Raw genomic sequence first — 461,373 nt, 5'->3', positions numbered from 1 at the left:
AATGAACGCAAATAAGCCTGTTTTCCCGTTCAGAAACGGACTTTTCGGCGCAACTTTCGGATATGGCGAAGCACGTGTCGGGCCGCCTTGGCAGGCAACCGACGCCAGGATAAGAGAGAATGACCCTGAGGCCGCCCGTGCGGCCTCAGGGTCGACTCGACAGAGAGGGAAGATAAAGAAGGGGGATTGGGCGCCCTTGTCGGCCCGTGCCCTGGCTCAACGCCGGCGCGACATCAGGCCGACATTGAACAAGAACTCAGCCCAGCTCGACGGCCAGGGCGGTCGCCTCACCGCCCCCGATGCACAGGCTCGCCACCCCACGCCGCAAGCCTCGCAGACGCAGGGCATGGATCAGGGTCACCAGGATGCGGGCACCGCTGGCGCCGAGGGGATGGCCAAGGGCGCAGGCCCCCCCGTTCACGTTCAGCTTGTGGTGGGGGATGTTGCAGCCCGCCATGGCCAGCATGCTGACCATGGCGAAGGCCTCGTTCACCTCGAACAGATCCACCTCCTCCACCCGCCAGCCGACGCGTGCCAGCAGCTTGTCGATGGCCCCGACGGGAGCGCTGGTGAACTCGGCTGGCAGGGCGGCATGGCTCTGATAGCCCACTATCCTGGCCAACACCGGCAGCCCCAGCCGGGCGGCGGTCTCGGCCCGCATCAACACCAGCGCCGCCGCACCGTCCGAGATTGAGCTGGCGTTGGCCGCAGTAATGGTGCCTTGCTTGCCGAAGGCGGGTTTCAATGTGGGTATCTTGTCGGGTCTGGCCTTGGCAGGCTGCTCGTCCTCGGCCAGCAGCAGTTGATCATGCGCCATCACCGGGGTCAGCTCGGCCTCGAACGCACCGCTGCGTTGCGCCGCCAGGGCCCGCTCCAGGGAGGCGATGGCGAAGGCATCCATGTCGGCCCGGGTCAATCCGGCCCGATCGGCACTCGCCTGCGCATAATGCCCCATCAGGTGCCCCTCGTAGGCGTCCTGCAGCCCGTCGAGGAACATGTGATCCAGCACGCTCTGATGGCCCATGCGGAAACCGCCGCGGGCCTTGTCGAGCAGGTAGGGCGCCCGCGTCATGCTCTCCATGCCGCCAGCCACCACCACCTCGGCCTCGCCGAGCCGCAGGCTGTCGGCCGCCAGCATCACCGCCTTCATGCCGGAGCCACACACCTTGTTGATGGTGGTACAGGGCACGCTGTCCGGCAGCCCGGCCTTGAGCGCCGCCTGGCGGGCAGGCGCCTGCCCGAGCCCGGCACTGAGCACATTGCCCATGTAGACCTCATCTACCTGCCCTCCTCCGAGCCCGGCCGCCGCCAGGGCCGCGGCGATGGCGCAGGCCCCCAGCTCCGGTGCACTCTGGTTGCTCAAGGCGCCCTGAAAGGCGCCCATGGGGGTCCGCTTGGCCGCCACTATCACAATATCCATCGGTCACTGCCTCCTTGTTACATAGGGATAACATATGCCTCCACGGGAACGGGAACAAGACTTGCAGGGAAGTTGACGTTTGGGTAAGGTGCCAGCCTGCCTTGACAATCGAGATGACGGCCAAGATAACCCTATGACCAGATCCAAGGATGACGCCCGGACCTTCAGCATCAGCGAGCTGGCCCGTGAATTTGATGTGACGACCCGCAGTATCCGCTTCTATGAAGATCAGGGTCTGCTGAATCCGACCCGCCAAGGCCAGACCCGGATCTACAGCAGGCAGGATAGGGTCCGCCTCAAGCTGACCCAGCGTGGCAAGCGGCTCGGCTTCAGCCTGGCGGACATTCGCGAGCTGTTCGATCTCTATGACGCGGACAAGAGCAGCCGTACCCAGCTGCAGACCATGCTGGGTCTGGTGGCCGACAAGCGGGTGACGCTGGAGCAGCAGCTGGAGGACATCAAGATGGTTTTGCTGGAGCTCGAGGCCGCCGAGCAGCGTTGCCAGCAAGCCCTGGCCCAGCTGACACCCTGACAGGCACCCGGCTATCTGCCGCAGGCAGAGGATGCGAGGCGCGCGTCGAGCACCAACGAAAAGAGGGAAGCAATCGCTTCCCTCTTTTATTTTCACCCCGGCGCAAATGGCGCTGTTATCGGGCTTCCTTGCTCCAGCGATCCGGATCGTAATCCGGGCTGTAGCGATCGACGATGATGGCGCAGGCCGCATCCCCGGTGATGTTGAGTGCGGTGCGGATCATGTCGAACAGGCGATCCAGCGCAAACAGCAGCGGCAGCCCCTCGATGGGGATCCCGGCCGCCAGCAGCACGGCCACCACCAGGAAGCTCGGCCCCGGCACGCCGGCCTGGCCGATGGCCCCCAGGGTCGAGGTCAGTATGATGGCCACCCAGGCGCCCATGGTCAGATCGATCTGATAGACCTGGGCGAAGAAGATGGCGACCAGACCGTAATAGATGGCGTTGCCACTCATGTTGATGGTGGCGCCGAGCGGCAGCACGAAGGAGGCGGTGGCGTTGGTGACCTTCAGCTCCTGCTCGCAGGTCTCCATGTTGACCGGCAGGGTCGCCATGGATGAGGCGGTGGAGAAGGCGACGATCTGCGGCTTCTTCATCGCCGAGAAATACTTGCGCACCGGCGTGTTGGAGAAGAGCGCGATCAGCAGCGGGTAGACCACGAAGCCGAAGATCAGGATGGCGCCCACGTAGACCAGGAACAGCTTGAGCACCAGGGTCAGTACATCGAAGCCGTAGGTGCCGATGGCATCGGCCATCAGGCCGAACACCCCGAGCGGCGCTATCAGCATCACCTTGTTGATCATCCAGACGAAGGCATCCACCAGGGTATTGAGCCCGTCCACCAGCGGCTTGGCACGCTCACGGGGCTGTTTGGCCAGGGCGATGCCGAGGAACATGCAGAACACCAGGATCTGCAGTATGTTCGCCTCGTTCAGGGACTGGAACACATTGGTCGGGATCATGCCGAGCAGGGTGGCCACTGCGTCCGGCAGGGCGCCCTTGTCGGCGTAGTCGCCGGAGAACATGGCCCCCATGGCGCTAAAGTCGACCCCGACCCCGGGTTGGAAGACCTGGCCCATCACCAGGGCCAGCAGCACCGCCAGCGCCGAGGTACCGAGGAAGAAGGCGAGCGTGGTGGCCCCTATCTTGCCTGCGGCCGGACTGGCCCCGAGGTTGGCGGCCCCCGACAGTATGGCCACCGCCACCAGCGGGATCACCAGCATCTTGATCAGCTGGATGAAGAGGGTACCGAGCGGCGCGAAGACGGTGGCATTTTCACCCATCAGCGCCCCGACCAGGGCACCCAGCACCATGGCAACCACGACCTGGAAGCCAATGTTTTTGATTAATCCTTTTGTTAACACGCAATGTTCCTTTAATGAGCAACGACTGACACTTTCCCAGTGCAATTGACTGGCCAACGCAACAAAGCCTCCTTATTACGCTGGCGGCGCGCTTTATCTCATATTTACTCGCCGTTTAACATTATGATTCCTGAACGCGATGAATTTAGTATTTTCCCAGTAAAATCAAGACTCATAAGCAACAACTCTGTTTTTCCCTGTTTCACCATGACAACGGCCAAAAAAGTGTGCTACGTTGGCTCGGCAAACGTGCATACAGGGAAGAAAAGATGCTGAAAGTTAACGAGTATTTCGACGGAAATGTTAAATCCATCGGTTTCGAGCAGAAGAGCGAGAAAGCCACGGTCGGCGTGATGGATGCAGGCGACTACCTGTTCAATACCGCCGCCCCCGAGCGGATGACGGTGATCAAGGGTGTTCTCACCATCCAGCTGGCCGATGAAGACGAGTGGCACACCTACGGTCAGGGTCAATCCTTCGAGGTCGCCGGTCACTCCTCCTTCAAGCTGGCCGTCAAGACACCGACCGCCTACCTGTGCGAGTTCCTCGACTGATAGCGACTGAGCGCGAGCCACGAGGCGCCGACCCGCTCCCCGTGGCTCCTTTAGCCCAGCCTGTAGTGCCCCATTTCCACACCGCCATCACAAGCCGTCGCTTCCCCCCTTTCCATCGACTACAAAAAATTTACAATGTTTAGACGAAATCCATAATCGGAGTACGTCATGATCAGTGTCTTCGACCTGTTTTCCATCGGGATCGGCCCCTCCTCCTCCCACACAGTGGGACCGATGCGGGCCTCCTGTGCCTTCGTCAATGCACTCAAGCAGGCAGGGCACCTCTCCCGCACCGAGCGGGTCGTGGTCGAGTGCTATGGCTCCCTCGGCCAGACCGGCAAGGGTCATGGCACCGGCAAGGCCATCATCCTGGGGCTGGCCGGGTTTGAGCCGGAATTGGTGGATATCGAGGCCATCCCCGCCTTTCTGGGCCAGGTAGAGCACAGCCAGACGCTGCGCCTGGCAGGGGAGCAGCCGAGCCATTTCCCCCGGGTCGGCGCCATCATCTTCAACCGGCGCAAGACCCTGCCCGCCCACTCCAATGGCATGACACTGCGCGCCTTCGCAGCCGATGAGCTGCTGTTCGAGCAGACCTACTACTCCATCGGTGGCGGCTTCATCATCGAGGAGAGCCACTTCGCCAACGCCAAGGAGGAGGCGGCCAGGTTCGACGCCGCCCACCCCGTCCCCTACCCGTTCGAGAGCGGTGCCCAGCTGCTGGCCCACTGCCAGGAGAGCGGTCTCTCCATCTCGGGGCTGATGCTGGCCAACGAGAAGGTGTTTCGCAGCGAGCAGCAGATAAAGGCGGGCCTGCGCAAGATCTGGCAGGCGATGCAGGGCTGTGTCGAACGCGGCTGTCGCAGCGAGGGGATATTGCCGGGCGGGCTCAAGGTGAAGCGCCGCGCCCCTGGCCTCTATCGCCAGCTCAACGGCGAGACCAACTTCAACAAGGATCCCCTGATGGTGATGGAGTGGGTGGATCTGTTTGCGCTGGCCGTCAACGAAGAGAACGCCGCCGGTGGCCGGGTGGTGACGGCGCCCACCAACGGCGCCGCCGGCATCATCCCGGCGGTGCTGCACTACTACGATCGCTTCGTGCGCAAGGTGGATGACGAGCTGCTGCTGCACTACTTCCTCACCGCCGCCGCCATCGGCATCCTATATAAGAAGAACGCCTCCCTGTCGGGGGCCGAGGTGGGTTGCCAGGGTGAAGTGGGTGTCGCCTGCTCCATGGCGGCCGGGGCCCTGGCCGAGCTGCTCGGCGGCAGCCCGGGGGTGGTCGAGAACGCCGCCGAGATCGGCATGGAGCACAACTTAGGGCTGACCTGCGATCCCATCGGCGGCCTGGTGCAGGTGCCCTGCATAGAGCGCAACGCCATGGGGGCGGTCAAGGCGATCAACGCCGCCCGCCTGGCCCTGCGCGGCACCGGCGAACACAAGGTGTCGCTGGACAAGGTGATCAAGACCATGTGGGAAACCGGCAACGACATGAAGACCAAATACAAGGAAACCGCCCGCGGCGGCCTGGCTGTTAACATTACAGAATGTTAAAAAATGCCAATTGACTCCACTTCGTCCCACGATACCCGGTCTGGCCGGGTATTTTTTCGCGAAACGTTTGCCAGGTGCTTAACAAATTGGATAACTATCAAAATAAATTTTATACTCGCGCCGTTATTTCAACAAAAATAGATCTGTTTCAACTTTTTTTAAGCCATGAGTCGTTACACTGCGGTTAGCTGGTTCATCGGCCTTTGCGACGACAGACTCGTCCCATGGATCACCCCCTTTCTGCGAGCGGGCATGGCGCCCCCTTCTACCCTGAGGTAATTGTTACATGATCAGCGTTTTTGATATCTTCAAAATCGGTGTTGGCCCCTCCTCTTCCCACACTGTCGGCCCGATGAAAGCAGCCAAGCAGTTCGTGGATGATCTGCGTGCTGGCGGCAAGATCCGTGACATCACCCGGATCCAGGTCGACGTCTATGGCTCCCTCTCCTGGACCGGTAAAGGTCACCATACCGATACCGCCATCATCATGGGTCTGGCCGGCAACCTGCCGGAAAATGTCGACATCGACGGCATCCCCGAATTCATCTCCCGCGTCGAGCAGACCGGCCGCCTGCCGATCGGCTTGCATTGCCACACCGTCAGCTTCCCGCAGGGTGCCATGGTGTTCCATGACGAGGCCCTGCCGCTGCACGAAAACGGCATGAAGCTGACCGCCTTCATCGAAGATGAGGCCGTCTACAGCAAGACCTATTACTCCATCGGTGGCGGTTTCATCGTCGACGAAGAAAACTTCGGCAAGGCCGACAGCGGCGACATGTCGGTGAGCTACCCGTTCAAGAGCGCGGCCGAGCTGCTCGCCCACTGCAGCCAGACAGGTCTCTCCATCTCCGCCCTGATGCTGGAAAACGAGAAGTGCTTCAACACCCCGGAAGAGATCTACAAGAAGCTGGGCAAGATCTGGACCACCATGCGGGAAGGGATCGAGCGCGGCTGCCGTACCGAAGGGATCCTGGCCGGCCCGCTGCGCGTGCCCCGTCGTGCCGCCCCGCTCTACCGTCAGCTGACCACCAACGAGCATCTCTCCAACGATCCCATGAGCATCGTCGACTGGGTCAACATGTTTGCCCTGGCGGTGAGTGAAGAGAATGCCGCCGGTGGCCGCGTGGTCACCGCGCCGACCAACGGCGCCGCCGGCATCATCCCGGCCGTGCTGGCCTACTACGACAAGTTCATCCAGCCGGTCGGCCGCGACGAATACACCCGCTTCTATCTGGCCTCCGCTGCCGTCGGCATGCTCTACAAGATGAACGCCTCCATCTCCGGTGCCGAAGTCGGCTGCCAGGGTGAGGTGGGTGTCTCCTGCTCCATGGCCGCCGCCGGCCTGACCGAACTCATGGGCGGCAGCCCGGAGCAGGTGTGTGAAGCCGCCGAGATCGGCATGGAGCACAACCTGGGTCTGACCTGTGATCCGGTCGCGGGCCAGGTGCAGGTGCCCTGCATCGAGCGCAACGCCATCGCCGCCATGAAGGCGGTCAACTCCTCCCGCATGGCGCTGCGTCGCACCTCCAAGCCGCGCGTGTCACTGGACAAGGTGATCGAGACCATGTACATCACCGGCAAGGACATGGACTCCAAGTACCGTGAGACCTCCCGCGGTGGCCTGGCCATCAAGGTGATGCAGGTTGCCTGCGAATAAGGCACGCAAATGAAATGTAAAAAAGGCGGGATATCCCGCCTTTTTTATTACTCGTTATTTCGATGGCACAACTCAAATCGCCACAACCGATATTGCGAGACGAGCCTCAGCTATTTCAGATGAGGCGGCGCCTGTCTGGCGACACTACTCCACAATCCGATCGGCCAGGGTCCCGACCGCCACCACGAAATAGGGGGAGCGATTCCAGTGGCGCAGTACCCGGTAATTGTCGTAGGCCAGATAGCTGCGCCCCTGGACGTCGTCCGGCCGAATAAGCGAGGCCTGCATCTTGGCTCTTGGCAGGGGGGAACCATCCTGCTGACGCACCCCCAGTGCCTGCCACTGTGCGAGCGACTTGCGCTGCTCCAGTCCGAGCAAGGCAGGGTCCAGACCCGCTGGCACCCTCACCCGCCGGCCCCAGGTTTCATCGTCCCGCCAGCCGTTCTGGTGCAGATAATTGGCAGCCGAACCAAACACATCCGCGAGGTTGCCCCACAGATCCTTCCTGCCGTCCCCATCCTGATCGACCGCGTATGTCAGGAAGGATGAGGGCATGAACTGCACCTGCCCCATGGCGCCGGCCCAGGAGCCTTTAAGGCGGTGGGGGGTCACGTGTCCCTGCTCTATGATGCGCAGCGCATCGAACAACTGGGCCTTGAAGAAGGCCTCTCGGCGCCCCTCCCAGGCCAGGGTGGCCAGGGACGATATCAGGGGAAAATTACCGGTCAATTTACCGAAATTGGTTTCTATTCCCCATAGCGCGACTATAAAACGGGGTTGCACTCCATATTCCTGGCCTATTTTCGTGAGCAGCGGCAGATGCTGGCGATATAAGGCTTTGGCCTGATTGACTTTCCATTGCGGGACGGCGCGGGGAATATAGCTATCCAGCGTCAGTTTGAATTCCGGCTGGTTTTTGTCGTGCTTGATGGCCGCCTCGATTATCCGGATATCGGCAAAGGCGACCTCGACCGTGACACTCGGGATCCCCGCCGCCACCGCCTCCCGTTTGAGGCCAACAACGTAGTCATTGAAGTCGGGACTGGCCTGCAGCGGCGTGCTTAATATGCCGCCGAGCAATAACAGCGCCAGCCGCCCTTTCATCAGGATGAAGCCTTTAATTGCGCCTTGTGCTGTTCCAGCAGATTCTCCGGCGGCGGAGGGACTTGCAGATAGAAGCCCTGTTGCTTGAGCGCCTCCATCACCCGTTCGGTCGAGGCGATCCCCAAGGGCTTGGCGGGATCAAGCTTGGTCATCAAGACCAGCTCGGGACGACCGAAGGTACTCATCAGTGCCTCTGGCACACGGGAGAAATCCTCTCTTCTTTCAATAAAGAGATAGGTCTCGGCTTTTTTGCGACTTTTATAGACTGCACACAACATGGAAATTGATATAATCCGACGGGTTTATTGCCTCTGGTGGTGGCAAACTATAACATCAGGAATTGAATAACAATAACGTATTACCGTCTCGGTTCGGGGAAGATTCATGGTTGAACGCGATAACGAATTGAAAGGGACTACCTTCACTATTTCTGTGTTGCATCTCAGCGATGGCAATCCGACCCGGATCCGTCAGTTGCTGGCGGCCAAGGTCGCGCAAGCCCCCCAGTTTTTTAATTGTGCCCCCCTCGTCATCAATGTGGAGCGACTGGCTGCGATCCCGGACTTCGATCAACTCAGGGAGTTGGTCGAGTCGGAAGACTTCGTGCTGGTCGGCATCACGGGGGCGAAGGATGAGGCGATGAAGACGGCGGCCAGGGTGGCGGGCCTCGCGGTGATGGTGTCGGGCAAGAGCCGCAAGGTGGAGCCCGAACCCGCCCCGCTGCCAGTCCCCCAGCCCACCGAAACGGTTCAGGCCGTGCCTGCCCCGGCGCCCCTGGTGCCGAGCAAGGTACACATAGGACCGGTGCGCTCCGGCCAGCAGCTGTATGCCGCCGGTACCTCGCTGGTGGTGCTGGGCTCGGTCAGTCCGGGCGCGGAAGTCATCGCCGACGACAGCATCCATATTTATGGCGCCCTGCGTGGCAGAGCCATTGCGGGGGCCAAGGGCAACACCCGGGCCCGCATTTATTGTCAGCAATTGCAGGCCGAGCTGCTCTCCATCGCCGGCACTTTTCAGCTGAGCGATGCACTGCCGGCAGGCCTGATCCAAGAGCCAGTCCATATCCGGCTGGACAACGAACAACTCCGTATCGACCGTATCAAATAGAGTTACAAGGAAGCGAGAATGGCGCGAATCATAGTCGTTACATCGGGCAAAGGCGGCGTTGGCAAGACCACCACCAGCGCGGCCCTGAGCACCGGTTTAGCTCAGCGAGGCCACAAGACAGTGGTCATCGATTTTGACATTGGCCTGAGAAATCTGGATCTCATCATGGGCTGCGAGCGGCGCGTGGTGTACGACTTCGTCAATGTGATCAATGGTGAGGCCAACCTCAACCAGGCCCTCATCAAGGACAAGCGTTCCGAGAATCTGTTCATCCTGCCTGCCTCCCAGACCCGGGACAAGGACGCGCTGACCCGCGAAGGGGTCGAGAAGATCCTGGATCAGCTGGCGGAGATGAAGTTCGATTACATCGTCTGCGACTCCCCGGCCGGCATCGAGGCGGGGGCCCTGATGGCGCTCTATTTCGCCGACGAGGCCATCGTCACCACTAACCCGGAAGTCTCGTCCGTGCGTGACTCGGATCGGATCCTCGGCATCCTGGCCTCCAAGTCCCGCCGCGCCGAGCGCGGTGAAGACCCCATCAAGGAGCACCTGCTGCTGACCCGCTACTGCCCGACCCGCGTCAACCGCGGCGACATGCTGAGCGTGCAGGATGTGCAGGAGATCCTGGCCATCAAGCTGCTCGGGGTGATCCCGGAGTCCCAGGCGGTGCTGCGCGCCTCCAACTCGGGGGAGCCGGTCATTCTGGACAAAGAGTCCGATGCCGGTCAGGCCTATGAGGATGCCGTTGCCCGCCTGCTGGGTGACACCAAGGATTTTCGTTTTCTGGAAGAAGAAAAGAAGGGCTTCTTTAGCCGACTGTTCGGGAGTTAAACATGTCATTATTGGATTATTTTCGTTCCAACAAGAAACAAAACACCGCACAACTGGCCAAAGAGCGGTTGCAGATCATAGTCGCGCACGAGCGTTCATCCAGAGGGGGGCCGGATTACCTGCCCCAGCTCAAGCAGGACCTCCTCGACGTGATCCGCAAGTATGTGCAGATCGATCCGGACAAGATCACCGTCCAGCTCGATAAGAAGAGTGACGAGCTGTCGGTACTGGAGCTCAACATCACCTTCGCCGATGACAAGAAGGGATGAGCTGACGTCCCATGCGTGACCCCTTCCCTCAATGAAGACCGGATCCTGTAGCAGGATCCGGTTTTTTATTGCCCTGACCCCCGCCAGCATGACGCTGCATCTCGCCAAGGGCGCGGGGGCCAGCTAGAATACCGCGCGCCACCGTTCGCTCACGACGGGGCTTCTTATTTTTATTATCTGGAACAGATGACTTATGTCTTTGAACGACGAAATGCACAGCGTCGAGGAACTGCTCGATACCGCCCTCGAACTCTTTATGGAGCTGGCCTCGGACAACCTGCCGGAGCAGGAGATCGCCCTGTTCAACCAGGAGTTCAACAACCGCGGCCTGTTGGCCGAGAGCGATCCGGCCGATGACTGGGAAGCGGACGTGGGCTTCGCCGTGAGCGATGAGGAATACGCCGAGATCTGGATAGGCCTTGGCAACGCAGAGCAGGAGTACGAGCACCTGTTCGCCCGCCTGCTGCTCTCCCGCCGGGTCGACGAGAAGTTCTGCCACATCGAATGGCTACCCCAATAATTCCGGATCCCGATGATCCTGGCCAGTATGCCTGGGAGTCCGAGCCTGGCCCCGTGCGACCGGCGCTGAGGCGGCGCCTGCTGGGATGGCTCGGCAAGCTGCTGCTCGGAGCCCTGCTCAGTACCATCGTCTCGGTGGCCTTGCTGCGCTTTATCGATCCCCCCATGTGGACCTGGCGCATCGAGCGGGCCCTGTTCCCGCCCGCCAAGATAACCGAGGTCAAACATGACTGGGTGCCGCTCGAAAAAATCTCCGGCGAGCTGCAACTGGCGGTGATCGCCGCCGAGGATCAGCGCTTCGCCGAGCACAATGGCTTCGACATGGATGCCATCAACTCGGCGCTCAGACACAACCAGCGCAGCGAGCGGGTGCGCGGCGCCAGCACCCTGAGCCAGCAGACGGCGAAGAATCTGTTCATGTGGAGCGATCGCAGCTTCCTGCGCAAGGGCATTGAAGCCTGGTTCACCCTGCTGATGGAGCTGGGCTGGGACAAATCCCGCATCCTCGAGGTGTACCTGAATATCGTGGAGTTCGGGCCCGGCATCTATGGCGCCGAGGCCGCCGCCCGGCACTACTTTGGCAAACCGGCCGCTCGCCTGACCCGCTATGAGGCTTCTCTGCTCGCCGCCGCCTTGCCCAATCCCTGGCGCTACCGGGTCAAGCCGCCCTCCCCCTATGTACAGCAGCGATCAGCCTGGATCCGCCGCCAGATGGGGCAGCTCGGCCAGGTCACCCTGAACCGGGTACACGAGGCCAACTAGCGCCTTCGGCGGGCTCGGCCGCCGGTCCCAGATGACCGCCTATGGTCTCCCGATGCAGCGGCAGGTAGTGCCACCACCAGGTCTCCCGCCGCCGCTTGAGCTGTCGCTTCTGCTGTCGTCGTTTCATCATGCTGCCCAGATGCCCTCTCATACCACCGGATGGCGGCGACTCTGTTAACCTTATCCCCTGATCCGGCCATTGGATAGAGGGGCTTGTCTGCGCCCCGATCTGGCCGCCCTCTTCAATAATTGCTACAGTGGCGAACCTGGATGTATCTGGAGTGATTTCATGGAACAACGCAGCCCGGATCAGCTGGTCGAGTGGGCCTATGATCAGTTTCTTGAGCAGGCCGCCGACATGCTGGCCCCCGAACAAATCGTCGACATCACCCTCGAGTTCGAACGGCGTGGCGCCGTCGAGGCAACCCTGCCCAACGCCGACTGGTCGACCGAGCTCGGCGTGCCGGTCGACATGGAGCGCTGGGCCGAGGTGTGGGTCGGCTTGCTGGATCATCAGGAAGAGTTTGAGGTGATCTACGCCACCTACCTGCTGCCCCGCAGTCAGAGCGAACACGAGGTCCATGTGCGCTGGCACCGTCAGCAACAAGCATAAGAAAGGCGCCCCAGGGCGCCTTTTACGTTTCTGATGTTCGACATCCCCGTTCAGGGTTGCAGCGCGATGGCCTTGGCCAGGCAGCGGCGGCACCAGCAGGCGCTCCCCTCGCTCATCGGCATCAGGGGTAATTGGCTGCACCAGCAGCGCTCTATGGGTTCACCGGCGGAGACGGCGCAAAACGCCGGCTCACCGCATCCCGGGCACTGATGAGTGCTGCGCCTGCCATCCAGCTCGGCCATGCGGGCCAGCTGGGCCTCGCTGTCCATGGCGGACCACTGGCCTATCTCGGTCAGGGTGCGGCCGCAACCGAGGCAGAGCCCATCCTTGGCCCGGCAGTCGCCGATGCAGGGACTAGGCACTTATTCGCCAGCCTCTTCTTCGCGCTCAGCTTTGGGAGCATCCACCAGGCTGATGCTGTTGTCGTCGATGACAATCTTGCCCTGCTTGTAGAGGCCGCCGATGGCCTTCTTGAAGGTGCCCTTGCTCATGTTGAACATCTTGTAGATGAGCTCGGGTTCGCTCTTGTCCCCCACCGCCAGGCTGCCGCCCTGTTTCTGCAGACGGGTGAGGATCCGGCCACCGGCATCATCCATCCTCGCCATGCCGGGTTTTTGCAGGGTCAAGTCCAGCTTGCCGTCGTCACGCACCTGCTTGACCCAGGCGGTCAGCGGTCGACCCGTCATCACCCGGCCGAACACCTCGTTCTTGAACAGCATGCCGGAATACTGACCGTTGACCACCGCCTTGATGCCAAGGGGAGTGTGCTCGCCAGGCAGCGCCGTCACCTCGTCGCCGGCCTTGAAAGGAGGCACATCGGTGCTGAGGAAGCGCTCGAGGCGGCTGGTGCCCACCATGCGGCCCTCGTTGTCCAGCATCAGGTGCACCAGATAGACGTGGCCCACCTGCATCGGCTTGTTCTGCTCGCGACTCGGCACGAACAGATCCTTCTTCATGCCCCAGTCGAGGAAGGCGCCTATCTTGTTGGCGTTGATCACCTTGAGGCCGACGATATCGCCCACCATGGCAAAGGGTTTGTCGGTAGTGATCACCGGCTCGCAGTCGGCATCCAGATAGAGGAAGACGGATACCTCACTCTCCACGGTGACGCCTTCGGGCAACTGGCGCTTGGGCAGCAGCAGCTCGCCATATTCGCCCGCGGCGAGCCAGGCGCCACGGTCTTCGAGCTCGACTACGGTGAGGGTGTTCATCTTGCCAATCTGTAACATGGTGATCTCTTCTTTCAATATCCGGATGGGCGCATATTTCGTGCCCGTAATATAGGTGCGCATCGCCCCTGTCATGCCGTGGGCACTGACAGCCAGCGTCATTTTTCATGCAGGCGCGCATGTTACCCCAGAGCCGTGACAGGGCCTAGTCCCTTGCCCCTGCCCTCGCGCTATTTTCCCATGAGCCTGGCGCCGCCCTGGCGATATTAGCAGCATTCGGCCAGCCCCTTGCTGCATATGACCCCATTTTTGGGTAGACTTCGCCACCGTAAAATCTGCAACAAGCTTCGTTGGGGGCTCAAAATGCCATGAGCAGGAGATCAACTGCCCGGCGTTTTGGGGCATCCGGGGCCACAGCGCCCCGGCTGACAAGTGAGTCGCTGAAATGAGATCTTGCGCTGCTTTTTGCACAGCAGTGAAAGCCGACGCGTCCACAATACCTTGATCTCGTTACGAAAAAATGCAGCAAGCTAGTTCAATTGAAACCTTTAAAACTATATTCATGACGCAACACGTGCGCGAACGCACATTTTTCTGGTGCTTGTTCAGACAAATGCCCTTGTGTTACGTATCATCAGATTCAAAGTATCAAGAGAAACTGCACCCGATGCAGCCGCCACAGCAGGATGTCCATATGTCAAAGATCATAGAGCTGCTCGCCCACTATCCTCCGTATCAGCTGGTCCATGCCGCCGAGATGGTGCGCGATACCTTCGAACAGTTTTATCAGCAGCGTTATCAGCTGACGGTGCCCCAATGGCGCCTGATGATGGTGCTCGGCCCCAACTACCCCATCAGTCAGAAGGAGCTGGTGGAGGCTAGCGGGATGGACAAGGTGCGGATTTCCCGCGAGATCCACCGGCTGGTGGAAAAAGGCATCCTGGTCACCGAGAGCAGCCCGCAGGACAAGCGCATCAGCCTGGTCTCCTTCACCCATGCAGGGCTTATCTTGTTCCAGCAGCTCAAAACCGAGGCCGGCAGCTGGCAACACACCCTCACCGACTACCTGCCGAGCGAGGCGCGGGAAACCATCCGTCTGCACCTGCAGAGCGTCAGTGACGCCATCGAGCAGTTGCACCTGCTGGATCAGGAGCAACAGCCATGAACCTGAAAAATTTTGCCACCATGGACGTCAACATGTTGCTGAGTCTCATCAACATGCAGCTGCGCGATCGTTACGAGGATCTGGACGATCTCTGCAAGGCCCAGGATCTCGATCAAGAGGCCCTGAAAGCCCGCCTCGCTAGCGGCGATTTCCATTATCAGGCTGATCAAAAACAGTTCAGATAGGGATCCGGATCACAGACTGCCCCACGACGCTGGCTCTGGCGGCAAAAACTGCTAAGGTGGAGAGACCCTGTAGCCTGAGGTATGGATACATCAGGCTGTCATACAGAGCGGGTAGCCTTATCCGCGTACCACCAGCCAAGGACGACACCCATGATCCTCACCCGACAGACCAGCCTGATCATTCTCAGCGCCCTCTTCACGATCAGCCTCTTCTCCCCGCAGTTGCCAGACAGCGCCGAACAGTGGCTCAGCAGCCTGTTGCTGGGTGCATTGGTGGCCGTGTGCCTGATGGTCGGCAGTGGTTGTCGTCACTTCTTGCAGGAGTGAGCGCCTGAACGGCGCCTCACCCCAAAACAACAACGCAGCCAGAGGGCTGCGTTGTTGTTTCTGTCTGGCAGAGCGTAAGCGGTTTAGATAGCCAGGGCTTCCAGCTGCTCTTTGGCCTGCTCGATACCCTTGGCCTGGGCATCCGGGCCCATGCCCATGCCTTCGGCGTAGATGAAGTCCACGTCCTTGATGCCGATGAAGCCCAGCACGGTGCGCATGTAAGGAGTCACCAGATCGGTAGCGGCGCCAACGTGCATGCCGCCGCGGGGGCTGACTACCAGGGCGCGGGTATTTTCCACCAGGCCGACCGGACCGGTCTCGGTGTAACGGAAGGTCACGCCGGCACGAGCCACCAGATCGATCCAGTTTTTCAGCTGGGTCGGGATGTTGAAGTTATACATGGGGGCGGCAATCACCACCAGATCGCTCGCCTTCAGCTCGGCAACCAGCTCGTCGGACTGGGCCAGCACGGCCAGCTGACGCTCGCTCAGGTTCTCACCACCGCGCAGACCGAGGGCCAGCTCGCCATCCAGCACCGGCAGGTTCAGGGCAGCCAGATCGCGCACAGTGATGTTGTCATCCTGGTGATCGGCAAGGAAGCCGTCGATCAGGGCGTTGGACTGAGAATATTGACCCAGGATACTGGACTTGAGTACGAGGATATTGGCCATGGTAAAGCTCCATTTGGTTGTCAGTTGGACAGCAGGACTGTCGATGGAGGTCACTATAAACATTGAGCTACAAGCCTGATAGCGAAAATAGATGCTCAAGTTATTCAAAATTTTTGACGATTGTTCATTTCATCGCCAAGGGGGCGATGACCTCGCGCCCCACCCTTGGCAGAACAAACGATTGCCGTTATGATCCGCCGCACTTTTTTCAGTGACCCGGATCCCATGGCACCTTCCCGCAGGCACTCTCCCTTTGCCGGCGCCGTCTGGATGATGGTGGCAGGCCTCTGTTTCGCCGCCGTCAACAGCCTGAGCCAGTACGTCAGCTTCACCCTCGGCCTCCCTTCCACCCAGGTCGCCTTCCATCAGTACCTGGTTGCCCTGATTTGTCTGCTGCCCTGGCTGATCCGCCACGGCTTGCGCCAATCCCTGATGACCAATCAATTGCGCCTGCACCTGCTGCGGGTGCTGCTGGCGGTCATCGGCATCCAGTTCTGGCTGTGGGCGCTGGCGGTGCCCGTGCCCATCTGGCAGGGTATAGCGCTCTTGATGACCTCGCCGCTGTTCGCGACTCTGGGGTCTGCCCTGCTGCTCAAGGAGCGGGTGAGCCGGGCCCGGATCCTGGCCACCCTTGCCGGTTTCGTCGGTGCCATGCTGATCCTCGCGCCCTGGACCGACGACTTCAGCATGGCCTCCCTGCTGCCGGTGGCGGCGGCGCTGTTCTGGGCCGGTTACTCCCTGCTGGTGCGCTACCAGGCAGCGAACGAATCGTCTCACACCATAGTCGTCTACCTGCTCATTTTCAGCACCCCGTTCAACGCCATGCTGGCACTGCCCCAATGGCAGTGGCCGGGCGAAACCCAGTGGCTGCTGCTGGCGGCCTCCGGCGTGCTGTCGGCACTGGCGCAGATGTCCATCGCCCGCGCTTACAGCGTGGCCGAGGCCTCCTTCGTGCAGCCGTTCGACTTTGCCAAGTTGCCGATGAACGTGCTGGCAGGCTGGCTGGTGTTTGGTTGGGCGCCCCCCGGCCGATTGTGGCTCGGCGCCGCCATCATCATAGGCGCCATCACGTTGCTGACCCATCTCGAGCAGCGCGCTCATAAATCCGTTTCCTGAGGTACGCCATGCGTGCCTCTTTTTTTGTCCCTTCATTGGCCCTGACCCGGCCATCGACGTGAGGAGAGATCAGATGTTTGGAACCGCTACCCGCCCCGGCGCCACCCGTGCCCTGCTGCTCGGCTCGGGAGAGCTCGGCAAGGAAGTCGCCATCGAGCTGCAACGCCTCGGTATCGAGGTGATCGCCGCCGACCGTTACCCCAACGCCCCCGCCATGCAGGTGGCCCACGCCGCCCAGGTGTTGGACATGCTCGATGGCGCCGCCCTGCGCGCCCTGGTGGCCGAGGTCAAGCCCGACCTCATCATCCCCGAGATCGAGGCCATCGCCACCGATACCCTGGCAGAGCTTGAGCAGGAAGGGGTCAGGGTCGTGCCCAACGCCCGCGCCACCCAGCTCACCATGAACCGGGAGGGGATCCGGCGTCTGGCCGCCGAAGCGCTGGGGCTGCCCACCTCTTCCTATCGCTTCGCCCAGAGCAAGGAGGAGTTCGTTGCCGCCGTCGAGGCCATAGGCCTGCCCTGCGTGGTCAAGCCCGTGATGAGCTCCTCCGGCAAGGGCCAGAGCCTGCTGCGCGACCTCGCCAAGCTGGACGACGCCTGGACCTATGCCCAGGAGGGGGGCCGCGCCGGCCGTGGCAAGGTGATCGTCGAGGGCTTCGTGCCCTTCGAGTACGAGATCACCCTGCTCACGGTGCGCGCCGTGGATGGCATCCACTTCTGCGATCCCATCGGCCACCGCCAGGAGGATGGCGACTACCGCGAATCCTGGCAGCCCCAGGCGATGAGCGAGCTGGCCCTGACCCGCGCCAAGGAGGTAGCCGCCAAGGTGGTCGAGGCCCTCGGCGGCTACGGCCTGTTCGGGGTCGAGCTGTTCGTGCAGGGGGAAAACGTCTGGTTCAGCGAGGTCTCCCCTCGCCCCCATGACACCGGCATGGTGACCCTGATCTCTCAGGATCTCTCCGAGTTCGCCCTGCACGTGCGCGCCATCCTGGGACTGCCCGTAGGCCACATCACCCAATACGGGCCGAGCGCCTCCGCCGTGGTGCTGCGCGACGGCCACAGCCAGGACCTCCGCTATCGGGGCATTGGCGAGGCGTTGAGCCTGGTGCCAGGCGCCCAGCTGCGGCTGTTTGGCAAACCCGAGATCGCAGGGCGCCGCCGGCTCGGGGTAGCGCTGGCCCGTGGCCAGGACTGCGAGGAGGCCGTCGCGCAGGCCAAGGCGGTGGCCGCCCGGGTAGAGGTCATCTTTTAAGCGAACACCGTCTCCCACATGATCCGGCGCAAGGGGCAGTGAAATGCCCCTTTTGCATTTTCCCGTGCGGCTTATAATCCCCGTTCAACCTTGTCAGGAGTAGATGATGTTAACTGCCGTGATCTTCGATATGGACGGTGTCCTGATCGATTCCGAACCCTTTTGGCAGCGCGCCCAGATGGCCGTGTTCTCCGAGCTTGGCCACTTCCACACGGAAGAAGACTGCAACTCCACCATAGGAGTGCGCATCGATCAGCTGGTGGCCCACTGGTACCGCATTCGCCCCTGGAGCGGCCCGAGCCAGGAAGAGGTGGTACAGCGCATCCTGGATCAGGTGATCGCCCTCATCCTGCAGGAAGGCCAGCCCAAGGAGGGCGTGCTGGACGCGCTGGCGCTGATGGAGGCCCGTGGTCTCAAGATCGGGCTCGCCACCTCTTCCCCCTTTGCCATGGTGGAGGCCGTGCTCGGCAAGCTCGGCATCAAGGATCGCTTCCTCGCGGTGCACTCCGCCGAGGTGGAGCGCTTCGGCAAGCCTCATCCCGATGTCTACATTCATGCGGCCGAGAAGCTCGGGGTCCTGCCGGTGCATTGCCTCGCCATCGAGGACAGCTTCACCGGTCTGCTGGCGGCCAAGGCGGCCTCCATGCAGGCGCTGATCGTGCCGGACCCGGCGCTGGTGGGCGATCCCCGCCTCGCCATCGCCGATCACCAGCTGCGATCGCTGGCCGAACTGGATGCCGCCACCTTGGCCAACTGGATAGCGTGAATGGCTTGAGGTGCTGATCGTTTCCATGAGCCCGGCGCTGGTGGGAGATCCCCGTCTCGCCATCGCCGATCATGAGCTCGGCTCCCTGGCCGAACTGGATGCCGCCACCTTGGCCAACTGGATAGCGGGAATGGCTTGAGGTGCTGATCGTTTCCATGAGCCCGGCGCTGGTGAGGGATCCCCGTCTCGCCATCGCCGATCACCAGCTGCGATCGCTGGCCGAACTGGATGCCGCCACCTTGGCCAACTGGATAGCGGGAATGGCTTGAGGTGCTGATCGTTTCCATGAGCCCGGCGCTGGTGGGCGATCCCCGCCTCGCCATCGCCGATCACCAGCTGCGATCGCTGGCCTAACTGGATGCCGCCACCTTGGCCAACTGGATAGCGTGAATGGCTTGAGGTGCTGATCGTTTCCATGAGCCCGGCGCTGGTGGGGGATCCCCGCCTCGCCATCGCCGGGTATCAGCTCAGTTCCCTGGCCGAGCTGGACGATACCATGCTGGATCGCTGGATAACCTGAGTCGCCGGGAGAACAAGGCGCTGACCGTTCCCATGCGCCCTGCCCCCGTCTCGCCATCGCCGGGTATCAGCTCAGTTCCCTGGCCGAGCTGGATGGCGTCCATGCTGGACAGCTGGATAGCCTGAGCCGCCTGAAAATGCAGATCCCGGTTATCAGCCCCGCCCATGCGGGGCTGTTTATTTTCCTCGTCACTCAATGAGCCGGGATTGCGGCACCCTGCTGGCGCAGGGATTCGACGCAACCAGAGCCGGGCTCGTCTGTACAACGGGGGGATAGACCCCAGCCCCCCCATCGCAGCCCCTGCCCTAAACGTGCGCTCGCTCGCGGTTGCCGCGCCCCTTGCCGACTAGAATCAGGGGAAAGAGGCGGCCAGTCGGCCCCAGGAGGTCACCATGATCGAGTACACCAGCAAGCGCATCGTCTGCCCCCACTGCGGCCACCACACCCGGATCGAGCTCGATGCGAGCCAGGGGGATCAGGAGTTCTACGAGGACTGCATGGCCTGTTGCAACCCCATCCACTTGCGCCTGCACCGGGACGAGGTGCGCGACTGCCTGCAGCTGTTTGTGGATGCGGACGACGAGCAGCTGTTTTAACGGCGCCGGACACCCTTGTTGTCCCGCGCCAGGCAGTTTTTTGAACTGCCTATCTTTAATTTAACGAGATGAACAGACTGTATAATGCAAAAAAGGCCAGCAATCTGCTGGCCTTTTGTCATCGATAAAGAGATGTCGGCTTAAGCCCGCGCCGCCAGCACCCGCTCTACGGTGTCGACAATGGCCTGGGTCTGGGGATCGATCTCGATGTTGGTGTGCCAGCCGGCCTTGACCCAGCCGAGGTTGGTGCGGGCCAGGGTCTCGGGGATGAGGTTGACGCAGAACTCGTTGCCGCGCACCTCGCCGACGGTCAGGCTGATGCCGTCGATGCCGATATAGCCCTTGGTCAGCACGTACTTCATGAGCGCGGGGGCGAGGCGATACCAGACCTGACGGTTGTCGGGGGTGTCGATGACGACGCTGACTTCCGCCATGCCCATGATGTGGCCTGACATGGCGTGACCGCCTATCTCGTCGCCAAAGCGGGCCGCCCGCTCCAGGTTCACCTTGTCACCCACCTTCAGCTGGCCGAGGTTGGTAAGGCGCAGGGTCTCCTGCATCAGGTCGAAGCTGACCAGCTCCCCCTCAATCCGGGTAACCGTCAGGCAGCAGCCGTTGTGAGCCACGGAGGCGCCGAGCGCCAGCCCCTCGCCCCAGGCCGGATCGGGCATGCGGATCACATGGGTGCGAAAGTGGGGGCGCTCGGTGAAGGCCACCAGTTCGGCGGTCCCCTGTACTATGCCGGTGAACATGTCTCGTCTCCTGCTGTGTCAAAAATCGCTGGCAGGTTAACCCCAGCCACAGGCCAAGACAAGCACGCCAGCTGACAAGCGCGGGCCCGATCGCTATAGTGGCGACCAGTGCACTTTACCGATTGAGGATGAAATAATGCAGGTATATCAGTGTTGTGAGGCCATTCGTATCGCCTATAGCCAGATTGGCTCAGGGGAGCAAGGGTATGTGCCGCAGGCCATCGCCGCCACCATCAGGGCGCTCAACGCCGTGGCCAGTGACGAGCGGGTGCCAAGCGAGCTGCGCGAGCAGGCCGCCTACGCCGCCGCCAATCTGCTGATCAGCGATCACGAAGACGCCTGATCCCGCGCCAAAATGCGCCGCCACACCTTTCGTATTGGCCATTTTTCAGGCTAGAATGACACCCCCGCATTTTGTCTCCTCCGGGACGAGGAGACAAAAGCCCCTCTCAATCATCCGTTCTTTCTCTTTTATCTGATCCATTCGGAGGTGTCAGTGCAACGTTATTGGTCCGAGGCGAAGCAACTCGTTCGCCTAGCCAGCCCCATTCTGGTGGCCCAGGTGGCCCAGGTCGCCATGAGCTTCGTCGATACCGTGATGGCGGGCCAGGTCAGTGCCGTGGATCTCGCGGCGGTGTCGGTGGCCTCCAGCTTCTGGCTGCCGATCATCTTGCTGACCCAGGGCATCATCATGGCGCTCACCCCCATCGTCTCCCAGCTCAACGGGGCCCGCAAACGGGACGAGGTGCGCCCCGCCGTGCACCAGGGCTTCTGGCTGGCGCTGATCGTGATCCCCTTCGCCATGCTGGCGCTCTATTTCAGCCCGCTGGCGCTGCATCTGATGGACGTGGATCCGGTCATGGCCGCCAAGACCACCGGCTTCCTGCACGCTATCATGTGGGGTCTGCCCGCCTTCGTGCTATTCCAGGTGCTGCGCAACTTCAGTGAGGGACTCTCCCACACCATGCCCACCATGGTGATCGGCTTCGTGGGGCTGGCGGTCAATATTCCCGCGAACTACGTCTTCATCCACGGTCACTTCGGCATGCCCAAGCTCGGCGGGGTCGGCTGCGGCGTGGCCACCGCCCTGGTGCTCTGGGCCATGCTGCTGGCGATGATCGTCTACGTGAAGTTCTCCTCCCACTTCAAGACCATCAACCTGTTCGCCCAGCTCGCTCGCCCCGACTTCAGCCGGATCTCGCGCCTGTTCCGGCTGGGCTTCCCCATCGCCATGGCCATCTTCTGCGAGGTGACCCTGTTTACCGTGGTGGCGCTGATGCTGGCCCCCTTTGGCGCGGAAACGGTGGCGAGCCACCAGATAGCCCTGAACTTCTCCAGCCTGGTGTTTATGCTGCCCTTGTCGATTGGGGTCGGCGTGACCATCCGGGTCGGCCACAGCATAGGGGAAGGTCAACCGGCGAACGCCCGCGTCGCCGCCCGCACCGGCCTGATGCTGGGCATGGCGGTCGCCGCCGGCACCGCCGCCCTGACGGTGCTGCTGCGCGAGCATATCGCGGGGATCTACACCGAGGACATGCAGGTGATCACGCTGGCGGCCACCTTGCTGTTCTTCGCCGCCATCTACCAGATCTCCGATTCGGTACAGGTGGTGGCCGCCGCGGCACTGCGTGGCTACAAGGACACCAAGGCGATCTTCTACGTCACCATCGTCGCCTACTGGGGGCTGGGGCTGCCCACCGGCATGATCCTGGGGCTGACCGACTGGCTGGTGCCACGCATGGGCCCGCAGGGCTTCTGGGTGGGCTTCATCGTCGGTCTGACCGGCGCCGCCCTGATGCTGGGCGCCCGACTGCGCCTCATCTATGGCCGCTTCGCGAGTCCGGAGGCCTGCACCAGCCTCTCCCGGGCCCAATAAAGGGGCGCTTGGCGAGCCGCTCATGAGGGCGGCTCGCCTGCAAAATCAACAGGCTGCGCAAGAACTGGGCAAACAATCTCCTTTGTGCATGTCCCTTGTTGACAGCCTTGGGGGGCATGGGTAGTATGCCGACCACGCCAGCGACGTCGTGTTCGCTTGCGTGATGAAAAGTGGGTTTATAGCTCAGTTGGTTAGAGCACTACCTTGACATGGTAGGGGTCGTTGGTTCGAATCCAATTAAACCCACCACTTTTCGTGATGCGTCCTTAGCTCAGCTGGTTAGAGCACCACCTTGACATGGTGGGGGTCGGTGGTTCGAATCCACTAGGACGCACCATCACGAAAAACACTGTTATGCGTCCTTAGCTCAGCTGGTTAGAGCATCACCTTGACATGGTGGGGGTCGGTGGTTCGAATCCACTAGGACGCACCATAACAGTTTGAATAAATTGCAGATGTGGGTTTATAGCTCAGTTGGTTAGAGCACTACCTTGACATGGTAGGGGTCGTTGGTTCGAATCCAATTAAACCCACCACTCCCCTGCAAACACAAAGTCGCCTTGCGCACCCTGCGTCCTTAGCTCAGCTGGTTAGAGCATCACCTTGACATGGTGGGGGTCGGTGGTTCGAATCCACTAGGACGCACCAGATTAAAGAAGCCCGCTCATTGAGCGGGCTTTTTACATTTCAGCACCTTGCCAATCGGGAGCAGAGGCCAGGCCTGCCCCCGTCTGAGCTCGCCCTCCCGCTTCTTTTCCCTCCACGCCTTGCACGCCTTCGGACTAGAAGAGATCCAGCTGCTGGCCGCAGATCCGGTCGAACGACTCACCGATGAAGGGCAGGATGGCGTCGGCGATGGGCCGCAGCTGCTTGTCGATGTAGTGCTCGTAGTCGATGGCGCTGCGCCTGTATTCGAGCGGCTCGGGCCCCACTACCGTCATCAGGTAGGCGATGGTGCCCCTGTGCTGGTAGCGCTGGGGCCGGCCCCGGCGCAGGTTCTCCTCGTCCGCCAGACGCGCGGCCCGCACGTGGGGCGGCACATTCTTCTGATACTCCTCAAGCTTTTGCCGCAGCCGCTTGCGGTAGACCAGCAGTTCGTCGTGCTGGCCGGCCCGGGTCTCGTCCACCATGGTGCGCACATAGCCGCTGGGATCGGCGTCGTGAAACACCAGTTCATAGAGCCGGGTCTGGAACTGCTTGGCGAGGGTTGTCCAGTCGGTGCGCACCGTCTCCAGCCCCTTGAATACCAGGTGCTCCCCCTCGCCCTCTCCCACCAGACCGGCGTAGCGCTTCTTGCTGCCTTTCTCGAGGCCGCGGATGGTGGGCATCAGGAAGCGACGGTAGTGGGTCTCGTATTCGATCTCGAGGTAACAGGGCAGGTCGAACTCACGCCTGATCAGCGCTATCCAGTTCTCGTTGATCATCTGTGCCAGCGAGCGCCCTATCTCGTCCGCCTGGGCCGGGGTCACCGCCCGGTTGAGGTGAACGAAGGTGGAATCGGTGTCGCCGTAGATCACCTGATAGCCCTGCCCTTCGATCCACTCCCGGGTCTGCTGCATGATGCCGTGACCGCGCAATGTGATGGAGGAGGCAAGGCGCGGATCGTAGAAGCGGCAGCCGCCGGAGCCCAGCACCCCGTAGAAGGAGTTCATGATGATCTTGATGGCCTGGGAGAGCGCCTTGTTGCTAGCCGCCTTGGCCCTGTCTCGCGCCGCCCACAGGGTGGCGATAAGATCCGGCAAAAAGTGCCTGGTACGGGAGAACATGGCACCGCGAAAGCCAGGAATAGCCGTATTGGGCTGTTGCAAGCCTTCCACCAGCCCCATGGGGTCGATGCAGAAGGTGCGGATGATGCTGGGGTACAGGCTCTTGAAATCCAGCACCAGCACGTGATGATAAAGCCCAGGTTTGGAGTCCATGACATAGCCGCCCGGGCTCGCCAGGCCGCCATCGGCGGGCAGATTGGGGGCCACATAGCCGCCGCGATGCAGCCGTGGCAGATAGAGGTTGGTGAAGGCCGCCACCGAGCCACCGATCCGGTCCAGCTCCAGGCCGGTGAGGGAGGCGCGCTCGATGGCAAAGGCGATGAGGTGGCAATGGTCGAAGATCTCCCACACCAGCTTGCAGTCTTCCAGGTTGTAGCGGGCGAGCGCCTCCTTGTCCGAGTGGAACAACTCGGTGATCTTCTCCCCCCGGTTCGCCACGTCCTCGATGTCCTTGCCGCGACCGAGCAATTCACTTGCCACCGAATCCAGGCTGTAGCTGGCAAACTGCCAGGTGGCACTCTTGAGGGTATCGATGCCGTCCAGCACCATGCGCCCCGGGATGATGACGTTGCCGGTCTGGGGATCGTTGCGCGACGATCGCCAGAAGCAGAGCTCGCGGCCCCGCCCCAACCGCAGCCGCCGCTTGTTGAGCTCGGCCCGGCGCAGCAGCAGGCGAAAGTCGAAGTTCACCACGTTCCAGCCGATCACGAGATCGGGATCGTGGCGGCCAAACCAGGCCTCCAGCGCACCGAGCAGGGCGCTCTCATCCGCCACCCACTCAATGGTCGTCTCCCACGCCTCGGCGCCCGCTTCGGGGGCACCTATCATGATGACCCGCGCATCCTGCTCGCTATAGAGCCCCACCGAGAACAGGGCACCGTCCATGGCGCACTCCACGTCCAGGGACACCCAGGAGAGGCTCGGCGTCACCGCCTGGGGGGCGCAGCGCGCCTCGTTCACCTCCCAATGGCCCTGCTTGCCGCCCTTGCGCGACGCCTTGCCGCCAAAGCGTACCCCGGCGGTGATGAAACGCTCCATCAGGTAGCGCTCCGGCAGCCGGATGTCCGCCTCGAAGTGCTCGAGACCGCGGATCAGCAACAGCTCGATGGCGCGGTGAAAGGCGCTCAGGGTGGCGAAATAACAGCCCACCACGGCGCGCCCATCGAAGGTGTGCATGGGCAGGCGCCGAAACCGCCCGCTCACCCCGGCCCCCTTGAACAGCTCGGCCGCCTCCTCCATGTGGCTCTGTGGCAGGAAGAACACCGGCTCCTGCCCCGGCACTACCAGCCGCACCGGCCCCTGTTCGCTCCAGAGCCACATCACGATTTCCGTGCGCCCGCGCACGTCTCGCCCATGACGGGTCAGGATGAAGCCATCTACGGGTGGGCTGAGGGGGGATCGGGTCTGAGTCGCAGTCATGCAGGCTAGGGATTGGTTCTGGAATGGCACTATTGTACGTTCATACAGTGCCAGGCCGCAATTATCGCGAGGTGGCGGAGGTGGGAAGCGGCCGTTTTATCCGGCAAAGGCCTGCCATCGGGGCCGGGATTAGTGCATATTTACTTTATCATCAGTTCATTGCGTCATTTCAAGGTTGCGGAGTCCCCATGCGTATCGCCCTCTTTGTCCCCCTGCTGGCCCTCGGCCTCGCAGGCTGCAGCAACACCTCCTCCTCAGGCGGCAGTGTGGGGGTCGGCTCTGGTGGCTATTACGGCAGTCACTATGGCGCCTCTTACTGGTGGTATGACGACTATTACGGCTATTGGGATGACTACTACCCCTGGTGCTGCGATAACGAGGGGGATTTTGACGAGCTGATCAAGAAGTGGTGGAGCGGGCTCGATCCTGAGCGCCAACAGGAGATCAAGGACAAGTATCAGGATTGGCAGGAGAACAATGGCCAGCCTGATGTGGCCGCCCTGCGGAGCGAGCTGGCGGGCCGCTGGAATGCCATGACGCCGGAGCAGCAACAGGCACTGCGTGACAACCGGCAAAACAGACCCAGCGTCAGCAACCCGGACAAGGGCCCGCGCTCACCACTGGACTACAAGGGCGGCACTCTCCCCAGGGCCGATAACGGCATGCTGGCGCCAACGCCGCGGCCCAAGGTCGACAACGGCTTGCTGACACCCGGAGCACAGCCAAGGGTCGATAACGGCTTGCTGACACCCGGGGCACAGCCCAGGGTCGACGGCGGCCTGCTGGTACCCTCCACCCTGCCCAGCAACAATACCGGCGCACTGACCCCCTCTACTCTGCCCAAGACAAATAACGGCATCTTGACCCCCGGGACCCAGCCCAGGGTGGATGCCAGACCGCACCTCCCCCGCTCCATGTCCGCCCCGGTGCGCACCCCTACCGTCAGACCGGCGATAAGGCCGAGTTTCACCCCCATGCGCAGCTTCGGTGGCGGCCGCCGCCGCTAGCCCTGACCCCTCGCGCTCACCGCCCTTGGCGAGCGCGAGGGATACACTATCCTGATGCAGCAGGATCACCGCCCAGCAAGGAGTAGAAGATGAAACCACAGTGGCAACGCATTGCCTCCCGCCTCACCGACGTGGGCGGGATCCCGGTAGCCCGCGCCATTCCGGTCAAGGAGCGGCGCACCATAGGTCCCTGGTGCTTCCTCGATCACATAGGGCCGACCCGCTTTGCGCCCGGCGCGGCAGGCCTGGACGTGGGGCCCCATCCCCACATCGCCCTGCAGACCTTCACCTGGATGCTGGCAGGGGAGATATTGCACCGCGACAGCCTGGGGCATGAGCAGGTGATCCGCCCCGGCCAGGTCAATCTGATGACCGCCGGGCGCGGCATAGCCCACACCGAGGAGTCGCTGGCGGGCCACCCCGACTTGCACGCCGCCCAGCTCTGGATAGCGCTGCCAGAGGGCGAGCAGGAGACCCGACCCCGCTTCGATCACTATCCCGCACTGCCCCGCTGGCAGGAGGCGGAGGCCACCTTCACCCTGCTGATCGGTGACTATCAGGGCCGCAGCGCGCCGACCCTGCGCTTCTCCCCCATCCTGGGGCTGGATCTGCACGCCGGTGAGGCGCAGCGGGTACGGCTGTCCCTCGACCCGACCTTCGAGCACGGGCTCTTCGCCCTGCAGGGTCAAGTGAGCACCGCCGAGGAGCCTCTGGCCCCCGAGCAGCTCCTCTATCTGCCGCCGGGAGAGAAGAGCCTGGAGGTCGAGCTGGCCGCAGGCGCCCGCGTGCTGCTGATCGGTGGTGAGCCCTTGTCACAGCCGCTGCAGATCTGGTGGAACTTCGTGAGCTTTGACAGGGAGACCATTCGTACCGCCGCCCTGGATTGGGAGAGCGGTCATCCGCGCTTCGGTGAGGTGACGGGGTACCCCGGCCCCCGCCTCATCGCCCCGCCCCTGGCCGGACTCTGATCCCGGCGAAGCAGACTGGCCGTAACGGCATATATCTACAAAAAGCTGCCGCAGACCCGCTTACCCGCATTGGCACAGCCCGTTTACACAAAGCAGGTGGCGGGCTCTCTCGGTGAGCACCAAGGATTGTTTATGGATTTATCTCCCTTCTATCACGCCAGCGCAGCGGTCTCGATACAGGCTCTGATCGGATATCATCTGGGGCACTGGGGATATGGCGGCCTCATTGGGTGCATATGGTTTGTGGCACGGGAGCAGACACAGGCGGAATACAGGTGGATAGCGCTGTTCGGCCAGGGGCGTAGGGCCAACATGCCCTGGTGGGGCGGATTCGATCCCAGAGTCTGGGAACTGGGGAGTGTTCTGGATTTTCTGGTGCCGATCGTCTTGTGTACGCTGGTGTTTGTGGTTGCGCGCCGCGCCAATCGGCTGGCTTGCTAACCCGACTTGTTCAGTGGGCTCAGGCTCCCGGCTGGGTCCGCCGTTTAAACGAAGAGGGGCACATTGCCCCTCATCATTATTGCGGTACCCTTCCACAACCAGCCTGCTAAAGACCGGCACCCCAACACAGAGGGTGTAGGCAGAGGGAGCACCTCAAGTTCGCATCAGAACTCTTCTTCCTGCTCGGCCTTCATGCGAGCCCGCCGCTCCATCGCTTCCTCTTCCGCGCTCTCGATCTCGTGCAGCACGGCATCGATGTCGATGGCCTCGGTACTCTCCTCGAACAGGCCGGTCAGCTCGGATTCCGGGGTAAGCTTGCCGTCTTCGAACAGCGCCCACATCTCCTTGGCATAACGGGTCTGGAGCAGCTCGGGCGCATACATGCCGTAGTAGTTGCGCATGTTGTTGACGTCCCGCTCCAGCATCGCCTTGGCCTGGTTGTTGGCGGCGGCGTCCACCACTTGGGGCAGATCGATGATGACGGGGCCCTTGCTATCCACCAGCACGTTGAACTCGGAGAGATCCCCGTGGATGAGGCCGGCGCAGAGCATGCGCACCACGTAACGGATCACCTTGGCGTGATCGGCCAGCGCCTGCTCGGAGCTGAGCGCCACGTCGTTGAGGCGGGGCGCCACATTGCCCTCCTCGTCGGTGATCAGCTCCATCAACAGCACGCCATCGAGGCAGACATAGGGCTTGGGCACCCGCACGCCGGCGGCGGCCAGCTTGAACAGGGCGTCCACCTCGGTGTTCTGCCACACCTCTTCGTGCTGCTTGCGACCGTACTTGGAGCCCTTCTCCATGGCGCGGGCGCTGCGGCTGTTACGCACCTTGCGCCCTTCCTGATACACCACGGCCTGTTTGAAGCTGCGTTTGGCCGCCTCTTTATAGACTTTGGCGCAGCGGATCTCGTCGCCGCAGCGCACCACATAGACGTCGGCTTCTTTGCCGCTCATCAGCCGGCTGATGACATCGTCGACCAGGCCGTCATCAACCAGAGGTTGGATTCGATTTGGAATTTTCATGACCGCCCTTTTACCTTATTTGCACCTTGTTTGCACCTTGTTTGCACCTTGTTTGCGTAGGACGAGAGCGTCCGCCACCGGCCTGTTTTACACTCTTTGCGCCCTGCCGCGCCAGGATCCCCTGCCAGCCCTTGCCCAACTCGGCAGAACGGCGCAAAAACAGGGGACAAACGAGCCTTTCTCATGCCCGTCGCCATCAGGGCCAGACGGGCCGCCGGTTCATGGCTCGGGTGGCAAGCCCTGACGGATGCGCCTTATCCCTTCCTCATAAAGGCCGTCCTCCCCTTGCTGATGTTCCTGGGTCTCGAAGATCTTGAGAAACCACATGTACTGCTCCGGGAAGCGGCCGAGTTGGCGCTCCACCATGCGGTTCATAGCATTGACGTCCGCCACCAGATCCGCCGTGGGATAAGGATCGAACGGCGGCTCCACCTCCAGCCGGTAGCTGTGTTCATCCTCGTCATAGCAGGCCAGGATGGGCACGGCTCTGGCGCCGGTCAGCTTCACCAGCTTGGGCAGGGCCGGCAGGGTCGCCTTGGGATGGCCGAAGAAGGGCACGAAGATGCTCGCCTCCCGGCCATGATCCTGATCCGGCAGGTAGAAGAAGTTGTCACCGCCGCGCAGGGCCTTGATGGCCGGCTTGATGCCCACGCTGCGCTCATAGACCCGACCGCCCTTGCTGCGTTCCCGGTTGATGTACCAGTCGAACACCGGATCCTTGGGGCTCTTCATCATGGTGCACAGGGGCACCCCCTCATCGGTCAGGTAGCGGCCAATGGTGTCCACCGCCCAGGTGTGGGGCACCACGAAGATCATCGGGCGCCCGGCCGCCCGCTCGGCGGCGATATGCTCCCAGCCGCGCACCTTGATGCGCCCCTTGAGGAACGCCTTGCTGCGCCAGGTCAGCTCGCCAAAGCCCATGAAGGTCTTGAGGCCGGTGCGGATGGACTTGAGCAGCAGGGCCTCGCGCCCGGCCGCATCCAGGGCGGGGAAACAGATCTTGAGGTTGGTCTCGGCGATGTAGGCCTGCTTTTTGGAGAAGCGCAGCAGCAGCGGCGCCATGCCATCGGCCAGTCGGTCGCGATGCCTGGCCGGGATCCAGGCCAGCAGGGAGAGCAGTGCGAGGGCCAGCCAGCTACCCCACCAGCGTGGGTTGAGCAGACCGGGATGAAATGAGGTGTCAAACACCGGATCTTGTGCGGACATGGTCGCCATCGAATCGTCAAAACAAACCGTTATTTTAGTGATCCTGACATTTTTTTCTACCCTGAGGCTCCCGAGGGGCCGCGCCAAGTCACTGATCAGACTAGTTAGAAATAAAGAATGGCCCACTTGGGGCCATTTTCAACTGAGTGATTCAGCAGGGGTTCAGGGATGGGGCGAGAGCCCCTTGCGGATGCGGCGGATCCCCTCTTCGTAGAGGCCGTCCTCCCCCTCCTGATCCTCGCGGGTATCGAAGATCTTGAGGAACCACATGTACTGGCCCGGGTGGCGCGTCAGCTGCTGCTGCACGCAATCGTTCATGCGGCAGGTGTCCGCCAGCAGATCCTCGCTCGGGTAGTCGGCGAAGGGCGCCTCTATCTCCAGCCGGTAGCAGTGCGCCGCCTCGTCATAGCAGGCCAGCACGGGCACCGCCTTGGCGCGGGTCAGCTTCACCAGCCGGGGCAAGGCCGGCAGGGTCGCCTTGGGATGATTGAAGAAGGGGGCAAAGATGCTCGCCTCGCGGCCATGATCCTGATCCGGCAGGTAGAAGAAACTCAAGCCCGACTTGACCGCCTTGATCACCGGCTTGATGCCGGCACTGCGCTCGTAGACGCGGCAGCCATTCTTGGCCCGTTCACGGTTGATGTGCCAGTCGAACACGGGGTTGCGGGCGCTCTTCATCATGGTGCACATGGGCACCCCCTGCTGGGAGAAGTAGTAACCGGCCGCATCGATGGGCCAGCTGTGGGGCACCACCAGGATCACCGGTCGGCCGGCGGCCTGCTCGGCTTCGATGTGTTCCCACCCGCTGACCGCAATACGCTTCATCAGGTAGTCGGGGCTGCGCCAGGTAAACTCGCCAAAGCCGAGCAGACTCTTGAGCCCGACCCGGATGGAGGTCATCAGGATGGCGTCGCGCTCGGCCTCGCTCTGCTCCTTGAAACAGATGGCGAGGTTGGTGCGGGCGATATAGACCTGCTTCTTGGAGATCTTCAGCACCAGGGGCGCCAGCAGATCGGCCAGCTTGTCACGCCAGCGCGGCGGCACGAAGGCGAGCACACCGAGGGCGCCGAGGGCGAACCAGCTCAACCAGTAGCGCGGGTGCAACAAACGGGGCTGAAAAGAGGAGTCAAACACGGGATCTTGAGAGGACATGAATACGATTGAACGGTGGCAGTGGGCAATTGCGGCCATCCTGACAGGTAATACCAGTGAAAACCACCTTAATATCGCCTTAATGAGCGAGTATTTGAGCCGACTCTCACCTTGACAGGGGCACCGTCGGTCAGCACTTGTCATGAGGGGGTATTTTCCCGCCAGGTCCCGGTTTTACGGGGCTTTCATGCAAGACACCCCGCCAGGCGGGGTGTCTTGTTCAGGGCTTGCAACCGGGTCAACGGTGCAGCGGCTGGCTCAGCACTTCGCGCTGGCTCAGCGGCAGGAAGAACATCAGGTAGCGCAGCGCCACATAGCCCACGATCAGGGTGGCCGCACCGAGCTCGAGGTGAGCCAGCTGATTGATCTGCTGTGCGTAGTGAGCCGCCTCTGGCCACTGCGCCAACAGATGGCAGACCTTGAACAGGGCGGTGGCGCCGATCACCAGCGGGAAGGTGAAGGCGGCGAAGCCCGGGGAGAACGGCAGGCGCAGCAGCTTGATGAAAGCCAGGTAGATGATGCCCGTCATCAGGATGGCGATCCCGAGCAGGGTTGCCACCAGCAGCAAGGAGGGCTCCTCGCTCACCGTCAGGTAGCCGGCGAGGGACAGGCTGGCGGGTGCCGCCAGGATGGCGATGGTCGGCTTGGCGGCATCCGGCACCTCGTGGCTGAAGATGAGGCGATAGAGCATCAGCGGCAGCATCAGGCCGTAGCAGATCATGCCGAACCAGAGCAGGCCCTCGGCCAGCCCGGCGAAGGGGCCACCCGGGTAGGCGACGTCCGCCACTATGATCCCGACCGGCGGCACGAACCAGCTCGGCACCATGTGATGGAGCTCGAACTCTTTCGCCCTGTGCCAGATGAAGGTGGCGAGGAACACCAGATGCAGTACCACGGCGAACAACCAGAGCCCCTGGCCGAGTGCCGGCACCAGCATGCCGACGGCCTTGGAGACCACCATGGTGGCCATGGCATAGGTGGGCACCACGCTGCCCACCACGGGATGAGCGAGATCCTGCCACAGCAGGCGCGGGTGCAACAGGAACTTGCCGGTGAGGATCAGGAGCAGCGCGGCGGCGATAGCGGCGCCCAGCAGTTGCAGACGACCATCGAACTGACCGGCGTTTTCCCAACACCAGCCGAGGCTGGCGATCCCGAGAGCCAGCCCGGCCATGGGGGTCGGGGCTGAGGCCAGGGAGCGGCGGGTGCGTGCGATCATGCTTGATACCCTCTTCTTGATGACGATGGGCATAGGATAAAGGGGGACTATCGTTTACGATATCTAAATGAATTGAATTAAGCGTTAAGGAAAACTAAACACATGAAGCTGACCCTGCAGCAACTCAAGGTCTTCGCCACCATCGCCCGCCACGGTAATTTAGGCGGTGCGGCCAACGAACTCTTCCTGAGCAAGGGGGCCGTCTCCCAGTCGTTGCAGGAACTGGAGCGCCAGCTCGCCACCCCGCTGTTCGACCGAGTGCACCCCAGGTTGCAGCTCAACAACGAGGGGCGCCTGCTGCAACCGGCCGCCGAGGAGCTGCTGACCCGGATGCAAGAGATAGAGCAGCTGTTCAGCCCGGATGCCGAGCCGAGCGGCCAGCTGCGGCTCGGCGCCAGCCAGACCATAGGCAACTATCTGTTGCCCAGCCTGCTGGCCGACAGCGCTCATGAGCTCGGGTTGCCGCCTCGGGTGACCATCGCCAACACCCACCTGCTGTGCCACGCCCTCGCCCACTTCGAGCTGGATCTGGCGCTGATCGAGGGGGAGAACCACCACCCGGATCTGCTGAGCGAACCCTGGCTCGAGGACGAGATGCTGATCATAGCCCCACCCCATCACCCCCTGGCCGATCGGCTCGAGCTGCCCCTGAGCCAGCTGGCCGACGAGACCTGGGTGCTGCGCGAGCCCCAATCCGGCAGTCGTGAGCAGTTCGAACAGCAGCTCCAGCCCAAACTGCCGCGCTGGCGGGCGGGGCTCGAGTTCAATACTCTGGAGGCGGCGATGCTGGCAGTGGAGCACGGCCTCGGCCTCTCCTTCGTTTCCCGCCTCGCGGTCTCGGACAGGCTCGCGAGCGGTCGGCTGGTCGCCCTCACCCTCAACCGCCGCTTCCCCCGTCAGCTCTCCCTCGTCTGGCACAAGCAGAAGTACCACTCCGCCGCCTTGCGCCATTTCCTGGCCTTCTGCCGCAAGCAGAGCCTGCCTGACGCCTGAGCGCATCGCTCATCCTGGCGCAGTTGCCGGATAACACAGAGGGCGCCTTAGCGCCCTCTGTTGATCAAGCCGATACCTACCGAGGTGATCACGCCTCTCTATCGTGCGCCGACGCCAGCCCAGCTTCGACCCAGCCCAGCACCCGGCGTGTCAGGGCCTGGGGCACCCAGGGGGAGTCCAGCAGCCCTTCGGCAACGCAGCGGGCGAAGTGATCCGCCTCGTGCTGCATGCCGCCCCCCTCCACCGGCAGCACTATGTCGCCTGGCCAGGCGGCAAGGGGCTCTCCCACCAGCCAGCGCACCGCTTGCGGATTCCACCACTTGCCCTCGATGACCAGCTCCCAGCGCTCATTCCCCTCACCGCCACTCAGGTAGGCGGCCTTGTCGAGATCCTCGATGATGGAGGCGCCGAGCTCGGCACAAAGCGGCCCGCCAAAGGCAAAGTCAGCCACCAGATCCACCTCGCCGGGGGCCCGCTGCAGGCTGACCCCGGGCTCCCCGGCTGCCAGCCCCAACCGCTCACAGAAGGCGGCGTAGAGCCAGAGCGGATAGACCCCCACATCCCAGGCGGCGCCACCGTCCAGGGCCGGATCGAACAACTTGCCCTCCCGGGGCGGCGCCGAGCCGAAGGCGGCGCGCAGGGAGTGCGGCGCGGGCAGCCCGGGCAAACGTTGCAGCAATTCGCGCATGGCGGGGAAGCACATCACCTTCATGGCTTCTTGCAGCAGCAGACCGCGTTCATGGGCGAGCGCCACCAGCGCATCCCAGTCCGCCAGCCTGGTCACCGCCGGTTTCTCCACCAGCACGTGCTTGCCCGCGAGCAGCATCTGCTTGATCAGCTCGGCATGTTCGGGGTGGATCACCGCCACGTAGACGGCGTCCACCTCCGAGCTCTGAGCCAGCGCCTGATAGCTGCCAAAGGCCAGCGGCAGCCCCAGCTCACGGGCGAACTCGTCGGCCCGCCCCTGATCCCGGGCGGCGATCGCCAGCACCCGTCCGGCGCGGCCGTGCTGGTTCACGTCGTGGCAAAAACGCCGGGCGATGGCCCCCGCTCCGGCGATCCCCCAGCGCAGGGTTGCCGGCATCTTTTGTGGTTGCATCTTGTCTCCTGATACCACTTTATTGATGGCCCTGACTCTTATGCCTTGGCCAGGCTGCGCAGCCAGCTTATCTCGTCGCCCCAGATGGACTCGTCTATGGTCTCGAGGATCAGCGGGATGCCGTCGAAGCGCGCGTCGTTCATGATGTGGTGGAACACTGCCTCGCCGAGGTTGCCCTCGCGCAGGCTGTGGTGGCGGTCGACCCGGCTACCGAAGCTGCACTTGGCGCCGTTGATATGCATCCCCTTGAGGTACTCGAAACCCACGATCCGATCGAACTCGGCAAACACGGCGGCGCAGCTCTCGGGGGTGCGCAGATCGTAGCCGGCGGCGAAGGCGTGGCAGGTGTCGAAGCAGATGCCGACCCGGCCCTTGTCCTCCACCCCCTCGATGAGGGTCGCCAGCTGCTCGAACGACCAGCCGAGGTTGGTGCCCTGACCGGCGGTGTTCTCAATCACGGCGGTCACGCCCTGACTGCGCTCCAGCGCCCAGTTGATGGATTCGCTCACGAGCTTGAGGCTGGCGGCCTCCGGGATCTGTTTGAGGTGGCTGCCGGGGTGGAAGTTCAGGTAGCAGAGACCGAGCTGCTCGCAGCGCTTGATCTCGTCCAGGAACGCATCCCGGGACTTGGCCAGGGCATCCGGGTCGGGATGACCCAGGTTGATGAGGTAGCTGTCGTGGGGCAGGATCTGCTCCGGGCGAAAGCCTGCCTTGTCGCAGGCCAGCTTGAAGGCGCGGATGCTGGCGTCCGACAGGGGCGCCGCCTGCCACTGGCGCTGGTTCTTGGTGAACAGGGCGAAGGCGTTGGCCCCGATGGCCTGGGCGCGAGCGATGCAGTTCTCTACCCCGCCGGCCGCACTGACGTGGGCACCGATAAATTTCATAGGATCTCCTCTGTGGGTCGCCATTATGCCCAAGCCTGCCCCTAGCGCCAAACCGGTATCCTCGATGGTCCCCATAGAAAAGGCGCCCGCAGGCGCCTTGTTCATCATCTCGTGATCTTGGGAGACTCAATACGCCAACCCGGCGCCATAGGCATAGAGCGGGTTGACCGAGTCGCTCGCCACGTCCGAGGCCTGGTTCAGCACCGCCTGCCAGTTGGAGGGCAGCTCGAAGGGCAGCTTGCCACGGGCCTTGGCCTTGCCGCTGATGACATCGAACAGCGCCTGATCCAGGGCCCCGAAGTTGGCAAGCAGCACCTTGGCGGCCGGGGCCACCTCGGTCAGGATGGCCGGTCTGTCCAGATAGACCGACAGCACCAGCGGCACCCCCGCCTGCTCGATGGCCTGGATGGCGGCCAAGTCGTCGCCGCCATGATAGACCCCCTCGTGGGCCGTCTCCTGCACCAGCTGATCGCTGCTGGCAAAACCGAGCTGACCGAAGTGGATGCTGCCAAACGGGAAGCGGGGATCCTGCTCGCCCGGGGCGTTGGCCCGTGCGATGGCGAGATCCGCCTCTGCCAGGTTTGTCACCACTGTGTAACCGTTGGCCGTTGCCACCTCGGCATTGATGTTATAGAGGTAGACCCGCTTGCCCTCGGCCTTGAGGGGCAGCAATGCGCCCTCATTCTTGAGCAGGACGTGGGACGCCGCCTGGGCGGCCTGGGCCTCCTGCTGGAACTCGGCCTTGCCGACCAGGGCGACCGCCGCCTGAGCGTCCACATAGGGATTCTCAAACAGTCCCAGCTCGAACTTCTGCTCGAGGATCCGCTTAGCCGAGGCCGAGATAGCCGCTTCCGTCACCAGCCCGCTCTGCACCGCCGCCAGCAGGGGCCCCGGATCTTCCACCCCGCCAAACTGATCCACCCCGGCCGCGATAGCCTTGGCGTAACGTTCGGCCTTGGTCAGCTTCTCCACTCCCCATGACATGCCAAAGGGCACCGTCCAGGGGCTGACGCCGGCATCCACCTGCGCCTGGCTCAGCCCCTCCTCGCAGCGGGCGTTGCAGTCGTTGATGATGCCCCAGTCGCTCAGCACCACGCCGCCGAACTTGAAGTGGCCCCGCAGCAGATCGGTGATGATCTGGCGGTTGAAACCAAAGCCCACCTCCTCGATGGCCTGACCCTCATAAGTCAATCCCTCCGGCAAGGCGTAGTAAGGCATGACGGCCCCCACCTTGGCCTCGAAGGCGCCCTCGAACGGCACCAGATGATAGGCGAACTGACCCCCCGGATAGACCTGCTCCTTGCCCCAGGGGTTGTGGGCATCCAGCCCGTCCTTCTGGGGACCGGCCCCGGCGAAGTGCTTGACGACGGTGACGACGCTCTCCTTGCCTATGCCCTTGTTCCCCTGCTGGAAGCCCTCGATGTAGGCCTTGACCAGGGACTTGGCGAGCTGGTTGTTCTCGCCGAAGGTGCCGTTGATGCGACCCCAGCGCGGCTCGGTCGCGAGATCCGCTTGGGGCGATAGCGCCTCGTGGATGCCAACGGCGCGGTACTCCTGGCGGGCGATGTCGCCGAAGCGCTGCACCAGGGCGGCGTCGCCGATGGCGGCCAGCCCCAGGGTCTCGGGCCATTGGGAGAAGGCGCCAGCACCTATGCTGGTGGCGTTGGGATCATGGGTGAAGTGGTTGCGGGGATCCGTGCTGACGGTCATGGGAATGCCGAGCCCCACCCCTTCCAGCAGCGCCTGCAACCGGTTGTTGTCCTCGGCGATGGCCGCCGGATCCCCCGCCATGCGGGTGATGAAGGTATTGACGCCATCCTCGCGCAGCATCTTGTCCATGGCGCTCTGGTCGACTCGCCCTTCCCCGTCCAGTACCAGGGTGCCGTGCATCATCAGGCCAGCCTTCTGGGCCAGGGAGAGTCTGCCTACCAGATCCTGCGCCCGCTCGGTGGCGCCAAGGCGCCAGTCTTCATAGGGGGTCAGGGTACCGCTGCCGTCCAGATCCTTGAACTGCAGGCCGTCCTGCTCGAGCAGGCTGACGGTGCGGTGACCCAGGCTGGGCTGAGTCGGTTTGGGGGCGGAGTCATTGTCATTGCAACCCGCCAGCAGCAGGGCGCCTATGGTCAGGGCGAGAGGGGTCATGGCGAGACGATGGTATTTCATTATTGTGGTCTTCCTTGTGTGTAGGTCAGGCCACTCTATGCAAAATCGACCGCCCCAACTTGTCCGCCGGGTGCAGGAAATTGCCGGTTGGGAGCAGTGTTCAAAACTGTGAAAAGGCTTGCAGGGTTACCCTTGGTTACATAAATGAAACAATTATCCGTGCCTGGCTCACGGCAATTTCTACCGACAGGCAGATGATGGTGGACCCTCGTCGACAAGGATTTCGCCGTGAAAACTGTCTCAAACCGGATAGCCCTGCACTGCATCACCCACTGGCAGCAGCAGGGACGGGATCCAAACCAGCTGCTGCTCGCCGCCGGCATCGCCCGGGAGGAGCTGCAACTGCCTCAGGGGCGGATCGATGCCCAGCGCCACTTCCGGCTACTGGCCCAGGTCGCCCCCCATGCGGACATGAGCCACAGCTGGTCACCCCCCTCCCTCACCGGCCTGTTTGCGGACTTCCTGCCACTGGCGAGCCTGTGCTGCAACGCCGCCAGCTGGCGCCAGGCGCTGCACTACTTCCTCTCCTTTCGCCCGCTCATCGGCGAGTGCGACCGGATCGCCCTGCAAGAGGAGGATGGCTGGGCCCGGCTCAGCTATTACTCGGAATCCGATCACCCGGATGTGGTCGCCCTGAGCAGCCTGGCCAACCTCTGCCATCTCTATGCCCTGCTCCAGTTCTACCACCCGGGCCAAGGGCTGCTGGTGCTGCCCACCCCGGTGCGCCCCAGGTTGTGGCGCGAGCTGGCCGCCTGGCTGGGAGGGCGGCTGCTACTCGGCGATGGCTATCAGCTGCGCTTCCCCGCCGCCCTGCTCGACCAGGCCTACGAGGGGTACAACGGCCCCCTGCAGCCACTGCTGTTGGGGGAGCTCGACAGTCAGATGAGCCTGCTGCGTCCCCGCCTCCATTACCGGGACAGGGTGATTGGGCTGATCCGGCACCAACTGTGGCAGGGGAGCGCCGATCCGCGCACCCTGCTGGCCGGGATCTGCGACTCCCTCGGGCTGACCCGCTGGACCCTCAATCGCCACCTGCGCGAGGAGGGTTGCCACTTCTCGGCCCTGCTGGAGCAGGTGAGAAGGGAAGAGGCCTGCCGCCTGTTGCAAGACTCCAGCCTGCAGTTGCAGGAGGTGGGCGGTCGGCTCGGTTTCGCCAGCCAGAGCAGCTTCACTCGTTTTTTCAAGGGGGCCTTCGCACTCTCCCCCAGCGAATACCGCTCAAGGCGCAGCCGCGCCTGATTCGGTGGCCAGGGCCGTCTCGAGCAATTCCGCCAACCAGCGGATGAACAGCTGCACCCTGGGGGCCAGCTGGCGACGATGGGCATAGAGGGCGTGAATGGGCAGCGGAGGCGCCTGCCAGCGGGGCAAGATGGCCACCAGCTCGCCGCTGCCCAGCAGCGGCTCCACCCCGACCCGCGGCATCTGGATGATGCCGAGCCCCGCCCGCGCCGCCGCGAGGTAGGATTCGCTGTCGTTGACCGTGAGCGCACCCGCCATGGGCAACAGGGCGCGGCTGCCATCCTCGCTCAGGTACTCGAAACCGGGCTCGCTGCGCCCCAGCCCGGTGCCATAGTGCACCAACCGGTGACGGCCCAGATCCGCCAGGCTTTGGGGCACCCCGTGAGCGGCCAGATAGCCGGCGCTCGCGCAGTTGATCTGGCGATACTGGCCGAGGGGGCGCGCCACCAGGCTGGAGGACTCCAGCGCCCCGACCCGCACCACGCAGTCGAAACCCTCGCGCACCAGATCCACCCGTCGATCGGTACTGCTCAGCATCAGTTGCAAGGCGGGATGGGCCGCCAGCAGGGTGGGCAGCGCCGGGATCACCAGGTGGCGTGCCATCCGGCTCGGCATGTCTACCCGCAGTTGCCCCGAGATCTGCCCCTCCTGGCGAAACAGGCCGCCGAACTCCTCCATGTCCGCCAGCAGATCCCGGCAGCGGGCGTAACAGAGCTGACCATCCGTGGTCAGCTGCACTCGCCTCGTGGTGCGCTGCAGCAGGCGCGTGCCCATTCGCTCCTCCAGCCGGCGGATGGCGGCGGAGAGGGTCGCCTTGGGGATCCCCAGCTGCTCGGCGCTGCGACTGAAGCTCTCGAGCTCGGCGACCCGCATGAAGAGCCTCATCTCATCCAGTTGATCCATGGGTGATTGTCCTTTCAAACGGAACAGTGCATTCATTATCACCCTCTTTATCCCGCACGAAAGCCCTAATACAGTGATCCCGCCGGTTCAACACGAGCCCTTCATCCCCAGACAGGAGTCACACCATGACCAGATCCATCGCCCTCATCACCGGCGCCAGCCGCGGCCTCGGCAAACACGCGGCGCTGGCCCTCGCCGCCAAGGGGGTCGATCTCATCATCACCTACCGCAGCCAGGCCGACGAGGCCGCCGCCGTGGTGGCCCAGGCGCGAACCCTCGGGGTGCAGGCCCACGCCCTGGCGCTGGAAGTGGGCGAGAGCGCCGGCTTCCCGGCATTCGCACAGGAAGTACGCCAGCTGCTCGCCCGGGAGTGGCAACGCACCCAGTTCAACTTCCTGGTCAACAACGCCGGCATCGGCATCCACGCCAGCTTCGAGCAGACCACGGAGGAGCAGTTCGACACCCTGCTCAACATCCACCTCAAGGGGACCTTCTTCCTGACCCAGAAGCTCTTGCCCCTGATCGCCGATGGCGGGCGCATCCTCAACCTCTCCACCGGTCTCACCCGCTTCGCCCTGCCGGGTTATGCCGCCTACGCCGCCATGAAGGGGGGGATCGAGGTGCTGAGCCACTATCTGGCCAAGGAGCTGGGCCCGCGCGGCATCGCCGTCAACGTGGTGGCCCCTGGCGCCATCGAGACCGACTTTGGCGGCGGCGCCGTGCGTGACAATCCGGCCCTCAACGACTTCGTGGCGAGCCAGACGGCGCTCGGCCGGGTCGGCCAGCCCGACGACATCGGCGGCGTCATCGCCGCCCTGCTCTCCCCGGACAGCCGCTGGATCAACGCCCAGCGCATCGAGGCCTCAGGCGGCATGTTTATCTAGGCCTCTTCCGCCACAGTACCAGCCAAGGGCAAACACAAAAGGCCCCCGAGGGGGCCTTTGACATGCGTCAAGGGGGAGATCTCCCCGCTCGCACGCGCCTTACAGCGTCTTGCCGCCGGAAGCGATGACGCTCTTATACCAGTGGAAGCTCTCCTTCTTGATGCGGCGCAAGGATCCCCCCTGCTCGTCCCGCTCCACATAGACGAAGCCGTAGCGCTTCTGGTAACCATTGAGCCAGCTCAGGATGTCGGTGAAGGACCAGGCGCAGTAGCCGAGCAGCTCGACCCCGTCCTGCAGCGCCTCCTGGCAGGCTTTCAGGTGGCTCTGCAGGTAGGCGATACGGTAGTCATCGTGCACCCGGCCATCCGCGGTCAGCTTGTCGAACTCGCCGAGGCCGTTTTCGGTGATCATCAGCGGCAAACCGTAGCGGGACGAGAGACGGCGCAGGGCGATGCGCATCCCGGTGGGATCGATGGCCCAGTCCCAGTTGCTGGTCTCGAGGTGCGGGTTGGGGGTGGTCTTGTAGAGACCCGGCACGCCGCTGGACGGCGTGGTGCCCTTCTGGCCCGTGGTGTTGATGCGCTGCATGGTCTGGCCGCCGATCGGGTTGTCGGTGAAGGTCAGGGTGTAGTAGTAATTGACCCCGATGTAATCCGGCGTCCCCTCTCGCAAGAGCGCCAGATCCCCCGGCAGGATCTCGGGGGCCTCGCCGGTTTCTCTCAGGTAGGCGAGCGCCGTCTGGGGGTAGCGGCCGAAGCAGTAGGCATCCAGCCACCAGAGGTTGGTGAACTCCTCGGCATTCTCGAACGCCAGCATGTCGCTGGGGGCGCAGGATGCCGGATAAGCGGGGGAATAGGCGAAGCTCGGGCCTATGAGGCCGTTTGGCACATGCTGACGGAACGCCTTGATGACACGGGCGTTGGCCAGAAACGCGATGTGGTTGGCGGCGAAGAAGCGCTTGCGGTCCTGCACTGCGGGCGGATGAGTCCCCAGTTGATAGGCGTTGGTCAGGTTATAGTTCTGCTCATTGAGCGACACCCAGTATTTTACCTTGCCGGCGAAGCGCTGATACAGGGTCACGCAGTAGTGCTCGAAGTCGTCGATGATGCGTCTGTCTTCCCAGCCGCCGTACTCCTCTTGCAGCGCCTGGGGCAGGTCCCAGTGATAGAGGGTCAGTACCGGCTCGATACCGTGGGCCAGCAGGCTGTCGATGAGCCGCTCGTAGAAGGCGAGCCCCGCCTCATTCACCTCACCGCGACCGGTGGGGAAGATGCGCGGCCAGCTCACCGAGAAGCGATAGGCCTTTAGCCCCATCTCGGCCATCAGCGCCACGTCTTCCTCCACGCGATGATAGTGATCCACCGCCACGTCGCCGTTGCTGCCCTGGAAGGTCTTGCCCGGCAGCTTGGTGAAGACGTCCCACACCGAGGGGCCCTTGCCATCGTCCTTCCAGGCCCCTTCTACCTGATAGGCGGCGGAGGCGGCCCCCCACAGGAAGTCCTTGGGGAAGTCATTGATCTTGGGATGATGCATCTGGTGTGTCTCCTTCTGCTTGCGATGGCGCTGGCCACCTCGAATGAACGGGTGCCGATCAGATAGGCACCCCGAATGAATTGGCATAAGCATCGAACAGTTCTAAAATTCCGTCCAATGACAATTTTGGCCATTCAACATTCCCAACAGGAATGATGAAACACAGCGCAGTGGAAAGGAGACGGGATGGAACTCAGAGACTTGAAGGCCTTCGTCACTCTGGGCGAGGTGCTGCACTTCGGTCAGGCGGCGGCGCGCCAGCACATCACCCAGTCGGCCCTGAGCAAGCAGATCAGGCGGCTGGAGGCGGAGTTTGGCGGCGAGCTGTTCGAGCGAAACGCCAGCAGCACCCGGCTCACCCAGCTCGGGCGCGCGCTCTATGCGGACGCCAGCGCCCTGGTGGCCCAGAGCGAGCAGCTCGGGCGCAGCGCCCGGGACGTGCTGGCGGGCAACGGCGGCACCCTGCGCATCGGTTTCGGGGTCGCCACCAAGCTGCTGGTGCCCGCGGCCATCGCCCGCCTGCGGGCGGCGCGCCCCGGGGTGCGCATCGAGCTCAACGATCTCTCCACCCATCACCAGTTGCTGGCGCTCGCCGAGGGCAGGCTGGATCTGGGGTTCTGCCGCCTGCCCGCCCCCAAGGGCTGGCACTGCCTGCCGGTGGTGCGCGCCCATTTCATCGCCGTGCTGCCCGCCAGCTACGCCGGGGTGAAGGGGCTCGCGGATCTGCTGGACAGGCCGCTGGCCATACTGCGCCGGGACAAGGCCCCCTCCTTTCACGATCAGTTCGTGCACTACCTGGCCCAGAGCGGGCTGCGCTTTGGGGATATCCAGTACGTCAACGACTTCGCCGCCGGCATCGCCACCGCCGCCGCGGGCATCGCCTGGACCCTGGTCCCCTCCTCCACCACCATAGAGCACCCGGACGTGATCTCCCTGCCCCTCACCGAGGCCGAGGCGAGCTGGACCATCGGCCTCATCCGTCCACCCGGCGATGACAACCCCCTCACCCTGGCCTTCTGGCAGACGGTAGCCGAGCTCAAGGATCCCGCGCTGGGAATGGCATTCGGGCCGGATCCACGGCGCTAATGCGGCGTCTGAGTCAACCACTCAAAGGCTGCCGCTGCGGGAAGGTTGCCGAGCTGGTCTGGCCGGTTCCGGGTCCGATTTACGGTAGCTTTTAAACCTGTAACCTGAGTAGAATCGGCCCACTGCCCCGGCGCCCCTCGCCGACTGACAAGGATCCCCGTCTCCCATGCAACCTCGTTGGCTGCCGAAGTTTGATTTGCATCGCCTCATCCTGGCCCTGGCCGTCCTCGGTGTACTGGCCACCTTTGGCAACAGCTTCTACACCATCTACCAGACCCAGCGCCAACTGCTGATCTCCAGCACCCTAGAGGCCAACCGGGTCTATGCCGCCAAGCTGGCCACCACCACAGAGACCATGCTGTTGTCGGCCCAGAACCAGCTGGCTTACAGCGCCTCCCTGCTGGCGCCGCTGTTGCAGGCCGGCAATGGGCGGGCCCTGGATGGGGAGGTCAGCCGCCTGCGCCTGCAGACCCACACCTTCAACTCCGTGGTCATCGTCAATACCGATGCCGTCGTCGTCGCCGTCTCCCCCGAGACGCTGCAGGTCAAGGGGGCAAAACTCAGCTCCTCCATCTCCCAGCAGGCCATCGCTGCTCAGAAGCCGCTGATCTCGGATCCCTTCGTCTCGCTCTCCGGCAACTACCTCATCACCGTCTCCTACCCGATCTTCAACAAGGCACAGCACTATCTCGGCTACGTGGCAGGGACCATCTACCTGCAATCCGCCAGCATCCTCTCCACCGTGCTCGGCAAACACTACTACCAGGACGGCTCCTACCTCTATGTGATGGACAGGAACAACACCCTCATCTATCACCCGGACAAGAAGAAGATAGGTCGCCACTTTTATGAGAATCCCGTGGTCAACGAGGTGTTGCAGGGTCGCGAAGGCTCACAGACCGTGACCAATGTCGATGGCATCGAGATGCTTGCCGGGTTTGCCCCGGTGGCCAGCACGGGTTGGGGCATAGTGGCCCAGCGCCCCCTGAGCGCGACCCTGACGGGGCTCGATGAGCAGATGCGCGGTGCCCTGATGCGGATGATCCCCATCACCCTGCTGATCCTCTTCATCATCTGGTTCTCTGCCACCGTCATTTCCAGACCGCTGCGGCAACTGGCCAACAAGGCCAGGCTGATGGATCAGCAGGAGGCCGCCTCCAACATCTCCGGCATCCGCGCCTGGTACTTCGAGGCCGCCCAGTTGAAACAGGCCATCCTCAAGGGGCTGGGTCTGCTCAACACCAAGATCGACAAACTGCACAACGACAGCCACACCGACCCCATGACGGGCCTGCTCAACCGGCGGGCGATGCAGCATCTGCTCGATGGATACCTGCTGCGACCAAAGCCCCTTAGCGTCATCGCCCTCGACATCGATCACTTCAAGCAGATCAACGACAACTTCGGCCACGACGTCGGAGATGAGGTGATCGTCTCCCTGGCACAGCTGATGCAACAGGATGTCAGGCCGGATGGCGCCCTGTGTCGCAGTGGTGGCGAAGAGTTCCTGCTGTTGTTGCCCGATGTCACCCTGGAGCAGGCCCGGATCATCGCCGAGCGGTTGCGACTGAAAGTGGCGAGCCATGAGATGGCGACGGCGGGACGGATCACCATCTCCCTCGGCGTTGCCCACTGGCCAGGCCATGAGGAGAGCGGGCTCGCGGCCGTGCTCAAGCGGGCGGATGAGTCGCTCTATGAGGCCAAGCGCCAGGGCCGAAACCGCGTGGTGGTGACAGACGCGGATTGAAATGCGGCCCCATGAGGGGCCGCGTTATATCAGAAGCTGTAACCCATCTTCAGGTAGATGCCGGAGTTGTTGTCCTTGCCCATGGCGTACTCGAGGTTGGCGACGATGCCCTCCTCGGGCTTGAGCAGGTACTGCACGCCCGCGCCCCAGGCCGGGTAGACGTTGTCGCTGTCACCGCAGTCCAGGGACTCCCCGTTCACCGCGTCGCCGTAGAGGCAGGCCACCCCGGCGAAGGCCGTCAGGGTCCAGCGTTCGGCCAGCTTGTAGCGCTCCTCCACTTCCACCGCCGACATGTGCTGTGCCAGGTATTCCCCCGGGGTGTAGCCACGCAGATAGATGGGTGAATAGGAGCCGCTCGGCGCGTCGTTGGAGAACTGGTTGCGGTTGCGCCAAGCCAGCACATGCCCATCGCCGTGGCTCCAGTAGCCGCGATAATCCACCCGATAGATGTCGAAGTCCTGCTCTCCGCCCAGTTCTTCCCGATAGGCCAGATTGTTGACGTTGAGGTACCAGCCCTTGGTCGCGCTGAAGTCGCTGTCACGGGAATCATGTTGCACCACCAGCCCCAGGCCTCCCGAGGTAAAGCCCGCCAGCCCCAGCTCGTCCAGGATAAGCTCGGACTGGGCATCCTGGCCCTTTATTTCGTAGTTGGAGTAGGCCGCCATGCCGCCGACAAACCAGTCCCCCTCCACCCGATAGAGATAGCGGAAGAAGGCCGAGTTGAAGTTGTCATTGGTTTCGAGGGCGTGGCCAGAGCCCAGGTAATTCTCGTAGTCGTTGTTGATGTCGCCCGAGATCACGCCGCCGACGATGCGGTGGTGATCCGCCCCGAAGGAGGTCTTAGCAAACACGCTGGCGATCAGGGATTCCGAGGTGGTGTACTTGGCCGAGACGGTGAACAGCGAGGGCCGCGACTTCTCATCGAACTGGTGCAGATAGCCCACCATCATGCCTGCCGCCGTGTCCAGCTTGGGGCTGGAGCTGAGCAGGGGCACGAACAGCCAGGGCGAGCGTTCGGCCTTCTTCTCCTTCGGATTGCTCTCCTTGCCATCCTGGCTGGTCTCTGTCGTCTCCTCGCCACCAGCGGGGGCGGAGGCATACAGAGGGAATGCGGCCAGTGTCAGTGCCAGGCCGGTCAGGAGGGGTAAGGTTGAGTTGAGCATCTGGCTATGGGGTCCACACAGGATCCTGTGCAACGCACCGACGGCGCAAGGCCACCCGGCGCTGCAGGCGCGATCCATTTCAGGTTATCGGCCAGGGGCCGGAAAAGGGCGCCAAGGATATCGGCATACGCCGACCCCTTCTACCTAAAGCTGGTTAGCCATACAGCCACCCTACAGCTTCGCTGGCAGATTGACTCAGATGAGGATTTCCCAAAGAAAAACCCCTGCCGAGGCAGGGGTCTGGAGGGACGGAAGGCTTACAGCTTACAGATTGACGGCGAGGCTGGTCACCGGCGCCCGGGTCGGCGTCACCAGCACGGGCACCGACTTGGAGGTCGGGGTGAAGGATCCCTCCCCTATGCTGTCGATGGCGACCAGGGGGTTGGTCTCAGGGTAGTAGGCGGCGATGTTGCCCATGGGGATCTCGTAGAAGATCACGCTAAAGCCGCGCACCACCCGCTCGCGCCCGTCGTTGCAGATGGCGGTCATGTCCACCTGCTGCTCCTCGGCCAGCCCCAGGCGACGGGCATCCTCCTCGTTCATGAAGACCACGTTGCGCCGCCCCTTGATGCCGCGGTAGCGATCGTCCATGCCATAGATGGTGGTGTTGTACTGATCGTGGGAGCGCAGGCTCTGGAGCAGCAGCACGGGCTCGCCCACCATCTGCTCCGCGTGGCTGGTGCACTCGGGCAGGATGGAGTCCGGCAATCGGCTGGCCCTAAATTCGGCGCGCCCGCTTGGGGTGTTCCAGCGCAGCAGGGCGGCGCCGTTCTCCAGGTGGAAGCCGCTGGGCTCCTCGATACGGCGGTTGAAGTCGTCAAAGCCAGCTATGGTCTCGGCGATGAGGCTGCGCAGCAGGGCGTAGTCGTCCCGCAGGGCCAACCAGTCCACCCGCTCGCTGCCGAGCGTCGCCTCGGCCATGCGCGCGACTATGTCGATCTCCGAGAGACACAGCGGCGAGACCGGCTCGTTCATGCCGGTGGAGGCGTGCACCATGCTGAAGGTATCTTCCACGGTGATCTTCTGGATGCCGGTGCGTTGCAGATCGAGCTCGGTGCGGCCGAGGCAGGGCAGGATCAGGGCATCCTTGGAGACCATGAGGTGGCTGCGGTTGAGCTTGGTGCTGATCTGCACGTTGAGCTCGCTCTTGCGCATCGCCTCATAGGTGAAGTCGGTGTCCGGCGCCGCAGCTGCCAGGTTGCCCCCAAGGCAGACGAGCACCTTGCTCTTGCCGCCGTGCAGGGCCTTGAGCGCCTCGTAGACATTGTGCCCCGGCGTGCGCTTGAGGCCCACCGGGAAGCGGCGCTCCAGGCGGTCCATAAAGGCGGCGTTGGGTTTCTCGTTGATCCCCATGGTGCGGTTGCCCTGCACGTTGCTGTGGCCGCGCACCGGGCACAGCCCCGCCCCCGGCTTGCCGAGCTGACCGCACATCAGGTGCAGGTTGACGATTTCGCGAATGGTGTCGACCGAGTGCTTGTGTTGGGTGATCCCCATGGCCCAGCAGCTGATCACGCTCTCGCTCTGGGCGAAGATCCTGGCCGCCTGGACGATCTCCTCCCGGCTGAGCCCGGATTGCGCCTCGATCTGCTCCCAGTCGGTGGCCTTCACCTTGGCAAGATAGTCGTCAAAGTGCACCGTGTGCTGCTCGATGAAGGCGAGATCGATGCGCCCCCCCTCCTCTTCCAGGATGTATTTCGCCATGCCGCGAATCGCCGCCATGTCGCCGCCGAGTTTCGGCGTGAGGTACTGGTGGCTGATGCGGGTAGCCGCCGGGGTCAGCAGCTCCGCCGGGCTCTGGGGGCTGGCGAAGCGCTCCAGCGCCACCTCTTTCAAATTGTTGAAGGTGACTATCTGGCAGCCCTGGCGCGCCGCCTTGCGCAGGGCATTCATCATGCGCGGGTGGTTGGTGCCCGGATTCTGGCCAAAGACGAAGATGGCCTTGGCGGCGTCGAAGTCATCGAGCACCACTGTGCCCTTGCCCACCCCGACGGACTGGATGAGCCCCACCCCGCTCGCCTCGTGGCACATGTTGGAGCAGTCCGGGAAGTTGTTGGTGCCATAGAGACGGCCGAACAGCTGATAGAGGTAGGAGGCCTCATTGCTGGCGCGGCCCGAGGTGTAGAACTCCACCTCGTCGGGGCTGGCCAGGCTGCTCAGCTTGTCCGCGATGAGGGCAAAGGCCTGGTCCCAGCTTATCGGCTCGTAGTGATCGGTGGCCGGGTTGTAGCGCAGGGGCTCGGTCAACCGGCCCTGGTATTCGAGCCAGTAGTCGCTCTGGGCAGAGAGGCGGCGCACCGAATGCTCGGCAAAGAAGGCCGCCCCCACCGTCTTGCCGGTGGACTCCCAGGCTACCGCCTTGGCGCCGTTCTCGCAGAACTGGAAGGCCCCCTGCTTGTTGTCACCCCAGGCGCAGCCCGGGCAGTCGAAGCCGTCGGTCTGGTTGACCCGCAGCAGGTTCTTGATGTTCTGCCGGGTCTTCTGGCTGCGCAGCACCTGCTTGAAGGTGGACTGCAGGGAGGAAAAGCCGCCGGCCTTTGCCGGTTTCTCAATATGACTGGACATGGGAGTCTCCGAACTGATCCTGGGGCCTGGGGCTGGCATAGCAGACCGGGGCATCGGATCTGGGCACATGAATGAGGGTCAGGTTGTATTTCAGGGCCAGTCGCACCGCGAGCTGGCTGGGAGAAGCAAGGCTGATGAGGTGGGCGGCGCCAAATTGCACCGCCTTGTGAATGAGTTCGCTGCCGCAGCGGCTGGTGATGACCAGGGTGTGGGCCTGCGCGGGCTGGCGCAGCTGCATGCCGATAAGCTTGTCCAGGGCATTGTGGCGGCCTATGTCTTCCCGACAGGCCAGGATCTCGCCGCGATCATCCAGGGCCAGGGCGGCATGGAGGGCGCCGCTCTGGCGGGCCTTGCTCTGCCAGGGGGCGATGCGATCCCGCAAGTCCCGCAGACGCGCGGTATCCAAGGGGGCGCCCGGGGTCAGGGGGGTCAACTCGGGAAGCGCATGCTCTATGGCCTCCACCCCGCAGATACCGCAGCCGCTCGCCCCGGCCAGGCGACGCTTGCGTCGGCCCAGCGCAGCCAGGCAGCGGTTGGCGATGGTGATGTCGAGCACGACGCCGTGCTCCGAGGGGGTGATCTGGATGTCGTGCACATCGTGATTGCCCCCTATGATGCCCTCGCCAAACAGGAAGCCGATGGCGAAGTCGTCGAGATCATCCGGGGTGGCCATCATGACGGCGTGGTTGATGCCATTGATGTTGACGGACACGGCCACCTCTTCCACCAGCTCATCCAGCCTGGGCAACCGTGAATTGAATGGGATCATGCGAGACGCTTATAACGTGTATTCGGGCCTCAAGTTTAGATAAGTCGCTCCCCCAAAACCAATGAAACAAATCTATTCACCGATAGAAAACCTCTATTGCCATGGCGATGTCGATTGATTAACTTTGTCAGCCATCCTCCACGCCAGACGCTTCCTCTTCGATGAACATCAAGCAGTTGCACTATTTCTACGAACTGGCCCAGCACCGCCACTTCGCCAAGGCGGCCAAGGCCTGCTTCATCACCCAGCCTACCCTGTCCGCCAGCATCACGGCGCTGGAAAAATCCCTCGGCACCGAGCTGGTGGTGCGCAACAGCCAGTTCGTGGCGCTGACCCAGGCGGGGGAAGTGGTGCTGCGCCACGCCGAGCGCATGCTACTGGAGCAGGACGCCATGCGCCAGGAGCTGAGCCTGTTTGGCGGCGCACTCTCGGGGGTCCTGCGCATCGGCATGGTGCCCCAGTCGAGCATCGACATCATGCCGCAGCTCAAGCGTTTCAACGACGCCTTCCCCAAGGTCAGCCTGCGCCTGTCGGTGATGACCCACGGCACCCTGCTCGAGCAGCTGGATCTGCACCAGACCGACATCGGCCTCGGCTTTGACGAGCTGCTCACCGAGCATCAGCGCCGCGCCCTCGACGTCCAGTTGCGCCACCCCAATCCCATGGCGCTGCTGGGGCCCCTGCCCCCGCACCTCTCCCCGAGCCAGCCCCTGAGGCTGGCGGACTTGCAGGATCTCCCCCTGATACTGCCGAGCGCCACCATGCAGTTTCGTCGCTATTTCGACGAGGCCGCCGCCCGCCAGCAGCTCAGCCTGCGGGTGGTGCTGGAGACAGACTCCCTGTTCCACCTGGCCAACGGGGTGAGCCACGGGCTCGGCTGCGCCGTGGTCAGTGCCGGCATCGCCGCCACCGCCCATCAGCTCTTCAAGCTGCCCTGCCACTCCTTGAGCGATGCGAGCGCCGGCACCATCGCCTTCATCACCCGCAAGCACAGCGTCACCCCCGCCATGAAGGCCTTTCTCGGCCTGCTGCAGGAGTGAGTCACCCCGCAGGGCTACGAGGCTCAACGCGAGTTAAGCCCGCCTTCTGCGGCCGGCAAGCCTGCGCTGACCAAGAAAAAACGCCCCTGAGGGTGTTTTTTCTTTATTAGGGAATAGGACAGCTGGCCGGCGATCCCTGGTCGCGAGGCCAGAGGGTGCTGCCATCCGTACTTGAGAGGGGCAGGAATGTCAGCCCCTCGCTCATGTTGGCGGGCGGGAGATCGTCCTCCAGCACGTACATCCCCATGGGCAGGACGCCCGAGGGCTGGTTCGCCTCCACCTGAGCGGCGGCAAGCGTCGAGTAGCGCAGACCCAGCAGATCGAAGTGGCTGCGCCAGTCCAGGCCGGTGAGCCTGCCGAGGGCAACCAGCATGAAGTCGTTGCCAGGTATGTCTCTCACCTGCTTGCCGCCATAGACCCCATGCCCCTGGAAGGGGAAGAGGCCAAAGCCGAGCCTGTCCCTGTTGGCATTCCAGTCGCTCTCGTTGTCGGCAACGGCGCCGAAAATCCGTGAATGCTGGTAGAGCAGGGTGAAGATATTGAAGCCGTTGCTCAGGCGGGTGCCATCCGCCAGTCTCATGCCGTGGGCGCGCAGCGCCATCTGGATATAAAATGCCATGCGATAGCCGTTGTGGACCGCATAGGCATTGCTCTGCCAGGGTGCCTCGTAGCGACTCTCCCCCGCATCCAGCACCCTGCAATTGGCCCCCAGCACCACCCGGTTGCCGCTCTTATCCTTCACCCCGGCCGCGTCGGACATGAAGGCGTAGAACAGATCCTTGTGATTCATGTGACCATCTTTGATGGGCGCCTGGTTGCCGTCGCGCAGATAGTGGGCCTGCCACTTCACCACATAGGGGAAGATGTTGTTGGAGTTCTCCCCGGCCCGGCTGCCATAGCCGCGCCAGTTGTCGGCATCGCTGGCGGCGGCATAATGCACATTCAGGCGCTGGGTTTGCAGGTTGTGCCCCAGCTCGTGATTGTCCAACCAACCGGTCGGGCTGATGCTGCCGGAAGAGTCCCAGGGGTTGCCGCTGCAGCCGACCCCGCAATGGGCATTCTGGTCGTAGTTGGCATGCTGGATGATAGTGCGGGTATGCAGTGATTCGTCGATACACTGATCCCCCAGCAGCGCGACACAGGCGCGCCTGACCTCGTCAGGCAGCGACTCCTCCAGGCGCTTGCCCTGGATCTTGAAGCCCGCCAGGGTATAGACGCTGTTGATATGATCCCGGGAGATGCTTTCCAGCAGGGCATCGGTGTCGGCAATGGTCCCCCCGATGGCCCCGGTGAAGCGATCCCGGCGCAGATGCTGCTCGGCACCATCGGCCCTGAGATCGACATGGGGCAGCTCGGTCTGATCCAGCCGCTCGTTGAAGTCCCGGGTCTGCTGCTCATCACTGAAGTCCAGGATGGCTGGATGGCGGGTCACGCCGGTGGCGGTCACTTCCACTTGCAGCGTCCCGTCTCCCCCCTCCAGATAGAGATAGACAGGGCCCCCATAGGGCGAGGTGAAGCTGACGCTGCTGCCCTTGTTCAGAGGAAGCCGCCCGCTGGCCAACTCCAGCGGCGCCCGATAGACCTTCTGCTCATAGGCCCTGTTGGTGTTGGGTCTGTGGTAATTGAGTCGAATGGTAGCGGAAACATCCGCAGTATCCGTGCGACTCAGGGTGATACGCTGCCCCGGCAGGGCATACCAGCCCGTCGAGGTCCACTGCCCGGAATAGGGCACCGAGATGCGGCGGCTGTCGCTGATGACGGCGGGATAGGCGTAATGGGCCTGATCTCCCTTGAACACCTGGCTGCGATCGACGACGTACTCCCCCAGATCCGGCTGGGCCAGGTTGCGAACACGGGCATAGCTCACCAGCCAGTCGGCAAACATCGCCCGCTGCCAGGCCTGATGCTCGTCCCAGGCGATGGGGTAATCGATGGCGGCGCGGTATTTGTCGGCCAGCAGCAGGCTGGCCGGCAACAGTGCCAAGCCGTCGCGGGCGAAGGGGCTGATCCCCGCCTTGTCCAGGGTGATGGCGGCATTCCTGAGCCAGTCGGCGCCATTCTTGAACTGCAGATTGAACTCATCGACACCGCCGCAGTTGAGGAAGTTGCCGCTGCAGGCATCCAGCCATTGGGTGCTGAATTCCCCCTCCTTAAGGTTGCTCAGCAGCGTATCGACCGCCATCAGCTGGGGATCTGGCGCCATGATGGTGCTCGCCGCCAGATTGCTGACCTTGAGCTTCGACCAGTAGTTGCCCCAGGTCACCAGCCCCATCTCCAGATAGAGGGGCGCCAGCAAGGGGCTCGCCTCTCGCCGGTAGTTGGAGAGCAGCAGCGGGATCCCGGCGGCCTTCGCCTTGGCGATGGCCTGGGCTATGCCCTGGTATCCCAGCCCCTGGCGATCGAGGTCGCTTATCACGATAAGATCCGGCGCCATGCGGTCGATGCAGGCGCCGAGGGCCTGATAATCGCACTCATCGGCCTGGTTGATGCTGTGCGCGTCCGGATACATGGCCTTGAGCCAGTCCCGGATCCCCTCGTTATGGGGGAAATACCAGCTGTCGGCGCGACTCGGCACCTGGGCGGTCAGGATGCGAAGACCATCGTCATCACTATCCTTCCCCCGGGTCAGCCAGCCGATCAGACCCCTGAGCAGTGCCTCGCTCTGGGGCGTGCGATCCACCGCAAACAGATTCGCCCCCATGGCTGCCCGGCGATAGTCATCTTGCTCGGAGACCATCACCAGGCCGCGGATCTCGCTCTCCCCCTTGCCATTGATGTTGGAGGGAAGCAGGGTCACGGTGTTTTCGGGCTGGAAGCTGGAGAAGGTGATGGAGTCGTGGCTCGGGTTCCAGCTGATGGCCCCCAGACCCTGATAGAGGGTGCGGACCAATTCGGTGCGACGCGCCTCGCTGTCAGCGATGGCGCCACGGGCATGGGCGATCAGCTCCACGTCGCTGGCGAGGGCGTGATCCTCACGGGCAATGGCATGGGCAGCATGCTTGATGAAGCGAGCCGACACCTGACAATCGGCGCCCATGGGGCCTGTGATGTAGTCGTGCCCCTGCAGGGTGCCGTCACAGCCCTCTATGCGCTCCAGCACGAAGCCGGCGTCGGGCGCTAGGGTGAAACGCCCCCGCTCACCGGCGCTCAGGCGCAGGCTGGCCGGGCTCAGCCGCCCACCCTGGCTGCTCTGGGTGGTGGCCTCGAAATAGACGGGGGCCGTCTCCTGAGTGAAGCTCGCCGAGACCTGGCAATCGCCGCGCATGGGGCCCGTGGTATAGGTGAGGCCGTCCAGCGTCCCCTCACAACCCGAAATCTGCGCCAACACATAACCGGCGTCGGGTGCTAGGGTGAAACTGCCCTGCTCACCGGCGCTCAAGCGCAGGCTGGCCGGGCTCAACTGCCCACCCTGGGTGCTCTGGGTGGATGCCTCGAAATACGTTGTTATCGTGGGGGGAATGGCATCGTCTTTCCCGCCTTCTCCACCCCCGCATCCGTTCATGGCAAGAGCCAGCAAGGGTGTGAGAATGACTCTTCTCATCTTCTATCCTCCTCTCTACCAGGCTGTTTGGGGCGGGCAGTGTAGGGGGCGTGCTACGTAATTTCAACCCTGAACGAATCCCATTTTAGGCTCCGACCAACCGGGAGCGCCTTCCCTCGCCTGGCGGCACTTCATTCCCCCGGGGCGGTCGACGCCGCAGGGGTATGGCAGCCGCTTCCATGGCGGTCCGGGCTGCGCAAATAGCGTTCAGTTCGCCTCGGCGCGCTTATCCAGGGCCGAGACGAAGACGCTCGCCAGTGCGGGGGCGGAGAAGGGGTTTTGGCCGGTGATCAACTCACGGACGATGACGACCTTAGATGTCCATTCGGCGGCGAAGCGCATCTGACCACCGGCTTGAGCCATCGCCTTGACCGGGTAATAGCGGAGTTTCCCCCCTTGAGCGAGCCTTCAAACGCGGCTTCCTCCGCAGCGGAGAAGATGGTCATCTGGTAGCCGGCGTCGATCCAGTGACTGGCGCTGGCCGGTTGACCCACCATCAGACACTGCCCCATGGGGCGCCAGCAAGTCCAGATGTTCCACCATCAGGGGCGTGGTCAACGCTATATTCTGCTGCGTGGCCAGACGGTTGATCTGCTCGAGAGGCTCGTCCCCGCGGTGCATGGCCAGGTCGAAGGTGCCGTTGTGGACACCCTCACCTCATTGTCGACCAGCATGTGATCGTCGTTAAAGGGGTGTAAGCGCCTCGTCCATCTTGATCTCCACCTGAGGCAGGGGGCTCCCCACGGGATAAAAGATGGCATCCAGATGGCCACGCAATTCTTCAATAGCACCTTCAACATCCGGCTGCTTCATCACATCGAAGCACGAGAAGGAGGGCAACACCTCTACGCCACAGAACCTGTAGTTGGCCGTGTTGCTGACGAAGACGTCATCCACCGTTTTGCCCTCGAACAACATCTGCCCAGCATCGCCAAATGCCGCCCTCGGTGCATTCCAGGTCAGCGACAGCATGTACTGCTTGCCATGCATCTTGCCGCCCGAGCCATATTGCTTGCGCGGATCCTCGCGCGTCCTGCCATCACCCGACAGAAAACGCTGCTGGAACATGCCCGCGGTAAATACCTCATCGACATACTTCTTGTAGATCCACGGCATGCCGAACCAGAAGACCGGCGATTGCAGGATGATGATGTCTGCCCACAGATGCTTGTCGACCTCGCCCTGAACGTCGTAGCCCTGCTCTATGTATGTCTCCTTCACCGCATAGCCGCGCGCTGCCATCTCTTGCTTGATGACGCCTGCCAGGGTGCTGTTCAGTTTGCCGCCGGAGATGCCTTCAAAAAACTGATGTGCGTTGATGATCAATACGTTTTTCATCGTCTTCTTTTCCTCAATAATCAATGGTCTGATGAGCCTTCTCACTTGCCTGTTGGTTTCGGCGTCGCGCGTCCCATCACCCTGACAAGGGCGTCACGACACCTGAGGGAAAGAGGCACAAGGGCATGGCAATCTTGCGGATTGGTTTTCATGGGTGCCTCCTTCACGGTGAAGGCAACTATAGGCGCCGCATTAGCGCAGAAAAATAGCTTAATCCTGCACACCATATGAAGTTATGCTTCAAGATATGAAACTCAATCAACTCGACGGCCTGATGGCCTTTTGGAAAGTCGCGGAGCATCGCGGCTTCACTGCCGCGTCTGCCGAACTGGAGGTATCGCCTTCGGCGCTGAGCCAGGCGATCAGGCAGCTGGAAGCGCGTCTCGGCGTACGCCTGCTCAATCGCACGACACGCAGCGTGAGCCTGACGGAGGCTGGGGAGGACTATCTTGCCCGCATCGGTCCGGCACTCGGTCAGGTCATTGTGGCGGGTGAAGAGCTGAACGTCCTGCAAGGTGGGCCCACCGGCACATTACGCATCAATGCCGCACGCATTTCGACCTCAATGGTGTTGCAACCGCTGTTGGCAGGTTTCCTTCGTGAGCATCCGAACGTGAAACTTGAACTGACCAATGACGAAGGCTTCGTCGACATCGTCGAGCGGGGTTTCGATGCGGGCATTCGCATGGGAGAAGATCTGCACAAGGACATGGTCGCCCTTCCCCTTGGCGGCCCCATCACAGTCGCCATCGTCGCCTCTCCCGATTATCTCGCGCGCTTCCCCGCGCCCAGCCATCCGGACGACCTCGTGCAGCACAACTGCATCCGCTTCCGCTTCGCCGGAACAGGCGCGATACACAAATGGGAGTTCAAGGTGAATGAGGAAATCGTCGAGTACGAGGTCAAGGGCAACCTGACCATTACGGACACCCTGTTCAGTACGGAGGCGGCACTGGAAGGCGTCGGGATCGCCTACACCTTTGAGCAGCTGGCCCTGCCACACATCAAGGCAAAGCGCCTGACGCGAGTCCTGACGCCGTTCTCGCCGACCTTTCCAGGCTTCTCTCTGTACTACCCCAGCCGGCATGATCAACCGTCCAAGTTGAAGGCATTCATCGAGTACGCGCGGCGGGCTGTCATTTGAGCAAGCCTGCTTTCTGCTGTTGCTGAACTGACCACTGGTGCTCAAAAACGCTCGTTCGCCCTTGTTACTCCTGCATAGTCGCTTGGGCTGGGATACACGCGTAACCGAACCGGCAGATACCAAAGAGGATCGGCCGATTGCTCACAGCAATCAGTACGATCACATCATAGATAGGGGACGGAGGCTGGAACCATGGCAGAGATGACGGCTGGGTTGTACGCGAGAACAAGCGCAGACAAGCAACAGGGCGAGCTTGCTATGGACTGCCAACCTATCCCGCATGCTGAGCAATTTATGGATGTCCGTCGGCAACGACAGCAGGCGTGCCGATCTTCCGAAGGTAGCAAATGTCTTAGAGACTGATGTATCGGGAACTGAGCCAGAAACGCATTGCAGATGCGATCAGTCATCCACACAAAGTGGATTACCAAGAGGTCTGAAGGGGATTAGAGGTTGTAACTTATTGATCTGCAGAAACAAGTGGTGGCCCTACCAGCCACATCCCGGCACTCGAGTCCCCCACCTTGGCTGCTACCTTCCGGTCCTGACCAGGTCGACGGGTTATCAATGCGAGAGGACCAATAGGACCACCGGCGAGGAGAATAGGCAAACTGGCCGGTCAATGCAACGGCTTTCTGCCCCGAGCCGAACCGTTCGCCTGCTTTTTCGGCAATCTGCCAATAAATCAGCTAAATAACATGAATTTTGCCCCCACAACCAGCATCAGCAGGGCGAAGGCCTGCTTGAGCCGCTGGGGAGAGAGGCGGTGTGCCAGCCGCGCGCCGATGCGGGCAAACTGGGTGCTGGTGAGGATGATGCCGAGCAGCGCCGGCAGATAGATGTAGCCGACGCTCCACTCGGGCAAGTCGGTGCGGCCCCAGCCGGCGTAGAGGTAGCTCAGGCTGCCCGCCACCGCGATGGGGATGCTGCAGGCGGCAGAGGCCGCCACGGCGTTGCGCATCGGCACCGAGTTCCAGCTCAGGTAAGGCACCGTCATGGAGCCGCCCCCTATGCCAAACAGCGCCGAGAGCCAGCCGATGAAGGTGCCCGCGATACCGGTGCCGATGGGGCCTGGCAGACGGCGCTCCGCCTTGGGTTTGAGGTTCAGCCCCATCTGCACCGCCATGGTCCAGGCGAAGCAACCGATGATGATGTTGAGGGTGCTGGCGCTGAGCTGGCTGGCGGTCATGCCGCCGAGCCAGGCGCCGATCAGCATGCCCACCCCCAGCCGGCGGATCATCACCCAGTCGACCGCGCCGGCCTCCTGGTGTGCCCGCAGCGAGCTGAAGCCGGTGAAGATCATGGTGGGCAGCGAGGTGCCGAGGGCGAGGTGGGTGATGATCTCGGGGGAGACTCCCTGAGCGTGGAAGCTCAAGACCAGCACCGGCACTATGATGAGCCCTCCCCCTATGCCGAACAGCCCGGCCAACAGACCCGCGAAGGCCCCCAACACCAGATACCCCAAAAACAGCATAAAAATTCCTTCCCTAGCAATGTGGTGGTCATATTGACCAGATCCGCGCATAAAAAAAGAGATGGCACCAGGCCATCTCTTTATTGTGCCGATTAATGCAGGGGAATGGTACCGTCCATCACCTTGTAGAACGCCAGCACGGCGCAACCGAGCAGGGCCGCCGTCATCCCCTGCTCCAGCCGGTTGAGGCTGCGCAGGCCGTGATGCTGGCGCGCCTTCCAGTAGATGAAGATGCCCGGGCTATAGAGCAGCGCCACCAGCAGCAGGTATTCCACCCCAGCGGCATAGACCAGCCAGCAGCCGTAGACGGTGGCCACCAGCGCCAGCAGCAGGTCACGCTTGCGCTGGTGGGGTTGGTTCTCGTAGGTCGTGCCCTGCATCGCCAACTTGAGGCCATAGGCGCCGGAGAAGACATAGGGCACCAGCGCCGCCGAGGTGGCGATGTTGACCAGCGCCAGGTAGGTACTGTTCTGGAAGTAGATGATGATGAGGAAGACCTGCACCAGACAGGTGGAGCACCAGAGCGACACCTGGGGCGAGCCGTTCTTGTTCTCCTTGGCAAACCAGGCCGGGAAGACCCCGGTCTTGCCCGCGATGTAGGGCACCTCGGCCGCCAGCACAGTCCAGCTCAGCAGGGCCCCCATCACCGAGATCACCAACCCGATGTTGATGAGCCAGGCACCCCAGGGACCGACCACGGCCTCCAGGATCATGGCGGTGGAGGGGTTCTTGAGTTCGGCCAGTTGCGGCTGGTTCATGACCCCCAGGGAGAACAGGGTCACCATCACGTAGAGCGCCAGGGCGCCGAGCAGGGCCAGCACGGTGGCACGGCCCACGTCCTTGCGATGACGGGCACGCGCCGATACCACCACGGCCCCCTCGATGCCGATGAAGACCCAGAGCGTCACCTTCATGGTGGACTTGACCTGATCCATCACGGAGCCGAGCTCGGTGTTGCCATGACCCCAGAAGTCCAGGGTGAAGGTCTGCATGTTGAAGGCGAGCAGCACGGCGACACAGAACACGATGAGCGGCACCATCTTGGCGATGGTGGTCACTATGTTCACCAGGGCGGCGACCTGGATCCCGCGCAGCACCAGGGCATGCACCGACCAGATGAGCACAGAGGCGAGCGTGATGGCGACCGGCGTGTTGCCATCGCCGAAGATGACGTTGTCCGGCGTGTCGAAGAAGTAGCTCAGGGCGCTGAACACCACTATGGCGTAGGAGACGTTGGCCAGCAGCTGGCAAAGCCAGTAGCCCCAGGCCGCGTTGAAGCCGACGAAATCACCGAAACCGGCCTTGGCGTAACTGAAGATACCGCCATCGAGATCCGGGCGGCGCATGGAGAGGTTCTGGTACACCAGGGCGAGGCAGATCATGCCGATCCCGGTGATGGCCCATCCCAGCGCAACGGCCCCGGCGCTGGCATGAGCCGCGATGTTCTGTGGCAGACTGAAGACCCCGGCACCGACCATGGAGCCGATCACCAGCGAAATGAGGGCGCCTAGCCCTAGTTTCTTGTCCATCTCAATCCTGTTTGATTAGGCGGCTACAGAGCATCCGTATTCATGCTGCGCGCGACATGGGAGGGGCGAAAAATCCGTGCCCCGTGAAAAAGGCGGCAACTATATTGCATGACTATTCCGACCGCAATCCCTCATAGCGCCGATCATGCACCGTCTTGACCGCGCGCAATTCTACAGCACTGACTCTGATGGCCTGTGAGCTGGTTCAAATTAAGAGAGACCCGTTGATATTTCACATTTTTCAATGACCTGGCGCCCCTTTTTCAACAAGACCTGCATGGGTATTCATCTTGGCAACACCCCGCCCGTTTCGGCCTGCCAGCCCGCCCACCAATAAAAACGCCCCTGGTGGCAAGGGGCGTCGTGGCATCGCAGGCGGGGTCAGAGCCGCAACCCGCCATCGAGATCGATGATCCGCCCGGACAGGTAGTCGTTGGCGAGGATGAACTGCACCGTCTGGGCCAGTTGCCCCCCCTGCCCCAGGGTGCCGACCGGGATGGCCTGCTGCATGCGGGCCATGGCCTCGGGCTTCATCGCCGCCGTCATGTCGGTGGCAAACACACCGGGCGCTATGCCCATCACCCGGATCTTATGGCGCGCCAGCTCCCGTGCCCAGGTCACCACCAGGGAGGCCACCCCCGCCTTGCTGGCGGCGTAGTTGCTCTGGCCTATGTTGCCGGCGCGGGCAATCGACGAGATATTGATGATGACACCCCCCTGCCCTTCCTTTGCCATCAGCGCCGCCCCCTCGCGACCGCACAGGAAGGTGCCGGTGAGGTTGACGTCGATGACGGCCTGCCACTGGGCCAGGCTCATCTTCTCCACCAGCTCCCCCTCCTTCACCTTGATCAGCATGCCGTCCCGCAGGATCCCGGCGCAGTTGATCAGGCCGTGCAAAGCGCCACATTGCTCCTTGATGGCGGCGAAGGTCGCCTCCACGTCGGCCTCGTCGGCCACGTTGCAGACGAACAGGGTGCAGCGCCCGTCACGGCTGCGCAGCTCCGCCTCGGTCACCTCCAGATCGGCGCGATTGACGTCGATAAGGGCCAGCACGGCCCCCTGACTGGCCAGACTGAGGGCGATGGCGCGGCCAAGCCCCCGTCCCGCCCCTGTGATGGCAATGACTCTGTTATGAATGTCCATGAATGCTCCTGGTTATTGGGCTGGCCGCTGGCCTCAGTACGGTCAAGACGTTCGATAAATGGGATGATGGGCGGCTCGCCACCACCTAACCCGGCTGTGATTTGTCCAGATAGAGCTCGAGAATGCTGGAGAAATCCTTGGATCCCTGCCCCTGGCTCGCGTGCAGGTTAAACAGGTTGCGAGCCAGGGCTCCAAGCGGCACGGCGCTGTGGGCGTGCTCGGCCAGCGCCATGGCCAACCCCAAGTCTTTCACCATCAACTTGGTCATGAAGCCCCCCTGATAGCCGCGCGAGGCGGGCACGTTCTCCATCACCCCGGGCCAGGGGTTGTAACGCTCCAGGCTCCAGTTGTTGCCCGAGCTCTTGCCCATGATGGTGGAGAGGACGCTTGGATCCAGCCCCTCCTTCGCCCCGAGCGCCAGCGCCTCGGCGGTGCCCGCCATGTGAATGGCGAGCAGCATGTTGTTGCACATCTTGGCGATCTGGCCCGCCCCCAGGGCCCCGGCGTGGAACAGGTTCTGCCCCATCAGGGCCAGGATGGGTCTGGCCGCCTCAAAATCCGCTTGCTCGCCGCCGACGATAAAGGTCAGCGTCCCCGCCGCCGCGCCCGCCACGCCTCCCGAGACGGGGGCGTCGAGGAAGCGGATACCTCGGGCTCGCGCCGCCTCCCCCACCTGGCGGGCCGAGGCCACGTCTATGGTGGAGCTGTCGATGACCAGGGCCCCCGCCGGCAAGGCTCCCAGCAGATCCTGCCCGCCTCTCTCTCCCGCACTCTCGCCAAGCCAGAGCCCGCGCACGTGCTCGCCTGCCGGCAGCATGCTGATGACCAGCTCACAGCCGCTCACCGCCTCGCGGGCATCGCCGGCGGCGACGCAACCGGCCGCGATCGCCCGGGTCAGGCTGTCGGGCACCAGATCAAACACCTGTACCGCATGTCCCGCCTTGGCCAGGTTGGCGGCCATGGGGCCCCCCATGTTGCCGAGCCCGATGAATCCAATCCTTGTCATTGTTTGCTCCTTGCTCTCTTGTTCGCTGTGCTTGCGTTGCGCTACCGGGCGCCAGCCTGCAGGGGGTTGATCCCTTGGGGCCACACATAATACTCATCCAGCCAGTCAGTGCCGGGCTGCGGCGCCAGCCAGCGGGGCGACTTGTCCTTGTCGATGAGCAGCGCCCTCACCCCCTCCACGAAGTCCCCCCTGAGCACGCAGTTGACCGACAGCGCCAACTCGTCGGCGAACACTTCCGCCAGGGACTGGCGGCGGGCCTGCCAATACTGGCGCCAGAGGATGGCGCGGCTGATGGGGCTGCCGCTGAGGCAAGTCTCCCGGGCCTGGGCCAGGCGCTCCTCGGTATCGTCGAAGCCGGCCTCAAACAGCCGGTCGAGCACCCCTTGCAGGGTACGGCCGGCCATCAGCCCATCGATCCTGACCTGATGAGGCAAGAGTATGGGTGCCGGGAAATCAGCAATAACCTCTGTCTGCAGGCCCCTGAGCAGTCGATCCAGCTGCTCGCGAGGCTCGTTTCCCGACCAGTCGAGGGCGGCCAGGCGGGGCAGCAGCTCGGCGCGCTCCGAACTGGCCATGGCGTGATCCGCAAGGCCGAGGCCGATGGCATCGGCACCGTTGAAGCGCGCCCCGGTCAGCCCGAGCCAGAGTCCGAGTCGCCCCGGCATCCGGCTCAGGAACCAGCTCGCCCCCACGTCCGGATAGAGGCCTATGGTCACCTCCGGCATGGCGAACAGGCTCTTCTCGGTCACTATCCTGAAATCGGCGCCGGCGAACAGGCCGATACCCCCCCCCATGCAGATACCGTCCGCCACGCAGATAAGCGGCTTGGCATAGCGGTGGATATGGTGATCGAGCCTGTATTCCTGCTCGAAGAAGTCGCGGGCAAAGACGAACTGCTCATGCTCGCTGGCCTCCTTCTGGTAATAGAAGGAGCGGATGTCGCCGCCGGCGCAGAACGCCTTCTCACCGGCCCCTTGCAGCAAGACGCAGACCACGGCGGGATCCCGCTCCCAGGCCGTGAGCACCTCCTGCAGGCGCTGGATCATCGGCAGGTTCAGGGCGTTGAGGGAGGCGGGACTGTCGAGGGTCAGCACGCCGATCCGATGGCCATCCCCCGTGGGATAGAGAGCCATCCGTACAGCTTCACTCATGATCTGCACCACCTTGTATTCCGATGTTCATCATCGTGGGATAGTAAAGATGCCCGTAGCCTTTCACTCATGGGCCCCTCCATCTTGCTTGGGCGACGCGCCGTAGTGCCAGCGCGGCGGCCGCTTCTCCAGGAAGGCGGCAACCCCCTCGCGCTGGTTGGCGTCCGCAAACAGGCCGAGAAAGAGGCTGCGCTCCTGCGGCAGGGCGTCATCTCGATGGCCGCTGCGGCCCTGGTTAATCAACTGCTTGCAGGCACGCAAGGCGCTCGGGCTCTGGCGCTCCACCAGCTGCGCCATCTGCTGCGCCGCCGCCCAGGCGTGGCCTTCGGTGACCACCTCCTCCACCAGCCCCATTTCGTAGGCCAGGGTGGCACTCACCTTCTCGCCGCACAGGATCATGCGCTTGGCCCAACCCGGCCCCACCAGCTCGGTGAGGCGCTGGGTACCACCGGCGCAGGGCAGCAAGCCCACCGACGCTTCAGGCAGCCCCAGCTTGGCCTGCTGCTCGGCGATGCGGATGTCGCAGGCCAGCGCCACCTCCAGCCCGCCCCCCATGGCATAGCCATTGATGGCGGCGATGCTGACGCCGTGGAAGCGCGCAAGCGCCTCGAAGGCGCAGCCGAAAGCCTCGGCCACCGCGCGGGCGTGCTCCAAATCGCCATCGGCAAACATCTTGAGATCGGCGCCGGCGCAGAAGAACTTGTCCCCCGCCCCGCGGATCACCAGGGCCACCACGTCCGGGCGGCCATCGAGCTCCACCATCATCTGCAAGAAGGCTTGCAGGCTGGCGAGGGTCCAGGTGTTGGCTGGCGGGTGGTCGAGGGTGATGTAGGCCACGTGGCCGTGGTATTCGAGCCTGATCCTTGTCATTGCATCGTCCTTGTGAATAAACCTGCCCCATGATGACAGGGTTGAATGGAGCCGACTTTCGGCTGGCTCACAAAGCCTGATCCGGGTTCGAGTTACTCCAACGAAAGGCCGGGCTCCGCCAGCAGGCGGCGGGCGATGATCAGCCGCATCACTTCGTTGGTGCCTTCCAGGATGCGGTGTACCCGAGTGTCGCGCAGGTAGCGCTCGAGCGGGTACTCGCGGATATAACCATAGCCGCCAAAGAGTTGCAGGGCCTCGTCGCAGACCCTGTAGCCCACGTCGGTGGCGAGCCGCTTGGCCATGGCGCACCAGGCGCTCTTGTCCGGGCTGCCCCTGTCCAGCTTGTCGGCGGCCTGGCGCACCAGCAGCCGGGCGGCGGCAAGCTCGGTAGCCATATCCGCCAGCTTGAACTGCACGCTCTGGAATTCGCTGATCGGGCGACCAAATTGCTGGCGCTGCTGCACGTGAGCCAGGGCATCGTTCAGCGCCTGCTGAGCCGTGCCCACCGAGCAGCTGGCGATGTTGATGCGCCCGCCATCCAGGGCCTGCATGGCAAATTTGAAGCCCTCTCCCTCCTCCCCCAGCCGGTAGCGGGCGGGGATGCGCACCCCGCTGAAATTCACCTCCCGGGTCGGCTGACTGTTCCAGCCCATCTTCTCCTCGGCCTTGCCATAACTCACTCCCGGCGTCTCGGCCGGCACCATGAAAGCGGAAATCCCCTTGGCTCCCTCGCCGCCGGTGCGGGCCATTACCACCAGCACCTGGGTGCTGCCCGCCCCCGAGATAAACACCTTGCTACCGTCGATGAGGTAAGTCTCACCCTCCCGCACGGCACGGGTCTTGAGGGCCGCCGCGTCCGACCCGGCCCCCGGCTCGGTGAGGCAATAAGAGCCCAGCAGCTCGCCGCTGGCGAGCCGTGGCACCCACTCCTCGGCCACATCGCTGGGCAACCAGGCGCCCAGCATCCAGCTCACCATGTTGTGGATAGTCAGATAAGCCGTAGTGGAGGTGCAGCCCATGGACAGGCGCTCGAAGATAAGGCTGGCATCGAGCCGTGGCAGGGCCAGACCACCGTACTGCTCAGGGGTATAGAGACCGCAGAAGCCAAGCGCCGCCGCCTGCTTGATGGTGGGGATGGGGAACTCGTGCTCTCTGTCCCAGCGGGCGGCATGGGGTTTGAGTGCCTCGTCGGCGAAGGCGCTGGCGGCCTCGACATAGGCCAGTTGATCCAAGGTCAAAGTAAAATCCATCTTGTTCGCTTCCTCGTTATCTCGATTGTTTATCGCTGCTGATGATCATGGTTAACGCCAGAGGGAATGACCCAGGCCCCTCAGTCAACGCAGGTGTATGGTCATATTGGGGCCGGTCGGGATGTCCTCGTCGAACCAGCGCTCGGTCACCGTCTTGGTCTCGGTGTAGAAGCGCACCGCCTGCTTGCCGTAGGCGTGCAGATCCCCGTAGAAGGAGCCGCGCCAGCCGGTGAAGGAGAAGAACGGCAGCGGCACCGGGATGGGCACATTGATCCCCACCTGGCCCACCGCCACCTCGTGGCGGAACTTGCGGGCCGCGGCGCCGCAGCCGGTAAAGATGGAGGTGCCGTTGCCATAGGGGTTGTTGTTGATGAGGGTCAGCGCCTCATCCAGGTTCTCCACCTCGAGACAGGCGAGCACAGGGCCGAAGATTTCCTCCCGATAGATGCGCATCTCGGGCGTCACGCCGCGAAACAGGGTGGGCCCCACCCAGTTGCCCACCGGGTAGCCGGGGACGTCGCAGAAGCGGCCGTCCAGCAGACACTCGGCCCCTTCTTTTATGCCCGCCTCGATCAGCCCCTCGACTCGTACCTTGGCTTCCGGGCTGATGAGGGGGCCATAGGCGGCTTGCGGATCGTGCCAGATCCCCGGTGTCACCCTGGCAAACTCGGTGGCGAGCGCCGGGATCCAGTCGCGGGCGCTGCCCACAAATACCGCCACGCTGATGGCCATGCAGCGCTGACCGGCGGCGCCGACGCCGGCCCCCACCAGGTTGCTCAGCACCTGGCTCTTGTTGGCGTCCGGCATGATCACCATGTGGTTCTTGGCGCCGACGAAACACTGGGCCCGCTTGAGGTGATCGGTGGCGGTGCGATAGACGTGGGCACCGACCCGGGCCGAGCCCACGAAGCTGACCGCTTTGACCTCAGGATGGGTGAGCAGCGTATCCACCTGCTCGGCGCCGCCGTGCACCACCGAGAGGATGCCCTTGGGCGCCCCCGCCTCGGTGAACAGATCCGCCAGCCGCATGGGGGTGAGGGGATCCTGCTCAGAAGGTTTCAGCACGAAGCCATTGCCGCAGGCCACCGCCAGCGGGAACATCCACAGCGGTATCATGGCCGGGAAGTTGAACGGCGTGATGCCGACGCAGACTCCCAGCGGCTGCACCCAGGAGTGGCCATCGACCCGGCGCGCCACGTTGCCCATGGTCTCCCCCAGGGTCTGGCTCGCGATGGCGCAGGCCTGCTCCACCACCTCGATGCCGCGCCACACATCCCCCTTGGCATCCGCCAGGTTCTTGCCGGTCTCCTGGGCCAGCAGGGTCGCCAGCTCGTCGTGATGCACCTTCAGCAGGTGCTGGTAGTTGAACATCACCCTGGCCCGCTCCGGGGCCGGCACCTCCCGCCACAGCAGATAGGCATCGTGGGCCGTGCGTACTGCGAGTTCGATCTCGGTCTGGGTAGCCTTTGGCACCCGCGCCAGCAGGCTCTGATCCGCCGGGTTGGTCACCTCGATCCACTGCTCGCTCGCAGACGGATACGCCTCGCCGCCGATATGGAGCGGCAGATCCCCGTACTGGGTGTGGTGCTGACTCATGCTGTTCTCCCCTTTGCTCTTGTCTCTGTGCCCATCCCGGTAACGTCGGCGTCGTCCCTGAGCCCTGGCTGCGGGCCGCCATAGCGGTTGCCGTTGCTGATCATCTTGCCCGCGCCCTGAGTTCGACCACGCCGAGATGCCCCTTGCAGTCACCCCTCAACGCATTTACCTTAGACTAACAATTCGTTTACGTTTACGCTAACGTAAACTTGATTCGTGAGTGGACTGACCCCTTCTCCCTTGCGCGGGACAGTCGGCCCTCTGAGTACAACCCTATAAAAGGAGAGCAAGGATGCATGCCCTGATGGACGAGACCCTCCAGGCCCTGACCGAACAGGTCGAAGCCTTCTGCCGACAAGTGATAGCGCCGCGCGCCGAGGAGATAGACAGGAGCAACGCCTTCCCCCGCGACCTCTGGCCCTTGATGGGTGAGCTCGGCTTGCACGGCATCACGGTGGCGGAGGAGTATGACGGGGTCGGCCTCGGTTACCTCGCCCATGTGCTGGTGATGGAGCAGGTGAGCCGCGCCAGCGCCTCGGTCGGCCTCTCCTACGGCGCCCACTCCAACCTCTGCATCAATCAGATCCACCGCCACGGCACCCCTGATCAGAAGGCGTGCTATCTGCCTGATCTCGTCAGCGGCAAGCACGTGGGGGCGCTGGCCATGAGCGAGCCAGGGGCCGGCTCCGACGTGGTCGCCATGCGGCTGACGGCGGAAGACAGAGGCGATCACTTCCTGCTCAATGGCAACAAGATGTGGATCACCAACGGCCCGGATGCGGACACCTTCGTCATCTATGCCAAGACGGATCCCAAGGCGGGAGCAAAGGGCATCTCCGCCTTTGTCGTCGAGGCGGGCACCCCGGGGTTCACCACGGCTCAGAAGCTGGACAAGCTCGGCATGCGAGGCTCCAGCACCTGCGAGCTGGTGTTCGACGATTGCAAGGTGCCCAAAGAGAACCTGCTCGGCCCCCTGCACGGCGGGGTCAAGGTGTTGATGAGCGGACTGGACTACGAGCGAGTGGTGCTGGCGGCGGGGCCGCTCGGCATCATGCAGGCCTGCATGGACGTGGTGCTGCCCTATGTGCGCGAGCGCAAGCAGTTCGGCCAGGCCATCGGCGAGTTTCAGCTGGTGCAGGGCAAGCTCGCGGACATGTACACCCGCCTCGCCAGCAGTCGCGCCCTGGTCTATTCGGTGGCGAGCGCCTGTGACAAGGGCCACACCAGCCGCAAGGATTGCGCCGCCGCCATCCTGTTTGCCGCCGAGAACGCCACCCAGATGGCGCTGGATGCCATCCAGCTGCTGGGGGGAAATGGCTATATCAACGACTACCCCACCGGCCGTCTGTTGCGGGACGCCAAGCTCTACGAGATAGGGGCTGGCACCTCGGAGATCCGCCGCTGGCTCATCGGTCGCGAGTTGATGGGGGAAGATGCATGAGCCGCCTCCCGAGATCCCCTGATGTCGACAACAAGGAACCGGCGAGGGTTAGCGTATGAGTCAAATACACGCTCGTATTCAATCTCACCTCGACACCGCCAGCCCGGAGTTTGTGGCCAACAAGGCCGCCATGCAGGCATTGGTCAGCGATCTCAATGCCCGCCTCGACGAGATTGCCCAGGGTGGCGGCGCGGCCAACAACGCCCGCCATCAGGCCCGTGGCAAGCTGTTGCCCCGCGAGCGCATCGACAGGTTGCTGGACCCAGGCTCCCCCTTCCTCGAACTCTCGACCCTGGCGGCCTGGCAGGTCTATGACGACCCGGTACCCGCGGCCGGCATCATCACCGGGCTGGGCCAGATCGCAGGCCGCCTCTGCCTGCTGGTGGTGAACGATGCCACCGTCAAGGGGGGCACCTATTACCCCCTCACGGTGAAGAAGCACCTGCGGGCCCAGGCCATCGCCGAGCGGCTGCGGCTGCCCTGCCTCTATCTGGTGGATTCCGGCGGCGCCTTCCTGCCCATGCAGGACGAGGTGTTTCCCGACCGCGAGCACTTCGGCCGCATCTTCTACAACCAGGCGCGCATGTCCGCCCAAAACATCCCCCAGCTCGCCGTGGTGATGGGGCTCTGCACCGCCGGCGGCGCCTATGTGCCCGCCATGGCCGACGAATCCATCATGGTCAAGAGCCAAGCCACCATCTTCCTGGCGGGCCCGCCCCTGGTCAAAGCCGCTACCGGGGAGACCATCAGTGCCGAGGCCCTCGGTGGCGCCGAGGTGCACTGCGCCCACTCCGGGGTGGCGGATCATATGGCGCTGGACGATGCCCATGCACTGGCCATCGCCCGCACCCTGGTCAGCAACTTAGGGGACAGCCATCTGGGTGAAAAAAATATTCCGGCGTTGGGTTCCTCTCCCCTCTCCCAAACCTATGACGAGCCACTCTACCCCATAACGGAGCTGTATGGCCTGGTGGGCACCAGCCTCAAGCGCCCCTATGACGCCAGGGAGCTCATCGCCCGCCTGGTGGATGGCTCCGAGTTTGACGAATTCAAGGTGCTGTTCGGTACCACGCTGGTCACCGGCTTTGCCCGGATCGCGGGCATGCCCGTGGGGATCCTCGCCAACAACGGGGTACTGCACAGCGACAGCGCCCAGAAGGGAGCCCACTTCATCCAACTCTGTAACAAGCGTGCCATTCCCCTGCTGTTCCTGCAGAACATCACCGGCTTCATGGTGGGCAGTGCGGCAGAGAAAGAGGGCATCGCCAAGCACGGCGCCAAGCTGGTCACCGCCGTCGCCTGCAGTAGGGTGCCCAAGATCACGTTGCTCGTCGGTGGCAGCTTCGGCGCCGGCAACTACGGCATGTGCGGTCGCGCCTATGAGCCCGACTTCCTGTTCAGCTGGCCCAACAGCCGCATCTCGGTGATGGGAGGCGAACAGGCGGCCGGGGTGCTGGTGCAGGTGCGCCGGGACAAGCTGGCGGCCGAGGGCAAAAGCGTGAGCGAGCAGGAGGCCGAGGCCATCCGCGCACCGGTGATCGCCCAGTATGAACAGCAGGGTCACCCCTACTACGCCAGTGCCAGGCTGTGGGACGACGGCGTCATCGATCCCGCCCAGAGCCGTACCGTGCTGGCCCTGGCGCTGGCGGCCTGCCGGGGCGCCGAACTTGGCCCAGAACAATACGGCATCTTCCGGATGTAAGGAGTTCAGCATGTCCGATCCCCTCTTTGACAACGCGCCCCAGGCCGGTTTTCGGCTGGAGCGCCACGGCCCCCTGGCGGAACTCATCCTGGCGCGCCCGGAGCGCCACAACGCGCTGGATGCCGACCTCATGCAGGGGCTGCTCGATGGCCTGGATGAGCTGGTTCAGGGCCAGACAGGCGCCGGTCGTCCCCATGCCCTGCTGCTGCGGGCGGAGGGCAAGCACTTTTGCGCCGGCGCCGATCTCAACTGGATGCGCAGCCAGGCCCACGCGGATTTTGATCCCAGCTCTTTTGAGAAAAACCGGGAAGACGCCCGGGTGCTGGCCAAGCTGATGCAGACCCTGGATGAGCTGCCCTTCCCCACCCTGGCACTGGTGCAGGGGGCCGCCTACGGCGGGGCGCTCGGCCTAATCTGCGCCTGCGACATAGTGCTCGCCGCCGACAACGCCCGTTTCTGCCTCTCCGAGGTGAGCCTGGGGTTGGTGCCCGCGGTGATCAGCCCCTATGTGGTGCGCACCATGGGCATGCGCCAGGCCCGCCGCTACATGCTGAGCGCCGAGCCCTTCGATGCCATCACCGCCTGTCGGCTCAATGTGGCACACCAGCTGATGCCGGCGGCCCAGCTGCTGACCGAGGGGCGCCTGCTGGCCCTGCGCCTGTGTCGCAACGGCCCCGCCGCGATGAAAGAGACCAAAAGGTTGCTGGCCGCCATCGAGGGCCAGCCCGTCCACCAATGTGAAGAGAAAACCGTCGAGACCATAGCCCGGGTGCGGGTCGGCCTCGAGGCCCAGGAGGGCATGCAGGCCTTCTTCGACAAACGCCCCCCCGGCTGGCGCCCCCGTTTCAAGGATGAAGCATGACTATTCACACGCCCATCAAACGCTTGCTGATCGCCAACCGTGGCGAGTATGACCAGAGTCCGGATCAATGCGCTCCGCTCTCGTGTACCTGTATCAATGAGGAGCAAAAATGACGCATCAGGCTCCCATCAAGCGTCTGCTGATTGCCAATAGAGGCGAAATCGCCGTACGGATCATCAAGACGGCGCGCCGCCTCGGCATCCACACCATCGCCCTCTACTCCGATGCCGACGCCTGCGCCATGCATGTGCGCGAAGCCGACGAGGCCTGGCATCTCGGGCCGTCCCCCGCGCGGGAGAGCTACCTCGATGCCGGCAAGGTGCTGCGCATCGCCCAGGAGTCCCGCGCCGATGCCATCCACCCCGGCTACGGCTTCCTGTCGGAGAACGGCGATTTTGCCATCGCCTGCGAGCAGCATGGGGTGCGCTTCATCGGCCCGAGCGGTGCCGCCATTCTCGCCATGGGGGACAAGTCCGGTGCCAAGGCGTTGATGCTGGCGGCCGGGGTGCCCGTGCTGCCCGGCTACCATGGCACGGATCAGCATCATGCCGTGCTCAATGAGCAGGCCAGTCAGGCCGGCTTCCCGCTGCTGATCAAGGCCACCTGCGGTGGCGGTGGCAAGGGCATGCGCCGGGTCGACCGTCTGGAGGATTTCGATGAGGCGCTGGCGGCGGTGAAACGGGAGGCGCTGGCCGCCTTCAACGACGACAGTGTGCTGCTGGAACGCTATCTGACCAGGGCCCGCCACGTGGAGGTGCAGATCTTCGCCGACAGCCTGGGCAACGCCATCTATCTCGGCGACCGCGACTGCTCATTGCAGCGCCGCCACCAGAAGGTGATCGAAGAGGCCCCCGCCCCCGATATCCCAGCCCCCCTGCGCCGCGCCATGGGCGAAGCGGCCGTGGCCGCCGCCAGGGCCGTCGGCTATGTGGGGGCCGGCACCATAGAGTTTCTGCTGTGCGAGGGAGCCTTCTTCTTCATGGAGATGAACACCCGGCTGCAGGTGGAGCACCCGGTCACCGAGTGCGTCACCGGCCAGGATCTGGTGGCCTGGCAGCTCGCCGTCGCGCAAGGCAAGCCCCTGCCCCTGACGCAAGAGGAGGTGGTACAGAGCGGCCACGCGGTGGAGGCGCGCCTCTACGCCGAGGACGTAGGGGCAGGATTCCTGCCCGCCAGCGGCCCCATCGACTGGCTGCACTGGCCTGCGGGGTTGCGTATCGACACCGGCGTCACCGCCGGCGATGACGTCAGTCCCTATTACGACCCCATGATCGCCAAACTCATCGCCCACGGTCAGAGCCGCGCCGAGGCCTTCTCCCGCCTCGCCGATGGGCTGGCTGCGTTGGAGATTGGCCCTCTCGTTCACAACGGCCCGCTGTTGCTGCGCCTGTGTCAGGAGCCCGAGGTGCTGGCCATGGGCCATCACACCCAGTGGCCCATCCCCACCGAGCCGCTGACCACGCCGGCCCTCGCCTGGCCACTGGCGACCCTCTGGCTCGCCAGTCGTGGTACAGGGCCCTCTCCCTGGCAGCAAGCCCCGGGCTTTCGTCTGGGACATACCAGGCGCTGGACGGCGGCGGTGCGCATCGCGGAAGAGTCCCGCACCCTGAGCCTCCTGGAGCACGAGGGCAGGATTGGCTGGCAAGGGGAATTCATTCCCTATGAGCTGGACGCGGATCATATCCGCCTGCTGCAAGAGGGGCGCTGGCAGCGCTATCCCGTACAAAATGGCGGGACCGGCGCTTTCATCCTGCGCGTGGACGACCGGCTCGTGCGCTTCGGCGCAGACGATCAGCCACATCACTCCCCCCATGATCACGACCATAGCGGTGGCGCTATGGCCTCCCTGCAGGGCGCCCTTGCGCCTATGCATGGCATCGTAGTGGCGCTGCTGGTCGAGGTCGGCCAGCGTGTCCGCAAGGGTCAGCCCCTGCTGGTGCTGGAGGCGATGAAGATGGAGCACAGCCTCAAGGCCGAGCGGGACGGCATAGTCGAACGCCTCTGCTGCAAAGTGGGAGAGCAGGTGAGCCAGGGCTGCGTGCTGGTGCACTTCGCCGACCCGACCTCCGGCACCGGCGAGCACAAGGAGGCGAACGCATCATGAGCAGAGAAGCAACGAGGCCCGTCGATCGGGTAAGCCTGGTGGAGATGGGGCCGCGGGACGGCTTGCAAAACGAGACCCGTATTCTGACCCTAGAGCAGCGGCTCGCACTGATAGCCCGCCTCGCGGACAGCGGCCTGCAGCGGATCGAGGTGGGCGCCTTCGTCTCGCCGAAGCGGGTGCCGCAGATGGCGGACTCCGGCGCCCTGTTTGAGCTGCTGCCTCGCAAGGGGCCCACTCGCTACGGCGCCCTGGTGCCCAACAGCCAAGGCTTGCAGGCCGCCATTGCCGCCCGGGTCGACGAGATTGGGCTCTTCACCGCCTGCTCGGACGGCTTCACCCGCGCCAACATCGGCATCAGCGTGGAAGAGTCCCTGGTGCGCTTCGCCCCATTGGTGGCGGAGGCGCGCCAGCTCGGCATCAAGGTCCGCGGCTACCTCTCCACCGTCATCGCCTGCCCCTATGACGGCCCCACCCGGCCGAAAAGGGTCGCCGCCCTGGCCGAGCGACTGCTGGATCTCGGCTGCCACGAGATCTCTCTCGGCGACACCATAGGGGTCGGCACCCCGGGCACCGTCGCCCCCATGCTGGATGCCGTCTTGCACGAGGTGCCGGCAGGGCGGCTCGCGGTGCACTTTCACGATACCTATGGCCAGGGGCTCGCCAACCTGCTGCCGGCGCTGGAGCGCGGCATCCGTACCATCGACTGCTCGGTGGCCGGGCTCGGCGGCTGCCCCTATGCGCCAGGGGCCTCCGGCAACGTCGCCTCCGAGGAGGTGGTCTACCTGCTGAATGGCCTTGGCATGAGCACTGGGGTGGATCTGGACAAGCTGGCCGCCACCGGCCAGTGGGTGAGCGAGCAGCTGGGGCGCGCCAACGGCTCCCGGGTCGGTCAGGCACTGCATGCCAGGGCCCTGCACCTGCGGACAACGACAGCTGAGATAGCACAAGGAGAGAGCCATGGTCCCTGACAGCGTCGCCGGCAAGGCGATCATCGACAGTCATTCGGTGCCGGTCCAGGCCTTTGTCCCCCACAGGAGCACACCATGAAAGCCGCCCCCTTCTGTGGCAAGGAGGTGACCTACAGCATCTCCGAGCTGGCCCAGGAGTTTGACGTCACCCCGCGCACCATTCGCTACTACGAGGATGAGGGGCTGATCACCCCGACCCGGGAGGGGCAGACCCGGATCTACAGCCACAAGGACAAGATCCGCCTGAAGTTGACCCTGCGTGGCAAGCGGCTCGGCTTCAGCCTGGCGGAGATCCGCGAGCTGTTTGACCTCTATGACACCGACAAGACCAGCCGGACCCAGCTGCACTCCATGATCCAGATCATCGAGGCGAGGCGCCACTCCCTGCGCCAGCAGCTGGAAGATATCCAGATGGTGATGGCCGAACTGGAGGTAGCCGAGCAGCGCTGCGTCAACTCCCTCAACCTGTTGAAAACCGGCGCGGAGTGACCGACGCTGGAAATAGGGCGCCCCATCAGACAGGGTTCTGGTGAGGGTGAGGCGGTATTGATGGCAAGCACTGGTCGGCGTCAAGGATCCGGCCTCCCCGCGTCCGAGAGGGCAGTCGCCATGTCGGGCAACTATCGCGTGCGTCTATGTCCATCTTCCGCCGGCTCCCTGACCTATCCCGGTCAGAGTCCGGCGCAATCCCTGCCGTCACCTCATGATTACTCTTCGATTAATTGCTACCATGGGCGCATCAAATGGAGACCGTCATGCCCAAGCCTCTGTCCGTTCGCCTGTTGCGCTACGTCCTGTATCTCTGCGCCGCCCTGCTCGTCTCTCTCACTATCCTGCTGTGGCAAGCCCCCGGCCTCATCCAGCGGCATCTGCCCGGCTGGCTGGCCAAGCACTATGGTCTGCACCTGACCCTGGGGGAGATAGCGGTCAATCTGCGCTCCCCTGCCCTCACCCTCGGCCCCAGCGCCCTGCTCGACGACCAGCAGCAGCCCATGGTGGCGTTCGAGGGGTTGAGGCTCATCCCCAGGGTTAAAGAGAGCTGGCACCAGAGGGCCCTCCTGTTCGAGGAGGCTACCCTGATAAAACCGGTGCTGAACCTGACCCGTCTCGAGGAGAGCAAAAACAAGGCGCACAAGGGCGAGGTGCGTTTCAACCTGACCGAGGCGCTGGCCCCCCTGCTGGCAAGCGTGCCGGCGCCAGATCCCGCGCAGCCCCTGACAGCGCCGCTGCTGGTGCAGATAGACAAGCTGGCGGTGGAGCAGGGCCGACTCCAGTACCTGGACAGCCGCAAGCGGGGCAGCCCGGGCTGGGTTGCGCCCCTCACCCTCGGGGATCTCGCCCTGCAATTGCCGGGCTTTTCCACCGCAAAGGCCCATAGCAGCCCCTATCGGCTGAGTGCCACCCTCAATCAGCAGAGCCCCCTCAAGGCCGAGGGGGAACTCGACGTCATGACCGGAACCGGCAAGGGGCAAGTCAGCCTGGGCAAATTGGCACTCGCCCCCCTGGCCCCACTCTGGGCACCCTATTTGAGGGTCAATCTGACCAGGGGAGAGGCCAGCGCCGAGCTGGCCTATAGGCTTTCGCTGGGCAAACAGGGGCTCGACTGGCAGCTGTCAAAGGGCAAACTGGTCTTGAATAACGGGCAGCTCAAGCGCCTCAAGGGCGCCGAGTTTGCCCGCTTCAACCGGCTCGCCCTGACCGGCATCATGCTTGATGGCAGCAAGCAGTCCCTCAGCGTCGATGCCATCGCGCTCAAGGCCCCGGCCATCACGGCCACCCTCGATGACAAACAGCAGCTGGATCTGAGCGATCTGCTGGTCCCGCAGACCTCCGCCGAGCCGGCGGGCAAGCCGCCGAAAAAGGCCAGGCAGACGGCCGCCAAACCCTGGCGCTGGCAGCTCAAGCAGACCCGCATCAGCGGGGGTGAGTTCAAGCTGACCGAGTCCAGCAGCGGCAAGGCGCTGCCACGGACGCTCTCAGGACTGGAGCTCACCCTGGGCGCCTTGAGCAACGCCACCGCTCAGGCCAGCCCGCTGAGCTTGCGTGGCACACTGGACGGCCAGAGCCAGCTCAACTTTGATGGCACCATCATCCCCACCCCCTTCGCCCTGCGCGGCGAGATCAGGCAGCAGGGGCTGCCGCTCGGCTGGGCCCAGCCCTATCTGCAGGATTTGCTGCGGGTCAAGGTGCAGGACGGCCTGCTCAGCAGCCGCACCAAGCTGGCCATCGCCACCGACGCGACCGGGGCGCTGAGCCAGCTGGAGGTGACGGGCAGCTTCGATGTCGACAAGTTGCACGTGCTGGACCGCGCCGACAACCAGCGCCTGCTGCAGATTGAACGGCTGGAGCTGAGTGGGCTGCACTATGACGGCATACGCCAGCAGCTGAAGATCGACGACATCCTGCTGCGCAAACCCTACGCCCGTATCGAGATCAGTGAGGAGGGGACCACCAACGTCCAGCAGTTGCTGCTGCCCCGGCCGGGCAACAAGGCCAGCCACGATCCCGCCCCGCGCATCTTCATCGATCAGGTGCGCACCGAGCAGGGCAACCTGCGCTTCGCCGATCGCAGCCTGAGCCCGGAGTTCGTGGTCGACATCGCCTCCCTCAATGGCCAGAACCGCCACATCAGCAACAACCCCGGCCAGCACTCGGAGCTCAGCTTCAACGGCAAGGTGGACAGATATGCCCCCGTCACCATCCGGGGCGGCGCCAACCTGCTGATCGACGATCCCGTGCTCGATGTCGCCGTGGCCTTCACCAACCTGGAGCTCACCACCTTCACCCCCTACTCCAGCACCTACGCAGGCTACGCCATCGACAAGGGCCAGCTCTCCATGAAGCTCAACTACAGGTTGCAGGGCAAGCGGCTGGAGGGGGACAACGACATCACCATCAAGAAGCTGCAGCTCGGCGAGAAGATCAAGAGCGAGCAGGCCAGGGATCTGCCCCTCGGCCTCGCCATCGCCCTCCTGAGCGACGCAAGCGGCGTCATCAAGATGAACCTCAAGGTGAAGGGAGATCTGGATCAGCCGAACTTCAGCCTGGGCAATATCTTCTGGGACGTGCTCGGCAATACTCTCAGCAAAGCCATCAGCTCCCCCTTCTCCCTGCTGGCTTCCCTCACCGGCGGTACCAAGGATCTCGATGAACTGCCCTTCCTGCTGGGGGATCCGAGCCTTACCCCGAGCCAGCAGACCAAACTGACTAAGCTCGCTCAGGCATTGAAGGAGCGGCCCAAGCTCAGCATGAATATCCGCGGCAAGGTCAATTTCAATGAGGAGCGCCCCATCTTGCAGCGCCAGAAACTGGAGCGGGTGCTGGCCAAGATCACCGGTGCACCGGCCGATCTCGGCTTGCTGGAGCAGGATCCCGCCCTGCAAGCCGCGCTGGGGGAAGCTTATGAGGCCAAGTTCAAGGAAGATCTCGGCAGCCTGGCCGACAGATTGAAGCTCGCCGAGCAGAGCCCGGCCCTGCGCGCCCAGGCGATGATCCTGCTGCGAGACCAGCAGCTCATCACCGCCAAGTCATTGCGCAACCTCGCCATGCGCCGCGCCCAGAACACCAAGGAGTATCTGGTGGATACCCAGGGATTGGCGCCGGAGCGATTGTTTGTGCTCGACAGCCAGGTCAAGGAGACGGACAAGGAGGCCAAAGTCGTGCTGACCCTGGATAACTGACGGCGCGGGGCGGCCTTGGCTGCTCCGCTCTGTTTGTCGTTCTGCTTATGCCTTCTTCCTCACCCTCATTATTCCGTCCTCTGCCGTTGTGTCCCCCGCCCTTGCTCCGCCCAGCGCGCGCCTTCCCTGCGACCCCTTGCCAGGACGGGGTGATCGCCCCTTTTCAGCCATATATTCCGCTACCCCCATGAAGGCCTGCAGTGGAATACGCCACCCATGTGCACTCAAGGCAGACAGCTCACCACTACCCCCCCCTCAAACAGGGATAAAATAGCTTTGTCTGATGGCATATGAGAATGAATGTTGACCACCACAAGAGAGGTCGCCGGTCAGTCAGGGATCGAGTGAAGAGATCGGCAGGAGTCGGTCAGCCATCCCTGCACCACCGACCTGTCATTAATTTTCACATCGCCGTCATTTACACAAAAAATCAACCAAGAAAACGTTATTCATTTACCTGCTTCCTACCTGAATGACACGAATGATGGCCCGGGTAAAATTTCGTGTCGTTTTTTTACCTTTTCTGCCGTTTCCCCCCTTGCGAGGGACCAAGAGCCTGCCTAAAATCGCGCGTCTTTTATCAACCACCCCCTCTATTTTTGGAGAACGCCACGTGAGCGAAAAATTGGCCAACCCTGCCCCTCTGGGTCTGATGGGTTTCGGTATGACCACCATTCTGCTGAATATCCATAACGCAGGTTTCTTCCCCATCAGCGCCATGATCCTGGCCATGGGCCTGTGTTACGGTGGTCTGGCCCAGATCATCGCCGGCATCATGGAGTACAAGCGTGGCAACACCTTCGGTGTGACCGCCTTCATCTCCTACGGCACCTTCTGGTGGAGCCTGGTGTTCCTGTTGATGATGCCGGGCATGGGTCTGGCCGAAGCCACTCCCCACGCCTTCATGGGCTGGTATCTGCTGATGTGGGGCATGTTCACCCTGTTCATGCTGGTCGGCACCATCAACTTCCCGCGTGTGAAGCAGTTCGTGTTCGCCTCCCTGACCGTGCTGTTCTTCCTGCTGGCCGCCCGTGACTTCACCGGCAGCACCCTGATCGGCACCATCGCCGGTTTCGAAGGCATCATCTGCGGCGCCAGCGCCATCTACCTGGCCATGGCCACCGTGATCAACGAGCAGTTTGGCCGCACCGTGCTGCCCATCGGCGATCACAAGAAAGCCGCCGCCGTGCAGCTCAAAGCCGCCGCTTAATTTGCGATAAGCCCGCGCAAGCGCTGATAAAAAAGGCACCCTCAGGGGTGCCTTTTTGTTTGCCCGCGATACCACAGGTCATGGTTTCAGATGGCGATCCTCACTCGCCCGCCAGCAGACGGGTCGCTGGGAAACGCGCCGCCGGCTGCTGGCCGTAGAAGCGCTCGAACTGGCCATAGACGGCGGGATAGACCGCGCGCAGGCGCAGGGGATCGGTGAAGAAGCTCTCGCTGCACACCGCGAAGAACTCGGCGGGGTGCTCGGCGGCATAGGGATCGATATCGGTCACCTCATCACGTGCCAGCTGCGCGTTCAGCGCATCGAACGCCTGCTGCATGGCCTGGGTCCATTGACGCGGATCCATCCCGTGCGGCAGCGGCGGCGCGCCATCGGCATCGCCCCCCAGCATGTCGAGCTTGTGGCTCAGCTCGTGGATCACCAGGTTGAAACCGTCCCAGTCCCCATCCTGCTGCAACTCGCTCCAGGCCAGTACCAACGGCCCCTGGGGCCAGGATTCGCCGGCATTTTCCTCCTCCCATTCGCTCACCAGCCCAAACTCGTCCTGTACCTCCTGGCGGCGGGTGACGGGCTCGGGGATGATGATCACCTCGTGAAAACCGCGATACCAGTCCAGCCCCAGATGCAGGATCGGCAGCACCGCCTGCAGGGCCAGCACCGCCTGCTGACGCGCCGTGAGCTCGACCCCGATCTGGGTGAGGGTCTTGCGGGCCAAAAACTGTTGGGCCAACGCCATCAACCGTTGCTCATCCGCCAGGGAAAATCCCTGCAAGATGGGCACGGCGGCCAGGGCCTGTTGCCACTCCAGCGCCTGGGGAACGTTGCTCCTCGCATCCGAAGGACGACCAAATACCGCTCTCAATCTGGACCAGAACACGGGGACTCCTCTTGCCGATCACAACACTTTCACGAACCGTTTGGGGCGCTCGAGATACCCCTGCCCTAGATAGAAACGATGGGCCCCCTCCCGCTTGAGGCTGCTGGATAGCTCCAGCTGGCTGCAACCCTGTGCCAGGGCGCGGACCTCGGCCGTCGCCAGCAAGGAGGTGCCAATCCCGCTCCCCCTTGCGGCCTCATCGATCACCAGCGCCGAGATGAGACCCCAGGCGCAGGCGACATGCAGGGGCTGCAGGCGATGCCACACCAAGACCCCCAGCACCTCGCTCCCGAGCGAGGCCAGCAGCACCTCCGTTGCCGGATCCGGCGCCAGCAGGCGTGCCACCACCTCGTCCGCCCGGGTCTGATAACCCAACTGCCCGAACAGGCCGGCGAGGGCTGCGCCGTCTTCCCCGCCCGCGAGGCGAATGGTGCAGCTATCTGCTTTCATTTTCATGCCTGACCCCACTTTTATCCTCCCTCCAGCGCACCCCATCGACAATATGCAGGCCCACATGATGGGCAAGGACCGGATCTTGTCCAGCGCCCTTGGCCATTTGTTAACGCCAATTCACAAATTAACAATCGAGTAACGTTTTTACTAGGAAGCCACAAAACAAATCGATATGTTAAAACCCGCGGACTTGGTAGTCGAAAGTTCCGCCCCATATTGGGTGACCTCTTTGGTCGCCTGTTTTATCAAGAGAGCAAGGCACAGACCTCGCCAAGAGAGCACGACAAAGGAGTTGTTGTACATGAATGAGATCGTCAATGCCATCAATGGCGTGATTTGGAGCCCCGCGCTCATCTTCTTATGCCTGGGAGTCGGCCTCTACTTCTCCCTGCGCACCCGCTTCCTGCAACTGCGCCACATCAAGGAGATGATCCGCTTGATGTTTGATGGCAAGAGTACCGATGCCGGTGTCTCTTCCTTCCAGGCGCTGGCCATGACGCTGGCAGGTCGGGTCGGCACCGGCAACATCGCCGGGGTGGCCACCGCCATCACCTTCGGTGGCCCTGGCGCCCTGTTCTGGATGTGGATGGTCGCCTTCCTCGGTGCCAGCTCCGCCTTCGTGGAGTCCACCCTGGGTCAGGTCTACAAGGAGAAGATCAACGGTGAGTACCGCGGCGGCCCGGCCTTCTACATCGAGAAGGGACTCGGCATGAAGTGGTATGCCTGGACCTTCGCCATCTCGACCATCTTCGCCTGCGGCGTGTTGCTGCCGGGGGTGCAGGCCAACTCCATCGGCGCCAGCCTGCAGACCGCCTTCGCGATCGATCCGAACGTCACCGCCGCCGGTCTGGCGCTGCTACTCGGCTTCATCATCTTCGGCGGGGTCAAACGCATCGCCCACTTCGCCAGCACTGTGGTGCCCTTCATGGCGCTGGGCTACATCATCGTCGCCTGCGTCATCATCGCCCTCAACATCGGCCAGTTGCCCGGTGTGCTGATGCTGATCTGGAAGAGCGCCTTCGGCTTTGACGCCGGCTTTGGCGCCGTGCTGGGCCTGGCCATCATGTGGGGGGTCAAGCGCGGGGTCTACTCCAACGAGGCGGGTCAGGGCACGGGGCCGCACGCCTCCTCCGCCGCCGCGGTGAGCCACCCGGCCAAGCAGGGGCTGGTGCAGGCGTTCTCCGTCTACATCGATACTCTGTTCGTCTGCTCCGCCACCGGCTTTATGCTGCTGATCACTGGCCTCTACAACGTACAGGGGCCGGATGGCGCCGCGATCTACACCGGCATCGCCGGCGTGGCCGCCGGTCCCGGCTATGTGCAGACCGCCATGGAGAGCATGATGCCGGGCTTTGGCAGCATGTTCGTGGCCATCGCCCTGTTCTTCTTCGCGTTCACCACTATCGTCGCCTACTACTACATCGCCGAGACCAACATCGCCTACATCAACCGCAAGGTGAACCGCCCCTGGCTGACCTTCGTGCTGAAACTGACGCTGATGGCCTCCACCGTCTACGGCACCGTCAAGACCGCCGATCTCGCCTGGGGCATGGGGGACATCGGGGTCGGTCTGATGGCCTGGCTCAACATAGGCGCCATCCTGCTACTGCAAAAAACCGCCCTCGTCTGCCTCAAGGACTACGAGGCCCAGCAGGCCCAAGGGCTGGATCCCGTGTTCCATCCGGAGAAGCTCGGCATCAAAAATGCCGACTACTGGGCGGGCCACCGCTCCGAAGACAATCTGGAGCAGGAGCAGACCGGTCACGCCTTCGAGCCGGATCGCAAGGTCTCCTGACGTCGGGATCCCTCCAAGAACGACATAAAAAATGGCAGCCTGGCTGCCATTTTTCTTTGGGGCTAGGCCCTAGAGCGCGTTGCGGCGGGGGCCGAACGGCAGGCGCCAGCGAAACAGGCTGTTGAAGGTGGCGCGCCACTGATTCGGCCGCCCCAGGATCTGTTTCTGCAAGCGGGTCTCTTCCTTGAGCATCACCTCGTCGCTGCGGGCCCAGGCCTGGGTGTAGAGCTGCTTGATCCCCGCCAGCGCATCCGGCGACTTGGTGATCAGGGTCTTGGCGAACTCCCGCGCCTCGGCCAGCGGATCCGCGCAGACCCGACTCACCAGCCCCAGGCTCCTGGCCTCACTGGCATCGCACTCACGCCCACTCATGGCGAGCTCCATGGCGGTGTCGACCCCCATCAGGTTGCGCAGGGTGACGCTGCCACTCATGTCGGGGATGATGCCCCACTTGATCTCCATCACCGAGAAGCGGCAATCCGGCGTGCTGAAGCGAAAATCGGCGCCGAGTGCTATCTGCAAGCCACCGCCGAAACAGACCCCCTGAGTCACAGCGATCACCGGCACCGGCAGTTGATGCCAGCCATAGGCCACCCGCTGGGCCAGATTGGTCGCCTCGTCCGCCTCCCGTTTGAGGATGTCGAGCGCCGCCACCGGCTGCTTGAGCATGGATTTCACATCCAGCCCGGCGCAGAAGGCGCGCCCCTCCCCGTGCAGGATCACCGCCCGCAACCCTTTCTGCTGCCGCAACTGGGTGAGCGTCTCGTCGATGGCGCCAAACATGGCACTGTCCAGCGCATTGAGCTTGTCTCCCCGCGCCAGCATCACCTCGGCGATGCCGTCCCGGATCTCGCACTTGACCCTTGGTTTATCCATGTCCCCTCTCCTCCTTGCTGCAATACTGGTCATACCACCACGTTACCAGACTGTTACCAGCGGGTACAGGGAGGCAACACCCTCTCTGCGACTAAAGTCGGCTGGTTCCTGTCTGGCGCCTTTGCCAGACTGGCGCTATCTCCCATGCCCCATGCCCCCGGAATTGTCATGACCATCTTGTTCAACTTCGACCGCCCGCCCTTCGACTGCCTCGACGAGCAGGCACGCAAGCGACTCGGGCAGAGCCTCAGCATCTGCTACTTTCGGGCCAGCCAGACGGTACTGAGCCCGGGGGACGCCCCTCCCGGCCTCTATCTCGTCATCAAGGGGGCGGTGGAGGAGTCGAGCCCCCACCAGTCATTCGGGGATTATGGCGAAGGGGACTTGTTCGACGTGCGCGCCCAGTTCGATGGCCACTGCCGCCACCGTTTCGGTGCCCTCGAAGACTGCCTCTGCCAGCTCATTCCCCGCGCCGTGTTTCAGGGGCTCTGCGCGGACAACCCCGCCTTCGCCCGCTACTTCACCGCCAATCTGGCAGAGCGCCAGCGCGAGCAGGAGCGGCGCAGCCAGCTCGGCCAGCAGAACCTGGCGGAATTCATCCTGACCCGCATCGACATCAGCCACCTGCAACCGCCCCTGCAACTGGACAGGCACAGCAGCCTGCTCGCCGCGAGCGAAGCCATGGCCAGCCAGGGCAGCGATTGTCTACTCTATCCCGCCGCCGACGGCAGCCTGAGCCTGGCAACCCGCAAGACCCTGCTGCACGCCCTGACCCTGAAAGGGCTGCCGCTGACGGCGCCGCTCGCAGTGCTGAGCCCGGCCCCGCTGATCGGCCTGCCCCTTGGCAGCTACCTGTTCGATGCCCTGCTGCTGATGACCCGCCACCGCATCAAGCGCCTGGTGGTCTGGGATCGACAGGAGGTGGTGGGCGTCTTGCACCTGACCCAGGTACTCGGGCTCTTCTCCGCCCACTCCCATGTGCTGACCCTGCGCATCGCCCGGGCAGACAGCCTGGCCGCTCTGGAGGCGGTCGCCAGAGAACAACAACAGCTGACCCGCTCCCTGTTTGGTCAGGGGATCCACACCGCCTTCCTGATGAGGCTCATTGCCACCCTCAACGAGCAGTTGATCGCCAAGGCCTTCGCCCTGGTGATCCCGGCCGAGGTGCAGGATAAGGTGTGCCTGCTGATGCTGGGCTCCGAGGGCCGTGGCGAGCAGATCCAGAAAACCGATCAGGACAACGCCCTGATCCTGCCGGATGGCCTGCATTGGCCAGACCGCCAGGCCGATCTGGCCGCGTTCAGCGCCCTGCTCGCGCGACTCGGCTACCCGCCCTGTCCGGGCCGGGTGATGGTCAGCAATCCCCAGTGGGTCAAGGAGGATGCGCAATGGCGAGACGAGGTGGAGCGGGCCTGCGTCTCGGCGAGCGAAGGGGATCTGCTCTGGCTCGCCACCCTGGCCGACGCCCAGGCCATCGCCGGGGAGAGATCCCTGCTGGCCCCGCTCGCCCGCCACCTGAGAGAGCGCCTGGCCGACAGGCCGGATCTGCTCGCGGAGATGGCCCGTGCCGCCATCGCCTTTCACACTCCCCTCACCCTGTTCGGCCGACTGGAGCAGGCTCCCGAGGGGCTGGATCTCAAGCGCGGCGGCCTGTTCCCGCTGGTGCACGGCCTGCGGGTGCTGGCGCTGGAGGCGGGCATATTGGAGACATCGACCTTGGGTCGCATCGAGGCGCTGGTCTCTGCGGGCCGGCTCAGCCGCGACTATGGCGCCAACCTGGCGGAGGCGTTTCGGCTCTTTATCCGGCTGCGGCTCGGCGGGCAGCTCAAGACGGGGAACAATCGGGTACAAGTGAATGCCCTCAGCCATGGGGACAGGGATCTGCTGCGCCACGCCCTGCATCAGGTGAAGAAGTTCCAGCAGTGGCTGGGTATCCACTTTCGGCTGCGCCAATGACGCCCTGGCATCACTGGCGTCGACGCTGGTATGGCCGCGCCTTTCGCCACGGGGACTTTGCCCCGCTGTTCGAAGCCTCCCCGGCCGATGAGTGGGTGGCGCTGGATTTGGAGACCACCAGCCTGGATCCCGGACGGGCCGAGATCGTCGCCATCGGCGCGGTGCGCATCCAGGGCAACCGGCTGCTGACCGGAGAGGCGCTCTCCCTGCAGATATTGCCCCCCGCCAGCCTGAGCGAGCAGTCGGTGGTCATCCATGGCCTGCGCCATCAGGATCTGCAACAGGGCATGACGCTGGAGGCCGCGCTGCGCCAGCTGCTGGCCTTTATCGGTCCCCGTGAACTGGTGGGTTATCACATCGCCTACGATCTGCGGATCCTCAATCTGGCCTGCCAACGGCTGTGGGGCCTGCACCTGCCCCAGCGGGGCATAGAGGTAAGCCGCCTCTACCACGACAGGCTCTACCGGCGCTACCCGGACGCCGTCATCGATCTGCACCTGGCCGCCATCAGCCACCATCTGGGGCTGCCTGCCTTGCCCCCCCACGATGCCCTGAGCGATGCCATCACCGCCGCCCTCATCTTCCTGCGCCTGCACCATGGCGGGCCCCTGACTTATCCCAAAGTCTAATTGCCGATGAATAACATTTAATTCACATTTTGATTACATGAGCAGGCCTCCTGCTCGGTAGGGACAACCTTCATTCACAGCTGACACAACCGTCATGGAGAACTGCAATGGAACAGCAACGCTATCTGAGGATCCAGCAAGATCCCAACTTTCAGGAGTTGGTCAGCAAACGCCAACGCTTCGCCTGGACCCTCTCCATCCTGATGCTGGGGCTCTACCTGGCATTTATCCTGCTCATCGCCTTCGCCCCCGGCTGGCTCGGCACCCCCTTGAGCGAGGGTTCCTCCATCACCCGCGGCATCCCGGTCGGGGTGGGCTTGATCCTCTCCTCCTTCGTGCTGACCGGCATCTATGTGTTCCGGGCCAACGGCGAGTTTGACGAATTGAATCAGAAGATCCTCAAGGGAGTGCAATCATGAAAGGCAAGTCTCTGCTGCTGCTCGGCGGCCTCATCTCCACTCCCTTGCTGGCGGCCGATGCGCTGACCGGCGAGGTACAGCGCCAGCCCCTGAACGTGCCGGCCATCGTCATGTTCGTGGCCTTCGTGGCTGCCACCCTGTTCATCACCTACTGGGCCTCCAAGCGCAACCGCTCGGCCTCCGACTACTATGCCGCCGGCGGACGCATCACCGGCTTCCAGAATGGTCTGGCCATCGCCGGCGACTACATGTCCGCCGCCTCCTTCCTCGGCATCTCCGCCCTGGTCTACACCTCGGGCTATGACGGCCTGATCTACTCCATAGGCTTCCTGGTGGGCTGGCCCATCATCCTGTTCCTGATCGCGGAGCGGCTGCGCAACCTCGGCAAGTACACCTTCGCCGACGTGGCCTCCTATCGCCTCAAGCAGACCTCGGTGCGCAGCCTCTCCGCCAGCGGATCCCTGGTGGTGGTCGCCCTCTACCTGATCGCCCAGATGGTCGGTGCCGGCAAGCTCATCGAGCTGCTGTTCGGCCTGCAATACCACATCGCCGTGGTACTGGTCGGCATACTGATGGTGCTCTACGTGCTGTTTGGCGGCATGCTGGCCACCACCTGGGTGCAGATCATCAAGGCGGTGATGCTGCTCTCCGGTGCCAGCTTCATGGCCATCATGGTGATGAAGTCCGTCAACTTCGACATCGGCGCCCTGTTCAGCGAGGCCGTCAAGGTGCATGCCAACGGCGCCGCCATCATGAGCCCGGGCGGTCTGGTGGCCGATCCCATCTCCGCCATCTCGCTGGGTCTGGCACTGATGTTCGGTACCGCCGGCCTGCCCCACATCCTGATGCGTTTCTTCACCGTGAGTGATGCCAAGGAAGCCCGCAAATCGGTGTTCTACGCCACCGGCTTCATCGGTTACTTCTACATCCTGACCTTCATCATCGGCTTTGGCGCCATCCTGCTGGTCAGCACCAACCCGGACTTCAAGGACGCCACCGGCGCCCTGCTCGGCGGCACCAACATGGCGGCCGTTCACCTGGCCGATGCGGTCGGTGGCAGCCTGTTCCTCGGCTTCATCTCCGCCGTGGCCTTCGCCACCATACTGGCGGTGGTCGCCGGTCTGACCCTGGCGGGTGCCTCCGCGGTCTCCCATGACCTCTATGCCTGCGTGCTGAAGAACGGCAAGGCCAACGAGACCGACGAGCTGCGCGTCTCCAAATACACCACTGTGGTACTGGGGGTTGTCGCCATCGGTCTGGGCATCCTGTTCGAGAAGCAGAACATCGCCTTCATGGTGGGTCTGGCCTTCTCCATCGCGGCGAGCTGCAACTTCCCTGTGCTGTTCCTCTCCATGTTCTGGTCACGCCTGAGCACCCGTGGCGCCGTCTACGGCGGCTGGCTGGGTCTCATCAGCGCCGTGACCCTGATGATCCTGGGCCCCACCATCTGGGTGAAGGTACTGGGTCACGCCGAGGCCATCTTCCCCTACGAATACCCTGCGCTCTTCTCCATGGCGCTGGCCTTCGTCGGGATCTGGTTCTTCTCGGTGACCGACAAGTCCCAGAACGCGGCCGACGAACACACCAAGTTCTTCCCGCAGTTCGTGCGCTCCCAGACCGGGCTCGGTGCCTCCGGCGCCAGCGCCCACTGATGCAATGTCGTCTCTCTCCAAGCCGGCCCTGTGCCGGCTTTTTTCATACTCCCTTGCCCCCCATGCAATAGCGCCAGATCACAGTTCTTGCTAAAACTTTCGGCGGATCTGTGCCATAATGCGCGCCATTTGACAGACCAACCGGGACATCTCCTTTGTTAAGCAGCAACAACTCTTATATGTAGGCTAAAACCACCTAAAGCCGCGCCACATAAGGGCTTTAACAAAACACTCACAACATCTCCATTCGCTTTTTCCCCGCATTCCACCGCAGTTTCCCTCTCGATTTGCCCCAAAAATTGCCCCAAGAACCCACCAGCATTTTCCATTGGTTATCCCATCTTTACGCATAGAAAAGCCCGCACAGTGGCGGGCTTATTTGAATCTTTCTGCATTATTACGCAGTGGTTTCATCGCGAAGTTTCTCAAGAATGCGCGCGAATCTTTCTTCCTCCTGAGGCGTTAAATCCAATGTCTCGATAAGCTCTTCTAGTTCGGTCAATGATGGTGCCATCCAATGTCTCCCTTTCTCTCTCAGCCTCTCGGCTGTGAAATACTGTATGGGCATACAGTAATATGGCGAATCTATCATTTCTGGACCGCTTTGGGTATTAAAAAAGAGGCCGAGGCCCCTAGATGTGATTGAGCTCAAGCCTACATCATGCGCAGGATCCGCTCTGTCAGGTCAACGCCTTCCAGCTCGCCCAGCAAATCCACTAGCTCTCCTTGCTGTTGGGCGGCGCTCATTGCACAGCGCCAATGCTGAGTTGTTGAGGCGACCTGGTCAGTCCCTTTGGGGTAATGCGCACCTGCTCACAAAGTCGCTCACCGCCATCGGCACCATCGTGATCTTGTGCTCAATCAGCCCCTGCTGCACCTTGTCCTGGTACCCGAGCCACTGCTTGCCGCCAACACGCTAGTAGATCCAGTGCTGGCTACATATAACCGACTATCTCAAAGAAATGAGGGAGATGGTGGCAGTGATTACAGAGAAAATGAAAAACAAGAAATGCTGACGTGATCAATGTCACTGACGTACAGCCTCAAACGGTCCAAAATCGAAATTTGCTGATAGAAAAGGAGAGTCTTGATGCGCATCACTACTACAACCATCGCTGCATTGTTGTTTTTTTCAGGTGCAGCCTCTGCTGACTGTATAGGGTCTGGCAACCTAAAAACATGCTATGACGATAGCGGAAATACCTATACCGTCCAGAAATTTGGCAACTCAACTTATGTCAACGGGCAGAACCCCAGCACTGGATCAAGCTGGAACCAGCAGAGCCAACGAATTGGCAATAGCACTTACACCACCGGGCAAGATGCTGATGGCAATTCTTGGAATAGCACCTCTACAAGAGTCGGCAACTCAACCATCACAAATGGAATCGATAGTGATGGGAATGCTTTCAGTCAGACCTGTAACGAATATGGCTGCTACTAGCCATTCACCAAACTGATATCAACACATTCAATGCAAATCCAACCAGAGCAATAAAAAAGCTGAATGCCATAAAGTCATCCAGATCGCTCCGGTTGGATTTGCTGAAACACAAGCACCCTGCTGCAAAAGGAATCAGTGCCAAGGTAAAACTAACACTAAACGCTTTCACCGCTAGCGCCATGCATCCTATTGAAAGCAGTAACCACATAGGCTATCGCCTCTTTAGTAGACCCTCCATAGTTTACCTTTGACTGCAATTGCTATCGAGGGCCGCCGTTGAGTTCGAAGTGTGTGCTTGATTCTTTTCGTGCTATCTCAATCCATTTTAGGTCCCTACATAAAATTGCGTATCGTTTATTAACTGGGCAAAAAACCTCTTTAAAACCAAAAGCTAGAGCTAATAAAACTGGCAATATTTCTACAATTACCCTCAAAACAAAAACCATTATTTCCTTTACTACATCTAAGCCAAGAGTGAAGGCTATAACGACACCAAACGCAGCAATAAACAATTTTGCAAATAGTCCTTCAACAGCAGGTTTGGGTGTGAACCTACCTTCCCCCCACTCCAACAAAGCACCTATATTTGAAGCTTTCAGCATTTCATTACTTTCGAATTTACACCTAAACATTTCATGTTTTGCATACAATTCCGCATCCCTTAGAGATAGTTTATGCTTTCCAAATCTAATTTTACCGATTCGATACCTAACATGTGCATTTAGCATGAATGAGGATAATGATGAAACAACCACATATATATAGCTATATATCAACCCTATTAACCCTGTCCCTTGTGGTAATATCACAAGCAGCGAGACCAATAAAGCAACAAAAATAACAAGCGTCACAATTAACTCATACTTCTTCCCGTTGTCTTTGAAGAAATGGTATGTCGTACACTGGCTCTTAATATCAAAAATTTCCTTCCAGCAATTAATGATATCCATTCAGAAAACTCTCCAACGCTCTGGGAGAGCCTAGATTGCCAGTGGTTACCAATTGAGTTCAACTGATAATATTGATTTTTGCTGCTACAACGCTACCAATTTTTCTGGTTGTTTCTAACCGCCTGGTACACGAGGTCATTACGACGGGCCAGCATCTCATCAATGCGCCGGCGCTTCTCTTCTGCGGCCAGAGTACGGTCGCGCTGGATCAGCTCGATCTTGTTGCGCACCACCCGCACCTGCTGCTGAGTCCTGCTCAGGCTGCGCCGAGATTTCAAGATCCCGCCCTGCTCCTCCAGCAACTCGTTCGCCCTGTCGGTCAACCCCTCGCTACGGTACTGATCAACCGTGCGCTTGAGCTGGTTCACCTCGTTCAACATTCGGTAAAATTCCTCCATGTGCTGAGTGGACTTGGCCGGCCCAGTGCCGCGGTACACCGCTTTCACCAGTGGGATCTCGTCGGCCCTCCAGCTCGCTGACTCACCCGGTCGCGAGGCCCGGATCAGTCCATCGGCAGCAGCCATCACATAGCTGCCCATGGTGCCGGTGTACCCGATTACCAGGTGCTCTAACTGCTTGGGTGAGAAGCCAGTGATCTCCCCCAGCTCGCGCATCAGCAGGCTAGTCTGCTCGTTGTAGCGAGCTTCTGCCCTGACATTCAGGTCCTGTGGGCCGTCAATGGGGCCACCTCGGAAGCTGTCGTAGTTGAAGGCTGCCTCAACCATCGGCTTGACGAGCTGGGGGGTCGGGTTGAGGGCGAAGGTGTCACCTATCGCCCTGGCCACCGCCTTGCCGAACTGGGCCCCAGTATCCTTGTCACCCAAGGCGCGGACCATACGCTCGGGGATGGTGCCGAACAACACGCCAATCTCGAACGGCTTGGGGATCCGCCAGTGGTGCTCACCAAGCCAGAAGTGCCAGTTGGCGTCTTTATCCCAGTCCGGCAACGCCTCATAGCGCTCATCGTCCCAGTTGTGGGCCAGCAGCGCCAGGCTCGCTGCCGTGATCATGCCTGCACGTTTGGCGATGGCTCTCGGATTGTCTCTCAGTTCGCGGGTCAGCTTGCCGAGGCCCTGAACACGGGCATTGAAGAAAGGCAGCACCTGGCTCATGACCTGCATGGTGCGTGAGGCGCCCAGCATGGAGAAATCCATCAGGTCCTTCGACTCGAACGCTGCCTGAGCATGGCTCTTGCCGGCCTTGATAGCAGCCTCATATACCGCCTCGCGGTTGCCGTTTTCCACCGCCTCGCCATAGCGGTTGTACTTCTCCCAGACGTCGGCAACCACCCCTTTGGCGTGAGCCGCATTACGGATGATGCTTTTTTCATAGCGGGCGATCTGCTCCGGGGTCATCCCCTTGCGGCGCAGCGACTTGCGCACGGTATCGGCCATGGCCCCCGGGTCATTGCCGTTCACATAGCCGCCCAGGAAAGAAGCACCGCTGAACATCACATCGATGGTGCTGCCATCCATGGCCAGGGTCTTTTTCACCCCCTTGATGGAATCGATCATCGGCTTGAAGCCATCCTTACTGATGGCCCAACTGGAGAGGGAATCGCGCAGGAAATTGCGCAGCATGAATTCGGGTGAGGCGGTCACCCCTGCGGTCAACAGACGTTTGGCTTTGGCGGCCACATTGACCATGGCACCGAACGGCTTGCGGTCAAAGAAGGTCATGGCCCGGTAGAGGTCCGGATCCTCAACCCGGATCATGTAGTCCTCACCCTCCAGCTTGACCATGATCCTGTCTTTGCTGTTGGCAAGGGCCTGGTAATCCATTTTGTTTGGCTTCGGGATGACCTCGATGATGCCAGTGTCGGCCAGGTTCCAAACCGTCTTTTGAGCCGCCATGTTCTTCATGGAGGCGTCGATCAGCTTGGAAGTCGAGGTGAAGATGTTCTCGAGCAGGTCGTTGGTGTTGGCCTCCCCTCCCTTGAGCTTCTTGATGCCAGCGTTCTGGTTGGCAATACCCCTCGGCTTGAAGGGGGCGATCACATCGCCGTCGTCGGATTCACGGAAGAAGGGGATATACCACTCGCTTTCGAACTCCGCCCTCGCATCTGCGGTGAATAGCCCCGCCTCTTGCGCCAGATCCAAGGTGGCGGCGTTGAGGCGGTTCCAGCGGAGCTTGGCCTCCATGAACTTGGCCTCTTTGCCTTTGCCCTGGGCTTTGAGCGCAGCAATGTCATTGGCATCGAGCAGATTCTCACGCCCCTGTGCCAGCAGGATCTCGGCTCGGTGACCTGCCATCCATCCCAGCCAGTTATGTAGATCGGAACCCAGGTCAGCAAAAATGCCCAGCAGCGCGTCCTTTTCCCCAGTGCCGGCCTTGCGCTGAATCACCCCATCCTTCCACTCCGGCAGACCGTAGAGCATGGTCGCCTGCATGGTGGAGGCGGCCCCCGTCGCCATCCGTGCCGCCACATAGCCGGAGTCGGCAGCATCGGTAATGCCGGCGGCCTCCTCGGCGTACTTGATGGGGGCCAGCGCGTCGAGCACCTCAGTGTTGGCCTTCTTGATGACGCGATCAACCCAGGACTCCACCACGCCACGATCCAGCGCACGCAGCATGTCCAGATTGGCCTTGGACTTGTCGATGATGTCGGGCTTTGCGCCGAGATTCAGCTTTCCCATAGCCTTGTCTGCAGCGGTGGCCGTCTGGCTCATCCTGACACCACCTTTCTTGATCAGCGCCTGAGCATCCTCCTGACTGAACTTCTTGCCACCATCAGGGCCGTTGTCCTCTGGGCCGGTGCGCTGCAACTTTTTACCCAGCCCCTCGATAAGGGAGCGGGTCTCCGCCGCCGTGATGCCATCCGGCACGAAGCCGACAGCCCGCAGCGCTTTGGTGATCATGGCAACCACCCGATCCCAGCCACGGCCCCAGGCGCCCTGCTCCAATTCTGCCAGATGAGCCACCACTTCCTCGGCTTGGGTGCCGATGTCCTCGTCGGCGTAATGGGTGTTTACCCAGTCCCACACCGGCTTCATGCTGGGGTCCTTCTGCGACTGGATGAGGCGGCTCATCAGCTTGGTGTATTCCCCGTCGCCCAGCACGTTAGCCAGGCCGTAGTGGGCCAGCACCTCATGGCGCAGGATCTCGCGCATCCGCTTGGGGTCGGAGATGGTGTCGGCAGCCACATGGAGAGTGCTGGCATCGTCGTCAAACGCCGCGCGACGGATCAATCCGTCCTTGGCATCCAGCCCCAGGGCCCCTTCAAGCTCCCCCTGGGTGGAGTGGATCTGCACCTTGATGCCGCTCGCCCCCCGGTACTGCTTGAACCAACCATGGGAAACCTGCTCAGCCTCTTTATGGGTCAGGTGCTTGGTCGGCTTGTCACCCTGGGCCATCGCCTGCTTTGAGAAGCGGACCGACTTCGCAGCACTGCCAGCAGGCTGGGCAGCAATCGGAGACTTCGTATCCCCCTCGCTCACCCAGCGCTTGAACGACTCCACCGGCATCGCCTTGATGGCACCCAGTCCTTTCCAGCCCGCCTCGTAGTTGCCAAGATAGCCTTCCCGGGCGGCCTGTTCATCGGCAAAGCCCATCATTACTTTGTGCTCGTCAAACTTGCCGGTGCCGGGGTCCACCTGATCCACCACATAGACCATCTCGCTATCCGGCTGATCACCAATGAACACATCAACGTGATCACCGTCCGCCCCTAGGGTGCGTTTGATGTAGCCATAGTCATGAGCCATGGTTGAATTCCACGCCTTGCCATCCTGATCAGTACCGGATCTGGTAGAGCCTTTGGGGTTCTCGAGCGCAATGTCCAGCCCCTGCAGCTTGAGGTGACCCTTCTTGTAGTTCCCAGCCTCTCTCTGTGCCTTGGTGGGCTCCGGCGCTACCTCGGCGCGGGCCGCTTCAATCTGCTGCACCGGTTCACTGGTGGCAGGCGTGGTGAGCTGTCGCACCTTCGCTACCGAGGTCGTGGACACTACCAGGCCACCCTTGCCCGGGATCGCCTTCACGCCGTTATCCTTCGCCCACGACTTGAGGGCCGCCACTTCCCCTTCCAGGGTGATGGTGCCGTCAGGGTTATCGATCATCCCCGACCAGGGTGTCGGCGCCGCCGCTGGCCCAGCAGTCGCGCGGGCTTGCTCAGGTTGGCCCCCTTCAGATACAGCAACCCCGGCAGGTGCCGGGGCTGTCAGTGCATTTCCCTCTCCTGGTTGGGTGACAGGTACAGGTGCAAGAGAAGCGTCATCTGCCGGATCTCCGGGTCCAGCTCGCTCCGCGAGTTCGGCAGGGGTTGGTCCAACACCAGTTGCAACCGGATCGCCTGCGCCAGGCTGATCACCTGGTCGCTCACTGCTGATTGCAGGTATCGGGGTAGGCTGGCCATGGGTCACCTCGGATTGTTCGCTGGAAGGGATAACATCGCGGTAGCCGGTATCGACGGCCGGTGCGAGTTGTTGGGGCTGGCTAGGGGTGGGCTGTTCGGCCTTCACCTGCTCTACCTCGGCAATCTCTGCCACGCCGAAACCACCGCCATTGAGGGGGACCGGGGTTTCCTTGCCCTTGCGGCTGGCCATGGCGGCCTCTTTCTCGCTGGCGAACGGCTTGCCTTTGCGGGTAATGCGAAGGGTCTGTAGCGGGCCAAAGATGGAGTCAGTCTTCTCGCCGACCGGCACATCTCCCTTCATCGGCGTAGCACCCGGCTGGCGCTGATCGCCGCCATAGATCACATCCCGGTGCGGGAGCTCGGTGCCGACCTCACGTCCCTCCCCCTCAATGGTCGCCCCAGGCAGCGCGATACTGGCTTGCTCCGTAACCACCTCAGGCGGGAGCAGATCACCCTCCTGCCCGCTCTGCCACCGGGTGCGCTCGCTGCCACGAAACTGCGGGCCTGGGCCGGACTGGCGATCATCGTGATCCCCCGGCGCGGACACCCCGTCCCCTTTGCGCTTGGCATTGGCGTCACCGGCAAAGATCACATCCTTGAGCGGCAAGGCAGGGCGCTGTCCTTCCGTCGCCACCTGCAGTGCACTCTTGTTGCCAGTGAAGGGATCCGCCCCCAGCTCACCAGCCAGTACACGCTCATAGAGACTCTTGCCCTGCTCACCCCCCTGGATCTGGGTAGTGACCAGCTCCTGCACTGAGGGGCCAAACTCCCCCGCCAGTGCTCGCTGCACCTCGCTATCCTGTGCCATCCCCTTGAATCGCTCGGTGGTATCGTCGTGGCGCAGATAGGCAGGCACGTCACGCAGCTCGTCGAACTGGCTGGGGCTTGGCCCGAGCGGATTCTGCTCCCCGCCGCCCTGCAATGGCATCTCCAGACCATCAACATCAGCAGCCAGTTCTGATTCTTGTTCGGTCATTTGAGCCGGGCCGGAAGCAGGCACCGGATCCACTGAGGGATCTTCCACCGCCTCCATCACCGGCGTGGTGGGGTCGATAACTGGATCTGCTGCGGTTTCCTCCTGTTGGTTGACATGCTTGCCGCCCCGCCCCCCACCAACAGCGCCCACCGCGCCGCCAGTGCCCATCCCGATCAAGCCGCCCTCGATCGCGCTCGACACCACCCCCTTCATCGGATCGATGTCTGCTGCGGCCACCTCGTTCAGCGCCTCATTCACGGCATACTGCTGAACCCCTTCTTCCAGGGTTTCACCAACGCCCTCACCCATGGCTCCTTTGGCCGCACCTTTCAGCACACCACCTGCAGCAGCCTTGCCCGCCAGCATCTTGAACAACATGGCATCGCCCATCATGGAGCCCATGGCGGCGGCTCCCCAGGTCTTGGCATCACTCATGGTGGCACGACTGGCCAGGTTGGCCGTCTCCTCCCGGGCCTGCGCCAGCTTCTCCTCATCGGAGAGGAGTTCAGTCTGCTGATCCTGGTCGATGCGAGTGAAGGCCTGGCGGAAGGTGTCGCTGGCCGCCAGCTCGTCAAAGCTCATGCCCAGCACGGTGTCACGAGTGTTCACCCCCGCACTGCCGACTGACCCGGTCGCACCAGTGGTGACGGCGCCGCCGGTGGCAATTTTGGACACGGCCTTGGCGGCAACCGCTTCGGCTATCTCCTGGGTCGCGCCACGCTTGACCATGGATGCGGTGACAGCGCGGCCAATAGAGGCTTTGGCGGCCACCCCTGTCACCCCGCCTGCCGCCAGTGTCGGCAGCAAGGAGCCAACCCCCTGCGCCATCTTCATGGCCCAGACATCGATATCCCCCGCGCCATCCCCCAGGGTCAAGCGTCCCTCCGGCGTTTCATCGACCAGTCGGCGGCTCATGGCCTCTTTGGCATCAGGGCTCATGCCTTCGGAAAGCGACTCGGCGCCAGACTTTGCCAGATCACCCGCTCCCGCAACGAAGTCCAGCACAGGACTGAGTTTGCTCGCCAAGTTGGCGCGGGACTGATCCAGGTAGTCGCCACCCTGCTTCCCGGCATTCTCCTTGCCGAAGTTGCTGGCCTGCCGTGCCAGCTCGCCAATGCCGCCCACGAGATCCAGTGCGCCGGCACCCACCCCGCGGGCGACATCGCCTAGGCCTACATCAAGATCACGTTTGGCTACAGGCTCGGCTGGCTGGGGTGGTGCAGCCGCTGCGGCAGACAGGCTGCTATCGAGCGTGCTCCAGAAGGGGTCATTACGGGTGTCAGATTGTCGCGGTTGCGGCAGGGCGTCACGCAGTCCAGGCTTGTCCATGGTGTCCTCGGCTTTCGGGCAAAAGAAAAGCCCCGAGCGGCGAACCGATCAGGGCTTTTGAGATGGGGCGATCAGCATGCAGACTGACCGACGATGGAGAGATGCTAACGCTGGGGTAGGTGAAAGGCAACTATCGGCGGGCCTGGGCTAGGCTCATTGCCTGATAGGCGTTGGTCTCCGTGTCGCGGAGTCGATTGGCCGTGACGACTGCCTGCTCAGTCTGCCGCTGTTTGGCCGCCTGCTGGCGCCACAGCTCAAAGGCCGTGTTCATCCTGGCCGGGGAGTCCAGCAGGCTGCTCAGCTTGCCATGTTGGTTCGCCTCTTTGACGAACTGCAGGCGCTCGGCATCGCCACCAGTCCACTCTTTGATAGGGGCACCCGCCTTCTGCTCCTCAGCTTTGGAGGTCATGCCGAAGGTATCGGCCAGCGCCGCCTTGCTCTGCTCCAGCTGGGCATCCAGCGCTTCAAGCTGCATATCCTTGTCCTCGGCGTTGCTGGAGGAGATCCGAGCCCGGTTCTGGCCATGCTGCTTCTCCAGCTCGGTGACCGCCTTCTTGTAGCCACCCTGATCAGGCCCGGCCGTCAGTCCGAGAGAGGTGCGCAGCTGATCGGCATTGCCAATCATGTGTTTGGCCAGTGCCGCCCGCTGGTATGCCGGCTTCAAGAAGTCGTTGATGGGGATGACCTTGGGCTGATCGTCAGGCGCGGAAGTGCGGTTGTTGGTAATGGGACGGACATCCTTGCTGCCATCGTCATAGGTGACCTCCACCCCCAACACTACGCCACGCCCATCCGGGGTGATCATGATGTTGTTGAGCTGCTTGCTTGTAATGGTCTTGCCGCTGTCCGGGTCGATATCGCCCACCCCTTTGCTGACTTCATCCTGGTAGAGGGTGCCGGCCGCCTTGATAAATTGCGGGTTGTTGACCGCGGCGTGCCCTTCCGGCGTGCTGGGGTCCAGTTTTCCTTCCTGCGCCTGGCGCACCAGGTTGCCAGCGTAAGTGACGAAGGTCTTGCCGGCCTCGGCATAATCCTGCTGCAGATAACGCTCAGGATTGAACGAGCCTGCACGCGGATCGCGCACTACTCCCCAAAACTGCTGACCAGGGTCTTTGCCCTCGGATACAGCCTGCCAGCCAGACTGGATGATCGGCAGGTTCTCCTGCTGGAACACCTGCTTGTCTCGCAGTGTTTTTTGCCACTCATACTCCTGCTGTTGCCGGGTCTCCTGTGCCGTGGCACGCCGCTCAGCTGCGCCAGCGCGCGCCTCGGCAGATTTCACCTGGCGCTCGGTGAGGGCGAACTGTCGATCAAGTCGCGCATCAGCCAACTTATCGCGCCCCTTGCTGTACTCCAGCTCACCCTGGTAGCGCTCGTCTGCCACCTTCTGCCGCTCCTGCTCGTTCTGCCACATGGCATCTCGCAGGCCCATGGACTTCTCCATCCGCTCATCTTCTTTCTGACCACGTAGATATCTGTCCGTGGTGCTGAACCCTGCCAGATAACCTTCAGCCAATCCTGATACACCCATCGCTCCCCCTTAAAACAGGCTGTCAGCCAGAAAACCAACACCCGCACCAATCAGGCCGCCAAGTGGGCCACCTACCGAGCCTGCCATGCCCAACATGGCCCCCATAGAGGCGCCGGTACCAATCGCACTCATGGTCTGCCCCTGGCGGGCGGACTTGAGGCTCTTGTTGGCAGCCTCCATCTCCGACTCTCGATTGGCCGCATCGCGCAGACCTGCCAGACCTTGCTGGCGAGTTTGGCCACCGATATCCAAAATGCCGTACCCCATCACACACCTCCCCCGGTTTTGATTGCTTCACGCAGCCCAGCATCCGCGCCGGTCAGGATCCCCATTTGCCGGGTCTGCTCCTGTTCACGCAGGCCGTTCTCGGTACCCGCAGTCATCAACGCCATGCGCAGCCCCTGGCTGTTATCGTTGGCGTTGCTGCTGGTACCAAGCCCCATCCGCGCATTGCGATTGGCCGTGGCCTGCTGAGCAGAGCGCAAGGCGTTGGTGTTGTTCTCGTCCACCCGGCCCAGTTGTTCCCTGAGCAGCTCGCCGTTGGTGGCCAGCTCCATCAGCTCCTGCTGCTTGGGGTAGAAGCGAGTCTTCCAGTCCTGGTACTGCTCTCGGGTGATTTTGGCGTAAGTGTCTGCGGCGTAACCCATGGATCCCCCTTAGTAACCCTTGCCCTGCAGCACCGATGCTGTAGGGCTTATTTTCTTGATCTCCGTTGCAGCCGGCGCTTTCAGGCTGGCCAGCCCATACGAGGTGGCGGCTCCTGCCAGGGTCCCTACCAAACCAGCCGTCGCCTGCTGACTTTGGAACGAGCTCTGTGCATCACTGGTTGCCTTGCGCAAGCTGGTTGTGGCCACATCGCCCATACCAGCCATGGATTCAGCCTTCTGCCCTGCGCCAATGCTCACCACATCCTTGAGGCCTGCCACATGCTTGTCTTGCTGGCTGGACTGCGCCCGGTTTGCGGTATCGGTCTGGCTCAAGGCCTGGTCAGTTTCCAGGCCTTCCATTGCCTCCTGATACCGGCCGCTGGTCGGGTCTGCCCCACTGGCAGCCATGGAATCAGCCAAGCCAGCTCGGGCCTCGCCAAAAGTTTTCGCGGTGCCAAGCGCTGCGGTGCCCGCCAGTTTGTCGAACTCCCCCTCGCTGTTGAGGTCATCCACCTTCTCGATGAAGATGTCCTCGTACTTCTGCAGGTCGTTCTTGTAGAGATCCCACTGCTCCATGGCCACACTGGCCGCGGCCTTCTGGGCCTCGGTCTCCTGAATTTCGTTCGAGCCACCCTTTCCCATCGCTCACCTCACAAGTTGATCTGAAACACATAGAGCCCATCAGCATCATCCGGCTGACGTACCCATCCGATTCTTGGTGCGACCTTGAGCCAACCCTTGCGCGCTGAGTGGAAGCGCAGCCAGCGTGCTCCTATCAGGCGCGCCAGGCGCTTCACTTCCGGCAAGTGCCGCTCAGGCGCCCTGCTATCTCCCCACCCCACCCAGACCAAGACGCCGATCACGCCTTCTTCGGCCAGCGGCTTGAGCACGAAGCCGTCATCACCACGCACAAACAAAAACGCCACCCAGTTTCGGATGGCGTCTTGCAGTTCAGTCGATAGATTTGGATTGCCGGTATCGAGGGCAATACGGTGCAAAGGACTGCCCATCAGAACAACCCCATCAGCCAGATACTGCCGCCTTCGATTTGCTGATTAGTAATGTCACTGACACTACCAAACGGCACGACTTCGAAAGTGATGCTGGCGCCGGTATAGGCCGGAATCACAAAAGCTTCCTGCAGCGATACCCGCATAGTGATTCGGTTAATCCCTGTTGGATAACTTGCCTGAGTGGTCGCCCTACCCTGTTCTACACCATTCATCCTGCAGATCAGCGTAACCCCGATGGTGCCATAACCAGACACAGCAGCACTGCCCGACACCGGCCTGATACACACGATGTTGCGGGCACGCTTGTAGGCAGGAATGCTGAAATTTCCTGATGACTTTATCAGCGTTGTCACATCACCAACAATCCGATCGGCCTCAAGGGTACCCAGAATGGTGCAGTTCTGATCTATGGTGCAATTGCCAAGCGTCATGTTTCTGACGTAGCCACCTTCGGCATAGAGCCTGTTGGTATAGATGGAGCCATCTGCATAGATGATGGTGTGCCAACCCCACCCCCACCCACCGTATGGCCCACCCTTACCAAAACCTGCAGCACCGCCAGCCATGAAGGCATTGCCCATGTCAATCTGACCTCCGTTGATCAACGGCGAGCTGATGCTGACCCCGGCCTTCACATAATCAGCGGTGATCTTCTCAGAGTTCAGGATCTGGATGGTGGCCTTGCGGATGATGGCCTCTGCAATCACGGCCTGGCCATTGTCGATAGCGAAAAGTGGCGCCATCGGTGTTGAGCTGTTCGGGTCGAATACAAAAACCTGACTGGCAGAGATTGCCACCTGGCTGGTGCCGTCCGAATTGGCAACCAGGCCGATCCCGGCGGTGATCTGGCCTGCGCTGGCTTTAGCCGTCCACATTGCCTGAGCCCCACTTTGCAGGTCGGCAATTGCCTGACTCTGGAGCTGCACGGCTGCTGCATTGGCTGCGATCCGGGGGTCGTCGGTGGCTATCCAGGCAGTACCGCTGTAACGGTATGGCCGGTTATTGCTGGCAGTATCAAACCACAGGTCGCCAGTCCCCATCCCAGACCCGGGGGCCGTTGCTTGAAAGAACGTTTTATTCTTGCTGCCCGCAACGGCAGACACTGTATTAATCTGACTTCCGAGGGCTTGCATCGCATCGGCACGGGCGGCCGTCTCGGCTGTGATTTGGCTGGTGAGCGCCTGATCCCCCTGCTGATAGCTTGCCGTTACCTGCTGGATCTGACTGGCCAGCGACTCGACGGCATCAGCCCGGGTTGTCGCCTCCTCGTTGATGCGCCCAGATAGCGCTGCGTCAACCGTCTCCATGGCAGACTGCTGCTGGCTCAACTTCTCGGTCATGGCGGCATCAGCATCAGCGCTGACCCTGGCCACCTCGGCAATACTGGCTGAGAGGGACTGATCCACCCCCTCGATTTGCGCCTCAAGCACAGATGTCTTCTGTGCCAGGGCTTCATCTGCCGTTGATCGAACCAACTGCTCATTGGTGATCTGCGCCCTGATCTCCGCATTCTCAGCATCAAACTCAGCGGTCAGTTGCTCAACAGTCCTGGCTTGCGCCTCCTGTTGATTCGCCAGCGTGCTCTGCTGCTGGAGAATGACACCGCGAGCCTTTCGGTTCTCCCGGTCGCGTTCATCCCCGGTCAGGGCACCTTCAACCTGGCTGATGGCACCGATACCGATCTCCGACTCCATCTTGTCTTGGCGTTGGCTGAGCGACTCCTCATTGCTCACCACGGCCTGCCGGAGCTCGGTGATGCTGGCCGAGTTCTCTCCGACCGTCACATCAAGGGTGCTGATCCGTTCACCAAGCGCTCGGTCTGCATCTGCCAGGGCCTTGCTCGACTCGGAGAGGGAGGCAGACAGCGCCGCATCGGCGGCCTTGAACGCAGCATCTACAGTGCTGATCTGCTGGGCAAGCGCCTCATCTTTTGTTGCCCGAGCCAGCTCCTCGGCCGCAACCCTCGCATTCGTATCCTCGAGGTCGCTGCTGAACTGCGCCTCCACTTCGGACACTCGCCTCGAAATGGCCTCATCAGCGGTGACCCTGGACGACTCCTCCTGAGTGATGTTTGCAGCAAGCTCTGCCGTCGTGCTCGAGAACCTCGCAGCCAACTGGTCCTGGCGCAAGGACAGGGCCTCGTCCGCGGTGGCACTCGACTGTGCCAGCGACCTGATATCGGCATTGGCCTGAGCATCAGCCGCCTTGAACTCCGTTGTGACGTTATCAATGCGCTGTGCCAGTGCCGAATCTGCATCAGAGGTCACCTTCTCAACCGACGAGATCCTGGCCTGGGTTGCGGCATCCTTCGCCTCAAACTTCACTTCCATGTCTGTTGTGCGCTGAGCCTGGGCCTGCTGCTCCGTCAGGATTACCCTCTGCTCTGTACGGATGGCACCGAATGCCTTCCTGGTCTCCCGGTCGCGCTCATCCACGGCTAGGGCACCATCGATCGCAGCAGATGCGTTGTCATCGTCTTGCCCACGCTGCAGCTCAAGCTCCGCAGTGATGACGTCGAGGCGGCCAGCAGTGATACCACCGTCATCTTCGATGATTTCCTCGAGCGCCTGGATCTTGGCCTCTGATGTCCCCGCCCTCACTTCGAGCCCACTGACCCGCTGTGCTGTCACCTGATCGCTTTCCGCCGATACCCGTGCCAGCTCAGTGATGCTGGCCTGAAGAGTCTCGTCACCCTGGGTGATCTGGGCCGCCAGCCCATCAAGGCGCTGCGCCTGGGAACTCAGCTCATCGGTATGCACCGTCAGTTTGCTTTCTGCATTGGCAAGTCGCACACCCTGGGCATCCACCTCCTGCTTGGTCGCTTTCTGAGTCAGCTCCCCTTTTGTCGCATCAAGCTCCTGACCGATCTGGGTAACCCGCTGCTGTTCGCCTGTGAACTCTCCCCGGGTGACGGTTTGGCTCAGGCTGGCGTCCAAGCCGTTGATGCGCTGCTCTGCCTCTGTAATCCGCGAGCCTTGGCCGTCAACGGTGACATTGTCTGCCTTGCTGCTGATCTGGCCGGCCACGGCATCAAGATCTTGCTGCACTTCAGTAATCGAAGTGTGAAGCTCATCTCGCACCGCATTGACGGCATCCATGGTGATGCTGCCGTTTTCAGGATCGACGACAAACACCGCATCGCGGAACGAGTCGAAATCCCCCTTGTACTTATCGAGCTTCGCATTCAGGCGATCCTGCACCAGCCCGATTTCGATGCTCGACATCCCCAACTGCTGCTGGGCATCATCCAGCAGCTCTTGAGCTACCTTCTGGCGCTCATCCAGCCCAGCCAGCTCCTGCTCAATACTGGGGATCTTGTCCTCGATGGCGGCGACCTTGGGACGAATGACCTCGATCTCATCAACCTTTGGCTTCAGGATCGTAATATCCAGCTGCAGTTGGGGGACTTGCTCTATTGGCCCCAGCAGCGCCTGGGCCAGGTGGCTCTCCTCTATCTTCCCATGCAGTTCGTCGAGAATGTCCTGCACATCCCGGCTGGTTTCAGCCTTAACGCCCTGCATACCCTGGAAGGGACCCTTGTCATCCTTGCCGTTGACGAAGCGCACCCAGTAGTAAAACGCGGCGCCCTTGCCAATGGCGTCAGAGAAGAGATTGGCCGAAGAGGTCCCCACCAGGGTGGCCTCGGCTTGGTTGTCACTCTCAGCTCGCCATATCTCGGCGTGAGCATGCCCCCGGTAATGCGGCGGATCCCACTCCACCAGGACCGTGTGAAATGCGCCATTGGCGATCACATTGACCGGGGCGTGGGGAAACTCCATCTGGCCCGGAGGGAAAAGGTCTGGGTTCTTGCCGGGGACATAAACGCCGCCAGCACCAGGGCGCAGCGTAGACAATCCCAACGCCGCCAGCTCCCTGAACGTGACGGCCTTATCAAGGCGATCGCCACGCTGCCCAGTGAGCAGCTCTACGTTTTCTGCTGTAGCCGCCTGGTCTCGGCCTGCTCGATATGCGGGTTTCTTGGCCATCAGATCACCATCTCCGCCATGCTACTCGCGAGAGTGATGCGGCTCACCACCGAGGTACCGAAGACCTCTATCTGCCAGAACCGGCCACGCACAGGGGGCAACCTGAACGCCCCGGGCACCAGGTTGCCAGGGGACAGCTCCATCACCTGCTCCCCGTCAACGAACAACTTGATCCCGACCAAGCCAACATCCTGAGCCAACACCCGGCAGCAATTGAAAGACGTTCCCTCTGGCACCATAAAGAGCTTCGACCGCCAGATGAATTGGCCATTGCTGGCGCTCCCGCCCCGCCAAATCTGCAAGCTTCGGCCCTTGGCAACGTAGAGGGAGTCGCTCTCCATATCGGAGACAGCCGCATCCCACCGGTTCGTCAGCTCACGCAAGTCGCCACTTTTCGGGTCAAAAATGAATGCGTGAGTGTCAGTCATGCCCACATATTTTCCCTCGTGGTGCCATGCCCGCATAGTTTCAGGCTTCATAGCGCGCCACTGCTTGCGGGTGATGATCTGCTCGGTCACCACCTGCCCACCGCTGGCGCCGATGCCGACCAGCCCGTCCGGGGAGGCATAGAGCACCACCCCATCCATGGCGACCATTGAGCGCCCGCTGATGCAGGCTTGCGGCAGTTGGCTCAGCTTCTGGGTGGTCACGGATGCCGGGCTCACGCCCTGGGCCAGATAAGGGTATCCCTTGGTTCCGACCACCAATGTGGTGTCGATGGCGGCGATCGCGACAATGTCGTGCTCGGTGGTCAGTCGGTACTTCTCCGGCCAGGCGTAGGGAAGGTAGGGTTCGCACAGGTAGAGGGAGTTGCCAGCAAACCCCGCACACATGCCATTCGCCATTTGACACATGCCGCGCATGCCATCAGGCGGCATGGTGTAGTCGTAGGTCTCCAGAACGGCTCCCAGCTCCCCATCTACCCGGGTATCAACAAACGACGCTTGAGCGATCGGCAGCTCGGCAACCAGCAGGTAATCAGCAAGGCCACCACCGGACACCGACCGGTAGATCCGCCGCTTGGTGATGTTGCTGTTCTGGGCGTTCGGCGGGCTGAGCATCAAAGCAACAGATGATCCCGGGATCCCGATGTTCACCTTTCCACTGGCCGGGCCAGGGGGGCCTTCCTCCCCCATCGCAGTGACGAAGGTGTCCACATAGAAGCGGGTTTCGTCATCGGTCAGATCATCATCCACTCCACCAACAGGCGGAGTGATGGCACCAATCCCGACCGGAACACCAGGGGCTGGAATGCCTAACCGATACCACGCCGTCGGCTTGTTGCTGCCGTCAGTGGCGATCTGGGCATGAGTCACCTTGGGATATTCGCCGTCCGTGTAGTAAACCCGGCCATACGGGTCCTGAGCGATTGGGGAGCGAATAACCTCCACCACCTTGTTCCAGGCGAACCAGTGCTGACCATAGTGAAAAAGGGTGGTAGGCACGATGGGCAATTCCGCACCAGCACTGGCGTCATCCTCCAGCGGGGAGATAACGCCATGGTCAAAATGGCAGTCACGCGCAATCACCGCGACTTCATCAGACAAGAGGTGTGGCTCCACGCGCGGCATAGTCCCTCGCATGGTGACGATATCGAGTACGGGCATGGGGATCTCGGAGAGGCAGAAACGAAAAAGCCCCACTCGGGAGAGCGGGGCCATAATGGGTAAATCCTAACGCTGGGCGCGTCAGGAGGCAAGCGCCGAACTCAGGCCCACACTCTCACGGGCGTCACCGGGTAGGTTCGCTGTGCATCCAGGGCCGTAGCCAGCTCATCAGAGGTGGTGCGCACGTTGACATGGTAGCCAGACACCGGGGCGGTGACGGGCACCTCCTGGCCATCGACCAGGGTGGTTTCGCCGGTGGGCTGGTAGATGGTGCCGATCACATCGAGCGCGGCATCAGGGTGATAGAGGGCGCCGCTCTCTTCGTCGGCGATGAAACCGGCCGTCTTAAGGGCCAGCGTCATAGCTGACTTGCTGCCCGCCTTGAGGTAGAGATCAATCATGGGTCTTCTCCTTCCAGAAATACCAGCCGCCAGCGCGGCAGGCGGCCCAGAACAACCAGGCCATCACCGGCTTCCCCTGGGCAATCATGCAGTGGCGCAAGCGCCGGTCAGCCTCAGCACGGGATACCGTGCCTCTGGCGCCATAGTCGTTGCAGCAGCGGTTAGCGTCGGGTGAGACGGGGCCAAGCCCAGTGCAGTAGTGGCGGGTCATGATGAGGCCGCCACACACTGGGCGTCCGTCAGCGGCGAGTTCCAGATATTGATGTTTCGCAGGTGGCCATTAAGAGTTCTATTTGGTGTTGAGGACACACCAATAGCCAGCAGTAACGGTAAACCTTCTGTTAGTGGGGCTACCACCGTGGACGTGCCGATTATCACCCCATCAACGAACAGATCGCAGGCGTTGCCGGACTGACGGTAACAAAATTTATATGTTCGACGGCCCGTGACTGTGTATTGCTTGGCCCGACTTGAAGCGCGATATATACACAGGAAGGCGGCAACACTGTCCACCCTGACAAGCAAGTTGCTGCCTTGTCCTTGTTGCGCTGAAATGATCGCTTGATATGCATCAGCAAGGCCCGCTATATCAAACTCACAAGACATGGTGAATTTTTGATTTGCAGTTATCGGCAGTAGATTCCCAGGCCACGGAACTTCGCATCGCGTTGTCGCAGGGCGAGTTGTCTGTGCTGATGTGGCATTCTCGATATAGGGCGTGGCGAACGGCTTGGCTTCCAGCTGGACGCGGCGATAGGTCATAGAACCCGTTGCGCCAACATTCGTACCGAAAGGGTAAAACCGGAACATACGGGTCGTGTCGTTAACAAAAGTTCTGGTCCCTTCGATTCGCCAATACGACCCCATGTCAGTCACCACTTCGGACGCATATGAGCCCGTCGCCGTTGTTTCGGTCAGCGACACGTCAATGTTTGTGGTAGCACCATAGGAACGAAGGCGTAAATTGAGGCCGGGGGTTTTCAGCACATCCATACTGAATGTGTGCGGTATATCTTTCACCAGGACCCCCGCGTCTTTATATGAACCTTCCGTCGCTCCAGTGTTACCTGCACCGCTCACGGTGACCCACCCCGCTGCATCCGCTGCCCCATGTGTCCACGGGGCAGCGGATGCAGCTGACGCGGCCCAACTGATACTCGGGGCGAATAGGTTTACGGACTGATCGAAAATGGCCAGCCCCTGCTGCTCGATGGCCATCTCACCGGCGGGTACTGTCACCAGTCGGCCCGACTTGTCGATCATGGTCTGTGATCCCAGCCGCTCATAGGTGACAAGCTGGGCAACCGGGGTTGTCCCGACCAGCACGGGAGCCCCTTTTCCGTGCGTCATGCGTCCGTCAGTCGTGAATGGGATAGACACATCCGGGGTCGGCAACCGTGCCGCCAGCACCGCCGCGGCGGCAGCAGCGGCAGAAGCGGCGGCCTTGTCCGCCTCCGCCTTGGCGCGGGTGGCCTGCCCCTCCCCCTCGCTGGTCACGCGCTTCCAGGGTATCAGCGTTTGCTTGGTGCCATCCGGCGCAGTCACCTCGATAGTGGCTGCATTGCTCGTCAGCAGCGCCTGGAAGGCATCACTTTGTTGCTGATAGGCACTCAGGGTGGCCGTCAGGCGACGGGCGAACTCCGGAACAGAATCCGAAAAGGTCGTGATGATCTCGTAGGCTTTGCCTGTGGCAGTCACACCACGATAGGCCTGCACCAGATAGAGCTCGGTGTTCGATACCGCGTAGTCCACCTCATAGAAATCCACCGAGGTGCCGCTGGTGATACAAAAAAGGTGGCCCTTGGCCACCCCGTTCTTGGTGTCTGCGAAGGTTGTTCCGGTGCCGGTCACCTTCTTGCTGCCGTTGGTGACAGCAACCGTGCCGTCACGCTTCCACACTCCAGCCATGACGCCCCCTTATTGCCCGGTCACGCGGGAGAAGCCTTCGGTCTTGCGCTGCTCCATGTTGGTATCAACCTGGGTCTTCTCACCCAGTTGCTGCAGGTAGGCATTGTAGTGGCCGACCGCCCGATTGGAGTTGGCGCTGTACTCGGAGTCCTTCGAGAAGGCCCGGTACATGATGAAGTCGATCAACGGGTTGATGTAGATGTCATCCAGATCGGCCAGCGCCGGCGTGCCCACGTTTTCCACGTCCGCCAGCACCTTGGATTGCGGCGCCACGGAGTAGATCACATCCACTTTCACCGCGGCGGCCGGGCCCGGGTAGAGATAGAAGTTCTTGGGATCCCGATCGTCGTAGGTGTATGCCGCCACAGTGGTGCCATCCTTGCCCGCATGCCAATCCGGATAACTGTCATCGAGCGCACGGCGCGGCACGAAGCGGATCACCTTGCCGTCGGCATTGCGAAGCACCTCGATCAGCCGCAGGGCATCTGCAGGCAGGCTCTGCTTGGTGCCAGCTGCGCAGTTGAACTGCACGTTCTTGGTGTGGGCGTCAGGACGCATCAACACGATCGCTTTGGCAGCATCGTTGTAGTAGTCCAGCAGCTCCTGCTTGGGCCAGCGAACCCAGGTGCGATCGTTGAGCAGGGTATTTACCCGCTTGAGGATCGAGTCAACGGTAACGGTTGCCATGTGTGGAGTCCTTTAGAAAAAAGAGTGTTTGCGGGGCGGGTTGTGGAATTCAACTTGGGTCGGAGCACTGTGCTCTTTGCGGAACCGGCCAGCCCGGCGCCATCCCTCGACAAACTCGGAGCGGTGGTAGTTGGCTCGCTTGGGGTCAGACCAGGGGCGGTCTGGCTGGGCGTAGAGCAAAGCAGCGACGCCATGGGCAATGGCATCGGCGTGATCGTGGTAGAGCTGGGCTGGGAGCTCGGTGGCGTTCTTGACCGGGGCAGCCACATACCAGATCCGCACATTGCTGAGATCTGTCAGGATGCTCAGCTCATTGGCAGACATGGCGAAGTAGTCACGCCCACTGACAAATGGCTCACCTCCCTCACCGGTCAGGTGCAGCACGTTGCACGATGTCATCCCGCTGATGTTGCAGACCTCCACCAGGCTGCCGGCTGAAGCGCTGGGCAGCAGTCGGTCAAGGGTAATCAGCGCTGACTCCCGGCAGAACGTGATGGCCGCCTCTGTGACGGCCTCACCCAGCATGACTTCGAGCGGGCCGGTGATGTGCAGCCTGACGGTGGGCAGGAACTGCTCACGCGACACCATCTGCATGTTATTCCCCCTGCTCGGCCAGCTTGGCCTTCAGGGCATCACGCACGCGCACCCGGTATTCGGGCACCTTCTCTTGCGGGCCCTGCGGCTCGATATCCAGGTCTTCCCCCTCAACCAAGGTGGCCAGTTGGGCAGAGGTCATCTTGGCCAGGTCACGCTCACCGACCACCATGCTCTGCTCTTCCGCCAGGCGGGCCTGCTCGGCGGCGAGACGCTCCTGCTCTTCGGCGGCAGCCTGGGCAGTGGTCTCCTGCCGCTCCAGTTCGCCAGCCAGTGCCTCATGGCGGATCCAGACGCTCGGGAACTCCAGCAGTTGCATGGCGATGTGGCTTTCCACATCAACAGCGGTGTGGCGCGGGAACACCAGGCGGGAGCCGGTGACGGTGTCTTTCTTGCTCGGCTTGTCGCCGATATAAACCACGGCAATTTTGTCGCTCATGGCGATGACTCCTATTCAGAAACGAAAAAGCCCGGCACAGGGCCGGGCGGACAGTGATCGGCAGCCTTACAGGTTGCCGACTACCTCGTAATGCAGCTTGAGCTTGACTGTGCCCGTCGCAGCGCCGCCGCCAACCGTGAGGGTGATCTCCTGGTCAGGCTCGGTCATCAGGTCATCAACCGGGTAATACTTTGCCACCGCCCCCACCGTGCTCTCGGCGTTGATGATGGTGGTCGTGCCGATCTTGGCCGTGATGGTGGTACTCGCGCCCAGCCCAGTGCTGAACATCGTCACACCCACCACTTTCAGGTTGGGCTCCACCTTGTCGCCGTATGCGACAACATCGCCAGCGGGTACGGCAGCCAGCTTGGCCACCAGGGTCGGGGAGATAGAGAGGTTGCCGAACGCGCCGACAAACCAGCGGTACGCTTTGGCAATCAGAGTAGTCTTGGCCATGATATGGCTCCTTGTCTGGTCAGATAGTGTTGGAATGGGGCCGTGAAGCCCCATGGGTCAGCGGCTTAGCGGCCGATGGCACTCACCGAGGTATCCAGCACCATGCAGCCGTGGTCCTGGATGTTGCCGTTGCGCTGCTTGAAGCGGATCTTCTGCAGACCGGACACCCAACTGATGGACATCTCGGTCGCGTTGCCATGGTCGGTTTTCTCTTCGTGCATGCCGAAGGAGCCGCCTTGCTCGCCGGAGCCAAAGGCGTTGGCCAGCGCCTGGCCGCCCAGTAGCACTGCGCGATCGATGGTGGTACCCGCCACCTTGTCCACCTCAACACCTGCCGTGGAATTGGCGGCGCAGACCTTGACTGTGCTGCCCTGATTGAAGCGGATTGGCATTCCCTTGTACTGCTTGACCAGGATGCCGCGCCACATGGCCCCTTCCCCGCGGAAGATGGGGTGGTTCCAGCCTTTGGCGCGCTCTGCCACCGCGGCCAGCATGGCATTCCAGTCTTTACCGGAGCTGGAGGTGTAGAAGTCATGCCACTGGCGCGGAGTGACGTAGAGCACGTAGAGCGGCTCGCCACCGGACGGGTCGGCCACCATACGGATCGGCTGGATGGGGTTGGCCATCTCGGACAGATAGAGCGCCATGTTGTCCACGCAGCCGAGATTGAAGCGATCCGCCGCGTCGATGGCTTCGAAGGTGGTCGCGTCACCACCGAAGAAGTGGCGCTCGTAGGTCGGCGCGGTCAGCGGGTTGATCATGATGTCGGCAAACTCAGCATCGTCTGCCAGCGGCAGAATGATATCGGTGGCCGCATAGTCGCCGCGTGCGCCGGCCAGCTGGGCAAAGCCGCGCTGGTCAACCAGGCGGCCGTAGTAGCCATCCGCCAGCAGTACACGGGCGGTCTTGATCAGGTCGTGCTTGGTGCGCTTCTGGCTCATCTTGCCGCCAGCATCCACACCGTGCCGGGTCTGGTTGATCTTGAGCGAGAAGTCGGCGAAGGACATGCTTTCGAGCCGGCCAGCCAGCTTCTTATCGCCCATGGTCGGGCGGCCAGACAGTTGGTGGAACAGCTGCATATCTACTTCGTCGCCAGCACCCTTGCCGAGATCGGTGATGCGAACCACAGGGGCACCAGCGCTGGTCTGCTTGCCGCCGTTGACCTTGGCACCCTTGGGAGCCTCTTCGGTCAGCATGTTCACCAGCGACTGGGAACGGTTGGCAGACGTAAACAACGCCGCCTGCAAAATCTTGTTGGCTTGCGCCGAGGTGACTTGGGTCATGGTCCTCTCCTACATGAAAACAAAAACCCCGACACAGTGGTCGGGGTTGGCTTATTGAAATGGGTGGTGGGTTAGTACCCGGCCTGCTCCAGCAGCGCCTCCATTTGGGCGTCCGTCATGGCGCCCATCTCGCCGATAAGCTCGGCCTGAGACATGGTGCCGAAGCGCTCCACACCAGTGGGGGCTGCATGATGGGTCTGGCCGAGAGCCGAGGGGCTGGACGGGATAAAGTCGGTAGGTTTCTCCGCCTCCTTGCTGGGGGCCTTGGCGGGAGGGATGACCTCATCACCAAAGGCCAGCTTGGTGCGGCGCGCCGCCTCTGCGAATCGCTCATCCAGCGACTTGCCTTGCCACGCGGGATCAGCCTGGAGCTTTTCATCGACGATGATGGCGAAGTCGAAGCGGTCCTGGTCCTTTTCCCGCCAGTTCATCAGGTCAGGTACCGCCTGCAGTGCGGCCTGAACCGGATTGGTGGCGGGGGTAACCTGCTGCGGTGCTGCCTGCTGCTCCAGCCTTTGGAGCTTGCTTGCAATGGCCGCGATGGATTTGCCCAGATCCGGGTAGTCCTGCGCCAGTTGCGCCAGCTCTTCCTGGCTGATGTCGTCCGGGTCAACGTCGGGGTTGATCCCGTGCTTCTCCATCAGCGCCTGCAGCTTGTCCCGTTCGGCCTGGGCTTGCTGCGATGCGGCCAACTGCTCACGCAGTACCTTGACCTCATTGCGCGACTGCTCCAGCACCTCATACGGGATGGTGTGTTGACCGCTCTTGGCCAGGATCACCTTCTCAGGCTCCGTGGCCCCTTCACCGCCCTGCTCGGTGTTGGCTTGTTCGTTACCGGCTGCCACCTCACCCGCCGACGGCGCGGGGTCTACGTCCGTTTGCTCGGTAGCAGTGCCATCATCCAGCTCGGCATCGGGCTCACGCTCGATCGCCTCCAGCATGGCTTCCAGTTCGTCCAGGCTCTCAGTCCCGGTCAGGTTGTCGATGTTCTTATCCATGGTTGTCCTCGTGGGTTTTCAGTGGGTGGTATCGCTGCCCAAGCGGGGGAAGGCTCTCGGTGAAAGCGCTCTCCGGCTGGGGCTGGGGCTGGGGCTGGGCACAAAAAAACCAGCTCGAAGCTGGTCCATAAAAAAAGCCCGCGTGGGGCGGGCTTAAAACAAGTACGGGAGTCATAAGACTCACCTTAAATCATACTCAAAGAGAGTCCGTTACGCTACTGACTGTCAACTCAATCAAAGAAAAAGGCCCAATCTCGAGAGACTGGGCCATGTTGGGGAAATCGTAACGCTGGCAGGTCAGGAAAGCAACTGTCAGAGCGCGATGGCGTCGATCTGCTGTTGGATGGTGTCCAACAGCTGGGCCTGCAGCAAAGCCTGCTCACCCTGGATGCTCTGCTGCTCGGCGGCGAGCCGCTCCATCTCCTGCAGCGTCTTGCCGGTCTGGGCCTGCTTGAGGGCGTCCTCGAACCGGATAGAGTCGGTCAGCTTGGTTATGCGCTGGGCCTCTGCCTGCCACTTGGCGGCCTTTCCTTCCAACTCTGCCAGCTTGGCCTGCATCTCCCGCATGGCCAGCTCCTGCTGCATCTGGGCCTGCTGAGCCTGCTGCTCGGCAGCAGCGCGCTCCTCGTCGCTCATCTCGTCCGGGTCTTTCGGAATGTTCAGGGCATTGCGGATCCGCTCCACGAACTCGGCCTTGCGCGGTACATCCATCAGCTCGACCAGCAGGTCAAAGCAAGCACCTGCCGCCGCGGGCGGAAGTTGCGACATGGCCTGGGTCATCCGCTCGGCCAGTTGCTGCTTGTAGGCGGCAGTCTGCTGGATCGGCGCCAGTGCGATATGGGCCCGCAGCCGGGTCACATCATTGGTGAGTTTGCCATCCTCCTGCTCCACGTTGACCACCACGGCTTTACGGCGGCGGGGGTCATCCAGGTTCACAGTCACCTTGTAGTTGCGCTTGTTGGCCATGTCTTCCAGCAGGTACGCCAGCGCCAACTGCCCAACTTGCTGGCAGCCCATCCGGTAGTTGTCGTTAATCTCGGAAAGCGTGGTTGCCCCCTGCTCCACCAGGTTGCTGATGGCCACGCCGGATTGCCCGGTGGAGCCCTGACCCAGGAAGGCGGCATAAACCCCCATGGTGTCCTGGATCAGCTTCACCGAATCCTGCATCACCTGGAACTGCTGGGCCGCCACGTTGAAGTCCTGCTCCACCTTGAAGGCATCGGCCACACTGGTCTTGTTGGCGCGGTCAGGGTTGAGCTCGATATAGCCATCCGGGCGCTCGACTTGCTCCAGCACCTGATCCCGGCTCATGTTGGTGGCGTCCTTGTCCATGATGACGCGCTTGGCCTGCAGCAGGAAGGTCAGCTTGATGCGCCGCAGGTTCACCTCGTCCTGCGCTGGCATCGCCCTGGCAATCAGGCCATAAGGCTCACCGGTGCGATCTTTGCGGTAACCCCAGAACGGCACCAGCGGATACATGTTGTGAGGGGCTGAGCAGGGCCGATCAACCAGATGATGGGGGCCGACGAACCAGGATTCCCGGATCACAGCCACAGGGCAGCGCTCCAGCTTGGCGCGCCCCATGGCCACAGCAGCCAGGTGCAGTTGATTGGCCTTGTCGTACTCCAGCGCCCGACCTGAGTCGAGCTTCAGCACCTGACGCATGGTGTAGGTGCGGTAGTAGACCACCTGCAGCAGCACCCGGTCTCGCTCCCGGCTGCACCACTCTATCTCCTTGCCGCTGAACTGGCTCCACTCGTCATAGGCGCTGACCAGGTTGGGATCCATCCCCTCGATGGCGGTCAGGCTTACCATCCCCTCCCAGTCGTTGACGCCCCACTGCAGCGCCTTGGCCTTGCTCGGGAACATAGTCTTGGCCTCATCCAGATCGACCCAGCGACGGCGCATCAGCCAGCGACAGTCGCTCAGGTCAGGTTCCCGGCTGTGCCAGTCCCAATAAACCTCGTCACGGTGGACATTGCTGAACTTGTAGCGCGGGCCGAACGGGTCATCGCGGCGGCATACCTCAACCCAGCCCACACCGGTCTTGATCTGGCCGCCATACGCCTCGCCCCGGGCTCGGTCCAGTCCACCCAGGCGGCACATATCGGCATATTCAGCGTTGACGGCCTCCGCCAGCTGCTCCAGCTCGTCGTCGTGGTCATCGGCGATCACCATCAGGTCGGTACGGCTCTTGGCCTCCATCCCCAGCACGCCGTCGATAGTCGGGGCGATGAGGTTGTGGATAGTGATGGGCTGCCCGCGCTCATCGAGTGCCTTTTTCACTGCAGGTGGCAGCTGGTCGTTGTCGTAGTAAGCGCAAGCTCGATTGGCAAGGCTTCGCCAGTCCGGCTGGCCATTGATATCGCTCATCAGTTTGAGCAGGCGCGGGGTATCGAGGCCGCCTTTTTCAGGGGCCTTGGGTTGGGCGTTGATCATCAGTTGGCCATCCAGTGCTTGGGTTTGCGGGAGGATTCAGGTTTGACGATGCGAGCCGGCATCCGGGCACGCATCTCTTGGGCAATCATGTAGCTCATGAGCTGGTCGTCGTAGCAGCCGTCCTGGGCGTTCATGCTGCCGCTCTTGTCGTAGACGTAGGTGGTGGCTTCGGAAATGGTACCGACCCAGCGGATCCCAGACTGCCCGGCACGCAGCAGGGCCTTGAGGCCATCAACCAGGATCGGCTTGGACTGCCGGGTGGTGAGCCAGCCGAGGCGAGGCGTCTCGTCGTCGCGGTCCCGGTCGATGTGCTCCTGGGTGTAGATGCGCCGGGTCGGGTAGATCTCACGGAGCTTGAGCAGCACGGCGTGACCGTGGTTGTTGCGCTCTGGTCCGATGTAGGCCGGGCCATGCTCTGCGGTGCCGTAGAACCTGCCAACGTGGGCAAGCAGTTGGGCAAACAGCCCCGGGTCGAGATGCCCAAACCAGTGGGCCACCTGTCGGCCGTCGCTTTTGGCCGTGACATCCAGGCTTGAGCGATCGCCGTGTTCCAGTCCTTCCGCCACATCGGCGCCGATGGCGTAATCCTCGTCGGGGTCTGGCAGCTCCCAGACCAGCAGCATGTTCTCGAGGGAGCGCTGGCCCTGCTCGTCCAGCTTCTCCGGCTTGCGGGCCTTCTCACGCCTGCCGGTCACAGGGTCGATGTCGTAGACGATGAGCGGGGCCATGCAATCGCCCTCGGCATCCATGGTATGGATGGGGTCGAACACCCGGCGCCCAGAGGTCAGGAAGGCCTCCAATGGCGTGCTGGGGAACTCTTGCTTCATCTCGGCGCCCAGAGTGGACTCTTTCAGCACGTACCACTGCCGCTGCTCGTCGGTAATGGTGCAATCCATCGCCTTCTCGACCGCGGCGAAATACTCCGCCTGGGTCTTGCTCATCACCACGCCGGATGCCGGCACGTCGGCGCGATACTTGGGGTCCTGCCACCAGGCGAAGAAGTGGAACTTCCAATCCAGCTGGCTGAGCTCACCGGAGGCGCGTGCCAGTTCGAGGGACTTCATGCTCATGGCGTGGAAGTCGCCGCCTACGCCCTCCGCTGTTGATTCGATGAAGGCCACGGCGCCCGGGTGGATCGCCTGCAGGGTACCGGTACGCACCTCCTTGGCCTTCTCGGGATACTTGGCGCAGATCTTCCCGTGCTCGGAGACATGCAGGCGCTGGACGGTACCGGAGCGGAAGGAGGTGGCCACCTGGATGCTGGAGCCATGCCGGAACAGGATGTGTCCGCCATTCGCCCCGCCGCGCCGAGTCACCACCTTGAATTGGGCCTTGAGCCAGCCGGGCAGATTATCGAACGGGACTTCAATCTTGGTGCGGTAGATCTCGCCGGCGGCCGTCAGGTCCTGGGCGATGATCCCGCACTTGAGGTTCTTGTTGAACAGCGCCTCGTCCAGCAGATAGATGTCGATGGCCGTGGAGAATCCGAGCTGGCGCGCCTTGAGGATGATGTTCAACCACCACATGGTCCGGAACAGAAGCTCCTGCGCCGGGCGCAACCGGAAGCGCACCAGCTTGCCCTGCTCGTTCTCGATCATGTAGAGGTTGTTCATTCGCCACCACTTATCGCTGAGCTTCGAGCGGATGTAGGCCATCTGCTCCTGCTCAGTCATGGCGGAGGTGTCGAGTTCGGTCATTGGTGGATCCTCAGGCAATAAAAAACCCGCCGAAGCGGGTTGGTGTGGGAGATGCTGTAGTTATGTTCGTTCTTGCCATGCTGCGGTGATGGCGTTGACCTCTGCCCTGGCTGCGGCACGCTGCTGAATGTTTTCGGCCAGCATCCTCACATGACTGGGATCTGCAATCATTGCGCCCATCTCGACCAGCACGCCGTTGCGGTAAAGGCGGTATGGCTCAAGAAGCACGCGCTCAATGGTGACAGTAGCAGCGTAATCAGGTTCGATGTCACAACCAATTTGTCGCGAAGGCCCCCGCACTGGCGGCAACTCGTATTGCGCCTCACGCCCTGAATCAACGGCGTCGCACACCTCCTGCGGCAATGAGCAGTCGGCGATGTAAACCGCCTCCCCAGCCTCATTCTTGCGATAAATTCTCATTACTCCCCCAGCGAAAGCGAGTTCAGGCGATCGGGCTTTCATCTCTTATCCACCGCTCAAGTTCTGTAATCTTCTCATCCCAGCGCTTAAAGTCAGCCGTTGCCTGCTCATCGTCAAGCCCGACATCCTCAACACCAAACAGCTCAGACACTGAGCGAAGTTTGGCGATCGCCTCAATAGCCAAAATCCGTTGTGCGGCCTGACGCTCTCTTTGTTTCATGGCTGGCTCCTGCATGGGGGTGAACTCAGGCTCGCATTTTATCACGACATCAGCCCGCCAGTCCCCATCCCCTGCAGCTCGGTGACCATCTCGCTGACCGGGGTGGACTCGCTGCCGCCATCCTTCTCAAGCCGATCTGCTTCGGCGGTCAGCTTGCGCGCAGCAGCCCGGATCCGGCGAGTATCTTCCTCAATCTTCGGCACGCTCACCTCGTCGATGCGCAGGGCGCTCAGGGTCCGCTCGATGGACTCAATCCGCTGGATATTGCGGTCGAGGGCCTGCTCTGCTTTCAGGATCTTGTCGTAGAGCGCTATTCGGTCGGTCATCTCGCCGGCCGTGACCAGGTCCTGCTGCAGCCCCTTGAGCAGCTTGGTGACGGAGATGACGCGAGCCCGGGTGAAGTCCAGCTCGTCGCGCAGTTGCAGCTCGCGGGCCTGGTCGAACAGCTCCTCGGCATCGAGGAACTTGGCATAGCCGCCATGGGTCTTGGCTATCTGCATGCCGGGCTTGATGTTGGCTGGCGGGTTCGGGTTGCCTTCATACTCGCCACGGACGAAGCGGCCAGCACCATCCCGCCCTTTGTTTTTCGGGGTCTGGTCAGGTTCGGACTGGGATTGTGTGGATGCGGATGACTTCTCCCCTCTTCGCTCTCCCCCTTTGGCCCTGGCCTCATTCCCTTTGGCTTGCGCACTTTGCGCAGATTGCGCAGTTGTGCGCACTTCGGAATGCGCAGATTGCGCAGCTACGCGAGATTTATCAGGTTGCGCAGGGGATTGGCCCCGGGATTTCAAATAGCGACGCGCCGAGTTGTAGTTCAGGCCGCGGCTGTCACACCAGTCTTTCGCACTGATGCCGGTCGCTTCATGCTCCTGCAGGAACTCTGCATTGAGCTGTGCCCAGTCGGTCTTTGCCATTTAGAGAGATAGCTCGCCTTCGACGATGGCGTCCCCTGGTGCGGGCTCATGGGTTGCTGGCACCACGACGGAAACGCCTGTATTCAGGATGACCAGAGCCTGACTTCCGTCATACTCCCTCACTTGAGTGATAACCCCGGTCACGGTAACGCCATTAACCACTGCATCGCTCCAGTGCATCGAGATAGTCCAGTAGTTCAGCTGTGGATCCCCCAGAAAGACAAACCCCGCCGTTATTGGCGGGGCTCCATGTCAACCTGGGTGTGGGTGGCGGGCAGTTCGCTGTTTGGCTTGGAGCTGTCTGGCAACTGGCCAGAAGCAGCACCGAAACGCTCAGCAAAACGCCCCTGTGGGTCCGCATGATTCTTGTCATGGCTTTCCTGCACCTCCCTTGCCCTCTCCTGCTTAAGCCAACGGCCCAGAAGGGCCGTTAGAATGTCGAGCAGTTGGAGCAAGCTGTTCATGTTATTGCTTCCTGGCTTTCTCAGCCGGCAGGTTCATAGCCAGCTTGTCCAGTACCTTGGTCAGGCCAACCAAGAAGGCCTGCACCTTCCCGATCACCTCATCGTCCCGGGTGGACGGGGTGACGGCAGCAATCTTGGCCAGCCCCTGTACCACCATGGACGCGCCGCCCACCACAGCCATCAGGATGACAATCCAGTTGATGACCACCTCAACGATGTGTTCCATCGCACTCTCCTCTGCTGTTACCGGTTACCCGGCGATATCGGCAAGGCTTGCGCCTATGCTTCGGACTTCGAGAACTCGGCCGCAGCCATTACCGGCAGCTCCCCCACCGGCATCGACTCACCAGCGGGCCAGCGGTATGCGGTTACCCGGGAGCGAGGGAACGCCTTCACGTTCACCGCATCAGCCTGGTTACCGCCCAGCACCAGCAGATTGCCCGCCTTGTCCTGCCCCACTACGAACCCAACGTGTCCGCCACCATCCCGGGAGAACACCACTACGCAGCCTGCCACCGGCTTTTCCAGCTTCTCCCCCCAGGAGGCATAGGAACGCGCTCCCTCGAACCGGGTGGACTGAATGCCGACCCGCTCCAGGCACGCTCCGACAAAGGCGGCACACCACGGGGTTTCATCATCACGGATGCCGCCCCGCTTGATGGCCTTCCACATCGCCACGATCTCGGGGTTGTGTTGGGGCCCCTTAATCTCCGTCAACCCGATATGCCTACGGGCTTCATCTACCCAGCGCATTTGCACCATCACTCCTTCCCTCCCATCCAGCCGGTTGCCCGGCGTTCGTACAGCTCCAGTGCTTTCGACCCCATCAAGCCAGCCAGGCCAGCCATGAAGCCACACAACGGGAGCGGGGCTGCGATGTACCAGCTCAGCAGCATGGTCAACATCCCGGCGAACCCTGACACCACCACCTGCAGCAGCGCCTCGGCCCATCGGAACTGCCTTCCCTCGCGTTTCACCGTCTGTATGTAGGTCACAAGCCCTCCCCATACGCTCAGCCCGCCGAATGCCAGATAGGCGAGCACGCTGTAGTTCTGTGGATCCTTGTCAGGCGTCATCGCCCCTCCAGAAACGACAAAGCCCGCACGAGGCGGGCCGGAAATGAAAAAGGCCAGGGTCACGGGGACTCTGGCCATCTTTGAGCAATACTAACGCTGGGGCTGCGGGGTTTCAACCTGCAGCTTCAGCCGCAGGATTAAAGAGAAGAACAAAATTGAACCAATGCTGTCGCAAGCGTCGATGCAGATGCCGCCGCACCTAGCCACTCAAATAGAGATGACTTGGTTATAGCTGCTTCTTTTTCTTCTTGAGAGCAGCCAGGAATCCCTTGAATAATCGAAATAACCTCCTTCAGCATCTCTTGCGGCGTGTCTTGAGGGAGACCCAGCTTTTGCAAGTCAACAGCTGAAACATAGATATCCATTGCTTTGCCATTGCCAACAAATGTATTGCCAGACATTTTAATGTCTGCAGATGTTGGGGCTTTGATGGCAGTTCCATTATTTTCGAAATGGCAATTGGTCATAATTATTGGCATTCATAACTCCATTTTTGACTGACATAAAAACAACTACTTCACCTTCCGGTACCGCTCGACCTGCTGCAGGAAGTAGGCCTGCATCTCCCCCTTGTAGTTCCCGGCCTCGCTCTCGGCGGGCACCTTGATCTCGGGGTTCCTTTCCTTCCACACCGCATAGGCAGCGGCCTTCTCTACCTCGACCTTCTCCTGCTGCTCTTTCGGCAGGGAGCACAGATTGAACGACATAGGCGACTCCACGCTCAGGGTTTGCCGAGATCTTACCTCAATTTGGAGCCAATCGCTCCACGGTGATCTTCGCCACAAGCATCGCTATACTGTATTTATATACAGCATTGTGAGCCAAAACCATGTTTGCAGTTCCTGACCTTGACGCCCCAGCGTTGGAAATCCCGTTGTTCCTCTCCCCTGCCGCCTGTGGCTTCCCGTCCCCCGCCCAGGACTATGTGGAACAGACCATCGACCTGAACCAGCTATGCATAGCGCACCCGGCCGCGACTTATTACGTTCGGGCTGCCGGGGACAGCATGGTAGAGCACGGGATCCACGATGGTGACATGCTGGTCGTAGACCGCAGCAGCAAGCCAGTGCATGGCAGCGTGGTTGTTGCGGCCGTAGATGGCGAGTTCACTGTGAAGCAGCTCCAGCTCAGCCCCTCAGTCTGCCTCTTACCAGGGAACCCTGCCTATCGTCCCATCCACTTCAGTGACGGGCAGCACTTGGAGATCTTCGGTGTGGTTACCTTCGTCATCCACAAGATGCCCGCGCCATGAACAAGCGCTGCGCCGTGGCTCTGGTCGATGTGAACAACTTCTACGCGAGTTGCGAGCGGCTGTTCCGGCCTGACCTCAAAGGGGTGCCGATCGTCGTGCTCTCCAACAACGACGGCTGCGTGGTGGCCCGTTCGGCGGAGGCCAAGGCGCTCGGCATCAAGATGGGCGTGCCCTACTTCCAAATCCGCCAGTTCTTCGAGGCCATGGGTGGGGTATGGTTCAGCTCCAACTACGCCCTCTACGGTGACATGTCGAGTCGTGTGATGAGCATCCTGGAGGGGATGGCCCCGGCGGTGGAGGTCTACAGCATCGACGAGGCGTTTATCGAGTTGAGCGAGAGCTGGGCTGGCGACCTGGTGACTTATGGCCGCCAAGTCCGCGGACGGGTGCAGCAGTGGACCGGCCTCACCGTCGGAGTCGGCATTGCGCCAACAAAGACCCTGGCCAAGCTGGCGAACTACGCCGCCAAGAAGTGGCCGACCACCGGCGGAGTAGTCGATCTGCGTGACGAGGAGAGGCGCGCCAGGTTGATGGCGATCACTCCGGTGGACGAGATATGGGGCATTGGCCGGCGGCTGACGGCCAAGCTGGAGGCTCAGGGCATCAAGACTGTGGCGGAACTGGTCGCTGCTGACCCCAAGAGCCTGCGCCGCCGGTATGGCGTGGTCGTGGAGCGCACAGTGCAGGAGCTGCGGGGGATCCCCTGCGCCGAGCTGGAGCAAGAGGCCCAGGCCAAGCAGCAGATCATCTGCAGCCGGAGCTTTGGAGAGCGCATCACCCAGATCGGCCCCATGCACCAGGCGCTGGCCGGCTACATGGAGCGAGCCGCCGAGAAGCTCCGAGGAGAAGGGATGTGCTGCCGTCATGTCACCCTGTTCATTCGCACAAGTCCGTTCAGCGACCGGGAGCCCTATTACGGCAACCAGGTGAGCACCAAACTGGCCCTGCCCACCAATGACACCCGGGCGCTGCTGGCCCTGATCCCCCAACTACTTCCCCGGATCTGGCGCGATGAGCAGCGTTATCAGAAGGGGGGCGTCATGCTGGCCGACTTCACCCCCGCCGGCATGCAGCAGGGCGACCTGTTCGCCGGGGTGCAGCATTCCCCGCGCAGCGAGGCACTGATGCAGGTCATCGACAAGATCAACCAGGGGCGGTTGGGGAAAGTCTACTTTGCGGCCAGGGGCCGGGATACACGGGAGTGGATGATGAAGCAGGAGCATCTAAGCCCCCGATACACAACAAGCCTGGATGAACTCCCAAGCGCGAAATGACGATGAAAGTACGTTACCGAGCGGCAGTCACGTTATCGAGGCAGCCTTTGAAGATCGCATTCCAGTCACTTTCATTTGTGTTCCCTTGCATGGTAATCCCGACATCCAACAAGGCGCCCTCCCATGCCTGGGCATCATGAAAGGCCTTTGCCTTGGCTTGCTCCTGAGTCAACCCATCCTCTTGGGCATATGCAGCAAGCAGCTTATTGGAGGATGTTGAATAGAGCTTCTCGAAGTAGGCCAGGTCCGTTGCATTCCGGACTTCTGCCCGCAATGCCATCAGCTCATCCTTGTCCCTCTCCGAGTAAGCTTTAGCATCTTCGACAAAGGAGTCGCAGATCGGGTATGCACCATCGTTATGGCCCTGGGAACCCAGGGCTGCAAGTAATGGGATAAATGCTAGCAAGGTATTCATCCTGTCCACCTTTAAGCGAGCCGCTGTAGCACTAAAATCTAGTATCCTCTAATGAATCCGGCAATGGGCATGAGCTCTTAAATGACCCGCATTTCATTCACCTGTTGGTCCATAGTTCGGGCCAGGTCTGACGCCTGATGAATCACCTCATCCACCGCACGATCCACTGACTGCCGCACCTGAACGCCAAACCGGCGTGATACCAGATCCGCATCTGGCACCACTCGCCCGCTGCCGTGGCACTTCGGGCAGTCGTCACCCTTGCGCGGGCGTAGCCCTGTCCCATTGCAGTGGGGGCAGCGGCCTGACTGCATCATCTCAGCCACACAGTGGTCACGGGCAAGGCCCAGGATCCAGTTCCGCTCATCCAGCAGGCGCTGGTACTCATGGTCATTGCCAGCACGGTGCACCCGCTTGGCTTTCTCCATCACCACGGCGGCCCGGCGGCGCTCCTTGTCATAGTGCGGGTGAGACAGCACCAGTCTATCCAACTGCTCTGGTAGCGGGCGGCGCAGCAGGATAGCCATGGCCATGCCCGCAACCTCGCTACTACCCAGGGTCTCGCAGAAATGAGCCAGCAACCCCTGAGTGGCGTCCATGTCCAACAGGTGATCGGCTATCAGATACTGATACCCCTGAGGATTGTTCTTGGCGGCCACTTGCAGGGCACCGAGAAACTCGTCACGCCCCAGATTACTGACGTTACTGGATGACGGCTCATGAAGCGCCCCCTTGGGTGAGAAAAGGCGCAGTGCCATTTCCAATGACTTACTCATAATCAGTCCTCCTCAGGATGGCTAGGCAGCGTGAGCTTGCAGGTGGCCGGCAGCAAGAAGCTTATGGATCAACCATTGCTGCCCTTTGCCGGTGATCGTGGGCGAGAAAGCGAGACGAGTTTCACCATGTGCATCGTATGGCGTCTCGATGACTTCGAAGTAACCCTGCTCGAGATACTGCTGGAAAGGCAGATTGTGACGGTTGCCGCCCTTCATCAAGATCCGCATCTCACGCAGGATGGCGAAAATTTTCTTGGGCCCAATCCCTACGGTTTTGGCGAAATTACCGAGAAGGACACCCTTGTCGGCACCAGCTACTCGATCGGCAAAGTCAGCCTTCGGAGCCTGGATGGCGATTTGTTCTTGGGCTCTCTGCAGCTCCATGGTTTTTCTGTCTATCACTGACTGCGCCACCATCAGCGCCTTGGCTATGATCAGCTCAGGCGTGTCTTGCTCCTGCCCAACGATATAGCCACCGTTCTTGCGAATGCTCGGGATAACCTCAACTGTAACCCAGCGCTTAAACACTCTAGCCTCAGGCTTGGTGCTGCTGAATATGGCTTGATAAAGACCAGACTCATTTATAAGAGATTGATTTACATAGTTTCCTCCAATTTGGAGTACCCTTTTCTCCTTGTCGTCTTCATCAATCAGCTTGTTCATGCTGTTGGTTTGGGCATATCCCAATACCGTCGCAATGTCGCTCGCAACGAACCAGGGTTCTCCTTGCTCATCGGTGACGATACGAATGTTGTGGCCTTCGAAGGCTTTGCAGGTCAGGTTGGTCATGGTTGGGTCCTTGGTTAGTTGTCAGTCTGTTCAAATGCTTTCAGCAGCCAGGCGCGCAGCTGGCTGGTCTTGATGTGTTCAGGGGTAACTTCCAGTACGGTCCACCCGAGCAGGGCGGCCTCGTTCATCTTGGCGCGGTCCTCTACGAACCCCCTCCCCCGGGTATGCCGGCCGCCGGAGTGGATCCCGCCATGGATCTCGAGTGCGATCATGCTGGCCGGCCAGGCAAAGTCGAATCGCCATTTGCGCTTGGGATGGAACAGCAGCTCAGTGACCGGGTCAGGGAAGCCAACAAGCTGGGCCAGCACCTTGTCGCGCAGGGTCGATACTTGCTGTGCCTTGCGCACCTGGTTGGCGGCGCTCTTGACCTTGGGGCTGTTACCCAGCAGCCGGGCCGCATCGAGGGCGGAAAGGTGGATCATGCCGCCCTCCCGATGGTGTTCTTGCGCAGTTCGGCGACCTCTCGGGTCACCTGGACAAGCAGGGTCTCCTCGCTGCCGTGCTCGGCCTGCCAGCTCTTGGGTGCGGCATGGAAGCCGGTGGGGTAACAGGCGCGGTGATGCCGCGGGCATAGAGGGAGCACCCGGGTGTGAGCGGCACGCTGCGCCATCCCGGCTCCGCTGCGCACGTGGTGGATTTCCGCAAGGCTCGACCCCAGGCCTGCATTGCGGCAAGCGACGCAGCCAAGAGACGAGACATCGTCCAACCACTGCTTATCAGCCTTGGTCTTGCTCATGCAGCCCTCCCGTAGGCGGCAACCCAGTCGAAGCCACGGCGGGATTCATCCCCGAACTTCACGCCTTGCTGGGCGCCGAAGGCCTGTGCCAACTCGATGAGGTCGCGCATCTCACGCACGGTCATCTTGGAGGTGGACTTGCCCAGCACGACGAAGCCGTTGCCGTTGAGATTCGGTACCACGTCCTGCTGGTAAAGGGCGGCACTGAGAACGTGCTTCCAGTCCTCTTTGGAGAGCTTGCGGCCGTGCCAGTTCACCTGTTCGGCGATGTCTGTGAGGCATGCCCAAAACATGGAGTTCTGGGCCAGAGACCGGGTCATCTCCTTGATCTCGATGACCAGAGGCTTGTCCTGGTCAACCGGCAGGCCAGCGACCAACTGGCAAGCACGGGACCGGATTTCAGGGCTGCGGAGGAAATACTTGGGATAGGCGTTCAAACTACATCCTCCCCTGCCAGTTTCTGGAACAGCTCGATCTGCTCGGGACTGAACTGAGGGGGGATAGATTTAATGCTGTGGATGCTGGCACCGCCGCGTAGGCGTGCTGCAGATAGATCTCGGGTATGTTGTTTGGTCATGGTCTGGGTCCTTTTGGTCATACACAGCCGGGTGGTCTAGGTCCGGCACTGACTATGGTACCCACTACCGATAATTTCTGTCACGCACCAGAAACAATCGATGAAGCTAAATTACTCACAGCCCCACATGTGCCAACGATTTACACCTATGTTTTATCAATACTAAAACGCCGTTATTATTAAGATTATCTTTATGAAATACAGGTTTAGCTCTAAACAAATGGAACCATTCGAGATATGATTTCCTTATGGCGCCCAAGCTTGATGTAAGGTTCATCTATTATTCCTCCTCGAGGCAGCTTGGATTACAACACATGTTTTACAGTAGAAGAGATAAATCATGAGTCAAAATGAAAGATATTACTTTGAACTGCTTGTAGACGTTCAGGCTCTACTAAGCACTTATTCACATGAGGATAGCCAGCTCAAAAAACAGTTGAAAAACCTGCTTAACCGAAAAGCCCCTGATGGTAACAAACCATTTATGCAGGAAAAACACTTTGTAGATTAGTTTTACCACCGACCAATTTTTAATATGAGTGCAGTGATTCAGTTCACTGCTTTCACAACAACTTAGATGTCATTACTTCAAACGAGAGGCAACACATATGAATGAGATAATACTAAACTTACAAAATCCTGCCTGGTGGTTTACAGGAATATTTTTCGTTGTGTTTTTTAAACTCCTTCCTTTACTGTCTGCCCCCCTTAAAGGTCGGACAAAATTGTTTTTCAGAGGCCTGCGGCTAAAACAAGCAAAATTTATAAGATCGAACAGACATAACTTGGCCGCTGTAAATTATCAATCAATAAAGTCTCAGTCATATTTTGTGGTATATATGCTTATCTGTGCACTTTATTTAATATGGTATGTGACAGGCCCACTAATACAGATAAAGAATGAGAGTTTTATTCTTTTTATAATTTGCTTAATACCTATGATAAGTTTTCAGATTATGTGGATGAATCAAAATGATAACGCAAAGCTTCTTGTGTCTGAATACAACAAAGTTCGCGTTAGAAACAAAACAACATACTAACCAAGAAGATATAATCTAACTATTAGCTAATGTACTTGAAATACTATGATGATGATGACTCTAGTCAGTTCTCCCTGGGCTTCTCATCACCACTTTTTATAACATTGAGAAAGAGGCTTAGCATGACTATTATTGAACATACATTTATCATTCGACTCGATTATGGAAATCGTGCTGAAGAACGTAAATTTGTAGGCAATGTACTAGACACTTTCGATAAAGATACTCTCTGCGGCGCAAATTTATTCATTAACAACGACCCATACGGGTTAGAGTTATTGCTTTCTCTAAACTTTGAAAAGAATGGGGATGAATTTGAAAGGTGGCTAAGAGAAAATCATCCATCAAAAAAACGTGAGTACAGACTTCTGTTTGAAGATATAACTGCAAGTATGCATAGAAGAGGTTATAGCGTTATGGGTCTCCTCAACAGTGACATGTTGGGCTTCTCAATGCCATCTGAGGCAAATGGAATATTCCTGTTCCCCGACAGAAATGTAATGAAATCAATCTGGGGCCGTCCAACAGCCCCCTCTTCATTCTCTGTTTTCCTATCTCACTCCAGTCGTGACAAACCCCTTGTGGATGTTGTGTTCAATGAATTACACAAGGCTGGGATAAGAGCTTGGTATGACCGCTACGAAATTGAGCCTGGTGATAGCATTACTGATAAAATCAACGAGGGGTTGGCTAGTAGTAAATTGGGACTTCTATTCTTTTCAAAAAACTTTCTAGACCCACGTTCAGGATGGCCAAAGGCAGAGGCAAATTACTTCTTCCAAAAGTTGATGAGAGAAGGAGTAAAGAATTTTGTAATTATAAATGCAGATTTGAGCGTTGATGAGCTTCCTCCACTACTACAAGACCGTCTTTTTATTGATATGAATAGCCCTTCTGCTTTATCAGACATTGTTGAGAGTGTTCGCAAACAGTCTCTTTCATAACCCTAGCAAGTCGCCTATCACCTGACACCGGTACCAGGCCGGTGTCTCTTCATCCTGTCCAGCGTTGGGTTGTATTAGGTCAACAACCCTCTGAATCGGCTGAGCTCACCCTCAACAAACGGAACCATTCGAGTTACCATGAGGCCCTCTATCCGTGGTCAGCAGTTTCGAGGGGATTTCAGTGGCATTCTGGTGGGTAAACCATAAGCAAACGTACAGTGCAGAAGTCGGTGGCGGCTACATCTGGTCGCCCATGACGAACCGCAACGGCTCGAAGAATCAGACCTATATCAACCTCACGTTGACCAAACCAGGGGACGTCGTTATCTCTTACGCCGGCGGGTTTATCAAGGCCATTGGCCTGGTTGCAGCACCTTGCAGTGAGAAGTCCAAGCCCTCTGAATTCGGCAGTGCCGGCGATTCCTGGTCCGATACTGGCTGGGAGGTTCCCATCGACTGGGAGCTGCTGGAGAAGCCTATCCGTCCGAAGGACCACCTGGGGTTGATAGCTCCCCTGCTCCCCTCGAAGAACTCACCATTGCAGCCCAACGGTAATGGGAACCAGAGTTGCTACCTTGCCGGCATCAGCGAAGCACTGGGCAATCTTGTGCTCTCACTGGCCAACCGCGTGAACCCCGACTTTACCGATGACATCGTGCAGCACCAGGCTGAACTGGAAGGCGATGCCATCGAAGCAGCCATCAAGGCCTCTACCCTGGAAGTCACAGAGAAGCTGCAGGTCATCAAAGCTCGCATAGGCCAGGGCCTCTTCCGCAGTAACCTCGAGGCGATTGAGCCTGCCTGCCGTGTCACCGGCGTCACCAACAAGGCCCTGCTGATTGCAGGTCATATCAAGCCCTGGGCACAGTGCAAGGAGAACGCCGATCGCTTGAATGGGAATAACGGCCTGCTGCTCTCCCCTCACATAGATAAACTGTTCGACCGTGGCTGGATCACCTTCACTGACTCCGGTGACCTGATTTGTGCCAAGCCCAGCATCGAGCAGGCCCTGCGGCAGTGGGGCGTTGAGCTGCCCCTAAACGTCGGCCCGTTCAATTCTAAGCAGGCCGCATTCCTCACGTACCACCGTGACGAGATTTTCAAGGCCGACCCCATAGCTGCTGCCTGACGCATCCTATCCTGAGCGGGCGCTTCTCTCCCGCTCTCCCTTCTACATCAACCCAAGCGAATATGTGATCATCTCCTTACTTGCCACCCGTTTCGCTCAACAAATGGTGTCGTTTGAGGTAAAAATGTATCTATACCCATGACAAGAGTTTGTCAGTGGATTTCTAGTTTTACTTAACTATCAGAGAGCTAACTAAACATTCATTAAAAGTTCACAAACCAAAACTTATAAATTAATAGTTACAAACCATCCATCAGCATCAAGCAAACCCGGAAAACTATGGAACCATTTGATTACAGAGAAATTATATTAAATAAACTAAAACATATAAAAAACAGCCTTGAGAAAAACGAAAAGGAAGATTCATCACACATTTTATTGGAAATAGAATTTATTAAAAATCTAGCCTTTGAGCTAGATGACTTTGAAGTGCTCGGTATGGCTTCAAAGTTAGAAATGCAATATAGCGAGGCTTTTAATTACTATGACGACTATTCTTTTCTCCAAGAAAGCCTACCTAGTTACACATATACACAACCAAGTAATAGACGTCTCTTTTATAAAACCATTGAAAATGTACTGTACCAATCTAATAATTATGAAATAGATATGTCTGTGTATCAAGAAGAAGTTGAAAGAAATAAGGGTATGCTAATCGACAGTGGGAACTATAATAATTTATCCATCTATACAAAGAATGAAACTGCGACCAGAAAAGTCCATGACAAAGTCAAAAAAGAGCTATCCTCCGTTAGGTGTGAAGATAATTCATACATTATTCCGTCAGAAGCTCAAATCATTGACACATTCAACAAAGCCAAAATGGAAATATATAGACTCGCAAATAAACATGTGGCAAATCAAATTGAATTAGCAGTTATGTCAAGTGAACCTAACTTAAACAAAACATAAAAAAAGGGAGAGTGGGCCACCTAGTCTGTTATAACAGGTGGCACCAACAGTAGAGGAAAAAGGCCCATATGTTGAAGTGGGCCTATAGGCCCAAAGCCTGGAGCCATAGGTACCAGGCTCCTTTTCTCACATACTTACGTAACTGAACCGGCTTCCGACCATCCAGAGCTGATCGTCGAATGGAGAGGCATCATAGGTGCCTCCTGAGGATCTCCGCCAGCGTTGATGATTGCCTCTTTGGTTGGCACACCCTCGGAACCGAGCAACTTGTGCAACCCCTCTAGCGAAACGAAGCTCTTAAACCCCCGGTCTTGTGCAGCCTGTTCAAGCAGTGCTTCATGACTTAGATTGACACCATTATTGACCCACTGCTTCGCCATTTCTTCACACAAACGACGATGTTCGCTCATATTCATACAGATTCTCCTTAGGTTGATTACATAGGCAAGCCAATGGCTTGTCGTAAGTTCAGGACAATCGATAGCCGCTTAAAAACTGCCCAAAATTTCTACAGCTGTCAAGTGACTCTCGTCCATAGCCACAGGCAGGCTGCCATGCCCCCCCCCTCTGCTTAGAGGCAACGTCTGCCCTCCCCCTACGGTAACCCCCTCCAATCTGTGATCCCCTCCTGATTCATCGCTCATTACACTCAACAACCGGAACCATATGAGTTACGATTCCTGCACGGTACCCAAGCTCCATGCAAGGCCTACCCATGACAAGGAACTGTCATCTGATCACAGGTCAAAAGCAGCAATCTGGGAGCTGTAACCCAGGGGCGGTAGCCTTGCCAGCGCTTGCCGCATCACTGTTGTTATACACAGTCGTAATGCTGGATCTAAGGTCAAGCAAACACGTTCAGCTTCAGAGACCAGTAGGTAATAGATTGATTTAAAATATAATTGTTGATGCCTTGTATCAGGGCGGATCGGAGTTAGATGGAAGGCACCACTAACGTGTTAGTACCGCCTTCTATCTAATCACTGTTAGCAGTTTAAGGAAATCATATGACGCGGTCTGAAAGAGCAAGCCAAATCTGGGCAGTATTGGCACTAGCGGCAAAAGGAAGGCAATCATTAACTTACGGAATCCTATCAAAGCTGGTTGGTGTTCCAGCCGCAGGCTTAGGCAAATTGCTTGAGCCAATACAGTCATACTGCCTAATTGAAAAACTTCCACCATTGACCATCCTGGTTGTCCAGCAAGAATCAGGTCTTCCTGGCTCAGGCTTTACTGGGGCCAAAGCAACAGAATTTGCGAAAGATCAAATGAGAGTTTTTTCATTTGATTGGGTTGAGCATGGAAATCCTCAGCCAGAAAAACTTGAACAAGCCGCGCAACAACAACCGTCCAATGGGTAAACCACTAAAAAGCGGTTCAGACAGTTCGCTTCGCTCACTGGGACGGGCTGAAGCCCGCCCCTTAACCAAACGTTATGTTTTACGGAGATAACTATGAGTATCGAACATAAAAATCTAATTGGTATAAGTGATGGCAACAACTTGGTCGCAACAGGAACCAAATGGGAGCAGAGGAAAGGCAGGGATACTGACATATACTACTATGACGAAGTTGATTCATCTGGTGAATTGGTAGCCAAATATGAGGTGAGAGAATCTATGTCAATATACCCACCATTTGGAACAACCAAGTCTTTTACAAAAGTAATTTTATAGGGTAATAGGATAATAATATAAATGACAAGAACTAATTTCATATGTGCCCTCATCGCAACTCTTGTTGTCTTGTCTCTGGTGGCTTTTTTTAAATCTGAAGACGGCTTTCTGGTTGGTAATTTATTGCCTGAAATGATGGGGGTCTGTGTTGAACTTTTGATAATAATATTTGTTTTCGATGTGTGGCAGAAAAATGAAGAGAAGCAAAAAAGTATAAAGATTGAACGACGGCTTCGTGAGTTTTTGATATTCTTCTTGAAACACAATTTCAGTGATTTTCCCCCATCATGTAATCCAGGTAATTTTTACGGAAAGGATCACACGCAAAACCAAAATGCCATTAAGAATTTAATTTCATACATTGAACAGAATAGCATTAATGAAGAAGTAGTTCTCAAGGTCCAAAAATATTGCGAAAATGAGAAAGAAATATTTAATAATTTAATTCCTGTGGCTTCGGATTTGACTAATGATCATTTTAAATCATGGGTTCGTATCTCATATTTTATGAATGCTATCGCTTCAAAGAATGAGAAAACAAGTCATGCGCTAGTTAATATATTACAAAACATTAAAAGATTCGATGACGAGTCATATGCCAGTAAATTGTATGTTGGAGCGGATGAGACATAACTATCGTAGTCAGCAGGAACGGCCGCTCCCGCTGAAACACCCGTACCTCAGCCTCCATCTCACGCACCCTCGTAGAAACCTCTCAGTTCTTCTATAGACGAAGCCTCACTGTAGAAGCCCTACTCACCAAGTTCCCAGCTTCATCTCTTGAAATCTGTGATCCCCTCCTGAATTAGCACTTAACTGACTCAACAATCAAAACCAATTAAGTTACGATCTTGGCATATTTGGGAGATACTAATGATATGAAAACACTCTATATAATTGGTAATGGATTTGATCTTTGGCATGGTTTGCCAACAAGTTACCGCCAATTTTATGAATTCGCAAAAGATACCCTGGATGAACTTGAAGAGCATTATTTATTTGACCCGAATGTTGATGTCCCTTGGTATGATTTTGAGAATGCATTAGGTACATTCGACTCGGATGGATTTTTTGATTTATATAACGAAATCGATGTGCAAGCCGAAGATTTCAGACCCAGCTTCGTGTATGGGTTAGAAGATGAACTCGCACAGGAAACAGAAAGACATGTTGCTATCATAAGGGATGCATTTATCGATTGGGTTCATCAAATTGATGAATCGCAAGCAACAAGAAAAATGCTATTCAATGACAATGCCATTTTTATAAATTTCAATTATACATCAACCCTCCAAGTTGTTTATGGCATTGAAGATAAAAATGTATTGCACATTCATGGCTGTGCAAAAAAACATCACGAACTAATTTTTGGACATGGTAAGGATATTGTTTCGATACCAGAAATTGATGAGAATGGGGATAGCAACCGCACCATGTTCTCAGATGCCGAGAGTGCTGCAGCACATCCTCTGCATGCATTTAAAAAACCCGTTGATGAAATATTAAATAAAAGAAATGATCATTTTGACTCACTTAATGATGTGGCTACAATTGTCGTAATTGGCCACTCATTAAATAAAATTGATTTACCATATTTTCGCCGTATTGTTGATAGTGCCAAGGGCGCTCTATGGAAAGTTAGCTATTATAGCAATGATGAGAAAGATAATCATATTAAAGCGCTTATGAGTTGTGGTGTAAGCCAAGAAAAAATAGAGTTGTATTCATACGAAGAGTTATAAATTTGTGGTACGGTTTCGACACCGATTCCAAATCGGTGTCTCACCTTCCCTTGTCAGCGGCCTCAATCACCTCCGCCTCCATCTCACAGACACTCACCGATACCTAGTACCTACGAGGTGGGGTTACTCTGGAAGCAGTGCTTCGGACTAGCACCTCAGCCGGCCGTGGTGCGAACTGCCGATCTCCGCATTCCCCAATCAGCAGAGCAGCCTCACTGCAGCTCATTGATACCAACGCCCCCCGCCCTTGCGTAGACCCAAGAGTCCCCGCCTCAAACCAACCAAACAGTGATCCCATCTTAATTTACCGCTTAATTGATTAACAACAAGCCTCATTTGGAGTATGGTTAGCGGTTGGCACCAATGCTGTTGGCTGAGGCACACAGCACACCGAGGAGAATGATAGTAATGAGTGGTTATGTTTGGACTCACTTTGGGGTTCTAGCGAAGGTAAGCGCAGACGACCGAATGGTCGCCATCACCAATGAAGCGGGCTCAACTCGCAAAATGAGCATTTTGAAATACAAGGAAAGTGCAGTGGCTATATGTCGTAGATGCTTCCTATTAATCGGTCACCCCATCGATATTCAGACAAGCCAAAATACTGCTGAATGGTGTACAGAAGAATGGTTCAGCGATATATGCCCAAGCTTATTTCGGGAAAAGATAGAGAATGCAGAGGGGTGCTATGGGCAGCTATTCTATAAAAAATGCAGGACGAAGGTCTTTAAGGTCTTCAAAAACAGAGAGCAAGACGGTATAACTCGAGACTTCATTGAATCAGTGTTTAGATCTGAGATTGCCGCTTATACGTCGGCAATAGGGAATAATGATATAGAAGGACTCTTACCAAAATTCTATGGTTCTGTAGATTTAACGGGGGCACTCCCTGAAGAAGAACAATACTACCCAGACTTTGCATTCGAAATTGACTATATACATGGTCACTTTGCAGGAATAGAAGACAGATGTATAAGTAGTGAATCATCTAAGGCTGTGATTGATAAATTTAAAGATGCAGGAATTGATGTTTCTGACAGCAATGTTACTTACTCACAAAATGGTGATATTATAAAAGTTGTCGACATAAAAATTCTTGCCTAATACATAATTTTAAATGAGCATCGGCCTTAGGCCGATGTCTCTCCCCTACCCTCTTGAACAACGCCTTGTGGCTTCCCCCCACATCGTCCCAGTCTACTGAACTCCGGGCTGTGCAGTGTCTCCTCCCTGAACCCTCATGTTTCTTCCCCAATCACAGTCACTCCTTGGCGCGCCTTCTCAGCCAGCACCTTCTGCAGTTCCTTGGCCACAGCGTCGGCCGGTACTGAATGCTTCCGCAGAAACACTCGCACCTCGGCCTCCATTTCACAGGCCCGAATAGACACCTGGCGGCCCACCAGGGTGGCTCGGGAAGCCGGGCTACGTTGCTGGATTGCAGCCCGCACCTCCGCCGGCCGCGGGGCGAACTGCCGATCTGCATCCTCACCTAGCTGCAGCACCGCCTCGCGGATCTGCTGCGCATTGAAGCCCCTGAGCAGGCTCCCCCAAGCCAACGCTACGCCGCGGGCATTGCTGTCTAGCTGGTTGGCACTGGCCGGCCAGATCCCGGCCATCAGCGGCAGCAACTCCTCAGCCAGAAATACCGACATGCGAGCACTGACCTGCAGAGTGTCCCCTAGGGCAGCCAAGGCGGTCGTCTCGCTAGAGCGGAGTGCTGTCGTCATAGTCTCCCCTCCCCGACTCTCTGAGTGCCTGAGCAGCTTGCTGGGCAGCCTGGATATTTGCCAAGGGCTTCCGCTGTGCCGCGGTTCGGAACGAGCTGGCCGCCCGGCGAATCCAATTACGCCAGGTCTTCTCCCAGTCCAGCTTGACGGCCTTGGCGCCGGGCAGCGCCTGCCAGTAATCGGCGAACGTCGCCGCCTCCAGCAGGATCCGCTCTCGAGGAAGCCCTGTCTCCTGGATAGCCCACCTCCCCCACTCTCCTGGGAGCCTCCAGTCATTTGGCAAGCGTGTACCTCGTCGTGACGTCCCACTGTCAGGGCGTTTTTCCCCCTTGGGGGATACAGGGGGGATCTTTGGATCAATGACTGGTTCTAAAGAGTTACTGATTCTATGTGCAGCTCCTGCACTAGGGGTCTGTGCATCTGCTGCACATACCATGTGAATCTCCTGCACATTTGGATGTGCGGCTCCTGCACCATCAAGTGTCAGGATATACACGTTAGATCGCTTACCTGCAGACCCAATCCGGGAGCTTTTTTGTAGTAACCCTGTCTCACAGAGCGCCTCAATATGGGTGATAACCGAACGCCTGGATATCTCACACTGATCGGCAATGTGTTGGTGAGAAGGCCAGCATTCGCCGGTATCACTGGCGTTATCCGCCAGCTTGATCAGTACGAGCTTCCGTAATGGGTTCCCTACCTTGATGCTCATGGCCTTGGCCATCAGTAGCATGCTCATGCCGCCACCTTCCCATTCTTCTTCTCTGCCCTCGCCTGCTGACGCTGCTTCTTCTGGATCAGCTTCGCCATGCGCTTGGCAACGCGCAGGCACTCCGAGAACACAGCTCCCTTACGGAAACCTGATGTTTTCTCGTAGTGGCTTACTGCCTCTTTGCAGGCCAGGTGGGTAGCTTCGTCAGAATATCCGTCGGCAAGCAGGAGCTGACGCACGTGGCGATCGATGAACTCTTTAGGATGCATGGGCCACCTCCTGCTCAAACAGTGAGGAATGGCGCAATAGGTCGGCCCCAGGGGCCTGGGTTAGCTTGGTCATTGTTGGGTCCTGTGGTGTTCTGCCCGGTGGTTAGGCGGGCAGGTTGTAGCTATGCGCTAATTTGATCCTCAGCGCGTTCGACTGTGCGGGTCTGCAGCTCGCGGGCCAGGCGCAGTGCCTGCCGATCGGTACCGGCAGCGTGCGCAGTCGGGATAAGTGCGGTATCCAACTCAAGCGCCAGTTCATGGATCACGGCCTTCAAGATGATGTTGTCGCGATCACTGACGTGTTGCGATGCCGGGCGTGGCGGCCTGGATTTCGTAGTCACTGTGTTACCTCCCGAGAATGAATTTGATGAGCTTTTGCAGGAGGCGCAGCGGGCGCTCCTCGTTGTAGGTGGCCTCGTCTTCCGGGCTGAACTGGAGCAGGCCGCGCTCGGGCAAGCCAGAGCCATCCAGGATCTCCTCGACGGTCACGGGCGGGTATCCCTGCTCGACAAGGCTCCGATTGGCCCGTTTGACGGCTCTCGCCAGGATTTGCGGCTCATGTTGAGATATGGCCTTAAGCAGGATCAGCAGCGAGGTACGGGCAAATGCGGTTTCAGTCATGTGCAGTTCTGCGCCCACTTCCTGCCACACCTGACGCTGGCCCGGGGTGCCGCGCACACGCAGCGGTGACAGCGTGTCGAGTTTTTCGTGATCGGGGAGCGATACTCTTCCCATGGCGTTGGTCCTCTGTGTTTGGTGGTAAAGCTGGCCGGTGGTCAGGCGGCCTGCTGGGTTGCGGTTTGTTCTGGTCGGTAATCCTCCCATCCCATATCGAGTGAATGCCCGCTATGGATAACAAAGCTGACAGCGTGGTTTGCAGGCACTATGCCCTTGTTGTGCTTCCTCCACTTAGAGAAGTTGCATCGGTCAATGCCGATAGCCTCACTGGCCTTGGCAGCATTGCCGAAATACTGTTCGACATCTTCTATGCGCATGGGTTGGTCCTCATCATGTGGTCTTTGAAGCGCCATTTTGTTGCCAAAAGGAAATTTAAGTCAAGATGATCAGTGCCCCTTTGACAATCACCACCGCGGTAGACTTGGTGCAAGAAAGCAACATTGGTGAAGTGATGAAGAATTTTGCTGAGCGCCTTGAGGCTCGAATGAAAGAGATGGGGGTGTCACCTGCCGATCTCAGTAGAAAGAGCGGGGTGAGCAAGGCCGTTATAAGTCGCATGCTCAATGAGCCCGGGCGTGAGATAAGGGCTAGCAGCCTGATGTCCATTGGCAAGGCGCTCCGGATAGACCCGGTGTGGCTGTTCTTGGGACGCTCAGCAGACAGCTTGATCAGTGACATTGAAGCCGGCCCTGGTCTTGTACCTGTATGGACTATGGCTGCCCTGCAAAGAGACCACATCAGCGACGCATGGCCGCACACCAATACAGGAAAATCACTTGCTACAGAACGTGAAGGCCACCTGTTTGCTCTCGAAGCTGATGATGATCAACTGAAGGATGCAGGCATAATCACTGGTGTCACCTGCCTTGTTGACCTCGGAGACACGACCCCAGATCACGGTGACATCATGCTGGTTAAGATCATTTCCAGTGACCAGTTCCGCCTTCTACGAGCCATCAAGGGCTTAGACTGCTGGAGGTATGGAGTTGATGACCCTAGAGTCGGGAGCCTCACAGCTAAAGAGTTGATCACGCTCGGCAAGGTAGTAGAAATCCGCAGATAACCACCTCCCCCCGCTATTCAATGAAGCCCGCCATGAGCGGGCTTTTTGTTGTCTTCTAGAAATTTTTCAGTTTCCTTTTGGAATCAACGTTGACATTCAGTTGTCTTTTGGCAACAATGGATTTGTTCCAGATTGGCAACTACTTGTGAGATGCGATTTCAGGAAGCAACCAAGACCGAAATCACTACCCAGAGGACCAACCATGAAAGTGAACGATCCAGTGCAGTACACCAACCCCCGGACCCGCGTCACCGTTCCGGCAGTGATCACCGATATCACTGACCTCGGCAAACGCCGCGGTGGCGGCCTGTTCTACACCGTCAAGACCGAGGCCGGTATAGAACACAAGGCCCGTGCAGCCTGCCTGCAAGCTGCAGCGTAACCAGATGCTCCCGCCGAGCGCGGGAGCACTCAACCGCATGAGCATTGAGTCAGTGCTCAACCGGTTGAGACGAATCATCGACCACCAGCGATAGGACCCAGCCCACGACCAGGGAGCGTTTGACCAGCGCGTAAGAACGACAAAGCCCGCACAAGGCGGGCTTCGAAGGACCGGGAACCACCCCAGTCATATTGCCAGGGGACCAACCCCAGCAATAAGGACCCAACCAAGCCAAAGCTAGGAAGGGAGTTAACGAGGACCAACCCGTCAACAGGAGCAAATGTACCATGACCAAGCGCATTTTTTCCAGAGCCGCGCATCGCGCCGACCAGATGATTGCAGCCATCGCCGACCGACTGAACGGCAACGCCGCCCGTCGTCGGGTCATCAAGCAACGCCTGCATCTGGCCATGATGGCCACCGAGCAGCACCACATCGTCGCCGCCCGTGCCGCCCAGAAGCGCACAGCTGGCATCACCAAGCACAGCGCCCTCCTCCACTGGCGCGCCGAGTTCCACCGCAACGCCGTCTGACCCGGGTCTGGCGCTTCCCTAATAGCGCCGTAGCCAAAGCCTCTTTCTCAAGCACCGCAAGGATGCTTTGGCTTCGCTCACGCCAAATTCGGCTGAGCACGCTCTTTAACAACCTGGATTGGGCAGTCACCGCTCGTAATCTGTTGGCCCGGCAGATCCCTGCTAACCCGTTCAATCCGGAATGTGGGGCTGGAAGGTGACGCGGTGCCGGCTTGCGAGCCGGTATCCGAAGGTGGCTCTGGTGTAGCCGTGGCCGCCTTCGGATAACCACCACAGGACCCAGACCATGAAAAAGCGTACCGACCAAAGCAACCTGACCATCCCCCCACTCAATGATGCATGCCGCAAACGCCTGCGCCAGTTGCGGGAGCGCCTCGGCCTCAGCCGGCCGAAGTTCGCCGACATGCTGGGCATCCCACCCACCACGCTCAAGAACTACGAGCTGAACTACCGGGAAATCAGCGGCGGCACCCTGCTGTTGATAGCGCAGCACCCCGAGCTTTCCGCCCACTTCGCTTGGCTGACCACCGGCCAGGGTGAAGGCCCCGTGACACAAAGCTAACCAGCAAGAGGAGCTCGTAATGCCAATTCAGACGGATAAAGACGAACCACTTCTGGTCTTCCAGCTCACAAGTCGTGACGGGAGAGTCATCAACATCTACAGCAATGGCTTCATCGATGGCGATGGGGCTGCGGAGTTCAACTTCGTCAGGAACTACTTCACCCCTCGATTCGATGCGATCAGAGGGTTACTCGCTCGAGTGCAGGGCAAAGGAATCCCCGATGACGAGCTTGAGCGAATTTTCGCTGGCTTTTGACGGCATCTCGCAAAGCTCAGCATTAAGCGCCAACGCTATCGGTTCAAACTCATCAGAAAGAAAGTAAGTCACCTGCTTATGGTCATCACTGAGAACCGAGAACACCTTGTGCCCAAAAGTGCCTTGACCAATTAACACACTGTCCCACTGAGTAATTTGCTTGTATTCGGCACTACTAGTGCTGTCCGTAACCACCTTAAACCACGCCATAACTCCCCCAGTAAATAAAGCGTCAAATGATTCCAAATTAACGTTTCTTGCTGCTGATTACCACCAGGACCCAGACCAAGGACCAAGACCATGAAGCTACTGACCGAAGCCCAGATGATGGGATTTCGCGGCTCAATGCCGCCCCGCGCCCAGCATCGCTACAGCGTGACCGTCGAACCCAGCGCCGCAGAGCGCCGGATTGCCCACCAACGCACCGCCGCTCGCCGCGCCATCGAGGAGTATCACGAAGCGCGCACCCTGCGTCGTGAAATGGAGATCTAGCCATGACCAACGAAACCGCCCTGCTCGCCCTGCTGGAGAGCCAGGAGGCCGAGGCCAACGCCATGGTTGAATGGATCGCCGAGTGGAGCGAAGAGAACCTCCCGCTGTTGCTGGCCGGCCAGCTCGATACCGACGCTGCCACCCTGCTGGCCGAGGTAAATGCCGAGCGAGCCACCCAACTCAACCAGGCCATCTACCTGCTGATGGTGTCCGGCGACAAGGTGCCACTCACCCTCCAGATCCAGCAAGTGCTGGACGCCGGGCTGAATGCCCTCGCCTCGCAGGCTTGGAGTGAACACGTTGCCGCCCTGCACGACGCAATGAGCGACGAGCAGTGGGAGCAATACCAGCACAGGAGCGCAGCATGAACGCCATCGCAGACACCTCCGCCGCGCACCCGCTTGGTCGGCTGTTCGGCCTCTCCAACGAGGAGTACCACGCTGGCCCCGGGGTCAGCAAAAGCCAGCTCGACCAAATAGCCGAGAGCCCGGCTACCTACATCTGGGCCAAGAACACCCCGCTCGACCAGGAGAAGCTCAAAGCCTTCGACATGGGCAGCGCCATCCACTGCCTGCTGCTGGAGCCGGACGAGTTCAAAGACCGCTTCATTATCGCCCCACCGTTCAACCGCCGCACCAACGCCGGCAAGGCAGAGGAGGCCGAGTTTCTGGCCGGCTGCGCCGAGCTGGGCAAGACGGTGATGGATGCCGAAGAGGGCCGCAAGCTCTACCTGATGCGCGACAGCGTGATGGCCCACCCGGACGCCCGCTGGCTGCTGGAGCAGGAGGGACACAGCGAGGCCTCCTTCTACTGGATTGACCCCCAGACCCAGGAGCTGTGCCGGGTACGGCCAGACCGCCACCTGAGTAATCACCCCGTCATCATTGACGTGAAGTCGGTGGACGACATGAGTCGCTTAGAGCGCCACGTCGAGGAGTTCCGCTACCACGTGCAGGACGCCATGTACTCCGAAGGCTTCCACCGGGTGATGGGCGAGCAGCCGGAATTCGTCTTTCTGGCGGTAAGCACCAGTGTGAACTGTGGCCGCTACCCTGTGCGGGTGCGGCCCCTCCCCGACGACTGGAAGGATGCGGGCAAGGACCTGTTCCGCCGCGACCTCCAGCGCTTCCACGACTGCCGGGTCAACAACGACTGGCACGACTTCAAACCCCTCCAGCGCCCAGCCTGGGCGACAAGGAAAGCAGCATGAGCAACATCACCAGCATCAAACAGCAGGCGGTCGAGAACTTCGCCGCCCAGTTCCCCATTCTCGTCCAGCGAGGCATCGACGAGCCGACCTGGAACGCCCTGTGCAACACCATCTACCCGGGTGCCAACCCCGATTCGGTGGTCATGGCCATCGACTACTGCAAGGCTCGCGGCCTGGACATTCTGCTCAAGCCGGTTCACCTCGTCCCCATGCAGGTGACTGATGCCCGCTCCAAGGATAAGGTCTGGCGGGATGTGCCTATGCCCGGGATCGGGATGTACCGGATCCAGGCTGACCGCTCAGGCAACTACGCCGGTGCTGACGAACCGGTATTTGGTCCGGATGTGACCGAAGAGTTCCAAGACCCCTACAACCAGCAAAACAAGATCAAGGTCACCTACCCGCAGTGGTGCAAATACACCGTCTACAAGGTGGTGAATGGGCAGCGGGTGGCATTCCATGCCTTGGAACGCTGGAAGGAGAACTACGCCACCCAGAGCGGTAAGACTGAGTGTCCCAACGCTATGTGGCGCAAGCGCCCCTATGCCCAGCTGGCCAAATGTACGGAAGCGCAAGCACTGCGCAAAGCCTGGCCGGAGATCGGCAGCGAGCCCACTGCAGAGGAGATGGAGGGCAAGGAGATCGTCATCAACGAGATCCCCGGCAGCCAGCCGACTCAGTCAACCAAGCCGGCAAGCCGAGCCTTGGACGCAATGCGCAATCAAGGCACTGCACCGGTCACCCTGGATCATGAGCAAGCAGCAGAGACTACCGAACAGGTGGATCACGCCAGCGCCTACGCCGACCACTGCGCAGCTATCGAAGGCTCCAGCGAAACCACTGAGTGGCAACAGGCCTACACCGCCGCCTGGACCTGGGCAAACGAAACCGGCGATCAAGCCATCATCAACGGCATCAAGCAGATCGCCGGTGAGCGCAAACGCCAACTCGATGCCGAGCGCGGTAACCATCAATAACCACCCAGGCCCGCACTAAGCGGGCCTATTCAAACCAGAGGACCCACCATGACCGAACAAGCCAAAACCGACACCGCCCAAGCCCAACTGGTTGTCATCGAGCCCACCACCGCTGTCACCTTGTTTACCGAGGGCACTGGGGTGAATGAACTACTGGCCGACATTCGCCAGAAGGCAACCAGCCTGGTGCCAGACACCACTACCACCAAGGGACGCAAGGAGATCGCCAGCATTGCCTATGCCGTGGCCAAGACAAAAACCTACCTGGACGGGCTCGGTAAAGAGCTGACCGACCAGTACAAGGCCATCCCCAGGAAGATTGATGAGCATCGTAAGACCATCCGTGACACCCTTGACGCCCTGAAAGAGGAAGTGCGTGAACCGCTGACCCGGTTTGAAGAGGCCGAGGCTGCCCGGGTTGAAGCCCTGCAATCCCGACTGGTCCACCTCAATGAACTGGGCTCCGCTGCCAGTGTCGAGATCGTAGCGGCCGACCTGCAGGCGATGCTGCTGGAGGTCGAGCAGACCGCGCTGGACGATAGCTGGCAGGAGCTGCTGCCCCAGGCGACCGTGGCCAAGGAACTGGCCGCCAAGCGCCTTGGTGAGACGCTGGCCACCCGGCTGAAATACGAAGCCGAGCAGGCCGAGCTGGAAGTACTGCGCAAGAAGCAGGCCGAGCAAGAGCGCATTGACCGCGAGCGCCTGATAGCCGAGCAAGCCGCAGAGCAAGCCCGCCTCCAAGAAGAGAATCGCCAGCGTCTGGAACGTGAAGCTGCCCAGCATCGCGAGCAGGAAGCACAGCGCCAAACCCAAGCCGCGCTAAAACGCGAAGAGCAGGCCCGGCGTGATGCCGAAGCCGCCGAGCTGGCACGCCAGCAGGCCGAAGAGAACGCCGTGAGCCAGGCAGAAGAGGCCGCCACCCGCGCCGCCGAGCAGGAACGCCAGCACATTGCCGACGAACAGCGTCTCAAGGATGAAGAAAGCGCCCGCCGCCTGGCCGACCGTGAGCACCGCGGCCGGATCAACAGCTCCATCGTGATGGACTTGATGGGGCTGGGTCTCGCTGAGGATGTCGCAGTGAATCTCGTCAAGTACATCGCCAGCAACAAGATCGACCATTTGACCATCAACTACTGATCACCCGCCCCGCCGCCAACGGGGCTTTTGCACTCCCAGAGGACCAACCATGACCGATACCAACGAGTTCACCCCGACCATTGACCCCAGCAACGCCACCGTCCAGGCCATGTTCGGAGCTGTGCTCCAACAGAAGATCCAGGGCGGCGCCCTGGAGCAGGCCCTCAGCAAATACGCAGACAAACTGATCGACGACTGCGCTCAGGATGTCCTGCGCAGCTACAGCGATGTGGGCAAGGCCGTCAAAGAGGCGCTGACCAAGGCCATCATGCCTAACATCGATGATCTGAGCGACTTCCCCAGCTATCACGACTTCGTGACCAAGCGCCTGCGCATGGCAGCGACCGAGTTCTATGACCAGCGCCTGGCAGAGGTGCTGGATAAGGAAATTCAGGAGATCATGAGCGAGCTTCCAGACGAAATTACCTTGTCATGGGTGCTCGATGCGGTTCGCAAATCGATCACCCAATACGGCGAAGGTGATCACGTTGACGAGGAGATGACGCTCATTATCGAAGAATCCTCCTATGGGTATCGTCACATCTACATCGGCAAAGAAGCGGACATGGATAAATACCGCTGCGAATATCAGCTCGACCTCGACAAAGAGGGCTGCATTTACTCCATGAAAATCGACGAGGATAACGTTAAATCCAAGAAGTGTGTTGGCCCATTCTACGGAGCTGAGCGTAAGCTGATGGCCGCCTACGCCATGAAATCCAAGGTGAACCTGGATCAGGGTGAACACCCGCACAACTACGACCTCATTATCGAGAGCTACGACGACTAACCAACCAAAGCCCAGAACTTGCTGGGCTTTTTCTTTCCCAACAGGACCCAGACCATGACCAAGCTGAACCCCAGCGAGGCGACCAGCCTCGCCCTGAATACCCTGAGCACTCAACTTCGGGCCATCCTCCAGATGCCGGACGGCCCGGCCAAGGTCGCCATCGCCAGCTTCGAAACTCTTCTCGCCGCCAACCTGACCATGATCAGCGACGCGGCAAACGAACATATCGACGAGTTCAATGCCCTGATCGGTGAACTGGAGGCCCGGGATCAGGAGATCGAGACCATCACCCAGGAGCACCGCGCGCTCAAGATCCAGAGCTCTCGCCTGATAGCGGCCCGCCGTACCGACGAAGAGATGGTTCGCAAAATTGAGGCCACCAGCGCCCAGATAGCCCATCAACGTGACGCCTACAAACGCGACGCAGAAGAGGGCCGTCGCCACAAACCAGAGCTGGATAAGGCCAAGGCCAGGTTAAAGCGACTCGAAGAATCCGCGGTCAAGCGGGAGGCTGAGCACAACGAGCTCAAGATGAAGCTACAGCGTACAGAATCCCTCCTGATGCGAGCTGCCCGGGGAGTTATCCAGGCCAAGGACTCCGTACAGAACATCCAGCACCGCATGATGCAGGATGGCCTCGAGGCCGAAATAACGATCGAAGTGAAGGGTGTTCATTACTACATCTATCGCCGCCCCTGCATCGTTGCGGAGGCTTTCAAGCCCACGGATGGCCAAGTGGCGAGCCGAGATCACATGTATGTGTTCCGCGTCGAGACCAGTGCCGGTTACCACTGGGATGCCATTCCTCTGGTAGATGGTGATGTGGGTATCGTGAAGCAGCGCGCCATGCCAAAGGAAGTAAAACAGTACCTGGTCAACGAGTACAAGCAGAGCCCCCTGTTTGAACTGGAGCATATTCGCCTGCGTAGTGATGAACTGGATCAGGGGATTGGAAAACTCTCAAACGTCCTGGCGGAGCTCGAGAACATCGGCCACAGCCTGACGCCGCTCAAGGTCAAAGACAGCCTCAAACAGACCAGAGCACGTAAGCTGATAGGCAATGCAGGGAAGAAGGCGGCATGACCTCTATCACCATCACCCAAGAGATAGAGGTTGATATTGACCTCGAAGAAATCGACACCGAAGTGCTAGAGGAAGCTCTCAAGGCTCGCCGCCGGAGTATCTCCGGCATAGAGGTAGGGTCTGAGCTGGTAGATCAGATCTACTACGCGCTGCGCGACAACGATGTCGATACCCTCAAACGCCACTCCGGAACGCTGGTATATGCCGTCTCCGGCCGGATTGTATAGGAGCAGTCATGAAAATTGACATCCTCAATACTGATCGCAAGTACCGCGTGATCTACGCGGATCCCGCCTGGAAATTTGGCAACCGCAACACCGGTGGAAGCATGACCAGCTCGGCCGAGGCGAAGTACACCGTGACCAGCGTCGCCGATATGGCGGCCCTGCCGGTAGCCCAATTGGCCGACGAGAACTGCCTGCTGGTGATGTGGTGGGTAGGCAGCATGCCGCAGGAAGCGATCGACCTGTGCCGTGCCTGGGGCTTCCGCCTGGTGAACATGAATGGTTTTGTGTGGCGCAAGCTGACCAAGGCGAAGCGGATCCCGGTCTTCGGCATGGGGTTCACCACTAGGGCTGGGTCTGAAAGCGCGCTGATCGGTGTGAAGGGCAAGTTGGGACGGCTCATCAAGGACAAGAGTGTCCGCGCAGTCATCGAGGCGCCTGTGGGCCGACATAGCGAGAAGCCAAACGAGTTCCGCGAGGCCATAGAGAGACTATGCGGTGATACGCCGCGCATAGAGCTCTTTGCTCGTCTGGCCGCCCCAGGCTGGGACTGCTGGGGTAATGAAGCACCATCACTGCTGACGCAGTCTGCAGCCTGATACCCCCAAACCATCCACTGCTGACCTCACAGAATCGGTGGATAACTCATAGGACTCCCATGCAAAAAACCGAAAGCCCCTACTGCGGCGCAGTAGTCATTGGGCTCGGCGTCATCATGCCCGACCCCAAGCAACCCGGCACATTTATCCTACCGGGCGGCACTACCTGCGATCGGCAAACCGCCGAAGCCGCAGCCCGCAAACTCCATAACATCCAGGCCAAGCGCCGTAATTAACCAACCATAAGGACCCGACCATGTGGTTTAAGAACCTGCAGCTTTACCGCTTCACCCGCCCATTCGAGTTGACCGCTGAACAGTTGGAAACCCAACTGGAGGCCTTTACCTTCACTCCCTGCGGCAACCAGGATATGTCCCGCTTCGGCTGGACCGCCCCATTCGGCAAATTAGGCAAGGCACTCACCCATTCAGCCGACGGCCAGATCCTCATCTGTGCCCGCAAGGAAGAAAAGATCATCCCGCCCACAGTCATCAAAGAGGCTCTGGCCGAGAAGATTGATGAGATCGAGCTGGAACAGGGCCGAGCCCTCAAGAAGAAAGAGAAAGAGGCACTGAAAGAGGAGCTGCTGCACACCCTGCTGCCCCGGGCTTTCAGCCGCACCTCCAATACCGTCATCTGGATTAACCCGGCCGACGGCTTGCTGATGGTCGATGCCTCCTCTGTTAAGAAGGCTGACGACGTGCTGGCCCTGCTGCGCAAGTCCATCGGCACCCTGCCAGCTGTACCTATCGCCCTCAAGAATCCGCCAGAACTCACCATGACCGAGTGGTTGAATGAGGGGAACCTGCCGGCAGCCTTCACCCTGGAGGAAGAGGCCGAGCTACGCAGTGCCATGGAACATGGTGGCATCGCCCGCTTCAAGCAACAGGACCTGATCACTGACGAAGTGAAAAACCACCTCGCAAACGACAAGCGGGTTACCAAGCTGGCCCTCAGCTGGGGGGAGTCCATCAGCTTCGTATTGGGCGACGACCTCACCATCAAACGCCTCAAATTCAGCGAGGAGCTGCGCGAGCGCAACGACGACATCACCAGCGAGGACCCTGTCGCCCGGCTGGATGCCGACTTCGCCCTGGTGACTGGTGAGTTGGCCCAGTTCATCCCCGATCTGTTCACCGCCCTTGGTGGTGAGGAGTAAAACTGTGCGCTTCCGAGAGCCGATCATCCAACCAGGGTTAACCAGGGAAGAGGCTGCTGATGTACGAGAGCGATACCTGCGAATCAACCCCGGCGCCCGGATCACCATCGACAGCCAACCCGATAACCCCCAGCTCAAGACCTTAATAACCCACCTTCCCGTCCTGCCATTTCGGCGAGTGCGGGATCCTGGTTTTATCGGGTACCGCGGCTGGCGAGCATAGCCGCCGAACCAATCTTGCTCCACCGGATTTGGGGAGCAAGAAATCACGGCCCTTCCTTCAATCCAATTGGCGCCCCATCCTCAAGGACAGGAGGACCGCGCCATGCAACAACTTCAACTGACCATCGACCAGGACAGCCAACTACTCAACGACCTGGTTCGTACCGTTTGCTCCCCCACCCTTTCCCGATCGGCCAAGCTCGCAGAGATCGGCCGCATCCTGGCTCACTTTGATCTGCCTATCGAAGCTCCCAGGGTTAACGGCCAGCTCTGGAGCGCCACCGAACTGGGCAAGGACCTGGGGGTAAGCGCCCAAGCCATTGGCAGGCTCGCCAACCTGCACAAGTTGAAGACTCCGGAGTTTGGAGAGTTCCGCCTTGACCAAGCGTCACACTCACGCAAACAAGTTCAAACCTTCTACTACAACACCCGCGGGCGTTACCGGCTCGCGGAGATGCTTAAATCGAGGACCACATGCGACACAACTACATCTACCCCTGCGCTCGATGGATAAGACCGCGCCTATTCGAAGCACTCACAGGAATGACAGAAAAGGCTGCCGAGGGCCGTCGCCTTAAAGGTGAATGGGCAGAGGGAGTGATCTGGAAATATGGCCCTGACGGACAGGTTCGCTACAGCATTGAGGAGTACGACAAGTGGGTAGAGTCAACGCAGTAGATAACCTGACCACCCTAGTTGCTGGACTGACCGGGATAGAGGTACACGGCAACAAATTGCGACTCTGCTTCAGCTACAAAGGCAACCGCTGCCGCGAAGTCCTCGACATCCCCCTGAGCAAAGCCAACATCAAATTCGCAGCAAACAAACTGGCGGCGATTAAGCACGAGATCGCGCTAGGCAATTTCGACTATGCCAAACACTTCCCAAACTCCAAGGCTCTCGTGCGCCTAGGCATGAGCAATGCCACCAGAATGACCCTGGCTGAGACCGTCACAGCATTTATGGAGAGCGTAGGCCCCACCGTCGGCATCTCAACCAAGCGCTCATACCTTAGCGCCTTTCGTAGAATGACCTTGTTCCTTGGCCAAGACATGCCGATTGCCGACCTGCTCCCCATGCATATCGAGAGGCTACGCAACGATTTGCTCGGCGACTGCCAACCAAGATCAGTCAAGACCTACCTGGGACACGTGGGGAACTTACTTCAGTGGGCTGCGAGGAATGAACTTATCGAGAGAGAGTTTGATGTGCGCGTCCATGCAGCAAAGTTAAGTGCAGGAAAGAGCGCAGATCCTTTCGAGCATTGGGAGTTCCAAAAGTTGCTGGAGGTAACCTCTAACAAGCAATTCAAGAACATACTGTTGGTATTGGCCTACACCGGGATCCGTCCCGGTGAGCTACGCGCCCTCAGTTGGGAGGATGTCGATATGGAACAGCGGGTGATCCACATCCGGCGCAACATCACTCAACAGAAGATGCAGTTCAAACTGCCAAAGACGAATCGCACTCGGATTGTACATCTGATGCCCCCGGCTCTGGTCGCTTTGGAGGAGCAATTTAAGATAACTGGGGCACTTTCGGACGCAAAGATTGACATGCACCTGCCAGGTGGCATGATCGTGCGCCAAACATTGCGCCCAGTTTTTCGTCCAACCAGGCTTGTGCCAGGTAGACCACCGTTTTACTCCGCAGTTTTCCTGGTGGCACCATGGCAAGCAGCAATCAAAAAGTCTGGGGTTCGATATCGTCGTGCCTATCAACTTAGGCATACTTTTGCCAGTTGGAATATTACTGCTCACGGAAATCTTGCGTTCATAGCTGAACAGATGGGCCACAACTCCGCAAGGATGTTGCAAGAGGTCTATGGAAAATGGATCGAATCCGCAAGCCGCAGTGAGGCCGACCTGATCTGGAGTGCAATGCAGAAAAATGGGCATTTGCCCCAATAGCGCCCCAGAATATTCAACCGATGCCGCAGTGCATTGATAATTAAGGATTTTTTTAAAATCATATGTTAAGCAGCAATAACATCACCATGCAGTTCGGCGCCAAGCCGTTGTTTGAGAACATCAGCGTCAAGTTTGGCGGCGGCAACCGCTACGGCCTCATCGGCGCCAACGGCTGTGGCAAGTCCACCTTTATGAAGATCCTCGGCGGCGACCTTGAGCCCACTGGCGGTAATGTGAGCCTGGACGTCAACGAGCGCATCGGTAAGTTGCGCCAGGATCAGTTCGCCTACGAAGAGATGCGCGTACTCGACGTGGTCATGATGGGCCACGTCGAGCTGTGGGCCGCCATCGCCGAGCGTGATGCCATCTACGCGAACCTGGAAGCCACCGACGACGACTACATGAAGGCCGCCGAGCTGGAAGGCACCGTCGCCGAATTCGACGGCTACACCGCCGAAGCGCGCGCGGGTGAATTGCTGCTGGGCGCCGGTATCCCCATCGAACAGCACAACGGCCCCATGAGCGAAGTGGCACCGGGCTGGAAACTGCGGGTGCTGCTGGCACAGGCGCTGTTCTCCAATCCCGACATCCTGCTGCTGGACGAACCGACCAACAACCTGGATATCAACACCATTCGCTGGCTGGAGCAGGTGCTCAACGATCGTGAAAGCACCATGATCATCATCTCTCACGACCGTCACTTCCTGAACTCCGTCTGTACTCACATGGCGGATCTGGACTACGGCGAGCTGCGTGTCTACCCGGGCAACTACGACGAGTACATGACCGCGGCCACCCAGGCTCGCGAGCGTCTACTCTCCGACAACGCCAAGAAGAAGGCCCAGATCGCCGATCTGCAATCCTTCGTCTCCCGTTTCAGCGCCAACGCCTCCAAGTCCAGCCAGGCGACCTCCCGCCTCAAGCAGATCGACAAGATCAAGATCGAGGAAGTGAAGGTCTCCAGCCGTCAGAACCCCTTCATCCGCTTCGAGCAGGAGAAGAAGCTGTACCGCAACATTCTGGAAGTGGAAGGGGTGTCCAAGGGCTACGGTGAGACGCCGCTGTTCAAGGGCCTCAGCATGATGCTGGAAGTGGGCGAGAAGGTCGCCATTCTGGGTACCAACGGCATCGGTAAATCCACCCTGATCAAGACCCTGATGGGCGAACTGGCACCGGACAGCGGCACCATCAAGTGGTCCGAAAACGCCCAGATCGGTTACTACGCCCAGGATCACGCCGAAGACTTCGACACCGATCTCAACGTGTTCGACTGGATGACCCAGTGGAAACAGCCCAACGAAGACGAGCAGGCGGTGCGCTCCATCCTGGGCCGTCTGCTGTTCACTCAGGACGACATCAAGAAGCCGGTCAAGGTGCTGTCCGGTGGCGAGCAGGGTCGCATGCTGTTCGGCAAGCTGATGATGCAGCGCCCCAACATCCTGATCATGGATGAGCCGACCAACCACCTGGACATGGAATCTATCGAATCCTTGAACATGGCGCTGGAGATGTACCAAGGGACCCTGATCTTCGTCTCCCACGACCGCGAGTTCGTCTCCTCCCTGGCGACCCGCATCATGGAGCTGACCGAGAACGGCATCCGCGACTTCGGCGGTACCTACGAGGATTACCTGCGCACTCAGGGCGTGGTGTAAGCACCCTGCCCCGCACTCATCCAATGCAAACCGGCGCCAAGGCGCCGGTTTTTTTATTGCCCCGGATCCCGCCACTGTGCTGCCGACCTGTTCACAACGGGCAGTTGGGGCTGTGTATGAAGCGGGGTTGGGTGGCATATCACACTACCACAGCCCTATTTTGCAGATAAAAAAACGGCCCCATAGTGGGGCCGTTTTCGATGGAGTGCGATGTCGGGTTTATTCGACGGTCGCTTCCACGTCGGTGAAGTACTCGATCTTCGCGGTCTTGCGCAGCTCGTCGATCAGCGACTTGTAGGAGGCCTGTGCCTTGCCCTGGCCAAGCTGGCCTTGCAGCAGGCTGACCATCTGGGACGGCTCCTTGGTCACGTTGACCTTGTCCAGCGCCACCACGACCCGATCGCCATTGGCTTCGGCGACCAGCTCCACGCTCGGCTTGCCATCCTTCGGATGGGGCATGCGGAAGGCTTGGGCCAGCAGGTTCTGATCCATGTCCTGAGTGAAGCGAGCGACGCCGTCATGGGTCTCCACTTTGGCACCCAGTGCGGTCAAGTCGGCCTGGATGTCTTCACCCGCGTGCAGCTTGTCCAGCAGGGCCTGCGCCTTGCTGCGCGCCACTTCGCTCGCCTTGTCGTGCTTGATGGCCGCAACCACCTGCTCCTTGACGTCTGCCAGCGGCTTGGCGGCCTTCGGCTGGTGACCCATGATGTGCAGCACCAGCGCCTTGCCATCTGCCAGTTCAATCACATCGGAGTTGGTGTTGTCATCGCGCAGCTGTTCGGAGAACGCCACCGCCAGCACCTTGGGATCATTGAGCGGTGCAGCCGCATCGGCCTGACTGAAGTAGTCAGAGGAGATGACCTTCAGACCCATGGTCTCGGCGGTGAGATCCAGCGAGTCCGGGTTTTCGAAGCTGCTGTCGGCCATCTTCTGCTGCAGGGCAAAGAACTGCTCCTTGGCCTTGTCGGCTTGCAGACGGCTGATGGTTTCGCTCATCACATCGGCAAACGGCTTGGTCTGAGCGGGCTCGACGGCCAGCAGCTTGATGATGTGGAAGCCAAACGGGCTCTTCACCACGGCGGAGAGATCGCCGGCCTTGGCCAGCTCGAAGGCGGCCTTCTCGAAGGTGGGATCCATGACCCCTTTCTCGAACCAGTCCAGCTCGCCGCCCTTCTTGGCGGAGAAGGTATCGGAGGAGTTGGCCTTGGCCAGCGCGGCGAAGTCTTCACCGCCCTTGGCTTTCACCAGCAACTCGCTCGCCTTCTGCTCGGCAGCTTTCTCATCCTTGCCAAACGGGATCAGGATGTGTGCTACCTGGCGACGCTCGGCACGCTGGAACTGGTCCTGGTGCTGATCGTAGTAATCCTGGGCATCCTGTTCGCTGACCTTGATTTCCTTGCCAAGATTGGCCGCGTCCAGCAGCAGGTAGTCGACCTTGACCTTCTCGTCGTTCATGAAGCGGGCACTGTTGGCCTTGTAGAACTGCTCTACCTCGGCGTCGGTCACCTCGACCTCATTCATGTAGGCGGCGGCGCTCAGGCGCACCAGGCGCAGATCGCGGGTCTGGTTATAGAGTCTGTCGAGCTGTTCGGCTTCACCCTTGAGCGCAAATTCGGAACCCAGCAGGGCCCCCATCAGTTGCTGGCGCACCATGTCCTGGCGCAGGGAGTCGCGGAACATCTCCGGCGTCATGCCGGCGCGGCGGATCAGCTGCAGATAGCGCTCGTTGTTGAACTTGCCGTCTTCGACAAACTCCGGCATGGCGACGATGGCCTGCTTGATCTGCTCGTCGCTGACGCGCAGGCCGAGTTCGCGGGCCTTGCCATCGATCAGCGCCTGATCGATCAGCCGGTCCAGCACCCCACGGCGGAACTGTTTCATGTAATCGGGGTTGGCAGCCATCTGATTGAAGGCCTCACCCATTTGAGATTCCATGCGGGCCCGCTCGTTGCGATAGGCATTCTCCAGTGCGGGAGCACTGATGTCATTGCCATTGACGGTAGCGGGGGCGGTACGTGCCGGGCCATTGAGGTAGCTGCCTACCCCGGCCAAGGCAAAGGAGAGGATGATCAGGCCCAAGATAACCTTGGCTACCTTGCCCTGCGCCCCTTCGCGTAGTTTATCCAACATCATGTTTGTACTTATGCTCCCGAACTCGATGGGCGTAAATAATGAAAAGGCGCACCGATTGCGATGCGCCTTGGTCAATCAGTATGAGGGAGAGCCCTCTCACTTGTCTGGTCTGCGACCAAGGACGGTGGCCGATGTGAAATCAGCGCCCGGCTTAGTTGACCGCGTCTTTCAGGGCCTTGCCGGCTTTGAAGGCAGGAACTTTACCGGCGGCGATTTCGATGGTCGCACCAGTTTGCGGGTTACGGCCAGAACGAGCAGCACGCTCGCGAACTGCGAAAGTACCGAAACCAACCAGCGCAACCTGGTCACCCTCTTTCAGAGCTTCACCTACTGCATCGATGAAGGCATCCAGCGCACGGCCAGCAGCGGCTTTGGAGATATCAGCACCGTCTGCAATCTTGTCAATCAGTTGAGATTTATTCACTCTTATATTCCCCTTTTATCGAACATCGCTGCGGCGCTGATTTCCCTGGCCACAACAAGTGGAGGTTTTATAGCAAGCCTCCTGATCAGTTGCAAGTGACAATCTGGCGCAAACCCGCGCCACATCACGCATTGCGACTCATCATGAGTACCCGATCGGTGGTCAAGGCTACTTCCGTTATCCGGCGCATGCAAGCCTTTACCACCTCCCGAATGCGCCAAATTTGCGGCGCATCAACATTTACACGACAGAAACGCGTTCGAAACCCTGCGGATTGTCCTGCAACGCCAGCGCCAACACCTCATCAATCCAGCGAACCGGATAAATTTCAAGATCTTGTTTGACGTTGGCCGGGATCTCTTCCAGGTCACGGGCGTTCTCAAACGGGATCAACACCCGCTTGATACCGCCACGGTGGGCCGCCAGCAGCTTCTCTTTGAGGCCACCGATGGGCAGTACCTCACCGCGCAGGGTGATCTCCCCGGTCATGGCCACATCGGCGCGAACCGGGTTGCCGGTCAGGCTGGAGACCAGGGCGGTACACATGGCGATACCGGCGCTCGGGCCATCCTTCGGGGTCGCCCCTTCCGGCACGTGCACGTGGATGTCGCGCTTCTCGTAGAAGTCGGCATTGATGCGCAGCTTCTCGGCACGGGCCCGCACTACCGTCATGGCCGCCTGGATAGACTCCTGCATCACGTCACCGAGGGAACCGGTGTAGGTGAGCTTGCCCTTGCCCGGCACGTTGGTGGTCTCGATGGTGAGCAGATCGCCCCCCACCTCGGTCCAGGCCAACCCGCACACCTGACCTACCTGGTTCTGATCGGTGGCCTTGCCGTAGTCGAAGCGCTGCACCCCGAGGAATTCCTTGAGGTTGTCCTGATTGACCTGAACATGCTTGATGCTCTTGTCCAGCAGGATGCGTTTGACTGCCTTGCGACAGATCTTGGAGATCTCGCGCTCCAGGCTACGCACCCCCGCCTCGCGGGTGTAGTAGCGGATCACGCCGATCAGCGCCGAGTCTTCGATGGTGATCTCGGACTCTTTCAAGCCGTTGCGCTGGATCTGCTTGGCGACCAGGTGCTGTTTGGCGATGTTGAGCTTCTCGTCCTCGGTGTACCCGGACAGGCGGATCACTTCCATCCGATCCAGCAGCGGACCCGGGATGTTCATGGAGTTGGAGGTGGCCACGAACATCACGTCCGACAGGTCATAATCCACTTCCAGATAGTGATCGTTGAAGCTGTTGTTCTGCTCCGGATCCAGCACTTCCAGCAGGGCTGAGGCGGGATCGCCGCGCATGTCCGAGCTCATCTTGTCGATCTCGTCGAGCAGGAACAGCGGGTTCTTCACGCCGATCTTGGCCATCTTCTGGATGAGCTTGCCGGGCATGGAGCCGATGTAGGTGCGGCGGTGACCGCGGATCTCCGCCTCGTCACGCACACCACCGAGCGCCATGCGCACATACTTACGACCGGTCGCCTTGGCGATGGACTGACCGAGCGATGTCTTGCCCACACCGGGAGGCCCAACCAGACAGAGGATGGGGCCCTTGAGCTTGTTGACTCGCGCCTGCACCGCCAGGTACTCGAGGATGCGATCCTTGACCTTCTCCAGGCCATAGTGATCCGAATCCAGCACTTCTTGTGCCTTGGCGAGATCCTTCTTGACCTTGGAGCGGGCCTTCCAGGGCACCTGTACCATCCAGTCCACGTAGCTGCGCACCACAGTGGCTTCCGCCGACATGGGGGACATCATCTTCAGCTTGGCGAGCTCGGCCAGGGCCTTCTCACGGGCATCCTCCGGCATTCCCGCCTCTTCAATCTTGCGATTGAGGGCCTCGAATTCGTCCGGACTGTCTTCCAGCTCACCCAGTTCTTTCTGGATCGCCTTCATCTGCTCGTTGAGGTAGTACTCGCGCTGGCTCTTCTCCATCTGCTTCTTGACCCGGGAGCGGATGCGTTTTTCGACCTGCAACAGGTCAATCTCCGACTCCATCATGGCCATCAGAAACTCGATGCGCTCGGACACAGAGGCGATTTCCAGCACCTTCTGCTTGTCTTCGAGCTTGAGCGGCATGTGCGCGGCCATGGTATCGGCCAGGCGCGCAGCGTCATCGATCGCCGAGATCGAGGTCAGAACCTCGGGCGGGATCTTCTTGTTGAGCTTGATGTAACCTTCAAACTGACCGATAGCGGAGCGCACCAGCACATCCTGATCCTTCTCCTCGATGGCGGCAGACGCTATGTACTGCGCCTCCCCGACGAAGAAGTCCTTGTCATCGATCATCCGCTCAAGACGGGCACGCTGGCCCCCTTCCACCAGCACCTTGACGGTGCCGTCCGGCAGCTTGAGCATCTGTAAAATATTGGCCACTGTCCCGACGGAGAAGATCTCCTCCACCGTTGGCTCGTCAGTCGACGCATCTTTCTGGGCCACCAGCAGGACTTTCTTGTCCTGCTCCATGGCCGCTTCCAGACAGCGAATGGATTTTTCCCGCCCCACGAAGAGTGGAATGACCATGTGGGGGTAAACCACCACGTCACGAAGAGGCAGGACGGGAATCTCGATGCGTTCTGAACGCTCTAGGTTCATATATGTCCTCTCGGCTTGTTATACCGTTGGCAAAGCACGTGGCTGAGTATATGGGGGCGCGAAGATGAGATTCAATCGCCTTGGCCGTAAAAAGCATGAAAGGGGCAAAAAGCCCCTTTATGTGATTAAAGATCAGCCAGTTACTCTGAGGCGGCAGCCTGAGTCTCGGGATTGTCGTAGATCATCAGCGGGGCGGAATCCCCCTTGATCACCGTCTCGTCGATCACCACCTTGCTGACCCCTTCCAGGGAGGGCAAGTCATACATGGTGTCGAGCAACACGGCTTCGACGATGGATCTCAGACCCCGGGCACCGGTTTTACGCTCCATCGCCTTGCGCGCAATGGCGTTCAGGGCGTCGTCACGGAATTCCAGTTCCACCTCTTCCAGCGCGAACAGGGCAGCATACTGCTTGGTCAGCGCGTTCTTCGGCTCTTTCAGGATCTGGATGAGGGCAGCCTCGTCGAGCTCGGTGAGCGTCGCCACCACCGGCAGACGACCGATGAACTCGGGGATCAGACCGTATTTGATCAGATCTTCCGGCTCCACCTTGGCAAAGTTCTCGCTCAAGGTCGCCTTGGCATTCTTGGACTTGACGTCGGCGCCAAAACCAATGCCGGTCCCCTTGACGGAACGCTGCTCGATCACCTTGTCCAGACCGGCGAAGGCGCCACCACAGATGAAGAGGATCTTGGAGGTATCGACCTGCAAGAACTCTTGCTGCGGATGCTTGCGGCCTCCTTGCGGCGGCACGGAAGCGACAGTGCCCTCGATCAGCTTGAGCAACGCCTGCTGCACCCCTTCCCCGGACACGTCGCGGGTGATGGAGGGGTTGTCCGACTTGCGGGAGATCTTGTCGATCTCGTCGATGTAGACGATGCCACGCTGGGCCTTCTCCACGTCGTAGTCGCACTTTTGCAGCAGCTTCTGGATGATGTTCTCCACGTCCTCGCCCACGTAACCGGCTTCGGTCAGGGTGGTGGCATCGGCCATGGTGAAGGGCACATCCAGCAGACGAGCCAGCGTCTCGGCCAGCAGGGTCTTGCCACTGCCGGTCGGACCGATCAGCAGGATGTTGGACTTGCCAAGCTCCACACCACCGGCTTCGCTACCGCTGCGCAGACGCTTGTAGTGGTTGTAAACGGCCACGGCCAACACCTTCTTGGCGTACTCCTGCCCGATCACATAGTCATCCAGGTGCGCACGAATTTCATGAGGGGTCGGCAGTTCGCTACCATCGCGCTTGGGGGAGATCTCGCGGATCTCCTCGCGGATGATGTCGTTGCACAGCTCGACACATTCATCACATACGTAGACGGAAGGGCCCGCGATCAACTTGCGCACTTCATGCTGGCTTTTGCCGCAAAAAGAGCAATAAAGCAGCTTGTCGCCCTCACCCTTGCGTTTCTCTGTCATTCAGCAACCTCGTTCTATCAATAGAGGATGGATCGTTCTGTTGAGTTTACAACAGTCCGGAATACCCTGCTCAGCCACGCTGGCTCAGGATGCCATCGACCAGGCCATAGGCCACAGCCTGCTCGGCCGACATGAAGTTGTCACGGTCGGTGTCACGCTCGACGGTGGCCATGTCCTGCCCGGTATGGAAGGCCAGACGCTCGTTCAGGGTATTCTTGATCTTCAGGATCTCCTGGGCATGGATCTGGATGTCAGATGCCTGGCCCTGGAAACCGCCAAGGGGTTGGTGGATCATCACGCGGGCGTTCGGCAGGCAGAAACGCTTGCCCTTGGCACCACCGGCCAGCAGGAAGGCCCCCATGGAGCAGGCTTGCCCCATGCAGACGGTGCTGACATCCGGCTTGATGAACTGCATGGTGTCATAAATGGACATCCCCGCAGTGACGGCACCACCCGGTGAATTGATGTAGATGCTGATGTCCTGATCCGGGTTCTCGGATTCGAGGAACAAGAGCTGAGCCACCACCAGATTCGCCATGTGATCTTCAACCTGACCGGTCAGGAAGATCACCCGCTCTTTGAGCAGACGGGAATAGATGTCGTAAGAACGCTCACCCTTAGCCGTTTGCTCGACCACCATAGGGATGAGCGCATTGCGTGGGGATTCAGTCACATCGTTATAGTTCTTGTACATAAGGCATTGTCCCTAAAATAAAATGGCCCGAGTGGAGATCACACGAGCCATTATACTTAACAGTTTTGACCTTAAGTCAAATGTTCTTAGGCAGCGGCACCGGACTTGTTGATCACTTCGTCAAAGGCCACTTCTTTCTCGGTCACTTGAGCCTTGGACAGGATCAGGTCGATGGCTTGATCTTCCACCGCCAGATTGCGCACGCCGTTCAGCATTTGCTCGTTCTGTTGGTAGTACTCGATCACTTCCTTCGGATCTTCGTAGGCGGTGGCCATGGATTCGATGATGCTGGTCACACGGGCGTCGTCAGCCTTGATCTCGTTTGTGCGGATGACGTCACCCAGCAGCAGGCCAACGCGCACACGGCGCTCGGCTTGCGCCTGGAACAGCTCGGCCGGCAGCTCGGGAGCGTTACCGCCCTGGAAGCCACCGAAGCGCTGCAGCGCTTGCTGACGCAGGGTGTCGATTTCCTGGGCAACGGCAGCCTTCGGCAGATCGATCTGGTTGGCTTCAACCAGGCCGTTCAGCACTTGCTCTTTCACGCTGTTTTTCAGGGCTTGAGCCAGCTCGCGCTCCATGTTCTTGCGCACTTCGGCCTTCAGCTCGTCAACGGAACCGCTCTCGATGCCGAAACGCTTGACGAACTCTTCGGTCAGCTCAGGCAGAACCTGCTCTTCCACCTTGATCAGCTTGGAGGCAAACTTGGCCGCCTTGCCTTTCAGGTTTTCGGCGTGGTAGTCAGCCGGGAAAGTCACCTCGATGGTGAACTCGTCGCCTGCTTTCTTGCCCAGGATGGCATCTTCGAAGCCCGGGATCATGCGGCCAGCGCCCAGCTCCAGGGAGAAGCCTTCGGCCTTGCCGCCGTCGAACTCTTCACCGTCGATGGAACCAACGAAGTCCAGGGTGACACGCATGCCATTGGCGGCAGCGGCGTCAACATCGGTCCAGGTAGCGTGTTGCTTGCGCAGGGTGTTGATCATGTTGGCCAGATCTTCATCCTTGACGGTCGCAACCGGCTTCTCAACCTTGATGGTCTCGAGGCCTGCAACTTCAAACTCCGGGTACACTTCGAAAGTAGCGGTGAATTCGAAATCCTGGCCTTCCTTGATCTCTTTCGGATCCATGGTCGGCGCACCGGCCGGGCTCAGTTTGTTTTCGATGATGGCTTTGATGAAGTTGTTCTGCATCATTTCATCGGCAACGCGGGCATGAGCCATGGCGCCGAACATCTTCTTGATGATGGCAACCGGAGCCTTGCCAGGACGGAAACCGTCGATGCGACGAGTCTTGGCCAGGCCATTCAATTCTTTACGCACGGCGGCGTCAACGGTAGCAGCCGGTACTGTGATGGTAAGACGGCGTTCCAGACCTTGGGTTGTCTCTACAGAAACTTGCATTCTTTTACCTCGTTCAACTCAGCACTGTGTGCTGACCCTTTATTGCCCCTGGGCAAAGCCCCGGAGTCTTCCTGTTTATAAAGACAACGACTGTCTTTGTGATGAGAAAATATGACGCGACATTATAGCGGCGCACATTGGTCGCGTCGAGCCGCACATCCCCCATCCGGGGCACAGACAGCACAATTTGCGCAAGACTGCCCTCTATATGGGGAAAGCGGGCGCCGAGTTCAAGTAACGGATTAGCAATATTTTGCACTTGCTCACTCTTTTGTGGCCAAGTCCCGGTTTTTTTCATCCACATCGCCACCAAGCCCCCCTCTCTTGGGGGCTGCGACCCAAATTGTCCACCTTCTCGCATCAGCCATTGCGTCCCCGAGTACGGATCGCTATGGTGACAACCAACTTATGAGTCTGGAGTGACCCAAATGTCCTTTTTTCGCTTCTTGTTTAACCTGATCTGGTTTGTGCTGGGGGGCGTCTTCATGGGGCTGGCCTGGTGGCTGGCCGGGCTGCTCTGCTTCGTGTCCCTCATCGGGATCCCCTGGGGTCGCGCCTGCTTCGTCATCGGCACCTTCACCTTCTTCCCGTTCGGCAAGCAGGCGGTGAGCCGCAAGTCCATGACCGGCCAGAGCGACATCGGCACCGGCGCCCTGGGGCTCGTCGGCAACATCCTCTGGTTCCTGGTGATCGGGGTCTGGCTCGCCATCGGCCACATCGCCTCGGCCCTCGCCTGTTTCGTGACCATCATCGGCATCCCGTTCGGCATCCAGCACCTCAAGCTCGCCTTGATAGCGCTGGCCCCCATCGGCCAGATGATAGTGACCAACCACGAGGCCGAATCCGGTCGCTATATCCGCTGACAGCCAAGACGTGAACCGACGTGAAAAAAAGGGCAGACTAGGGTCTGCCCTTTTTCATTGTCATCTCTCGAGGTCTTCATGCTGCCCAGCCACTTCTTCGCCAACCTCGCCCGTATGCGGCTCATCTACCGCTGGCCCCTGATGCGCAACATCCAGCCCGAAAACATCGCCGAGCATAGCCTGCAGGTCGCCATGGTAGCCCACGCCCTCGGGGTCATCAGCAACCGGTTGTTTGAGGGGAATGTCGATGCCAACCGCGCCGCCGTGATGGCGCTCTACCACGACAGCAGCGAGGTGCTGACGGGCGACTTGCCCACCCCCGTCAAGTATTTCAACCCCGAGATAGCCCGTGAATACAAGAAGATAGAGCTCGCGGCCGAGCAGCGCCTGCTGGGGATGCTGCCGCCGGAGCTCATCGAGGACTTTCGTCCCCTGCTCGACTCTCGCGTACAATCGGCCGCCCAGGACGGCGATCTCGCGAAGCTGGTGAAGGATGCGGATACCCTCTGCGCTTATACAAAATGTCTGGAGGAAATCAACGCCGGCAACCGGGAATTTGAGCCCGCCCGCAAGCGGCTTGAGCAGATGCTGGACGCACGGATGAACCCGGCCATGCGCTACTTTATCGACGTGTTCGTGGCGAGTTTCTCACTGCCTCTCGATGAATTGAATGCGCACTAACACTGCCTTTAAGCATTCCTGCATTGAATCGAGCCTTCAGGTAGCCTAAACGCAAAGCAAACTTCTTTTGTTCATCCAAAACAAAGGGCCCCGACGGGCCCTTTTTGTTATGTCATCTGTTGTCATGTCACCACTGGCATTCAGTGCCCCAACTCCCGGGACGGCACCAGACCGCTCGCCCGCCAGGCGGGGTAGAGGGTCGCCAGCAGGCTCATCAGGATGGCGGCACTGGTGACTATCACCAGATCCTGCAGGTGCAGCTCGGTTGGCAGGAAGTCGATGAAGTAGATGTCCGGGTTGAGGAAGCGATGGCCGATGAGCTTTTCGATAACGCTCAGGATCTGGGTCAGCTTGCTCGACAGCAGGCCGCCGAGCAGGGCCCCGAGCAAGGCGCCCGCCACCCCGTTCACCATCCCCTGGATGACGAAGGTGAGCCGGATCTGGCCGGGGCTCGCCCCCATGGTCTTCAAGATGGCGATCTCGCTGCGCTTCTCGTTCACCGCCATCACCAAAGTGGAGACAATGTTGAAGCAGGCCACCGCCACCACCATCAGCATCACCACGTACATGACGGTGCGCACCATCTGGATGTCTTGATAGAGGTAGCCCTGACGGCTCATCCAACTGCTGATGTAGACGTAGTGCGGGAACTTGCTCGCCGCCGCCACCGTGATGGACTGCGCCTTGAGCACATCATTGACCTTGAGGCTGAAGCCCTCCACCGCGCTGCCCATGCCGGTGATGGCCTGGGCATCGGTCAGGTGCATAAAGCCGAGCAGGCCGTCGAGTTGGCCGCCGATCTCCAACAGCCCCACCACCTTGAGCGCCTCCCGCTTGGGGTTCTTGATGCCCGCGGCATCCCCCCCCTGCGGCAGCAGCAGGGCGACGGTGTCACCAATGGCGACGCCCAGCTTGTCCGCGATGGTCTTGCCGAGGATCACCCCCTGCTCGCCCGGTTGCAACTCGCGCAGACCGCGGCCCGTCATGTAGTTGCCCGCGTCCGACAGGTTCGCCTCCAGCTCCGGCAGCACGGCGCGCAGTTGCACCCCCTTCAAGGCGGAGCCGTGCTCCAGCAGGCCATCGAGACGGATGACGGGGGCGGCGGCTTCGATGCCGGGCTGGGCCAGCAGGTAATCCCGCAGCCTGGGCCAATCGGGCAGCGGTGCCTCCATGCCGACGAGCTCGCCGTGAGGCACCACCGAGAGTACCCGGTTCTTGAGCTCGCGCTCGAAGCCGTTCATGGCGGAGAGGCCGAGGATCAGCGCCATCACCCCGAGGGCGATGCCGATGAGGGAGGAGGCCGAGATGAAGGCGATGAAGCCGTTGCGACGGCGGGAGCGGCTATAACGCAGGCCCAGAAACAGGGGCAGCGGTTTGAACATCAGGCGACCTCCGCCATGATGCCGCTCACCAGGGTCACCCGCCGGTGCAGCTTGGCGGCCAGGCTCAAGTCGTGGGTGACCACCACGAAGGCGGTGCCCAGCTCCCGATTCAGCTCGCACAGCAGCTCGTAGACGGCGGTGGCGCTGGCGTGATCCAGGTTGCCGGTGGGCTCATCCGCCAGCACCAGGCTCGGTTCGTTGACCAGGGCGCGGGCGATGGCCACCCGCTGGCGTTCGCCACCTGAGAGCTCGGACGGTCTGTGGTGCAGGCGATGGGAGAGCCCCACCCGCCCCAGCATCCGGGTCGCCTTCTCGCTGGCACTGGCCACCGATTCCCCGGCGATCAGCAGCGGCATGGCGGTGTTCTCCAGCGCGGTGAACTCGGCAAGCAGGTGGTGGAACTGATACACAAACCCCAGCTCCTGATTGCGGAATCTCGCCTGGGTACGGCTGTCCCAGTGATGGATGTCCTGCCCCTTGAACAGCACGGCGCCGCTGGAGGGGTTGTCGAGCGCCCCCATCAGGTGCAGCAGGGTGGTCTTGCCCGATCCCGAGCTGCCCACCACCGCCAGCATCTCGCCGGGGGCCACGGACAAGTCTATCCCCTTGAGCACTTGCGTCTCGAGATTGCCCTCTTGATAGACATGATTCAGGGCCTCGCAGCGCAGCAAAGGTTCATTCATAGAGGGGACTCCACTTCGGGGGGATGTTACAACAGAAGATGAATTGTTCAGGGCGCTATTCATAACGTAATGCCTCGGCCGGTTTCACCCGGGCCGCACGGGCCGCCGGATAGAGGGTGGCACTGAAGCTGAGCAGCACGGCGCCAAGCAAGATGGTGATGACCTGGGAGGGCTCGACGATGACCGGCAGGCCCGAGCCGCCGGCGGCCATATAGAGGTTGAGGCCCACCGCATCGAGCAAGGGGTTGAGCCCCAGGGAGAGCGCCAGCCCCGCCAGGCCACCGAACAGGGCGCCGATGACGCCGCTGGATGCACCCAGCACCATGAAGATCTTGACGATGCCAGACTCGCTCATGCCCATGGTGCGCAGGATGGCGACTTCTCCCTCCTTGTCGGTGACCACCATCACCAGGGCGGAGAGGATGTTGAAGGTGGCGACCGCGATGATCAGCACCAGCATCAGCCCCATCATGCGTTTCTCCATGGCCACCGCCTGGAACAGCTCACCGCGCTCGCGGCGCCAGTCCTGCCACTCCAACCCGTCCGGCAACGGCGTCTTGATCACCTGATCGGCGGCGAAAGGATCATCCAGCCAGAGGCGAATGCCACCGACGGTGCCCTCGGGCAGGCGCAGCATGCGCTGGGCGTCGCCGAGCGCGATCAGCGCCACCTGGCTATCCACGTCGGCGCCGACCCCGAAGATGCCGGAGACGGTGAACAGACGCTGGGCCGGTACCCGGCCAAAGGGAGTGAAGCGGGTGCCTTCGGTCAGGATGAGACGTACCTCGTCACCGATCGACACCTTGAGACGGTTGGCGACCCCCTGCCCCAGCACGATGTGGTATTCACCGCGCTGCAGGCTGTTGAGGCGCCCCCCCAGCATCTGGGCATGGAGGATGTCATCCTTGGGCCAATGCGCCGGATCTATGCCCTGCACGCTGACGCCGGTGAGCTGCCCCGGGCTCTGCAACATGCCTTCGCTGTCGAGCATGGGGGCATGGGCGACCACGTGGGGCAGCTTGGCCAAGTCGGGCAGGCCTGCGGGCGCCGCATCGATGCGCCCCGCCGGATTGGTCACCACCACATGGGGGATCACCCCGAGGATACGGCCCTTGAGCTGCCCCTCGAAGCCGTTCATCACCGAGATGACCACCATCAGGGCGGCGACCCCGATGGCGATGCCGAAGGTGGAAAACAGGGAGATGAAGGAGACGAAGCGGTTACTGCGTCGTGAGCCTGCATAACGCAGGCCGATGGCCAGCGATAGCGGCTGAAAAAGTCCAGTCTTCAAGGATATCTACGTTGCCAACAAAATAAGATGCCGGATAATAAAGCCAAACAGACTATGACAACAAGGGATAGCCTCCATGCAGGAACAGTTCTTCAGCGTCACCCACGCCACGCCGGTCAATGTGATCCCCATGCCGGCCGACTTTCACCTGCCGACATTGGAGGCGCTGGACGCCGAATTGCCCGAGCCCTTTCGCATCGCCTCCGCCATCACCTCTATCGATCTGGTCAACAGCCGTCTGCTGCGCAACCAGCTCGAATCGATGCACGATCTGGTGGAGATCATCAACCAGCAGTCCCGCAAGATCGACATGATCATGGGCTATGTGCTGGCGGCGCAGGATCACCCCGAGCATCGCTTCCACACCCTGCGCTTTGGCGCCGGCCAGCTCACCTATCTGCACCCGCGCCAGGGCCACGGCGAGCTGCCACAGCTCCACCAGCTAGTGCGGCTCAAGATCTTCCTGCGGGAAGAGGCGGCCGCCGTCTACTGCTATGCCGAAGTCAAACACCTTGAGTCTGGCGAACACGGCACCCATGTATTGCTCGACTATGCCCGCATCCGTGAAGATGACCGGGAACTGCTGGTACGCGCCAGCCTGCATGTGCAATCGAAACAGCTCAAGCTGCGTGCCCAAGAGCGTCAGCGCTAACCACCGCCAAGATCAACGTTAAAAGAATCCGATGATGCCAATGACACTCCCCGCCTTGCCCGCCAAAGCGGGCCACAAGTTAACGCTCGGCCAGCTGGCCGGCAGCAGCCTGGCGCTGGTTGCCGCCCGCCTCACCGCCGAGGCCGACCGCCCCGTCCTGCTGGTGACCGCCGATACCCCGAGTGCGCTGCGCCTCGAGCAGGAACTGCAGCACCTGCTGGCCGACAAGGGCTGCCCCGTGCTGCTGTTCCCGGACTGGGAAACCCTGCCCTACGACACCTTCTCCCCCCATCAGGACATCATCTCCCAGCGGCTCGAAACCCTCTACAAGCTGCCGCAGATGAGCAACGGGGTGCTGATCGTGCCCATCTCCACCCTGATGCTGCGCTGCGCCCCCCAGGTCTATCTCGACAAATACAGCCTGCTGGTGAAAGCGGGCCAACGCCTCAACCTGCAACAGTTGCGGGGACGCCTAGCTGAGGCCGGCTACGTGGCGGTGGAGCAGGTGCTGGAGCACGGTGAGTTTGCCGCCCGCGGCTCCTTGCTGGATCTCTTCCCCATGGGCAGCAACAGCCCCTATCGTATCGACTTCTTCGATGACGAGGTGGACTCCATCCGTCCCTTCGATCCCGAGACCCAGCGCTCCAGTGAGCCGGTCACGTCGGTGAGCCTGTTGCCCGCCCGGGAGTTTCCCACCGACGAAGGGGCCATCGAGTTGTTCCGTGGCCAGTATCGGGAGCAGTTCGAGCTGTCCCGTGTCGAGGGCTCCGTCTATCAGGAGGTGAGCAAGGGGCGCTGGCCCGCCGGCATCGAATACTATCTGCCGCTGTTCTTCCAGCAGACCGCCAGCCTGTTTGACTACCTGCCGGACAATACCCTGCTGATCACGGTGGGAGAGATTTATCCTGCCGCCCAGCGTTTCTGGAACGATATTGGCCAGCGCTACGAGGACAGACGCTGGGATAACACCCGTCCCTTGCTGCCACCCCAGCAGATCTATCTGCCGGTGGAGCAGCTGTTTGCGGCGCTCGGCCAATACGGCGCTGTGCGGCTGCAGGCGGAGCCCACCGACGGCGGCGCCGGTCAGCACAATCTGGCCACGGCCCCCCTGCCCGACTTGCAGCTCGATCACAGCAAGGAGCTGCCGCTGCTGACGCTGGATAAATTCCTGCAAGGATTTGGCGGCCGCACCCTGTTTGCGGTGGAGTCCGAGGGGCGGCGCGAGGTGCTCGGCGATCTGCTGGCGCGCATCGCGCTGCAACCCAAGGAGTTCCCCTCCCTGGACGCCTTCCTGGCGAGCCAGGCCCGCCACGGTCTGCTGGTCAGCCCGCTGGAGCGCGGCTTCCTGCTGCAAGAACCCGGTCAGGATGAGCTGGCGCTCATCACCGAGACCGAGCTGCTTGGCGGCAAGATCCGCAGCAAACGGCAGCGGGAGAAGAGCAAGAACCTGAGCTCGGATGCGGTGATCCGCAACCTGGGCGAGCTGACTCAGGGCCAGCCGGTGGTGCACCTGGATCACGGGGTCGGTCGCTATCTCGGCCTCGAGACCCTGGATGCCGGCGGCCTGCCCACCGAGTTCCTGACCCTGGAATACGCCGGTGGCGACAAGCTGTTCGTGCCGGTCACCAACTTGCACCTGATCAGCCGCTATACCGGGTCGGACAATCCGCCCAGCCACAAGCTCGGCGGCGAGGCCTGGACCAAGGCGCGGCGCAAGGCGGCGGAGAAGATCCGCGACGTGGCGGCGGAACTGCTGGATGTCTACGCCCTGCGGGCGGCGCGCCACGGCTTCGCCTTCAAGCACGATAAAGAAGCCTACCGCCAGTTTGCCGCCGGTTTCCCGTTCGAGGAAACCGAAGATCAGCTCAACGCCATCAACGCTGTGCTGGGGGACATGTGCCAGGCCAAGAGCATGGACAGACTGGTGTGCGGCGACGTGGGCTTTGGCAAGACCGAGGTGGCGATGCGGGCGGCGTTTGTGGCGGTGCACGGCGGCAAGCAGGTGGCGGTGCTGGTACCCACCACCCTCTTGGCCCAGCAACACTACGACAACTTCCGCGATCGCTTCGCGAACTGGCCGGTGCGGGTCGAGGTGCTGAGCCGCTTCCGCTCCGCCAAGGAGCAGACCGCCGTGCGCAAAGAGCTGCGCGAGGGCAAGGTGGACATCATCATCGGCACCCACAAGCTGCTGGGCTCCGAGCTCACCTTCAAGGATCTGGGGCTGCTCGTCGTCGACGAGGAGCACAGATTCGGGGTGCGCCAGAAGGAGAAGATAAAAGCGCTGCGGGCCGACGTGGACATCCTCACCCTCACGGCGACGCCGATCCCGCGCACCCTCAACATGGCCATGTCCGGCATGCGGGATCTCTCCATCATCGCCACCCCGCCGGCCAAGCGGCTCGCCATCAAGACCTTCGTGCGCCAGCAGGAGCCGGCGGTCACCCGCGAGGCGGTGCTGCGGGAGCTCAAGCGCGGTGGTCAGGTCTACTACCTGCACAACGACGTGGAAAGCATCGAGAAGTGCGCCGGCGATCTCGCCGAGCTGGTGCCGGAGGCGCGCATCGGCATCGCCCACGGCCAGATGCGCGAGCGCGACCTCGAACGCATCATGTCGGACTTCTACCATCAGCGCTTCAACCTGCTGGTCTGCACCACCATCATCGAGACCGGCATCGACGTGCCGAGCGCCAACACCATCATCATGGATCGCGCCGATCACCTGGGACTGGCCCAGTTGCACCAGCTGCGGGGCCGGGTTGGTCGCTCCCACCACCAGGCCTATGCCTATTTGCTCACCCCCCATCCCAAGCTGATGACCAAGGATGCCATCAAGCGGCTGGAAGCCATCGCCTCCCTCGAGGATCTCGGCGCCGGCTTCGCGCTGGCCACCCACGATCTGGAGATCCGCGGCGCGGGCGAGCTGCTCGGCGACGATCAGAGCGGCCAGATAGAGTCGATCGGTTTCACCCTCTACATGGAGCTGCTGGAGCAGGCGGTCGAGGCGCTCAAGAACGGCAAAGAGCCGTCCCTTGAGCAGTTGATGAGCCAGCACACCGAGGTGGAGCTGCGCCTGCCGGCCCTGTTGCCGGACGACTACATCCCGGACGTCAACATGCGGCTCTCCATGTACAAGCGCATCGCCAGCGCCGCCGACGAGCAGGAGCTGCGCGAGCTGAAGGTGGAGCTGATCGACCGCTTCGGCCTGCTGCCGGAGCCGACCAAGACGCTCATGGAGATCGCGGCCTTCCGCCAGCGCGCCACGGCCCTCGGCATTCGCCGGGTGGAGATGAGCGAGCGCGGCGGTTATCTCGACTTCAACCAGGACACCAGGGTCAACCCGGGCTACCTGGTCAGGCTGCTCTCGGAGCAACCGCGCATCTACAAGATGGACGGGCCGACTCGCCTGCGCTTCCAGGTGCCGAACCAGGACAGGGCCATGCGGTTGAAGCTGGTGGACAGCCTGCTGACGGATCTCGCCAACAACAGCCTGTAGTCGACGAGCACGAAACAAAACGGGAGCCATAATGGCTCCCGTTTTTTATGCGATGCGCACCGCTCTCAGCCGGAGATCAGCCCTGGTTGGCCGGATCCTCGTGGGCGGAGAACTCCCGCATGAAGGCCTCGGCCCGCTCCACCATCTTGGTGGAGCCGACGAAGTAGGGGGTGCGCTGGTGCAGCGCGGTGGGTTGCACATCCATGATGCGGCCGAAACCGTCTGACGCCTTGCCGCCCGCCTGCTCCACCAAAAACGCCATGGGGTTGCACTCGTAGAGCAGGCGAAGCTTGCCATTCGGGGAGTTGGTACCGGACGGATAGATGTAGATGCCGCCCTTGAGCAGGTTGCGGTGGAAATCCGACACCAGGGAGCCGATGTAGCGGGAGGTGTAGGGCCTGTGGGTCGCCTCGTCCCGCTCCTGGCAGTATTTGAGGTACTTCTTCACCCCGTCCGGGAACTTGATGTAGTTGCCCTCGTTGATGGAGTAGATCTTGCCCTCCTCCGGGATACGGATGTTCTCGTGGGAGAGGCAGAAACAACCGATGGAGGGATCGTAGGTGAAGCCGTTGACCCCAAAGCCAGTGGTGTAGACCAGCATGGTGGAGGAGCCGTACACCACGTAACCGGCGGCGACCTGACGGTTGCCCGGCTGCAGGAAGTCCTCCAGGGTCACGCCGGCACCCGGGGTGCTGACCCGACGATAGATGGAGAAGATGGTGCCGACCGAGACGTTGACATCGATGTTGGAGGAGCCATCGAGGGGGTCGATCAGCACCACGTATTTGGAGTGGCGGGAGAGCTCGGAATCGAAGGAGACGAAGTCCTCTTCCTCTTCGGACGCCATGCCACACACCTCGCCGCGCGCCTCCAGCGCCGCCTTGAAGCGCTCGTTGGCGTAGACGTCCAGCTTCTGCTGCACCTCGCCCTGCACGTTTTCGGCGCCCATGGAGCCGATGATGTCCGCCAGCCCCGCCTTGTTGATCTCCCGGTTCACCACCTTGGCAGCCAGACGAATGGAGCTGAGCAAAGAGGTCAGCTCGCCGGTCGCGGTAGGGTAGTCCGCCTGCTTTTTGACGATGAACTCGCCCATGGTGATCATGTTTCGCATTCTTGTTCCTTTAGGAGCGTTTCCGTTGGCGTTGAAAACGTTTGCAAGTGTCGGCAAAAAAAGTGCCGAACCTCGGCAGCGTCATTTTGTAACCTAATGTAACGGTTGTTTTTTGTTTTTGCAGCGAATTAAGACGGCGTATAAATCGCCAGTTTGCCTCCTGAAAGCGGGATGAACTGGCAAAATTCAGGGCTCAATCGACCTCTTTCGGTATGTTAATTCGTGACAAGAATGCACAACGCTCACACCGTTTGACCCGCCTCCCCCCATACGGTCGAGCCAGGGGATCCCGCGCCCGCCCCCCTTGAGATCTCCCCATCGATCCCGCACACTGGCCAGGCTTTGGAAGCAAAAAAACATAAGGATATTCAATGAAAAGGACTCTCATCGCCGGCACGGTTGCCGCCCTGATCTCCCTCCCCGCTCTGGGGGCCCAGGTGCCTGCCGGCACCCAATTACTCCCCGCTGCGCAGCAGACCTTCGTACGCAATATCGGCGCAGAGCCAGGCTCCATCGACCCCCAAATGGTGGAAGAGAGCTCTGGCAGCGACATCGTCAACGATCTGTTCGAGGGGCTCTACACCCTGGATGGCAACGGCAAGCTGCTGGCTGCGGGGGCCCTCGGTTACGAGCTCGATCCCACGGGCACCGTCTATACCTTCAAGCTCAGACCCGACGCCAAGTGGTCAAACGGTGAGCCGGTCACCGCGGCGGACTATGTCTATGGCTGGCAGCGGGCGGCGGATCCCAAAAACGCCTCCAACTACGCCTGGTTCATCGAGCTGACCGGGGTGGCCCATGCCGGCGAGGTGATCCAGGGCAAGGCCAAGCCCGAGACCCTCGGCATCAAGGCCCTGGATGCCCACACCCTGCAGATCACCCTGGCAAAGCCGGTGCCCTTCTTCCTGAAGACCCTGGCCCACTACACCACCTTCCCGGCCCCCAGGGCGACCATCGAGAAGTTCGGCCACGAGTGGGTCAAACCGGGCAACATCGTCTCCAACGGCGCCTTCGTGCTGAAGGAGTGGACCCCGAACGAGCAACTGGTTGCCGAGCGCAATCCCCACTACTGGGACAACCAGCATACGGTGCTGAACAAGGTGGTCTATCTGGAGATCGTCTCCGAGACCGCCGCTTACAACCGCTACCGCGCCAGCGAGTTGCACTACACCACCTATCCGCTCGAGCAGTATCAGCAGCTCAAGAGCCAAAGCCCCGAAGAGCTGGTCAGCGCCCCCTTGCTCTCGACCTATTACTACGTGTTCAACACCCAGCGCAAACCCTTCGACAACCCCAAGGTGCGCAAGGCGCTCTCCCTGGCCATCGATCGGAGCACCATCACCGAGAAGATCCTGGGACAGGGGCAGCTGCCGGCCTTCAGCCTGACACCGCCGAGCGTAGACGGCTTCGAGCTCAAGCGCCCCGCCAGCGAGCTGATGAGCAAGGAGGAGAGGATAGCCAGGGCCAAGACCTTGCTGGCGGAGGCGGGCTACGGCCCCGACAAGCCGCTGGATGTGGATATCCTCTACAACACCAACGAGGGGCACAAGAAGATAGCGCTGGCCATCTCCTCCATGTGGAAGCGCAACCTGGGGGTCAAGGCGGAGCTCAACAACATGGAGTGGAAGACCATGGTGTCGGTGCTCAACGAGGGGGATTTCGTGGTCAGCCGCTACGCCTGGAACGGGGATTACAACGATGCCTCCACCTTCCTCGACATCATGACCTCCAGCAGCAGCGCCAACAGCGGCAAGTGGTTCAACAAGCAGTATGACGCCCTGCTGGCCAAGGCCCATGACTCTCAGGATCCGGCCGAGCGCAACCGGCTCTATCAGCAGGCAGAAGCTTTGATCGACGAGGAGGCCCCCATCGCCCCGGTCTATTTCTACGTCAAGTCACGGCTGCTCAAGCCCAACGTCAAGGGCTACCCCTACCACAACCCGCAAGACCTGGTGTATTCGAAAGATCTCTATCTGACGGCGCAATAGCCCGGCATCCGGACCCAAGACCCGGAGCCAAAAAGACCGCCCTGGGGCGGTCTTTTTCGTTCAATCTTCCCGGCAAGTGGCCACCGCCAGCCTGGCCCGTCGCCGCACCACCACGGGTTTGACCAGCAATTGGGCCAGCAAGACCCCCAGCAGCGTCATGCCGCCGCCGATCAGGTGATAGCTGGTCAGCGTCTCGCCCAGCAAGCTGATGGCCAGCGCCGCCGTCATCACCGGCAGCAGGTTCATGAAGATGGCGGTGCGGCTCGCCCCGAGCAGCGCTATGCCCTGCATCCAGAGCCAGGGAGAGAGCGCCGAGGTCGGGATCCCCGCATAGAGAATGAGCCAGAGCGCGCTGCCATCGGGCCAGTGACCGTCCACCAGCAGGTAGAAGGGGGTGAGGAACAGCAGGCTGCACAGCACCTGGCCGTAGAGCATGGACCAGTTGTCGAGCCCCAGATCCCAGCGCTTGAGCAGCACGCTGTAGAGCGCATAGGTCGCCGCCGACAACAGCATGTAGACGTAACCCTGGTGGATACCCTGGGTAAACAACCGGCCAGGATCCCCCTGCCCGAGCAAGATGGCCAGCCCGAAGAGGGAGATGACGCCCCCGAGCAGGGCGCCCCAGGTCGGGCGCTCTCGCAGCAGCCAGATGCTGAGCAGCACCGTCATCAGCGGCGTCAGGCCCATCATCAAGCCGATCTCGGTGGCCCCCAGGGTCTGGGCTGCGTAGTAACCGAAGGTCTGGTTCAGCACCATGCCGAGCAGCGCCAGCATGGCCAGCTGGTAAAAACCGGCCCGCAGCTTGGCGCGCTCACGCCAGACCCGCTGTGCCAGGAAGGGGGTGAGAATGATGGCCGCCACCATCCAGCGCGACCAGGCCAGCGCGGCCGGCGAGAGTATCCCCACCGCCAGCTTGCTGACGATGCCGTTGCCGGCCCAGATAGCCATGCAGGAGAAAGGAAACAGAAAGGCAAGGGGCATTGCGATATCCAGAACGAAATAGCGGGTATTTCGCGGGAGTATAGAGAGGCAAACGGGATAAGCAAGCATCACCTACGGGGGTCGACAAAGTCAGTCAAAAACGGCATCAAACAGAGCCACCATCGCCGCTCCGGCCCCAAAAACAATCATGCCCGCACTGAGGCGGGCATGGGGAGGATCATCCTGCTGACGAGGGGATCAAGCCGCGTCCATGTGCAGTCTCGAAATGAGTTCGTTCACCTCGAGCACCGTCTGGCGGTGGGGAATGTCGGCTTGCAATGGCATCATCAGCAAGCCCGACTGGAAATCGAAGCGCCCCCTGCCGTGGATGTAGATCCGTCCCTTGAAGAAGGTTTTGACATGTTTTGCCACCATCAGCGGCAGGTACTTCTTGAATACTCTCATCGTTTGCAACCTCTTGCAGTTGTATCCGTATGACAGCAGCTTCTGCGAAATAATTCCGTTAAATTTGTATAAAAAACCGGAAAAACCGCCTATCTCATCCCCAAAAAACCAATCTGTAACTTTTTATTAACTTTTAACGTATTGTATGTGGTCCTTCCAACCAGAGCAATACCCCCTTGCCATTTTGCCACTCGATACAGGCAAGACCCGAGGTGGCAAACATGGGGGCGCCCGCCGCCGGGCAGAGGCTCTGCACCAGATAACCCACCAGTGGCAGGTGGCTGACCAGCAGTATGCTGTCGTGCTGCGCCGCCAGCGTCGTGAGATAACTCGCGACAAAGGCCGGATCGCCATAGGGGGTGATCTCGCCGCTCTCCTCGACCATGGCGGCCTCGGGCAGCTCGGGGGCGATGGCCAGCCAGGTTTGTCTGGCTCGCAAGTAGTTGCTGTGAAGCACCAGGCTCAGGGAGTCGGCCAGCTGGGGGGCCAGCCAACGAGCCATGTGGATGGACTCTTCGATACCCTGCTCGGTCAGTGGGCGCAGCTCATCGGTTTTTGCATTCATGCCAGCCTGGCCATGACGCATGATGTAGATCTTCATTACAACCTCGCCCAGGGGGCCTGTTTAAATAGCGGGAGAATCTTACCCCGCCATGCGGGGGGAAACAATTGCGCTACCTCTCAGAAAAGGGTTTGCCTCGTGAGATAGCGGGGTCGATAATCATGTTTAAATTCAAATAAATTCACCGCGAGTCAGCCCTAATGAGCCCACATGTCAGTCCTAACGACCATCGGCGGTATCACTATCTGGAGCTGGCAAACCGGCTCAGGGTCCTGTTGATCTGCGATCCGGATACCGACAAATCCGCCGCCTCTCTGGCCGTCAACACCGGCCATTTCGATGACCCTGTCGATCGCCAGGGCATGGCCCATTTCCTTGAGCATATGCTGTTCCTCGGCACCCGCACCTACCCCAAGCCCGGCGAGTACCAGCAGTTCATGAGTCGCCACGGCGGCAGCAACAATGCCTGGACCGGCACCGAGTTCACCAACTTCTTCTTCGACATCGACAACGGCTTCTTCGAGGCTGGGCTCGACCGCTTCTCCCAGTTTTTCATCTGCCCCACCTTCGCGCCGGAGTGGGTCGACAAGGAGCGCAACGCGGTCGACTCCGAGTATCGCCTCAAGCTGCAGGACGATGTGCGGCGCAGCTATCAGGTCCATAAAGAGACGGTCAACCCGGCCCATCCCTTTTCCAAGTTCTCGGTCGGCAATCTCGATACCCTGGCGGATCTCCCGGGCCGGGATCTGCGCTCCGATCTCATAGCATTCTACGAACGACACTACAGTGCGGATCGCATGGCGCTGGTGATGATCTCGCCCGAATCCATCGACACCCAACTCGGCTGGTGCGATCGCTTCTTTGGCCCCATCCCGGATCGCAATCTGGGGGAGCCCAGCCTCTTTGCTCCGCTCTACCGGCTCGACGATCTCGGCATCTGCATTCAGATAAGGCCGGTCAAGGAGAGCCGCAAGCTGGCGCTGACCTTCCCCCTGCCGAGCGTGGATGCGTTTTACCAGCAGAAACCGCTCACCTTCCTGAGCCACCTCATCGGCTACGAGGGCGACGGCAGCCTGCTCTCCCTGCTCAAGGCCCGTGGCTGGGTCAATCAGCTCGCCGCCGGTGGTGGCGTCAGCGGCGCCAACTTCAAGGATTTTGGCGTGAGCTTCGGCCTCACCCCCCTCGGACTTGAACATGTCGACGAGATAGTGGCCGAGCTGTTTGGCTACCTGAAACTCATCGAGCGCGACGGCCTGCAGGCCTGGCGTTATGACGAGAAACGCAGCGTGCTGGAATCGGCATTTCGCTTCCAGGAGCGAGGCCGGGCGCTGGACACCGCCTCCGGCCTGGTGCTGAACCTGTTCAGCTATGCCCCACAAGATCTGCTGTATGGCGACTACATGATGCGGGAATATGACGAGGCGCTGATCCGCCGCTTCCTCGCCAAGCTCACCCCCCACAACCTGCGCGTGACCATCCAGGCCCCGGAGGTGAGCACGGATCGCCTCGCCCGCTGGTATCAGACCCCCTACAGCGTCACCCCCATCGCGGAAGCGGACAAGATCCGCTGGCAACAGAGCGAGCCGGACCCGGCCCTGCATCTGCCCAGCCCCAACCCCTTCATCAGCAAGCGGCTGGACGCCCGGGCGCCGTCCCTGCCCGCCGACATGCCGGCCTGCCTCATCGACCGGCCAGGTTTTAGGCTCTGGCACCTGCACGAGCACCTGTTTGGGGTGCCCAAGGGCAACCTCTACATCTCCATCGACAGCGAACACGCGGTCAAGAGCCCGCGCCACATCGCCATGGCCCGCCTCGCGGTGGAGCTGCTCACGGATCACCTCAATGCCCTCACCTACCCGGCTGAGCTCGCCGGTCTCGGCTACCAGATCTATGCCCACCAGGGAGGCTTTACCATCAACATGAACGGTTTTGCCGACAAGCAGCCGCTGCTGCTGGACATGATCCTCGGCAACCGTACCCTGGGGTATCCGGATCCGGCCCGCTTTAGCGAAATCAAGGAGCAGCTCATTCGCAACTGGGAGAACCAGTCAAAGACAAGGCCCATCTCCCAGCTGTTCAACCAGCTCACCAGCCTGCTGCAACCCAACAACCCGCCGTTCGCGCAACTGCTGCGCCACCTGCGCACCATTCGCCTGGACGAGATGCCCGACTTCGTCGCCCAGCTGTTTGCCAAGGTACACGTGGAGACCCTGATCCACGGGGACTGGGACGCGGCCGAGGCACTGGATCTGGCGGCGCTGCTGGAGCGCCATCTCAACGGCGACAAGGGCAACAGCCAGCCCAGCGGCGAGACCCGCCGCCCCCTCATCTCCATTCAGGACAGAGGCACCCTCATTCGCGAGCAGGGCTGCGAGCACGAAGACTCGGCGCTGCTGGTCTACTACCAGTCCCGCACCGTGCGGCCACGGGATCTCGCCTGCTTCACCCTGGCCAACCACATCATGTCGTCCACCTTCTTCCACGAACTGCGCACCCGCCAGCAACTCGGCTACGTGGTCGGGGCCGGCAACCTGCCCCTCAACCGCCACCCCGGCCTCATCTTCTATATACAGTCGCCGGTGGCGGGGCCCCAGATCCTGCTGGATGCGGTGGAGGAGTTCATCGACCTCTTCCCCATCGCCATGCTGGAGTTCACCGAGCAGCAGTGGCAAGACAGCAAGGCCGGCCTGCAGGCCCAGCTCAGCGAGCGGGATGCCAACCTGCGCAGCCGGGGTCAGCGGCTCTGGGTCAGCATCGGCAACAAGGATCTCGGCTTCGATCAGCGGGAGCGGGTATGCGAGGAGGTCGGCAACCTGAGCCGCGCCGATCTGGTGCGCTTTATCACCCAGTTAAGATCGAGAACATCGGACAGGCTGATCCTCTGCAGCTATGGCCTTGGCCACGAGCACGACGAGCGGATCACCGGCCAGTTTATCGACGATCCCAAGGCGTTCCGGCTCAATGCCAGCACCTTCGACGCCTGAATCCCCTTGAGGCAGCAGATAATGGACAATAAAAAGCCGACCCTCGGGTCGGCTGGAAAAACCATAATCAATTGCGACCAAAGCCGCCAAAAGTGAACATGAGCGTGAAAATCAGACACTGAGCTGATGACGGACCTAGAGATGCTAACCAGAGCACACCGGCCGGGACCAACAGTGATTGAGAAACAGGATCATCTTAGACAGAGCCCTGCACCACCACGTTGATCTATGTCAAAAGAGGTAAAGAGAGTCTCAGGCTCATGATGCTTTCAAGGCTGCGACTCAGGCGCGGCGAGTCAGACGGTAGGCCACTTCATCGAAGTAGGAAAGCTGGCCGGATTGCACCCTGGGGTGATCCAGCTCGGCCGACCGACCCAGCACCTCCACGCTAAAATCGCGCTCGAACAGGCCGCGCACCTCCATCTCCCCCACCGAAAATGGCGGCTGTTGCTGCTGCTCGGGCTGATATTCCAGGGTCACCAGCAAGACTTGCCCATCCGGCTCGATGAGGCGGCTCATCAGCTCCGCATATTGGCGGCGCATGGGGGTTGGCAGCGCGATGAGCGCGGCCCTGTCGTAGGCCAGTCGGTAGCGGCGGTCCAGCTTGGGAGCCGCGAAGAAGTCCCCCTGATAGATGCGCAACGTCTCGTGCTGATGGCACTGGTAAGGTCCGGCCTCGGTCACCGTCTCGGTCAACCCGTTCTCGCGAAAGAACTGGCCGATGGCGAGCTCGGAAAGTTCGAAGCCATCGATGGGATGACCCTGCCGATTGAGCCAGAGCATGTCGCCAGACTTGCCGCACAGGGGCACCAGCACGGGTTCATCCCCTTTTCTGGCCGACCACGCGTCTTGCAACCAGCGATTGAAATCCGCCTGATGAAAGCCTATCCGGTTCTCTTTCCACTTCTGATGCCAAAACGCCGCTTCCATCATCGTCCTCCTGTCATGTGCAATGATGCATCAATATCACAACTTCACCGGGGCGGTGCAAGCCTTGTCGACCCTGGCCCGCCCATTTCATTGGGGCATCGCCAGCAGCATTAAATGTGCATTTACTTCACCTTTACAGGTGCGTTTGACTACTTACTCGCCATCTTGCAACGTTTTATCTGCAGGACTCACCACCCGCAGCCGTTTATGCCATGAATGGTGCCATCTCGGCCCTCAACGGCAGCTGGATCTGACCAAGTCGGGCATCGATCTCGGCAAAACTCGGCCGCAGGGCCGTCTCCGGGCGCTGGCATTCGTTAGCCAGTCGGTGAAGCACCTCGCACGCGGCCGCTGTCGCCGGGCACAGCGCCAGCAATTCTTCGAGCAGGCAGCCAAAGGCGCGCACCTCCAGCCGCTCCAGCCCGGTTGCCAGCAGCGGCATCCCCAGCGGGTAGAAAGAAGAGGCGCCAAAGTCCCCGAGCAGGGCGCGGCCCCGCCCGTCGTGCAAGATGTTATGGCCGTAGAGATCCCCGTGCATGACGCCCGAGCGGTGCAGATGAGCCGCCGCAGAGGCTATCTGGCTGGCCATCTCCAGCGCAGTCGCCAGGGTGAGAGAGAGCCCGGCCGGATAAACATCCCGGGTGCAGGAGTCGAGGCTGGGGGGCCCGGCCAGGTTCACAAAGGCCGGGTCAATGAGCGCCATCCCCAGGGCGGGAATGCCGGAGGGGTGATCGCTCACCCGACCCATCACCTCGATCAGCGCCGGATGCCGACCCACCGCCATGGCGGCCGTCATCTCGGCCGCCGGCAGACCGTCGCTGGTCATGGCTCCCTTGAACAGCTTGAGTGCCAATTCCTGCGGCTGCCCCGCTGCTTGCCCCAATTTGGGGTGCCAGTGGGCCCGGTGAATGGCGCCGGATGCCCCCTGCCCCAGCAGCTCACCCACTTCTAGCGCTTGCCAGGGAATGTCATCGACGTCGACCTCGGTGCCGACCTGCTGCTCCCACGTCTCGGCGAAGGGATTGCCCGAATAGGCGAGCCAGGAGAGCCGTGGCAGGGAGAGCAGCCACTCGGGCAACGCCTCTAGCCGGTTGGCGGCGATGCGCAGCAACTCGAGCTGCTGGCAGTTGGCGAGAGTCTCTGGCAAGGCGGTCAGCTGATTGCCCGCCAGCATCAGCTTCTGTAGGGAGGTGCACTGACCCAGTTCGTCCGGCAGGCGCTCGATGGCGTTGTCGGTCAGGATCAGCCAGCGCAGCCTGGCGGGCAGCGAGTGGGGGGATACCACGTCGATCCGGTTGGCCTTAAAGCCCACCATGGAGAGCGCAGGGCAGTTCCCCAACACCTCGGGCAGCGCGGTAAAGCGGTTCTCGGAGCAGAAAATGATGCGCAGCTTGGTGCATTCGGCCAGCGCGTCCGGCAACTCGCTAAGCTGGTTACCGGTAAGATCCAACACCTCCAGTGTCTCTTTGAGGCTCAAAATCTCGAGGGGGAAAGTCGTCAGATTTTCAGAGAGCTTGAGGTGACGAGCACCGTTCAACTCGCCAGCGCGCAGCTGTTCCAGGGTATGCATAACCATTTCTCAATCTTGTCGTGGCCCTGCTTAGCGACACTAAAGCAGACCATATGGCACCGCCGGACATGGGCCCGGCGGTTATAAAGGGGGCATTATAGAGAATTGGGATCGAGATCGCCTGTTTTGTTACAGATGGCCATTACATCGCCATACAAACGTGCCACCCAAGATTGATGGCACGCAGGCCTTGGCGAGCCACTGACACAATTGCAGCTCAGATGGCCCTAGGTCCTGCTGCAAAAAGGATCTGTCACGTACACCAACGGTGATCAACCAGATGTTCGGCGACACAAAGGCCCCGAATCTCCCATTTCCGCGCATATAAGCAGTGCCAACTTCCAGATCAGCGTCTGGCGAGCGTCATCGGCAACCACAGGCCGCCCGCGCCGTGGGCCTGGTGGGAAGCGGCAAGCTCGGCGGCTATCGGGCGAGACCCGCAAACAAGCGATACACGCCTGGGGAGCGGCGAGGTATGAGTGAGGTAGGTACTGTGATGCTCTGCCTGACAAGGGAAATGCAGAGCCTGCGGTCATAAGGCAAGAGACCATCAGATATCGCCGGACAGTCGTCCGGCGATATCAAGGGGGTATCGTAGTGTTCGGACATCAGTGTTCCACGACCACAAAGATTTTGAAAGCAAAGCCAATGCAGCATGGCTGACCCAAGATCATGAATGCCTTGTGTATCCATAGCTCTCGTTTATGTAGCCTAACGCCCGCCTAAGGCGGCTGGCAGCGCATAACAAACAAATTCGAACACAACAACCATAACCACTGCGGCTCAATGGGACTGGAAACGCCACGCGTTGACAATCTCTCTTGAGGCGTTTGTTAAATGCACAATTGCGATGCGCGTTTAGTGTTCTCATCATACTCCCAAAGCTCGACATCATTTGGGATTAAGTGCTTATAAGTTCGGATATAATACTCAGCTAAAGTCTCATTTCTCTTTGCGCTGAAATCATGAAGTACAAACATAATTTTTCTAAATCCTGTTGGAGCAGTGAAAAAGTAGTACATTGCTTCATTCCATACAGTCAATTTGGCGCTAGGAACATTACCACCTGCTGTCCATTTATGAGCCTTACACTCGACGATGATCTGTTGTTCAATACAACCGAGGTCGAACGCATGTTCTTTCTTCAAGTTTGCAACGCCTACTGCAATTTTCACGTTGGGAGTAAGTTTTATACCTTTATTAATAAAAAACTTTGATGCAGCAGATTCAAATTCACGACCTACATCGGCATTGGATTTCGAGCCTATTCTCTGAAAAGGTTTGTTCATAACTTCCTCGTGCATTTAACGCCACCATCAACCGCCCGTTTGGAACGGAGTGTAGCGCAGTGCATAGCGGGTCGGCTTGGCAGGCATTGTTAGGGCTTACATGTTCATTTGCTTAGTATGTGATCCGACACTACGAGGAAAGCACGTCCCAATTCATTAAGTTTTAGCTCGAGTCTATAAGCTTCTACTTCACCACCACCTTCCGCATAAGGGTAGATTGTATTCGGATCTTTTTGATAATAAACACCATTGTCTTCATCGATTGCACAGCTTAGTGCTTCTCTCCAATCTTCTTCGCCATAATCGTCACAATTTTGCTCATAAAATTCCTCGTCGATGACAGGATGGCACCAAGGAAATAGTGCAATAGCTAACTCCCGAACATTAAATCCCGTATAGAGCTGAAACCATTCTTTGACTAGGGTTTCCTCTCCGTCTTTGTTGTAGATATATACCTCTACCGGAGTGCGTCCCAATGACTTATTGATCCACTCCTCTAACTCTAAAGAGACCTTACCCCCATCTGCTATATGCCTCATGAGGGGTTCATCAATAGTGAGCTTCCTAAACCGCTGCTGCTCTGGAGTGCCTTCAAATAGTACTACCAGTTCATTAATTGATCTTTCACCAAATACATTTGACTTGGGTATTTCTACCTTCCAGCCTTTACCTGTTCTAGAAACTGTTTCTTCAGTTATAACTTGCCAAAAGGTTTTATTAATTCCTGGGAGGTGAGCAACTAATATCACTGGTAATGAATGGCTAGTCCAGTAGTCAAGATGTGTAGTATTTCCATAATAAGTGAATGAGTTTTCTTTTTCTTTAAAGTGGCTTGGCCCTGTCTTTATTTGCAGCGCGAGTAATTTTCCGTCGGGATTTCCTTCTTGCACCCGCTCTAGGTGAGCGTCTATTCCCATATCCATTATAGGTTGTTCGCGAAACACCCAGCCCAGTTCATTGAGAACAATGCGTTCAACCTCATTTACACCCAGTCGCTCTATCGGTTCGTAGCGTGGCATACTGTCTCCGGTTCCTAATGCTTTGGGTAAGCTGCTGAGACTGAGCGCAGCGTAGTACCGGTCAGCTTCACCCAATTTGATAATGGTCATCAAAAAAATAGGCAGCTGCTAAAAAAATGACCAAATAGGATAGAAGTGATCTCCTTCTCGTCTTCTTCAGTTTTTCCTTCAGTTTTTCCTTCAGTTTCAACTCATACTCCTATATTCGACAGAAAATGTAACAGAGATTAGATAAAAGGCAGCATTGATCCAATAGCATAACCGTCCGTATCACTCCGTTTCATCTTCATAGCCACCTAAAAAACTCATTTTAAATCATATCATTACCAAACTGTCACTGATATCTGAATGTATTCGCCTGACTTCCTCTTTTGGCTCGATCACTTACACCGAATGAAATACAGAAAAGAAACCAGCCATGGAAAGCGGCACCAAACCCCGCCTGCGTGAACAAGTCAGTAAAGTAATGCGCTTACATCGCTACAGCATCCGACCAGAAAAGTCCGACTGATACTGGATCCGCTGTTTCATACACTTCCATCCACTGCGACACCCAATAGAGCTCGGCTTACCCGTGCCATTGCCAAATTACACTCAAGCTACCGCCCGACAGCCTCCAGTCTGCTCGATGTCTCTGACCTGACTCATAGGTGACTCCAAATAGGCCATTTCCAAACGACTATCCTAGCGAGCAAAGCAGATAAGCAAAAGAGGGAGATCGTCGTTTCCCAAGCAAGATCAATAAATTAACCCATCTTGGGAGGAGCATCAGCAACTCGCATCAATATGGGACATCGAAACGGCGGGTATCCTGAACCATTCCTGGTACAACTCACGATGGACAAGGTTGCTCCCCGCCCCTGGCTGGAGAGATAACAGTCTGCCGTCATGTGCGGAATCGATAAATGATGATCCGCTGATCGACTCAGGAACTCACTACGACAACGTTGGCAACACGACCGCTAACCCCTGCGCCCGAGGCCAAAGTTACTCGCAAACACTTGGAAAAAGAAAAGACGCCACAAGGGCGTCTTTTTCATTGGTGAGGTTTGGAGGCTAACCGGTCGGTGGCTTCACCTCCTCCCCGGCTCACCCTTCTGCCGGATCAGATCGGGGTGATGGAGGTGATATGGGCTGAACCATCCAGAGACTGGAAGATCTGTACCACAGCTTCCCCGTGGATCGGGTTGGGCAGCGGCACCGTGCTCTTGCATTTGAAGCGGTAGTTGGTGCCAGCTACCACCTGGGTGGAGACTTCGAAGGGTTGGTACTGCACCCCCACAAATCCTTTCAGCGCAGCATCGAATACCGCCTGATCTTTTGCGGTCAACTTGTGATATGCCGTCCATCCGCCAACAAGCACTGCTTGTTCTGACATAACAAACCCTCCGTGATTACTTACCCTACTCGTATGGCTGTTCGGGATCCGCCCCGTTTATTCAAGTGGTTTCCAGACTCCACCGGAGTGGCATACCGAAGGCCTGACGGTATGACCATGTGCCATGTTGCTTTTGTTAAAACGAGCGCTGGCACTTCCCTTCTCTGCACTTTGCCACGACGTCCGTCTCACAACGGCCAGCCTCAATTGGCATGAATTAGCGTAGTGCTGGATCCATAAAGCGCCCCCTGTCACATATGACAGGGGCAGATCAGCGATAGAGGGTGCTCAAACCAGAAAGATGTTGCACGCAAACGATTGAAAAAAGAAAAGACGCCTCAAGGGCGTCTTTTTGACAGTTTTGCGTTATCGGCAGGAAGAGGCGTTAGCCGCTTATTCCCACTCGATGGTGGCGGGCGGCTTGCCGGATACGTCGTACACCACGCGGGAGATGCCGTTGATCTCGTTGATGATGCGGTTCGACACGTGGCCCAGGAAGTCATAGGGCAGGTGGGCCCAGTGAGCGGTCATGAAGTCGATGGTCTCGACGGCACGCAGCGCAATGACCCAGTCGTATTTGCGGCCATCGCCCATGACGCCGACGGAGCGCACCGGCAGGAAGACGGCGAACGCCTGGCTGACCTGGTTGTAGAGGTCGGCCTTGCGCAGCTCTTCGATGAAGATGGCATCGGCCTTGCGCAGCAGCTCGCAGTACTCTCTCTTCACTTCGCCGAGCACGCGCACACCCAGACCCGGACCCGGGAAGGGGTGACGGTAGAGCATGTCGTAGGGCAGGCCCAGCTCCAGACCGACGCGGCGCACCTCGTCCTTGAACAGCTCGCGCAGGGGCTCCACCAGACCCATCTTCATCTCGTCCGGCAGGCCGCCGACGTTGTGGTGAGACTTGATGACGTGGGCCTTGCCGGTGGCGCTGGCAGCCGATTCGATGACGTCCGGGTAGATGGTACCCTGAGCCAGCCACTTGGCGTTTTTCAGCTTCTTGGCTTCGTCGTCGAACACTTCCACGAAGGCACGACCTATGGCCTTGCGCTTGGCTTCCGGCTCGTCGATACCCGCCAACGCGGACAAGAAGCGATCTTCGGCGTCGACCTTGATGATATTGAGGCCGAAGTGATCACCGAACATCTCCATCACCTGGGCGCCTTCGTTCAGGCGCAGCAGGCCGTTGTCCACAAACACGCAGGTCAGGCGATCACCGATGGCACGTTGCACCAGCATGGCGACGACGGAGGAGTCCACGCCACCGGAGAGGGCCAGGATCACCTCATCGTCACCCACCTTCTCGCGGATGCGGGCGACGGCGTCATCGATGATGGTGGCCGGGGTCCACAGGCATTCGCAACCGCAGATGTCCTTGACGAAGTGCTCCAGCAGACGGGCACCCTGACGGGTGTGGGTCACTTCCGGGTGGAACTGCACGCCGTAGAATTTCTTCTCTTCACAGGCCATGGCGGCATGCGGGCAGGTAGCAGTCTGGGCGATGGTGGTGAAACCGGCCGGGATCTCGGTGACCTTGTCGCCGTGGCTCATCCAGACGTCCAGCAGGGCCTGGCCGCTCGGTGCGATGGCGTCTTCGATGTTGCGCAAGAGGGCGCTGGTCTGGCCGGACTGACCCAGCACTTCGACCTGGGCATAGCCAAATTCACGTTCGGTGGAGGATTGCACCTTGCCGCCGAGCTGCTCGGCCATGGTCTGCATGCCGTAGCAGATGCCGAATACCGGCACGCCGGCGTTGAACACGTACTCGGGGGCACGGGGGCTGCCGGCCTCGGTCACGGACTCGGGGCCGCCAGAGAGGATGATGCCGTTGGGATTGAAGTCGCGGATCTGCGCTTCGGTCACATCCCAGGCCCAGAGCTCGCAGTAGACACCGATTTCACGGACACGGCGGGCGATAAGCTGGGTGTACTGAGAACCGAAATCCAGGATAAGGATACGGTGAGCGTGAATATTGTTAGTCATTTTATTCCTGCATCAGGCTGGTGTGGGGATAAAAAGGATTAAAGAAACGGGGCCAGTGCCCCGTTTTATCAGCCCATCCGATAGTTGGGGGCTTCTTTGGTGATGGTCACGTCGTGGACGTGGGACTCTTTCATCCCGGCGCCCGAGATACGCACGAACTCGGCCTTGGTGCGCATCTCATCGATGGTGGCACTGCCGGTCAGGCCCATGGAGGAGCGCAGGCCGCCCATCTGCTGGTGAATGATCTCTTTAAGGCGGCCCTTGTACGGCACGCGCCCTTCGATCCCTTCCGGCACCAGTTTGTCGGCGGCGTTGTCGGTCTGGAAGTAGCGATCGCTGGAGCCCTTGGACATGGCGCCCAAGGAGCCCATGCCGCGGTAGGACTTGAAGGAGCGGCCCTGGTAGAGCTCGATTTCACCCGGCGCCTCTTCGGTACCGGCGAACATGGAACCGACCATGACGCAGCTGGCGCCAGCGGCGATGGCCTTGGCCAAGTCGCCGGAGAAGCGGATGCCGCCATCGGCGATCACCGGGATGCCGGTGCCTTCCAGCGCATCAACGGCGTCGGAGATGGCGGTGATCTGGGGTACGCCGACACCGGTCACGATGCGGGTAGTACAGATGGAGCCCGGACCGATACCGACCTTGACGGCATTGACGCCGGCAGCGACCAGCGCCAGGGCGCCAGCGCCGGTAGCCACGTTGCCACCGATGATCTGCAGGTCAGGATAGGCTTCGCGGGTTGCCTTGATGCGATCCAGCACGCCCTGGGAGTGGCCGTGGGAGGAGTCAATCAGCAGCACGTCCACACCGGCTTCCACCAGGGCGGCGACGCGCTCCTCGTTACCGGCACCAGCACCGACGGCGGCACCGACGCGCAGGCGACCACGCTCGTCTTTACAGGCGTTCGGCTTGCGCTCGGCTTTCTGGAAGTCTTTGACGGTGATCATGCCCTTGAGTTTGAAGTCGGCATCGACCACCAGCACCTTCTCGATACGGTGCTTCTGCATCAGGGCAACCACCTCTTCACGAGGCGCCCCTTCACGCACGGTGACCAGACGATCCTTCTGGGTCATGACCTGTTCGACGGTCTGGGAGAGATCGATCACGAAGCGCACGTCACGGCCGGTGATGATACCGACCAGAATGTTGCCCTCGGTCACCACGGGGTAACCGGCGAAGCCGTTCTTGAGGCTCAGCTCCTTGATCTGGGCAATGGTCATGTCGGGACGTACGGTGACCGGGTCGGAGACGACGCCGCTCTCGTACTTCTTGACCTTGCGCACTTCGAAGGCCTGTTGCTCGATGGACATGTTCTTGTGAATAAAACCGATACCACCTTCCTGGGCCAGTGCGATAGCCAGACGGGCTTCGGTCACTGTGTCCATGGCAGCGGAAATCATCGGAATATTCAGGGAGATAGCAGACGTGAGCTTGGTGCGCAGGTCAGCGGTATTCGGAAGAACAGTGGAGTGTGCTGGAACCAACAATACATCGTCGAAGGTCAGCGCTTCTTTGGCAATCCTGAGCATGGCAATATCTCACCGTTGTGGAAGTGGGGGTGGAAAATATTGCCGACAAATTTTACTCATGCATTGGCCAGTGGTAAAGAAGTATTTTGAATTTTTTATGGTGTAGCCCGGTTTAACGCCGCCAACGGGGCAAAAAACCAATAAATTCAGCTGTAACCATGGCGTTTTCCACGACAAGATGATCTTTTTTGCCGTTGGGGGCTCTTCTGTCTCGAACCGCCCGATCCGGATATTTTTGTACCATCCGCTCCTCTCCTCCGACCCTCAGCTCCCCTGATAACGGCCGGGCTTGTGCCAGTTCATCAGCATGGCGTTCATGGCAAGTGCACTCAGGGTGGACCAGAGCAGCAGGGGCAGCGGCAGCGTGAGCAGCGAGAGGACAAATACCAGCACGTCGAGCAGCATCTGGCTCTTGCCCGCGTTGATGCCGGCGCGGCGCTGCAACCAGAGCGTTACCACCCCTATGCCCCCGACTGAGGCGTTGTGGCGGGCGAGCGATAGCACCCCCATGCCGAGGAAGGTGCCCCCCACCAGGGCGGCAAACAGCGGGTGTATGTAGCTCACCGTCAGCAGCAGCGGCACCCCCTGGGTCGCGGCCGAGAGCGCTACATTGACCACCAGCGTCTTGAGCATGAAGTCGCGCCCCATGGTGAAGTAGCTGAACACCAGAAAAGGCAGGTTGGCGAGGAAGAACAGCACCCCGATGGGCAGGCTGCTGACATGGGCGAGCAAGAGCGCGATGCCGGCGATACCGCCGGTGATCATACCGGAGCACTTGAGCAGATTCAGGCCCACGGCGATAAACATGACGCCGAGCACCATGCCGTACACATCGTCCTTGAGGGTATGGGCCAACCCCTTGCTCGCAGCAAGCGGCTGCATGGTCATTTCACCTTCCATATGACTCCTTTTGATAACCAATAACACAACATCGAATGCTGCCTGACGGCCGATAAGGCGCCGCGTGCGACAAAAATGGGAGGCTTGCCCTGTCCATGGGGTTAGCCCGCTACAAACTGCAGCAAAAACAACGCCAATCGAAACAAGAATTCGACAAATGCCATATATTTGGATTTATGTTCCGTAAAGGATAAAAATTCAAGGTGATAACACCAGGTTGAAAACGGCCGGATCCGGCGAGCCAGCATATTTGCGAGGTCGGCGGCCAAGGGGCCCCATGGCGTCTCTCGCGGGACACGCAAAAATGGCCACCCCCCTTGCCCCATCAGGCTTGGCGCCATACATGAGAACCAGAAGACACCCGTACGCGACGGCATTTTCAGGGTCAATGGAGGCTCAGCCATTTAATAGCGGCGCACCAAATCAGTGCGAACGCCTCATTTAGGTGCAACTGTGTCCCTAGCCCCGGCTTCGATACCCGTTGCGGCCAACACGCGGGCATAAAAAAGTCGGCCCAGGGGCCGACTTCGGGTATTTATCCATTTTCATTTCAGCGAAACGATAACCCGGCTTGCCGAGCCATTCGCATCAGCCCCATCACTTCAGGTATTTGCCATCGGCGCCAACCTTGCCGGGACCACCGAGCACCCAGACCCGGGCCGAGTAGGCAGGCACCGCAAAGCTCAGGCTGCCATTGCTGGTGCTGAGCGTGGTGCCGGTCACCGCATCGGTGTAGCTGCCGTTCTTGACGCCGCTGATGGTGATCTGCTGGGCCGAGTTCGCGGCCAGGCCGACCGCCGCGTAGCTGCCCTCGGCGCCGAGATCCCGCACGAAGCTCATGCCACTACCCCATTCGCTCACCTGGCTCATGGGCGCCTTCTGCAGGGCGGGCACCGCCTTGCGGATCTGGTTCAGGCGCTTGATGTGCTGATAGAGCGGGTGGGACGGGGTCGCCGGGTTGTCCAGCACGTCGCCATAGTAGGCGCGACCAGTCTGATCCACCGTCATGGTGGCGCCGTCGATGTCTTGCGGTTTGCCGGCCTGGAACATCACCTCCTCCCCGTAGTAGAGGGTCGGGATGCCCCGCGCCGTCCACAGCAGGTTGTAGGTCATGGCCGCGTTGCCCTCTTCCCCGCCGTAGCGGTACTTGAAGTCATTGTCCGGCCCCACATCGTGGTTCTGGAAGAAGGTGATGAGCTTGGTGGCATCCCCGTAGACCCAGTCCATGGCGAAGATCCCGCCCACGCCGCCAAAGCTGCCCTTGGTCACGTTGTCACGGAAGGTGGAGAACAGGGAGAAGTCCAGCACCGACAGGCCGGAGTCGCCACCGGCACGGGGGTTGGCCGGGTTGGCCGTGGTGCGGGTGTACCACCAGGGGCGGATCACCGCCGAGGCGTTGTCGTTGTCGATTTCAGAGCCCCAGCCCGTGCCCTTCACCAGGTTCTCGCCGAACACGAACAACCCCGGCTTGTGGGCCTGCCAGTCGTGGACATAGGTCAGCAGCTCGTCCCGCTCGATGTGCTTGAGGGTATCGATGCGGATGGCGTCGACCCCCATGTCGAGGTACTGGTGGATGGCGCCGTTGATGTAGGCCTTGACGTTCGCGTTGCCGGTGGCGAGATCGATGCAGTCCCCCGCCATGTGCTTGCGCTGCAGGGAGAGCGGATTCTCCCAGTCACCGCCAGACATGAAGCCGTCCAGGTGATACCAGGCCGGATCCAGCGTCTGGGCGTCGATGCCGAAGAAGCGGTTGGGGTTGTAGCCGGCGCTCGGTACCGTGCTGCCGGTCTTGGGATCCACCAGGGGCACCAGGCCTTCCGGATCGGACTGACAGCGCGCCTTGTACCAGTCGGGGGCCGCCGGGTTGTCATCGTCACAGCGGTTCGCGCTGGCGTAGTCCCCGAGGTTCCCTTGATAGGGGCCGTTGTTGATCAGCCCCTGTTTGGAGCCGGTCGGCACGTAGTATTTGACGGGCAGGCGATCGATCCAGGTCTTGCCGCGCAGGCCGTACTGGCTGGAGTGGTTGATCACCACGTCCTGAATGACCTTGATCCCCTTGGCGTGGGCCGCCTGGATAAACTCACGGTAACCCGCTCCCGGCGACTCCAGCCGGGGATCGACCCGGTAGAAGTCGTAGGCATGGTAGCCGTGATAATCGAGGCCGGAGCGATTCTCCACCGGCGGCGTCACCCAGATGGCGGTGAAGCCGAGATCCTTGATGTAGTCCAGCTTCCCGATGAGCCCCTTGAAGTCGCCGCGCCAGTGGGGATCCCCCGCCTTGTAGCGATCCCGGTTATGGTAATTGTTGCCGGCATCCCCGTCATAGAAGCGGGCGGTCAGCAGGAAGTAGATGCTCTCCCCACGAAAATCACCCGCAGACACTGCCTGATCGCCGATGTAGTAGCTGAAACTCTGCTCACGGCGATTGCCGGCAGCATCAACGCCTAGCGTTTTTATCACCAGATCCGCGCCACTGCCCTTGTCGCTGGCGGTTATCCCCTGCCCGCTGTAGAGGGCCGAGCTGGTGCTCGGGGTGCTGCCATCCAGGGTGAAGTAGAGCTTGGGTGCGCTGTCTTTATCGTCGCTCACGATGAGGGTGATGGACTGCACCTCTGCATAATTGCCGGGGGCCGGGCTCGCGCTGACCGTCGGTGCCTGGGTGTCGGCACCAGCGAGCGGCGCCACGTCCAGCGCCTTGCGCTGGCTATCGAAGCAGATGCGATAGCGGGTGTTGCCGGTCACCTTGTAGTCCTGGGCCGGATAGGCTTCGGTCCAGTCCCCCTTGTGATCCACCTTGAAGCGGGGATCGCTGTTGCCAAAGGCCTGCTCGGTACAGAAATTGACCCCGTCCTGGCTGGTCATGGCCGTCAGGCCCCAGTTGTTGGGGGTGCCGCGGAAGTACCACTTGTCGCTGGCTTGCGGGGCTGCCACCACCACGCTGGCGCTGCTGCTGGCCTTGGCACCCTGATCGTCAGTCACCGTCAGGCCATAGGTGAAGGTACCTGCCTGGCTGGTATTGACGCTGATGCTCTCGGTGGTCTCACCGTTGCTCCAGAGGTAGCCGGCAATCTGGCCATCTGGATCCGTGGAGTCGCTGCCGCTCAAGGTGAGCGTCTCTCCCAGGGTCACATTGACTGTGCCGCCCGGGGTGATGACCGCCAGCGGTGGCTGATTGTCATCCCCGAAGGGCGTGATGCTGTAGGCCAGGGTCTGGTCGTTGATCTGGAAGCGCACCGTGCCGGTGCCGCTCCAGAGGATGTCGCCACCGCTGCGCTCGAGCACACCATCGGCGTTGCTGTCACCGTAATTGGTGGCCCAGTCACCGGCCTGATCGAACTTGAGGCGCTGGCTGGCCTTGCCATCCATGTAGGCCTCGGCCTGCCACAGGTGATCCGCGACCAGTGTCATGGGCAGGCTGGCCCAGCCGTTGAAGGTGCCGCGCACCTGCATCTGTGGCCAGCTCTTGGCAAAACCGGACGCCGTGCAGCTGTCGACCGCCGTGGCGGTGATGGCCTGGGTGCCGGCATTGATCCGGATCTGATAGTGGGTATTGGCATTGACCAGCTTGTCGGCAGTCGGGTAGCTCTGCTGCCAGTTGCCGTATCTGTCTATCTTGAAGCGCGGGCCGCCACTGGCATCCCCGCTCTGGAAGAACTGGCAGGTATCGAAATTGACGCCGTCGGTCGAGACCATGGCGGTCGCCGCCCATCCATTCGCAGTACCGCGGAAGAACCACTCAGCCGCCGCCGCGCCGGGCGATGCCATGAGTGTCCCCAACAATCCGGCCGCGATTATCCATCTAGCCATTGATAGTCCTTTATTTTCATTGTTTTGTGTGTGACGCCGGTGTGCCCCGGCATTCCCCCATCCGCTACAGTCCCGCCTTCAGATGAGCCCTGCCAGTCTAGGGTGCAAAAAAACCAATTCACGGCAGATCCGTGCAAAATGTGACCACAATCCACTTCAAGATTGGCGAGATGTGATTGATAGCGCTTTCATTGCAGCGCCCGAGAACGACGATGGCAGAGAGAGGATCGGGCCGCGGGCATACTCCCCCGCTTCCCGGCAGACATGGCCGGCTCGATGTTTCGCAGGCGCGACCCGGCGCCCAGGAGATGGGTGATGGGGACCGAGGTCAGCGGTCACAAGTGCAGGGGCCTACTCCCCCTCGCCTCCCGTCGTCCGGCCGAGGCCCCGTCAAGGGGCAAGCCGCTTGGGGCCGATGACCGGCCCCAAGCGGGACAAAACCACCCTGATCCCGTTCCTCGAGACCAAGGTACAATTGATAATCTTTCTTGTTTGCGTCATGCAAGCTAGGGTATGCTCCGCGGCAAGGCCCTGTTCTGGTGCCAGTTTCATCGACGTTTTGAGTATGAATATGACCATCTGTAATGGAGAAGGGTGATGAATGCCTGCATCTCGAGGCCAGCACCCGGTAGCAACAATGTGACCTTTGGCCCGGCTCAGCTTGTCTGCCTGGCCGTCGCGATTGCGCTGCATCTCGCCATCCTGTGGTTGGTGCACAACAACCGCGCCGACCCCATCACACCACCCGAACCCATCACCTTGTCTGCCCGCTGGGCCGGCGAGTCGGACAAAGATGACGCACCGGCCAAGCCGGCGGCGCCAGCGGCCGTGCCTGCGCCGCCCGTGGTGAAGAAACCGACCCCGGTGCCGCCAAAAGTGGTCAAGCCGGTCGTCAAGAAACCGGCTCCCAAGCCGGCGCCCACTCCGCCCAAGCCAAAACCCAAGCCAGTGCCGGTGACCAAACCGGCGCCAGTGGCCAAGGCCGAGCCGGTGGTCGCGCCCTCTGCCCCTGCTACCCCGCAGGCGGCGGCCAATACCCAGAGCGCGAGTGGCGCCAGTGCGCCGCCGACCAAGTCCCGCCAGACGGGCGCCGGGGCCGGCAGCAGTGCGCCCATCGCGCGGGATGCCAGATTGAACAACCCCGAGCCACCCTACCCCCAGGAGTCACGCCGACGGGGTGAGGAAGGGCGCGTGGTATTGAAGGTGCGCGTCACCAAAGAGGGCACCGCCGAGTCGGTCGAAGTGGAGCAGAGCAGTGGTCATCGGCGCCTGGACATGGTCGCTCGCAAGACCGTCAGCCGTTGGCGCTTCATTCCAGCCAAGCAGAACAATACCGCCGTCCCAGCCTGGACAGGGGTTACCATTATTTTCAAGTTAGGGGCATAAGCCATGAATCCGGAAATCGAAACAAACTCGATGGGCATCTACCACCTGCTCAGCCAAAACACCGGGGTGGGCCTGGTCCCACTGATCCTGCTGGTACTGATGTCGCTCGGCACCTGCTACTACGCGCTGCTCAAGCTCTACCTCAGCTATCGCGAGCAGCGGCTGAACGCCCGCTTCGTGGATCAGTTCTGGCAGCATGAGAGCGTGCAGGAGATGGAGCGCCAGCTCGCCCACACGCCCCCCGAGGAAGCCTATGGCCGGATAACCCATGCCGCCCTCGAGGCCGTGTCCCAACTCGATCGGGCACAGGGTCGAGCCGTCTCCCTCAAGCTGGGCTCTCCGGACGACTTCTTGCTGCGTGCCCTGCGCCATGCCATCACCATGGAGCGGATCCGCCTCGAACACGGCCTGGCCTTCCTCGCCTCCGTCGGTTCCGCAGCCCCCTTCATCGGGCTCTTTGGTACCGTCTGGGGCATCTATCACGCGCTGCTGGCCATAGGTGCGGCCGGTCAGAGCAGCCTGGACAAGGTCGCAGGCCCTGTGGGTGAAGCCCTGATCATGACCGGCTTCGGCCTCGCCGTCGCCCTGCCTGCGGTGCTCATCTACAACTTCTTCGTGCGCCGCAACCGCCTCAAACTCGCGGCGCTGGACGAGTTCGCCTACGACCTGTTTGCCCTACTGGTGACCGGATTTGAGAAAACCCCGTCCAACGTGACCCAGCTGTCCGACATCGAGAGTGCCAAGAGCGAGACCGCCAAGAAGGGGCAGATGTAATGGCTTTCGGCAAACTTCCCGGGGAATCGGACGAGCAGCCGCTCTCCGAGATCAACATGATCCCGATGATCGACGTCATGCTGGTGTTGCTCATCGTCTTCATGATCACCGCCCCCCTGCTCACCAACGCGGTCAAGCTCGAGTTGCCCGAGGCCAGCAGCCAGGTCAATCAGCCCAAGCAGGAAGATGTGATCCTCTCCATCGACGGCGCCGGCAAAATGTATTGGAACGACAAGGAGGTCGATGAGACGGCACTGCTCGCCCAGATGGTCAAGGCCAGCGAGGCCAAGCCGGAGATCCCCGAGATCCAGCTGCGCATCGACAAGAGCGTGGAGTACGGCGCCATCGCCAAGGTGATGGCACAGGCCTCCCAGCACGGGCTGCACAAGATAGCCTTCGTCAGCCAGCCGGAAAGCGAGTGACGATATAGGCCTCAAGGCCGAGTCGCACAGACCCCAGCCTGGTTCAGGCAGTGAATAGTCACGAGGCATCACCCAGGTGGTGCCTTGTTTATTGGTACCCCCTTCACCCGGTTGCCAGACAGGGGGCGGCCCTGCATGATGCAGGGCCGCCCGTCATTTCAAGGAGAGAAGATGAGAACATCGGATTATGTGAGACTGCTGGCGCTGGCCGCCATCTGGGGCGCCAGCTTCCTGTTCATGCGCATCGCCGCCCCGGCGTTCGGCTCGGTCAACACCACCTTCCTGCGGGTCTTCTTCGCCCTCATCGGGCTCGCCGTCATGCTGCTTCTGCTGCGCACCCCCATGCGCTTCAAGGGCAAGCTGAAGTCCGCCATGGTGCTTGGCATCATCAACTCGGGCGTGCCCTTCCTGATGTACGCCATCGCCGCGCTCTGGTTGCCCGCCGGCTACTCGGCCATCCTCAACGCGACCACCCCGCTGATGGGGGCGCTGATCGGCTTCTCCTGCTTCAACGAGCCACTGAGCCTGCGCAAATGGGCCGGCGTCATGCTGGGCCTGGTGGGCATCACCCTCATCACCACCACGGGGGAGCTGAGCCTGACCGGCAACGTCATCACCGGGGTGCTGGCCTGCCTCATCGCCACCGCCTGTTACGGCTGCGCCGGCTTCCTGACCCGCCGCTGGATCACCGAGCAGGGCGGCCTCGATGCCAAGCTGGTGGCGTTTGGCAGCCAGCTCGGGGCCTGCCTGTTCCTGCTCCCCTTCTTCGGCTACACCATGGCGGCCGGGCCTGTCGTCAACTGGGCCATCCCCGAGGTGTGGGCCAGCATCCTGGCCGTCGGTTTCATCTGTACCGCCCTCGCCTACCTGCTCTACTTCCGGCTGATCGCCGACATAGGACCGCTGCGCTCCCTGACGGTCACCTTCCTCATCCCCCCGTTTGGCATACTGTGGGGCTATCTGGTGCTCGGCGAGACCCTCACCGGTGGCTTTGTCATCGGCGGCGCCGTCGTCTGCCTCGCGGTCTGGCTGGTGGTGAGCCCGGCCAAGACAGCCAAGCCCGCGAGCCAGCCGGTGCGCTGACTCAACCCCTGCCCCATTCCAGCTATCAGGCCGGGCCTCCTCGGGCTCGGCTCCCCGTGCGAACTGGGGTAAGATAGGCCCCATTGTCTTCTCCCCCCTCACTCCGGGCCGGGCACAGCAGCAGGACCAACCTTGAATCATCGCGACGAATCCAGCCAAGACAGGCAGCAGATCTTTACCGTCACCCGCCTCAACAGCGCCGTGCGCATGATCCTGGAGCAGGATCTGGGGCTGGTGTGGCTGACCGGGGAGCTCTCCAACCTGGCGATGCCAAGCTCGGGCCACTGGTATTTCTCCTTGAAAGACATCTCCGCCCAGGTGCGCTGCGCCATGTTCAAGGGCAACAACCGGCGGGTGCCGTTCCGTCCACAAGACGGCATGCAGGTGCTGGTACAGGCGCGGGTCTCTCTCTATGAGCCCCGCGGCGACTACCAGCTCATCATCGAATCCATGCAGCCCGCCGGCGACGGCATGCTGGCCCTGCGCTTCGAGGAGCTCAAGCGCCGCCTGGGCGCCGAGGGCTTGTTCGACGAGGCTCGCAAGCGGCCGCTGCCCCGCGAGCCGCGCGCCGTGGGGCTGGTCACCTCCGCCACCGGCGCCGCCCTGCACGATATGCTGACGGTGCTGGGGCGCCGGGCGCCGGACCTGCCGGTCTTCATCTACCCGACCCAGGTGCAGGGCAGCGCCGCCATCGGCCAGATAGTGGCGGCGATCCAGCTTGCCAACCGCCGCGCCGAGGTGGACGTGCTGATCGTCGGTCGCGGCGGCGGATCCTTGGAAGATCTCTGGTGCTTCAACGAGGAGGCGGTGGCCCGCGCCATCAGCCGCTCCGCCATTCCCGTGGTGAGCGCCGTCGGCCACGAGGTGGACGTCACCATCAGCGACTTTGCCGCCGACTTGCGTGCCCCCACCCCCTCCGCCGCCGCCGAGCTGGTGGCGCCGGACAGAAGCACCCGCGCCCAGCGCCTCGCCCACCTGCGCCAGCGGCTCGCGCAGGCCATGGCGCGGCGCCAGACCGCCGCCAGCCACGGCTTCGCGCTGCTGCAAAAGCGGCTGGATCATCAAGACCCCAAGCGCCGGCTGGAGCAGCAATCCCAGCGCCTCGACGAGCTCGCCAGCCGTCTGCAGCAATTGCTGGCAAGCCGCCTGCATCAGGGGGAGCGGCGCCTCGCCAACCTCGAGCTGCGCCTGCAGGCCCGGAGCCCCGAGAAGCTGCTGGCGGCCGGCAAGCGCCGTCATCAGCTCGCCGAGGAGCGGCTCCATAGCCTGATGGCCAAGCGCCAGAGTCTCGCCGGCCATCGCCTCGCCATGCTGAGCGCACGGCTCGACGGGGTCAGCCCGCTGGCCACCCTGGGCCGCGGCTACTCCATCACCCGCAGCGCAAGTGGCGAGGTCATCAGCCGCGCCAGCCAGGTGAGCCCCGGCCAGTCGCTCGTGACCACCCTGGCCGAGGGCAGCCTGAAAGTGCGGGTAGACAGCATCAACGACTAGTAACAAGGTATTTGTCAGCATAAAAAATGGCCCATCACAGGATGGGCCATTTTTATAGTGTGCAAATCACTCACACCAGCGAATGTCGTACCGCCCCGCCCGGGTGTCCCAGACTGGCGGAGGGGGCTGACCCGCCCCCCAGGGGGTTGAGCTGCAGGAATTCAAACAGCCCGGCCTGCAGGTTGACGTTCCAGAAGCGCCCCGCCAGGGTCAGCTCGAGCCGCTGGTCGGTCAGCTCCGCCAGCCCGTGGCGCTGCCAGGCCATAAACAGCGGCATCAGGTGAGTTTGCAGGGGGGATGGCAACCGGTTCAGCGCGAGCCAGCCGGTATCCAGCGCCCCGCGCAGCAGGCCGTCGATGCGCGCGTTGGGGTTGCGCCCCATCACCATGCCGGGGGCGCGCACGCCAGCGGCCAGCGCCTCGTGCCAGAGCGCCAGATCCCGGCCATACATCAGGCCGTGACCGTGCACGCTGCCCCCCGCCCCGGCGCCGAAGGGGAGGATCTCGGCCCCGCGCTTGGCCATCTGGTTATAGCGGCTCTGCTCGGCGTCACCGCGGCGCCAGTGGCTGCCGGAGAGGCGCTGCCAGCCCCCCTGCTCCAGGGTCTGGGCGCCATAGGCATACATGCTGGCCCGCTGCTGGCCATCGGCGGACCAGCCGAGCTTGCCCTTGGCCTCGGCGCGTTCCAGGTTGGTGCCCGCCATGGCGATGAGCTGATAGAGATCCACCCCGTGCACCCCGCTCGCCATCACGTCCGCAATGTCCTGGCGCCAGACGGTGTCGTCCTGACCGGGCAGGCCGAAGATGAGATCCGCCACTATCACGACGGCATCATCCCGGGTCAGCTCGGCCAGCCGGGCCAACAGTGTCTCCCTGTCATCGAAGCGGGCCGCCTGCTGGCGCACTTCGGTATCGAAGCTCTGCACCCCGAACGAGAAGCGGTTGAAACCTCCCGCCAGGGCGGTCTGCCACTTCTCGTCATCGAAGCCGTTGAGGCGCCCCTCCAGGGTCACTTCCGCATCGGCCGTCAGCGGGAAACGGCGGATGGCCTCGGCGAGACGCGCCAGATCGTCGGCCGCCATGTCGGTGGGCGTACCGCCCCCCACGTAGACGGCCGAGAAGGGCCGGCTCTGGCCAAAGGGCGCATCGGCGGCCTGATGCAGGCTGGCGCACAGGGCCGCCATGTAGCGGCTCATCCGCGCCGGGTTGGCGCCATTTTCGAAGAAGTTGCAGAAGCTGCAGCGTTTGCGGCAAAACGGAATGTGGATGTAGAGCGCCCGCTCCTCCACCTGGCTCTCCTGCTGCCACCAGGCTTGCCAGCCGGCGTCATCGAGTGTCAGGGGACGTATGCCGCCACGGCTGGCATGGGCCGAGGTCTTGGCGGCGAAGGCGAATTTGAGGGGATCAGGGGTCGCGAGCCCTGTCATGGTCGGGGTGAGGGTTGCTGTTGTCACTGGCAAGTTACCATCAGAAAATAATGCAAATGATAACGAATATCAGTTCACTACGACCTTGTGCTGGATCAAATCAGGGGCACTGGGGTGGCACTTAAGCCTTGAATTGCAAGCGATCGTCGGTCGAAGGACCCGAATACAGTAGCGAAGGAGATGCCCTGTTCGGCGATAGCCACTCCCCCGTGCGCAGCAAAACTGCCAGGAGAGTGGTCGTACACACGCATTCCGACTAACGGGAGAAGTGGCCTAAGGCCCTCAAGACAGGGAATGCTCGCCGCTGATGCACGGCCGGGATCAGTCGTTGCCGATGATGATGGCGACCCGGCGATTCTCCGCCCGTCCGGCGGCGTTGCCGTTGTCGGCAATCGGTGCCTCTTCGCCCCGGCCACGGATGTCCAGATTGGCCGCCGGCATCCCCACCGACACCAGGACGTCGGCCACGGACTGAGCCCGTTTCAGGGAGAGTTGCTGGTTGTAGCTGGCCTCGCCGTTGGCGTCGGTATGACCGTCCACCCTGGCCTTGTTCAGACCCACAGAAAGCAGGGCCTTGCCCAGCTTCTCTACCACCTGGCGGGTGTTGGGGTTGAGGGCGCCCACGTTGTTGGCGAACAGCACCTTGTTGGAAATATCCAGGGTCCAGCCCTCATCGGTGAGGTGGAACCCCTGCTCCTTGAGCGTGGCAACCTGCTCTGCCGAGAGGCCCCGTGGTGCACTCTGGCAAGCCGCCAGCACGCTCAGCAGCAGACCGACAAGGCCCGCCTTTATCAGGTTGGAAATGTTCATTGTTATCATCCTTTTATTTATTATTTTTGCCTGAAAAAACATCATGTATTCGTCTGTTGGCCGGTGATCCCCTCCCTGCGTTGTCGCTTGGCTTGATACATGTCGCTGTCCGCCTGTTGCAGCAGCGCGTCGGCCGTCAGCCCCTGCTCGGGATACATGGCAAAGCCGACACTGACGCCCACCTCCAGATGACGACCATCCCCCAACACCACGGGGGCGGCCATTGCCTGCTGGATCCGCAGCATCACCTCACGCACTTCGCGCTCATGGTGCAACGGGGCCAGCAGGATGGCGAACTCGTCTCCCCCCAGCCGGCACACCAGATCCATCGGCCTGAGCTGGTGCTGCACCCGCCGCGCCAGGGCCACCAGCACCTCGTCGCCGGCGGCGTGACCCAGGCTGTCATTGATCTGCTTGAAGCGATCGCAATCCAGATACAACAAGGCGAATCGTTCGTTCTGGGCATCACCTAGCCTGATAGCCTGAGCCAGACGGGCCTCGAACAGGGATCGATTGGGGAGACCGGTCAAGGAGTCGTGGGTCGCCTGATGCAGCAGGCTGGCATTCTCCCGCTTCTGGTGGGCCTGCCAGGCCTCCAGTTCATCGAGCAGGGAGTTGAAATCCTCTCCCAGCTCGTGCAGCTCGGCGATATTGGCAGAGGGAACCCGTTGATTGAGGGTTCGCCGGCGACGGACGCTGTGGGCGACCTGTGCCAGCGCCTTGAGGGGAGCTGTGATGGAATATTGCATCCGGCGCGCCACATAGAGGGCGCCCAGTATGCTGAGCAGCAGGCAGACCAGGGTCGCCAGCAGGGTCTGCAACAGGAAGCGCAGCAGGTATTGGCCGTGGCCGACCAGGTGAATGCGGGCTATCTCCTTGCCCTCGCGCATCATGGGCAGCTCTATTGGCCCCGGCAGGAGCAGCCGCGCCAGGTGTTGCCCCAGATTGGACCAGGGGCTGGTGATGTCACGGCTCCAGCTCGCCAGCACCTGACCGCTCGGCAGCAAGATGGTGGCGCTGACCACGTCCTCGTGCGCCGTGATGGCCTGCAGGGCATCCTTCGCCGCCTCCTCGTCGTGGAACACCACCGCCGCCTCGGTGGTGTAGCTGATGGCGCGGGCCAGCAGCTCCAGGTTGTGATCCGCATAGAGCCGCAGTGCCAGCAAGGCGGTGATGGTCAGGAACAGCCCCGCCATGCAGACGGCGGTCAGGGAGGTCACCATGTGGGTGCGCCCCAGGCTCTGTCGCAAGGTGATGCGCGGGCCGACGGAATGAGACGGGGTTTTCATCGCTCCTCCTCATCTGCCCTGGCCAGTTTCAGCACCGCCGGATGCACCCGCACACCGCTGCGGGCCAGCGCATCCAGATTGACGCGAAAACGCACCCGATCCAATCCGGCCTGCAGGCAGAACACCGCATCGGCGATGCACTCACGGCTCTGCTCGCTGATGCTGAGGATGGCGTGGCCCCGCAGCCTCCCGAACAGTGCCAGACGCTGCTCGGGAGCCAATACCCCCAGATAGATCACGTCGCAGCGCTGACTCAGCGCCTCGTCATCCGTCTCGTAGCGGTGGACATCGACCAGCCGGCCGTTGGCCTGCTGCTTGATGGTGCGCAGGGTGCTGGCGTACTCCGTCGGCGCCGTGATGCAGAGTCGCAACTCGGCAGGTTCACTCGGCCAGCGGGTATAACTCAGGATATCGAGCACGGTTTGACGCACGTGGTCGCTGCGGACCTCCGCCGAGGTCAGGGGCCCCGGCTCGGCCATCAAGGTCAGCGAACAGCACAGGGGGGCAAGCAAGGCCATGGCCCGGATAAGATGGTGTGATTGCATGTTGCCTGCGCTTATGCCCACGCCGGTACCGAGGTGGCCCGACGCCCATGAAGGGAATGCCAGAGAGGAGTCGGCTCGAGCTTATCAGCCCCGAGGCTGGTGCCCATCGGGTCGGGCACCGGTTGCGTCACCCGGTGTCGCAGCAATGGCAAGCACCCGATCCGAGACGGGTGCCATGAAAGATAAGCCGTCATCTGACTACTTCTTGCCGATCCCGTATTCACGCAGCTTGTTGGCGATGGCGGTGTGGGACACGCCGAGTCGCTTGGCCAATTGGCGGGTGGAGGGAAACGCCGGGTAGAGCCGCTCCAGCAGCCGGCTCTCGAAGCGCTTCACCGCCTCATCCAGCCCGCCCTCGAACCACTCGTCGATGAGCGGCATGGCATCCGCCGCCACCGGCAGGTCCACGTGCTCCGGGCCTATTTCGTCCCCTTCCAGCAACGTCATGGCCCGATAGAGGCAGTTGCGCAGCTGGCGTACGTTGCCCGGCCAGCGGTAGGCGGTCAGGTATTCGGCCATGTTGCGGGTGAAGCGCGGGCGCGGGCGCTGCAATTCGCTCGCAAAACGAAACACGAACTGCTGGGCCAGCGCCATGATGTCCGCCTTGCGCTCGCGCAGGGGGGGCAGCGCCAGACTCAGCACGTTGAGGCGGTAATAGAGATCTTCGCGGAACTTGCCCTCGTGCACCAGATCCAGCAACTGCTTCTGGGTGGTGCAGATGAAGCGCACGTTGACCCGCACCTCCTGCTCGTCACCGACCCGGCGGAAGACGCCATCCTGCAGCACCCGCAGGAACTTGGTCTGCAGGTGGGGTGACATGTCGCCGATCTCGTCCAGCATCAGGGTGCCACCGCTCGCCAGCTCCAGCACGCCACGCTTGCCCTCGGTGTTGTTGCCAAAGGCGCCGGGGGCGTAGCCAAACAGCTCGCTCTCGGCCACGTTGTCCGGCATGGCGGCGCAATTGAGCGCCATGAAGGGGTGGCTGGAGCGCAGGCTGGCGCCGTGGCAGGCGCGGGCCAGCAGCTCCTTGCCGGTGCCGGTCTCGCCGACGATGAGCAAGGGGGCATCCTGCATCGCGAGCTTGGCGGCCTGGGCCAGCACCTCCTTCATCTTCTGGCTCTCGGCCTGCAGATGCTCGAAGCCGCCGACTTCCACCGCGTGCAGCGCGCTGAAGTGCATGCCGACCCGGCGGGCGGATTTCAGCACCACCACGGCGCCGGCCAGGGCCTGTTTGCCCTTCTCCTCGGCCACGAACAGCGGCATCAGATCGCCGAGGTACTCCTCGCCGCCGAGGCTGAGCTTGCAGGTCTGCGGCTTGATCTCGCTCGCCTCCAGCCAGCGGGTAAAGGAGAAACCCTTGACCAGGGAACCGAGGGCGACGCCGCGCACCTCTTCCGGCGGCAAGGCAAGCGTGGTGAGGGCGGCCTGGTTGGCCTGGGTCACCCTGCCCTTGCTGTCGAGGGAAAACACCAGATCCGGCAGCGCCTTGAGCAGCGCCTCAATCTCGTGATGCTCCCGCTCGGAGGGCATGTAGGGAATAGTCTTGACGTCGTAGATGCCGGGGATGCGGCGGATCTCCGGCATCAGGTGCTGGAAATCGCGGAACTCCAGCTCGGGGAAGTTGAGGTAGATGATGCCTGAGGTATCGATTTCGATGCCGCGCAGATCGATGTTGTGCTCCACCAGACGGTCGAGCAATTCCCGGGTCAAGCCCAGGCGGTCTTCACAGCTGACTTCAAGACGCATTCGGCACACACTTCCTGGCTAACATTCTGAATAACCGGATGATACAGACTCGATCCCGCCAGTGCGAGGGCTGGCCCATAAAAATGCGGGCCCGTCCCGTTTTCACCGGACAGGCCCGCTTTGTTGTGTGCTGTTGCGGCGAGAAGACGACTTGAGCAGCTCGTCGGTATGGATCCCCATGATGGGACCGTGCCGACGCAGACCACCATTATCTGGGCAGCTCGTCGGTGCGCGCCGCCATGATGAAGTCGTTGCGGTGCAATCCACCGATCTTGTGGGTCCACCAGCTGACGGTCACCTTGCCCCACTCGGTCAGGATCGCCGGGTGATGGAACTCCGCCTCCGCCAGCTCACCGAGCCGGTTGGTGAAGGCGAGCGCCTCCTTGAAGTTGCGAAACGCAAACTCCCGGCGCAGTTGCAGCTCCCCGTTCACCACCAGGGGCTGCCAGTCGGGGATGAGATGCATCAGCTCGGCCAGCTCCTCGTCGCTGACTTTCGGGGCATCGGCACGGCACGCTTCGCACTGTTGGCTTGCCAGTTCGGACATTCGGGACTCCTTTCGTTGATAAATCGTGGGAAACTGGGCGAGGCGCGGCCTTCAGCTCGCCTGCTTGCCCGCATGTTGACTGACACCGGGCACGAAGCGCGGGGCATGCAGGCCGAGGCGGCGGGCCTCCCCCACCATGGCCATGATGTCCTGATCCGCCAGCCGATAGAGCTCATCGAGCTGCGGCAGGACAAAATAGATGGGTTGCATGATGTCGATGCGATAGGGGGTGCGCAGCACCTCTATGGGATCAAACGGCTGCAACACTGGCACGCCTCCGAGGGCATAGGCGGTCTCACCGATGGAAGAGAGAATGCCGCCACCATAGATGCGCAGCCCCTCATTTCCCTCTGCCAGCTCCCCCTGCACCAGGCCAAACTCCACCGTGAACCAGTAGAGGCGCGCCAGATAGACCCTGTCCTCCTTGCTCGCCTTCTGGCCGAGCTGGCCATAGACATGGGTGAAGTGGGCGAACGCCGGGTTGGTCAACATGGCGCAGTGGCCAAACAACTCGTGAAAGATGTCGGGCTCCTGCAGGTAATCGAGCTCGTCCCGGCGCCGGATGAAGGTGGCGACCGGGAACTGGCGGTTGGCCAGCAGCGAGAAGAAGCGATCGAAGGAGATGAGCGCCGGCACCGCCACCACGGACCAGCCGGTGGCGGGTTGCAGCACGGCATTGATCTCACCGAGCTGCGGAATGCGATCCAGGGGCAGGTTGAGGCGCGCCAGCCCCGTCAGGTATTGGTCACAGGCCTTGCCCTCCAGCGCCGCGAGCTGGCGCTCGATCAGGATCTGCCAGGTGCCGTGCTCCTCATCCCGATAGTGGATGACGCCCTGCTCGTCCGCTTGATGTGCTGTGTAGAGGCTTGCCATGATCCCGTTCCATCCCACCCCACTGGGGCGCCTTTGCGTAAGTCTGTTTACGCAGGTCTGTTGGTACAGGCCTGTCTGTAAAGGTCTATGGGATCACTGTAACGGTTTGCCCCCTAAAAAAGCAGCCGACCCCAAGGTCGGCTGCTTGCCATCGATGTAAACAATTTGTGACATGCCGGTTCCCCGGCTCAGGACTTGCTGAGATAGCTCGCCAGTCGGCTGATCAGCCAGTTGACCGCCCCCTCATCATCACCTTTGCAACGGACTTAGGATTTGCTGAGATAGCCCGTTATTTGGCCGATCAACCGCTTGCGCAACTCGCCGAGCTTGGGTTTCTCATCCCCGCACCAGGGCAGCGGGCGGCACGCCTCCATGGTGCGCAGCCCCAGCCTGGCGGTGAGCAGACCGGCCCCCACCCCTTGCGCTGCGCGGGCGGAGAGCTTGGCGGTGAGCTCGGCCCCCAGCAAGTCCATGCCCACTTCGGTGACGAGCTCGGTGGCGCCGGCATAGAGCATGTTGCGAAACACCTGTCGGATCAGCTGAATACGACTCCAGTAGCCGAGTTCGATGGCATAAACATCCGCAATATCTTCGATCATCCGCAGGTTTCGCCACAGCATCAGCATCATGTCGACGGTAGCGAGCGGGCTCAGGGCCACCAGCACGGCGGCCTCCCCCGACCACTTGGCGACCCGTGCCTGGGCGAGCTTGTCGCGCTCGGTCAGCACCAGCTGGCTGTAGAGGGTCAGCACCTCCCGATCGCTGTGGCTCTCGTCGAGCTGAGATAACCAGTGGTTGTACCCCTCCCGCCCCTTGTCACCGCTCCTGGTCGCCAGGGCCTCGCAAAACGCCTGACCCTGCCCCACCCCCTGGCGGGCCAGCAAGTCTTCGGCGCGAGAGCGCACATCCTGGCGTCGCTTGAGGGTGCGCAGCCGCAACCACTCGCGCCCCGCCACCCCGGCCGTGCCCACCAGCACCAGGCCGGAGGCCAGCAGCCAGGCGCCGCCCCAGAGCGGGGACGAGACGAATTGGTCGTAGAGGAAGGCACCAAACTGGCCGAGGGACAGCAGGCCGACCGCCCCCAGCCCCCAACCGAGCAGGCGGTGACGGCGGCGGGGTTTGATGGTCAGGGCGGGCTCCACCTCGGTGAAGTCGTCGAGGGCGTCGAGGCGCTCGAAGCTCGCCTCCTCCAGCCGCTGGGCCGGGGCGGGAGCAGGCTCTTGCGCCGCCACCGGGATCACCGGCTCCAGCACCACCTTGCCTTGCAGCGGCGCCGGGCGTTGTTTTGTCTGATCGTTCATCGTTTATCTTCCTCCGCACCTATCTGTCGGGTTTGCCCGCAGATAGGTCAGCCGATTATTCGAGGTGATCCCCGAGCAGAAACTCCAGCGCCGCATCGAGCCGGATATGGGGCAGCGCCTGATGGGCACTCATGGGCAGCGGGCGAAACGCCTGAAAATCAAAGCCCTGGGTACTCCACCACTGGGCGGGGGGAATATGGGACGGCACCTCCCCCGGGAACAGCAGCAGCGGCTCGCCGCCCAGGCTGGTGCCGCGAATGGCCGGAAACTCCCGGCCGTTGGCGACCCCCTTGCCCACCTCGGTGGCCTTGATGGCGGCGAGCGCCAGGCATTCGGTCTCTATACCCTCGAAGCGCGCCTGGCCGCGGCCGCTGCTCACCAGATGCTGCAGCAGGGAGACCAGAGGGCCGTGCTGCTCCGGGGTCACGTGATCGGCCTTGCTCGCCACGAACAGCAGCTTGTCGATGCGCGGGGCGAACAGCCGGCGCCACCAGTTGCTCTTGCCGTAGGCAAAGCTCTCCATGATGCGGGCGATGGCCTGCTGCATGTCGCCGAAGCTGGCGGCGCCGGCGTTGAGGGGTTGCAGGCAGTCCACCAGCACTATCTGGCGATCGAAGCCGGCGAAGTGCTGCTCGTAGAACCCCTGCACCAGGTGCTGCTTGTACTGCTCGAAGCGCTGTTTGAAGGTGGCATAGAGGCTGCCATCGGCGGGCTCGCCCGTGGGCTTGTCCCACACCCAGGGCACGAATTGCAACAAGGGCGCGCCGGCGTATTCCCCGGGCAACACGAAGCGGCCCGGCTGGATGAGGTGCAGACCGAGTTCACGCTTGCAGGCGTGCAGATAATCGGTGTAGCGCTCGGCCAGCTCGCTGGCGGGCCGCTCCTCGAAGGGCTGTTCGGCCTGCCAGCGCGGCTCGAGCCAGCCGCTTGCGAGCGCCTGCAGCTCGGGGCGACGCAGTTGCTGTTGCACCTGCTCGCTCCACTGCTCGTAGCTGAGTTCGAGCAGCGGCAAGTCCAGCAGCCACTCCCCCGGGTAGTCCACCAGATCCACATAGAGGGTGGAGATCTCCCCCAGGTGCTTGCGCAGTGGATGGCGGGTGCGGTAGCGAATTTCGAGGCGCACCTCGGCCACGCCGCGGGTGGGCTCCGGCCAGGCGGGCGGATCCCCAAACAGGGAATCGAGGCCCCGCTCATAGGCGAAGGTGGGAATGTGGGCATTTTGCTGGGGCACCCGGCGCGCCCCCAGGATCCGCCCCTGACGCTGGGCATCCCACAGGGGCAGCCGGCCGTCGATGGCCGCGTGCTCCAGCTGGTTCACCAGCGCCGTGATGAAGGCAGTCTTGCCGCTGCGGGACAGGCCGGTGACCGCCAGCCGGATATGGCGATCCCGTACCCGGTTCACCACCTCATTGGCCTTGTGCTGCAGCACAGACCACTGCTGTTCGAGCTTGTTGCGTATCAAGGCGTGATCAATCCTCTCTGTTGTCGCACCCCGGCCCTCCCTGGCCCGGGACGCTATGGGTCATCTCATCACAGCTTGCTGAATTCCCGTTGCAAGTTGAACTCCTTGGAGGTCACCAGCTTCTCGATGCGCTGCACTCTGGGTTCGAGCGCATTCAGCTCTTGCGCGATGCGGCCCAGCGCCTGGTGAGGCGTCACCCCCGCCTGCCAGCTGCGCGACTTCATGCGCAGATCGCTGAACTCGGCATCCTTTTCCCCATAGAGGGTGACCGGCTTCTTGTCGAGCAGGAACCAGGCAGCGATATAGGCGGTGAAGGTGATGAAACCGGCGAAGATGAGGCCGGTGATGGCCAGCAGCCGCACTATCCAGATCTCCACCCCGAAGTAGTCGGCGAGGCCGGCGCAGATCCCCGCTATCTTGCCCCGCTGGGGGTCGCGGTAGAGATTGCGACTCGTCTGATTTGACAGCGTCATACCTTGTTCCTCCAGCCAGGGGCCTCGGCATCCGGAATGAAACCCGGTGTACCGACCGGCGCAAACCTCGCATCATGGCAGCCATAGAGAGCACTCATACCTTGTTCCTCCAGCCGGGGACCTCGGCATCCAGAATGGATTCCAGTGCCCCCACTCGCTCCTGCATCTTCTCGGCGCGCACCAGCAGCCCTTCCAGCTGCTGCCGCTCACCGTCGGCGAGACCGACGCCGATCCGCCCCTTGGCTCGATAGTGCAACACCAGCCAGATGGGGGCCACTATCACCATGAAGACGATGAGCGGCGTCGCCAATATGCCAATGATGTCTTCCATTCGTTACTCCCCCTGCTTGGTGGCGTCGCTCTGGCCCAGCTTCTGGCGCATGGCTTCGAGCTCGCGGCTGATCTGATCGTCCACCTCCAGCTCGGCAAACTGCTGGGCCAGGGCCTTGTCGGACTGACCGAGATCGGCGCGGGCCTCCATCTCGTCGATGCGGCGCTCCATGCGCTCGAACTTGCTGACCACGGCCTGGCTGTCGCCACGGGCCACCTGGCTTTGCACATTCAAACGGCTGCTGGCCGCCTCGCTGCGAATGGCCATCGCCTTCTGGCGGGCACGGGCGTCTTCGAGCTTGGCTTCCAGCTGGCGAATTTCGTCACCCAGCTTGTCGATACCGCTGTCCACCGCCTGCTGTTCACGCACCAGCGTCTCGGCCAGCTCGGTCTGTTTCTTCTTCTCGATGAGGGCGGCGCGGGCCAGATCGTCGCGGCCCTTGGTCAGCGCCAGTTCGGCCTTGGCTTGCCACTCGTTCACCCGCTCCTGATGGCGGCTGACCTGGCGGCCAATCTCTTTCTGGTTCGCGAGGAAGCGGGCCAGATTGGAGCGCTCCTTCACCAGCTCGTCTTCCATCTCCTGAATGATCAGGCGCACCATCTTCTGGGGATCTTCTGCCTTGTCGAGCAGGGCCGTCAGATTGGAATTGATGATGTCGGCCAGGCGGGAAAAAATACTCATGACTCTACTCCTGTGATGGGCATTGGGTTGTTTCTCCATTGACAATGGCAACTTGTGTGCCAATCTGGAACGAATTTTAACTCATTGATTTATATGGGCACACTTCATGAGTTTCAAGTCACTCGGAACAACGGGTGATAAAAATCACTAACTTTTGGTAAGATTGACCAGATTTTTCAACGAGCAGGGTGTAAGGATGAGCACAGACACGGAAAGCCTGTTGGGTGAGTCCAACGCGTTTCTCGAGATCATTGAGCAGACCTCGCGGCTGGCACCACTGCGCAAACCCGTGCTGATCATCGGCGAACGAGGGACCGGCAAGGAGCTCATCGCCCACCGCCTACATTATCTCTCGGCCCGCTGGGATCAAAGCTTTGTCACCATCAACTGCGCCACCTTGAGCGAGAGCCTGCTGGAAACCGAGTTGTTCGGCCACGAGGCGGGCGCCTTCACCGGCGCGGCCAAGCGCCATCAGGGCCGGTTCGAGCGCGCCGACGGCGGCACCCTGTTCCTCGACGAGCTGGCCACCACCAGCGCCCGGGTGCAGGAGAAACTGCTGCGGGTCATCGAATATGGCGAGTTCGAGCGGGTGGGCGGCGCCAAGCCGCTCAAGGTGGATGTGCGACTGGTGTGCGCCACCAACGAGGATCTGCCGGCGCTGGCCGAGCGGGGCCAGTTTCGCCACGATCTGCTGGACCGGCTGGCGTTCGACGTCATCACATTGCCCCCCCTGCGGGAGCGGCGGGACGACATCCTGATGCTGGCGGAGCACTTCGCCCACAGCATGACCCGGGAGCTGGGTTATCCGCTGTTTGCCGGATTCTCCCGCAAGGCGACCCAGTTGCTGCTGGATTACCCCTGGCCCGGCAACGTGCGGGAGCTGAAAAACGTGGTGGAGCGCAGCCTCTATCGGCAGGGCAATCCGCAGTTGCCGCTGGCGGAGCTGGTGATCAATCCCTTCGATTCCCCCTGGCGTCCCCGGGCCCGGATCGAGGCCCAGACCACCGGCTCAGCCGGGACGACAGCACCAGGGGAGCACCAGGCCCCCAGCCTGCCGCTGGATCTCAAGAACACGGTAGCTGAGTTCGAAATCAATTTACTCAAGCAAGCGATGCAGCTATCCCAGTATAATCAGCGCAAAGCGGCCGATCTGCTGGCCCTGAGCTACCACCAGTTCAGGGGTATGTTACGTAAATACCAGTTGCTCGAGGGGGATGACAACAATGGCAATGCGGACATTGGCTGACCCCACAGGGATGCCCTGCCCGGCAGGATCTCGCAACGCGCCCGCCCTCCCGCGGGCAACCTTGCATGAACACATTTCGCACCAAGACATGGCTCCACAATGAGAATGCTCACACCACTGCTGCTCGGTCTCCTGGTACTCACCGGCTGTCAGAAACAAGACGATGCGTCAAAGACAGGGCTCATCTACTGCGCCGACGGGGCACCCCAGACCTTCAACCCGCAGCTCGCCAACTCGGGCATGACCCTGGATGCCAGTGCCCGCCCGCTCTACGATCGCCTGCTCGAGGTCAATGCCAATACCCTGAGCCTGGAGGGGGGCCTCGCCACCGCCTGGCGCAGCAGCGAGGACGGGCTGACTTACACCCTCAGCCTGCGCAAGGGGGTCACCTTCCATCGCACGCCCTGGTTCAGCCCCTCTCGTCAGTTCAACGCCGACGACGTGCTGTTTACCTATCATCGCCTGCTGGACGACCATCACCCCTACCACGCCATCTCGGGCGGCGAGTACCCCTATTTTTACAGCATGGGTCTGGCCTCCCTCATCAAGCGGGTCGACAAGCACGGACCCCACGAGGTGGTGTTCGAGCTCAACCGGCCGGATGCCTCCTTCCTCGCGACCCTGGCCAGCGACTACGCCATCGTGCTGTCGGCCGAGTATGGCGAGCAGATGATCAAGGCTGGCACCCCAGAGCTGCTCGACAGTCGTCCCATCGGGACAGGCCCCTTCAGCTTCAAGGAGTACCGTCACAACGAGTTCGTGCGCTACCTGCGCCACCCCGGTTACTGGGGCGGTGAGGCCAAGATTGAGCAGCTGGTCTACGACATCACCCCCAGATCGTCCAAGCGGCTCGCCAAGTTGCTGACCGGCGAGTGCGATGTCATGAGCACCCCCTCCGCCAGCCAGCTATCGGTGATCGACAAGGACTCCCATCTCAACCTGTCGGTGCAGTCGGGCATGAACGTCGCCTTCCTGGCCCTCAATACCCGCAAGGCGCCCTTCAACAAGGTTCAGGTCCGCCAGGCGCTGGCCAGCGCCATCAACGTGCAGAACCTGCTGCAGGCGGTCTATTTCGAAACCGGGCAGCCCGCCACCAGCCTGCTGCCACCGCTCTCCTGGGGCTACAATCCCTCACTGCAGTTACGCAAGCCGGATCTGCCCCTCGCCCGCAAGCTGCTCAAGGAGGTTGGGCTGGAGCAGGGCTTCGAGATGCAGGTACTGGTGCAGCCAGGGGCCCGCCCCTACAATCCGGACGGCCTCAAGACCGCCCAGCTGATGCGCAGCGATCTCGCCAAGATAGGGGTGAAGCTGAAAATCGTGCAGCAGGCCTGGCCCGTCATCGAAACCCGGCTCGCCAAGGGGCAATATGACAGCCTGTTGTCCGGCTGGATCGCCGACAACGCCGACCCGGACAACTTCTTTCGCCAGCTGCTGAGCTGCGCCGCCGTCGAGCGGGGCAACAACTACAGCCGCTGGTGCAGCCCGGCCTTCGATCAGTTGCTGGACGATGCGGTGACGACCCCTCAGCTCGCCTTCCGCCTGCGCAATTACTACTATGCCCAGACCCTGCTCAATGAGCAGTTGCCGCTGATCCCCCTGGCCCATGCCCTGCGCACCCAGGTGAGCCGCAGCGACATCGAGGGACTGACCCTGATGCCCTTTGGGGGCACCACCTTCAACCAGGCCCATCGGGAGTGAGCATGCGGTTTTATATCCATTCCATCGCTGATCTGGGATCTTGCCCGTCATCGGCCAACCAGCGGGCAGAGGCATAACCATGTTCTTCTATATTCTGCGCCGCATCACCCTGCTGATCATCACCCTGCTGGTGCTGACCCTGGCGGCCTATCTGCTGGAGTTTCGTCTCATCGGTCAGGTGCTGGACGTCTGGCACGGCTACCCGGACTTCCTGCGGCGCATCTTCGCCGGGGATTTCGGTCTCTCCAGCGTCTCCGGCCTGCCGGTGCTCGACGAGATCCGCCACTACTTCCCGGCGACCCTGACGCTCTGTCTCGCGGCCTTCGCCATCTCCCTGCTGGTGGGCATTCCGCTCGGCACCCTGGCAGCCCTCTATCAGGGGCGCGGGCTCGATCTCTCCATCATGGCCGCCGGCCTCATCGGCTACGCCGTGCCGGTGTTCTGGCTCGCCTTGCTGATGGTGATGCTGTTCTCGCTGGATCTCGGCTGGTTGCCTGCCTCCGGCCAGATCAGCCTGCTCTACGACGTGCCCTCCATCACCGGCATCGCCATCGTCGATGTGCTGCTCAGCCACGAGCCCTGGCGCGACGCCGCCCTGCACGATGCCCTGCGCCACCTGGTGCTGCCGTCCCTGGTGCTGGCGGTGGTGCCCACCACAGAGGTGATCCGCCACGTGCGCAGCTCCCTCATCGACGTGATGAAGCAGAACTACATCAAGGCCGCGGCGAGCCGGGGCCTCTCCCGTCGCCAGATCGTCTGGCGCCATGGCCTCAAGAATGCCCTGCCGCCGGTGTTGCCGCTGCTCGGCCTGCAGCTTGGCAGCGTGCTCACCTCCGCCATGATCACCGAATTCGTGTTCGACTGGCCCGGCATCGGCCGCTGGCTGGTCAACAGCATAGCGCTGCAGGACTACGCCGCCATCCGGGGCGCCTTCCTGGTGGTGGCCAGCTTCGTGATCTTCACCAGCGTCAGCACCGAGCTGCTCACCACCATCATGTACCCGGCACGGCGTAAAGAACTCTATGCAAAACAAGATTGAACGTGCCCAAGTGATGAGCCTCTGTTACGCAAGTGCCATATTGTCGGCGTCGCGCTGCTCACCTCCGTCATTGTGTATCCGGCACGGCGTAAAGAGCTCTATGCAAAACAAGACTGAACCCGCTTATCCCCTGAACTGGGGCCAGGGCTGGAGCCTGACTCATGCAAGATAAATCGAACATCTACCCGGAGCTCAGGATCCTCTCCCCCCTGGAGCAAACCTGGGCCTCCTACAGGCGCAACCCGCTGGCCATGGCCGGCCTCTGGTGTTTCGTGCTGCTGTTGCTGGTTACCCTGGTCGGCCCCCTCGTCGTCCCCTATGGCATCGACGATCAACACAGCAGCCGTCTGCTGCTGGCCCCCTCCTGGGCCAGCACCGGCAACATCGACTACTTCCTCGGCACCGACGATCTGGGCCGCGACATCCTCTCGCGCCTGGTGGTGGGGGCCCGTCTCACCTTCGGCAACGCCCTGCTGGTGGTGGTAATTGCCCTCGTCGTCGGCTCCACCATCGGCATCCTCGGCGGCATGAGCAAGGGGGTGAAGTCGAGCGTGCTGCATCACCTGCTCGACACCCTGCTCTCCATCCCCTCCCTGCTGCTGGCCATCATAGTGGTCGCCATTCTGGGGCCAGGTCTGTTCAACACCCTGATCGCCATCACGCTCGCGCTCATCCCCCCCTTCATCCGGGCGACCTACAACGCGGTCCACGCCGAGATGCAGAAGGAGTACATCATCGCCAGCCGCCTCGATGGCTCGCCCCCCTGGCGGATCATGCGCCTCGCCATACTGCCGAACATAGTGGAAACCCTGGTGACTCAGACCACCCGGACCCTCTCTGCCGCCATCCTGGATATCTCGGCGGTGGGCTTCCTCGGCCTCGGGGCCCAGTCCCCCCAGCCGGAGTGGGGCGCCATGCTGGCCGATTCGAGCGATCTCATCTATCTGGCTCCCTGGACAGTGACCCTGCCGGGCATGGCCATTTTGTTCAGCGTGCTGGTGACTAACCTGGTGGGTGAAGGGATCCGCGAAGCACTCAAAGAGGGGAACGATTGATGATCTTGTTGCTCTATACCATCAAGGACGGCATCTCCCCGATGCAACACGCCGTGCCACAGCCTCATGAGGAGCGCCACTGATGCCCCTGCTCGATATACGCAACCTCACCATCGAGATCGATACCCCCCAGGGCAAGGTCAAGGCGGTGGACAGGGTCAGTCTGACCCTGAACGAGGGGGAGATCCGCGGCCTGGTAGGAGAATCGGGCTCGGGCAAGAGCCTGGTGGCCAAGGTGATCGTCGGCATCCAGAAGGACAACTGGACGGTGCGCGCCGACCGGATGCGCTTCAACGACATGGACTTGCTGACCATGGCCCCCAAGGAGCGGCGCCGCATCATGGGCCGGGAGATCGCCATGATCTTCCAGGATCCCATCAGCTGTCTCGACCCGTCCGAGGAGATAGGCACCCAGCTGGAGGAGGCCATCCCCACCAGCGCCTTCGTCGGCAAATTCTGGCAGCGCTTCCAGTGGCGCAAGAAGCGGGCCATCGCCCTGCTGCACAGAGTCGGCGTCAAGGATCACCGCAAGGTGATGCGGGCCTATCCCCACGAGCTGTCGGACGGCATGTGCCAGAAGGTGATGATCGCCATGGCGATCGCCAACCAGCCGCGCCTGCTGGTGGCCGACGAGCCCACCAGTGCCATGGAGTCCACCACCCACTCCCAGATCCTGCGGCTGCTGGACAAGATGAACAAGCTGGGCAACACCACCATCCTCATCATCAGCAACGACATCGCCGCCATCGCCAACCTGACCGACACCATCAACATCATGTATTGCGGCCAGATGGTGGAGGTAGGCACCCGGGAGCAGATCCTGACCTCGCCCCATCACCCCTATACGGACGCCCTGCTCAAGTCCATTCCGGACTTTGACAAGCTGGTGCGCCACAAGTCCCGGCTCGAGACCCTGCCCGGGGTGATACCGCCGCTGCAACACCTGCCCATCGGCTGCCGGCTCGGCCCCCGCTGTCCCTATGCCCAGAAGCAATGCGTGCAGACGCCGCTGATGAGCAAGGTCAAGGGACACCAGTTCAGCTGCCACTTCCCGCTGAACATGGAAGAGCCGAAAAAATGATCAAGACCCACCCTCAGTCGATGATCAATGTACAAGGCCAAGGCTCCTCAATTCAGTCGCCACTTTCCGCTGAGTTTGGAGTCGTTAACCACTTGAATATACGATGCTATCCATCCATGGCAGCACACTTCGCTACGAAGGGGCCAATACAGTGATCGAACCCGCTCTGTTACAGGTCAGAGGCCTGTGTAAAACCTACCAGAATCGCACCGGTCTGTTCCGGCGCCAAGCGGTGGAGGCCATCAAGCCCCTGTCGTTCGATCTCGGCGTGGGCCAGACCCTGGCCATCGTCGGCGAGGCGGGTTCCGGCAAAAGCACCCTCGCCCGCATTCTGGCGGGCATGATAGAGCCGAGCGGCGGTGAGATCGCCGTCGAGGGCCAGCGCCTGGTGCACGGTGACTATCAGACCCGCTGCAAGCTGCTGCGGATGATCTTCCAGGATCCCAACACCTCGCTTAACCGCAAGATCCGGGTCGGCCAGATCCTGGAGACGCCCCTGCGCCTCAACACCGAGATGAGCGAAGAAGAGCGCCGCGACAAGGTAGTGCAGACCCTGCGCATGGTGGGCATGCTGGCCGATCACGCGCTCTTCTACCCGCAGATGCTCTCCGCCGGTCAGCAGCAACGGGTGGGGCTGGCACGGGCGCTGATCCTCAACCCCAAGATCGTGGTGGCGGACGAGGCGTTGTCGACCCTGGATATCTCGGTGCGCTCCCAGATCATCAACCTGCTGCTGGAGATGCAGGAGACCATGGGGCTGAGCTATGTGCTGGTGGCCAACGATTTGGGCATCGTCAGCCACATCAGCGACGAGGTACTGGTGATGCACGACGGCCGGGTGGTAGAGCGCGGCAAGACCCTCAAGGTGTTTGCCGATCCCCAGCACGAGGTGACCCGCCGCCTCATTCAGAACTACAACAACGAATACCGCCGCTGATCCCCGGGCCGATGGCTTCGTCGGCCCCTGCTCCCTTTCTGCGCCATAAAAAAAACCCGGCCTGATGTCACATCAGTGGCCGGGGATTGCGCTCAAAAAATGATTGCGTCGCTCGTAGTAGGAACACCGCGATAGTAGGTGGCCCCTGCTGGCTCAACAACTGTCAAATCTGACAGGCAGGCCGCTATGGAACCTGAGCTGTGGATCCGGCGAGCAGATAAGCTCGGCTTCAATCCGGCCAAAATAGGCCACCCGCTCGCTGATATCCTCCCCCGCATATTGCTCCGCCAGTGCCAGGTAGTCCTGGTAGTGGCGCGCCTCCGAGCGCAGCAGGGAGACATAGAAACGGCCAAGCTCCTCGTCCAGGTGCGGCGCCAGTTTGGCGAAACGCTCGCAGGATCGCGCCTCTATATAGGCGCCGATGATCATCTTGTCCACCACGGCGGCCGGCTCATAAGTACGCACATGCTTTAGCAGACTGCGGGCATAGCGGGAGGCGCTGACCGGGCCGTAGGGGATGCCGCGGGCGGCCATGATCTCCAGCACCTGCTCGAAGTGATGCAGCTCCTCCTGGATGAGCCGCACCATGGGGAATAACAGCGGATTGCGCTCCAGTTCGGCAAACACGCTTCGATCCGACTCCCCCATGGTCCGCTTGCCCAGGATCTCGGCCTTCTCGGGGATGGCGTCCAGCTCCCGGTAGAACGCCAGCTTGGGCAGCAGGTGGCGCTTGCCCTTGGGCAGGCAGTAGCGACGCACCAGGCTATGGGCGGTCAGGGCGGCCTTGTTCTCGCAGTTGGCGTGATCGATGAGCAGGGTCGGCAATTGGGCAGGATCCCGCGCCATCTCCACCCAGGCATCCGGGGTCTCACAATGCAGGAACTGGCGAACGGGGGCTAGCAGGTCATCCATCTAACGTCTCATCTCTTGCTATGACAGGCGGCGCACGCGCCGGGGCGCCTATGCTAGCGGATCCCGCCTGTGCTGCCCACCACCTTGAGCGAGGAGCCAGCGCCTCACTCCAGCAGCCGTTTGAGGGAGTCGCGCCGGATCAGCTTGCCGCTGAAGGAGGGCAGCTCACCGGCCTCCCCGGCCTCCACCATGGTGATCAGCCGGCTGATGGTCTCCTGGATCATCTCGGTCACCGGCATCTTGACGCTGGCCAGCGAAGGAATGACGTAGGGGGCCAGGGCGATGTCGTCGAAGCCGACCACAGAGACCTGCTCCGGCACCGACACGCCGGCCTGGTGCAGCTGCTTGATGGCACCGATCGCCATGTCATCGTTGCTGGCCACCAAGGCGCTGAAGCGAGCCCCCCGCCCCAACAGGGTCGAGACCCCGGCCGCGCCGCAGGCGGGGGTCCACTTGCCGTGCGCGATCAATTCGTCGCGCAGCGGGATCTCGTGCCGGACCAAAGCCTGCTTGTAGCCGGCCAGACGCTCGATGCCGGTCGGCGAATCCGCCGAGCCGGTGATGAAGGCGATGTCGGTGTGGCCCATCTCCACCAATTTATCCACCACGGCCGCGGCGGCAGCCTGTTGATCGGAGTAGACGCAATGGCGGTGGTGGCGCCGCAACTTGCGGTTGAGCACCATGATGGGCTGGGAATGCTGCTCGATGATCTCGTCCATCTCCTCGACGCTGAGAAAGCGCGGGTAGATGATGATGCCGTCACAGCGGGAGTCGAGCAGATACTGGATGGCCTGACGCTCCTCCTCGGCGCTGTGCTTGCCATCGGCCAGGATCAGCTGGCGACCGCGATCCTCGGTCATCCGCGCCGCATGGGAGAGCAGCTCGCTGAAATAGACGCCGTGATACAGGGTGTTGGTCACCACCAGCCCCAGGGTCTGGGTATTCTTGGTCGCCAGCTGCCTGGCCAGCAGGTTGGGGCGATAGCCGCTCTCCTCTATGGCTTGGAACACCCGATCCCGGGTCTCCTGACTGGTATAGCCATTGCCCGACAGCACCCGGGAGACAGTTGCCTTCGACACCCCTGCCCGCTTCGCCACCTCCAGCATAGTCGTCATCATCTTCCCCTCTTCTCGACGGGCCGCAGTGTACTGCACGGGACCCGCTTGTGCTAACGAGAATGGGCGCAGGCCCCCCCTTTCAGTGATCCCATTCACGGTTCTGCACAATGGCGGTGCGACCGTCTTGTCTCGCAGAAAGAAACTGAGCACTCTATGTGGAACCGGTTCCACATGTACAGTTTCACACCGTCCATCCGCACGCCACAGGCGGGGCTATGGCTGGTATCTCTTGGTCAAAAGGATAAACCAGATGTCAAAAAACTATGCGGCCCTGGCCAGTGCCGTCGTCAATGCCCTGGGGGGAGCGGACAACATAGTCGCGGTGACCCACTGCATGACGCGCCTGCGCTTCGTCTTGAAGGATTCAAGCCGACTGGACAACCCCGCCCTGAAGGCCACCACCGGGGTGCTGGGTGTGGTGAACAATGACAACCAGTGCCAGGTGATCATCGGCAACATGGTGTCCCACGCCTACCGCGAGGTGCTCGCCCGGCTGCCAGAAGACGCACAGGGCGCACCGCAAGAGGTGAAAGCCGGTTTCAGCCTCAAACGCCTCGGCGCCGGCATCCTCGACGCCCTGATCGGCACCATGTCACCGCTCATTCCGGCGATCATCGGCGGCTCCATGGTCAAGCTGCTGGCCATGGTGCTCAGTATGAGCGGCATGGTGGAGGTCACCTCCCCCAGCTACATCATCCTCAATGCCATCGGCGATGGCGCCTTCTTCTTCCTGCCCCTGATGGTCGCCGCCTCGGCGGCAGTCAAGTTCAAGACCAACATGTCGCTGGCCATCGCCATCGCCGGCGTGCTGGTGCACCCGAGCTTCATCGAGCTGATGGCCAGGGCCGCCCAGGGGGAGCCGGTCAGCTTCGGCTTTATCCCGGTCACCGCGGTGAAATACACCTATACCGTGATCCCGGCCCTGGTGATGACCTGGTGCCTCTCCTACATAGAGCGCTGGGTGGACAGGATCACCCCGGCGGTGACCAAGAACTTCTTGAAACCCATGCTTATCGTGCTGATCGCGGCGCCGCTCGCCATCCTGCTGATCGGCCCCATCGGCATCTGGATCGGCACCGCAATCTCCGGCCTGGTCTACACAGTGCACGATTACCTCGGCTGGCTGTCGGTGGCCATCATGGGGGCCCTGTGGCCGCTGCTGGTGATGACCGGCATGCACCGCGTCTTCACCCCGACCATCATCCAGACCATCGCCGAGACCGGCAAGGAAGGGATGGTGATGCCCTCCGAGATCGGTGCCAACCTCTCCCTCGGCGGCTCCTCCCTGGCGGTGGCCTGGCGCACCAGGAACCCCGAGCTGCGCCAGACCGCGCTCGCCGCGGCGGCTTCCGCCATCATGGCCGGCATCTCCGAGCCCGCGCTCTACGGGGTGGCCCTGCGCCTGAAGCGGCCGCTCATCGCCAGCCTTATCAGCGGCTTCATCTGCGGCGCCGTGGCTGGCATGGCCGGGCTTGCCAGCCACTCCATGGCGGCACCGGGCCTCTTTACCAGCGTCCAGTTCTTCGATCCGGCCAACCCCATGAGCATCGCCTGGGTGTTCGGAGTCATGGCGCTCTCAGTGGTGCTCTCCTTCATCCTGACCCTGCTGATGGGCTTTGAAGACATTCCGGTGCAGGAGGAGCACCCCGAGGCCGCATCCGATGAGGCAGTGCCGACGCTGCAGGTCAAGGCTGCCGCCAGCCTGTGAATTCGCATCATCCGACATGACAAGAGGTAACAGATGTCGTTAGCAAGATTTCCCCGAGACTTCCTCTGGGGCGGCGCCCTGGCCGCCAACCAGGCGGAGGGGGGCTACCGCGAGGGGGGCAAGGGCCTGACCACGGTCGACATGATCCCCCACGGTGCCAACCGGATGGCGGTGAAACTCGGCCAGGAACCGCGCTTCACCCTGCGGGACGACGAGTATTATCCGAGCCACGACGCCATCGATTTTTATCACCGTTACAAAGAAGACATCGCCCTGATGGCCGAGATGGGCTTCACGGTGTTTCGCACCTCCATCGCCTGGAGCCGGCTCTATCCCAGGGGGGACGAGGCCGAACCCAATCCCGAGGGCATCGCCTTCTACCGGGCCCTGTTCGAGGAGTGCAAGAAACATGGCATCGAGCCGCTGGTGACCCTGTGCCACTTCGACGTGCCCATGCACCTGGTGGTGGAGTATGGCTCCTGGCGCAACCGCAAGATGGTGGCGTTCTTCACCCGCTACGCGCGCACCTGCTTCGAGCAATTCGACGGGCTGGTGAAGTACTGGCTCACCTTCAACGAGATCAACATCCTGCTGCACAGCCCCTTCTCCGGGGCCGGGCTGGTGTTTGAAGCGGGTGAAGATCAGGAGCAGGTGAAGTATCAGGCGGCCCACCACGAGCTCATCGCCAGCGCCCTGGCGACCCGAATTGCCCACGAGGTGAACCCGCACAACCAGGTCGGCTGCATGCTGGCGGGGGGCAATTTCTACCCCTACTCCTGCAAGCCGGACGATGTGTGGGCTGCGCTCCAAAAGGAGCGGGAGAACCTGCTGTTCATCGACGTGCAGGCTCGCGGCGCCTACCCGGCCTATGCCGCCAGCCTGTTTCGCGAGAAGGGGGTGACCCTGATCAAGGAGCCGGGGGATGACGAGGTCCTCAAACACACCGTCGATTTCGTCTCCTTCAGCTACTACGCCTCCCGCTGTGCTTCCGCCGACATGAACGCGGGCAACACCAGCGCCGCCAACGTGGTCAAGTCCCTGCGCAACCCCCATATCAAGGTGAGCGAATGGGGCTGGGGCATAGACCCGCTCGGCCTGCGCATCACCATGAATACCCTCTATGACCGCTATCAGAAGCCGCTGTTTCTGGTGGAGAACGGCCTGGGCGCCGTCGATGAGGTCAATGAGCAGGGCGAGATCGAGGACGATTACCGCATCGGTTATCTGCGCGAGCACATCAGCGCCATGGGGGACGCCATCGATGACGGGGTGCCACTCTTGGGCTACACCAGCTGGGGCTGCATCGATCTGGTGGCCGCCTCCACCGGAGAGATGAGCAAGCGCTACGGCTTCGTCTATGTGGACAGGAACGATGCCGGCAAGGGCACCCTGGCGCGCAGGCGCAAGAAGTCGTTCTGGTGGTACAAGAAGGTGATCGCCAGCCATGGGGAAGATCTGGCGTGAGATGAAGCACAGAGTACCGAGACAACGATGGGGGCCAAGGCCCCCATTTTCATTTCCGGTCCAGACCAACTGGAAAACGTTTAACTGCCTTCGTTAAAAATTTCCAGGTTGCTGGTGCCTTCCTGCCACTCGCGCACGGCCTTGTTGTCGTCGCTGCGCATGGCGTTGAGGTGGTCCAGATAGCCCTGATCCACATCCGCGGTGACGTAGTGGCCGTTGAACACCGAGGTCTCGAAGTGGCGCAGCTCGGGGTTGATCTCTCGCACCGCCTCTTCCAGATCTTCCAGATCCTGGAAAATCAGGCCATCGGCACCGATCAGCTTGCACACCTCTTCCACTTCCCGGCCATGGGCGATCAGCTCGTTGGCGGTGGGCATGTCGATGCCGTAGACGTTGGGGAAGCGGATCTCGGGGGCGGCGGAGGCGAAGTAGACCTTGGCCGCACCGGCTTCCCGCGCCATCTGGATGATCTGCTCGGAGGTGGTGCCACGGACGATGGAGTCATCCACCAGCAGCACCTTCTTGCCCTTGAACTCGGAGCCGATGGCGTTGAGCTTGCGGCGTACCGACTTCTTGCGCTGGGTCTGGCCCGGCATGATGAAGGTACGGCCGATGTAGCGGTTCTTCACGAAGCCCTGACGGTACGGCAAGTCCAGGGTGTGGGCTATCTCCAGCGCGACGTCGCAGGAGGTCTCGGGGATGGGGATGACCACATCGATGTCGAGATCTTCCCACTCGCGGGCGATCTTCTTGCCCAGCTTGCGACCCATGTTGAGGCGGGCGGCATAGACGGAGACCTTGTCGATGCACGAATCGGGACGGGCGAAGTAGACGTATTCGAAGATGCAGGGGCTCATCTGCGGGTGCTCCGCACACTGCTCGGAGAACAGCTGACCCTGCTCTGTGATGTAGATGGCTTCGCCTGGGGCGACGTCACGCACCGTCTCGAAACCAATGGCGTCGAGCGCCACGCTCTCGGAGGCGAGCATGTACTCCACCTGGCCCTGCTCGTCGGCGCGGCGACCCAGGATCAAGGGACGTATGCCGTTGGGATCACGGAAACCGATGAGGCCGTGGCCTATCACCAGGGTGACCACGGCGTAGGCGCCGCGGATCTGCTGATGGGTCTTGCGCACCGCAGAGAAGATATCCTCCGGGCGCAGTTCCATCTTGTCGCAGAGATCCAGCTCGTGGGCCAGCACATTCAGCAGCACTTCCGAGTCGGAGGTGGTGTTGATGTGGCGGCGGGCCACCTTGAACTGCTGCTCCTTGAGCGCCTTGGCGTTGGTGAGGTTGCCGTTGTGGGCCAGCACCATGCCGTAGGGAGAGTTCACGTAAAAAGGTTGGGCTTCTGCGGCACTGGAGCTGCCTGCGGTGGGATAACGGACATGTCCTATGCCGATATTCCCTTGCAGCCGCTGCATGTGGCGCACTTCAAACACATCCTTCACCAGGCCGTTAGCCTTGCGTTGCCGGAAGTTTCCACTGTCAATGGTCACGATCCCGGCGGCATCCTGTCCCCTGTGCTGCAACACCGTCAAGGCGTCGTAGAGGGCCTGATTGACGGGGGTGGTGCCAACTATACCGACAATACCGCACATGTCTTTGCTACCTCGAAGTCACTGTACCTGTTGGAGAAAACTCGATGAGTTCAACATGAACCCGAAAAACCACTGGATCACCGGCTTGAACTCCGGCACCAGCTTGGACGCCAGCCACCAGTCACTCTGGGAGAGACCGGTGAAGGTGTCCATAAAAAACAGCAGGGCACTGACGATCAGCACCCCGCGGATGGCGCCAAAGCAGACGCCGAGCACCCTGTCCGTGCCGGACAGGCCAGTCTTGTCCACCAGGAGCCCCACCACATAGTTCACCACGCTGCCGAGGATCAGGGTCGCCACGAACAGGGCGGCGATGGCCAGGCCGTTGCGCACGAGATCGTCTGAGAACGAGGTGAAGTAGATGGCGAGATCGGGATAGAAATGGCTGGCAATGAAGAAGGCGACGAACCAGGTGACGAGGGACATGGCTTCCTTGAGAAAGCCGCGCACCAGGCTGATGAGAGCGGAGAAACCGACGATGCCGATGATGGCGTAATCAATCCAGACCATAGAAAAAGATGTCCTGCGAAATTGCGGCGCAGTCTAACAAAAACGATTGCGCAATGCTTGATAAAATTGTGTTAACGGCTCAAGGGGGAGCCGATGGAGACGGCTTTTATCCCGTTCAAACGGTTGAGCGGCGCCTGAATGCACAACGCCATGGCATGGCCATGGCGTTGTCGTTACCAGCGCGGGCTTAGCCGATGTGGCTCAGGCCGCCCATGTAGGACTGCAGCGCCGCCGGTATGGCGATGCGGCCGTCTTCCTGCTGATAGTTCTCGATCACCGCCACCAGGGTGCGACCCACTGCCAGACCGGAGCCGTTCAGGGTGTGCAGCAGCTGGGGCTTGCCATCGATGCGCACCCGGGCCTGCATGCGGCGGGCCTGGAAGTCGGTGCAGTTGGAGACGGAGGAGATCTCGCGGTAGGTGTTCTGAGCCGGCAGCCAGACTTCCAGATCGTAGGTCTTGGCGGCGCAGAAGCCCATGTCGCCGGTGGCCAGCGCCATTACGCGATACGGCAGCTCCAGCAGTTGCAGCACCTTCTCGGCGTGACCGGCCATCTCTTCCAGCGCGTCCCAGGATTTCTCCGGGTGCACCAGCTGCACCATCTCGACCTTGTCGAACTGGTGCATGCGGATCAGACCCCGGGTGTCACGGCCATAAGAACCGGCTTCGGAACGGAAGCAGGGGCTGTGGGCCGTCATCTTGATGGGCAGTTCCTGCTCGTCGAAGATCTCGTCGCGGGCCATGTTGGTGAGCGGCACTTCGGAGGTCGGGATCAGGGAGAACTTGCGCAGCTTGCCCTCTTCTTCCCCTTCACCCTCGATCCCCGTGTTGAACAGGTCTTCGGAGAACTTCGGCAGCTGACCGGTGCCGTACAGGCTGTCCGGGTTCACCAGGTAGGGCACGTAGCACTCGGTGTAGCCGTGCTGCAGGGTGTGCAGGTCCAGCATGAACTGCGCCAGGGCGCGGTGCAGGCGGGCAATCTGCCCCTTCATCACCACGAAGCGGGCACCGGCGAGCTTGACGCCGTTCTTGAAGTCCACGCCCTTGGCCGCTTCACCGAGATCGATGTGATCCCGTACCGGGAAGTCAAACACGCGCGGGGTGCCCCAGCGGCGCACTTCCACGTTGTCGTTCTCGTCGCGGCCCACCGGGGTGGTCTCGCTCGGCAGGTTGGGGATGGCGTCGGAGATGGCCTTGATCTCGGTCAGCAGGGACTCGAGTTCGACCTTGCTGGTCTCCAGCTCGTCGTTGATCTTGGTCACCTCGGCCTTGAGCGGGGCAACATCTTCACCACGACGGGCCGCCTCACCGATGGACTTGGAGCGGGCGTTGCGCTCGGCCTGCAGCTCCTGGGTGCGGGACTGCAGATCCTTGCGTTTCTCTTCCAGAGCGTTGACAGCCGCTACGTCCAAAACGTAGCCACGTGTCGCCAGACGAGCGGCAGCCTCGGCGATATCGCTGCGCAGATATTTGGGATCCAGCATGGTTTACCTACTTTTTTTAATGGGATCTGGCCTGGGTTATCCGCCCTGGCGAGAAAACAGATCCGGAAGTTAACATCGGTTGGCGCACCCCTGTCGTCTTTGAGTATCGGGCCGTGAACATCCGGCCTTCAAAATCAAGAAGATGGCACCAGGCCAAGACAAACGGGGTCAGAGGGGCAGTGTAGCAGACCGCCCCCCTGCCCGAACAGGGCGTATTGCTGTCGTTTTTACCAAGTTTGGGGGGGCAGGCAGGCCAAACTTCGGCGATCCGATCGATTGGGATGCCAATGTTCAAATCGGAAACCTATTTGTCTCTTTTGCGCGGGCTCTGGCGGTCGAGATCGCGCAGGTAATCGAGCTTCTGGCCGATCTGCTTCTCCAGGCCCCGCTCCGTTGGCTGGTAGTAGTGCTTGCCAGCGAGCTCGGGGGGGAAGTACTCCTCGCCGGCGGCATAGGCGCCGGGTTCGTCGTGGGCATAGCGGTATTCGGCGCCGTAGCCGAGCTCGCTCATCAGCTTGGTCGGCGCGTTGCGCAGGTGCGGTGGCACCTCGAAGTCCGGCAGGTTTTTGGCGTCATGGAGCGCCGCCTTCCAGGCGGTGTAGACCGCGTTGCTCTTGGGGGCGCAGGCGAGGTAGACGATGGCCTGGGCGATGGCCCGCTCCCCCTCCGCCGGGCCGATGCGATGGAAACAGTCCCAGGCCGACAACGCCACCTGCATGGCGCGGGGATCGGCGTTGCCCACGTCTTCCGAGGCGATGGCCAGCAGCCGGCGGGCAATATAGAGGGGATCGCAGCCGGCGCTCACCATGCGGGCATACCAATAGAGGGCCGCATCCGGCGCCGAGCCGCGAATGGACTTGTGCACCGCCGAGATGAGGTCGTAGAAGTGATCGCCGCCCTTGTCGAAGCGTGCCACGTGCTCCCCCACCACGGCGGCGAGCAGGGTACTGTCGATGACTCGCTCCTCTCGTCCATCAGGGCCGGCCCCACTGCTCTCGGCCATGTCGGCCAGGAGCTCCAGATAGTTGAGGGACTTGCGCCCGTCGCCGTCCACTGCCTTGGCCAGCGCCTCCTTTACCCCGGGGGCGAAGGCCAACGTCGGATCATTGAGGCCGCGCGGATCGGTCAGGGCCTGATCGATCATGGCGAGGATGTCCTCCTCCTCCAGCCTTTTGAGCAGGTAGACCCGGGCGCGGGAGAGCAGCGCGTTGTTGAGCTCGAACGAGGGGTTTTCGGTGGTGGCGCCGATGAAGGTGATGGTGCCGTCTTCGATGTGGGGCAGGAACACATCCTGCTGACTCTTGTTGAAGCGGTGCACCTCGTCCACGAACAGGATGGTGCGCACCCCGCGCCAGCTGTTCTCCTTCGCCTTGTCGATGGCGGCGCGGATCTCCTTGATGCCGGAGGTGACCGCGGAGAGGCGCTCCACCTCGGCCTGGCAGTAGTGCGCCATCAATTCGGCCAGGGTGGTCTTGCCGGTACCGGGGGGCCCCCACAGGATCATGGAGTGGCAATGGCCCGCCAGTATGGCTTTGCGCAGAGGCTTGTCGGCCCCCAGGATATGCTGCTGACCTATGTACTGGTCGAGATTTTGCGGCCGCATCCGGGCCGCCAGCGGGCGGAAGTCAGACGAAAAATCCAGCGACAGGTTGCTCATCAGCCTCGGTCATCCAGCTTGGGGCGGGCCGCCAACATGCGACAGCCCGACAAGAAATCCAGGGATGAGCAGCACATCAGCGCTGATCGTCCAGCGTGACCCCCTTCGGAGCCTTGAACACGAACTCGTTGCCCTTGAGCACCGGCTTGCGGTTGAAACCGCTCAGGGTGAATTCGCTCCACTGCCCCTGCGCCTCTTTCACGTCGAAGCGGCTGATGTTGTTCTGCCTGTCGAAGGTGATGCGGAAGGAGGCGATCAGCTCATCCTGGTTGCGGCTGGTGACGGTATAGACGTCCCCCTGCTGGGTCACGTCATAGTTCTTCCAAAGCGCGTTGTCGTTGCCGGCGATCAGCACGAAGGGGGTGTTGAGCACCGCATCCTTCATCTTGAGGGCGGTGACCTGCTCGACGAAGGGATCATAGACCCACACATCCTTGCCGTCGGCCACGATCAGGCTCTCATCAGGGGTAGTGGTGTGCCAGTTGAAGCGATTCGGCCGCTGCACCAGCAGATCGCCGCCGGCCCGCTGCAGCTCCTTGCCCTTGCTGTCGTAGACCACCTGGGCAAACTTGGCGGAGAACAGGCTCACACCGGCCAGCTTCTGCTTGAGATCGCTGGCGGCATCGGCCCACACCTGGCTGCTGGCCAGCAGCAGTACAGAACCCATCAATAATGCTTTTTTCATCAGAATTCCCGTCCAAGAGGGTCAGATAAGAGGCCATGTCCGCAGACATGGCCAGGATGATATGGAGGCTTAATCCCGTACCGGCGGCGGTGCCAGCACGTCGCGCTGACCGTTGCCACCCGGGGCACTGACGATACCCTGATTCTCCATCTGCTCGATGAGACGGGCCGCCCGGTTGTAACCGATCTTGAACTTGCGCTGCACGCTGGAGGTGGATCCACGGCGCGATTCCACCACGAAGGCCACCGCCTCGTCGAACAGGGCATCGAGCTCCTCGTCGCCGCTGCTGCCGTAGTCACCACTGCCGCCCTCACCCTCCGACTCGCCGGAGAGGATCTCCTCGATGTAGTTCGGCTCACCGCGCAGCTTCCAGTCCGCCACCACCTTGTGTACCTCGTGGTCATCGACGAAGGCGCCGTGCACCCGAGTCGGATTGGAGGTACCCGCCGGCATGTAGAGCATGTCGCCCATGCCGAGCAGGGATTCGGCGCCGCCCTGATCCAGGATGGTGCGCGAATCGATCTTGCTCGACACCTGGAACGAGATCCGGGTCGGGATGTTGGCCTTGATGAGGCCGGTAATGACATCCACCGACGGACGCTGGGTCGCGAGGATGAGGTGAATACCGGCTGCCCGCGCCTTCTGGGCGATACGGGCGATGAGCTCTTCCACCTTCTTGCCGACGATCATCATCATGTCGGCAAACTCGTCCACCACCACCACTATGTGGGGCAGCTTCTCGAGTTCCGGCGGCATCTGATCCATGGAGTCGCCGGGGCGCCACAGCGGATCCCGCAGCGGTTGTCCCTCGGCGGCCGCGGCCAGCACCTTGTCGTTGTAGCCCTTGAGGTTACGCACCCCGACCGCGGACATCAGCTTGTAGCGACGCTCCATCTCGCCCACGCACCAGCGCAGGGCGTTGGCGGCATCCTTCATGTCGGTGACCACCTCGGTAAGCAGGTGCGGTATCCCCTCGTAGACCGAGAGCTCCAGCATCTTGGGGTCGATCATGATGAAGCGCAGATCCTCCGGAGACGACTTGTAGAGCATGGAGATGATCATGGTGTTCACCCCCACCGACTTGCCGGAGCCGGTGGTACCGGCCACCAGCAGGTGCGGCATCTTGGCGAGGTTCACCACCACGGGCTCGCCGGCGATGTCCTGGCCCAGGCCCATGGTGAGCGGGTTGCGGCTGCCCGAGAAGGCCTCGCAATCCAGGGTCTCGCGCAGGTAGACGGTCTGGCGCACCCGGTTGGGCAGCTCGATGCCGACGAAGGTCTTGCCCGGGATAACCTCCACCACCCGCACGCTGCTGGCGGAGAGGGAGCGGGCCAGATCGCGGGACAAGTTGGTGATCTTGCTCGCCTTCATGCCCGGCGCCAAATCCAGCTCGAAGCGAGTGATGACGGGACCCGGATAGACACCGACCACCTTGGCCTGCACGTTGTAATCGGCCAGCTTGGCCTCCACCAGACGGCCCATGCGGTCCAGTTCGTCCTTGCTCATCATCTGGGTCTTGGCGGGCGGTCTGTCCAGCAGCTCTACACTCGGCAAGGGGGCCATGCCCGGCTGCGGGCGGCGTTTGGGTTTGGGCGCCACGGCGACAGGGGCAACGGCGTCGTCATCCCCTTCCGCCCAGGGCAAGTCGAGATCCTCTTCATCCTGGTTGGCCAGGGGCTGGGAACGGCCATTGGCCACGCGCCTGGTCTTGGCGACGGGGGCCGGCGCCTCGTCATCTTCGTCATCAAACTGCGGATCGAACTGGAAGGTATCCTCGTCGAGCTCCGGCAGCCACTGGTCCGATTTTGACTTCTGGGCCTTGCCGCCGGCCTTGGCCTTGGGATTGCGCGTCCAGCTGCTGTGTGGCTCGTCTTCCTCGTCATCCAGATCGAGGGCACCCAGGCCCCCTTCCAGCAGGGGATCCGGCCCTTCATAGCGGGGCTGGCGCCAGCCCCCGGTCAACCAGCGACCCAGGGTGGTGGGGAAGTGGTAGACAGCGCTGACGCTGCCGGTGCAGGTGGCCCCGATCCGCTCGACGATGGTGAGCCAGGACCAGCCGGTGAACAGGGTGATGCCGGTGGCCACGAAGCAGAGCAACATCAGGTTGGCACCGACGCCGCCAAACAGCGGCACCACGGCGGAGGCGATCACGTCCCCCACCAGGCCGCCGGCGGAGAAATTCTGCAAGTCGTTGAAGTTCATGCTGGCAATGGCCGACATGCCGAGCACCGTCAGCACGAAACCGATGATCCGCACCGACAGGGTGAGATAGTCCACCTCCAGCAGTCGGCTCGGGCGCCAGAACAGGCTCCAGCCGAGCAGCACCGTCAGCGGGGGCACCAGATAGGAGAAGGCACCGAAGGTAAACATGGTGATGTCGGCGAGCCAGGCACCGGCGCTGCCCGCCAGGTTCTTCACCTCTCCCTGCCAGGAGGTCTGGGACCAACCGGGATCGGCGGGGTGATAGGTCAAGAGGGCAAGCAAGAGATAGGCAGCCATCAGGGTGATGGCGATCAAGACGGCCTCGAAGATCCGTTGCGTACCTGACAAAGGAGTAAACAGCTTTTTATCGGCCAAACTCCGGCTCCTTTCTGAAAACATGTAATGCGGGGATAGGGGGCCTAGTATCCCTGAAAAGCCCACCCATTGTCAGCCAGTGCCTGAGGCGGGGCTATGAATACGGTAATAACATGAATACGCCATAAGAAGAAACGAGCGGACCAGCCGCTCGTTTCTGACTATCGTGACTCGTCATGGAACTTGCAAGTCACAGCATAACCCGCTTAGCGGGTGCTGATCACCAGACGACTACTCTGCTTGACCTCTTCCATCACCACGTAGGTGCGAGTGTCGTTGACCCCGGGCAGACGCAGCAGCGTCTCCCCAAGCAAGCGGCGATAAGCCGACATGTCGCTGACGCGGGTCTTGAGCAGATAGTCAAAATCACCGGAGACCAAGTGGCATTCCTGGATCTCTTCGAGCACCTGAACAGCCTTGTTGAACTGCTCGAACACATCGGGGGCGCCACGATTGAGGGTAATCTCCACGAATACCAACAGAGACGCATCCAGATAATGAGGGTTCAGAATAGCGGCATACCCTTCGATATAACCTTGTCGCTCAAGGCGACGAACCCGTTCCAGACACGGTGTAGGACTCAGGCCAACTCGTTTGGACAACTCAACATTCGAAATCCTGCCGTCCTTTTGCAGTTCGTTCAGAATGTTGCGGTCAATCCTGTCCAAATCCTTTAGCCGACTCTTAGCTTCCATCATTTAATTCCATCCTTTGGCTATTTTTTGGTAAGAATCACCAGCTATCTTATAATTATGGTCACAAATCCTGTCAATACCTGAATATACTAGGCGCAAATGCCACTTAACATTCCAGCAACATAAACCACCAATCGATAGACGAGGGATAGCATGATTATCGGTGTACCTAAGGAAATAAAAAACCATGAATATCGCGTAGGCATGGTTCCAGCCAGTGTACGTGAACTAACAGCACGAAACCATACTGTTTTCGTCCAAAGCGGTGCAGGAAGTGGCATTGGCTTCAGTGATGCAGATTATCTGGCTGCTGGAGCCGAAATTTTGGCCTCCGCTGGCGATGTTTTCGCCAAAGCCGAGATGATCGTCAAGGTCAAGGAGCCCCAGGCGGTCGAGCGTGCCATGCTGCGCCCCGGCCAGACCCTGTTCACCTACCTGCATCTGGCACCAGACCTGGCCCAGACCCGAGAGTTGCAGGACAGCGGCGCGGTCTGCATCGCCTACGAAACCGTCACCGATGCCCGTGGTGGTCTGCCGCTGCTGGCTCCCATGTCGGAGGTGGCCGGACGCATGTCTATTCAGGCCGGTGCCCAGGCACTGGAGAAGTCCCGCGGCGGTAGCGGCATGCTGCTCGGCGGCGTCCCCGGGGTCGAACCGGCCAAGGTGGTGATCATCGGTGGTGGTGTAGTGGGTTCGAACGCAGCCCGCATGGCCATCGGCCTGCGCGCCGATGTCACCATACTCGACAACAACATCGACACCCTGCGTCGCCTCGACAGCGAATTCCAGGGGGCGGCCAAGGTGGTTTACTCCAACCGCGAGACCCTGGAGCGCCACATCCTGGCGGCGGATCTGGTCATCGGCGGCGTGCTGGTACCCGGCGCCACTGCGCCAAAACTTGTCAGCCGTGACCACATTGCGCGCATGAAGCCGGGCTCGGCCGTGGTCGACGTGGCCATCGATCAGGGCGGCTGCGTGGAAACCTCCCACGCCACCACCCATCAGGATCCGACTTTCATCGTCGATGAGGTGGTGCACTACTGCGTGGCCAACATGCCGGGCGCCGTGGCCAGAACCTCCACCGTGGCCCTCAACAACGCCACCCTGCCCTTCATCATCCGGCTGGCCGAGCAGGGTTATCGCAAGGCCCTGCTGGGCGATCCCCACCTGTTGCACGGGCTGAACGTGATGGCAGGCAAGATCACCTGCCGGGAAGTGGCCGAGGCGCACAGCCTGGCCTACACGGATCCCCTGAGCCTGTTGAACTGATCGCCGACCCCGCAAGGGGACGTGATGAGTGAAAATCCGCCCGCGATGGGCGGTTTTTTTATGGCGCCATGCCAGCCCCTTTCCCCCTCGGCGCCGATTGCCACAATCGATGCGCTGGCCTTTGACCCCGGATCACGAATTACCTACAATCGCGCAAACTCAACACGTCTCGGAAATCACATCATGAGCCAAGTTACTCATAGCAAACTGCTGATCTTAGGGTCAGGCCCGGCGGGTTACACCGCGGCCGTCTATGCCGCCCGCGCCAACCTCAATCCCCTGCTCATCACCGGCATGCAGCAAGGTGGTCAGCTGACCACCACCACCGAGGTGGAAAACTGGCCGGGTGATGCGGAAGGGCTGACCGGTCCGGCCCTGATGGAACGCATGCAGGCCCATGCGGAAAAATTCGATACCCGTATCCTGTTCGATCACATCAACGAAGTGGAGCTGACCCAGCGTCCGTTCCGCCTCAAGGGTGACAACGGCGAATACAGCTGCGATGCGCTGATCATCGCCACCGGCGCCTCCGCCAAATACCTGGGGCTGCCCTCCGAGGAGGCATTCAAGGGCCGTGGCGTCTCCGCCTGCGCCACCTGCGACGGCTTCTTCTATCGCAACCAGGAAGTGGCCGTGGTCGGTGGCGGCAACACCGCCGTGGAAGAGGCGCTCTATCTGGCCAACATCGCCAAGAAGGTGCACCTCATTCATCGCCGTGACGAGTTCCGCGCCGAGAAGATCCTGATCAAGCGTCTGCACGACAAGGTGGCCAGCGGCAACATAGTGCTGCACACCCACCAGACCCTGGATGAAGTGCTGGGCGACAACATGGGTGTGACTGGCGTGCGCCTGCGCAGCACCAGAGACGAGTCCACCTCCGAGCTGCCGCTGATGGGCGTCTTCATCGCCATCGGCCACCAGCCCAACACCCAGATCTTCGCTGGCCAGCTGGCCATGGAGAACGGTTACCTCAAGGTGCGTGGCGGCCTGGAAGGCTTTGCGACCCAAACCAGCATCCCGGGCGTGTTTGCCGCAGGGGATGTGGCCGACCATGTTTATCGTCAGGCGATCACCTCCGCCGGCACAGGTTGCATGGCGGCACTGGATGCAGAGCGATATCTGGACGCACAATAAGCACAAGGATATAAAGGGCATGCCAAGAGGCATGCCCTTTTGTTTTTAAGGAGCCGGATGAAACGAAAAATATTGATAGTCGAAGACAGCCTGACGATCCGTCGCATGCTGATCCAGGCCATCACCCAGCAAACCGGGCTAGAGATCGACGCCTTCGATACCCTGGCGGGCGCCAGCCACTGCCAGGGAGAGGAGTACGTGGTCGCCCTGGTGGATCTCACCCTGCCGGATGCCCCCAACGGAGAGGCGGTCAATGTGCTGCTGACTCAGGGCCTGCCGGTGGTGATCCTCACCGCCGACATCAGCGAGGAGAAGCGGGAAGCCTGGCTGGAGGCCGGGGTGATGGACTATGTGATGAAGGATTCACGCCACTCCCTGCAATACGCCGTCAGCCTGGTACACCGTCTCTACCTCAACCAGGCCATCGAGGTGCTGGTGGTCGATGACTCCCGTACCGCCCGCCATCGCACCATGGCCCAGTTGCGCAAGCAGCTGTTGCAGGTGCATGAGGCAAACAGCGCCCGCGACGCCCTGGCCATTCTCGAGCAGAATCCCGCCATTCGGTTGATGCTGGTGGACTACTACATGCCGGAGATAGACGGCATCAGCCTGGTGCGCATGCTGCGGGAGCGCTACAGCAAACAGCGGCTCGCCATCATCGGCATCTCGGTGTCGGACAAACGCGGACTTTCCGCCCGTTACCTCAAGCAAGGTGCAAACGACTTTCTCAATCAGCCGTTCGAACCCGAGGAGCTGCAGTGCCGGGTCAGCCACAACCTGGAGGCGCTGGAGCAGTTCAACAGCATCCAGGAGTCGGCCAACCGTGACTACCTGACCGGCCTCTACAACCGGCGCTACTGGTTCAACGAGGGACAGAAGTGGTTCGAGGAACATCAGCGCCAGCAAACCCAGCTCACCCTGTGCGTGCTCGACGTGGATCACTTCAAGCAAGTCAATGATCACTGGGGCCATGCCATCGGCGATCTGCTGCTCTGCCATCTGACCCGCCTGCTCACCCAGTTCTTCCCCGACGCCATGATTGCCCGCTTCGGAGGAGAGGAGTTTGCCTTGATGGTGCCCCATTGCACCGTACCCGTGTTGCTCAAACGGCTGGAGGGACTACGCCAGCAGATGCGTCAGCAGCCGCTGTCCCGGGAGATTTCGCTGTTCGTGCGCGCCAGTTTTGGCGTCATCAACGTCGGGCGGCTCTCCATGGACGAGGCACTGAGCGAAGCCGATCGCCAGTTGTATCAGGCGAAGAACACCGGCCGCGACAAGATAGTGTCTCAGGACGCCTGATCGAGTCTCAACACAGGCATCCCGTGTAGTACCGCCCGGCGCCCCTTAGTGGTGGCCGCCGGGTCATTCCCCTCCCCCTGCTTGCCTTCTCTTGCCGCTCGTTGAGCGCGCTCAATAGGTCTTGTCGACTCGCACGCCATCGCTGAAGTAAAGGATCCGTACCTTGTCGCCACTGGCGAACTGCATGGCCGGATCGTAATCCTGGATCACGTTGATAAGCCCGTCCTGATCATTTCGAATGAGCAGTTCAACCAGCTTGTTCTCCACCACGCTGCCGCCTGACTGGTACTGCTGCGCCGCAGCCGCCCCGGCCAGGGCGCCCACCGCAGTGGCGATCTCCCGCCCATGGCCACCGCCGAACTGATTGCCGAGCAAGCCTCCCAGCACGGCGCCCCCCAAGGTCTTCCAGCCGGAATGCTCGGACTCCACCATCTGGCGCTGGGTGATGTTGCGCACCGTGTCCACCTGACCAAACACCACCTGATCCACGGGACGCGCCGTGTTGCGCTCGTATGGCGCAGCCCAGGCGGGCGCCGTGACAAAGCCAAGCAAGCTGGATACTATCAGGATAATGGCCTTCATCTATGAACCTCTGTCTTATGTCTCGCTATCTTACCCAACTGGATGATGAGCTGTGCTGGTTCCCCTCCCCCAGCCATGCGCTGGAAGAGCCCAACGGCCTGCTGGCCATCGGCGGCGATCTCTCCCCTGACCGCTTGCTGGCAGCTTATCACAGGGGGATCTTCCCGTGGAATGAGCCGCACCAGCCTCTGCTGTGGTGGTCGCCGGATCCCAGAGGCGTCGTCGAGCCCGAGCGGTTGCACATAGGGCGCAGCCTGCACAAGTTTATCCGCCGTACCCCATTCGATATTTCCATCGATTGCGCCTTTAATGAGGTGATAGCGGCCTGCGCCGCACCCCGTCGCAGTGCCAGTGGAACCTGGATAAGCACGCCCATGATCGACGCCTATCAGCAACTTCACCGCCTGGGCCACGCCCACTCCATCGAGATCTGGCAGGACGGCCAGCTGCAGGCCGGGCTCTACGGTCTCTCCCTCGGTCGCGTCTTCTGCGGCGAGTCCATGTTCAGCCGCATCGATAACGGCGCCAAGCTGGCCATGGTGGCGCTCTGCAGCCACTTCGCCCGCCATGACGGCGCCCTCATCGACTGCCAGATGCAAAACGACTTCCTGGCGACCCTGGGAATAGAACAGTGGCCCAGACGCCAGTTCCTAACGGCCCTGACGAGTCTGAGTCAGCAGCGACTGACCGATGGCTGCTGGCAGGCTGGGAGCATCAGTTTATGACCGAAGAAGTGATCCTCAAGGTCGGCTTGACCCCCAAACACCCCTGCAGCTACCTCGGCCACGAGCAGGAACAACTGCTGGTGCTGATGGATCACGAGCTGCTCAATGCCGCGGGCTATGAGCGGCTGTTGACGGCAGGATTTCGGCGCAGTGGCAACGACATCTATCGCCCCCACTGCCCAGCCTGCAGTGCCTGCCAGTCCTTGCGTATCCACAGCGAGTGTTTCGTGCCGAGTCGCGGCCAGAAACGCATTCGCCAACTGAACCGGGATCTGGAGTTGGTACTGAGCTATGACGACAAACCCGAATATTATCAGCTCTACGAACGCTACATTCGCGAACGCCACCGCGATGGCAGCATGTACCCGCCGAGCCGCACCCAGTACAAAGGCTTCCTGCATTGCGACTGGATGCCCCCGCTTTATCTGGAGATGCGCAAAGAAGGACGGCTCATAGGGGTCGCCACGACGGATATGCTACCCCATGCCCTGAGCGCCATGTACACCTTCTTCGATCCGGACTATGCCGATCGCTCCCTCGGTACCTTCGCCATTCTGAGTCAGTTGGAACTTGCCCGGCGCACCGGTCGCAGCTGGCTGTATTTGGGCTATCTGGTGGAGGCGTGCCGCAAGATGAATTACAAGCGCCAATACCTGCCCCACGAGCTGCTGGTGCAGGGAGAATGGAAAAAATTCGACACCAAGCCCGAGTAAACTTTACACATAGCCTTAAATCCGGCATGATCCAGCGGTTTTTTGTTGTGGCTTATCAAGAGGATTCAATGGCTAAAGAAGACAGTATTGAGATGCAGGGTACCATTCTCGAAACCTTGCCCAATACCATGTTCCGTGTGGAACTGGAAAATGGTCACGTGGTTATCGCTCATATTTCCGGCAAGATGCGCAAAAACTACATCCGTATCCTGACTGGGGACAAAGTAACGGTGGCTCTGACTCCGTACGATCTCTCCAAGGGACGTATTGTTTTCCGCTCTCGCTAAGCCAGGAATTCAGCAAAAAACCCCAGCCTCTCGGCTGGGGTTTTTTGTCATTTCTGGTATTCAACACACTTAGTGGGAGACAGCTTCAACATTGACCTGAAAGTCAAAGCTGAGGCTGTTATCCACCAACTCCACCTTCACCACCCCACCATCGACCAGTGAACCAAACAGGATCTCATTGGCCAAGGGCTTCTTGAGGTGCTCCTGAATGACCCGTCCCATGGGTCTGGCACCCATCGCCCGATCGTAACCCTTCTCGGCCAACCAGTGACGCGCCTCTTCGGATACCTCGAGTGACACCCCTTTGGCGTCCAGCTGTACCTGCAGTTCGACGATGAACTTGTCGACCACCTGATGGATCACCGTCATGTCCAGATGGTTGAACCAGATGGTGTGATCGAGCCGGTTACGGAACTCCGGGCTGAACGTCTTGTTGATCACCGCCATGGCGTCGTGGCTCATGTCCTGTTGCTGGAAGCCGATGGACTTGCGCTGGGTCTCCTGCACCCCCGCGTTGGTAGTCATCACCAGGATCACGTTGCGAAAATCTGCCTTGCGGCCGTTGTTGTCCGTCAGGGTCCCGTTATCCATCACCTGCAGCAGCAGGTTGAAGACATCCGGGTGCGCCTTCTCGATTTCATCGAGCAGCACCACAGAGTGCGGATGCTTGAGCACCGAATCGGTCAGCAAGCCCCCCTGCTCGAAGCCGACATAGCCGGGAGGCGCCCCGATCAGGCGGGAGACGGTGTGGCGCTCCATGTATTCGGACATGTCAAAACGCAGTACCTCGACCCCAAGCGCCTTGCCGAGCTGCTGGGTGACTTCGGTCTTGCCCACCCCGGTCGGGCCGGCAAACAGGAAGCAGCCCACGGGTCGGCGCTCATTACCCAGGCCGGAGCGTGACAGGCGGATCGCATCGGTCAACACCGCTATGGCCTTGTCCTGACCGAACACCACCATCTTGAGATTGCGCTCCAGGTTCTTCAGCACCTCCTTGTCGGAGGAAGAGACAGATTTTTCCGGAATGCGGGCAATCTTGGCGACGATGGCCTCGATTTCCGGCACATTGATCACTTTCTTGCGCTTGCTGACGGGCAGCAGACGCTGACCCGCTCCCGCCTCGTCGATCACGTCGATCGCCTTGTCCGGCAGGTGGCGATCGTTGATGTACTTGGCCGAGAGCTCGACCGCGGCCCGGATCGCCTTGACGGTGTAACGCACGCCGTGGTGTGACTCATAACGGCTCTTGAGCCCCATCAGGATACGGGTGGTGTCGTCCACACTTGGCTCGACGATATCGATCTTCTGGAAGCGACGCGCCAGGGCCCGGTCTTTTTCGAAGATCTGGGAATATTCCTGATAGGTGGTCGAACCGACACAGCGCAGCAGACCGTTGGAGAGCAACGGCTTGATGAGGTTGGCCGCATCCAGCTGACCACCGGATGCCGCCCCCGCCCCTATGATGGTGTGGATCTCGTCGATAAACAGGATGGCCCCTTCCTGGCGCTCGATCTGCTTGAGCAGCACCTTGAGGCGTTTCTCGAAGTCGCCGCGATACTTGGTCCCCGCCAGCAGGGAGCCCATGTCCAGCGAATAGATGGTGCTGTTTGCGATAACCTCGGGCACATCGCCCTTGACGATGCGATAAGCCAGTCCCTCGGCGATGGCGGTTTTGCCGACACCGGCCTCCCCCACCAACAGCGGGTTGTTCTTGCGGCGACGACACAGGACTTGAATGGTACGGCTCAGCTCCTGATCCCGTCCGATGAGCGGATCGATGCGTCCCTCCAGCACCAGCTGGTTGAGGTTGGTGGCAAAGCTCTCTATCTGGGCAGAAGAGACCTCGTCATCAGACTCGGCATTATTGCCGCTACCGCCGTTCTCGGGTTTGCTGTCTTTGCGCACCCCGTGGGAGAGGAAATTCACCACGTCCAGCCGGCTTACTTCGGCTTTTTTCAGGAAATAGGCGGCCTGGGACTCCTGCTCACTGAAGATGGCGACCAGCACATTGGCGCCGCTCACCTCGGTATTGCCGGACGACTGGACATGGAACACGGCCCGTTGCAGCACGCGCTGGAAGCCCAGGGTGGGTTGGGTCTCACGGTCTTCATCATCGCGGGGGATGAGCGGAGTCGTTTGATTGATGAATGCGCGGATCTCCTTGCGCATCAGCTCCACATCAGCACCACATGAACTCAGCGCCTCATGGGCTGAGCTGTTATCCAACAGGGCTAACAACAGGTGCTCGACGGTCATGAATTCGTGGCGCTCGTCACGGGCCAGTTTGAAAGCCTCGTTCAGCGTCTTTTCTAGATCTTTGTTCAACATAGGCACCTCCCCTCAGTACAACAACAATGCGGTGTCGTTCTCGCTATCAAGTCATCAGATTCAAGCCTTTTCCATGGTACATAGCAGTGGATGTTCGTTGTTACGTGCGTAGGTGTTAACCTGGACCATCTTGGTCTCGGCAATCTCGGCGGTAAATGTGCCGCAGACTCCCTTACCACTATAATGCACACTCAGCATCACCTGAGTGGCCTTGTCCAGATCCATACCAAAGAACCTTTGCAGCACCTCCACCACGAACTCCATCGGTGTGTAGTCATCGTTGTTCAACACGACCTTGTACATGGGTGGCGGTTGCAGCTTCGTTTTCTCTGCTTGTGCAATCTCTTCATTAGCAAAGAGTTCTTTCTGCTTGCTCATAATTGCGCTTTGGTACCTCTAGATTACTACCGTCTCGTCGAAGATTGTCAATAGACTTGTTAACCAGATCACATCGGTTGTTAACAACTTCTTGACTCGCTCAAAAGTTGGACTAGATTGGTTACTTGCTAATCGGCGCCCGTCTGCTATGGGCTGATGTTCTAGTTATATAAGGCTGGCGCAGGTTACTCAACGACTTCAGGGTAATCAATAAAAGGATGTAGATGTATGGCAACCGGAACAGTCAAGTGGTTCAACAACGCAAAAGGATTTGGGTTTATCTGTCCGGAAGGCGGTGGTGAAGATATCTTCGCTCACTACTCCACGATACAAATGGAAGGTTACAAGACCTTGAAAGCAGGTCAGGCAGTCAACTTTGAACTGCAGCAGGGGCCGAAAGGAAATCACGCCTCTGTCATCGTGCCAAACGAAGCACAGAACATGTAAGAGTCAAACTGGATAAATTGAAAAACGGCATACCGCTAGGTTGCCGTTTTTTATTGGGCATCAATCGTAAAAAAGGAAGGCCAGGCCTTCCTTTTTTGCTGTGCAGCGCAGCGCGTCGCCTATCAGCGATCCAGCAAGATGTTGAGCATGCGGCGCAGCGGTTCGGCGGCGCCCCACAACAGCTGATCACCCACGGTGAAGGCCGCTAGGTATTCCGGCCCCATGTTGAGCTTGCGCAGACGGCCCACCGGGATGCTGAGGGTGCCGGTAACGGCGGCCGGGGTCAGCTCGCGGGCGGTGATGTCGCGATCGTTCGGGATCACCTTGACCCAGTCGTTATGAGCCGCGATCAGCGCCTCTATCTCGGCCAGCGGCAGGTCCTTCTTCAGCTTGATGGTGAAGGCCTGGCTATGGCAGCGCAGGGCGCCGATCCGCACGCAGAGGCCATCCACCGGGATGGCGACGTCTTCGATGCCGAGGATCTTGTTGGTCTCCGCCTGGCCCTTCCACTCTTCACGGCTCTGGCCGTTGTCGAGCTTGGTGTCGATCCAGGGGATGAGACCACCGGCCAGCGGCACGCCGAAGTTGTCCACCGGCAGGGTACCAGAGCGGGTCTTCTCGGTGATCTTGCGCTCGATGTCGAGGATGGCGGAGGCGGGATCCGCCAGCTCCACCGCTACTTCGTCGCGCAGCAGGCCCATCTGGGTAACCAGCTCGCGCATGTGGCGGGCACCGCCACCGGAAGCGGCCTGATAAGTTGCCACGCTCACCCACTCCACCAGATCGGCCTTGAACAGGCCGCCCAAGGCCAGCAGCATCAGGCTGACGGTACAGTTGCCACCGACGAAGGTCTTGATGCCGTTGTTCAGGGCCTGCTCGATGACGTCGCCGTTGACCGGATCCAGGATGATGACGGCGTCCTTATCCATGCGCAGGGAGGAGGCGGCATCGATCCAGTAGCCCTGCCAGCCGGCAGCCAGCAAGCGCGGGTAGACATCCTTGGTGTAGTCGCCGCCCTGGGCGGTGATGATGATCTCCTGCGCGGCCAGCGCCTCGATGTCGAAGGCATCTTGCAAGGTGCCGGCATCGACGCCGAAGTTGGGGGCGGCCTCACCGGCCTGGGAGGTGGTAAAGAAGGTGGGCTGAATGCGGGCAAAGTCTTTCTCTTCCTGCATCCGGCTCATCAGCACCGAACCCACCATGCCACGCCAACCGACCAAACCTACTTTTTTCATAATGTCCTACCCTGGATAGCTGCTATTAAAAACGAAGCGTCATACGCCGTGACCCCTTGCCGGACGCGGGTCCGTTCACAAGTTCGTCACAAGATTGATTTGCAAAAATATGCGTCTGTCCACATTACGGATTGTCGCGGCGGGCGCAAGTCGAATTGCGCAATATTCTGTGTCGATTGCCGCAATATCCACCGCCGTCGCCCCCTTGGCAGCGGCACTTGGCAACAAGACGCGCTTTGGGGCATGATTGGCGCTGGTTGGCAGTCGCACTGCCCCTTGGGGACGACCCCGAGGCTCCTCTCCCCGCAGGGACGACCCTGCCCCGCTGGAATTCACCATGCCCTGGTTACTCCTGCTACTGGCCGGCCTGTTCGAGGTCGCCTGGGCCATAGGCCTCAAATACACAGACGGCTTCAGCCGTCCCCTCCCCACCCTGCTGACCCTATCTGCCATGGGGGTGAGCGTGGTGCTGCTCGCCATGGCGGTCAAACAGCTGCCACTCGGCACCGCCTACGCGGTCTGGACCGGCATCGGCGCCGTCGGCACCGTGCTGATGGGGATCTGGCTGTTCAACGAACCGGCCACCCTGGCGCGGGTACTCTGCCTGACGCTGATCGTGGGCGGCATCCTGGGGCTGAAATTTATCGGCTAGGGAAGACACAGGGGAGCGGGCTAACCGATCCCCTGCTCCATCGGCGTGACCAGTGCCAAGCGACACGCACTCATACCGATATATCACTACTTTGAGCGATTTTTTATCCTTCTTTATCTGTAGGGTACATATAAAGCAGCATATCTAGCTGCCATGGTCAGATGTTTATCAACGGGTCGGCTCTCGACAAGCCCCGATCAGTGCGCATAAAAATGGCCACTCAGGGTGGCCATCCTCTTCTCACCTTTTTATGCCCAGGCCAGCGTTATCCCTCAGTCAGGCAGCCGATCAGCTCTTGCTCTATTTTGGCGCCCGGCATCATCTGCTTCAATCCTTCGATCAGCCGATCGCCAGCCTCCTGCAGCGCCGAGAGCGGCATTGGCGGTAGGCTCTCCAGGATAAACCACATCTGACCTGACTCGACGCTGAGCCGGGTTTTGACTCCCTGGCGCCAGTTCCAGCGCCGGCAGGTCACGCCCCTGTCATCGCGCCACACCACCTCACCGAGCTCCGGGCTTTCATGGGCGGGCTCCCCTTCTTTCATGGTGTCGAACAGCTCGCTGCCGTCGGCCACGATGAGGCGTGGCACCCCCTCATAGGCGGTCAAATCCTCGCCGCCGACCGGGATGGCGTATTCGATGCTGATGGCGTTGTAGAGATCCACCACGGGATCGATGCAGGGCAGGCTGCCCTCACGCTGCACCCGCTTGAGCAGGGCCTGGGCCGAACAGGGGGTGCGTTGGGGCTTGGCGCCGAAGCGCTTGAATACTTCGTCCCAGGCGCTCAGGTGATCCTGTGCCCAGGGGGCGCCTCCCGCCGCGACCGACTGGCAGGCCTGCGCCAGGGCCCGACTGCCGACCTCGGCATCGACGATGGGGGCCCCGTCGACCAGAATGCTCAGGGCCCGAAATCCCGGAGCCAGGGTGGTCACGCCGGGTGTAATCTGTGGTGTCATCAATGGCATAGCAACTCCCAATGGATAGGCTCTGGGGAAGGCAATAATGAAGGGCGACCCGTACCGGAATGCGGCGCGTATACCCTCCCCGAGCAAGAGGGGCCCATGATGGAGATAGACGGACCATAAAAAAAACTACTTTTTCTTAATGTTGTTTAGAGAAACTTATAAAGGAGGGGCATAACGGCCCCGGATTGCAGCGCGCAGCGCCCCTGGAATGGGATTGTCCTCGCCGCTTCCCCGCCGACTCATGCTATTATCTGCGGCCAAACATGAGTCAATAAAAATCAGGATATTGTGATGACCGACCACACTTTTATTCCCGGCAAGGACGCGGCACTGGAAGACTCCATCGAACGCTTCCAGACCAAGCTGCAAGCCCTGGGGTTTGATATCGAAGAGGCTTCCTGGCTCAACCCTGTGCCCAATGTCTGGTCCGTGCACATCCGCGACAAGGAGTGCGCCCTCTGCTTCACCAACGGCAAGGGTGCCAGCAAGAAGGCCGCCTTGGCGTCGGCCCTCGGCGAGTATTTCGAGCGTCTCTCCACCAACTACTTCTTCGCCGACTTCTATCTGGGGGAGCAGGTTGCCAATGGCGACTTCGTCCACTACCCGAACGAGAAGTGGTTCCCCATCGAGGGGGATCAGCTGCCCACCGGTCTGCTCGACGGCTTCACCCGCAAGTTCTACAACCCGGACGGTGAAGTCACCGCCGACATGCTGGTGGATCTGCAATCGGGCAACGAGGAGCGCGGCATAGTCGCGCTGCCGTTCGAGCGCCAGTCCGATCACCAGACCGTCTACATCCCGATGAACATCATCGGCAACCTCTACGTCTCCAACGGCATGAGCGCCGGCAACACCAAGACCGAGGCCCGCACTCAGGGGCTGTCCGAGGTGTTCGAGCGCCACGTGAAGAACAAGATCATCGCCGAGGCCATCAGCCTGCCGGAGATCCCGGCCGAGGTGATTGCCCGCTACCCCGGCATCGCGGCCTCCATCGCCGCATTGGAGGCCGAAGGCTTCCCCATCTACAGCTTCGATGCGTCCCTCGGCGGCCGTTACCCGGTCATCTGCGTGGTGCTGCTCAACCCGAGCAACGGCACCTGCTTCGCCTCCTTCGGCGCCCACCCGCGCTTCGAAGTGGCCTTCGAGCGCACCGTCACCGAGCTGCTGCAGGGCCGTGGTCTCAAGGATCTGGACGTGTTCGTCCCCCCCTCGTTTGACAACGAGCAGGTGGCGGATCACCACAACCTGGAGACCCACTTCATCGACTCCTCCGGCCTCATCAGCTGGGATCTGTTCAAGCAGGAAGCCGACTTCGAATTCGCCGACTGGGACTTCCGTGGCAGCTCCCAGGAGGAGTTCGACCACCTGATCGGCATCTTCCACGAGCTGGAGCAGCCGGTCTACATCGCCGACTACGAGCACCTCGGCGTCTACGCCTGTCGCATCCTGGTGCCCGGCATGTCCGACATCTATCCGGTCGAGGATCTGCTGCTGGCCAACAACACCATGGGCGCTCACCTGCGCGAAACCCTCCTGGCCCTGCCGGCGCTGGAGTGGGACGCGGAGCAATACATGGCGCTGTTCGATCAGCTGGATGAAGAGGGGCACGACGAACGTACCCGGGTGCGCGAGCTGCTCGGCATTGCCGCCGCCAAGGGCACCGCCCTGCACACCCTCCGGGTCGGCGAGCTTAAAGCCATGCTGGCGCTGGCCGCTGGTGACTTGGAAAGCGCGCTGGATCTCATCGACTGGACCATGGAATACAACCAGTCGGTGTTCCCGAGCGATCGCGCCAACTACTACCGCGCCCTGCGCGCCTGCGTCGAGCTGTTCCTGGATGAAGATCGCGATCCCGAGCAGTACCGCGCCGTGTTCAGCCGCATGTTCGGGGAAGAGACCCTGGCCGAGGCCTGGGCCCACGCCAGCGGTGAGGCACGCTTCCACGGGCTGGAGGCGGCCGACCTGTCGCTCTCCCAGTTCCCGCTGCACCAGAAACTGCTGGCCGCCTATGAGAAATTACAGAAGGCCAAACGAGCCCATTCCTGGGTCTGATGTGGTAATGTAACGAAGGGGCCCGATGGCCCCTTCTGTTTTATGGTCTACGCTTTGGCTGGCTGTTATTCAGGGATGAAATAAAAAACAAAAAATACCTCTTAGGGGATTGTCAACCAGGGCACTTGTGTGCAGCGTTGCCGCAAAGCTATCTTGCCGATATATTTTAAGAAAAAATAATTTTAAATAGTTTAAAATCATCAGCTTAACGACACCACCAATTCTGTTTCACCTGAAATCGGCTGTAAAGTCAAGCTTCCAGAGGGCTCAAATTTCTGTAGTAAAATTACATTCACAATCTGTAATTCTTGATCGATGTCAATTTTGGCGATCTGGCCCTTTGTTATGATTTCCACAGGCAAAATATGCAGGTACATGAGAATTGAAAGCAGAATCTCCCTTTGATTGTCTGAAGCCCGAAGCCATCGCTGCACTGGCAGAAGATATCACCTATGCCAAGGCCACCAAGCCTGCATACAAGACCATCCCACTGGCCATCACCGCAGGCGCCTTCATCGCCATCGCGTTTGTTTTCTACATTACCGTCACCACCGGCAGCAGCGGCATGTCCTGGGGCATGGCCAAGCTGGTGGGGGGGCTGTGCTTCTCCTTGGGCCTCATCCTGTGCGTGCTGCTCGGTGCCGAGCTGTTCACCTCCACCACCCTGACCCTGGTGGCCAAGGCGGCCAATCGCATCAGCTGGGCCCAGTTGCTCAAGAACTGGGGCCTGGTCTACTTCGGCAACCTCATCGGTGGCCTCATCGTAGTGGCGCTCATCATCATGTCGGCCGAGTACACGGCGGCGGATGGACAGTGGGGTCTGAACGCCCTGAAAGTCGCCCAGCACAAGATCCACCACAGCTTCTTCGAGGCCCTTGCCCTCGGTATTCTCTGCAACCTCATGGTGTGTCTCGCCGTGTGGATGGCGTTTGGCGCCCGCAGTGCCACCGACAAGGTGATGGTCATGCTGCTCCCCGTCGCCATGTTCGTGGCCTCCGGTTTTGAGCACAGCATCGCAAACATGTTTATGATCCCGGTCGGTATCGCTATCCACAGCGTCGCGAGTCCGGAATTCTGGCAGGCCATCGGCCAGGACCCGGCCACCTTCGCCGATCTGACCGTATCCAACTTCGTTCTACACAACCTTATTCCTGTCACCATTGGTAATATCATTGGTGGTGGCGTCATGGTTGGCTTGACTTACTGGTTTATCTTCCGTCGCCATCATTAAGGATGGCGGCTGACACATAAATACCTTGAGAGGTAATGAAAATGGCAGAACTTAACGAACAGTTCCAAAAAGCATGGGAAGGCTTCGCGGCCGGTGAATGGCAGACCTCTGTCAACACCCGTGACTTCATCCAGAAGAACTACACCCCGTATGAAGGTGACGAGTCCTTCCTGGTTGGCGCGACCGAAGCTACCACCAAGCTGTGGGACAAGGTCATGGAAGGCATCAAGATCGAGAACCGCACTCACGCGCCGGTCGATTTTGATACTGACCTGCCCTCCACCATTACCGCTCACGATGCCGGCTATATCGACCAGAGCCTGGAGCAAATCGTCGGTCTGCAGACTGACAAGCCGCTCAAGCGCGCCATCATCGCCAACGGCGGTATCAAGATGGTCAAGACTTCCTGCGAAGTATACGGCCGTCAACTTGACCCCATGGTCGAGAAGATCTTCACCGAGTACCGCAAGACCCACAACCAGGGCGTGTTCGATGTCTACACCAAGGACATCCTGAACTGCCGCAAGTCTGGCGTCATCACCGGTCTGCCGGATGCCTACGGCCGTGGCCGTATCATCGGTGACTACCGTCGTGTCGCCCTGTACGGCATCGACTTCCTGATGGCCGACAAACTGGCCCAGTTCAAGTCCCTGCAAGCCGACCTGGAAAACGGCGTCAACCTGGAAGCCACCATCCGTCTGCGCGAAGAGATCTCCGAGCAGCACCGTGCCCTGGCACAGATGAAGGTCATGGCCGCCAAATACGGTTGCGACATCTCAGTACCGGCCAAGAACGCCAAAGAAGCCGTGCAGTGGACCTACTTCGCCTACCTGGCGGCAGTCAAGTCCCAGAACGGTGCTGCCATGTCCTTCGGTCGTACCTCCAGCTTCCTGGACGTGTACATCGAACGCGACCTGAAGAAAGGCCTGATCACCGAGCAAGAAGCCCAGGAGCTGATGGACCACATGGTCATGAAGCTGCGCATGGTTCGCTTCCTGCGTACCCCTGAATACGATTCACTGTTCTCCGGCGACCCGATGTGGGCGACCGAGACCCTGGCCGGTATGGGCGTTGATGGCCGTACCCTGGTCACCAAGAACAGCTTCCGTATGCTGAACACCCTGTACACCATGGGCCCGTCCCCTGAGCCGAACCTGACCATCCTGTGGTCCGAGAAGCTGCCGGTCGGTTTCAAGAAGTACTGTGCCAAGGTATCTATCGAGACCTCTTCCGTTCAGTACGAGAACGATGACCTGATGCGTCCGGACTTCAACAACGATGACTATGCCATCGCTTGCTGCGTGTCCCCGATGATCATCGGCAAACAGATGCAGTTCTTCGGTGCCCGTGCCAACCTGGCCAAGACCATGCTGTATGCAATCAACGGCGGCATGGACGAGAAGCTCAAGATCCAGATCGGTCCCAAGACTGAAATGGTCAAAGGTGAGTACCTCGAGTACAACGACGTGATGGACAGGCTGGATCACTTCATGGACTGGCTGGCCAAGCAATACGTCGCCGCCCTGAACATCATCCACTACATGCACGACAAGTACAGCTACGAAGCCTCCCTGATGGCGCTGCACGACCGTGACGTCTATCGCACCATGGCTTGCGGCATCGCCGGTCTGTCCGTGGCAGCTGACTCCCTGTCTGCCATCAAGTACGCCAAGGTCAAGCCGGTTCGTGACGAAGATGGCATTGCCATCGACTTCGAGATCGACGGTGAGTACCCGCAGTTCGGTAACAACGACGCTCGCGTCGATGACATCGCCTGTGACCTGGTCGAGCGCTTCATGAAGAAGATTCAGAAGCTCAACACCTACCGTGGCGCCGTGGCTACCCAATCCGTGCTGACCATCACCTCCAACGTGGTGTACGGCAAGAAGACCGGTAACACCCCGGATGGCCGTCGCTCCGGTGCGCCGTTTGGCCCGGGTGCCAACCCGATGCACGGTCGTGACCAGAAGGGTGCCGTTGCCTCACTGACTTCCGTCGCCAAGCTGCCGTTCGCCTACGCCAAAGATGGTATCTCCTATACCTTCTCCATCGTGCCGAACGCGCTGGGTAAAGACATGGAATCCCAGAAAGCCAACCTGGCAGGCCTGATGGATGGTTACTTCCACCATGAAGCCAACCTGGAAGGTGGTCAGCACCTGAACGTCAACGTGATGAACCGTGAAATGCTGCTGGAAGCCATGGAAAACCCGGAGAAATATCCGCAGTTGACCATCCGCGTATCCGGTTATGCCGTTCGCTTCAACTCTTTGACCAAAGAGCAACAGCAAGACGTCATCACCCGTACCTTCACCGCTTCTCTGTAATCGAGTCGTAGTGACTAAAAACCGGCGCCCAGGCGCCGGTTTTTTTATGTCTGCTCTTCAGGATCCATCGGCTTGCAAGGCGGAGACACCCCAAGCCCCCATCCCTCACGCCACCTTGTTCAGGGCCGTTCGCCAGCCGCCATACGGCGGTTGATATCCGTGATGACGGGGGCGATGTCGGCCAGGGTATCTATCACGTAGTGGGCCCCCGCGGCGCGCAGCTTGGCCTCGGCCGGCGCGCGCCGGGCGGTGATCTGCGCCTCGCTCATGGCGGCGAACGCTTGCAAGGTGGCGCCAAACTCGTTGCCGGAAACCGACAGCCCCACTGTCCACATGCCGGCGTTCAGACCCTCGCTGATGCCGGGCACGGCGTCGTCCACCTTGATGCAGCGATGCACGGCGCTTAACCCGAGCTCAATCACGTTGGCCAGCGCCATCCAGGGACCGGGGCGCCCGCCCGCCTTGAGATCGTCGGTGGCGACCCAGTGATCCGGGCTATAGCCGTGATCGGCCGCCGCCGGTACCAGCGCCTCCATCACGGGACGGGGGTAGCCCGAGCAGGAGCCGATACGCAGCCCCTGCGCTCGCAGCGCCTCCAGCACCGGCAGCACGCCCGGGATGGGGGCGGCGAAGCGGGTCACGGCGGCAATCTGCAGCGGCATGAAGGTGTGATAGAGATGGTCCACCTCGGCGTGGCTCATGGGGTGGCCGAAACGGGCCTGCCAGCGGGCATCCACCGAGGGCAGGCGGCCCAGGACGGCGATATGGTCCCACTTGCCCAACCCCATGGGCTGGCGCGCCTCATCCAGCGTCACCGCGAAGTCATAGCCGCGGACGAAGGCCTCGACGAAGATGGAGGTGGGGGCGAAGGAGCCAAAATCGACCACTGTGCCGGCCCAGTCGAGGATCAGCGCCTCCACGTCTGTGGTCGGGGCTACGGCAATCTGCAAGTCAGTCATGGTGATGTTCCTGTTCCGGTGAAAGGGCGATCTCGCCGAGGGCGTGATCGAGAATACTGAGCGCGCGCACCAGATCGGCGCGGGCTATGTTGAGCGGTGGCGAGAGCTGGATAACGTTGCCCTGGGAGACCTTGAAGCTGAGCCCGAGTTCCAGACAGCGGTAGAGCAGCCGCTCGGCGGCCTGGCTATTGCGCGTTCGACTCTGGTGATCGACCACCAGATCGAGCGCCCACAAGAGACCTATGCCGCGCACCTGGCCGATCAGCGGGTGGCGTTCGGCAAGCGCCGCGAGCTCGGCGGCCATGAAGCGACCATCCTCCTGCACCTTGGCCAGCAACCCCTCTTCACGGATGGTGGCTATGGTGGCGAGGGCCGCCGCGCAGCCGATGGGGCTCTTCTCGTGGGTGTAGTGACCGAGCGAAATAGCCGCCGCCTGATTGAAACGATCCCGGGTGATAAGCGCGGCAAAGGGCACCACCCCGCCCCCCAACCCCTTGCCTAGGCAGATGATGTCGGGTTCTATGCCAAACTCCTCGAAGCTGAACCAGTGGCCGGTGCGACCCAGGGCATTGGGGATCTCGTCGACGATCAGCAGCACCTTGTGGCGATCGCAGATCTCCCGCACCCGCTGCCAGTAGGCTTTTGAGGGCACCTGCACATCGGTGTTGCGGATGGGCTCGGCAATAAAGGCACCAATGCCCCCCTCCTTCTCGATGACGTACTCCAGATAATCGGCATAGTGCAGGTCGTCCCCTTCACCGCGATACCAGACGCCGCGATAGCGGGTGGGCGGCGGGACGCGCTCCACCCCGGCCATCAAGGGGCCCATGCCGGCACGAAAACAGGCCTCGCCACCGACCGAGATGGCATCGAGGGAGGCACCGTGAAAGGCATCCCAGAGGGACACCACCTTGCTGTTGCCGGTGATGAAGCGGGCGAGTTTCAAGGCTATCCCCACCACCTCGCTGCCGCCGGGGGCGAACAGCACCCGGTTGAGATCGCCGGGAGCCAGCTCGGCCAAAGTGCGGGCGCAGTCGATGGCGACCCGATGGGTGTAACGGCGGGGTGCAAAGGGCAGATCGGCGAGTTGCTGCTGCACCGCGGCCACCACTCTGGGGTGGCCGTGGCCCAGCTGATGGACGCTGTTGCCGTGAAAATCGAGGTACTGCTTGCCAGAGACGCTGGTCAACCGGCTCCCCTGCGCCCCCTCCAACAGATCCAGACAGGGGGTTGAGAGGGCCTGATGGAGAAAGTAGCGGCTATCTTCTGCCAGCCCGGCCTGCACCGCTTCGCCCTGGCCTGCCCACCAGCGCACGCGCCCTTCCCCCAGGTTGATGTCCCCTTCGCTGTCGGCCCGGCCGCTGCCGTGCAGCTTCTCGTCACGCAGATCGCAACCCTGAACCGGCATGCTGGTCATCGCGCGTTCTCCTGCCAGTAGCAGGCGCTGGCCATGGCGGCGAGCAGATCGCGCACCCGCTTTGGCGTCACATCGCCGATATTGCCTATGCGGAAGCAATCGGCCTGGGAGACCTTGCCCGGGTAGATGACAAAGCCCTGCGCCTTGAGTCGCTGATAGAAGTCGGCGAAGCGGTAGTCCGGGTGGGCCGGGGAATAGAAGGCGGTGATGATGGGGGATTGCCACTCCTCTGGCAGCAGCGGCACAAAGCCGAGGGCGGCCATCCCCGCCACCAAAGTGCGCTGATTTTCGCTGTAACGCTGATGGCGTGCGGCAATGCCCCCCTCTTCGTCCAGCTCGCGCAGGGCCTGGGCAAAGGCAAGCACGGTATGGGTGGGCGAGGTAAAGCGCCACTTGCCCCCCTGCTGCTCCATGGTCTGCCACTGGGCGTGCAGGTCGAGGGAGACCGAGCGGGCGCGACCGGCGCAGGCCGTCAGTGCGGCGCGACGGGCGATGACGAAGCCAAAGCCCGGCACCCCCTGAATGCACTTGTTGGCGGAGCTGATGAGAAACTCGATGCCAAGGCGCTCCATGTCGATGGGGATGCCGCCAAAGCTGCTCATGGCATCGACGATCAGGCGGATGCCGCGGCGCAGGCAGAGTGCAGCGACTTCTCCAAGCGGATTGAGCATGCCGGTGGTGGTCTCGCAGTGCACCATGGCCAAGTGGGTGATCTCGGGGTGGCGCGCCAGCATGGCGTCGATGGCGGCGGGCTCGGGGCGGGTCGTCTCGCCGCAGTCGAGCTCATGGTGGCGCAGGCCAAGACAGCGAGCCATCTCCCCCATGCGGGCGCCGTAAGCGCCGTTGTTGATGATGAGCAGACACTCGTCGGCGCCGATGGTCGAGCCCAGCACGCTCTCCACCACATAGCTGCCGCTCCCCTGCAGCAGCACGGCGCTGTAGTCGCTTTCATATTCCGGGCCAGTGGCCAGCCGCACCAGCTCGCGGCGGATGGGCTCGACCACGCCGAGGTTATAGTCCGCATCCCAGGTGCAACTGTCTTGCAGCATGGCGGCGCGCACAGTGGCGGTGGTCGAGAGGGGGCCCGGGGTCAGCAGCAGGTAATCGACGGCGGCGGGGGCCGCAGGAATATGGGTCATGATTTCGCTCCTTTTGGTATATACCAGAATGAACGCATTGTGGGTAACTGCCCCGCCGAGGTCAAAGGGGTGGGGCCACGTGCAACAAAAAATTCATTTTCGGCGCCGGGATCGCGATAATCTAGGAAGCCTGAACAACAGGGGCAACACTGGTATCTACCAACGCATTATATCGCCTCCATTTAGCGACCGGACCAACGACCAGCCCTGTGCCTCAACCATTGCCCAGCCAAGGATTTTCATGAGCAAACCCCAATACCTGCAGATCAAGGATGCCCTCGCCAACCAGATCCTGGCGGGGGGCCTGCCCCCCAACGACAAGCTCCCCTCCGAGCGGCTGCTGGGGGAACTCTACGGCACCACCCGGGTCACCATCCGCGAGGCGCTGGTGCAGCTGGAGGCCAACGGCCTCATCTATCGGGAGGATCGCCGGGGCTGGTTCGTCACCCCGCCGCGCTTTCGCCTCAACCCCAGGCGCACCTCCAACTTTCACCAGATAGTGCGAGAGCAAGGGGGCGAGCCGCACACCGAGCTGCTGGAGAAAAGTCGCCAGGCGGTGCCCCCGGCACTGATGGCGCAGTTGCAGCTCAAGCCGTTCGACAGCCTGTTTCTGCTCAAGCGGCTGCGCTATGCCAACGGGCGCGCCATCTGCTATTGCGAGAACCACTGCCTGCCAGCGCGGGTGCCCGGCCTGCTGGAGCTGGATCTTGCCGGCAGCCTGACCGAGATCTACCAGGCCCATTACGATCTTCACTACGCCCGCATGCAGGTGCGCTTCTTCCCCACCGCCCTGCCGGACGAGGTGGCCAAGGCGCTGGGGGCCACCGCCGGGCTACCCGCCCTGCGCCTCGAGCGACTCAACTTCGATCAGCACGGCCGGGTGCTCGACTTCGATCTGGAGTACTGGCGCCACGACAGCCTGGAGATAGAGGTGGATACCCAGGATTAGGAACAGACAAGTTAAGTGCGGCAAATCGAGTACGGCAAAACGTCACTGAGTCGTCACCGTACCGTCATAAAGTTCCCCTAGCCTCTGCTTCGACCAATCTGGTTTATACCAAGCCAATTTAAATGGAGAAGAGGATGAAACAGGGAACCCATTTGCTGGCCGCCGCCGTGCTGGCCGCCATGACAGCCCCGGCACTGGCCGCGACCGATCTCACCGTCTACACAGCCTTCGAGCCGGAGCAGCTCGGCGAGCTGAAGACGGCATTTGAGCGCCAGCACCCGGATATCAACATCAAGTGGGTGCGCGACTCCACCGGGGTGGTCACCGCCAGGCTGCTGGCGGAGAAGGCCCAGCCCAAGGCCGATGTGGTGTGGGGACTGGCCGCCACCAGCCTGATGCAGCTCGATCAGCAGCAGATGCTGACCGGTTACGCCCCCAAGGGGCTGGACAAGCTCGACAGCCGTTTTCGTGACGGCAAGGCCGAGCCCCACTGGATTGGTCTGGACGCCTTCTTCAGCGCCATCTGCTTCAACAAGGTAGAGGCAGAGAAGCAAGGAATACCGGCGCCGACCAGCTGGGCCGATCTCACCAAGCCCATCTACAAGGGCAAGGTGATCATGCCCAACCCCAGCTCCTCCGGCACAGGCTACCTGAGCGTTGCCGGCTGGCTGCAGACCATGGGCGAGCAGCAGGGCTGGCAGTTTATGAACGGTCTGCACCAGAACATCGACCGCTACACCCACTCGGGCTCGGCCCCCTGCAAGCTGGCCGCCAGCGGCGAGACGGTGATCGGCATCTCCTTTGACTTCCCGGCCACCAGCCTCAAGGCCAAGGGCGCCCCCATAGAGGTGGTGTTCCCGAGCGAAGGCTCGGGCTGGGACATGGAAGCCGCCGCCATCATCAAGGGCACGCCCAAGCTTGAGGCCGCCAAACAGCTGCTCGACTTTGCCGCCACCGAGCAGGCCAACGCCCTCTACAACAAGTCGTTCGCTGTGGTTGCCATCCCGGGGGTCGCCCAACCGAGAGCGGGCTATCCGGTAGATATCAAGGGCCAGATGATCGACAACGACTTTGCCTGGGCAGCCCGCGAGCGCAACGCCATCCTGACCCAGTGGAGCGCCAGCTTCGACGGCAAGTCGGAAGCCAAGCAGTAATCCTGAACAGGAGCGGTTTGTGCACCCCAGACACACCGCTGCCAATAAACCCCTTGCCGAAGGCCAGCACTTGTTGGCCTTCGCTTTTTTGTTTCACCCCCAATTAGCGACGCCTCGCCCATCTGCATAGGGCCAAGCCACCTGCCGAATGCCCGCCGTCATCTGACTGTCATCGAGCCGTCATCCCCCGATCACCTGACCGTCACACTTCACCCGCAAACTGGTATATACCAAATCAGTAGCGAGTCGAATCATGACCCAGCCCTATCTGGACATTCAACATCTCAACAAGCAGTTCGGTGCCTTCCAGGCCCTCAAGGGGATCTCTCTGACCATTGAGCCGGGGGAGTTTATCTGCTTTCTCGGCCCCTCCGGCTGCGGCAAGACCACCTTGCTCAGAGCCATCGCCGGCCTGGATTTGCCGGACAGCGGCCGGATCTGGCAAGGGGGACGGGAGATCTCCCTGCTGCCCCCCCAGGAGCGGGACTTTGGCATCGTGTTTCAGTCCTATGCCCTCTTCCCCAACCTGACGGTGGCCCAGAACATCGCCTTCGGCCTTGAGAATCAGGGATTGGCGCGCGATGCCATCAAGGAGCGGGTCGATCACTGGCTGGCGCTGGTAGATCTCGATGCCCAGTCCCACAAATACCCGAGCCAGATCTCCGGCGGTCAGCAGCAGCGGGTGGCGTTGGCCCGGGCCTTGGCCCTCTCCCCCGGCCTGCTGCTGCTGGACGAACCACTCAGCGCCCTGGATGCCCTGGTGCGCACCCACCTTCGCAGCGAGATCCGCGCCCTGCAGCAGCGCCTTGGCATCACCACCATCATGGTGACCCACGATCAGGAAGAGGCGCTGACCATGGCGGACCGCATAGTAGTGATGGAAGGCGGCCGCATCGTACAGGTGGGCACCCCGCAAGAGATCTACCACAGGCCTGCCAGCCGCTTCGTGGCAAGCTTCGTCGGCACCATGAACTTCCTCGAGACCCTGGTGCTCGGCCCCACTCAGGTGCGCCTCAACGAACAGCCCTTGACGCTCGCCAACCAGGCCGCTGCCGGCAGCAAATTGCAGGTGGCGATCCGCCCCGAGGCGATCACCCTGGGCGCCCCCCATGAGCATTATCCTGGTCAACATGGCGTAGAAGCGCAGATAGATCAGGTGGAGTTTCTCGGCGCCGCCCAGCGCCTCATCTGCACCGCCGACACCTATCTCGGCCCGCAGCAAATTCTGGTGGAGCGCCCCACCCAGGCGCAGCCCCACCACGAGCAGGGGGGCTGGCGCAGCGGCATGCGCTGCTCCCTGCACTGGCCCGCCGGGGCCATGCAGCTCTTTGAAGGAGAGCGTCCATGAGCCCTCATCTCTCCACCCCGGCACTGACAACCCAAGAAGGTCTGCCTCGCTACTCCCTGTGGCAGCGGCTCTGCAGCGGCTGGAGCCGGGACAGCCTGATCCAGCTCGTGCTGCTGTTGCTGGGCATAGCCCTGCTGGTCGGTGGCCTGCTGCTACCCCTGCTCGCCATGCTGCAAAAGAGCCTGCAGGACATGGACGGCAACTGGGTGGGGCTCGCGAACTTTCGGGACTACGTCCTCTCCCCCAACCTGACCCGCACCATAGGCAACACCCTCTGGCTCGGGGTGCTGATCACCGCCCTGGTGGTGACCATCGCCTTTGGCTACGCCTATGCCCTCACCCGTACCTGCATGCCGGGCAAGAGCCTGTTTCGCCTCATCGGCCTTATTCCGCTCTTGATGCCCTCCCTGCTGCCCGCCATCAGCCTGGTCTACTGGTTTGGCAATCAGGGAGTTGCCAAGGGGCTGCTCGGCGGCGAGAGCATCTACGGCCCCATCGGTATCGTCATTGGTCTGGGCTTCTGGTGCTTCCCCCACGCCCTGATGATCCTCATCACGGCGCTGGGACACAGCGATGCCCGTCTCTATGAGGCGTCCCGGGTGCTGGGCAGCAGCGGCTGGCGCACCTTTGTCACCGTCACCCTGCCCACCGCCCGCTATGGTCTGCTCAGCGCCGCCATCGCCGTCTTCACCCTCACCATCTGCGACTTCGGGGTGGCCAAGGTGATTGGCGGCCAGTACAGCGTGCTGGCCACCGATATCTACCGGCAGGTGATCGGGATGCAGAACTTCTCCCTCGGGGCGGTCGCCAGCGTCACCCTGCTGCTGCCGGCGCTGCTGAGCTTTGCGCTGGAGCACAGGGTGCGCAGCAAGATGCAGGAGCAGAGCAGCACCAAGGCGGTGCACTATCAGCCCAAGCCCCATAGAGTGCGAGATCTGCTGGCGCTGGGCTGGTGCGCCCTCTGGGCCCTGCTGTTTCTGGCGCTGGTCGGCATGGCGGTCTACGGCTCCCTGGTGCAGTTCTGGCCCTACAACCTTGAGCTGACGCTGGATCACTACGCCTTTGACAGCAACAGCGTCTATGGCTGGCAGCCCTTTACCAACACCCTGCAGCTGGGCCTCTATACCGCCCTTGTGGGCACAGTGCTGGTCATGGTGCTGGCCTGGGCGCAGGAGAAGGGGCGCCACTTCGCATGGCTTCGCCAGCTGCTGCACCTGCTGGCCATGCTGTCGCTGGCGGTGCCCGGCATGGTGCTGGGGCTGGGCTACATCTTCTTCTTCAACCGGCCGGACAGCCTGCTCGGCAACCTCCATGGCACCCTGCCGCTGATGGTGCTCTCCTGCGTCATCCACTACTACACCGTGGGGCACATGACGGCGGTGACCTGCCTCAAGCAACTGCCCAGGGAGCTGGAGCTGGTGGCTATTTCCCTGCGCATCCCCCTCTGGAAGGCGTTCTGGCGGGTGACCCTGCCCGCCTCCCTTCCGGCGCTGCTGGAGATCTTCATCTATCTGTTCGTCAACGCCATGACCACCACCTCGGCGGTGATCTTCCTCTATTCCAGCGACAGCGTGCTCGCCTCCATCGCCGTGCTGAATATGGAGGATTCCGGCGATACCGCCGCAGCCGCCGCCATGGCCACCCTGATCCTGATGGCCGCCGCCACCGTCAAGCTGCTCCAGCTCTTTTTGAGCCGCGCCCTGCTGGATCGCACCCAGCGCTGGCGCCATCAATAACCTTATCGAGGAGTCATTATGTCCACTCGCCCCTTTTGGCTGGCCGAGGCCCTGGCCACCGAACAACCCGCCCCCCCCACGCCCCTTCAAGGCCAGCACGAAGTGGATGTCTGCATCGTCGGCGGCGGCTTTACCGGGCTCTGGAGCGCCATCACCCTTAAGACCGCCGAGCCTCACTTGCGTATCCTGGTGCTGGAAAAAGATCTGTGCGGCAGCGGGGCCTCGGGGCGCAACGGCGGCTGCCTGCTCACCTGGTCGGCCAAGTACCTGACCCTGAAGCGGCTGTTTGGGGAGCAGCAGGCCGCCTGGCTGGTGCGAAGCTCCGAGCAGGCGGTGCACGAGATAGCCCACTTCTGCAAGCTCCACGACATAGAGGCCCAACTGCGGGTGGAGGGTACCTGCTATACCGCCACCAGCGAGGCCCAGCGCGGTCTGATGGAGCCGGTATTGCAGGAGCTAAAGCGAACCGGTCTTAACCAGTGGCAGACGATTGAGGAGAGTGAACTGGCGAGCCAAAGCGGCTCCCACGTCCATCTGGAGGGGCTCTACAGCCCCCACGCGGGCTCGGTGCAACCGGCGCTGCTGGTGCGCGGCCTGCTGCGGGTGGCACGGGAACTGGGGGTCGAGGTGTATGAAGGCTCCCCCATGCAGCGCCTCGACGCAGGCCAGCCTGCGCGGGTGCAAACGCCAGAGGCCATCGTGCGCGCCCGCAAGGTGGTGCTGGCCCTCAACAGCGCCATGACGGCGCACTTTCGCGAGTTTCGCCGCAGCATAGTGCTGGTCTCCTCGGATATGGTGATAACCGACCCGGCGCCACAGGCGCTTGCCGCCCAGCAACTCGCGCACGGTCGCTCCGTGGTGGATGGCCGCACTTTTGTGCACTACTACAGATCCACCGTGCAAGGGAGGCTGATGCTAGGCAAGGGGGGCAACCGCTTCGCCTTTGCCAACCGCCATCTGGCCGAGTTTGATGCCCCGAGCCGCTATCTTGCGCCTCTCACCCGCACCCTGCGCCGCTTCTTTCCGGCACTTGAAGATGTACCCGTCGCCGCCAGCTGGTGCGGCGCCTCCGATCGCTCGGTGGATGGCCTCCCCTTCTTCGGCCACTGGCGCGAGCAGCCCAATATCGTCTATGGCCTCGGCTATTCCGGCAACGGGGTGGCGCAGAGCTGGATGGGCGGTCAAGTACTGGCAGCCCTGGTGAGAGATGTGGTGCGGGAAGAGGACAAAATGTGGCGTGATTGCGCCCTGGTGAGCGGCCCGCGCGGCTATTTCCCGCCTGAGCCCTTTCGCTGGCTGGGGGCCATGGTGGTGCGCAATGCCATCCGCCGCAAAGAGCGGGCGGAAGATGAAGGGCGCCCCGTGCCCTGGTATGACAAGCGGCTGGCCCGACTGGCGGATGCGGCGGGCAAGGCGGATAAGTAACGGCCGCCAAGATGGATAAAAAAGAGCCGTGGATCCTCGCCATCAACTGGCGAGCGGCGGGCATGTCACCCACGCGCGGCCCAATGCCAGATAGCAACAGGGGCGGGAGAGTGCAGCTCTCCCGTCCCTGTATCATGGAAGCGGTTTGACCTGCGCTGGTGGCGCCAGGGACGACATCTCACGACCTGCTAATACTTTCGTCCCGGTACGCCTTATTACACTGCCTTTACTGCATAAAACTCATCATTTGTATGCCAAAAGCAACAAGGGCAGAGGAGTCACACTCCCCTGCCCTTGCCATGACAGATAAAATCCGGTTTGGTGGCTTAGCTCGCCCAGGTAATGATGTGATCTATCCAGTCGCCGGCATGGGCCTCGTGCACCACCTTGCCTCGCACCGACTGGCCGGCCTGGTGCATGGCGCTGCGGCTGCCGGTGATAAGCGGATGCCACTCAGGCAGGCTTTGCCCCTCTGCCAGCAGGCGGTAGGCGCAGCTCGACGGCAGCCAGTCGAACTCGGCAATCTTGTCGAAGGTTATCTGCAGGCAATCCGGCTCTTTTTTAAAGCGGTTGCCGTAGTCGGAACACTGGCAGGTCTTGGTATTGAGCAGGTTGCAGGCCACGTTGGTGAACACCAGCTCCTCGGTGTCCTCGTCGATCAGCTTGTTCAGGCAGCACTTGCCGCAGCCATCGCACAGGGACTCCCACTCCGTCATGGTCATCTGTTGCAGGCTCTTCGCCTGCCAGAAGGGGGCGGTCTGCACTTCGTTTAACTGCGGCACTTTTTGCTGCATGGCAATGGGCTCACTCAATACACTGACAAGCGCGTGGTTATACGCCTTATGGTCCGATTTTTCAAGGTTGGCGGCTGTCTGTGGTGAACGCGAACCTTTGTCACGCGAAGCTCAAACCTACTCACCTGTTGGTTGTACTTGAGCCTGCATAGTTCTACAGACAACATCGCTATCAGGAGCCATCACCTACAACCAATTGTTATGTATCATCCACACCGTATTTGGGAAATTTTTGCTTCAAGCGATTCACGGTTGATCTCCATTTCGCAACAGTGGGCTTGCACACAGTATTTTGATTACCAAACATTCCCACCTCCTGCACTGCCTCGTTCAAATCCTTGGTATCCAACCATTCGACCGCCACAAAGTACTCGCACTTTTCTTCATCATCAGCAAATTCTCGGTGATAATCGCCCTGTGTAAGGACGTCCAACGCGGGCATATCACCATCAGGTGTTCCTATTAAAAACTGAGCAGCTGCAACAGCACCATTAAGCACTCGAGCCACTCCAACAAATCCCGTACCAGGCACTTTTACCCAGACTCTGTCACCAGGAGATAGCAGTTGCAGTGTTCTGCTGTACCAAGCCCCCCCACCACCACATATAAAGCCAAACTTCCTAGCTTCATACCAAGAGCGGGTATCACTGTGTCCATACGAGCAATAGAATTCACCATTCCATGGTTCGACACTGCCAGCCCTTGTCCTTGATGCCGCGGATTGAGTTTCAATGGGGTCAAGCAACCAAGTGCGGCTAATAATTTTCTCGTTACCGTGAGTAAATACCTGAAAAAACAAAACGTTGATGGCTATCGAGCGATCATTCAAGTAAGCCACTATGCGTTCAGTACTGGCGTCCAGTTCTGCTGCGACAATGATTATTTGATGGCTCTGATTCAGTTCATCTTCATCAAGCTGACGTTGGAATTTTTTCTCAAAGTCCGCAGCAAGATCTCGACCAGACGAAAATCTCCGGTAAATTTCGACGATTTTCTCGGGTTTTAGTTTTTCTACCCAGGAGGCATAATCAAGTGCCTGTGCAACTACTTCTCTTGGCGTCTTATCCCGCTTTAGTTCTACCAGTACTAATGAAGCATCTGGAGCTATCGCAAGAAGATCGAGAGGTTGGTTATTGTATGTCCGCTCCTGCTGCCCAATAAGAAGCCATTCATCTGAAAGCATTCCTGGCTCTTGAACAATCATGGCCTCCAGCAACTTCTCCGTATCGAGACGACTCTCATGCAAAGCCTCAGGTCTTTCACCGACTTTCCAAAGATGTGTTTTAACTGGCACGACTTTTCCCTTATGTCATATAACTCTTAAAAATAGATATTCGTGGCAGCATAATTTAATAGATGACGATTAACTATGCATTTCTCATCGAGATCTGAGGTAGACCGACTTATGTGTAACGCCATTGTTAAAGTGCGGTCTCCATTAAAAATTCTGCTATAAAAAATGCCGCCCTGGGGCGGCATTTTGCTATCAAAGATAACGGACTTAAAAATTACCAGCCGGTTACTTCACGCAGGGCCTTGCCGATATCGGCCAAGGAGCGCACGGTTTTCACGCCGGCATCTTCCAGGGCGGCAAATTTCTCTGCTGCCGTGCCCTTGCCACCGGCGATGATGGCGCCCGCATGACCCATGCGCTTGCCAGCCGGGGCGGTGACGCCCGCGATGTAGGAGACCACCGGCTTGGTGACGTGGGCCTTGATGTAGGCCGCCGCCTCTTCCTCGGCGCTGCCGCCGATCTCGCCGATCATGACGATGGCTTCGGTCTGCGGATCCTTCTGGAACATTTCCAGAATGTCGATGAAGTTGGAGCCCGGGATGGGGTCACCACCGATGCCGACGCAGGTAGACTGGCCGAAGCCCTCATCCGTGGTCTGCTTGACCGCTTCGTAGGTCAGGGTGCCGGAGCGGGAGACGATGCCCACCTTGCCCGGCTTGTGGATGTGGCCGGGCATGATGCCGATCTTGCACTCACCCGGGGTGATGACGCCCGGGCAGTTCGGACCGATCATGCGCACGCCGGTTTCCTGCAGCTTCACCTTGACCTGCAGCATGTCCAGGGTCGGGATGCCTTCGGTGATGGTGACGATGAGCTTGATGCCGGCATCGATGGCTTCCAGGATGGCGTCCTTGCAGAACGGGGCCGGGACATAGATGACGGAGGCGGTGGCGCCGGTGGCTTCCACGGCGTCACGGACGGTGTTGAACACCGGCAGGCCCAGGTGAGTGGTGCCGCCCTTGCCCGGGGAGACGCCGCCGACCATCTGGGTACCGTAGGCAATCGCCTGTTCGGAGTGGAAGGTACCCTGACCGCCGGTGAAGCCCTGGCAGATCACCTTGGTGTCTTTGTTGATCAGAACGCTCATTATTTGGCCTCCGCTGCTTTGACCACTTGCTGCGCTGCGTCGGTCAGACTCGTTGCTGCGATGATGTTGAGGCCGCTGTCGGCCAGTTTACGGGCACCCAGTTCGGCGTTGTTGCCTTCCAGACGCACCACCACGGGCACCTTGACCCCCACTTCCTTGACCGCACCTATGATGCCTTCCGCGATCATGTCGCAGCGCACTATGCCGCCGAAGATGTTGACCAGCACGGCCTGGACCTTGCTGTCAGACAGGATGATCTTGAAGGCCTCGGTCACCCGCTCCTTGGTGGCGCCGCCGCCGACGTCCAGGAAGTTGGCCGGTGAGCCGCCGTGCAGGTTGACGATGTCCATGGTGCCCATGGCCAGACCGGCGCCGTTGACCATGCAGCCGATGTTGCCATCGAGCGCCACATAGTTCAGCTCCCACTGGGCGGCGTGCGCCTCGCGGGGGTCATCCTGGGATGGGTCATGCATCTGGCGCAGCTTGGGCTGACGATACAGGGCGTTGGCGTCGATGTTGATCTTGCCGTCCAGGCAGTGCAGGTTGCCCTGGGCGGTGATCACCAGCGGGTTGATTTCCAGCAGGGCGAAGTCGCAGTCCAGGAACATCTGGCCCAAACCCATGAAGATCTTGGTGAACTGCTTGATCTGATCGCCGACCAGACCCAGCTTGAAGGCCAGCTCGCGCGCCTGGTAAGCCTGCGGGCCGACCAGCGGATCGATGGCCGCCTTGTGAATGAGCTCCGGGGTTTCGTGGGCGATTTTCTCGATGTCCACGCCACCTTCGGTGGAGGCCATAAAGACCACGCGGCGGCTGCCACGATCGACCACGGCGCCCAGGTACAGTTCTTTAGCGATGTCGGTGCAGGATTCCACCAGGATCTTGGTGACCAGCTGACCGTTGGCGTCAGTCTGGTAGGTCACCAGGTTCTTGCCGAGCCAGTGTTGGGCGAAGGCACGGATCTCGTCCTTGCTCTTGGCCAGCTTGACGCCGCCCGCTTTACCGCGGCCACCGGCGTGGACCTGGCATTTGACGACCCAGGTGTTGCCGCCAATCTTGTCGGCCGCTTCGGCCGCTTCCTGCGGGGTGGCGCAGGCATAACCTTCGGAGACCGGCAGGCCATATTCGGCAAACAGCTGTTTTGCCTGATATTCATGCAGATTCATAGATGCTCTATCCGTGTTGTAGGTCTTTCTGTCCGGGGCTCGTTGTTTCTCAATCCCCTGTGAAAGGGGCCTCGGGGGCCCCTCGTTATCTTTCTAATTTCGCTCAGTGGCTCGGCTGTACATGGCGCGGATCTTCCAAAGCCCGAAGGCTTCTTGATCCTGCCAATGGGCTTAGACGTCCAGCAACAGACGGGTCGGATCTTCCAGCAGCTCCTTGATGGAGACCAGGAAGCCGACCGACTCGCGACCATCGACGATGCGGTGGTCATAGGAGAGGGCCAGGTACATCATCGGCAGGATCTCGACCTTGCCGTCCACCGCCATGGGTCTGTCCTGGATCTTATGCATCCCCAGGATGGCGCTCTGCGGCGGGTTGATGATGGGGGTGGACATCAGGGAGCCAAACACGCCACCGTTGGTGATGGTGAAGTTGCCGCCGGTCAGTTCATCCACGGTCAGCTTGCCGTCACGGCCCTTGCCCGCCAGATCCTTGATGGCCTTCTCGATGTCGGCGAGGCTCATGTTGTCGCAGTCGCGCAGCACCGGGGTCACCAGACCACGGGGGGTGGAGACGGCGATGCTGACGTCGAAGTAGTTGTGGTAGACGATGTCATCGCCATCCAGCGCCGCGTTCACTTCCGGGTAGCGCTTCAGGGATTCAACCACGGCCTTCACGTAGAAGGACATGAAGCCGAGCTTGATGCCGTGCTTCTTCTCGAAGATCTCGCCGTACTGCTTGCGCAGCTTCATGATGGGCGCCATGTTGATCTCGTTGAAGGTGGTCAGCATGGCGGTGGTGTTCTTGGCCTCCAGCAGACGCTCGGCGATGCGCTTGCGCAGACGGGTCATGGGCACGCGCTTCTCGGTGCGACCGGCCAGCGGCACAACAGGCGCAGCCACCGCAGGGGCGGCGGCAACCGGTGCGGCCGCAGCCGCCTTGCCGAGGCCCTTGATGAAGGCTTCCACGTCTTCCTTGGTGACGCGACCGCCCTTGCCGGTGCCGGTCAGCTTGGCCACGTCGATGGCGTGCTCGGCCACCAGACGGCGCACGGACGGACTCATGCCATCGGTGCTGTCGTCGGCAACGGCTTCCACCGGCTTCTCACGGGTCTCTTCACCGGCCACCGGGGCCGCTTTGAGGATGGCAATCAGTTGACGGGAGAGCACGGTCGCGCCTTCCAGTTGCAGGATGTCGCCCAGCACGCCGGCTTCCGGCGCGGGGACTTCCAGCACGACTTTATCGGTTTCGATGTCAACCAGTACTTCGTCACGGGCAACCAGATCACCCGGTTTCTTGTGCCAGGTGGCGATGGTGGCATCCGCCACTGATTCGGGCAGGTCCGGTACCTTGATCTCGATAGTCATGTAATCAGTTCCTTGTTACTTCTTGGCCAGCAGGCTTAATTCCAGAGTCGGAGAGGGTCGGCTCCCGAGGAGCGCCCTCCCCTTCACAACTCGTTTATTCCAGGGTCAGAGCGTCTTCCACCAGCGCTTTTTGCTGCTTGGCGTGGACGGACATGTAGCCGACGGCCGGTGAGGCCGAGGCCGGGCGACCGGCATAACGCAGACGGGCAACGCTTGGCAGCACGCTGTCATAGTGATGGCGAGTGCTGTACCAGGCGCCCTGGTTCTGCGGCTCTTCCTGACACCAGACGAAATCGGTAACGTGAGCGTAATCGGCGAGGATGGCGCGCACTTCCTCTTCCGGGAAGGGGTAGAGCTGCTCGATCCGCACCAGGGCCACGTCTTGCTGCTCAGCCTTGCGACGGGCATCGAGCAGGTCGTAGTAGACCTTGCCGGAGCAGAACACCACGCGCTTGACGCCCTTGGGATCCAGCGCATCGATTTCGCCGATGGCGTTCTGGAAGGTGCCTTCCGCCAGCTCCTCGAGCTTGCTCACCGCCAGCGGGTGGCGCAGCAGGGATTTCGGCGTCATCACGATGAGCGGACGGCGCATCGGGCGCACCACCTGGCGGCGCAGCATGTGGAACACCTGGGCCGGGTTGGACGGTACGCACACCTGCATGTTGTGCTGGGCGCACATCTGCAGGTAACGCTCCAGACGGGCGGAGGAGTGCTCAGGGCCTTGCCCCTCGTAACCGTGGGGCAGCAGCATGGTCAGACCGCACATCCGGCCCCACTTCTGCTCACCGGAGGAGAGGAACTGATCTACCACGACCTGGGCGCAGTTGGCGAAGTCGCCGAACTGGGCTTCCCAGATGGTGAGGCCAGCCGGCTCGGCGCTGGCGTAGCCATATTCGAACGCCAGTACCGCGTTTTCGGTCAGCACGGAGTCGTAAATTTCAAACGGACCTTGGCTCTCGTGCAGGTTGCACAGCGGGGTATAGGTGCTGGCATCGGTCTGGTTGTGCAGCACGGCGTGGCGGTGGAAGAAGGTGCCACGGCCGGAATCTTCACCGGTGAAGCGAATGCGCGAGCCCTTGTCCACCAGGGTGGCGTAGGCCAGGGTCTCAGCAAAGCCCCAGTCCACCAGCTTGTCGCCGGCGGCCATCAGCCGTCTGTCTTCGTAGATCTTCTCGACCTGACGCTGCAGCACGTGCGTGGCCGGGTACTGGCTGATGCGCTCCCCTAAGGATTTCAGGTGCGCCATGGGCACAGTGCTGTCGTAGCTCATGGCCCAGTCGTGGCCCAGATAGGGAGTCCAGTCGACGGAGTGCAGCTCCATGGGACGCCACTCCTTGCTCACCCGCTCCCCCTTGTCCAGGGCATCGCGGTAGTCGTTGAGCTGGGCGGTCACCAGCTCCGGCGTGACGCAGCCTTCGGCGATCAGCTGATCGGCGTAGATCTTGCGCGGGGTCGGATGCTGTTTGATCTTCTGGTACATCAGCGGCTGGGTTGCACTCGGCTCGTCGGCCTCGTTGTGACCGTGACGACGGTAGCAGACCAGCTCGATCACCACGTCGCGCTTGAAGGTGTTGCGGTAATCCAGCGCAATCTGGGTCACCAGCACCACGGCTTCCGGATCGTCGCCGTTGACGTGCAGCACGGGGGCCTGCACCGCCTTGGCAATGTCGGTGCAATATTCGGTGGAGCGGAGATCCCGGAAATGGGAGGTGGTGAAACCAACCTGGTTGTTGATGACGATGCGCACCGTGCCGCCGACGCCGTAGGCACGGGTCAGGGACATATTGAAGGTTTCTGCCACGACGCCCTGGCCGGCGATGGCCGAGTCACCGTGAATGGTGATAGGCAGGACGCTGGAGCCATCCTTGTCGCCGTGTCTGTCCATCCGCGCCCGTACCGAGCCGATGACCACGGGGTTGACGATCTCCAGGTGAGACGGGTTGAACGCCAGCGCCAGGTGGACGTTGCCGCCCGGGGTCGCGAAGTCGGAGGAGAAGCCCATGTGGTACTTCACATCCCCGGTGCCCCAGGACTCGCCATGCTTGCCGGCGAACTCGTCGAACAATTCCTGTGCCCGCTTGCCGAGCACGTTGATCAGCACGTTCAGGCGGCCGCGGTGGGCCATGCCGATGACGGCTTCCTTGCAGCCCTGCTCACCGGCTCGGCGGATCAGCTCCTTGAGCATGGGCACCATGGCATCGCCCCCCTCCAGGGAGAAACGCTTGGCCCCCGGGAACTTGGCCCCCAGGTATTTTTCCAGCCCTTCGGCGGCGGTCAGGCTCTCGAGGAAACGGGTCTTTTCCTCGGCGCTGTACTTGCCGGTGGCTTCGATGGATTCCAGTCTGTCCTGCAGCCAGCGCTTCTCCTCGGTGGAGGTGATGTGCATGTAGTCGGCGCCGATGCTGCCGCAGTAAGTCTTCTTCAGGGAGGCGTAGAGATCGGAGAGCACCATGGTCTCGCGACCGATGGCGTAGGAGCCCACGTTGAAGGTGGCCTCCATGTCTGCACCCTGCAGGTTGTGAAACGCAGGATCCAGTTCGGCAACGGTTTCACGCTGCCATAGGCCGAGCGGATCCAGATTGGCATTCTGATGGCCACGGAAACGGAAGGCGTTGATCAGTTGCAGCACGCGAACCTGCTTGGCATCCACCTGGGGATCGCTGACAGGGGTACTGTAACGGGAGTTGTCCTTGGCCAGGCGGCGGAAGTAGTCGCGGACCGGGGAGTGAGGTTGTTCTACCACATGACCATTCACCTGGGGCAGCTGCTGGAACAGGCTGCGCCACTCATCGGCCACGGAGTCGGGGTTTTCCAGGAAGGATTCGTACAAATCCTCTATGTAGCTTGCATTCGCACCAGCCAGGTGAGATGACTCCAACCAGGCCTTCATCACGCCGTTATGCATTTCTATCCCTTGTACATCTTGTCGCTGCCTGCGCAGCTGGTAGGGGTTAAATAGCCATCCCGCCAACGGGTTGGATGGCTATCCAGAGGTCGGGCCCGGCGCGTGACGCCTCAGGCCCTGATACTAAACAGCCCGGTTGAGCAACATCGACTTGATCTGACCGATGGCCTTGGTCGGATTCAAGCCCTTGGGGCAGACGCTCACGCAGTTCATGATGCCGTGGCAGCGGAACACGCTGAAGGCGTCGTCCAAGTTACCCAGTCGTTCGGTCGCGGCGGTGTCGCGGCTGTCCGCCAACCAGCGGTAGGCGGCGAGCAGACCGGCCGGGCCGATGAACTTGTCCGGGTTCCACCAGAAGGAGGGGCAAGAGGTGGAGCAGCAGGCACAGAGAATACACTCGTACAGACCGTCCAGCTTGGCGCGCTCTTCGGGGGATTGCAGGTGCTCACGCACGGGCGGTAGCTTGTCCTCGTTGATGAGGAAGGGTTTGACCTTCTCCCACTGGGTGTAGAACTGGGTCATGTCGATCACCAGGTCACGGATCACCGGCAGGCCGGGCAAGGGACGGAGGACGACCTTGTTGCCCTTCTTCAGCAGATCGGAAAGCGGAGTGATACAGGCAAGACCGTTCTTGCCATTCATGTTGAGACCGTCTGATCCACAGACCCCTTCGCGGCAGGAGCGGCGGAAGGAGAGCGTGGGATCCAGCTCCTTGAGCTGGATCAGTGCGTCGAGCACCATCATGTCGGAGCCTTCAGGAATATCGAGCTGATAATCCTTCATATGAGGAACGTTATCAACGTCCGGGTTATAGCGATATAGCGAGAATGTGACGTTCATTGTACTTGGCTCCGCAATCGTTGAGTCTGCACCTTGGATGAGAGAGATGGGAATGCCTCCCACCTCTTGGCAGACCGGCGAATGTAGCAATACATCGATAAGATGGCCTGCATTGCACCTGGCTCCATCATCAGTAGGTCCGGACCTTGGGCGGGAACGCCTCACGGGTCTTGGGTGACATGTTGACAGCGCGACGGGTCATGGACTCGGTGTCCGGATGATAGAGGCTGTGGCACAGCCAGCCCTCGTCGTCACGATCCGGGAAGTCGAAGCGGCTGTGGGCGCCACGGCTCTCGGTGCGGAAGTTCGCCGCCACCGCGGTGGCAAAGGCCGTCTCCATCAGGTTGTCCAGCTCCAGGCACTCGATGCGCTGGGTGTTGAACTCCCTGGAGGTGTCGTCCAGGCGGGCATTCTTGAGGCGCTCGCGAATGAGTTTGAGCTCGGCCAGCCCTTCTGCCATGGCATCCCCTTCCCGGAATACGGAGAAGTTGTTCTGCATGCAGCGCTGCAGATCCTTGCGGATCTGGGCCGGGTCTTCCCCGTCACGGTTCGCTTCCCAGCGGTTGAGGCGGGCAAGGGCGGCGGCGATGTCGGCCTCTGAAGCCTCACGACCGTGCTCCATGGACCCCAGAGTCTCCACCAGGTGCATACCGGCGGCACGACCGAACACCACCAGATCCAGCAGCGAGTTGCCACCCAGACGGTTGGCGCCGTGCACGGACACGCAGGCGATTTCACCCACCGCGAACAGACCGACCACGGGCACGTCGTTGCCGCTCTTGTCCTGGCTCAGGCACTGACCGTTCACGCTGGTCGGCACGCCGCCCATCATGTAGTGGCAGGTCGGGATGATGGGGATGGGTTCCTTGACCGGATCCACGTGGGCGAAGGTACGCGACAGTTCGCAGATCCCCGGCAGACGGGACTCCAGTACTTCTTTGCCGAGGTGGTCCAGCTTGAGCTTGATGTGTGGACCCCAGGGGCCGTCACAGCCACGGCCTTCACGGATCTCGATCATGATGGAGCGAGCCACCACGTCGCGACCGGCCAGGTCCTTGGCGTTCGGCGCGTAACGCTCCATGAAGCGTTCGCCGTCTTTATTGAGCAGATAGCCGCCTTCACCACGGCAGCCTTCGGTGACCAGCACCCCTGCCCCGGCGATGCCGGTCGGGTGGAACTGCCAGAACTCCATGTCCTGCACGCCGACGCCGGCCCGCAGCGCCATGCCGACACCGTCACCGGTATTGATGTGGGCGTTGGTGGTGGACTGATAGATGCGACCGGCGCCGCCGGTGGCGAGCACCGTGGCCTTGGCCTTGAAGTAGACGACCTCGCCGCTCTCCATGTCGATGGCGGTGCAACCGACAACGTGGCCGTCCTGGTTCTTCACCAGATCCAGCGCATACCACTCGGAGAAGACGGTGGTCTTGTTCTTGACGTTCTGCTGATACAGGGTGTGCAACAGCGCATGACCGGTCCGGTCGGCCGCTGCCGCGGTACGGGCCGCCTGCTCGCCACCAAAATTCTTGGACTGGCCGCCAAACGGACGCTGATACACGGAGCCATTGTCGAAGCGGGAGAAGGGCAAGCCCATGTTCTCCAGTTCATAGACGGCTTCCGGGCCCGTCTTGCACATGTATTCGATCGCTTCCTGGTCGCCGATGTAGTCGGAGCCCTTGACGGTGTCGTACATGTGCCACTGCCAGTTGTCGTCGTGGGCATTGCCCAGCGCAACCGTGATCCCGCCCTGGGCGGAAACGGTGTGGGAACGGGTCGGGAACACTTTGGATAACAGGGCGCAGGTCTTGCCGGACTGGGCAATCTGCAGCGCGGCGCGCATGCCGGCGCCACCGGCACCGATCACGACCGCATCAAATTCACGAGTTGGAATAGTCACCTTACACCCCCCACAGCACGACGAAACCCGTCATCAGATAGACAAACAGCACCACAACCAATGCAAATTGCAGCGCGCCGCGCAATCCGACCGGTTTGATATAGTCGGTCAGCACCTGCCACAGGCCGATCCAGGCGTGGATCAGGATGCACAGCAGTGTCAGCAGGGTGAAGACCTTGGTGAAGGTTTTAGCGAAGAAGCCGGTCCACACCTCGTAGCTGATGTCGTTGAACGCGACAAAGCCAACCAGGTAGAGGACGTAAGCCGTCATGATGAGGGCGGTGGCGCGGATCAGGATGTAGTCATGAACACCGCTGCGCCCGAAAGTTGCAGAATTGGTTACCATACCAGTACCCCCGCCAATACCGCCAGAACCGCGGTGATCACGAAGGCCACACGGGCACTCTGATTCGCGGAATCCAGCTCTTCCCAATGCCCCATGTCCATGACCAGGTGACGCAGACCGCCCACAATGTGGTAAGCCAGCGCAGTCAGGATCCCCCATAACACGAACTTGACCAGGAAGTTGTCCATGATGGCAACGACGTCGTCGAATCCTTCGGGAGAGGAGAGTGAAGTACCAAGCATCCACAGCAAGATGGCAAGCGCCACAAAGGTGATGACCCCTGAGACACGATGCAAGATGGAAGCGATGGCGGTGACAGGAAAGCTGATCGTTTGCAGGTCGAGGTTTACAGGTCTCTGTTTATTTTTCACGGCTTTGCCCACTCAGCTCCATTGAGCACGTTAGTTATTGTTTTCACACGCTTTGAGGGCTAGGAGTGGCATTTGTTAGGTTTTTGTTACCAAAACAACTCAGGAAAGCCAAAAATAACATTTTCAATATCACATCTGGCTTTGCGAAAGCGTTTCAAACACCGACGACCATCACCCACGTGGCGCAGTATATCGGCGGCCTTAACCAATGACAATCAATTAGCTACACAGAAAAACCAAAACCGTAAACCAGATCCCACAACGACTTTAACAAGTCATTAATGATCATCCTGAAAAATTGACAAAGCAGTGGATTTCTGGTTCAAATAAGGCGCTCCAGCCGCCGTGGTACGGGTAAGAACCTTTGCCAGCGTCATGAAAGTCGTAATAAAGTAGGACTGGAACCAAATTATAAAAGAGCAAAGGAGACGTGCTATGGCTGATAAAATAGCCACCCTACATCTGCCCGGAAAAGAGCCGGTAGAACTACCGATCCTGTCCGGTACTGTCGGCCCCGATGTCATCGATGTCAGAAAACTCGGTGCACAAGGGTACTTCACCTTCGACCCCGGCTTTATGGCCACCGGTGCCTGTAAGTCATCCATTACCTATATCGACGGCGATCAGGGTGTCTTGCTGCACCGTGGTTACCCCATCGCCCAGCTGGCCACCCAGGCCAGCTACCTGGAAGTCTGCTACATCCTGTTGTACGGGGAAGCGCCCACCAAGACGCAATACGCGGAATTTGAACGCCTGGTCACCCGCCATACCATGGTGCATGAGCAGATCGCCTTCTTCTTCCGCGGCTTCCGTCGTGACTCCCACCCCATGGCGATCATGTGCGGTGTGGTCAGCGCCCTGTCCGCCTTCTATCACGATGCCCTCGACATCAACAACGAAGAGCACCGCGAGATCTGTGCCTTCCGTCTGCTCTCCAAGATGCCGACCCTGGCCGCCATGTGCTACAAGTACTCCATCGGTCAGCCGTTCATGCAGCCGCGTAACGCCCTCTCCTATGCCGGCAACTTCCTGCACATGATGTTTGGTGTGCCGACCGAAGAGTACAAGGTCAACCCCATCGTCGAACGCGCCATGGACCGCATCTTCACCCTGCATGCGGATCATGAACAGAACGCCTCCACCTCCACCGTTCGTCTGGCCGGCTCCTCCGGTGCCAACCCGTTCGCCTGTATCGCCGCGGGGATCGCCTCCCTGTGGGGCCCGGCCCACGGCGGCGCCAACGAAGCCTGCCTCAAGATGCTCGAAGAGATTGGCTCTGTGGATCGCATCCCCGAGTTCATCGCCAAGGCCAAGGACAAGAACGACCCCTTCCGTCTGATGGGCTTCGGCCACCGGGTTTACAAGAACCACGACCCTCGTGCCCAGGTCATGCGTCAGACCTGCCACGAAGTGCTGCAAGAGCTGCAGATCAAGGATCCGCTGCTGGATGTAGCCATGGAGCTGGAGCGCATCGCGCTGTCGGACTCCTACTTCATCGAGAAGAAGCTCTACCCGAACGTGGACTTCTACTCCGGCATCATCATGAAGGCCATCGGCATCCCCATGTCCATGTTCACCGTGATCTTCGCCATCTCCCGCACCATCGGCTGGATCGCCCACTGGAACGAGATGCACTCGGACCCGGATCAGAAGATCGGTCGTCCGCGTCAGCTCTATACCGGCCTGGCCCAACGGGAATTCACCCCGCTCGATCAACGCTGATTTAATCGCTGACATGGTTTGTTACAAAGGCGGTCATTGACCGCCTTTTCATTTGAGGTTTTAATCGCGCTCTTTTACGTCAAGGACACACCATCATGAAAGCCCCTCTGCTGATCGCGACCGCCCTGTTGCTCAGCGCCTGCCAAAGCCCCCCGGCCACCGAAACCCTCTACATCAAGAGCCAGCTGGCCGACTGCATCGGTGTCGCCCCCATGAAGTGCATGCAGGTGCGCGGCCAGCCCGGTGAGAGCTGGAGCCTGTTCTACCAGCAGATCGAGGGTTTCACCTTCGAACCCGGCTACCACTATGAGCTGGAAGTTTCCAAGGAGCAGCTGACCGACGTGCCGGCCGACGCCTCCTCGGTGCGTTACCAGCTGATCAAAGTCGTGAGCAAGCAGGCCGACAACTGATTAAAAGGGCGTCAAACAGACCTTTTCAGTTCAATTAATCAGCACCTTGTGCTATTCTGGTGCCCCGTCATAGATTGACTCACTGCATCGGCGTGCCAGGTTATGATTAACATCCGCACTATCCGGGCCCTCGACTGGCCCGCCATCATGGCCATCCAGCACGAGTGTTATCACCAGCTGGAGCCCGAGCCCCTCGAGGTGATGAGCAACAAGGCCGAGCTGGCCCCGGCCTGCTGCTGGGTCGCCGAGCGCCAGGGCAAGGTGCTGGGCTATCTGCTCTGCCACCCCTGGCGAGCCCACCAACCCCCGCCCCTCTCGGTGCCCATGCAGACCCTGGCCGGCGATGAGGAGTTCTACCTGCACGATCTCGCCGTCTCCGGCGAGGCCCGTGGGTTGGGGGTGGGTCAGCGTCTGCTGGCGACCGCCCTCGAGTTCGCCTGCAATGAGGGTTATGAGCACGTGGGTCTGGTGGCGGTGCAGGATGCACCGGCCTTCTGGCGCAAGCAGGGGTTCATGCCCTCTGCCACCCGCAAGCCACTGGATGAGTATGGGGATGGCGCCGTCTATATGCGGCTGCCGCTGACCGAACCGGCCTGACGGTCACTGAGAATCCAATAAAAAAGGCGCCTTTCGGCGCCTTTTTCTATCTCAACCCGGTGAACATCAAGCCTTGAACTTGCTGAACACCAGAGATGCGTTGGTACCGCCAAAGCCGAAGCTGTTGGACATGACGGTGTTGAGGTCGGCGGTTTCGTACTCGCGTACGATGGGCAGACCCACGGCCTTCTCGTCCAGGGTATCGATGTTGATGCTGGGGGCGATGAAGCCGTGCTGCATCATCAACAGGGAGTAGACGGCCTCGTGCACACCGGCGGCGCCCAGGGCATGACCCGTCATGGCCTTGGTGGCAGAGAGCTTGGGCGCATTGCTGCCAAACAGAGTCTGGATGGCTTCCAGCTCCTTGGTATCACCGACCGGGGTGGAAGTACCGTGGGTGTTGATGTAGTCCACGGAGCCGACGTCCTTCATCGCCATCTTCATGCAACGCACCGCGCCTTCACCGCTCGGCGCGACCATGTCGTAGCCGTCGGAAGTGGCACCGTAGCCGGTGATCTCGGCGTAGATGTGAGCACCACGGGCCAGGGCATGCTCCAGCTCCTCGACCACCAGGATGCCGCCGCCACCGGAGATGACGAAACCGTCGCGGTCCGCATCATAGGTACGGGACGCCTTTTCCGGGGTGTCATTGTACTTGGTGGAAAGGGCGCCCATGGCATCGAACTGGATGGTGGAAGACCAGTCCAGCTCCTCGCCGCCGCCGGCGAAGACGATGTCCTGCTTGCCAAGCTGGATCAGCTCCAGGGCGTGACCTATGCAGTGGGCAGAGGTGGCACAGGCGGAGCTGATGGTGTAGTTGACACCCTTGATCTTGAACGGGGTGGCCAGGCAGGCAGAGGTGGTGGAGGACATGGTGCGCGGCACCATGTAGGGACCCACGCGCTTGACGCCTTTCTCACGGGCAATATCCGCAGACTCCGACGTGTTCTTGCCGGACGCACCGCCAGAGCCGACCACGATGCCGGTGCGCTCGTTGGAGACCTGATCCTCCGGCAGCCCGGCGTCGTCGATGGCCTGCTGCATGGAGAGATAGGCATACGCGGCGGCGTCGCCCATGAAGCGCATGACTTTACGGTCGATCAGTTCAGACGGATCGAGTTTGATGTTACCCCAGACACGGCTGCGCAGGTTGTATTGTTCAAACTGCTCGGAATAGGTGATGCCGGATTTGCCTGCTTTCAGGGAGGCCAGCACTTCTTCCTTGTTGTTGCCGATACTGGAGATGACGCCGATACCGGTGATCACTGCTCTTCTCATTAATTCATCTCGTCTGGAAAAACTGGCACCGAGTCTACCCGCTTTCGGCTGCCAAACTGGTCTGCTTTCACGTAGAATGCCCGCGAATTTGTGACGCGAGCAGAGGAAAACGTGAGTCAAACATCCTTACATCATGCCCGATTGGACTGGAATGAAGCGGGAACTCCAGTCTCCAGTGAGTTCGGGGATGTGTACTTTTCCAATGATAACGGTCTAAGTGAAACCCGCTACGTCTTTTTACAGCAAAACCGGTTACCGGCGCGATTTTCACACCACGATAGTGACAATTTCGTGATTGGCGAAACAGGTTTCGGCACAGGCCTTAACTTTCTGGCGACAATGGCCGCCTTTTTGGAACAGGGAAGCGACCCCGAGCGCTGCGCTCGCCTGCACTTTATCAGCTTCGAAAAATACCCTCTCACCCAGGCAGACCTTGGCAAGGCGCTAGGAGCCTGGCCGGAGCTTGCGTCCTTGAGTCAGGCGCTCATCGAGCAGTGGCCACTGCCTATCGAGGGCTGTCACCGCCTGCAGTTCGCCGAGGGCCGAGTTCGGCTCGACCTCTGGTTTGGCGACATCAAAGACACCCTGCCCCTGGTGCCCCAGGGTCCACACGGCTTGGTGGATGCCTGGTATCTGGATGGCTTCTCCCCCGCCAAGAATCCCGAGATGTGGACGCAAGAGTTGTTCGACGGCCTCGCCCGCCTCGCCCGCCCCGCCGCCACCATCTCGACCTTCACCTGCGCCGGCTTCGTGCGGCGCGGGCTGATTGCCGCCGGTTTTGGTGCGAAGAAGGTCAAGGGGCACGGCAGCAAGCGGGAGATGCTGGCGGGGATGCGGGAGGGCAAGATGCCCGAGCCCACCATAGCCCCCTGGTATGCCCGCACCGAGGCCAACAGCACCGGCGAGGTGTTGATCATCGGCGGCGGCATCGCCTCGGCCATGACGGCGCTCTCACTGGTGGAGCGGGGCCGCGCTGTCACCCTGCTGTGCGAGAGCGACGAGCCAGCCACCGGCGCCTCCGGCAACCGCCAGGGGGCGCTCTATCCGCTGCTCAACGGCGAGCACGACGCCCTTTCCCGCTTCTATGCCCTGGCGTTTGGTTATGCCCGCAATCGTCTGCTGGCCCTTGCCAGGCACCACGCCATCGCCTTCGGGCTGGGGGAGGATTCGGATAAGGGATCACAGGGTGGCGTGGTGCAACTGGGCTACGACGACAAGTCTGCCGCCAAGCTCGCCAAGATGAGTCAGGGCCCCTTCCCGCCCGCGCTGATGCGCCCGCTCGATGCCGCCGAGGTGGAACAACGCAGCGGCCTGCCCTGTGGCCATGGTGGCGTCATCTACCCCCTGGGGGGCTGGCTCTGTCCGGCGGATCTGACCCGCGCGGCGCTGGCCGAGGCGCAAGCAACCGGGTTGCTGCGACTGGAATACGGCGCCGAAATCACGGCGCTCAGCGAGCTGGAGGGCGGCTGGCGAGTGGAAAGTCGGGAGGGTCGCCATTGGCAGGCCCCCACCCTGGTGGTTGCCGCAGGCCATCAGTTGCCCGCGCTGTTGCCCTTCGCCGAGCTGCCGCTCTATCCGGTGCGCGGTCAGGTGAGCCATGTGCCGACCACCGCCAGTTTGAGTCGCCTCAAGACGGTGCTCTGCTACGACGGCTATCTCACCCCGGCCCACAATGGAGCGCACTGCATCGGCGCCAGCTACGGCCGCAACCAGAGCGGGACCGACTACAGCCCCGAGGAGCAGGCTCAGAACCAAAGCCGGTTGCAGGCCTGCCTGCCGGAGGCGGTCTGGCCAAGCGAGGTGGATGTGAGCGGCGGTGAGGCGCGCGTCGGGGTGCGCTGCGCCAGCCGGGATCACCTGCCGGTGGCGGGGCCCGTCGTCAGGTTGGCACAGCTTGAGGAGCATTACGCCCACCTCAGAACCCGGCAGGCGGATGCCGCGCCCTTGCCGCTGCACCCCGGCCTGTTCGTGCTAGGGGCGCTCGGTTCGCGGGGACTGTGTTCGGCGCCCCTGTGTGGCGAGCTGGTCGCCAGCGAGATCTGTGGGGATCCCCTGCCGCTGCCGACCGACCTGCTGGAGGCGCTGCATCCCGCCCGTTACTGGGTGCGCAAGCTGCTCAAGGGCAAGCCGCTGCGCGGCTAACCCTCGCTCGCCAGAGCCGGTAGCCACCCCTCATGGTCGCTGCCAATGAAAACGGGCTGTCCTTGCGGACAGCCCGTTTTTTGATCCCATAAGAAGGTGGATCAGCTCGGTTTCGGCCACACCAGCCCGAGCTTGCGACCCCCCTCGGTCTGCTGCGCCAGGGTGGCGAATCGATCGCGGGTTGCCTCCAGCACCGCCTGCCCCTCTTGCCAGCCTTGCGACTGCAGGGCGGCGCAATCGCGCGTCACCGGCAACTGGGCGAGCCGGGTACCAAGCTGGCTGACGCTCTCCAGCAGTATGTCCTTGTGGCGGCTCTCGTAGTCGAACATGGCGGCCACCAGCTTGTCCCACTTCTGCCGCTCGGCGGCGGATGCCTTGGCCTTGTCCATCCAGTTCGGCACCCGCACCTGAATGCGCGCCGTCACGCCGCTCTGCTCCAGCTCGCAGCGGCTGGCGGTCGGCCTGGTCTGCAACTGCCAGGAGAGCTGATAGCTGGCCCTGCCGATGTGGCCGTCGGCCTGAGCGGCCCCCTGTTTGGCTATCTGGTTCATGACGGCGGCGACATCGGTGCCGGAGACCCGATAAAACTGGAAATCCACCTTGATGTCGGGGGCTAGCCTGACGCCGGCATAATGGGAAGGCTCGGCCCCGCTTGCGGCGGCGAACATCAAGGCAGCCACCACGCCTGTCTTAGTGAAGAGTCCCATCTTTCCGCAGTCTTGCCCCTTGTGAGTCCCAGCGTGAATTCAATTAAGAATCAATGAATTAATACTCAGGGTGGGAGATTAACCGCGATCCTGGGCGCTGTCACCTGCTGTCGCTGCGCCCCCTGACAAAGCCGCAGAGCACCACCGCGTTGCAGAGCGTTAAATTTCAAGATGGGGAGGTAGATCAAAGAAAAATACTACTTTAGGGCTAATAATCAGCACGATTTTTGTCGGAGTAGGTTGAGACTGGTCAAATCCACCAAGGACCGATCGCCACCTGACCCCAACCCTTATTTCGTACTCAGGAATTGACGCTATGATGGAACTCCTTATTGGCACCCTGGTCACCCTGGCCGTGGGTCGCTACATCTTCAAGGGCTACTCGGCCACCGGGGTGCTGCTCAGTGGCGGCTTGCTGCTGCTGGCGATCACCGCCCTGATGGGCAAGGCCGTGTTGCCCGCCAGCGTCGCCTCCACCGGCCACGTGGCCACCGACGTGTTCGAGTACGTGCGCTTCCTGCTGGTCGACCGTGGCGGTGGTCTTGGCATGCTGATCATGGTGCTGTGCGGCTTCGCCGGCTACATGAGCCACATCGGCGCCAACACCATCTTGGTCAAGCTCGCCAGCAAGCCCCTCGGTATCATCAAGTCCCCCTACATCCTGCTGGTCGCCGCCTATCTGGTGGCCTGCGCCATGTCGCTGGCGGTGAGTTCCGCCACCGGTCTCGGCGTGCTCTTGATGGCGACCCTGTTCCCGCTGATGGTCAACATGGGGATCTCCCGCGGCGCGGCGGCGGCGGTGTGCGCCTCCCCTGCGGCCATCATACTGGCCCCCACCTCGGGAGACGTGGTGATGGCGGCGCAAGCGGCCAACATGGAGCTCATCGAGTTTGCCTTCAAGCTGACCCTGCCCATCTCGCTGGCAGCCATCGCCGCCATGGCGGTGACCCATTTCTTCTGGCAGCGCTATCTGGACCAGAAGTCCGGCGAGCACAACGCCCCGGTAGCCCCGAGCGATCTCATCACCGATGCCCCGGCGCTCTACGCCATACTGCCGTTCACCCCCATCATCGGCGTGCTGCTGTTTGACGGCAAAGTCGGGCCCAAGCTCGACATCGTCACCATCATCGTCATCTGCCTGGTGCTGGCCGCCCTGCTGGAGCTGGTGCGCAAGCGCGATGGCCGCGAGCTGCTGGACGGCCTGCAGGTGTGCTGGCGCAGCATGGCCGACGCCTTCGCCGGCGTGGTCATGCTGCTGGTGGGTGCCGGGGTCTTCGCCCAGGGGCTGATGGGGCTCGGCTTTATCGCCAATCTGCTGGATCTCGCCCAGAGCTTCGGCACCGGCGGCGTCGTCATCATGCTGGTGCTGGTGGTCATCACCACATTGGCGGCCTTCACCACGGGGTCGGGCAATGCGCCCTTCTATGCCTTCGTGGAGCTGATCCCGCACCTGGCCACCAGCCTCGGCGTCAACCCCGCGTACCTGGTCATCCCCATGCTGCAGGCCTCCAACCTGGGCCGCACTATTTCGCCGGTATCCGGGGTGGTGGTCGCCTGTGCGGGCATGGGCAACCTGTCGCCGTTCGAAGTGGTCAAGCGCACCTCGGTACCGGTTGCGGTCGGCCTGGTGGTGGTGATCCTCGCCACCCAGATCCTGGTGCCTGCCTGAGTAGCGCCTGATCTGCCACCCGCCCGGTCCCCGCCGGGCTGGTATATCTCCCCGTGATTGGAGTAGACTCGGTCCTCTTTTGTCTCTAAGGAGGACCGAGATGAGTATTACGGTTCAACTTGCCCACTTCAGTGACTGCCACTCCCACTTCGATGGCGCGCCCATGCGCTTCCTCCCCACAGGCGAGTCCGAGTGGCGCACCCAGTGTGGCGGCTATGCCCGCATCCTTTCCCGGCTGACCGCCTTGCGCCAGCACGCCGCGGCCGCAGGTCAATGCTGCCTGCTGCTGCACGGCGGCGACACCTTCCAGGGCTCGCTCTATTTCAACCGCTTCAAGGGACGGGCCAACGCCGACTTGCTCGGCCTGCTGCGACCCGATGCCATGGTGATCGGCAATCACGAGTTCGATCTCGGCAACGGTCCCCTGGTGGAGTTTCTGCGCCAACTCGCGTTCCCGGTGCTGGCCGCCAACCTCGACAACAGCCAGGAGCCTGCCGACGCCCCGCTGCGACTGCGCGGCCTGCCCATGCTGCACGACGCCAGCCGCCCCTGGCACAAACGCCTCATCGACGGCGTGCCCTTCGCCCTGCTCGGCATCACCTTGCCGCAGATGGCGGCCATCGCGAGCCCGGATGCCCACACCCACTTTCACGGCATCGAGCAGACCCTCACCGCCGCCCTCAGTGAGATCAAGGCCGAGGGCATCCACCACATCATGCTGCTGAGCCATCTCGGGCTCGAGCAGGACAAACGCCTGGCCGCGCGCTTCCCCGAGCTCAGCCTCATCGTCGGCGGTCACACCCACAGTCAGCTGGGGGACTTGGCTCCGCTCGGGCTCGTCAGCGAGGGCAGCTACCCGCTGATGGTCGAGGGGGTCGCCATCCTGCATGCCGCCCACAGCGCGCTCTGCCTCGGGGTCTGCGAGCTGGAGTTTGACGACAATGGCCGGGTGCAACGCAGCGCCGGCCAACTCGAATGGCTGCCCTGGCAGCCCTGGCCCTTCGCCTCGGAACCACCAGCCGGGCTGCACTTCTGCGAGCCCGCACCCGCGCTTGAGCAACATCTGGCCAAACGCTACCGGCCCGAACTCGAGACCATGACCCGGCGTATCGTGACCCGGCTCGCCGGGCCACTGCACCACCAGCGCCTGCCCGATGCGGCCCTGCCCGCCGGCAGCCAGGTGGCGCCCCTGGTGGCCCAGGCCATGCTGACCGGCGCCCGCGAGCAGGTCGGCCAGGTGGATTTCGCCCTGCATAACGCCGGGGGCGTGCGCTGCTCCCTGGAGCCAGGCCCCTTGAGCGAGGCGGACATCGCCGGCCGCCTGCTGCCCTTTGCCATCCCGCTCACCCTCTATCGGGTGCACGGCCATGAGCTCGCCGAGGCGCTGGAGGGGGCCATCGACAACGCCACCAACAACGGCGTGGTCGGCAATGGCAGCGGCAGCTTCCCCTACACCGCCGGGGTGCGCTTCTGCTATCAGACGGACAAGCCCAAGGGACGCAGGATCACCCGTCTCGAATGGGAGGCGAGCCCGGGGCTGTGGCAAGCGGTCGAGCCGGATGCCATCTATCGGGGGGTCTCCAGCGCCTACACCGCCTCCGGCAAGGAAGGCTACACAGCCCTGGCCCGCACCCTGACCCAGCATAATCAGGAGCTTGGCATCACCCTGGCGGATGCCTTTATCCGCTGGGCCCGCTATCTGCCCGAACTCGCGCCTCTGCCGGCGCTGGTGGAATATCAGGGCTAGGCCCTTGCCCGTGGTGACTGGTATCAGCGAAGGCCCTTTCCCCTTGCGGGGGAAGGGCCTTATCCCACGAGACGACACCAGCCACAATGGCAGTCAAAAAGTCCACCATACTGCGATTCATTAGCAAAATGAGGAGCATATACATGCAATTGTCAGCATAAAGTTATATTAATTTAAGTGTATCGATATTTTTAACTATCAAAATGCATAGGAAATGAGCGCCTCGGCAACACTGGGCCCCGCTTTTCGTCTCCCCGTGAAAGACTGAAAACGATACTTTTATAAATTATTTCAAGCACATCCCCCCACCCCATTGCATAGAGCTGCTAGCCTCGGCAACGCTTAGACCCGCTTTTCGCCTCGCGCGCCACAGATGCTAAAACGACACTTTTACGAATTATTTCAAGCACCTTCCCTTCACCCATTGCATAGAACTGCTAGCCTCGGCAAGATAGGCCCGCTTTTCGTTTCTCCCGCAGCCACAGGTCATCCATGAATAACAGCATCCGTTTTACCCCACAACGCCACAATCCGGGGCTCAAACCACTGGTTGTCCTGCTCACCGCCCTGATGGCACTGCTGTTTTGCCTGCGCAACCCGCTGTTTCATGGCATGGCACCGGGCTTCGATGCCTCGCTGTTCGCGGTCATGGGCAAGATGTGGAGCGAGGGGGGCGTGCTCTATCGGGACATGATCGACATCAAGGGCCCGATGATCTTCGCCCTCGATGCGCTCGGCTATGGGATGGGTGGCTTCTTCGGGATCTGGCTGCTGGAGTGGGTACTGTGCTGGCTGGGGCTGCTCGCCAGCTGGCAAGCCTTTGCCCAGCTCGGCCTCTCCCTGCGGGCGCGGCTCGGCAGCATGCTGGCACTGCTGGCGCTCTATGGCACCCGCTATTACTACGGCAACATGACCGAGGACTGGACCTTCTATCTGGCCCTCATCGCCCAGTGGGCCTTCATCACCCTGCTGCTGGACAAGCGCTTCAGCTGGGGACCGGCACTGGTGGCGGCCGTCACCTTCGCCATCGTCGCCTGGATGCGCACCAACAACGGCGCCTTCTGGGGCGCCTGGTATCTGGTGCTGTTCTGCCACTGGTGCCTGCGCGAGCAGTGGCGCTGCGCCTTTGGCCTGCTCCTCTCCAGCCTGCTGGGGTTGGCGCTGGTCGGCGGCCCGCTGTTTGCCTACTTCCAGCACCATGGTCTGCTGGCCGAGTTCCAGTATTACGCCTTCGGCATCTTCTTCGAGGGCAGCTACGGTAACGGCTTCTCTCCCGAGGTGGGCGCCGTCGGCCTGCTGCGCACCGGCCTCATCATGCTGCTGCCCGCCTTCATCGTGCTGATGCTGACCAGGCGGCAGGAGTGGCACCTGCCCGTTCTGTGCGCCACCCTGCTCGGGGTGCTGTTTACCCTGGTCGCCAACTCGGTCTCCGGCCATGTGTTCGATCACTACGATGTGCTCTATCTGCAACTGGGCCTGCTGCCCCTCGCCTGCCTGCTGGATCGCAGCGAGCAGCAGACCGATGCCCTCGGCCTGCTCTGCATCTCGCTGGTGGTGCTGACGGCCAGCTGGCTGCTGGCCCAACAGCTCGGCTACGGCTGGAGCACCAAGGAGTGGTCGCTGGAACGGGTGCGTGAAGTGCTCGGCAACAGCCTGCTGTGGGCCCTGCCGGTGCTGATCCTGGTGCCCCTGTGGCGCGCCTGGGATGTGCGCAGTGCCACCCCCTGGCTCGCCTCGCTGGCCATGCTGGCCCTGCTGCTCAACAATGCCTGGGAGGGCACTCTCAAGGGCAGGCCGTTCAACCCGCCGGCCCAGGTGCGGGTCGACAGGATCAAGGCCGAGACCAGCCCGACCGACAAGATCTGGGTCGATGGCATCCAGCCGCAATACTACCTGTGGACCGATCGCCAGCCGGCGTCCGCCTACCTGTTCTTTGCCAACGTCAACCCGCCCTACGACGTGCGCGAGCGAGTGCTGGCCGATCTCAAACGCCAGAACCCCAAGTTCATCATCGCCAAGCCGGAGCGGATCGCGGCTGAGCTGAAAAAGCCGAGCTCCCCCTCCAGCCTCGCCTTCTATCAATACCTGACGGAGCGCTATGAGGAGGTTGATCCCGGCCTCTATCGCCGTCGCTGAACCGCGTATCCCGACTGACAAGCAAGAGAGGGCCGTCATTGGCAACGATGACGGCCTTTTTGTCGGTTATGAGAAGACGCCAGCGGTGTTCAAACGGCCACATCATGACTACAATGGCGCTCTTTTTTCGTGTGGAGGCTGAGAAATCATGGCGGAACTGACCTATCTGGGGGGCTATCCAGACCCGCTCAAGGCTCAGGTACAGCAGTTGATCGCGGCTGGCAAGCTCGGCGACATGCTGGCCAAACGTTACCCCGATACGCACCTCATCCAGAGTGACAAGGCGCTGCTGACCTATACCATGGAGCTGAAGAACCGCTACCTCAAAAGCTCCTCCCCCCTTTCCAAGGTGATCTTCGATGGCAAGATCAACGTGATCAAGGATGCCCTCGGGCTGCACACCTATGTCAGCCGGGTGCAGGGCAACAAACTCAAGGCCAAGAACGAGATCCGCATCGCCGCCCTGTTCAAGGAGGCCCATCCCGCCTTCCTGAAAATGATCGTGGTGCACGAGCTGGCCCACCTCAAAGAGAAGGATCACAACAAGGCCTTCTACCAGCTCTGCCAGCATATGGAACCGGACTATCATCAACTGGAGTTCGATCTCAGGCTCTGGCTCACCTGGCGCGACCTTGAGCGCACCAGGGGCTGAGTCCCCGGTTGCAAGGAGGCAACATGAATCCATGGCGACACCCCGCGCGGCAAGCTGGTCATCTCGTCTGGATCTGCCGGATGCTGGGCCTGTGGCTGCTCTCCCTGCCCGCCTTCTCAGCCGAGCGCTGGCAGAACGATGACTACCTGATCCAGAGCTTCTTCGAGGTCGCCATGAAGCGGGAATACGGCCACGAGCAGCATGTGCGTTTCTCGCGCTGGCAGACCCCCATTCGCCTCAAACTCATCAACGAATTTGGCGACAAGCCATTACAGGCCGAGGTGGTCAGGATCCAGAGCCAGCACCTGGCCAGGATCACCGGCCAACCGATCCGGCTCGTCAACGACAACCCCAATCTCACCCTCATCATGACCCGGCACAAGCAGATGGCGCACTGGGCCAGCCGCACCATAGGCCAGGATGGCTCGGTCAAGATCGCCCTCAAGGAGGGGATCTGCCTGGCCAACTTTGCCACCAATGCCGCCTATGAAATCACCCGCGCCACCGTCATCATTCCGGTGGATTACAGCCGTGACAAGGGGCGCTTCCTGGACTGCGTGGTGGAGGAGCTCACCCAGATCATGGGCTTGCCCAACGACTCGGACAAGGTGTTTCCCTCCATCTTCAACGACCACAGCGTCGACCGTTTCCCGACCGGGCTCGATTACGTGCTGCTCAAGCTCGCCTATCACCCGGCTCTGCATGCGGGCATGAGCGCCGACGAGGTACGCACCGCCCTGCCCATCGCCATCAAGGCCCTGCGCAGCAACGGCGACATCGCCCAGGCCAACCAGCGGGTGCAACAAGACAGTCTCAAACAGTGGGCCGGGCTCTGAACGAGCCGGCGGCGTTGCCGAGCCATTCCTTCACCCACTGACACCGACCACGCCACCAACAAAAAACGCAGCCCCTGGCTGCGTTTTGTTTGATCCGGGTAGCACCGCACATCCTGTGCAGACACTGTCATCTACCACGACTATCCCGTTCAGGCGTCGGCGTTTTCCGCCTCGGGCATCCAGCTGTCGGAATTCTCCCACACCTCCTGCACCATGGCCTCCGCCCGCTCCCTGTCTTCCTTGCTGGCGCGGCTGACCGTCAGCGCCATGGCGCTGCCCGGCGCGACCCGCACATGCAAGTCGGGGAACGGCTCGCCCAATTGCTTGAGCAACTCCTGCCGCAGCGCCTCCATGGTTGAAGTGGGGATCTGATGTTTCTTGTCGATGATGATTTCCAGGCGCATAGGATAGCTCTCCATGATTTATAACTGTATTTTTATACAGTTATTGTCAAAAGTAAAGTGCCCGACCATCTCCCCGGTAATGACTCATGCAATGCCTCGACCCGAGGCGTATTTTCTGCCTCCCAAGAGCCAAATCTCCCCCAGGAATAGGCAGTTTGACCCCATTTCTCAGTACCGGAAAAAAAACCATAAAAATGCGAGCGTCCCTGAAATCTGCCGATCGCTTGGTGGCCAGATCGCACATCGCCGCGACAACTTGCCCGTGATCGGCAAGAGCAACCCAGCGCCAAGGCGTGCCAGTGCTGAGTCTCCGGCCTCCACAGCCTGAGTGGTTTTTCACCCCAAGACTCGCAGTCCTTCCCGATTGTGCAGACATCTGCCCTCAGACTTTCCACCGTGATTCGCCTGCAGGCTGACGCAAGCTGCCAGATGTCTCCGATTGTTCACTCCCGCGGGTACTCCCTCTCTGCAGGATTCAGACGATAATCCCGCAGGATGGTTTCATAGCAGCTGAATAGCGAGGCAGAGCACCCCAGAAGAGGCCCTCTTGTGGCAGTCTATAAGATTGAGGTTTTATGAAAAACCAGCATCATTCTCTTTGTTTAATTTATTACCCAGTGAAATATTTTTGATTAATCCATGGCACTTGCCTTGCCACGCGATAATCGATTTACTTGCCACCCGCCGCCACGGCGAGCGATATAAAACCAATAAATATTTTCCCCTGATTTCTCAGGATGATTATTCCGCAGACACAGATTGCTACAGTTTTTTTGACGGCAGCAGCACTTTCAGACAGGTATGACACACCAATGAAACAACAATTAGCACCCAAAGATATCGTCGCCTTGGGATTTATGACCTTTGCGCTCTTCGTCGGCGCAGGCAACATCATCTTCCCCCCCATGGTCGGTTTGCAGGCCGGTGAACAAGTCTGGACCGCCGCGCTGGGCTTCCTGCTGACGGCGGTCGGGCTACCCGTCTTGACCGTGATCGCGCTGGCGCGGGTCGGCGGCGGCATAGACGCCCTCAGCCTGCCCATCGGCAAGCGGGCCGGTGTGCTGCTGGCCACCGTCTGCTACCTGGCCGTCGGCCCGCTGTTTGCCACGCCGCGCACCGCAACCGTCTCCTATGAAGTGGGTCTGGCCCCCTTCTTTGGCAGCGATGCGACCCCGTTGCTCATCTACAGCGTCGTCTACTTCTCCCTGGTGATCGGCATCTCCCTCTACCCGGGACGGCTGCTGGACACGGTCGGTCATGTGCTGGCACCGATGAAGATCCTGGCGTTGTCGGTACTCGGCCTTGCCGCGCTGCTCTGGCCCGCGGGTGGCACCATCCCCGCCACCGAGGCCTACCAGCAACTCCCCCTCTCCAACGGTTTCGTCAACGGCTACCTGACCATGGATACCCTGGGGGCCATGGTGTTCGGCATCGTCATCGTCAACGCAGCCCGCTCGCGGGGCGTCGACAGCGCCAAATTGCTGACCCGCTATACCATACTGGCCGGTCTCATCGCCGGCGTGGGCCTGACCCTGGTGTATCTGGGCCTGTTCAAGCTGGGTGCCAGCAGTGGTGAGCTGGTGCCCAATGCCCAGAATGGCGCCGAGATCCTGCATGCCTATGTGCAGCACACTTTCGGCGGCATGGGCAGCGCCTTCCTGGCCCTGCTTATCTTCATCGCCTGCATGGTCACCGCGGTTGGCCTGACCTGTGCCTGCGCGGAGTTTTTCTCCCGCCACCTGCCGTTCTCGTATCGCACTCTGGTGTTTGTGCTCGGGGGCTTCTCCACCCTGGTCTCCAACCTGGGGCTGAGCCACCTGATCCAGCTCTCCATCCCGGTGCTGACGGCCATCTACCCCCCTTGCATCGTGCTGGTGCTGCTGAGCTTCACCCTGCGCTGGTGGAACAATGCCTCTCGCATCGTCATCCCGACCATGCTGATCAGCCTGCTGTTTGGCATGATCGACGGCATCAAGGGCTCGGCACTGGCCGGCATGCTGCCCGAGTGGAGCCTGCATTTGCCGCTGGCAGAGCAAGGCCTCGCCTGGTTGCTGCCCTCCCTGCTGGGACTGATGCTGGCCGCCATCTATGACCGACTGCTTGGCCGTGAGTCTGTGACTGTCTACCAGTAACATAACCACAGAATGTAACGGGGGCAGACAAGCGCCCCCGTTACAACGCCCCCCCGGATCACCTCTCGCACTGCGCTTGCAACCCTCCCCCATCCCAGCAACATTTCCCTGACCCAACGTTCGCCCCCTTGACACGAATCCTTGCGGGCAGCAACACCTCAGCTAGCCCTCTGAAATTAACCCCCTGATCCCAATCCAGGATGCCATTGGCGGCAGCCTCATCCTCTCGCCATGGACAACGGAGGCCACCTTGGGCCTCTTGTTGGCAGACGTTCGACGCCCAGGCCCTTTCCCATGCTTTGCGGTCGCACAGATGCCATAGAAGACCCCATTGAACACAAAAAGAAACGCCATTTCATTTTATGTAGACGAAGGTCTCATTTTTCATATGTCATCCTGCCACTATCATTGCAAATGAAACGCCAAAAACATTATATTTGAACCGTTGTTTTGAAAATCAAGATTCGCAGAATGAAATGTGCTCATACGCACCTCAAACCGGTAGCGTCCCTGCACTTCATCACCACTGTCGCGACTTGGTGTTCAACTACGACCTCAATGAGTCCAGCCTGGATTGGTAGCCATGCAGCGCGCTATCTGACTTGGACCACCATTAGCCGCCGTTTCATAGGATTGATCGAAAGGTATGAAGTTAAAATTTGCATGTGCCGCCATTGCCGCCTGCTCGGCGCTCACCAGCATGAATGCCAATGCATGGAGCCTCAATTATCGCCACGAGTTTCTGGAGAAGCAGGATCAACAGAGCGATCGCCTGGTAGTATCACATCGTTTCGATAATGGCTGGGGCTTTGGCGTAGAGTCCAAATTTACCAGCGGGGGTGAGGGAGAAGGGGCATTCGATGAACTCCACACCACGGGAACAGAATATGATTTGAGCTACCTTGCCAAGCCCAGCGATAAATGGTGGTGGGAGGCTGGATTCAATACCGAGATCACGGATGACGTGCAAGATCTGCGTGTTCATTTCAAGCCAACTTATTGGATAAACGAGAACTTCTATACTGCCGCGCGTTTCCGGGTGGGTCAGCGTAATTATGTTGACGAAATGAACAAGGAAAATGGTCACTATTTCCAGTTGAATTATTATCTCGGCTATAACGCGGAGAACTGGTCCATCGCCTACGACTTCGAATATAAGAAGCTCGACTACCCTGATTTCAATGGTGAAGACTATTCCTATCTGAATAACGTCACCATCCGCGTCCCTATTAACAAGAACTGGCGTCCGTTTACCGAGATTGGTTATGTCTCCTACAACGATCCGACCGATGACAGCCCCTACCCCAACGATTGGCAGTGGCGCTGGCGTGTCGGGGTTGAGTACATCTTCTAAGCAGGGTCGGCTCGTTCAGGAAGGATTGACGCTCGTCGCATGCAATCCGGCATAAAGAGTCATTAGGGCCAGATATTCATGGAATGGTGACCGCCGTCATCGCAAAAAATAAATTCCGCGAGGCAAGCACAAGCAGGCATTTAATGAATCCTGTTTATTCGAAGCCCCGCCTGGCGTTTATTGAATACGTGCAGTGGATCACAGGATGCCGGTTTATCCGATATTGACTTGGCCTCACCCCGTTATCGGCTGTTATTCGTCGTTATGCCTGGGTTCAGAAAAGATCCTGGGAGGCAGTATCTCAACTTGTTATTCACCTCACAGTTCGAGATGAGCCGCTGAACGAGTAGTAAAAGGATATGTCAAAGGGGCAATGAATATCATCCCACGAAGATGAGACTCACCGTCGCCTGACATAATCCTTGCCTGTTCAAGGTGACCGGTGATCCCCCGTTAATAGCGGAGGGATTACCGCGTCATCAATATAAATAGCACCTCATGGGTGTCAATAGCTTCAAGGAGTGTTGTATGAAGCTTGGAAGTTGGGTGCTCGAGCCAAATTCGGCACTCACGCGTTTTTGTGTCTCAGCTCCCCGTGAGGAGCGATTCGCCGAGTTCTTCACCGGAGAAACCATGGACATGACCATGGACTATCGGTTCCAGAACGGCGGGGGGCCGAAAGAGGATGCCTTCTGTCGGCAGATCTTCCGCCAGCAGATGGCCGAGCGGACAGTGGATCCGGCACAGATCCTGCCACTGACCCAGGTCAGCTTCACTGGCGAGGGGGATGTCGTCTCCTTCTCCTCCTTCAATCGCCTGCCGTTTCATGTACAGCGTTGGCTGGAGGTGGAGTTGCACGCCGATGAGGCAGGCACCTATCCATTCCGGCTGTCGACCTGTGGCGGCGCCCGCCTCTGGTGTGACGGCGTGGCCGTTGCCAGATTTACCCCCTTCACCCGCAACAAGATGCAGAGCCTCGATGTGGCGTTGCCGCTGCGGGCGGGAAAAAACAACCTGCGGATCCACCTGGAGGAGCTGTTCGAGCGCGATACCATCTTTGCCCTGCAGCTCGTCTACCAGGGTAAGGTGTCGCTGGGTGTCTCCCTGCCCGGCATAGCCGCTCCCGTACTCGACGACCTGACCCGCTTGGCCGCCAGCATGCGCCCCGAGCTCGCGGCCTGGCACAATCAGGTGCGGATCCGCCTCGGTGACGCCTCCCCTGCCCGTACTGTCCGCCTGCATGGCGAGATCCATGGCATGGGCAACGACAACTTCAGGCCCCGCCGGGTCGACTTCGGTGAACTCGCGGCGAACAGCCAGGCGTTGACCCTGACCCTCCCCGCCGAGATTGGCCCCGCTCACTACCAGATAGTCCTGACCCTGAGCTGCGACGGTGTCAGCCTCAACCGCAGCTTCGGCGTCAACCTCATGGCCGAACCCTGCGCGGCCGGGACCGAGGCTAGCCTGCCAGCGCGCAAGCAGCAGGCCCTGCGTTATACCGCGCAACACGGTATGGATAGAACCGCCCGCCTGCTGGCCATGCTGCACTGCGGCGAGATCACGGCCGACGCGGAGCAACTGCTGCTCGATACCCTGAAACGGATCAGCGCCCGCGAGGATTGCTCCGACTTCTCCCTGGTGCCGCTGCTCTGGATCTGGTGCCAGCACGAGGGTGAGCACTTCCCGGCCACCCTGTGGCGGCGAGTGCGTTCTACCATACTCGGCTACCGCTACTGGCTGGATGAGCCGGGCAACGACGTGATGTGGTTCTGGAGCGAGAACCACACCCTCTGCTTCCACGCAGCCCAGTATCTGGCTGGCCAGATGTTCCCGAATGAGCTGTTCCTGGCCTCCGGTCGCAAGGGCGAGCAGCAGCGTGCCCTGGCTGCCCAGCGCCTGGGTCTGTGGTTCGATGCCATCGAGGAGCACGGCTTCGTCGAGTGGAATTCGGCCCCCTACTACCCGGTCGACTACATAGGTCTGTTTGCCCTCTATCAGCTGGCGGACGATGCCTGGGTGCGCGAGCGCGCCAAAGGACTGATCGATCGGCTGATGCGGCTGAGTGCCCTGCACTACCAGGCGGGCATCGCCACCGGCACCATGGGCCGGGTCTACGAAAAAGAGCTGCTGGCGGGTGTGCTCACCGAGCTGTCGGCCTACGGCAACGTCGCCTGGGGCGGTGGCTGGTATAACCGCAAATGCGCCTCACTGCCGCTGTTCTGCGCCAGCGATTACCAACCGCCGGTCGAGGCCGATGGTTACGCAACCCTGCACCAAGGCTCGCTGTCGGCCCATTACCAGTGCGGCGGCGGCAAGATCGTCGTCTGGAAGGAGCCGGGCGTCAGCCTCTCCAGCTGCGTCGATCACCACAGCGGCCAGCGGGGCCACCAGCAGCATCTGGTGGATCTGCAGTTCGCCTCCAGCCATGACGCCAAGCTCTGGGTCAACCACCCGGGCGAGGCCGAGCCCGGCGGCGAGAAACGCCCCTCCTACTGGTCCGGCAATGGCGTGTTGCCGCGGGTGATGCAGGTGGAAAACCGTGTCCTGCAGCTTTATCAACTGGCCGAGGACGAGCCCTTCCCCTGGACCCACCTCTATCTGCCGGCCGAGGCCTTCGATCGGGTGATCACCACCCCCCACAGCCGTGTAGTGCGGGCGGGGAATGCCTTCGCCGCCATCGGCTGCTCGGCACCGCTACAGGCGGTGACCGAGGGCATGACGGCGGGCTGCGAGGTTCGCGCCTACGCCCGTCAGGTGGCCTGGTATATCGAGATCGGCCACGGAGATGAGACAGCCTTCGCCGCCTTCTGTCAGCGCATGGCGACCCTCGAGGTACGTCTGATGGAGGGTGAGACCGCCATCGCCAGCACGGCGCAAGAGGAACTGATGCGCCTGAGCTGGCAGGGTGACTGCCTGGTCAATGGCGTCTCGCACGTCTTCCCCGCCGAGGCGGGATCTGACCCCATCGTGATCTACCGTGGAGAGGCACAATGAAACCACACGCACTGATCCCCACCCTGGAGCGGGTGGTCCATGGCTTCTGCCAGTTGAAAGGTATGGGGGAGCTGACCGCCAGCCAGGGTCTGTCCATCCAGTTCGAGCAGTGGGAATGGGAGGTCGGCGTCGGTCTCTACGGCTTCTGGCGCTATGCCGAGCACAAGGGCGACGCCGAGCTGCAAGCCTCCCTGCTGGCCTGGTACGAAGGGCAGATCACCAAGGGGTTGCCTGCCATGCAGATCAACACCACGGCGCCCATGATCACCCTGGCACTGCTGGCGGGCCACAGCGGCCGCGCCGATCTGCGTGAAGCAGTCAGTCACTGGGCCGACGATCTCCTCGCCAACCTGCCCAGAACCGAAGAAGGCGGCTTCCAGCACGTGGTCAAGGAGCAACCCAATACCGGCCAGCTCTGGGACGACACCCTCTTCATGACCTGTCTGTTCCTCGGTACCGCCGGGAGAGTGCTGGAGCGGCAAGACTTGATCGACGAAGCCGTCTATCAGTTTCTGCTGCACACCCGCTACCTGAGCGAGCCCAAAAGCGGCCTCTGGTATCACGGCTGGACTTACCTCGGTCGGCATCATTTCGCCGAGGCTTTCTGGGCCAGGGGTAACGCCTGGATCACCGTCGCCATCCCCGAGTTCATCGATCTGATGGGGGAACATCTGGATGCCGGTACGAGGCGCTTCCTCACCCAAGTCGTGGCGCGCCAGGTGCGCTCCCTGTGTGAGCTGCAGGCCGACAACGGCATGTGGCACACGGTGCTCGACGATCCCGACTCACCGCAAGAGTCCTCCGCCACGGCGGGGATCGCCTACGGCATGCTGCGCGGCGTCCGTCTGGGTCTGCTCGATGAGAGCGTGATTGAGCCAGCCCTGCGGGCGGCCCGGGCGGTATGGCAGCGCATCGATGAGGGCGGCATCGTCCTTGAAGCCTCCAAGGGAACCATGATTGGCCACGATCATCAGTACTACTGCGACATTGCCATGGCGCCCGTGCCCTATGCCCAGGCGTTGACGATGTTGCTGCTGCTCGAGCTGGAGCAGGGCCAGTGGTTGGCCTAACAGTTTTAGTGTTGTAATTACTCGGAGAAAAAAATCAATGTCCAAACGGAACTTTATGGGGGCCTTCCAGACTTTTGGCGGTGCCATGGCGGTCCCCATCGCCTTCCTGCCCTTCACCGGCTTGTTGCTCGCCTTCACCGGCCTGCTCACCATGCCCGATATCATGGGCGATCTGGCCCATCCCGACTCCAACTTCTTCAAGGTGATGACCGTCATCAAGTCCGGCGGTTGGACCATCTTCAAGAACTTCCCGCTGCTGTTCTGCATGGCATTGCCGGTGGGTCTGGCAAAATCGGCACAAGGGCGCGCCGCTCTGGTCGCCTTCTTTGCCTACATGGCATACAACTACTTCACCAACAGCATGCTCACCTTCTGGGGGCCCGAGTTTGGGGTCGACTTCAATCAGGAAGTCGGTGGCTCAAGCGGCCTGGCACTGGTGGGGGGAGTCAAGACGCTGGATACCAGCATCATCTTCTCCCTCATCATCGGTGGCGTGGTGACCTGGATCCACAATCGCTTCTTCGAGAAGAGATTGCCTGACTACCTCTCCATCTTCCAGGGCATGAGTCTGGTGTTCATCATCGCCTTCTGCACCATGCTGCCCATGGCGTATCTGACCTGCCTGATGTGGCCGAAGGTACAGGTCGGGATCAATGCCATGCAGGGCTTCTATGTCGAAGCCGATGCCTTCGGTATGTGGATGCTCGCCTTCGTGGAACGGATCCTGGTGCCGACCGGTCTGCACCGTTTCGTCTACTTCCCCTTCTTCTTCGGCCCGGCCGTGGTCGACGGTGGCCTCTACACCCACTGGATCGAGAACGTCTCCACCTATGCGGCCTCCACCGTGCCTCTGGTTGAACAGTTCCCGGCTGCCGGTTACTCCCTGTACGGCAACATCAGCGTGTTCTGCTCCCTGGGCGCCGGTTTGGCCATCTATGCCACCGCCAAGAAGAAGATGAAACGCAAGATCGCCGCCCTGGTGATCCCGGCCATCATCACCGCCATGGCCGTCGGTATCACCGAACCCATCGAGTTTACCTACCTCTTCGTGGCCCCCGTGCTCTACCTGGTCAACGCCCTCATCGGCGCGACCCTGTGCGTGGCGCTCTATCTGTCCGGTGTCGTCGGCTTCATGGGCGGTGGTCTGAACGACATCATCCTGTTCAACTGGGTCTTCTATGCGAAGAACCACACGCACCTGATCTGGATCCACCTGGCCTTGGGCTTGGGCTTTGCCGCCCTCAACTTCTTCGTGTTCCGCTACCTCATCCTGAAGTTCAACTTCCTGACCCCGGGACGTGGCGATGATGAAGAGGAAGATGACGTACGCCTCTACTCCAAACAGGATTACCGCGACAAACAGGCTGGCAAGGGTGTGGCTGGCCAGGAACCGGATCGCCTCAGGGCCGCCGCCATCCTGCGCAGCGTAGGTGGCTGCACCAACATCGACACCATAGGCAACTGTCAGACCCGTCTGCGCCTGGTCGTGAAGGATCAGGCCCTAGTGCAGGATGACAAGGCCCTCAAGCAGGCTGGCGCCCTTGGGGTGATGCGCACGGGCAAGAACTTGCAGGTAGTGGTCGGCCTGTCAGCGCCTCTGGTTCGCGAGTATTTCGAGCAAGAGGTCAACAAGGAACGGGCCGCACTGTCGGCACAGGAAACCCCGTTGCCGGCAGCCTGATATTGACCTGACAAACCAAAGAATGGCCATGCCAATCCCTTGTCGGGGTGGCATGGCCGCTTGCGTCAGAAGGATACACAGATCTTTTGAACCCCGGTCCCGGTGGCTTGACCTCGTGGCAGGGGTGAACAATGACGTTCTATTCCAGGCAGTGAGAGGCCGCCGACAGTGCGGTTGCCATTCGCTTCTCCTGGCTCCCCAAGGAGTATTTATGCACACATTGAAGATAGGTGCCCGCGCTCATGACTTCAGGGGGCAAACCCCGGAAGAACTGGTGGTGCAAGCCCGTGAGGCGGGTATCGACGGCCTGCAACTGGCTATCCACAAGAGCTGGCCAGAGGCCTATCAGGCCCGCGATCTCGACACTCTGGCCGCCCATATCCAGCATCTCCAGCAGGCTGGCCTGCCCATCTTCCTGCTGGCCAGCTACTTCAATCCCGTTCATTCGAACGCCGCTTTTCTGGCTTGTGAGCTGGAGCGGGCTCGCTTCAACATTGACTTGGGAACGCGTTGTGGCATCAGGCTGATCGGCAGTGAAACCGGCTCTCTGAACGATGATGAGTGGACCTTCCACCCGGACAACCACAGCCTTGCCGCCTTCAACAAGGCGGAACAGACATTGGCGCAGCTCAAGCCCGATCTGGAGCAAGCGAGTCGCGACTTTCTGGTGGAAGCCGTGCGGGATCACGTCATCCACGATGCCGATAGCCTGGCGCGACTCAACCATCGGCTGGGAGATCGTTTCTCGGTCACCCTCGACCTTGCCAACCTGCTGGATGCCGACAATGCCGCCGACTGGCGCACCCTCCTCAAGGGCTTTTTGCACACCCACGGCGAGCGGATACAGTTGTTCCATTTCAAGAACTTCATCTTGCGAGGGCGTGACAAGGTATCGGTGGGCCTGGACAAGGGCCTGATCGATTATGCGGAGGTATTGGCCATGCTGGACAGCTTCAAACTGAGTCATATCCCGATCATCGTCGAGGAGCTGACGGGTGACGAGCTGCAGGAGAGTGTGGCCTATTTACGTGAGCTGAGTCGCTGAGTCGCAAATCAGCTCGAAAGCCTGAAAAAAGAAGCGGCGCCCGAGGCGCCGCTGATGGGGAAAGAGGAAACCTTCCCCGGCTCAGACCCGCTCATTGCGCCATTTCAGCAACATCACGGCACTGGCCAGCAGCAGGGTGATGCCATTGGCCATGATCAGGGGCGTGTCGCCCGACTTCAGACCATAGGTCAGCCACAGCGCCAATCCACTGATGAATACCAGGTACATCTTGGTGGAAATAGCCTTGGTTTCCCGCGTCTTGAGGATATCGAACACCTGCAGCGAGAAGGATCCCGTGGTCAGAAATGCCGCACAGAGCCCGAGAGAAGCGGTATCAAAGGCAAACAATACCAGGCTCAGCGTGGCCACGCCGGCCAGCAAGATCAGTCGATTGGAGGTAACACACGTCTTCATTTGTAAACCCGTTGTTGAGTGAGATTGGCAATAAACGTCCTGTGGCGCCTGAGCTCCCCGTCGGACAATAGCCACCAGGGACAAGCGACGGCGAACCACCCTGGGCACACCGTGATGCATATTTTAATCTCACAAAAACAAAAATACAAAACGCTGTTTTGATTTTTATTTTTCTTTGATAGGATTGTTTCCATTACAGACAACGCGCCTGCCAACACGTGCGGACGCTCATTGAGGTTAACCATGCAAATTCGTCAAAGCATTCACAGCGATCATGCCAAACAGCTGGACACTCAGGGCCTGCGCCGTGAATTCCTGGTGGAAGAGATCTTCTGTGCCGATCGGCTGACCATGACCTACAGCCACATCGACCGCATCGTGTTCGGTGGCATCATGCCGGTGCGCGGCACCCTCGGTTTTTCGGATGCGCTGGGCAAGACTTTCGGTGTCAGCTACTTCCTCGAGCGCCGCGAGCTCGGTCTCATCAACATCGGCGGCCCCGGTGTGGTGATGATCGATGGCACCCCCTTCGAGATCGGCAACGCCGAGGCGCTCTATGTGGGACAAGGTGCCCGTGAGCTGAGCTTCGCCAGCATCGATGCCTCGCAACCCGCCAAGTTCTACTACAACAGCGCCCCGGCCCACGTGAGCTTCCCGACCCGCAAGGTCACCCAGGCGCAGGCGTCTCCGAGCACCCTCGGCGATGCCGCCACCAGCAACCGCCGCACCATCTACAAGTACCTGGTGCCGGACGTGCTGCCGACCTGCCAGCTGGTGATGGGCATGACCCAACTGGAGGAAGGCAGCCTGTGGAACACCATGCCCTGCCACACCCACGAGCGTCGCATGGAGGTCTACTTCTACTTCAACATGAAAGACGATGCCGCCGTGTTCCACATGATGGGCAAGCCGGACGAGACCCGTCATCTGCTGGTTCACAACGAGCAAGCCGTCATCTCCCCGAGTTGGTCTATCCACGCCGGTGTCGGTACCCAGGCCTACACCTTCATCTGGGGCATGGTCGGTGAGAACCAGGTGTTCGGCGACATGGATCATGTGGCCGTCAAGGATCTGCGCTAATTCCCATTCTGTGCCGGGCAGTCTGCACTGCCCGTATTTTCCCCCATTTACATCTGCCACTTCGGGTGGCAGCAGAGGAAACAAGATGATTCTCAACGCATTCGACTTGAAGGGTAAGGTTGCCATCGTGACCGGTTGTGACACCGGCCTGGGCCAAGGCATGGCACTGGGTCTGGCCGAAGCCGGCTGTGACATCGTGGGCATCAACATCGTCGAGCCCACAGAGACCATCGCCAAAGTTGAAGCGCTCGGTCGCCAATTCCTGAGCCTCAAGGCCGATGTCAGCAAGGTGGATACCCTGCCCGCCCTGGTGGATCAGGCGGTCTCCCAGTTCGGTCGCGTCGATGTCCTGGTCAACAACGCTGGCATCATCCGCCGCGACGATGCCATCAACTTCAGTGAGAAAGACTGGGACGATGTGATGAACATCAACATCAAGAGTGTCTTCTTCATGTCCCAGGCGGTCGCCAAACAGTTCATCGCCCAGGGCCAGGGCGGCAAGATAGTCAACATCGCCTCCATGCTCTCCTATCAGGGCGGGATCCGGGTGCCCTCTTATACCGCCTCCAAGAGTGCCGTCATGGGGATCACCCGTCTGCTGGCCAACGAATGGGCCAGCCAGGGCATCAATGTCAACGCCATCGCCCCCGGTTACATGGCCACCAACAACACCACTGCCCTGCGCGCCGATGAAGATCGCAACGCCGCCATCCTGGAGCGGATCCCGGCCGGTCGCTGGGGCGTGCCGGATGACATGATGGGCCCAGTGGTGTTCCTGGCCTCCGCCGCTTCCGACTACATCAACGGCTACACCATCGCCGTCGACGGTGGTTGGCTGGCCCGCTAACAGCTCCTCCCATAAGAAAGGCGCCATCAGGCGCCTTTTATCATTTATCGTCACGGAAACCGCCTCATGCTGCTCGATGCCCCCTGGTTAGCCCAACTGCTTGGCCTGCTGGCCTGCGCCATCGGTGTCACCGCCTTCCTGCAACGCCAGGACGGGAAGCTGCGACTGCACCTGACCCTCAACGGCGTGCTAATGGCCCTGCATTTCATGCTGCTTGGCGCCACGGCCGCCGCCATCAACTGCCTGCTCTGTGCGGTGAGGACCTGGGTCTCCGGTTACTATCGCGGCCTGGGGGTGATGCTGTTTTTCCTGGGGATGGCCTGGCTGCTGGTCATGCCGCAGGTGGCGCACCCGATCCAGGTGCTGACCCTGATCGGGACCACCCTGAGCACCTATGCCCTGTTTCGGCTGGAAGGTCTTGCGCTGCGCCTGTGCATGCTGAGCAGCACCCTCTGCTGGCTGACGCACAACCTCTGGGCGGGGTCGATGGGGGGGATCTTGCTGGAAGGCAGTTTTTTGATCGTCAACGGCCGCACCATCTTGACCCTGCATCGGGCGCGAGGTGCAGCAGCGCGACAATTAAGCTAAATCAGCAATAAAAAAGCCGGTGGCATTGCCGTCATCAAACAGCGTGCTCACCGGCCTCAGGCCATATATTGTGCTGATAAATCAGCCGATATGACTATGAACTACCACAAAACCTGGAAGCCTCAGCGCGGGGTAAAAGGGTAGTCGTGAAAACCAAGCCCGGCCGAGATGCGAGCCGCGGCCTGATGCAACAAGCCCACCAGCTCACCCTTGTTCTCTTCACTGAAGCGCACCAGGGGCAGCGACAGGGAGAGCCCCGCGATGATGCGCCCCATCCGGCTGTAGATGGGCACGGCGAAGCAGCGCAGGCCCGGCTCCATCTCTTCATTGTCTTCGGCATAACCTTGCTCACGCACCTGCACCAGTTCAGCCAGCACTTCATCGACATTGCTCAGGGTGTGCTCGGTGAAGCGCTCGAACGTCACCTTGGCCAGCATGCTGCGCACTTCCTCTTCCGGCAACCAGGCCATCATCACCTTGCCAAGCCCGGTACTGTAGAGAGGGCGGCGACGACCAATGCGCGAATACATCCGCAGGTTGTACTCGGAGTCAATCTTGTGCAGATAGACGATGCTGTCTTCGTCGAGCGCCCCCAGATGCAGGGTCTCCTTGGTCAGCTTGCCCAGCTGGTACATCTCGACATCCGCTATCTGGATCAGATCCTGATGCTCCAGCGCCTTGCCACCGAGTTCGAACAACTTCAGACTCAGGGTGTATTTGTCGGTTTCCCCCTCCTGGTTGACGTAGCCCAGCGTCTTCATCGTCTGCAGGAAGCGATAGACGGTGCTCTTGGACATCATGATCCGCTGGGACAACTCGGTCACGCCGATCTCTTTCTGCTCGCCCAGCGCCTGCAGGATGCCGAAAACTTTCAGGACCGATGAAACGGAATCTGGCGAGGTATCTACCACTGACATAGGGTTCTCCTTATAAGCTCCATCGTTTTAGTGTATTTGAAACGCAAGCCCAATCATAGCCATGGGTGCGTTTCAGGGATGGGACAACACCATCGCCCTCGTCTATTGCAGATGGGGTCACAGACCAGGCTGACCGACTCCACTCCCCTTGCAACCGAGCGGCACGGCTGCCCATGCAGTGCCCCCTGGCATCAAGAACATACGGCCAGACCCATCAACGGGTCGCATCACATATTTATGAAATAATGTTTCATTTTATTTGATGATGATAAATCATTAAATATAATGACGGTGTCATCAACACGGGAGGGCATATGCCGACCAAGATTGCCATCATTGGCGAGTGCATGATCGAACTATCCGAGAGCAAGGCGGGCATAGTGCGTCATTTTGGAGGAGACACCCTCAACACCGCCATCTACCTGACGCGTACCAACCCCGAGCTGGCCGTCTCCTATGTCACTGCCCTCGGCACCGACACCATGAGCGACGCCATGCTGACCCAGTGGCAGCAGGAAGGGGTACACATCGAGCTGGTACAGCGTCTCGAGCACAAACTGCCCGGCCTCTATCTCATCGAAACCGACGAGCAGGGGGAGCGTACCTTCCACTATTGGCGCAACGATGCGGCGGCCCGCTACTGGTTGCAGGGAGAGGACGCCGGGTCTATCTGCCAGCAGTTGCAGCGCTTTGACTGGCTCTACTTGAGCGGCATCAGCCTCGCCATCCTCCCCCCCGCCGATCGGGCCAACCTGCTGCAGCAACTGGCCTTGTGTCGGGTCAAGGGGGTGAAGATCGCCTTTGACAACAACTTCCGACCAGGGCTGTGGGAAAGCAAAGAGGCTGCACAACAGATCTATAGCGCCATGCTGGCCCTGACCGACATCGCCTTCCTGACCCTGGACGACGAATTTGCCTTGTGGGGAGACACTCAGGTTGAACAGACGCTGACACGTACCCGAGCACTCGGCGTCGCTGAAATCGTCCTCAAGCGCGGGGCCGAGCCCTGCCTCATCGTACAGAGCGATAAGCGTGACGAAATACCGGCCGTGCAACTGGCGAAGGATCAGGTGATCGACACCACGGCAGCCGGCGACTCCTTCAGTGCCGGGTACCTCGCCAAGCGACTGGCCAAGGCCTCGACAAGCGAGGCGGCCCGCTATGCCCACCAGCTGGCCAGCACCGTCATTCAGCATCGCGGGGCCATCATTCCTCACCTGGCGATGCCAGCAACTACCCCTACCCTGTGAGACATTCCATGTCAGCATTGCTTGAAAAACTGTCGACCCTGAAGATCATCCCCGTCATCGCCATCAAGAACGCAGATGACGCCGTGGCCCTGGGCCGTGCCCTGATGGACAACGGCATGCCGAGCGCGGAGATCACCTTCCGTACCCCTGCCGCCGCCGATGCCATTCGTCAGATGCGCGCCGCCTTCCCCGAGATGATCATCGGGGCCGGCACAGTGCTCACCACGGCCCAGGTGGATCAAGCCATCGACGCCGGTGTGGACTTCATCGTGAGCCCCGGCCTCAACCCGCGCATCGTCCAGTATTGCCAGGCGCGCGGTGTGCTGATGATCCCCGGGGTCAACAACCCCAGCCTGGTCGAGCAGGCGATGGAGCTGGGCCTTCGCACCCTCAAATTCTTCCCGGCCGAGCCCTCCGGCGGCCTGCCCATGCTCAAGGCCATGAGCGCCGTCTACCCGGTCCGCTTCATGCCGACCGGCGGCGTCAGCCCGAGCAATGTGATGGACTATCTCGCCCAAGGCTCGGTGTTCGCCTGTGGCGGCACCTGGATGGTGCCGGGCGATCTCATCGATCGGCAGGAGTGGGACAAGATAGGCGCCCTGGTGCGCGAGGCCATGGCCGCCCTCTGATAATGCAACGGGCCCGATCCTGGTCGGGCCCGTCATCATCACCTCGTGACCTCTTTTACCCTCCGGGCTCAACCATATTCCCCGCTTCAACCATCCCCTCGCTACCGGCTAACAGGGATAGGCGATACCCTATCTTGCCTGATGGCCCCAAACGGATTAATCAACGCCTCACCTATCGATAATCTGATGCAGCGTGGTCCCTGCCAGCAGTAAAGAGAGGGATCAGGGATGTGGAGGGCTGTCCTGCAACCAGTGGCAGACCCGGGCCACACCGGGGCGCTGGCTGTCGGGACGGGCGAGCAGGGCATACTCATGCTCCGTGCTGAGCACGGGGGCAAAGGGTGCTACCAGCAAGCCGCTGCCGAGCTCCTCCGCCACTATGGTGGGATCCCCGAGGGAGAGACCAAAGCCCTGCAAGGCCGCATTCATCGCCAGGTCCAGGGTATCGAACAGCTGACCGCCCTGAGGCTGCCAGGAGGTATCGAGGAAGGCGGCAAACCAGTTGCGCCAGTCCCGCCGATCCGCGCTGGCATGGAGCAGCGGCAACTGGGGCAGCTCCTCGAGGGAGCGCTCGAACAGCCGATGCCTGGCCGCGAAGGCGGGGGCGCAGATGGGGGTCAAGCGCTCCCGAAACAGCGGCCGACTGCCGGGGTATCTGGCCTGGGTGGATTGATAGACGATGGCGAGATCGAAGGGCTCACGGGAAAAATCGATGCCGTGGCTGTGGCTGCCACGCACTTCGACCGCCTCTGCGTCGAATTCTTGCAACCGTCGCAGCAACCAGCGACTGGCGCAGGAGGGCACCTTGATGCTGATGGCCTGCTCATGGGCCAGGCTTTGCAGGGCGCTGACCCCCTCCCCCATGCGAGCCAGTCCCTCCCCGATGAAGGGCAGCAGCCGCTCGGCGGCCGGGGTCAGGCTCAGGCAGCGGGTGCCGCGCACGAACAGCAGATGGCCGAGCCGCTCCTCCAGCTGGGCTATCTGCTTGCTCACCGCCCCCTGACTTACGCACAGCTCGTCGGCCGCCAGGGTGAAACTCAGATGGCGGGCGGCACACTCGAACACCTGCAGGCCGTAGAGGGGCAAGTGGCTACGGGGCTGGCTGGTCAACATTCAACGCTCCATGCTTGAGAAAAACTCATGCATAACATGCCGAATAATCCGTTGTCCGGCAAGGGCCCGCGAGGCTAAAAAGGGACATCTTTCACACACACATCGGTGATGGCGCCATGTCCTCCCCCCGCATTCTCAGCAAACTGCCCCAGGTGGGCACCACCATCTTCAGCGTCATCGGGGATCTGGCCGACCGCCATCCCAGCATCAACCTCTCCCAGGGAGCCCCGAGTTTCCCCTGCGATCCCGAGCTCATCCGGGTCACCCATGAGGCCATGCTGACCGGCGAAAACCAGTATGCCCCCATGACGGGGCTGCCCGCCCTGCGCGAACAGCTGGCGACCAAGATAGCCACCAGCTACGGCCATCATTACGATGTCGGCGAGGAGATCACCATCACCGCCAGCGCCAGCGAGGCCCTGTTTTGCGCCATCACGGCCCTGGTGCACCCCGGGGACGAGGTGATCATGTTCGAGCCGGCGTTTGACAGCTATCGCCCCATGATCCAGCTGCAAGGGGCCACCCCTGTGGTGATCGCCCTCAAGGCACCGAGCTTTGCCATCCCCTGGGACGAGGTGGCGGCCCGCATCACGCCCCGCACCCGCATGATAGTGCTCAACACCCCCCACAACCCGACCGGCACCGTCTGGCAGGCAGGGGATCAGGAGCGCCTCGCCCGCCTGGTGCGTGGCACCGACATCGTCATCCTCTCGGACGAGGTGTACGAGCACGTGGTGTTCGATGGCGCCCTGCACCAGAGCGTCATCCGCTATCCGGAGCTGGTGGAGCGTTCCGTCGCCGTCTTCTCCTTCGGCAAGACCTTCCACGTCACCGGCTGGCGGGTGGGCTACTGCGTGGCGCCCCGCCCCCTGATGGAGGAGATCCGCAAGGTGCACCAGTTTGCCATGTTCGCCGCCGACACCCCCATGCAGTACGGCTTCGCCCACCTGTTGCAGCAACCGGCCCACTATCAGGGGCTGGCGGCCTTCTACCAGCGCAAGCGCGACTTGCTGGTCTCGGCCCTGGCGGACTCCCGCTTTACCCTGCTCCCCTCGGCGGGCAGCTTCTTTATGCTGGCGAGCTACGAGCAGATCTGCGACGAGCCGGACAGCCTGTTCGTGCAGCGGCTCATCCGCGACCACGGGGTCGCCACCATACCCGTCTCCGCCTTCTATCACGACGGCACGGATCAGCGGGTCATCCGCCTCTCCTTCTCCAAGGATGACGACACCCTGCTGGCGGGCGCCGAGCGCCTGTGCGGCGTCTAGGAGGCACCATGGATTCAATGCGCGTTGCCGTCCTGCAGATGGTGTCCGGGGACCAGCTTGACCACAACCTGGCCCAGGCCGAGGGGCTGCTGCGCCAGGCCGCGGCCGAAGGGGTCGAGTTTGCCTTGCTGCCGGAGTATTTCTACCTGATGCCCGAGGATGAGCAGGCGCGGGTCGCCCTGGCGGCCCCCGTGGAAGCGCATCCCCTGCTGGCATGGGCGCAAGGGCTGGCCCGGGAGCTCGGGCTCTGGATCCTGGCGGGCACATTGCCGCTCGCAAGCGAAGAGCCCGGCAAGATGCACAACAGCAGCCTGCTCATCGATCCCCAAGGGCAACTCGCCAGCCGTTATGACAAGTTGCACCTGTTCGGCTTTTGCAACGGGCAGGAGCAGTATGACGAGGCCGCGACCATGAGCCCGGGCCGGCAGGTGGTGAGCCATCCCCTGCCCTGGGGCCTGCTGCGTTTGGGGATCTGTTACGACTTGCGCTTCCCCGAGCTGTTTCGACTCGATCCCGCTCCCGACTTCATCGCCCTGCCCGCCGCCTTCACCCATACCACGGGCTTGGCCCATTGGGAGCTGCTGCTGCGGGCCCGGGCGGTGGAGAACCTGGCCTTCGTGCTGGCCTCCGCCCAGGGGGGTCATCATCCGGGGGGGCGCCACACCTTCGGCCACAGCATGATCATCGACCCCTGGGGCCGAGTGCTGGCCCGGGTGGAAGAGGGTCAGGGCATGGCCATCGCCACCCTGGATCTGGCGGCCCAGCGCAGGGTGCGCAGCCAGTTGCCGGCCCTCAACCATCGCAAGATACCCGTCGGCACCGCAAGCCGACACAACGCATGACCATCGGCATGACGCCACAGACACCACAACTGCAAGGGACTGACCATGAAACTCAACACCGCCATGATGCTGGTGGCCCTGGCCACCGCCGGCCAGGCCGCCGCCAAACCCCTGGTGATCGCCACCGATGCCACCTACCCCCCCTTCGAGATGGTCGATAGCAGCGGCAAGCTCGGCGGCTTCGAGGTCGATCTGGCCTACGCCCTGTGCGCGGCCATGAAGACCGAATGCGAGGTGATCAACCAGCCCTGGGATGCCCTGCTGCCGGGCCTGCAGGTGCGCAAGTACGACGCCATCATGTCCTCCATGAACATCACCGACGAGCGGCGCCAGAAGGTGGACTTCAGCCAGGTCTATTACATGATGCAGAACCGCTTCGTGGGCCGCAGCGACAAGGCCGCCACCTTTGCCGACGACCAGGCGCACTTCAAGGGCAAGGTGATCGCGGTGCAGGAAGGGACCCCTCAGGACAACTTCATCACCGCCCGCTACGGTGACGTGGCCAAGATCAAGCGCTACGTCAACGCCCAGTCCCCCATGCTGGATCTGCAGTCCGGCCGCGCCGATTACACCTTCGGCAACATGGTGCAGCTGAAGGTCGGCTTCCTCGACAAGGAGATGGGCAAGCAGTTCGCCTTCGTCGGCCCCCAGTTCAACGGCACTCAGGACAAGACCCTGGGTGAAGGGGTGGCGGTGGCGCTGCGCAAGAACGACGCCAAACTCAAGGGTCAATTCGATGCCGCTATCGACAGCGTCAAGGCCGATGGCACCTTCGATCAACTGCTCAAGAAGTATCAGCTGGAAGACCTGCTCTAAGGCCGATTGACTCGCTATCAGACGACGTATCACAGAATAAAACAACGCCAGTCAATTGACTGGCGTTGTTTTATTCTGATTACAGCTGAATGGCCCGCCCAGTCAGCCTCCCCTGGCGGTCCAGGCTGGCTCAGTGATCCGGCTCATCCCCCGCCCAGGGCAACCGATCGGCGATGCTTTGGTACAGCACCCCGTAGTCGTCGTCGAAGTGGTGGGATCCCGGCAGGGTCACCACGGTGACGTTCGGCTGCTGCAGGTGCGGACAGAGCTTCACCGGGGAGTCGTCGTCCGCCCCCTGCACGCAGAGCAGCGGCAGGCTCTTGATGGCCTTGACCTCCGGCAGGGTGGGATAGCTGCCCGCCTTGCCGTGCACCACCATGTCGCTGACGTGGATCTCGAAGTCCGACGCGGTCGAGGGGGAGAGCATCACGGCGCCCACCAGGCTATTGCGATAGGCCTGTGGCAGGCGATTGATGACGAAGGGGACTATCTCGGCACCGAAGGAGAAGCCCACCAGCAGCCAGCGCTGGCGCCCCCAGCGGGACTGGTAATCCGATAAGATCCGCACCAGATCGGCGCTCGCCTGCTCAGGCGTCTTCTTCTTCCAGTAGTAGCTGAGGGAACTCCAGCCCACCACCGGCATGCCGTGGCGCTGCAGCTCGGCGCTGAGCCCCTTGTCCAGCGCGGCCCAGCCGCCATCCCCGCTCATAAACACCACCATGGGGGCAGACGAGGCTTGCGCCACCGGCAACTCCACCAGCCCCAGATCCGCCTTCACCCCGCTGGATGAGGGAGCGGCGAACAGCGGAAACGCAAGACATACCAGCAACAACAGCAAGGCTCTCATGGCCAACTCCTATTTCTTCATTAGCCCGAACGGGCCGCGGCTTATCAGGGAGATCAACTGGGTCAGGGTCTTGGGCAACGCCAGCCGACTGGTGCAGAGCAGATAGCGAGGCTCCCAACGCGGGGAGAACTTCTCCTTGTAGCGCCGCAAGCCCTGGAAGTTGTAGAAGCGGCTGCCCCGGGTGAACAGGGTGTTGCCGAGCCGGGCCCAGTAACCGCCGAGGGGGTGATCGTTGAAACCGGACATGGGCGCCATGCCGAGATTGAAGCTCTCATACCCCTCTGCCTTGCCCCACAACAGCAGCTCGACGAACAGGAAGTCCATGATGGGCGCCGCCCCCGTGTCCATGCTGTAGCGCATCAGATCGATGGAGAGGCTCTCCCTGTTGTCGCTGACCCAGAGGTTGGCAAAGCCGACCACCTGCCCGCCGTGCCGCACCAGGGCCGCCGGGCTCAGGGTCAGGTAATCCGGCTCGAAACTGCCCACCGAGAAGCCCTTCTCCTTGCCCTGCTTGCTCTGCAGCCAGGTGTCGGAGATGGTCTTCAACTCGGGCAGCAGGGCGGCCACCTGGCCGGCCTCCACCACCTCGAACGACAACCCTTCCCGCTTGCCCTTGGCATGGCTCTGGCGCAGGTTGCGCAAGCGACTGCCGGCGAGATCGAAGTCGCGCAGGTCGACGATGGCCTCCTCGCCGAGCTTGAACGGGATGAGGCCGAGATCCAGATAGAGCGGCAGATAGCGGGCCGACACCTGATAGAACACCGGGTTGACGTCGTGCTCATCGCACAGCTCGCGAAACTGCCAGAGCAACTCCTCGACGAGGGCGGCCTGGCCGATGGGATCCCCCATCACTATCCAGCAGTTTCCCTCGACCCCGTACATCAGAAACGCCTCGCCGGCGGGATGAAACAGCAGGGACTTGTCGCCCAGTTGGGCCAGATAACCGTGGCCTCCCCCTTCCCGCAACACCAGCGCCTGCGCCCGGGCCAACTCCTCCTTGCTCGGCTTGTTGCCAAAGACCCGCAAGGGGGCCAGCAACTGCGCCACCCCGACCACCGCCAGCACGGCGACCACACTCCCCATGGCCCGCAGGCCACGAGACGCAGCCCCGGGACCGTGGGGCGAGAAATGGAGCCAGAGCCCGTGTTCGTATTCCACATGGCGATAGGAGAACAGCAGCAGCCACAGGGCCCCCAGCAGCACGGCCCCCACCGACATCAGCCAGGCCGGGGTGAACTGAGCGTGCAGCAGGGAGCCCTTGCGATAGAACAGCGAGCGGCAGGGGCTGATGATCAGCAAGAAGCCGCCCAGCAGCAGGGCAGATTCCCAGTCAAATCCCTTGAACAGGGAGAAGAGGATACCGAGCGCCAGCAACCACTGGGTGATCCGGAAGGCCCCGTCGTGGCGGCGGTAGAGACTGTGCGCCAGCAGGATCAGCAGCACACCGCTGACGCTGCCGAGCACGTGGGACAGCTCCAGCAGATGCAGCGGCAGCACCTGTAAAAACGTCTCTATCCGCTCCCGCATGGTCGGGATCATGCCGGAGCAGAGCAGCAAGCTGCCGGCCGCGAAGGTTCCCATGCTGATCAGGGCCGGCACGAACTCCCGGCTGGCGATCATGATCCCCTGCAGCCGGTGCCAGCGCGCGCGCTGCTGCAGCGCCTCCTGGCCGGTAAACAGCAGCAGGGCGCAGAGGAAGGGCAACAGATAATAGACGCAGCGATAGAGCAGCAGGGCCGCCAGCAGCTTGTCCACCGGCAGATACTGGGCCAGCAGCAGGCTCATGCTCGCCTCGAACACCCCTATCCCGCCCGGCACATGGGCCAGCACCCCGAGCAGGCTGGAGAGCACGAAGGCGCTGAGCAACACCGAATAGGGCACGCTCTCTGTCGGCAACAGCACAAAGAGCACGGCGGCGGCGGCCATCCAGTCGAACAGGGCGATCAGCAGTTGCAGCAGCCGCAGCTTGAAAGACGGCAGGATCAGCTCGTGTCCACGCCAGGCGATCACCGGTTTGGGCCAGAGCAGATAGCCCAACACCGCCAGCAGCGCCAGGGCGCCTGTCACCTGCAACGACCAGCCGGCCCAGTCCGGCCAGCCGGGCAGCAGGCTGGTGGCCTGCCCCAGCAACAGGGCGCCGCCGCCCCACCCCAGCAGGCCGAGGAAGAAGGTGATGGAGCAGAACAGGATGACGCGGGCCACCTCCCCCGTGCCGAGGCCGAGGGCAGAGTAAAGGCGATAGCGCACCGAGGAGCCGGTCAGCAGCGCAAACCCCAGGGTATTGGAGAAGGTGTAGGCGATGAAGGAGGTCACCCCGACCTGCTGCCAGGGCAGCGGCTTGCCTATAATGCGCACCGCCAGCAGATCATAACAACAGAGGCAGGCGTAGCTGAGCAGGGTCAGCAGCAGGGCGCCCCCCAGCTGTGGCAGCGGCTGGGACCAGACAGCCAGCCGGATGTCGTGCCAATGCCAGAGGTGAGTCAAACGATAGAGCACGGTCAATGCCGCCCCCAGCAGCAGCAAGCTGCACAGAGGGCCAATCCAGATCAACAGCTGACGCCGCATAAGCTTCCTGTCGCGAGAAGAGATGATGGAGACACCCTGTTGAGACTACTGGCAAAATCAGTCCAGGGTGAAAAAAATACAATCCAAATGAGAACGCACCTTGGCAGACCACTCCGCCGCCCGCCATAGAGGGCGGCCGGGCCCCGAACAAGGCTGACGATTCAGCCTGCCGGCCTCGCTCAAGCCCCCTATGATTCATCAGCGCCTCCCCTGGCCGCCATGCTTCTTCTGTAACCTTTTGTACGAACAGATAAAAGGGTGCCCGGCAGACCAGGCTGCCGGGCACCCTTTTGTCGCAGCCAGCTATCAGTAGCCGTAGAAGGATTCGCTGTGCAGATCCTCCTCGTCCAATCCGGTCGCCTTCAGCGTCTCGCTGATGGCCTCGACCATGGGGGGCGGACCGGACACATAGCAGACCGGCTTGGTCAGCCCACTGATGGCCTGCCACAACCAGGCGCCGTCGAGCCTGTGGGTCTCCCCCTGCCAGGGCTGCGCCGAGTGCGCCATGTCCGTCATGGTCGCCAGCAGGCGAAATCTCGGGTTCTGTTGCTCGAGCCGCTGCAACTCATCCAGGAAGGCAGCATCTTCGGGACGCCGGTTGCTGTAGATCAGCAGCAGATCCTGGGGCGTCTGTTGCGCCGCCGCGTGCCTCAGCATGCTCATGAAGGGAGTGATCCCTATGCCACCGGCGATGAGCACCCCGGCGCGATCCAGGCTCTTGTGCAGGGTGAGCGAGCCGAAGGGGCCGTTGATTTGCAGCTCTGTGCCCAGGGGAAGAGCCCCGAGCGCGCGCTTGAAGGGACTGTCCCGCATGCGGGTGGCGACCACCAGCCCATCCTCATGGGGAGCCGTGACGATGGAGAAGGTGTGGCGGGCATCGGGAGATCTGGGGTTCTCATGATGCCCTGGCAGGGTGAGATTCAGGGCCTGACCCGGTTTGTGGTCAAACCCGGCTGGCTTTTCGAGGTGAAAAGCCAGGGTGCCTTCGGCAAGTGGCTGGCGGGCGATCAGACGAACCCTGTATTCGGCCATGATGGGACTCCCTTGTGTGGTACCGCTTGTGTGGTACAGCGTGTGAAGCAGATGGCGGTGTTTCATTAGGATGGGATAGCACACCGAAATATTCCCGGAAAATCGACGGCGATAAGGCGCGACGGGGCCGCCCTCGCCGAGAGACGCAGGACAGGTGCAAGCAGCCCTCTACCCCGGCGAGGCGGGTCGTGCCATGCTGCACTTATCCACAGTCCAACCGTCAGTACCGGCCACGGGGTATCAGGCACGGACGGCGCCAGGCAACCAGACAAAGAGTGCAGAAAGGAGTGCAGAGATGAGCGAGGGAGCATTGATCAGCCGTTTCCCCCTCAACGAGCGGGGGCGCGATCTGGCCGTCGGCGACATCCACGGCTACTTCGCGCTGCTGCAACGGGCGTTGGATAGAGCCGGCTTTGATCCGGCCCGGGATCGCCTCTTCTCCGTCGGCGATCTGACCGATCGCGGGCCCGAGTGCGCAGAGGCCCTCGACTGGCTGGATCAGCCCTGGTTCCACCCGGTCTGCGGCAATCACGACGACTACGTCTGCCGCCACCAGAGCTGCGATCGGGAGAACTGGATCCAGAACGGGGGCAGCTGGTTTCAGTGCCTGAGCCGGGCCGAGCAAGACAGCTTTGCCGCCCGTTATCGCATGCTGCCGATCGCCATCGAGGTGGCCACCCCGGCCGGCCCCGTCGGGCTGCTCCACGCCGACTGCCCCTTCCCCTCCTGGCAAACGCTGCTGGACAGGCTGGACGGCGGAGTCACCGGCGGCCAGCTGCGGGCCATCAAAAACATCTGCCTCTGGTCACGCCGCCGCATCGAGCTGATGGATGAGAGCGGCATCGAGGATCTGGTCGCCCTGATAGTGGGCCACACCCCGCTGAGCGCCCCGGCCCGCCTCGGCAATGTGTTCTACATCGACACCGGCGGCTGGTATCCCCACGCAGGGGGCTTCTTTACCCTGCTCGATCTGCACAGCCTGACACCGGTAAGCCTATCTCCCTCCCCCTAAGCAGAGCTCCTCAAGACTAGGCGTGGTGCCCTATATGGTTCCCACAGCCATATGAGTTACCTGCCGACCCTCACGACCACTATCCTTTCTCTGCAACCCTCTGTTCGAGCGAGAAAAAGGGACCGCCGCACAGGGATTAATCTTCAATTATCCCGCTCTATATCACGATGCAAGGAGATGGAATGGAACTCCCCTCTGTGGTCACATCGACGCTGGCCGTCGTCCTGCTCTTTTTTGGCCCCTTCTTCCTACTGATTGGTGCCATGGTGCCCATCATGAAAAGGTACAAGCGGTCTCACGCCAGCCCGCTGACCAGGGATCTGCTCAGACCGGCGGGCCATAGCCTGCAGGAGCAGATCGATGACAAGAAGATTGAGCTGTTCGGCACCATGGTAGTGACACCATTGATGCTGTTGATGTTTGCCCTGATGCCGCTGTTGCAAAACAGCCTGGATGACACTCGGATATCGACGAACCAGCTAGTAATGTTCGGCGTAATGGCGGCTGGCACTCTCAGCTATTTCTCCTACCGCATCTATAAAATCGTCAGACATCTTCAACATCTGACACTCGGTTATGCCTGCGAGCTCGCAGTCGGTCAGGAACTCGAATATCTGGTCAGGCCAAAGGATCACCCCTATCGGGTCTATCACGATATTCCGTTCGATGGCTTCAACATCGATCATCTGATCATCTCCCCCAACGGCGTCTTCGTGGTCGAAACCAAGGGGCGTTCCAAACCCATCAATGACGGCACCAAGCAGTTCAAGGTCAGGGTGGAGAACAATGCGCTTCACTTCCCGAACCATGTGGAAACCGAGCCACTGGAGCAGGTCAGACGCAATGTCACCTCGGTGCGTAACTGGCTCAATAGCGCCACGGGCACCGATGTGCCTGTGGGCGGTATCCTGGTGCTGCCTGGTTGGTACATAGAGTTATGTCAGAAGGCCACGGCCCCCTATGTCGTGAGCGCGGCGGCACTACCCAAGGTGTTGCCACAGTTGCGCGTCGGCATGCTGGAACTGGCACATATCCAGGCCATTGCTCATCAGGTAGAGCAAAAAGTGAGGGATATCGCCAAGTAGCATATTGGCCGCCTGCCGATTAAACCGGCAGGCGGGACGCCCGTGCTTCGATCTGCCGGCGCTATGGTTTACCATGCTGACAACTGCGGTGCATGGCACCGCCCACCCAGGCGCCATGGCGCCGCCATCGGACACCTCACCTCGAGCAACATGAGCAAAACAGCACAGCCCGGCAGCGAGCCCACTTTCTACTTCCACGACTACGAGACCTTCGGGATAAGCCCCGCGAAAGACAGGCCGGCGCAGTTCGCCGGCATTCGCACCGACGGGGATTTCAACATCATCGGCGAGCCGCTGGTCATCTATTGCAAGCCGCCGGCGGACTATCTGCCCGAGCCCGAGGCCTGCCTCATCACCGGCATCACGCCACAGAAGGCGATGAAGGACGGACTGTGCGAGGCGGACTTCATCCGTCAGATCCACGAACAGTTTGCAACCCCCAATACCTGCGTGCTGGGCTACAACAGCATCCGCTTCGATGACGAGGTGACCCGCTACACCCTGTATCGCAACTTCTACGACCCCTATGCCTACAGCTGGCAGAATGGCAACTCTCGCTGGGACATCCTCGACATGCTGCGGGCCTGCTATGCCCTGCGCCCGGAGGGGATAGAGTGGGCCTTCGATGAAGAGGGCAAGCCGAGTTTTCGGCTCGAAAAATTGACGGTGGCCAACGGCGTGGCCCACGCCAACGCCCACGATGCGCTGTCGGACGTGTTGGCCACCATAGAGCTGGCCAAGCTGGTGAAGCAAGCCCAGCCCAAACTGTTTGACTACCTGTTTGCCCTGCGCAACAAGAACAAGGTCAAGGCGCTGATCGACGTGGTGACCATGAAGCCGCTGACCCACGTCTCGGGGATGTTCTCCCCCTGGCAGGGCTGCGTGAGCTGGGTGTCACCGCTGGCCTGGCACCCGACCAACCAGAACGCGGTGATCATGGTGGACCTCACCCGGGATCCGACCCCCCTCATCGAGCTCACCAGCGACGAGATCCGCGAGCGGCTCTACACCAAAAAGGACGAGCTGGGGGAGCTGGCCGCTATTCCGGTCAAGCTGGTGCACATCAACAAGTGCCCGGTGCTGGCCCCCGCCGCCACCCTGACCGTGGAGCGGGCGGACGAGCTCGGTGTCGACCGGGAGCAGTGCCGCAAGAGCCTGAACCTGCTGCGGGCCCACCCCGAGGTGCGTGAAAAGCTGGTGGAGGTGTTCAACCAGGAGTTCGCCGGCAAGAGCGATCCGGATCCCGACACCCAGCTCTACGCCGGTTTCTTCGGTCACGGCGACAAGGCCAGCATGGATCTGGTGCGCGCCACCCCGGCGGATCTGCTGGGGGAGCGGGAATTTGCCTTCAGCGACCCGCGCCTGCCCGAGATGCTGTTTCGTTATCGCGCCCGCAACTGGCCACACACCTTAAGCGAAGCCGAGCAGAAGCGCTGGCGTCTGCACTGCAGCGACTACTTCAGCCAGCGGCTGCCGGATTATGTCCCCCGCCTCGAGGCGCTGGCGGAGCAAAATCAGGGTAACGATCGGAACTTCGCCATCCTCAAGAGCCTCTATCGCTACCTCGAAGATCTCTGATATGTGAGTGATTTCACAGTTAAAGCCCTGTACGCGCCCCGCGCTCACGACATAATGAGCAGGGGAGCCAAGCTCCTGACAATTTAATTATTTGTATGCACTGACGGCATGGATGCCGTGTTATCGACTCTTGGGGATCTTACGTTTGATGCGTTCAGGACCAGCTGCTTTCACGCTTATCGCCTGTGCCCTGCTGCCAATGGCCGCCATGGCCGGGGCACGTTTCGAGGTGCCGGACTATCTGCTGCGCCTGCCGGAGCAGACCTATCGGCAGATCGAGAGCAACTTCAGCACCCTCTACCAGCAGACCGACTTCACCCCCCTGATCACCAACAGCTATTTCAACCACTCCGATCTCTACCGCTTCGCCGGGATCCCGCTCGCCATCACGGCGCAGAACGGTTTCCAGATGGAAGTGTTCGGCCAGCTCTACAACAAGTCGTCCCAGATCTACGCCCAGATGAGCGAGGATCTCTCCCTCTATCGCACCCTGCGGGTCGACATGATGGGAGATCAGAGCGATGAGGTCGCCATCGGCATGGGGCTGGGCATTCCCCTCGGCGACCGCCTGACCGTCAAGGCGCTGGCCTCCAGCAACGACATTCCGGGCTACGGCTCGTCCAACTACGCCGTCGGCGTGGAGTGGCACTTCTAAGCCAGGACGCCGTGGGCTGATTTTAACAGGCGACACCCTGTAAAAAGGCTCCCGAGGGAGCCTTTTTATCTGCTTTAACGGAAGTTAACGGTAGCTAAGCACCCTGCCTTGCCCACCTTGCAGCACAACCTGCTGCCCTACAGGACGCTCATGCCAGAAGTCCAGGGCTCCTGCCGGCACCTCCACCGTCTTCTCTTCGGTGTCCCAGTTGAACAGGCACAGCAGCTCGCCCCCCTCCGGCAGCGTCACCCGACCACGGCTGAAATTCATGTCATCGAAGCGGGCCGCCGGCGCGCGCGCCTCGCACAGGGTCAGCAGCTTGTGCAGTTGCCCCTCCTGGCCCTCGTCCAGATCCCGCAGCCGGTCCCCCGCCAGCACCATGCCGCCGCTCGCCACCAGGGCGGCGAGGTGGAACTGGTAGTCGTGCTCGCCGGCACTCTGGTTTGGCAGGTCTCGCAGGCAGACGCAGTCGGGATCCAGCGCCCAGAGCCGATCGTTCTGCCAGGCGCGGCAGAAGGCCTCCCGGGCTATCTGGCGAAAACGCGGGCCATGGCGCTCCACGTCGTCGCTCACCCGCATGCCGTGCACCAGCCCCAGGCTCGGCCAGATGGGGGCGTTGCAGCCGAGCAGGAAGGCGCCCTCCCCGGCCCCGCGCAGCACCGCCGCCATGCCGCGTCTATAGGCCTCGACTCTGGTGGCGGACGGATCGCAGAAGTGGCCGCCGTGGATGGCCCCCCAGAAGTTTGCATCCAGCTTGAAGTAGTGGATGCCCCACTGCTCGCGCAGGGTCCGGAACACCCGCTCGAGGTGGGCCTGCACCTCGGGGTGGGTGCCGTCCAGCACATACCAGGGGGTGCAGCGCCAGCCGCCGTAGGTGACCCGCTCCGAGGGCAGCGGCAGGCCGTCATCCCCCTTCACGAACCAGTCGAGGTGATCCTGAAACACCCGAGAGCCCGGCTCGGCGATAAAGGGGGCGACCCAGAGTGCCGGCTCGCAACCCGCCGCCCGGATCTCGGCCGCGAGCGGCGCGACCCCCTGCTCGAACTTGGCGGAGGGAGTGAGCCAGTCCCCCATCCTGGCCTGGTAGCCGTCGTCGATCTGCACATAGCGCAGGGCCGGGAAGCGCGCCGCCCGCACCGCCAGGTTCTCGCGAATGTCGGCGGCGCTCACGTCCGCATAGTAGTGATACCAGGAGCACCAGCCACTCGGGCGCGCGGCCACGTCCGCCACCAGCGAAGGATGTTCGGCCTCGATGTAGTCCGCCAGCTCCCTGAGCAGGGCCTCTCTGTCCGGCCCTTCCAGACAGAGCAGGGCTTCGCTCTGCCAATGTTCGCCCGGCAGCAGTTGCCGTCCCTCGCCGTTCATCAGGATCTGCAGCCGGCCACTCGGATAGAGCCGAAACTCGCCGCCGAAGCGCTGGCAGCTCGCAAATGCCAGCAGCAGCCAGCCCGTGTCCTGCGCTACCAGCAGCAGGTTGTGGACGGTGTGATAGCCCAAGTCCGCCGTGATGCGGTAGACGCTCGCATCCGGGCAGCGGCCGACCGGAGCCGGAGCCTGCCAGGTGCCCATGGTCTGGGCCAGCATCTGGAACCCCTCGCCGTAGATGGCCGCCTCGGGGGAGATACCCAGCTCGCCGTCAAACAGCAGCCAGTCGCGCACGGGCTCAGGGGTGGCGCCGGTGTTGTCGAGCCGCACCCGGCACAGGGGGCCGTCCCACTCAGGGGTCTGCAACAGCTGGGGAGGCAGGGCGAGATCGGCAGGCAGTTGGCGCAGCCGGGACAAGAGAGAGGGGGAGGACATGGGATCTCCTTCTTATGAATAGGAATGACTCTGGTCGCCATTGTATAGCCTGTGGGCCAGTTGACCCTGTTCTGTGCCCCCTGCGCTCTGCTAAACTGCGACCTCGCTCACAGTTGCCAAGATGAGGCCCCAGTGCTGCTTCAACGCGCCTTGCTCTACCTTCGTGATTTCATGGTCATCGTCGCCTGCCTGCTGGCAGGCAAAGCTCTGGCGGCCCTGCTGCCCTTCGCCTTCCCCGGCAGCATCCTCGGCATGCTGCTGCTGTTCGTGCTGCTCTCGTTGCAATTCATCAAGCTGCACTGGGTCGAACAGAGTGCCGGCCTGCTGCTGCGCCACATGGGGGTGCTGTTCGTGCCGGTGGCGGTCGGGCTGGTGGCCTGGCTCGAGCCCCTGCGCCAATCCTTCGGGCTCATCCTGCTGTGCGTGGTGCTGGGCATAGTGCTGATCCTGGCCACCGTCGGCCACCTCTACCAGAGGATGAACAAGCAATGATGCGCCAGCTTGCCATCTCCCCCGCTCAATCCCGCCATCCCATGACAAGGAAGCAACCATGATGTTCTGGTTTGCCATTCCCCTGACGCTTGCGCTCTATTTCGCCACCCGGGCCCTCTACCGCCGTCTGCCCTGGCCCATCGTCAACCCTGTGCTGATCCCCACAGCCGTCATCATCGGCCTGCTGCTCTGGCTGGATCTGCCGCTGGAGCAGTACCAGCACGGCACCTTCCCCATCACGGCGCTGCTGGAGCCGGCGGTGGTCGCGCTGGCGCTGCCGCTCTATCAGCAGGCTCGCCAGATCCGCTCAAGGCTCAAGCCCATCCTTGCCTGCACCCTGGCCTCTGTGCTGATCTCGGTCTGCACCACTTTGCTGATCGGCCACCTGATGGGGGCGGATCCGGCGCTGCTGGCCTCGCTGGCCACCAAGTCCATCACCACGCCGCTGGCCATGAGCGTCAGCCAGTCGCTGGGCGGCATTCCCGCCATCGCGGCCGCCGTGGTGGTGGTGGTCGGGATCATCGGCGCCCTCATCGGCTACCCCCTGCTCAAGCTGATGCGGGTCACCGATCCCGAGGCCCAGGGCCTCGCTATGGGGGCCTGTGCCCACGCCATCGGCACCGCCACCTCCGCCGAAAAGGGGGTCACCCAGGGCGCCTTCTCGTCGCTGGCCATGGTGGTGTGCGGTATCCTCACCGCCGCGGTCGCTCCCCTGCTGTTTGCCATCTACCACTGGCTGACCTGAAACCACCGCACGCGTCCCCTGCAATGGCCACCCCTGGCGGCCATTGTTCGCTTTCTATCCAAACACCCACTCATACTCAGGTGACACTTAAACGCCCCCGTGCTGGGAGCTGACGCACAGATTGCGCAAGACAAACGTTTCCTTTAACATCGCCGGCCCTTTGCCCACCAAGGCGTGAGCGCGCTCACACATTTCGCCGCGCTTGCTCCCTACAATGGCCCCCCAATTGGCCTTTGAGGACACAGTATGCATCCCCGTTTTGCCAAGCCATTCGAGACCCTGTCAGCCCCGTTGCAAGCGGCCCTGCGCCCCATGCTGGATGAGGGGTTCAACGCCAGCTTCAGCCCGGCGCAAATCGCCATCCTCAAAGCCGCCACCGGCCTTGAGGATCGTGCCCTGCGTCTCGCCCTGCTGCCGCTGGCCGCCGCCTGCTCGGTCGCCCCCATCTCCAGGTTCTTCGTCGGCGCCATCGCCTGTGGCCTGAGCGGCCACTGGTATCTGGGTGCCAACATGGAGTTTGCCGGTCCGGGGTTGTTCCACTCGGTGCACGCCGAGCAGTCCGCCATCTCCAACGCCTGGCTCGGCGGCGAGACCGGGATCAGTGAAATCACCGTCAACTACACCCCCTGCGGCCATTGCCGTCAGTTCATGAACGAGCTGAGCACCGCCAAGACCCTGAAGGTCTCCCTGCCCGATGACTTGAGCGAGCTGCAGTCCTTCCTGCCCCACTCGTTCGGTCCCGCCGATCTGGACATCACCGACGCCCTGATGAGCCCGCAAGCCCATGACGAGCTGGTGCTGGAAAGCGATGATCCCCTGTGGCAGGCCGCGCTGACTGCCGCCCGCCAGAGCTATGCCCCCTACAGCCAGGGCTACGCCGCGGTGGCGCTGCAGTTCGCCGACGGCCGCGTCTTCTGCGGGCGCTACGCCGAGAACGCCGCCTTCAACCCCAGCCTGCCACCGATGCAGATGGCCTGTGCCCATGCGGTATTGAACGGCGAGGATCTCGGCACCGTGCGCCGCGCCGTGCTGCTGGAGAACGGCAACAGCCCGATCAGCCAGCGAGATGCGGCCCAGTCCACTCTGAAAGCGCTGGGAACAGTCGAGCTGGAGTACCAAGCCGTCTGATCAGCAGGCCAAATGCCTCTGTCCGTCAGGATCCCCAGATAATGCTCTGGGAGCCGGACCAGCGATCGCCGATGTCTGCGTATTTCTGCTCGAGCAGGTGGCGCCGGATCTTCATGGTGGGATCAGCCAGCGAGATGCGGCTCAATCCACTTTCCACCCTGAAGGCGCTGGGATCCGTCGAACTGGAGTACAAAGCCGTCTGATCAGCAGGCAAAAAGCATTAGGGGAGCCACTGGCTCCCCTTTTTGTATTTGTTTTCCAAATGCCTCTGTCCGTCAGGATCCCCAGATAATGCTCTGGGAGCCGGACCAGCGATCGCCGATGTCTGCGTATTTCTGCTCAAGCGAGTGGCGCCGGATCTTCATGGTGGGATCAGCCAGCGAGATGCGGCTCAATCCACTTTCCACCCTGAAGGCGCTGGGATCCGTCGAACTGGAGTACAAGGCCGTCTGATCAGCAGCCCAAATGCATTAGGGGAGCCACTGGCTCCCCTTTTTGTATTTGTTTTCTAAATACCCCTGTCCCTCAGGATCCCCAGATAATGCTCTGAGAGCCGGACCAGCGATCGCCGATGTCCGCGTATTTCTGCTCAAGCGAGTGGCGCCGGATCTTCATGATGGGGATCAGCCAGCGAGATGCGGCTCAATCCACTTTCCACCCTGAAAGCGCTGGGATCCGTCGAACTGGAGTACAAAGCCGTCTGATCAGCAGGCCAAATGCATTAGGGGAGCCACTGGCTCCCCTTTTTGTATTTGTTTTCCAAATGCCTCTGTCCGTCAGGATCCCCAGATAATGCTCTGGGAGCCGGACCAGCGATCGCCGATGTCCGCGTATTTCTGCTCAAGCAGGTGGCGCCGGATCTTCATGGTGGGGGTCAGCCAGCGAGATGCGGCTCAATCCACTTTCCACCCTGAAGGCGCTGGGATCCGTCGAACTGGAGTACAAAGCCGTCTGATCGGCAGGCAAAAACTATTAGGGGAGCCACTGGCTCCCCTTTTTGTATTTGTTTTCTAAATACCCCTGTCCCTCAGGATTCCCAGATAATGCTCTGGGAGCCGGACCAGCGATCGCCGATGTCTGCGTATTTCTGCTCGAGCAGGTGGCGCCGGATCTTCATGGTGGGGGTCAGCACCCCATTTTCGATGTTCCAGGGGCTCTTCACCACCAGGATGCCGCGAATGCGGGCATGGGATTCCAGCTGGCCGTTGACCCGGTTGCGGGCCGCCTCCAGCTGGGCGTTGACGGCGGCGCGATCCCCCTTCATGGCGCTCTCGGCCAGCTGCACCAGGGCCACCGGCTGCGGCATGCCGTAACCGATGACGCACAGCTGCTCTATGATGGGCTCCTGCCCCAGCAGCCCCTCGATGGGGACCGGCGCCACGTACTTGCCCTTGGCGGTCTTGAACACGTCCTTCATGCGGCCGGTGATGGTGAGGTAGCCCTCCCGGTCCAGCTTGCCCATGTCACCGGTGTGCAGCCAGCCGTCGGCGTCGATGGCTTCGCTACTGTGCTCGGGATCCTTATAGTAGCCGATCATCATGCCGTCACAGCGGCAGAGGATCTCCCCCTCGTCGGAGATCTTGATGGTCACCCCGGGCCCCGCCTTGCCGACCGTGCCTATCTTGTCGGCCCTGAACGGATAGTTGAGGGTGGAGAAGGCGTGGTTCTCGGTCATGCCCCAGGCCTCGGTGATCTCGATGCCGATGCGGTGGTACCACTCGAGCAGGGCCGGCGCCACCGGGGCCGAGCCACAGCCCAGCACCCGCGCCTGATCCAGCCCCAGCCCTTTTTGCAGCTTGCGCTTGATGAGGCCGGAGACGAGCGGGATCTTGAGCAGCAGATCCAGCTTCTTCTGGGGCAGCTTCTCGAGGATCTTGATGCGGAACATGGCCCAGAGGCGCGGCACCGAGATGAAGACGGTAGGTCGGCAACGCTTGACGTCGTCGATGAAGGTGTCGAGGGACTCGGGGAAGGCGATGGTGGCGCCACTGAACAGGCTGCCGCCGTAGATGTAGACCCGCTCGGTGATGTGGGCCAGCGGCAGGTAAGAGAAGCCGCGATCCGCCTCGGTCAGCGCCACCGCCTCCACCAGCTTCTCGCAGGACCAGGCGTAGCGCTCCACGCTCAGCATGGCGCCCTTGGGCTTGCCGGTGCTGCCAGAGGTGTAGACCAGGCTCAGCAGGGCGTCAGGCGCCTGCACCGGGCTGTCGGTGATGGGGGCGTGCGTCGCCAGCAGAGCGTCCCATTGATGAGGGGCCGGCATGGTGTCATAGGGGAAGGCGATGCGCAGCAAGGAAGCCGGCACCCCCGCCTCCTGGCTCTGCCAGTCATCGAGCTTGCCGACGAAGATCGCCTTGGCCTCGCTGTGACGCAGCACGTATTCGATGGTGTCGACGTTGGCGGTCGGGTAGATGGGCACGCTCACGTACTGCCCCATCTGCATCGCCAGATCGGCGATGAACCACTGGGCGCAGTTCTTGGAGAGCAGCGCCACCTTGTCACCGGCCACCAGCCCCAGCTCGCGCAGGGCCGTCACCATGCGCCGCGCCTCGTCGGCCACGTCAGACCAGGTGAAGTCGACGTATTCACGGTGGATAGTTTGACGCAGGTAGACTCGGTCAGGCGACTGCCGCTCCCAGTGATAGAGCATCTCGAGCGGCAGTTTGTTGGCAATGCGTGAGGAGGACATAGTTCAATCCCTGAAACAAAAGGCGAGTCCCATTATTAACCTTTTGATAACACTCAGGGAAGCAGATTACTTAAACTTCTGTTTGAACTGCGAATGGGATCAAGCTTCCGCCTGTTGCTGCAGACGCTGCCACAGATCCTGCACCAGCACCTCGTCCTGCTCGGACAGTTCGCCCTGCAAGATGGCCTCATTCAGGCTACGCAAGACATAGCTCTTTACATCCCGCACCAGGGTCTTGCCTTCCAGCTCGGCACGGGCCACCGCCAGCGAGATATGCCCGCGCAGGTAGCCGCCAGCAAACAGATCGTCATCGCTGGCCGTGGCCACCATGCCGTCGATCAATCCCAACAACTTGTGCTCAAAATCGTGAATTGTCATGTAACGCAGCCTCATTTCCGGGATTGCCGGCAAAATAATTCGGGGAGTGGAACCGCGATCTTGTTGATCACGGCTCTCTGGCGCCAGGCCAGCCGCATCCTTGATGTCCTATTCCGGGTTGGCCACCGGGTAGATGACCTGGTCCTTGTAGCCGGTGGTTATCCGCAGATAACCCCTTAACGACCGGTTCAGTGCCGGGTCATCGGTGTCCACCAGCAGCGGACGGCCTTCGAGTGCCGCCAGCTTGGTCTTGGTGGCGAGCACCTGAATATGGTCTCGCCCGACGGCCCTGATCACCTCTGGACTCAGTTGCTGATTTCCGCGCCCGAACAGATGTCCCTGACCGCCGATCAGGGTAATGATCAGGCGACAGCGACGACCGCGGATCCGGGTCAGGATCTCGGCGGCGGACAGATCCTGCCCGATAAGCCGGCCATTTTCCACCAGATCCACACCGAGCAGCGTATTTTCCAGCCCCATCTCCCCCATACAGGCGGCGACCGTGCTGCCCGACCCCATCAGATAGAGGGTATCTGGCTCCATCTCCTCCACCACCCCGGCGGCGAGATCCGCGAGCACCAGCTCCTCGGACTCCCGCCCGCCCTGCTTGGTCGCCTGCACGTAGCGCAGATCGCCGGGCACCTGCATCTGGCCATAGTGACGAGCCCGCACCTTGCCGGCCCGAAACGCCTCCTCGTCGATGTCCACCACCTCGGCGTCCATCAGGCTGAGCAGCTCACCGCCTATCATCCGCGCCACCACCCGCCCGCTGGCGGCCGGGGTCACGCCGTAGACCCCGGAGTGGATCTTGCACCCGGCCGGGATGCCGAGCACATGGCAGGACTCCCCCACCGCGGCGCAGATGTCCCTGGCCGTGCCATCGCCACCGGCAAACAGCAGCAGATCCACCCCCGCCTCCCGCATCAGCGCGGCGGCGGCGCGGGTATCGTCGGCGCAGGTTGTCGGGCCGGCGGACTTATAGACGATGGTATGCGGCAGTTGCAGCTCGGCGGCGAGGCTCGCCCCCATCTCCCCCGCCACCGTCAGCAGCTCGAAGGGCTGCGTCAGATCCAGTAGCGGCAGCAGGGCCTGACGGGCCCGCTCCTGCGCCTTTGGCACCGCGCCCCGCGCCAGCGCCTCGGCCACGACACCGTCGCTGCCTTTGAGGCCGACCGCCCCGCCGATGCCGGCGACCGGGTTGATAATGAGCCCTAAACGAAACATGATTCTCTCCCTCTGATCGCCGCTATTTTATCTGTTCGCCGCTATGGGACAAGCCGGGCTTGCCTGCTAAAATGCGCTGCTTCAATATTTCAACCAAGGTTCAATCATGCTGGAATGGATTGCTGATCCCTCTGCCTGGGTAGCACTCGCCACCCTGACCCTGCTCGAGATCGTGCTGGGCATCGACAACATCATCTTCATCTCTATCCTGGTGGGTCGGCTGCCGGAGGCCCAGCGCCAACGGGCACGGATCCTGGGGCTGGGGCTCGCCATGGGGACCCGCATCCTGCTGCTGCTGTCCCTGGCCTGGGTGATGCGCCTCACCCATCCGCTGTTCAGCCTGTTCGACGAGGCCATCTCGGGCCGGGATATGATCCTGCTGGTGGGGGGCCTGTTCCTCATCGCCAAGAGCACCCACGAGATCCACCAGAGCCTGGAAGGGGCCGCCGACGAGCAGGGGATGGTGAGCAAGACCGCCGGTTTCATGTCGACACTGGTGCAGATCGCCATCCTCGACATCATCTTCAGCCTGGACTCCGTCATCACAGCCGTCGGCATGGCGGACCACGTGCCCGTCATGGTGCTGGCCATCGTCATCGCCGTCGGGGTCATGATGTTTGCCGCCAAGGCCATCGGCGACTTCGTCGACGAGCACCCCACCATCAAGATGCTGGCGCTCTCCTTCCTGATCCTGGTCGGTGTCGCCCTGATGGCCGAGGGGCTGGATCTGCACATTCCGAAGGGTTACATCTACTTCGCCATGGCCTTCTCGCTGGTGGTGGAGATGATCAACATCCGCCTGCGCGGCCATCAGGAAAAAGCCAAGTAAGCTGCCGACTTCCTGCCACACAAGGCCAACAAAAAGCGCGACCCCGGGTCGCGCTTTTTTTATCCGTTGTGAACGGGCCGCTTGGGCCTGGGCATCAGAGCGCGTTGCGCGTCGCCACCGCATCGGCCAGGTTGCGCAGCAGGACCTCGGTATCGGCCCAGTTGATGCACGCATCCGTGATGCTCTGGCCGAAGGTGAGCTCGCAGCCTTCCACCAGATCCTGACGTCCTTCCACCAGGTGGCTCTCCACCATGACACCGAACACCGCCTTGCTGCCGGCGCGCAGCTGACCGGCCACGTCCTCGGCCACCAACATCTGGTTCTTGAACTGCTTGCTGCTGTTGGCGTGGCTGAAGTCGATCATCACCTTCTGCGGCAGACCGGCCTTGTCCAGCCCCTTCACCACATCATCCACGTGGGCGGCACTGTAGTTCGGCTCGCGGCCACCGCGCAAAATGATATGACAGTCCGGGTTGCCGGCGGTGGAGACGATGGCGGAGTGGCCGTACTTGGTCACCGACAGGAAGTGGTGCGGCGCGCTGGCGGCGCCGATGGCATCGATGGCCACCTTGATGGTGCCGTCGGTGCCGTTCTTGAAACCGACCGGGCAGGAGAGACCGGAGGCCAGCTCACGGTGCACCTGGGATTCGGTGGTACGGGCCCCGATGGCGCCCCAGCTCATCAGATCCGCCATGTATTGCGGAGTGATCATGTCGAGGAACTCGGAGGCGGTCGGCAGCCCCATGTCGTTGAGGTCCAGCAGTAGCTTGCGACCGATGCGCAGACCATCGTTGATCTGGCAGCTGTTGTCGAGGTAAGGGTCGTTGATCAACCCCTTCCAGCCGACCGTGGTGCGCGGCTTCTCGAAATAGACTCGCATCACGATTTCCAGCTGACCTTTAAGCTCGTCACGCAAGGTCTTGAGGCGCTTGCCATATTCCAGTGCCGCCACCGGATCGTGGATGGAGCAGGGGCCGATCACCACCAGCAGGCGCTGATCTTCGCCGGCCAGGATCTGATGAATGGCCTGGCGGGATTCAAACACGGTCGATGAAGCGGTTTCAGTCGCCGGAAACTTCTCGAGCACCGCAACCGGGGGCAATAATTCTTTGATTTCACTGATACGAACGTCGTCGGTTTGATGCTTCATGACAAGGCTTCCTGCTAGATAACTGCGATAAAGAAACTTCAATCTAGCCCGCAGCCGAAGCGGTGTAAATAGAAAATTACATCTTCACGAAATGAATTTAGCAACGGAGTCTTGCAAGTTGTAATAATACTGCTAGCGAAGTGTTTGAGGGGCTAAAAAGAAGAGGCCCGCCCTTCGCGCATGGCGAGAGGGCGGGCACGGGCAGCGGACCTTTGGGATCAGACCGCTTGACTGATGCTGGCCAGCTTGTCGAAGTAGTCCGGGAAGGTCTTGGAGGTGCAACCCGGATCGTTGATGGTCACCGCGGTGTCCGACAGCGCCACCAGCGAGAAGCACATGGCGATGCGGTGATCGTTGTAGGTGTCGATGGCCGCGTGCTTGAGGCTGGCCGGCGGCGTCACCGTGATGAAGTCGTGCCCCTCCTCCACCTCAACCCCGAGCTTGCGCAGCTCGGTCGCCATGGCGTGCAGCCGATCCGTCTCCTTCACCCGCCAGTTGTAGATGTTGCGAATGGAGGTCGGCCCCTCGGCGAACAGCGCCGTGGTGGCGATGGTCATGGCCGCGTCCGGGATCTGGTTCATGTCCATGTCGATGCCGTGCAGCGGAGCCTGCTCCGCTTCGATGAAGTCGTCACCCCAGGTGATCTTCGCCCCCATCTTCTCCAGCACGTCGGCGAAGTGAATGTCGCCCTGGATGCTGTGCTTGCCGATGCCGGTCACCCGCACCTTGCCCTTGATGGCACCTGCCGCGAGGAAATAGGAGGCGCTGGAGGCATCCCCTTCCACCAGGAAGTCACCGGGGCTGACGTAGGTCTGGTTGCCCTTGATGTAGAACAGCTTGTAGTCGTCGTGCTCGATGACCACCCCGAACTGCTTCATGATGTGCAGGGTGATGTCGATGTAGGGCTTGGAGACCAGCTCACCCTTGATGTGGATGCGGGTATCGCCGGCCGCCATGGGGGCTGCCATCAGAAACGCCGTCAGGAACTGGCTGGAAACGGAGCCGTCGACATGCACATCGCCACCCCAGAGTCCCTTGGCATCCACCACCAGCGGCGGGTAGCCGTCTTTCTTCAGGTACTGGATGTGGGCGCCGGCTTCACGCAAGGCATCCACCAGATGACCGATGGGGCGCTCCTCCATGCGCGGCTCACCGCCCAGCATGTATTCGCCGGATCCCAGACACAGCGCCGCGCAGAGCGGACGCATGGCGGTGCCGGCGTTGCCGAGGAAGAGGTTGACCGGCTCCTTCACCGCGAAGCTGCGGCCCAGGCCGTGCACGGTGCACTCTGTCTTGTCGGCGGAGAGCTTGTACTTGACGCCAAGCTGGGTCAGCGCCGCCAGCATGTGACGGATGTCATCGCTGTCGAGCAGGTTGGTCAGCCGGGTGGTGCCCCGCGCCAGGGCTGCCAGCAGCAGGGCACGGTTAGAGACACTTTTGGAGCCAGGCAGATTGACCACGCCAGCCACACGAGAAATGGGTTCCAAACGCAACGAATTCATAGACTTCCTGTACTATCTCAATTAAATCACCTGACCGGACGTTAACAGCCTGCGTTCTGCGCGGCAAGACTACTCTTGGCACAAAAACCGGGCCGCTGATGCGGGCGGTCAGGATCCACCGGAAAAACAGACGCCGGGGAGTCCCCGGCGCCTTGCATCAGAGGGAAGATGCTTTAGAACCTGTTCACGGGTTGTCGCGAGAGGCCGTCAGCAAGGTGAAGCGCAGCGCAGGAACCTGAGTTGATACCCATCAATGATGGTTCCGCGCAGCACATGAGCCTTGATCACGACATCGCAGTCAGCGCGTGAGCGGCGCCTCAGCCGTGGCGCTTGGCAAAGCCATCCATAAAGCTCACCAGAGCCTTGACCCCCTCCAGCGGCATGGCGTTGTAGAGGCTGGCACGCATGCCGCCGACGATGCGGTGCCCCTTCAGCGCCAGTAGACCGGACGCCTCCGACTCGGCCAGGAACAGCTTGTCCAACTCGGCGTTCTTGAGCTGGAACGGGATGTTCATGCGCGAGCGGCAGGCCGCATCCACCTGGTTGCCATAGAAGCTGGACTGATCGAGATAGCCGTAGAGGAAATCGGCCTTCTCCTTGTTGCGCGCTGCCATCGCCTCGAGCCCGCCCTGTTCTTTCAGCCACTCGAACACCAGCCCGGCCAGATACCAGGCGTAGGTGGGCGGAGTGTTGAACATGGAGTCGTTCTTGGCGGTGAGCTGGTAGTCAAAGATCGAGGGCACGTCGGCTCTCGCCTGGCTCAGCAAGTCGTCCCGCACTATGGCGATGGCGAGGCCAGAGGGGCCGATGTTCTTCTGGGCGCCGGCATAGATGATGCCGAAGCGGCTCACGTCGATGGGACGGGAGAGGATGGTGGAGGAGAGATCCGCCACCAGGGGCACATCGCCGGTGGCCGGAATGTCGAACATCTCTATGCCATCAATGGTTTCGTTCGGGCAGTAGTGCACATAGGCAGCGTCGGCACGGAACGCCGGGGTCGGCAGCAGATGGCTCACCCCTTGCGCATTCTTGGCGACACCATCAAAGGTCTGGATGTCGCCGAACTTGCGCGCCTCATCCACGGCGCTCGCGGCCCAGACGCCGGTCAGCAGATAATCGGCCTTCTTGTTGGCGCCGCCGAGCAGGTTCATGGGCACGGCAGAGAACTGGCCACGACCGCCGCCGTGCATGAACAGCACCTTGTAGTTGGCCGGCACCGCCAGCAGCTCGCGCAGGTCGGCTTCCGCCTTCTCGGCGACCGCCATGTAGGGCTTGCCGCGATGGGAAAGCTCCATGACCGAGGCTCCCAGCCCCTGGAAGTTACAAAATTCGCGCTGGGCGCGCTCCATGACTTCAACCGGCAACATGGCGGGGCCGGCGCAGAAGTTGTAAATCTGTTTGCTCATGACGCTTTCCGTGAGTGGATGAGAGTGATCGATGACTTGAATGTTTTTACACGAGAGGGCCCCGTCGGGGCAAAGGCTTTTTGGGATCTGGCGCACCCTTTTGGGTCAGCCAGGCTGATCCCAAAGAGTAGAAAAGCCCTGAATGGGTCAGGGCTTGCAGAGAACGTGCAGAGAAATGGCCGGCTGCTGGCATAAATGCACTGCCGAGGCCCTTTTTCACAACATCACAGCTTGGCGGTGAGCTCGGGCAACAGGCTGAACAGGTCCCCCACCAGGCCGTAGTCCGCCACCTGGAAGATGGGGGCCTCGGGATCCTTGTTGATGGCGACGATCACCTTGGACTCCTTCATGCCCGCCAGGTGCTGGATGGCCCCCGAGATGCCGACGGCGATGTAGAGCTCGGGGGCCACTATCTTGCCGGTCTGGCCCACCTGCAGATCGTTGGCGACGAAGCCCGCGTCCACCGCCGCCCGGGAGGCACCGACCGCCGCCCCCAGCTTGTCGGCCAGGGCCTCGATCAGCGCGAACTGCTCCTTCGAGCCGAGCGCCCGTCCCCCCGAGACCACCACCCGGGCCGCGCCGAGTTCGGGCCGCGCGGAGCGCACCGCCCGCCGTTCGATGAGGCGGGTGCGACACCTGAGATCGGGCACGGGCAATCGTTCGACGGGCGTTCCACCCGCCCCGCCACTGACCCCGGTGAAGGCGCTAGCGCGAATGCTGAGCACCTTGACGAGGGCCGAGCTCGCGACCCTGGCGATGGCATTGCCCGCATAGATGGGACGCAGGAAGGTATCGGCGGATTCAATGCCGGTCACCTCGGAGATCATCTCCACCCCGAGCCTGGCCGCCAGCCGCGGCAGCAAATCCTTGCCGTGGCTGCTCGCCGCCATCAGGCAGTGCTGATAGTCCCGCGCCACCTGAGCCAGCAACCGATCGACCCCATCGTTCAGGCCTTCTGCCAGCAGAGGATGCTCGGCCAGCAACACCCGATCGACCCCTCGCAGGCTGGCGGCCTGCTCCCCCGCCTCGGTCAACCCCTGCCCCAGCAGCAGCAGGTGCACCTCGCCGCCGAGTTGGGTGGCCGCCGCCACCAGACGGGCGGCGCTGTCGGCCAACTGGCCCTGATGATGTTCGGCTATAACCAGTACGCTCATGGCTGCACCTTCGCTTCCTTTCCCAATCTTTCCACCGCGCCAACCCTTGTCCTTGCAACGGGCCGGCACCCGCTATGTGTCGCGCTCACCCAGGCGCTGATGCCCATGGGATTCATAACAGCACCCTGGCTTCGTGCCTGAGCTTGTCCAGCAGCTCGTCCACCGAGCCGACCCTGACGCCTGCGTTGCGCACCTGTGGAGCCATGACCCCCAGCAGCCGGATCTCGCTGCCGACATCGAGGCCGAGGGCCGTAAAGGGCTGGCTCTCCAGCGGCTTGCGCTTGGCCTTCATGATGTTGGGGAGCGACGCGAAGCGGGGCTCGTTCAGCCGCAAGTCCACCGTCACCACGGCGGGCAGCGCCATGCCGAGGGTCTCGAGGCCGCCGTCTATCTCCCGGGTCACCTGCAGCTCCCCCTCCACCAGCTTGATGGCAGAGGCGAAGGTGGCGAGCGGCCAGTCATTGAGCGCCGCCAGCATCTGGCCGACCTGATTGTTGTCGGAATCAATGGACTGCTTGCCGAGCAGCACCAGATCCGGTTGCTCCTGCTCGCACAGTTTTTGCAGCGCCTGCGCCACCTTGAGCGGACTCAACGGTTCGTCAGTCACATAGTGAAGCGCCCGATCCGCCCCCAGCGCCAGGGCATGGCGCAGTTGCTCGGCGGCCGCGGCTGGCCCGAAGGTGACTACCACCAGCTCGGTCGCGACCCCGGCTTCGCGCAGCCGCACCCCCTCCTCCACCGCGATTTCGCAAAACGGGTTGATGCCCATCTTCACATTGGCGAGCTCCACATCGGAGCCATCGGGCTTGACCCGGATCTTGACGTTGAAATCAACGACCCGTTTGACAGCGACCAGCAGCTTCATGGCGGTCATTCCTCGTATTGGTTGAGTGGATCCATTTTGCACTCTCACACTTTTATGCTGACAAAGTTCTTTACGTTTACGTAAACTACCAGCACTACCCTAGGCCAAGTCGAGCGCAGAGGCAAGATGGAACGCGAAGCAATGGAATTTGATGTCGTCATCGTCGGTGGCGGCCCGGCGGGTCTCAGTGCCGCCATCGCACTGAAGCAGCAGAACCCGGATCTGGCGGTCTGCCTGCTGGAGAAGGGGGCGGAAATCGGCGCCCACCTGCTCTCCGGCGCCCTGCTCGATCCCGTCGCCCTCAAGGAGCTGCTGCCGGACAGCTGGCAACAGGCACCGCTCGGGGTACCGGTCACGGACGATCGGGTGCATCTGCTGCAAAGCGCAACCCGTGCCCTGCAACTGCCCCACTGGGCGGTGCCGCCGCGCATGCACAACGACGGCTGCCACATCATCAGCCTCGGCAACCTCTGCCGCTGGCTCGGCCAGCAGGCCGAGTCCCTCGGGGTCGAGATCTACCCCGGCTTCGCCGCGAGCGAACTTATCCTGGAAAAAGGAAGGGTAAGGGGGGTGATCACCGGCGATCTCGGGCTGAACAGAGAAGGCAACCCCAAGGCGGATCACGTGCCCGGCATGGCGCTCTATGGCCGCTACACCCTGTTTGCCGAGGGGGCCCGCGGCCACCTGGGCAAGCAGTTGATCGCCGAGTTCAATCTGGAGAGCGACGCCCAGCCGCAACACTATGCCATCGGCTTCAAGGAGCTGTGGCAGGTGCCCGCCGACCAGTCGAAACCTGGCCTGGTGCTGCACGGCAGCGGCTGGCCGCTCGGCGAGGAGAAGGGCAACAAGAGCCAGGGCGGCTTCTACTTCTATCATCTGGCGGACAACCAGGTGGCGGTCGGCCTCATCGTCGATCTCAACTACCAGAATCCCTGGCTCAGCCCCTTCGACGAGTTCCAGCGTCTCAAGCATCACCCGCTGATCGCGCAGGCCCTGAGCGGGGGTGAGCGTATCAGCTACGGCGCCCGTGCCATCACCAAGGGGGGCTGGCACTCCCTGCCACGCATGCATTTTCCCGGCGGCCTGCTCATCGGCTGCGACGCCGGCACCCTGGATTTCTCCCGCATCAAGGGCATCCACTGCGCCATGAAGTCCGGCATGCTGGCGGCTCGCACTGTGGCCATGAGCCTGCGTGGGGGAGATGAGGGAGGTCGGGATCTGGCCGAGTTTCACGATGCGCTGCAACAGAGCTGGCTGGCGAGTGAGCTGAAGACGGCCCGCAACTTCGGCGCCGCCCTGCACCGCTTCGGCCCCTGGCTCGGCGGCGCCTTTAACTGGCTGGAGCAGCGACTCTTCACCAAGCTGCACACAGGCTCCCCCTTCACCCTGCTAGACAGGGAGGCCGACTATCGCCAGCTGCGCCTGGCCAGCCGCTGCCAGCCCATCCCCTACCCCAAGCCCGATGGCAAGCTCAGCTTCGACAAGCTCTCCTCCGTCTATCTCGCCAACACCAGCCACGACGAGGATCAGCCCTGCCACCTGCGGCTGCAGGATGCGAGCATCCCGGTGGCGGTCAACCTGCCGACCTGGGCGGAGCCCGCCCAGCGCTACTGCCCGGCGGGGGTGTTCGAGATCCTGGAGACAGATAACCAGCCCAGGTTGCAGATCAACGCGGCGAACTGCATCCACTGCAAGACCTGCGACATCAAAGATCCTAGTCAAAATATCGTCTGGACCCCGCCGCAAGGTGGCTCTGGGCCGAACTATCCCAATATGTGAGATATGGGGATTTGAAATGTGAGATGTGGGATGTGGGGAAAGCTGCGACAGCAAGGATACTCAAGCCCAGAACATCGTCTGGACGCCACCTCAGGGGGGAGCGGGCCCCAACACCCCCAATATGTGAGAAAACCTGCGACATCGAGGATGCTCAAACCCAGAATATCGTCTGGATCCCGCTCAGGATCGGCTCGGCCCCCACAGCCCAGCCATATGACGCCTGCCCTCTTGTTCCTCTGGCTCGGCAGGGGAATAACAGGAGGCAGATATCCCTGCTTTCGAGGCCGGAACCGCTGATCCGACCTCGCTGTTTTTTTGAGCGAACAGGCCGAAACCCTGATGAATAGCCCCTGACAAGCGCGGCGAGCCCCTGTATAGTTCGCCGCATTCAGGTTGTCCATCGGCCTCGCTACGCTATTTCATGGGATCGCTTTCTGTGCGATCTAGGGCCGCATGAACCTGTGCAACCATCCCTGATTACCCACGACTTCTTAAGGGGGGACAGATGATCACCGCCTACATTCTCAATAACAAGGTGCTGGACATAGTCACGCTCGGGCCGGACGACATAGTCCCCGACAACACCGTCTGGCTGGATGCCTACAAGCCGGACACGGCGGAGCGAGAATGGTTGACGGGCCTCTTCCTGGAAGAGGTACCGGACAAGGAAGAGCTGGACGACATCGAGGCCTCCGCCCGTTTCTACTGGGACACCGACGGCCTGCACATCCACTCCCTGTTCCCCCAGCGGATCGGCCGCGACACCAAGGGTGTCCACGTCTCCTTCACCTTGCGCAACAACCTGCTGATCAGCATCCGCGAGGATGACATCGGCCTGGTGCGCCTGCTGCGCCACTACATGCGTCAGGACAGGCTGGAGGTGGAGAATGCCCTCGATATCCTGCTGGAAGTACAGAATCTGAAGGTGGAATATCTCTCCGATCTCATCGAAGACGGTTACAAAACCCTGGAAAACACCGCAGACCAGATTTTTGAGCCGGATCAGATCAACGCCATGCTCAAGGAGCTGATGGCCCAGGAAGAGGCCAACGGCCAGATCCGCCTCTCCCTGCACGATACCCGCCGCGCCCTGCGCTTCCTCAAGCGCAGCCTGCGCCAGCGCATGACCAGCGAGCAGAACAAGTGGATCGACGAGATGCTGCACGATGTGGAGTCCCTGCTGCCCCACACCCAGTTCCTGTTCGACAAGATCAACTTCCAGCTGGAGGCCTCCATGGGGGTGACCAATCTGGAGCAGAACAAGGTGATCAAGATCTTCTCGGTGGCCGCGGTGATCTTCCTGCCACCGACCCTGATCGCCAGCATCTACGGCATGAACTTCGGCCGCATGCCGGAGCTCGCCTGGGAGTATGGCTATCAGATGTCGCTGGTGCTGATGGTGATGTCGTCGCTCGGCACCGGCCTGTTCTTCAAGCGCAAGGGCTGGCTGTAACACACCGAAGAGTGCCGGACGGTGAAGAAGATGGATTGGGGGCAGGGCCCCCGATTAATTCCGACCCGACTCCCGCCTTGTAAAGGGCCAACCGCCGCCCCATATCCCTCTTCATCACTCGCTCAACCTCCGACAGGGCCTCATGACCCTCTATCCCGAACACCGCTATGACGATCACGGCCAGCTGCGCCCGCCGCTCTGGTTCTGGCCCATCGCCCTGCTGCTGACCCGCTCGGTCTGGCTGTTTCTGATGGCGGGGGTCACCCGCGAGAGCGGCAGCGAGATCCTGACGCTGTTTTATCCGGACAGGATGAGCCTCTATCTCGGCTTGCTGAGCGACTTGCCCGCCATGCTGGCGCTGCTCGCCTTCGGCGGCACCCATCAACAGACCCGTAGTCCCCGCGCCTGGCTCAGGCGCCACAGCCGCGGCCTGTTGCTCTGCTCGACCCTGAGTGGCCTGGCGCTGCAACTGCACAGTCTCAACCTGCAGAAGTGGTCGTTCAGCTGGCCGACGGCACTGGTGCTGATCGGCAGCCTCTGGGCGCTCTGGTATCTGCTCAAGAGCCGCCAGCTGCGAGAATACGCCGTCGACCAACCCCACGCCGGAAACTGATCAGCCAAGTTCAACCAGGGTGATCACGAACCCAGGGGACGACATGATCCGCTTGGCGTCTCATTGGCGAGTGACCCGGATCTGCAATGTCTGGCGCTCGCTGCCGCTGGCCACCCCGAGTTGTGACGAATTCGAGAGCTCACTCCCCCGGCTCGCCTGGGTGGTGGAGAGCTCCCCCACCGTCATCCACTGGCCGGGCGTACCGCTCACCTCGGTGGCGCTCTGCCCTGTCTTGATGTCACCCCGCTCCAGCCTGGCCTGCTCACTGCTGAGCGCTATCTGCACCCGATCGCCTATCAGGGTCGCGGTGGCATAGAGGCCATTGATCAACGGCACCATGCCCACCACTCGCCCCCCCTGCCAGCGATAGAAGGTGACCGGCTGGTAGGAGCCCATCTGCAGCAGCACCGGCCGCCCCGACAGGCCGCGCACCTGCCAGCTGTCGTTCTGGCTGCGCTGATAATCCTGCGCCCCGCCCTCGACAAGCCACTGCCGTTTGGCGTTATGGTTGCCAACGCCCACTCCCAACTGCCGACCGCTTGAGGCCCCCTCCACCCGCCACTCGATGAGCAGACTCTGGGGTGGCTGGTTGAGCTGGTTCAGGGTTGCCTCTGCCTCCTGCAACTGCGCGGGCGTGCCGCTCAGCACCAGCTGATTGCCCATGGCGCTCACCCCGAGCGCCGGGTAGATCTCCTTCAGAGTCTGCACCATGGCCGGCGCCTCAAACACGGGGATCACCTTGACCTCGGCGTGCAGCGGCAAGGCCCAGAGCCCGCAGCAGCACCACAGCCAGATCCATCGCCACCCTCTCATCGTCGTCTCCCCCTTCCTGCCGTCGTTATCTTCCCACCCTGTGCCGTCATTGTAATGATATCGGGGTCAGAAGCCCTTCATTTTGCTGTGTATTTACATGCTATGCACTATTCGCCAGAGTCATTACATGGCGTCAAACAAAAGACTCATTAAGAGACCACTCAATACAAATAAAAATGGTTATCATTTGTTGTCACAGCGAAAACCCTCGGATACAATTCGGACTCATTTTTTTGAGTAAGCCTCTGATGAAGCCAGCTTCTGCCCTCTCCAGCATCCCTGCCGCCATTCATCTGGCGATGCTGATCAACATGCTCTCCATGGGCAGCATGATGATGGTGATGCCGCTCGGGCCGGATCTCGTCATCAGCCTCGGCATGGCGCCGGAGCAGACTGGCTATTTCAGTGGCGGCGCGACCCTGGGGGCCGCCCTGATGGGGATCCTCGCCGCACCCTGGCTCGACCGCTTCGATCGTAAACCCGCCCTGTTGCTGCTGCTGACCCTGCGCTTCCTGCTGCTGATGGCCTGCGCTCTGGTGCAGGACAGCCAGCAACTGTTGCTGCTGTTCATCCTGTCGGGCTGCGTGGCGGGCCCGCTCTCCGCCATCCTGATGGCCGCCGTGCTGGATCTGGTGCCAACCGCCGAGCGCGGACGCCGCCTCGCCTATGTGGGCATGGCGTTCTCCCTTGCCGCCATCCTGATCGTGCCCATCGCCCTGACCCTGGCCCAGGGGCTCGGCTGGCAGAGCCCCTTCCTGCTGTTTGGCGCCTGCGGCCTGCTGCTGGCCCTGATAAGCAGCCGCCTGCTGCCCTCCCTGCCGGTCACCCGCGCCCCCCACGGCAGCGGCGTGCGCCAGTTGCTGAGCTCTCCCCTGTGTCAGGGCGCCCTCGGCATTCTCAGTCTGCAGATGTTCGGCCATTTCCTGCTGATCCCGCACTTTGCGAACTATTTCCAGTTCAACCAGGGCTTCCCGCGCGAGCAGATCGCCGCCCTCTACCTGTGCGGCGGCCTCGCCAGCATGGCCACCATGCGCCTGTGCGGCGGTTGGATAGACAAGGGCCGTGCCCAGGGCGCCATACTGCTCACCAGCCTGTTGCTGGCCCTGGTGACCCTGCTCGGCTTCGCCTTACCGGTCGGCATGCCCATCTATTTGCTGTTTACCCTCTTCATGGCCCTGAGTTCGGCCCGTGCCAGCACCACGCTAGCCGTCACGGCGGGCATACCGGCCCCCCATCAGCGCGCCGCCTTCATGTCATTCCAGGGCACTGTCACCAATGTGGCGGCCGGACTCGGCAGCCTGCTGTCGGCCAAGTTCCTCATCTCGGACGAGAGCGGCGCCCTGCACGGCTTCGCTACGCTCGCCTGGATCAATATTGCCTGCGGCCTGTTGGCCTGCGCGGGCGTCTGGTTCCTCATCCGGGGACTGGCGCGGATACAAAACAACAATAATCCTGCCCCTGGCACTGCCAGACAAGGAAGTCAGTGAGCACCGGACCAGAAGAGCCCGGAACCCATAACCTCGGCTTTATCCATGGAGTTTTTACAATGCAGTTGCAGCACGGCGTCTTTAAATTGAACCCCATTTTGCTCTCCCTCGGTCTGCTGGCCCTGCCGGGTCTGGCTCAGGCCGAGCCGACCAAGGCCAACGAGACCGTGGTGGTCACCGCGACCCAGACCAAGCACACCGAGTTCACGGCCCCGGCCAGCGTCTCGGTCGTGAGCCGCGCCGATCTGGACAAGATGAACGTCAACAACATCGGCGATGCGCTCAAGCATGTGCCTGGCGTCAACATCATCGCCACCAACCCCACCGGCCGTAACGAGATCAAGATCCGTGGCATGGGCGGTGACTACACCCTGCTGCTGATCAACGGCAAGCGCGTCAATGCCCGCGAGACCCTGGGCAGCGCCTATGGCAACGACTTCGACCTGAGCTCCATTCCCATGGCGGCCATCGAGCGCATCGAAGTGATCCGTGGCCCCGTCTCCTCCCTGTACGGTGCCGATGCCCTGGGGGGCGTGGTCAACGTGATCCTGCGCCAGGCCACCGAGAAGACCGAAGCCTCCGTCGGCTATACCCACAGCATCCCGACCAAGGGTGACGGCGGCGATGCCAACCAGGGCAGCGCCTATGTGTCCGGCGCCCTCATCGACAACAAGTTGCTCGGCAACATAGTGGTCGAAGGCTATCAGCGTGACCGCTGGAAGAGCGATCAGTCCAACAACCCGGACGCCGATGCCCTGGAAAAACGCGAAGTGGTCAACGTGCTGACCGGCCTGAAGTGGCTGGTTGCCGACAACCAGGACGTGGAATTCGATCTGGGCTACAACCAGAACGACATGGACAGCTACTTCAACAACGTGCCGCGCGCAGCAACGGCGCCAGCCACCGCCCACAACGTGCAGAACCTCGATCGCCTGAGCCTGGGAGTAAGCCACAACGGCCGCTGGCAGCACTTTGACAGCCGGGTCCGCTACTACTTCGAGCAAGTAGATCTGATGGACGACTCCCAGCTCAATGGCGGCGCCGCCGATGTAACCCAGACCAACAACACCGTCGACGGTCAGGTCAGCGGCTACCTGGGTGAGCATCTGCTGACTTCCGGTGCCGAGCTGCGCAAGACCGAGCTGGAGCACAGCCGCAACATCGCCAACGGCAGCGTGGATGCGTCCCAGAGCGCCGTCTATCTGCAGGACGAATTCGGTTTCGGCGATCTGGCCCTGACCCTCTCCGGTCGTCTGGATCACCACGAGACCTATGGCACCGAGTTCAGCCCCCGTGCCTACGCCCTCTACACCCTGACCGACGAGTGGGTGATCAAGGGTGGCGCCGGCAAGGCGTTCAAGGCACCGACCCTGGCCCAGTCCAGCGAAGGCTTCTCCACCACCGCCTGCCGCGGCGCCTGCAAGGTGATAGGCAACCCGGATCTGAAACCGGAAACCGCGGTCAGCTATGAGCTTGGCACCGCCTACGAGAGCGCCCGCTTCGGCGCCGGGCTGACCGGCTTCCACAACGATATCGAGGATCTGATCCAGAGCGATCAGTGGGGCCCCGGTTACAACCCGAGTGTGATGACCTACCTCAACGTCAAGAAGGCCCGCATCAAGGGTCTGGAGCTGAGCGGCTGGGTCGACGTACTGGACAACGTGCAGCTGACCGGTAACTGGACCCTGCTGGACTCCGAGGACAAGAGCACCGGTCAAGATCTGGCCAAGACCCCGGAGCACACCGGCAACCTCGGTCTGGACTGGCAGGCGAGCGACGTGGTCAGTGCCAACCTGGCCTGGCAATACGTGGGCAGCCAGTTCATCAAGGTGCCGATGCACAACTCCCAGGCGCTCAAGTCCAAGCACTACCAGACTCTGGACGTGAACACCAACTGGGCCGTCACACCGGCCCTGGACTTCAAGCTCGGCATCACCAATCTCACCAATACTCAACGTGATCAGGTCGCCACCGACGCCGACTTCATCCTGGAAGGTCGTACCGTCTATGCCGGGATCGATTACAAGATGTAATCCCCCCCTTGTGCAGGGAGCCCGACAGGGCTCCCTTTTTGCGTTTCTACTGCCCCTAATTGAAAGGAGTCATTGAGTGCTCAGATACCAAGCACAGCTGTTCTGGCTCGGAGTGCTGCTCCTCTTCCTGCTGATTTCACTGTCACTGGCCACCGGGGCCGGTGTCTATGGTGGCCGCGAGGTCGCCGGTTTCCTGCTGGGCGATCCCGCCCTCGTGGCCGATGAAAAACTCGCCATGATAGTCAACACCCTGCGCCTGCCCCGCACCCTGGCGGCCCTGGTGGTGGGCGCCTGCCTCGCGCTGGCCGCCTCCATGCTGCAGAGCGCCACCCGCAATCCCCTGGCCGAACCCGGCCTGCTCGGCGTCAACGCCGGCGCCGTCTTCGCCCTGGTGATCGGCCTCACCTATTTCGGTGTCGAATCGGCCTACGGATACCTGCTCTGGTCCGGCATGGGGGCCCTGCTCGGCAACCTCGTCGTGCTCGGCCTCGGCCTGATGGTGGGTCGCTCCAACCCGCTCAAGCTCATCCTGGTGGGGGTCGCCCTCTCCGCCACCTTCGGCGGCCTCTCCAACTTCCTGCTGCTCTCGAACAAGGTGGTGCTGGAGCAATTCCGCTTCTGGAACCTGGGGTCGCTCGCCGCCTCCAGCCTCGATTCGGTGCTGACGGTGGTGCCCTTCGCCCTCGCGGGCCTGCTGCTGACCCTGGCCCTGTGCCGTCAGCTCACCCTGATGCAGATGGGGGACAATCAGGCCCAAGCGCTCGGCATCCGGCCGACCCGGGTGCGCATCGGGGTGCTCTTGGCCGCCACCCTGTTCACCGCCTGCGCCATCGCCATCGCCGGCCCCATCGGCTTCGTCGGTTTCCTCGCCGCCTACTGCGCCCGCCTGGTGGAGCCGGTGCGCCTGTCCATTCAGGTGCGCTTCTCCGCCCTGTTCGGCGTCTTGTTCCTGCTCGGCGCGGACATACTGGCGCGTTGGCTGCTGCAGCCGTTCGAACTGCCCAATGGGGTGATCCTGGCGCTGATCGGCGCCCCCGTGCTCATCCTGGTGGTGCGCAGCGGCGGTTTCCGCTCCCTGCTGGCCGTCAAATAAGGAGCCTCCCATGCATAACGCCACCCGCGACGCCCCTGCCCCCTACCCCCTCCCCGCCGGCACCCTCTGCCTGCGCCTGGGCTCCCGCACCCTGCTGCTCGAACGCCGCGCCTGGCTTATCACGCTCGCGCTGATCGTCGCCCTGGTGCTGCTCTCCCTGCTGGCGCTGACCCTGGGCTCCGGCAAGATCACCATGCTGGGGGTCGTCCAGACCCTGCTCGGTGAGGGGAGCCGACTCGATCAGGTGACGGTGTTCAAGATCCGGCTGCCGCGCATCGTCGCCGTGCTGGTGGCAGGTGCCGCCATGGGCCTCTCCGGCTGCCTGGTGCAGACCCTGATCCGCAACCGCCTCGCCACCCCGGACATGATCGGGGTCAACGAGGGGGCCTCCCTGGCCATCATCATCTTCTCCCTCTACCTGACCCTCGGCAGCTGGCCCTGGTGGGCCGCGCCGCTCGGCGCCCTGTTCGCCGCCATGGTGCTCTACGCCCTGTGCAACAAGCCGGGGGAGCAAGGCTACCTGTTCGTGGTGATCGGCATCGGCGTCTCCGAGCTGATGAACGCCATCGGCCAGTTCGCCATGTCCACCCAGTCCCTGGTGCACCTCACCAGCCTCTACCTGTGGAACATGGGCAACTTCGTCGGCCAGGGCTATGGCACAGTGCTGCCGGTGGGGGTGCTGATCCTGCTGATCTGCCCCTGGATCATTTATCTCTCCCGCGCCCTCGGCGTGTTGCGTCTCGGCCCCGTCACCGCCCAGACGCTGGGGGTGAACGTGAATCTGGTGCAACTCGGGGTGCTGGCCCAGGCCATCATAGTCGCGGCGCTCGGTACCGCCATCGGCGGCCCCGTGGTGTTCATCGCCATGGCGGCCCCCATCCTCGCCTCCTGGCTCTCCCGGGATCGCATAGTGCCGCTCTGGATAGCGGCCCTGTGTGGCGCCCTGCTGTTGCTGGCGAGCGACACCCTGGTGCGGGTGCTGGCCAGCCCCCACGAGGTCGCCACCGGCATCATGACCCGTATCCTCGGCGGCCTGTTGCTGCTGTTCATCCTTATCAAAGACAGGCAGAGAGCCGACTGATGATGCACTCCATCCTTTTCCAACACCGACAAGGGGCCCTCCTATGACCCTCTGCGTGAATAACCTGCGTTTCGGCTATCAGCACAAATCCGTCTTCGACGACGTCTCCTTCACCCTGCCCAAGGGCAAGCTGGTGGGCATCGTCGGCCCCAACGGCGGCGGCAAGTCCACCCTGCTCAAGCTGCTGGCGGGGCAAGAGCAGCCCCAGAGCGGGGAGATCCTGCTAAAGGGCAAGCCGCTGGCGAGCCACGGCATGAAGGCATTGGCCCGGGAGCTCGCCTACCTGCCCCAGCGCCCTCTGGTGCCTGCGGGCATCCTGGTGGAGCAGCTGGTGCAATACGGCCGCCATCCCCACCAAGGCTGGTTCAATCAGTGGAGCGCGGAGGACGCCCGCATGGTCAACTGGGCTCGCGAGCGGATGCAGCTGGACGCCATCTGGCACCAGAGCGCCAATTCGCTGTCCGGCGGTCAGGCCCAGCGGGTCTGGCTCGCCATGGTGCTGGCCCAGGACGCGGACATCATCTTGCTGGACGAGCCCACCAGCGCCCTGGACATAGGCCACCAGACCGAGGTGATGGAGGCCATCCACCAGATCACCGCCGAGGGCAAGACGGTGCTCATCGTCATTCACGATCTCGCCACCGCCGCCCGCTACTGCGACGAGCTGATCGCCCTCGGTAACGGTGGCGTTCAGGCCATGGGACCGGCTCGCGAGGTGGTGACCAAGGGGCTCATCGACCGTCTCTACCAGACCGACGTCGACATACTGCACGCCCCCGGCGACGGCGCCCCCGTCATAGTGCCGCGCCGGCGCTCTGAGACAGTGCCCCGTCGGCGCACTGATGCCGCGGCCGGCAAACAACGGGCCTGATGCCTTCAATAAAAAACCGCCCATCCGGCGGTTTTTTTATTGGCTGATCTCCTGACGGATTCAAAGCGCCAGCAGGGTGAGCAGGCCCCCCGGCAGCCGCTGCCAGCGCAGGGTGCAGTGCCAGCCCGCGGGCAAGTCCGGGGCAAGCGCCGTCTTCAGACTCAGCCTCAGGGTCTGGGCCCCCATGGCCGACCAGCTCGCATCGAGAAAGTCGAAGTAGCGCCCGACCCTGGGGTAGAGCGCCTTGAACAGGCTCTCCTTGGCGGAGAACACCAGGGTCAGCCCCTCCGCCAGGCTCAGATCGGCGGCAGCGGCGCCCGTTGCCAGTCGCCCCCACTCCTCCTTATCGACGATGCCGGGCCAGAGCTGGTCTGCCTGGCGCGCGTCCAGCCAGGCCTCCAGATCCAGCCCCAGTCCCGCTCGGCCGGGGCGCACCGCACAGAGCGCCATGCCCTGCCCCAACAGCCGGCTGTGGCTGATGCTGCCCTCCATCCCCGCGGGCCAGCAGGGCGCTCGATCCTGGCCTATGGCCACCCTCTCTTCGCCCAGCCCATAAGGACGCAGGGCCAGGCGCGCCGCCAGCCGACCAGCCAGAAACTCTCCCTGTCGCTTGGCCACGGCGCTCTGCAATTCACCTGGCAAGGCCATCCCCTGCTCGGCGAAGCACTGGGGCCTGAAGGCGGTTGGCTCGAAACAGATCCTGTGAAGGGGGAGGCTGTCGAGACAAGGCATGAACAAGGCATCGGTGTGCCGGATAAAGCGCCCGTCGGCGGAGGGGGAATAAGACGGCATGGAAGGCTCCTAGCATAGGTGCCTGATGGTACCAAAGCCAGCCCGGCTCATGCCACAAATACAAATGACAACGTTTCTCAATCACTCCTGTGGTAGCATGTTTCCGCCCATTTGGGGCCGTACAAAGAGAGTGCACGCTGGCCGATAGACAGCGCCGCCCGGTCGATAGACAGCGCAGCCAAGTCGATAGACAGAACCGCCAGGGCGCCCGCCGATTTCACCCATAAGGATGTAACCATGAAGATCTCCTCCCCCCTGGCCCCCCTGCTGGTGCTTGCCAGCCTGGTTGGCTTCCAGGCCCAGGCCGGCACCCGTCAGATCCTCGATGCCAACGGCCAGTCTCAAGTCGTCCCCGACGCCCCCAAGCGTATCGTGGTGCTGAGCGAGCTGGACTTGGACAGCGCCCTGACTCTGGGGGTGCAACCGGTCGGCACAGTCAACGGCCGCGGCCAGGCCACTCTGCCCCGCTATCTGCTGGAGAAGGCGGGCCCGGATATCGCCGTGGTCGGGGATCTGGACAACCCGAACCTGGAGAAGCTCATCGATCTCGAGCCGGATCTCATCCTGACCGGCCAGACCAAGCCCGAGCTGCTGTCCCTGCTCAAGGAGATAGCGCCGACCGTGGTCACCGGCAACTGGGGCGAGCCCTGGAAGGTGGTGTTCCAGCGCAGCGCCCTGGTGATGAACAAGGAGGCCGATGGCAAGGCCTTCCTCGCCCAATATGACGCCCGCCTGCAGGAGGCGCGCACCCAACTGGCCAGGCATCAGGGGGAGCAGATCAGCATAGTGCGCTGGAACCCCAAGGGGCCGAGCTACATGCACGGCGGCACCTTCGCCAGCAGCGTGGTGCAGGAGATGGGCCTCGCCCGACCGGCCCACCAGCTCGGCGACAAGAGCCCCCACTCCCCGGCCCTGAGTCTCGAGTCCCTCAACCTGCTGGACGGTGACTGGCTGGTGATCGGCACCCTGAGCACCAGCGGCGATGCGGTGGATGCCATGCAGCAGGCCGAACAGACCCCGGCCTTCCAGCAACTGAGCGCCATCAAGGGCAAGCGCTTCGGTGCCGTCGACGGGTCGCTCTGGACCTCCACCGGCGGCCCCCAGGCGGCCCTGCGGGTGATCGACGATGTGGAACAGTTGATGAGCAAGCCAGACGCCACCCCCATCACCCGTTAATACCGTCACACATGGATAAAAAAGCCCGCATCATGCGGGCTTTTGATTGTCTGGTGGGGCTAGGTACCTACCAGCGGGGACAAGACCCCTTGGCGGGATCCGGCCTGTCGAGAGCGGGACAAACCCCAAGACGACAACTCACCAATTATCTTGAGTTTAAAAGCATAAATAAACGACTAAATCCAGTCTTGGCAGTTTACTATTTCACCACGGCTCACTCCGGCAGTGGTAACGCCTTTCTATCCAATTTCCCGCTGCCGGTCTTGGGCAGGGCGTCCAGCAGGATGAGGCGGGCCGGCACCATGTAGTGAGGCAGGCTGGCCTGCAAGCCCTTGCGCAGGGCCAGCCGATTGAGGGTTATCCCGGCCTTGGCCTCCACATAGCCCACCAGCATGGCCTCGTCCCCCTCGCCGACCAGCCGCACCGCCGCCTCCTGCACCCCGGGCTGGCGGCGAAGGCCGGCCTCCACCTCCCCCAGCTCGATGCGAAAACCGCGCAATTTTATCTGATCGTCGCGCCGCCCCAGGTAGAGGAAGCTGTCGCTGCCGAGCCTGCGCACCCGATCGCCGGTGCGATAGAGACGATGGGTGCCCAGGCGCAGGAAGGCCGCCGCGGTGAGGGCCGGTTTGCGCCAGTAGCCCTCGCACAGGGCCGGACTCTCGATGCAGAGCTCTCCCTCCTCCCCCTCGCTCACCGGCTGCCCCTCGGCATTCAGCACCCAGTGCCGGTAGCCCGGCAGGCTGTGGCCAACGGTGATGCGCCCCCCGACCGGCGGCATGCGCACCTCGCTCACCAGGGACCAGACGGTGGCCTCGGTCGGACCGTAACAGTTCCACAGCCGCTGGGTGCGGCCGCACAGCTGCTCGGCGAGCCCCAGATCCAGCGCCTCGCCGCCGCACAGGGCGGTGAGGCGCTCGCATCCCTGCCAGCCCGCCTTGAGCAGCATGCGCCAACAGGCCGGGGTCGCCTGCAGCCAGTTGATGGAGGCGTCCGCCGCCAGCAGCGCCAGCATCCCCAGGGGATCCTTGTTGTGCCGATTGCCCGCCACCGTCAGGCGGCCACCGCTCCAGAGCGGCCCCAGCATCTCCAGCAATGAGATGTCGAAGGCCGGGGTGGTGATAAAGAGCCAGTGGCAAGCCGGGGTCAGACCCAACCGCTCGCGGATCCCGTCGAGGAAGCAGAGCAGGGCGCGCCGACTGATGACCACCCCCTTGGGCTCGCCGGTGGAGCCCGAGGTGAACATCATGTAGGCCGCCAGGGCATCGTCCACCTGGGGACAGGAAGCCGCCTCCCTTCGCACAAGGCCGGAGTCAGCCAGCTCGGCGAGGGCCCGCAGCGGGCAGCCAAAGTCCGGCACAGATTGCCCACGGTCGCAGATCACCGCCGACAGCCGCGCCTGACGAGCGATGCCCTGCAGGCGCTCCACCGGGAAATCCGGCTCGAGCGGCACGAAGCAGAGCCCGAGGCGCAGGCAGGCGAGCAGGCTGGCCACCAGATCCGGCGTGCGATCCAGATAGAGACCGACCCGCTCCCCCACCGCCAGCCCTTGCAGACTGGCGGCGATCTGATCGACCCGGCGTTGCAGATCCGCGTAGGTGAGCCAATGACCCTCCATGCCGATGGCGGGGGCCAACGGCGTGCCGCCGAGCAACCCGGCCAGCCGGGCACTCATCCCCGCCCGCTGCGGGAAATGGGACGGGGTGACCCCCGCCTCCTTTGTTGCAACCTGTGTAGCGACCGTCATAGCACCTCCTCGGGCAGCCGTTCCAGCCAGTGATGGTAGAGGGCACAGGGCGCCCCGTGCGCCTTGAGATCCCTCAGCGTCAGCGGGCGGTGATCCCCGGCGAACTCTTGATTCAGGGCCGCCAGCAGGGCGAGCTGTTGCACCGAGTCCGCCCCGAGCGCTGCCAGCGGCTGCTGCCAGCGCGCGGTTTCACCACAGTGCTGCTGCCACAGGGCCAACAGGCGGCGGGCGTCAGTATGGACGGGACACGCCTCCTGTCCTGCTGGGATCTGAACCGGCGCGGGGGCCTGGATCCTGTCCACCCCCACCAGGCGGGCAGGCTCGGTCAGGGGGGCCTGCGCCAGCCACGCCAACTCCGCCAGCCACTGCGCCAATACCCTCTGTGCCCCTTCCCGCGCTATCAGCTCGCCGTCGTATTCGAGGCGCAGGTTAAGCTGGCCGCCACGGGCGTTGACCACGAGCGACAAGGGCAGCTCCACCTTCTCCACCACGGCGCCAAACTGCGGCATCAGCTGATGGGGCTCCGGCGTCTCGGGCCGCGCCGGCATGGGGTAGTTCTCGAACACGAACAGGCTCTGGAACAGGCGCGGGCCACCCCGGGTCAGGGCTGCCAGGGACTGGGTGCCGTGCTGATTGAGCGCCAGCGAGTCCCGCTGCAGCAAGGCGATATGTTGCTCGAGGGTCGCCTCTGTTCGCCAATCCAGGGCGAGCGGCAGGCTGTTGATGTAGAGCCCGACGCTCTGGGTGATCCCCTCGATGGGGAAGTCCCGGCCCGGGGTCACGTTGCCCACCAGGGTTATCGCGTCGCCGCACTGGCGGGCGAGCAGCCGATGCCAGGCGTATTGGGCCAGCAGACCGGCGGTCACCCCGAGCGCCCGGGCCCGGGCCTCCAGTTGCCCGGACAGGGCCGGCGCCAGCGTCTCGCCACAGACTTCTGGTCTGTGCTGGGTCAGGTGTGGCTCCAGCGCCACCCCGAACAGGCACGAGAGATCGTTGGGCTTGGCCAGCAGCTCGGCACGTCCCTGCCAGTAGGCGGTGCTGCTGGCCGTTTCGCTGGCGATATGGCGACCGAAGGCGAGCCAGGCGGTATCCGGTGTCACCTCGGGCGCCTTCCCTTGTGTCATTGACTGCTGATAATGCCGATGCAGGGAGCCCAGCAGCACGGGGCCGCTCCAGCCATCGAGCACGGCGTGATGAGCGCTCAGGATCACCTTGTGGTGATCGGGGGCCAGTGTGAAGCAGGCGATCCGCAGCAGCGGCGCCTTGTCCAGCGCAATGGGATGGGCCAGATCCTGCTGACGATAGGCCTCGATGCGGGCGTCCGCCCCCGCCACGCCGGACAAGTCCTCATGGTGGAACGGCAACTCGGCGTGGCGCAGTATGCGCTGCAACGCCACCCCCTCCTCCATCAGCAGGGCGGCTCTGAGCACGGGCCAGCGGGCGAGCTGGGCCTGCCAGGCAGCGCAATAGGCTGCCACATCCAGGTTTTGCCGATAGCTTATCTCGGTCTGCAGGTGATAGGCCGTATCACGGGGCGCCAATGCCCTGTGATAGAGCATGCTCTGCTGCAATGAGGTCATGGGCAGCAGGGTCTCCACCTCGCCGCCCGCCAGTGCCTCGTCCAGCACCCTGTCCAGGGCTGGCTGGGAGAGCGCCAGACCCGGGACGTCGCTCGGGGTGCGGCGCGGCTTGGCTTGCGCGCAGCAGGCGTTCACCAGGGCCTCTATGTTGGCCGCGAGGGCCGTCATCAGGGCGTCGCTCGCCTGCTGGTTGAGGGCGCCGACCTGGCGCAGGGTGAGGCAACCGCCGTAGACGCCGCCGTGCAGGCTGATGAGCTCGCGCGGCAAGTTCTGTGGTGCCGAGGGTTGGCCCGGCGCCACCGGCAGCGGCTGCCAGGGGGCCGGGGTGCCCCTGTGGGAGACCCCCAGGTAGTTGAAAACGATATTGGAGTGAGGCAACGCCTGACCACGGGGATGGTGCAGGCGCAGGGCGTTGAAGCCCACCCCCTTGTCCGGCACGGCCCGCAGCCGCTCCTTGGTGTCACAGACGAGATCGCTCCAGGACGCGCTATCGGCCAGCGCCAGCGGATAGGTGCTGGTGAACCAGCCCAGGGTGCGGCTCACATCCAGTTGCGGGGCTCTGGTGTCAGAATCAATGCCTTCAGCATCGATGGCTTCACGGCCGTGACCTTCCAGCATCACGCACTGCTTGGCGCCGTAACCGAGCTCGCTCAGGGTGCGGGTCAGGGCCGCCAGCAGCAGATCCGGCACCTGAGTGAGATGGGCCTGATTGGCCGGGTCTATGAGGCGGGCCGTGGTCTGCTCATCCAGACGCAACAGGCTGGCGGCGGCGCGGCCATCGGGGGCGCGCTGCGCCTCCAGCAAGCCTTGCTCGCAGCCTTCCCCCTGCCCCAACCAGAATGCGAGCTGCGCGGCTTCGCGGGCCGCATAAGCGGCAAGCCCCTCACCCCACTGGCGGTAGCTGCTGCCCTTGCCCGGCAAGGGTCGGCCCTCGGCGAGGCGGGCCAGATCTTCGGCCAGGATGCGCCAGGAGACGGCATCGATGACCAGATGGTGGAAGGCGATAAAGAGCCCCTCCACAGGCTCGGCATCCGCCTCGCTCGCGAGATTGCGCAGCCGGGCCCAGGCCAGGGTCTGGCCGCGCTCGGGCGCAAGCTCCCCCTGCCACTGGGTCAGCCGGGCCTGCAACTCGGCCTCGTCCAGCCCGGCCGCGTCCAGCCTTTGCAGAGACGGCAGCGCCAGTTCGGGCAGATAGTGCTGACCGGCCGGGGTGACCGCGAGGCGCAGGGCGTCGTGGTGACCGAACAGGGCGCTCATCCAACCGCTCAGGGCGGCGTCGTCGATGCCGGCGGGCAGGCGCAGTATCACCCCCTGATTCCAGTGGCCGGGCTTGGCGAAGTCCTGCTCGAAGAACCAGTGCTGAATGGGGTGCAGGGGGAATTCCCCTTCCAGGATCCCCTGCTCAGTCTGGTGGCTGACGGCCTGCTGCTGACCGAGCTGGCGGCAGAGACGGCGCACCGTCTTGGCCTCGAACACGTCTTTCACGCTGCAGTGCAGGCCGGCGTCCCGCAGCCGGGTGGTGAGCTGGATGCTGAGGATGGAATCGCCGCCTAGGCGGAAGAAGTCATCCTCCACCCCGAGGGGCTGTTTCAGCACCCCCTGCCAGATGGCGAGCACCCTCTGCTCCAACTCGCCCTGGGGCTCGGCCTTGCTCTCCTGCCAGCTGATGGCAGGCAGGCGGCGCAGGTCCAGCTTGCCGTTGGGGGTGAGCGGCATCTCGGCCAGCCAGCAGAGTCGCACCGGCACCATGTATTCCGGCAGCAACTCACCGGCCCGTTGCAGCAGCGCCTCGCCATCGGGTTCCCTCGCCCCGGCTTGCAGGCTGGCCTTGTCTAAACAGGCATAGGCGAGCAGGCGGCCCTCTTGCACCACCACCTTGATCTGGCGAATGGCCGGCTCGAGCGCGGCAATCTGGGTCTCTATCTCGCCAGGCTCGATGCGATAGCCCCGCAGCTTGATCTGCTCGTCAAGCCGGCCCAGATACTGGATGTTGCCATCGCGACGCCGCAACGCCCTGTCCCCGGTGCGATAGAGGCGATAAGTGCGGCCATCGCCGCTGTCATCAAACCTGAGCTCGACGAAGGCCTCCTGGGTGCGCTCCGGCAGGTTGAGGTAGCCACGAGCCAGCCCGAGGCCGGCCAGGCAGAGCTCACCCGGCACACCCACCGGGCAGGGGTTGCCCGCCTCGTCCAGGATCAGCGCCTTCAGGTTGTTGATGGGCCGGCCTATGGTGATGGGCTGACCCGGCATGAGCCGCGCGCAGAGCGCGGTGACGGTGCACTCGGTCGGGCCGTACATGTTATAGAGTGCGACCCGGTTGCCCCAACGATCCACCAGGGAGCTGGGACAGGCTTCGCCGCCAAAGCCGATGGCCTTGAGGGATCCGAGATCCGCCGGCGGCAGCAGGTTGGCCAGCAGGGCGGTCGGCAAGATCATGTGGCTGGCGCCCTTGGCCATGGCGGCGGCGATCACCCCCTCCCCCGGCTCACCGAAGTGCAGAGCCGCGCCGCAAGAGAGCGGCAGCAAGGCCGTCATGTTGCCTGCATCGAACGACAGGGACATGCAGTTGAACATGGTGCCGCTCCGATCGAGTTCGATACGCTCTGCATGATCGGCCATCAGATTGACCAGGCTGCCCTGCTCCACCATGACCCCCTTGGGCAGACCGGTGCTGCCGGAGGTGTAGATGATCTGGGCCAGCATGGCGGCGTCCCGGGGGATGGCAGGAGTGCTGCTCGGCATCTCATCCAGAGCAAGTCCGTGCAGGTCGTGATACTCAGCAGTCGCGCCCACCAGCGCCTCGGCGAGCCGTGCGTCCGGCGCGCCCCCCAGCACTAGCTTGATGGCGGCGTTGCTCAGGATATGGGCCAGCCGCTCGGCGGGATAGGCGGGATCGAGCGGCACATAGGCCGCCCCCGCCTTCCAGCAGGCAAGCAGGGCGACCACGAAAGCCACATCCCGTCTGGCCTGGATGCCGATGGCGGCGCCCGGCTTCACGCCGCAGGATTGCAGCCAGTGGGCCAGCCGGTTGGCGCGCGCCTCCAGCTCGCCGTAACTCAGGGCACCTTCGCCATCACTCACCGCCAACGCATCGGGGAACTGCGCGGCCCGGCGCTCGATGTGGCAGAGCAGGGTGTCGCGGCTCGGGTAATCCAGGGGCAGGCTGGCCAGCTCGGCGGCCAGCGCGGCCTCATCCATCCCCGCTTCCAGCGGCAGCTGCCAGATATCCGTCTCGGGGGCGGCCACCACGGCGCGCATCAGGTGCAGCAGGCGATCGGCGTAAGCCTGGATGGTCTCACGCTCGAACAGGGCGGTGGCAAACAGCCAGTCCACCCGCACCGAGTCCATCAACTCGGTCACCTTGACCGAGATGTCGGTCTTGGCGGGCAGCACGGGGGAGGTCTCCTCCACCAGCTGGCAACCGGGGATGAGATCGTTGAAATCCACCTTGGCCTGATACACCAGCATGATCTGGAAGATGGGGTTGATGGCGGTAGTGCGATCCGCTCCTATAGCCTCGGCCAGCGCCTCGAATCGATAGAGTTGATGGTCAAAGGCAGCGAGATCTTCCTCCCGGCACTGTTGCAGGTAGTCGACGAAGCTCGGCCGCCCCTCCAGCCGGGTGCGCAGCACCAGGGTATTGACGAAGAAGCCCACCAGGGACTCTATCTCGTGGCGCTCGCGATAGGCGAGCGGGGTGCCGATGACCACCTCCTTCTCCCCGCTCTGGCGCACCATCAGCAGGGCGAACAGGGCGTGCAGGCCGATGAAGTTGGAGGTGCTGTGACGCTGGCACAGCCGCTTGAAGCTGTCCCACAGGGCGTTGTCTATGGTGGAGAACACCAGTTCACCGCCGCTGGCCTGATGGGCCGGGCGCGGTTTGTCGAGCGGCAGGCCGTGCACCTCGGGGCTTCCGCCCAGGCGGTCCACCCAGAACGGCTTGAACTCGGCGTGGTAATCGAGGAAGCGCGCGGAGTTGAACCAGTGGGCGTAGTCGAGGTAGTTGAGCGGCAGCTCGGCCACGCTCAAGGGCGCGCGGTTCTGATGGGCCAGGAAGGCACGCTTCAAGTCCGCGAACATGTTCTTGACCGACCAGCCATCGGAGATGATGTGGTGCTGGGTGATGAGCAGCACATGCTCATGGCGGCCGATCCGGATAAGGTGCACCCGGCTCAAGTCCCCTTTGGTCAGGGAGAAGGGGCGGCCTATCTCTTCGCGCACCCGCCTGGCCACGTAGGCTTCGCGCTCGGCATTGGACGCGGCACTCACATCCTCTATCTGCAGCTTGAAGGGCGCGTGGGGCAGTATCTCCTGGGCCCCCCTGCCCGCCTCGTCCTTGACGAAACGGGTGCGCATGCTGGGGTGGCGGGCGAACAGGTGATCGAAGGCAAATTCCAGCGCGGCCGTGTCGAGCTCACCCCTGACCCGAAAATAGACCGGCATGTTGTAGAGGTGGGAGGCCTCCTCGTACTGCTCGATAAACCAGAGCCCGCTCTGGGAGGAGGAGAGCGGCCCCTGCAGGGTGCGCTTGGCCTCCTCACAAACTGCGATGGGCGCCTCGAAGGCGGCGCGGGCGGCGAGGCAGCGTACCAGTTCATCCTTGTGCGCCTTGATTTGGGCGCCGATGGCGGGGGTCACCGCCTCCTTGCTCGACTGGGAGATGAGCTGACCCTTGTCGTTCAGGGCCAACTTGACCCCCTGGCGATCCAGCTGCTGGAGCAACGCAATCATGTTGTTCATAAGTTATCTCAGCCTCTTGGATCAGGCGCTCAGGGTGGCGCCGCCGTCGACGACCAGATCCTGCAGCGTGATGTGGCTGGCCAGGCTCGAGGCCAGGAAGAGGACGGTATTGGCGATCTCGCGGGGGGTGGCGATCTTGTTCAGGGGTATGCCGAGTTTGAACTGGGCCGGCAGCCCGGCAATGGTGCGGGCCATGGCCCCCTCATCGGGCAGCATACCGCGCAGCATCTCGGTATCCGTCGAGCCCGGCGACACCAGATTGACCCGCACGCCGAAGGGGGCCAACTCCAGCCCCACCGTCTGGGTCAGGCTGGTGACCGCCGCCTTGGAGGCGCAGTAGGCCGCCATCTGCATGCGCGGCACATGGGCCGCGTTGGAGCCGATGGTGACGATGGCACCGCGGCGCTGCCCCTTGAAATGGGGCACCAGGGCCCGCAGCAGGTAGAAGACGCCGCTGGCATTGACCGCCATGCAGTCATCCCAATCCTGGTCGCTCAAGCTCTCGGTGGGGCCGAGGCGCAACACACCGGCCCCGTTCACCAGCACATCCAACCCGCCATCGGCCAGCAGCTCCGCGCAGCAAACATTCACCGCCCCCGAGTCGCGAATATCGAGCAGCCGGGTGGCGAAGGGGTAATCTGCATGGGGGAAGGCCTGATCCAGCCCTATCACCTCGGCGCCAGCGGCCACGAACTGCTGTGCCACCTCATACCCTATGCCACGTCCGGCCCCGGTCACCCAGACCCGCTTGCCACTGAAATCAACGTTCATCATCTGTTCGCCTTTCATTACCAGACCATCTCCACGCTCTCTTCGTCTTCGGTCAGCTTGCCGTCGAGGAAACGGCAGAAGTCGTCCAGACGGGGATGATCGAACACATCGGAGACCTTCACCTGCACCCCGAACTCGGCGCCGAGCCGGTTCACTATCTGTATGGTCTGCAGGGACTGGCCCCCCAGCTCGAAGAAGTTGTCCGCCGGCCCCATGGTGGCCAGCCCCAGGATCTGCTGCCAAATGGCGCCGACCCTGTTCTCGGTCTCGCTGCCGAGGGTCAGGGCTTCCCCACCCGCCTGGTATTGGGCCAGCAGCCCCTTGCGATCCAGCTTGTTGGAGCCGGTGCGGGGCAGCTGATCGTGGTGGCGATAGTCGGTGGGGATCATGGCGGCGGGCAGCACCTTGGCGAGCTGCGCCTTGATGACCCGGCTGTCGCGCTCCGGCCCCGCCACGAAGGCCACCAGCCGGCGCACATTGCCGATGCTCACCCCCTGCACGCAGGCCTCATCCACCCCGGGCAGCGCCACCAACTGGGCCTCCACCTCGCCGGGCTGGATGCGATAGCCGCTGATCTTGAACTCGTTGTCACGACGGCCGAGGTAAACCAACCGACCGGCCACCCAGCGCACCCGATCGCCGGTGCGATAAACGGCCAGATCCAGCTCCCCGACCCGCAGGGTGCCAAAGCTGCCTTGCACGCCCCCCACATAACCGTTGGCGAGTTGCGGGCCGAGCAGCACCAGCTCCCCCTCCTCGGCGGGTTGTTCCCCCGCCCCCAGGATCAGCGCCTGCATGCCGGGCAGCGGCAGGCCGATGGGCAACTGGGCCTGCGCCGGGTCTTCCCCTTGCAGCTCCTGAGTGGTGACCACCACAGTGGTCTCGGTGGGGCCATAGGTATTGAACAGGCGCAGATCGGTGCGTCCCTGACGCTGCCACTGGGCCAGCTGCTCCGGGTATACCGCCTCGCCGCCGATGATGACGGTGGCCAGATTGGCCGGGATATGGGCCTGACCGGCGCCCAGCGACACCACCCACTCGTTCCAGAACGCGGTGGGCAGGTCGAGGTGGGTGATCCCCATCTCCTCCACTCCGGCCACGAAGGCGGGGATGGATTCGAGCAGGGCGTCGGTGCGCAGCACCAGGGTGGCGCCGGCGCTCAGGGTGGCGAACACCTCCTCGATGCTGGCGTCGAAGTTGAAGGGGGCGAATTGCAGCATCCGCGCGTCCCCATCAAGGTGATAACGGCAACGGGCGGCGGCGGCGAAGTGATCCAGGGCGCCGTGGCTGATGGCCACCCCCTTGGGCAGGCCGGTCGAGCCGGAGGTGAACATCAGGTAGGCCAGGGCGGCGCCGCTGGTCGGCTGGCAGAGGCGGTTCTCGCTCACCAGATCCCCAACCAAGAGAGTACGGCCCTCGAACAGGCTGGCCAGCTTGTGGCGATATTCCGCCTGGGTGATCAGGGTCTTCACCTCCCCCAGACGCAGTATGTGGCCCTGGCGCTCCAGGGGCTGCTCGGGATCCAGCGGCACATAGACGGCGCCCGCCAGGAGCACCGCCAGCTGGGCGAAGATGGCCTGGGGGCTGCGCGCCAGCATGACGCCGACTCTGTCCCCTGGCTGCACACCGGCGGCTTGCAAGGCCGAGGCCATCTGCTCGCTGCGCGCCAGCAGCGCCTCGTAGCTGAAGCGGCTCTCCCCTTGTATCAGAGCAATCTTGTGCGGGGTCTGGGCCGCGAAGTGGCAGAGCGCATCCAGCACCGGGCTCACCTGGAGTGCTTCGTGAGCGGGGCCGCAGATAAGGGCAGCCTGACGTTGCTCCGCCAGCCAGTCGGCCTTGAGGCTTCCCAGGGTCAAGACGGGATTATCAAGCCAGCGGCCCAGCAGGGTGAACAGGGTATCGGCGATGCGCACCAGATCGGCCTGCTGGTAGCAACCCGGGTTGGCGTCCAGATCCAGTCTGGGCTGACCGTCGGCGCCGACCTGGATCTCGATGGTGAGATCCTCCACCGGCCCGGCGCTGATGTTGAGGATATGGGCACTGAGCGGCCCGAAGCGGCGGGCGTGGTCGAACGGCATGATATTGACCAGGGGACCGAACAGCCGCTTGTCACCCCCCACCAGCCCAAGGTCGCGGCGCAGCAGCTCGTAGCGATAGTGCTGATGCTTGCGCACCCCGCGCTTGGCCTTGGCCACGGCGCCGGCGGCCCCCATCAGATCCAGCCCCTCTTCGAGCGCCAGCGCCAGGGGAGTGATGTTCATCTGCATGCAGGGCACGGTGAGGGAAGCCGAGCCGATGCGGTTCATCATCATCAGGCCCAGCAGGGTCTGGCTCTGACCGCTGGCCAGGGACAACTGGGCCGAGAGACCGGCCAGCAGCAGATCCGGCCAGCCCAGCTTGTTGTCATCGGCAAAGCGCACCAGGGTCTGCCACAGGTCGGCGGGCAACGGGCGGCTCTCACGGATGAACTCGGCGGCGATGGGCGCGCGGGCTTCGCTGAAGGATTTCACCTCGGGCCAGCCTTGCAACTGCGCCTGCCAGAAGGTGCGGGCGGCGGCGTTCTTGCCGCTCTCCTCTCGGGTCAGCTCCTCGGCCAGCACCTCATCGAGCAGGCCGAACGGGGACGGTGAATTCACCACCCCGGCCAGCCCCTCACCATAGAGCTCGGCGATGCGCTGGAACAGCAGGGTGGTGCCGAAACCGTCCAGGGCGATGTGGTGCACGCAGCTGTAGAGGTAATCCCGCTCCACGCCGCGCAGCAGGGCGAAGCGGCAGGGAGGCTCGCGGGTCAACTCGAACGGGCGGCGTAGATCCGCCCAGGCCCAGGCGCGGGCGGCGGCCTCGTCGCCCCCCTCCAGCACCAGCTCGCGATAGGCAAGGGGCACCGGCTGGGAGACGAAACAGACCGGCTCGTTGGCCGCATCGAAGTGGCCCTGCAGCGCCTCGCACTCGCCCACCGCCTGGGCGAGCGCCGCGGCCAGCACGGTGCCGTCCACCTTGCCATCGAAGGCGATGCACTCGGCGGTGTTGAACATCGCCTTGTCGTCGTTGAGCAGATGACCGGACCAGAGCCCCTGCTGGGGGATGGTCAAGGAGAAGCGGCTCATTGCACCACCTCCAGGTTTTTTTGCTCGGCCAGCTTGGCGTCGATCAGGCGCCACCAGCCGTTCAGGGTCGGCGTCTTGGCGAGATCCACGAAGCCGAGCTCCACCCCGGCGGCGCGCCATTCGGTGAGCAGGGACATGATGCGCACCGAGTCGAGACCGTAGTCGATGAGGTTCTCGTCCGCATCGAACTCTTCTTCATCCTCGTCGATATGGCTCAGCAACCGTGCCTTGAGCCCCTCGTAGGTGAGCAGCGGATTGGTCTCGGAAGTGAAAGCCGGTACGACCAGGGCCAGCACCTCCTCGCAGGGCACCACCTTGCCGCAGCGGGTCGCCACGTAGTCCAGCGCCATCTGGTGATCCGCCAGGGAGAAGTCCGCCACCCCGTCCGCCAGGAAGAAGGGCTGGATGTCGCGCATGAAGGCGTCGCAGGCGGTCATCATGCAGCCGATGTGGCCGTAGATGCCGCCGATGATCAGCTGATCCCGCCCCTGCTCTTTTAGCATTTGCTCGAGCTCGGAGCGCTGGAAGGCGCTGTAGCGCCACTTGACCAGCACAACGTCATCGCTCTCGGGGCACAGGGGGGCCACCACCTGCTGCAGCTCGGGGCGCTTGTTCAGACCCGGGCCCCACATGTCGTTGAGCAGGGCCCTGTCCTCGGGGGCCTGATCCTTGGGCTGGGCGGTGTAGTAGACCGGGATGCCGAGGGCCTTGCAGTGCTTGCGTACCGCGGCCAGACGCTCGGTCAGGGCGGTGATCAGGGGGCTGTTCTCGCCGTAGAAGGCGGTGAAATACTCCTGCATGTCGTGGATCAGCAGGGCGGCGCGCTTGGGATCCAAAGTCCAGCTGACCTTGTTGGCCTTCCATTGGCTGGGCATGGCGTAGTTGTTCAGGGTTGGGATAGCCATAACGTCATGATTCCTTTTAGTTTTTAAACTGTTGTCTGGGGCTGGTTTGCGGCAACGGATTGCGCGATGCGCTCACGCAGCCCCTTCTTGTCGATCTTGCCCACCGCCGTCATGGGCAGGGCGTTGAGGATTTCGAATCTGTCCGGCAACTTGAATTCGGCGACACCGCGAGAGCGCAGGAACTTGCGCAGGGTCAGCGCCCTGAGGCCCGGCTCAGTGGTGACGATGAAGGCGCAGCTCTTCTCCCCCATGGTGCTGTCCGGCATGGAGACCAGGGCCGCCTGGGTGATGGCCGGGTGGTGCAGCAACTGGTTCTCCACCTCTTCGGCCGCGATCTTCTCGCCGCCTCTGTTGATCTGATCCTTCTGCCGGCCCACCACGGTCAGATAGCCATCCTGGTCTTGCACCACCAGATCCCCGGAGCAGTAGAAGCCCTCGGCATCGAACACACGGGCGTTGTGGGCCGAGCTCCGGTAGTAGCCACGGAAGGTGTAGGGGCCGCGGGTGTGCAGGGCGCCGGCTTGCCCCTGGGGCACCGGGTTGCCCTCCTCGTCCAGGATCCGCACCTCGTCGTCCGGACACATGGGGCGGCCCTGGGTGTGAATTATCTTGTCGTCGCTATCGTCCAGCCGGGTGTAGTTGACCAGGCCTTCGGCCATGCCAAACACCTGTTGCAGCTGGCAACCGAGCAGCGGGGTGATCTTGCTGGCCACCGCCTCGGCCAGCTTGGCACCGCCCACTTGCAGCAAGGCCAGGCTCTCGAGCTGGCGGCGCACGGACGGGTCCGCCTCGGCCGCCTGCAACCAGAGGGAGACCGCCGGCGGCACCAGGGAGCAGAGGTTGACGCCGTGACGGGCGATCAGCGGGAAGCAGCTCATGGGGCCGGGATCCGGCGCCAGCACCACGGCGCCGCCCGCCTCGAACACCCCCAGCGCCCCGGGAGAGCTTAAGGGGAAGTTGTGGGGTGCCGGCAGGGCGCAGAGGTAGCGGGTATGGGGCCCCAGGGCGCAGATCTCGTTGCTGCGGCGCACGCTGTACAGGTAATCGTCGTGGGTGCGGGGAATGAGCTTGGGGGTGCCGGTGCTGCCGCCGGAGAGCTGGAAGAAGGCCACCTCGTCCGCCGGGCTAGGGCCATAACTCAGGGGCGCCAACCCCATGTCATCCCGTGCCGCCAACCAGTGGGCCAGGCCCAGCTCTGCGCTCTCGCCATCGAGCAGCACCAGCTCGGCGCCTATCCCTGCCAGCAGCTCGGCGCCACGATCCACGCCGGCGAAGAGCGGATGCGCGGTGGAGCCGATAAAGAGCCGGGGGGCTATCTGCTCGGCATAGGCGGTAAGCTCCAGCCGGTTGTGGCTAAAGAGCGCGTTGACCGGCGCTATGCCGACTTTGAGCAGGGCGAAGAACACCAGGTAGAACTCGGCAACGTTTGGCAACTGCACCAGGGCGGTGTCGCCGACCCTGAAGCCATGGCGGGCCAGCCTCTCGGCCAACCGGGTCGCGCCTTCATCGAGCTCGCGATAGCTGATGCTGCGCTCTCCGCAGAGGATGGCGACCGCATCAGGCGTCACCTCGCACTGACGCGCCAGCATGGCGGTCAGCGGCTCGCCGCGCCAATAGCCCTTGGCACGGTACGATTCGGCCAGCTCGGTCGGCCAGCGGGTGTAGGGCAGGAAGTGATTGGACTCGCTCATAGGGCCACCTCCAGATCCAGGCCCAGCGCTTTTAGCATGGTGCCGAGCTTGGTGCCGGTTTCGGCCCACTCCATGGCGGGATCCGAACCCGCGACTATGCCGGCGCCGGCAAACAACTCCACGTGATGACCATCCAGCACGCCGCAGCGGATCACCACGGCCCACTCGCCATTGCCCTGACTGTCGCACCAACCGACGATGCCGCTGAACAGGGCGCGCCGGAAGGGCTCCTGCTCACGAATGAACTGGCGCGCCAACTCGGTGGGATAACCGCACAGGGCCGGGGTGGGATGCAGCTGACAGGCGAGGGAGAGCACGGAGGCGTCGCGCCCGTGCAGCTGGCCTGCGATGGGCGTGCCCAGATGCCAGAGGGTGTCCGTGCTCATCAGGGTCGGGCTCGAGGGGATCGCCAGCTCGCGGCAGTGGGGAGTCAGCACCCGGCGGATCTCGTCGATCACCAGGCGGTGTTCATGCTGATCCTTGTGGGACGCCAGCAGCTTGCGCGCCACCGCCTCATCCTGTTGCGGCTCGCCGCCCCGCTTGGCCGAGCCCGCCAGCGGGTGGGTGAAGACGGCGCCTTCATTGACTCGCAGCAGCAATTCGGGGCTGGCACCGAGCAGGCGACGGCCCTGCCCGAGCGGCAAGGAGAAGTGGAAGGCGTTGGGGTTCTGGATCATCAAGCGGGCAAGCACCTGCTCGGGATCGGCGGCTTTGCTCAGGTGCAGCTTGAGTTTGCGCGACAACACCACCTTGGCGAGGCTGCCCTTCGCGAAGGCATCGAGGGCCGAGCTCACCGAGGCCTTGAATTCGGCAGCGGCGGGCGTGCTGTTGACCGAGATCACCCGATTGGTGTCGGGGGTACTCGCCTGGGGGGGGACTCGCTCTCCCCGCTCGTAGCGGTCGGGCACATAGAGGCAGGAGGCTTCGGCAGGGTCAAAGGCGAAGGCACCGACCAGCAGGGGATTGGCCTGGCCTTGGGCCTGCGCCACCGCCAGGGCCTGGACTATCTGCCGCTCCAGCAGGGGCCATTCGCTGGCCGGGGTGCTGATGGGCTGGCCCAAATCATAGGCACGAAGGCAGCCCTGGCCCGAGGTAAACAAGAAATCAGGCGGGGATCCGGCCTCGGCAGGGACACCATCTTCCATTACAAGAGTATTCACGCTAGACCCTCAAAGATGATTCGGAATGATAATCGTTATCAATTGCTTTTGAGCGGCGGTAAAATACGCGGGTCGAAAGAGCCCGGTCAAGGGGATTTTTTGGCGCAAAAACTGGAGCTTATCTGTGGATATAGGAGGGATGAGGCCAGCACTGGCCTGGCGTGACCGGGGCCTGAAGTGCTACTCGAATGAACACAAATTGCCATCCCCATATGGGGGATGCGACAGAAACGGGATAAAAGGGCCTGAGCTGGCGGCAACGCCGCTTTGCCCCTAAGATGGCGCCATATCCTGTTGTCACCCGTCGAGATGGAACCCTCCATGTTAAAATACCTGCTTCTGCTTCCCCTCAGCCTGCTGCTGGCAGCCTGCTCCTCCCTTACCCAATACAACGTCAGCGAGAGCGAGATAAACCAGTACCTCAAAGACAGGGTCGCCTTCGAGAAAGAGATAGGGATCCCCGGCATCATGTCGAGCAAGATCCGGCTCGACGATCTGCAGAGCCGCATAGGTCGTAGCCGCGCCGACCGGGTCGAGCTGGATGCAGCTGGCGATCTGCAGGTGGCGAGCCCCCTCGGCAGTCAGCAAATGAAGATCCGCCTCTCCTTGAGTGCCCGCCCGGACTATGTGGCCGAGCAAGGCGCCATCTACCTGCGCGATCTTGAGCTCATCTCGGTCAAGACGGAGCCGGCCGACGTGGGGGCCGCCCTCACCCCGCTGCTGCCCACCTTCAACCAGTCCCTCTCCCTGTTCCTCTCCCAGACCCCGGTCTACCGTCTGGATGGCAGCCGCAAGAACGAGGCCAGGATCAAGGAGAAGGTCGAGGCCCTCAAGGTGGAACCGGGCCGTCTGGTCATCCCCTTCAAGCTGATGTAATGCTCATCGCCGCGCCTCGCTCGAGGCGCGGCTTTTTTCTTCTCAAGCCTGCCCCTTTGCCCCATAATGCACACCATTCTCATTTCGATTCTGAGAAGCGTCATAATAAAATCAAACATATGGGTGAAAAGGACATGAGAAAAACCGTACTGGTGCAGGCGATCGCCTGTGCACTGATCGGCGGCGCCGCGCACGCCGCCGTCAAGGTCGAGGACAAGACCTTCAATACCGCCGCCAGCATGCTGGCCTACACCGAATTCGAGCTCTCCGGCGAGCCGCTGGCCGAGGCCCTCGGCCTGGATCTGGACGTGCTGGATGCCAATCGCGCCGATGAGCCGACTCCGTTCGACTTCGCCGCCGGCATCGAATCCTATGAATACTCCGAAGAAGCCATGTACGCCCTGAACTACCAGTCAGGCATGGGCCCGCATCTGGTGAACGGACCCCAGAATCTGGCCCGTGGCGGCACCCTGGCCGATCTCGGCAAGCGGGTGCTGGCCATGGCCGAAGCGGTCGGCTTCCCGGCCGATGAAGTGCCCCAAGGCATGTATCCCCTCTCCCTGCCCTACGCCTCCGCCAATCCCGAGTTTGCGCAAGGGGTTAACACCACCCCGGTCAACGGCGATCAGCTCACCATCAAGACCGCCAAGGGCACCGAGAAATCCGTCAAGACCCAGGTTCCCGCTTACTTCCGTGACTACACGACCCTGCGCTGGAGCGGCAGTGACAACCTGCTGAACCCGGCGGCCGTGGGCGGCATCCTGCTCAAGGAAGTGATGTGGTCCCAGGACTTCCTCGGCGGCATGCACGTGGCCGAGAGCGATGAAGAGGTCGAAGCCGCGTCGTCCACCATGGATCAGGACGGCAAGCACAAGCTCGGCGTCTCCGCGGCCGACGGCTTCAACGGTATGATGCTGACCGAACAGTCCATCGACAAGCTGGCCATACTGCAGGGCCAGCTCGGCTTCGACGGCAAGCAGCTCGGCGCCAAGGTAAGCCCCCAATACGATCCGGCCAAGGGCGTGGTCTACTTCCCCCATCAGGTGAAAGTGACCGAAACCAGCAAGAACGACGTCGGTGCCATCGGCAAGCTGGCCGTCGTGGATGGCTCAGCCCAGCTGCGCGACGCCTGGATGCTGCTGTGGCCGCTCTCCGAGTTCTACGCCTTCACCGATCAGCGCAGCGCCAACACCAACCAGAACCCGGCCTTCCACGCCGTGTTTGACGGTGCCCCCTTCGCCGCCGCGCCGGCCGTCAACCAGGGCAGCGATGCCACCAAGCTGGTCGCGGGCCAGGATGCCTTCTCCCTGGCCCAGAACCTCTCCAACCTGACCTTCAAGAACCTGGCCGCCCTGCACTTCGACGCCAAGGCCGGTACCCTGGTGGACAGCTGGCAGGCGGGCAAACAGGGCAATCACGTCACCACCTTTGACGCCGCTTATTCCCTGGTCGCCCTGCAGATCTTCCAGCGCGCCCAGGATGCGCTGCCGGTCGGCTACGCCGCCGGTGACAACGGCGAGTTGAACCTCAAGACCGCCCAGGGCCAGCAAGCGCTCGAGCTCATCCGCAAGCAGGCTGACTTCATCCTGGCGCAGCTCAAGGGCAAGAACGGTCTGGTCCATAACGGTCTGACCCTGGGTGGCCAGCCGGATGCGGGTCAATCCATCGAGGCGCAGTTCGCCGCCATCCGTGGCTTGACCGCCGCCTTCCTGGCCACCTCGGACGCCAAGTACCGCAGCGCGGCGCGCGAGCTGTTCATCGCCACCGACAAGGCCTTCTTCAACCCCAAGGCCGGCACCTGGCTCGCGGGCAAGCAGGGTGAATACAGCCCCTGGACCCAGGCCGCCATCTCCGGCGCCCTGCGCTCCGCCATGCTGAACCTGCGCAACGAAGGCGCCGAGAAGGCCCCCGAGCTGGAACTGGCGCAGCTGACCCAGCGTTACGTGAGCTGGTTCCGTGGCACCGTCAACGGCGGCATGCAGATGGCCGAGTGGATCGGCGACTCCGGTGAGAACGTCATCGAAGGTGCAGGCCATGACACCGACGAAGACGGCGTACCGCAAGTCACCGCCGCCGGTGGCAAGCACGGCACCGCCATGGTGATGGCTGGCAAGGCCGTCGTAAGTGAGAAATAAGTGAACGAACGGGTCATCTGACCCATGAAAAAGGGAGCCCTCGTGGCTCCCTTGTTTTTTATCATCGCCGATCATTCTTTCAGCTTGGCCAGCATCTCCTTGGTCACCAATACGATGCCCTGCTCGGAGCGGTAGAAACGACGGGTGTCCTCGTCCGCGTTCTCCCCCACCACCAGCCCATCGGGCAGCTTGCAGCCCTTGTCCACCACCACCCGGCGCAGTCGGCAACCGGCACCGATCTCGACCCCGGGGAAGATGATCGCCTGATCCAGGGTGCAGAAGGAGTGCACCCGCACATTGGTAAAGAGCACGGAATTCAGCACGAAGGAGCCGCTGACGATGGAGCCCCCCGCAAACATGGAGTTGATGGTCATGCCGTGCTGGCCGTTGCGGTCCTGCACAAACTTGGCGGGAGGCGCCATGTTCTGGCTGGTCCAGATGGGCCAGTTCTCGTCATAGATGTCGAGCTCGGGCACCACTGAGGCCAAGTCCATGTTCGCCTCCCAGAACGAATCCAGGGTACCCACGTCGCGCCAGTAGGGTTTCACCCCCTCCTTGGAACCCACACAAGACATGGTGAAGGGGTGGGCGAAGGCCTTGCCTTCGGTGACGATGCGGGGGATCAGATCCATGCCGAAGTCGTGCTTGGACTCCTGGTTGTTGATGTCCTCCTCCAGCAGTTGATACAGATACTCCGCATCAAAGATGTAGATCCCCATGGAGGCCAGCGAGACGTCCTCGTTACCCGGCATGGCTGGCGGGTTGGCTGGCTTCTCCACGAAGGCGCGGATCTGGCGCTGCTCGTCGATGTCCATGACCCCGAAGGCGGAGGCCTCCGCACGCGGCACCTCGATGCAGCCCACCGTCACCCTGGCACCGAGGCGCACGTGATCGAGCAGCATGGCGGCATAGTCCATCTTGTAGATGTGATCCCCCGCCAGCACCACTATGTACTTCGGGCCGTAGTCGCGGATGATGTCGACGTTCTGGTAGATGGCGTCGGCGGTGCCGCGATACCAGTGCACCTCATCCACTCGCTGCTGGGCAGGCAGCAGGTCGATGAATTCGTTCATCTGATAACGCAGGAAGGACCAGCCCGATTGCAGGTGGCGCAGCAGGCTGTGGGACTTGTACTGGGTCACCACACCCACCCGACGGATACCGGAGTTGATGCAGTTGGAGAGCACGAAATCGATGATGCGGAACTTGCCGCCGAAATGAACGGCGGGCTTGGCACGGTTGTCGGTCAGCTGCTTCAGGCGGCTGCCCCGCCCTCCCGCGAGCACCAAGGCCATACTCTGGTTCAATAGTTGCCGTGCTTTGGCAGTATCTACGGGTTCTAACGACATAATCACCTCGGCCTAGTTGGAGCTGTTTTCATCCCATCTTCACCTTTTTTAGCAGGTATGAAAGTGTTTTCACTCACAGATTAGCCGCTTTTCACTCATCTTTTTCCGGAGTTGTGTGAGTACACAGGCATCAGGCTGCCGACTTGATTAGAATTCATCCATTATGGACATCATCAAGGATGAAACGATGTTGATTAAACCTGAAGGGAATCTGCTGCTGGTCGGCGCCCTGGTCTGCCTGCCCCTGTTGCTGCTGCAAGGGATCTGGCTAGTCCCCCCGGCCTCGTCACTCACCCCCTTGCTGGTCATGGCGACTACCCTGCTCGGCTTTGCCCTGCTGATCTTTCTCACCCACAGCGTGCGCAAGGGGGAGCGGGAGAGGCAGGAGCAGCGCTGGCTGCTGGCGCTGCAACAACGGGATCCCGCCATGCTGGAGAGCCCGCAGGCACAAACGGCGCTACGCCAGCTGCTCGCCTCCTTCAGCGAGGCCGAGCTCGATGCCCACCGCCAGATCAGCGAGCTGCACAGCCAGGCCACTCAGGATGAGATGACGGGGCTGCGCAATCGCCACGCGTTTCGGCGCGATCTGACCGAGCTGCTGCAACAGGAGGATACCCAGACCGCTATCCTGGTGCTGATCCGCGCCACCGAGCTTGGCAAACTCAACGCCCAGCGCGGCTTCCAGTCGGGGGATGCCTACATCAAGGACATAGCCCACCTCATCATCCACACGGTGAGCCGCTTCCCGGGCCATCAGGTCTATCGCATCTCGGGCGCCGACTTCGCGGTGCTGGTGCCGCCGCTCGCCAAGATCCCGCCTCATCTGCTGGGGCGGGATCTCAAGCATGCCTTCGACCACTACCAGCAAGAGCACGAACTGGAGAGCGCGGCCTACTCGGGGATGACCCGCCTTAGCAGCGAGCAGAAGATCGAGGCCATCCTGGCCCGGGCCGATCTGGCGCTGGCCCGCGCCCAGACCGAAGCGGTAAATGGCTGGGCCATCCAGCAAAATGATGAGGTGGTCGAATTGCAGGGGCAACGGCACTGGACCCAGGTGCTGACCGATCTGCTGGAGCAGGAGCGCGTCAGCTTCAGCTGTCAGCCCATCCTGCCCCTGCACAGCGGCATGCTCGCCTATCACGAGATCTACCCCCGTTTCAGCAGCGTCGACGGCACCGTGCTCCCCAGCGATACCCTGCTCGCCATGGCCCAGCGGCTGGACATGACAATGCGACTGGAGCAGATGGTGATCCGGCACCTCATGCGCCAATACCGGGCCTTCGGCAGTCACAGCAGCCGCTGGGGCCTCAATCTGCCGGGCAGCCTGCTGCAAAACAGCGCCTTCCTGATCTGGCTCGATCACCAGCTGCAGCGGGATCCCGACATCGGTGCCAATCTGGTGTTCGAGCTGGACGAGGAGCCGCTGGAGCGCAACCTGACCGGGGCCAGGCGGCTGTTCGAGCTGCTCAGGCGCCACGGCAGTCGCTCGGCCATCTGCAACTTTGGCAAGGGGATAGGGTCATTCAGCCTGTTTCGTGAGCTCAAGCCCGATTACATCAAGCTGGATCCCGCCCTCATCACCGAGCTGGAGCAGGATCTCACCAACCAGCAGTTCGTGCGGATGATAGTCGATGTGTCCCATCGCATGGGGTGCGTGGTGATCGCGGAAGGGGTGGAGCAGCTCAGCCAGCAAGAGTTGCTGCAAGGCATGTATGTGGACGGATTGCAGGGATATCTCATTGCCCGGCCCCAGGAGCTGAGACCGGACAACGGCCAGTTCGGCCTCTTTACTGAGGCCGTTTCAGCTTCAGCAGGGTCAGAATGATGTCGTTGAGCTGGCGATAGCGCTCCAGCTCCTTCTGATCGTAACGGGTCGCCAACATGGTCGGGTTGTGGCGATTCTTGAGGTAGCGGTTGATCTGCAGACGATTGAAGCCGGCCACCTTGTAGACCTGACCCAGCAAGGCATTGAGCTCCTCGTCATCCAGTCCGGCCTTGGCCAGATAATCGCTCTGGACCGGGCTCTCCAGCTGGCAACTCTGTTTGTCGATGTGGCCGATCTCTTGCAAGTAAGCGAGCCACTGCTCCACATAGAGCGGCTTGCAACCGGCCAGCAGGTTGAAAAATCCCACCGCATCGCAGCGACAGCCGCCTAGCAGCACCAGCGCCAGCTCGTCGCTGTCACAGCTGAAGGTCACGGGTCCGCTCTGGCTCCAGTCCAGCGCCTGCACCCGGATCTGTGCCCGCGCGCCCGCCGCTGTGGTCACGTCAAATACAAACATGGCACCTCCCGTCCGGCAAAGGGTTGATGATGGCCCATAGCGCCGCCTTCGCCAAGGCAAATCGCCTTTTCATTCAGTATTCTGCCGGCGCGGGCATAAAAAAACCGACCGCCTCGCAGCGGTCGGTTCTGCTGTCAGAGGGCCTGCTGACGGGCCCTCAATGCAGCACAGTTCAGGCGTCCAGTTCGACCAGCGCCTTGGCCAGCTCGATGGGTTCGAGCTCCTGACCTTCCAGATCGGCGTTCCAGTTCGGGCCGACCAGCACGTCGTCTTCGTCCAGATCGTTGATCCAGATGTCGAGGAACTCTTCCAGCTCGATCACTTCCGGCTCGTAGTCGGCCCACTCGTCCACGCAGTGCAGACGGGCATCGCCCTCGGCGGACCAGAGCGGCATCACATCGGCATCTTCGAACTCGGCGGAGCGGCATACCACCCAGTCTTCACCGTAGCGCAGACCCCACACCTGACCCGACTCACGGACTTCTTCGATAAACAGCTGGAAATTGGCGTCAAGATTGTCAGTTAGTTTGCTCATGGGGATCTCTCTCTTGCTGGCAAATGGCAGGCAGTCGGCCAAGGTGGCCGAGAATGGGGCTGATGGTGTCCCAAAAGCCCCCCAGACTCAAGTCAAATCCCCAAAAAGCAGGGGATAAGCGCCCTCAGGTACGATATTGGGCGACCAGGGCCCCCAATTCGTCGCAGGAGTGGGCCAGGGTGCTTGCCGCCTGCTCCGTCAACCGGTTCTGGGCCAGGGCGTCCGCCGCCAGCGTGGTGATGGCCACCAGTCGCTGATTGATCTCCTCCGCCGCCCGGCTCTGCTCGGCGGCGGCGGTGGCGATCTGACTATTCATGGCATTGATGGTGTGCACAGATCCATCGATGGCATGGATGGCGCCATCGGCCTCACCGGCCTTGTCGGCGGTGCTGCGGGAGAGTTGCTGCAGCTGGGTGATGCCGCTGGCGACCTTGCCCGCCCCCTCCTGCAGTCGCTGTATCATCTGCCGGATCTCGTCGGTGGAGCTGTGGGTGCGGGTCGCCAGGGTACGCACCTCGTCCGCCACCACCGCAAAACCGCGGCCCTGCTCGCCCGCCCGGGCCGCCTCGATGGCGGCGTTAAGGGCCAGCAGGTTGGTCTGCTCGGCCACCCCCCGGATCACATCGAGCACGGAGCCAATCTGCTGGGTCTCCTGCTCAAGCTGACCCACGGCTCGCACCGTCTGCGCCATCTCGTCCCCCAACTGATCGATGGTGGCGATGGTCTGGGCCACTACCTCGCGACCCTGCTGGGCCAGATTGAGTGCGGCGTCCGCCGCATCGGCCGCCCGGGCGGCGTGCTGGCCCACCTCGCGGCTGCTCACCGTCATCTGCTCCATGGCGCTGGCAACCCTCAGGGTGTCCTGCTCCTGGCCGGTGACGATGGCGCCGGTGCGATCGACAATCTGCTCCAGCTGATGGGCCTGCTCCCGGTTCTGGGCGGCAATCTGCTGGCTGCGTCCCACCAGCTGCGCCATCTGGCTGGCAAACTGGTTGAAGTTGGCGGAAAGCTGGCTCAGCTCATCCCGGCCCAACTCGGGCAGGCTGAACCGCAGGTCCCCCTCTCCCCTGGCGATGTTGCCGAGGGCCGACACGGATTGGGACAGCGGCACTACGATGCTGCGCACGATGAGGCCGACCACCAGGAACAGCAGCATGGCCAGCAGGGCGCCAATCCCGAGCAGGGTAAACAGCACTTCCCGATACTGGGCTTCGACGTCATCCACATAGACGCCGGTGCCGATGATCCAGTCCCAGGGGGCGAAGCGCTTGACGTAAGAGATCTTGCGTACCGGCTCCTCCACCCCGGGCTTGGGCCAGTAGTAGGCCACCTCCCCCGCTCCTTGCACCTTGGCGAGCTCGGCGAAGGCGACGAACAGTTTGAGCCCCTGCTTGTCTTCCACCCCGGAGAGATCCTGACCGTCCAGCGCGGGCTTCATGGGGTGCATCACCATGGTAGGGTGGCTGTCGTTGATCCAGAAGTAGTCGTCCTGGCCATAGCGCAGCCCCTTGAGCAGTGCCAGCGCCTGGGCCTTGGCGTCTGCCTCGCTGAGCTCACCCCGTCGCACCTTGGCCTCGAACTGGGCCACCAGGCTGTAGGCGGTCTCGACCTGAGCCCGGGTCTGGCGGCTCTTCTCCCCCATCAGCCCCTGCTGGTAGATCTGCAGACAGGAAAACAGCAAGAGCCCCAGCAGAACCAGCACCATCAGGGTCACCAGCGACAGTCGCCGGCCGATACTCCATCGTCTCAACATAAGCTCATCCCTCAACCGCTACATGTTGTTAACAAGGTATGTCGCCATGGCGCGGGCTGTCCACGATGACAGCAAAAGCAGTGCCAAAAACATGATCCAGCCCAAAAATGAGAAAGGGTGCCTGGTGGCACCCTCTTTGTCTCATGTCCGGTTGACGCTATCAGCGCTCCCAGTACACCTCTTCCAGGCTGTCTTCCTTCTCCGGAAGGCCGCGGGAGAGACGCGGGCTGCTCTGGGCCAGCACCTCGTAGCTCACCCGATTCGCGTATTTGCACACCTGGGCCAGTGAAGAGTAGGTGAGGAACTCGGACAGGTGCTTGGCGGAGTTCGGCACATTCATGCGGTGATAGGCGTTGGCCACCATGTCGTGCAGCACGGCAGACAGGGCGCCATCCCCGGCACCATTGGTGTTCTTGATCTTCTCCGGACCGCCCATGTAGGGGGAGATATGTGAGTAGATCCGCGCCGGATTGCGGCACTTGGCACGGGCCATGGGGCGGCTGAACTCATACATGTTGAACTCGGGGATGACCCCGGGCAGCAGGGTATGGGTGGTCTCGCGCTTGTAGTCCTCCTCGGTGTAGCTCGCCATGTAGAGGCCGATGGGGCCGGCGGTGCAGAGCACCATGTCGGCCCAGTCGAGGGCCTTGTCGGCGGCGCCGAGGGGATCCTTGATCCCGGTCAGGGCCTCGCCCTCGTCCTCGTTCATCGCCAGCACCGTCACGTTCTCGGCGATGAAGTCGCGCCACCACTGGGGATTGTCGGCGATGACGAAGCGGGTGCCCAGGGTCAGCACCACGGGCACCCCGGCCTCGCGGGCGTAACGCACCGCGCTCATGGCGGCCTCTTTCATGGGATCGCCATCGTCACCGCGCACCAGGTAGGCGGTGATCACCAGGGCGGAGGCCCCCTTGATCACCTCTTCCGGCACATGGTGCACATCCAGCTGGTTCATCTTGCCGGCGTTGATGCCGAAGCTGCGCTCGCCACACTCGGTGATGAAGGTGAAGCAGCGACCGACCGGGCCGTCGACCGGCTGCAGGTAGTCCAGGTTGACGCGGGAGGAGGTGTTGCACAGATAGCGGTAGGCGTAGCTGCCGATGCGGATGTCCTGGCTCATCACCCCGAGCAGGATGGAGTGGGAATCGGCCAGCACCGAGTAGTTGTGCATGGTGTTGCCAATGGTGCCACCGGCAAACTCGCTCACCACCATGTTGTTGGTCTTGAGCTCTTCATAGACCCGCTCGGCCACGTCATCGCTGATCACCACCGAGTGGCCCTTGCTCAGGCCGTAACGGTTCAGGAAGTCTTCATCCACATGAGCTTCGATGTCCACCAGGGTCTGATCGATGCCCACCACATAGGCCTTGCCCAGTTCGGTGAGCAGGGGATTCTGCGGGATCAGGGGATCACGCCTGTCGACCGGGAAGTAGTGTTTGGACTTGCGCTGACCGGGAAATTTCATGGCAATGTTCTGTGCTCTGGGGGAAAGAGGGGCGGGATTTTAACACAATCCGCCTCGCCGAAAAGTCGCCCGATTAAAATATGGCGTCAGTATAGGCAAGGGCTGGAAAGGCAAACGTTTGACTCTGATGCAATAAAAAAACCACCTCCGAATGAGGTGGTTTTTTTATTACATGAGCGGACCTGGCGCTGGCACTCAGCCAAACGACAATCCCTGCACCAGCGCCAGCACCGAGAACAGGCCGAGGGACAACCAGAAGCACAGGGTGCCGAACAGCCTGGGCTTGTTCGGTGCCTTGGGGATCTGGATGCCGATGGCGTGCAGGATGCGCCCCACCAGCAACAGCACGCCGCCAAGGTGCAGCCAGAAGGCACCGACCCCGGCCAGCTCGCACAGGGCCATCAGCAGCAGGGTGAGCGGCACATACTCGGCGAAGTTGCCGTGGGCACGGATCGCGGCCAGCATCTCGGGTGCCTCCCCTTCCCCTATCATCACCTTGAACTGGGCCCGACGCTTGACCACCCAGAAGGAGAGCAGCAAAAACAAGAGCCCCAAGAGGCCGGCGTAGATCAGCGTGATATGCATCATCTAGACAATCCTTATCGTTGAATGTTGAATCCCAAGACCGCTCAGGCCAGATCGCGGCGGATGGATGAAAGACACCATCACAGAACTGGCACCGCGAGTGACATCATCACGCCAGCTCGCGGCAGATGAGCGACACCATCATGCGGATATGGGCCTGATCGCTGTTGAGCGCGGGGATGTAGTGGAACTGCTCCCCACCCGCTTCGGTGAAGAGGTGACGGTTCTCGACCTGGATCTCCTCCAGCGTCTCGAGGCAGTCGGCGGAAAACGCCGGGCAGATCACATCGAGTCGCTTGACCCCCTGCCCCGCCAGCGCCGTGATGGTGGCATCGGTATAAGGCTTGAGCCACTCCTGCTTGCCGAAGCGGGACTGGAAGCTGGCGCTCCACTGCTCGGGCGCAAGACCCAGGGCCTCGGCCAGCAGGGTCGCGGTGCGGCGACACTGATGACCATAGGGATCACCCTCGTCCTCGCTACGCTGGGGGATGCCGTGGAACGACATCAGCAGATGCTCACCCTGGCCCTGCTGCTCCCACTGGCGACGCACGCTCATGGCCAGCGCCTGTATGTATTCGGGGTGGTTGTGATAGTCTCGAATGAGGCGCATCACCGGCAGGTGGCGCTCGCGCTTCATCACCCGCGCCCAGCCGTCGAACACCGCGGCCGTGGTACTGGCCGCATATTGGGGATAGAGCGGCAACAGTATCACCCGGTTGACCCCCTGCGCCTTGAGCACCTGCCAGCCATCGCTCAGTGACGGGCTGCCATAGGTCATGGCGAGCACCACGGGCACATCCACCCCTTCGCGCTTGAGCTCCTGCTCGAGAGCATCGCGCTGACGCTGGCTGATGGCCATCAGCGGCGATCCCTGCTCGGTCCAGATCTGCTGGTAGAGCTTGGACACCCTGGGGGCACGCAGTGGCAATATGACGAAGTTGAGCAGGGGGGACCACAACAGGCGAGGTATCTCGACCACCCGCGGATCCTGTAAGAACTGGCTGAGAAAGGCCTTGACGGCGGACGTGGTCGGCGCCGCTGGCGTCCCCAGATTGACGAGCAAGATCCCGGTTTTGGTGGTCACGTTAGCTTCCTGTCACTGTTTTTGTCGTTCTTGTTATGATGCAAGAAAGGGCCCTGGATGGACCCTTGTCTCAGACTCGTTATCGACCGATTGCGGTTGGCAATGGCAGGCTTAGCCCAGGATGGCGGCCAGCTGCTTGCTGACCAGATCCACCGGCTGGGTGCCGTCGATCTTGACGTAACGGGTGTTGCCCGCTTCCGCTTCTTTACCGTAGAAACCGATCAACGGCGCAGTCTGCTGATGGTACACATCCAGACGCTTGCGCACCGTGGTCTCTTCGTCGTCGGCACGGATCACCAGATCCTCGCCGGTCACGTCATCCTTGCCTTCTACCTTCGGCGGGTTGAACACCACATGGTAGGTACGGCCGGAGCCGGAGTGCACGCGACGACCGCTCATGCGCTTGACGATCTCTTCGTCCGGCACGTCGAATTCCAGCACGAAGTCCACCACCACACCGGCATCCTTCATGGCTTGCGCCTGGGGAATGGTGCGCGGGAAGCCGTCCAGCAGGAAGCCGTTGGCGCAATCCGCTTGCGCGATACGTTCTTTGACCAGGCCGATGATGATGTCGTCAGAGACGAGCTGACCTGCGTCCATCACGGCCTTGGCCTTGAGGCCCAGCTCGGTGCCCGCCTTGATCGCCGCACGCAGCATGTCGCCGGTGGAGATCTGCGGAATACCGTGTTTTTCCATGATGAACTGAGCCTGGGTACCCTTGCCGGCACCCGGTGCTCCCAACAGAACAATGCGCATACACGCTCCTAATTGATTGGTTATTCAATTCTTGAGAAGGCAAAAAACTACACGTTTTCGCCCCTATTAACAAGCTTGCCCCGTGCAAGTGGCCACATTATCACCATGGATTCGTGCGGGCGATGCGACCAAAGACGCAGGACTCGCCCACAAAAAATGATTGAAAATGCAGCAAAACAGTGGTCTGGCCAGATTGGTGCCGACCCGACGCCATAAAAAGGCCCGCTGCATCACAGCGGGCCTTGGTGTCCGACCTGTCAGCCAGGCAGCGTCATCACGCCTGCAGCAGCAAGCGGTTGATGCGGGCGACGAAGCTCGCCGGGTCATTGAGACCGCCCTGCTCCGCCAGCTGGGCCTGCTCGTGCAAGAGGCTGACCCACTCACCGAACAGGTTGTCGTCGGTGATGGTGTCGAGCTTCTTCACCAGCGCATGGTCCGGGTTGAGCTCCAGGATGTACTTCTGCTCGGGGACCGGCTGGCCGGCGGCGCGCATCAGCTTGATCATCTGGGTGCTCATACCGTGATCGTCGGTGACGATGCAGGACGGCGAGTCGGTCAGGCGATGGGTGACGCGCACCTCTTTGATGCTGTCCCCCAGGCTCTGTTTGACCCGCTCCACCAGACCGGCGTTGGCCTTCTCGGCCTCCTCCTGCGCCTGCTTGGCCGCCTCGTCTTCCAGCTCGCCGAGATCCAGCTCGCCACGGGTGACTGAGACCAGCTGCTTGCCGTCGAACTCGGTGAGGTGGCTCATCAGCCACTCGTCCACCCGCTCCCACATCAGCAGCACTTCGACGCCCTTCTTGCGGAAGATCTCGAGGTGCGGGCTGTTCTTGGCCGCGGCGAAGCTGTCGGCGGTGATGTAGTAAATCTTCTGCTGGCCTTCCTTCATGCGGCCAACGTAATCCTCAAGGGACACGGTCTGGGCCTCGCCCTCGCCGGCGGTACTGGCAAAGCGCAGCAGCTTGGCGATCTCTTCGCGGTTGGCGTAATCCTCGGCCGGGCCCTCTTTGAGCACGTTGCCGAACTCGCTCCAGAACTTGGCGTACTTCTCGCTATCGTCCTTGGCCAGCTTGTTCAGCATGGTCAGGACGCGCTTGGAGCAGGCCTTGCGCAGGGAGGCGGTCACCTTGTTGTCTTGCAGGATCTCGCGGCTGACGTTGAGGGGCAGATCGTTGGAGTCCAGCACCCCTTTGACGAAGCGCAGGTAGGTCGGCATAAACTGCTCGGCGTCGTCCATGATGAAGACGCGCTGCACGTAGAGCTTGAGGCCGTGCTTCTGCTCGCGGTTGTAGAGATCGAAGGGCGCGCGGGCCGGGATGTAGAGCAGGCTGGTGTACTCCTGCGCCCCTTCCACCCGGTTGTGACCCCACAAGAGCGGATCTTCGAAATCGTGGGCAACGTGCTTGTAGAACTCCTGGTACTCCTCGTCCTTGATGTCTTTCGGGTTGCGGGTCCAGAGTGCGGTGGCGCGGTTGACCTGCTCCCACTCGCCCGGGGTACCTTTGATCGTCTCGCCGTCCTCCTCCCGATCCGGGGTGCCCTCTTTGTACATCTCAACCGGCACGCTGATGTGATCGGAATACTTGGCGACCACGGAGCGCAGGCGCCAGTCGTCCAGGAACTCTTCTTCCTCGGCACGCAGGTGCAGGATGACGTCGGTACCGCGACCTTCTTTGGTCACATCGGCCACGGTGAAGGAGCCTTCACCCTCGGATTCCCACTGCACGCCCTGGCTCGGCTCGGTGCCGGCGGCGCGGGAGATGACGGTCACCTTGTCGGCGACGATGAAGGCGGAGTAGAAGCCCACCCCGAACTGACCGATCAGCTGGGAGTCTTTGCCCTGATCACCGGACAGGTGCTTGAAGAAGTCGGCGGTGCCGGATTTGGCGATGGTGCCCAGGTGTTCGATCACCTGGTCACGGGTCATGCCGATGCCGTTGTCCGAGATGGTCAGGGTCTTGTTTTCTTTGTCCACCACCAGGCGCACGCGCAGCTGGCCGTCGTTTTCGAACAAAGAGGCATCGGAAAGCGCCTTGAAGCGCAGCTTGTCCGCCGCATCGGAGGCGTTGGAGATCAGCTCGCGCAGGAATACTTCTTTGTTGGAGTAGAGGCTGTGAGCCATCAGGCTCAGCAGTTGTTTGACTTCGGTTTGAAAGCCGTGGGTTTCGGCGTGAACACTTTGGGTCATCGACCAGTCCTCAAAACGTCGGGTTGAACAGATTCCCAACCTAGATGGGGGTGGCCTCCCAAATATCAAGGGGCGAGTGTGCAAACTTGCACACTCGCCCCTCATCACAGGCTCAGTTGCCCACTTCTTGTACCATCAGGTCTAGATACGTTGGCGCCCCATCAGGGAGTGAGACAGCGTAGTGCCATCCACCAGCTCCAGCTCGCCCCCCACCGGCACCCCGTGGGCGATGCGGCTCACCTCGACCCCGGCGGCCCGCGCCATGTCGGCGATGTACCAGGCGGTGGCATCTCCTTCGATGGTGGGATTGGTGGCAAGGATCAGCTCCTGGATGGATTCATCCTTGAGTCGCCGCTCCAAAATCTCCAGCCCCAGCTCTTCCGGGCCTATGCCGTCGAGGGGTGACAGGTGCCCCATCAGCACGAAGTAGCGGCCGGAGAACTGGCCGGTGTGCTCGATGGCCGCCACGTCCGCCGGGCTCTCCACCACGCACAGCAAACCGCTCTCCTCCCGTTTGGGGTTCGCGCAGATCTCGCAGCGATCGTTCTCGGTGAAGGTGCGGCAGTGGCTGCAATGACCTATCTCGGTCAGCGCCCGGTTGAGCAATGAGGCCAGACGCAGGCCGCCGCTGCGCTCACGCTCGAGCAGGGTGAACGCCATGCGCTGGGCCGACTTGGGGCCGACGCCCGGCAGCACCTGCAGCGCCTTCATCATCTCATCGAGCAGGGGACTGAATTTCATGGGGATATCCTTTAAAGCCGCGCCAGAGGGACAAGCCGGGCTCGTGGCCAGGGCTTATCCATCCAAACCTATCTTGTTGGCGCAGGACTATACCCGAGCCGGCCCCGAGCGCCAATGATCGGCGCCTCGCCGGGTGAGGCGAGACTGTGGAGCCCGGGCGCGCTTATTCCAGCAAGATGCGCTGGCGGCCGCTGTAGATCTCGGCCCGGCCCGGGCGACAGAAGCCCACCAGGGTGAGGCCGGTCTGCTCGGCCCGCTCCACCGCGAGCCCGGTGGCCGCCGAGATAGCGAGCAGGATCTCGACCCCGGCGCTGGCGCACTTTTGCACCATCTCGAAGCTGGCTCGGCTGGTCACCAGGATGGCGCCGTCACGCCGACCACTGCGGCAAAGGTGCCCCACCAACTTGTCGAGCGCGATATGACGGCCCACGTCCTCGCGAATGGCGAGGATGTTGCCCGCCCCGTCAACATGCACGGCGGCATGGGTGGCGCCGGTGCTCTGCCCCAGCAACTGCAGCGGGCGCAGCGCGTCCAGCACCTTGTCGATCAGGGTCACCTCGAAGCGCTGGCTGTCGGGCAGGGAGGGCAAGGTGCGCACCACCTGCTCCAGGCTCTCGCTGCCACAAATGCCGCAGCCGGTGCGCCCGGCCAGAGTGCGCTTCTTCTCTTTCAGGCGATGGACGCAGCGATTGGCCAGGGTGATCTGCAACTCGATGCCCTGGCAGCCATCGACTCGCTCTATGTCGTGGATGTCGTGCAGGCCGTCGATGATCCCCTCGGACAGCGAGAAGCCGATGGCAAAATCCTCCAGATCCGCGGCCGAGCACATCATGACGCCGTGGGCGATGCCGTTGTAGACCAGCGCCACCGGGGTCTCGGCGGGCAACAGCATGGCGCTGTCGGTGCGACTCCCCTCTCTGTGGTAGTGCACCACCTCGCGGGGGGCGCACAGGCCGTGCAGGGGGGATGCCCCTTCGTTCTCTGACAACATCTGCGCCGTCCTTAGTCGAGGGTCTGGAGGGCTTTCGCCGAGATACCGAGCCGCTTCATCTTCGAGAGCAGGGTGGTGCGCTTCATGCCGAGCCGGTTGGCGGCCCCCCGCTCGCCGGCGACGATGCCGTTGCAGGCCCGCAGGGCGGCGATGATGGCCTCGCGCTCATCCTCCCCCTGCACGCCGTCGCGCTCCCGCACGGCTTGGGTTCTGTCTCCATGACTGCCCTCGCCGCCGAACAGCCCCTGGGAGGGCTCGTCATAGACCAGGGTCTCAATCTTGTGAAAGCCCTTGAGGGGCAAGAGCTCGTCCGGGGAGAGGTTGAGCACCTGGCCGCGAGTCATCACCACGGCCCGCTCTATGATGTTCTCCAGCTCGCGGATGTTGCCGTACCAGGGCAAGGAGACCAGCATCTTCATGGCATCGGCCGGGATGGCGGTGATGTTGCGCCGCATCCGCCTGGCAATCTTCTTGATGAAGAAGTTGACCAGGAGCGGTATGTCCTCGCGCCGCTCGCGCAGGGGCGGCAGCTCGATGGGAAAGACGTTGAGCCGGTAGTAGAGATCGCTGCGAAAGCGCTTGTTCTTGACCATGGAGAGCAGATCGCAGTTGGTGGCCGCCACCAGCCGCACGTCGATGGGGATGGGAGTGCTGTTGCCGACCCGCTCCAGCTCGTGCTCCTGCAACACCCGCAAGAGCTTGGGTTGCAGGTCGAGCGGCATGTCCCCCACTTCGTCCAGGAACAGGGTGCCCTTGTGGGCCCGCTCGAAGCGGCCGATGCGCTGGCTCAGGGCGCCGGTGAAGGCCCCCTTCTCATGGCCGAACAGGTCGCTCTCGATGAGACCGGTGGGGATGGCGGCGCAGTTCACCTTCACCATCTCCTGCTCATTGCGCTGGCTCAAGCCGTGGATGGCCTGGGCGATCAGCTCCTTGCCGGTGCCCGTCTCCCCCAGGATCAGCACCGAGCAGTCGCTCTGGGCCACCAGCCTCACCTTCTCCAGCACGCTCTGCATCGCGGCGCTCTGATGGATGATGTTGGCAAAGTCGGCATCGGGCTGACTGTCGGCCACCCTGATGGTCTTCTCGCGGGCGCCATTGGTGTTGGAAATCTCCTGCTGCGCCTGCACGTTGTTCATGGCAATCGCCGTGCGCGCCGCCACCTGCTCCAGCAGGGAGAGGTCGATGTCGGCAAAAAAATCGGCCCTCGGGTGGGAGAGGATCAGTACCCCCAGCAGGTTGCCGCGATAACGCAGCGGCAGGATGCAGGAGCTGCTTGCATCGGGGGGCAGGATCTGGGCGCTGAAGCGACAGCCGGAATTGCAGCCGTGGCCCTGCTCGCGGTAGACGAAGAAGGGCTCGCTCTGGATGAGCGCCCCTTGTAGGCAGTGTTTCTCGAAGCAGGAGTGGTTGATGATGCCGGGTTGATCGCTCTCCCGCGGGTTCACCAGATAGCTTTTGAAGCTGTCGGAGGTGGCGTTGTATTCGGCCAGACAGAGGCTGCTGATGGAAAAATGGTGCTGCAGTATGGCAAACAGGCTCTTTGGCAGCTCGGCGATGCGCACTAATTTAATCACCGCATTGGTCACGTCCACCAGGATCTTGCAACTGTCGCGCTCCAGGCGCAGGGAGTGGGCCTGCTCCAGGGTGCGCTCCTTGTCCTGCACGCTCTCCAGCGCAATGGCGACGATGGCGGCGAGCTGGGTCAGCTTGGCCAGGGTCTCCATCGGGAAGGCATTGGGCTGGGTGCTGATGAACTCCACCCCGCCCAGGTGGCTGCGAGCCGTGGTGATGGGCAACTGGCAATAGGATTGCAGGCCGTCATACACCGGGGTGCTGGCAAGCTTGGCGCATCGGTTCACGAAGCGGGCCGCCGGCAGGACGATGGCCTGCTCCGAGTGGGCGGAGAAGTGCAGATCCCCCTTGCGGCAGACGAGGTGCTGCGGGCCCTGCTCCCCCATGAAGCAGACCACCGCCTCCTCTCCCCCCAGATTGAGGATGAGGTTGACCCGGGTCACGCCACCGAAACAGGCCTCGATCCGGTTCAGCTTCTCGATGAAGTCGTCCAGAGTGACGGCGGAGAGCAGGGTCTTGGAGAGGGAGAGAAAGCCATCATCCCAGATGGGGGAAATATCGGTCAACGGAATGGCACTCAGATTCAGCATTCTGGCCTCGCATTATATCTGTGTGGGGAAATTGCAGGCACATTGCAATCAGCAACAACGATAAACGATGCCTCAGCCAATTCCGTCAGATGTTATAATTAAGACTTAACAAATTAACACTTAATTATAAAAACAAACATCCATTGAAATAGCATCGTGCTGGTGCGTCGCATCATAGAGTAGGCCCAATGGCATTACAACCGCGCCCGTCCGCCTATTATTCATAAGCAGGGCATGTTTATTCCTCCCGCTGGAAATATACCGCCGCTCCCGGCGATATTCAGAACACTCTATCCGGCCGCGAGCCAGTGCGACTCGACGCGCCTTGTCCCGTCTCAGGAGGGGTGCAGATCATGGCGATAGAGCTTGAGGCCGCCGAAGATGAAGCCGGCAGACAGCAGCTGAAAGGCAACCAATAACCCACTGATATTATCGGATATTTCTTCAGATACCGCCTGGTGGGTCAGGTAGACAACCAGCGCAACCAGGCCCATCAGCAGGCTGTTGATCAGGGTGGTGGAGAGGAAGGCGATGAACCAGGCCAACTGCACGCTCAGAGCCGCCAGCACGGCGCCCATGGCGATCCGCGCGGCGATAAAACAGCCGAAGAAACCAAAGCCCAGCAGGAATATCAATTCGTCGTACCAGAGGTAACACCCCATGCCCAATAACATTGCCAGCAAATAGGCTGAAACATAAAAAATCCCGAACGAGATAGTTAATTCACGACTCATGATGGACACCTGCCAACTGAAAAAAGGATGAAGGGATCCGGGCCCTGTGAACAGAGCCTGGATCCACTTTATTTAACGCTGATTAGCCTTTGGCGGCGCTGCGCAATTTCGCCTTGAGTGCACTGTATTCAGTCTGGACATAATTCTCCGCCTCAGGCTGATTCTCAATACGCTCAATTTTCACCGCGCAGTACTTGTACTCTGGGGTGTAGGAGACCGGGTCCACGTGCTCTATGGTGAGCTCGTTGCAGGCCCCGATCCACCACTGGTAGGTCATGTAGACCACACCGGCGTTGACCCTGTCGTTGTAGTTCGCACGGGTGATCACCTTGCCGCGCCGGGACGAGATCCAGACCAGCGCCTGATCCTTCACCCCAAGCTTCTGTGCATCGCTCGGGTGGATCTGCACATAGCCAGGCTCATCGGCCAGGGTCTGCAGCGCCGAGCAGTTGCCGGTCATGGAGCGGCAGGAGTAGTGACCCACCTCCCGCACCGTGGAGAGCACCAGCGGGTAATCCGCACAGGGCTGCTCCAGCGGCGGCCGCCACTCGGAGGCGATCAGCTGCCCCTTGCCGCTCGGGGTGGTGAACACATTGCCCTCGAACAGGGTGCTGGTGCCCGGGTGATCCTCGGTCGGACAGGGCCACTGCACACTCTTGAGATCCGCCATCTTGTCGTAGCTGACCCCGGTATAGAGCGGGCAGAGCGCGCGCATCTCGTCCCAGATCTGCTGGGTGTCGCGGTACGCCATGGGATACCCCATGGCGCTGGCCATCAGCGAGAAGATCGCCCAGTCCGGTTTGACATTTTCCGGCGGGGTCACCGCCTTGTAGAAGCGCTGGAAGCCGCGATCCGCCGAGCTGTAGACCCCCTCGTGCTCGCCCCAACTGGTGGCGGGCAGGATGACGTCGGCCATCTCGGCGGTCTGGGTCATGAAGATGTCCTGCACTATCACCAGCTCCATGCCCCCCAGGGTGCGCCTGAACTGGGCGAGATCCGCTTCGGTCTGGGCCGGATCCTCGCCGAAGATGTAGAAGGCCTTGCACTTGCCCTCCTCCACCTTGTGGCTGAGCTCGGTCAAGCGATAACCCGGTTGCTGGGACAGCGATTCCACGCCCCAGGCCTTGGCAAACTTGGCGCTGATGGCGGGATCGGCCACGGACTGATAGCCCGGGAACTGATGGGGCAGCATCCCCATGTCGCAGGTGCCCTGCACGTTGTTCTGACCGCGCACCGGGCCGCAGCCGGTGCCGCGCCGGCCGAAGTTGCCGGTGAGAAGCGCAAGGCCCGCGAGGCCCTTGACCACGTCCACCGCCTGGCCGTACTGGGTCACCCCCATGCCCCACAGGATCATGGAGGCCGGTGCCGCCGCATAGGTGCGGATGGCGGCGCGGATATCCGCGGCCTTGAGGCCGGTGATCCCCTCTACGTATTCCGGGGTGTACTTGGCCACCAACGCCTTGTAGGTCTCAAAGCCCTCGGTGTAGTTGGCGACGAACGCCTTGTCATAGAGGTTCTCGGCGATCAGCACGTTGCCGAAGGCATTGACCAGCGCCATGTTGGAGCCGTTTTTGAGCGGCAGCCACTGATCGGCGATGCGGGCGGTTTCCACCATGCGCGGATCGCAGACGATCACCTTGGCTCCGTTCGCTTTCGCCTTGAGGATGTGACGCGCCACTATGGGGTGCGAGTCGGCCGCATTGTAACCAAACACCAGCAGGCACTTGGTCTCTTGAATTTCGGGAATGGCGTTGCTCATGGCGCCGTTGCCTACTGTTGTCTCCAGACCGGAGACTGAGGGTGCGTGTCACACCCTCGCGCAGTGATCGACGTTGTTCGTCCCAATCACGGCGCGGGCAAATTTTTGCATCACATAGTTGGCTTCGTTGCCGGGACCACGGGCGGAGCCCGTGGTCATGATGGCGTCGGCACCGTATTTGGCCTTGATGGCGGAGAGGCGGCTGCTGGCAAAGCCGATGGCCTCGTCCCAGGAGACGGCTTCGAGCTTGCCACCGCGCTCGCGGCGGATCATCGGGTTCTTGAGACGGGGGGTCAGCAGGTTGGTGTCGTTGAGGAAATCCCAACCGTAATAACCCTTGAGGCAGAGCTGCCCCTCGTTGGTCCGGCCGTGGGCACCCTCGGCCCCCACCACCTTGTCGTTATCAACCAGCAGGTTGATCTTGCAACCGGTGCCGCAATAGGGGCAGACGGTGATGACTTTTTTCATGACTCAATCTCTTGTTGGTTAACGATAAATGGTTGGTTTGATGGGGTGATGGCCAACTGGCAGTGCATTCGACAGGTAAAACACACTCAAGGCAGAGAGACGTACTGCACCACTCAGGCCTCATTCGGCTTGTCGGCCTGGTCGGCGACGCCGGGACTGCGGCTCACGCTCAATCCCATAGACCCGCGCTGACACGCCGACACCCGCATCGCCATCAAAGCCGCGACCTAACCCGCTGGCATCGCCTCGGCGCTGGCCAGCTGTTTTTGCCGGCTCAGGGTCGCCAGACTCTGTGGGGTCACCAGCCGCAGCGCCTGGGTCGGGCACACCTCGACGCAGGCCGGGCCCCCCTCGCGATGGCTGCAGAGATCGCACTTCAAGGCCAGCGCCTTGGTTTGCACTCCCTTGAACAGCGCACCGGCCGCGGGGGCCACCTCTTTGACCACCACGTTCATGGCGCCGTAGGGGCAGGCCACCACACAGGACTTGCAGCCGATGCAGCGCGCCTGATAGACCTTGACGTGGCCATCCTCGGTGACGATGGCGTTGTTGGGGCAGGCCTTGGCACAGGGCTTGTCTTCACACTGGCGGCAGAGCACCGGCGTGGTCACCTTGCTGCCCACCACCACCTTCAGACGGGGCTGAAAATAGCTGTCTTTTGAGACCAGATGTCCATCTTCGATGGCAAGACGCAGACCGCCCTCCCGCTCAACGGTGCCCGCGCAGGACGCTGACTGGTGTGACACGGCGCAGGCCACCTCACAGGTACGACACCCAATACAGAGACTGGGATCGGCAATCACGAAGCTGTTCATAGAGAGGGATCCTAAATGTTTCGTTACACCCTGCCGGCCAGGCTCACAGGGGAGACAGGCCAGCCATCCCACTAGGCATTAATCAGACCAACTCAGGCCTGGAGCGGGAGAAAGTTCGCAAGCAGCTGAAAATAAAGGAGTAATCAGGATGGCAGCCCTGCTTTATTAGGAGGGTGACGATGACGACAGGGACCAGACACGGCGATCGACACGACAAAAGTGACGAGCTCGACACAGGATGACAGCCCCCTGCCCCATTGGATGGGCCGACCTTTCGACGACATATCGACGACTCATTGATGAAATGGCGGCAACAGGGCTCAAGACAGCGCCGACAGGCCGTGTAGGGATCAAATTGGCGGCAAAGTTGTTTAGTTTTTCTATCTAAATGACAGGATACGTAAAGGGAAATCGAACAAAAAGCCCTCCTAGTGACAAATTTGTTGAGCTGGAGCTGGTTTTTAACCTCCCCCTATTCTGTTTTTTAGCCGGCTGGTTACTATGGCTCACTTGGCAAAGAGCTCCATTAGGGTCGCCCATGGAGCTGCGAGAACAACCCGCGTGGGTAAAAAGCAGCAGGCTGGGGCTGAAACTCAGGGGCGGCAGCTTACCTGCTAGAAATAGATCCTGGGCCATTTATCCACGTATAGGTGAAATATGTATAAAATTGGCATTGTATTATTTGATAATTTTACAGATATAGACTTCTTCTTGATGTACGACTTGCTTGGCAGAACAACTGATAGCTGGGTTGTGAAGATATTAGGAACAAAACCAGAACATCGTTCTCATCTTGGTATGTTGGTAAAGACGGATGGGGCCGTCTCTGAGGTGAATGAACAAGATGTTGTATTAATTACCAGTGGTAAGCACGGTGTTCCCGCTGCGATGAAAAACGATAGTTTCATGTCAGCCTTAAAGCTGAATCCAGATACACAACTCATTGGTTCAATCTGTGCCGGCTCATTTATTCTTCATGAACTCGGGTTGTTAAAAGATAAGAAACTAACCACCAATCCAGATGCGAAAGCAGTTTTAGAAGCACTAGGTGGCGATGTTCAGGACTTACCTTTAGTTGTTAATGGAAATATTGCCACCGCAGGTGGTTGCCTTTCTTTAATGTATTTAGTTGGGTGGTTAGCAGAGCGACTATTTGATTCAGAAAAACGCAAAAGCATTCAAAATCAGTTAATTCCAGCAGGCCAGCTTGAGATTTTCGAAGAGTTAATTTCCTCCACAATTAAATCAGCGGAAATTGAAAATCAACATAACCAAGTCCCGAGAGGAAACAGTTAACAGGTAACACCTTATTTATTAGTGTAAAATTCAGCCAACCTTTGTTGATGGGATCAGTATTTCACTCATCAGCGGTGATATATAAGCATGTGCATTAAAAATAACTTAATTTCGGGAAGACATGAGGTTTTATCGTGCAGAAAAATACCAAGCTTATTGCGAAGAGTTATTTATTAGGTACAAGGGTGAAATACAAAAACTACTTCCTGATGCAAGAATAGAGCATATAGGATCATCCTCAATTCCCGCCGCAGTATCTAAAGGAGATTTGGATATATTTGTTGGTGTTAAAGCTGATATGCTTGATGATGCAGTCAAATTACTGACTACGCTAGGCTTCCAAGAGAAAATCGATACATTGAGAACTTCGGCGTTATGCATGTTGGAATCAACGTCAGGTGACGACGTCGCATTTCAAATCGTCGTTAATGGTTCAGCATTTGAGTGTTTTTTGGTGTTTCGAGATGAATTGCGTGAAAATATTTCGCTAGTCCAGCAATACAACGAATTAAAAATATCATGTGAAGGCTGGTCTCAGGAAGAATATCGCCGAAAGAAATTGGATTTTATAGAACATGTCTTAGCATTGGCATCACAGAGTACTCATGAGGGGATATAACCAAACCGGTTGCCGCATAGCGCGAAATAGCACTTTGGGGCGGTCACTTCCCTGCTATTTACCCACCGACCCACTAAATAAAGACTCCATCGCCTCCCAATTACACCCTCTTTGCGATTCAGGAAGGTAATTTATTGGTCAGCATTTTATCGTCTATTTTTCAGCCAGATTGATAGGAAAAACTAGCCAAAATGGATACTCAGAGAAAACAAACGCTTGCTCGCTGCCCAGGGGTTTATGTCAATCACAGAGTAATTAATGATCTCGTTCAAAAGCCCCTTTTGATTATTTATATCAGAGCCTATTTCCACAGACTCTGTGTCATCATGAGCTGAATCGCAGATGAACAGACTGTGCCCCATGATGACCCTATTCCTATCCAGTTGATTCCCTTTCCCATCGCCATTCATTGATCCCCTCCCGATCGACTCTCTGTGTTAGCTGATAGCTCGGGGCCCCTGTGCTGGCAAATATGTCCGCATCAAACTGACAAGACAACTTCATGAACTGCAATAACAAACCCGCCCTGTCCGGCGTCACCCTGGCGGCGATCGGCGTGGTCTATGGCGATATCGGCACCAGTCCGCTCTATACCCTGCGCGAGTGCCTGTCGGGCCAATTCGGGTTCGGGGTCGAACCCGCCTCCATCCTGGGCTTTCTCTCGCTCATCTTCTGGCTGCTGATCCTGGTGGTCTCGGTCAAGTACCTCTCCTTCGTGATGCGGGCCGACAATGCCGGTGAAGGGGGCATCCTGACCCTGATGTCGCTGGCGACCCGCAACAGCCCCGAGAGGCTGGCCCCTGTGCTGATCATTCTGGGGCTGATTGGCGGCAGCTTCTTCTATGGCGAGGTGGTGATCACCCCGGCCATGTCGGTGATGTCGGCCATCGAGGGGTTGAAGATAGTGGCCCCCTCGCTGGATCCCTACATAGTGCCGCTCTCGGTGCTGGTGCTGACCCTGCTGTTTGCCATTCAGAAACACGGCACCGCCACCGTGGGCAAGTTGTTCGCCCCCATCATGCTGACCTGGTTTCTGACCCTGGCGGTGCTGGGCCTGCGCGGCATCAGCCAGAATCCCGAGGTGCTGGGCGCGCTCAACCCCGTTTGGGCCCTGCGCTTCTTTATGACTTACCAGACCACCTCCTTCTTTGCCCTCGGCGCCGTGGTGCTGGCCATCACCGGCGTTGAAGCGCTCTATGCCGACATGGGCCACTTCGGCAAGAACCCGATACGGCTCGCCTGGTTTGTGGTGGTGCTGCCGTCGCTGGTGCTCAACTACTTCGGCCAGGGGGCGCTGCTGCTGGGCAACCCCGCGGCCATCGCCAACCCCTTCTTCCTGCTCGCCCCCACCTGGGCGCTGCTGCCCCTGCTGTTGCTGGCGACCATGGCGACGGTGATCGCCTCGCAGGCGGTGATCTCCGGGGTCTTCTCCCTCACCCGGCAGGCGGTGCGGCTCGGTTATCTCTCACCCATCCGCATCGTGCACACCTCGGAGCAGGAGTCGGGCCAGATCTATATCCCGGTCATCAACTGGATGCTCTATGTCTCTGTGGTGATCGTCATCATGAGCTTCGAGCACTCCAGCAATCTGGCGGCCGCCTATGGCATCGCCGTGACCGGCACCATGGTGCTCACCTCCATCCTCTTCTGCTCGGTGGCGAAGAACAGCTGGCACTGGCACCCCTATCTGGTGGCCGCCCTGTTCGCCCTGCTGCTGGCCATCGATGTGCCGCTCTTTGTCGCCAACCTCGCCAAGATCTTCTCCGGCGGCTGGCTGCCCCTCACCCTGGGCGCGGTCATGTTCACCCTGATGACCAGCTGGAAGAGCGAGCGCTTTCAGCTTATTCGCCGCCTTAACGAGCACGGCAACTCGCTGGAGCCGATGATCGCCTCGCTGGAAAAATCCCCGCCGACCCGGGTGGCGGGCACCGCCGTCTATATGTCGCGGGTAGTCAATGTGATACCCCATGCGCTGCTCCACAACCTCAAGCACAACAAGGTGCTGCACGAGAGGATCATCCTGCTCACCCTGCGGGTGGAGGACGTGCCCTACGTCCACAACGTGCGCCGGGTCTGCATCGAGCAGCTCTCCCCCACCTTCTGGCGGGTGGTGGCCAGCTACGGCTGGCGCGAGACCCCGAACATGGAGGAGATCTTCCATCGCTGCAATGCGGAGGGCCTGAGCTGCCGCATGATGGAGACGTCGTTCTTTATGGCCCACGAGTCGCTGATCATGAAGGAGCGCCCCTGGTACCTCTATCTGCGCGGCCAGCTGTTTATGCTGCTGCAACGCAATGCCCTGCGGGCGCCGGATCAGTTCGAGATCCCGCCCAACCGAGTGATCGAGCTGGGCTCGCAGGTGGATATCTGATGGCATTCTGATGGCATAAAGAACGCCAGCAAGAGAGAGGGAGGCATTGCCTCCCTCTCTTTTTGCCGTTAACCACGGGGCCATTTTCCCCCTCATCCCCAGCCCTTCTCCCGCGAGGGGAGAAGGGAGAAGGGAGAAGGGAGAAGGGAGCGTACCGCTGATATCGCAAGGTTGATTGCCCTCTGACGGGATGTTCGCCTTCTCGTGCGTCCGATGACGCTGCGCTAATCGAACCTGCTTGCGGTCCCTGCCAAGTACACCTGAGACACATGAGGGAGGCATCGGCCTCCCTCTCTTTTCCCCGCTAGCCGAGATTGCCCTCCTCATGCCCCTGGCCACACCAGTCCCCTGGTGTGACGAACCCTGTCCTGCCCTTCGTCACAAGTGACGAACGTCACGGTTCGACAGTTGCCCGCCTCGGTGACACGCCACCAGACAAAATTAAAAATCACATAAAAACAGTCAGTTAAACTCATTCCCAGCGCCACACACAATCTGGCCCGCATTTTGCCATCCTGCTCCTACTTTCTCCGTTCGCGACACGACAAGGTAGGCTATGAACCGCTTCGTTATCGCTGATCCCAAACTTTGTATCGGTTGTGGCACCTGTATGGCGGCCTGCAGCACGGTTCACAAGGCCAAGGGTTTGCAACAGGCCCCCCGATTAACCGTCATGCGACACGAGCAGGCGACCATGCCGGTTCAGTGCCGTCACTGTGACGACGCCCCCTGCATCAAGGTGTGCCCGGTCGAGGCCATCTGCCAGACCGAGGATGCGGTGCAACTGAACGAGTCGCTCTGCATCGGCTGCAACCTGTGCGCCGTGGCCTGCCCCTTCGGCGCCATCCAGAGCGGCGGCAGCCGTCCGGTGGCCATGGCCACCAGCTATGACAGCTACATCCCCTGCTCGGTGCGCTCCAGCAACCCTTCCACCTCCGCCGGCCTGCGCTGCTTCGGGGAAGACTTGCTGAGCTGGGAGCCCGGCGTGCGCGCCATCGCGGTCAAATGCGATCTCTGCGCCTTTCGCGAAGAGGGCCCGGCCTGCATCGATGCCTGCCCCTCTCAGGCGCTGACCCTGGTGAGCGAGGACGACAGCGCCCACACCGCCCGCGAGCGCCGCCTGCAGGCAGCCCAATCCCATCCGGAAGGGGCCCCCGCATTCAGTGCCACGGCCTCGCCCTCTTCACCGCACTCATTGACAGCCAAGGGAGATCGCTGATGCTGCCCCCTCTTCTACTGGGCACCCTGTTGCTCCTTCTGGCAGGCGCGCTGCTGGGCGCCGCCGCAGGCTGGCTGCTGAACAGCGCCGCCCTCGCCAACCGCCTCAACAGCGGCTTCGCCCTGCTGGGCTCCCTCTGCGGTGCCATGGTCGCCGGACAGACCCTGGCGCGGGGCACCCCCATTGACGGCGCCCTCTGGCTGCTGGGCTCGGTGCACCTCGACATGCTGGCGGCGCTGATGCTCTTGGTGATCACGCTGGTCGGTGTGGCGGTGGCGCTCTACTCCTTTGCCTACATCAAGGAGTACCAGGGCAAGGGGGACGTCAGCATAGGCGTGCTGATGAACCTCTTCCTGTTCGCCATGGTCGCCATGGTGCTGTGCGACAACGCGCTGGGCTTCCTGCTCAGCTACGAGCTGGTGACGCTCACCAGCTACTGGCTGGTCAAGACCAACCCGGACGCCGCCAAGCAGAGCCGCCTCTATCTGGTGATGAACCACATCGGCATGGCGCTGGTGCTGGTCGCCTTCTGGTTGCTCTGCCAGGGCAGCGGCAGTCTGGAATTCAGCGTGCTGCGCGAGCATCACCTCGGCGGCGCCCTGGCCTCGCTGGTGTTCCTGCTCAGCTTCTGCGGCTTCGGCCTGCGCGCCGGCTTCGTGCCGCTGCACGGCTGGTTGCCGGTGGCCGAGCCCGTCGCCCCCTCCCATATCTCGGCGCTGATGTCCGGGGTCATGGTCAAACTGGGTCTGTTTGGCATTCTGCGGGTGACCATCGATTTTCTCGGCGCCAGCCAGCTCTGGTGGGGCTACATGGTGCTGATCTTCGGTGCCTGCTCGGCGGTGCTTGGGGTGCTGTTTGCGCTTGCCGAGCACGATCTCAAGCGGCTGCTCGCCTACCACACGGTGGAGAACATCGGCATCATCCTGATGGGAATGGGGATCGGCATGATTGGCCTGGCCAATCAGCAACCGACCCTGGTGGTGCTGGGGCTGCTCGGCGCCCTCTATCACCTGCTCAACCACGCCATCTTCAAGAGCCTGCTGTTCATGGGCACCGGCTCCGTGATGTTCCGCCTCCACAGCCGCGACATGGACAAGATGGGCGGCCTGGCCAAGCTGATGCCCTGGACCGCGCTGGCGTTCCTCATCGGCGCCATGGCCATCTCGGCGCTGCCGCCGCTCAACGGCTTCGTCAGCGAGTGGTTCATCTATCAGGCCCTGCTCTCCATGACCAAACTCGGCACCTCCGTCGTCGCCCCGCTGGCGGTGGTGATGCTGGCGGTGACCGGCGCCATGGCGGTGATGTGCTTCGTCAAGGTCTATGGCATCTGCTTCTGCGGCGCCCCGCGCAGCGAGAAGGCGAGTCAGGCCCGCGAAGTGCCCAGCACCATGGTGGCGGGCACCCTGCTGCTGGCGGCGGTCTGTCTGGTGCTGGGGCTGGGCGCCCCCTGGATTGCCCCCCTGGTCAACGGCTACGGCCAGGCGCTGCTCGCCGAGCAAGTGGCGAGCCAGGTAGCGACCGGTGCCACCCTGCTGCCGCTCGATAGCGCTCAGGCGATCCTCTCCCCGCCGGTGATTGCCCTCACCCTGCTCGGCCTGCTGCTGGTGCCGCTGCTGATCCTGGCGCTGTTCAAAGGGCCCAAGCTGGCTCGTCGTCACGCCGGCACTCCCTGGGCCTGCGGTTACGCCTATGAGGAGCGCATGAGCCTCACCTCCGGCGGTGTCACCCATACCCTGCGCCAGATCTGCGCCCCCCTCTATCGGCAGCGTCCGCGCCTCGATCTCGCCAGCTCGCTGCAAGGGGTGAGCGCGGCGCCGTCCCCCGCTGGCTGGCTGCTCCATGGCCTGGTGCTGGCGCTCTTTATCCTGATGGCTGTTGGAGTTCAATGATGCCCGCTCTCGAAATGCCAAGCTGGGGCATGCTTGCCCTGGCCCTCACCCAGGCCATCGCCATGCTGGCGCTGGCTCCGCTCGCCACCGGCTTCAACCGGGTGCTGCGTGCCAAGATGCACTCGCGCCAGGGGCCCGGCCTGCTGCAGGATTACCGCGATATCGGGAAACTGCTGCGCCGCCAGGAGGTCACCCCCGAGCCTGCCGGCATCATCTTCAACCTGATGCCGGCGGTGCTCATCGCCGCCTTGCTGCTGGTGGCCATGGCGCTGCCGACCCTGACCCATGAATCCCCCTTCCCCATCGCCGGGGATCTCATCACCGACATCTACCTGTTCGCCATCTTCCGCTTCTTCTTCTCCCTGGCGGGGCTCGACAGCGGCAGCATGTTTGCCGGCATAGGTGCCCGCCGCGAGCTGACCCTGGGGATCCTGGTCGAGCCCATCCTGGTGCTGGCCTGCTTCATCATGGCGATGATGGTGGGCAGCTCGGATCTGGGCAACATCAGCACCTACGTGGCCACCCAGCCGCTGGCCGCCCCGGTCGCCACCCTGCTGGCGGGCGCCGCCTGTGCCTTCGCGGTCTTCGTCGAGATGGGCAAGCTGCCCTTTGACTGCGCGGAAGCCGAGCAGGAGCTGCAGGAGGGGCCGCTCACCGAGTATTCCGGCGCGGGCCTGGCCCTGCTCAAGCTCGGCCTTGGCCTCAAGCAGCTGGTGGTGGTGCAACTCTTCCTGGTGATTTTCCTCCCCTTCGGCAAGGCGGCGGACTGGAGCCTGCCCGCGCTGGCGGTAGCGGCGCTGATCCTCGCCTGCAAGCTGCTGGTGGCCTTCGCACTGGCGGGCCTCATCGAAAACGCCATGGCCCGCACCCAGTTCGTGCGCACCCACAAGCTGACGCGCTATGGCCTGGGGCTCGCCCTGCTGGCCCTGCTCGCCTATCTGGTCGGGGTATAAGCCATGCCCGCCACAGCCGCCTTTTCCGATTTCATATTTTCCGATTGCTCATTCCCGAACATAAAGTGAGAACTGCATGACCATCGCCATCATGGATCGCATCGGTTGCGACTACATCCAGCAACTGCGACAGCAACTGCCCCACGCCATCATCGACGAGCAGTGGCAGACCGTCGATCAGGCCACCCTGACCGTCAAGCCCACGGATCTGGTGGCCCTCACCAGCCTGCTGTTCCACAAGCTGGGCGGCTGGCTGTCGGTCTCCTTCGCCAACGACGAGCGCAGCCTGAACGGCCACTTCGCCGTCTACCACGTCTTCTCCATGGAGGGGGAGACCAAGAGCTGGATCACCGTCAAGGTGCTGGTCGAAGCCATAGAGCAGGAGTACCCCTCCATCACCCCGACCATTCCGGCAGCGGTGTGGGGCGAGCGGGAGATCCGCGACATGTACGGCCTGCGCGCCGTGGGCCTGCCGGACGAGCGCCGGCTGGTGCTACCCGATGACTGGCCGGAAGACATCCATCCGCTGCGAAAAGACGCCATGGATTACCGCCAGCGCCCCATGCCCACCACGGACACCGAGACCTACCCCTTCGTAAACGAGCTGGGCAACGAGGCCAACCGCATAGTGCCGGTGGGCCCGCTGCACATCACCTCGGACGAGCCGGGTCACTTTCGGCTGTTCGTGGACGGCGAGGACATCATCGACGCCGACTACCGGCTGTTTTATGTCCACCGTGGCATGGAGAAGCTCGCCGAGACCCGCATGGGTTACAACGAGGTGGCCTTCCTCACCGATCGGGTGTGCGGCATCTGCGGCTTCACCCACAGCGTCGCCTACACCACCTCGGTGGAGAACGCCATGGGCATTCAGGTGCCGGAGCGGGCCAAGATGATCCGCGCCGTGCTGCTGGAGGTGGAGCGGCTGCACAGCCACATCCTCAACATCGGGCTCTCCAGCCACTTCACCGGCTTCGACACCGGCTTCATGCAGTTCTTCCGGGTGCGGGAGAAATCCATGACCCTGGCCGAGCTGCTGACCGGGGCGCGCAAGACCTATGGCCTCAACCTCATCGGCGGGGTGCGCCGCGACATCTTCAAGGAAGATCGCATCAAGGGCACCCAGCTGGTGCGCGAACTGCGCGACGAGCTCAAGCCCCTGGTGGCCATGCTGCTCGACACCGCCAACATCAGCTCCCGTCTGGTGGGGATCGGCCGCCTCGATCCGCAAGTGGCCCGCGACTTCAGCTGCGTCGGTCCCATGGTGCGGGCCAGCGGCTTCAAGCGCGACGTGCGCCGGGTGCACGACTTCGCCGCCTACCGCGAGCTGCCGATGGAGATCCAGACCCTGGCGGGTTGCGATGTGCAGTCCCGGGTGCTGGTGCGGATCCACGAGCTCTACGACTCCCTCGACATGATCGAATTCGGCCTGCAGCACCTGCCGGAAGGGCCGCTGCTCACCGAGGGCTTCACCTATCAGCCGGGCAAGTTTGCGCTGGGCTTCACCGAGGCGCCCCGCGGTGAGAACGTGCACTGGAGCATGACGGGGGACAACCAGAAGCTGTTCCGCTGGCGCTGCCGCGCCGCCACCTACGCCAACTGGCCCGCCCTGCGCTACATGCTGCGGGGCAACACGGTGGCGGATGCGCCGCTGATCATCGGCAGCCTGGATCCCTGCTACTCCTGCACCGATCGGGTCACCCTGGTCGATCCCAAGAAGGGCAAGTCCACCGTGGTCTCCTACAAGGAGATCGAGCGCTACGGTATCGATCGCAAAAACTCTCCGCTCAAGTAAGGGGTCATCATGATCAAGCTGTTCAAGACCATACTCCGGGCCGGCACGCCGACCGCCAAGTACCCCTTCGCCCCCTACGAGGTGAACCGGGATTTTCGCGGCAAACCCAAATATCAGGCGGATCAGTGCATCGCCTGCGCCGCCTGCACCAAGGCCTGCCCGGCCAACGCGCTGGTGATGGAGGTCGATATGGAGACTGGCGAGCGCCGCTGGGAGATCTCCATGGCCCGCTGCATCTTCTGCGGCCGCTGCGAAGAGGTCTGCCCGACCCGCGCCATCGCCCTCTCCCCCGAGTTCGAGCTGGCGGTGACCAACAAGGCCGATCTCTATGAGGAGGCCCGCTTCGCGCTGGCCCCCTGCACCCTGTGCGGTACCTACTTTGCCCCGAGCAAGCTAGTGGCGCTGGTGGAGGACACCCTCAAGCAGGCAGGCACGCCGCTGGCGACCCCGGAGCGCCTGCACCACTGCCCCGACTGCAAACGAAAACAGAGCATGCTGAGCCAGCCTGACTCGGCCCTGGCCACACCGATTGCCACACAACAGGAGTGGATGTGATGAGCAAGATCAAAGGCATAGAACCGGTTGTCGGCCATGCCCATACCCGCGCCGTGCCGCTGGCACAGGACCCCGAGATCACCAAACTTAAAAAAACCCTGCTCAAAGACATTCGCCGCTCGGCATATGTCTATCGGGTCGATTGCGGTGGCTGCAACGCCTGCGAAATAGAGATCTTCGCCACCATCACACCGCTGTTCGATGCCGAGCGCTTCGGCATCAAGGTGGTCGCCTCCCCCCGCCACGCCGACATCCTGCTCTTTACCGGCGCGGTAACCCGGGCGATGCGGGTGCCTGCCCTGCGCGCCTACGAGGCGGCCCCGGATCCCAAGATCTGCATCGCCTATGGTGCCTGCGGCTGTGACGGCGGCATCTTCCACGATCTCTACTGCGTCTGGGGCGGCACCGACAAGATAGTGCCGGTGGATGTCTATATTCCCGGCTGCCCCCCCACCCCGGCGGCCACCATCTACGGCTTCGCGGTGGCCCTCGGCCTGCTGGAGCAGAAACTGAAAGCCACCAGCCACGAGGTACAGGCGGGGGAACGGGTCGAGCTGCGCCACACCGGCATCCCGAGCGAGATCCGGGTGATGATAGAGCGCGAGGCGCGCCGCATGGCGGGCTACCGTCAGGGCCGCATCATCGCCGACGAGTTCATGGCGCTGCTGGAGGGGGCCACCCAGCAGGACGTGGATCTGCGTATCCAGGGCTACCTTGCCCAGCATGACGACCCGCGCCTCTGTGAGATCGTCAACAACCTGGCCAACGCCTGCCTCAACCGGGGCGCGGGCAAGAGAGAGGTCGTCCATGGCTGACCAGGTCTTCTTCTATCGCCTCTCCCGCAAGTTCGTGGACGAGCAGTTCGACGTGCCGGAGGAGGCGAAAGAGGTGATGTACTACAGCCTCGCCATCGGCCACCACCTCGGCATCGTCGACTGCCTCAGTGCCGATCTGGTCTGCCCGCTAACGGGCTATCGGGACTGGGTGGCCAAGCTGCCAGCGGGCAGCGAGGCGCGGCGCAAGATGGAGGGGTTTCTCACCTTCGGCGAGATCACCGTCTATCGGGAGCACTGCCACCTGCTGGCCTGCGCCTTCGACCGGCTGCGCCAGGCCGAAGGCGCCTTGAACGAGCAGGAGCGGGGCTGGACCGACACTTTCATGAACCAGCTCACCGCCCTGCATAACGATCCTCATATGTACCTGATGGTAAGGAGCCGCTGATGGGCTGCAATCTCGTGTTGACCGTGGGCAATGCCATGATGGGTGACGATGGCGCCGGCCCCTATCTGGCCGAAAAGCTGCAGGCAGCCCCCCTGCCCGGCTGGGTCCATATCGACGGCGGCATAGCGCCGGAGAACAGGGTGCACCAGGTACGGGAGCTGAAACCGGATCGGGTGCTGCTGGTGGATGCCGCCGAGCTCGGCGAGAAGGCGGGCACCCTCAAGGTGATCCCCCCCGACACCATAGCCGACATGTTCATCTTCTCGACCCACAACATGCCGCTGAACTTTCTCATCGACGAGCTCAAGCGCTTCGTGCCAGAGGTGATCTTCGTCGGGGTGCAACCCGCCATCGTTGCCTTCTCCTTCCCCATGACCGGGATGGTGAGCGAGGCGATGGATTATCTTTATCAGCATCTGGATACCGCCAAGGATACCAAGTTGTTAATACGCCAGCTCGCCCAGTGGAATAAGGTCAACGACGCGGCACTATAATTTACCAAGTTGTTAAAAACGGCCAGACAGGAATTTAATCGACGCCCGATGTTAAAATAAAAACATCGGGCTAATCGCCCTGTTTTTGATATAAAACAACTCTCCTTCAAATAATATAAATGCCGTTTTTATATGGCAAAAAAAGCGTTGTCAGCCAGGGGGCCTTGCCCCAAAATGGCGGCCACTGCGGAAGTTGATGGGGTCTGGTGGCCTCCTCGGTCTTCAAAACCGATGTGAGCCGAGAAGGCTCGGGCAGGTTCGATTCCTGCCTCTTCCGCCACTTTCCTATATTGGATGCATCGACTAGATACCGCTTGCCAATATTATTCCGGGATGGTTTCCTCGGTCGTGAATTAATTTGTCAGAACCGTTTCAGCATTAACACTCTGTGCAAGTTGTCCGCCCGTAAATAACCGCCAGCCCCGTCAATCTATCGGCAAACCGGTGTGCATCCGTCACCCACGCACTGCCCTGGTAACCCCCATGCCGAACCAGTCACAGCCTCAAGCGTCCGCCGTCGACCAGCCAAGCCATCGCCTGCCACAGGTCGAACAACTGCTGCAGCAAGCCTTCCTCGCCCCCCATATCGCCCGTCTGAGCCGGCCGCTGGTGACCCAGCTGGTGCGCGACACCTTGAGCGAGCTGCGCCAGAGCGAAGGCTTTCGCCAGCATGGGGTGGCGCTCGCCCGGCTTGAGGGGCTGCTCGACAGTCGCTGCCGGCAGTGGGTACGCCAGCGCCAGACCCGGCTGATCAACGCCACCGGCACGCTCGTTCATACCAATTTGGGGCGCTCGCCGCTCTGCGCCGAACTGTGGGACGAGGTGCGCGAGCTCAACACCGGTTACAACAACCTTGAGCTGGATCTCGCCACCGGCAAGCGCGGCGGGCGCAAGGGGCTGATCGCCCCCCTGCTCGCCTGCCTGACCCAGGCCGAAGACTCCCTGGTGGTGAACAACAACGCAGCCTCCCTCTTCCTGCTGCTGCAAGAGGTGGCCAAGGGGCGCGAGGTGATCGTCTCCCGGGGCGAGCAGATCCAGATCGGCGGCGGCTTTCGCATCCCCGACATACTGGCGCTGTCTGGCGCCAAACTGGTGGAGGTGGGCACCACCAACATCACCACGGCCCGGGACTACCTCGATGCCATCACCGATCAGACCGCGCTGGTGCTGATGGTGCACAGATCCAACTTCGCCATTCGCGGCTTCACCGAGTCCCCCGACATCGGCGAAGTGGCCCGCGCCCTGCCGGATCACATAGTGCTGGCGGTGGATCAGGGCTCGGGCCTCACCACCGAGGAGTTCGCGCCGGACGAGACCTCGGTGCGCCAGTACCTCAAGGCGGGGGCGGATCTGGTCTGCTACTCGGGCGACAAGCTGCTGGGGGGGCCCCAGTGCGGCATCATCGGCGGCCGTGCGGATCTCATCAAGCGGCTGGAGAAGCACCCCATGATGCGCACCTTCCGCCCGAGCCGCATCGTCTACTCCCTGCTCGAGCGCCTGCTCATCCACAAGCTCAACAAGTCCCCCACCGGGGCCGGCATCGCCCAGCGTACCCTGAGCTCCCCCGCCGCCATGCAGGCCAGGGCCGACCAGTTGCTGGCCGCCCTGCCCGGTTGCTTTATACAGGTACCCGCCCAGCTGGTGGTCGGCGGCGGCACCCTGCCGGACGAGTTCTACCCCGCCCCGGCGCTGGCCTGTCTGGACTCCCGCCCCGCCCAGCAACTGCTCGACGCCCTGCGAGATCTCCCGGTGCCGGTGATCGCCACGGTACGCCAGCAGCAGGTGCTGCTCAACATGGCTTCCTTGCTGGAGGAGGATATATCAGTGCTGGTTTCGCAGTTAAAGGTGCTGCTAAATCCAGTAAAGGACAGTGAAAACACCATCAATATCGGCCAGACGAGCCATCCCCTCAGCATCCCGAACGAGGTGCCCTGATCCCATGACCTCCTACCGCGCCGTCATCGGCCTCGCCGGTCACGTGGATCATGGCAAGACCCTGCTGATCCAGGCCCTCACCGGTATCATCACCGCCCGCCCCCACGAGCAGGCCATCGGCATGACCCAGGATCTCGGTTTCGCCCACTTCGACGACGGCCAGGGCAACACCATCGGCGTCATCGATGTGCCCGGCCACGAGCGCTATGTCCGCAACATGGTGGCGGGGCTCTGGAGCCTGGATCTGGTGCTCTTGGTCATCGCCGCCGACGAGGGCTGGATGCCGATGACCGGCGATCACCTGCGCCTGCTCAAGGCCATGGGGGTGCCGCGCCTGCTGGTCTGCATCAACAAGTGCGATCTGATAAGCCCCGACGAGCTTGAACTGCTGGAGGAGACGCTGCTGGAGCGGGTGATGGACGAGAGCGGCATGGTGCCCGACATCGTCTGCGTCAGCGCCAAGAGCGGCGACAACATCGACGGCCTGCACGCCGCCATCGTGGGCCAGCTTGCCGATGTACAAGAATCGCAAACTGCCCGCGAACAGGGGGCGCCGCGCCGCTCTCGTGAAGAGGCGCCACCCCGCCTCTATGTGGACAGGGTCTTCACCGCCAGCGGCACCGGCACAGTGCTCACCGGCACCCTGCAGCAAGGCAGCCTCAAGGTGGGGGACAAGCTGCGCCTCTACCCCGCCGATCGGGAGGTGCAGGTGCGCTCCCTGCAGGCCTATCACCAGAGCGTCGACGAGATAGGCGCCGTCTGCCGGGTGGCGGTGGGGCTGAAAAAAGTGCCCCACAAGGAGGTGGCCCGCGGCCACTGCCTCGGCAACGCGGCCGGGGGCTGTCAGGCGGCCACCCACCTGATAGTGCGCCTGGAGGCCGATGGCCAATCCAGCAAAGAACTGCGCACCTCTCTGCGCAACAAGGAGGTCGAGGTGGCGCTGGGCAGCTGGCATGGCCGGGCCCAGCTGATCTATATCCGCGACGCTGACGCAGAGGATGCCGATCACCCTGGGCTCGCCCGCCTCGTCTTCACCAGTCCCCTGCCCTGCTTCTTCGGCCAGCCGCTCGCCATCATCCGCCACGGCAGCAGCGAGCTGCTGCACGGCGCCCGCATCCTCTGGTGCGGCGACATCTCCCCCGCCAGGCGCAAGGCGCTGCACGCCCTGCTGCGGGCGCTGCCGGAGGATCTCGCGGGCCACAACCCCGCCACCCTGCAGCTGGGGCTCAATGGCTATGCCCCCGCCGATCGCTTTGATGCTCCCCCCGCCGGGGCGGTGCAGCAGGGCGAGTGGATGATGAGCCAGTCCTGGCTGGCGCAGACCCGCGAGGCCATGCTGGCCGCCCTGCAGGCCGAGCCATTGAGCGGCGCCGAGCTCGCCGGCAGGCTGCGCATCGACCCCGAGGCTACCCAGCCGCTGTTGCTGGCGCTCAAGGCCGAGCAACGGATCCGGCTGCACCACGACAAGTGGCAGCCCGGCGGTGGCGAGTCGGAAGACGATCTCGGGGAAGAGGCACTGTTGGTGCTCAAACTGGTGCGAGATCAAGGCAAGGAGGGCTACCAGCCCGGTAAACTGGGCCCCGGCGGTGTTGAGATAGACCCAGTGCGTCATCTCACCCTGCCGGCCGGTTTACGGCAAAAGGGGGCGCTGCAAAAGCAGTTGCGCAATCTGGCAAGGCTCACCTACCTGATACAGCTGGAAGGTCCCATCTACTACGATGCCGAACTCTATCACCACATGGTACGGGCCGTGCTGGCAGGCCAGCGGGTCGGGGATCTGATCGACATGGGCTCGCTCAAGGAGATCACCGGCCTGTCGCGCAAATACGCCATCCCCTTCTGCCTGCGCATGGAGATGGACGGCTGGGTGCGACGGGAAGACAACGATCGCCGGGTGCTGCGCCTGCCCGAGGGCGACCCCCTGGCTGACGAGACGCCGGCATGACGGCGCCCACAACCCCAATGACCCTGCCGCCAGAGGCGAGCACCCCGCTGCGCCTCGAGTTTCAGATCAACGGCATTGTGCAGGGGGTCGGCTTTCGCCCCTTCGTCTATGGCCTGGCCCTGCGCCATCGCCTCACCGGCTATGTGCTCAACGATGCCAGCGGCGTCACCATAGGGGCAGAGGGTTCTCCCGCCCAGCTCGCCGCCTTTGGCCGCGACCTGCGGGCGCTGGCGCCGCCGCTCAGCCGCATCGACAGCTTCGACCAGCGGGCGCTGCCGCTGACGAGCGACCCCGATTTCGATGGCCAGTTTCATATCAGGGCCAGCCAGCAGCAGAGCGCGGCCACGGTGGCCATCTCGCCGGATCAGGGGATGTGCGAGGCCTGCGCCCGGGACATCGCCAATCAGGCGGATCGCCATCACAACTACCCCTTTACCAACTGCACTCACTGCGGCCCGCGCTACAGCATCATTCGCCGCCTCCCCTACGACAGACCCCACACCGCCATGGCCAGCTTCGCCATGTGCCCGCGCTGCGCCAGCGCCTATGAGGATCCCCTGGACAGGCGCTACCACGCCCAGCCGGTGAGCTGCCCCCAGTGCGGCCCCCAGCTTTGCTGGCGCAGCGGCACCGGCGAGGCGCAGGCCAGCCGGGAGGCTGCGCTGCAGGCGGCCGCCCAGGCCCTGCAAGCGGGGGCCCTGGTCGCGGTCAAGGGGATGGGGGGCTACCACCTGATGTGTGATGCCCGCAATGAACTGACCGTGGCCCGGCTGCGCCAGCTCAAGCGCCGCGCGCGCAAGCCGCTGGCGGTGATGATGGGATCCCTCGAAGAGGCGCGGTTGCACGTGACCGGCAGCGAGGCCGAGTGGACCCTGCTGCAATCCCAGCCAAGACCCATCACCTTGCTGCGCAAGCGCACTAACGATGATCGGCCGTCAGAAGCAGCGCCGCTGGCCGAAGGGATAGCCCCCGGCATCCCCTACCTGGGGGTCATGCTGCCCTACACCCCGTTCCACCAGTTGCTGCTGGAGGCCTGCGCCATGCCGCTGGTGGCCACCAGCGCCAATGGCCGCGGCAGCCCGATCCTCATCGAGTGCGAGGCGGTGATCAGGGAACTTGGCAGCGAGATCGACGGCATCCTGGACCACGATCGCCCCATACTGCACCCCTGCGACGACAGCCTGGTACAGTGGGCCGGCGGCAAGCGCCAGACTCTGCGTCTCGCCCGGGGTTATGCCCCCTGCACCCCCAGCCTGAAAGAGCCGGTCAGCACCCCAGTGCTGGCGGTCGGGGCGCAGCAGAAAAACCAGCTGGCGCTCGCCTTCGGCCGCCAGCGCATCTACAGCCCCCATATCGGGGATCTGCACAGCCTGCCGATGCAGGCGCACTTCGAGCAGACCCTGGCCACCTTCCGCGAGCTCTACGATCTCAACCCAACCCTGCTGGTGTCGGACCGCCACCCGGGTTATCTGAGCCACCAGTGGGCCAAGGACTATTGTGCGGCAGAGGGTGCGACCCATCTCGAGGTGCAGCACCACCACGCCCACCTGCTGGCGGTGATGGCCGAGCATGACCACAGCGGGCCCGTGCTCGGCTTCGCCTTCGATGGCACTGGCCTCGGCGACGATGGCACCCTCTGGGGCGGCGAGCTGCTGGTCGCCGACGTACGGGGGTTTGAGCGAGTGGCGCACCTGCGGCCATTTCGGCTGATCGGGGGCGAAGCCGCCATCCGCGAGCCGGTGCGCCAGCTGCTGGGGCTGCTGTTTGAATCCGAGACCCCGGGCGAGATCGGCGAGCTGAATATTGCGGTGATCGACCAGCTGCCCGCCGATCGGATCAGCAACCTGCACCAGCTGTGGCGCCTGGGCCGCAACGCCCCCCATACCAGCTCCATGGGCCGGCTGTTCGATGGGGTCGCCGCCCTGCTCGGCCTGATCGATACCCCCGACTACGAGGGCGAGGCGGGGCTGCTGCTGGAGGCGGCGGCGCTGCGGCTCGCGCCCGATGCCGAGCCCTGGCCGCTGCGGTTCGAAATCACCGACCAAGAAGACGGCCCCCTGCTGATCGAATGGGCACCGCTGCTGGCCGAGCTGCTGCAACGGCGCGCCAGCGTCGAGGTGGCCAGGCTGGCCGCCGGTTTTATCCGCGCCATCAGTCATCTGGTGGTTGCCCTGGCCGAGCGTTTCCCCGGTTATCCGGTGGCGCTCGGGGGCGGCGTCTTCCAGAATCGCGTGCTGATGGACCAGCTCCTCCCCCGCCTCGCCGAGGCCGGGCGCGAGGTCTTGATAAGCCAGACCCTGCCCCTCAATGACGGCGGCATCGCCGCGGGCCAGCTCTGGTTTGCCATCCACCATGTTGCGAAGGAGAGGGCCAAGCCCCTCTCCCCCGCCATTTAGGAGTCTCTCATGTGCCTTTCCATTCCTTCCCAGGTGGTGCAGCTGCACCCCGAAGATAACTGCGTCACCGTCGACACCCTGGGGGTGCAGCGCCGGGTCAGCTGCATGCTGCTCGAGGATCCTCTGGCCCTCGGGGACTATGTGCTGCTCCACATCGGTTTCGTGATGAGCAAGATTGACGAGGAGGAGGCCCAGGCCAGCCTGGAGAGCTTCCGCCAGATGGTGGCGCTGATGCCCAAGCAGGACATACTGCCATGCTGACGCTCAATGACCTGTTTCAGGGCTTTCGCCAGCCCGAGGTGATCCGCGCCCTCGCCGCCCAGATCCACGAGCTGGCCAAGGATATGCCCGAACCCCTGCGGGTGATGGAGGTGTGCGGTGGCCATACCCACACCATCATGAAGTACGGCCTGCCCCAGCTGCTGCCGGACAGCATAGAGTTCGTCCACGGCCCCGGCTGCCCGGTCTGCGTGATGCCCAAGGAGCGCATCGATCAGGCCATCGAGCTGGCCGGTCAGCCCGATGTCATCCTGGTGACCCTGGGGGACATGATCCGGGTGCCGGGCTCCAAGGGATCCTTGGCCCAGCAGCGGGCCAGGGGCAGCGACATCCGCCCCGTCTACGACCCGCTCGATGCGCTGCGCATCGCCACCGAGAACCCGGACAAGACGGTGGTTTTCTTCGCCATCGGCTTCGAGACCTCTACCCCCATGACGGCCGCGCTGCTGGCGGCGGCTGACGCCGCTGGGATAAACAACCTGCTGTTTCATATCAACCATGTGCTGGTGCCCCCCGCCATTCACGCCGTGATGGCCGACGGGGTCGCCAAGGTGAACGCCTTCATCGGCCCCTCCCACGTCAGCGTCATCACCGGCGCCGACATCTATCTGCCGATCGTCGAGCGCTATCGGGTGCCGGTGGTGGTGAGCGGCTTCGAGCCGGTGGACGTGATGGAGGCGCTGCTGATGATGGTGCGCCAGAAGGTGGAGGGACGCTGCGCGCTGGAGGTGCAGTACAGCCGCGCCGTCACCGCCAGCGGCAACCAGGCCGCCCAGCGGCTGGTGGCCCATTATTTCGAGACCCGCGAGCACTTTCGCTGGCGCGGCCTCGGCGACATCAACGCCTCCGCCCTGCGCCTGCGGGACGCCTTCGCCGCCCGCGATGCGGAGCGCCACTTCCAGCTCAGCCAGACCCCCATCGACGATCACAAGGCATGCCAGTGCGCCGACATACTGCGCGGGCTGGCCAAGCCGAACCAGTGCAAGGTCTTCGGCCGGGGCTGCACCCCGACCCAGCCCATGGGCAGCTGCATGGTCAGCTCAGAGGGGGCCTGCAACGCCTACTACCGCTATATGGGGATCCAATGAGCATGAGAGAAATTCAACTTAGCCACTGTGGTCGGGTGATGGGGCGAGATGAACCCGTCTACTTCCATCACTACCTGGAGACCCCATCCCGATGAGAGAGATTCAACTTAGCCACGGTGGTGGCGGTGTCGAGATGAACCAGCTGATCAACCAGCTCTTCTTCCGCCACTTCGGCAACGAGATCCTGCTGCGCGGTGAAGACGCGGCCCTGCTGCCGGTGCAAGGCCCCGTCGCCTTCACCACCGACAGCTTCACCGTCTCGCCGCTCTTCTTCGAGGGGGGCGACATCGGCAAGCTGGCCATCGCCGGCACCGTCAACGATCTCGCCATGATGGGGGCCAGGCCCGAATACCTGAGCTGCAGCTTCATCATAGAGGAGGGCTTCCCCTACGCCGATCTCGCCCGCATCGTCGAGTCCATGGCCTCAGAGTTAACCAAGAGCGGCGCCCGCATCGTCTGCGGCGACACCAAGGTGGTGCCGAGGGGGGCGGCGGACAAGCTGTTCATCAACACCAGCGGGGTCGGCACCTTCCCTTGCCCTGCACAGAGCCGGGGGATCTCGGTGCGCAACCTCAAGCCCGATGACGCCATCCTGGTGTCGCGGGATATCGGCAGCCACGGCGCCTGCATCCTGATGGCCCGCGACGCCCTGCAGCTCGGCTCCGCGCTCAAGAGCGACTGCACCACCCTCTGGCCGCAGGTCGAGGCGCTGCTGGCGGCGGGGCTCACCCCCCACGCCCTGCGCGATGCCACCCGGGGCGGGCTCGCCGCCGTGCTCAACGAATGGAGCACCGCCTCCGGGGTCGCCATCGAGCTGGAAGAGTCCGCCATCCCGGTGTGCGACCCGGTGCGCGGCCTGTGCGAGCTGTACGGCTTCGAGCCTCATGATCTCGCCAACGAAGGCACCATGGTGCTGGCCCTGCCCGCCGAGCAGGCGGACGCCGCGCTGGCGCTGCTGCGCGCCTTCAACCCCTCCGCCAGCCGGATCGGGGTGGTGAAAGAGAGCACCCAGCACAAGGTGATCCTCAACAACCCCTGGGGCAGCCGCCGTTATCTCGAACTGCCACAGGGGGAGCTGCTCCCCCGCATCTGCTAAGTACCCGGCCAAAGGAGCCCTGATCATGCACGAGATGTCCCTTGCCATGGCGGCCATCGATCTGGCGGCCGAGCAGGCCAGCCAGCGCGGCTTTACCAGAGTCACCGCACTCTGGCTGGAGGTCGGCAGTTTCTCCTGCGTCGACCCCGATACCATCGCCTTCTGCTTCGAGGCCGCCGCCAAAGGCACGGCCGTCGAGGGCGCCAGCTTGCATTTTCAGCACCAGGCCGCCGAGGGCTGGTGCTACGACTGCAGCAAGACGGTGACCCTCACCGAGCGCGGCCAGGCTTGCCCCCTGTGTGGCGGATACAAATTACGAGTCGCGCAGGGCGATAGCCTGCGCATCACCGACATCGAGGTAAGTTGATATGTGTAGCGTATGCGGATGCGGCCAGGCACGAATCGCCGGGCACGATCATGAACATGAACATGAACACCAGCACGAACACCAGCATCATGCCGAGCACGGCCACGATCACGACCATGAGCACGCTCATCGGCAGCCAGCGCCGCGCACCCTGATCATTCACCATCACTACCACCATCAGGGGGATGTCCATCACCACTACCACGGGGTGGGCACTGTGCAGGCCGGCCAGGCTCAAGGGCATCATCAGGCTCACTCCCACGATCACGCCGCCGACCATGAGCATCATCATGCTCACCCCCACGATCACGGCCATGAACATAAACATGAGCATGAGCATGAGCATGAGCACCATCATGCCCACTCCCATGATCACGGCCACGAGCACCATCATGCCCACTCCCATGACCACGAACACGCTCACGAGCATGGCCATGCCCATCAGCATGCGGATCTGCACTATGGCAAGGGCGCGGCGGGACTGTCGGTGCCGGGCATGGGCCAACGCCAGCTGATCGCCATCGAGATGGATGTGCTGGCCAAGAACAACAAGCTGGCGGTCCACAACCGGGAGCACTTCGACCAGGCCGGTCAGCTGGTGCTGAACCTGGTGTCGAGCCCGGGCTCGGGCAAGACCACCCTGCTGTGCGAGACCCTGCGCCGACTGGAGGGCCAGCGCTCCTGCGCCGTGATCGAGGGGGATCAGCAGACCAGTGCCGATGCGGATCGCATCCGGGCCACCGGGGTGCCCGCTATCCAGATCAACACCGGCAAGGGTTGCCACCTGGATGCCAAGATGGTGCACGACGCCTGCCACCAGCTGCCCGCCAATGAAGGGGGCATCCTCTTCATCGAGAACGTGGGCAACCTGGTCTGCCCGGCCGGCTTCGATCTCGGCGAGAAGTACAAGGTCGCCATCCTCTCGGTCACCGAGGGGGAGGAGAAGCCGCTGAAATACCCTGACATGTTTGCCGCCGCCCAGCTGATGATCATCAACAAGACGGATCTGCTGCCCCATGTCAGTTTCGACGTGGCGCGCTGCATCGAGAATGCCAAGCGGGTCAACCCCTACATCCAGGTGATCCAGCTCAGCGCCACCACCGGCGAGGGGATGGACGCCTGGCTCGACTGGCTCGCCAGCGCCTGAGGTTACGAGCGTCCGATTACGCTGCGCTAATCGAACCTACCGCCACCAAGGTGCCGGGAATGTTGATAACAAGAGAGGGAGGCTGATGCTCCCTCTCTTTTTTATTCTGACAGCAGAAGATGCTCAGGCTGCGTGATAGGTTAGCGTATTCCGCTGCTCTCCTTGCTCGCCAAAGCGGATGATTCGATGACACACCTGCTGTAGCAGCGCATGCTGGTGGCTGAACACCAGCATGCCGAGCCCCCGGGTATCGCATTCGCGCATCAGCTCTTGCCAGAGCTGGCGCTGGATGTGGGGATCGAGCTGGGCTGTCACCTCGTCGGCGATAAGCACGCGGGTGCGGGGATCGAGCGCCCGCAGCAGGGCGATGCGGGCCAGTTCACCGCCGGAGAGCTGAGACGGTTTTCTGGATAACCACTCGGGCTTGATCAGAAAGCGCGCCAGCGTGGCGTCATCGGGGCGCCAGACATCCCACAGCGACTGGCCGGTGCTGCGATAGGGATTGAAGCTGAGCTCAGGATGCTGGGGCACCAGTTGCACCGGGTTGTAACCCCGTGATGGCAAGGGAGTGCCATCGAGCAAGATCTTACTGCCTTCCCCCGGCTGCCCCCCTGCCGGTTGCCAGCCCGCCAGCACCCGCCCCAGGGTGGTCTTGCCATGGCCGCTCGGCGCCGAGAGACCGAGTCGCTCGCCCGCCTGGATAGTCAACGACAGCCCCTGCCAGAGGGGGCGTTCCCCTTGATGGAGGCTGAGATCCCGTACCTCGAACATCAGCAGACCTCCGGTGCAGAGAAGAGTGAATTGAACCCCGGCAGCGCCTGCCACCGAATACCCGTAGCCAGAGAGAAGGCCAAAGATTGCGACTCAATCATCAAGAAACCTCCGGCGTGCAAAAGAGTGAGTTGAACTCCGACAAGGCCTGCCACCGAATACCCGCAGCCTGACAAGCGATCCGTTCCAGCGACTCAATCATCAGGAGACCTCCGGTATCGCGAAGAATGAATTGCATTTCGGCAGCGCCTGACACCGACCTGCCGCAGCCAGAGAGAAGATCAGAGATTGCGATTCAGCCATCAGGAAACCTCTGAAGCCGCGAAGAGTGAGTTGAATTCCGGCAGCGCCTGCCAGTGGGCCCGCAGCATGGCGCTGCCCTGCCCCGCCCGCAGCTGCTGGCTGCTCAGGCTGTCGCTCACCCGCCCCTGATGGAGCGCGACTATGCGATCGGCGAAGCGAGCCGCCAGCGCCAGATCGTGGGTGACCCAGAGGATGCCGCTGCCCTCCCGGGCCAGCTCGCGCAGCTGGGTGAGCAGCTGGCAGGCCAGGGGTTGATCGAGCCAGGCGGTGATCTCGTCTGCCAAAATATATCGCGCCCCGCTGAGCGCGGCGGCGCAGGCCAGGATGCGTTTCGCCATGCCGCCGGAGAGCTGACGCGGGTAATGGGCGAGGGTTTGCACGGGCAATTGGTATCTCAGCAATTGCCGGCTGAGCTGCTCGTGGGAGCCGCTCTGGCCGCAGAGACGGGCGGCGCGGCCGAGCTGGCGCTCCACCGTCAGCAGGGGGTTGAGGGCACTCACCCCCTGCGGCACATGGCAGAGGGTATGGCCACGCAAGCGGGCCCGGCCCTCGTCACACAGGGCGGCACCATCGAGGGTGATGGTGCCGCCCATGCGCAGGTTGTCCGGCAGCAAGCTGAGGGCGCTTTGCAGCAACAGGCTCTTGCCCTCGCCGCTGCCCCCCACCAGCGCCACTATCTCGCCGGGAGCCAGCTGCAGGCTGACCTCGCTCAGCAACGGCTGCCAGCGACGGCGGCCAAGCCAGCTGTAGCGGGCCGCCTCTATGGTGACGTGCTCGAAGCTCAACATCGCTCATTGCTCCCAAACCAGAGCTGCTGCAGGGCGCGCGAGTAACCTGATCGAACAGCAGCGCCAGCGACAACATCATGAAACTGAGGAAGAGCGCCAGCCAGACTGCGCTGACGCCAGGTGGCGGTTTCAAATATCAGCATGGTTCACCCCCAAACCAGAGCTGCTGCAGGGCGCGGGTAGCCTGATCGAACAGCAATACCAGCAATAGCAACATCAGGCCGGGGAAGAGCGCCAGCCACCAGCCGCCCCCCGCCAGATAGCGCAGGGCATCGGCCAGCAGCAGCCCCAGCGACGCCTCGTGGGCCGCGAGACCAAACCCCAGAAAACTTAAGGCGGCGCTGTGCAGCACCGCATGGGGAAACATCAACAGGGTGCCGATAAACCACTGGGGCAAGAGGCCGGGCAGCAGATGAACACACCAACGCCGCAGCGGCCCCATGCCCTGGCAGCGAGCCAGCACCACATGGTCGCTGCAGGCGATCCGCCTCGCCTCGGTCCGCAGGATCAGCGCGAGCTTGGGCCAGTGGGTCAGCGCCACCGCCAGGATCACCCCGTGCATGCCGCCCCCCAGGGTGAAGCAGATGAGGATCAACAGCAGCATGTGGGGCAGCGCCAGCATGGCGTCGATGACCAGGCGCACCGCACTGTCGCATCTGGGATGCAGCAGCGAGAGGCTGGCGGCCAGCATGGCCAGCATGCCGCTGCAAAGCGCCGTGCTGACACCGAGATCCAGGCTGGTGAGGGTGCCCTGGAAGGCGCGCTGCCAGAGATCCCGCCCCATCTGATCGGTGCCGAACCAGTGCAACATGGAGGGGGCCTGATGGCGGGACAGCAGATCCATGGGCACGTCCTGAGCCGACAGGCTCCAGCCATAGCAGGCCAGCAGGATCAGGCAGGTCAACGCAAAACCGAGTCGCAGCAGCGAAGGCAGTGGATTAAACAGCATGACGCCCCTCCCAGCCCTGATTGATGCGGGCCAGCAACCCGCTTGCCATGCTGTTGCCCAAGAACACCAGCAGGGTGCAGAACAACACTATGCCCATCAGCAGGGGGATGTCACCGCGCAGCCCCGCATCCACGGTCGCCTGCCCCAGCCCCGGATAGGCGAATACCTTCTCCGCCAGCAGGGATCCACCGATAAGCTCGCCAAGGGAGGCAAATTGCAGGCAGAGGGCCGGGGTCAGGGCGTGGCGCAATACGTGAAAGCGCAGCATGGGCCAGCCGCCGTCCCCCTGAGCGCGGGCGTAGCGGATAAAGTCGCTGCCGAGCACCTCGGCCACCCGGCCCCGGGTATGCAGAGCGATGTTGCCCATCCCGAGCAGCGCCAGGGTGGTGATCGGCAGTATGAGGTGGCGCAGCCGCAAGGCCCAGTCCACCTGGTCCGCGCCGAGGCCCGGGGTCCAGGCGCAGCAGACCGGCAGCAGCGGCCAGTGCACCGCAAAGAGCGCGAGCAGCAGCAGGCCGACCCAGAAGGTGGGCAGGGAGGCGAGCAGGTAAGCCAGGCGGCAGATGAGCCTGTCCGGCCAGCGGTTGAGGTAGCGGCCGGCGAAAAGCCCCAGCAGCACACCGAGACTGCCGGACAGCAGCCAGGCCCCCGCCAGCAGCGCAAAAGAGGCGGCGAAACGGCTGCCGATCACCTCGGTGACAGGCGCGTTGTAGAGCATGGAGTAGCCGAGATCCCCCCGCAGCACCTGGCCGAACCAGTGCCAGTAACGCAGCCACAGCGGCTGATCCAGCCCCCAGCGGGCGGCGATCCTGGCGTATTGCTCGGGGGGCACGTGCAGCAGATCGTTGCCGATATAGGCCTTGATGGGATCGATGGGGGAGTAGCTCAGCAGCACGAAGCTGGCGAGCGACACCAGCGCGAGCAGCCCTGCCAGCCGCAGCAGGGCCTTTCCCAGCGCCTTGCCGGTCAGACTCAGGGGCGATCTTAGCGGCACGTCCACCGCCAATCCTGCAGGTTGTTCAACAGGGACCAGCTACCGTGGATTTCCGGCGCCCCCTTGCCGAGATCGACGCAGGCGTTGGCCAGATAGCTGTGCTGCACATTGAGCAACCAGGCCCAGGCCGCGTCCCCCTGCACCCCGGCGCCTGTCTTGCCATCCCACTCGACCTGTTGCCAGAACGGCACGGCCGCCTGCCAGTTCGGGGCATCCAGCGCCTGCTTGAGGTGGGCATCCACCGCGGCGTTGCGGTAGTAGCCGGGATTGTAGAACTCGACCCCGGCGGCGGCACTCTGATAGTGGTGATAGAGCTCCATGGGATCCAGGCTCCCCCAGCCCATCATCACCGGATTGGCGTGCATCTCCCGCTCCACCTGCTCCCAGCTGCCAGACTTCAGGCTTACCTCCAGACCGATGGGCTTGAGCATGGCGCGCACCGCTTCGGCCAGATCCCGCCGGGTGCTGTCACCGCTGGTGTACCAGAGGGTGAAGGCGGCGCGCCGGGAGCCCTTGTGGCGGATGCCGTCACTGCCCCGCTGCCAGCCAGCGGCTTCGAGCAGGGCATTGGCATGGGCGGGGTCCCCGTCCTTGAAGGCGCTGGCCGGGTTGTACCAGGGCAGCCCCTGCACCGCGCTGTAGGCGGGGATGGCATGCCCCTCCAGCAGTTGATCGGCCAGCAGCTGGCGATCGATGGCGTAGTTGATGGCGCGGCGCACCGCCACGTCCGAGGTTATGTCGTTGCCGACGGGGTTTCCCTTGGCATCCTTGCCGCCGGCGGGCGGGATGGGGAAGACGATGCCGCGGTTCTCCACGCTCGGGCGCACCCAGAGTTTGAGAGACGCCGGCACCGTCGGCGCCAGGGAGGGGGCGATGCGCACCACGTCGAGCTGGCCGCTCTGGGCGGCGGCATAGGCGCTCTCCTCGTCGATGAAGACGAACACCAGCCGCTTGAAATCGTTGTGCTCCCCGACGTAATAGGGGTTTTCCTCCACCACCAGCTGCTGGCCGGGCAGGAAGCTGCGCAGCCGGTAGGGGCCGGCGCCGACGGGCTGGCGGGCGTAGCGCTTGGGATCGTAATCCCGCTTCGACACTATGCCGAGGGATCCCAGCACGTTGACGAAGGTGCTCTGGGGGGCGCTCAAACTGATGGCCACCTCCAGCGGGGAGACCACCCGGGCGGCGACGAAGTTGCCCATGTCGATCTTGCCACCGCCCTTGGCGGCACTGTTGTAGGTGAAGGCCACATCCTCGGCATCGAGCGGCGCGCCGTTGGAGAACTTCAGGCTGGGCTTGAGGCGGATGAGCCAGCCCTTGCCATCCTCGCTCGGACTGACCGACTCGGTCAGCAGGTTCTGCCAGCTGAGATCGGCCCCCTGTTTGAGCAGCGGGCTGTGCAGCAGCAGGTAGCTGCCGTGGCTCCAGCCGAGCAGCGGATCGAAGCCTTCGGTGGGCTCGCTGCCGATGGCGAGCTTGAGCTCGGCGGGTATGGGCTGGGGGGCGGCGCTCTGCGCGCCAGCGCCCATCGAGAGGGCCAGCAGCACGGCGGCGCCAAGGGGTCGGATCGTCATCAATGTTCTCGTCTCTTGCTGCCACCCGGGAAGAAAAGTGGCCACCACTAAAAGCGAATGAGGGGCCTGATGGGCCCCATGTCTATCTTTGCCGGTGCCGGCAGGCTAGCGCTCTCTCGCGCCAAACAGCCGCCTGCGCCCCAGATCCACCGCCCCTGTGCCCTGTTGCAGCGGCAGGGAGTGCAGCATCCTGAGGGTGCTGGCCACCAGCGCCCTGCCCGTCTCGGCCTCCAGGTGCGGGTCGAGCGGCGACATCAGCGAGCAGGCGAGCATCTGGCCTATTTCGGGCAGCTCCCCCACCATGAAGGTCATGTCACCACAGGGCAGCTGCAGGGCGAAACGCTCGCCGCTGCCGCGCCTTGGCCAGCGCTGATCCGGCCCGGGCAGCACCACCACGCTCAGCATCCAGGGGGTGAGCACGCAGCCGAGCCACTGCTCTTCGAACAACACGCACTCGGCCACTATGGGCATGCCGGGGTGGTAGAAGGGCAGATCGGCCATCTGCTCACGGGCGATGCGCTCGTACTGGGCCACCAGCAGGGATGAGGGGTCGGTGGCAAAACCGGCTCGCTCCTGCGCTATTTCATGCGTCATTTCCAGCACAGTATCCTGCGTATCATTCAGATGGGGTTGCGCCATGCTGCCTCCCGCGCTCGTGCGGCTCTTTCCTGTTCGGAGAGGAGGATGGCCGGGCAACCGGCCTCGGCCAGCAGACGCAGGATCCGCGCCCTCGCCTCCCCCATCGCCGCCGCCACCACAGAGGTGAGGCCGATGCGGGGTTCGAGGGATTCGGGTTCGACCCCGATCAGGCTGAGCCGCTTGGGCGACTCCCCGGTCATGTGCAGCGCCGACAGCACGTCCGCCAGCCCGAGCTGATGGGGGGAGATCTTGCGGCCAAACAGGGTCGGGATCTCCTCGCCACTCAGGGTGACGACGGTGCCAGGCGGGTTGCCGCTGCGCACCGCGTCCACCAGTATGAGGTGGTCTCGGTTCGCCATCTCCTCGAGCAGCTCCATGCCAGCGGTGCCGCCATCAAGCAGGTCGATGCCGGGGGCGAAACGGTATTCGCGCTCCAGCGCCTCGACGATGCGCACCCCGACGGCCTCGTCGCTCAGCAGCAGGTTGCCGACCCCCAGGATCAAGGTGTTCATCACAGCACCTTCACCTGGGTCACTTCCCCGTTCTGGGTGTCCACCACGTGCACCGCGCAGGACATGCAGGGATCGAACGAGTGGATGGTGCGCACCACCTCGAGCGGCTTGGCGGGATCCGCCACCGGGGTGCCGACCAGCGCCTGCTCGTAGGGACCGGGCTCGTCGTTGAAGTTGCGCGGACCCGAGTTCCAGGTCGACGGCACCACCGCCTGATAGTTCTCGATCTTGCCGCCCTTGATGACGATCCAGTGGGAGAGCATGCCCCGCGGCGCCTCCTCGAAGCCCACCCCGCGAAACTCCTTGTCCGCCGGGATCTCGGCCTTGATGTAGGCGCTGAAGTCCCCCTTGCCGATGTTGTAGATGAGCGCCTGCCACTGGTGGGACAAGGTGTCTTTCAGCACGCAGCAGCGCACCGCCCGGCCTATGATGCGGCCCATGGTGGAGTGCAACTGCGCAGGTTTGATGGCCGATCCGGTCAGCGCCTGGTAGATGCCGTTGAGCTGATCGAAATGGGTCACAGTGCCCGGGTGCTTGGCCGCCAGCTTCACCAGCAAGTCGGCGAGCGGGCCCACTTCGACCACCTTGCCGTAGAAGGTGGGGGACTTGACCCAGGAGTACTTGCCATCATCCTGCCAGCCGGTGTAGTTCGGCTCCGTCTTGCCCTCCCAGGGCTTGAGCGGGGCATCGTCCTTGTACCAGGCGTGCTTGTTGCTCTCGGCGATGCCCTCCATCAGCCAGGCATCCTGGTGACTCTCGATGGGGCGGTAATTCGCCAGATCGCCGTTCTCGATGTAGCCACCCGGCATCAGGAAGCTGCCACCGTCGGCATCGGTGGGGAGCTCGGGCACGCTCAGATAGTGCTTGGCCCCCTGCCCCAGCGCCAGCCACTCGGGGTAGTGAGCGGCGATGATGGCGGCATCCACCTTGTAGACCTGCTCGATGAACTCGCCGAGCCGATCGATGAAGGTTTTCACATAGAGCAGCCGCTCGAGGTTGAGCACGCTGGGCGCATCCAGGTTGATGGGGTTGGCCACCCCGCCCACCGCCAGGTTCTGGATGTGGGGGGTCTTGCCCCCCAGGATGGCGACGATGCGGTTGGCATCGCGCTGGCACTCCAGGGCTTGCAGGTAGTGAGCCACGGCGATGAGGTTCACCTCCGGGCTCAGCTTCATCGCCTTGTGGCCCCAGTAGCCGTTGGCGAAGATGCCGAGCTGGCCGCTCGCCACCAGGGCGCGGATCTTCTCCTGCACCTTGGTCAGCTCCTCGGCGCTGTTGAGGGACCAGGTAGAGACCCCCTTGAGGATATCCGCCGCTTTTTGCGGGTTGGCCTCAAGGGCCGCCGTGATGTCCACCCAGTCCAGCGCGGAGAGCTGGTAGAAGTGGACTATGTGATCGTGGATGTTGTGGGCCGCGATGATGAGGTTGCGGATGAATTGCGCGTTGACCGGCACCTTGGCGCCGATGGCGTTCTCCACCGCCCGCACCGAGGCGATGGCGTGGATCGAGGTGCAGACCCCGCAGATGCGCTGCACTATCATCCAGGCGTCACGCGGATCGTTGCCCTTGAGGATCTCCTCCATGCCGCGCCACATGGTGCCGGATGACCAGGCCTTGGTGACGACGCCGCCGTCGATCTCGCAGTCGATGCGCAGGTGACCCTCGATACGGGTGATGGGGTCTATGGTGATACGTTGGCTCATACGTTGACTTTCCCTTGGGCCTGATAATCTTGGTGAACACGTTCAAGCGATGGCAGCACCGGCAACAGCCGGATCAGCAGCAGATAGGCACAGACCTCGATGGCAACGAAGCCAAGGGAGATCAGCACCTCTTCGGCACTGGGGAAGTAGTGATAGCCATTGCCTGGATTGAAGGCGAGCAGGGAGTAGTCCAGTCGCCAGAGGGCGGCGCCCAGCAGCATGCTGAGGGCCCCCAGGAACAACATGCGGGAATCCCGGCGGCTCTTGTCCCAATGGAACACCAGCAGCGGGAAGATCATCAGCGCGATCTCGCTCCAGAACATGACGGCGTAGCGGTTGAACTCGGAGAGGTACTCCGACTTGTCGTTGATGACGATCTCGGCGAAGCGCAGCGCCACAAACAGGATCAGGAAGATGTCGATCACCTGGGTCAGCTTGTAGAACAGCGGCTTCTCGTTGGGGCCGCGCCCCGCGAGCCCGGCTTGCACCAGGGAGCCTTCGAACACCACTATGGAGAAACCCATGATAAAGGCGGTCAGCAAGGAGAAGACCGGCAGCAGCTCATAGCTTTGCCAGAGCGGATGTATCTTCTCCCCCGCCACTATCATCAGGGAGCCCATGGAGGACTGGTGCATGGTGGGCAGCAGGGCCCCCAGCGCCAGGATGAAGAACATGACCTTGTTGATCCGCGCAAGGGAGACCTTCCAGCCGAACTTCTCCATCAGCACGGGGGCAAACTCCAGCGCCATGACCCCGATGTAGATGGTCATGCAGACCGCCGTCTCGAACAGCACCGAGGAGGTGTTGAAGAAACCCGGAATGTAGAAGTAAGGCAGGTTCCAGTAACGGCCCACGTCTATGGTGATGGAGAGACCGCCGAGGGAATAGCCAAACAGGCTGGCCAAGAGCGCCGGTCGCACCAGGGGGTGATATTCGCCCTTGTTGAAGACGTAGACGGCCCAGGCCAGGGCCCAGCCACCGCAGGCAAACCCTGTCCCGATCAGCAGATCAAACGAGATCCAGAGCCCCCAGGGGTAGCCGCCGTTCAAGTCCGTCACCGAGCCCAACCCGAAGATGAGACGCTTCAAGATCAGGATGCCGCACAGGACGACGAAAGGCGCCAGCACGATGACCGGCCAGCTGACCAGCTTGCCGCCGAGCGGACGGGCTTTATGTTCACTCATGGTCGTCGCCTCCCTTCTCTTTTCCTTGCCCAGGCTCCTGGTCATGATCCTGTTCGTGTTTCTTGGCATTGCGCCGGATCAGCACGGAGAGACCAGTCAGCACCACCAGAGGCAGCACCATCCCCTTGTAGAGGGTGTGCTGGATGTGCTCGGAGCGGGCGCCGGAGGAGAGCTCCGGCAAGTCCGGCATGTCGAGCTTGGTATAAGGCACCCCGGCCAGCACCAGCACCTGGGTGCCGCCCCCCTCCTTCTCGCCATAGACATAGGGCTGATAGCTCGGCACCTGGTGGCGATAGGGATCGTTGGCGGTGAGCGTCTGGCGCGGGTAGACGTACTCGCTGCCGGGGGTCGCCAGCAGACGGCGCCTGGCCTCGGCCATCAGATCCTCGCGGGTACCGAAGATGACGGCGCCGGTGGGACAGACCTCGACACAGCCGGGCAGCTTGCCCTGATCGATGCGCGCAAGCCCCTTCTGGTTGCACAGCTCGCACTTGTGAATGGCGCCGAGCGGGTTGTCGTAGTCGTACTTGGGCACGTCGAACGGGCAGCCCACCATGCAGTAGCGGCATCCGGTGCAGACATCCGGGTCGTAGTGAACTATGCCGGTCTTGGGATCCTTCTTGAGGGCCTGCACCGGACAGACCGAGACGCAGTTGGGATCGACGCAGTGCATGCACTGCTTCTTGATGTAGGCATAGCCATCCACCAGCTGATCCTTGCGCTCCCCCGTTCCGCTCTTCCACACCTGAATGATGTTGTTGGTGTAGGGCGTCAGTTTGTCGTTGTTGGACCAGGTCTGCTCACCGGCCGGACTGGCCGGGTTGCCGTTGAGCCGCTGACACTCGGCCACGCAGGCCTGGCAGCCGACGCAGAGGGTGGAGTCGTAGAGCATGCCCAGCGACCCGGGAATGGGCGGCTTGTTCTTGGCCGCCGCCAGCGCCGTACCCGGCACAGTGGTGCCCGCCGCCAGCGCACCGACGGAGGCAAATTTCAGGAAGTTGCGTCTGTTCACGGTCACTCCTCCCGTGATGGGTGCTGCCCGTCTTCGTGGCGTTTCTGCTGGCGACCGAGTTCACGCACCGTCATCAGGCTGACCCCCGCCAGCGCCCCGAGGGCGCCGCCGATGAGGCCGGTGGCCGTGGGCGACACATGCCCCCCCTCCTGGATGGCCACGTCGGGTTTCTCTACTCGCGGGGTGGGATTCTCCACCTTGGCGAGCTGGAAGATCCCCTTGCTAAAACCGACCCCCTGCTCGTTGCAGCCGTAGCAAGGGTGACCGATCCCAACCGGCCAGATGCCGCCGCCCACGTCGCAGAACTCCAGGGTCGAGCAGTTGCCGTAGGTCTCGGGCCCCTTGCAGCCAAGATGGTAGAGACACCAGCCCTGACGGTGGCCCTCGTCGCCAAACTCCTTGGCGAAGCGGCCGGCATCGAAGTGCGGGCGACGCTCGCAGTTCTCGTGGATGAGCCGCTCATAGGCAAACAACGGCCGCTTCTTGGCATCCAGCGCCGGCAACTTGCCGTAGGTAATGTAGTAGGCGACCGTGGTGAGGAAGTTATGGGGGTTCGGCGGGCAGCCGGGAATATTGATGAGAGGGGTGCCGATATTGCCGAGCGCCTCTTCCAGGCTGACGGCCCCGGTGGGATTGCTGCCGCTGGCGGGCACCCCGCCCCAGGCGGAGCAGGATCCGATGGCGATGACGGCGGCCGCATCGGCAGCCGCACGGCGGATGTGATCGACGATGGGCTCGCCGGCCACCATGCAGTAGACACCCCCATCCTTGAGCGGAATGGAGCCATCCACCACCAGCACATACTTGCCTTTATAACGTTCGATGGCGTTGTGCTTGTTCTCTTCCGCCTGATGACCAAAGGCCGCCGAGAGTACCTCGTGATACTCCAGCGAGATGGTATTGAGGATCAGGTTCTCGATGGTGGGGTGGGTGGCGCGCAGCAGCGACTCGGTACAACCGGTACACTCCTGCGCCCCTATCCAGATCACCGGAGGCCGCTCGGGACTGGTGAGCGCGGTGGCCATCTTGGCCACTGCATTCTGGCTTAACCCCAGGGTTGCGGCCATCCCGGCGCACAATTTCATAAAATCACGGCGATTAATTCCATGAGCCGATAAAAATGTATCCTCGACCATTCTTTTTATTCCCGTCAGTGAGCATTGTTTGACAAATGCTTAATGGCGGGAATGCTATGCCTCCCCCTCGCTCTGTATGTTGATCTTTATCAAGTCACCACACTTTAATGTGCTCGATAACTAGTGGAGTGAAAATAAAAAGCTATATATAACATACACTTATTGCCTTCATTATCACGACGCAAATACCTACAAAGAGGCATTTCAAGATCCAGTGCAATTAAAATCATATAAATTACCCCCCCATTTCAGCCATGCTTTAAAGAAAATGATAGCGTTGTCACAAAATTTATTCTCTGACCCTGTTAACCCTGCAATTCATCTCTGCAAATGGGCGTTGCAGCACACATAGCACCATCACTCCGCTCTTCATCTATTGCCAAAACAGAAATAAATTAATCAAACGCGGTACTTTAATAGCCAGCTCAAGGGCTACAGAAAGTGGCTGAATCACCAGCAGGAACGCTTGCATCTCGCACGAAACCCACCCTCGTTGTACAGACCAGACTGGCCACCCGCCAGAAACATGCCATCAAATCAAAGACTCGGAAAAGCGGCGATCACGCCTTCGCGTTTGATGGCGACAAAAGAAAACACCGGCTGAGGCCGGTGTTAAGTGATCACTATATCAGTGCAGACTATTTGTCCATTAACAGCTTCCCGTTAGAGAACAAGGCATCCAGCCAGAATACTCTCTCCCCTTCGCTGACTTATAGATAATATAATCCCAACCTGACTCATGTTTCTCCCTCAGAACAATATCACCTTCAACAAGGTAAGATTTGGTTCTATTAATTGGTAATGGTTCTGGGAAAAAATGACTCTTTCCTGTTATTGTCAGTCTTACATCATGTCCTTTCATCCATGCTTCGAATTCAGGTTTGGATACAGCTTTTATAATATTTTCCTTCTCGCTGTAAGGGAAAACGTAGGGAATGCTATTAGCTCCATTAGGATTTATAATATCCCCACCTGAACCAAAGTAAGATGTCAGTTTATCATCCTTCATCAACTTCCCATTAAGATAAGAAAAAACAACAACATTAAAATAATTATACCAATTCATTCCTGTGTCTGAGTCTATTTGAGACTGCTGAATAACGAAATATCTCGCCCCTAATGTTTCTGTATTTAAATAGAAGCCATCGTGAATCTTTCCTTTGGAGGATAGATAAGGAAGGTAGTCAACAAAATACCGCTTCCCATGTTTATCATCAAAGAAGATTGCGATAACGTCATCCCCGATAGTTTCATCAATTTTGTCTACAAAGAGAAGCTTTCCTTCATTACCTTGAATCGATGTTTCTGACTGTACACAAAATGAAAAAGACAATAAAAACAGAAAAAATAAAACAGGCATCAATTACACTCCCCATATAATCTAACATGAAGCTCTCTTGCTTCCGCTGTAAATTCAATGCGCTCATCAAGACCTTTTAGACCAGGGTTTATTATTTTTGTAACCTTCTTTACTTTATCTACATACCCTAGGTTATTATCTGCTATTAACCCTAGGTTGTTTGTGCTCCAGAACCAAAAACCAGATAAGACTATGGATGACATATCAGTCTCAACCAGCTCAGGGTTGGAATATATATTCAGCCCTGTCGCAAGAGCACATAATCTATAGTTTTCCGCATGAGTTAAATGCAACAATCCACGTCCTCGGTAATCTTTCCCAGGAAATTCATTACTTCCAAATGAATGTTCTCCATATCCAGAGTCATTATTTAAAAGATGGCGCCTTATATAATCCATCTTCTCTTCTCGAGATAGGGACAAACCTTTTCGTGCAAAACCATTATTTATGGCAGTTGGCGCCATAGCATATAAAGACTCAGCGGTGTAGCTCCTATAAACCAAGGACTCTCTGAATGCAGTAAATCTTTTTGTCTCATGTTTCCCTTGCCCGAGTAAGTTGATTACCTGCTCACAAGAATTAACCTCATATTTGGCTGCATTATGATTCCATGTGGCAATGAAATCATTAAGACGAGAATCAGAAACAGATGATGGAGTAAAGCTTCTCATAAACTCAAAAGACAGAGATATATCTTTTCGACATTTCTTGCATTTATTAGAGGTCAAAACCATAGGCTCTACCAACCCCATCATCCCTGCCGGATGAATAAACCAAGGCTTGGTATCACCCACCACAGCAGCAGCCTCTTCTATCCAGGCCATCTTATTGGTGACTTCCAGTACGTATTTGCATAGGTTGGGCATATTTTTCAGCTCTTGCTCGAGCCTTGGCCACGTATTGCGCTTTACCCATTCACTTTCGTGCTTGATAAACAGCTTTCGCACTTTGTCTGCAACCATTTTCTCAGCCATCGCCGCCCTGATTTCATCGGCACTGATACTGCCATCGCCATCCCGATCTGTCACCAGCTCTTCGTAAAGGGAGCTGAAAAAGTCTCCCCCCTCCTTGCCATCAGTGTCAGCCTTATCCAGGAATCCGTCGGGATCCGAGCCGCCATCAACTAACGTCACGCCCAGCCTGGCCCACTCATGTTGGCTAACCAATTGGGTATCACCACTGATAAGGACATGCTGATCTTCGGCCACCTTCACAAATGTGTCGGCACCATGAGGCACGATATCCTGAGTATTTATCGGTTTGGGAGCCTCCAGCGGGCCAAAGGCTCCCACCTTGCTGTAACCGACTTTATTATTCTCCTTGGTCAACTTATAAGTGTCTGCCAGCTCCCCCTCTTTGAGCAGCAAATACTCTTGTCCTTTGACCAACTTCCCTTCATTGCTGATGCATTTACCAAGAGCCTCCTTGTCACTCTCTGCGACAAATATCTCCATATGTATTGCTTTACGATCTTCATTGAGAACAAAACCATTGCCCGTCGGTTTCGGTGTTTCATGCTCTCCCCAATGCCCGACCACCTCGCCGGCCTTGACCGAGATGGGATTGGGATGTCGCAGCTCCACTTTGTCATAAACGATGGGGGTATGCCGAACGGCTTCACTGGGCTGGCCCAACATCTCTTTGGCAACCCAATAACGATCACCTTTCGAGGCATTGGGTACAACATTCCCTTTACCATCGGTCAGCTTGCCTTGGGCAACCTCCCAGACCTCAATCTCGAGATACTCTTTCATATTGGAAAATACGATTGGCTGAGTTGTGGTTCGTGCGACTTTGCTCGTTTTTGGCAATCCCGCAGTCACAGCTTCACCCTGATCTTTACTTTTACGCAGATAGCTGTTGCGACTGACCGGATAGAGACAAGGAATATCTTGCTTGGCCATCATCCAATCGGGCTCAATCTTGCGTTCTTCCTTGATAAATTGTGAAGCCACATAAAACGCTGACGGATCATCGCCCTTTGGAGTCGCATAGCTGACTAGCTGGTAAGAATAAGGTTCATTATTCAGATTCATCCGCTCTGATGGAGCTCCAATCAAGGTAACTTCAGCCCCTTTGCGAGCCGTACCGAGCTTGTCCTCTTTCTGAAACTGCAGACTTGCAGTGGCCTTATATATAGCGACACCGCTCCCTGTCAGCACATGACGGTCTGGCTCACCCTGATAAGCGTTTTTGCAGGCAATATGCATATAGAGGCAATAAAAGGTCAGAGCATTTCGCTTTAGCTGCTGCTGTCCGGAAATCTCTTCTGTAGCTTCATAGTCATGACGGATCAGACAAAATGAAGGGGAGGTATGCAGGGTAATTGCCTCACCTGGTTTCCCCTCCTCCGACTCCAGCTTCACAGCTGCTGGCGCAGAGGCGATACGGTAGGCCACTATCTCTCCATCGGCAATAGCTCGTACGGCGCCCCCTGGATGCCAACCTCCCTTGTCGCTTAAATGAATGCCGCCATGCCAGATACGGTTGCCGCCAAGCAGGAAGGTGCCACCCGGCTCACCATTGAGCTTGCCGATAAATTCTTCAAGTGAGGCAACCTCTTTGGGAGCGTCACCGCCCCCCACTTGCATTGGATATAAGATTTTCATCTTCTTCTTTTCACTCGTAATCGTACGAACTATGGCCCTTAGCGGGATGGAACAAAGAAGGTCTGCGCAGGCCCTTGCTCCTTGAGCAGCGCCTCCATCGCCTTCTCGGTGGGAATGGCTTTGAGCAGCTCTACCGCATCGGGCGCCTTGACCACTTCCACCGCCTTGGGAACGATCGGAGCCTTGCCTGCCCAGCCAGAACCGGAACCCGCGCTGCCACCGGCGTTGAGCTTGATGGCGGGGCCGACCAGCTTGATGCCGCTCGGATCCACTTTCACGAAGCTGCCACCGCCCTTGAGGGTGATCTCGGCCCCCGCCTCCAGCACCAGCTTGTCCCCCACCTTGATATGCACCTCCTGCCCGGCCTGTACCAGCAGGGATTGCCCCAGCTTCTGGTGCAGGGAGGCATCCACTGTGAGCGAGTAATCGGCTTTGATATGATCCCGCTTCTCGCCGTTCACGGTGAGGTGGTCATTGGCCTTGATGCGGGTCACCCGCTCATTGTCGATGTCCCTGTGCTCGTCATGCTTGATGTGCCAGGCCGCATCATTCTCGATGAGTACGTTCAGGTCTTTCTGACCGTGGATATAGATCTCTTCCTGGCCCGCCTGGTCTTCGAAGCGCAACTCGTTGAAACCTTCCCCCTGATGGGTCTCGGTGCGCAGCACGGTGCGGGTCTTGTTGGCCGGCAGCTCATAGGGAGGTCTGTTGGTGGCGTGGAAGGTGCGACCGGTGACGATGGGCTGGTCCGGGTCTCCTTCAAGAAATGAAACGATGACTTCATGGCCGATACGCGGGATGGCCATCATGCCGTACTGTCCGCCGGCCCAGCCCTGACTGACCCGTACCCAGCAGGAGCTCTGATCGTTGCTCGAACCGTAGCGGTCCCAGGGAAATTGCAGCTTCACTCGGCCGTGCTCGTCGCAGTAGATTTCTTCGCCCTCCGGCCCCACCACTATGGCGATTTGCGGGCCGTCCACCATGGGTTTGGTCGGCGCCTCCGGGCTGCCGATGCGGGCGCGCCAGGTAGTTGCGGCTTTGACCACCCCAAACTCGTTGTGGTAGACGGTGGGACCGCTGCCCCCTTCCTCCTCCAGCGCCTGGGGCTGCGAGCCGGTGTGGCTGATGCGCACCACCTGCCAGTCGGTGTTCAAGCTGCCGTTCGGGTGTTCGATCAGCGAGAACGTCTGACCCGGCAGCAGGGCCGCGCAGTTGGACTTAGCCAAGCCAGTCACCGCATCGCTTCGCAGCGCATCGAGTCTGTGTTGGGCAAACGCCTTGCCGCTGCCGTCCTGCTTGTAGCGACCCGGGTAGTCGAAGTGCTGGTAGCTGCCCCGCTGATGGGCAAGCTCGGTGCCGAGCTTTTTATGAGAGAGCCCATAAGCCGGGGTCTTGAAGCTGTAGTCTTTCAGCTCCACATCGCTGGGGCGCACCGCCTCGCGGTAATGGAGCTGGCGCACATAGGGGCCTTGCTCCAGCGAGCGGTTGCCGAGGTTGAAGAACAGCTCGGGGCCGGCGGTTAATGCCGCCGCGTCGTCGGCAAAGACAATACGATGCTTGCCAGCTTCGAACTCGTGGAAGTAGAAGAGCCCCTCTTCGGCGGCGAGGCGGTTTAGGAATTCAAGGTCCGTCTCACGGTACTGGACGCAGTATTCGCGCTGGGCATGCTCATTTTTCAGCGCAAAGGCGTAGTCGGTGATGCCGTGCTCTTGCAGCAGGATGGAGAGGATCTCGTCGGGCTTCTGGGCCTGGAAGATGCGGGAGTTCTGGCGAAGGGAGAGCCGCCACAGGGCGGGTTTCACATCAAGACTGTAACGGGTGCGGCGAAAGCCACTGTCCCCTTGAGCAAAGTCGCTCACCACACCGCACACCCGCCGTTGCAGCTCGCCCTGGTACCACACCAGCAGCTCGCAGGGCTGGTCCAGCACGGCGCCAAAGTCGATGTCCGGCTGGGGGCTGGCCAGCTCCAGTCGCAGCTGGAAGGGACCGTTCAACGCCTCTTCCAGCATGAACTCGGCCACTACTAAGGTGCTCTCGGGCAAGGCCCCCACCTTGACGGTAAATTGTAATCCTGTGCTATCTGCCATGAAGGGGTTCCTTATCCTGCCTGCCCGCTGCCCGAGCCAATCACCACGCCACCGCAGCCGATGGCGGTGCCGGTCACGGCGATGGGCTTGCCGTTCACCAGCACCGAGCCGACGCCCCCCGAGATGCTGCGCGGATGGGGGGGATTGTTGGGTTTGACGTGGGGTGCCAGGGGGTCACCCTGACGGGCCACCGGTTTGCCATCGAGGAAGACATTTGGGCTGGCGGCAATCACCGGGGAGGGGTGGAAGCCGTCGTGATCGGTGCCTATGTCACCGAGCAATGCAATAGTGGGGCACATCTGAATTCTCCATGTGGGCAAAGAGGTTGCCTTGACGCATCCCTCTGCCATGGCCCGGGCCCACCTAGGTGAGCCTGAGCCGAGGAACAGCTCGAGAGGCTACTCAGCAGCCTCCATGCCAACGCCATGAATTAATAAACCTCTTTTAAATCATCGCATTACCTTTAGCCTTTCGGACCTTGGCAGATCAGGCTGCAACAACTTGCCCATAGCAGCATAAACGACATAAAAATCATGCCTAATGCAGCTTATTTATCTGCCATTTGCGCAATTTGTTGCGCGGGTCGGCACGATCACCCACCCCCGTTGCCCTGCTGCAATTGATAGAGACGGACATTGAGCGCCTTCAGGTCGTTCTCCAACCCCTTGAGATCCGCCGCCGTGATGGGCTCCTGGGCTGCCTTGCGCGCCTCGAGCTCACTCAGGCGCAGGCTGAACGGGATGTTCTGCATCAGGTTTTTCTGCACCTCGTAGAGCTGGGACTTGAGGTAGGAGATGGTCACCGTCTTGCGTTGACGCTCCAGCTCCAGCAACTGATCGAGCAGGGCATCCACTCCGGCACGGGCATCCAGATAGGTCGGCACGCCGATGGCATCTCCCTGCTGACCGGCCAGCGCCGTCTGCCACTGCTTGTCCAGCGCCTTGACCGCCAGTGAATCGGGATAGAGCATCTGCAGCGAGCTGCGCAACCCCTCCCCATAGCGATACCAGTAGAGCGGCGAGGTCTGCTCCAGCCGGGCAAGCTGGCTCTGATAGCGCGCCACCAGCTCGCTCTCCATCCCCTGCAGGGCCTGCTCCCCCAGCACGATGCGCGCCTGGCGGATGTCGTCATAACTGAGCGCCTGCGGCAACGCGGTGGCCGGCTGCTGCAGGCGCTGGGCGGCCAGCAGCTTCGCCTCTTGCTGATGTTGCCAGCCAAACCAGGCCACCACCGGCAGGGCGCAGCTGAGCAGGCCGCAGCCAAACCAGAACCAGGCGGGGCGCTGCTTTCTGTGCTGCTCAATCTTGAGCACCGTCGGTTTGACCTGCCCCTTCTCGCGACCGATCAGTATGCTGCCCTGGGGCAGATGCGGCGTGGCCGAAGCAGAGGTGGCGCCGTCCTGATCCATGTCGGCCTTGAAGAACACCATGGGGGGGATCTGCAACTCCTCTTTGAGACCCGGCTCATCGGAGACGATGACGATCTCGGCCTCATCGAACAGATGGGTGTAGCCCTCGATGAAGTGCACCAGGTTTTCGACCCGGGGAATGCGGCTCAAGCCCGCATTGTGCAGCTTCTCGTTGATGAGCTGCAGCGCCCGCTCACAGCGGTAGACCAGACGCTTGTCCTCGTGGCTGATGGGGTACTGGCGAATGACGTCACTGATGCGGGCGATGAACCAGTCCAGCATCTCGATGCGGGCCCGCTCCTGCTGTACCGGCGGCCAGAAGCTCTCCCACTGGGTCACGATGAGGTTCGCCAGAAACTCGCCCCCTTCGGTGAAGCCGCTCAAGCCCTGCAGGCGAGAGCGCGCCAGGGTGAAGTAGATGGCGGTCTGCAGATCCACCCCGTGTTTTTCGAAGATCTGGCTGGCGAGCTGATGGATCCTGTGCCAGTCCACCTCGGGACGGGAGGCATGGCTGAGCTTGTTGATCTCCGCACGCAGCGCCTCGTATTCCGGCAACATCCTGGGGTCACGCCCCACTTTCAGTGCCTGCTGGCCTTGCTGGTTGTTTGACATAGCAGCTTCCAAAACGGCGGGGGCAAGCGATGCCCCCGGCTTCATCAATAAAGGGATTCAGGCAATCTGAACTGACTGAACAGGCCGCCGGTGAAGGGGTTTTGCGCGCTGTCGGTGTAGACGCGATAGGTCATGGAGCCTTGATCGACCGGGAAGCGCACATCGAAGGTCGCCTCGTTGACCTGGGTCAGTTCTCCCTTGTCCATCAGCCGGAACATGGCCCAGGGGCCGACGAAGCCTTCGCTGCGCGGGGAGCGCTCGCGGGCAGCCGGCACCAGGGTTATCTTGCTCTCGGCCCCGTCGCGCATGGTGTTGGGCCACACCAGCGGGATCTTGGTGCGTCGGCCGTGGGCGTATTCCAGCAGCTGGCCGTCCAGGTTCAGCACGCTGCGCCGCTTGTTGGCGGTGAGTTCGATGGGCTCGAGGGCAAACTGCACCTCCAGATTGCCCTGCTGACTGAAGAAGATCTGACGGATGCGGGCGGCCCGCTCCAGCTGTTTAAGCAGCTCGTTCTGAATGGGGGAACTGAGCTCCCCCTCCATCAGGCCGCTCTCCACCATGGGCTTGAGGTTGACCTGGTAGAAGCTGTCCAGGGTCCCACCCGGCGCGAAGAAGCGCTCCATCTCGGACAGCGGCACGTCCTTGGTCGAACCCGGTTCGAACGGATAACGACCCGCCAGCTGGCTGTTGAAGGGGGCCAGCACCTTGTCCTGCCACTCCTGATTGAGGGAGGACATGGCGAGATCCACCACCAGCCGCGAGCTCTGCTCGGAGAGCTGCCCCACCCAGCGATCCAGCGGCGCCGGCAGGCCGCGGGCGTACTGCTGCAACGCAAACACCGGGTCGGCGTACTTGTTGGTCAGCCGCAGTTGTACTGCTTTCAAGGCAGACTGGCCCGGCTCGGTGGCGTTGACGATGAGCTCCAGATAGTGCTGCAGCTCCACCAGCTTCTGGTTCACCTCCTGGACGAGGGGACCCTGCTCACCACGACCGGCCAGCGCCGCGTTGGTGGCCATAAAGGGACGGCCGATGCGGGCCGTGATGGCCTGGGCCGGATCCCCTTCCACATCGGAGATCTTGCGGATGCGGGTGTTGTCGTCGAGGGCTGCCAGCACCCGCTGGAACGGTTGATCGTTGCCCGTGATGGCGGTCAGCACGTCCAGCGCCTGCTCGGGGCTCTCCAGGGTCTGCACGTCCAGGTTGGTCAGCAGGTTCTGCCACTGGTTGACGTAATCGGTGACATAACGCTCATTGACCTGGCGGGTGATCTCCTTGCGATCCGCTTCACTCAGCTGACTCAGCTTGCGCTGGCCCAGCACCCAGGCATCCATGGCAGTAAGATCGATCAGTGCCTTGTCCTGTTTGAGGAAGAAATCGCTGAAACCTGGCCAGGTCAGCAGGCGCGGCACCTGTCCCGCCTGGTCGCTGCGCAGGGTGAAGACGGTGTCGAAGGTCGGCCCCACCTCGTCGCGCACGTTGAGATCCGGCGGCAACACCTCCCCCGCCTTCACCACCAGGTTCTGGTAGACCCGCTGGTACATGGGCAACTTGCCCAGCTCGCGCTGGGCGCCGTACACCGGCTCCTTGAAGGGCACGAAGGCGGTGATGGCCCCCTGATCCCGCGCCGCCCTGGCCCCATACCAGTCGGTGTGAGCCAGGGCATAGTCGAGGTGCCCCATCAACTGCTCCTGCACCGGCCCCTGGCCCGGGAAGGCCTTCTGCCAGCGGCTCGCCATGTATTGCGCCACCAGCTCCTTGTTGCGGCCGGAGGCATCGTCCAGCATCCGCATTACCCGCAGGATGGCGAGCTTCTCCTCGCTGCCAGCCGGCGCCCGCTCGAGATCATTCAGCAGCCCCTGCATCTGGGCGGGCAGGAAGCGCAGACTCAGCAGTTGCAGGTAGGAGCCTTCCACATAGGGGCCGATCTCGTCCCCCTGATAGAGGCCGAGATCCGCCACCAGCGGGGTACGCTCGCGGTAGTTGCCAAAGGAGAGGGTCGCCTCGCGAATCAGGTTCAGGCGCGGCAACTGGCTCACCCCGAAGGCGTGATCATCGGTCAGCTCCCGGGTACTGGTGAAGGCCTGGGCCTTGGTCAGCACGTTGCGACCGGCCTCCTCATTGACCCGGTAGAAATGGTGCCAACCACCGATGAGGGCCGCCGAGAACAGGGACAGGCAACCCAGCCCTATGGTCATGCGACGACGGCGATAGAGGGTGTGCAGCCGGTTCTCCCCGGCCAGATGGGCCTCGGGAAAGATGATGCCGGAGAACAGCTTGCGCACGAAATAGGTGTTGGACTCCCCGCGCAGGGCCGAGTGGATGGGTTCCGGCAGGTTGTAGCGGCGGGAGGCCGCCTGGGCGAACGCATCGAACGGCACCCCCTGCTGATAGACGGAGCTGATGTAGACACCGCGCACCAGCAGCGGCTTGCTCTCCTCTATGGCCAGGGTTTCGTCGAGCAGGCTGGTCACATAATCCTTGAGGCCCGCCAGTTGGCGCACGAAGGAGAACAGGGCGCTGCGCTGACCGGCATCGAGGCGGGCCAGCATCATTTCGGGCAGGTTCTGGTTGAGGTTGTCCACCCACTGATCCCAGAACCGGGTCAGCTCCTGCTGCCAGCCGTTGCCATCGGTCGGGTTGAAGGTCACCCCCAGCACGGCCTCGCGGGCCTCCTTGTCGAGCTGCTCGTATACCACGTCGAAGCCGCGCAGCAGATCCAGCTTGGTGAAGGTGACATAGAGCGGCAACCGGGTGTTCATGGTGGCTGACACCTCCTGCAGGCGCGCGCGCATCAGCTGGGCATAGGCCTTGCGTTCGGCCACGCTGGCGTGGGAGAGCCAGGCCAAGTCCACCGTCAACACCAGGCCGTTGAGAGGCTGGCGGCGACGGTGCTCGCTGAGCCAGTTCAGCAGATGCAGCCAGAGCCGCTCGTGCTTGCGCGCCAGCGGATCCAGCTCGGGTTCGGACTGGGACAAGAGCTCGCCGGCGGGATCCAGCATCACCGCCTGCTCCCCCAGCCAGCAGTCGATCAGCTGATCCTGCGCCAGATCCCTGAGCTCGGTATCCAGCCTGGGATTAAGCTTGTTGGCCGGGTTGGCGCGGTGGATCAGGCTGCTCTTGCCGCTGCCGGGCAGGCCCAGCACCAGATACCAGGGCATGGCGTAGAGCGCCCCTTTGCCGAGGTGCTCGTCGAGGGCCTGCAACCAGCGATTGAGGAACAGCGCCTGCCGATCGAGCAGCCCCTTCACCGGATCCTGCTCCAGCACGACCTCGTGCTGGCGCTCGGCCTTGAGTTGCTGCATCTTGCGCCACATCCGCCAGGAGAGCCCCCCCAGCAGCAGCCAGAGCCACAGCAGGGTGAACACCACTCGACCCCATAGCGGCTCGAACGGCTTGGCATCCCGGATCGCGAGGCGAGGACCGAGCCACCACACCAGGATCAGGGCGACAACCCAGAGCACGGCACCGAGCAGGGGCCAGGAGGGTTTCAATTTCGGCAGCTGTTGCCGTAAAAAGGTAAAAATGGTTTTGAACATAAAATGTGATCCAGCTCCGACTCAATGACTCATTTCGACACTTATTTCGGCAATGCAGCCGCCTGTTGCTCCAGGCGACTGACCAATCCGGGTTCCCATTGCGCCAATCCAAGGCGACTCGCCTCTTGCCACAAGTGTTGATAGTGCTGGCGCGCCAGCGCCTCCATGCCTTCCTGCACCAGCAGCTCCGCCTGCACCAACTGGGCATGGAAGCGGGCTCTGGGCTCCTTCAACTGCGTCATCCGTTCATCCAGAAGGGTCAGGGCCGCGGCCATGCCCTGTTCCCCATGACGCTGGGCTATCTCTTCGGCCAAGCTGCTGTCACCGTCGCCACCCGCGCCGCCCCTGGCGGGTTGCAACCAGCGGCTGCACTCCACGCTAAGAAAGGGGCTGCCGTCGCTGAAGCCGAGATCCCGCAGGGCCGGCAGCCGCTGCAGAAAGCTATCGAGCTCCTGGGCGATGGCCTGGGCCGGTGCGCCAAACCCGAGCTTGTCCGCCACCTGGGCCGAGAGGCGATGGCCCTCGAACCAGTAAGGCGCCAGGGTCAGGCTCTGCTCGATCCGCTGCCAGAGCGCCAGATCCGGCGCCCCCATGGCGGCGCGGTATTCGTTCACCATGTCCACCGACATGGGCGCCAGCTGGGTTTTATTGCCCGAGGACGTCATGGGCGCAGTGGTGATACCCGCCCAGATGGCGTGACGGCGCAGGCGATAGCCCACCGCCGCCTCCGGCTGACGCTCGATGAGCAGTTGTGCCACCTTGAGCTGGGTCTGGCGCCAGGTCCGGTCGTTGGAGCTGTCGATCTCGATGCCCTGTGCCTTGGCGCCACCACTGAGCACCATGGCATCCGTGCCCTGACCGACATGGGAAGCCGTGTTCACAGCGCCCGACACAGGAGATGAGGCACCATCGGCCTCTGCCTGTGCAGCCTGCTGGCGCTGGGCCCGCTTCAACCCCATCAACAGCGGATCGAGCAGTTCTCCCTTGTCCGGACACTGCACCAGCCAGCAGGCACCGAGCTGCTCGGCCTGAGCCAGCAACTGGGCCAACTCGGCCGCCGAGGCGCTCTCGCAGACGCGTGGCAGCGCCCCCTCGAAACGCTTGACGATCTGCACCATCAGCCGCTGCTTCTGGCTGGCATTGCCGGGCCAGGCCAGCAACCAGTAGGCACGGATCCAGGACTCCAGCAGGCTCAGCGCCGCCCCCATGGGGGTCGTCTTGGCCGGGTGTTGCAGGCAGCGCAGCAGTTGGGCCAGCACCCGCATGTCCTTGGTGCGCGTCTCCAGCAGGCTGAGGCAAGCCTCGGCCACCGCATTGAGATCCACCTGGGCGTGAGCCAAGGATCCCAGCTTGACCAGTTCGGTCTCCACATAGTCCCAGCGCGGCTCGTCGGCCAGCACGGCGTTCTTTATCTGTTCATCCGGCAAGTTGGCGAGCAGGCGGGCACACCAGGGGTGTTGATAGCTCATGGCGCCCCCTACCAGCGACACTGCTGACGCAGGGGGACCAGCGCCTCTTTCAGGCCGCTCAGATCGACCCGCAGCACGACGCCGTTAGCGGCCCGAGCCTGAGTGCCGTTGTCGGCTCGCAGTTGCAACTCGCGATGGCCCAGCCAGCGCTTGAGCTCCTCGATGGCCGGCAGGCCACGGCCATATTCCAGCAGCAACCCCCGATCCCGGATAAACCAGCTCTGGGCGCTGTTGCCGGGCGAGCCGTCGAGCTCAATCTGTACCCCCTCGCCGACCCAGGGCGCATCCAGCCGCAGCCGAATGTGGGTGATGCTGTCGACGCAGCCGATGGAAAGCGTCGCCCCACGCAGGGCCGGGCGGGTCAGGATCTCGCTGCCACGAGCGGGATCGCTTTGCAGCAGGAAGGGGGGGCTCTCGGGGGTGCGACTCTGCTCCTGATCCCGGATGGCTTGCCAGGCGGCAGACATAGCCCCGGCGCCTGACTCGGTGTCGGGGCCACTGCCGAGGGCGTCGTAGCAGGCTAGCCGGATCAGCGGGGATGGCTCGCGCCGGCACTGCTGCCAACCGGCCATGTCTGGCTGAGCGCCTGGCTGGGGCACGGCGGCGCTCGCCAGTAGCAGGGGCAACAGGGTGAGGACGCTCATCAGTTCACCTCCAGCTTCTGGCACTTGTGATCCAGGGTGCGCTTGGGAATGTTCAGGCTCTCGGCCACCCGCATGCGGTTGCCCTGGAAATAACGCAGCCGCGCCTCGATGACCGAGGCCTCGTACAGCTGCATGGCCTGGCGCAGGTCGCGAATGTGGTTGTAATTGTCCAGCATCCCCGGCAGCTCCACGCAGACCCTCTCCTTGAGCTCCGGCGGCAAGGCCTCCAGCACCACCTCTTCCCCGTGGCGAGTGTGGGCGCAGGCCACCTCCAGGAGGTTGCGCAGTTCGCGCACGTTGCCGGGGAAGTCATAACTCTGCAGCTGCTTCTGGAACTGGCGGTGCAACCCGCCAAGCGCCTTGCCATCCTGCTCGGCAAACTGGGCCATGAAGTGCTGGCACAGCATGGGCACGTCGTCCATGTGCTCGCGCAGGGGGGCAATCAGCAGCAGGCACTGGCAGAGCCGATGATAGAGATCGGCACGAAACTGCCCCTCCTCCACCTGGCGGCTGAGGGGTTGATGGGTGGCGGCAATGAGCCGAAAATCGGAGTGGCTCTCCTGCTCGGCCCCCAGAGGCCGGTAGCTGCGGGTCTCCAGCACCCGCAGCAGCTTGGCCTGCATGGCGGCGGGCATGTCCCCCACCTCGTCCAGAAACAGGGTGCCGCCGTTGGCCTGGGCCACCAGCCCGGCCTTGTTGGTCAGGGCACCGGAGAAGGCCCCCTTCTGGTAACCAAACAGCTCGCTCTCGATGAGGTTCTCCGGGATGGCGGCGCAGTTGATGGCCACAAACGGCTTGGCGGCACGATCGGAGCATTGGTGCACCAGCCGGGCGACCACCTCCTTGCCGCTGCCGGTTTCCCCCTGGATGAGCACGGTCAGCTTGTGCTGCGCCGCCTGATGGACCTGCTCGCGCAACCCGCAGATCACCGCAGATTGCCCTACCAACTGGTCTGCCAGCAGCTTCTCGTGCTGCTTCTTGACCTGCCCCTCCCCTTTTATCTGGCGCAATGAATCTCGCAGCACGCTCTGATCCCGGCGGCTGCGCCCCAGATCCCGAATGAGGGTGAGCTGGTTGCAGAACACCTGGGAGAGTTGGGCCAACTCGGGACCCAGTGTCCACTCCTGCAGTTGCTCCGCGCAGTCCATCATGGCCAGCACGGCGAACGGCTTGCCGCCGCCGTCCAGCAAGGGAAAGGCGTGCAGGCCGCACTGCTGGCCGAGGTTGGAGAGCAGGGCACGAAATTCCTTGTGTTCGATGCGGGCCCCCCCGTGAAGGGAGTCCCAGGTGCGGGGCTGGGCCTTGTGCAGCACATAGGCAAGGGGGTGGGAGAAGTCATCCACCGCCAGGGAGAGGCTGACGGCCTGCCCCTTGACCCAGCCACTGCACGCCAGCTGGCGACCGCTCACCTCCAGCATGCCGAGCAACATGCCCTTTGGCTGGAAGCTGGCGTGCAACACCTGTGACCACCATTGGCACAGGTGCGGCTCGTCGCGCTGCTCGGTCAATTCGAGGGCAAAGGCGAGGGCTTGTTCCATGTTCAAGCCCCCACCTCGGCCACGAACTGCTGATCGGCCACGAAGAAACGCACCCGGTTGATGGGCTCACCGGCCGCCAGACGCTGTAGCAGCTGCAGCGAGACGGGCGGCAGCAGGGCACCGTCGATGACGGACTCGAGCATGCGGGCCCCGTTCTCGCTGCGATTGGCGCGGCGCAGAATCTCCTCGGCCACCTCCTCGTCCAGCTCCACCTCGGCACCGAAGCGCTCCTTGAGCAGCTTCACCAGACGGCTGAGCTTGCCACCCACTATCTCTACCAGGGTGTCGTGACCGAGCGGCAGATAGGGGATCACCTCCATGCGCGCCAGCAACGCCGGCTTGAAGAAGGCGGCGAGCTCGGGATAGAGCGCATCCAGCAGCGCCTCTGGCTGCTCGGCATGGTCGACGATGGTCTGGAAGCCGAGGTTGGAGGTGAGGAAGAAGACCACGTTCTTGCAGTCGATGATGCGCCCTTCCCCGTCCGCCAGCTCGCCCTTGTCGAACGCCTGATAGAAGAGGTTGAGCACGTCCGGGTGAGCCTTCTCCACCTCGTCCAGCAGCACCACAGAGTAGGGTTTCTGGCGAATGGCCTCGGTCAGCACGCCCCCCTCGCCAAAGCCCACATAGCCCGGCGGCGAGCCGATGAGGCGCGAGACCGTGTGCTTCTCCTGATACTCGGACATGTTGATGGTGGTGAGATACTGGCGGCCGCCGAACATCAACTCGGCAATTTGCAGCACGGTCTCGGTCTTGCCGACCCCGCTCGGCCCCACCAGCAGGAAGGCGCCAAGGGGGCGACCCGGGCGGCGCAAGTCGGCGCGGGCGGTCAGCAGGTGCTTGTGCAGATGGGCTACCGCCACATCCTGCCCCTTGATGAGATCCCCCAGGTACTCCGGCAGCCGGGTCACCACGTCGAGCTCCCCCTGGGAGATGCGATTGAGCGGCACCCCTGTCCACTCGGCGATCACGGCCGCGACCTGGGTCTTGTCCACGTGCGCCGAGACCAATACCGCGCCCTGCTGCAGGGCGGCCAGCTCGCGCTCGAGCCCGGCCAGCGCCTCGGCGGCGGCTTGCGGATCCAGGGGGGCATCCGCCAGATCCAGCGCCTCTCTGGTCAGCAACTCATCCTGCTCGTCTGCAAGCAAGGCGGCCCGCAGCGCCACTATCTGCTGCACCAGCCCCTGCTGCTGTTGCCACTGGGCCTCCTGCTCCACCAGCGCTTCGCGGCAGGCAGACTGGGCGGCGTGCAGCTCGGCCAGGCGTTCGGCGTTGTCACCCAGACCGATCAGGCTCTGGCGCGCCAGCTGGCGGATCTCCAGCTCGCGCTGACGCTGCGCGTTTTGCAGGTGGCTGACGGCGCGCGGCGGCGTGGTGAGATTGATGGCGACTCGGGCGCAGGCGGTGTCGAGCACATCGATCGCCTTGTCCGGTAGCTGACGACCGGAAATGTAGCGGGCTGAGAGCTGGGCCGCGGCCTGCAGTGCCTCCTCGTCGATCAGCACTCCGTGGGCCTTCTCGTAGATGCTGCGCAGGCCGCGCAGGATCACGGTGGCCTCCTCTGCGTCGGGCTCACCCACCTTCACCAGCTGGAAGCGACGGGACAGGGCCGCGTCTTTCTCCACGTATTTCTTGTACTCCCCCCAGGTAGTGGCGGCGATGGTACGCAGCTCACCCCGGGCCAGCGCCGGCTTGATGAGGTTGGAGACATCCAGCCCACCGGCCTGGTTGCCGGCCCCGATCAGGGTGTGAGCCTCGTCGATGAACAGGATAACGGGGCGCACCGCGTCCTTGACCTCCTGCATCACCCCCTTGAAGCGCTTCTCGAACTCCCCCTTGACCGAAGCACCGGCCTGCATGGCGCCGAGATCCAGGGTCATCAGCTCCACGCCGCGCAGCTTCTCGGGCACCTGACCCGCCACCATGCGCAGGGCCAGCCCCTCGATGAGGGCGCTCTTGCCGACCCCCGCCTCCCCCACGACGATGGGGTTGTTCTTGCGGCGGCGGGAGAGGATGTCGATCATCAGATCGATCTCGTGATCCCGGCATAGCACGGGATCCAGGGTCCCCTGGCGGGCCTGCTCGGTCACGTTGACGGTGAAGCGGGCCAGCAGGCTGGCATCGGTCGGCAAGGCCGCCTGGGTGGGGTTGCCGTTGGCAGGAACGATCACTTGCGTCTCTGAGGACTCTTTCACCCAGTCATCAAACTGCTGGCGCAGCAACTCGCGGTTGACGTTGGCCAGCAGCCGGGTGGCCGAGCCAGGCAGATAACGCTGGGGTGTCATCAAGAGCACCAGCAGCAACATGCCGCTGCGCAGTTGGACATGTTGCAACTCGGCGGAGGCCAGCAGCCAGCTGTCTTGCAACCATTCCACCAGCAGGGGCGAGAAGGAGGGGTAACCCTGACCATAGCTGCTGTCGGCATGGGAGGGTTGCAGCAGGGTGCGCAGCTCGTCCACCTCCACCTCGGCCCTTTTCAGGATCTGGCGCACGTCGGACAGCGGGGTGTCCAGCATCTTCAGCAGCAGGTGCTCGATGCGGATCTCGGCCCCCTGGTGGTTGACGCAGAGGGCCGCGGCCTCCTCCAGCATGTGACGACAGATGGGATTGAGTCTTTCCACCAGTACCGGTAGCTCTATACGAATCAAGGCGTGCTCTCCTCAGGATATTATTTTAATAATTCGCCCAGTTGACGCAGAACGTCCTGGGTCTGGTTATTGAGTTGCTGGTGATAGAGGCCAAAGATGATGGCCAGCACCACGGCCCCCCCCATGAACAGGCTGCGCAGGGACACCTGCTTGCGCAGCTGGTAGCGGGAGGCCTGTTGGCCGAGGTCCAGGTGAAATACGCTGGGGGCCTCGCCATTCGCCTCGGGGGAGAGCTGCTTGTGCAGCTGTTTGACGATGCGCTCGAACTCGCCTTGCCCCTTGCTCATCACCTTGTAGCGTCCCTCGAAACCGAGACACAGGCACAGGTAGATGAACTCCAGGATGTCGCGATAACGCACCGGATCTTCCTGCAGGCGGGCGAGCAGCACGAACACCTTCTCCCCGCCCCAGGTCTCGTTGTGGAAGCGGGTCAGCAGGGAGTGCTCAGACCATTCGCTCTGGCTGCCCCAGTCGCGGCCCATCACGGCCTCATCGATGAAGGTGCAGAGGATGTAGCGAAACGAGAGCACCACGCCATTCTCGTAGCCTTGGGCCATCAGCTCCTGCTCGATGGCCTGGATCTCGGTCACCACCCGCTGGTAGAGCTCGGGCACCCGATCATGACGTGACAGCAGGCGTACCCGCTGCACCAGCCCGAGCAAGGGGGTCACGGCATCGATCATGGGATTGATGCTCTGGCCCCGCAGGCGGAACCAATGGTCCGAGTCCATGTCCAGCTGCTCGGCATGATCGAACAGCAGATCGCTGAGGTGCTCGTTCTTGAGAATGTCCGTGGTCATCTGTGCTTATTCCTTGATGGGATCACTGGCTGCGAATGGCCCAGAGCTGCATGTCGAGCTCCGGGAAGTCGCCGGCGATGTGGAAGGCGAGGGTGTTGCCCACCGCCAGCATCTGCCAGGCCGGGCTCTGCCTGTCGAGCTGGAAGTAGCTGTAACCGGCGTGATAGGGCAGCTGGCGCGGGGCCACCGGCAGCGGCAGCAGCGGAATGCCCGGCAGCTGCAGGCTGATGAGTTCGCGGATCTTGTCGCTGGAGGCCACCTTGGTCTGCTGCAGCAACTGCTTGCGCAGCTGCTCCTGCGGCATGCGGGCCCGCACCGCCAGCACGAAGTCGGCGCTTTGCATCAGCTCGCTCTCCCCCACCACGGCCACCATGACGCCGTACTGGTGCTTGCGCAGCTGGATGGAGACGGCCCTCGGCGACAACACTGTGCTCAGAGCCTGACGCAGGGCCAACATCACAGGCTCGAAGCTCAGCTGCTGATCGTCGTGGCGATAGGCGGCAAACTCCGGCGGCAGGCGGGACTCGTCGGTGAAGGTCATCAGCTCGCCGCAGATCTGCACCAGGGCCTCGTGCAGCCGCTCCGGATGCAGGGTGCCGAGGCGGGCAAGATGGGAGAGCTGGGGCTGGGCCCGGTTGAGCAGTTGCAGCATCATGAATTCGGCCACGTCGGCGACCCCTTGCTGACCGGGCGCCGCGATGCGCTGGGAGAGGCTACGGGCCCGCTCGGCCACCAGGCCCGCCGACTCGCCGAGGAAGCGTTTGAGAGTCGGGATGGCGGAGACGCTGATGCTGCAGGGCATGAAGTTCGGATCCAGCACCAGGCCGCCGTCCGGGCGCTTGTCCAGGATGCGGGCGATGGCCAGGGAGGCATAGGCGCTACGGTCCTCGCGCTCCAGCATCAGCCGCAGACTGACCCGTCCCACCTCGAGGGAGACCACGTCCCCCCCTTCGCTATGCAGATCGCGCACATCGTGGCGATGGGCCTGCAGTCGGGTGGCCACCTGGCCCCCCTGATTGACCTCGTTGACCCCGCTCACCGAGAGCGGCAGCGCCAGATAGATCTTCTGGTTCGCCACCGAGGCATCGGTGACTTCCAGCGGGGTCGGCAGCACATCGTCGTTGGGAATATTGAAGACGGTGCCGTCCGGCAAGATGCCGGTAGCCCCCACCAGGGCGATGCGGCCAAACCCCAGATAGTCCTCGTTGATGACCAGCGTCTGCAGCCCGTAGAAATAGTCGGACAGCGCGCTCAGGCGAGCGTGCAGCGCGTACTCCGAATGCCTTTGCTGTTGCTGGAAGTGCTGGGGCTTGATGAAGAGCCCCTCACGCCAGATAACCCGATTTCGACTCGACATGGTCATTCTTCTTCTTGTTGTAGTTCCACTTCATCCAGACGCAGATGAACCAGGATTTGATAGGCACGGCCCGTGCTCTTGACCTTGATGACCTTGCGCCATTCGGCGCTGTCCGGATCGGCGTAGCGGGCGATCACCCCGATGTAACGGGTCTTCTCGTCGAGCTTGATGGGGGGCAGATACTTGAACTGCCCCGGCAGCAGGGTGTAGTCCTGATGATCCAGGTAGTTCTTGCCAAGCGCCTTCTCCACATCCTCGGTCACCTGGTCGTAGTCGGTGGCGAGCAGCTTGGAGTCTTCCGCCAGCAGTACCACCTGAAACTCGACAGGAGCCGCCTCTCCGCTCTCGTTGGGATTGACGTCCGGCTCGGCCAGCAGGCTCAACCCCAGGGTCGAGGGTTGATCATCCTTGCTCCCCACCTGGATATCCGGGTTCATGGCCACATCGGCCATCTTGCCCATGGTGGTACAGCCCGCCAGGGCCAGCAGACAGGCGCCCAGCATCACCACTCGCATCATCAAATCAGTCCCTGTTGCTGACGCACGGCCTGGTCATATGCCTGGGCATAGACCTGGTGGAACAGCTTGTCGAAGCCTTGCTGACGGGCGGAGGTGAGCTCGCGGTAGTAGTGCTGGTACATGTTCCAGGCCCAGCCCTCGTCGGCCATGCCCGGGGTACCGGTGCGGCGGTAGTGCTCGAAACGGCCGACCAGGGCATCCGGCGAGAAGGCCTGCAGTATGCTGTCGAGCGCCGCGCCGATCGCCTGCTGGTTCGCCACATGGTGGATGCGCACGTTACGCAGGCTCTCGGCCACCGCCGCCGGGGCCGTCAGGTGTACCGGGCTCTTCTGCTCGGCGAACATCACCGCCAGGGTCTCGTCATAACCGAGCCCGAGCCGCAGCGGGTTGTCCTCGATGGGGCGCAGGTGCCTGTCCGCCAGCGCCGCCTGATCGCTTTGCAGCTTCAACAAGCCTTCCACCATGGCGCGCACCGTCTTGCCCATCTCCTCGAGCATGTCGTGGGCCTGCTGGGTATCTTGCAGTTGCAAGGGCTGACCCAGGCCGCGCATCAGCGGGGTCAGGGCAACGTGGTCGACCCCGTCCAATGGCGGGAGGTAATCGGGGTGATTCTCGATGGAGGGCATATCCAGAAATTCTTGGGTCATGGTGTTCTCGAGGGCAGAAAAGGGGGACAGGGACGGATGTTCCATATCCGGTTGCGGGTGGAGGTCGCTCTGGCGACGGGGGTCGACCAGGGGAGTCAGGGCAGAGCGCTCATGCTGCAGCGCCAGCAGGGGATCGAGTGCCAGTGCATGGGGATCGTCCTGGCGGATCCCGGGCTCATCGCTGGTCAGCCACTCGTCCAACTGCTCGGTGGGACGGTTGCCCAGCACCTGCTGCAGGCTCTGCTCCGGGGTGATGGCACCGAGATAGGCCTTCAACCTGAACGGGCCGACGATCAGCTCGTCCCCCTGCTCCAAGTGCACCTTGCGCGCCCGCCCTATGGGGGAGGTCGCGCCATTGATGTAGGTCTGACCGCTCAGATCGCACAGGCAGAAGCGGCCATCATGGTGCTCGACTCGGGCGTGGGCCGGCATGACGGCACCCAGCCTGTCTCGCAGGTGCCAGTCATCCTGCTCGGAAGCCCCGAGGGAACCGCCCATTTCATCGAAGCGATACTGCACCTGCTGGTTGCCATCGAGCTGCTCGCTGTTGAGCACCACCAGGGAAAGTTGCTGGTTAAAATCGTCCACATTCACTCCTGCACTTATTCCTGCACACAAATGGTCACAAACGGGTCACTCGGCGGCTGGCCGAGGAAGGAGCTCCAGCCCAGGCGCGCACTCTGCTCCTCCCCCAATCGCAGCCCCCTGGCCTGCTCCTGGCCGAAGCCGAGTCGCAGATCCCAGGCCAGCTGGTCACGCAGGATGAAGGAGACAAAGGTCACCAGGGCATGGAAATGCTCCCCGTTCGGGAGAAACCCGAGAAAATGTCCAAAACTCAGGTTGTTGATCTTCAATAAAAATTTTCCCGCGCAGTCGTTCACCTTGTCGCCGATGACAAAATCTCCCCCCAGGGTGGCGCAGGCACTGCCCAGCCGGTTCTGCTGATCCTGGTGGATGGGCACCCGGCGCCACTGCCAGGCATTGACCTCCACTTCCGCCAGATCGAAGCAGTGCGCCACCAGACCTGCCACCACCTCGGGGGAGCGGCTGGGGCTGGCCAGCATGCCCGCGTAGGAGAGCATCTTGGCGCGGTTGACCGGCAGACTGCGGCAGACCGCCTCGTTGCCGAGCCCCACCAGAGCGAACATCAGGCGGGAGAACCCATCCTCGCCGTTGTCCTGAAAGCGCACGTGGTAGCGATACTTGCGCCAGATCCGGTGCAGCAGGGTCAGCAGCCTGTGATGGAAAAAGTCCAGGAACAGGCCGAGTTTCTGCTCCCCTTGCGCGTACTCCCACGCCAGAGAATCGAGGTAATAACCGGGCATGGGAGACTGGCTGCCATGCAGACCGAGGAAGGCCACCTCCAGCTCATGGCGACCCTTGTCGTCACGGCCAATCTGCAGCACGTCGCTGGTAGGAAAGCCCAGAGAGGCGGTCGCCTTGAAGCGGATCCCCTCGTCGCTTGGCAGGTAGTCGAGCCCCCGCTCCTGATCGGCGCCATCCAGCCGGTTGAGCAGCTCAACCAGCTGAAAAAAATTGAAGCGCGGCGCGTCCTTGGCGGACGTCACATCAGGGAGTGTTGACCGATCTGGACTGGCCACTGGTAACGCTCCTTGTTGTCGAGATTGACCACCTCAAGCAGGTGGAAGGCATTGACGCTGGCATACAGCGAGAAGAAGTGCGCCAGCACTGTGCTGAACAGATAGAGCTCCCCCTCGCTGCCAAAGGCGGATTGGCGAACGTGCAGCACCGACTTGAGCCCCCGCACCGGCATGCCGCGCACCAACCGATCGACCGGGGTGGTCTCAATTTCCTCGATCCCCGCCAGCCGCTTGCGCGAGGCCTGCTCGGCCTGCTTGTCGTGCAACGCCGGGAAATCATAGGTGCGCAGCACCTGCACCAGGGCATCCCGGCGCAGCAAAGAGACATAGTTCAGCGACAGGTTGGAAATGAGGGTCCAGTGCAGACTGCCATCGAGCGCCGGGCGCAATGGCCGGGTCGGCCGGATCAGGTTGCGGAAGGTGGCAAACGAGGGCGAACTGCCGGTCGGCACACAGATGTTGCCGACCTTGAGGGTGGCGGCGCGGGAGCGATTGGTGCAGGTCAGGGTGACGGAGATGGATTCATCCAATTCGACCGTGGTGGTCTCATCCCCGCGCACGAAGGAGAGGCTGTGCTCGAAGCCGTCCCCGCTGACCGCTTCCCTGACCCGGACCCGGTAGTAGAGCGCCAGCCGCTGTTTGGCCCGCTCAATCTGGTGCTGGAAGCTCTCGAACGGCTGATAGATGCGCGGCGTGCCACGAGAACGGCCCAGGTTGCCCTCCACCCAGCCTTCCACCTCGTCGACCGAGAAGATCTCGAAGCTGTCCGCGTGACGGTAGCTCGCCTTGAGCGGATACTCCGCCTGACGACCGTTGAGGTTGACCGGCTCGCTGTCGTGCCGGAACAAATTGATGGCCGGTACGCAGTTGAGCATGAAGGAGTCGGGGCGGATCTTGAGCTCGGCGGGCAGCGGTTTGTCGAAGCAGAAGTGGATCTTGAACTCGCTGACCGGCAGAGGCTGCCTGGGCCAATCATCACCACTGAGCTCGAAGAACAGGAAGCTCTGTGGGAAGCAGAAATACTCCTGCAGGATGCGATAGCCGGAGTAGACGTTGTTCGGATAGGGCAAGAGCGCATCGTCGCGCTCGAAGCCGATGGGCTTGAGGGCCTTGGCCTCCTGGCGAAAGCGCTTGCCGTCTATCTCCAGCTCCATATGGGAGAGCTGGTTGGAGAGCCAGAAGTAGAGCTCATAGGCGGTATAACTGTCCCCGCCGAGGAAGAAGCGCAGCTTGTCGAGCTGCAATTCACTGAGCGGCAAGGGGGCATGGAGGGCGATATCCAGCGAGATGGTGGAGAGATCGTTGCCACTCTGAGAGGCGATATGGCGGATATCGGCCGGGTAGATCCAGGCGTCATGGCTGGTCTGGAAGTGACAGGTCACCTCGTCGATGGGCAGGCTGTCGAGCTGACAACCCTGCTTGACCAGCGCAGGTTGGGTGATGGCGCCCGGAATGACCGAGAACTGCATGATGGTCATGCTGGGCACGGGGCGCAGATAGTTGGGCCAGAGCATATTGAGCAGACCATGGGTCAGCTCGGGGAACTCATCCTCGATCTTGGCGCGCAGGTTGCCGGTGAGAAACGCGAAGCCTTCCAGCAGGCGCTCGACATCCGGATCCGTATTTTGCTCGGACAAGAAACGGGTGAGTTCGGGATAGGCATCGGCAAATTCGCGCCCTTGCAGGCGCAAAAATGCCAGTTCATCCCTGAAGTAATGTTCCAGCGACATTGATCAGACCATGCGGTAGTGACGGTGACTGTCCATGTGGACGTTGAACGAGGTAACCTGTTCGATGTGCTCCAGCCTCACGTGGGCCGTCACCTGAAACGACATCTCGAGCGGGCTCGCCTGATGGTCGGGTGAACGGACTTCCACGTGAATGATCCGCGGTTCATACCGACGGATGCATTGCCGGATCGCCTCACGGATCCGTCCCTTGATATCGGCACTGCCCTGAGTGGCGTCATTGAGATCGATGACGCCCAGCTCCGGGGCACTGCGACAATTGCCGGGACGGGTGTTGAGGATCTGATCGAGCTGCCGTTTGACAGAATCCACCAGTTCATCAACTTCCGAGCGGGGGGAAGGAACCAGCCCCTCCCCCCGGATCCTGTCAAACAGGCTGGCCGCATTTCCTCTATCCCAGGAAGAGAGAGACGGCATCGGCCATTATTCCTTGTCCAGACGACCCACCAGGGACAGCTCGAAGCTGGCGCCCATGTACTTGAAGTGCGGACGCACGGCCATGGCGACCTGATACCAGCCCGGCTCACCTTCCACGTCCAGTACCTTGATCTGGGCGGCGCGCAGCGGACGACGGCTACGCACGTCTGCCGGCGGATTCTCCTGATCGGCCACGTACTGCTTGATCCAGCCGTTCAGCTCACGCTCCAGATCCTGACGCTCCTTCCAGGAGCCGATCTGCTCGCGCTGCAACACCTTGATGTAGTGTGCCAGGCGATTGATGATGAACATGTAGGGCAGCTGGGTACCCAGCTTGTAGTTGGTCTCCGCTTCCTTGCCTTCCTTGGTGTTCGGGAACACCTTGGGTTTTTGCACCGAGTTGGCGGAGAAGAAGGCCGCGTTGTCACTGTCTTTGCGCATGGTCAGGGTAATGAAACCCTCTTCGGACAGCTCGTATTCACGACGGTCGGTGATCAGCACCTCGGTCGGGATCTTGGCTTGCAACTGACCCATGGCCTCGTAGACATGCACCGGCAGGTCCTGGATGGCGCCGCCGCTCTGGGGGCCTATGATGTTCGGGCACCAGCGGTACTTGGCGAAACTGTCGGTCAGGGAGGTACCCATCAGATAGGCGGTGTTGCCCCACAGGTAGTGGTCGTGATCCGAGCTGATGTCTTCCTGATAATTGAAGCCCTTGATGGGGTTCTCGGTCGGATCGTACGGCAGACGCGCCAGGAAACGCGGCGCGGTCAGCCCCAGATAACGGGCATCCTCTGACTCACGCAACAAGCGCCACTTGGTGTAGGCCGGGCCTTCGAACACCGACTTGAGATCCTTGATGGACGGCAGATCGGTGAAGCTGTCGACGCCGAAGAAGGCCGGGGCGACGGAGGAGATGAAGGGGGCATGGGCCATGGCACCGACCGCGCTGACATACTGCATCAGCTTGATGTCGGGGGCGCTGTGGGTGAAGGCATAGTCGCCGATCACGGTGCCGATGGGTTGACCACCAAACTGGCCATAGCCGGTCGAATAGACATGTTTATAGAGGCCAGACTGGGTGATTTCAGGTGAAAATTCGAAATCTTCCAGCAGTTCCTCTTTAGTCGCATGCAGCACCTGGATCTTGATGTTCTCACGAAAATCGGTGCGATCCACCAGCAGCTTGAGTGAACGCCAAGAGGATTCCAGCTCCTGCACCTCTTTGGCGTGCAGGATGACATCCATCTGCTTGCTCAGCTTCTTGTCGAGCTCGACAATCATGCTGTCCACCAGCGCCTTGTTGACCGGATCCGTGGTTGTACCGCTGTCCAGAATGTTGGCGATCAGGGCGGCGACCCCCTGCTTGGCGACACTGTAACCCTCGTCCACCGGCGTGATACGGGCCTGCGCCATGATTTCGTCCAGCAAGGACGAGGAGGCAACACTCGCCCCCGCTTGAACCTGTTCTTCGACCTGAGACATAATTTTTCCTTATCGATCAGTTAATTAATCTGCAGATCACTCGGCAGGCTTAATCAGATCCAGCTCCTTGAGCAGTTGCTCGCGAGCCTCGCCACTGGACAGCAGATCCTGCAAACGATTGCGGAAGGACGGGATATTTCCCAGGGGTCCTTTCAGGGCAACCAGCGCCTCACGCAGTTCCAGCAGCTTGCGCAACTCGGGCACTTGCTGGGCAACGCTGTCTGGGGTGAAGTCTTCCAGGGACTGGATCTTGATCGACACGGGCAAGTCGTCCTGGCTGTTCTCTTCCAGGCGATTGGGAACGGAAAATTTCAGCTCCAGTGCAGATTCTTTCATGACGGAAGAAAAATTATTCTTGTCGATGGAGACGGTCTGACGCTCCTCAATGGGGGTCTCTTCCGTACGTCCTTTCATGTTGCCAACCACCATCATGGTCAACGGAAGCTCAATTTCCGCCTGCTGACCGCCGGTTGCCGGCACATATTTGATATTAATACGCTCTTTAGGCGCAACAGTGGCGCCATCAATTCCTTTTCCCATGCTCTAAATACCAAGTTAAGGATCCATGAAGACCCCAAAGCTTATAGCCAACGCTCATGCTGGCAACTGTAAAAAATGACAGTTGACGCGTTAAACCTAGTTTTAGGTGAATGAACGTTAGCCGACGAGGCATTTTTGACATATATCAAGCCGAGGCATTGATAATCAAAAACGCAATATGTAGCTTATTACTTATACAACCAGATCCTGCCCCTACTCTTCGTTAGAGGTCTTTATGACATAAGATCCATTCGCGACAAATGGTATATTTTCGATTATCTTTACGTCAATAAAAAATATTTAAAAAGCATTTAAAGACTGATTTAAATTCAATAAAAACCATTAAAATCAACAAGATATATACAAAAATTATTTTGCAAAAAATATCTTAAATCGGATTTAAATGCAGAGTGGTGATGTTTGATGCGCAACTTGATTAATGATTTCGTCATCAAAGCCATGGGGAAGTATTAATACTTGACAACTGGGTGAGCACTCCTGAGAAATGATATTGTCTATCTGACAAAAAACAACCATGTAAAATGCATTTTAAATACTCCCCATAGAGCGCAAAAAAATATCCCATGGCATTCATCATCACGCCATGGGACTTTTCCATTTAATATGAACATTTACTGTGTTTAATCATCTTGTTGAATACTATGTATTGTCCTTCATCTTCTCCGGTGGATGACCTTTCTCCAACTTGATGAACCAGTGCTGGGCCAGTTTTTGACCAGAGGCTTTCTCTTGTTTTGTCATCCCTTTTTCCAGCTCATTGCCTGCATCGGTCGCGTCCTTGTTTCCATCGGTAGCCGCGAGCAGATACCATGCATAAGCATGCAAGCGGTTGCGAGGTGCGCCCCAGCCTCGCTCACGCATGGTTCCCATGCGATATTGCGCCTGCCGGTGATTGGCATTGGCCGCCAGCCGATACTGCTTGAGCGCCTGAACATAGTCCGCCTCCCCACCCAGCCCCAGCCGCAGCATCTCCCCATAGGCATAGCGGGCATCGACGTTGCCCTGCAACGCCGCCGAGGCGAGGCTCTGACGCGCCGCCACCAGCTCACCCCGCCCTTGCTGCAATTTGGCCAGCTCGAGTTGTGCCTGGCTCACCCCGCCTTTGGCCGCCAGCGTTAGCCAGTGCTCTCGCGCCGCCGGGTCGCTCTGTTGCAGACTCAGCTGATATTCAGCCTCGTGAGAGCCATGGCTAGCAGCCAGCTCCAGCCAGTAACGACCGAGCGCGAGATCCTGCGACACCAGCTCACCCGCCAGATAGGCTTGTCCCAACCACAGCTGGGCCTGGGGAGCACCGGTATCGGCGGCGCGCTGATAGAGGGGCACGGCCTCGGCACCACTCGCCTGTCTGGCCAGGATCAGCAGGGCATCAGGTTGCTGCTGGGCCGCGGCTTTCTCATACCAGCGCTGGGCGAGATCGGGTCGCTTGGCTACCCCCTTGCCCTGCTCATAGCGCAGGCCGAGCCGATATTGGGCGTCACGATTGCCCTGCTCGGCGGCCTTTTCCAGCCACTGAACCGCATCGGCATCGGCGCCTGGCTGGCTGGCATACCACTCCCCCAGGATCAACTGCGCGCCGGCATGATCCCGTTTGGCCGCCTGCTCGAACCAGTCGAGGCAATCATCGACCAGCTTGCCCTGATATTGCTGCCGGCACGCCAACCCCAGCTGATAGCTGGCGTCCGCATTACCCAGCTTGGCCGAGCGCTGCCACCAGTCCTGGGCCAGCTTTGGGTTCTTGGGTTCACCCAGGCCAGTCTGATACCAACTCCCCACCTGCAGCGCGGCCTTGCCTCGCACATCCGCATCGGCTGCCAGTGGCCCGTTTTGCTCCGCAGCCTGTTTCATCCAGCGCATCGCCTCGGGATAATCTGGCTTGGTCGCCAGGCGATTGGCCAGCTCATACTGCGCCTTACCCTGGCCCTGCTGGGCGGCTTGAGAGAGTTCGGATTCGGTCTGTGACGTCGTTGTGGTACAAGCGGCGAGCCAATGGCTCGCCAGCACCAACCATAATGTGCGGTATGTCATCGTTTGTATCTGCGAATAATTAGGATGGTAGGGGTGGTTGCGTACATAACACTTTCTTACAACTTGATTGATTTTCTATTTCTCATCAACTGTCTTTAAATAAATCGTATTCCAGAAGATTCATACTGATTCAGAATATTATTGTTCGTTCACATGGTCCAACTTGACCAGTTCCAAACCCAGCTTACCCCCCTCATTTAACAGCTTATCAAGAATATTTGATGGGCAAATGAAACCTGTATATTGATCAGAGCTGATATCCAAAAGCACGACATCATATCCTCGCGCTTGCAACCATAGGTCATAAAGTACCAGCATGCTCCAAACCGATGCGTCCTCATCCGGCTCGGAGCACATGAAATGCTCCTTCAAACCGTGAGTATCCGCCAATGCGTTTCCTTGTAACCCAACTTCCTCAACGTCTCGCCAGTCGATATTGAGACATACCCAACGCTCATCGGAATTCAGCTCAACAAGTGTTGACACGATACGACCCTGTAGCGCATCGGCGTTCGTATTCATCAGAGAGTTCACTCTGCCGACTCTGATGTCTTCAGGCAGAGGGGATAGTAAAGTCGATAGAAACCATTTTTTTCTTCGTCTTTCGACATAAACCATGGGAATTAACAGGGGAGACAAGATGATGACAGAGAGGATCAGGAATAGTTCTTTTATCGCCTTCACTCTTCTTCCTCGATTTTTTTCATACAGAGCCAAGGGTGCCAGGCAATTCGTGCCTAACATGAATGAGCCTGCGCAATAACATCAAACGTCACTCGGGCATCGAGATATATCGACCATGCAGGCTGTGCATGATCGATAAAATGCAGACTACTCCTGTACCCAGAACAACATGTCATCCTTGTTGATATGGGTTTGGGAAGGCAACTTCTGTCCTTTTCGCAGTTGCCACTGTTCATCAGTCAGGTTGCACCGCCAGTTGCCATCCTGCTCCACCACAGAGCCCGGCATGGCAATGGGATGTTGAACCACTCGCAGTGCCTGCCATTTTTCTGCAATACCATTCGCTCTGGCATGATCGACCAGATCCTTGGGGTAATAGCGCATATCCCGATAACTGCTGTCGTCCAACTCATAGAGCAGGGTGACAAGCGCCGCTTCAAAAGCCCAATAGCCAAAGTAGATGGCATGCTTTGCCTTGTGCCTGTCGTACCAATAACACTCTTTACATCCCTTGTACCACCCCTTGAGATATTGCTTGATGCTCGCCTGACGCTCAACCCTGGTGGGATTCACACCATCACCCTTGATGGCATCAAACAGCGGGCGATAAACCTCGGGGATATAGGATTCTGGACCACGGGGGAGACCGGGATAGCCCAAGCGAGCCAACAACATGCTCCACAGCGGGTCGTCGTCTCCTTCCGGATTTTTACTGATATAACGCACCAGCTCGGGCAGCATCTCATCCTGCCCATAGAGGATGCTTAATGAGAACATCCAGAGCAGATATTGATAGGCATCTTGCTCCCAATAATAGAAAACACTATCTGAAAACTCTTTCTTATGACGCAATAGTTCTTTTTTTACTATAGAAAGGCATGCTTTTATATCTTCGTGGGATGCACCGCCGGAATAAAGAAGAATCGCGTATTCCAAGTTGTCCATGAACATGCTTTCACTGGCCATGGAGCGTGTAGGACGTCGATATGGATCACTCCAGCGCTCGTGTAAAGGATCGTGTATTTTGGCCCACCAACTTGGGTCAAAATATGACGACTCTTTATAATCCTCTATCTGTTCTAAAAAAAATGGCTCAGATAGTAATGGATCTCGACGCTGTTCAATAAACGAATTCATTCACTGCTCCTACTTGATCGAAATCGTACCTACGGCATTAGCTGACTTATCCAGCTTGGTTATCTGTATCACTTTACCAGACTCATCGACAATCATTAGCCAAGCATCATAACCTTCATTTTTAAGGTCTTTTAATATTTTCTTGTCAGTTATCTCATCGGGTAAGCGCTTATCGATCCACTGGCCGCTCATCTGCTTGCCAGACCCCTTGGTCATCGACAATAACTGGGTACTCTTGGTGCCATCCTCATCGATATACTCGCCCCCTGCCGTCCGAAACTTGGTCTCGGTCACCACGTAGGGAGGCGGAGGATTGGTGTTCTTGTAGATACCATCGATGCCCCGCCCTCTGGGCTTGTCGTTCAGGCTACGTACCCGGCGATGTTCTGGCAACAGATTCTCGAACTTGTGATTTGCCATCCAGTTGTCGCTGATTATCTCGCCATAAATCCCTTTCTTGGAGCGGCTCAAAATCTGGAGATCCACTTTGACGACATCATCCGGCAGCGGGTGGATAACGGTGCCACCGGGCACGGCCTTGTAACCTGGGGCATGCTTGACCGCCTCTTTCTCCAATCCTGCGGCAATCTCATCGAGGGATTTGAGCACGGGCCCCATGGCCGCTGGCAGCATCTGGCCGGCCTGTGACTGCATCTGCAGCACCATACGCTGGGATTGCTCAAGCCAGACTTTGACCGAAGCGGGAGCCAACCCATTGATCTTGCTAATCAAACCAGTGAGAGAGCTGACAGCATCGTCAAGATAGCCCAGCAGCACACTGACCGCGACCTGTCCTCTCAGACCTCGGATCTGACCTGCAAATTTTTTCAGCACGGTATCAAGACGCGAGATGCCCAGCACCTTCTTGACCTTGGGATCGCTTAAAAAAGTCAGCACTGGTGCCATGGCGGGTCTGATCGCCTTGGTGGCATCCCCGCCAGCCTTGCGGACAAACAGGAAGATGATTTTCAGTACCCCCTTGAGGGCAGAGCCCAGTGACGGGATCAGACCTATCAGGGTGAAACAGAGGAAAATCCACTTCTCAGGCTGTTTGTGATCGCGGGAAATATCTCGTGCATTGGCGATTAGATCGCGACAGTCCAGCACCTGGTCGACAACGGGGATCAACCCCAACACGGCATTGGCGGCAATCTGCCCCGCGCTTTGATTGGGATTGAAATCCCCCTGAAGGGCTTCCCAGATCCATTGCAGGCTAGAAGCTATCCCCTTCTTTACTGCATCGGCACTTTGTTTGACATAGGCAGCGCCGCCGGAAACGGCCTGATCCAGATGGTCATAGAGCCGCTCAAACAGATCATTACCAAACATATCAACCCTCGTCGCTCAGACTATCGAGATGGCCAGAGAGGGCCGAGATGGGTTCACGGGGCAAGTCGACAAAGTTGTCCTCCAGGTCATAGGTCACGGATGCCGTACCGGCAGGCACCTCTTCCAACAGCGCCATGCCTTCACCATCCAGGGTTCCCTCCCTCACAGAGCCATCACTCAATACCGCTTTATAGGGGGTTCCAGCCAAGGGCATCAGCTCGGAGTCGAGGTGATAAAACTTCATCCAGCGTTTTTGAGGGACATCCAGCATTTCCTTTAAACTCTTGGGAATTTGGCCCGCCCAACCGGCGCCCGAGCCCGGGCTGCCGCCGGAGTTCATCTTGATGGTGGGCCCCACCAGGGTGACGCCACCGCCATCGACCTTGATAAAGCAGCCGCCGACCTTGACGGTGATCTCGGAGCCCGCCTCCAACACCACCTTGGCACCGGCCTTGACGTGCACCTCCTGTCCCGCCTGGGTGAGCCAGCTCTGCCCGAGTTTTTGATGCATAGACGCATCCACGGTCAGCGAGTAATCGGCCTTGATGTGGTCCCGCTTCTCGCCTTCCACCGTCAGGTGGTCATTGGCCTTGATGCGGATCACCCGCTCATTGTCGATGTCGGTGTGCTGGTCGTGCTTGATGTGCCAGGCCGCATCGTTTTCTATGAGTACGTTCAGGTCTTTCTGGCCGTGAAGGTAAATCTCTTCCTGTCCCGCCTGGTCTTCAAAGCGCAGCTCGTTGAACCCCTCCCCCTGATGGGTCTCGGTACGCAGCACGGTGCGGGTCTTGTTAGCCGGCAACTCGTAGGGCGGCCGGTTGGTAGCGTGGAAGGTCCGGCCTGTGACTATGGGCTGGTCCGGGTCCCCTTCCAGAAAGGAGACAATCACCTCGTGGCCGATGCGCGGGATGGCCATCATGCCGTACTGTCCGCCTGCCCAGCCCTGACTGACCCGTACCCAGCAGGAACTCTGGTCGTTACTCGAGCCGTATCTGTCCCAGGGGAATTGCAGCTTCACCCGGCCGTGCTCGTCGCAGTAGATCTCTTCGCCTTCCGGCCCCACCACAGTCGCGATTTGCGGACCGTCCACCATGGGCTTGTAAGGCGCCTGTGGGCTGCCGATGCGCACCCGCCAGCTGGTGCTGGCTTTGACCACCCCGAATTCGTTGTGATAGACGGTGGGACCGCTGCCCCCTTCTTCTTCCAGCGCCTGGGGCTGCGAGCCCACGTGACTGATGCGCACGATTTGCCAGTCGACATTGAGCGCTCCGTTCGGGTGTTCAGTGAGCGAGAACGTCTGGCCCGGCAGCAGGGCCGCGCAGTTGGACTTAGCCAAGCCGGTCACCGCATCGCTTCGCAGCGCATCGAGTCGATGTTGGGCAAACGCCTTGCCGCTGCCGTCCTGCTTGTAGCGGCCCGGGTAGTCGAAGTGCTGGTAGCTATCGCGCTGATGTGACAGCTCGGTGCCGAGCTTCTTGTGGGAGAGACCATAAGCCGGGGTCTTGAAGCTGTAGTCTTTCAGCTCCACATCGCTGGGGCGCACCGCCTCGCGGTAATGGAACTGGCGCACATAGGGGCCTTGTTCGAGGGAGCGGTTGCCGAGGTTGAAGAAGAGCGCGGGACCGGCGGTTAATGCCGCCGCGTCGTCGGCAAAGACAATACGATGCTTGCCAGCTTCGAACTCGTGGAAGTAGAACAACCCCTCTTCGGCGGCGAGACGATTCAGGAACTCCAGGTCTGTTTCCCGGTACTGGACACAGTATTCCCGCTGGGCATGCTCATTTTTCAGCGCAAAGGCGTAGTCGGTGATGCCGTGCTCTTGCAGCAGGATGGAGAGGATTTCGTCGGGCTTCTGGGCCTGGAAGATGCGGGAGTTCTGGCGAAGCCCCAGCCGCCACAGGGCCGGCTGTACCAGCAGCTGATAACGGGTGCGGCGAAAGCCGCTGTCCCCTTGAGCAAAGTCGCTCACCACCCCGCACACCTGGCGCTGCAGTTCACCGCTGTACCACACCAAGAGCTCGCAGGGCTGATCCAGCACGGCGCCAAAGTCGACGTCCGGCTCGGGGCTGGCGAGCTCCAGCCTCAGCTGGAAGGGGCCGTTTAACGCCTCTTCCAGTGCAAACTCGGCCACCACGAAGGTGCTCTCGGGCAAGGCCCCTACCTTGACGGTGAACTGTAATCCTGTGCTGTCTGCCATCGGTGCGCCTCTGCTGTCTCCCCCGCAATCCTGCAGGCTGGCCTCAAGGGTGAGAGATCCGCCATGGCCGCCGTGTTTTCGGCGCCATGGCTACCGCACGCCCTGAGGCGCGCGGTGGGATCAACGTCATGTTCTTTCTTGTGCTCGCTCAACGAGCAAGTGAGCAGAAGAAAGAGGTGACCAGGGCAGGCAAAGATGAGAAGCAGGCCGGTATCCCGGCCTTTGAGATCAGGCCAAGTTGGACTGAATGTATTGCGCTATCTGAATGCTGCGGTTATCACCACGCCCCTGCAGATCGACGATGACTTCCTGCACTGTGCCGCGATATACCAGAGAGCCACGGACCAGTGTCCGGTGGTTATGGCCAATGTCGGTGAAGGTGGCGCCCCCCCTGTGCAGGTGAATGTGCGGTTCATTGGTATCGGGATAAAACGACTCTTTCGGCATAAGGCCTCCCTGTCTGAATACAGAAAAGGGAGCACCTGGACGGGTGCTCCCTCATGGCATCAAGCCTCGATCGGCGCACGCCAGTCGTCGGCACCGGAGGTACCGGCAACGGTGTGCTCCCAGTCGATCTTGCGGTAGGCCAGGGAGACCTGGATCAGCTGGGTGAAGTCAGCGTTGGCGGGGTCCTGGCAGTGGGGCATCTGGCAGTCGATGTCGACGATGGTGGAATCGGTCAACACTGTGCTGAAGAAGTGTTCCTGCTTGCCTTCGACCGAGGTGCGGTACCACTTCAGGGTCACTTTCGGCAGCATCTCGCCGGAGGCCAGGGAGTTGTACATCAGCGGCACGGCCTTGTTCAGCGCGACGGTGAATTTGAACGGCTTGTGGACACGCTGGCCAGCCGGCTGACCGGATTGCGGGTCGGTCGGCACCGTGACGATGTGCTGGAATTCCTGAACCAGCATCTCGTCTTCATGGCCTTGCACGAAGATGTTGCCGACGGAGTCAGAGGTGAAGGCACCGGCGGTGATGTTGCCCTGGGTTTTGCCTTCGATACTGATATAACATGGAGTTGGCATGGGTATGCTCCTGATGGGTTGAACGGTAATGACACTCGACCGAAACCCTTAGCAGTGACCATGCCAAATTATTTTTATCCTATAAAACATACAGTTAATGGCTTTTTACAGCTTAAAGGTACTCCATACACCGCAACAGCTTGCCTCACTAGCATATAAAACCGCACTTTGTTGCATTGATGGAGTTTATCTCTACCACCAGAGCAATTAGTTGCTTGACATGGTTTTTTTCACCATATCCATCATGATCCACCCTCTCCCCTGACTCCGTGTATACCTACTGGGCCTCTTCCAGTGATGGATCTGCTTCACGACAAGTGCGGTCTCACCCACAAGCCGTGCCAAAGGGACCCGCACAACGCGAGATAGCCCCCGACAGACTCCGCCGCGGGCACGGGCAAGCGCTATACCTAATACCATGAGTCCTTGGTCAGGCGCATGGCGATGCACCCTCACAGCAACGGTCAAGACAACCACTCCCCCACCGCATTCCGATGGCGCCCGCATCCGTCCCACGCAAGCCGCCCTGTGGCGATCGGATGGCGTTGTCCCTGCTCATCCCTTGTCTCTCCCTCGCCATCAACATCCGGTTCTTTCATCGCCTCGGTCCTAAGGCCGAGGCTTATTCGACACCTTGCACACAGAGGTCCTTATCATGTCGAACCATAAGCCCGTCCCCCCCCCCGATCCCCAGCGCCAACCCCTGTCCGACCCTTACAACTTCTCCCTGATCCTGGGGGGGCCGTTGTACCAGCTGTTGAGCCGGGCGCACCTTGGCGAGATCAAGACCCATATCAGACGGCGGATCCTGGTGCTGAGCGGGCTCTGCTGGCTGCCCCTGTTGCTGCTGTGCGGATGGGAGGGCAGCCTGCTGCAGGGCGTTGCCGTGCCCTTTTTAATGGATGTCGAGACCCATGTCCGCTTCCTGCTCTGTGTCTCCTTGCTGGTGTACGCCGAGCTTATCGTCCATCAGCGCATTCGGGGGATCGTCAGCCAGTTCATCGAGCGGGACCTCGTTTCCCCCCTCTCTCTGCCACGTTTCTATGATGCCATCCAGAGTGCCATGCGCTGGCGCAATTCGATCCCCGTAGAGATAGGCCTCATCCTGTTCGTCTTCTCGATGGGCTATTTCATCCGGATCCACACCTTCGCCCTGCAATCCTCCACCTGGTACGCCACCATAGAGGACGGGAACATGGCGCTGACCCTGCCCGGCTTCTGGTTCTTCTGGGTGAGCAACCCCATCACCCAGTTTCTGATCCTGCGCTGGCTCTACCGGATCATCATCTGGACCCGCTTCCTCTGGCAGGTTTCCCGGATCCGGCTCGCACTCCTGCCGACCCATCCCGATCGCAACTGTGGTCTCGGCTTCCTCGGCGCCTCGGCCTATGCCTACTCACCGCTGCTGACCGCATTCGGCGCCCAGCTGGCAGGCTTCATCGCCAACCGGATCTTCTATGACGCCGCCGTGCTGACCGCCTACAAGCCCGAGATCATCCTGCTTGCCGGCTTTGGCTTGCTGCTCGTACTGGCTCCGCTTGGCGTCTTTGCCCCCCATATCCTGGCGGCCAAGCGCCAGGGTCTGCGTGAATACGGTGCCCTCGCGGCCGAATACAGTCGCGGCTTCGAGCGTCGCTGGCTGCGAACGGACGACAGGGACGGTGAGCCCCTGCTCGGCGCCGCCGATATCCAGTCCCTCGCCGATCTGGGCAACGCCTATACCGTGATCAAGGAGGTCAGACCCCTGCCGTTCAGTCGGGACATGTTCTTGCAACTGGTGCTGGCCACCGTGGTCCCCTTCATGCCCCTGCTGCTCACCCTGTTTCCCTTCGAGGTACTGCTCGATCGCCTGATCGGGGTGATCTTCTGATACAGGGAGATCCGTGGTGGCCGTGCGCAGGAAAATCTCCTCGCCAGGCACAGGGACGCAGCCGGCGAAGTCCTGGATGCAAATCAGGGCCAGATCATGAGCAGGGCATCAAGAGGAGCGAGTCGAGCATCATGGGGAAGTGCTGGGGCAACGGGTCGATGAAGGGGCTATTGCACAATTTGAAATCAGAATGGGTCCCCGCGACGGGCTATCACGACTTGGCAGAAGCGAGGCGGGACATCCGCTTTGACCTGATGATCGATGACAGCGAGCAACGGCCCCATCGACACTGTGATGGGCTGCCGCCAACCAGAGTCGAAGAAGGCTTGAGTTTGCGCTGTGAGATGAGTCGATCACGGCATCTGCTCGGCGAGCGGGCCATTGCCCCACCCAAAAAAGAGGGGAACCGTCGTTCCCCTCCCGATCTATGCCGACAGACCTGTCACAGGCTCAAAACTTGTAGAGCCAGGAGACAGAGGTGAAGTAGGCGTTGTAGTCATCATCCAGGTCACCCATGCTGGCCTGTTCGCCGCTGAGCAGGAAGTCCTCCCCCTTGAAAGATTCATAGCGCAGATCCCACCGCAGCGACTGGTTCTCGCTGAGCGGGTAGGTGCTATAAAGCTCCACACGATGCTGCTCGCTGCGGTTGTCTTCATAATTGACCCCGGCGCTCGCGTTGGTCTCCCCCTTGCCGTAGGAGTAGCTGTAATCCAGACCCAGCTCGATATCGGACTCGGTCTTGTGGCTTATCCCGAGGCCGACGGTCGTCACGCTGTCGGCGATATCGGTGTAGTAGGGATTCCAGGTCGGCGCATCCGAGTTGGCATGGTTCTGACTGGAGGCGATCCACTGCTGGTTGAAGAACAGATGACCATCTGTTCGCTCACTCAGGCGATAGTTCAGCCCCAGATCGTAGCCATAGTCTTCCCCTTCGCTGCGACCGATGTCCCCCTCTGTATACTCGTCCTTCGCCCACCACATGTTGGCCGTGGTCTCCAGATCATCGCTGACCTGGTAGCTGACATCGGCCCTCAGCTCGAGCCGGTCGCGATCCGCCAGATAGAACGGGCGCAGGCTAGGGCCTGTGCCGTTGGATCCGTCATCACGACTCCAGTCGGAGCCATCACGCGTGCTGTAGGCCAGCTTGGCGTCGGCCTGCCAGGCGGCGGCCGGACGATAGACGGTCTTCACATAGAGGGTGTTCTCATCCACCTTCTCGCGATCGGCCGAGTCACGGTGCTGCTCAAGATAGTCGTAGCCACCGATAAGCTTCAAGCCACGGGCCAGGCGATAATCCGCCGCGAGCCCGAGCTTGGTGTGGTTGCGATCCGTGCTCTGGGGCTTCTCGCCGTTCAGCACCACGCTGCGATCCGATCGGTCGTCACGATCCCGGTATTCGGCGTTGGCACGCAGGGTCAGATCACGGCTCATCCGCCCCACCCAGCGGCCGTCGGCCTGGAAGGTTTCGATGTCGCCCTCAAACCCATCCCCCGCCGTGGTGGCGGTGAAGGCGTTGAAGCTGCCACTCGAGGTGGCGCGGTTGCTGAGCACACGACCGTTGAAGAAATGATTGCCCATCTGGTATTGGCCGGAGAGCGCCAACTGATGGAAATCATTGTTCGGCTCATAGGCTCGTTCGCTCTGGTTGGCGCCATCCTGGTAATAGAGCGCGGCATACTTCTCATTGCGGAACAGCGAGCCGTCATAGGAGAAGTCCACCAGCCACTGCTCGGCCTTATAGCTGACCCCCGCCTTGACCAGAGTCGTCTCCTGGCCCTCGACCGGCTTGGGCGCGAGCCCTGGTACGCTGCCGACCCCGGGCACACGGCTCATGTAGTTCGCCAACGTGCCCTCTTTTACTTCGTGGCTGAAGCTGGCATGGGGGCGCCAGGGGGATTTTGGCGTATAGGCCAGCCCCGCCGTCACCTTCTTGCGCATCACTTCCTTGTCGAAGCTCTCCAGGCTACCTGCGGTGAGCTGGTTGCCACTGCCGTGATAGACGGTCTTGCCATCGTTGCTCCAGTAGTAGGGCGTCTCGCTGTAACCGACGTTCAACCGCACGCCGTCATAGTTTCCCGTCTCCACGGCAAGCCCGAAGCGCTCGAGACCTACGTCTTTTGCCTTCAACTTGGTGTAGCTGCTGCCCTCCCCCTGCAGCCTGGCATCGGCATTGAAGATGCCGACCATGCCCTGCTCGTCGATGGTGGGGACCCAGTTGTTGAAACGACTGGCGCCATCGTTATCGGCGTAGCCGGCGCTGACCCCCATCTCACCGGTCCAGCCTTCGGCTTGCTCACAGCCGTTGCAAGCCCATTTCTTGGTCTTGGCTGGCTTGGCTTCTTGCAGGGAGTAACCGGAGAAGAACATCTCTTCGGACTGCTCGGTGACCGTTTCGGCGGCCTGGGCCGACATCGCGGCCAGCAGGGAGAGCCATAGCGTTGAATATTTCATGCTGTTCTCCTTACTCTCTCAAGGCGCGGCCATTGGGGTGGTTGCTGCCGTGGATCTGGTTGTGGCAATTCAGGCAACTGCCGCCGCGCGCTTTCAGGTCACCCTCCGGGATCTGCACGTTGGCGTGGGGCACCCGGTGACACTCCTGGCACAGCTGGGGCACGCGCTTGTCAAGCAGGGACTGGTTGATGGAACCATGAGGGTTGTGGCAGAGCGCGCAATCCTCGGTGACCGGCTCGTGTTCCCACAGGAAGGGGCCGCGTTTCTCGGCATGGCACTCGTAGCAGTTCTCGTTGACCGTCGGCTGTTTGAGGCTCGCCTCGTTCTGCGACTGGTGCGGATTGTGGCAACTGGAGCACTGCATGTCCCCGTTCAGGATGGGATGGCTGCTGCGCTTGTGCAGATCCGACTTCTCCTTCGGGTGGCAGCTGACGCAGGTTTCGGCCTGCTTCTTCTCGTCCAGCATGGGATCTTTCTCGACGTGCAGCGCATGGCAGCTGGTACAAGACACATCCTCGACCGCATGGGTGCTGGCGTGCCAGCCCATTTTGTCGGCTTCCTTGCTGTGGCACGAGAGACAGACGCTGTTCTGCTTCTCGACGGGGACCGGTGACTCCTTGCCAAAGGTGATCATGGGCTCCCGTTGCTGACCCTTGCGGGGGTTGCGGGCGTGATTGCCAACCGGACCGTGGCAGGCTTCACACTGCAGATCACTCATCGGGCTGCCAGGCACCCCTTTGTTGCCGTGCACATTGTGGAAAATGCCGGTAGCCGGTTTGTCCGACTCGGCATCATGGCACTTGAGACAGGTATCGGCCCCCTTGGGGGAGTATTTGCCTTCGGCAAACTTCTTGTCGAGCTGGGCTTCTATCTGCGCGCTCGCGTCTGGAGCCTGGTCTGCCGCCTGTGCCGCCAGCGGCAACAGACCAAACGCCAGGACACCCGCCCACAGCCACTGCGGGGTTTTCCATTTCATAATTGTTATTCCTCGACGATAGCGGCCGGGGGTTGCCCCCCGGCCTGGGGCGATCAACGGAAGTCGAACACCTTGTGTACCTTGTCCACACCCTGCTCCTGACCGATGGCATGGCAGGAGTCGCACTGCTCAACGCCGATGGCCGCTTCGGCAGTGTCGGCGCCAAACACGGCTCCGTTCTCCTGCATGTGGGAGGCCCACTCGTCACCGGCAACCGGTGTAGAGAGGTTGACGTTGCCAAGCTCGGACTTCAGGTGACAGGAGCCACAGGCAACCAGCGCCGGGCTGTAGAACTTGTTGGCTCTGGTATCTGCGTTGTCACCGATGCCGCCGACTGCGTTGTCCTTGCCAAAGTTGGTGATTTTGCTCACCACGGAGGGACGAACGTTCTTCTGGTTGGGCAAGTTGAACTGCTCCTGGGTATGGCAGGATTCGCAGTTGTTGACCTTGCCCGGGAAGGGAATGAGCGCCTTGGCTTCATCCTCGGTCGCCGCATGAGCCGCCCCGCGGTGGGAACCCATCGCGTGGTAGGAGTGCACGTGGTACTTCAGATCCCCCGCCATGCCGGTATAGAAGGAGGCACGGTTGGCGTTATGGCAGTTGCCACACTGGTTGAAGTCGCGGGCAGCATGGTCATACGCGGTACCACCGAAGTGGATTTCGAAGTTCTTGTGGCAGTTTTCGCACAGCGCCTTCTCGACCCCCACCCCGAACTGGTAGCCATCAACCGGGTTGCCGTTGAGATCGAAGTGCGCCACCGGAATATTTGGCGCCGCGATGTACTCGAAATGATCCTTGGAGATCGTCTTCAAGCCATCCGCCGGGCACGCCTTCAAGCCTGCTGGCAAACCATCCAGCTCGGTCGCCTTCTTCTCGACACAGAGCCCCATGTCGGCGACTGTGATGGTCAGCACCGCATCGCTGGCAGGCACTGCCTCCAGGATAGGATCTGTCACACAGGTAAAGTCACCCGTCCCGCCGGTACAGTTCTTCAAGGTGATCGAGGAGTGGCTGTTGGGCAGCACCTGACCTTCGCCTTCATCCCAGTTGACCAGCAGGCCCGGGCTCATGTAAGCGATGTCTGACAACCGCTGCATCTCGATGGGGGACCCGCTCTCGCTGATAGACAAGCCAATGGTGACCTGCTTGGTAGCAACGTCATAGAGCGCGTGTTTGATATCGATCTTCAGGGTGGCGGCACCGGCCTGCATCCCCTTCAGACGATTCAGGTGAACGTTGGTCACCCCTGCGCTGGCGTGATCTGCATTGCCATCGGCGTGGCACGCACGGCAATCCTCACCGGTATGATGCTCTTTCACAGGTGAGGCGTAATCCGCGTGGCAAGCCTTGCAGGTCTGCTCGGTCGGCACTGTCCAGTCGTTGGCGTTTGGCGTGCTCGGGGTCGCGGGCTTGTGGCAGGTGTCACAGTTGCGCGGATCCTGCGGATAATGCCCACCCTTGGCCAGGGACGCATCCACGTTGTCCTTACCGGTGCTGTGGTACTTGTGTGCCAACACAGCCAGCGACATACGGCCGGTTTGGGTCGGGTTACTGTCGTTATGACAGGCGACACAGACCTTGGGATCGTTGCGGGTGCTGTGATGGATCGGCTGATCCATATGGCAATCACTGCAACTCTCCATCTCCAGAATGTCGCGCGTCAGGGCGGCGGTGCCACCTGACGGAACCCAGTCCAGGGTGTAGTTGATGAGCGGCATGGTGCTGCCCTCTTCGGCGCTGCCGAAGGTGACGGCCAGACGATGCAGCTTGCCGTCATCCCAGGCGATGATGCCGCCGTTATCGGCCGAATCGGTCGGATAGGGATCGAGCACATTCTTGAAGTCGATGGCGAACAGATAGCGATAGTTACCGTTGCCCAGATTCTCCAGGGTGCCCGCCGTGCTCTTCTCGAAGGTGGCCTTGGACTTGGAGTAGATGAATGCCTTCCAGATCGAGGGACCGGCAACGGGGCCCGTCGGGCCATCGACCACACGACCCGGGATCAGTTTGGTGACACTGAAGCTGATCTCGGTCGTCCCCACTTCCACCGGATTGCCCTGCGCATCCTTCAGACTGAAATCGACGGCAAGCTTCTCGGTGCTCTTTGCCGCGGCGCCCTCGGGTGCCGCCACACTGACAAAGACCGGCGCCTTGGCAGAGAAGACGACGGAGCCGGGATCACCCGGGGTCGGAGGAGGAGGATCATTCTTGTCGCTGTCGTCGCCGCCACCACAGGATGACAGGCCGAACAGCAGGGCTGCCGCCATTAACGCTTTCCAATACTTCATCGCTTTTATCCTTTTTATTTATCGCATGCCTTGTTTCATTGAGAGATATGAGCCAAGTCAAAGAAATTAAAAATACACCCCTAAAAAGACTCGATAGAAGACCTGTTTATTCACAAATCATTTCCATCTTGATTATATGGTTTATATATTGTCGATTGTTGATAAAGGTCCCAAAAAGTTATCTGAAAAACCAATACGCAGCCTGAGAATTAATTTTTCCTGTATAGGAGCTTAATGAGAAATTTCATTCAATTCAATAAGTTATATATTACATACAACTTTAGCTCTCGCGGTGGCGTGACGTTTAATTTTACTTTTTGGATGTAAATTAATTGATAAAGCAATGTCAAAATTATGTACTTGAGGTACAGCTATGAAAATAAAAATGAAATATGAGCTTTTTGCTGCGTCGCTCTTGTTGGGATCTATGGGAACTGCGCACGCTAATATCGACTCTCTGCTCGAGTCATGTAATGCCTGTCATGGTAGCCAAGGGGTGAGCACCCACGCCGATATTCCCACCATCGCCGGTATTGCCGAAATTAACCTGGGGGATCAGCTGCGTTCGTACCTGGATGGCCGCCCGGCCAAGGTTGTCGACGGCAAAAACATGACCGATATCGTCAAAAAACTCAGCGAGGAACAGATCGATGAGCTGGCGGCCCACTACGCCGGGCTGAGCTATACGCCGATGAAGCAACCGTTTGACGCCGCCCTGGCCCAGACCGGCAAGAAGCTGCACGAGAGCGCTGGCTGTGAGAAGTGCCACACCGAAGGTGGGTCGCTGGTGGATGATGAAGCCTCCATCCTGGCGGGGCAGCCCAAGGGCTACATGCTGAGCACCCTGCAGGAGGTCAAGGCCGGCAAGCGCACCGTGGACGAGAAGATGGACAAGGCCATCTCCACCATGGGCGAAGCAGATCTCAAGGCGCTGAGCGAATTCTACGCAAGCAAGCAGTGAGTTAACGAGCCCTTCTAGTAAGACGCCCCGGCCCTAATTGGCTGGCGGCCCTGCCCGGGTACCGACCGTGAAAGGAGCGGCTTTCTGCTCCTTTTTTGTCAGCAGGCGGTACCGATGGATTGTTGAGACCGGGAATTTCATATGAATAACGTTATCAAGTGGGCGCTACTCACCTGCCTATGCCTGAGCCTGCCGCAGCTGGCGAATGCCGAGACGACCTCGACAGCCACGGCGACGGTCGCCTCGACGGCCGATGCTAATGCCAATGCCGATGCCAAAGCCAAGGCAGAGAAGAAGGTGGCTGCCGAGCGCAAGGCCGTCGCCCGTCTGGCCAACTGCAGCAAGTGTCATGACGGGGCCGAGGGAATGCACGGCAAGCATGCCAGCGTCACCAGCCCCAATACGGGTGAGACGGTCACCTGCACCAACTGTCATGGCAATGTCTCGGCCAAGCACCGCAAACAGCGTGGTGGTATGGTTGACGTGATGCGCTTCGGTGATGAGGCCTTCCCCCTCGATCAGCAGAACGGTGTCTGCATGAGCTGCCATGAGCCCGATGCCCTGCGCAAGTCGCTCTGGGCCCATGACGTCCATGCCAACAAGCTGGCCTGTACCAGTTGTCATGCGCTGCATCCGGCCAAGGAACCCATGGTCGGGATCGCCGAAAAATCCCGCATCAAGCTCTGTGTGGATTGCCATAGCAAGCAACATGCAGCCAAACAGAATGCTGCGGTCAAGGAGGGAGCATGAGCTGCTCTCGCCGTCAATTTATGGCCGGCATGGGAGCGGGCGCCCTCATCATGATGACAGGCCCCGCTCGCGCTGGCACCGCCGCCCTCGCCCACAGTCAGCGCATCGACGGGGTGCGCTACGGCATGCTGCACGACGAGACCGCCTGCATCGGCTGTACCGCCTGCATGGATGCCTGCCGCGAGACCAACAAGGTGCCGGAGGGGGTCTCGCGCCTCGAGATCCTCCGCTCCGGCCCCGAGGGCGAGTATCCCAACCAGTCGTACCAGTTCTTTCGCAAGTCCTGCCAGCATTGCGACAACGCCCCCTGCGTCCACGTCTGCCCGACCGGGGCCTCCCATCGCCGTGCCGAGGATGGCATCGTCGATGTGAACCCGGATCTCTGCGTCGGTTGCATGTACTGCCTCGCCGCCTGCCCCTACCGGGTGCGTTTCATCAACCCGGTGACCAAGGTGGCGGACAAGTGCGACTTCTGCCGCCAGACCAATCTGGCAGCAGGCAAACAACCCGCCTGTGTCGAGGCCTGCCCCACCAAGGCGCTGGTATTTGGCAATCTGGATGATCCCCAGAGCGCCCTCAGCCAGCGGATCGCAAAGGAAGAAACCTATCGCTTCAAGGAGGCGCTCGGCACCTCGCCCAAGATGTACCGCATCGCCAAAGGGGAGAAGTCATGATCTGGCATAACGCGTTTCACCGTGAGTCACGGACACCAGAGGGAGAGATCTGATGTGGCATGATGCTTTTCACTTCGAATCCCTGGTGTGGGATGGCCCCATCGCCATCTACCTGTTCCTGCTCGGCATCTCCGCCGGCTCCTGCACCCTGTCGGTGTTGCTGCGCCTGCGCAAGGGGGCCGGCAGCGAGAGCGGCATCATCAAGGCGACCGCCATCCTGGCGCCGCTCAGCGTGATCCTCGGTCTGATGTTGCTCATCCACCACCTGGCCCGTCCCTGGACCTTCTGGAAGCTGATGTTCCACTACCAGTTCGACTCCGTGATGTCCATGGGGGTCATGCTGTTCCAGGTCTATATGGCGGTCCTGTTCGCCTGGCTAGGGGTGGTGTTTAGAGCCGAAATCGAGGGGCTGCGCCGCAAGCTGCTTGGCGACAAGCTGGCCTTCGTCGATGGCCTGATTGCTCTCGTCGGCCGTTTCGAGCGGCTGCTCGCCCCGGTCCTGTTAGTGCTGGCGGCGCTGCTCGGTGCCTACACCGGCTTCCTGCTGTCCGCGTTGATAAGCTACCCCATGCTGCACAACCCGGTGCTGCCGGTGCTGTTCCTCATCTCGGGAGTGAGCTCGGGGGTGGCCTCCACCACCTTGCTGGCGGTCACCCTGTTCAAGGAGGACGGCCACAGCCAGGGGGTGAGCTTCGTGCACCGTTTCGAGCGCCCCGTGGTGACGCTGGAGCTGTTGCTGCTGGCCAGCTTCTTCGGCGTACTCTATGCCGCGGGCGGCCAGAGCGAGGTGGCGATGCAGGCGGCGATCAGCGGTGGCTTCTGGTCCAACGTCTTCTGGTTCGGGGTGATCGGGGTCGGCATACTGCTGCCCCAGTTGCTGAGCCTCGTTGCCGGCAAGGAGAAGGCCCATCGGCCCTCCTACCTGGTGCTGCTGTGCAGCCTGAGCCTGCTGGGGATCCTGATGCTGCGCTACTTCATCCTCTACGCCGGACAGATGACGCTGGTCTGACACCCGGCTGTTGAAACCGGATACAGATATGGCGGGGAAACCCGCCTTTTTTATGCGCCGATATCTCCCTCACCAGACGCGCTTTGCGTGTATGCCACGTCTCACCTTTCCTTCCTGAACGCGATGCTCCCCCTCCCCTTCGATGGGTTAAGGCTCCAACCCCCGATGGACGGCCTCTTCTTAAGGAATACTTCCCCCCATGCCGATGGCCATTGATAGCGGGCGGACAGCTGCCCAACACGAACTGTGCCGAGGGACCGAGCCGTGCCGATAGGGCGACATGATGGGCGATACGGGAAAGATGGCTTGGCGCCGATGGTGGCTGGCAGGAGAGGACGGATTGTCAGGCGAGTCGACGATGGTTGCGGGATAGCGGAGGTGGATGCAGAAAGCTGGCCCGCCCCATGGGGAGGCGGGCCTGGAAATATCAGAGGGCGCGATCGATGCGGATGTCGATCGGCGCTGCCGGAACAGAGCTCGTCGGTATGGTGACGGAGATCCCTTCGAAGGCCCCCTCCTTGTTCATCACATCGCCACCCCGGGTCAGCCTGGCCTTGAATTGCAGCTCGGGATAGGTGGAGAGCCCATTTCCCCCCATCATGCCATTGTCGTCACCCAGGGACAGGGAGACGGGGAACTGGGGGTTGGCGGCCTGTTTGACCGACACCGGCATGGAGGGTCCCTTGGGAACGATTGCAAACACGAACAGGTGGGCATCCTCCGGCAACTGAATGCCGGGGGCCAGCGTGATCTTCAGCGGAAAACCACCCACTACCGGCGAGGGCTGTTGCTCTCCTGCCGGCTTGGTCTCAGCCCGGGACTGGGTAGCAGAAGCGGCAGGTGCAGGAGCCTCCCGCTCGCCAAGCTGCTGGCGTGCATAGGCCATGGATCGCTCCACCATGGCATAGCGGGCCGAGCCCTGCTCCAGCATGGGCAGCATCTTCTGGAAGCGAGCCAGTGCAGTCTGGAAATCCTCCTGTTGCAGCGCCATGAAGGCATGGAGGGAGCGTGCCTCTATGTTTTTCGGGTTCTGAGCGATGGCGATTTGCAGCAGCCGCTCCGCCTGCGCCTCCTCCCCCGTCATCATCAGCGCCTGAGCATAGGGCACCGCCACCATGGCTTTTTGCGGGGCCAGGCCATAGGCCCGCTCCAGCGCCTCGCGGGCCATCTCGGGATCGTTGCCATCCAGGGTCAGCCGACCCAGCAGCAGCCAGCCGCGATAATCGTTCGGCTCATCCTTGAGGCGGGTGCGTAGCCCCAGAGTGAAGTCCAGCAGATCCTGCTCGGTCACCTCGGCATCGCGCTCCACCAGGATGCGGTTGCTCAGCTCCCCGAGCCGGCTGTTGGCATTCTGCCAGCGGCTCACCTCTTGCCAGGCACCCAGCTTGTAGTAGAGGCCGAGGCTCACCACCACCAACACCAGCCCCCCCGGGATCCACACCAGGCTCTTGCCGCTGCGGGCGCTCTGCTCCACGTCGGGGATGTCGTCCAGCAGGCTGCGCTGCAGCTCCACCAGGGATTCCGACTCCTCCGCCAGCACGCCCTGGTCGCGCTCCTCGCCGATCTCCAGCACACGCTGGCGATAGAGCTGTTTGTTGAGCGCCGAGCGGCTGATGCTCTGGCTGCCCTCACCGCGCCACAGCGGCAGGATCAGCGCCAGGCTCACCAGCGCCAGCAGGGCCGCAGTCACAATCCAAAAAGCGGTCATGGTTTCTCTTCCTCTTTGAGCAGGGCGGCCAACCGGGCCTGCTCTGTCGCGCTCAGGGCGCTCTGTGCCTGGACGGCGGCGGGGGAACGGCGGCGGCTGCGCACCACCACAGTGGTGGCGCCGATGACGATGACCAGCAGCGGGCCGAGCCAGAGGATCAGGGTCGAAGCCATCATGGGCGGGTCATACAGGATGAAGTTGCCGTAGCGGGCCACCATGTAGTCCACCACCTCCTGCTTGTCCTTGCCCTCCCGCACCATCTGGTAGGTCTTGTCCCGCAGGTCTTTGGCGAGCCCGGCGTTGGAGTCGGCGATGTCCTGATTCTGACACTTGGGGCAGCGCAGCTCCTTGGTCAGCTCGCGGAAGCTCTGCTCCTGGGCGTCGCTGTCGAAGGTATAGACGTCGATGGCGGCACTGGCCTGACCGGCACCAAACAGCCCCGCCATCAGCAATAAAGAAGCAATCAGTGTTTTCATCTATGGCTCCCTTATTTCATGGCATCGAAGATGGGTTTGAGGGTCGAGGCCCAGACTTCGGGATTCACATCCCCCACGTG

The 461,373-nt window shown here is 61.3% G+C and carries 401 protein-coding genes, 6 tRNA genes, 1 other RNA gene and 4 pseudogenes; 186 read left to right on the top strand and 226 right to left on the bottom strand.

The annotated features are described in order from the left end of the window. Window positions 1-256: 256 nt before the first annotated feature. The gene (locus tag MM194_RS02040) at window positions 257-1,420 is read right to left on the bottom strand and encodes an acetyl-CoA C-acyltransferase (RefSeq protein ID WP_241342484.1); all 1,164 of its coding nucleotides are present in this window, start codon (window positions 1,418-1,420) and stop codon (window positions 257-259) included. Window positions 1,421-1,553: 133 nt separating this feature from the next. On the opposite strand from MM194_RS02040, the gene MM194_RS02035 reads away from it, so the two are divergent. After that, window positions 1,554-1,952 carry a MerR family DNA-binding transcriptional regulator gene (locus MM194_RS02035; RefSeq protein WP_241342483.1) on the top strand — a complete coding sequence of 133 codons (399 nt, stop codon included), beginning with the start codon at window positions 1,554-1,556 and terminating at the stop codon, window positions 1,950-1,952. 115 nt (window positions 1,953-2,067) lie between these two features. Here the strand turns inward: MM194_RS02035 and MM194_RS02030 are convergent, their stop codons facing one another. Then, entirely contained in the window at window positions 2,068-3,315 is a 1,248-nt protein-coding gene (locus MM194_RS02030) for a dicarboxylate/amino acid:cation symporter (protein ID WP_241342482.1), read from the bottom strand. 269 nt (window positions 3,316-3,584) lie between these two features. Between MM194_RS02030 and MM194_RS02025 the strand changes: the two genes are divergently transcribed. From MM194_RS02025 to MM194_RS02015, 3 genes are all read left to right on the top strand, one after another. Continuing rightward, the gene (locus tag MM194_RS02025) at window positions 3,585-3,869 is read left to right on the top strand and encodes a pyrimidine/purine nucleoside phosphorylase (protein ID WP_033132014.1); all 285 of its coding nucleotides are present in this window, start codon (window positions 3,585-3,587) and stop codon (window positions 3,867-3,869) included. A gap of 168 nt (window positions 3,870-4,037) precedes the next feature. Continuing rightward, window positions 4,038-5,420, top strand: coding sequence for an L-serine ammonia-lyase (locus tag MM194_RS02020; protein WP_241342481.1), 1,383 nt, complete (start codon window positions 4,038-4,040; stop codon window positions 5,418-5,420). Between the two features lie 286 nt (window positions 5,421-5,706). Beyond that, a complete protein-coding gene (locus MM194_RS02015; protein WP_033132012.1) occupies window positions 5,707-7,077 on the top strand; it encodes an L-serine ammonia-lyase in 1,371 nt (456 codons plus the stop codon). Between the two features lie 144 nt (window positions 7,078-7,221). Here the strand turns inward: MM194_RS02015 and MM194_RS02010 are convergent, their stop codons facing one another. Together MM194_RS02010 and MM194_RS02005 are read right to left on the bottom strand one after the other, a co-directional pair. Beyond that, window positions 7,222-8,181, bottom strand: a complete 960-nt coding sequence (locus MM194_RS02010) for a lytic murein transglycosylase (protein WP_241342480.1) — start codon at window positions 8,179-8,181, stop codon at window positions 7,222-7,224. Beyond that, the gene (locus MM194_RS02005) at window positions 8,181-8,459 is read right to left on the bottom strand and encodes a YcgL domain-containing protein (protein ID WP_033132010.1); all 279 of its coding nucleotides are present in this window, start codon (window positions 8,457-8,459) and stop codon (window positions 8,181-8,183) included. Before MM194_RS02005 ends, MM194_RS02010 begins: the two co-directional genes overlap by 1 nt. Window positions 8,460-8,565: 106 nt before the next feature. Here MM194_RS02005 and minC point away from each other — a divergent pair, with 106 nt between their 5' ends. The 5 genes from minC to mtgA all read left to right on the top strand — a co-directional run bounded on the left by minC (window position 8,566) and on the right by mtgA (window position 11,669). Next, window positions 8,566-9,288 (top strand): septum site-determining protein MinC, encoded by a 723-nt coding sequence (minC, locus tag MM194_RS02000; protein ID WP_241342479.1) that lies wholly within the window; start codon window positions 8,566-8,568, stop codon window positions 9,286-9,288. 18 nt (window positions 9,289-9,306) lie between these two features. Continuing rightward, window positions 9,307-10,119 (top strand): septum site-determining protein MinD, encoded by an 813-nt coding sequence (gene minD, locus MM194_RS01995; RefSeq protein ID WP_033132009.1) that lies wholly within the window; start codon window positions 9,307-9,309, stop codon window positions 10,117-10,119. Between the two features lie 2 nt (window positions 10,120-10,121). After that, a complete protein-coding gene (gene minE, locus MM194_RS01990; protein ID WP_005311265.1) occupies window positions 10,122-10,388 on the top strand; it encodes a cell division topological specificity factor MinE in 267 nt (88 codons plus the stop codon). 193 nt (window positions 10,389-10,581) lie between these two features. Further along, the gene (locus MM194_RS01985) at window positions 10,582-10,908 is read left to right on the top strand and encodes an HI1450 family dsDNA-mimic protein (RefSeq protein ID WP_033132008.1); all 327 of its coding nucleotides are present in this window, start codon (window positions 10,582-10,584) and stop codon (window positions 10,906-10,908) included. A 53-nt stretch (window positions 10,909-10,961) separates the two neighbouring features. Then, complete coding sequence (gene mtgA, locus MM194_RS01980) at window positions 10,962-11,669, top strand: monofunctional biosynthetic peptidoglycan transglycosylase (protein WP_241342538.1); 708 nt, start codon at window positions 10,962-10,964, stop codon at window positions 11,667-11,669. Here the strand turns inward: mtgA and MM194_RS01975 are convergent. Continuing rightward, window positions 11,638-11,799 (bottom strand): hypothetical protein, encoded by a 162-nt coding sequence (locus MM194_RS01975; RefSeq protein WP_238566451.1) that lies wholly within the window; start codon window positions 11,797-11,799, stop codon window positions 11,638-11,640. The genes mtgA and MM194_RS01975 overlap by 32 nt on opposite strands. Window positions 11,800-11,958: 159 nt before the next feature. Here MM194_RS01975 and MM194_RS01970 point away from each other — a divergent pair, with 159 nt between their 5' ends. Continuing rightward, a complete protein-coding gene (locus tag MM194_RS01970; RefSeq protein WP_241342478.1) occupies window positions 11,959-12,282 on the top strand; it encodes an HI1450 family dsDNA-mimic protein in 324 nt (107 codons plus the stop codon). Between the two features lie 50 nt (window positions 12,283-12,332). Here MM194_RS01970 and MM194_RS01965 read toward each other — a convergent pair whose 3' ends face one another. Together MM194_RS01965 and MM194_RS01960 are read right to left on the bottom strand one after the other, a co-directional pair. After that, complete coding sequence (locus tag MM194_RS01965; RefSeq protein ID WP_241342477.1) at window positions 12,333-12,644, bottom strand: DUF1289 domain-containing protein; 312 nt, start codon at window positions 12,642-12,644, stop codon at window positions 12,333-12,335. Beyond that, the gene (locus MM194_RS01960) at window positions 12,645-13,529 is read right to left on the bottom strand and encodes a S1-like domain-containing RNA-binding protein (protein WP_241342537.1); all 885 of its coding nucleotides are present in this window, start codon (window positions 13,527-13,529) and stop codon (window positions 12,645-12,647) included. It abuts the gene before it with no gap. Window positions 13,530-14,145: 616 nt separating this feature from the next. Between MM194_RS01960 and MM194_RS01955 the strand changes: the two genes are divergently transcribed. From MM194_RS01955 to MM194_RS01945, 3 genes are all read left to right on the top strand, one after another. Beyond that, window positions 14,146-14,616 (top strand): MarR family transcriptional regulator, encoded by a 471-nt coding sequence (locus MM194_RS01955; RefSeq protein ID WP_033132004.1) that lies wholly within the window; start codon window positions 14,146-14,148, stop codon window positions 14,614-14,616. Next, complete coding sequence (locus MM194_RS01950) at window positions 14,613-14,801, top strand: DUF4250 domain-containing protein (protein ID WP_241342476.1); 189 nt, start codon at window positions 14,613-14,615, stop codon at window positions 14,799-14,801. The genes MM194_RS01955 and MM194_RS01950 overlap by 4 nt, the downstream gene beginning before the upstream one ends. Window positions 14,802-14,951: 150 nt before the next feature. Further along, complete coding sequence (locus MM194_RS01945) at window positions 14,952-15,128, top strand: hypothetical protein (RefSeq protein WP_152599363.1); 177 nt, start codon at window positions 14,952-14,954, stop codon at window positions 15,126-15,128. A gap of 83 nt (window positions 15,129-15,211) precedes the next feature. On the opposite strand, the gene MM194_RS01940 is transcribed toward MM194_RS01945, so the two are convergent. Then, window positions 15,212-15,799, bottom strand: a complete 588-nt coding sequence (locus tag MM194_RS01940) for an FMN-dependent NADH-azoreductase (RefSeq protein ID WP_241342475.1) — start codon at window positions 15,797-15,799, stop codon at window positions 15,212-15,214. A 225-nt stretch (window positions 15,800-16,024) separates the two neighbouring features. On the opposite strand from MM194_RS01940, the gene MM194_RS01935 reads away from it, so the two are divergent. The 8 genes and pseudogenes from MM194_RS01935 (at window position 16,025) to MM194_RS01915 (ending at window position 20,049) form a co-directional block, all read left to right on the top strand. Next, window positions 16,025-16,915, top strand: a complete 891-nt coding sequence (locus MM194_RS01935) for a DMT family transporter (protein ID WP_241342536.1) — start codon at window positions 16,025-16,027, stop codon at window positions 16,913-16,915. A 73-nt stretch (window positions 16,916-16,988) separates the two neighbouring features. Then, a complete protein-coding gene (gene purT / locus MM194_RS01930; protein ID WP_241342474.1) occupies window positions 16,989-18,167 on the top strand; it encodes a formate-dependent phosphoribosylglycinamide formyltransferase in 1,179 nt (392 codons plus the stop codon). 106 nt (window positions 18,168-18,273) lie between these two features. Further along, window positions 18,274-18,933, top strand: a complete 660-nt coding sequence (gene hxpB, locus MM194_RS01925) for a hexitol phosphatase HxpB (RefSeq protein WP_241342473.1) — start codon at window positions 18,274-18,276, stop codon at window positions 18,931-18,933. Between the two features lie 4 nt (window positions 18,934-18,937). Continuing rightward, a pseudogene (locus MM194_RS01920) lies at window positions 18,938-19,072 on the top strand (hexitol phosphatase HxpB); the annotation flags it as partial. After that, window positions 19,068-19,202, top strand: a pseudogene (locus tag MM194_RS21905) (hexitol phosphatase HxpB); the annotation flags it as partial. The pseudogenes MM194_RS01920 and MM194_RS21905, both read left to right, overlap by 5 nt. Then, window positions 19,198-19,287, top strand: a pseudogene (locus MM194_RS22010) (hexitol phosphatase HxpB); the annotation flags it as partial. The pseudogenes MM194_RS21905 and MM194_RS22010, both read left to right, overlap by 5 nt. Before the next feature lie 40 nt (window positions 19,288-19,327). Next, window positions 19,328-19,453, top strand: a pseudogene (locus MM194_RS22005) (hexitol phosphatase HxpB); the annotation flags it as partial. 392 nt (window positions 19,454-19,845) lie between these two features. Beyond that, window positions 19,846-20,049 (top strand): CPXCG motif-containing cysteine-rich protein, encoded by a 204-nt coding sequence (locus MM194_RS01915; protein WP_033131947.1) that lies wholly within the window; start codon window positions 19,846-19,848, stop codon window positions 20,047-20,049. 140 nt (window positions 20,050-20,189) lie between these two features. Here the strand turns inward: MM194_RS01915 and MM194_RS01910 are convergent, their stop codons facing one another. Then, window positions 20,190-20,801, bottom strand: a complete 612-nt coding sequence (locus tag MM194_RS01910) for a riboflavin synthase subunit alpha (RefSeq protein WP_241342472.1) — start codon at window positions 20,799-20,801, stop codon at window positions 20,190-20,192. Between the two features lie 136 nt (window positions 20,802-20,937). Here MM194_RS01910 and MM194_RS01905 point away from each other — a divergent pair, with 136 nt between their 5' ends. The 7 genes from MM194_RS01905 (at window position 20,938) to MM194_RS01875 (ending at window position 23,325) form a co-directional block, all read left to right on the top strand. Then, entirely contained in the window at window positions 20,938-21,144 is a 207-nt protein-coding gene (locus MM194_RS01905) for a YaeP family protein (RefSeq protein ID WP_033131949.1), read from the top strand. A gap of 153 nt (window positions 21,145-21,297) precedes the next feature. Then, the gene (locus tag MM194_RS01900; protein ID WP_241342471.1) at window positions 21,298-22,677 is read left to right on the top strand and encodes an MATE family efflux transporter; all 1,380 of its coding nucleotides are present in this window, start codon (window positions 21,298-21,300) and stop codon (window positions 22,675-22,677) included. A 172-nt stretch (window positions 22,678-22,849) separates the two neighbouring features. Further along, a tRNA-Val gene (locus MM194_RS01895) sits at window positions 22,850-22,926 on the top strand. Window positions 22,927-22,937: 11 nt separating this feature from the next. After that, window positions 22,938-23,014 (top strand) — tRNA-Val (locus tag MM194_RS01890). A 19-nt stretch (window positions 23,015-23,033) separates the two neighbouring features. Next, window positions 23,034-23,110 (top strand) — tRNA-Val (locus MM194_RS01885). 26 nt (window positions 23,111-23,136) lie between these two features. After that, a tRNA-Val gene (locus MM194_RS01880) sits at window positions 23,137-23,213 on the top strand. 35 nt (window positions 23,214-23,248) lie between these two features. Next, window positions 23,249-23,325 (top strand) — tRNA-Val (locus tag MM194_RS01875). A gap of 134 nt (window positions 23,326-23,459) precedes the next feature. Here MM194_RS01875 and MM194_RS01870 read toward each other — a convergent pair. After that, window positions 23,460-25,862 (bottom strand): DNA polymerase II, encoded by a 2,403-nt coding sequence (locus MM194_RS01870; protein ID WP_241342470.1) that lies wholly within the window; start codon window positions 25,860-25,862, stop codon window positions 23,460-23,462. Between the two features lie 188 nt (window positions 25,863-26,050). Between MM194_RS01870 and MM194_RS01865 the strand changes: the two genes are divergently transcribed. The 3 genes from MM194_RS01865 (at window position 26,051) to MM194_RS01855 (ending at window position 28,278) form a co-directional block, all read left to right on the top strand. Continuing rightward, on the top strand, window positions 26,051-26,869 hold the full coding sequence (locus MM194_RS01865; protein ID WP_241342469.1) for a DUF3106 domain-containing protein: 819 nt from the start codon (window positions 26,051-26,053) through the stop codon (window positions 26,867-26,869). An 89-nt stretch (window positions 26,870-26,958) separates the two neighbouring features. Then, a complete protein-coding gene (locus MM194_RS01860; RefSeq protein ID WP_241342468.1) occupies window positions 26,959-27,837 on the top strand; it encodes a pirin family protein in 879 nt (292 codons plus the stop codon). Window positions 27,838-27,969: 132 nt separating this feature from the next. After that, window positions 27,970-28,278, top strand: coding sequence for a hypothetical protein (locus MM194_RS01855; protein ID WP_241342467.1), 309 nt, complete (start codon window positions 27,970-27,972; stop codon window positions 28,276-28,278). A 164-nt stretch (window positions 28,279-28,442) separates the two neighbouring features. Here MM194_RS01855 and MM194_RS01850 read toward each other — a convergent pair whose 3' ends face one another. The 4 genes from MM194_RS01850 to MM194_RS01835 all read right to left on the bottom strand — a co-directional run bounded on the left by MM194_RS01850 (window position 28,443) and on the right by MM194_RS01835 (window position 32,880). After that, on the bottom strand, window positions 28,443-29,303 hold the full coding sequence (locus MM194_RS01850; RefSeq protein WP_241342466.1) for a PA4780 family RIO1-like protein kinase: 861 nt from the start codon (window positions 29,301-29,303) through the stop codon (window positions 28,443-28,445). Window positions 29,304-29,522: 219 nt separating this feature from the next. Beyond that, window positions 29,523-30,518 (bottom strand): lauroyl-Kdo(2)-lipid IV(A) myristoyltransferase, encoded by a 996-nt coding sequence (locus tag MM194_RS01845; RefSeq protein WP_241342465.1) that lies wholly within the window; start codon window positions 30,516-30,518, stop codon window positions 29,523-29,525. 153 nt (window positions 30,519-30,671) lie between these two features. Beyond that, complete coding sequence (lpxM, locus tag MM194_RS01840; RefSeq protein WP_033131956.1) at window positions 30,672-31,661, bottom strand: lauroyl-Kdo(2)-lipid IV(A) myristoyltransferase; 990 nt, start codon at window positions 31,659-31,661, stop codon at window positions 30,672-30,674. A 238-nt stretch (window positions 31,662-31,899) separates the two neighbouring features. Next, window positions 31,900-32,880: a TDT family transporter gene (locus MM194_RS01835; protein ID WP_241342464.1), complete on the bottom strand. Its 981-nt coding sequence runs from the start codon at window positions 32,878-32,880 to the stop codon at window positions 31,900-31,902. 102 nt (window positions 32,881-32,982) lie between these two features. On the opposite strand from MM194_RS01835, the gene MM194_RS01830 reads away from it, so the two are divergent. Further along, window positions 32,983-33,873, top strand: coding sequence for a LysR substrate-binding domain-containing protein (locus MM194_RS01830; protein ID WP_033131957.1), 891 nt, complete (start codon window positions 32,983-32,985; stop codon window positions 33,871-33,873). A gap of 88 nt (window positions 33,874-33,961) precedes the next feature. Here MM194_RS01830 and MM194_RS01825 read toward each other — a convergent pair whose 3' ends face one another. The 3 genes from MM194_RS01825 to MM194_RS01815 all read right to left on the bottom strand — a co-directional run bounded on the left by MM194_RS01825 (window position 33,962) and on the right by MM194_RS01815 (window position 38,019). After that, entirely contained in the window at window positions 33,962-34,972 is a 1,011-nt protein-coding gene (locus MM194_RS01825) for a Gfo/Idh/MocA family oxidoreductase (protein WP_241342463.1), read from the bottom strand. A gap of 38 nt (window positions 34,973-35,010) precedes the next feature. Next, entirely contained in the window at window positions 35,011-35,856 is an 846-nt protein-coding gene (nfo, locus tag MM194_RS01820) for a deoxyribonuclease IV (RefSeq protein ID WP_241342462.1), read from the bottom strand. A gap of 126 nt (window positions 35,857-35,982) precedes the next feature. Further along, complete coding sequence (locus tag MM194_RS01815; protein ID WP_241342461.1) at window positions 35,983-38,019, bottom strand: glycoside hydrolase family 3 N-terminal domain-containing protein; 2,037 nt, start codon at window positions 38,017-38,019, stop codon at window positions 35,983-35,985. 228 nt (window positions 38,020-38,247) lie between these two features. On the opposite strand from MM194_RS01815, the gene MM194_RS01810 reads away from it, so the two are divergent. Next, window positions 38,248-39,258 (top strand): AraC family transcriptional regulator, encoded by a 1,011-nt coding sequence (locus tag MM194_RS01810; protein ID WP_033131961.1) that lies wholly within the window; start codon window positions 38,248-38,250, stop codon window positions 39,256-39,258. Here MM194_RS01810 and MM194_RS01805 read toward each other — a convergent pair. Then, window positions 39,238-40,161: a LysR family transcriptional regulator gene (locus MM194_RS01805; protein WP_241342460.1), complete on the bottom strand. Its 924-nt coding sequence runs from the start codon at window positions 40,159-40,161 to the stop codon at window positions 39,238-39,240. The genes MM194_RS01810 and MM194_RS01805 overlap by 21 nt on opposite strands. A 125-nt stretch (window positions 40,162-40,286) precedes the next feature. On the opposite strand from MM194_RS01805, the gene MM194_RS01800 reads away from it, so the two are divergent. Next, window positions 40,287-41,045: an SDR family oxidoreductase gene (locus tag MM194_RS01800; protein WP_241342459.1), complete on the top strand. Its 759-nt coding sequence runs from the start codon at window positions 40,287-40,289 to the stop codon at window positions 41,043-41,045. A gap of 99 nt (window positions 41,046-41,144) precedes the next feature. On the opposite strand, the gene MM194_RS01795 is transcribed toward MM194_RS01800, so the two are convergent. Further along, entirely contained in the window at window positions 41,145-42,578 is a 1,434-nt protein-coding gene (locus MM194_RS01795) for a glycoside hydrolase family 1 protein (RefSeq protein ID WP_241342458.1), read from the bottom strand. Between the two features lie 186 nt (window positions 42,579-42,764). On the opposite strand from MM194_RS01795, the gene MM194_RS01790 reads away from it, so the two are divergent. Together MM194_RS01790 and MM194_RS01785 are read left to right on the top strand one after the other, a co-directional pair. After that, a complete protein-coding gene (locus tag MM194_RS01790; RefSeq protein ID WP_241342457.1) occupies window positions 42,765-43,664 on the top strand; it encodes a LysR family transcriptional regulator in 900 nt (299 codons plus the stop codon). A gap of 166 nt (window positions 43,665-43,830) precedes the next feature. Continuing rightward, window positions 43,831-45,411 carry a sensor domain-containing diguanylate cyclase gene (locus MM194_RS01785; protein WP_241342456.1) on the top strand — a complete coding sequence of 527 codons (1,581 nt, stop codon included), beginning with the start codon at window positions 43,831-43,833 and terminating at the stop codon, window positions 45,409-45,411. Window positions 45,412-45,440: 29 nt separating this feature from the next. On the opposite strand, the gene MM194_RS01780 is transcribed toward MM194_RS01785, so the two are convergent. The 3 genes from MM194_RS01780 to fdhD (MM194_RS01770) form a co-directional block, all read right to left on the bottom strand. Continuing rightward, entirely contained in the window at window positions 45,441-46,574 is a 1,134-nt protein-coding gene (locus MM194_RS01780) for a hypothetical protein (protein ID WP_238566449.1), read from the bottom strand. 264 nt (window positions 46,575-46,838) lie between these two features. Further along, the gene (locus tag MM194_RS01775; protein ID WP_241342455.1) at window positions 46,839-49,136 is read right to left on the bottom strand and encodes an FdhF/YdeP family oxidoreductase; all 2,298 of its coding nucleotides are present in this window, start codon (window positions 49,134-49,136) and stop codon (window positions 46,839-46,841) included. Next, window positions 49,120-49,905 carry a formate dehydrogenase accessory sulfurtransferase FdhD gene (gene fdhD, locus MM194_RS01770; protein ID WP_241342454.1) on the bottom strand — a complete coding sequence of 262 codons (786 nt, stop codon included), beginning with the start codon at window positions 49,903-49,905 and terminating at the stop codon, window positions 49,120-49,122. Before fdhD (MM194_RS01770) ends, MM194_RS01775 begins: the two co-directional genes overlap by 17 nt. Window positions 49,906-50,066: 161 nt before the next feature. Here fdhD (MM194_RS01770) and MM194_RS01765 point away from each other — a divergent pair, with 161 nt between their 5' ends. Beyond that, window positions 50,067-50,945: a LysR family transcriptional regulator gene (locus MM194_RS01765; protein WP_241342453.1), complete on the top strand. Its 879-nt coding sequence runs from the start codon at window positions 50,067-50,069 to the stop codon at window positions 50,943-50,945. 106 nt (window positions 50,946-51,051) lie between these two features. Here MM194_RS01765 and MM194_RS01760 read toward each other — a convergent pair whose 3' ends face one another. The 3 genes from MM194_RS01760 to MM194_RS01750 form a co-directional block, all read right to left on the bottom strand. Beyond that, entirely contained in the window at window positions 51,052-54,345 is a 3,294-nt protein-coding gene (locus MM194_RS01760) for an ImpA family metalloprotease (protein WP_241342452.1), read from the bottom strand. Window positions 54,346-54,693: 348 nt separating this feature from the next. Further along, window positions 54,694-54,849 (bottom strand): hypothetical protein, encoded by a 156-nt coding sequence (locus tag MM194_RS01755; protein ID WP_161785840.1) that lies wholly within the window; start codon window positions 54,847-54,849, stop codon window positions 54,694-54,696. A gap of 321 nt (window positions 54,850-55,170) precedes the next feature. Then, the gene (locus tag MM194_RS01750; RefSeq protein ID WP_241342451.1) at window positions 55,171-55,824 is read right to left on the bottom strand and encodes an NAD(P)H-dependent oxidoreductase; all 654 of its coding nucleotides are present in this window, start codon (window positions 55,822-55,824) and stop codon (window positions 55,171-55,173) included. Window positions 55,825-56,071: 247 nt separating this feature from the next. Between MM194_RS01750 and MM194_RS01745 the strand changes: the two genes are divergently transcribed. Next, entirely contained in the window at window positions 56,072-56,968 is an 897-nt protein-coding gene (locus MM194_RS01745; protein ID WP_241342450.1) for a LysR family transcriptional regulator, read from the top strand. A 487-nt stretch (window positions 56,969-57,455) separates the two neighbouring features. Here the strand turns inward: MM194_RS01745 and ffs are convergent. The 9 genes from ffs to MM194_RS01700 all read right to left on the bottom strand — a co-directional run bounded on the left by ffs (window position 57,456) and on the right by MM194_RS01700 (window position 66,987). After that, window positions 57,456-57,552, bottom strand: an RNA gene (gene ffs / locus MM194_RS01740) — signal recognition particle sRNA small type. A 101-nt stretch (window positions 57,553-57,653) separates the two neighbouring features. Then, window positions 57,654-58,442: a sulfite exporter TauE/SafE family protein gene (locus tag MM194_RS01735; protein WP_241342449.1), complete on the bottom strand. Its 789-nt coding sequence runs from the start codon at window positions 58,440-58,442 to the stop codon at window positions 57,654-57,656. 92 nt (window positions 58,443-58,534) lie between these two features. After that, the gene (gene arcD, locus MM194_RS01730; protein WP_241342448.1) at window positions 58,535-59,971 is read right to left on the bottom strand and encodes an arginine-ornithine antiporter; all 1,437 of its coding nucleotides are present in this window, start codon (window positions 59,969-59,971) and stop codon (window positions 58,535-58,537) included. Window positions 59,972-60,352: 381 nt separating this feature from the next. Continuing rightward, a complete protein-coding gene (locus MM194_RS01725) occupies window positions 60,353-61,114 on the bottom strand; it encodes an SDR family oxidoreductase (RefSeq protein WP_241342447.1) in 762 nt (253 codons plus the stop codon). Between the two features lie 85 nt (window positions 61,115-61,199). Then, window positions 61,200-62,120 carry a 3-hydroxyisobutyrate dehydrogenase gene (gene mmsB / locus MM194_RS01720; protein WP_241342446.1) on the bottom strand — a complete coding sequence of 307 codons (921 nt, stop codon included), beginning with the start codon at window positions 62,118-62,120 and terminating at the stop codon, window positions 61,200-61,202. 41 nt (window positions 62,121-62,161) lie between these two features. Further along, window positions 62,162-63,271: an enoyl-CoA hydratase/isomerase family protein gene (locus MM194_RS01715; RefSeq protein ID WP_241342445.1), complete on the bottom strand. Its 1,110-nt coding sequence runs from the start codon at window positions 63,269-63,271 to the stop codon at window positions 62,162-62,164. Between the two features lie 63 nt (window positions 63,272-63,334). Further along, window positions 63,335-64,141, bottom strand: coding sequence for an enoyl-CoA hydratase (locus tag MM194_RS01710; protein WP_241342444.1), 807 nt, complete (start codon window positions 64,139-64,141; stop codon window positions 63,335-63,337). 92 nt (window positions 64,142-64,233) lie between these two features. Next, window positions 64,234-65,391 carry an acyl-CoA dehydrogenase family protein gene (locus MM194_RS01705; protein WP_241342443.1) on the bottom strand — a complete coding sequence of 386 codons (1,158 nt, stop codon included), beginning with the start codon at window positions 65,389-65,391 and terminating at the stop codon, window positions 64,234-64,236. Between the two features lie 84 nt (window positions 65,392-65,475). Then, window positions 65,476-66,987, bottom strand: coding sequence for a CoA-acylating methylmalonate-semialdehyde dehydrogenase (locus MM194_RS01700; RefSeq protein WP_241342442.1), 1,512 nt, complete (start codon window positions 66,985-66,987; stop codon window positions 65,476-65,478). Window positions 66,988-67,279: 292 nt separating this feature from the next. Between MM194_RS01700 and MM194_RS01695 the strand changes: the two genes are divergently transcribed. The 8 genes from MM194_RS01695 (at window position 67,280) to MM194_RS01660 (ending at window position 78,954) form a co-directional block, all read left to right on the top strand. Then, entirely contained in the window at window positions 67,280-68,428 is a 1,149-nt protein-coding gene (locus tag MM194_RS01695) for an isovaleryl-CoA dehydrogenase (RefSeq protein WP_241342441.1), read from the top strand. A 55-nt stretch (window positions 68,429-68,483) separates the two neighbouring features. After that, window positions 68,484-70,130 (top strand): carboxyl transferase domain-containing protein, encoded by a 1,647-nt coding sequence (locus MM194_RS01690; RefSeq protein ID WP_033131980.1) that lies wholly within the window; start codon window positions 68,484-68,486, stop codon window positions 70,128-70,130. 10 nt (window positions 70,131-70,140) lie between these two features. Further along, the gene (locus tag MM194_RS01685) at window positions 70,141-70,992 is read left to right on the top strand and encodes an enoyl-CoA hydratase-related protein (protein WP_241342440.1); all 852 of its coding nucleotides are present in this window, start codon (window positions 70,141-70,143) and stop codon (window positions 70,990-70,992) included. A gap of 109 nt (window positions 70,993-71,101) precedes the next feature. Continuing rightward, entirely contained in the window at window positions 71,102-73,096 is a 1,995-nt protein-coding gene (locus MM194_RS01680; protein ID WP_241342439.1) for a biotin carboxylase N-terminal domain-containing protein, read from the top strand. Beyond that, a complete protein-coding gene (locus tag MM194_RS01675; protein ID WP_241342438.1) occupies window positions 73,093-74,064 on the top strand; it encodes a hydroxymethylglutaryl-CoA lyase in 972 nt (323 codons plus the stop codon). The genes MM194_RS01680 and MM194_RS01675 overlap by 4 nt, the downstream gene beginning before the upstream one ends. Window positions 74,065-74,139: 75 nt before the next feature. After that, window positions 74,140-74,553 (top strand): MerR family DNA-binding transcriptional regulator, encoded by a 414-nt coding sequence (locus MM194_RS01670; protein WP_033131984.1) that lies wholly within the window; start codon window positions 74,140-74,142, stop codon window positions 74,551-74,553. A gap of 266 nt (window positions 74,554-74,819) precedes the next feature. Then, window positions 74,820-77,744, top strand: a complete 2,925-nt coding sequence (locus MM194_RS01665) for a DUF748 domain-containing protein (protein ID WP_241342437.1) — start codon at window positions 74,820-74,822, stop codon at window positions 77,742-77,744. 613 nt (window positions 77,745-78,357) lie between these two features. After that, window positions 78,358-78,954 (top strand): GPR1/FUN34/YaaH family transporter, encoded by a 597-nt coding sequence (locus MM194_RS01660; protein WP_033131986.1) that lies wholly within the window; start codon window positions 78,358-78,360, stop codon window positions 78,952-78,954. 100 nt (window positions 78,955-79,054) lie between these two features. Here MM194_RS01660 and MM194_RS01655 read toward each other — a convergent pair whose 3' ends face one another. Both MM194_RS01655 and MM194_RS01650 read right to left on the bottom strand, forming a co-directional pair. Continuing rightward, window positions 79,055-79,849 (bottom strand): M90 family metallopeptidase, encoded by a 795-nt coding sequence (locus MM194_RS01655; protein ID WP_241342436.1) that lies wholly within the window; start codon window positions 79,847-79,849, stop codon window positions 79,055-79,057. A gap of 18 nt (window positions 79,850-79,867) precedes the next feature. Next, a complete protein-coding gene (locus MM194_RS01650; RefSeq protein ID WP_241342435.1) occupies window positions 79,868-80,305 on the bottom strand; it encodes a GNAT family N-acetyltransferase in 438 nt (145 codons plus the stop codon). A gap of 298 nt (window positions 80,306-80,603) precedes the next feature. On the opposite strand from MM194_RS01650, the gene MM194_RS01645 reads away from it, so the two are divergent. Beyond that, on the top strand, window positions 80,604-82,097 hold the full coding sequence (locus MM194_RS01645; RefSeq protein WP_241342434.1) for an alanine/glycine:cation symporter family protein: 1,494 nt from the start codon (window positions 80,604-80,606) through the stop codon (window positions 82,095-82,097). A gap of 69 nt (window positions 82,098-82,166) precedes the next feature. Here MM194_RS01645 and MM194_RS01640 read toward each other — a convergent pair whose 3' ends face one another. After that, window positions 82,167-82,973: a crotonase/enoyl-CoA hydratase family protein gene (locus MM194_RS01640; protein WP_241342433.1), complete on the bottom strand. Its 807-nt coding sequence runs from the start codon at window positions 82,971-82,973 to the stop codon at window positions 82,167-82,169. A 168-nt stretch (window positions 82,974-83,141) separates the two neighbouring features. On the opposite strand from MM194_RS01640, the gene MM194_RS01635 reads away from it, so the two are divergent. From MM194_RS01635 to MM194_RS01615, 5 genes are all read left to right on the top strand, one after another. Then, window positions 83,142-84,929 carry a putative nucleotidyltransferase substrate binding domain-containing protein gene (locus tag MM194_RS01635; protein ID WP_241342432.1) on the top strand — a complete coding sequence of 596 codons (1,788 nt, stop codon included), beginning with the start codon at window positions 83,142-83,144 and terminating at the stop codon, window positions 84,927-84,929. Then, window positions 84,926-85,558: a 3'-5' exonuclease gene (locus MM194_RS01630; protein WP_241342431.1), complete on the top strand. Its 633-nt coding sequence runs from the start codon at window positions 84,926-84,928 to the stop codon at window positions 85,556-85,558. Before MM194_RS01635 ends, MM194_RS01630 begins: the two co-directional genes overlap by 4 nt. Before the next feature lie 107 nt (window positions 85,559-85,665). Further along, window positions 85,666-85,977 (top strand): DUF485 domain-containing protein, encoded by a 312-nt coding sequence (locus MM194_RS01625; RefSeq protein WP_033131942.1) that lies wholly within the window; start codon window positions 85,666-85,668, stop codon window positions 85,975-85,977. Continuing rightward, window positions 85,974-87,629 (top strand): cation acetate symporter, encoded by a 1,656-nt coding sequence (locus MM194_RS01620; protein WP_033131941.1) that lies wholly within the window; start codon window positions 85,974-85,976, stop codon window positions 87,627-87,629. Before MM194_RS01625 ends, MM194_RS01620 begins: the two co-directional genes overlap by 4 nt. Window positions 87,630-88,719: 1,090 nt before the next feature. Beyond that, window positions 88,720-89,073 (top strand): hypothetical protein, encoded by a 354-nt coding sequence (locus MM194_RS01615; protein WP_241342430.1) that lies wholly within the window; start codon window positions 88,720-88,722, stop codon window positions 89,071-89,073. Window positions 89,074-89,077: 4 nt separating this feature from the next. Here MM194_RS01615 and MM194_RS01610 read toward each other — a convergent pair whose 3' ends face one another. The 30 genes from MM194_RS01610 to MM194_RS01465 all read right to left on the bottom strand — a co-directional run bounded on the left by MM194_RS01610 (window position 89,078) and on the right by MM194_RS01465 (window position 120,166). Next, the gene (locus tag MM194_RS01610) at window positions 89,078-89,281 is read right to left on the bottom strand and encodes a hypothetical protein (RefSeq protein WP_241342429.1); all 204 of its coding nucleotides are present in this window, start codon (window positions 89,279-89,281) and stop codon (window positions 89,078-89,080) included. 52 nt (window positions 89,282-89,333) lie between these two features. Beyond that, entirely contained in the window at window positions 89,334-90,023 is a 690-nt protein-coding gene (locus MM194_RS01605) for a hypothetical protein (protein ID WP_241342428.1), read from the bottom strand. 92 nt (window positions 90,024-90,115) lie between these two features. Further along, window positions 90,116-96,679 (bottom strand): LPD38 domain-containing protein, encoded by a 6,564-nt coding sequence (locus tag MM194_RS01600; RefSeq protein ID WP_241342427.1) that lies wholly within the window; start codon window positions 96,677-96,679, stop codon window positions 90,116-90,118. A gap of 130 nt (window positions 96,680-96,809) precedes the next feature. Continuing rightward, window positions 96,810-98,210: a hypothetical protein gene (locus MM194_RS01595; RefSeq protein WP_241342426.1), complete on the bottom strand. Its 1,401-nt coding sequence runs from the start codon at window positions 98,208-98,210 to the stop codon at window positions 96,810-96,812. Between the two features lie 9 nt (window positions 98,211-98,219). Continuing rightward, window positions 98,220-98,477: a complement resistance protein TraT gene (locus MM194_RS01590; RefSeq protein ID WP_241342425.1), complete on the bottom strand. Its 258-nt coding sequence runs from the start codon at window positions 98,475-98,477 to the stop codon at window positions 98,220-98,222. Continuing rightward, complete coding sequence (locus MM194_RS01585) at window positions 98,477-98,857, bottom strand: hypothetical protein (RefSeq protein ID WP_241342424.1); 381 nt, start codon at window positions 98,855-98,857, stop codon at window positions 98,477-98,479. The genes MM194_RS01590 and MM194_RS01585 overlap by 1 nt, the downstream gene beginning before the upstream one ends. Window positions 98,858-98,866: 9 nt before the next feature. Then, window positions 98,867-99,499 (bottom strand): hypothetical protein, encoded by a 633-nt coding sequence (locus tag MM194_RS01580; RefSeq protein WP_241342423.1) that lies wholly within the window; start codon window positions 99,497-99,499, stop codon window positions 98,867-98,869. Between the two features lie 8 nt (window positions 99,500-99,507). Then, window positions 99,508-99,867, bottom strand: coding sequence for a hypothetical protein (locus tag MM194_RS01575; RefSeq protein ID WP_241342422.1), 360 nt, complete (start codon window positions 99,865-99,867; stop codon window positions 99,508-99,510). Then, window positions 99,867-103,856, bottom strand: coding sequence for a DUF1983 domain-containing protein (locus tag MM194_RS01570; protein ID WP_241342421.1), 3,990 nt, complete (start codon window positions 103,854-103,856; stop codon window positions 99,867-99,869). Before MM194_RS01570 ends, MM194_RS01575 begins: the two co-directional genes overlap by 1 nt. Next, a complete protein-coding gene (locus MM194_RS01565) occupies window positions 103,856-105,517 on the bottom strand; it encodes a hypothetical protein (protein WP_241342420.1) in 1,662 nt (553 codons plus the stop codon). The genes MM194_RS01570 and MM194_RS01565 overlap by 1 nt, the downstream gene beginning before the upstream one ends. A gap of 47 nt (window positions 105,518-105,564) precedes the next feature. Further along, window positions 105,565-105,864: a hypothetical protein gene (locus tag MM194_RS01560; RefSeq protein WP_241342419.1), complete on the bottom strand. Its 300-nt coding sequence runs from the start codon at window positions 105,862-105,864 to the stop codon at window positions 105,565-105,567. Further along, window positions 105,857-106,075 carry a DUF1353 domain-containing protein gene (locus MM194_RS01555; RefSeq protein ID WP_241342418.1) on the bottom strand — a complete coding sequence of 73 codons (219 nt, stop codon included), beginning with the start codon at window positions 106,073-106,075 and terminating at the stop codon, window positions 105,857-105,859. The genes MM194_RS01560 and MM194_RS01555 overlap by 8 nt, the downstream gene beginning before the upstream one ends. Then, entirely contained in the window at window positions 106,072-107,772 is a 1,701-nt protein-coding gene (locus MM194_RS01550; RefSeq protein ID WP_241342417.1) for a LamG domain-containing protein, read from the bottom strand. Before MM194_RS01550 ends, MM194_RS01555 begins: the two co-directional genes overlap by 4 nt. A 9-nt stretch (window positions 107,773-107,781) precedes the next feature. Then, window positions 107,782-108,459 carry a DUF6682 family protein gene (locus MM194_RS01545; RefSeq protein WP_241342416.1) on the bottom strand — a complete coding sequence of 226 codons (678 nt, stop codon included), beginning with the start codon at window positions 108,457-108,459 and terminating at the stop codon, window positions 107,782-107,784. A 12-nt stretch (window positions 108,460-108,471) separates the two neighbouring features. Next, window positions 108,472-109,053 carry a hypothetical protein gene (locus MM194_RS01540; RefSeq protein ID WP_241342415.1) on the bottom strand — a complete coding sequence of 194 codons (582 nt, stop codon included), beginning with the start codon at window positions 109,051-109,053 and terminating at the stop codon, window positions 108,472-108,474. A gap of 1 nt (window position 109,054) precedes the next feature. After that, complete coding sequence (locus MM194_RS01535; RefSeq protein ID WP_171269003.1) at window positions 109,055-109,492, bottom strand: hypothetical protein; 438 nt, start codon at window positions 109,490-109,492, stop codon at window positions 109,055-109,057. Window positions 109,493-109,558: 66 nt separating this feature from the next. After that, on the bottom strand, window positions 109,559-109,948 hold the full coding sequence (locus MM194_RS01530; protein WP_043162873.1) for a hypothetical protein: 390 nt from the start codon (window positions 109,946-109,948) through the stop codon (window positions 109,559-109,561). A gap of 65 nt (window positions 109,949-110,013) precedes the next feature. Beyond that, window positions 110,014-111,231 carry a DUF4043 family protein gene (locus MM194_RS01525; protein WP_241342414.1) on the bottom strand — a complete coding sequence of 406 codons (1,218 nt, stop codon included), beginning with the start codon at window positions 111,229-111,231 and terminating at the stop codon, window positions 110,014-110,016. 71 nt (window positions 111,232-111,302) lie between these two features. After that, on the bottom strand, window positions 111,303-112,229 hold the full coding sequence (locus MM194_RS01520; protein ID WP_241342413.1) for a hypothetical protein: 927 nt from the start codon (window positions 112,227-112,229) through the stop codon (window positions 111,303-111,305). Between the two features lie 312 nt (window positions 112,230-112,541). Then, window positions 112,542-114,668, bottom strand: a complete 2,127-nt coding sequence (locus MM194_RS01515; protein WP_241342412.1) for an OmpH family outer membrane protein — start codon at window positions 114,666-114,668, stop codon at window positions 112,542-112,544. Further along, window positions 114,668-116,365 (bottom strand): terminase, encoded by a 1,698-nt coding sequence (locus tag MM194_RS01510; protein ID WP_241342411.1) that lies wholly within the window; start codon window positions 116,363-116,365, stop codon window positions 114,668-114,670. Before MM194_RS01510 ends, MM194_RS01515 begins: the two co-directional genes overlap by 1 nt. Before the next feature lie 60 nt (window positions 116,366-116,425). After that, complete coding sequence (locus tag MM194_RS01505; protein ID WP_241342410.1) at window positions 116,426-116,785, bottom strand: hypothetical protein; 360 nt, start codon at window positions 116,783-116,785, stop codon at window positions 116,426-116,428. A 22-nt stretch (window positions 116,786-116,807) separates the two neighbouring features. Further along, window positions 116,808-117,005: a hypothetical protein gene (locus tag MM194_RS01500; RefSeq protein ID WP_109421929.1), complete on the bottom strand. Its 198-nt coding sequence runs from the start codon at window positions 117,003-117,005 to the stop codon at window positions 116,808-116,810. A gap of 41 nt (window positions 117,006-117,046) precedes the next feature. Then, the gene (locus MM194_RS01495) at window positions 117,047-117,919 is read right to left on the bottom strand and encodes a terminase (RefSeq protein ID WP_241342409.1); all 873 of its coding nucleotides are present in this window, start codon (window positions 117,917-117,919) and stop codon (window positions 117,047-117,049) included. 233 nt (window positions 117,920-118,152) lie between these two features. Next, a complete protein-coding gene (locus tag MM194_RS01490; protein ID WP_241342408.1) occupies window positions 118,153-118,383 on the bottom strand; it encodes a hypothetical protein in 231 nt (76 codons plus the stop codon). 1 nt (window position 118,384) lies between these two features. Next, a complete protein-coding gene (locus tag MM194_RS01485) occupies window positions 118,385-118,609 on the bottom strand; it encodes a hypothetical protein (RefSeq protein WP_042880547.1) in 225 nt (74 codons plus the stop codon). A gap of 53 nt (window positions 118,610-118,662) precedes the next feature. Continuing rightward, a complete protein-coding gene (locus MM194_RS01480) occupies window positions 118,663-119,145 on the bottom strand; it encodes a TIGR02594 family protein (protein ID WP_241342407.1) in 483 nt (160 codons plus the stop codon). After that, entirely contained in the window at window positions 119,145-119,522 is a 378-nt protein-coding gene (locus MM194_RS01475) for a phage holin family protein (protein WP_241342406.1), read from the bottom strand. Before MM194_RS01475 ends, MM194_RS01480 begins: the two co-directional genes overlap by 1 nt. A 74-nt stretch (window positions 119,523-119,596) precedes the next feature. Beyond that, on the bottom strand, window positions 119,597-119,938 hold the full coding sequence (locus MM194_RS01470; RefSeq protein WP_241342405.1) for a hypothetical protein: 342 nt from the start codon (window positions 119,936-119,938) through the stop codon (window positions 119,597-119,599). Between the two features lie 33 nt (window positions 119,939-119,971). Beyond that, complete coding sequence (locus MM194_RS01465; RefSeq protein WP_241342404.1) at window positions 119,972-120,166, bottom strand: DUF3283 family protein; 195 nt, start codon at window positions 120,164-120,166, stop codon at window positions 119,972-119,974. A gap of 122 nt (window positions 120,167-120,288) precedes the next feature. On the opposite strand from MM194_RS01465, the gene umuD reads away from it, so the two are divergent. Then, window positions 120,289-120,711 (top strand): translesion error-prone DNA polymerase V autoproteolytic subunit, encoded by a 423-nt coding sequence (gene umuD / locus MM194_RS01460; RefSeq protein WP_042880557.1) that lies wholly within the window; start codon window positions 120,289-120,291, stop codon window positions 120,709-120,711. Continuing rightward, window positions 120,708-121,985 (top strand): translesion error-prone DNA polymerase V subunit UmuC, encoded by a 1,278-nt coding sequence (gene umuC, locus MM194_RS01455; protein ID WP_241342403.1) that lies wholly within the window; start codon window positions 120,708-120,710, stop codon window positions 121,983-121,985. The genes umuD and umuC overlap by 4 nt, the downstream gene beginning before the upstream one ends. A gap of 13 nt (window positions 121,986-121,998) precedes the next feature. Here the strand turns inward: umuC and MM194_RS01450 are convergent, their stop codons facing one another. The 7 genes from MM194_RS01450 to MM194_RS01420 all read right to left on the bottom strand — a co-directional run bounded on the left by MM194_RS01450 (window position 121,999) and on the right by MM194_RS01420 (window position 125,278). Then, the gene (locus tag MM194_RS01450) at window positions 121,999-122,400 is read right to left on the bottom strand and encodes a hypothetical protein (RefSeq protein ID WP_033130135.1); all 402 of its coding nucleotides are present in this window, start codon (window positions 122,398-122,400) and stop codon (window positions 121,999-122,001) included. Window positions 122,401-122,477: 77 nt separating this feature from the next. Then, window positions 122,478-123,176, bottom strand: a complete 699-nt coding sequence (locus MM194_RS01445) for a TIGR02642 family protein (protein ID WP_033130134.1) — start codon at window positions 123,174-123,176, stop codon at window positions 122,478-122,480. A 21-nt stretch (window positions 123,177-123,197) separates the two neighbouring features. Continuing rightward, window positions 123,198-123,965: a phage antirepressor KilAC domain-containing protein gene (locus tag MM194_RS01440; protein WP_052100901.1), complete on the bottom strand. Its 768-nt coding sequence runs from the start codon at window positions 123,963-123,965 to the stop codon at window positions 123,198-123,200. Window positions 123,966-123,979: 14 nt separating this feature from the next. Beyond that, on the bottom strand, window positions 123,980-124,387 hold the full coding sequence (locus MM194_RS01435; RefSeq protein ID WP_033130133.1) for a hypothetical protein: 408 nt from the start codon (window positions 124,385-124,387) through the stop codon (window positions 123,980-123,982). Beyond that, window positions 124,384-124,701 (bottom strand): Ref family recombination enhancement nuclease, encoded by a 318-nt coding sequence (locus MM194_RS01430; protein WP_241342402.1) that lies wholly within the window; start codon window positions 124,699-124,701, stop codon window positions 124,384-124,386. Before MM194_RS01430 ends, MM194_RS01435 begins: the two co-directional genes overlap by 4 nt. Then, window positions 124,698-125,138 (bottom strand): recombination protein NinB, encoded by a 441-nt coding sequence (locus tag MM194_RS01425; RefSeq protein ID WP_241342401.1) that lies wholly within the window; start codon window positions 125,136-125,138, stop codon window positions 124,698-124,700. The genes MM194_RS01430 and MM194_RS01425 overlap by 4 nt, the downstream gene beginning before the upstream one ends. Then, window positions 125,135-125,278 (bottom strand): hypothetical protein, encoded by a 144-nt coding sequence (locus MM194_RS01420; RefSeq protein WP_241342400.1) that lies wholly within the window; start codon window positions 125,276-125,278, stop codon window positions 125,135-125,137. Before MM194_RS01420 ends, MM194_RS01425 begins: the two co-directional genes overlap by 4 nt. A gap of 340 nt (window positions 125,279-125,618) precedes the next feature. On the opposite strand from MM194_RS01420, the gene MM194_RS01415 reads away from it, so the two are divergent. The 4 genes from MM194_RS01415 (at window position 125,619) to MM194_RS01400 (ending at window position 129,303) form a co-directional block, all read left to right on the top strand. Then, window positions 125,619-125,789 carry a hypothetical protein gene (locus MM194_RS01415; RefSeq protein ID WP_241342399.1) on the top strand — a complete coding sequence of 57 codons (171 nt, stop codon included), beginning with the start codon at window positions 125,619-125,621 and terminating at the stop codon, window positions 125,787-125,789. A gap of 651 nt (window positions 125,790-126,440) precedes the next feature. Next, window positions 126,441-127,262 carry a toll/interleukin-1 receptor domain-containing protein gene (locus MM194_RS01410; protein ID WP_241342398.1) on the top strand — a complete coding sequence of 274 codons (822 nt, stop codon included), beginning with the start codon at window positions 126,441-126,443 and terminating at the stop codon, window positions 127,260-127,262. A gap of 154 nt (window positions 127,263-127,416) precedes the next feature. Beyond that, window positions 127,417-128,391: an HNH endonuclease gene (locus MM194_RS01405; protein WP_241342397.1), complete on the top strand. Its 975-nt coding sequence runs from the start codon at window positions 127,417-127,419 to the stop codon at window positions 128,389-128,391. Between the two features lie 279 nt (window positions 128,392-128,670). Continuing rightward, window positions 128,671-129,303 (top strand): hypothetical protein, encoded by a 633-nt coding sequence (locus MM194_RS01400; protein ID WP_241342396.1) that lies wholly within the window; start codon window positions 128,671-128,673, stop codon window positions 129,301-129,303. A 134-nt stretch (window positions 129,304-129,437) separates the two neighbouring features. Here MM194_RS01400 and MM194_RS01395 read toward each other — a convergent pair whose 3' ends face one another. Then, window positions 129,438-129,719, bottom strand: a complete 282-nt coding sequence (locus MM194_RS01395) for a hypothetical protein (RefSeq protein ID WP_241342395.1) — start codon at window positions 129,717-129,719, stop codon at window positions 129,438-129,440. Between the two features lie 591 nt (window positions 129,720-130,310). Between MM194_RS01395 and MM194_RS01390 the strand changes: the two genes are divergently transcribed. The 5 genes from MM194_RS01390 to MM194_RS01370 all read left to right on the top strand — a co-directional run bounded on the left by MM194_RS01390 (window position 130,311) and on the right by MM194_RS01370 (window position 133,825). After that, window positions 130,311-130,664, top strand: a complete 354-nt coding sequence (locus MM194_RS01390; protein WP_241342394.1) for a hypothetical protein — start codon at window positions 130,311-130,313, stop codon at window positions 130,662-130,664. 93 nt (window positions 130,665-130,757) lie between these two features. After that, complete coding sequence (locus MM194_RS01385; RefSeq protein WP_084204646.1) at window positions 130,758-130,979, top strand: hypothetical protein; 222 nt, start codon at window positions 130,758-130,760, stop codon at window positions 130,977-130,979. A 21-nt stretch (window positions 130,980-131,000) separates the two neighbouring features. Beyond that, complete coding sequence (locus MM194_RS01380; protein ID WP_241342393.1) at window positions 131,001-131,612, top strand: hypothetical protein; 612 nt, start codon at window positions 131,001-131,003, stop codon at window positions 131,610-131,612. A gap of 245 nt (window positions 131,613-131,857) precedes the next feature. Beyond that, window positions 131,858-132,721: a bacteriophage abortive infection AbiH family protein gene (locus MM194_RS01375; RefSeq protein WP_241342392.1), complete on the top strand. Its 864-nt coding sequence runs from the start codon at window positions 131,858-131,860 to the stop codon at window positions 132,719-132,721. 408 nt (window positions 132,722-133,129) lie between these two features. After that, window positions 133,130-133,825, top strand: a complete 696-nt coding sequence (locus tag MM194_RS01370) for a hypothetical protein (RefSeq protein WP_241342391.1) — start codon at window positions 133,130-133,132, stop codon at window positions 133,823-133,825. Window positions 133,826-133,959: 134 nt separating this feature from the next. On the opposite strand, the gene MM194_RS01365 is transcribed toward MM194_RS01370, so the two are convergent. The 5 genes from MM194_RS01365 to MM194_RS01345 form a co-directional block, all read right to left on the bottom strand. Then, window positions 133,960-134,373, bottom strand: a complete 414-nt coding sequence (locus tag MM194_RS01365) for a hypothetical protein (RefSeq protein ID WP_241342390.1) — start codon at window positions 134,371-134,373, stop codon at window positions 133,960-133,962. Between the two features lie 52 nt (window positions 134,374-134,425). Then, on the bottom strand, window positions 134,426-135,187 hold the full coding sequence (locus tag MM194_RS01360) for a helix-turn-helix domain-containing protein (protein WP_241342389.1): 762 nt from the start codon (window positions 135,185-135,187) through the stop codon (window positions 134,426-134,428). Then, entirely contained in the window at window positions 135,184-135,429 is a 246-nt protein-coding gene (locus tag MM194_RS01355; RefSeq protein ID WP_241342388.1) for a hypothetical protein, read from the bottom strand. The genes MM194_RS01360 and MM194_RS01355 overlap by 4 nt, the downstream gene beginning before the upstream one ends. A 345-nt stretch (window positions 135,430-135,774) precedes the next feature. Continuing rightward, window positions 135,775-136,164, bottom strand: coding sequence for a hypothetical protein (locus MM194_RS01350; RefSeq protein ID WP_241342387.1), 390 nt, complete (start codon window positions 136,162-136,164; stop codon window positions 135,775-135,777). 41 nt (window positions 136,165-136,205) lie between these two features. Beyond that, window positions 136,206-136,424 carry a hypothetical protein gene (locus MM194_RS01345; protein ID WP_135319753.1) on the bottom strand — a complete coding sequence of 73 codons (219 nt, stop codon included), beginning with the start codon at window positions 136,422-136,424 and terminating at the stop codon, window positions 136,206-136,208. Window positions 136,425-136,489: 65 nt separating this feature from the next. Between MM194_RS01345 and MM194_RS01340 the strand changes: the two genes are divergently transcribed. The 19 genes from MM194_RS01340 to MM194_RS01250 all read left to right on the top strand — a co-directional run bounded on the left by MM194_RS01340 (window position 136,490) and on the right by MM194_RS01250 (window position 150,361). After that, window positions 136,490-137,170 (top strand): helix-turn-helix domain-containing protein, encoded by a 681-nt coding sequence (locus MM194_RS01340; protein WP_168756620.1) that lies wholly within the window; start codon window positions 136,490-136,492, stop codon window positions 137,168-137,170. 202 nt (window positions 137,171-137,372) lie between these two features. Then, window positions 137,373-137,552: a hypothetical protein gene (locus tag MM194_RS01335; protein ID WP_241342386.1), complete on the top strand. Its 180-nt coding sequence runs from the start codon at window positions 137,373-137,375 to the stop codon at window positions 137,550-137,552. Between the two features lie 287 nt (window positions 137,553-137,839). Then, complete coding sequence (locus MM194_RS01330) at window positions 137,840-138,085, top strand: hypothetical protein (RefSeq protein ID WP_241342385.1); 246 nt, start codon at window positions 137,840-137,842, stop codon at window positions 138,083-138,085. A 286-nt stretch (window positions 138,086-138,371) separates the two neighbouring features. Next, on the top strand, window positions 138,372-138,647 hold the full coding sequence (locus MM194_RS01325) for a helix-turn-helix transcriptional regulator (RefSeq protein ID WP_241342384.1): 276 nt from the start codon (window positions 138,372-138,374) through the stop codon (window positions 138,645-138,647). A gap of 19 nt (window positions 138,648-138,666) precedes the next feature. Beyond that, on the top strand, window positions 138,667-138,903 hold the full coding sequence (locus MM194_RS01320) for a hypothetical protein (RefSeq protein ID WP_241342383.1): 237 nt from the start codon (window positions 138,667-138,669) through the stop codon (window positions 138,901-138,903). Between the two features lie 300 nt (window positions 138,904-139,203). Beyond that, window positions 139,204-139,395 (top strand): hypothetical protein, encoded by a 192-nt coding sequence (locus MM194_RS01315; RefSeq protein ID WP_241342382.1) that lies wholly within the window; start codon window positions 139,204-139,206, stop codon window positions 139,393-139,395. 2 nt (window positions 139,396-139,397) lie between these two features. After that, window positions 139,398-139,763 (top strand): hypothetical protein, encoded by a 366-nt coding sequence (locus MM194_RS01310; protein ID WP_241342381.1) that lies wholly within the window; start codon window positions 139,398-139,400, stop codon window positions 139,761-139,763. Next, window positions 139,760-140,605, top strand: a complete 846-nt coding sequence (locus MM194_RS01305; protein ID WP_241342380.1) for a PD-(D/E)XK nuclease-like domain-containing protein — start codon at window positions 139,760-139,762, stop codon at window positions 140,603-140,605. Before MM194_RS01310 ends, MM194_RS01305 begins: the two co-directional genes overlap by 4 nt. Further along, a complete protein-coding gene (bet, locus tag MM194_RS01300; protein ID WP_241342379.1) occupies window positions 140,602-141,582 on the top strand; it encodes a phage recombination protein Bet in 981 nt (326 codons plus the stop codon). The genes MM194_RS01305 and bet overlap by 4 nt, the downstream gene beginning before the upstream one ends. 48 nt (window positions 141,583-141,630) lie before the next feature. Then, window positions 141,631-142,719, top strand: a complete 1,089-nt coding sequence (locus MM194_RS01295) for a hypothetical protein (protein ID WP_241342378.1) — start codon at window positions 141,631-141,633, stop codon at window positions 142,717-142,719. Between the two features lie 49 nt (window positions 142,720-142,768). Then, on the top strand, window positions 142,769-143,509 hold the full coding sequence (locus MM194_RS01290) for a hypothetical protein (protein ID WP_241342377.1): 741 nt from the start codon (window positions 142,769-142,771) through the stop codon (window positions 143,507-143,509). 54 nt (window positions 143,510-143,563) lie between these two features. After that, window positions 143,564-144,592: a hypothetical protein gene (locus tag MM194_RS01285; protein ID WP_241342376.1), complete on the top strand. Its 1,029-nt coding sequence runs from the start codon at window positions 143,564-143,566 to the stop codon at window positions 144,590-144,592. After that, a complete protein-coding gene (locus MM194_RS01280; RefSeq protein WP_042642178.1) occupies window positions 144,589-144,819 on the top strand; it encodes a hypothetical protein in 231 nt (76 codons plus the stop codon). Before MM194_RS01285 ends, MM194_RS01280 begins: the two co-directional genes overlap by 4 nt. Window positions 144,820-144,827: 8 nt before the next feature. Further along, window positions 144,828-145,415 (top strand): MT-A70 family methyltransferase, encoded by a 588-nt coding sequence (locus MM194_RS01275; RefSeq protein ID WP_213343034.1) that lies wholly within the window; start codon window positions 144,828-144,830, stop codon window positions 145,413-145,415. A gap of 59 nt (window positions 145,416-145,474) precedes the next feature. Beyond that, window positions 145,475-145,651, top strand: coding sequence for a hypothetical protein (locus tag MM194_RS01270; protein ID WP_241342375.1), 177 nt, complete (start codon window positions 145,475-145,477; stop codon window positions 145,649-145,651). A 20-nt stretch (window positions 145,652-145,671) separates the two neighbouring features. After that, window positions 145,672-146,574 carry a recombination-associated protein RdgC gene (rdgC, locus tag MM194_RS01265; protein ID WP_241342374.1) on the top strand — a complete coding sequence of 301 codons (903 nt, stop codon included), beginning with the start codon at window positions 145,672-145,674 and terminating at the stop codon, window positions 146,572-146,574. Between the two features lie 325 nt (window positions 146,575-146,899). After that, window positions 146,900-147,310 (top strand): hypothetical protein, encoded by a 411-nt coding sequence (locus MM194_RS01260; RefSeq protein ID WP_241342373.1) that lies wholly within the window; start codon window positions 146,900-146,902, stop codon window positions 147,308-147,310. A 142-nt stretch (window positions 147,311-147,452) separates the two neighbouring features. Further along, entirely contained in the window at window positions 147,453-148,706 is a 1,254-nt protein-coding gene (locus MM194_RS01255) for a site-specific integrase (protein WP_241342372.1), read from the top strand. Between the two features lie 62 nt (window positions 148,707-148,768). Continuing rightward, on the top strand, window positions 148,769-150,361 hold the full coding sequence (locus MM194_RS01250; RefSeq protein ID WP_033129958.1) for an ABC-F family ATPase: 1,593 nt from the start codon (window positions 148,769-148,771) through the stop codon (window positions 150,359-150,361). A gap of 219 nt (window positions 150,362-150,580) precedes the next feature. Here the strand turns inward: MM194_RS01250 and ppiD are convergent, their stop codons facing one another. From ppiD to tig, 6 genes are all read right to left on the bottom strand, one after another. Continuing rightward, window positions 150,581-152,494, bottom strand: a complete 1,914-nt coding sequence (gene ppiD / locus MM194_RS01245) for a peptidylprolyl isomerase (RefSeq protein WP_241342371.1) — start codon at window positions 152,492-152,494, stop codon at window positions 150,581-150,583. A 151-nt stretch (window positions 152,495-152,645) separates the two neighbouring features. Next, window positions 152,646-152,918, bottom strand: a complete 273-nt coding sequence (gene hupB, locus MM194_RS01240; protein ID WP_005315375.1) for a nucleoid-associated protein HU-beta — start codon at window positions 152,916-152,918, stop codon at window positions 152,646-152,648. 240 nt (window positions 152,919-153,158) lie between these two features. Further along, window positions 153,159-155,513 carry an endopeptidase La gene (gene lon, locus MM194_RS01235; protein WP_241342370.1) on the bottom strand — a complete coding sequence of 785 codons (2,355 nt, stop codon included), beginning with the start codon at window positions 155,511-155,513 and terminating at the stop codon, window positions 153,159-153,161. A 140-nt stretch (window positions 155,514-155,653) separates the two neighbouring features. Further along, window positions 155,654-156,928, bottom strand: a complete 1,275-nt coding sequence (clpX, locus tag MM194_RS01230; RefSeq protein WP_033129954.1) for an ATP-dependent protease ATP-binding subunit ClpX — start codon at window positions 156,926-156,928, stop codon at window positions 155,654-155,656. Between the two features lie 70 nt (window positions 156,929-156,998). Next, entirely contained in the window at window positions 156,999-157,622 is a 624-nt protein-coding gene (gene clpP / locus MM194_RS01225) for an ATP-dependent Clp endopeptidase proteolytic subunit ClpP (protein ID WP_033129953.1), read from the bottom strand. A gap of 86 nt (window positions 157,623-157,708) precedes the next feature. Continuing rightward, complete coding sequence (tig, locus tag MM194_RS01220) at window positions 157,709-159,019, bottom strand: trigger factor (RefSeq protein WP_033129952.1); 1,311 nt, start codon at window positions 159,017-159,019, stop codon at window positions 157,709-157,711. A 428-nt stretch (window positions 159,020-159,447) separates the two neighbouring features. Between tig and MM194_RS01215 the strand changes: the two genes are divergently transcribed. Beyond that, window positions 159,448-159,882, top strand: coding sequence for a YccF domain-containing protein (locus MM194_RS01215; protein WP_033129951.1), 435 nt, complete (start codon window positions 159,448-159,450; stop codon window positions 159,880-159,882). A 78-nt stretch (window positions 159,883-159,960) separates the two neighbouring features. After that, a complete protein-coding gene (gene yfbR, locus MM194_RS01210) occupies window positions 159,961-160,563 on the top strand; it encodes a 5'-deoxynucleotidase (RefSeq protein ID WP_241342369.1) in 603 nt (200 codons plus the stop codon). 140 nt (window positions 160,564-160,703) lie between these two features. On the opposite strand, the gene lolE is transcribed toward yfbR, so the two are convergent. The 3 genes from lolE to MM194_RS01195 are packed head-to-tail and all read right to left on the bottom strand — an operon-like array spanning window position 160,704 to window position 163,919. Continuing rightward, the gene (gene lolE / locus MM194_RS01205) at window positions 160,704-161,945 is read right to left on the bottom strand and encodes a lipoprotein-releasing ABC transporter permease subunit LolE (RefSeq protein ID WP_241342368.1); all 1,242 of its coding nucleotides are present in this window, start codon (window positions 161,943-161,945) and stop codon (window positions 160,704-160,706) included. Next, entirely contained in the window at window positions 161,945-162,628 is a 684-nt protein-coding gene (lolD, locus tag MM194_RS01200; protein ID WP_033129948.1) for a lipoprotein-releasing ABC transporter ATP-binding protein LolD, read from the bottom strand. Before lolD ends, lolE begins: the two co-directional genes overlap by 1 nt. Before the next feature lie 55 nt (window positions 162,629-162,683). Further along, a complete protein-coding gene (locus tag MM194_RS01195) occupies window positions 162,684-163,919 on the bottom strand; it encodes a lipoprotein-releasing ABC transporter permease subunit (RefSeq protein WP_241342367.1) in 1,236 nt (411 codons plus the stop codon). 76 nt (window positions 163,920-163,995) lie between these two features. Between MM194_RS01195 and MM194_RS01190 the strand changes: the two genes are divergently transcribed. Both MM194_RS01190 and mfd read left to right on the top strand, forming a co-directional pair. After that, on the top strand, window positions 163,996-164,571 hold the full coding sequence (locus MM194_RS01190; RefSeq protein WP_033129946.1) for a hypothetical protein: 576 nt from the start codon (window positions 163,996-163,998) through the stop codon (window positions 164,569-164,571). A gap of 31 nt (window positions 164,572-164,602) precedes the next feature. Continuing rightward, window positions 164,603-168,064 (top strand): transcription-repair coupling factor, encoded by a 3,462-nt coding sequence (mfd, locus tag MM194_RS01185; RefSeq protein ID WP_241342366.1) that lies wholly within the window; start codon window positions 164,603-164,605, stop codon window positions 168,062-168,064. Window positions 168,065-168,140: 76 nt separating this feature from the next. Here mfd and fbp read toward each other — a convergent pair whose 3' ends face one another. Beyond that, window positions 168,141-169,175 carry a class 1 fructose-bisphosphatase gene (gene fbp / locus MM194_RS01180; RefSeq protein WP_033129944.1) on the bottom strand — a complete coding sequence of 345 codons (1,035 nt, stop codon included), beginning with the start codon at window positions 169,173-169,175 and terminating at the stop codon, window positions 168,141-168,143. Between the two features lie 371 nt (window positions 169,176-169,546). On the opposite strand from fbp, the gene MM194_RS01175 reads away from it, so the two are divergent. Further along, a complete protein-coding gene (locus MM194_RS01175) occupies window positions 169,547-171,163 on the top strand; it encodes a peptide ABC transporter substrate-binding protein (protein WP_033129943.1) in 1,617 nt (538 codons plus the stop codon). A 60-nt stretch (window positions 171,164-171,223) separates the two neighbouring features. Here the strand turns inward: MM194_RS01175 and MM194_RS01170 are convergent, their stop codons facing one another. The 3 genes from MM194_RS01170 to sixA all read right to left on the bottom strand — a co-directional run bounded on the left by MM194_RS01170 (window position 171,224) and on the right by sixA (window position 173,150). After that, window positions 171,224-172,144: a DMT family transporter gene (locus MM194_RS01170; RefSeq protein WP_033129942.1), complete on the bottom strand. Its 921-nt coding sequence runs from the start codon at window positions 172,142-172,144 to the stop codon at window positions 171,224-171,226. A gap of 198 nt (window positions 172,145-172,342) precedes the next feature. Then, a complete protein-coding gene (locus tag MM194_RS01165) occupies window positions 172,343-172,549 on the bottom strand; it encodes a DUF1107 domain-containing protein (RefSeq protein WP_005324080.1) in 207 nt (68 codons plus the stop codon). A gap of 133 nt (window positions 172,550-172,682) precedes the next feature. Further along, complete coding sequence (sixA, locus tag MM194_RS01160) at window positions 172,683-173,150, bottom strand: phosphohistidine phosphatase SixA (protein ID WP_241342365.1); 468 nt, start codon at window positions 173,148-173,150, stop codon at window positions 172,683-172,685. Window positions 173,151-173,311: 161 nt separating this feature from the next. On the opposite strand from sixA, the gene MM194_RS01155 reads away from it, so the two are divergent. Beyond that, window positions 173,312-176,095 (top strand): insulinase family protein, encoded by a 2,784-nt coding sequence (locus MM194_RS01155; RefSeq protein ID WP_241342364.1) that lies wholly within the window; start codon window positions 173,312-173,314, stop codon window positions 176,093-176,095. 282 nt (window positions 176,096-176,377) lie between these two features. On the opposite strand, the gene MM194_RS01150 is transcribed toward MM194_RS01155, so the two are convergent. The 9 genes from MM194_RS01150 to MM194_RS01110 form a co-directional block, all read right to left on the bottom strand. After that, entirely contained in the window at window positions 176,378-177,025 is a 648-nt protein-coding gene (locus MM194_RS01150; protein WP_241342363.1) for a thiopurine S-methyltransferase, read from the bottom strand. Window positions 177,026-177,230: 205 nt separating this feature from the next. Then, a complete protein-coding gene (locus MM194_RS01145) occupies window positions 177,231-178,595 on the bottom strand; it encodes a leucine-rich repeat-containing protein kinase family protein (protein ID WP_241342362.1) in 1,365 nt (454 codons plus the stop codon). Window positions 178,596-179,428: 833 nt separating this feature from the next. Then, window positions 179,429-179,899: a hypothetical protein gene (locus tag MM194_RS01140; RefSeq protein ID WP_241342361.1), complete on the bottom strand. Its 471-nt coding sequence runs from the start codon at window positions 179,897-179,899 to the stop codon at window positions 179,429-179,431. Between the two features lie 89 nt (window positions 179,900-179,988). Beyond that, window positions 179,989-180,903: a DUF4365 domain-containing protein gene (locus tag MM194_RS01135; RefSeq protein WP_241342360.1), complete on the bottom strand. Its 915-nt coding sequence runs from the start codon at window positions 180,901-180,903 to the stop codon at window positions 179,989-179,991. 1,105 nt (window positions 180,904-182,008) lie between these two features. Beyond that, window positions 182,009-182,281 carry a hypothetical protein gene (locus tag MM194_RS01130; protein WP_033129582.1) on the bottom strand — a complete coding sequence of 91 codons (273 nt, stop codon included), beginning with the start codon at window positions 182,279-182,281 and terminating at the stop codon, window positions 182,009-182,011. 393 nt (window positions 182,282-182,674) lie between these two features. Beyond that, on the bottom strand, window positions 182,675-184,264 hold the full coding sequence (guaA, locus tag MM194_RS01125; protein ID WP_033129583.1) for a glutamine-hydrolyzing GMP synthase: 1,590 nt from the start codon (window positions 184,262-184,264) through the stop codon (window positions 182,675-182,677). A gap of 68 nt (window positions 184,265-184,332) precedes the next feature. Next, window positions 184,333-185,796 carry an IMP dehydrogenase gene (gene guaB / locus MM194_RS01120; protein WP_033129584.1) on the bottom strand — a complete coding sequence of 488 codons (1,464 nt, stop codon included), beginning with the start codon at window positions 185,794-185,796 and terminating at the stop codon, window positions 184,333-184,335. A 264-nt stretch (window positions 185,797-186,060) separates the two neighbouring features. Next, window positions 186,061-186,696 (bottom strand): YitT family protein, encoded by a 636-nt coding sequence (locus MM194_RS01115; RefSeq protein WP_241342359.1) that lies wholly within the window; start codon window positions 186,694-186,696, stop codon window positions 186,061-186,063. Window positions 186,697-187,293: 597 nt separating this feature from the next. Continuing rightward, window positions 187,294-190,503, bottom strand: coding sequence for an alpha-amylase family glycosyl hydrolase (locus MM194_RS01110; RefSeq protein WP_241342358.1), 3,210 nt, complete (start codon window positions 190,501-190,503; stop codon window positions 187,294-187,296). 597 nt (window positions 190,504-191,100) lie between these two features. Between MM194_RS01110 and MM194_RS01105 the strand changes: the two genes are divergently transcribed. The 5 genes from MM194_RS01105 to xseA all read left to right on the top strand — a co-directional run bounded on the left by MM194_RS01105 (window position 191,101) and on the right by xseA (window position 195,659). Continuing rightward, on the top strand, window positions 191,101-191,889 hold the full coding sequence (locus tag MM194_RS01105) for a TonB family protein (RefSeq protein WP_241342357.1): 789 nt from the start codon (window positions 191,101-191,103) through the stop codon (window positions 191,887-191,889). A gap of 3 nt (window positions 191,890-191,892) precedes the next feature. Then, complete coding sequence (locus MM194_RS01100) at window positions 191,893-192,663, top strand: MotA/TolQ/ExbB proton channel family protein (RefSeq protein ID WP_241342356.1); 771 nt, start codon at window positions 191,893-191,895, stop codon at window positions 192,661-192,663. Beyond that, on the top strand, window positions 192,663-193,085 hold the full coding sequence (locus MM194_RS01095; protein ID WP_033129589.1) for a biopolymer transporter ExbD: 423 nt from the start codon (window positions 192,663-192,665) through the stop codon (window positions 193,083-193,085). Before MM194_RS01100 ends, MM194_RS01095 begins: the two co-directional genes overlap by 1 nt. 171 nt (window positions 193,086-193,256) lie before the next feature. Further along, on the top strand, window positions 193,257-194,168 hold the full coding sequence (locus MM194_RS01090) for a DMT family transporter (protein ID WP_033129590.1): 912 nt from the start codon (window positions 193,257-193,259) through the stop codon (window positions 194,166-194,168). A gap of 132 nt (window positions 194,169-194,300) precedes the next feature. After that, window positions 194,301-195,659, top strand: coding sequence for an exodeoxyribonuclease VII large subunit (xseA, locus tag MM194_RS01085; RefSeq protein WP_033129591.1), 1,359 nt, complete (start codon window positions 194,301-194,303; stop codon window positions 195,657-195,659). 70 nt (window positions 195,660-195,729) lie between these two features. Here xseA and hutW read toward each other — a convergent pair whose 3' ends face one another. The 12 genes from hutW to pspA form a co-directional block, all read right to left on the bottom strand. Then, window positions 195,730-197,085: a heme anaerobic degradation radical SAM methyltransferase ChuW/HutW gene (gene hutW, locus MM194_RS01080; RefSeq protein WP_241342535.1), complete on the bottom strand. Its 1,356-nt coding sequence runs from the start codon at window positions 197,083-197,085 to the stop codon at window positions 195,730-195,732. A 321-nt stretch (window positions 197,086-197,406) separates the two neighbouring features. Beyond that, window positions 197,407-197,895 carry an OmpA family protein gene (locus MM194_RS01075; RefSeq protein ID WP_033129593.1) on the bottom strand — a complete coding sequence of 163 codons (489 nt, stop codon included), beginning with the start codon at window positions 197,893-197,895 and terminating at the stop codon, window positions 197,407-197,409. 41 nt (window positions 197,896-197,936) lie between these two features. After that, window positions 197,937-199,184 (bottom strand): diguanylate cyclase, encoded by a 1,248-nt coding sequence (locus tag MM194_RS01070; RefSeq protein WP_241342355.1) that lies wholly within the window; start codon window positions 199,182-199,184, stop codon window positions 197,937-197,939. After that, window positions 199,181-199,702 (bottom strand): YfiR family protein, encoded by a 522-nt coding sequence (locus MM194_RS01065; protein ID WP_238566383.1) that lies wholly within the window; start codon window positions 199,700-199,702, stop codon window positions 199,181-199,183. Before MM194_RS01065 ends, MM194_RS01070 begins: the two co-directional genes overlap by 4 nt. Window positions 199,703-199,927: 225 nt before the next feature. Further along, the gene (gene tyrR / locus MM194_RS01060; RefSeq protein ID WP_033129596.1) at window positions 199,928-201,475 is read right to left on the bottom strand and encodes a transcriptional regulator TyrR; all 1,548 of its coding nucleotides are present in this window, start codon (window positions 201,473-201,475) and stop codon (window positions 199,928-199,930) included. A gap of 208 nt (window positions 201,476-201,683) precedes the next feature. Beyond that, window positions 201,684-202,022, bottom strand: a complete 339-nt coding sequence (locus tag MM194_RS01055; protein WP_033129597.1) for a 4a-hydroxytetrahydrobiopterin dehydratase — start codon at window positions 202,020-202,022, stop codon at window positions 201,684-201,686. Window positions 202,023-202,073: 51 nt separating this feature from the next. Continuing rightward, window positions 202,074-202,895 (bottom strand): phenylalanine 4-monooxygenase, encoded by an 822-nt coding sequence (gene phhA / locus MM194_RS01050; RefSeq protein ID WP_033129598.1) that lies wholly within the window; start codon window positions 202,893-202,895, stop codon window positions 202,074-202,076. A gap of 266 nt (window positions 202,896-203,161) precedes the next feature. Further along, window positions 203,162-204,196 (bottom strand): TIGR01620 family protein, encoded by a 1,035-nt coding sequence (locus MM194_RS01045; RefSeq protein WP_241342354.1) that lies wholly within the window; start codon window positions 204,194-204,196, stop codon window positions 203,162-203,164. A 55-nt stretch (window positions 204,197-204,251) separates the two neighbouring features. Next, window positions 204,252-205,658 carry a YcjX family protein gene (locus tag MM194_RS01040; RefSeq protein WP_241342353.1) on the bottom strand — a complete coding sequence of 469 codons (1,407 nt, stop codon included), beginning with the start codon at window positions 205,656-205,658 and terminating at the stop codon, window positions 204,252-204,254. A 68-nt stretch (window positions 205,659-205,726) separates the two neighbouring features. After that, the gene (pspC, locus tag MM194_RS01035; protein ID WP_241342352.1) at window positions 205,727-206,131 is read right to left on the bottom strand and encodes an envelope stress response membrane protein PspC; all 405 of its coding nucleotides are present in this window, start codon (window positions 206,129-206,131) and stop codon (window positions 205,727-205,729) included. 94 nt (window positions 206,132-206,225) lie between these two features. Next, entirely contained in the window at window positions 206,226-206,462 is a 237-nt protein-coding gene (pspB, locus tag MM194_RS01030) for an envelope stress response membrane protein PspB (RefSeq protein ID WP_033129602.1), read from the bottom strand. A gap of 3 nt (window positions 206,463-206,465) precedes the next feature. Beyond that, window positions 206,466-207,143, bottom strand: a complete 678-nt coding sequence (gene pspA / locus MM194_RS01025) for a phage shock protein PspA (RefSeq protein WP_241342351.1) — start codon at window positions 207,141-207,143, stop codon at window positions 206,466-206,468. A 196-nt stretch (window positions 207,144-207,339) separates the two neighbouring features. On the opposite strand from pspA, the gene pspF reads away from it, so the two are divergent. The 6 genes from pspF to MM194_RS00995 all read left to right on the top strand — a co-directional run bounded on the left by pspF (window position 207,340) and on the right by MM194_RS00995 (window position 214,199). Beyond that, window positions 207,340-208,389 (top strand): phage shock protein operon transcriptional activator, encoded by a 1,050-nt coding sequence (gene pspF / locus MM194_RS01020; protein ID WP_241342350.1) that lies wholly within the window; start codon window positions 207,340-207,342, stop codon window positions 208,387-208,389. Window positions 208,390-208,494: 105 nt separating this feature from the next. Then, window positions 208,495-210,087 (top strand): ABC transporter substrate-binding protein SapA, encoded by a 1,593-nt coding sequence (gene sapA / locus MM194_RS01015; RefSeq protein WP_033129605.1) that lies wholly within the window; start codon window positions 208,495-208,497, stop codon window positions 210,085-210,087. Between the two features lie 79 nt (window positions 210,088-210,166). Further along, window positions 210,167-211,126 carry an ABC transporter permease subunit gene (locus MM194_RS01010; protein ID WP_033129606.1) on the top strand — a complete coding sequence of 320 codons (960 nt, stop codon included), beginning with the start codon at window positions 210,167-210,169 and terminating at the stop codon, window positions 211,124-211,126. 161 nt (window positions 211,127-211,287) lie between these two features. Then, complete coding sequence (locus MM194_RS01005; protein WP_241342349.1) at window positions 211,288-212,181, top strand: ABC transporter permease subunit; 894 nt, start codon at window positions 211,288-211,290, stop codon at window positions 212,179-212,181. Window positions 212,182-212,263: 82 nt separating this feature from the next. Beyond that, window positions 212,264-213,262, top strand: coding sequence for an oligopeptide/dipeptide ABC transporter ATP-binding protein (locus tag MM194_RS01000; protein ID WP_033129608.1), 999 nt, complete (start codon window positions 212,264-212,266; stop codon window positions 213,260-213,262). A gap of 151 nt (window positions 213,263-213,413) precedes the next feature. Continuing rightward, window positions 213,414-214,199: an ABC transporter ATP-binding protein gene (locus MM194_RS00995; protein ID WP_033129639.1), complete on the top strand. Its 786-nt coding sequence runs from the start codon at window positions 213,414-213,416 to the stop codon at window positions 214,197-214,199. A 153-nt stretch (window positions 214,200-214,352) separates the two neighbouring features. Here MM194_RS00995 and miaE read toward each other — a convergent pair whose 3' ends face one another. Together miaE and MM194_RS00985 are read right to left on the bottom strand one after the other, a co-directional pair. Continuing rightward, entirely contained in the window at window positions 214,353-215,111 is a 759-nt protein-coding gene (gene miaE, locus MM194_RS00990) for a tRNA isopentenyl-2-thiomethyl-A-37 hydroxylase MiaE (protein WP_241342348.1), read from the bottom strand. Window positions 215,112-215,215: 104 nt separating this feature from the next. Beyond that, window positions 215,216-216,229 carry a LacI family DNA-binding transcriptional regulator gene (locus tag MM194_RS00985; RefSeq protein WP_277604996.1) on the bottom strand — a complete coding sequence of 338 codons (1,014 nt, stop codon included), beginning with the start codon at window positions 216,227-216,229 and terminating at the stop codon, window positions 215,216-215,218. A 250-nt stretch (window positions 216,230-216,479) separates the two neighbouring features. Between MM194_RS00985 and ascF the strand changes: the two genes are divergently transcribed. Together ascF and MM194_RS00975 are read left to right on the top strand one after the other, a co-directional pair. Next, window positions 216,480-217,937, top strand: a complete 1,458-nt coding sequence (gene ascF, locus MM194_RS00980; RefSeq protein ID WP_033129611.1) for a PTS cellobiose/arbutin/salicin transporter subunit IIBC — start codon at window positions 216,480-216,482, stop codon at window positions 217,935-217,937. A 33-nt stretch (window positions 217,938-217,970) separates the two neighbouring features. Beyond that, on the top strand, window positions 217,971-219,401 hold the full coding sequence (locus tag MM194_RS00975; RefSeq protein WP_033129612.1) for a 6-phospho-beta-glucosidase: 1,431 nt from the start codon (window positions 217,971-217,973) through the stop codon (window positions 219,399-219,401). Window positions 219,402-219,481: 80 nt separating this feature from the next. Here the strand turns inward: MM194_RS00975 and purF are convergent, their stop codons facing one another. The 7 genes from purF to lrp all read right to left on the bottom strand — a co-directional run bounded on the left by purF (window position 219,482) and on the right by lrp (window position 228,612). Then, window positions 219,482-221,002 carry an amidophosphoribosyltransferase gene (purF, locus tag MM194_RS00970; protein ID WP_033129613.1) on the bottom strand — a complete coding sequence of 507 codons (1,521 nt, stop codon included), beginning with the start codon at window positions 221,000-221,002 and terminating at the stop codon, window positions 219,482-219,484. A gap of 18 nt (window positions 221,003-221,020) precedes the next feature. Beyond that, on the bottom strand, window positions 221,021-221,512 hold the full coding sequence (locus MM194_RS00965) for a CvpA family protein (protein ID WP_033129614.1): 492 nt from the start codon (window positions 221,510-221,512) through the stop codon (window positions 221,021-221,023). 187 nt (window positions 221,513-221,699) lie between these two features. Then, window positions 221,700-222,995 (bottom strand): serine--tRNA ligase, encoded by a 1,296-nt coding sequence (gene serS / locus MM194_RS00960; protein ID WP_033129615.1) that lies wholly within the window; start codon window positions 222,993-222,995, stop codon window positions 221,700-221,702. Window positions 222,996-223,299: 304 nt separating this feature from the next. Beyond that, the gene (locus tag MM194_RS00955; protein WP_241342347.1) at window positions 223,300-224,652 is read right to left on the bottom strand and encodes a replication-associated recombination protein A; all 1,353 of its coding nucleotides are present in this window, start codon (window positions 224,650-224,652) and stop codon (window positions 223,300-223,302) included. 76 nt (window positions 224,653-224,728) lie between these two features. Continuing rightward, window positions 224,729-225,337 (bottom strand): outer membrane lipoprotein chaperone LolA, encoded by a 609-nt coding sequence (gene lolA, locus MM194_RS00950; RefSeq protein WP_033129617.1) that lies wholly within the window; start codon window positions 225,335-225,337, stop codon window positions 224,729-224,731. Window positions 225,338-225,406: 69 nt separating this feature from the next. Continuing rightward, window positions 225,407-227,914, bottom strand: coding sequence for a DNA translocase FtsK 4TM domain-containing protein (locus tag MM194_RS00945; RefSeq protein ID WP_241342346.1), 2,508 nt, complete (start codon window positions 227,912-227,914; stop codon window positions 225,407-225,409). Window positions 227,915-228,120: 206 nt separating this feature from the next. Next, the gene (gene lrp / locus MM194_RS00940; RefSeq protein WP_005300047.1) at window positions 228,121-228,612 is read right to left on the bottom strand and encodes a leucine-responsive transcriptional regulator Lrp; all 492 of its coding nucleotides are present in this window, start codon (window positions 228,610-228,612) and stop codon (window positions 228,121-228,123) included. A gap of 150 nt (window positions 228,613-228,762) precedes the next feature. Between lrp and ald the strand changes: the two genes are divergently transcribed. The 3 genes from ald (at window position 228,763) to MM194_RS00925 (ending at window position 232,311) form a co-directional block, all read left to right on the top strand. Beyond that, window positions 228,763-229,878, top strand: coding sequence for an alanine dehydrogenase (gene ald, locus MM194_RS00935; protein ID WP_241342345.1), 1,116 nt, complete (start codon window positions 228,763-228,765; stop codon window positions 229,876-229,878). 183 nt (window positions 229,879-230,061) lie between these two features. Further along, window positions 230,062-231,012, top strand: a complete 951-nt coding sequence (gene trxB / locus MM194_RS00930; protein WP_033129620.1) for a thioredoxin-disulfide reductase — start codon at window positions 230,062-230,064, stop codon at window positions 231,010-231,012. Between the two features lie 57 nt (window positions 231,013-231,069). Beyond that, window positions 231,070-232,311: a diguanylate cyclase gene (locus MM194_RS00925; RefSeq protein WP_241342344.1), complete on the top strand. Its 1,242-nt coding sequence runs from the start codon at window positions 231,070-231,072 to the stop codon at window positions 232,309-232,311. A gap of 111 nt (window positions 232,312-232,422) precedes the next feature. Here MM194_RS00925 and MM194_RS00920 read toward each other — a convergent pair whose 3' ends face one another. Beyond that, window positions 232,423-232,893, bottom strand: a complete 471-nt coding sequence (locus tag MM194_RS00920) for a glycine zipper 2TM domain-containing protein (protein ID WP_033129622.1) — start codon at window positions 232,891-232,893, stop codon at window positions 232,423-232,425. A 17-nt stretch (window positions 232,894-232,910) separates the two neighbouring features. Here MM194_RS00920 and aat point away from each other — a divergent pair, with 17 nt between their 5' ends. From aat to infA, 3 genes are all read left to right on the top strand, one after another. After that, window positions 232,911-233,618: a leucyl/phenylalanyl-tRNA--protein transferase gene (gene aat, locus MM194_RS00915; RefSeq protein ID WP_241342343.1), complete on the top strand. Its 708-nt coding sequence runs from the start codon at window positions 232,911-232,913 to the stop codon at window positions 233,616-233,618. Continuing rightward, the gene (locus MM194_RS00910; RefSeq protein WP_241342342.1) at window positions 233,615-234,331 is read left to right on the top strand and encodes an arginyltransferase; all 717 of its coding nucleotides are present in this window, start codon (window positions 233,615-233,617) and stop codon (window positions 234,329-234,331) included. The genes aat and MM194_RS00910 overlap by 4 nt, the downstream gene beginning before the upstream one ends. Window positions 234,332-234,399: 68 nt before the next feature. After that, the gene (gene infA, locus MM194_RS00905) at window positions 234,400-234,618 is read left to right on the top strand and encodes a translation initiation factor IF-1 (protein WP_005300033.1); all 219 of its coding nucleotides are present in this window, start codon (window positions 234,400-234,402) and stop codon (window positions 234,616-234,618) included. 69 nt (window positions 234,619-234,687) lie between these two features. Here infA and clpA read toward each other — a convergent pair whose 3' ends face one another. Together clpA and clpS are read right to left on the bottom strand one after the other, a co-directional pair. After that, entirely contained in the window at window positions 234,688-236,946 is a 2,259-nt protein-coding gene (clpA, locus tag MM194_RS00900; RefSeq protein ID WP_033129625.1) for an ATP-dependent Clp protease ATP-binding subunit ClpA, read from the bottom strand. A gap of 60 nt (window positions 236,947-237,006) precedes the next feature. Beyond that, window positions 237,007-237,324 carry an ATP-dependent Clp protease adapter ClpS gene (gene clpS, locus MM194_RS00895; RefSeq protein ID WP_033129626.1) on the bottom strand — a complete coding sequence of 106 codons (318 nt, stop codon included), beginning with the start codon at window positions 237,322-237,324 and terminating at the stop codon, window positions 237,007-237,009. A 228-nt stretch (window positions 237,325-237,552) separates the two neighbouring features. Here clpS and cspD point away from each other — a divergent pair, with 228 nt between their 5' ends. Continuing rightward, the gene (gene cspD, locus MM194_RS00890) at window positions 237,553-237,771 is read left to right on the top strand and encodes a cold shock-like protein CspD (RefSeq protein ID WP_005300025.1); all 219 of its coding nucleotides are present in this window, start codon (window positions 237,553-237,555) and stop codon (window positions 237,769-237,771) included. Between the two features lie 122 nt (window positions 237,772-237,893). On the opposite strand, the gene asd is transcribed toward cspD, so the two are convergent. After that, window positions 237,894-239,006 (bottom strand): aspartate-semialdehyde dehydrogenase, encoded by a 1,113-nt coding sequence (gene asd, locus MM194_RS00885; protein ID WP_241342341.1) that lies wholly within the window; start codon window positions 239,004-239,006, stop codon window positions 237,894-237,896. A 337-nt stretch (window positions 239,007-239,343) separates the two neighbouring features. Between asd and sugE the strand changes: the two genes are divergently transcribed. Further along, window positions 239,344-239,658 (top strand): quaternary ammonium compound efflux SMR transporter SugE, encoded by a 315-nt coding sequence (sugE, locus tag MM194_RS00880; RefSeq protein ID WP_033129628.1) that lies wholly within the window; start codon window positions 239,344-239,346, stop codon window positions 239,656-239,658. 265 nt (window positions 239,659-239,923) lie between these two features. On the opposite strand, the gene MM194_RS00875 is transcribed toward sugE, so the two are convergent. Next, on the bottom strand, window positions 239,924-240,622 hold the full coding sequence (locus MM194_RS00875; RefSeq protein WP_241342340.1) for a B3/4 domain-containing protein: 699 nt from the start codon (window positions 240,620-240,622) through the stop codon (window positions 239,924-239,926). A gap of 291 nt (window positions 240,623-240,913) precedes the next feature. Here MM194_RS00875 and ycaO point away from each other — a divergent pair, with 291 nt between their 5' ends. From ycaO to pflB, 3 genes are all read left to right on the top strand, one after another. Then, window positions 240,914-242,674 carry a 30S ribosomal protein S12 methylthiotransferase accessory factor YcaO gene (ycaO, locus tag MM194_RS00870; protein ID WP_241342339.1) on the top strand — a complete coding sequence of 587 codons (1,761 nt, stop codon included), beginning with the start codon at window positions 240,914-240,916 and terminating at the stop codon, window positions 242,672-242,674. A 382-nt stretch (window positions 242,675-243,056) separates the two neighbouring features. After that, the gene (focA, locus tag MM194_RS00865; protein ID WP_033129631.1) at window positions 243,057-243,905 is read left to right on the top strand and encodes a formate transporter FocA; all 849 of its coding nucleotides are present in this window, start codon (window positions 243,057-243,059) and stop codon (window positions 243,903-243,905) included. Window positions 243,906-243,946: 41 nt separating this feature from the next. Next, window positions 243,947-246,229, top strand: a complete 2,283-nt coding sequence (gene pflB, locus MM194_RS00860; RefSeq protein ID WP_033129640.1) for a formate C-acetyltransferase — start codon at window positions 243,947-243,949, stop codon at window positions 246,227-246,229. A 119-nt stretch (window positions 246,230-246,348) separates the two neighbouring features. Here pflB and phnX read toward each other — a convergent pair whose 3' ends face one another. Genes phnX through phnW form a run of 3 tightly spaced genes read right to left on the bottom strand, consistent with a single transcriptional unit; the run spans window position 246,349 to window position 249,744 of the window. Continuing rightward, complete coding sequence (phnX, locus tag MM194_RS00855; protein WP_241342338.1) at window positions 246,349-247,188, bottom strand: phosphonoacetaldehyde hydrolase; 840 nt, start codon at window positions 247,186-247,188, stop codon at window positions 246,349-246,351. Next, on the bottom strand, window positions 247,181-248,605 hold the full coding sequence (locus MM194_RS00850; RefSeq protein ID WP_241342337.1) for an aspartate aminotransferase family protein: 1,425 nt from the start codon (window positions 248,603-248,605) through the stop codon (window positions 247,181-247,183). Before MM194_RS00850 ends, phnX begins: the two co-directional genes overlap by 8 nt. Next, on the bottom strand, window positions 248,602-249,744 hold the full coding sequence (gene phnW / locus MM194_RS00845) for a 2-aminoethylphosphonate--pyruvate transaminase (RefSeq protein WP_241342336.1): 1,143 nt from the start codon (window positions 249,742-249,744) through the stop codon (window positions 248,602-248,604). Before phnW ends, MM194_RS00850 begins: the two co-directional genes overlap by 4 nt. Window positions 249,745-249,985: 241 nt before the next feature. Between phnW and phnR the strand changes: the two genes are divergently transcribed. The 5 genes from phnR (at window position 249,986) to MM194_RS00820 (ending at window position 256,356) form a co-directional block, all read left to right on the top strand. Beyond that, the gene (phnR, locus tag MM194_RS00840; protein ID WP_241342335.1) at window positions 249,986-250,693 is read left to right on the top strand and encodes a phosphonate utilization transcriptional regulator PhnR; all 708 of its coding nucleotides are present in this window, start codon (window positions 249,986-249,988) and stop codon (window positions 250,691-250,693) included. A gap of 134 nt (window positions 250,694-250,827) precedes the next feature. Further along, window positions 250,828-251,847 (top strand): putative 2-aminoethylphosphonate ABC transporter substrate-binding protein, encoded by a 1,020-nt coding sequence (locus tag MM194_RS00835; protein ID WP_241342334.1) that lies wholly within the window; start codon window positions 250,828-250,830, stop codon window positions 251,845-251,847. Between the two features lie 253 nt (window positions 251,848-252,100). Beyond that, window positions 252,101-253,195, top strand: coding sequence for a putative 2-aminoethylphosphonate ABC transporter ATP-binding protein (locus tag MM194_RS00830; RefSeq protein ID WP_241342333.1), 1,095 nt, complete (start codon window positions 252,101-252,103; stop codon window positions 253,193-253,195). Continuing rightward, complete coding sequence (locus MM194_RS00825; RefSeq protein WP_241342332.1) at window positions 253,192-254,931, top strand: putative 2-aminoethylphosphonate ABC transporter permease subunit; 1,740 nt, start codon at window positions 253,192-253,194, stop codon at window positions 254,929-254,931. The genes MM194_RS00830 and MM194_RS00825 overlap by 4 nt, the downstream gene beginning before the upstream one ends. Before the next feature lie 18 nt (window positions 254,932-254,949). Then, the gene (locus MM194_RS00820; RefSeq protein ID WP_241342331.1) at window positions 254,950-256,356 is read left to right on the top strand and encodes an FAD-dependent oxidoreductase; all 1,407 of its coding nucleotides are present in this window, start codon (window positions 254,950-254,952) and stop codon (window positions 256,354-256,356) included. Window positions 256,357-256,682: 326 nt separating this feature from the next. Here the strand turns inward: MM194_RS00820 and MM194_RS00815 are convergent, their stop codons facing one another. The 10 genes from MM194_RS00815 to sdhC all read right to left on the bottom strand — a co-directional run bounded on the left by MM194_RS00815 (window position 256,683) and on the right by sdhC (window position 268,433). Beyond that, window positions 256,683-257,150: a YcgN family cysteine cluster protein gene (locus MM194_RS00815; protein WP_106886992.1), complete on the bottom strand. Its 468-nt coding sequence runs from the start codon at window positions 257,148-257,150 to the stop codon at window positions 256,683-256,685. Window positions 257,151-257,349: 199 nt separating this feature from the next. Continuing rightward, the gene (locus MM194_RS00810; protein WP_125606918.1) at window positions 257,350-258,444 is read right to left on the bottom strand and encodes a nuclease; all 1,095 of its coding nucleotides are present in this window, start codon (window positions 258,442-258,444) and stop codon (window positions 257,350-257,352) included. Between the two features lie 214 nt (window positions 258,445-258,658). Next, window positions 258,659-259,531, bottom strand: a complete 873-nt coding sequence (gene sucD, locus MM194_RS00805) for a succinate--CoA ligase subunit alpha (RefSeq protein ID WP_042638718.1) — start codon at window positions 259,529-259,531, stop codon at window positions 258,659-258,661. After that, window positions 259,531-260,697: an ADP-forming succinate--CoA ligase subunit beta gene (sucC, locus tag MM194_RS00800; RefSeq protein WP_033132494.1), complete on the bottom strand. Its 1,167-nt coding sequence runs from the start codon at window positions 260,695-260,697 to the stop codon at window positions 259,531-259,533. The genes sucD and sucC overlap by 1 nt, the downstream gene beginning before the upstream one ends. Before the next feature lie 171 nt (window positions 260,698-260,868). Further along, complete coding sequence (gene odhB / locus MM194_RS00795; protein WP_241342330.1) at window positions 260,869-262,062, bottom strand: 2-oxoglutarate dehydrogenase complex dihydrolipoyllysine-residue succinyltransferase; 1,194 nt, start codon at window positions 262,060-262,062, stop codon at window positions 260,869-260,871. A 94-nt stretch (window positions 262,063-262,156) separates the two neighbouring features. After that, a complete protein-coding gene (gene sucA / locus MM194_RS00790; protein WP_033132492.1) occupies window positions 262,157-264,967 on the bottom strand; it encodes a 2-oxoglutarate dehydrogenase E1 component in 2,811 nt (936 codons plus the stop codon). Window positions 264,968-265,090: 123 nt separating this feature from the next. Beyond that, the gene (locus tag MM194_RS00785; RefSeq protein ID WP_033132491.1) at window positions 265,091-265,807 is read right to left on the bottom strand and encodes a succinate dehydrogenase iron-sulfur subunit; all 717 of its coding nucleotides are present in this window, start codon (window positions 265,805-265,807) and stop codon (window positions 265,091-265,093) included. Window positions 265,808-265,937: 130 nt separating this feature from the next. Next, a complete protein-coding gene (gene sdhA, locus MM194_RS00780; protein ID WP_241342329.1) occupies window positions 265,938-267,704 on the bottom strand; it encodes a succinate dehydrogenase flavoprotein subunit in 1,767 nt (588 codons plus the stop codon). Between the two features lies 1 nt (window position 267,705). Next, complete coding sequence (sdhD, locus tag MM194_RS00775; protein WP_033132490.1) at window positions 267,706-268,050, bottom strand: succinate dehydrogenase, hydrophobic membrane anchor protein; 345 nt, start codon at window positions 268,048-268,050, stop codon at window positions 267,706-267,708. Then, the gene (gene sdhC, locus MM194_RS00770) at window positions 268,044-268,433 is read right to left on the bottom strand and encodes a succinate dehydrogenase cytochrome b556 subunit (RefSeq protein WP_033132489.1); all 390 of its coding nucleotides are present in this window, start codon (window positions 268,431-268,433) and stop codon (window positions 268,044-268,046) included. Before sdhC ends, sdhD begins: the two co-directional genes overlap by 7 nt. A 423-nt stretch (window positions 268,434-268,856) precedes the next feature. On the opposite strand from sdhC, the gene MM194_RS00765 reads away from it, so the two are divergent. From MM194_RS00765 to MM194_RS00755, 3 genes are all read left to right on the top strand, one after another. Beyond that, window positions 268,857-270,143 carry a citrate synthase gene (locus MM194_RS00765; RefSeq protein ID WP_033132488.1) on the top strand — a complete coding sequence of 429 codons (1,287 nt, stop codon included), beginning with the start codon at window positions 268,857-268,859 and terminating at the stop codon, window positions 270,141-270,143. A gap of 95 nt (window positions 270,144-270,238) precedes the next feature. After that, entirely contained in the window at window positions 270,239-270,553 is a 315-nt protein-coding gene (locus MM194_RS00760) for a DUF4377 domain-containing protein (RefSeq protein ID WP_033132487.1), read from the top strand. Between the two features lie 102 nt (window positions 270,554-270,655). Next, window positions 270,656-271,150: an N-acetyltransferase gene (locus MM194_RS00755; protein WP_033132486.1), complete on the top strand. Its 495-nt coding sequence runs from the start codon at window positions 270,656-270,658 to the stop codon at window positions 271,148-271,150. 66 nt (window positions 271,151-271,216) lie between these two features. Here the strand turns inward: MM194_RS00755 and fabB are convergent, their stop codons facing one another. Then, a complete protein-coding gene (gene fabB / locus MM194_RS00750) occupies window positions 271,217-272,428 on the bottom strand; it encodes a beta-ketoacyl-ACP synthase I (protein WP_241342328.1) in 1,212 nt (403 codons plus the stop codon). A 90-nt stretch (window positions 272,429-272,518) separates the two neighbouring features. On the opposite strand from fabB, the gene mnmC reads away from it, so the two are divergent. Beyond that, the gene (gene mnmC, locus MM194_RS00745; protein ID WP_241342327.1) at window positions 272,519-274,570 is read left to right on the top strand and encodes a bifunctional tRNA (5-methylaminomethyl-2-thiouridine)(34)-methyltransferase MnmD/FAD-dependent 5-carboxymethylaminomethyl-2-thiouridine(34) oxidoreductase MnmC; all 2,052 of its coding nucleotides are present in this window, start codon (window positions 272,519-272,521) and stop codon (window positions 274,568-274,570) included. 101 nt (window positions 274,571-274,671) lie between these two features. Here mnmC and MM194_RS00740 read toward each other — a convergent pair whose 3' ends face one another. Further along, window positions 274,672-275,277 (bottom strand): DUF922 domain-containing protein, encoded by a 606-nt coding sequence (locus MM194_RS00740; RefSeq protein WP_241342326.1) that lies wholly within the window; start codon window positions 275,275-275,277, stop codon window positions 274,672-274,674. A 316-nt stretch (window positions 275,278-275,593) separates the two neighbouring features. Between MM194_RS00740 and dcuC the strand changes: the two genes are divergently transcribed. From dcuC to MM194_RS00715, 5 genes are all read left to right on the top strand, one after another. Further along, a complete protein-coding gene (dcuC, locus tag MM194_RS00735; protein ID WP_241342325.1) occupies window positions 275,594-276,946 on the top strand; it encodes an anaerobic C4-dicarboxylate transporter DcuC in 1,353 nt (450 codons plus the stop codon). 100 nt (window positions 276,947-277,046) lie between these two features. Beyond that, a complete protein-coding gene (locus MM194_RS00730) occupies window positions 277,047-278,693 on the top strand; it encodes a bifunctional metallophosphatase/5'-nucleotidase (RefSeq protein WP_241342324.1) in 1,647 nt (548 codons plus the stop codon). Between the two features lie 492 nt (window positions 278,694-279,185). Continuing rightward, entirely contained in the window at window positions 279,186-280,829 is a 1,644-nt protein-coding gene (locus MM194_RS00725) for a hypothetical protein (protein WP_033132480.1), read from the top strand. Between the two features lie 148 nt (window positions 280,830-280,977). Next, window positions 280,978-281,481 (top strand): M48 family metallopeptidase, encoded by a 504-nt coding sequence (locus MM194_RS00720; protein ID WP_241342323.1) that lies wholly within the window; start codon window positions 280,978-280,980, stop codon window positions 281,479-281,481. Window positions 281,482-281,561: 80 nt separating this feature from the next. After that, a complete protein-coding gene (locus MM194_RS00715) occupies window positions 281,562-282,317 on the top strand; it encodes a DUF2927 domain-containing protein (RefSeq protein ID WP_161785844.1) in 756 nt (251 codons plus the stop codon). Between the two features lie 149 nt (window positions 282,318-282,466). On the opposite strand, the gene MM194_RS00710 is transcribed toward MM194_RS00715, so the two are convergent. Further along, window positions 282,467-282,721 carry a DinI family protein gene (locus tag MM194_RS00710; protein WP_033132477.1) on the bottom strand — a complete coding sequence of 85 codons (255 nt, stop codon included), beginning with the start codon at window positions 282,719-282,721 and terminating at the stop codon, window positions 282,467-282,469. A gap of 812 nt (window positions 282,722-283,533) precedes the next feature. Between MM194_RS00710 and brnQ the strand changes: the two genes are divergently transcribed. From brnQ to MM194_RS00680, 6 genes are all read left to right on the top strand, one after another. Continuing rightward, complete coding sequence (brnQ, locus tag MM194_RS00705) at window positions 283,534-284,853, top strand: branched-chain amino acid transport system II carrier protein (protein ID WP_241342322.1); 1,320 nt, start codon at window positions 283,534-283,536, stop codon at window positions 284,851-284,853. A 646-nt stretch (window positions 284,854-285,499) separates the two neighbouring features. Then, window positions 285,500-286,207 carry an oligogalacturonate-specific porin KdgM family protein gene (locus tag MM194_RS00700; RefSeq protein WP_241342321.1) on the top strand — a complete coding sequence of 236 codons (708 nt, stop codon included), beginning with the start codon at window positions 285,500-285,502 and terminating at the stop codon, window positions 286,205-286,207. 633 nt (window positions 286,208-286,840) lie between these two features. Continuing rightward, window positions 286,841-289,201: a hypothetical protein gene (locus MM194_RS00695; RefSeq protein ID WP_241342320.1), complete on the top strand. Its 2,361-nt coding sequence runs from the start codon at window positions 286,841-286,843 to the stop codon at window positions 289,199-289,201. Continuing rightward, a complete protein-coding gene (locus MM194_RS00690; protein ID WP_033132472.1) occupies window positions 289,198-290,271 on the top strand; it encodes a glycoside hydrolase family 88 protein in 1,074 nt (357 codons plus the stop codon). Before MM194_RS00695 ends, MM194_RS00690 begins: the two co-directional genes overlap by 4 nt. A gap of 37 nt (window positions 290,272-290,308) precedes the next feature. Further along, window positions 290,309-291,952 (top strand): alpha-glucoside-specific PTS transporter subunit IIBC, encoded by a 1,644-nt coding sequence (locus MM194_RS00685; RefSeq protein ID WP_241342319.1) that lies wholly within the window; start codon window positions 290,309-290,311, stop codon window positions 291,950-291,952. Between the two features lie 211 nt (window positions 291,953-292,163). Beyond that, window positions 292,164-292,997, top strand: a complete 834-nt coding sequence (locus MM194_RS00680) for a TIM barrel protein (RefSeq protein WP_033132470.1) — start codon at window positions 292,164-292,166, stop codon at window positions 292,995-292,997. 81 nt (window positions 292,998-293,078) lie between these two features. Here the strand turns inward: MM194_RS00680 and MM194_RS00675 are convergent, their stop codons facing one another. Then, complete coding sequence (locus MM194_RS00675) at window positions 293,079-293,411, bottom strand: SemiSWEET transporter (protein ID WP_081966263.1); 333 nt, start codon at window positions 293,409-293,411, stop codon at window positions 293,079-293,081. 243 nt (window positions 293,412-293,654) lie between these two features. Between MM194_RS00675 and kduI the strand changes: the two genes are divergently transcribed. The 3 genes from kduI to MM194_RS00660 all read left to right on the top strand — a co-directional run bounded on the left by kduI (window position 293,655) and on the right by MM194_RS00660 (window position 295,926). After that, window positions 293,655-294,491 carry a 5-dehydro-4-deoxy-D-glucuronate isomerase gene (kduI, locus tag MM194_RS00670; protein WP_033132469.1) on the top strand — a complete coding sequence of 279 codons (837 nt, stop codon included), beginning with the start codon at window positions 293,655-293,657 and terminating at the stop codon, window positions 294,489-294,491. Window positions 294,492-294,576: 85 nt separating this feature from the next. Continuing rightward, window positions 294,577-295,338, top strand: a complete 762-nt coding sequence (kduD, locus tag MM194_RS00665) for a 2-dehydro-3-deoxy-D-gluconate 5-dehydrogenase KduD (protein WP_033132468.1) — start codon at window positions 294,577-294,579, stop codon at window positions 295,336-295,338. Window positions 295,339-295,404: 66 nt separating this feature from the next. Then, window positions 295,405-295,926: a YgjV family protein gene (locus tag MM194_RS00660; protein WP_033132467.1), complete on the top strand. Its 522-nt coding sequence runs from the start codon at window positions 295,405-295,407 to the stop codon at window positions 295,924-295,926. A gap of 122 nt (window positions 295,927-296,048) precedes the next feature. On the opposite strand, the gene kdgR is transcribed toward MM194_RS00660, so the two are convergent. Further along, complete coding sequence (gene kdgR / locus MM194_RS00655) at window positions 296,049-296,843, bottom strand: DNA-binding transcriptional regulator KdgR (protein ID WP_033132466.1); 795 nt, start codon at window positions 296,841-296,843, stop codon at window positions 296,049-296,051. Window positions 296,844-297,157: 314 nt separating this feature from the next. Here kdgR and MM194_RS00650 point away from each other — a divergent pair, with 314 nt between their 5' ends. Further along, on the top strand, window positions 297,158-298,093 hold the full coding sequence (locus MM194_RS00650) for a sugar kinase (protein ID WP_241342318.1): 936 nt from the start codon (window positions 297,158-297,160) through the stop codon (window positions 298,091-298,093). A gap of 8 nt (window positions 298,094-298,101) precedes the next feature. Next, entirely contained in the window at window positions 298,102-298,722 is a 621-nt protein-coding gene (locus MM194_RS00645; RefSeq protein ID WP_241342317.1) for a bifunctional 4-hydroxy-2-oxoglutarate aldolase/2-dehydro-3-deoxy-phosphogluconate aldolase, read from the top strand. A gap of 222 nt (window positions 298,723-298,944) precedes the next feature. Here MM194_RS00645 and MM194_RS00640 read toward each other — a convergent pair whose 3' ends face one another. After that, on the bottom strand, window positions 298,945-299,835 hold the full coding sequence (locus tag MM194_RS00640) for a LysR family transcriptional regulator (RefSeq protein ID WP_241342316.1): 891 nt from the start codon (window positions 299,833-299,835) through the stop codon (window positions 298,945-298,947). Between the two features lie 116 nt (window positions 299,836-299,951). On the opposite strand from MM194_RS00640, the gene MM194_RS00635 reads away from it, so the two are divergent. The 3 genes from MM194_RS00635 to MM194_RS00625 are packed head-to-tail and all read left to right on the top strand — an operon-like array spanning window position 299,952 to window position 302,761. Then, window positions 299,952-301,103: a methionine aminotransferase gene (locus MM194_RS00635; protein ID WP_241342315.1), complete on the top strand. Its 1,152-nt coding sequence runs from the start codon at window positions 299,952-299,954 to the stop codon at window positions 301,101-301,103. An 8-nt stretch (window positions 301,104-301,111) separates the two neighbouring features. Further along, on the top strand, window positions 301,112-301,945 hold the full coding sequence (locus tag MM194_RS00630; RefSeq protein WP_241342314.1) for a carbon-nitrogen hydrolase family protein: 834 nt from the start codon (window positions 301,112-301,114) through the stop codon (window positions 301,943-301,945). Window positions 301,946-301,990: 45 nt separating this feature from the next. After that, the gene (locus MM194_RS00625; RefSeq protein ID WP_241342313.1) at window positions 301,991-302,761 is read left to right on the top strand and encodes an ABC transporter substrate-binding protein; all 771 of its coding nucleotides are present in this window, start codon (window positions 301,991-301,993) and stop codon (window positions 302,759-302,761) included. 130 nt (window positions 302,762-302,891) lie between these two features. On the opposite strand, the gene MM194_RS00620 is transcribed toward MM194_RS00625, so the two are convergent. The 3 genes from MM194_RS00620 to MM194_RS00610 form a co-directional block, all read right to left on the bottom strand. Next, on the bottom strand, window positions 302,892-303,608 hold the full coding sequence (locus MM194_RS00620; protein WP_241342312.1) for a virulence factor: 717 nt from the start codon (window positions 303,606-303,608) through the stop codon (window positions 302,892-302,894). Between the two features lie 9 nt (window positions 303,609-303,617). Beyond that, window positions 303,618-306,173, bottom strand: coding sequence for a bifunctional lysylphosphatidylglycerol flippase/synthetase MprF (mprF, locus tag MM194_RS00615; protein WP_241342311.1), 2,556 nt, complete (start codon window positions 306,171-306,173; stop codon window positions 303,618-303,620). A 306-nt stretch (window positions 306,174-306,479) separates the two neighbouring features. Next, entirely contained in the window at window positions 306,480-307,205 is a 726-nt protein-coding gene (locus tag MM194_RS00610) for an FAD-dependent oxidoreductase (protein WP_241342310.1), read from the bottom strand. A gap of 295 nt (window positions 307,206-307,500) precedes the next feature. On the opposite strand from MM194_RS00610, the gene MM194_RS00605 reads away from it, so the two are divergent. The 4 genes from MM194_RS00605 (at window position 307,501) to MM194_RS00590 (ending at window position 311,535) form a co-directional block, all read left to right on the top strand. Continuing rightward, window positions 307,501-308,217, top strand: a complete 717-nt coding sequence (locus tag MM194_RS00605; protein WP_241342309.1) for a metallophosphoesterase — start codon at window positions 307,501-307,503, stop codon at window positions 308,215-308,217. Between the two features lie 182 nt (window positions 308,218-308,399). Next, the gene (locus MM194_RS00600; protein ID WP_241342308.1) at window positions 308,400-309,302 is read left to right on the top strand and encodes a nuclease-related domain-containing protein; all 903 of its coding nucleotides are present in this window, start codon (window positions 308,400-308,402) and stop codon (window positions 309,300-309,302) included. A gap of 150 nt (window positions 309,303-309,452) precedes the next feature. Further along, a complete protein-coding gene (sbcB, locus tag MM194_RS00595) occupies window positions 309,453-310,880 on the top strand; it encodes an exodeoxyribonuclease I (protein ID WP_241342307.1) in 1,428 nt (475 codons plus the stop codon). Window positions 310,881-311,028: 148 nt separating this feature from the next. Further along, window positions 311,029-311,535: a hypothetical protein gene (locus MM194_RS00590; protein ID WP_033130292.1), complete on the top strand. Its 507-nt coding sequence runs from the start codon at window positions 311,029-311,031 to the stop codon at window positions 311,533-311,535. 84 nt (window positions 311,536-311,619) lie between these two features. Here MM194_RS00590 and MM194_RS00585 read toward each other — a convergent pair whose 3' ends face one another. Further along, on the bottom strand, window positions 311,620-313,335 hold the full coding sequence (locus MM194_RS00585) for a glycoside hydrolase family 36 protein (RefSeq protein ID WP_241342306.1): 1,716 nt from the start codon (window positions 313,333-313,335) through the stop codon (window positions 311,620-311,622). A gap of 132 nt (window positions 313,336-313,467) precedes the next feature. Between MM194_RS00585 and MM194_RS00580 the strand changes: the two genes are divergently transcribed. From MM194_RS00580 to MM194_RS21900, 4 genes are all read left to right on the top strand, one after another. After that, on the top strand, window positions 313,468-313,827 hold the full coding sequence (locus MM194_RS00580) for a CidA/LrgA family protein (protein ID WP_033130290.1): 360 nt from the start codon (window positions 313,468-313,470) through the stop codon (window positions 313,825-313,827). 58 nt (window positions 313,828-313,885) lie between these two features. Then, on the top strand, window positions 313,886-314,572 hold the full coding sequence (locus tag MM194_RS00575) for an LrgB family protein (RefSeq protein WP_033130289.1): 687 nt from the start codon (window positions 313,886-313,888) through the stop codon (window positions 314,570-314,572). A 246-nt stretch (window positions 314,573-314,818) separates the two neighbouring features. Further along, window positions 314,819-315,700, top strand: coding sequence for a cytidine deaminase (gene cdd / locus MM194_RS00570; protein WP_033130288.1), 882 nt, complete (start codon window positions 314,819-314,821; stop codon window positions 315,698-315,700). 321 nt (window positions 315,701-316,021) lie between these two features. Further along, window positions 316,022-316,153, top strand: coding sequence for a hypothetical protein (locus tag MM194_RS21900; protein WP_277604995.1), 132 nt, complete (start codon window positions 316,022-316,024; stop codon window positions 316,151-316,153). A 574-nt stretch (window positions 316,154-316,727) separates the two neighbouring features. Here the strand turns inward: MM194_RS21900 and MM194_RS00565 are convergent. The 3 genes from MM194_RS00565 to MM194_RS00555 all read right to left on the bottom strand — a co-directional run bounded on the left by MM194_RS00565 (window position 316,728) and on the right by MM194_RS00555 (window position 319,991). Further along, window positions 316,728-318,389 (bottom strand): AMP-binding protein, encoded by a 1,662-nt coding sequence (locus MM194_RS00565; RefSeq protein ID WP_241342305.1) that lies wholly within the window; start codon window positions 318,387-318,389, stop codon window positions 316,728-316,730. Between the two features lie 99 nt (window positions 318,390-318,488). Further along, window positions 318,489-318,767 carry a YfcL family protein gene (locus MM194_RS00560; protein ID WP_033130286.1) on the bottom strand — a complete coding sequence of 93 codons (279 nt, stop codon included), beginning with the start codon at window positions 318,765-318,767 and terminating at the stop codon, window positions 318,489-318,491. Window positions 318,768-318,875: 108 nt separating this feature from the next. Next, window positions 318,876-319,991 carry an ATP-NAD kinase family protein gene (locus tag MM194_RS00555; RefSeq protein ID WP_241342304.1) on the bottom strand — a complete coding sequence of 372 codons (1,116 nt, stop codon included), beginning with the start codon at window positions 319,989-319,991 and terminating at the stop codon, window positions 318,876-318,878. 106 nt (window positions 319,992-320,097) lie between these two features. On the opposite strand from MM194_RS00555, the gene MM194_RS00550 reads away from it, so the two are divergent. After that, entirely contained in the window at window positions 320,098-320,820 is a 723-nt protein-coding gene (locus MM194_RS00550; RefSeq protein WP_241342303.1) for a TerC family protein, read from the top strand. Between the two features lie 94 nt (window positions 320,821-320,914). Here the strand turns inward: MM194_RS00550 and aroG are convergent, their stop codons facing one another. The 5 genes from aroG to MM194_RS00525 all read right to left on the bottom strand — a co-directional run bounded on the left by aroG (window position 320,915) and on the right by MM194_RS00525 (window position 326,897). Then, window positions 320,915-321,970: a 3-deoxy-7-phosphoheptulonate synthase AroG gene (gene aroG, locus MM194_RS00545; RefSeq protein WP_033130283.1), complete on the bottom strand. Its 1,056-nt coding sequence runs from the start codon at window positions 321,968-321,970 to the stop codon at window positions 320,915-320,917. Window positions 321,971-322,188: 218 nt separating this feature from the next. Then, window positions 322,189-323,472 (bottom strand): 3-phosphoshikimate 1-carboxyvinyltransferase, encoded by a 1,284-nt coding sequence (aroA, locus tag MM194_RS00540; RefSeq protein ID WP_033130282.1) that lies wholly within the window; start codon window positions 323,470-323,472, stop codon window positions 322,189-322,191. A gap of 317 nt (window positions 323,473-323,789) precedes the next feature. After that, window positions 323,790-324,878: a 3-phosphoserine/phosphohydroxythreonine transaminase gene (serC, locus tag MM194_RS00535; protein ID WP_241342302.1), complete on the bottom strand. Its 1,089-nt coding sequence runs from the start codon at window positions 324,876-324,878 to the stop codon at window positions 323,790-323,792. Window positions 324,879-325,102: 224 nt separating this feature from the next. Beyond that, window positions 325,103-326,032: an FAD-binding protein gene (locus tag MM194_RS00530; RefSeq protein ID WP_241342301.1), complete on the bottom strand. Its 930-nt coding sequence runs from the start codon at window positions 326,030-326,032 to the stop codon at window positions 325,103-325,105. Window positions 326,033-326,144: 112 nt separating this feature from the next. Beyond that, the gene (locus tag MM194_RS00525) at window positions 326,145-326,897 is read right to left on the bottom strand and encodes an electron transfer flavoprotein subunit beta/FixA family protein (protein WP_241342300.1); all 753 of its coding nucleotides are present in this window, start codon (window positions 326,895-326,897) and stop codon (window positions 326,145-326,147) included. Between the two features lie 126 nt (window positions 326,898-327,023). Here MM194_RS00525 and MM194_RS00520 point away from each other — a divergent pair, with 126 nt between their 5' ends. The 3 genes from MM194_RS00520 (at window position 327,024) to MM194_RS00510 (ending at window position 330,742) form a co-directional block, all read left to right on the top strand. Continuing rightward, window positions 327,024-328,676, top strand: coding sequence for an electron transfer flavoprotein-ubiquinone oxidoreductase (locus tag MM194_RS00520; RefSeq protein WP_241342299.1), 1,653 nt, complete (start codon window positions 327,024-327,026; stop codon window positions 328,674-328,676). 505 nt (window positions 328,677-329,181) lie between these two features. Then, a complete protein-coding gene (corA, locus tag MM194_RS00515) occupies window positions 329,182-330,129 on the top strand; it encodes a magnesium/cobalt transporter CorA (RefSeq protein WP_033130278.1) in 948 nt (315 codons plus the stop codon). A gap of 142 nt (window positions 330,130-330,271) precedes the next feature. Beyond that, window positions 330,272-330,742 (top strand): DUF2919 domain-containing protein, encoded by a 471-nt coding sequence (locus MM194_RS00510; RefSeq protein ID WP_033130277.1) that lies wholly within the window; start codon window positions 330,272-330,274, stop codon window positions 330,740-330,742. Between the two features lie 60 nt (window positions 330,743-330,802). Here the strand turns inward: MM194_RS00510 and MM194_RS00505 are convergent, their stop codons facing one another. After that, entirely contained in the window at window positions 330,803-331,555 is a 753-nt protein-coding gene (locus MM194_RS00505) for a hypothetical protein (RefSeq protein WP_241342298.1), read from the bottom strand. 248 nt (window positions 331,556-331,803) lie between these two features. Here MM194_RS00505 and MM194_RS00500 point away from each other — a divergent pair, with 248 nt between their 5' ends. The 5 genes from MM194_RS00500 (at window position 331,804) to MM194_RS00480 (ending at window position 338,120) form a co-directional block, all read left to right on the top strand. After that, entirely contained in the window at window positions 331,804-333,042 is a 1,239-nt protein-coding gene (locus MM194_RS00500) for an MFS transporter (RefSeq protein ID WP_241342297.1), read from the top strand. 59 nt (window positions 333,043-333,101) lie between these two features. After that, window positions 333,102-335,075 carry a siderophore amonabactin TonB-dependent receptor gene (locus tag MM194_RS00495; RefSeq protein ID WP_241342296.1) on the top strand — a complete coding sequence of 658 codons (1,974 nt, stop codon included), beginning with the start codon at window positions 333,102-333,104 and terminating at the stop codon, window positions 335,073-335,075. A 76-nt stretch (window positions 335,076-335,151) separates the two neighbouring features. Continuing rightward, complete coding sequence (locus MM194_RS00490) at window positions 335,152-336,168, top strand: amonabactin ABC transporter permease subunit 2 (protein ID WP_033130274.1); 1,017 nt, start codon at window positions 335,152-335,154, stop codon at window positions 336,166-336,168. Window positions 336,169-336,178: 10 nt separating this feature from the next. Beyond that, window positions 336,179-337,249, top strand: coding sequence for an amonabactin ABC transporter permease subunit 1 (locus MM194_RS00485; RefSeq protein ID WP_241342295.1), 1,071 nt, complete (start codon window positions 336,179-336,181; stop codon window positions 337,247-337,249). Window positions 337,250-337,292: 43 nt separating this feature from the next. Next, window positions 337,293-338,120, top strand: coding sequence for an amonabactin ABC transporter ATP-binding protein (locus tag MM194_RS00480; RefSeq protein ID WP_033130272.1), 828 nt, complete (start codon window positions 337,293-337,295; stop codon window positions 338,118-338,120). 60 nt (window positions 338,121-338,180) lie between these two features. Here MM194_RS00480 and MM194_RS00475 read toward each other — a convergent pair whose 3' ends face one another. Next, window positions 338,181-338,912: a 4'-phosphopantetheinyl transferase superfamily protein gene (locus tag MM194_RS00475; protein WP_241342294.1), complete on the bottom strand. Its 732-nt coding sequence runs from the start codon at window positions 338,910-338,912 to the stop codon at window positions 338,181-338,183. A gap of 237 nt (window positions 338,913-339,149) precedes the next feature. On the opposite strand from MM194_RS00475, the gene MM194_RS00470 reads away from it, so the two are divergent. Further along, complete coding sequence (locus MM194_RS00470; protein ID WP_241342293.1) at window positions 339,150-340,088, top strand: iron-siderophore ABC transporter substrate-binding protein; 939 nt, start codon at window positions 339,150-339,152, stop codon at window positions 340,086-340,088. A 214-nt stretch (window positions 340,089-340,302) separates the two neighbouring features. Here the strand turns inward: MM194_RS00470 and MM194_RS00465 are convergent, their stop codons facing one another. The 7 genes from MM194_RS00465 to MM194_RS00435 are packed head-to-tail and all read right to left on the bottom strand — an operon-like array spanning window position 340,303 to window position 355,771. Beyond that, complete coding sequence (locus tag MM194_RS00465) at window positions 340,303-341,832, bottom strand: amino acid adenylation domain-containing protein (RefSeq protein WP_347006400.1); 1,530 nt, start codon at window positions 341,830-341,832, stop codon at window positions 340,303-340,305. Beyond that, window positions 341,829-348,152 (bottom strand): non-ribosomal peptide synthetase, encoded by a 6,324-nt coding sequence (locus tag MM194_RS00460; RefSeq protein WP_241342292.1) that lies wholly within the window; start codon window positions 348,150-348,152, stop codon window positions 341,829-341,831. Before MM194_RS00460 ends, MM194_RS00465 begins: the two co-directional genes overlap by 4 nt. A 21-nt stretch (window positions 348,153-348,173) precedes the next feature. Further along, on the bottom strand, window positions 348,174-348,923 hold the full coding sequence (gene dhbA, locus MM194_RS00455) for a 2,3-dihydro-2,3-dihydroxybenzoate dehydrogenase (protein ID WP_277605002.1): 750 nt from the start codon (window positions 348,921-348,923) through the stop codon (window positions 348,174-348,176). A gap of 17 nt (window positions 348,924-348,940) precedes the next feature. Then, the gene (amoF, locus tag MM194_RS00450; protein ID WP_241342290.1) at window positions 348,941-352,030 is read right to left on the bottom strand and encodes an amonabactin biosynthesis non-ribosomal peptide synthetase AmoF; all 3,090 of its coding nucleotides are present in this window, start codon (window positions 352,028-352,030) and stop codon (window positions 348,941-348,943) included. Then, window positions 352,027-352,935: an isochorismatase family protein gene (locus tag MM194_RS00445; protein WP_033130266.1), complete on the bottom strand. Its 909-nt coding sequence runs from the start codon at window positions 352,933-352,935 to the stop codon at window positions 352,027-352,029. Before MM194_RS00445 ends, amoF begins: the two co-directional genes overlap by 4 nt. A 23-nt stretch (window positions 352,936-352,958) precedes the next feature. Further along, window positions 352,959-354,626, bottom strand: coding sequence for a (2,3-dihydroxybenzoyl)adenylate synthase (locus tag MM194_RS00440; protein WP_241342289.1), 1,668 nt, complete (start codon window positions 354,624-354,626; stop codon window positions 352,959-352,961). Beyond that, the gene (locus MM194_RS00435) at window positions 354,623-355,771 is read right to left on the bottom strand and encodes an isochorismate synthase (protein ID WP_277605001.1); all 1,149 of its coding nucleotides are present in this window, start codon (window positions 355,769-355,771) and stop codon (window positions 354,623-354,625) included. The genes MM194_RS00440 and MM194_RS00435 overlap by 4 nt, the downstream gene beginning before the upstream one ends. Before the next feature lie 336 nt (window positions 355,772-356,107). Here MM194_RS00435 and MM194_RS00430 point away from each other — a divergent pair, with 336 nt between their 5' ends. After that, the gene (locus MM194_RS00430) at window positions 356,108-356,662 is read left to right on the top strand and encodes a lipoprotein (protein WP_033130263.1); all 555 of its coding nucleotides are present in this window, start codon (window positions 356,108-356,110) and stop codon (window positions 356,660-356,662) included. A gap of 134 nt (window positions 356,663-356,796) precedes the next feature. Continuing rightward, a complete protein-coding gene (locus MM194_RS00425; protein WP_241342287.1) occupies window positions 356,797-358,797 on the top strand; it encodes a hypothetical protein in 2,001 nt (666 codons plus the stop codon). Window positions 358,798-358,868: 71 nt separating this feature from the next. On the opposite strand, the gene glgC is transcribed toward MM194_RS00425, so the two are convergent. Continuing rightward, a complete protein-coding gene (gene glgC, locus MM194_RS00420) occupies window positions 358,869-360,146 on the bottom strand; it encodes a glucose-1-phosphate adenylyltransferase (protein ID WP_033130261.1) in 1,278 nt (425 codons plus the stop codon). A gap of 187 nt (window positions 360,147-360,333) precedes the next feature. Here glgC and MM194_RS00415 point away from each other — a divergent pair, with 187 nt between their 5' ends. Then, window positions 360,334-361,971, top strand: coding sequence for an EAL domain-containing protein (locus tag MM194_RS00415; RefSeq protein WP_241342286.1), 1,638 nt, complete (start codon window positions 360,334-360,336; stop codon window positions 361,969-361,971). Here MM194_RS00415 and MM194_RS00410 read toward each other — a convergent pair. The 14 genes from MM194_RS00410 to MM194_RS00345 all read right to left on the bottom strand — a co-directional run bounded on the left by MM194_RS00410 (window position 361,934) and on the right by MM194_RS00345 (window position 378,464). After that, window positions 361,934-362,428, bottom strand: coding sequence for a hypothetical protein (locus MM194_RS00410; protein WP_241342285.1), 495 nt, complete (start codon window positions 362,426-362,428; stop codon window positions 361,934-361,936). The genes MM194_RS00415 and MM194_RS00410 overlap by 38 nt on opposite strands. 172 nt (window positions 362,429-362,600) lie before the next feature. Next, window positions 362,601-362,963, bottom strand: coding sequence for a DUF2750 domain-containing protein (locus MM194_RS00405; protein ID WP_010674427.1), 363 nt, complete (start codon window positions 362,961-362,963; stop codon window positions 362,601-362,603). A 124-nt stretch (window positions 362,964-363,087) separates the two neighbouring features. Beyond that, window positions 363,088-364,716, bottom strand: coding sequence for a methyl-accepting chemotaxis protein (locus MM194_RS00400; RefSeq protein ID WP_241342284.1), 1,629 nt, complete (start codon window positions 364,714-364,716; stop codon window positions 363,088-363,090). Window positions 364,717-364,876: 160 nt separating this feature from the next. Then, window positions 364,877-366,181 (bottom strand): inosine/guanosine kinase, encoded by a 1,305-nt coding sequence (locus MM194_RS00395; RefSeq protein ID WP_241342283.1) that lies wholly within the window; start codon window positions 366,179-366,181, stop codon window positions 364,877-364,879. 195 nt (window positions 366,182-366,376) lie between these two features. Further along, window positions 366,377-366,769: an MAPEG family protein gene (locus tag MM194_RS00390; protein WP_241342282.1), complete on the bottom strand. Its 393-nt coding sequence runs from the start codon at window positions 366,767-366,769 to the stop codon at window positions 366,377-366,379. Window positions 366,770-366,875: 106 nt separating this feature from the next. Continuing rightward, the gene (gene hemH / locus MM194_RS00385) at window positions 366,876-367,850 is read right to left on the bottom strand and encodes a ferrochelatase (RefSeq protein ID WP_241342281.1); all 975 of its coding nucleotides are present in this window, start codon (window positions 367,848-367,850) and stop codon (window positions 366,876-366,878) included. A 111-nt stretch (window positions 367,851-367,961) separates the two neighbouring features. After that, on the bottom strand, window positions 367,962-368,606 hold the full coding sequence (adk, locus tag MM194_RS00380) for an adenylate kinase (RefSeq protein ID WP_033130255.1): 645 nt from the start codon (window positions 368,604-368,606) through the stop codon (window positions 367,962-367,964). A 274-nt stretch (window positions 368,607-368,880) separates the two neighbouring features. Then, entirely contained in the window at window positions 368,881-370,794 is a 1,914-nt protein-coding gene (gene htpG, locus MM194_RS00375) for a molecular chaperone HtpG (RefSeq protein ID WP_241342280.1), read from the bottom strand. A gap of 141 nt (window positions 370,795-370,935) precedes the next feature. Next, window positions 370,936-371,535 (bottom strand): recombination mediator RecR, encoded by a 600-nt coding sequence (gene recR, locus MM194_RS00370; protein WP_241342279.1) that lies wholly within the window; start codon window positions 371,533-371,535, stop codon window positions 370,936-370,938. A 163-nt stretch (window positions 371,536-371,698) separates the two neighbouring features. Further along, entirely contained in the window at window positions 371,699-372,526 is an 828-nt protein-coding gene (fdhD, locus tag MM194_RS00365) for a formate dehydrogenase accessory sulfurtransferase FdhD (RefSeq protein WP_033130252.1), read from the bottom strand. A gap of 11 nt (window positions 372,527-372,537) precedes the next feature. Beyond that, window positions 372,538-374,688, bottom strand: a complete 2,151-nt coding sequence (locus MM194_RS00360; RefSeq protein WP_241342278.1) for a sigma 54-interacting transcriptional regulator — start codon at window positions 374,686-374,688, stop codon at window positions 372,538-372,540. Between the two features lie 335 nt (window positions 374,689-375,023). Continuing rightward, window positions 375,024-375,422 (bottom strand): hypothetical protein, encoded by a 399-nt coding sequence (locus MM194_RS00355; protein WP_241342277.1) that lies wholly within the window; start codon window positions 375,420-375,422, stop codon window positions 375,024-375,026. Window positions 375,423-375,504: 82 nt separating this feature from the next. Continuing rightward, window positions 375,505-377,649 carry a formate dehydrogenase subunit alpha gene (gene fdhF / locus MM194_RS00350; RefSeq protein WP_241342276.1) on the bottom strand — a complete coding sequence of 715 codons (2,145 nt, stop codon included), beginning with the start codon at window positions 377,647-377,649 and terminating at the stop codon, window positions 375,505-375,507. 227 nt (window positions 377,650-377,876) lie between these two features. Beyond that, on the bottom strand, window positions 377,877-378,464 hold the full coding sequence (locus MM194_RS00345; protein WP_241342275.1) for a 4Fe-4S dicluster domain-containing protein: 588 nt from the start codon (window positions 378,462-378,464) through the stop codon (window positions 377,877-377,879). A gap of 657 nt (window positions 378,465-379,121) precedes the next feature. Here MM194_RS00345 and MM194_RS00340 point away from each other — a divergent pair. The 19 genes from MM194_RS00340 to hypA all read left to right on the top strand — a co-directional run bounded on the left by MM194_RS00340 (window position 379,122) and on the right by hypA (window position 399,982). Continuing rightward, window positions 379,122-379,760, top strand: a complete 639-nt coding sequence (locus MM194_RS00340) for a DJ-1/PfpI family protein (protein WP_241342274.1) — start codon at window positions 379,122-379,124, stop codon at window positions 379,758-379,760. Between the two features lie 121 nt (window positions 379,761-379,881). Continuing rightward, a complete protein-coding gene (locus tag MM194_RS00335) occupies window positions 379,882-380,379 on the top strand; it encodes a GrpB family protein (protein WP_241342273.1) in 498 nt (165 codons plus the stop codon). A gap of 502 nt (window positions 380,380-380,881) precedes the next feature. After that, on the top strand, window positions 380,882-382,750 hold the full coding sequence (gene kup, locus MM194_RS00330; protein WP_241342272.1) for a low affinity potassium transporter Kup: 1,869 nt from the start codon (window positions 380,882-380,884) through the stop codon (window positions 382,748-382,750). A gap of 556 nt (window positions 382,751-383,306) precedes the next feature. Next, on the top strand, window positions 383,307-383,969 hold the full coding sequence (locus tag MM194_RS00325; RefSeq protein ID WP_241342271.1) for a 4Fe-4S dicluster domain-containing protein: 663 nt from the start codon (window positions 383,307-383,309) through the stop codon (window positions 383,967-383,969). After that, window positions 383,969-385,858 carry a hydrogenase 4 subunit B gene (gene hyfB, locus MM194_RS00320; RefSeq protein WP_241342270.1) on the top strand — a complete coding sequence of 630 codons (1,890 nt, stop codon included), beginning with the start codon at window positions 383,969-383,971 and terminating at the stop codon, window positions 385,856-385,858. Before MM194_RS00325 ends, hyfB begins: the two co-directional genes overlap by 1 nt. Continuing rightward, a complete protein-coding gene (locus tag MM194_RS00315) occupies window positions 385,858-386,811 on the top strand; it encodes an NADH-quinone oxidoreductase subunit H (protein WP_042653521.1) in 954 nt (317 codons plus the stop codon). The genes hyfB and MM194_RS00315 overlap by 1 nt, the downstream gene beginning before the upstream one ends. Before the next feature lie 76 nt (window positions 386,812-386,887). Continuing rightward, complete coding sequence (locus tag MM194_RS00310; protein WP_241342269.1) at window positions 386,888-388,606, top strand: hydrogenase large subunit; 1,719 nt, start codon at window positions 386,888-386,890, stop codon at window positions 388,604-388,606. Window positions 388,607-388,615: 9 nt separating this feature from the next. After that, a complete protein-coding gene (locus MM194_RS00305; protein ID WP_241342268.1) occupies window positions 388,616-389,161 on the top strand; it encodes a formate hydrogenlyase complex iron-sulfur subunit in 546 nt (181 codons plus the stop codon). Then, window positions 389,161-389,976, top strand: a complete 816-nt coding sequence (locus MM194_RS00300; RefSeq protein WP_241342267.1) for an NADH-quinone oxidoreductase subunit B family protein — start codon at window positions 389,161-389,163, stop codon at window positions 389,974-389,976. Before MM194_RS00305 ends, MM194_RS00300 begins: the two co-directional genes overlap by 1 nt. Continuing rightward, on the top strand, window positions 389,969-390,382 hold the full coding sequence (locus tag MM194_RS00295; protein ID WP_241342266.1) for a formate hydrogenlyase maturation HycH family protein: 414 nt from the start codon (window positions 389,969-389,971) through the stop codon (window positions 390,380-390,382). Before MM194_RS00300 ends, MM194_RS00295 begins: the two co-directional genes overlap by 8 nt. Beyond that, window positions 390,382-390,876, top strand: coding sequence for a hydrogenase maturation peptidase HycI (gene hycI / locus MM194_RS00290; protein WP_241342265.1), 495 nt, complete (start codon window positions 390,382-390,384; stop codon window positions 390,874-390,876). Before MM194_RS00295 ends, hycI begins: the two co-directional genes overlap by 1 nt. A 188-nt stretch (window positions 390,877-391,064) precedes the next feature. Continuing rightward, window positions 391,065-391,156, top strand: a tRNA-Sec gene (locus tag MM194_RS00285). Between the two features lie 203 nt (window positions 391,157-391,359). Continuing rightward, a complete protein-coding gene (gene selA, locus MM194_RS00280) occupies window positions 391,360-392,811 on the top strand; it encodes an L-seryl-tRNA(Sec) selenium transferase (protein WP_241342264.1) in 1,452 nt (483 codons plus the stop codon). A 4-nt stretch (window positions 392,812-392,815) separates the two neighbouring features. After that, the gene (locus tag MM194_RS00275) at window positions 392,816-394,756 is read left to right on the top strand and encodes a SelB C-terminal domain-containing protein (RefSeq protein WP_241342262.1); all 1,941 of its coding nucleotides are present in this window, start codon (window positions 392,816-392,818) and stop codon (window positions 394,754-394,756) included. Next, on the top strand, window positions 394,753-397,152 hold the full coding sequence (gene hypF / locus MM194_RS00270; protein ID WP_241342260.1) for a carbamoyltransferase HypF: 2,400 nt from the start codon (window positions 394,753-394,755) through the stop codon (window positions 397,150-397,152). Before MM194_RS00275 ends, hypF begins: the two co-directional genes overlap by 4 nt. A 9-nt stretch (window positions 397,153-397,161) precedes the next feature. Continuing rightward, window positions 397,162-397,413 carry a HypC/HybG/HupF family hydrogenase formation chaperone gene (locus MM194_RS00265; RefSeq protein ID WP_033130236.1) on the top strand — a complete coding sequence of 84 codons (252 nt, stop codon included), beginning with the start codon at window positions 397,162-397,164 and terminating at the stop codon, window positions 397,411-397,413. Further along, window positions 397,407-398,519, top strand: coding sequence for a hydrogenase formation protein HypD (gene hypD / locus MM194_RS00260; RefSeq protein ID WP_241342259.1), 1,113 nt, complete (start codon window positions 397,407-397,409; stop codon window positions 398,517-398,519). The genes MM194_RS00265 and hypD overlap by 7 nt, the downstream gene beginning before the upstream one ends. A 91-nt stretch (window positions 398,520-398,610) precedes the next feature. Continuing rightward, complete coding sequence (gene hypE / locus MM194_RS00255) at window positions 398,611-399,615, top strand: hydrogenase expression/formation protein HypE (RefSeq protein ID WP_241342258.1); 1,005 nt, start codon at window positions 398,611-398,613, stop codon at window positions 399,613-399,615. Window positions 399,616-399,640: 25 nt separating this feature from the next. After that, window positions 399,641-399,982 carry a hydrogenase maturation nickel metallochaperone HypA gene (hypA, locus tag MM194_RS00250; RefSeq protein ID WP_033130233.1) on the top strand — a complete coding sequence of 114 codons (342 nt, stop codon included), beginning with the start codon at window positions 399,641-399,643 and terminating at the stop codon, window positions 399,980-399,982. Here the strand turns inward: hypA and MM194_RS00245 are convergent. After that, window positions 399,960-400,298 carry a hypothetical protein gene (locus MM194_RS00245; RefSeq protein ID WP_347006394.1) on the bottom strand — a complete coding sequence of 113 codons (339 nt, stop codon included), beginning with the start codon at window positions 400,296-400,298 and terminating at the stop codon, window positions 399,960-399,962. The two genes, hypA and MM194_RS00245, sit on opposite strands and share 23 nt — an antisense overlap. Between MM194_RS00245 and hypB the strand changes: the two genes are divergently transcribed. Next, a complete protein-coding gene (gene hypB, locus MM194_RS00240; protein ID WP_347006393.1) occupies window positions 400,191-401,129 on the top strand; it encodes a hydrogenase nickel incorporation protein HypB in 939 nt (312 codons plus the stop codon). The two genes, MM194_RS00245 and hypB, sit on opposite strands and share 108 nt — an antisense overlap. A gap of 123 nt (window positions 401,130-401,252) precedes the next feature. On the opposite strand, the gene MM194_RS00235 is transcribed toward hypB, so the two are convergent. The 37 genes from MM194_RS00235 to hcp1 form a co-directional block, all read right to left on the bottom strand. Beyond that, window positions 401,253-401,900, bottom strand: a complete 648-nt coding sequence (locus MM194_RS00235) for an ATP-binding cassette domain-containing protein (protein ID WP_241342255.1) — start codon at window positions 401,898-401,900, stop codon at window positions 401,253-401,255. 302 nt (window positions 401,901-402,202) lie between these two features. Next, window positions 402,203-402,991, bottom strand: coding sequence for an ATP-binding cassette domain-containing protein (locus MM194_RS00230; RefSeq protein WP_241342254.1), 789 nt, complete (start codon window positions 402,989-402,991; stop codon window positions 402,203-402,205). A gap of 136 nt (window positions 402,992-403,127) precedes the next feature. Beyond that, window positions 403,128-403,940, bottom strand: a complete 813-nt coding sequence (locus MM194_RS00225) for an ABC transporter permease (protein ID WP_241342253.1) — start codon at window positions 403,938-403,940, stop codon at window positions 403,128-403,130. After that, a complete protein-coding gene (locus MM194_RS00220; RefSeq protein ID WP_033130228.1) occupies window positions 403,930-404,940 on the bottom strand; it encodes an ABC transporter permease in 1,011 nt (336 codons plus the stop codon). Before MM194_RS00220 ends, MM194_RS00225 begins: the two co-directional genes overlap by 11 nt. Further along, on the bottom strand, window positions 404,925-406,505 hold the full coding sequence (locus MM194_RS00215; RefSeq protein WP_241342250.1) for an ABC transporter substrate-binding protein: 1,581 nt from the start codon (window positions 406,503-406,505) through the stop codon (window positions 404,925-404,927). Before MM194_RS00215 ends, MM194_RS00220 begins: the two co-directional genes overlap by 16 nt. Before the next feature lie 105 nt (window positions 406,506-406,610). Next, entirely contained in the window at window positions 406,611-407,144 is a 534-nt protein-coding gene (gene hybE / locus MM194_RS00210; RefSeq protein WP_241342249.1) for a hydrogenase-2 assembly chaperone, read from the bottom strand. Further along, window positions 407,126-407,656 (bottom strand): HyaD/HybD family hydrogenase maturation endopeptidase, encoded by a 531-nt coding sequence (locus MM194_RS00205; RefSeq protein ID WP_241342247.1) that lies wholly within the window; start codon window positions 407,654-407,656, stop codon window positions 407,126-407,128. Before MM194_RS00205 ends, hybE begins: the two co-directional genes overlap by 19 nt. Then, complete coding sequence (gene hybC / locus MM194_RS00200) at window positions 407,656-409,359, bottom strand: hydrogenase 2 large subunit (protein WP_241342245.1); 1,704 nt, start codon at window positions 409,357-409,359, stop codon at window positions 407,656-407,658. The genes MM194_RS00205 and hybC overlap by 1 nt, the downstream gene beginning before the upstream one ends. Further along, window positions 409,356-410,543, bottom strand: a complete 1,188-nt coding sequence (gene hybB, locus MM194_RS00195; protein WP_033130223.1) for a Ni/Fe-hydrogenase cytochrome b subunit — start codon at window positions 410,541-410,543, stop codon at window positions 409,356-409,358. The genes hybC and hybB overlap by 4 nt, the downstream gene beginning before the upstream one ends. Beyond that, window positions 410,536-411,555 carry a hydrogenase 2 operon protein HybA gene (hybA, locus tag MM194_RS00190; RefSeq protein WP_033130222.1) on the bottom strand — a complete coding sequence of 340 codons (1,020 nt, stop codon included), beginning with the start codon at window positions 411,553-411,555 and terminating at the stop codon, window positions 410,536-410,538. The genes hybB and hybA overlap by 8 nt, the downstream gene beginning before the upstream one ends. Before the next feature lie 2 nt (window positions 411,556-411,557). Continuing rightward, window positions 411,558-412,691 (bottom strand): hydrogenase 2 small subunit, encoded by a 1,134-nt coding sequence (hybO, locus tag MM194_RS00185; RefSeq protein ID WP_241342243.1) that lies wholly within the window; start codon window positions 412,689-412,691, stop codon window positions 411,558-411,560. A gap of 649 nt (window positions 412,692-413,340) precedes the next feature. Then, the gene (locus MM194_RS00180; protein ID WP_241342241.1) at window positions 413,341-414,051 is read right to left on the bottom strand and encodes a hypothetical protein; all 711 of its coding nucleotides are present in this window, start codon (window positions 414,049-414,051) and stop codon (window positions 413,341-413,343) included. Continuing rightward, entirely contained in the window at window positions 414,051-416,660 is a 2,610-nt protein-coding gene (locus MM194_RS00175) for a glycoside hydrolase family 19 protein (RefSeq protein ID WP_241342239.1), read from the bottom strand. Before MM194_RS00175 ends, MM194_RS00180 begins: the two co-directional genes overlap by 1 nt. Window positions 416,661-416,698: 38 nt before the next feature. Next, entirely contained in the window at window positions 416,699-418,747 is a 2,049-nt protein-coding gene (tssI, locus tag MM194_RS00170; RefSeq protein ID WP_241342237.1) for a type VI secretion system tip protein TssI/VgrG, read from the bottom strand. An 11-nt stretch (window positions 418,748-418,758) separates the two neighbouring features. Then, a complete protein-coding gene (locus tag MM194_RS00165; RefSeq protein WP_033130016.1) occupies window positions 418,759-419,046 on the bottom strand; it encodes a type VI secretion system PAAR protein in 288 nt (95 codons plus the stop codon). A 293-nt stretch (window positions 419,047-419,339) separates the two neighbouring features. Continuing rightward, window positions 419,340-420,767, bottom strand: coding sequence for a VasL domain-containing protein (locus MM194_RS00160; protein WP_241342235.1), 1,428 nt, complete (start codon window positions 420,765-420,767; stop codon window positions 419,340-419,342). Between the two features lie 44 nt (window positions 420,768-420,811). Continuing rightward, window positions 420,812-424,303 (bottom strand): type VI secretion system membrane subunit TssM, encoded by a 3,492-nt coding sequence (gene tssM, locus MM194_RS00155; protein ID WP_241342233.1) that lies wholly within the window; start codon window positions 424,301-424,303, stop codon window positions 420,812-420,814. Window positions 424,304-424,344: 41 nt separating this feature from the next. Further along, entirely contained in the window at window positions 424,345-425,772 is a 1,428-nt protein-coding gene (gene tssA, locus MM194_RS00150) for a type VI secretion system protein TssA (protein WP_241342232.1), read from the bottom strand. Window positions 425,773-425,780: 8 nt separating this feature from the next. Further along, a complete protein-coding gene (gene vasI / locus MM194_RS00145) occupies window positions 425,781-426,416 on the bottom strand; it encodes a type VI secretion system-associated protein VasI (protein WP_033130019.1) in 636 nt (211 codons plus the stop codon). Then, complete coding sequence (locus MM194_RS00140) at window positions 426,416-427,954, bottom strand: sigma-54 dependent transcriptional regulator (RefSeq protein WP_241342229.1); 1,539 nt, start codon at window positions 427,952-427,954, stop codon at window positions 426,416-426,418. The genes vasI and MM194_RS00140 overlap by 1 nt, the downstream gene beginning before the upstream one ends. 2 nt (window positions 427,955-427,956) lie before the next feature. Further along, window positions 427,957-430,599, bottom strand: a complete 2,643-nt coding sequence (gene tssH, locus MM194_RS00135) for a type VI secretion system ATPase TssH (protein ID WP_241342227.1) — start codon at window positions 430,597-430,599, stop codon at window positions 427,957-427,959. Window positions 430,600-430,619: 20 nt separating this feature from the next. Continuing rightward, window positions 430,620-431,399, bottom strand: coding sequence for a type IVB secretion system protein IcmH/DotU (gene icmH / locus MM194_RS00130; RefSeq protein WP_033130022.1), 780 nt, complete (start codon window positions 431,397-431,399; stop codon window positions 430,620-430,622). 22 nt (window positions 431,400-431,421) lie between these two features. Next, window positions 431,422-432,756 (bottom strand): type VI secretion system baseplate subunit TssK, encoded by a 1,335-nt coding sequence (tssK, locus tag MM194_RS00125; RefSeq protein ID WP_241342225.1) that lies wholly within the window; start codon window positions 432,754-432,756, stop codon window positions 431,422-431,424. 2 nt (window positions 432,757-432,758) lie between these two features. Beyond that, entirely contained in the window at window positions 432,759-433,274 is a 516-nt protein-coding gene (gene tssJ / locus MM194_RS00120) for a type VI secretion system lipoprotein TssJ (RefSeq protein ID WP_033130023.1), read from the bottom strand. Beyond that, entirely contained in the window at window positions 433,274-434,509 is a 1,236-nt protein-coding gene (gene tagH, locus MM194_RS00115) for a type VI secretion system-associated FHA domain protein TagH (RefSeq protein WP_033130024.1), read from the bottom strand. The genes tssJ and tagH overlap by 1 nt, the downstream gene beginning before the upstream one ends. A gap of 14 nt (window positions 434,510-434,523) precedes the next feature. After that, a complete protein-coding gene (tssG, locus tag MM194_RS00110) occupies window positions 434,524-435,522 on the bottom strand; it encodes a type VI secretion system baseplate subunit TssG (protein ID WP_033130025.1) in 999 nt (332 codons plus the stop codon). Further along, window positions 435,486-437,252 (bottom strand): type VI secretion system baseplate subunit TssF, encoded by a 1,767-nt coding sequence (tssF, locus tag MM194_RS00105; RefSeq protein ID WP_033130026.1) that lies wholly within the window; start codon window positions 437,250-437,252, stop codon window positions 435,486-435,488. The genes tssG and tssF overlap by 37 nt, the downstream gene beginning before the upstream one ends. Before the next feature lie 3 nt (window positions 437,253-437,255). Further along, a complete protein-coding gene (gene tssE, locus MM194_RS00100; protein WP_033130027.1) occupies window positions 437,256-437,687 on the bottom strand; it encodes a type VI secretion system baseplate subunit TssE in 432 nt (143 codons plus the stop codon). Window positions 437,688-437,693: 6 nt separating this feature from the next. Continuing rightward, window positions 437,694-439,172: a type VI secretion system contractile sheath large subunit gene (gene tssC, locus MM194_RS00095; RefSeq protein WP_033130028.1), complete on the bottom strand. Its 1,479-nt coding sequence runs from the start codon at window positions 439,170-439,172 to the stop codon at window positions 437,694-437,696. A 36-nt stretch (window positions 439,173-439,208) separates the two neighbouring features. After that, window positions 439,209-439,712 (bottom strand): type VI secretion system contractile sheath small subunit, encoded by a 504-nt coding sequence (tssB, locus tag MM194_RS00090; RefSeq protein WP_050720112.1) that lies wholly within the window; start codon window positions 439,710-439,712, stop codon window positions 439,209-439,211. A gap of 660 nt (window positions 439,713-440,372) precedes the next feature. After that, window positions 440,373-441,758 (bottom strand): tetratricopeptide repeat protein, encoded by a 1,386-nt coding sequence (locus MM194_RS00085; protein WP_033130030.1) that lies wholly within the window; start codon window positions 441,756-441,758, stop codon window positions 440,373-440,375. A gap of 138 nt (window positions 441,759-441,896) precedes the next feature. Beyond that, entirely contained in the window at window positions 441,897-442,502 is a 606-nt protein-coding gene (locus tag MM194_RS00080; RefSeq protein ID WP_241342224.1) for a hypothetical protein, read from the bottom strand. Between the two features lie 87 nt (window positions 442,503-442,589). Further along, window positions 442,590-443,579, bottom strand: coding sequence for a PoNi-like cognate immunity protein (locus MM194_RS00075; RefSeq protein WP_241342222.1), 990 nt, complete (start codon window positions 443,577-443,579; stop codon window positions 442,590-442,592). A 9-nt stretch (window positions 443,580-443,588) separates the two neighbouring features. Continuing rightward, window positions 443,589-444,908, bottom strand: coding sequence for a type VI secretion system polymorphic nuclease effector (locus MM194_RS00070; RefSeq protein ID WP_241342220.1), 1,320 nt, complete (start codon window positions 444,906-444,908; stop codon window positions 443,589-443,591). A gap of 1 nt (window position 444,909) precedes the next feature. Further along, window positions 444,910-447,105 carry a type VI secretion system tip protein TssI/VgrG gene (gene tssI / locus MM194_RS00065; RefSeq protein WP_241342218.1) on the bottom strand — a complete coding sequence of 732 codons (2,196 nt, stop codon included), beginning with the start codon at window positions 447,103-447,105 and terminating at the stop codon, window positions 444,910-444,912. Window positions 447,106-447,333: 228 nt separating this feature from the next. Next, window positions 447,334-447,552, bottom strand: coding sequence for a hypothetical protein (locus MM194_RS00060; protein ID WP_033130164.1), 219 nt, complete (start codon window positions 447,550-447,552; stop codon window positions 447,334-447,336). 59 nt (window positions 447,553-447,611) lie between these two features. Further along, window positions 447,612-448,130, bottom strand: coding sequence for a type VI secretion system effector Hcp1 (gene hcp1, locus MM194_RS00055; protein ID WP_050720118.1), 519 nt, complete (start codon window positions 448,128-448,130; stop codon window positions 447,612-447,614). 655 nt (window positions 448,131-448,785) lie between these two features. On the opposite strand from hcp1, the gene MM194_RS00050 reads away from it, so the two are divergent. Then, a complete protein-coding gene (locus tag MM194_RS00050) occupies window positions 448,786-450,000 on the top strand; it encodes a hypothetical protein (RefSeq protein WP_241342216.1) in 1,215 nt (404 codons plus the stop codon). 450 nt (window positions 450,001-450,450) lie between these two features. Here MM194_RS00050 and MM194_RS00045 read toward each other — a convergent pair whose 3' ends face one another. From MM194_RS00045 to MM194_RS00035, 3 genes are read right to left on the bottom strand one after another with little or no spacing between them, the layout of a single operon-like run. Continuing rightward, a complete protein-coding gene (locus MM194_RS00045; RefSeq protein WP_033131995.1) occupies window positions 450,451-452,451 on the bottom strand; it encodes an MtrB/PioB family decaheme-associated outer membrane protein in 2,001 nt (666 codons plus the stop codon). A gap of 10 nt (window positions 452,452-452,461) precedes the next feature. Continuing rightward, window positions 452,462-453,427: a DmsE family decaheme c-type cytochrome gene (locus tag MM194_RS00040; RefSeq protein ID WP_241342214.1), complete on the bottom strand. Its 966-nt coding sequence runs from the start codon at window positions 453,425-453,427 to the stop codon at window positions 452,462-452,464. Window positions 453,428-453,480: 53 nt separating this feature from the next. Beyond that, a complete protein-coding gene (locus tag MM194_RS00035; protein ID WP_241342213.1) occupies window positions 453,481-455,715 on the bottom strand; it encodes an OmcA/MtrC family decaheme c-type cytochrome in 2,235 nt (744 codons plus the stop codon). 373 nt (window positions 455,716-456,088) lie between these two features. On the opposite strand from MM194_RS00035, the gene MM194_RS00030 reads away from it, so the two are divergent. From MM194_RS00030 to nrfD, 4 genes are all read left to right on the top strand, one after another. After that, window positions 456,089-456,676 carry a c-type cytochrome gene (locus MM194_RS00030; protein ID WP_033131998.1) on the top strand — a complete coding sequence of 196 codons (588 nt, stop codon included), beginning with the start codon at window positions 456,089-456,091 and terminating at the stop codon, window positions 456,674-456,676. A 141-nt stretch (window positions 456,677-456,817) separates the two neighbouring features. Then, window positions 456,818-457,426: a cytochrome c nitrite reductase pentaheme subunit gene (gene nrfB, locus MM194_RS00025; RefSeq protein WP_033131999.1), complete on the top strand. Its 609-nt coding sequence runs from the start codon at window positions 456,818-456,820 to the stop codon at window positions 457,424-457,426. Then, a complete protein-coding gene (gene nrfC / locus MM194_RS00020; RefSeq protein WP_241342211.1) occupies window positions 457,423-458,100 on the top strand; it encodes a cytochrome c nitrite reductase Fe-S protein in 678 nt (225 codons plus the stop codon). Before nrfB ends, nrfC begins: the two co-directional genes overlap by 4 nt. Before the next feature lie 52 nt (window positions 458,101-458,152). After that, window positions 458,153-459,109 carry a cytochrome c nitrite reductase subunit NrfD gene (gene nrfD, locus MM194_RS00015; protein WP_241342210.1) on the top strand — a complete coding sequence of 319 codons (957 nt, stop codon included), beginning with the start codon at window positions 458,153-458,155 and terminating at the stop codon, window positions 459,107-459,109. A 427-nt stretch (window positions 459,110-459,536) separates the two neighbouring features. Here nrfD and ccmI read toward each other — a convergent pair whose 3' ends face one another. Further along, window positions 459,537-460,817, bottom strand: coding sequence for a c-type cytochrome biogenesis protein CcmI (gene ccmI, locus MM194_RS00010; RefSeq protein WP_241342208.1), 1,281 nt, complete (start codon window positions 460,815-460,817; stop codon window positions 459,537-459,539). Next, window positions 460,814-461,293 (bottom strand): cytochrome c-type biogenesis protein, encoded by a 480-nt coding sequence (locus tag MM194_RS00005; protein WP_033130843.1) that lies wholly within the window; start codon window positions 461,291-461,293, stop codon window positions 460,814-460,816. Before MM194_RS00005 ends, ccmI begins: the two co-directional genes overlap by 4 nt. Between the last annotated feature and the right edge of the window lie 80 nt (window positions 461,294-461,373).

The sequence above is a fragment of the Aeromonas sp. MR16 genome (assembly GCF_022549315.1).
GTDB classification, from domain to species: Bacteria; Pseudomonadota; Gammaproteobacteria; order Enterobacterales; family Aeromonadaceae; genus Aeromonas; species Aeromonas aquatica.
The sequence above is the reverse complement of the archived record's forward strand: the minus strand, read 5'-3'. Positions and strand labels throughout refer to the sequence as shown.

What these genes read in the sequence shown, in the direction of transcription:
- MM194_RS02040 (WP_241342484.1), bottom strand. Translation starts at nt 1,420, where the DNA reads ATGGATATTGTGATAGTGGCGGCCAAGCGGACCCCCATGGGCGCCTTT.
- MM194_RS02035 (WP_241342483.1), top strand. Translation starts at nt 1,554, where the DNA reads ATGACCAGATCCAAGGATGACGCCCGGACCTTCAGCATCAGCGAGCTG.
- MM194_RS02025 (WP_033132014.1), top strand. Translation starts at nt 3,585, where the DNA reads ATGCTGAAAGTTAACGAGTATTTCGACGGAAATGTTAAATCCATCGGT.
- MM194_RS02020 (WP_241342481.1), top strand. Translation starts at nt 4,038, where the DNA reads ATGATCAGTGTCTTCGACCTGTTTTCCATCGGGATCGGCCCCTCCTCC.
- MM194_RS02015 (WP_033132012.1), top strand. Translation starts at nt 5,707, where the DNA reads ATGATCAGCGTTTTTGATATCTTCAAAATCGGTGTTGGCCCCTCCTCT.
- MM194_RS02010 (WP_241342480.1), bottom strand. Translation starts at nt 8,181, where the DNA reads ATGAAAGGGCGGCTGGCGCTGTTATTGCTCGGCGGCATATTAAGCACG.
- MM194_RS02005 (WP_033132010.1), bottom strand. Translation starts at nt 8,459, where the DNA reads ATGTTGTGTGCAGTCTATAAAAGTCGCAAAAAAGCCGAGACCTATCTC.
- minC (WP_241342479.1), top strand. Translation starts at nt 8,566, where the DNA reads ATGGTTGAACGCGATAACGAATTGAAAGGGACTACCTTCACTATTTCT.
- minD (WP_033132009.1), top strand. Translation starts at nt 9,307, where the DNA reads ATGGCGCGAATCATAGTCGTTACATCGGGCAAAGGCGGCGTTGGCAAG.
- minE (WP_005311265.1), top strand. Translation starts at nt 10,122, where the DNA reads ATGTCATTATTGGATTATTTTCGTTCCAACAAGAAACAAAACACCGCA.
- MM194_RS01985 (WP_033132008.1), top strand. Translation starts at nt 10,582, where the DNA reads ATGTCTTTGAACGACGAAATGCACAGCGTCGAGGAACTGCTCGATACC.
- MM194_RS01975 (WP_238566451.1), bottom strand. Translation starts at nt 11,799, where the DNA reads ATGATGAAACGACGACAGCAGAAGCGACAGCTCAAGCGGCGGCGGGAG.
- MM194_RS01970 (WP_241342478.1), top strand. Translation starts at nt 11,959, where the DNA reads ATGGAACAACGCAGCCCGGATCAGCTGGTCGAGTGGGCCTATGATCAG.
- MM194_RS01955 (WP_033132004.1), top strand. Translation starts at nt 14,146, where the DNA reads ATGTCAAAGATCATAGAGCTGCTCGCCCACTATCCTCCGTATCAGCTG.
- MM194_RS01950 (WP_241342476.1), top strand. Translation starts at nt 14,613, where the DNA reads ATGAACCTGAAAAATTTTGCCACCATGGACGTCAACATGTTGCTGAGT.
- MM194_RS01945 (WP_152599363.1), top strand. Translation starts at nt 14,952, where the DNA reads ATGATCCTCACCCGACAGACCAGCCTGATCATTCTCAGCGCCCTCTTC.
- MM194_RS01940 (WP_241342475.1), bottom strand. Translation starts at nt 15,799, where the DNA reads ATGGCCAATATCCTCGTACTCAAGTCCAGTATCCTGGGTCAATATTCT.
- MM194_RS01935 (WP_241342536.1), top strand. Translation starts at nt 16,025, where the DNA reads ATGGCACCTTCCCGCAGGCACTCTCCCTTTGCCGGCGCCGTCTGGATG.
- purT (WP_241342474.1), top strand. Translation starts at nt 16,989, where the DNA reads ATGTTTGGAACCGCTACCCGCCCCGGCGCCACCCGTGCCCTGCTGCTC.
- hxpB (WP_241342473.1), top strand. Translation starts at nt 18,274, where the DNA reads ATGTTAACTGCCGTGATCTTCGATATGGACGGTGTCCTGATCGATTCC.
- MM194_RS01915 (WP_033131947.1), top strand. Translation starts at nt 19,846, where the DNA reads ATGATCGAGTACACCAGCAAGCGCATCGTCTGCCCCCACTGCGGCCAC.
- MM194_RS01910 (WP_241342472.1), bottom strand. Translation starts at nt 20,801, where the DNA reads ATGTTCACCGGCATAGTACAGGGGACCGCCGAACTGGTGGCCTTCACC.
- MM194_RS01905 (WP_033131949.1), top strand. Translation starts at nt 20,938, where the DNA reads ATGCAGGTATATCAGTGTTGTGAGGCCATTCGTATCGCCTATAGCCAG.
- MM194_RS01870 (WP_241342470.1), bottom strand. Translation starts at nt 25,862, where the DNA reads ATGACTGCGACTCAGACCCGATCCCCCCTCAGCCCACCCGTAGATGGC.
- MM194_RS01865 (WP_241342469.1), top strand. Translation starts at nt 26,051, where the DNA reads ATGCGTATCGCCCTCTTTGTCCCCCTGCTGGCCCTCGGCCTCGCAGGC.
- MM194_RS01860 (WP_241342468.1), top strand. Translation starts at nt 26,959, where the DNA reads ATGAAACCACAGTGGCAACGCATTGCCTCCCGCCTCACCGACGTGGGC.
- MM194_RS01855 (WP_241342467.1), top strand. Translation starts at nt 27,970, where the DNA reads ATGGATTTATCTCCCTTCTATCACGCCAGCGCAGCGGTCTCGATACAG.
- MM194_RS01850 (WP_241342466.1), bottom strand. Translation starts at nt 29,303, where the DNA reads ATGAAAATTCCAAATCGAATCCAACCTCTGGTTGATGACGGCCTGGTC.
- MM194_RS01845 (WP_241342465.1), bottom strand. Translation starts at nt 30,518, where the DNA reads ATGGCGACCATGTCCGCACAAGATCCGGTGTTTGACACCTCATTTCAT.
- lpxM (WP_033131956.1), bottom strand. Translation starts at nt 31,661, where the DNA reads ATGTCCTCTCAAGATCCCGTGTTTGACTCCTCTTTTCAGCCCCGTTTG.
- MM194_RS01835 (WP_241342464.1), bottom strand. Translation starts at nt 32,880, where the DNA reads ATGATCGCACGCACCCGCCGCTCCCTGGCCTCAGCCCCGACCCCCATG.
- MM194_RS01830 (WP_033131957.1), top strand. Translation starts at nt 32,983, where the DNA reads ATGAAGCTGACCCTGCAGCAACTCAAGGTCTTCGCCACCATCGCCCGC.
- MM194_RS01825 (WP_241342463.1), bottom strand. Translation starts at nt 34,972, where the DNA reads ATGCAACCACAAAAGATGCCGGCAACCCTGCGCTGGGGGATCGCCGGA.
- nfo (WP_241342462.1), bottom strand. Translation starts at nt 35,856, where the DNA reads ATGAAATTTATCGGTGCCCACGTCAGTGCGGCCGGCGGGGTAGAGAAC.
- MM194_RS01815 (WP_241342461.1), bottom strand. Translation starts at nt 38,019, where the DNA reads ATGAAATACCATCGTCTCGCCATGACCCCTCTCGCCCTGACCATAGGC.
- MM194_RS01805 (WP_241342460.1), bottom strand. Translation starts at nt 40,161, where the DNA reads ATGGATCAACTGGATGAGATGAGGCTCTTCATGCGGGTCGCCGAGCTC.
- MM194_RS01800 (WP_241342459.1), top strand. Translation starts at nt 40,287, where the DNA reads ATGACCAGATCCATCGCCCTCATCACCGGCGCCAGCCGCGGCCTCGGC.
- MM194_RS01795 (WP_241342458.1), bottom strand. Translation starts at nt 42,578, where the DNA reads ATGCATCATCCCAAGATCAATGACTTCCCCAAGGACTTCCTGTGGGGG.
- MM194_RS01790 (WP_241342457.1), top strand. Translation starts at nt 42,765, where the DNA reads ATGGAACTCAGAGACTTGAAGGCCTTCGTCACTCTGGGCGAGGTGCTG.
- MM194_RS01785 (WP_241342456.1), top strand. Translation starts at nt 43,831, where the DNA reads ATGCAACCTCGTTGGCTGCCGAAGTTTGATTTGCATCGCCTCATCCTG.
- MM194_RS01780 (WP_238566449.1), bottom strand. Translation starts at nt 46,574, where the DNA reads ATGCTCAACTCAACCTTACCCCTCCTGACCGGCCTGGCACTGACACTG.
- MM194_RS01775 (WP_241342455.1), bottom strand. Translation starts at nt 49,136, where the DNA reads ATGTCCAGTCATATTGAGAAACCGGCAAAGGCCGGCGGCTTTTCCTCC.
- fdhD (WP_241342454.1), bottom strand. Translation starts at nt 49,905, where the DNA reads ATGATCCCATTCAATTCACGGTTGCCCAGGCTGGATGAGCTGGTGGAA.
- MM194_RS01765 (WP_241342453.1), top strand. Translation starts at nt 50,067, where the DNA reads ATGAACATCAAGCAGTTGCACTATTTCTACGAACTGGCCCAGCACCGC.
- MM194_RS01755 (WP_161785840.1), bottom strand. Translation starts at nt 54,849, where the DNA reads ATGGCTCAAGCCGGTGGTCAGATGCGCTTCGCCGCCGAATGGACATCT.
- MM194_RS01750 (WP_241342451.1), bottom strand. Translation starts at nt 55,824, where the DNA reads ATGAAAAACGTATTGATCATCAACGCACATCAGTTTTTTGAAGGCATC.
- MM194_RS01745 (WP_241342450.1), top strand. Translation starts at nt 56,072, where the DNA reads ATGAAACTCAATCAACTCGACGGCCTGATGGCCTTTTGGAAAGTCGCG.
- MM194_RS01735 (WP_241342449.1), bottom strand. Translation starts at nt 58,442, where the DNA reads ATGCTGTTTTTGGGGTATCTGGTGTTGGGGGCCTTCGCGGGTCTGTTG.
- arcD (WP_241342448.1), bottom strand. Translation starts at nt 59,971, where the DNA reads ATGGACAAGAAACTAGGGCTAGGCGCCCTCATTTCGCTGGTGATCGGC.
- MM194_RS01725 (WP_241342447.1), bottom strand. Translation starts at nt 61,114, where the DNA reads ATGGACATTCATAACAGAGTCATTGCCATCACAGGGGCGGGACGGGGG.
- mmsB (WP_241342446.1), bottom strand. Translation starts at nt 62,120, where the DNA reads ATGACAAGGATTGGATTCATCGGGCTCGGCAACATGGGGGGCCCCATG.
- MM194_RS01715 (WP_241342445.1), bottom strand. Translation starts at nt 63,271, where the DNA reads ATGAGTGAAGCTGTACGGATGGCTCTCTATCCCACGGGGGATGGCCAT.
- MM194_RS01710 (WP_241342444.1), bottom strand. Translation starts at nt 64,141, where the DNA reads ATGACAAGGATCAGGCTCGAATACCACGGCCACGTGGCCTACATCACC.
- MM194_RS01705 (WP_241342443.1), bottom strand. Translation starts at nt 65,391, where the DNA reads ATGGATTTTACTTTGACCTTGGATCAACTGGCCTATGTCGAGGCCGCC.
- MM194_RS01700 (WP_241342442.1), bottom strand. Translation starts at nt 66,987, where the DNA reads ATGAGTCAGCACCACACCCAGTACGGGGATCTGCCGCTCCATATCGGC.
- MM194_RS01695 (WP_241342441.1), top strand. Translation starts at nt 67,280, where the DNA reads ATGCATGCCCTGATGGACGAGACCCTCCAGGCCCTGACCGAACAGGTC.
- MM194_RS01690 (WP_033131980.1), top strand. Translation starts at nt 68,484, where the DNA reads ATGAGTCAAATACACGCTCGTATTCAATCTCACCTCGACACCGCCAGC.
- MM194_RS01685 (WP_241342440.1), top strand. Translation starts at nt 70,141, where the DNA reads ATGTCCGATCCCCTCTTTGACAACGCGCCCCAGGCCGGTTTTCGGCTG.
- MM194_RS01680 (WP_241342439.1), top strand. Translation starts at nt 71,102, where the DNA reads ATGACGCATCAGGCTCCCATCAAGCGTCTGCTGATTGCCAATAGAGGC.
- MM194_RS01675 (WP_241342438.1), top strand. Translation starts at nt 73,093, where the DNA reads ATGAGCAGAGAAGCAACGAGGCCCGTCGATCGGGTAAGCCTGGTGGAG.
- MM194_RS01670 (WP_033131984.1), top strand. Translation starts at nt 74,140, where the DNA reads ATGAAAGCCGCCCCCTTCTGTGGCAAGGAGGTGACCTACAGCATCTCC.
- MM194_RS01665 (WP_241342437.1), top strand. Translation starts at nt 74,820, where the DNA reads ATGCCCAAGCCTCTGTCCGTTCGCCTGTTGCGCTACGTCCTGTATCTC.
- MM194_RS01650 (WP_241342435.1), bottom strand. Translation starts at nt 80,305, where the DNA reads ATGAAAATGAAAGCAGATAGCTGCACCATTCGCCTCGCGGGCGGGGAA.
- MM194_RS01645 (WP_241342434.1), top strand. Translation starts at nt 80,604, where the DNA reads ATGAATGAGATCGTCAATGCCATCAATGGCGTGATTTGGAGCCCCGCG.
- MM194_RS01640 (WP_241342433.1), bottom strand. Translation starts at nt 82,973, where the DNA reads ATGGATAAACCAAGGGTCAAGTGCGAGATCCGGGACGGCATCGCCGAG.
- MM194_RS01635 (WP_241342432.1), top strand. Translation starts at nt 83,142, where the DNA reads ATGACCATCTTGTTCAACTTCGACCGCCCGCCCTTCGACTGCCTCGAC.
- MM194_RS01630 (WP_241342431.1), top strand. Translation starts at nt 84,926, where the DNA reads ATGACGCCCTGGCATCACTGGCGTCGACGCTGGTATGGCCGCGCCTTT.
- MM194_RS01625 (WP_033131942.1), top strand. Translation starts at nt 85,666, where the DNA reads ATGGAACAGCAACGCTATCTGAGGATCCAGCAAGATCCCAACTTTCAG.
- MM194_RS01620 (WP_033131941.1), top strand. Translation starts at nt 85,974, where the DNA reads ATGAAAGGCAAGTCTCTGCTGCTGCTCGGCGGCCTCATCTCCACTCCC.
- MM194_RS01615 (WP_241342430.1), top strand. Translation starts at nt 88,720, where the DNA reads ATGCGCATCACTACTACAACCATCGCTGCATTGTTGTTTTTTTCAGGT.
- MM194_RS01610 (WP_241342429.1), bottom strand. Translation starts at nt 89,281, where the DNA reads ATGTGGTTACTGCTTTCAATAGGATGCATGGCGCTAGCGGTGAAAGCG.
- MM194_RS01605 (WP_241342428.1), bottom strand. Translation starts at nt 90,023, where the DNA reads ATGGATATCATTAATTGCTGGAAGGAAATTTTTGATATTAAGAGCCAG.
- MM194_RS01600 (WP_241342427.1), bottom strand. Translation starts at nt 96,679, where the DNA reads ATGGACAAGCCTGGACTGCGTGACGCCCTGCCGCAACCGCGACAATCT.
- MM194_RS01595 (WP_241342426.1), bottom strand. Translation starts at nt 98,210, where the DNA reads ATGGGTGTATCAGGATTGGCTGAAGGTTATCTGGCAGGGTTCAGCACC.
- MM194_RS01590 (WP_241342425.1), bottom strand. Translation starts at nt 98,477, where the DNA reads ATGGGGTACGGCATTTTGGATATCGGTGGCCAAACTCGCCAGCAAGGT.
- MM194_RS01585 (WP_241342424.1), bottom strand. Translation starts at nt 98,857, where the DNA reads ATGGGTTACGCCGCAGACACTTACGCCAAAATCACCCGAGAGCAGTAC.
- MM194_RS01580 (WP_241342423.1), bottom strand. Translation starts at nt 99,499, where the DNA reads ATGGGAAAGGGTGGCTCGAACGAAATTCAGGAGACCGAGGCCCAGAAG.
- MM194_RS01575 (WP_241342422.1), bottom strand. Translation starts at nt 99,867, where the DNA reads ATGGGCAGTCCTTTGCACCGTATTGCCCTCGATACCGGCAATCCAAAT.
- MM194_RS01570 (WP_241342421.1), bottom strand. Translation starts at nt 103,856, where the DNA reads ATGGCCAAGAAACCCGCATATCGAGCAGGCCGAGACCAGGCGGCTACA.
- MM194_RS01565 (WP_241342420.1), bottom strand. Translation starts at nt 105,517, where the DNA reads ATGGCCCCGCTCTCCCGAGTGGGGCTTTTTCGTTTCTGCCTCTCCGAG.
- MM194_RS01560 (WP_241342419.1), bottom strand. Translation starts at nt 105,864, where the DNA reads ATGATTGATCTCTACCTCAAGGCGGGCAGCAAGTCAGCTATGACGCTG.
- MM194_RS01555 (WP_241342418.1), bottom strand. Translation starts at nt 106,075, where the DNA reads ATGACCCGCCACTACTGCACTGGGCTTGGCCCCGTCTCACCCGACGCT.
- MM194_RS01550 (WP_241342417.1), bottom strand. Translation starts at nt 107,772, where the DNA reads ATGGCTGGAGTGTGGAAGCGTGACGGCACGGTTGCTGTCACCAACGGC.
- MM194_RS01545 (WP_241342416.1), bottom strand. Translation starts at nt 108,459, where the DNA reads ATGGCAACCGTTACCGTTGACTCGATCCTCAAGCGGGTAAATACCCTG.
- MM194_RS01540 (WP_241342415.1), bottom strand. Translation starts at nt 109,053, where the DNA reads ATGCAGATGGTGTCGCGTGAGCAGTTCCTGCCCACCGTCAGGCTGCAC.
- MM194_RS01535 (WP_171269003.1), bottom strand. Translation starts at nt 109,492, where the DNA reads ATGAGCGACAAAATTGCCGTGGTTTATATCGGCGACAAGCCGAGCAAG.
- MM194_RS01530 (WP_043162873.1), bottom strand. Translation starts at nt 109,948, where the DNA reads ATGGCCAAGACTACTCTGATTGCCAAAGCGTACCGCTGGTTTGTCGGC.
- MM194_RS01525 (WP_241342414.1), bottom strand. Translation starts at nt 111,231, where the DNA reads ATGACCCAAGTCACCTCGGCGCAAGCCAACAAGATTTTGCAGGCGGCG.
- MM194_RS01520 (WP_241342413.1), bottom strand. Translation starts at nt 112,229, where the DNA reads ATGGATAAGAACATCGACAACCTGACCGGGACTGAGAGCCTGGACGAA.
- MM194_RS01515 (WP_241342412.1), bottom strand. Translation starts at nt 114,668, where the DNA reads ATGATCAACGCCCAACCCAAGGCCCCTGAAAAAGGCGGCCTCGATACC.
- MM194_RS01510 (WP_241342411.1), bottom strand. Translation starts at nt 116,365, where the DNA reads ATGACCGAACTCGACACCTCCGCCATGACTGAGCAGGAGCAGATGGCC.
- MM194_RS01505 (WP_241342410.1), bottom strand. Translation starts at nt 116,785, where the DNA reads ATGAGAATTTATCGCAAGAATGAGGCTGGGGAGGCGGTTTACATCGCC.
- MM194_RS01500 (WP_109421929.1), bottom strand. Translation starts at nt 117,005, where the DNA reads ATGAAACAAAGAGAGCGTCAGGCCGCACAACGGATTTTGGCTATTGAG.
- MM194_RS01495 (WP_241342409.1), bottom strand. Translation starts at nt 117,919, where the DNA reads ATGGCAAAGACCGACTGGGCACAGCTCAATGCAGAGTTCCTGCAGGAG.
- MM194_RS01490 (WP_241342408.1), bottom strand. Translation starts at nt 118,383, where the DNA reads ATGAACAGCTTGCTCCAACTGCTCGACATTCTAACGGCCCTTCTGGGC.
- MM194_RS01485 (WP_042880547.1), bottom strand. Translation starts at nt 118,609, where the DNA reads ATGGAACACATCGTTGAGGTGGTCATCAACTGGATTGTCATCCTGATG.
- MM194_RS01480 (WP_241342407.1), bottom strand. Translation starts at nt 119,145, where the DNA reads ATGGTGCAAATGCGCTGGGTAGATGAAGCCCGTAGGCATATCGGGTTG.
- MM194_RS01470 (WP_241342405.1), bottom strand. Translation starts at nt 119,938, where the DNA reads ATGCCAATAATTATGACCAATTGCCATTTCGAAAATAATGGAACTGCC.
- MM194_RS01465 (WP_241342404.1), bottom strand. Translation starts at nt 120,166, where the DNA reads ATGTCGTTCAATCTGTGCTCCCTGCCGAAAGAGCAGCAGGAGAAGGTC.
- umuD (WP_042880557.1), top strand. Translation starts at nt 120,289, where the DNA reads ATGTTTGCAGTTCCTGACCTTGACGCCCCAGCGTTGGAAATCCCGTTG.
- umuC (WP_241342403.1), top strand. Translation starts at nt 120,708, where the DNA reads ATGAACAAGCGCTGCGCCGTGGCTCTGGTCGATGTGAACAACTTCTAC.
- MM194_RS01450 (WP_033130135.1), bottom strand. Translation starts at nt 122,400, where the DNA reads ATGAATACCTTGCTAGCATTTATCCCATTACTTGCAGCCCTGGGTTCC.
- MM194_RS01445 (WP_033130134.1), bottom strand. Translation starts at nt 123,176, where the DNA reads ATGAGTAAGTCATTGGAAATGGCACTGCGCCTTTTCTCACCCAAGGGG.
- MM194_RS01440 (WP_052100901.1), bottom strand. Translation starts at nt 123,965, where the DNA reads ATGACCAACCTGACCTGCAAAGCCTTCGAAGGCCACAACATTCGTATC.
- MM194_RS01435 (WP_033130133.1), bottom strand. Translation starts at nt 124,387, where the DNA reads ATGATCCACCTTTCCGCCCTCGATGCGGCCCGGCTGCTGGGTAACAGC.
- MM194_RS01430 (WP_241342402.1), bottom strand. Translation starts at nt 124,701, where the DNA reads ATGAGCAAGACCAAGGCTGATAAGCAGTGGTTGGACGATGTCTCGTCT.
- MM194_RS01420 (WP_241342400.1), bottom strand. Translation starts at nt 125,278, where the DNA reads ATGACCAAACAACATACCCGAGATCTATCTGCAGCACGCCTACGCGGC.
- MM194_RS01415 (WP_241342399.1), top strand. Translation starts at nt 125,619, where the DNA reads ATGAGTCAAAATGAAAGATATTACTTTGAACTGCTTGTAGACGTTCAG.
- MM194_RS01410 (WP_241342398.1), top strand. Translation starts at nt 126,441, where the DNA reads ATGACTATTATTGAACATACATTTATCATTCGACTCGATTATGGAAAT.
- MM194_RS01400 (WP_241342396.1), top strand. Translation starts at nt 128,671, where the DNA reads ATGGAACCATTTGATTACAGAGAAATTATATTAAATAAACTAAAACAT.
- MM194_RS01395 (WP_241342395.1), bottom strand. Translation starts at nt 129,719, where the DNA reads ATGAATATGAGCGAACATCGTCGTTTGTGTGAAGAAATGGCGAAGCAG.
- MM194_RS01390 (WP_241342394.1), top strand. Translation starts at nt 130,311, where the DNA reads ATGACGCGGTCTGAAAGAGCAAGCCAAATCTGGGCAGTATTGGCACTA.
- MM194_RS01385 (WP_084204646.1), top strand. Translation starts at nt 130,758, where the DNA reads ATGAGTATCGAACATAAAAATCTAATTGGTATAAGTGATGGCAACAAC.
- MM194_RS01380 (WP_241342393.1), top strand. Translation starts at nt 131,001, where the DNA reads ATGACAAGAACTAATTTCATATGTGCCCTCATCGCAACTCTTGTTGTC.
- MM194_RS01375 (WP_241342392.1), top strand. Translation starts at nt 131,858, where the DNA reads ATGAAAACACTCTATATAATTGGTAATGGATTTGATCTTTGGCATGGT.
- MM194_RS01370 (WP_241342391.1), top strand. Translation starts at nt 133,130, where the DNA reads ATGAGTGGTTATGTTTGGACTCACTTTGGGGTTCTAGCGAAGGTAAGC.
- MM194_RS01365 (WP_241342390.1), bottom strand. Translation starts at nt 134,373, where the DNA reads ATGTCGGTATTTCTGGCTGAGGAGTTGCTGCCGCTGATGGCCGGGATC.
- MM194_RS01360 (WP_241342389.1), bottom strand. Translation starts at nt 135,187, where the DNA reads ATGAGCATGCTACTGATGGCCAAGGCCATGAGCATCAAGGTAGGGAAC.
- MM194_RS01355 (WP_241342388.1), bottom strand. Translation starts at nt 135,429, where the DNA reads ATGCATCCTAAAGAGTTCATCGATCGCCACGTGCGTCAGCTCCTGCTT.
- MM194_RS01350 (WP_241342387.1), bottom strand. Translation starts at nt 136,164, where the DNA reads ATGGGAAGAGTATCGCTCCCCGATCACGAAAAACTCGACACGCTGTCA.
- MM194_RS01345 (WP_135319753.1), bottom strand. Translation starts at nt 136,424, where the DNA reads ATGCGCATAGAAGATGTCGAACAGTATTTCGGCAATGCTGCCAAGGCC.
- MM194_RS01340 (WP_168756620.1), top strand. Translation starts at nt 136,490, where the DNA reads ATGATCAGTGCCCCTTTGACAATCACCACCGCGGTAGACTTGGTGCAA.
- MM194_RS01335 (WP_241342386.1), top strand. Translation starts at nt 137,373, where the DNA reads ATGAAAGTGAACGATCCAGTGCAGTACACCAACCCCCGGACCCGCGTC.
- MM194_RS01330 (WP_241342385.1), top strand. Translation starts at nt 137,840, where the DNA reads ATGACCAAGCGCATTTTTTCCAGAGCCGCGCATCGCGCCGACCAGATG.
- MM194_RS01325 (WP_241342384.1), top strand. Translation starts at nt 138,372, where the DNA reads ATGAAAAAGCGTACCGACCAAAGCAACCTGACCATCCCCCCACTCAAT.
- MM194_RS01320 (WP_241342383.1), top strand. Translation starts at nt 138,667, where the DNA reads ATGCCAATTCAGACGGATAAAGACGAACCACTTCTGGTCTTCCAGCTC.
- MM194_RS01315 (WP_241342382.1), top strand. Translation starts at nt 139,204, where the DNA reads ATGAAGCTACTGACCGAAGCCCAGATGATGGGATTTCGCGGCTCAATG.
- MM194_RS01310 (WP_241342381.1), top strand. Translation starts at nt 139,398, where the DNA reads ATGACCAACGAAACCGCCCTGCTCGCCCTGCTGGAGAGCCAGGAGGCC.
- MM194_RS01305 (WP_241342380.1), top strand. Translation starts at nt 139,760, where the DNA reads ATGAACGCCATCGCAGACACCTCCGCCGCGCACCCGCTTGGTCGGCTG.
- bet (WP_241342379.1), top strand. Translation starts at nt 140,602, where the DNA reads ATGAGCAACATCACCAGCATCAAACAGCAGGCGGTCGAGAACTTCGCC.
- MM194_RS01295 (WP_241342378.1), top strand. Translation starts at nt 141,631, where the DNA reads ATGACCGAACAAGCCAAAACCGACACCGCCCAAGCCCAACTGGTTGTC.
- MM194_RS01290 (WP_241342377.1), top strand. Translation starts at nt 142,769, where the DNA reads ATGACCGATACCAACGAGTTCACCCCGACCATTGACCCCAGCAACGCC.
- MM194_RS01285 (WP_241342376.1), top strand. Translation starts at nt 143,564, where the DNA reads ATGACCAAGCTGAACCCCAGCGAGGCGACCAGCCTCGCCCTGAATACC.
- MM194_RS01280 (WP_042642178.1), top strand. Translation starts at nt 144,589, where the DNA reads ATGACCTCTATCACCATCACCCAAGAGATAGAGGTTGATATTGACCTC.
- MM194_RS01275 (WP_213343034.1), top strand. Translation starts at nt 144,828, where the DNA reads ATGAAAATTGACATCCTCAATACTGATCGCAAGTACCGCGTGATCTAC.
- MM194_RS01270 (WP_241342375.1), top strand. Translation starts at nt 145,475, where the DNA reads ATGCAAAAAACCGAAAGCCCCTACTGCGGCGCAGTAGTCATTGGGCTC.
- rdgC (WP_241342374.1), top strand. Translation starts at nt 145,672, where the DNA reads ATGTGGTTTAAGAACCTGCAGCTTTACCGCTTCACCCGCCCATTCGAG.
- MM194_RS01260 (WP_241342373.1), top strand. Translation starts at nt 146,900, where the DNA reads ATGCAACAACTTCAACTGACCATCGACCAGGACAGCCAACTACTCAAC.
- MM194_RS01250 (WP_033129958.1), top strand. Translation starts at nt 148,769, where the DNA reads ATGTTAAGCAGCAATAACATCACCATGCAGTTCGGCGCCAAGCCGTTG.
- ppiD (WP_241342371.1), bottom strand. Translation starts at nt 152,494, where the DNA reads ATGATGTTGGATAAACTACGCGAAGGGGCGCAGGGCAAGGTAGCCAAG.
- lon (WP_241342370.1), bottom strand. Translation starts at nt 155,513, where the DNA reads ATGAACCTAGAGCGTTCAGAACGCATCGAGATTCCCGTCCTGCCTCTT.
- clpX (WP_033129954.1), bottom strand. Translation starts at nt 156,928, where the DNA reads ATGACAGAGAAACGCAAGGGTGAGGGCGACAAGCTGCTTTATTGCTCT.
- clpP (WP_033129953.1), bottom strand. Translation starts at nt 157,622, where the DNA reads ATGTACAAGAACTATAACGATGTGACTGAATCCCCACGCAATGCGCTC.
- tig (WP_033129952.1), bottom strand. Translation starts at nt 159,019, where the DNA reads ATGCAAGTTTCTGTAGAGACAACCCAAGGTCTGGAACGCCGTCTTACC.
- MM194_RS01215 (WP_033129951.1), top strand. Translation starts at nt 159,448, where the DNA reads ATGTCCTTTTTTCGCTTCTTGTTTAACCTGATCTGGTTTGTGCTGGGG.
- yfbR (WP_241342369.1), top strand. Translation starts at nt 159,961, where the DNA reads ATGCTGCCCAGCCACTTCTTCGCCAACCTCGCCCGTATGCGGCTCATC.
- lolE (WP_241342368.1), bottom strand. Translation starts at nt 161,945, where the DNA reads ATGTTCAAACCGCTGCCCCTGTTTCTGGGCCTGCGTTATAGCCGCTCC.
- lolD (WP_033129948.1), bottom strand. Translation starts at nt 162,628, where the DNA reads ATGAATGAACCTTTGCTGCGCTGCGAGGCCCTGAATCATGTCTATCAA.
- MM194_RS01190 (WP_033129946.1), top strand. Translation starts at nt 163,996, where the DNA reads ATGCAGGAACAGTTCTTCAGCGTCACCCACGCCACGCCGGTCAATGTG.
- mfd (WP_241342366.1), top strand. Translation starts at nt 164,603, where the DNA reads ATGATGCCAATGACACTCCCCGCCTTGCCCGCCAAAGCGGGCCACAAG.
- fbp (WP_033129944.1), bottom strand. Translation starts at nt 169,175, where the DNA reads ATGCGAAACATGATCACCATGGGCGAGTTCATCGTCAAAAAGCAGGCG.
- MM194_RS01175 (WP_033129943.1), top strand. Translation starts at nt 169,547, where the DNA reads ATGAAAAGGACTCTCATCGCCGGCACGGTTGCCGCCCTGATCTCCCTC.
- MM194_RS01170 (WP_033129942.1), bottom strand. Translation starts at nt 172,144, where the DNA reads ATGCCCCTTGCCTTTCTGTTTCCTTTCTCCTGCATGGCTATCTGGGCC.
- MM194_RS01165 (WP_005324080.1), bottom strand. Translation starts at nt 172,549, where the DNA reads ATGAGAGTATTCAAGAAGTACCTGCCGCTGATGGTGGCAAAACATGTC.
- sixA (WP_241342365.1), bottom strand. Translation starts at nt 173,150, where the DNA reads ATGAAGATCTACATCATGCGTCATGGCCAGGCTGGCATGAATGCAAAA.
- MM194_RS01155 (WP_241342364.1), top strand. Translation starts at nt 173,312, where the DNA reads ATGAGCCCACATGTCAGTCCTAACGACCATCGGCGGTATCACTATCTG.
- MM194_RS01150 (WP_241342363.1), bottom strand. Translation starts at nt 177,025, where the DNA reads ATGGAAGCGGCGTTTTGGCATCAGAAGTGGAAAGAGAACCGGATAGGC.
- MM194_RS01145 (WP_241342362.1), bottom strand. Translation starts at nt 178,595, where the DNA reads ATGCATACCCTGGAACAGCTGCGCGCTGGCGAGTTGAACGGTGCTCGT.
- MM194_RS01140 (WP_241342361.1), bottom strand. Translation starts at nt 179,899, where the DNA reads ATGCACGAGGAAGTTATGAACAAACCTTTTCAGAGAATAGGCTCGAAA.
- MM194_RS01135 (WP_241342360.1), bottom strand. Translation starts at nt 180,903, where the DNA reads ATGCCACGCTACGAACCGATAGAGCGACTGGGTGTAAATGAGGTTGAA.
- MM194_RS01130 (WP_033129582.1), bottom strand. Translation starts at nt 182,281, where the DNA reads ATGTCAGAACAAGCAGTGCTTGTTGGCGGATGGACGGCATATCACAAG.
- guaA (WP_033129583.1), bottom strand. Translation starts at nt 184,264, where the DNA reads ATGACTAACAATATTCACGCTCACCGTATCCTTATCCTGGATTTCGGT.
- guaB (WP_033129584.1), bottom strand. Translation starts at nt 185,796, where the DNA reads ATGCTCAGGATTGCCAAAGAAGCGCTGACCTTCGACGATGTATTGTTG.
- MM194_RS01115 (WP_241342359.1), bottom strand. Translation starts at nt 186,696, where the DNA reads ATGGAAGGTGAAATGACCATGCAGCCGCTTGCTGCGAGCAAGGGGTTG.
- MM194_RS01110 (WP_241342358.1), bottom strand. Translation starts at nt 190,503, where the DNA reads ATGGCTAGATGGATAATCGCGGCCGGATTGTTGGGGACACTCATGGCA.
- MM194_RS01105 (WP_241342357.1), top strand. Translation starts at nt 191,101, where the DNA reads ATGAATGCCTGCATCTCGAGGCCAGCACCCGGTAGCAACAATGTGACC.
- MM194_RS01100 (WP_241342356.1), top strand. Translation starts at nt 191,893, where the DNA reads ATGAATCCGGAAATCGAAACAAACTCGATGGGCATCTACCACCTGCTC.
- MM194_RS01095 (WP_033129589.1), top strand. Translation starts at nt 192,663, where the DNA reads ATGGCTTTCGGCAAACTTCCCGGGGAATCGGACGAGCAGCCGCTCTCC.
- MM194_RS01090 (WP_033129590.1), top strand. Translation starts at nt 193,257, where the DNA reads ATGAGAACATCGGATTATGTGAGACTGCTGGCGCTGGCCGCCATCTGG.
- hutW (WP_241342535.1), bottom strand. Translation starts at nt 197,085, where the DNA reads ATGACAGGGCTCGCGACCCCTGATCCCCTCAAATTCGCCTTCGCCGCC.
- MM194_RS01075 (WP_033129593.1), bottom strand. Translation starts at nt 197,895, where the DNA reads ATGAACATTTCCAACCTGATAAAGGCGGGCCTTGTCGGTCTGCTGCTG.
- MM194_RS01070 (WP_241342355.1), bottom strand. Translation starts at nt 199,184, where the DNA reads ATGAAAACCCCGTCTCATTCCGTCGGCCCGCGCATCACCTTGCGACAG.
- MM194_RS01065 (WP_238566383.1), bottom strand. Translation starts at nt 199,702, where the DNA reads ATGGCCTTGCTTGCCCCCCTGTGCTGTTCGCTGACCTTGATGGCCGAG.
- tyrR (WP_033129596.1), bottom strand. Translation starts at nt 201,475, where the DNA reads ATGCGTCTTGAAGTCAGCTGTGAAGACCGCCTGGGCTTGACCCGGGAA.
- MM194_RS01055 (WP_033129597.1), bottom strand. Translation starts at nt 202,022, where the DNA reads ATGTCCGAACTGGCAAGCCAACAGTGCGAAGCGTGCCGTGCCGATGCC.
- phhA (WP_033129598.1), bottom strand. Translation starts at nt 202,895, where the DNA reads ATGGCAAGCCTCTACACAGCACATCAAGCGGACGAGCAGGGCGTCATC.
- MM194_RS01045 (WP_241342354.1), bottom strand. Translation starts at nt 204,196, where the DNA reads ATGAACGATCAGACAAAACAACGCCCGGCGCCGCTGCAAGGCAAGGTG.
- pspC (WP_241342352.1), bottom strand. Translation starts at nt 206,131, where the DNA reads ATGACGCTGTCAAATCAGACGAGTCGCAATCTCTACCGCGACCCCCAG.
- pspB (WP_033129602.1), bottom strand. Translation starts at nt 206,462, where the DNA reads ATGGAAGACATCATTGGCATATTGGCGACGCCGCTCATCGTCTTCATG.
- pspA (WP_241342351.1), bottom strand. Translation starts at nt 207,143, where the DNA reads ATGAGTATTTTTTCCCGCCTGGCCGACATCATCAATTCCAATCTGACG.
- pspF (WP_241342350.1), top strand. Translation starts at nt 207,340, where the DNA reads ATGAGCACAGACACGGAAAGCCTGTTGGGTGAGTCCAACGCGTTTCTC.
- sapA (WP_033129605.1), top strand. Translation starts at nt 208,495, where the DNA reads ATGCTCACACCACTGCTGCTCGGTCTCCTGGTACTCACCGGCTGTCAG.
- MM194_RS01010 (WP_033129606.1), top strand. Translation starts at nt 210,167, where the DNA reads ATGTTCTTCTATATTCTGCGCCGCATCACCCTGCTGATCATCACCCTG.
- MM194_RS01005 (WP_241342349.1), top strand. Translation starts at nt 211,288, where the DNA reads ATGCAAGATAAATCGAACATCTACCCGGAGCTCAGGATCCTCTCCCCC.
- MM194_RS01000 (WP_033129608.1), top strand. Translation starts at nt 212,264, where the DNA reads ATGCCCCTGCTCGATATACGCAACCTCACCATCGAGATCGATACCCCC.
- miaE (WP_241342348.1), bottom strand. Translation starts at nt 215,111, where the DNA reads ATGGATGACCTGCTAGCCCCCGTTCGCCAGTTCCTGCATTGTGAGACC.
- MM194_RS00985 (WP_277604996.1), bottom strand. Translation starts at nt 216,229, where the DNA reads ATGATGACGACTATGCTGGAGGTGGCGAAGCGGGCAGGGGTGTCGAAG.
- ascF (WP_033129611.1), top strand. Translation starts at nt 216,480, where the DNA reads ATGTCAAAAAACTATGCGGCCCTGGCCAGTGCCGTCGTCAATGCCCTG.
- MM194_RS00975 (WP_033129612.1), top strand. Translation starts at nt 217,971, where the DNA reads ATGTCGTTAGCAAGATTTCCCCGAGACTTCCTCTGGGGCGGCGCCCTG.
- purF (WP_033129613.1), bottom strand. Translation starts at nt 221,002, where the DNA reads ATGTGCGGTATTGTCGGTATAGTTGGCACCACCCCCGTCAATCAGGCC.
- MM194_RS00965 (WP_033129614.1), bottom strand. Translation starts at nt 221,512, where the DNA reads ATGGTCTGGATTGATTACGCCATCATCGGCATCGTCGGTTTCTCCGCT.
- serS (WP_033129615.1), bottom strand. Translation starts at nt 222,995, where the DNA reads ATGCTGGATCCCAAATATCTGCGCAGCGATATCGCCGAGGCTGCCGCT.
- MM194_RS00955 (WP_241342347.1), bottom strand. Translation starts at nt 224,652, where the DNA reads ATGAGCAACCTGTCGCTGGATTTTTCGTCTGACTTCCGCCCGCTGGCG.
- lolA (WP_033129617.1), bottom strand. Translation starts at nt 225,337, where the DNA reads ATGAAAAAAGCATTATTGATGGGTTCTGTACTGCTGCTGGCCAGCAGC.
- lrp (WP_005300047.1), bottom strand. Translation starts at nt 228,612, where the DNA reads ATGATGGAAGCTAAGAGTCGGCTAAAGGATTTGGACAGGATTGACCGC.
- ald (WP_241342345.1), top strand. Translation starts at nt 228,763, where the DNA reads ATGATTATCGGTGTACCTAAGGAAATAAAAAACCATGAATATCGCGTA.
- trxB (WP_033129620.1), top strand. Translation starts at nt 230,062, where the DNA reads ATGAGCCAAGTTACTCATAGCAAACTGCTGATCTTAGGGTCAGGCCCG.
- MM194_RS00925 (WP_241342344.1), top strand. Translation starts at nt 231,070, where the DNA reads ATGAAACGAAAAATATTGATAGTCGAAGACAGCCTGACGATCCGTCGC.
- MM194_RS00920 (WP_033129622.1), bottom strand. Translation starts at nt 232,893, where the DNA reads ATGAAGGCCATTATCCTGATAGTATCCAGCTTGCTTGGCTTTGTCACG.
- aat (WP_241342343.1), top strand. Translation starts at nt 232,911, where the DNA reads ATGTCTCGCTATCTTACCCAACTGGATGATGAGCTGTGCTGGTTCCCC.
- MM194_RS00910 (WP_241342342.1), top strand. Translation starts at nt 233,615, where the DNA reads ATGACCGAAGAAGTGATCCTCAAGGTCGGCTTGACCCCCAAACACCCC.
- infA (WP_005300033.1), top strand. Translation starts at nt 234,400, where the DNA reads ATGGCTAAAGAAGACAGTATTGAGATGCAGGGTACCATTCTCGAAACC.
- clpA (WP_033129625.1), bottom strand. Translation starts at nt 236,946, where the DNA reads ATGTTGAACAAAGATCTAGAAAAGACGCTGAACGAGGCTTTCAAACTG.
- clpS (WP_033129626.1), bottom strand. Translation starts at nt 237,324, where the DNA reads ATGAGCAAGCAGAAAGAACTCTTTGCTAATGAAGAGATTGCACAAGCA.
- cspD (WP_005300025.1), top strand. Translation starts at nt 237,553, where the DNA reads ATGGCAACCGGAACAGTCAAGTGGTTCAACAACGCAAAAGGATTTGGG.
- asd (WP_241342341.1), bottom strand. Translation starts at nt 239,006, where the DNA reads ATGAAAAAAGTAGGTTTGGTCGGTTGGCGTGGCATGGTGGGTTCGGTG.
- sugE (WP_033129628.1), top strand. Translation starts at nt 239,344, where the DNA reads ATGCCCTGGTTACTCCTGCTACTGGCCGGCCTGTTCGAGGTCGCCTGG.
- MM194_RS00875 (WP_241342340.1), bottom strand. Translation starts at nt 240,622, where the DNA reads ATGCCATTGATGACACCACAGATTACACCCGGCGTGACCACCCTGGCT.
- ycaO (WP_241342339.1), top strand. Translation starts at nt 240,914, where the DNA reads ATGACCGACCACACTTTTATTCCCGGCAAGGACGCGGCACTGGAAGAC.
- pflB (WP_033129640.1), top strand. Translation starts at nt 243,947, where the DNA reads ATGGCAGAACTTAACGAACAGTTCCAAAAAGCATGGGAAGGCTTCGCG.
- phnX (WP_241342338.1), bottom strand. Translation starts at nt 247,188, where the DNA reads ATGACTGACTTGCAGATTGCCGTAGCCCCGACCACAGACGTGGAGGCG.
- MM194_RS00850 (WP_241342337.1), bottom strand. Translation starts at nt 248,605, where the DNA reads ATGACCAGCATGCCGGTTCAGGGTTGCGATCTGCGTGACGAGAAGCTG.
- phnW (WP_241342336.1), bottom strand. Translation starts at nt 249,744, where the DNA reads ATGACCCATATTCCTGCGGCCCCCGCCGCCGTCGATTACCTGCTGCTG.
- phnR (WP_241342335.1), top strand. Translation starts at nt 249,986, where the DNA reads ATGAGCAAACCCCAATACCTGCAGATCAAGGATGCCCTCGCCAACCAG.
- MM194_RS00835 (WP_241342334.1), top strand. Translation starts at nt 250,828, where the DNA reads ATGAAACAGGGAACCCATTTGCTGGCCGCCGCCGTGCTGGCCGCCATG.
- MM194_RS00830 (WP_241342333.1), top strand. Translation starts at nt 252,101, where the DNA reads ATGACCCAGCCCTATCTGGACATTCAACATCTCAACAAGCAGTTCGGT.
- MM194_RS00825 (WP_241342332.1), top strand. Translation starts at nt 253,192, where the DNA reads ATGAGCCCTCATCTCTCCACCCCGGCACTGACAACCCAAGAAGGTCTG.
- MM194_RS00820 (WP_241342331.1), top strand. Translation starts at nt 254,950, where the DNA reads ATGTCCACTCGCCCCTTTTGGCTGGCCGAGGCCCTGGCCACCGAACAA.
- MM194_RS00815 (WP_106886992.1), bottom strand. Translation starts at nt 257,150, where the DNA reads ATGCAGCAAAAAGTGCCGCAGTTAAACGAAGTGCAGACCGCCCCCTTC.
- sucD (WP_042638718.1), bottom strand. Translation starts at nt 259,531, where the DNA reads ATGAGCGTTCTGATCAACAAAGACACCAAGGTGATCTGCCAGGGCTTC.
- sucC (WP_033132494.1), bottom strand. Translation starts at nt 260,697, where the DNA reads ATGAATCTGCATGAATATCAGGCAAAACAGCTGTTTGCCGAATATGGC.
- odhB (WP_241342330.1), bottom strand. Translation starts at nt 262,062, where the DNA reads ATGACTATCGAGATCAAGGTACCGGACCTGCCCGAATCAGTGGCGGAT.
- sucA (WP_033132492.1), bottom strand. Translation starts at nt 264,967, where the DNA reads ATGCATAACGGCGTGATGAAGGCCTGGTTGGAGTCATCTCACCTGGCT.
- MM194_RS00785 (WP_033132491.1), bottom strand. Translation starts at nt 265,807, where the DNA reads ATGAACGTCACATTCTCGCTATATCGCTATAACCCGGACGTTGATAAC.
- sdhD (WP_033132490.1), bottom strand. Translation starts at nt 268,050, where the DNA reads ATGGTAACCAATTCTGCAACTTTCGGGCGCAGCGGTGTTCATGACTAC.
- MM194_RS00765 (WP_033132488.1), top strand. Translation starts at nt 268,857, where the DNA reads ATGGCTGATAAAATAGCCACCCTACATCTGCCCGGAAAAGAGCCGGTA.
- MM194_RS00760 (WP_033132487.1), top strand. Translation starts at nt 270,239, where the DNA reads ATGAAAGCCCCTCTGCTGATCGCGACCGCCCTGTTGCTCAGCGCCTGC.
- MM194_RS00755 (WP_033132486.1), top strand. Translation starts at nt 270,656, where the DNA reads ATGATTAACATCCGCACTATCCGGGCCCTCGACTGGCCCGCCATCATG.
- fabB (WP_241342328.1), bottom strand. Translation starts at nt 272,428, where the DNA reads ATGAGAAGAGCAGTGATCACCGGTATCGGCGTCATCTCCAGTATCGGC.
- MM194_RS00740 (WP_241342326.1), bottom strand. Translation starts at nt 275,277, where the DNA reads ATGGGACTCTTCACTAAGACAGGCGTGGTGGCTGCCTTGATGTTCGCC.
- dcuC (WP_241342325.1), top strand. Translation starts at nt 275,594, where the DNA reads ATGATGGAACTCCTTATTGGCACCCTGGTCACCCTGGCCGTGGGTCGC.
- MM194_RS00730 (WP_241342324.1), top strand. Translation starts at nt 277,047, where the DNA reads ATGAGTATTACGGTTCAACTTGCCCACTTCAGTGACTGCCACTCCCAC.
- MM194_RS00725 (WP_033132480.1), top strand. Translation starts at nt 279,186, where the DNA reads ATGAATAACAGCATCCGTTTTACCCCACAACGCCACAATCCGGGGCTC.
- MM194_RS00720 (WP_241342323.1), top strand. Translation starts at nt 280,978, where the DNA reads ATGGCGGAACTGACCTATCTGGGGGGCTATCCAGACCCGCTCAAGGCT.
- MM194_RS00715 (WP_161785844.1), top strand. Translation starts at nt 281,562, where the DNA reads ATGCTGGGCCTGTGGCTGCTCTCCCTGCCCGCCTTCTCAGCCGAGCGC.
- MM194_RS00710 (WP_033132477.1), bottom strand. Translation starts at nt 282,721, where the DNA reads ATGCGCCTGGAAATCATCATCGACAAGAAACATCAGATCCCCACTTCA.
- brnQ (WP_241342322.1), top strand. Translation starts at nt 283,534, where the DNA reads ATGAAACAACAATTAGCACCCAAAGATATCGTCGCCTTGGGATTTATG.
- MM194_RS00700 (WP_241342321.1), top strand. Translation starts at nt 285,500, where the DNA reads ATGAAGTTAAAATTTGCATGTGCCGCCATTGCCGCCTGCTCGGCGCTC.
- MM194_RS00695 (WP_241342320.1), top strand. Translation starts at nt 286,841, where the DNA reads ATGGACATGACCATGGACTATCGGTTCCAGAACGGCGGGGGGCCGAAA.
- MM194_RS00690 (WP_033132472.1), top strand. Translation starts at nt 289,198, where the DNA reads ATGAAACCACACGCACTGATCCCCACCCTGGAGCGGGTGGTCCATGGC.
- MM194_RS00685 (WP_241342319.1), top strand. Translation starts at nt 290,309, where the DNA reads ATGTCCAAACGGAACTTTATGGGGGCCTTCCAGACTTTTGGCGGTGCC.
- MM194_RS00680 (WP_033132470.1), top strand. Translation starts at nt 292,164, where the DNA reads ATGCACACATTGAAGATAGGTGCCCGCGCTCATGACTTCAGGGGGCAA.
- MM194_RS00675 (WP_081966263.1), bottom strand. Translation starts at nt 293,411, where the DNA reads ATGAAGACGTGTGTTACCTCCAATCGACTGATCTTGCTGGCCGGCGTG.
- kduI (WP_033132469.1), top strand. Translation starts at nt 293,655, where the DNA reads ATGCAAATTCGTCAAAGCATTCACAGCGATCATGCCAAACAGCTGGAC.
- kduD (WP_033132468.1), top strand. Translation starts at nt 294,577, where the DNA reads ATGATTCTCAACGCATTCGACTTGAAGGGTAAGGTTGCCATCGTGACC.
- MM194_RS00660 (WP_033132467.1), top strand. Translation starts at nt 295,405, where the DNA reads ATGCTGCTCGATGCCCCCTGGTTAGCCCAACTGCTTGGCCTGCTGGCC.
- kdgR (WP_033132466.1), bottom strand. Translation starts at nt 296,843, where the DNA reads ATGTCAGTGGTAGATACCTCGCCAGATTCCGTTTCATCGGTCCTGAAA.
- MM194_RS00650 (WP_241342318.1), top strand. Translation starts at nt 297,158, where the DNA reads ATGCCGACCAAGATTGCCATCATTGGCGAGTGCATGATCGAACTATCC.
- MM194_RS00645 (WP_241342317.1), top strand. Translation starts at nt 298,102, where the DNA reads ATGTCAGCATTGCTTGAAAAACTGTCGACCCTGAAGATCATCCCCGTC.
- MM194_RS00640 (WP_241342316.1), bottom strand. Translation starts at nt 299,835, where the DNA reads ATGTTGACCAGCCAGCCCCGTAGCCACTTGCCCCTCTACGGCCTGCAG.
- MM194_RS00635 (WP_241342315.1), top strand. Translation starts at nt 299,952, where the DNA reads ATGTCCTCCCCCCGCATTCTCAGCAAACTGCCCCAGGTGGGCACCACC.
- MM194_RS00630 (WP_241342314.1), top strand. Translation starts at nt 301,112, where the DNA reads ATGGATTCAATGCGCGTTGCCGTCCTGCAGATGGTGTCCGGGGACCAG.
- MM194_RS00625 (WP_241342313.1), top strand. Translation starts at nt 301,991, where the DNA reads ATGAAACTCAACACCGCCATGATGCTGGTGGCCCTGGCCACCGCCGGC.
- MM194_RS00620 (WP_241342312.1), bottom strand. Translation starts at nt 303,608, where the DNA reads ATGAGAGCCTTGCTGTTGTTGCTGGTATGTCTTGCGTTTCCGCTGTTC.
- mprF (WP_241342311.1), bottom strand. Translation starts at nt 306,173, where the DNA reads ATGCGGCGTCAGCTGTTGATCTGGATTGGCCCTCTGTGCAGCTTGCTG.
- MM194_RS00610 (WP_241342310.1), bottom strand. Translation starts at nt 307,205, where the DNA reads ATGGCCGAATACAGGGTTCGTCTGATCGCCCGCCAGCCACTTGCCGAA.
- MM194_RS00605 (WP_241342309.1), top strand. Translation starts at nt 307,501, where the DNA reads ATGAGCGAGGGAGCATTGATCAGCCGTTTCCCCCTCAACGAGCGGGGG.
- MM194_RS00600 (WP_241342308.1), top strand. Translation starts at nt 308,400, where the DNA reads ATGGAACTCCCCTCTGTGGTCACATCGACGCTGGCCGTCGTCCTGCTC.
- sbcB (WP_241342307.1), top strand. Translation starts at nt 309,453, where the DNA reads ATGAGCAAAACAGCACAGCCCGGCAGCGAGCCCACTTTCTACTTCCAC.
- MM194_RS00590 (WP_033130292.1), top strand. Translation starts at nt 311,029, where the DNA reads ATGCGTTCAGGACCAGCTGCTTTCACGCTTATCGCCTGTGCCCTGCTG.
- MM194_RS00585 (WP_241342306.1), bottom strand. Translation starts at nt 313,335, where the DNA reads ATGTCCTCCCCCTCTCTCTTGTCCCGGCTGCGCCAACTGCCTGCCGAT.
- MM194_RS00575 (WP_033130289.1), top strand. Translation starts at nt 313,886, where the DNA reads ATGATGTTCTGGTTTGCCATTCCCCTGACGCTTGCGCTCTATTTCGCC.
- cdd (WP_033130288.1), top strand. Translation starts at nt 314,819, where the DNA reads ATGCATCCCCGTTTTGCCAAGCCATTCGAGACCCTGTCAGCCCCGTTG.
- MM194_RS21900 (WP_277604995.1), top strand. Translation starts at nt 316,022, where the DNA reads ATGTCTGCGTATTTCTGCTCAAGCGAGTGGCGCCGGATCTTCATGGTG.
- MM194_RS00565 (WP_241342305.1), bottom strand. Translation starts at nt 318,389, where the DNA reads ATGTCCTCCTCACGCATTGCCAACAAACTGCCGCTCGAGATGCTCTAT.
- MM194_RS00560 (WP_033130286.1), bottom strand. Translation starts at nt 318,767, where the DNA reads ATGACAATTCACGATTTTGAGCACAAGTTGTTGGGATTGATCGACGGC.
- MM194_RS00555 (WP_241342304.1), bottom strand. Translation starts at nt 319,991, where the DNA reads ATGTTTCGTTTAGGGCTCATTATCAACCCGGTCGCCGGCATCGGCGGG.
- MM194_RS00550 (WP_241342303.1), top strand. Translation starts at nt 320,098, where the DNA reads ATGCTGGAATGGATTGCTGATCCCTCTGCCTGGGTAGCACTCGCCACC.
- aroG (WP_033130283.1), bottom strand. Translation starts at nt 321,970, where the DNA reads ATGAAGCATCAAACCGACGACGTTCGTATCAGTGAAATCAAAGAATTA.
- aroA (WP_033130282.1), bottom strand. Translation starts at nt 323,472, where the DNA reads ATGAATTCGTTGCGTTTGGAACCCATTTCTCGTGTGGCTGGCGTGGTC.
- serC (WP_241342302.1), bottom strand. Translation starts at nt 324,878, where the DNA reads ATGAGCAAACAGATTTACAACTTCTGCGCCGGCCCCGCCATGTTGCCG.
- MM194_RS00530 (WP_241342301.1), bottom strand. Translation starts at nt 326,032, where the DNA reads ATGAGCGTACTGGTTATAGCCGAACATCATCAGGGCCAGTTGGCCGAC.
- MM194_RS00525 (WP_241342300.1), bottom strand. Translation starts at nt 326,897, where the DNA reads ATGAAGCTGCTGGTCGCTGTCAAACGGGTCGTTGATTTCAACGTCAAG.
- MM194_RS00520 (WP_241342299.1), top strand. Translation starts at nt 327,024, where the DNA reads ATGGAACGCGAAGCAATGGAATTTGATGTCGTCATCGTCGGTGGCGGC.
- corA (WP_033130278.1), top strand. Translation starts at nt 329,182, where the DNA reads ATGATCACCGCCTACATTCTCAATAACAAGGTGCTGGACATAGTCACG.
- MM194_RS00510 (WP_033130277.1), top strand. Translation starts at nt 330,272, where the DNA reads ATGACCCTCTATCCCGAACACCGCTATGACGATCACGGCCAGCTGCGC.
- MM194_RS00505 (WP_241342298.1), bottom strand. Translation starts at nt 331,555, where the DNA reads ATGAGAGGGTGGCGATGGATCTGGCTGTGGTGCTGCTGCGGGCTCTGG.
- MM194_RS00500 (WP_241342297.1), top strand. Translation starts at nt 331,804, where the DNA reads ATGAAGCCAGCTTCTGCCCTCTCCAGCATCCCTGCCGCCATTCATCTG.
- MM194_RS00495 (WP_241342296.1), top strand. Translation starts at nt 333,102, where the DNA reads ATGCAGTTGCAGCACGGCGTCTTTAAATTGAACCCCATTTTGCTCTCC.
- MM194_RS00485 (WP_241342295.1), top strand. Translation starts at nt 336,179, where the DNA reads ATGCATAACGCCACCCGCGACGCCCCTGCCCCCTACCCCCTCCCCGCC.
- MM194_RS00480 (WP_033130272.1), top strand. Translation starts at nt 337,293, where the DNA reads ATGACCCTCTGCGTGAATAACCTGCGTTTCGGCTATCAGCACAAATCC.
- MM194_RS00475 (WP_241342294.1), bottom strand. Translation starts at nt 338,912, where the DNA reads ATGCCGTCTTATTCCCCCTCCGCCGACGGGCGCTTTATCCGGCACACC.
- MM194_RS00470 (WP_241342293.1), top strand. Translation starts at nt 339,150, where the DNA reads ATGAAGATCTCCTCCCCCCTGGCCCCCCTGCTGGTGCTTGCCAGCCTG.
- MM194_RS00465 (WP_347006400.1), bottom strand. Translation starts at nt 341,832, where the DNA reads ATGACGGTCGCTACACAGGTTGCAACAAAGGAGGCGGGGGTCACCCCG.
- MM194_RS00460 (WP_241342292.1), bottom strand. Translation starts at nt 348,152, where the DNA reads ATGAACAACATGATTGCGTTGCTCCAGCAGCTGGATCGCCAGGGGGTC.
- dhbA (WP_277605002.1), bottom strand. Translation starts at nt 348,923, where the DNA reads ATGAACGTTGATTTCAGTGGCAAGCGGGTCTGGGTGACCGGGGCCGGA.
- amoF (WP_241342290.1), bottom strand. Translation starts at nt 352,030, where the DNA reads ATGAGCCGCTTCTCCTTGACCATCCCCCAGCAGGGGCTCTGGTCCGGT.
- MM194_RS00445 (WP_033130266.1), bottom strand. Translation starts at nt 352,935, where the DNA reads ATGGCTATCCCAACCCTGAACAACTACGCCATGCCCAGCCAATGGAAG.
- MM194_RS00440 (WP_241342289.1), bottom strand. Translation starts at nt 354,626, where the DNA reads ATGAGCGAGTCCAATCACTTCCTGCCCTACACCCGCTGGCCGACCGAG.
- MM194_RS00435 (WP_277605001.1), bottom strand. Translation starts at nt 355,771, where the DNA reads ATGGAAGATGGTGTCCCTGCCGAGGCCGGATCCCCGCCTGATTTCTTG.
- MM194_RS00430 (WP_033130263.1), top strand. Translation starts at nt 356,108, where the DNA reads ATGTTAAAATACCTGCTTCTGCTTCCCCTCAGCCTGCTGCTGGCAGCC.
- MM194_RS00425 (WP_241342287.1), top strand. Translation starts at nt 356,797, where the DNA reads ATGAGAAAAACCGTACTGGTGCAGGCGATCGCCTGTGCACTGATCGGC.
- glgC (WP_033130261.1), bottom strand. Translation starts at nt 360,146, where the DNA reads ATGTCGTTAGAACCCGTAGATACTGCCAAAGCACGGCAACTATTGAAC.
- MM194_RS00415 (WP_241342286.1), top strand. Translation starts at nt 360,334, where the DNA reads ATGTTGATTAAACCTGAAGGGAATCTGCTGCTGGTCGGCGCCCTGGTC.
- MM194_RS00410 (WP_241342285.1), bottom strand. Translation starts at nt 362,428, where the DNA reads ATGTTTGTATTTGACGTGACCACAGCGGCGGGCGCGCGGGCACAGATC.
- MM194_RS00405 (WP_010674427.1), bottom strand. Translation starts at nt 362,963, where the DNA reads ATGAGCAAACTAACTGACAATCTTGACGCCAATTTCCAGCTGTTTATC.
- MM194_RS00400 (WP_241342284.1), bottom strand. Translation starts at nt 364,716, where the DNA reads ATGTTGAGACGATGGAGTATCGGCCGGCGACTGTCGCTGGTGACCCTG.
- MM194_RS00395 (WP_241342283.1), bottom strand. Translation starts at nt 366,181, where the DNA reads ATGAAATTTCCCGGTCAGCGCAAGTCCAAACACTACTTCCCGGTCGAC.
- MM194_RS00390 (WP_241342282.1), bottom strand. Translation starts at nt 366,769, where the DNA reads ATGATGCATATCACGCTGATCTACGCCGGCCTCTTGGGGCTCTTGTTT.
- adk (WP_033130255.1), bottom strand. Translation starts at nt 368,606, where the DNA reads ATGCGCATTGTTCTGTTGGGAGCACCGGGTGCCGGCAAGGGTACCCAG.
- htpG (WP_241342280.1), bottom strand. Translation starts at nt 370,794, where the DNA reads ATGACCCAAAGTGTTCACGCCGAAACCCACGGCTTTCAAACCGAAGTC.
- recR (WP_241342279.1), bottom strand. Translation starts at nt 371,535, where the DNA reads ATGAAATTCAGTCCCCTGCTCGATGAGATGATGAAGGCGCTGCAGGTG.
- fdhD (WP_033130252.1), bottom strand. Translation starts at nt 372,526, where the DNA reads ATGTTGTCAGAGAACGAAGGGGCATCCCCCCTGCACGGCCTGTGCGCC.
- MM194_RS00360 (WP_241342278.1), bottom strand. Translation starts at nt 374,688, where the DNA reads ATGCTGAATCTGAGTGCCATTCCGTTGACCGATATTTCCCCCATCTGG.
- MM194_RS00355 (WP_241342277.1), bottom strand. Translation starts at nt 375,422, where the DNA reads ATGAGTCGTGAATTAACTATCTCGTTCGGGATTTTTTATGTTTCAGCC.
- MM194_RS00345 (WP_241342275.1), bottom strand. Translation starts at nt 378,464, where the DNA reads ATGAACAGCTTCGTGATTGCCGATCCCAGTCTCTGTATTGGGTGTCGT.
- MM194_RS00340 (WP_241342274.1), top strand. Translation starts at nt 379,122, where the DNA reads ATGTATAAAATTGGCATTGTATTATTTGATAATTTTACAGATATAGAC.
- MM194_RS00335 (WP_241342273.1), top strand. Translation starts at nt 379,882, where the DNA reads ATGAGGTTTTATCGTGCAGAAAAATACCAAGCTTATTGCGAAGAGTTA.
- kup (WP_241342272.1), top strand. Translation starts at nt 380,882, where the DNA reads ATGAACTGCAATAACAAACCCGCCCTGTCCGGCGTCACCCTGGCGGCG.
- MM194_RS00325 (WP_241342271.1), top strand. Translation starts at nt 383,307, where the DNA reads ATGAACCGCTTCGTTATCGCTGATCCCAAACTTTGTATCGGTTGTGGC.
- hyfB (WP_241342270.1), top strand. Translation starts at nt 383,969, where the DNA reads ATGCTGCCCCCTCTTCTACTGGGCACCCTGTTGCTCCTTCTGGCAGGC.
- MM194_RS00315 (WP_042653521.1), top strand. Translation starts at nt 385,858, where the DNA reads ATGCCCGCTCTCGAAATGCCAAGCTGGGGCATGCTTGCCCTGGCCCTC.
- MM194_RS00310 (WP_241342269.1), top strand. Translation starts at nt 386,888, where the DNA reads ATGACCATCGCCATCATGGATCGCATCGGTTGCGACTACATCCAGCAA.
- MM194_RS00305 (WP_241342268.1), top strand. Translation starts at nt 388,616, where the DNA reads ATGATCAAGCTGTTCAAGACCATACTCCGGGCCGGCACGCCGACCGCC.
- MM194_RS00300 (WP_241342267.1), top strand. Translation starts at nt 389,161, where the DNA reads ATGAGCAAGATCAAAGGCATAGAACCGGTTGTCGGCCATGCCCATACC.
- MM194_RS00295 (WP_241342266.1), top strand. Translation starts at nt 389,969, where the DNA reads ATGGCTGACCAGGTCTTCTTCTATCGCCTCTCCCGCAAGTTCGTGGAC.
- hycI (WP_241342265.1), top strand. Translation starts at nt 390,382, where the DNA reads ATGGGCTGCAATCTCGTGTTGACCGTGGGCAATGCCATGATGGGTGAC.
- selA (WP_241342264.1), top strand. Translation starts at nt 391,360, where the DNA reads ATGCCGAACCAGTCACAGCCTCAAGCGTCCGCCGTCGACCAGCCAAGC.
- MM194_RS00275 (WP_241342262.1), top strand. Translation starts at nt 392,816, where the DNA reads ATGACCTCCTACCGCGCCGTCATCGGCCTCGCCGGTCACGTGGATCAT.
- hypF (WP_241342260.1), top strand. Translation starts at nt 394,753, where the DNA reads ATGACGGCGCCCACAACCCCAATGACCCTGCCGCCAGAGGCGAGCACC.
- MM194_RS00265 (WP_033130236.1), top strand. Translation starts at nt 397,162, where the DNA reads ATGTGCCTTTCCATTCCTTCCCAGGTGGTGCAGCTGCACCCCGAAGAT.
- hypD (WP_241342259.1), top strand. Translation starts at nt 397,407, where the DNA reads ATGCTGACGCTCAATGACCTGTTTCAGGGCTTTCGCCAGCCCGAGGTG.
- hypE (WP_241342258.1), top strand. Translation starts at nt 398,611, where the DNA reads ATGAGAGAGATTCAACTTAGCCACGGTGGTGGCGGTGTCGAGATGAAC.
- hypA (WP_033130233.1), top strand. Translation starts at nt 399,641, where the DNA reads ATGCACGAGATGTCCCTTGCCATGGCGGCCATCGATCTGGCGGCCGAG.
- MM194_RS00245 (WP_347006394.1), bottom strand. Translation starts at nt 400,298, where the DNA reads ATGGCCGTGATCGTGGGGGTGAGCATGATGATGCTCATGGTCGGCGGC.
- MM194_RS00235 (WP_241342255.1), bottom strand. Translation starts at nt 401,900, where the DNA reads ATGTTCGAGGTACGGGATCTCAGCCTCCATCAAGGGGAACGCCCCCTC.
- MM194_RS00230 (WP_241342254.1), bottom strand. Translation starts at nt 402,991, where the DNA reads ATGTTGAGCTTCGAGCACGTCACCATAGAGGCGGCCCGCTACAGCTGG.
- MM194_RS00225 (WP_241342253.1), bottom strand. Translation starts at nt 403,940, where the DNA reads ATGCTGTTTAATCCACTGCCTTCGCTGCTGCGACTCGGTTTTGCGTTG.
- MM194_RS00215 (WP_241342250.1), bottom strand. Translation starts at nt 406,505, where the DNA reads ATGACGATCCGACCCCTTGGCGCCGCCGTGCTGCTGGCCCTCTCGATG.
- hybE (WP_241342249.1), bottom strand. Translation starts at nt 407,144, where the DNA reads ATGGCGCAACCCCATCTGAATGATACGCAGGATACTGTGCTGGAAATG.
- MM194_RS00205 (WP_241342247.1), bottom strand. Translation starts at nt 407,656, where the DNA reads ATGAACACCTTGATCCTGGGGGTCGGCAACCTGCTGCTGAGCGACGAG.
- hybC (WP_241342245.1), bottom strand. Translation starts at nt 409,359, where the DNA reads ATGAGCCAACGTATCACCATAGACCCCATCACCCGTATCGAGGGTCAC.
- hybB (WP_033130223.1), bottom strand. Translation starts at nt 410,543, where the DNA reads ATGAGTGAACATAAAGCCCGTCCGCTCGGCGGCAAGCTGGTCAGCTGG.
- hybO (WP_241342243.1), bottom strand. Translation starts at nt 412,691, where the DNA reads ATGGTCGAGGATACATTTTTATCGGCTCATGGAATTAATCGCCGTGAT.
- MM194_RS00180 (WP_241342241.1), bottom strand. Translation starts at nt 414,051, where the DNA reads ATGCCTGTTTTATTTTTTCTGTTTTTATTGTCTTTTTCATTTTGTGTA.
- MM194_RS00175 (WP_241342239.1), bottom strand. Translation starts at nt 416,660, where the DNA reads ATGAAAATCTTATATCCAATGCAAGTGGGGGGCGGTGACGCTCCCAAA.
- tssI (WP_241342237.1), bottom strand. Translation starts at nt 418,747, where the DNA reads ATGGCAGATAGCACAGGATTACAATTTACCGTCAAGGTGGGGGCCTTG.
- MM194_RS00165 (WP_033130016.1), bottom strand. Translation starts at nt 419,046, where the DNA reads ATGTGCCCCACTATTGCATTGCTCGGTGACATAGGCACCGATCACGAC.
- MM194_RS00160 (WP_241342235.1), bottom strand. Translation starts at nt 420,767, where the DNA reads ATGTCAAACAACCAGCAAGGCCAGCAGGCACTGAAAGTGGGGCGTGAC.
- tssM (WP_241342233.1), bottom strand. Translation starts at nt 424,303, where the DNA reads ATGTTCAAAACCATTTTTACCTTTTTACGGCAACAGCTGCCGAAATTG.
- tssA (WP_241342232.1), bottom strand. Translation starts at nt 425,772, where the DNA reads ATGAGCTATCAACACCCCTGGTGTGCCCGCCTGCTCGCCAACTTGCCG.
- vasI (WP_033130019.1), bottom strand. Translation starts at nt 426,416, where the DNA reads ATGAGCGTCCTCACCCTGTTGCCCCTGCTACTGGCGAGCGCCGCCGTG.
- MM194_RS00140 (WP_241342229.1), bottom strand. Translation starts at nt 427,954, where the DNA reads ATGGAACAAGCCCTCGCCTTTGCCCTCGAATTGACCGAGCAGCGCGAC.
- icmH (WP_033130022.1), bottom strand. Translation starts at nt 431,399, where the DNA reads ATGACCACGGACATTCTCAAGAACGAGCACCTCAGCGATCTGCTGTTC.
- tssK (WP_241342225.1), bottom strand. Translation starts at nt 432,756, where the DNA reads ATGTCGAGTCGAAATCGGGTTATCTGGCGTGAGGGGCTCTTCATCAAG.
- tssJ (WP_033130023.1), bottom strand. Translation starts at nt 433,274, where the DNA reads ATGATGCGAGTGGTGATGCTGGGCGCCTGTCTGCTGGCCCTGGCGGGC.
- tssF (WP_033130026.1), bottom strand. Translation starts at nt 437,252, where the DNA reads ATGTCGCTGGAACATTACTTCAGGGATGAACTGGCATTTTTGCGCCTG.
- tssE (WP_033130027.1), bottom strand. Translation starts at nt 437,687, where the DNA reads ATGCCGTCTCTCTCTTCCTGGGATAGAGGAAATGCGGCCAGCCTGTTT.
- tssC (WP_033130028.1), bottom strand. Translation starts at nt 439,172, where the DNA reads ATGTCTCAGGTCGAAGAACAGGTTCAAGCGGGGGCGAGTGTTGCCTCC.
- tssB (WP_050720112.1), bottom strand. Translation starts at nt 439,712, where the DNA reads ATGGGAAAAGGAATTGATGGCGCCACTGTTGCGCCTAAAGAGCGTATT.
- MM194_RS00085 (WP_033130030.1), bottom strand. Translation starts at nt 441,758, where the DNA reads ATGACATACCGCACATTATGGTTGGTGCTGGCGAGCCATTGGCTCGCC.
- MM194_RS00080 (WP_241342224.1), bottom strand. Translation starts at nt 442,502, where the DNA reads ATGTTAGGCACGAATTGCCTGGCACCCTTGGCTCTGTATGAAAAAAAT.
- MM194_RS00075 (WP_241342222.1), bottom strand. Translation starts at nt 443,579, where the DNA reads ATGAATTCGTTTATTGAACAGCGTCGAGATCCATTACTATCTGAGCCA.
- MM194_RS00070 (WP_241342220.1), bottom strand. Translation starts at nt 444,908, where the DNA reads ATGTTTGGTAATGATCTGTTTGAGCGGCTCTATGACCATCTGGATCAG.
- tssI (WP_241342218.1), bottom strand. Translation starts at nt 447,105, where the DNA reads ATGGCAGACAGCACAGGATTACAGTTCACCGTCAAGGTAGGGGCCTTG.
- MM194_RS00060 (WP_033130164.1), bottom strand. Translation starts at nt 447,552, where the DNA reads ATGCCGAAAGAGTCGTTTTATCCCGATACCAATGAACCGCACATTCAC.
- hcp1 (WP_050720118.1), bottom strand. Translation starts at nt 448,130, where the DNA reads ATGCCAACTCCATGTTATATCAGTATCGAAGGCAAAACCCAGGGCAAC.
- MM194_RS00050 (WP_241342216.1), top strand. Translation starts at nt 448,786, where the DNA reads ATGTCGAACCATAAGCCCGTCCCCCCCCCCGATCCCCAGCGCCAACCC.
- MM194_RS00045 (WP_033131995.1), bottom strand. Translation starts at nt 452,451, where the DNA reads ATGAAATATTCAACGCTATGGCTCTCCCTGCTGGCCGCGATGTCGGCC.
- MM194_RS00040 (WP_241342214.1), bottom strand. Translation starts at nt 453,427, where the DNA reads ATGAAATGGAAAACCCCGCAGTGGCTGTGGGCGGGTGTCCTGGCGTTT.
- MM194_RS00035 (WP_241342213.1), bottom strand. Translation starts at nt 455,715, where the DNA reads ATGAAGTATTGGAAAGCGTTAATGGCGGCAGCCCTGCTGTTCGGCCTG.
- MM194_RS00030 (WP_033131998.1), top strand. Translation starts at nt 456,089, where the DNA reads ATGAAAATAAAAATGAAATATGAGCTTTTTGCTGCGTCGCTCTTGTTG.
- nrfB (WP_033131999.1), top strand. Translation starts at nt 456,818, where the DNA reads ATGAATAACGTTATCAAGTGGGCGCTACTCACCTGCCTATGCCTGAGC.
- nrfC (WP_241342211.1), top strand. Translation starts at nt 457,423, where the DNA reads ATGAGCTGCTCTCGCCGTCAATTTATGGCCGGCATGGGAGCGGGCGCC.
- nrfD (WP_241342210.1), top strand. Translation starts at nt 458,153, where the DNA reads ATGTGGCATGATGCTTTTCACTTCGAATCCCTGGTGTGGGATGGCCCC.
- ccmI (WP_241342208.1), bottom strand. Translation starts at nt 460,817, where the DNA reads ATGACCGCTTTTTGGATTGTGACTGCGGCCCTGCTGGCGCTGGTGAGC.
- MM194_RS00005 (WP_033130843.1), bottom strand. Translation starts at nt 461,293, where the DNA reads ATGAAAACACTGATTGCTTCTTTATTGCTGATGGCGGGGCTGTTTGGT.